Below are 452369 nucleotides of genomic sequence, written 5' to 3'. Positions count from 1 at the left end.
CATCGCATCGGGGCCGAAACCTACCCGTTGCAGCAACAAGGCCTGACGCACTTCACCGATCATGCTGGCGCCGTCGTTGGATGCCGAACCGTCGACACCCAGGCCCACCGGTACACCGTGGTCGCGCATCTTGCGCACCGGGGCGATGCCCGAGGCCAGGCGCATGTTCGAACAAGGGCAATGGGCCACGCCGGTGCCGGTACGGGCGAACAGCTCGATGCCATGCTGGTCGAGCTGCACACAGTGGGCGTGCCACACATCGTGGCCGACCCAGCCGAGGTCTTCGGCGTATTCGGCGGGGGTCATGCCGAACTTTTCGCGGCTGTAGGCGATGTCGTTGACGTTCTCGGCCAGGTGGGTGTGCAATGACACCCCGTACTGACGTGCCAGTACCGCCGCTTCGCGCATCAGGTCACGGCTGACCGAGAACGGTGAGCAGGGCGCCACCACGATGCGGCGCATCGAGCCGTGGCTGGCATCGTGGTAGTCCTCGATCAGGCGCTGGGATTCCTTGAGGATGTCGCTTTCCTTCTCCACCACCGAGTCTGGCGGCAGCCCGCCCTGGCTCTGGCCCACGCTCATGCTGCCGCGCGCGGCGTGGAAGCGCATGCCGATTTCGGCGGCGGCATGGATGCTGTCGTCGAGCTTGCAGCCGTTGGGGTAGATGTACAGGTGGTCGCTGGAGGTGGTGCAACCGGACAGGATCAGTTCGGCCATGGCGGTCTGGGTCGACACCGCGATCATTTCCGGAGTCAGCCGTGCCCAGATCGGGTACAGGTTGGTCAGCCAGTTGAACAGCTCGCCGTCCTGCGCCGCCGGCACCACGCGGGTGAGGCTCTGATACATGTGATGGTGGGTGTTGACCAGGCCGGGGATGACCACCTTGCCGGCCATGTCCAGAATGACATCGGCCTGCTGGGGGAGGGTTTCGCTGGGGCCGACCTGCCTGATCAGGTTGTCTTCGATGTACATACCGCCGTTTTTGATTTCCCGGCGTTCGCCGTCCATGGTCACCAGAAGCTCGGCGTTCTTTACCAATAAAGTCTTGGGCATAACCTGTGCCTGCGCAATACGCAGCGGCGTTTGCCGGAGTCGTAGGCGCAGAGCCATGTAACCAGAGTTGCTTTTGATTGTATACAGGGCCCGGTAATTGGTGAATCCAGGTCGTAAAACAATGGAAAATTGGCCAACAATCGGAATCAGGATAACGAATAGACTGCCGGCATCAGTTTTGGAGTTTGTCTTGATGTCCGTTTATCAACCTACCGCCACGGGGGCCGCGACGGCGCAGAACGCCGGCGTCAGCATTGCCATCCTGGCGTTCTCGGCCTTTCTGATCGTGACCACCGAGTTCCTCATCGTCGGCCTGTTGCCCGCGCTTGGCCGCGACCTTGGCATCTCGATCTCGGCTGCCGGGCAACTGGTCACGCTGTTCGCCTTCACGGTGATGGTTGCCGGCCCGCCCCTGACGGCGGCGCTATCGCACCTGGACCGTAAAAGGCTGTTCATCGCCATACTGCTGCTGTTCGCCGGCGCCAATGCCCTGGCTGCTGCCTCGACCAGCTTCTGGGTGCTGGCCATCGCCCGGGTCATGCCAGCGTTGGCGCTGCCTGTGTTCTGGGGCACGGCCAGTGAAACAGCCGGGCAGCTGGCCGGGCCGCACAAGGCGGGGCAGGCCGTGTCCAAGGTGTACCTGGGGATTTCGGCAGCCATGCTGCTGGGTATCCCCCTGGGTACCGTCGCGGCCAACGCCATCGGCTGGCGCGCGGCATTCTGGGCGTTGGCAGGCTTGTCGCTGATCATGGCCCTGGCCATGCTGGTGTGGATGCCGTCGGTGACCCGCACGGCAAAGGTCGACTTCAAGCAACAGGCGCGTATTTTTCGTGAGCGCAATTTCCTCGCCAACGTGTTGCTGTCGGTGGTGGTATTCACGGCCATGTTCACTGGTTACACCTACCTCGCCGACATGCTGGAACGCGTTGCAGGTGTCGCCCCGGGGCATACCGGCTGGTGGCTGATGGGCTTTGGCGCGGTCGGCCTGGCAGGCAACTGGCTCGGCGGGCGGGCGGTGGACCGTTCGCCGCTCGGGGCAACCGCGCTGTTCCTGGTGCTGCTGGCCATCGGCATGGCGGCGATCGTGCCGCTGGCCCATGCCGGCCTGGTGTTCTGCCTGGCACTGGCGCTGTGGGGCATTGCCAATACCGCGCTGTACCCGATCAGCCAGGTGCGCGTGATGAGTGCGGTGACACATTCCCAGGCATTGGCGGGCAGCACCAATGTTTCGGCGGCCAACGCCGGCATTGGCCTGGGCGCGGTGATCGGTGGCGTGACCATCCCGGGCCTGGGTATCGAGTACCTGGGCTACGTGGCCGCAGGCGTGGCGCTGTCGGGGCTGGGCCTGGTGGCAGTGCTCGGCAAGCTGACCCGTCAGCCGGGTACGCTGGCCCGCGTGCCGTGAGGGGCGAGGCGCGGTAGCAGGTAGTCGAGCAAGGCGCGGACCTTGGGCAGCCCTTCGCGGCTTTTCAGCCACACCAGGTTCATGGGCAGGCCATCGGTCGCCAGCGCTGGCAACACCTCGACCAGGCGCCCCTGATCGAGGTGTTGCTGGGTCAGCCAGGTGGGCAGCTGGCCGATGCCATGGCCGGCCAGCACTGCCGCCACTTCGCCCTCGCCGTCGCCCACCGCGATCCGTGGCTGAACGCTGCGACGCTCCATTTCCCCAGGCTGGCGGCCCTTGAAGAACCACGGGCTGACCCCGCCGTCGGTGTTCCCATAGCCTACACAGTGGTGGTGCTCGAGGTCGCGTTCGGTGCGCGGCACACCCTGCGTTGCCAGGTAGCCAGGTGAGGCGCAGAACACCAGGCGCTGAGCCCCGAAATACTGGTGGCCAAGCGCTGCCGGCCAGGTATCCGGGCCGCCGATGCGCACCACGATGTCGATGCCTTCGTGCACCGGGTCGACGAAACGGTCGGAGAACGACACATGCGGTTGCAGCAGGGGGTGCAGGCGCATGAAATCCAGGATCAGCGGCAGCACATGCAGGCGCCCGTAAGAGGCGGGCAGCTCGATTCGCACCTTGCCGTGGGGTTGGTTGTCGGTGGCGACGATGGCGTGTTCGACCTCTTCCAGGTCAGCCAGCACCGACGTGCAGGTGCGGTAGAAGACGCTGCCGGCTTCGGTGAGTGCCAAGCTGCGGGTGGTGCGGTTGAACAGGCGCGCACCCAGGCGAGCCTCCAGGCGGGCCACGCTCTTGCTGACGGCCGAGCTGGTCAGGTTCAGCCGCTCGGCGGCGGCGGTGAAGCTGCCCAGGTCAGCAACGGCGACGAAGACGTCGATGCCTTTGAGGCGTTCGGAGGAATACATGGCCGGCCTTTTTGATGAACTGGATTCCAGTGTTCGAGCTGTATATTGAATCTCGACCAGGAAAATTCATCAATGGCCTATTCCTGTACCGGTCTCTTCGCGGGTGAACCCGTAAAGAGGTCGGTACAGGTCAGCTCATATCAAACAGTCCCGCGGCTGCTCACTCCATCCAGCAACCGCACGATCCCCAGCGGGTTGTCGTTTTTCAGGGCATCCGGCAGCAGCGCATCCGGGTAGTTCTGGAAGCACACCGGCCGCAGGAAACGGTCGATAGCCAGGGTCCCCACTGAGGTGCCACGTGCGTCGGAGGTGGCCGGGTAAGGCCCGCCATGCACCATCGCGTCAGACACCTCGACACCGGTCGGGTAGCCGTTCAGCAGCAGGCGCCCGGCCTTGCGCTCCAGCAACGGCACCAGCGAGGCGAATGCCTGCAGGTCTTCAGGCTCGGCAATCAGGGTGGCGGTCAGCTGGCCTTGCAGGTGGCGCAGCGCCTCGCCCAATGCCCGTGCATCGGCCACTTCCACCACCACGGTGGTCGGGCCGAACACTTCTTCCTGCAGCAGCGGGTCACCGTTCAGCAGCAGGCTTACATCGGCCTTGAACAACTGCGGCTGGGCCTGCTGGCCGGTTTGCGGTTGCCCGGCCAGGTGCTGGACGCCCGGGTGTGCCAACAAGTGCTGCACGCCGGTCTGATAACTGCGCAGGGTGCCGGCGTTGAGCATGGTCTGTGGACCCTGGTCGGCCATATGGGCTGTCAGCGTTTGCACGAAGTGCTCGAACTGCGGCGACTTGATGCCCACCACCAGGCCCGGGTTGGTGCAGAACTGCCCGCAACCCAGCACCACCGAAGCGGCCAGCTCGCTGGCCACTTGCTCACCACGAACCTGCAGCGCCTGGGGCAGGACGATGACCGGGTTGATGCTGCTCATTTCGGCGAACACCGGGATCGGCTGCGGGCGGGCCGCGGCCATGTCGCACAGGGCACGGCCACCGCGTAACGAACCGGTGAAACCGACCGCCTGGATGGCCGGGTGCTTGACCAGCGCCTCACCGACCCCGGCGCCGTAGATCATGTTGAATACGCCTGCCGGCACGCCGCTGCTGGCGACTGCGCGGTCGATGGCTGCGGCCACATTGGCGGCCGTCAGCATGTGCCCGCTGTGCGCCTTGAATACTACCGGGCAGCCCGCGGCCAGCGCCGAGGCGGTGTCACCGCCTGCAGTGGAGAAGGCCAGCGGGAAGTTGCTGGCACCGAACACCGCCACCGGGCCGACGCCAATGCGGTACTGGCGCAGGTCGGGGCGAGGCAGCGGGGCACGTTGGGGCAGGGCGCGGTCGATGCGCGCAGCGTAGAAGTCGCCACGGCGCACCACTTCGGCAAACAGGCGCAGCTGGTTGCTGGTGCGGGCACGCTCACCGCGGATACGCGCTTGCGGCAGGGCGGTTTCCTGCACCACGTTCTGGATGAAGTCATCGCCCAGCGCATCCAGTTCGTTGGCGATGGCTTCAAGGAAGGCGGCGCGTTGGGCCGGGCCGGTAGCGCGGTAAGCCGGGTAGGCGGCCTCCGCAGCCAACACGGCGGCTTCGACTTCGTCGCCGGTGGCCTGATGGAAAGCGAAGGGCAGCGGTGCGCCCGTGTGGGCGTCGACGCTGTTCAGCAGCACCTCACCGTTGCCGCGGAGTTGGCCGGCGATGTGGTTCAGGCGATGTTCGATGGACATTTCGTCTCCCTTGGGCAGTGACAGTCGTTGGGCTGGGACTGTAGGGCACCCATGGGAGGCTGAATAATGATTAATGCCGATCAGGCGATAACAAATCGTTATCGCCGCACACCCAGGGCCGGATTATTCAGGCGCTAATCGGCCAGCTGCAGCTCCGGCAGCTTCACCCGAAACGCCCGGGTCAGCCCCATCAGCACCACCAGGCCCATGCCCATCCAGCACAAGCCAATGGTGAACGACAGACTGGTCAGGCTGCTCCACAGCCACAGGGTGCTGAGAAAACCCAGGCCCGGAATCGCGCCATACAGCAGCACATTACGGCCCCCACGCAGCTTCTGGTCGACCAGGTAGTGCTTGACCACCGCCAGGTTCACCGCCGAGAAAGCGAACAGCGCGCCAAAGCTGATCATGTTGGCGACGGTGTCCAGGGTAATCACCAACGCGATCAGCGACAGCAGGCTGACCAGCAGGATAGCCGTGGCCGGCACGCGCTTTTTAGTCGCCAGCTGGCCGAACACCCGAGGCAGCGCACCGTCGCGGCCCATGGCGAACAGCACCCGCGACACGCTGGCCTGCGAGACCATGGCCGAGGCAAAGCAACCGGCCACGTAGGTGGCGGTGAAGGCGGTAACCAGCAGTTCGCCACCCACTCGGCGCATCACGTCCACCGAGGCCGAGTCCGGGTCGGCGAAGCTGCCCCAGTCGGGGAACACCATCTGCGCGCAGTACGACACTACCAGGAACAGCAAGCCGCCAATCAGCGACACGGCGAGGATCGCCACGGGAATACGGTAGGTCGGGTTGCTGGTTTCCTCGGCCATGGTCGACACCGCATCGAAGCCCAGGAACGACAGGCACAGCACGGCAGCGCCGGTCATGATCAACGGCACGCTGAAACCGTCGTGATGGAAAGGCGCCAGCAGCGACACCGGCTCCGCCTGTCCGCTGAGGTTGTGGATGGACAAGGCGACGAACACGATGATGAACACCAGTTGCACCACCACCAGGATCCAGTTGACCCGGGTGATCGACTCGATGCCGATCAGGTTCAGCAAGGTGACCAGGGCAATCGAGCCCGCCACCCACACCCACGCGTGGATGGACGGGAAGTACTCCGACATGTAGATGCCGATCAGCAGGTAGCTGAGCAGCGGCAGGAAGATGTAGTCGAGCAGCAGTGTCCAGCCGGCAATAAAGCCGATATGGCTGCCGAAGGCCTTGCGCGTGTAGGTGTAGACCGAGCCGGAGTAGGGGTGGGCCTGGACCATGCGGCCGTAGCTGTAGGCGGTCAGCAGCATGGCGGCGAGGGTCAGCAGGTAGGCGGTGGGCAAGTGCCCTTTGGTCATCTGGGTGACCAGCCCGTAGGTGGTGAACACTGCCAGGGGCACCATGTAGGCGAGGCCGAACAGGACCAGGGCGGTCATGCCCATGGACTTGCGCAAGCGCCCGGTGCTGGCGGCGGGTAGTGACGGGGCATGCGGGGCGGCGGTATGGGCTGTACTTGTTGTTGTATGCATGGCTAGCTCCTGGAAAGGGATGCAGCACACCGCAGTACGCGAGCTGGCTCGCTACCGGTGGGTGTAGTGCAAGGAGGTCGAGCGGGTGGCTCGCAGCGCTGGGGCGGGTTGATGCTCCCACACCCCGCAGGCACCCGGAATCACCCTTTGGGGTGAGCTGTATGAAGCCCCAGGCAGCAGCGCAGCTGCTCACCCCAAAGGGTGATTTCGGTGTTCGCGGCGCCATGGGAGTATCTGGCCAACAACGCACCGCACTGGCGGCGGTGCCTTACTTGATACGGCAGGCCCAAAGTGACTGATCAATTGCTTTCGCAACCGTGGTTCGAGCACCTGGCCAAGGTCACCGAGGCCATCGGCCGGCCGGGCTTTGCCGCCACCCTGTTTGCGGCGCTTGGCGTGATCCGGCCTATCCAGGCCACCACGGTATACCTGTACCCGCAGGCTGGCATGCCCAGCGCGCTGTTCGAGCAGGACGAGAAGGCGCCTTGGCAACCCGAGGGCAATGTCAGCCGCTACCTGTCCGGCTTCTACCTGCTCGACCCGTTCTACGGTGCCTGCGTGGAGCAGGTCGAATCGGGCTGCTACGGCCTGTTCGACATAGCGCCCGACCATTTCGAGGTCAGTGAGTACTACCAGTCGTTCTACCGCCACTCGCACCTGGAGGATGAGCTCAACTACATCCTGCAGGTGGCGCCAGGGCACAGCCTGGCGGTGTCGCTGGCGTTCACCGACAAGCTCGACGGGCACAGCCGCGAATTGTTCGGGCGCATCACGCCCTGGGTGCTGGCGGTGCTCGGCAAGCACTTTGCCGGGCTCGACAGCCGTGCCGGGCGATTCGAGAACATCCTCGAGCAACGCATCCACGCGGCCCTGAACAACTTTGGCAGCTCGCTGCTGACCGAACGTGAATGCCGTATCGCCCAGCTGATCCTGCGTGGCCACTCCACCAGGTCGCTGGCCGAGCGCCTGGGGGTGTCGGAAGACACCATCAAGTCGCACCGCAAGAACGTCTACGCCAAGCTCGACATCGGTACCCAGTCCGAGCTGTTTTCCCTGTTCATCGACGCGCTGGCCAATGCCCAGGGCGTGCTGGGCAGGGACCCGCTGGAAAGCTACATGGGCAAGCTGCGCTGAGCGCCAGCTGCCCTGCAACCCCACCGCAAAGGAAAACCAACAATGAATGCGCCTTTCGCCCCGCAACGCCAGACCCGTGACTACCAGGCAGCCGATGCCGCGCACCACATCCATGCCTTCCTCGACCAGAAGGCGCTGAACGCCGAAGGGCCGCGGGTGATCGTGGGTGGCGAACGCCTGCACCTGTGGGACAGCGAGGGCAAGCGCTACCTGGATGGCATGTCGGGCCTGTGGTGCACCCAGCTCGGCTACGGCCGCCGCGACCTGACCGCCGCCGCTGCCGCGCAGATGGACCAGCTGGCCTACTACAACATGTTCTTCCACACCACTCACCCGGCGGTGATCGAACTGTCCGAACTGCTGTTCAGCTTGCTGCCCGGGCACTATAGCCACGCGATCTACACCAACTCAGGCTCCGAAGCCAACGAGGTGCTGATCCGTACCGTGCGCCGCTACTGGCAAGTCGTCGGCCAGCCGACCAAGAAGATCATGATCGGCCGCTGGAACGGCTACCACGGCTCGACCTTGGCGGCCACGGCGCTGGGCGGCATGAAGTTCATGCACGAAATGGGCGGGCTGATCCCGGATGTGGCGCACATCGACGAGCCGTACTGGTACGCCGAGGGCGGCGAGCTGACCCCGGCCGAGTTCGGCCGCCGCTGCGCGCTGCAGCTGGAAGCAAAGATCCTCGAACTGGGCGCCGAGAACGTAGCAGGCTTTATCGCCGAACCGTTCCAGGGTGCCGGTGGCATGATCTTCCCGCCGGAAAGTTACTGGCCGGAAATCCAGCGCATCTGCCGCCAGTACGACGTGCTGCTGTGTGCCGACGAGGTGATTGGTGGCTTTGGCCGCACCGGTGAATGGTTCGCCCATGAGTACTTCGGCTTCGAGCCCGACACGCTGTCGATCGCCAAGGGCCTGACCAGCGGCTACGTGCCCATGGGTGGGCTGGTGCTGAGCAAGCGCATTGCCGAGGCGCTGGTCGAGCGCGGCGGGGTGTTTGCCCACGGCCTGACCTATTCCGGGCACCCGGTGGCGGCGGCGGTGGCGGTGGCCAACCTGAAGGCACTGCGTGACGAAGGCATCGTGCGCCAGGTGAAGGAAGACACCGGGCCGTACCTGCAGCGCATCTTGCGCGAGGTGTTTTCCGATCACCCGTTGATCGGCCAGGTGCAGGGTGCCGGGCTGGTGGCAGCGCTGCAGTTTGCCGAACACAAGCCGACGCGCAAGCGCTTTGCCAATGAGAACGACCTGGCCTGGCAATGCCGCACCTTCGGCTTCGAGGAAGGGGTGATCATTCGCTCCACCCTCGGCCGGATGATCATGGCCCCGGCGCTGATCGCCAGCCATGGCGAGCTGGACGAGCTGGTCGAAAAGACCCGCATCGCCGTGGACCGTACCGCGCGCCTGGTCGGCAGGCTCTGACCATCCGCAAGCCCACCGCCACCCCTGTGGGAGCGGGTTCACCCGCGAAGAATGCGACGCGGTGTGTGGCACCGGCTTTGCTGGTGCCCGCGGGTGAACCCGCTTCCACAGGGCTGTACGAAAACTGCACCTTATGAGCAACAGAGACCGCGATGGCGGTTACCTGGAGTACAAATGTACACCCTCGAATTCTGGCAACAACGCGCCTCGGACCTGTATCTGCCCGCCTGCGCGCTGATCGACGGCAAAGCCGTCAACGCACAGGGCGGCGCAACGTTCGCCGCCATCAACCCCGCCACAAACCAGGTCCTGGCACAGGTCGCCGCCTGCGGCCAGGCCGAGGTCGACCTGGCCGTCGCCAGCGCCCGTCGGGCCTTCGAGCAAGGCCCCTGGCCGCGCATGGCCCCGACCGAGCGCAAGAAAGTACTGTTGCGCCTGGCCGAGCTGATCATGGCCCACCGTGAAGAGCTGGCCCTGCTGGACTCGCTGAACATGGGCAAGCCGGTCATGGACGCCTACAACATCGACGTACCGGGCTCGGCACATGTGTTCGCCTGGTACGGCGAGGCGCTGGACAAGCTATACGACCAGGTAGCGCCTACCGCAGCCAATGCCCTCGCCACCATCACCCGGGAGGCCTTGGGCGTGGTCGCTGCGGTGGTACCGTGGAACTTCCCGCTCGACATGGCCGCCTGGAAGCTTGCCCCGGCATTGGCCGCCGGCAACAGCGTGGTGCTCAAGCCCGCCGAGCAGTCGCCGTTCTCGGCCCTGCGCCTGGCCCAGCTGGCGCTGCAGGCCGGGTTGCCGGAAGGGGTACTGAACGTGGTGCCGGGCCTGGGCGAGCAGGCCGGGCAGGCGCTGGGGCTACACCCGGATGTGGATTGCCTGGTGTTCACCGGCTCCACCCAGGTGGGCAAGTACTTCATGCAGTACTCGGCCCAGTCCAACCTCAAGCAGGTATGGCTGGAGTGCGGCGGCAAAAGCCCCAACCTGGTGTTCGAGAACTGCCAGGACTTGGACCTGGCGACGGAAAAGGCGGCGTTCGGCATCTTCTTCAACCAGGGTGAGGTGTGTTCGGCCAACTCGCGGCTGTATGTGCAGCGCTCCATCCATGATGAGTTCATCGAGCGCCTGCAGGCCAAGGCCCGCCAGTGGCTGCCGGGTAATCCGCTGGACCCCGCGAGCCGTGCCGGGGCCATCGTCGACGCCGGGCAGACGGGCCGGATCGAAGCGGCCATCGCTCGAGCCGGGCATGAAGGGGCGCGGTTGCTGTGCGGTGGGCGGCGGCTGACCATCGACGGTTCGGACAACTACATCGAGCCGACCATTTTTGCCGGTGTCGAGCGCTGCATGAGCCTGGCGCAAGAGGAGGTCTTCGGGCCGGTACTGGCGGTGAGCGCCTTCGACACCGAGGAGCAGGCGGTGCGCCTGGCCAACGACAGCATCTACGGCCTGGCGGCCTCGGTGTGGAGCGACGACTTCAACCAGGTGCACCGGGTGGCGCGGGCGCTTAAGGCAGGCACCGTGTCGGTGAACACGGTCGATGCGCTGGATGTCACGGTGCCGTTTGGCGGTGGTAAACAGTCCGGGTTCGGCCGCGACCTGTCGCTGCATTCGTTCGACAAGTATTCGCAGCTCAAGACCACCTGGTACCAGTTGCGTGGCTGAGAGCTGGCCTCTACTTCGATCCAGCCAACTGCGAACGGGTCAACAGTGCATCCAGCACCACTTCGCACGCGGCTCCCCAGGTCGCGCTCACCGGCTGATGCATCAGCACCGCCAGTCCATCCGCAGTGAAGGTGCCAGGGGTGGCAATGGCCTGTCCAAGGGCCTTGAGCGTGTACTCCGGCTGCTGCCCCGCGCTGGCCACGCAGTCCTGCAGATTGCCCAGCACCAGCGCCCGTGCCTCGGCCGCTGGCAGGCCTTTGTCCATCAGCCATTGCTGCAGGTCGTGGAGCAGGAAGTAGAACCAGCCATTCATGCACGCCGCCACCGTGGCCAACTCGAACTCGGGCTCGCCGTGCAGCACCACCAGCTTGCCCAAGGGCGCCAGGTATTCGGTGGTGAGTGCGTCGGGCGGGCAGACCACGACGGTGGACTGGTTATATTGCGCTGCGTACGACAGCATCGCACGCACGCAGAGCGCACCGGGAAACGCGCTCGCCAGCTGCGCCAGGCTGATCCCGGCGGCCAGCGACACCAGGCGCTGGCCGGGGCGCAGGCTGATTTCCTCGGCCAGTTCGGCCAACGAATGCGGGCGTACGCCGATCAGCACCAGCTCGGCCTGGTCCACCACGGCCTGGTTGCTCGGCAGCACCTGACAAGCATGTTCACGGGCCAGCATGGCGGCCCGGTCGGCATTGCGCGGAGAAAGCAGAATGGGGCCATCGAAACCGCTGCGGCGCAGGCCGATGACCACTTTTTCGGTGAGCTCGCCCACCCCTAGAATGCCCAGGCTGTGCATGGTGTCTCCTTGTCAGCTTTCCAGGCCGGCGCGGCGCTGGCCCCAGTGCAGGTTGAGGTTCACGCCCACGCTCAGCAGCGGTTCCGGCGGGTTGCGGTTGGGCCCTTTGGAGCCCAGCAGAAAGTCGATCAGCTCATCACGCTCGCCGCACAGCCAGTCGGCCAGCAGGGTGCCGGTGGCGGTGCCACGGGTGATGCCCAGGCCATTGCAGCACAGCGCGGCATGCACGTTGGGGGCGAGGGTGCCGAAGTGCGACAGGTGGTTGCGCGACAGGCACATCGAGCCGCCCCAGGTGTATTCGAATGGCATGCCCGACAGCATCGGGAAGCGCCGCTCGAACGCGTCGCGGTGCTGGCGCCCGGCGCGGGCAATATGGCGCGGGTGGGCGCGCCCATCGGCGTTGAAGCTGAAGCTGTTGCGCACCAGCAGGCGCTGGTCCGGCGTGCGCCGCAGGGTGCTGCCGAACGGGTCGGCGGGGATGATGCCCCAGGTGGCCTTGCCGCCCAGACGGGCCTGTTCTGCTTCGGTCAGCGGGCGGGTCATGCTGGCGTAGGTGAAGATCGGCAGCAGGCGGCCGGGCAGGAAGCCGAAGTGCGAGGCGAAGGCGTTGTTGGTCAGCAGCAACTGGTCGGCGATGATCTCGCCGTTGGCGTGCTTGAGGGTGATGCGGCGGCCCTGCTCGATGTGGGTGATGGTGGTGCGTTCGTGCAGGGTCACGTTGCCTGGCAGGCTTTCGGCCAGGCCCTTGGCCAGGGCGGCAGGTTGCAACAGCTGGGTGCCCGGGGTGTACAGCGCCTTGCGGTAGAACGGGGTGCCGACGTGCCCGGGCAGGTCGCGGGCATCGATCATCTGGTAGGGCTGGCCGAGTTTTTCCAGGCCGCTGCGGTAGGCTTCCAGCACGGCCAGGCCCTTGTCTTCGACGGCGGCCTGGTACTTGCCGTCCGGGCGGATCTGGCAGTCGATGCCGTGCTGGTTGATCAGCCCGCGCAGGATCGACTGGGCGCGCAGGTTGAGCTTGAGGTTCATCCTGGCGGTGGCCAGGTCACCGATGTAGTCGGGGGCACCGATGTCGTGGGGCAGGTCGATGGCGAAGCCCGAGTTGCGTCCCGAGGCGCCGAAGCCGACCTCCTGGGCATCGACCAGGATGATTTCGTCGTCGGGGTGGTGCAGCGCCAGTTGCCGCGCTGCGGCAAGGCCGGTGAAGCCCGCGCCCAGCACCACCCAGCGTGCCTCGCTCCGCCCTCGGTGTGCGGCGCGGGGCTGGCGCTCGGGGCTGAGGTGGAACCAGCCGCAACCGTTGTCGTCCGCGGGGGTAGCGGTGTTTCTGTACATGGGATTTTTATCCGTGTTGTTTTCTCCACTATGGCATTGGGGGGGCGGGGGGACTATGACGGGAGGGACGGGGAATGGGATGTTTTGGCTGGGGGTTGGGTGCAGGGGGGGGCGGCTTGAGGAGCGCCCCTAAGTGTGCGGCACGCCCTTTGCGCTTGCCCCGCCCGCAAACTCCGGCTTCAGATGCCCCTGTTCATCCAGCAGGTAGGCATCCATCACCTCGCGCACCACCGGCCCTGCCACCCGGCCACCGGCTTCGCCGTTCTCGATCATCACCGCCACTACAACGCTGGGGTGGTCGGCCGGCGCAAATCCGACGAACAGGGCGTTGTCGCGGTGCCGTTCGAGGGTCTTGTTGCGGTTGTAGCGCTCGCCCTGCTTGATCGCCACCACCTGTGCGGTGCCGCTCTTGCCGGCAATCCGGTACTGCGCCCCGGCCGCAGCGGCGCGGGCGATGCCGCGCGGGTCGTGCATGACCATCTGCATGCCCTGGCTGACCTGGTCCCAGGCATGCTTGTCATGCAGCACGATATTGGGCATCGGGTTGGGGTCCACCGGCGCATCGCCGCCCACCGTCATGGCCAGGTGCGGGCGGTGCCACACACCCTTGCTCGCCAGCAGGCTGGTGGCCTGGGCCAGCTGCAACGGGGTCACCTGCATATAACCCTGGCCAATACCAAGGATCAGCGTCTCACCCGGGAACCACGCCTGGCGCCGCGTGGCGCGCTTCCACTGGGCCGACGGCATCAGCCCGGAGGCCTCCTCGAACATGTCCAGCGAGACCTTCTGGCCCAGGCCGAACTCGGCCATGTAGTCGTGCAGGCGGTCGATGCCCAGCTTGTGCGCCAGGTCGTAGAAGTAGGTGTCGTTGGACCGCATGATCGCGGTGTACATGTCTACCCAGCCGTCCCCACTACGGTTCCAGTTGCGGTACTTGTGCTCGTAGTTGGGCAGTTCGTAGTAGCCCGGGTCGAACACCCGGCTGCCCGGGGTGATCACGCCGCTGTCGAGGCCAGCGATGGCCACTTCCGGCTTCACTGTCGAGCCGGGCGCATACAGGCCGCGCAGCACGCGGTTGAACAGCGGGCGGTCGATGGAGTCGCGCAAGGCGGCGTACTGCTTGAAGCTGATGCCCTTGACGAACAGGTTGGGGTCGAAGCTGGGGTTGCTGACCATCGCCAGTACATCGCCGTTGGCCGGGTCCAGTACCACCACCGAGCCACGGCGGTCGCCCAGGGCTTTCTCCGCAGCCACCTGCAGGTGCGAGTCCAGGGTCAGGACAATGTCCTGCCCCGGTGTCGGCGCCTTGTGGTTGAGCACGCGCATTACCCGGCCCTGGGCGTTGGTCTCGACTTCCTCGTAGCCCACATGGCCGTGCAACTGGCTTTCGTAGAAGTGCTCGATGCCGGTCTTGCCGATCGACTGGGTACCGCGGTATTCGGTGCTGTCGAGGGTCTTGGTTTCGCGCTCGTTGATGCGCCCCACATACCCCACCGAGTGGGCAAAATGCTCGGCCAACGGGTATTCGCGAATGAACTGCGGCTCGACATCCAGGCCTGGCAGGCGGAACTGGTTGACTGCCACCAGGGCGATCTGCTCTTCGCTCAGCCCGACCATCAAGGTAACCGGCTCGAACGGTTTGCGCCCGCGCCGCAGGTCCTTGTCGAACTGCTTGCGGTCATCTTCGTTCAGGCCCAGCACCTGCGCCAGGGTATCGAGCACCTTGGCCGAGTCGCCGCCGGCCCGCTCGCGGGTCATGGTCAGGTCGAAGCTGGGCTTGTTGTCGGCCAGCACCACGCCGTTGCGGTCGTAGATCAGCCCGCGTTCAGGGGCGATGGGCAGCACGTGCACGCGATTGTTTTCCGACACGGCGGTCTGCTGGTCGTGTTGCAGCACCTGGAGCACGTAGAGCCGGCCCACCAGTACACAGACCAGGCTGAACACCAGGGCGGCGCAGGCGAGAAGCCGGCGGTTGACCAGGTGCTTTTCCTTTTCGTGGTCCTTGAGGGGGATGGGTTGCGGCATCGGTGGCTCGTTTTTGCAAGGTATCGCGCCGTGCGGGCGCGCGATCGGGCCGGGGATGCTACGCAACACCTACTGCACCCTCAAGACGAGTGGCGGGTGGCGTCAGCCTGACATTGGCTGGGTAGCCCGTGATCAGGGCGCTGACGGGCAACATGAAGATTTGTTCATGGCGGGGAGCGAGACCAGATGCAGCAAGCATCGCACCGAGCAGACCAGGTAGGCCGGCTACAGAATCTGGCTATGGGCAGGGAGTAAGCGAGGATACCTGGCAAGGTGTTTGCGCAACACCACACCAGGTACCTCAGCTCGCGACTATTAGCCGCGAAGTGTCAATGCAGGCCGGGGCGGTTGGGCGAGCGTGTTCGCCGATCTGCTCTCTGACACTGGCTTTGCGAAATTACATAAGCTCTACGTTGGTGGCGTAGTGCCTACTGCCTTTTTTTACTACTGTGAACCTCACCATGTCACCATTTTTCAAGTTTAGCGATCCCACTGCCTCCTCAGCCAGGATGACATCTTCATCTTCGATCTCGTAGTCGAGGAAGCCCGCTTTCAGTGAGGCATTGTACATCTTGACTTTTGCCGTTTTTATATCGCTCATGTTTCTCGCTCCTGGTTGGATTGACGCTAAGGTATCAATAAAAAGGCTGACCATTTGAAATGTACTTTATTACTGTCGCTTTTCACGGCTGCCGCATGTTGCATGATCGGTAGCAAGCGATAATCTTCCTGGAATTATTGCAGCAGATGCCCACGACCTGTTTGGCCCCAACTGTACATCTGCTCTACCTTTACGGTGTAACGTCCCCATGGCGTGACGGGGTTTGACACATCATTGCTTGAGAGTGCGATGATGGAGCTGGTTGCAATGTAGGTTTCGATCGCCTTATCTACTACCCAGACGGCTGCTGTTGCGCGACGAGGCAGGATCGCGAAGTTGTTCAGGAGATAAAGCTTGTGCTGGGCTTTCCCCGTTATCCTTAAACTCCAATATTCCACCTCTCGAAGGTCCTTGAAGTTTGCCTCGCCCAGGTAGTCGATCAATTGGCTGGCTTTGGCCTTGAGCGTGTTCCCTATGCCACGGCGGGCAGGTGTCACTGCCTCGGTGGAAGTGCGAGCGCCCTGAAAGTTCTGCATCGCGTACTCGCTGAAGCGCGCGGTGCTGGTCGGAGGCCTGGTAAGATCCTTGGCGTGCAAGACCCTTTTGCCGACCTGGCGCACCGCTCGCATCCCGTTCTTGACCAGGGCCGGTAGCTTCTTGATCAGGCCCACCGCACTTTCAGTAAGCGACGCCAGCGCAAACGCCAGCGACGCATAGCCTAGCTTCCTGGACAGTTCAGGGTGGGACTCCTCCGTCAATACAGAGGCCACCTCGAAGCTGAACGAGAGTACCGAGCAGACCGTCATCGCGGCGAAGAGCACCGAGGCGGCGCCACCGGTCATCACCGAAGCGACGATACCCAATATTGTCAGCGTGGCCGAAAGCGCCAGGCCACGCCAGCGTCCACCGACCTGCATGGGCTTGGTCTCACGCAGGACCTCTTTATAGCTGCGCAAGGTCTGTTTCTGTTCCTCGCGGCTGATCATGATCGCGCCGCTGGGATCATGCAGGTTGACCGGGTCCGGGCAGTGGGCATAGTCGTTGACACCCCCTTCGCCGAATGGGCTAAGCCAGTCAGGTTGGGCATAACGACGCAGGGCCGGGACGTAGCAGCGGTAACCATGGCCTGCATGATACTGGTCCATCACCGGGTCGCGGCGCATGCCGTTGTAGCCGCTGACCACGTCCTCCAGTGCCGCGCCTTCGCCGAAGGGTAGCAGCGGGGCGAGTTGCAGGTTGGCGTCGCAGACCTGGCCGACGATCCCCGATTGGGGGTCGTCGATCAGCCAGCGCACCTGGTTGCCGTCATACTGCGCCAGCCCCGGAGAGATGCTGGTGTGTCGGGTGGGCTTGCCAGCCTGGTCGAAACACACCTGGCCGATCAGTTCATCGCCGTCGTAGCGCAGTTCATGGGTGGTCTGGTGCTGCTGGTCATATTGCGCCCCCAGACGTTGCAGGCCGTCGTATTCATAGCGGGTGAGCAGGGCGCCGGTACTGTCCTTGACACTGTTGAGCTGGCCGGCGGCGTTGTAGTCCAGTGTGCGTTGCTGGCCGACCTTGCGCAGTTGGCCATTGCTGTTCCAGGTCAGGGCCGTTGTCTGCTTGCCGGTTTTCACCGAGGTCAGGCGCGTAGGGTCAGAGGCCATTGCATAGTCGAACGTTTCCGTCACCGCATCGCCTTCGAATGGGGTACTGGTGCAACGGGTCATATTGTCCAGGCTGTCCCAGCTGAACGTCTGGGCCTTGACCGGTGTGCCGTTGGCATCCTGCGGGCAGAGTGCCGCATGCGAGGTGTCACAGGCATAGCTTGCCAGGCGGTCGAGCGGGTCATAGGTGAAGTGTTCAGTGCGCAGCAATTCGCCGTCCTGCCAGCTGGCCTTGCTGGCCAGGCGACCGTCGCCACGCCAGGTCATGTGCTGGCTGAAGCAGGGTGCTCCGTTGCGCAGGAAGGTGCGCGCGGTTTCCCGGTTGAAGCCGTCATGTTCGCTGTGCACCTGCCATTGCCCGGCGCCAGTCAGCGCGTGCACCCGGCGCGCCTGCAGGCGATCAAGCTCGTCGTAGCGGTACAACACGTCCTCGTGCTCCTGGCAGGTGCGCAACAGCCGTCCCTGGCTGTCGAGGAACACCCGCCGCGTGCGGCCATCAGCGCGTCGCGCTGCAAGGTTTTGCCCCCGCAGGCTCTGCCATTCGGCACGCCTGACAGTACCTCGCGGTGTTTTTTCAGTGGTTCGCCGGCACCCGGGCACCTGCGCGCTGGCGATCAGCTGTTGCCAGCCTGAACCGGACAGTGGGCCAGGCGCGCTGCTCAGCACGGTCGATCCGTTATAGCTTGTCTCGCTGTACAGGGCGTTGTCATCTGCCGCAAAGCGCGCGCTGCCGGCAGTCTGAAGCCTCTGCAACCGGGTCTTGTCGGGCAAGGTCACGGTCTGGTCTGCAAACCGGTATTCGCGGCTGCCTACCGTGCGTGTGGTGAGCTTGCCGAGTTCGTTCAGCGCCTGACTCGCGACCACCTTACCGTCCACGGTCAGCGTGCAAACCTGGTTGCTGAAGCCGTGGTAAGTGCGCTCGATGGTTGTGTTATCGGGTTGGGTTACCTTGGTGACCCTACCGAGAACATCGCGTTCGAGCGTGTAATTCAGCGTCTGCTCGCCCAAGGTGCGGGTGTGGCTGATGACATTGCCGGCGGGGTCGTACTGCTGATCGAGGCGCAGGTGCTGCGTGCCGAGGTGGTCCGCCCATTGCACCGAGCGTTGGAAGGTACCGTCGGTTTTTGCAGTGGTGGTGCTGGTACGCCTCGACAGGCACCGGGCGCCCAGGCCTTGCTGTTCGGTTAGTTGTACGGCCGAATCAGCGGTAGCCCAGAAATTGTCGGTTGGTAGGTTATTTTGATAAAAAGATTTCGCATGCGTCTTTAGTTTTTCGTTGTCATCGGTGGTGGCTAAATCGAACAAGTTTAAGATGTCAAAATAATCGCTGGAAACTTCGAAGTTCGACAGGCTGTCTGAGACGTGTTCAGGATCTCTTGAGGTATCAGGATCTCTTGAGGTATCAGGATCTTGAAGCCAGTTGTGTGCATCCTCGATCCCGCTCAGGTCGGTAAGTCCGGCAAGGTGTTGGATGTGTTTGATTAGCTCAAAGTGGTCAACTATCGTTACTTCGTGTTCTTTTGCTATTAAGATAATGTCCTCGTACGTGCCTCGTATGGTATTGGCCGTATAGTTGTACCCGTTGACCGGAAACGTTGGACGGGTATGCAAAAGTGGATTTTCAGTGTCAATGCGTATGAGTTTTTCAACTATACGATGAGCAAATATTTCGACGCCCGTAGAGCTCCCTTTGGCATCGTCGTACGTGGCGATAAGCGTGTCCGCTTCAACAGCAGCCGGCTCATCTGTCACCGCCCGCGTTTCCTGGGCCAGCCAGGGTTGACTACCCAGCGCCCCACGTAAAGGTGTGTCTTTGCGCACAGCCTGGCCACCCGGCAGGTAATCCCACGCCCAACTGCCCAATACCGACGATTCACCCAGGTCTGAGAAGCAGTGTTCCTCCAGGGGTACATAGCTGTCAGTATCTGCTCTGCGCCACGAGGTGCGCCAGGCGCGTTGCAGGCCATCCAGGCACGAGAGGCTCTGGCTGCCATCCTTGAAGGTGCGTTGTACCGTTGTACTGCTGACTTTGCTGTCGGTGTAGACCGATTCGATGCGTTCGTCAGCCGCCTGCCTGGCTGTCTTGCCGGTGCTATCGGGTGCCAGCTTGTAGCGGGTTTCTCTGGTTACCCGGCCCAAGGCATCGCGCTCCTCCCAGTGTGTCTCGACGCCATTCTCGACCCTTTGCAGGGCGCGCCTACTGTAGCGCGAACGGACTTCCTTACTGACCTGGGCACTGCCCGCAGGCGTCGTTGCACTGACGATCACCTGGATACCGGGTTGGGTGGGGTTGTCGATAAATTTCTGCACAGTGGTCAGCGTAATACTCTGGTCGTCACGATGCGTCGTCTGCCGGCTGGTAATCGACCATTCCTGAACCTCGCTTTGCCCGCTGGGGGTTTTCTTGCTGGCGGGAACTGCAGTGCTGGTGCTGATCTGGTGCCACAGCGCTTCCTGGCCGGTCAGCTCCCAGGTGGTGTCCTTGTCGAGGGTGTCATTGGTCAGCGTGCCGCGGATGTTATCCACCATCACCATTTCGGCCAGTTCCAGGTAGTCTCGGTCGGCGCGGGTGACTTTTCGATAGCCGTAGAGCTTCAGGCCCTGAGGGTTGCCATAGTCGTCACACTGGTACTCCGCCATCAGCGGCGCACTGGTGTATGCCGGCACGAAGGGGCACTCCAGCGTCGGTACTGCGCCAAGCGCTTGCACATTGCCAACCGTGATCTGGTTATGCGTCTGATCACCGTGGTAATAGCAGTAATGAATCGAATGCGAACCGTTGGTATACAGGCGCAGGGGGTTGCCTTGGGCGTCAGTCACGATCGTGGTGGCGTCCACTGTCTTGCCCAACTGTTCGCGCTTTGTTTTTGGCGACAGGCTGAGCATGTTCATGATCGCTCGGGACAGCTGCTTCCGCCTCTTGGTATCTTGCCGCCAGAACCTTTGCAATACGGCCAGCCGGCGGTCTGTCGCCGGGGCATTTGCGGTGACTTTTATCGAGGCCCCGTCCTGCTTGACGATTATGCTCCTGGTGATCTCGGCCAGCTCATCCCCCCAGCCTGTATAGCGGAAGGTGGTCGTGGCCTGCCCATGTTCCAGATAGAACTCAAGCCAATGGTCCTCTGAGGAGCCTGAGCCTCGCAGCAGCACTGTGCGCATGCCCTTGTGGTCCAGCCCGAAAGCGTGCAGGTCGTGCGCGATGGCGGCATGAATACCGCTTTCCACGGCTGCGATGAACACCGCGTCTTCGCTGAACTGATAGCTGCCCGTGTAGCTGTAGCGGTCAATATGATTCTGCTGCCCGCATCCTGGCAGCAGTGCGTGCAGCGCCACCCGAGGCAGAGCGTACGGTCGGTTCAACGAGGCACTTTCCTTGACGTACTGGACGCATTCGAGAGAACCGTCCTGCTCCTGCAGGCGGCACAACACCCTGTCCAAGGTCGGATCATCGTCGTAGCCGCAATCCACCTGCTGCACAACGATGCCCTTCCGCATGCGCTTGAGTGTGCTCAGCAAGTACTGCTCAAGGGTAAGTTCGACCTCGAACGCATCGCCGGTGCCATGCCACAGGTGCATGTTTACCCGGCTCTCGGCCTTGAGCTCAGGGTTGACATATTGCGCGCTGAACAGCTCGGCTTCGCCGCTCTTGATGCTCATCAGCAGGAATTGACCGTTCTGGCGCTTCCATTGTAGATCCAGCGCTTCGCCGAACTGCGAGATGATGCGTGACGGCAATAGCTGCACGAACGGCCGCTGAAACAGCGCGATACGCCTGTCCAGTTCCTTGGTGTTGGAATGCTTTCTCCAGGCATTGCGGGCTTCTTTGTAATCGATGATCCCCCCGACAAGATACCCATAGGGGGAAATCACCAGCAGCGCCCACTGCGTCCAGTGTTCAGGAATCAGCAGTGGGTCCGGCGCGCTGCCGGACTTGATCGCCTGCAAGTACTCGAGCACGGCCCGGCGAAACGCGTCGTTCGGTTCAACCGTGTCACTACCGGGCGCAGCCGGTTTACTCAGGATCTCCTGGCGGCCACTGGGAAACTCAAGGGTGAACCGGCTGTAATCCTTGTTGCAGCTCACCCGGCAGGCCTTGGTCTTGATGGATTCGCCTGCGCCCAGCCGGGTCCACTCGTCGTCGCTCAGCATGACCTGGGTGCTATCGGCGAGAGTGAGCCGGCGGTGGTCGTTTTTCTCGATGGCGCTGGTAATAATGCTGGAGAAGCGCCAGGCCCAGCCATCGCCCAGGCCCGCTTCGTTGCCGCGCAGCGCCGAGTAGTGCAAGGTCAGGTCGCACACCGGGCCCAGCCCACGCAGGCCTTGCAGGGTCGCGATCGGGTAATGGGCATGGAACAGGCCGCTGCGCTCATCCACGCCCGTGCGGTCGTGGCCGCTGGTGTCGAACAGTTCGGAGTGACTGGTGTTGCCGAAGTCCTCGCACAGGAAGCTGATCTCGGTATACTTTTTCAGGGGCGCAGGCGGGGTGAATTTGACGGCCTGCACGTCGTGCCAGAAGCGGTTCGAGTTGAAACCGCCTATATGACCCACAGTGAGTTCTTTAGCATCGCGAGCGTCTCCCGGATAGGTGAAGTACAGGTCGTAGACGCCATTATCGATCGGCCCTGCCCAGGTGATGCTGGTGTCGGTCACACTGACCGGCCACTGCCGGTGCTCACCGGCGCGTGGTACGCAGGCGGTGACCCGATAACCGTTTTTGTACGCGACATTGTCCAGGCGGAACTCCAGCTCCCCGTTCAACGACTGCACATCGACCTGAACGCTGGCAGTACCTGCGGTCACTGTAAAACGGGCTTGTTCAGCCGGCCTGCCACTAGGCAAGTCGTCAGTCTCGAGCAAGTACTTGCCGTAGTCGTCATCGCGCCAGGCCTCGCCATCGCCGACGTTTTCCAGCAGCACCTGCAACTCGCTGAAGCGCAGCACGGACAGCGGTTCAGCGCCTGCCCCGACCTGCACTTCCGGCCAGGCCTGTGCCTTGAGGAATTCGGCCAAGGCCTGTAACCAGCTATCCCGGTCACTGACCGTTTCGGCATCCTGAGGTTTGAACAGTGCGCGATGCAGCAACTTTCGGCTGAAAGGGTGCCGCACTGTGGCCAGCACCGCATGCCCGGTGTCGGCTCTCCAGGCCGATTGCAGAGTAGGCCCCGGCAGGTAATTGGCTGCGCCGGGCAGTGTGGTGAAAATACGCAGCGCATCACCGCGTTGCCACAGGTGCAGGTCGTTGCTCGCATCGGCCGGCCCAGCCTGTGGGTTGTGTGTGGCCGCTCGAAGGTAGGGCGATACCGGCGAGGCGTTCAGGGCCGTGGCCCAGGCGCCCAGCCATTTGCCTGCGGCGCGCTGAGCCTTGCCTGGCACCCACTCATGATGTGCGAGCAAACGATGGGAAAACGCATCGTAGACCCACGCCTGCAACGTGTGCCCTGCTTCGAGTGCATGTTCACCCTCTACAGCCTGGCTTTGCCACCAATTCACCTGGGTAAGGGTCACGGACAGTTCGGCGCACTGCGGCACCCAGAAGGCATTGTCTTTGTCGGCGGGGGTGACGGTGCTGCCATCGAGGACGCCTGCACGCAGCACGTGGCTGTCACGGTTGATCTGTTCGCACAGTGCCTTGGCCCACTGCGTCCCGGCTTGCGTCGCCGCGGGGGTGAAGAAATGGTGTTCGTACAGCGCCTGGGAGGTTAGGTCGCGCACTTGCAGGCACAGTGTTTCGTCCGCCACAGGGCTGAAGGATTCGTCACAGGCCAGAGCCTGGACGATGTTGGCGGCAAACGGCGCGTTGCTGAACGTGCGATAGCGGGTGGGGCTCCACAGCCTGAGGGTTTCGGCAGTGGTGGAAAAGGTGTTGTGAGCTTGCCAGGCTCCGGCGCAGATGGGCTCACCCGCAGCCGCCAGATGATCGGCAAAGGCTTTTGGCCATGACGTGGCAGTGAGTTGGCCCTTCTGCGCAGGATAATCGAGCCTGCGGATATCGCCATCCAGTCGATCGATGAGGAAGGCGCTCAATACCTCCCCTTCGGCCAGGGCTCGGCCTGCCTTGATTGTGCTGCTGGTGTTCCAGCCGCCGTCGATGCTGCCCACCCGTTCGAGCGAGAAGTCGGTCATGTCGGGAAGGGCCCCGTCGGGCTGGTTGGAGATCAGGTACGGGGTTGATGGCGATTGCAACTGAAGGGCTACAGGTTGCTCGGCCAGCATCTCGGATGTGGTGTAAATGGCTTTGATAGAGTTGTCGTAAAGACTGAAATGTTCCAGCGGGGGAAGGTCAGCTAAAAAGTCGAACTTTTCTTTCAGCATTTTGAAGTCGTTCTGGACGTGCTCGGGACAAGTAATGTTTAAGCGGCCACCCCCGCGGCCTGAAACCAAGCCGTATCCGAGGGTATTGTTCATCGAGATCGGTTTCTTGAGCTCAATGATTACAAGGTCAGTGGGGATGTCATCTGCATCCTCAATACCTCCAATTTCCATCCTCTGGGCATTGTTGTCGATCAACTTCATCAAGGTCTTTGCTGGCGTGTGCGTGTTCTCTTCTGCGGCTTTTACAATGTCAAGCGCCGAGAGGTCGTAGATCGTACGAATTCTGTTTTTTTGTATATATCTCGCGTCTGCGTGTGGCAGTTGCGCCAGGTGATTTCTTCTGGCGCTGAGGTAGTATTGAAATTCATTGTTCAAGTTTTTTATAACTTTATGTGCTACCGCGCTCCTTGAAACCATCAATTTGTCAGAGTGTTTCAACAGCTCGGAACTTTCTATGGTACATAGGATTCCAAGGAAGTTTTTCGGTCCGTCCCCATGAATCATGGAGTATTCATCGAGGAACGGGTAATTATCCTCAACCTCAATCAGTACAATCGATGGTGCAAGCGGGAACGGGGGGATCTCCTCTACGTCCAGCTCTCGTGCGCCTTGAGATATGAGAGATTCAAATGCATGGTCGAGTGTTTTTTGGATTGTTTTGTAACGAGCCTCGTCTTGGCTGGGTAATTCGATTTTTTCTTTGCTGACGCCCTCAATGGATTCGAGGGAGTCAGCGCCGTAACCGCTTTCGTAGTATCTTCTAACTGACAGCGAACCGTCCGGGAGATTATAGTCAACTTCAATGTGGTTGTCGTGAATGCTTATGAGCCAGGCGCTGTCATTGTTGACCTTGATTTTTTGTCCTGCTTTCAACCCGGCCTTTTCAATAATGCTTCTGTTGTACCCTTCAACTGTTATTCCTGAGAAATGGCTCATTTTGCGCTCCAGAAATTCGCGGCTGACTCAATTGCGTGGCGTGGTTTGATTAGGCTAGTGCCAGTCTCTGGGCAGCTGGAAACTTTGTCACCTGGCAAAAATGCCAGGTCCCCAGGTAGTCCGTATTTCCCCAAACCTGCTATTCCTAAGAGAACACGCACCCCCCCAAGGCCCGCTCCCGGTGCCGAGATGTCCAGGCGCGCATCGGCAACTTCAGCAACGCCGACGAGTGCTCGTGGCAAGTGCGTACCTTCTGTAGGAGCAGCCTTGTGCTGCGAAGAGCCTGCTCCTGCAGGGCCGTCGACTTGACGCTATTTCTGCAAGGCAACCACCCCCCGGCTTGCGCTAAGATGCCCGCTCATGTCTCTGGAAGCTGCCTGGATGAGCAAACCCGGTCAAATGGTGCTGGTGGCACTGCGCAAGATGATCGCCTCGGGCGAGCTGGCGGCTGGCGAGCGCCTGATGGAAGTGCCCACCGCCGAACTGTTTGGCGTCTCGCGCATGCCGGTGCGCATGGCGTTTCGTACCCTCGAGCAGGAAGGCCTGCTGGTGCGCTTTGGCGGCCGGGGCTTTCAGGTGCGTTCGGTCAGCGCCGATGACATCGCCGGTGCGGTGGAGGTGCGTGGCGTACTGGAGGGTCTGGCTGCCCGCCAGGCGGCAGAACGCGGGCTGTCAGTGCAAGCGCGCGCGGCACTGCAACAGTGCCTGGTGGATGGCGACCAGCTGTTCGACAAAGGCTTTGTGACCGAAGAAGACCTGCAGGCCTACCACGACCTCAACATGCGTTTTCACCAAGTGATCGTCGCGGCCAGCCACAACCCGGCCATCGCCGATGCCCTGGCGCGCAACGACCACCTGCCGTTCGCCTCGGTCACCGCGCTGGCCGTGGACCGCCATGACCTGGCCCGTGAATACCGGCGCTTCAATTTTGCCCACATGCAGCACCATGCGGTGTTCGATGCCTTGGCCAACGGCCAGGGTGCCCGCGCCGAAGCGATCATGCGCGAGCACGCCAATGCCACCTTGCGCTATGCCGAAACCTTCGGCGGGGGAGCGGCGGACGCGGGCATGAAAGTGATCCTGCCCTCGTCCTGAGCGGTTCAGATATCCAGCACCAGCAACGGCGTTTTCGAGCGTGAGCAGCAAGGCGTGAACTGATCGTTCAGGGCCTGCTCTTCTTCGGTCAGGAACAGGTCGCGGTGCTCCGGTGTGCCTTGCAGTACCCGGGTCAGGCAAGTGCCGCAGATGCCTTGCTCGCATGACATGGCGATTTCGATGCCGTGCTGTTCCAGCACCTGTACCACCGTGCGGTCTGCCGGCACGTCAAACACCTGCCCGGTGCTGCCGACCTGCACCGAGAAGCTGCCGTCGTTGCTGGCGTCCACCGGTGCCGCGGCAAAGTACTCGCGGTGCAGGCAGGCCTCTTGCCAACCCAGCCCCTTGGCGCTGTCCAGCACATGCTGCATGAAACCGTCCGGTCCGCACACGTACAGGTGCACGTCGTCTTGCGGGTTGGCCAGCACCGTGGCGATGTCCAGGGCAGTTTCCGGTTGTTCGTCAAAATGCACGAACAGGCGCTCGGCGAAAGGCGCATTGCGAATGCGTTCTACAAATGCCGCGCGCTCGCTGGAGCGGGCGCAGTAGTGCAGCTCGAAGTCATGGCCGCGGTGACACAGCTGCTCGGCCATGCACAGGATCGGGGTAATGCCGATGCCGCCGGCAAACAGCACGCTGCGCCGCGCGCCTTCGGCCAGCTGGAACAGGTTGCGCGGCGGACTGATGCGCAGCCGTGCCCCCGCCTGCACCTGCTCGTGCAGGCTGCGTGAACCACCGCGTGACGCCGGGTCGTTGAGCACGCCGATCAGATAACGGTGGCGCTCTTCGGGGTGATTGCACAGGGAGTACTGGCGCACCAGCCCACCAGGCAGGTGCACATCGATATGCGCGCCGGCAGTGAACGCCGGCAGCAGGCTGCCATCTGCCGCCGCCAGTTCGAAGCTGCAAATGCCCAGCGCTTCATCGTTACGGGATACCACTACGGCATCGATCATGTTGGCGAATCCTCAGGCAGGGGTTGCGCTGGTGGCGATCAGTTGTGGTTGTGGCTGTGGCGCACCTTCCTTGGCGATGATCCGCTCCAGCACTTTGCGCGACTGCACGCCGCCGGCATCGATGTTCAGCTTCAGCAGGTTGCGCTGGGGATTGGCCAGCAGGTTCTGTTGCTGGCGCTCGAGCATTTCCAGGTCTTCGCTGAAGATCTTGCCCTGGCCCTCGCGAATGTTGTCGGTCAAAGCCTGGTCATGCGCGGCAAAGTTGCGCGCCATGCCCCAGAAGTACCAGATCGAGGTATCGCTCTCGGGGGTAATGAAGTCGACCACGATGCTCGACGCCTTGTGCTGGGCCTCGGCGTGGTAGCCCCCTTTGCCGGCGTGCGCCACGCCGACTTCGATCAGCACATGGCTGGGCGGGGTGAAGCGGCAGATCTGCCAGCGGTCCACCGGCACATCGTCGGCCAGGCCGTTGCCGCGCAGGGCCATGCGCCAGAAGGGCGGGGCCATGATGTTTTCCATATGCCGAGCAGTGACCACTTCGTCGCCGCTGACGGTGGTTACCGGCGGTGCTTCGTCGATTTCCTTCTGGCCGATGCTGGAGGCGTGCACGTAGGTTTCGTGGGTCAGGTCCATCAGGTTGTCGATCATCAGGCGATAGTCGCAGCCGATGTGGAACAGGCCGCCGCCGTAGGCCCATTCATCATTCACCGCCCATTCAAGGTGCGGAATCAGCGCCGCGTCGGCCTGCGCCTGGTCGCCGGGCCAGACCCAGATGAAGCCATAACGCTCGACTGCAGCGAAGGTCTTGTTGCAAGGGAAGCCCCGGACCCGCTGGCCTGGCATCGACACGGTCTTGCCGTCGCAGCCCATGACCAGGCCGTGGTAGCCACATACCAGGTTGCCGTCCTCCACATAACCGAGCGACAACGGCGCGCCACGGTGCGGGCAGAAGTCCTCCACGGCGGCTACTCGGTTCTCGTGGCTGCGGTAGAACACGATCTTTTCGCCGCAGATCTGCCGGCCCAGCGGCTTGCTGGCGATTTCTTCGGGGGTGCAGGCGACGTACCAGGTGTTTTTGGGGTACATGGGAGGCTCTCCGGGGTTTTGTTTTTATTTAATGGATCCATTAGAGCGGTCCGCTGCACCGATGGTCAACCTATAATTCAGGGATTCAATCGCCTTTTGGGCGATTATCGAATTAGTTGTGGATCCATTATAGGTTGCCTGTATTTCCACCCACGATTGTTCCGCTGCCGCTCTCACAGGGCGCCCGTGTTGCTCCAAACCTGCTATTCCTAACAAGACATGCATTCCACGAAGGCCCATCGATGCTGGTCATCGAAAACCTCCACAAATCCTTCCCCACCCCCCAAGGCCCGCTCCCGGTGCTGCAAGGTGTCGACTTGCGCCTGGCCCGCGGCAGCAGCCTGGCGCTGATGGGCGAGTCTGGCAGTGGCAAGAGCACCTTGTTGCACCTGGTGGCCGGCCTGGACCGTGCCGACAGTGGCCGCATCCTGATCGACGACGTCCCGCTCGACAGCCGTTCCGAGGCCTCGCTCGCGCAGTGGCGACGGGAGGGGATTGGCTTGGTGTTCCAGCAGTACAACCTGATCAGTAGCCTGGATGTGGGCGCCAACCTTGCCTTTCAGGCCAGGCTGGCCGAGCGGCACGACCCCGACTGGGTTGAGTATCTTGCCCAACGCTTGGGCTTGGCGGACCTGCTTTCGCGTTACCCGGAGCAACTCTCCGGCGGCCAGCAGCAACGGGTCGCCATCGGCCGCGCCTTGGCCGGGCGCCCGGCCTGGCTGCTGGCTGACGAACCCACCGGTAGCCTGGATGAAGCCAGCAGCGATGAGGTGCTGAACCTGCTGCTGCAACTGGTCGCGGAAGCCGGCAGCGGTGTGCTGATGGTTACCCATAGCCCGCGGCTGGCGGCGCGGTTGCAGCGGCGTTGTTACCTGCAGGCCGGGCGCGTGCGGGCCGAGCAGCGCTGATGAGGCTTTTGTCGCTGGCATTGTTGGCGTTGCTCAGCCACTGGCGGCGCCATCGGGTGCAGTTTTTCAGCATCTTTACCGGGCTGTGGCTGGCCACGGCGCTGTGGACCGGAGTGCAGGCGCTGAACAGCCAGGCACGCAGCGATTATGCCCGGGCCAGCGCAGTGTTGGCCGGGCCGTTGCAGGCGCAAGTGCTGCCGCGCAATGGCGAGCGCTTCGACCAGGCGCTGTATGTGCAGCTGCGCAGGCTGGGCTGGACGGTGTCGCCGGTGCTGGAAGGGCGCTTGCGCCTGCCGGGCGAACCGACGCGCAACGTGCAACTGATCGGCATCGAACCACTCAGCCTGCCGCCGTCCAGCAGCATCGCTGGGGTGCAGCCGCAGGCATTCGATCTGCAAGCCTTTATCGGCTCGCCCGGGCAAGCCTGGGTCGGGCCGGACACCTTGCGTCAAATGAATGCAAAACCTGGCGATCCGGCAGTCGACAGCGAAGGGCAGCGGCTTCCACCTTTGCGCTTGCAGCCAGCGTTGGCGCCAGGGGTGATCGTGGTCGATATCGGCCACGCCCAGGCACTGCTGCACGCACCTGGGCAATTGTCCCGATTGCTGGTGGCTGATGCACCCGGGGCACTCCCTGCGAATATCGCGCCCTTGCTCGAGCTGCAACCTCGGCAGGACGACGGCGGGTTGCAGCGCCTGACCGACAGTTTTCACCTCAATCTGACCGCACTTGGCTTGCTGGCATTCATCGTCGGTCTGTTCATCACCCATGCCGCGATTGGCTTGGCCCTGGAGCAGCGGCGCGGGCTGATCCGTAACCTGCGCGCCTGTGGCGTCAGCCTGAAGGTGCTGCTGTGTGCCCTGCTGCTGGAGCTGGGCCTGTTCGCGCTGCTGGGTGGATTGGCCGGGGTTGCCAGCGGCTATGGGCTGGCCGCGTGGTTGCTGCCCGATGTGGCCGCCAGCTTGCGCGGCCTTTATGGCGCACAAGTCGCTGGCACGCTGAGCCTGCCCGCAGGCTGGTGGCTGGCCGGTGTGCTGGTGAGTGTGCTGGGCGCGTTGCTGGCGGGACTGGGCAGCGTGTTGCGGGCAGCACGCTTGCCGTTGCTGGCGCTGGCGCAACCCCAGGCGTGGCGATTGGCGCAGGGGCCCTGGTTGCAACGTCAGGCCATGCTGGCGGGCGTGTTGCTGCTGTTGGCCTTGGCTTGCGGCATGCTGGGCGACAGCCTGCCCAGCGCGTTCGGCATGTTGGCAGGTTTGCTGCTGGCGGCGGCGCTGTTGCTGCCGGCCTTGCTCGATCGGCTGCTAGGCGGGTTGTCGCGCTGTTGTCGGCGGCCATTGTCGCAATGGTTCGTCGCCGACAGCCGCCAGCAACTGCCGGCATTGAGCCTGGCACTGATGGCGCTGTTGCTGGCGCTGGCTGCCAGTGTCGGCGTGGGCAGCATGACCGAGGGCTTTCGCAAGACCTTTGTCGGCTGGCTGGACCAGCGATTGTCGGCCGACCTGTATGTGACCCCTCGCGACACTGCCCAGGGTTTGCAGATCATCGAGTGGCTGGGGCAGCAAGCGGCGGTCAGTATGGTACTGCCCGGCTGGCGTGTGGAAACCAGGCTGCAAAGCTGGCCGGTGCAGGTTCAGGGCATTGTCGATCACCCCGTCTATCGCAGCCGCTGGCCATTGCTGGCGCAGCACAAGCAGGCCTGGGAGCAATTGGCCAGCGGGCACGCCGTGATGCTCAGTGAACAGCTGGCCAGGCGGCTTAACGTGCAACTGGGCGATAGCCTGAGGCTGCCTGGCCGCGACTCGCCGGGCCTGGCTGTGGTGGGTATCTACGCGGATTATGGCAACCCCAAAGGCCATGTGCTGGTCAACGAAGGCTGGCTGCGAGCCCATTGGCCAGAGGCAACACTGAGTGGCGTCAGTGTCGACCTGCTTCCCCTGCAGGGTCAGGCCATGAAGGCTGCACTGCAGCAACGCTTTGCCCTGGACGACAACCGAGTGGTGGAGCAAGCGCGCCTGAAACGCTGGTCGACCGAGGTGTTCAACCGCACTTTTGCCGCCACGGCCGCCCTCAACAGCCTCACGCTTGGCGTGGCCGGCGTGGCGCTGTTCATCAACCTGCTGACCCTGGGCCAGTCCCGCCTGGGCCAGCTGGCGCCGTTATGGGCGCTGGGGGTGCGCCGCACCCATCTGGTCTGGTTGAGCCTGGGCCAGTCGCTCATGTTGAGCAGCCTTACCGTGCTGCTGGCGATTCCGCTGGGGTTGTTGCTGGCTTGGTGCCTGGTTGCGGTAGTGAATGTGCAGGCGTTCGGCTGGCGTTTGCCGCTTTACGTGTTCCCCGCGCAACTGTTGCAACTGGCCGTGATGGGTATGCTGACCAGCCTGCTGGCCAGCGCCTGGCCCTTGTGGCAATTGGCGCGGCGCCAGCCCCGTGAACTGTTGAGGCCCTTTGCCGATGAAGCGTAATGCGTGGCTGGTGCTGTGCGGGTTGTTGTGCGGCTGTGATCAGTCCGCACCGCAGAGCTATGCCGGGCTTGGGCAGCAGGCGGGGGCGTTCAGCCAGGTGACGCGCGGCCGTACGCTGCAATTTCCACACGACCATGGCCCCCACGATGGCTATCGCATCGAATGGTGGTATGTCACCAGCAATCTCAAGGACGCTCAAGGGCGTGACTGGGGCGCGCAGTGGACTTTATTCCGTTCGGCCCTGCGGCCTGGCCCGGAGACCAGCGGCTGGGATAGCCCGAACCTGTGGATGGGGCACGCGGCGCTGACCGGCCCGGGTGGTCACCAGTTTGCTGAAACGCTGGCGCGGGGCGGGATTGGCCAGGCCGGCGTGCAGGCGCAACCGGTTCGGGCGTGGATCAACGATTGGTCGCTGCAGGGCACGGGCGGGATCGAGCACCTGCAGATGGTCGCGGGTGGCACCGGTTTTCGCTATCGCTTGCAACTGCACAGCGATCTTGCGCTGGTGTTGCATGGTGACAAGGGCTATAGCGAGAAGTCCGGCAAGGGGCAGGCTTCGTACTATTACAGTCAGCCCTTTTACCGTGTGCACGGGGAGGTGGAGCGTGGTGGTCAGTGCATCGCCGTCACCGGTCAGGCGTGGCTGGACCGGGAATGGAGCAGCCAGCCGCTGGCTGCTGGGCAAACCGGCTGGGACTGGTTTTCGTTGCACCTGGACAGTGGGGCGAAGCTGATGCTGTTTCAGGTACGCGAGGCGCAGGGTGAAGCGTATCGGGCCGGGACCTGGGTTGGCCCGGACGGCGAGGTTGTGTCGCTGCAGGGGGCGCAGATACAGCTGCAGGCACTGGGTTGGGCGCGGCAGAAGAACGGCAAGAAGGTGCCGACGCAATGGCGGGTGCGGGTGCCGGGGCATGGCGTGGATATGAAGGTTGATGCAGTGGAGCCACAGGCCTGGATGGAGACACGGTTTCCGTATTGGGAGGGGCCGGTGCGTTTGAGCGGGAGTGGGGGTGGGCGGGGGTATTTGGAGATGACCGGGTATTAGGGGGCTTGGTGATTCAGCGATTTTTTGGTTCATCATCCGTAAGGCCATAGGGATCGCATCAGGGCTGACAGGTGCACGCCACAACAACCCCATCAAGGCTGACAGGTGCTTGCCGCAAGATATGCAGCGCCCGTGAGATCGAGCGCCGCCCGCGCGGCGCTTCGCGGGTAAACCCGCTCCCACATTTGTTGCAACGTGGCCATGCCTGTGGAAGAGGGGTTGCCTGTCTTGGTGCATGGCTTGAGCCTGGTGAGGCTGCAGTGCGGCCAACCGAGAAATCCAGTCAAGCCGACAAGGCTGGCAACCATGGCCTGACAGGTTTGGTACGTTGCAACAAATGTGGGAGCGGGTTTACCCGCGAAGCGCCGCGCGGGCGGCGCTCGATCTCACGGGCGCTGCATATCTTGCGGCAAGTACCTGTCAGCCTTGATGGGGTTGTGACAAGCACCTATCAGGAGGGTGCATGGCTTGAGCCTGGTGAGGCTGCAGTGCGGCCAACCGAGAAATCCAGTCAAGCCGACAAGGCTGGCAACCATGGCCTGACAGGTTTGGTACGTTGCAACAAATGTGGGAGCGGGTTTACCCGCGAAGCGCCGCGCGGGCGGCGCTCGATCTCACGGGCGCTGCATATCTTGCGGCAAGTACCTGTCAGCCTTGATGGGGTTGTGACAAGCACCTATCAGTCCCTGACGCGCTCCCTGCGGGCTTGCCGGCGACAAACCAAAAATCAGCCCGAGTTTCTTCAATCCTTGATCAACCCCCTCAAAACCGCCCGCGCTTCTTCCGTCCGCAGGCACTCGATAAACAACTGGCTTTCCCGCGCCACCGTCGCCTCCAGCTCGGCCCGCTGGCTGTCCTTCAACAACCGCTTGCTGATCCGCAGCGCAGCTTGCGGGTAACGCTGCAGCTGCCGCGCCAGCTTGCGCGCCGCAGCCAGGCACTGTTCACCGTCCTCGTGCAGTTCATTGGCCAGCCCCCAGGCGACCGCCTGCTCGCCGTCGAGCAACTCGTTAGCCAGCAGCAGCCGCGCCGCGCGGGCCTGGCCGAGCAAGCGCGGCAGCAACAGACTGGAACCAAACTCCGGGCACACACCCAACGGCGCGAACGGCATGCGCACCTTGGCCGACCGGCTCACCAACACCTGGTCGCAATGCAGCAGCAAGGTCGCACCAATGCCGATCGCCGCGCCACTGACCGCGGCGATCAGCGGCTTGTCCACGCCCATGACCACCCGCATCAGGCGGAACACCGGGCTGTCCAGGTCGCTGGGCGGGTTGTCGAGGAAGTCGCGCAGGTCGTTGCCGGCGGTAAAGCACTGCGGGTTGCCGGTAATCAGGATGACCTCCACCTGCGGGTCTTCGCTGGCCGCCAGCAACAGGTCACCCAGTTGCTGGTACATGGTGGTGTTCAAGGCGTTGAGCTTGTCGGGGCGGTTGAAGGCCAGGGTCAGCAGGCCCTGGTCGAGGTCGCGTGTGATCAGGTCGTTCATGGCAGCCGCTTTTGTTGTTGTGGTCGGGCCCATGGGGGCAGGTGACAAGGGTTTATCATGCCGTCCGGCTTGTTGTACAGTCGTTCAGTCCCGCCTTGGGCCCCCCCCCCCGACCAGAGAGCCGCCGATGAACCAGGAAGCCCGCTACCACCGCATGCTGCCGGAATTGCGCAAAGCCAACCTGGTCGAAGCGACCCTGGTGTGCCTCAAGCGCCATGGCTTCCAGGGCGCGTCGATTCGCAAGATCTCCGCCGAAGCCGGGGTATCGGTAGGGCTGATCAGCCATCACTATGCGGGCAAGGACGAGCTGGTAGCCGACGCTTACCTGGCGGTCACCGGCCGGGTGATGGGCCTGCTGCGCGAGGCCATGGCCCAGGCTGCACCCAATGCCCGCGAGCGGCTGTCGGCGTTCTTTCGCGCGTCGTTCTGCGCCGAGCTGCTTGACCCGCAATTGCTCGATGCGTGGCTGGCGTTCTGGGGTGCGGTGAAGACCGCCGATGCGATCAACCAGGTGCACGACCATTCCTACGGCGAGTACCGCAACGAACTCAGCCGGTTGCTGGCCACGCTGGCCGAGGAGGAGGGCTGGCAAGGCTTCGATGCCGACCTTGCGGCCATCAGCCTGAGTGCCTTGCTCGATGGCCTGTGGCTGGAGTCGGGGCTCAACCCCGGCACCTTCACCCCCGATCAGGGCGTGATCATCTGCGAGGCCTGGGTCGATGGCCTGCAGGCCGGTGGCCGGCTGCGCTTCAGCCTGCCCAAGGGCTGTTGATCACCCGTTCAGTAGCGAGTACGCTGCTGTCGCGAGTGTGTAGCACAACACCAATAAAAAAGAGAAACACGCAATGACGCCTCGAGTATTGATCGTCGACGACGATCCGCTTGTTCGTGACTTGCTGCAGGCCTACCTGTCCCAGGAAGGCTATGACGTGCACTGCGCCGACACGGCGGAAAAGGCCGAAGCCCTGCTTGGCAGCCAGGATGTCGACCTGGTGCTGCTGGACATCCGCCTGCCCGGCAAGGACGGCCTGACCCTGACCCGCGAGCTGCGCGTGCGCTCGGAGGTCGGCATCATCCTCATCACCGGGCGCAACGACGACATCGACCGCATCGTCGGTCTGGAATGCGGCGCCGACGACTACGTGATCAAGCCGCTCAACCCGCGTGAGCTGGTGTCGCGGGCGAAAAACCTGATCCGCCGCGTGCGCCATGCCCGCGAAGTGCTGCCGACGCCGGCCTGCGCGCAGTCGCTGAAGCAGTTCGCCGACTGGGCGCTGGACACCGACCGTCGGCGCCTTATCGACGCCCGTGGCAGCCAGACCCTGCTGACCCACGGCGAGTTCCAGTTGCTCAGCGTGTTCCTGCGTAACAGTGGTCACACCCTCAGCCGTGACCAGCTGATGGACCAGATCCGCAACCGCGAATGGGTGCCCAACGACCGCTCCATCGACGTACTGGTCGGCCGCCTGCGGCGCAAGCTGCACGACGACCCGGCCGAGCCGCAGCTGATCATTACCATCCACGGCACCGGCTACCTGTTCACCGCCAGCGTGGCGGCATGAACCATCGTGCCTGGGCCCTGGCCTTGGCCATGGCGCTGCTCGCCGCGCCCGCTGGGGCCGCAGAGCCGGTGCGCTATTGCGACTACCCGGTGTACCCGCCAATTTCCTGGAGCGACGGCCACCAGGTACGTGGCCTGGCGCCGACGGTGGTGCGCGAGCTGTTCGCACGCATGGGCTACCCGGTGCAGACCGTGGTGCTGGGCAACTGGAAGCGCTGCCTGATGGACGCCGCCGCCGGGCGGGTGGACGTGGTGCTGGCCTACAACAGCGACCAGCGTGACCAGCGCATGCGTTTTTCCACAGTGCCGGTGCTGCGCGAGGAAGTGGCCGTGTTCTATAACCGCCTGCGGCCCGTGCAGTTCCGGCAACTGGAAGACCTGGCCGGCTACCGCGGTGGTTTGCTGTACGGCGAGAGCTATGGCGCCGAGTTCGACCGCTTCGTCGCCCGCCACCAGAACATCGAACGGGTGTCGTCCAGCCAGCAGAACTTCGGCAAGCTGATCCGCGGGCGCATCGACTACGTGATCCAGGAGCGGCGCACCGGCCAGCTGTTCATCGAGCACCTGCCCGGCGCGCAGGACATCCGGGTCTTGCCCACGGCCCTGAGCGTGGACTACCTGCGCGTGGCGGTCTCGCGGCAATCACCGTTGAGCCGGCACATGGATGAAATCGACATGCAACTGCGGCGCATGACCCAGGCTGGCGAGATCGAGCGTTGGCTGGAGCAGAGCGAAGTCACCTACCGCGACATGATCAAGCTGCCGGTGGATGCGCGATGATCCGCCTGCGAACCGATGGCCTGCTGCGCCGCCTGCTGCTGTTCATCCTGCTGTTCAGCCTGTGCTTCACCGTGCTGGCCAGCTCGGTGCAGCTGTACTTCGAGTACCGTCGCGAGATGCGCGACATCGAGGCGCGCATGGCGTTGATCCGCGCCGGCTACCTGGCCAGCCTGGAGCGCAGCCTGTGGGACCTGGACGAGGCGCAGCTGGATGTGCAATTGCGCGGCCTGGTGGACTTTTCCGATGTGGCGCGGGTACGCCTGGTCAGTGACGATTTCCAGCTGTTGCGCGGTGAGGCCGAGCCCAAAGGCCCGCTGCGCATCGAACGCTTTCCGCTCGACTACCAGCCGCCTTCCGGGCCGGCCAGGCACCTGGGTGAGCTGGAAGTCAGCATCGACCTCGGTGCAGTGCATCGTCGGCTTTACGCCACCGGCCTGGCCAGCCTGCTATGGATGGGGGTGTTCCTCTGTGGTCTGGCGGTGGCGCTGTCCGGGCTCTTCTACCGCTTGGTCACCCGCCATCTGCAGGTGATGGCCGAGTTCGCCCGGCGTATCGGTGCCGGCCAGTGGCAGGAGCCGCTGCGCCTGGCCCGCAGGCGCTCGGCGCGCGTCGATGAAATCGACACGGTGGCGCACGCCCTGGACGACATGCGCCGCGCTATCCTCAGCGACATCGAACGCCGCGAGCGCGATCGCCTGGTGCTGCAGGACAAACGCGACGAGCTGCAGGCCATGGTCGAACGGCGCACGGCCAGCCTGGCCCGGGCCAAGGATGAGGCCGAGGCTGCCAACCTGGCCAAGTCGCGCTTCCTGGCGACCATGAGCCATGAGTTGCGCACGCCGCTGAACGGCATCCTCGGCATGGCCGAGCTGCTGCGCGGCGGCCGGCTGGAAGCCGCCGACCGCCAGCGCGTCGAGGCCCTGTACAAGGCCGGTGAGGGGCTGTTGGCGATTCTCAACGAAGTGCTGTATTTCGCCCGGCTGGAGGAGGGCGAGAGCCGCGCCGAGCTGGTCGGTTTTTCCTTGCGCCAGCTCTGCCAGGAAGTGCTGGCCCTGCTCGAACCCATGGCCATGGAAAAAGCTGACACGCTGCTATTGGAAATCGATGAGCAACTGGCCGGATACCAGCACGGCGCCGAACAATACCTGCGCCAGGTGCTGAGCAACCTGCTGGCCAATGCCATCAAGTTCACCGAGCGTGGTCAGGTGCGGCTCACGCTGCAGGTGCTCGCCAGCAGCGAAACCTCCCAGCGCTTGCGCATCGCGGTCATCGACGATGGCATCGGCATCGAGCCGGCCGTGCAGGCCAGGATCTTCGACCGCTTCGTCCAGGCCAGCGAGGCGGTGACCCGGCGCTACGGCGGCACCGGCCTGGGCCTGGCAGTGTGCAAGCACCTGGTGGAAAAGCTGGGCGGCAGCATTGGCCTGGACAGCGTGCAAGGGCAGGGCAGCCGCTTCTGGTTCGAGCTCGACATGGCCCGCGGGCAGCACCTGCCGGTCAGTCCAGGCGCACCGTCGCCGCTGGCAAGCCTGGAGATCCTGGTGGTCGAGGACGTGGCGCTGAACCGCGATGTGGCTGGCGGGTTGCTGCAGCGTGACGGCCACCGGGTCAGTTTTGCCGAAGACGCCGCGCAGGCGCTGCAAAGCTGCGCGCAGCGGCGCTTCGACCTGCTCCTGCTGGACGTGCACCTGCCCGGCATGAGCGGCGTGGAGCTGTGCCGGCAGATTCGCGCCAGGCCTGGCCCTAACCGCCACAGTCGCATCCTGGCGCTGACGGCCGGCGTGCAACCAGGGCAAGTGCCGGAGTACCTGGACGCTGGCATGCAGGGGGTGCTGGCGAAACCGCTGCGGCTGGAGAACCTGCGCAAGGCACTGGCCCAAGCGTCGCCTGCTGAAGTGGCCGGCGCTGATGCAAACATGGACTGGGCACTGCTGGGCACCCACCGTTCACTGTTGGGCGAACAGAAGCTGCAAGGCCTGCTGAAAGTGCTGCGCCAGTCGCTGGAGCAGCATGCCGTGGCGCTGGCCGAGGCGCTGCCGGCCCAGGACTTTACCGAAGTGCTGCACCTGGCTCATCGCCTGGCGGGCAGCTGCGATTCGCTGGGCTTTTCCGGGTTGGCGCAATTGCTGCGAGGGCTGGAAGACGCCGCCCGCCAGCATGATGCACAGGCGCTGCAAGCGCTTGGCGAGCCGCTGGCCACCCGGCTTGACCAGGCCCGCATCACCCTGGAACAGTTGATCCAGCGCTGACGTACAAAAAACTTACGACTTTTTACATCTTCGATCCGTTCGTACAACGGCACCTTACATCCGTTTTCAATAATCCATGGCAACCGTGTTGCACGCGGTCCATGAGGCTTATTGGAGACAAGAATAATGACATGCCGTAGCGCTCAGCCCCTCCTCGATACCACCCCACGCGGCACCCCCGCGTGGCGTTGCACCGGCCGCGATGGCGAGGTGCGCCATGACTGACTCCAGCGAAAAGATCCAGCTCACCCGGGCCCTGAAAAGCCGGCATATCTTCATGCTGTCGCTGGGCGGGGTGATCGGCACCGGGCTGTTCATGGGCTCGGGCGTGACCATCAACCAGGGCGGCCCGGTGGGCGCGATCCTGGCCTACCTGGTGGCGGGCCTGCTGATGTACCTGGTGATGGTGTGCCTGGGCGAACTGTCGGTGCAGATGCCGGTGTCCGGCTCGTTCCAGGCCCACGCCACCAAGTTCATCGGCCCGGCCACGGGGTTCATGATCGGCTGGGTGTACTGGATGAGCTGGGCTACCACCGTGGGCCTGGAATTCACCGCCGCCGGCATGCTGATGACGCGCTGGTTTCCGGAGGTGCCGATCTGGTACTGGTCGGCATTGTTCGTGGTCGTGCTGTTTGGCCTCAACGCCCTGGCCACCCGCGCCTTTGGTGAGGCCGAGTACTGGTTCTCGGGCATCAAGGTGGCGACCATTCTCGGTTTCATTGTCATTGGCGTGCTGGTGATCTTCGGCGCCATCCCGCTGAATAGCGGGGCGCCGGCACCGATGCTGAACAACCTGATGGGCGAATCGCTGTTCCCCCACGGCCTGTCCGCGGTGTTCGCGGTGATGATGACCGTGGTGTACGCCTTTCAGGGCTGCGAAATCATGGGTGTGGCTGCGGGTGAGACCGAGCACCCGGAAAAGAGCATCCCGCGTGCGGTGCGCAACGTGGTGTTCCGGGTGCTGATCTTCTATGTGCTGGCGATTGCCGTGCTGTCGGCCATCGTGCCTTACGAGCAGGCCGGGTTGATGGAAAGCCCGTTCGTGCAGGTGTTCGATATGGTCGGCATACCTTACGCCGCCGACCTGATGAACTTCGTCATTCTCACTGCCATCCTTTCGGTGGGTAACTCTGGGCTGTATGCCTCGACCCGCATCCTCTGGGCCATGTCCAAGACCGGCATGGCGCCTAAGAGTCTGGCGCCGCTGAGCAAGCGTGGCGTGCCGCTGCGGGCGTTGAGCATCACCCTGTGCTTCGCATTGATCTCGCTGATGACCAGTTTCGTGGCGGCGGACACGCTGTTCATGGTGCTCATGGCGGTTAGCGGCATGTCCGGTACCGTGACGTGGATCGTTATTGCCCTGGCGCAGTATCGCTTCCGCAAGGCTTATCTGCGTGAGGGTGGGCAATTGCACGACCTGAAATACCGGGCGCCGCTGTATCCACTGGTGCCGCTGTTGTGCATCACCCTGTGCAGCTCGCTGTTCGTGTTCCTGGCGTTGGATGAAACCCAGCGGCCTTCGTTGTATTGGGGCTTCGGATTTATTGCCTTGTGCTATGCGGCGTATTACGTCGTCAACCGGCGTCGGCAGGGGGCTTTTGCACCGAGTGCGCCGGGGGTTTGAGGTTGCGGGGTGTGGGCGGAAGTGTCCGTCGCTGGATATTTATCGCCTCTGAGAGAGGGTGTCAGAAATTTTGTGTTCGGGCATAACATGAGTAAGAGGTGCATGTATGCCAACCAAAAAAAAACCGCTCCGAGAGTTACCAAAGGTTCCGAAAGAGCTGCTGGAACAGTTTTCCGCTGTTCCGCTGATGACCGCAGAAGCCATCGAAGAAGCCTCTGCGGCATTCAAGAAGGCGCTGATAGAGCGAGCCTTGAATGCCGAACTGGGTCATCATCTGGGCTATCCACCGGGCGCGCAGCGCCCGGTGGATGAAACCAACCAGCGAAATGGGAAGAGCGGCAAAACGGTACTCACAGGTGATGGCCCGCTAAGGCTGGATATCCCTCGTGACCGGGATGGCAGCTTTTCGCCCATTTTGATCCCCAAACATGAGCGCCGTTACACCGGTTTTGACGACAAGATCATCGCCATGTATGCCCGCGGTATGACGGTCAGAGAAATCCGTGCCTTTCTCTCCGAGCAGTATGGAACAGAGGTCTCGCCCGACTTCATCAGTTCCGTGACCGACGAGGTCATGGAGGAGATTGGCGCGTGGCAACAGCGGCCTCTGGAGCCGATGTATCCGGTCATTTTCTTTGATGCTCTGCGGGTCAAAATTCGCGAAGAAGGCTTGGTTCGCAATAAAGCGATCTACTTGGCACTGGGCGTTTTGCCAGATGGAACGCGCGATATTCTTGGCATCTGGATTGAGAACACCGAAGGTGCGAAGTTCTGGATGAAGGTATTCAATGACCTCAGGACGCGCGGCGTCGAGGATGTGCTGATTGCCGTAACCGACGGCCTCAAAGGCATGCCGGAAGCGCTCAGTGCAGTATTTCCGGAGACGACACTGCAGACCTGCATCGTCCACCTGATCCGCAACAGCCTCGCTTATGCGGCCTGGGACAAGCGTCGAGCCTTGGCCAAGGCTCTCAAACCGATCTATCAGGCCATCAACGCCCAGGCGGCTGAACAGGCACTGGATGAGTTTGAAAGCGGGCCTTGGGGCACGCAATATCCAACAGTGGTGACTGCCTGGCGACGGGCGTGGGATCGAGTGATTCCGTTCTTTGCTTTCCCACCGGCCATCCGGAAGGTGATCTACACCACCAACGCCATCGAGAGTATCAACGCTCAGCTACGCAAGATCATCAAAACCCGCGGTCACTTCCCGAACGACGACGCGGCGACCAAACTGATCTGGCTGGGGCTGCGCAACATCACAGCGAACTGGGGGGCAGCGGCGCATGACTGGAAAAGTGCGATGAATCAATTTGCGATTCTGTACGGAGATCGGTTCATCAGGCCAACCTGGTGAAATCAAGGCCTGCCGGGCGGCAGGCCGTTACCGGCCCGCACACAAAAAACCTGACACTCCCCTCTGAGATCGAGCGCCGCCCGCGCGGCGCTTGGTCTCTCTCAGGCGCTGCACTGCTGCGGCGAACACCCCCTGAACCCACCTCCCACCCCAACCCTGTAACACCAACCCCCGACTTGTACGAAGTTGTAACACCCCATCCCAGCTTGTTGAACACTCGTTTAGTATCTCCCTTGCCAGCCCTCCCAAAACCATCACAACACCACCGAGGCCCCCATGACCACCCCGTCGCCCTCACTGTTGAGCAAGGTCGAAGCCGGCGTTGCCTGGATCACCCTCAACCGCCCCGAGCAGCGCAATGCGCTGGACATTCCCACCCTCAAGCAACTGCACGCCTTGCTCGACACCTGCAACACCGATCCGGCTGTGCGGGTGGTGGTGCTGACCGGCAGCGGCCGCAGCTTCTGCGCTGGCGCCGACCTCGCCGAATGGGCGGCAGCCGAAGCCCAGGGCACCCTGGAAACCTACGGCTGGACCGAAACCGCGCACGCCGTGATGTTGCGCCTGCACAGCCTCGACAAACCCACCCTCGCCGCCATCAACGGCACCGCCGTGGGCGGGGGCATGGACCTCAGCCTGTGCTGCGACCTGCGCATAGCCGCCGCCTCGGCGCGGTTCAAGGCCGGCTACACCAGCATGGGCTACAGCCCCGACGCCGGGGCCAGCTGGCACCTGCCGCGGCTGATCGGCAGCGAGCAGGCCAAGCGCCTGCTGTTTCTCGATGAACTGTGGGGCGCTGAACGGGCCCTGGCCGCCGGGCTGGTGAGCGAAGTGTGTGCCGATGAGCAACTGCCCGCAGTGGCCGCCGAACTGGCCGGGCGCCTGGCCAACGGCCCGACCTTCGCCTTCGCCCAGACCAAACGGCTGATCCGCGACGGCGCCCGCCGCACCCTGGCCGAACAGCTGGAAGCCGAGCGCCACGCCGGCCTGCTGTGCGGCCGCAGCCAGGACGGCGCCGAGGCGCTGCAGGCTTCGGTGGAACGCCGCGCACCACGTTTCACTGGCCAGTAACCCGATACCCGACCCTACCAGGACCTTCGCAGATGAATTTCCAACTGACCCAAGAACAAGAAATGTTGGTGGAAGCGGTACGCAGTTTTGTTGCCAAAGAGCTGCTGCCCCATGAGGAAGCGGTGGACCGCGCCGATGCCGTGTCGCCCGAGCTTGCCGCGCACATCCGCGGCAAGGCCATCGCCGCCGGGTTCTATGCCTTCAACATGCCCGAGGAAGTCGGCGGTGGCGGCCTGGATTACCTGTCGCAGGCGCTGATCGAGCGCGAGCTGTCCAAGGTGTCCTGGGCTTTGCACGTGTTCGTCGCGCGGCCTTCGAAAATTCTCATGGCCTGCAAGGACGAGCAGATCAACGACTACCTGCTGCCGTGCGTGCAGGGAGAGAAAACCGACTGCTTCGCCCTCACCGAACCGGGTGCCGGCTCCGACGCCAATGCCATCAAGACCCGCGCCGTGCGCCAGGGCGATGATTTTGTCATCAATGGCAGCAAGCACTTCATCAGCCACGCCGGCCACGCCGATTTCGCCATCGTCTTCGCGGTCACCGACACCTACGAGCACAACGGCCGCAAGCGCAATGCCGTGACGGCGTTGCTGGTCGACCGCGGCACCCCGGGCATGACCATCCGCCGCGGGCCCAAGTGCGTAAGCAACCGTGGCTACCACACCTACGAGCTGTTCTTCGACGACTGCCGGGTACCGGCCAGCAAAGTGCTGGGCGAGGTCGGCAAGGGCTGGGAAGTGGCCAATGCCTGGCTCACCGCTGGCCGGGTGATGGTGGCTGCCAACTGCGTAGGCCAGGCGCAGCGTGCCCTGGACCTTTCGCTGCAATGGGCAGCCGACCGCAAGCAGTTTGGCCAACCGATCGGCAGCTACCAGGGCGTATCGTTCAAGCTCGCCGACATGGCCACGCAGATCCGCGCCGCAGAAATGCTTACCCTGCACACTGCCTGGAAGATGGACCAGGGCAGCATGACCGATGGCGAGGCCGGCATGGCCAAGCTGTTTGCCAGTGAGGTGCTGGGCAAGGTGGCCGATGAAGCCGTGCAGATATTCGGCGGCATGGGCCTGATGGATGAAGGGCCCGTGGAGCGCATCTGGCGCAATGCGCGCATCGAGCGGATCTGGGAGGGCACATCGGAAATCCAGCGGCACATCATCGCCCGCGAACTGCTGCGCCCGCTGCTGCGTTGATCGCCCTGGAGAAGCCTTATGTCGCAATCGATTCGTGACAACCTCAAGCGCTTGCTGGCGCCTCGGCACCTGGCGTTCGTTGGCGGGCGCAGCATGGCGCGGGCGCTCAAGCGCTGCGCCGAAGGCGGCTTTGGCGGCGAGCTGTGGCTGGTCAACCCGCAGCATGACAGCCTGGAAGGCATCCCCTGCGTGGCACGGGTGGCCGATTTGCCCTGCGCCCCGGACGCGGTGTTCATCGCCACCAACCGTGAGCTGACCCTGCAGTGCGTTGCCGAGCTGGCCGCACGCGGGGCCGGTGGCGCCATCTGCTATGCCTCGGGCTTTGCCGAAAGCGGTGAAGAAGGCCGCCAGCTGCAGCAGCGCCTGCTCGATGCCGCTGGCAGCATGGCCTTGCTCGGTCCCAACTGCTACGGCCTGCTTGACTACCTGCACGGCGCCGCCCTGTGGCCGGTGGCCCATGGCGGCAAGCAGGTGGAGAAGGGCGTGGCGGTCCTTACCCAGAGCGGCAACTTCGCCTACAACCTGTCCATGAGCGACCGCTCGCTGCCGGTCGCCTACATGGCCTCGGTCGGCAACCAGGCGCAGCTGGGCGTGGCCGAGCTGATGGACGTGCTGCTCGATGACCCCCGTGTGACCGCCATCGGCCTGCACCTGGAAGGCCTGAAGAACGTGCCGGGTTTCGCCCGCGCCGCCCACAAGGCGTTGCTGCAGGGCACGCCGATCATCGCCCTGAAGACCGGGGTGTCGCAGATCGGCGCCGAACTGGCGCTCAGCCATACCAGCTCGCTGTCCGGCTCCGATGCCCTGTACGACAGCCTGTTCCAGCGCCTGGGGGTGATCCGCGTGAGCGGCCCGGTGAGTTTTGTCGAGACCCTCAAGGCTGCCGCCTGCGGGCGTTTGCCTGCCGACGGCGAGCTGATCGCGCTGGCCTGTTCGGGTGGTGATGCCGGCCTGATCGCCGACTATGCCGAGCGCAACCAGCTGAGCCTGCCCAAGCTGGAGCACGCCCAGGTCAGCGCACTGGCCGAGGTGCTGCCGGCCTACGCCAACCTGGTCAACCCGCTGGACTTCACCACTGCCATCTGGGGCGATGCAGCGGCCCTGCAACGCATGCTCGACAGCACCCTCAGCGGGGCGGCCGACGCGGCCATGCTGGTGCTGGACTACCCGGCGGCGTTTACCGGCGAACGCAAGGAATGCGACCTGCTGCTGGCGCTGTACTGCGATGCGCTGGAACGCCACGGCAAGGTCGGTTTCGTCACCTCGGCGTTCCCCGAGCTGTTGCCCGCCTGCGCCCGCCAGCGCCTGCATGCACGGGGTATCGCCGCATTGCAGGGTGTCGAGGATGGCTTGGCGGCCTGGGGCCGCATTGTCGCCTACCAGCGCAATCGCCAGCGCTTGCTGGAGCAGGGCGAGGCCGTACGGCTGCCGCTGTGCCCGCAAGCGCTTGCGGGCGAAAGTCAGCTGCTGGATGAATGGCAATCCAAGCAAGCCTTGCGCGCGTTCGGCCTGCCGGTACCAGCCGGGGTGCTGAGCACCCCCGAGCGCGCTGTGGCAGACGCGGCTCGCGTGGGTTACCCGCTGGTACTGAAGGCAGTCAGCGCCCAGTTGCCGCACAAGACCGAAGCCGGTGCCGTGGCCCTGAACCTGCGCGATGCCGCCGCCCTCGACGCCGCGCTGGTGCAAATGCGCCAGCGTATCGCCGCCTACGCCCCGCAGGTGGCGTTCGACCGGGTATTACTGGAACCCATGGCCGCACCGCCGCTGGCCGAGTTGATCGTCGGCATCAAGCGCGAGCCGGACTTTGCCCTGGCCCTGGTGATCGGTGCCGGCGGCGTGCTGGTGGAACTGCTCAAGGACAGTGTCAACCTGTTGCTGCCCACCACCGACAGCGCCATTCGTGCGGCGCTGCTGAGCCTGCGCAGCGCCAGCCTGCTGCAAGGCTTTCGGGGCCGCCCGGCCGCCGACCTCGATGGGCTGGTGGCGGCCATTCGTGCGGTGGCCGACTACGCCTGCGAAAACGCCGGGCAGCTGCTGGAACTGGATGTGAACCCATTGATGGTGGGTGCCCACGGCACCACCGCGGTCGATGCGCTGATCCGCCTCGGCCAGGCGCAAGGAGAACGACATGAGTGACAACAACCTCACCGCCGGCCAGGCGCTGGTGCGCCTGTTGGCCAACTACGGCGTCGAAACGGTGTTCGGCATCCCCGGGGTGCACACCCTGGAGCTGTACCGCGGCCTGCCCGGCAGTGGCATCCGCCATGTACTGACCCGCCACGAGCAGGGTGCCGGTTTCATGGCCGACGGTTATGCCCGCGTCAGTGGCAAGCCGGGGGTGTGTTTTGTCATCACCGGCCCTGGCGTGACCAACGCCGCCACCGCTATCGGCCAGGCTTATGCCGACTCGATCCCGATGCTGGTGGTTTCCAGCGTCAACCACACCGCCAGCCTGGGCAAGGGCTGGGGCTGCCTGCACGAAACCCAGGACCAGCGCGCCATGACTGCGCCGATCACGGCGTTTTCTGCCGTGGCGCTGCGCGGCGACGACCTGCCCGAGCTGATCGCCCGTGCCTGGGCGGTTTTCGACAGCGAGCGGCCACGCCCGGTGCATATTTCGGTGCCGCTGGACGTGCTGGCGGCGCCGGTCAGCCGCGACTGGAGCGCCGAGGTCGTGCGCCGCCCTGGGCGGGGTCAGCCATGCCGCGAGCTGCTTGACCAGGCCGCGCGCAAGCTGGCAGCCGCCAAGCGGCCGATGATCATCGCCGGCGGTGGTGCATTGCAAGCCGCCGAGCAGTTGCAGCAACTCAGTACCCGGCTGGCGGCGCCGCTGTTCACCAGCGTCGCCGGCAAGGGCCTGCTGCCAGTGGATGCGCCGCTGAATGCCGGGTCGAGCCTGTGCGTGGAGCCCGGTTGGCAGCTGATCAGCCAGGCCGACGTGGTGCTGGCCGTGGGCACCGAAATGGCCGACACCGACTTCTGGCGCGAACGCCTGCCGCTCACTGGCGAACTGCTGCGCGTGGATATCGACCCGCGCAAGTTCAACGACTTCTACCCCTGTGCCATGGCCCTGCACGGCGATGCCCGGCAAACCCTGGCCGGCTTGCTCGAACAGCTGCCAGACCTCGACCGTGACCCGGCCCAGGCCAGCGCAGCAGTGGCCAACTTGCGCCAGGCCATCCGCAATGGGCATGCGCCGTTGCAGGCCACGCACCAGGCGATTCTCGACCGCATTGCTGCCGTGCTACCCGACAACGCGTTCATCAGCAGCGACATGACGCAGCTGGCCTACACCGGCAACTATGCCTTCGCCAGCCGGGCGCCGCGCAGTTGGCTGCACCCCACCGGCTACGGCACCCTCGGCTACGGCTTGCCGGCCGGCATTGGTGGCATGTTCGCCACAGATCACCGCCCAGGCCTGGTGCTGGTGGGCGACGGTGGTTTCCTCTACACCGCTCAGGAACTCGCTACTGCCGTGGAAGAGCTGGATCGCCCGCTGGTCGTGCTGCTGTGGAACAACGACGCCCTCGGCCAGATCCGCGACGACATGCTCGGCCTGGACATCGAGCCGGTCGGCGTGCTGCCGCGCAACCCGGACTTCATCGGCCTGGCCCGCGCCTTCGGCTGTGCGGTGCGCCAGCCACGCGACCTGGATGCCCTGCAGGCTGACCTCGCCAGTGGCTTCGCCACCCCCGGGGTGACCTTTATCGAACTCAAACATACCTGCGTCTGCTAAGCCGCACACAACGACAATAACAAGAGAACACACCATGCCATTTCGCCGTACCCTTCTGGCCGCCTCCCTGGCCCTGCTGATCACTGGTCAGGCGCCGCTGTACGCTGCACCGCCGCTATCAATGGACAATGGCACCAGCGCCATGACCGTGCAGAACAGCAACGCCTGGGTCGAAGTCAGTGCCAGCGCCTTGCAACACAACATCCGCACCCTGCAGGCCGAGCTGGGCGGCAAGTCCAGATTATGTGCCGTGCTCAAGGCCGATGCTTATGGCCACGGTATCGGCCTGGTGATGCCGTCGATCATCGCCCAGGGAGTACCTTGCGTGGCCGTGGCCAGCAACGAGGAGGCCCGCGTGGTCCGCGCCAGCGGCTTCACCGGGCAACTGGTGCGGGTGCGCCTGGCCAGCCTCGGCGAGCTGGAAGAAGCCTTGCAGTACGACATGGAAGAGCTGGTCGGCAGTGCCGAGTTCGCCCGCCAGGCCGATGCGATCGCCGCGCGGCATGGCAAGATCCTGCGTATCCACATGGCGCTCAACTCCAGCGGCATGAGCCGCAACGGGGTAGAGATGGCGACCTGGTCCGGGCGTGGCGAGGCGCTGCAGATCACCGACCAGAAGCACCTCAAACTGGTCGCGCTGATGACCCACTTTGCCGTCGAAGACAAGGAAGATGTGCGCAAGGGCCTGGCGGCGTTCAACCAACAGACCGACTGGCTGATCAAGCATGCCAGGCTCGACCGCAGCCAGCTGACCCTGCACGCGGCCAACTCGTTCGCTACCCTGGAGGTGCCGCAAGCGCGCCTGGACATGGTCCGCACCGGCGGTGCCCTGTTCGGCGATACCGTGCCGGCGCATACCGAGTACAAGCGCGCGATGCAGTTCAAATCGCACGTGGCCGCCGTGCACAGCTATCCGGCCGGCAACACCGTCGGCTACGACCGCACCCTGACCCTGGCGCGCGATTCGCGCCTGGCCAACATTACCGTCGGCTACTCGGATGGCTACCGCCGTTCATTCACCAACAAAGGCCATGTGCTGATCAACGGCCACCGGGTGCCGGTGGTGGGCAAGGTGTCGATGAACACGTTGATGGTCGATGTCACCGACTTCCCCGACGTGAAAGATGGCAACGAAGCCGTGCTGTTCGGCAAGCAGGCCGGGGGTGAAATTACCCAGGCCGAGATGGAAGAAATCAACGGCGCACTGCTGGCCGACCTGTACACCGTATGGGGCAGTTCCAACCCGAAGATCCTCGTCGACTGAAACCGCCATTTAAGGGAGATTGCCATGCGCTACGCCAAGCTTACCCAACGCATTGCCGGCGACGGGGCTGCCGCCTGGGACATCCACTACCGCGCCCTGGCCATGCAGGCCGAGGGCAAGGACATCTTGCTGCTGTCGGTGGGGGACCCGGACTTCGACACCCCGGCGCCGATCGTCGAGGCGGCCGTCGACAGCCTGCGCGCGGGCCATACCCACTACGCCGATGTACGCGGCAAGCTGGCGCTGCGCCATGCCATCGCCAACCGCCACCGGCAGCGCAGCGGCCAGGCCGTCGATGCCGACCAGGTGACGGTGCTGGCGGGGGCGCAGTGCGCGTTGTACTGCGTGGCCCAATGTGTGCTGGAAGCCGGCGACGAAGTGATCGTCGCCGAACCGATGTACGTGACCTACGAGGCGGTGTTCGGCGCTTGCGGCGCCACGGTGGTGCCGGTGCCGGTCAAGCCGGAGAACGGCTTTCGTGTGTGCCCGCGCGATGTGGCCGAGCGCATTACCCCGCGTACCCGCGCCCTGGCCCTGAACAGCCCGCACAACCCCTCAGGCGCGAGCCTGCCCCGGGCGACCTGGGAGGCTTTGGCCGAATTGTGTATTGCCCATGACCTGTGGTTGATTTCCGACGAGGTCTACAGCGAGCTGCTGTATCAAGGCGAGCACATCAGCCCCGGCAGCTTGCCAGGCATGGCCGAGCGTACCGCCACGCTCAACAGCCTGTCGAAGTCGCATGCCATGACCGGCTGGCGGGTGGGCTGGGTGGTGGGTTCTGCCGAACTGGCCACGCACCTGGAAAACCTCGCCCTGTGCATGCTGTACGGCTCGCCGGACTTTATCCAGGACGCCGCCGTGGTGGCGCTGGAACAGCAACTGCCTGAGCTGGACGCCATGCGCGAGGCCTATCGGCAGCGCCGTGATCTGGTCTGCGAGCAGTTGGCTGGCTGCCCGGGAATCAAAGCCCTGAAACCCGATGGCGGCATGTTCGTGATGGTCGATATCCGCGAAACCGGGCTCAGCGCGCAGGCCTTCGCCGACCGCCTGCTGGGCAGCCAGGGAGTGTCGGTACTCGCTGGCGAGGCCTTCGGCCCGAGCGCCGCCGGGCATATACGCCTGGGCCTGGTACTGGGCACCGAGGCCCTGACCGACGCCTGCCAGCGCATCGCCCGCTGTGCCCGCGAACTGATGCAGGAGCAGGCCCATGCGTGACTACGCGCGGCTGTACATCGATGGCGCCTGGCAAATACCGGCCGGGCAGGGCATGGCCGAGGTGATCGACCCGGCCACTGAACAGGCCATCGGCCGGGTACCGTTGGGCACCGAGGCGGATGTCGAGCGGGCAGTGGCGGCAGCGCGGCGGGCTTTTGATGGCTGGTCGCGCACGCCTTCCGGTGTGCGTGCCGGTTACATCCGGGCGCTGGTCGCGCAGCTGAAAAGCCGCGCGGCGGAAATGGCTGCGGTCATCACCGACGAACTGGGCATGCCGGTGCAGTGGTGCCAGGCGGTGCAGGTGGAGGGGCCGATCGCCGGCCTGGAACAATACGCCGAGCTGGCCGGGCTGATGGATGAAGTGCGCGAAGTCGGCAACTCGCTGGTGTACCGCGAGGCGGTTGGCGTGTGCGCGTTCATCAACCCGTGGAACTACCCGCTGCATCAGCTGATCGGCAAGCTGGCGCCGGCCTTGGCTGCCGGTTGCACGGTGGTGGTCAAGCCCAGCCAGGAGACACCGCTGCATGCGTTTGTGCTGGCCGAGATGGTCGAGGCCATCGGCCTGCCGGCCGGGGTGTTCAACCTGGTCAGCGGCCCGGGGGCCAAGGTCGGCGAGGCGCTGGCCCGGCACCCGCAGGTGGACATGGTGTCGTTCACCGGGTCCACCGGCGCCGGGGTGCGGGTGGCCCAGGCGGCCGCGCCGTCGGTTAAACGGGTGTGCCTGGAGCTGGGCGGCAAGTCGCCGTTTCTGATTACCGCCGATGCGGACCTGCACGCTGCGGTGCGCCATGGGGTGCAGGACGTGATGATCAACTCGGGGCAGACCTGCACCGCCCTGACGCGCATGCTGCTGCCGGTCAGCCGCTATGCAGAAGCGCTGGAAATCGCCGAGGCCGAGACTCGCGCGCTGCTGATGGGCGACCCGCGTGACCCGGCCAGCTTCCTCGGGCCGATGTGCTCCGCCGGCCAGCGGCGCACGGTGCTCGACTATATCCGCCTGGGCCAGGAGGAGGGCGCACGCTTGCTGTGCGGTGGTGCCAGCGCCGGGTTCGAGCGCGGGTTCTACGTGGCACCGACGTTGTTCGCCGATGTCGACAACCGTATGCGCATCGCCCAGGAGGAAATCTTCGGCCCGGTGCTGTGCCTCATTCCCTATGCCGACGAGCGCCAGGCGCTGGCCTTGGCCAATGACTCGCCGTTCGGCTTGTCCAGCGCCGTGTGGGCCGGCAGCCGCGAGCACGGCCTGGCTCTGGCCCGGCAGATCCGGGCCGGGCAGTGCTTCATCAACGGTGGCGGGTTCAACTACCAGGCGCCGTTCGGTGGCTACAAGCAATCGGGCAACGGCCGTGAGTGGGGCGAGGAAGGCCTGGCGGAGTTTGTCGAGGTCAAGGCGGTGCAGTGCTGAACCGCAGCTGCAAGACACCCTGTTTCGTGTAAGGAGAATATTTGTGAATGTACTGATCGTCCACGCTCACCCCGAGCCGCAATCGTTCACCGCTGCCCTGCGTGACCAGGCCGTGGATACCTTCCGCGCCCAGGGCCATCAGGTGCAGGTCAGCGACCTGTACGCCATGGGCTGGAACCCGGTGGCCAGCGCTGATGACTTTACCCAGCGCGAGAACCCCGAATACCTGGTGTATGCGCTGGAGCAGCGCCAGGGCGTGAAGCGCGGCGCCATTGCCGCGGATATCCAGCAGGAGCTGGACAAGCTGTTGTGGGCGGATCTGCTGGTGCTGAATTTCCCGATTTTCTGGTTCTCGGCACCGGCCATGCTCAAGGGCTGGATCGACCGGGTGCTGGTGTCGGGGGTGTGTTACGGCGGCAAGCGCTTCTACGACCAGGGCGGCCTGGCGGGCAAGAAGGCGCTGGTGAGCGTGACCCTGGGCGGCCGTGAGCACATGTTTGGCGAAGGGGCGATCCACGGGCCGTTGGAAGACATGCTGCGGCCGATATTGCGCGGCACGCTGGCCTATGTCGGCTTCGATGTACTGCCGCCGTTCGTGGCCTGGCATGTGCCGTACATCAGCGAGCAAGCGCGGCAGGGCTTTTTGCAGCAGTACCGGCAGCGTCTGGAGCAGCTGTCGGACGACCAGCCGCTGGTGTTTCCGCGGCTGGCGCAGTTCGACGAGGCGCTTTACCCACTGGGGTGATTTCCTGCACTGGCCCTATCGCCGGCAAGCCAGCTCCCACAGGGACTGCATAGACCTCAAGCCTCTATGCAGTCCTGTGGGAGCTGGCTTGCCGGCGATAGGGCCAGTGGCCTTGACCCAAAATTCACCTGCCAGAAAACGACCACCCACACATTCGGGGTATGTCCCGCTGGGGCAAATCCCTCGATAGTGCATCCATCGGCTCGATCCGGAGCACTCACACGATGGAGTTGCCATGCGCAAGGTACTGAAGGTGATTGGCGGTCTGCTGCTGGTGTCTGGCGCCAGCCTGGCCCAGGCGGCAGAGGTGGACAACGGTAATACGCTGCGGCTGTACAACTGGACCGACTACATCGGCGAAACCACCCTGGCCGACTTCGAGAAGGCCACCGGCATCAAGGTTATCTACGACACCTTCGACGGCTACGAAACGGTGCAGACCAAACTGCTTACCGGCCGCTCCGGCTATGATCTGGTCATGCTCAACGCCTCGCTGGTGCCACCGCTGATCAGCGCTGGCGTATTCCAGGCACTGGACAAGCAGCAACTGCCCAGCTGGCACAACCTGGATGAGCAGGTGGTAAGCAACCTGCAAGGCTACGACCCTGGCCTGAAATACTCGGCGCCCTACACCTGGGGCAGTTCGGGGGTGACCTACAACGTCGACAAGATCACCGCACGCATGCCCGATGCCCCCATCGGCTCGCTGGCCATGCTGTTCGATCCCAAGATCGTTTCACGCTTTGCCGACTGCGGCGTCACCTTGATGGATGCGCCCACCGAAGTCATCCCGCTGGCCCTGCAATACCTCGGCAAGGATCCGCGCAGCGCCTCGCCGGCAGACCTCAAGGCAGCCGAAAAGCTGCTGCTGGGCATCCGCCCATACATTCGCAAGTTCGACTCGGTCAACTACCTCACCAGCCTGCCCAATGGCGACGTCTGCCTGGCGCTGACCTGGTCCGGCGACTATGCCACCGCCCAGGCCCGCGCCGTGGAAGCGAAGAAGGATATCAAGCTGTCGTTCTTCATCCCCCAGGAAGGCTCGCTGATCTGGTTCGACAACCTGTACATCCCCAAGGATGCACCCCACGCGGCCAACGCCCACCGTTTCATCGAATTCCTGCTGCAACCGCAGACCATGGCCAAGGTCACCGACTACATCCACTACGCCAACAGCAACGCCGCCGCCACCGCGCTGGTGCGTGACGAGATCCGCCAGGACCCGGCCATCTACCCCGACGCACCCACTCGCGAGCGGCTGTTCGCACAGAAAACCCAGAGCCCCAAGGACATGCGTGCCATCACCCGGGTCTGGAGCACGGTCAAGACCGGTTTCTGAACACTGCCCAACGATTCCCGCCAAGGAGCTGCCCATGGCCACCCCAAGCAAAGCATTGAACATTGCCCACGACCCGCTGGTGGAAGCCGACAAGGCCCACTACATGCACGGCTACCACGTGTTCGACGAGCACCGCGAACAAGGCGCGCTGACCATCGTTGCTGGCGAGGGCGCCTACATCCGCGACGCCCACGGCAACCGCTTCCTTGATGCCGTGGGCGGCATGTGGTGCACCAACATCGGCCTGGGTCGCGAGGAAATGGCCCTGGCCATCGCCGACCAGGTGCGTCAGCTGGCCTATGCCAACCCGTTCTCGGACATGGCCAACGACGTCGCCATCGAGCTGTGCCAGAAACTTGCCCAGCTGGCCCCCGGTGACCTTGACCATGTGTTCCTCACCACCGGCGGCTCGACCGCGGTCGACACCGCCTACCGGCTGATCCAGTACTACCAGAACTGCCGCGGCAAACCGCACAAGAAGCACATCATCGCCCGCTACAACGCCTACCACGGCTCCACCACCCTGACCATGTCGATCGGCAACAAGGCCGCCGACCGGGTGGCGGAATTCGACTATCATCACGACCTGATCCACCACGTCTCCAACCCCAACCCGTACCGCGCCCCGCACGACATGGACGAGGCCGAGTTTCTCGACTTTCTGGTGGCCGAGTTCGAGGACAAGATCCTGTCGCTGGGCGCCGATAACGTGGCAGCGTTCTTCGCCGAACCGATCATGGGCTCGGGCGGGGTGATCATTCCGCCCCAGGGCTACTTCCTGCGCATGTGGCAGCTGTGCCAGACCTACGACATCCTGTTTGTCGCCGACGAGGTGGTGACCTCGTTCGGGCGCCTGGGCACGTTTTTCGCCAGCGAGGAACTGTTCGGCGTCACCCCCGACATCATCACCACCGCCAAGGGCCTGACCTCCGCTTACCTGCCGCTGGGCGCGTGCATTTTCTCTGCGCGGATCTGGCAGGTGATCGCCGAACCGGGCAAGGGCCGCTGCTTCACCCATGGTTTCACCTACAGTGGCCACCCGGTGTGCTGCACGGCGGCGCTGAAAAACATCGAGATCATCGAGCGCGAGCAATTGCTCGATCACGTCAAGGATGTTGGCGGATACCTCGAACAACGCCTGCAGAGCCTGCGCGAGCTGCCGCTGGTGGGCGATGTGCGCTGCATGAAGCTGATGGCCTGCGTCGAATTCGTCGCCGACAAGGCCAGCAAGGCGCTGTTCGCCGATGATGTGAACATCGGCGAACGCATTCACAGCAAGGCCCAGGCCAGAGGACTGCTGGTGCGCCCGATCATGCACCTGAACGTGATGTCGCCGCCGTTGATCATCACCCATGCGCAGGTGGACGAGATCGTCGACACCCTGCGCCAGTGCATCATCGAAACCGCGCGCGAACTCACCGCGCTTGGCCTGTACAAGGGCCGATGAACCTGGCGCACAGGGCTGTGCGCGGGCGTGCCTGGCAGGCTAGACTGCCGGGCATGACCCAGGCCACCCCCGACACCCCGCTTACCCTCACCCTGGGCGCGCTGCAGCAATGGCATGCGGCATTGCAGCGCGCGCTGGCACACAGCGAAACGCCCGATGCGCTGGCGCATGTGGCTGCGGCCATCGGCCAGCTGGTGCAGGTCGAGTCGATGATGATCAGCCTGGAATGCCAGGGGCGGGCGCCGCAGTTGCTGTACCAGCAAGGCATCCCCGAACTGCACCGCGCCGCCGTGCTGGAGCGCTACTTCAGCGCCGGTTACCTGCTCGACCCGTTCTGCCTGGCGGTGCAAAGCGGCCTGGCCGAGGGTTTCTACCACCTGCAGGAAATCGCCCCCGACAACTTTTTCGACAGCGACTACTACAAGGCCTATTACCTGGGCACCGGCTGCAGCGAAGACAGTTACTACATTGTCGACGTCAGTGCCGGGCGCAAATTATCGCTGAGCCTGTTCCAGGGGTGCAGCGGCACACCCCTCGGTGCAGCGCAGATCGACCTGCTGCGAGCGGTTGAGCCGATGGTACGCGAGCTGCTGGGGCGCTATGCCCGGCATAACCTGGCAGCCGGCAACCCATCGGTCGAGCGCGGCAGCCTGCAGGCCGCGTTCGACAGCTTCGGCTGCCAGGTGCTGACCGACCGCGAGCGCGAGGTGGCGCACATGATCTTGCGCGGGCACTCGGTGAAGTCCACGGCGCTGCAACTGGGTATCTCGCCGGAGACGGTGCGCATGCACCGCAAGAACCTGTACCTGAAGCTGGAGATCAACTCGCAGTCGGAGTTGTTTGCGCGGTTTATCGACTGGTTGCGCGGCGATCACCTCGCAACCTAGAGGCTGATACGTTCATTTCAGGTACAACTCAGGCCCTGTAGGAGCGCGTTCACCCGTGAGCAGACCGTTACGGGCGGCACAGCATGCGCGGGCAAACCCGCGCCTGCATCGAGTGCGTGGAGCAGACCTCAAGCCACATCCACCAGCACTATCTCGCTATCCTCGATGGCGGTTACCCGCAGTACCTCCTCCTGCTCGATCGCCACACCATCGCGTGCCTTGGCCCGCAGCCCGTTTATTTCCACCAGCCCCTTGGCTGGCACCAGGTAACCCCGGCGTGCAGCATCGAAGCGATACTCGGCGGTTTCACCGGCACGCAAGGTGGCGGCCACCAGGCGCGCATCGGTGCGAATCTGCAGGCTGTCCTCGTCACCGGCACGGCCGCTGGCCAGGGTGACGAAGCCTTCGCCTCGCTCGCCTTTGGGGAACGGCCGGCTACCCCAGATCGGTGCATCACCGGTGCGCTCCGGCACGATCCAGATCTGGAAAATGCGGGTGTCGATGTCTTCCAGGTTGTACTCGCTGTGCACGATGCCGCTACCGGCGCTCATTACCTGCACGTCACCGGCTTCGGTACGGCCTTTGTTGCCCAGGCTGTCCTGGTGAGTGATCGCGCCTTCACGCACATAGGTGATGATTTCCATGTCGCGGTGCGGGTGCGGCGGGAAACCGCTGCCGGCGGCAATCAGGTCGTCGTTCCACACCCGCAGGTTGCCCCAGTGCATGCGCGCCGGGTCGTAGTACTCGGCAAACGAGAAATGGTGGTGGGCATCGAGCCAGCCGTGGTTGGCGTGGCCGAGGCTTTCGAACGGTCGCAGTTGCAGCATGGTCGTGCTCCTTGAATCAGTGGAATGACGCCATGATGCGTGAAATAAACATCGAAAATAAGCGTAAATATCGGCTGAAAATGATCAGATCTATCGATTGTTTTTGCCGCGCGGTTTATCCGCTTCATCGCCTAATCCACTGATCTGCAAGCATTCGCTGGCGATTTTTGACCGATGCGGCGAACATGCCCGCTGATTTTGTTTTTTCAACGGAGTGACCGTGGCCCACGAGCAACCCCTGGCCCCCGCCGACCTTGCCCCACCCGCCCAATTGCCCTGGCTTCGCCGCCTGGCCGCGCGCTTGTTGGGACGTGGACTGACCCGCCTGCAGGCGCAGCACCGCGACTCCTGGTTCCTGGGCCATGCCACCGGTCAGCGCAGTGGCCACGCCGATGGCGTGCACGAAGGCTTCGAGCGCGGGCGCCTGGAGGGTTATGAAGCCGGGCGCCAGGTGCTGGTGATCCGCGATACCCGCCCCGATGTCGCCGCGGTACCCGGCCAGGACGACAACCTCTTCGACGACTGGCGCCTGCCGTTGACTGCCGAACTGAAGAAGCGCTTCAAGGCTGATGTCGCCCAGCGCCTGCCGGCCGAGGTGCAACCCAGTGCGGCGCAATGGAAGCTGATTTTCAGCGACACGCCGTCCACCTGCGTGGTGGCCGGCGCCGGGGCCGGCAAGTCGACTTCGCTGGTATTGCGCATCCTGATGTTACGCCATTACCTGGGCTACGAGCTGGATGCGATGACCGTGGTCACCTTCACCCGCGAGTCGCGCAAGGACTTCATCAAGCGCCTGTTGCAGGTGTTCGCCCTGTGGCAGATCAACGTACAGCCGGTACAGGCCCGCGAGCTGGTGCGCACCTTCCATTCGCGCATCCTGCCGCTGGTGCGCAGCCTGCCTGGCTTTGGCCAGGTGCGGGCGTTCGAGACGCTGGGCAACGAGATGCCTGCCGGGCGCGAAGCCGAGGCCGACAGCAACCCGTTCGACCTGCGCCTGAACGATGCCCAGCGCCAGCAGCTCAACCAGTGCTACAGCAGCCTGCTGGGCGAAAGCCCGCGCTTCGCCGAGCTGGTCGGCCTGTTGCGCGGCGAGGCATTGCAGCTCAAGCCGCTGGACCCCAACAACCCCGACGTGCAGAAGCGCGCGCAGGTGACCCAGTTGGCTGCCCAGCGCGACGAAGAACTGTGCGACGTCATCGAAGACCTGTGGTTTGCCGCTGGCGCCTGGCCGATCAAGGGCATCGAGCCCAGCCGCGAAACGGTCGAGATCCGTGGCAGCCGCTTCCATGTGCATGGCCGGCTGGCCGGGGACGGGCCCCTGGTGGTGCTGGGCTTCGACCCGGCGGAGAGCGCGCAGTACCAGCGCCCTGGCGCCAAGCTTGCGGTGCGCGCCGAATGGGCCGTCAAGCGCACCTTGCTGCAGGCGTTCTGCGATCGGCCGCTGATCTGGCTCGACAACTACGCCATGGCCCGGCGCCTGGCAGCTTCCCTGGCTGGCGATGCCGTGGCAGGCCCTGGCTTCGAGTACAAGGTCAAGGGCGAGCTGGCCCCTGCGCCACTGCTCGATGCATTTGTCGGTGCGGCCAACTTCATCGAAAACCTGGGCCTGGACGTGAACACAGCCGTGGCGGCAATGAGCTTTCCGTCCGGCGACAGCGATGCGCTGTTCTTCGAAGCCCTGGCCTTGTACTGGAAAGCGCTGGAAGGGCACCTGCTGGACCAGTCGCCGCCGGTGATGAGCTACAACCGCATGTTCGCCCTGTTCGGCGAGAACAACCCGGAAAACCTGCACCTGCTTCCCGACCCGTTGCTGCGCCCGCTCGCGCACCTGATGATCGACGAGTTTCAGGACGTCTCGCCGCAGATCGTCAGCTGGCTGCGCGCCAGCCTCGCCGAAATCCGTCGGCGTGGCCCGGCGATGCACACCGGTCGACATGCCCAGCATTCGTCGCTGCTGTGCGTGGGCGACGACTGGCAGTCGATCTATGGCTGGCGCGGCAGTTCGCCCAAGTACTTCATGGAGTTCACCAAGGCGTTCCCGTCACCGGCCAACACGCGGGTGATGATGGTCGAGAACTACCGTTGCCAGCAGCAAGTGATTGATGCGGCCGAGCACCTGGTCAAGGGCACGCCGGCGATCACCGGCAAGAAAGCCCGGGCCAGTGGCCCGGCGGCAGAACTGCCAGGCTCGCCGGTGAAGGTGTTCGACCGTGACGAGGCCGCCCTGGGTGAAACACTGCTGGAGCATTACCAGCGTGGCGAGACAGTGATGATGCTGTACCGCAAGGGCAGCGACAGGGCGCTGATGAACGATCACCTGCAAGAAGTGTTGAATGCCGAGGCGGCATTGCCGGCCGAACAGCGCCGACTGCGTCAACTGACTTACCACAGCGCCAAGGGGTTGCAGGCCGATGCGGTGTTCATGCTGGGCGACTGCCAGTACCTGACCAGCTCGCCCTACAAGAACCAGGTGTACCGCCAGGCCGGGCTGGGCAAGCCTGGAGATGCGCAGCCGTTCGACACGGCGCAGAAGGACGAGGTGCAGCGCCTAGCCTATGTGGCGGTGACGCGGGCGGTCAGGCAGTGCTACTGGCACGTCGAGGCTGGCAACGGCGAGGCGGCCGCCGCACCTCGTGCGTCGAGCCAGGTGGATGGCCGGCAGGCCTTCTTCGAAGACTTGCGCGGCCAGTGAGGCTCAGTCCCGGTCGTTAGGGTCCTGCTGGGCCGTCAGGCGCTGGTACAGAGCGTCTTCCTCCGCCTGGCGGCCGTCGACCAGCTTGTCGAGCGCAGCCTTGTATCGACGGCTGTCAAGGTCCACGCGTGGCAGGCTGCCGGTTTCGTCCGGCATGGCCTCGGGGAGCACGCTGTTGAGCACCGCGAGTACCGGCTCATCCAACGTCGTTACCGCTTCGCTTTCAGGATCGAGGCAGTACTGCAGATAGTCCATGCCCCGGTACCACGGCTCATCCAGCGAGGCGAAGCGTTGGCTGAAGCGCTGCCTGATGAAGCGTCGCCAGCCTGGCTGCGCGCCTATCCAGGTTCGGCGTGCGGCTGCGTCGTCGTCCAGCGCTTCCACTGCCGCTTCGACATTGTCGACTGTGGCGTCGGAGATTTGTGCGTGCGTGAAGTACAGCATGTCCTGGCTGGGCTCTGGAAACTCGAGGCGTTGCGCGAGTGCCTGGCGCAACGCCAGGCGGATCTCGATGTCGTCCAGGCCGCCCTGCTGCAGTTGATCATGAGTGAAGTCGTCCAGCGGGTCCGGAATGAACTCGGGACGAACTGCTGGCCTTGTTGCCACAGGTGCGCTTTCCCACTGGGAAATTGCGTTGGCCTGCTCCAGGCGCGCAAGGTAGATACGTGCTGCCAGGGCATTGACTTGATCGCGACGGAATAGCTGGCGATAGAACTGGAACAGGCGCGGCCCCTGGATCTCTGTTTGCTGAATTTCCTCGTGGACCAGCACCTCGACCTGCAAGGCGCTGAACCCGTCAGCGCCGGCGTCGCCACAGGTGGCAGGAAAGTCCCCGGCACGCTCGTTCAAGCGTTCGAGTAGAGCGTGATCCTCGCCGGCCGCTTGCAGCAGCTGCCATACCTGAGCTGTCAGCACTTGCGGGTTGTGCTGGGCTTGGGCAGAGATCCCGACACGTGCGATCACCTCACGTAGCGACGGGTTGGCACCGTTTTCGAACAGGCCATCCCACAATGCCTGCTGCGCTGCGGATGCACCGGCAAGCCAGTTCACAGCATCGTCGGGCGCAGCGAAAGCACTGTGCTCCAGCACCGCTACACCGCTGGTTTGCAACGGGTGCGCTGTTTCAGGTACCAGGTCGTTGAAGTGGAAACCCCATTCGTGATCCAGGTGGGTCAGCAGGTTTTGGGTGTAGGCGCTGTCGAGGATCTGGGGCAGCTCAGGCAGGTCATGGATATTGTTGTTGCTGAGTTCAAGGGCGCGCAAGGCGTAGTCGTCACGGTTCATGAGTGCAGTGAGGTCAGCGGGCCAGGCACTCAGGTTGCACTCGGTCAGCGTGAGGGTGCGCAGACGATGCAGGTTGCTCAGCCGCGGGGGAATCGTGAGCGGGTTGTAGGAAAGGTCCAGCCCGAGCAGATGCTGCATCTGGTCGAAACGGGCCGACATTGTAGCGTCCAATGTAATGTTGTTGTCGCTGAGGTTCAGTTCTTGAAGGGGCAGGCGCGTCAATACCTGCAAGTCGGCGTCGGTGATCGCCAGTTGGGTGCCCCTGAAGGAAAGTGAGCTCAGCAGCGTCAGCCTGCCCAGTGCCTGATGTGCGGTCGCGCCCAGTTCGCCCAGCGGGCTGCCGGTCACCAGCAGCCGCCGTAACCGTGGCGCGCCCAGCAACGCGGTGAACACTGCATCGCCCGGCAGGTTGGGGTTGCCTGCCACATGCAGGCTTTCCAATCGTGGAAATGCCGCGAAAAAGCCGGAGGGGAGTGAACGTAACCCAAGGTCCTCGATAACCAGGGTGTGGATGTGGTCGAACGTTGCCACCGGCTGGGGCAGGTCTTGCAGTGCAAGGCCGCCCAGTATCAGCATGTTGCCGCCTTCGCGCCGGGATGCATGGCGCATGACCGTGCCGAAGGCTTCGCGGTTCTCACGCTCCACGCCGTGGGCTGCTGCAGCCCACTCCTGAAGGTTCTGCTCCTGGCTTTGCCGTTGGCGTTGCAGCTGGCCAAGTTGTTCGCTGACATTGCCACGCTGGCGTAACTCGCCGAGCAACGCGCGGCGCTGTTCGCCGGTCAGCGCGGGATAGAATTCTTGCAGGCGGCGCTCTTCGCTGCTCCTGCCGCCACGTCTGATCCATTCGCGCCAGTTGCCCCGCCCGCTAAGGGGATACCCCAAGCGGCCATCGGCAAGGCGCAAGGGCGAACGATAGCCCGGGCGTACCGGTTGCTGGCCAATCAGTCGCCCGGCATGGGAACGGTCGGCGAGTGCAGCTTCCAGCAATGACATTGGGCTGGCGCCAGGGTTCTCTGCCTGCAGCGCTGCAGTCAAGCGCTCGCTGTCGGCATTGGCCAGGCCTTCGCGGTACATGCCCAGCATGGCGCGGTCCAGGCGCAGGTGGGCCTGGTGCCTGCGTGCTTCTTCGGCGATACGTAACGGCACGCGGCCACCCAGCATACGCGTCCGTTCTGCTGCGCTTGCCCGGCTGACGATAGCGTTCAACATCTGGTTCGGCAGGCTGGAAAACTGACGGTGCAATGCCTGTGCAGCTTCCTGCAGCGCGGGCTGCCTGCTTTGATACAGTGCCTGGAACAAAGCACCACGCCTTGCCTCGAGGTGTTCGGCGAGTTGCGCATCAAGGGCACCGGCGCGGGAGAATGGCAGATAGTTGCCGCGCAGTAGCGTGCCGGCGGCCTGATCGTCCATCTGTTGCAGCACGGTCTGGCTCAGCCTGCCGAGCTCGAGGTCGCTTCGGGTCACCTCTATCACCACGGTCGAGGCCTGACTGGCTTTGCCGTAGGTTACCGATTTACCCCAGGGTTCCGGCCCATCGAACACTTTCAGCACATGGTCGGCGGGCCATCCCTGGAGTTCGACCAGGCTGTTCAGCGCATACTGTTTGTTTGTTGGTACTGATAATCCGTGGCGTATGCGGGTGATCAGATTACCCGCCTCCTGGTCGATGACTAGCCGCTCGATGGCGTCGACCAACAGCGGTGGCACGCCGTCTTCATTGATATGGGCATGACGCAGCTGCGCTTCATCGAAACCAGTGCAACGTAGCGCCTTATCCAGTTCGAGGTCACTCAGGGCTTCTGCGTTGGGGCCGATACGCCGAAGCAGCTCCGCCCGATCCCAATCCAGAGGGTGCTCACCGATAGTGCGCCAGGCACCCTGAGCCACATGCCGCACGGTTGGGCGATAGGCCTCGAGGTCTGTCGGGTGGCTGATTCGCCATTGCCCTGAAGCGTCCTGTACCTGCTCGAACAATTTGCCATTCAGACGGATGAAGTGACGCTGCTGGTGAACGTACTGGCCCTGCTCATTGGCCTCCAATGTGTCAGGCAGTTGTACGTCGCTGGCATAGGCATCCAGGGCTGGCTGCCACAAGCGTTCACTGCCTTCATGTTCGATGCGCACCAGCGAGTCGACGAAACGGGACTGTGCAAGCAGTCCAGCGCCTGCACCGGTGGCCGCTATGAGTGCGAGGTTCAGCAGCACCGACTCGAGCTGCGCCGCGGCCTGCACCTTGTCATCGGCCTCCCATGCCTCGATACCTGCAAACACGCTGTGCATCAGCTGCGCGGCGCCAACGGCCAGCATCACGGTATTGAGCCCTGGTATGAACAGTGCCGCCACATTGGCCAGATCCAGCCCTGCCGACAGCCAATGCTCGAACTGTTCCAGGCGGGCGTTGGCATCCACCAGGGCAGTGGGTACCACGAGCGTTGCGGCGTCGGCTTTGAGCCTGTTTGCATGAGTGAGGTACAAATAGGCCCAGGGCGCAGGTGGCAGTTCGGTGGCCTTGTACAGCACGCGCGCAGACGGTTTGGGAAGCGTGGCTGGCAGGTTGGGGGGAAGCAGCTCATCGAAAAGGCTTTCGTGCAGGCGCTTGGCCAGTTGCCCTTGCAGCGACTGAGGTGCGAAACGGATGATCGTCTGCAGTAGCCGCCGATCCTGCATTCGCCGTGTCAGCGCCTTGGCGGCCTCGCCGGTGGAAGGGTACTCGGCGACGGGGCTGTCGTGCGCGCCGGGGATGTAGACGATGCGCGAGGACTCGGTGCTGCCGATCACCAGCACCTCGTGCAAAGGCACCTGGAACAGGTCCAGCCGCCAGCATCTCACTGGTACTTGACCCTCGGCAATTATGGTATCGGCCACGCACAGGCGGTTCACTGCCTGCAGACCATCGCTGCTCAGCTTGCCACGCAATACCGCGATTTGTGCCTGAACCATCAGTTCGTCACGGCTTGCCTGAATGTACTGTTGCTCGATTTCGGCCTTCTGGCTGCCGTCATGGATAGAGGCCAGATGGTCCTGGTATCGCTTGCCCAAGTCCAGCTCACGGCATGCTTGAATGAAGGTGGCGGGTGTCCAGCCTGTCAGCGGATTGGTGCTGGTTTTACTGTGAAGGAGCAGGCTGTAGGGGCCCGCTTCATCATCACCGGTGAAGTTGTGCATGGCCGCTTCCAGCAACGACACCTTGCGAGGCTTGCCATCGGGGTCGTACGCGTAGCGTGTCTGCTCGGCTGGTGCGGCAAACCCGGGCTCGCTCTCTGTAGGGAGGAACGGCCTGCGTTTGAACGGCTGGAAGAAATACACGGCCTTATCGACCGGTACTGCGATGCCCAGCCGTTGTTCCAGCAATGGCTTGCAGAAGTCAGGGATGCTTTTCAGCGCCTTGAGCGTCTTGTGCAAGCTTTTGCGGCTGTTGTCACGTTGTGCGATAGCGCTGCGCAGCGCCTGACGTTGGGCTTCTGTTGCGGTCTCATACCAGGGGTAAGGTTCGCCGTTGGCTTGTTGGTAATCCGCGCGAAGGGTGTTCAGCATTGCGCTGACCTGCGGGCTTGGCGTGTGCCGCGACCAGTAAGGCAATGTGCGTTCGATCTGGCGCAGGTGGTAGGGCGTTGCGGCTGTCATGGTGTGGCTCCTGTCAGGGTGAGGGGCCATTGCATGCCAGGCAAGGCGTGAAGCGGCGGTAGTTAGTTAGCCCACGATGTGTCGGTCTCGCTTATGCCAGCGTCGGGCAGGCATCAACGCCGCCGCAGACATCGCGCGAAGGTTGGTTGTCACCGTCTGCCAGGTCTTAGACAGGAAGCCAGCCATGCGCTCATCATCGACACCCAGGGACCACTTGCTGGACAACAACGGCATTGAAATCGCCGTGCGCTGTTGGGGCCCGGAGGACGGCATACCGGTCCTGGCCCTGCATGGCTGGCTGGACAATGCCGCCTCCTTCGACCGGCTGGCACCGCTGCTGGAACACTGTTTCGTGGTCGCCCCGGACCTGGTCGGCCACGGTCGTTCGGACCACCGCCGCCACGACAGTGGCTACTACCTGTGGGAGCATGCCGAAGACATGCTGGCGGTGACCGACAGCCTGGGGCTGAGGCAATTTCATGTGCTGGCCCACGGCATGGGCACCGGGGTGGCGTCGCTGCTGGCGGCGATGACCAGCGGCATCGCCAGCATGACCTTCCTGGATGGCATGGGCGCGCCGTTCACGGTGGCCGAGGATGATCGTGTGCAGCACATTGCCCGCGCCTACCGGCTCAAACGGATGGTGCAGCGCAGCCAGCTGCAGGGCTTTGCCGAGCCGGGCAGCGGCCGCTTCGACGACCTCGACACGGCCCTGGCGCAGCGTCGTGAGCGCCTGGACACCGAGCTGTCGGAAGGCGCCGCGCGCCTGCTGGCCCGGCGCGACCTGCTGCAGCTGGGCGATGGTTATTGCTGGCGGCATGACCCGCGCCTGGTACTGCCCGAGCCCATGCCGCTGACCGAGCGCGAAGCCTGTGACCTGCTTGGCCAGATCAGCTGCCCGCTGTACTTGCTGTTCGGCCGCCAGGGGGCCTTTACCGGCGAGGCCTTTACCCGGCGCCAGGCGGCCTTGCCCGGCCAGGCGAAGATATCCTGGCACCCGGGCGGGCACCACTTTCACCTCGATGCACCGGACCGGGCGCTGGTCGATCAACTGCTGCGTATCCTGACCCGCCACGAAGGGGGAGTGCTGCAACGGTTGGTCAACGAGTAGCTGTTTGTGGTCACGCTGCGTGGACCTGGGCTATGGTGGCGGATGCATGATTACAACCGCCACAAGGAGCCCGGCATGCGACCGTTCGCCGTCAAGCACATCGATCACCTCGTGTTGCGGGTCAGTGACCTGCAACGCAGCGTTGCCTTCTACACCGAGCTGCTCGGCTGCACGGTCAGCCGCGTGCGCGACGACCTGGGCATGGTCCACCTGGCCACGGGCACCGCGATGATCGACCTGGTGACCCTGGACGGCCCGCTGGGCCAGCCTGGCGGTGCGGCACCTGGGGCCGAGGGGCGCAACCTGCATCATTTCTGCCTGCGCATCGAGCCGTTCGATGAGCCGGCGTTGACGGCATACCTGGAGGCAGCGGGGGTGAAGGTGGAGCCTGCCGAGCAGCGCTACGGCGCCGAAGGCGAGGGGTTGTCGCTGTACTGCTACGACCCGGATGGCAATCAGGTCGAGCTGAAGGGGCCCATACCCGCCGCCAAGGCAACATGAGCAACCTGCACCGCGCCGAGCACTGGGTCGATACCGCCGAGGGCAAGCTGTTCGCCCGGGAATGGCTGCCGCCGCAGGCACCGGTGGTGCCCATTGTCCTGTTGCATGACTCGCTCGGTTGCGTGGCGTTGTGGCGCGACTTTCCAGCCCAGCTGGCACATGCCACCGGGCGCCGGGTGATCGCCTACGACCGCCTGGGCTTTGGCCGCTCCGACACTCACCCGGGCAGGCTGCGGCTGGGCTTTGTCGAGGACGAGGCGCAGCTGGGGTTCGCGGCGTTGCGCGAATATTTTGCCATTGGCGACTTCATTGTCTTTGGCCACAGCGTGGGGGGTGGTATGGCCGTTGCCTGCGCGGCGGCGTTTACCGGCCAGTGTGTGGGGCTGATCACCGAGTCGGCGCAGGCTTTTGTCGAAGCACGCACCCTTGCAGGCATACGTGCAGCCGCCTTGCAGTTTGCCCAGCCCGGGCAGATGCAACGGCTTGAGCGCTACCACGGCGGCAAGGCTGAATGGGTGTTGCGCGCCTGGGTGGACAACTGGCTGGGCGAGGATTTTGCCGGGTGGAGCCTGAATGCCGTGTTGCCGCAGGTGCGCTGCCCGTTGTTGAGCCTGCATGGCGATAACGACGAGTTTGGCTCGCAGGCGCATCCCGAGCGCTTGCTGGCATTGACTGGCGGGCCGGGAGTGATGCGGCGGCTGCCCGGGTGCGGGCATGTGCCGCACCGTGAGCAAGCGGAGACGGTGCTTGCACAGGTCGTGCAGTTTTTGCGCTGATTGCGCCTGTACGAGCTGCGGCATGGCTATCGCTCATGGCCAGTGGATATCCCCGTAAAGCCGATTATGCTTCAGTTACCTTGCCGCGATCCGAGGCGGCCCGCCTCGTTGTGCTTCGCGTATCCAAAGCAAGCCCTGGGGCCTGGGTGCGACGGTGAAATGGGTATGAGGTACTCCGGCCTGCATGATGACACGACGGAGGCAACCCATGGCGGTTCTCGACAGCGCATCCACGGGCAGTAGCGCGCCCCAACGCGGTATCACCAAGGAGGAGCGCAAGGTCATCTTCGCCTCGTCCCTGGGCACGGTGTTCGAGTGGTACGACTTCTATCTGTACGGCTCACTGGCCGCCATCATCGCCAAGCACTTCTTCGCCGGCGTCAATGAAACCACCTCGTTCATCTTCGCCTTGCTGGCGTTTGCTGCCGGCTTTGCCGTGCGACCGTTCGGGGCCATCGTGTTCGGGCGCCTGGGCGACATGGTCGGGCGCAAGCACACCTTCCTCATCACCATCATCATCATGGGCTTGTCCACCGCGCTGGTGGGCCTGCTGCCCAGCTACGCCTCGATCGGGGTGGCGGCGCCGATCATCCTGATCAGCCTGCGCCTGCTGCAGGGCCTGGCCCTGGGTGGCGAGTATGGCGGCGCCGCCACCTATGTCGCCGAACACGCGCCCAAGGGCCGGCGCGGCTTTTTCACGGCCTGGATCCAGACCACTGCGACCTTGGGGCTGTTCCTTTCACTGCTGGTGATCATGGCCTGCCGCACGGCCATGGGCACCGAAGTGTTCGAAGACTGGGGCTGGCGGGTGCCGTTCCTGCTGTCGATCCTGCTGCTGGCGATTTCGGTGTATATCCGCATGCAGCTCAACGAGTCGCCGGTGTTCCTGAAGATGAAGGCCGAGGGTAACGCGTGCAAAGCGCCGCTGACGGAGTCGTTCGCCCGCTGGGACAACCTCAAGGTGGTGATCATGTCGCTGCTTGGCGGCACTGCTGGCCAGGCCGTGGTGTGGTACACCGGCCAGTTCTACGCGTTGTTCTTCCTGTTGCAGACGCTCAAGATCGAACCGCAGACGGCCAACCTGCTGATTGCCGGTTCGCTGCTGATCGGCACGCCGTTCTTTATCTTCTTCGGCAGCTTGTCCGACCGCATTGGCCGCAAGAAGATCATCATGGCTGGCTGCATCATCGCCGCGCTGACCTACTTCCCGATCTTCAAGGCGCTGACCGAGTATGGCAACCCGGACGTGTTCGTCGCCCAGGAGCAGAACCCGGTGGTGGTAGTGGCTGATCCGGGCCAGTGCGCGTTCCAGTTCGACCCGGTGGGCAAGGCCAAATTCACCAGCTCGTGCGACATCGCCAAGAGCCTGCTGGCCAAGCGTGCCATTCCCTACACCAACCAGGCAGCCGAGCCGGGCAGTGTGACCCAGATTCGCATTGGCGAGCGGGTACTGCAGAGTTTTGATGGCCGCAGCCTGGCGGCGGCGGACTTCAAGGCGCAGAACGACGCCTTTACCGCGACCCTGGGCGGCGCTTTGAGAGAAGCAGGCTACCCGGAAAAAGCCGACCCGGCGAAGATCCATTACCCGATGGTGCTGTTGCTGCTGACCATCCTGGTGATCTACGTGACCATGGTCTACGGGCCGATAGCCGCGTGGTTGGTGGAGCTGTTCCCGGCGCGCATCCGCTATACCTCGATGTCACTGCCTTATCACATCGGCAACGGCTGGTTCGGCGGCTTCCTGCCGACCGTGGCGTTTGCCATGGTGGCAGCCACCGGGGATATCTATTACGGCTTGTGGTACCCGATCGTGATCGCGGTGATGACGGCGGTGCTGGGCATCTTGTTCCTGCCGGAAACCAAGGACCGGGATATTACTTGAGGTGGATACAGGTGGTATCGGTCGCCTACGCAGGGAACGCATCAGGGCTGAGAGGTGCTTGCCACAAGATATGCAGCGCCTGTGAGATCGAGCGCCGCCCGCGCGGCGCTCGGTCTCCCAGGCGCTGAAAATACCGTGGCAAGCACCTGTTAGCCCTGACGCAGCTAGCCAAAGACCACAGGATCTCCTACCCGATGCAGAAGCGGACTTGCCCGCGAAACGGCCACTACAGGCACCCGTCAATCAAAATACCCACGCAGCCCGAACGCATACCCGGTATCCACCCCCGCAGCTTCACCCCGGTTCCAGCGCTTGTTCAACACGAATTCGAACGCCGGCTCGTACACCCCGTCCCGCACCAGCGCACCGGCCAGCACCTCTACGTCATACCAGCCATTGTCCAGCTCGATCATCGGCCGCCCCGGCACCTGATAGCGCGCCAGCAGGTCACCCAAGGTCTTCGGCGTGAAGTGCTGCAGGATGCGCCAGGTGTACAGCATCAGCGCTCCGTGCTCGACCCGCAGCACATAGCCATTGCGCCGGTGCTTTAGCCGGCTGCCAGCTTCACGCAAGGCCGGCGTATGGCCATCGAGGGTGAACAGGATGCGGTAGGGCAGGTTGTCGACCCCGGCCAGGGGCAGCACCACACCCTCGCGCACCGCCTGGTCGCCGCTGTCGTCATGGGTAAATGCATAGGCCAGGTCGTCGGGCAGTTGCCGGTCGCGCTTGAAACGCTCGAGCAGCTGGATGTCGCCGAGCAGGAAATAGTCGACCAGGTCGTTGAGCACTTCGCTGAATTCGTGGCGCATCTGTTTTCCTTGTTTTTGCGCGTGAGGGGCAAGCCGCTAGTGCTTCTGGGCGATCTGGATCAGGTTGCCACAGGTGTCGTCGAATACCGCGACAGTGACTGGGCCCATGGGGGTGGGGGGCTGGGTGAAGTGCACGCCTGCTGCGCACAGCCGGGTGTGTTCAGCATGGATATCACGCACGCCGAACGAGGTAACGGGGATGCCGTCCTGCTTGAGCGCAGCCTTGTACGCCTTGGCCGCAGGGTGCGCATCGGGCTCCAGCAGCAGCTCGACGCCATTGGGGTCGTTGGGCGAGGTCAGGGTCAGCCAGCGGTGCCGGCCCATGGGGATGTCATGCTTGGGCTCGAAACCCAGTACGTAGTGGTAGAACGCCAGGGCCTTTGCCTGGTCCTCGACAAGAATGCTGGTGACCACGATCTTCATAAGCGCACACCGTATGTCTGGGAGCGATAAGTACCAGTAAAGACGGTCGGGGGCATTTGACCAGTGGCACTGGGCCGCAAACGGTGAAGCCCTGGCTACAAAAATACTGTTCAAGTCCCAGTTAAATCCTTCCTCCGCCGGCACCCACTGGCCAGCTGCCAAGGGGTAAAGTGTCAGGCACGATCCCCGCGCGCCCAGGTCGGCGTCAAAGAGGTACCCGTGGCTGCCTACACCCTGCGACAACTCAAGTATTTCGTCACCACCGTGGAAGCCGGCAGTGTTGCCGAGGCTTCACGCCAGCTGTACATCGCCCAACCGTCGATCTCCACGGCCATCAAGAGCCTGGAAGAAAGCTTCGGCGTGCAGCTGTTCATTCGCCACCACGCCCAGGGCGTGTCGCTGACCCCCAGCGGCAAGCGCTTCTATGCCAAGACCAGGTCGCTGCTGCAGATGGCCCACGAATTCGAGCAGAACGCCCTGGCCGACAACGACACCGTGGCCGGGCACATCGACATCGGCTGTTTCGAAACCGTGGCACCGCTGTACCTGCCGCGCCTGATCGCCGGCTTTCGCCAGCGCTATCCGGGGGTGGATATCCGCCTGCGCGATGGCGAGCAGCAGGAGCTGATCCAGGGCCTGACCGCCGGCACCTTCGACCTGGCGTTTCTCTACGATCATGACCTGGACGGCACCATCGAGGCCGAGCCGTTGATGCCGCCGCAGAAACCCTACGTGCTGCTGCCTGAGCACCACCGTTTTGCCGGCCAGGCCCAGGTATCGTTGCGCGACCTGTGCCCCGAGCCGATGATCCTGCTGGATGTGGCCCCCAGCCGCACCTACTTCGTCAGCCTGTTCAACGAAATGGGGCTGACGCCGAACATTGTCTTCAGTTCGCCGTCCATCGAGATGGTGCGTGGCATGGTCGGGCAGGGCTTTGGTTTTTCGCTGCTGGTGACCCGCCCGCATTCCGAGTACACCTACGATGGCCAGCGCCTGGCGGTGCTCGACATTGCCGAGCCGGTGGCGTTGTCGGGGCTGGCAGCAGCGCGCTTGAAGCGCGTGCAGCTGACCAAGCCGGCCCAGTTGTTCGTCGAGTTCTGCCGGGAAGAACTGGCAAAGTTCTGAAAGCGGCACGCCATGCAGGCTGCGCCATGGCGTGCCGACGGCTCAGGGGTTGACCTGGTAACCGCGTCCTTGCAGGCAGCCACTGTAGGCACTGGCATGGGCCTGGGTCTTCGCTTCGTCCTGGCCGCGACGGTCTTGACGACGCTCCTGGCGCTGGCGCATGCCACCCACTGCGGCGCCGGCGGTGGCCACTTCCCCGGCGCGGTTCTGCCGGTACTGCTGCTTGGCATCATCGCTGGCCCGGTCATACAGTTCTTCATGCTGATTACCGCGCACCTGCGCGCCCGCTGCACCCGCGACCGCACCTGCGGTCGCGCCTCGCACCCGGCCACCGACATGGGCACCGCCAGACGCCGCCGTACTGTTCGCAGCGTTGGTGGCGACGGTATTGCAATCGTTGATATCCAGTTGCGTCTGCTGGCTGCTCTGGCCTTTGAGCGGCACCACCGACTGCGCCTGGGCGACAGATGCCAGGCACGACAGCACCAGCAGGTAACTCCACGTGAACGTGCGCATGGCACACCTCCATTGGGCGGAAAGCCCGTTTAACAGGATAGTCCGGTTGTAGTGGATAGCGGGCCACACAAGCGCAAATAGCGAACCGAGGCCGGTGGCCCTTGGCTGAGCGCCTGGAGCAAGTCAGCCTTGGCTGGCCTTGCGCAGTGGCACTTCGCGCAGGAGCCAGGACAGCACGAAGGCCACGCTGGTGATCATCCCGGCCAACAGGAACACCCCATGCATGGCGCTTGAAAACGCCTGAAGATAAGTGTGTTGCAAAGCTGCAGGCAGGGCATGCACGGCGGCGGGCGAGAGGCTCGCGGCGCCCCCGGCGCTGGCGGCGAACTCACTCCCCAGGCCGCCCAGCAAGGCATGCGAGAACAGCGCGCCGAACACCGAGACACCGATGGCACCGCCAATCGAGCGGAACAACGTGGCCCCAGAGGTGGCAACGCCCATGTGGCGGGGCTCGACGCTGTTCTGCACCGCCAGGATCAGGACCTGCATGACCATGCCCAGGCCGGCGCCCAGCAGGCCCATGTAGAGGTTCATCAGCGCCGTCGGGGTGTCCAGCTGCAGCCGGCTGAGCAGGCCCAGGGCAACCACTTGCAGCAGGGTGCCGAGGATCGGGAACACCCGGTAGCGGCCCCAGCGGCTGATCAGCCGACCGGTAATCGCCGACACCACCAGCAGGCCACCCATCAGCGGCAGCATCTGCAGCCCGGCGCTGGTGGGCGTGGCATTTTTCACCACTTGCATGTACAGCGGCAGGAAGGTGACTGCGCCGAACAGCGATACCCCGACGATAAAGCCGATCAGCCCGGCCAGCACGAAGGTGCGGTGGCGGAACAGGTGCAGCGGCATGATCGGCTCGGCGGCGCGGCGTTGTTCGACCACGAACCCGACCAGGCCGAGCAGCGCGAACAGCGACAGGCACAGCATATCCAGCGATTGCCACGCCAGCAGGCTGCCGCCCAGGCTGGTAATCAGCACCAGGGCTCCCAGCGCCACGGTAAGGAAGAACGCGCCGATGTAGTCCACCGTATGCCGCACCAGGGCCACATGCGGGCGAAATACGCCGCCGATCACCAGCAATGCCAGCAGGCCAAGGGGCAGGTTGATGTAGAAGATCCAGTGCCACGACAGGTGCTCGACCAGAAACCCACCGACCAACGGGCCCACCACAGTGGCCAAACCGAACACACCGCCGAACAGTCCTTGATAGCGACCGCGTTCGGCAGGCGGTATGACATCGCCGATGGCGGCCATCGCCACCACCATCAAGCCACCCCCGCCCAGCCCTTGCAGTGCACGGAAGGTGATCAGCTGGGCCATGTCCTGCGCCAAGCCACACAGTGCCGAGCCCAGCAAGAACAGGATGATGGCAACTTGCAGTACACGCTTGCGACCGAACTGGTCGCCGAACTTGCCATACAGCGGCACCACCACCGTCGAGGCCAGCAGGTAGGCTGTGACCACCCACGACAGCCAGCGCAGCCCGCCCAGGTCGCTGACGATGGTCGGCAGGGCGGTGGAAACAATGGTCTGGTCAAGGGCGGCCAGGAACATCACCAGCATCAGGGCTGCCAGCAGCAGCGGGATGGAGGTTTGCGCATGCGTGGCGGCGGGGGAAGTATCAGTGGATATCGGTTGCACGGGGCGGACCTCAACGGAGCGTGGCATGGGCCTGGGCATGTTGCAGACCGGCGTCCTGCAGGCCTGCCAGGGCAAAGCGGTACAACTGGCTCGCAACGGATGCGCTGGGCATTTGCAGGATTTCGTGCAGCGCCCCGGAGCCGCCTCGCGGGCCGATCAGCAACATTGCCCAGGGTGCCGTGACACAGAGGATGCAGCGGGTCAGGGCGGGGTCGTCGACGGGGATGCCGCTGACCTCGCTGAACAGCCCCTTGAGCAGCGACAGGCGCAGGGGGGCCGCGGCCTGCAGGTGCGCCTGGCCATGAGGGCTGGGGGCCAGGATTTCTGCAGCCAGCACGCGCAGGTGCCAGTTGTCCCGCGCCGAAGTGGCCTTGTGCACCACCAGCTCCACCAGCACCCGCAGTTTTTCCGCAGCCGGCTGCGACCCCTGGATGATGCGCTGCAGGTCGCTGAGGTCGAGGAAGCGCTTTCGGGCCTCGTCGAGCACGGCCAGGTACAGGCCATTGCGGCTGCCGAAGTGGTAGTTGATCGAAGCGAGGTCGACATCGGCCTTGGCCGCGACCGCCTTGTTGCTGGCTTCAGCGTGGCCAAGCGCGGCGAACAATTCGCCGGCAGCTTCAAGGATGCGGGTGCGGGTTGCAGCGCCATCCTTGCGGGGTTCTCGAGGGGCGGTGGACATGGCTTGGGCTCTGCGTCTCAAGGTTTGAGCAGAGCGTGGTGCAGGACAAGTTTAAAATCAATTTAAATTTAATTTATCTGATGGAAATCACCCATCAAATCGCTGCAGGAGCAACTCAAGGCTGCTCCTGCAGGTCGCGGGTCAACGCCCGTTGCTGACGGTCTCCTGCACCCGCTTGGGCTTGTCCAGCGGCAGTTGGTCGAATTCACGCAAGCCGTCCTTGCGGTACGGGTCGCCGATCCAGCGCGGCGCTGCCACGAACTGTGGGCTTACCAGGCTCCTGGCGGGCTGGTATCGGTCGTAGCTCAAGCCAGCCAGGTCGGACAGGGTATGGATCAGGTGCGAGCTGCTGTAGGGGCGGTTGGCCATTGCCTGCAGGTCGCGAGGGTGTGCGGCCTGCCAGCTTGGCGATGTCCACAGCAGGAACGGAATGGTGTACATCGGCCGGGTCGGGGCGCCTTCGTTGCGCCCCAGGCGGTCGTGGTCGCCGGAGCTGTACACGTCTTCACCATGGTCGGACAGGTACATCAGGAAGCCGTTGGGGCTGCCAGCCGAGTAGCGCTTGATCAGGCTCGACACCACGTAGTCGTTGTAGCGCACGGCGTTGTCGTAGAAGTTGTAGGTTTCCACCTGGTCGGCCGTCAGTTTGCCTGGCACGCCCTGGCTGTCGGTGAAGTGCGCGTAGTCCTTGGGGTAGCGGAAGCGGTAGTCCATGTGCGTGCCCAGCAGGTGGACGATGATGAACTTGTTCGGCGCAGGGTCCTGCAGTGCCTTCTCGAACGGCGCCAGCACCACGTCGTCATACTGGCTGGCATTCTGGTTGCGCTGGTTGTTCAGGTACACCGGCACGTCCGTCTGCTGCGAGAAGGTGGTAAGCATGGTATTGCGCTTGGTCATGGTCTGCTGGTTGGTGATCCAGAAGGTCTTGTAGCCTGCCTGTTTCATCAGGTTGATCAGCGACGGGTCGGTGAGGAAGCGGTCCGGGTCCTGCTGGTCACCGAAGGTGAGGATCTGCTGCATCACTTCGATGGTATACGGGCGCGGCGAAACGACATCGCGGAACACCGTCAGGCCCTTGTCGCCGGCGGCCAGTGCGTCGAGGTTGGGCGTGGTGTCGCGGTTGTAGCCGTACAGGTGCATGTGCTCGCGGGTGGTGGACTCGCCCAGCACCAGCACCAGGGTGCGTGGCGCCGTGCCGCTGCTGTCGCGCAGGTTCTGCAGGGGAGGCAGCGCGGCGTTCTGCGCCAGCAGCTCCTGCATGTTGTCCAGTTGCTGGCGGTACTGCCGGTAGCCGACCAGCAGTTGCCAGGGCACGGCAGGTTCCATGCGCTGCTGCACCTTTTCGGCGGCATCGGCGAAGCTGCGTTCCTGGGTGACCATCTGCTTGTAGAACGGGTACACCAGGTTGGCCACCAGCAACAGCAGCACCACCGGCAGGCGGCTGCGCAGCGGCAGGCTGACCGGGCGCACGCGCTTCCACAGCAGCACGGCTACCAGGGTGTACAGCAGCAGCGCCAGGCCCAGGCCGACGCTGAAATACTGGCTGAAGTACTCCCCGGCTTCGGCGGTGTTGGATTCGAACATCACGAAGATGACGCTTTGCGAGAACTCCTGGCGGTAGATGCCGAAGTAGCTCAGGCCCACCAGCGAAGCGGCCCACAGCACCAGGCCGATGACTGCCGCAGTGGCGCGGGTGAAGCGCGGCAGCAACAGTACCGGCGCCAGCCACAGGCTGCTGAGGAAGAACGCATCGCGAAACCCGGCAAACCCGGTGGTACCACTGAACAGCAGCAACGCCTGGGTAACGCCGGAGAAGTACCAGAAGAACAGCAATAGCCAGCCCAGGCCGGCCCAGTCCACGCGCTTGGGCGCGGAGGGGGATGTAGTGTGTGACACGTATGCCTCGTCGTACCTTGGCGGCCAGCGGACATGCCCGCGGCCGGAAAGGGCGTGACGCTAATCTGTCGAGTGTGAAAATAGCGTCAACGAACGTGGGCGGCGCAGGTATGATGGTGTCAGCGAAACCGTACTGACAGGCACCCTGAACCATGAACCGTCGCAAGAAGATCAACCAGCTGTTGAAAGCGCATGCCAAGAAGGCCAGTGCCAAACTGGCGCCGCGCAAGCCCAAGTACATTTGCAAGGCTGACCGTTTGAAGCTGGAGGCTGAGGCGGGGGAGACCGCTGTCGGAGCGAATGGCTGATGGCATCAGGGCTGTCAGCCCTGATGCGATCCCTGTAGGACCCTCACCTGCCAACGAGGCTCCGCAAAACGGCCTCAACCTGCATAAAACACCGGATCAACGGCGATAATACCGGTGCTCGTCATGGTGCCGCTGGTGCAGGGCCCGCTCATGCCGGCGCTCCCAGTCACGGCGCCGTTCCCAGTCGCGCCGGCGCTCCCAATCCCGCCGGGCCTGCTCGCGCCGCCACTGCTCGCGGCGCCAGTCGCCGCGGCGGTCATGCCAGCGGTCGTCATCATGGGCCAGCAGTGTGTCTGGCTGCGCAGCAGCCACACTGGCTACCCGTGACCAGGGGTTGGCAGCAGGCTGCACCGGTGACTGTACGGCCGGGGCCACCGCGACGGGCGCCTTCATTTGTGTTGCCGATGCAGTGCCCATCGCCGCGAACGAGAACAGGCCGAGCAGCATCAACCTAGCGACATGTATTTTCATGAGCGAAGCCCACCTCTGATACCAATTGAGCCATTTGGCCAGCAGGTGCGCAGCGAACCCTGTGTCGCGTTGCGCTACCTTTCTGTGCCTCACAGATAGACCGGCAATCGGGAAAAAGTTCGCTGCAGCAACAACTTGTAGAGAATTGGCGGTTTACACCGCTACGCAAACACCTCACGCAGATGCGCCCTGTAGCTGTCAAACGCGGCGATGGCACCCACCACCACTTCGGCCTCTTCCTGCTCATCCAGCAGCAGCCCATCCAGCCTGGCAACGAACTCGCGCCAGTGCAGCGCCCGGCCATCCGGGTGCGCTGCCAGGTGGCGGGCGCCGTGGTGCTCATCCAGGCCCAAACGCTGGGTATGCCTGAACAGAAACGCCGCGCCCAGGTTCGAGCCCTCGCTGCAATACAACCAACCCAGCGCCTGGGCCGCACTGGCACAAATCGTTGCGGGCGCTGCCGGCAACGGCAGGCCCAGATCGCGCAGGTCATCCACGACGGCACTGAAGCGCGACAGCTGCATCAGCCCCGGCAACTGCTGGTTGAGTTGCTCGTCCTGGTACAACGCCAACAGGCTGCCGTGAAAGCGATGCTGCACCTGCAGGAAGCGGCCGTAGCGCGCGCGGTCTTCGAAAGGCCGTGCCGCCATCACCAGTTGGTCGACGCTGTCATGGTCGCGGCTGCTGGCCGCCTTCAGGCGTTTGCAGCGGCCCGGCTCCGTGAGGGGGGGAGGTACAACAGTCATTGGCGTATCCATGGCAACGGGCAGTACGCATATGATGCTTGTCGTCCCTGGCCAGCAGCAAGCACCACGCTATGGCCCTAACAGAAAACCGTGGGCGGGCGGGTGCCGTTGAAATCGGTGGGTTGAATATGAACGGGCAATGATCGGCTTAGCCCCGAACAACCTTGTGCAAACCGTTTGCCCGTACCGGCCTCTTCGGGGATGAACCCGCGAAGAGGCCGGTACGGGGTTTACAAGGCAGCCGCCCCGGCCTTGGCCACCTGGGCATCTTGCTCGGACTTGACCCCGGACACGCCAATCGCTCCCACCACCTGGCCATCCACCCGCAGCGGCACGCCGCCTTCGAGGCTGGTCAGCAACGGTACAGTGACGAACGCGGTACGCCCGCCATTGACCATTTCCTCGTAATCCCGCGTCTCTTTGCGCCCTAGCGCAGAGGTGCGGGCTTTTTCCACCGCGATGTAGGCGCTGGCCGGCGCGCAGCCGTCCATACGCTCCAGGGCCAGCGGGTGGCCGCCGTCGTCGACCACGGCGATCGTCACGTTCCATTGCCGGGCCCGGGCCTCGGCGCGGGCGGCGGTGAGCACGCGGGCGACTTCGGCCTGGCCGATCACGAACTTGCTATGCATGGGGGTTCTCCGGGTTCAGGGCTGCTTCGACAATTTCGATCCAGTGCCGCACCGGCGTGCGTCCAGCCCCGTCCAGATGGGCCTGGCAGCCAATGTTGGCAGTGGCAATGACATGCGGTTTACCGCTTTCCAGGGCATTCAGGCGGTTGTCGCGCAGCTGCTGTGACAGGTCCGGCTGGGTCAGCGAATAGGTGCCAGCCGAGCCGCAGCACAGGTGCCCGTCCGGCACCTCGGTCAGAGTAAAGCCCAGGCGCGTCAACAGCGCCTCCACTACACCGCCCAGCTTCAGGGCGTGCTGCAGGGTACACGGGCAGTGAAAGGCCAGGCGCTGCTCGGCGCACAGGCTCAATTGCTCGACTGGCTCATCGCGCAATACTTCTACCAGATCGCGTGACAGGGCGCTGACGCGTGCGGCTTTGGCGGCGTAACGCGGGTCCTGCTGCAACAGATGCCCGTAGTCGCGCACGAACGCGCCGCAGCCGCTGGCGGTTTGCACGATAGCCTCGGCACCGGCTTCGATCGCCGGCCACCAGGCGTCGATGTTGCGCCGGGCCCGATGCAGGCCTTGCTCCTGAGCGTTGAGGTGGTAGTCCACGGCGCCGCAGCAGCCGGCCTGTTGGATCGGCACCACGCTGATGCCCAGGCGGTCGAGCAGGCGTGCAGCGGCGGCGTTGGTGTTGGGCGACAGCGCCGGCTGCACGCAGCCTTCCAGCATCACCACCTGCCGCGCATGGCGTGGCGCGGGGCGTATGCCGGGCGCGCTGACTCGGCTCGGCAGCTTGCCCTTGAGCGCCGCCGGCAGCAGTGGACGCAGAACCTGGCCGCTGCGGGTCAGGGCCTTGAACAGCGCCGGGCGCGGCACCACCGCGCGCAGGGCCTCACGCAACAGGCGTTGAGTGAATGGGCGGGGTACCTGTTGCTCGACCACTGCGCGGCCGATGTCCAGCAGGTCGTGGTACTTCACCCCGGAAGGGCAGGTGGTTTCGCAGTTGCGACAGGTCAGGCAGCGGTCCAGGTGCAATTGGGTGCTGGCAGTGACCGGCTCGCCTTCGAGCACCTGCTTGATCAGGTAGATGCGCCCACGCGGGCCGTCCAGTTCATCGCCCAACAACTGGTAGGTAGGGCAGGTGGCGGTGCAGAAGCCACAGTGCACGCAGGCGCGCAGGATGCTCTCGGCTTCGTCGGCGCGGGCCAGGCGTCGGGACGCTTCGCTCAGGTTGGTTTGCATGGTCTGGCCTCACAGGTCCGGGTACAGGCGGCCAGGGTTGAACACCCCCTGGGGGTCGAGCTGCTGCTTGAGGGCGCGGTGGTAGCGCATCAGCGCATCGGGCAGCGGCGGGCTGCTGGCTGGGCCGGGTGTGTAGAGCGTGGCATGGCCGCCCACCTTGTCAATGTCATGGCGGATGTCCCCGGGCGCTGCCGTGGACTTGAGCCAGCGCTGCGCACCCGCCCAGTCGAGCAGTTGCTGGCCCGGCAGGTCCAGATCGCCGGTGGCCACTGGCACCGACAAACGCCAGAGCGGGGCAGGGTCATCGAAAAAGGCCAGGCGCTGTTCGCGCAAGTCACGCCAGAAACCGCCGTCCAGCACCTCGCCGCCCAGGCGCCGCGCTGCCGACTGCACCGAACCTTCGCCGCCTTCCAGGCGCAAGTACAGCGCGTCGCCGTCATGGCAGGCCGCGCTGATCGGCAACGGCTGCTGGCCCCATTCGGCCAGCTCGGCCAGCGCCTGGTGGCGGCCCATGGGCAGGCGCAGGCTCAGGCATTGACGTGGGCGAGGCAGCACCTTCAGCGACACTTCGGTCAGCAGCCCGAGGCAGCCGAAGCTGCCTGCCATCAGCCGCGAAACGTCGTAGCCGGCGACGTTCTTCATCACTTCGCCACCAAAACGCAGCAGCTTGCCGTGGCCGGTGATCACCCGCGTGCCCAGTACATAGTCGCGCACAGACCCCGCCCAGGGCCGACGAGGGCCGGACAACCCGGCCGCGACCATGCCTCCCAGGGTAGCCTCGTGGCCCAGGTGCGGTGGCTCGCACGGCAGCATCTGCCCGGCCTCGTGCAGGGCCGCCTCGATCTCGCGCAGCGGCGTGCCGGCGCGGGCGGTGAGCACCAGCTCTGTCGGGTCGTAGCTGACGATGCCGCGGTGGCTGCGGGTATCGAGCAGTTCGCCGGCCAGCGGGTTGCCGAGCATCGCTTTGCTGTTGCCGCCCTGTATGCGAAGCGGGGTACCCTGGTGCAGTGCCTGATTGACCTGCTCCAGGAGGGCCTGGCTGATGTCGCGGTCCATGCTCATTCAGAAGCGCTCCAGGTCGGGGAAGGGCAGTTGCCCATGGTGGACGTGCATCGCACCGAATTCGGCGCAGCGGTGCAGGGTAGGGATGTTCTTGCCCGGGTTCAGCAGGCCCTGCGGGTCGAAAGCGGCCTTGACTGCGTGGAACAGGGTGATTTCATCGCTGTTGAACTGCGCACACATCTGGTTGATCTTCTCGCGCCCCACGCCGTGCTCGCCGGTGATGCTGCCGCCCACCGCCACGCACAGTTCGAGGATTTTGCCGCCGAGGGCTTCGGCGCGCTCCAGTTCGCCTGGCAGGTTGGCGTCGAACAGGATCAGCGGGTGCATGTTGCCGTCGCCGGCATGGAACACGTTGGCCACGCGCAGGCCGTAATGCGTGGACAGGTCGCTGATGCCCTTGAGCACCCTGGGCAGTTCGCGGCGCGGGATGGTGCCGTCCATGCAGTAGTAGTCCGGGGACATGCGCCCCACCGCCGGGAAGGCGTTCTTGCGCCCGGCCCAGAAGCGCATGCGCTCGGCTTCGTCGCAGGCCAGGCGCACGTCGCTGGCGCCGGCTTGCGCCAGCAACTCGGCGACCCGTGCGCAATCGTCGTGCACATCGGCCTCCACGCCGTCCAGCTCGCACAGCAGGATGGCTGCTGCGTGCACCGGGTAGCCGGCGTGGATGAAGTCTTCGGCGGCGCGGATCGCCAGGTTGTCCATCATCTCCAGGCCGCCAGGGATGATGCCGGCGGCGATGATTTCGGCGACCGCCCGGCCGGCATCCTCGACGCTGTCGAAACTGGCCAGCAGCACCCGTGCCACCTGGGGTTTGGGCAGCAGCCTGACGGTGACTTCGGTAATGATCCCTAGCATGCCTTCGGAACCGGTGAACAGTGCCAGCAGGTCGAAGCCGGGGCTATCCAGGGCATCGCTGCCCAGGGTCAGGCGCTCGCCCTCGATGGTGAGGATGTCGACCTTGAGCAGGTTGTGCACGGTCAGGCCGTACTTCAGGCAGTGCACGCCACCGGCGTTTTCGGCAACGTTGCCGCCGATGGAACAGGCAATTTGCGAGGACGGGTCGGGCGCGTAGTACAGGCCGTGGGGGGCTGCAGCCTGGGAAATCGCCAGGTTGCGCACGCCGGGCTGCACGCGGGCAAAACGGCCCTGCGGGTTGACTTCGAGGATGCGCTTGAAGCGCGCCATCACCAGCAGGATGCCCTTGGCCAGCGGCAGCGCGCCGCCCGACAGGCCAGTGCCGGCACCGCGTGCGACCACCGGCACGCCACGCTGGTGGCAGAGCCTGAGCAAGGCCTGCACCTGTTCCAGGCGCTCGGGCAGCGCCACCAGCAGCGGCACCGTGCGGTACGCTGACAGGCCGTCGCATTCGTAGGGTTTGAGGTCTTCCTGGCGGTACAGGATTTCAAGGTCCGGCAGCGCATCGCGCAACGCGTGCAGCAGCGCCGTCTGGTCCACGGCGGGTAGCGCGCCATCGACACGTTCGTCGTACAGGATATTCATCGGCTCACTCGGCAACGGTTTTTGTTGTTGTTGGCAAAGCGGTCACCCTTGCAGCCTGCGTGCGCCGGCGGTGTTGGTCGAGAGGCAGAACCAGTGGTCCTACCAGTTCTTCGGCATGGTGCTGGTAATTGATGGGTTTACCGGGCTAGATTGGAAACAGCGGTGCGAGTGGTCCTACCAGTGTGAGGGAGTGCAGTGGGTACTGAAGGCAAGACCAAAGTCGCCGATCAAGTCGCCGAACGAGTCGAGCGGCTGGTTGTTGAAGGCGTGCTCAAGGTCGGCCAGGCACTGCCGTCGGAGCGGCGGCTGGTAGAAAAGCTGGGTTGTTCGCGCTCGGCGTTGCGCGAGGGCCTGCGCATCTTGCGAGGGCGCGGCATCATCGATACCGAGCACGGGCGTGGCTCGTTTGTCGCAGACCTGGCCAGCCAGGCGGGCGCGACGCCTTTGATGCACCTGTTCAACTCGCAGCCGCGCACGTTGTTCGACCTGCTGGAAGTGCGCGCGTTGCTGGAGGCCGAATCGGCGCGGCTGGCGGCGCTGCGCGCCACCGAAGTCGACCGTTTGCTGATCCGCAGGCGCTACGAGGAAATGTTGGCGGCGCATGCTTGCGCAGACGCGCTCGATCCCCGCGAGCATGCCCGCCGCGACCATGCGTTCCATCGGGCAATCAGCGAGGCGTCGCACAACCCGGTGCTGGTGCATACCTTGCAATCGCTCAGCGACCTGACCTTGAGCACGGTGTTTGCCTCGGTCAATAACCTGTACTGCCGGCCGGCGCAGAAGCGCCAGATCGACCGGCAGCATGCGCGGCTGTATCACGCGGTGATGGAGCAGTTGCCCGAACAGGCGCAGCGGGCGGCGCGCGAGCATATCAACGGGATCCGCGACAGCTTGCGCGAGATCGAACAGGAAGAGCAGCGCCTGGTGAGGGCTACCATGCGCATGGATGGTTGGGGGTGATGTTTGCCTGGGCCGACCTCTTCGCGGGTAAACCCGCTCCCACAGGGACGGCGTCGGCCTGAGGGCGGCGGGAGCGGGCCAGCCCGCGAAAGGGCCGGTGCAGGTTTACTCAATGGTCGGCTATGCGGTCATCCTGCGAAAGGATTGCGCGGGCCAGCTCTTCATCGTTGGCCTGCAACCCCGGATGATCCTTGCGGGCCTGTTCCAGCGCAGACTCCACATAGGCGCCGCGGATAGCCCCGCCACTGGCAACAAAGGCAGAGAGCTCGTCACGGGCCGGGATGATCCGTTTGTCGTCCTTGAAGGTCGAGTACAACGAGGCGGAAACACCGGCCGAGGTGGCGACGTCGCCCGCATCGACGCGGGCCAGGGCGGCACCGGCAGGCAGCAGGAGCAGCAGCGCAGGGGCGAGGAGTAGGTGGCGCATGTCGTGTTCTCCAGTAGCGTGAAGCCCAAGGAAATAAACCACTCAGTGAATAAGAGGGTGCAGGAGTGCAGGTAGTTCCCTGGGCTGTGCTGGAGATTGCCGATGCTGCTTTGACTGCAACAGCCCTCTGTAGGAGCGGCCTTGCGTCGCGATGGGCCGCCAAGCGCCCCCCGGTCCCGATCAGGCCAACTGATAAGTGGTCTTGACCCGGGTGAAGAACTGCCGCGCATGCGTACCTTGTTCACGTGATCCCAGGCTAGACGCACCATTGCCGCCAAACGGTACGTGATAATCCACCCCGGCCGTAGGCAAGTTCACCATCACCATCCCCGCCGAACTGTTGCGCTTGAAGTGCTCGGCATGGCGCAGCGACGTGGTGACAATACCGGCGGACAAACCAAACGCTGTGTCTTCAGCCGCAGCGAGCGCTGCCTCATAGTCACCCACCTTGAGCACACTCAGCACCGGCCCGAAGATTTCCTCGCGGTAGATGCGCATGTCCGGGGTGACCTCGGTGAACAGTGCCGGGGTAAAGAAATATGCCCCCGCCTGGTTGTCGATACGCTCGCCGCCACACACCCGCTTCGCACCCTGTTCAAGGCCCGCAGCCACATACGACAGGTTTTGCTCCAGCTGCCGGCTGTCGACCACCGGCCCGATATCTGTGCTGGCCTGCAGTGCATCCCCCACCTTCAGCGCCCGGGTACGTTCGGCCAGGCGCGCGACAAAGGCATCGTGAATGCCTTCGGTCACGATCACCCGCGAGCTGGCGGTGCAGCGTTGGCCGGTGCTGTAGAACGAGCCGTTCAGCGCCACGTCCACTGCCTGCTCCAGGTCGGCATCGTCGAGCACCACCAGCGGGTTCTTGCCGCCCATCTCCAGCTGCACCTTTTTCATCCCTTCGGCGGCCAGGCGAGCGATCTGCCGGCCGGTGTGCTCGGAACCGGTAAAGCTGATGCCATCGACCAGTGGTGAACGAATGATCGTGTCACCCACGCTGCGCCCTGGGCCGATCAGCATGTTGAACACACCAGCCGGCAAACCGGCCCGGGCGATGATCTCGGCCAGGGCCCAGGCCGAGGAGGGCACCAGTTCGGCGGGTTTGAACACCACGCAGTTGCCAAAGCACAGGGCCGGGGCGATCTTCCATGCCGGGATGGCAATGGGGAAGTTCCAGGGGGCGATGATTCCGACCACGCCCAGCGGCTGGGTGAACACATCGATGCCGACGTCCTGGCGCACCGACTGGTACTTCTCACCTTCAGCGCGCAAGGCTTCCTGGGCGTAGAACTTGAACGAGCGCCCGGCGCGGTCCACTTCGCCCAGGGCTTCGCGAACGATCTTGCCTTCTTCGCGGGCCAGCAGCACGGCGAGCTCTTCACGGCGGGCAAGAATCTCGGTGCCGATAAAATCCAGCGCATCGGCGCGCTGCTGCGGGTTGCTGTGTGCCCAGGCCGGCTGCGCCCGACGCGCAGCAGCGATGGCCTGTTCGGTCAGCCGCTGGTCGGCGCGCTCGAAGCGTTCGACCACTTCACCCGGGTTGGACGGGTTGCGGTTTTCCAGGATGTCGGCGCTGCTGCCGAGCGCAACGAAAGTGCCGTCGACGTAGCTGCTTTTGGTAACGAGGGTCATGCGCTGCGGATCCTTTTGGCAGAAAGCTGGCGGGCGACGAAGTCGCTGATGTTGTCCACGGCGCTGTCCATCAGCTGCTGCATGGCGTCTTCGCTGCTCCAGGCGATATGCGGGTTGAGCAGGAAGTCGTCGCGCTCGATCAGCTGGAACAGCGGGTTGCTTGGGTGCAGCGGCTCGACTTCGACCACGTCCAGTGCCACGCCACCCAGGCGGTCTTGCTGCAGTGCCTGGATCAGCGCCGCTTCGTTGACCACACCACCACGGCCGGTGTTGATCACGAGGGCGTCGGGTTTCATCAGCGCCAGTTGCGGCGCATCGATCAGGTTGTGGGTTTCTGCTGTCAGCGGGCAGTTGATCGACAGCACATCACAGCTTTTCAGCAGTTCGGCCAAAGGCCGGCAGTCGGGACCCTGGCGCTGGCCGCCGCGGTCTTCGAACAGCACCTGCATGCCAAAGGCCCGCGCCAGGTGCGCCAGGCGCAGGGCAATCGGGCCGCTGCCGATGATTGCCAGCTGCTTGCCTCGCACATCGCGGATTCGGTGGTTGAAATAGATGTTCTGGTACGGTTTTTCACCGTCGTGCACTTGGCGCATCAGGCGGGCGAACGCGGCCGGGCGGCGGAACAGTTCGAGGATCATCGCCAGGCTGTGCTCGGCCACGGTATTGGCCGCATAGCCTGGTACGCTCGACACTTCGATGCCGTGGGCCTCGCAGTAGTCGACATCGACGATGTCGCGGCCGGTCAGGGCCAGCGAGATCATCTTCAGCCTGGGCAGCTGGCGCAGGTGCTCTTCGCGCAGCGGCACGCTGCAGGTCAGCGCCACGCTGGCGTTCTGCAGGTGTTCCAGCACCTGGTCGGGGTGGGTGTAGGCGAACTGCTGCCAGCTGTGCTCGCAGTCAGGGCGCTTCAGGCGGGTGGAAGGCGCCAGGCCTTCGTCGTCGAGGAAGACGATATGTTCGCTCACGGTGGTGTCCTTATTTCTTCTGCGCCGGGACGTAACCGGCCGGGGCCATGCCGACCAGCTGGCGGGTGATGAAACCGGCGTCCTGGTCGTGGTCTTCCAGCGACTCCTTGCGCACCAGGGCATCGCGGACCAGATGCGCGCCAAAGAAGCGGAACGGCTCGGGTGGCAGCAGCTTCATCTTTTGGTCGACCAGGCCGCAGTTGGCCCACTCGTCGTTGGCGTGGGTGGCCAGCGACTTGATGATGCGGCTGGCGAATACCGTGGTGGCCACGCCATTGCCGGAGAAGCCGATGCCATAGCTGACCGTCTGGTGTTGGTCGAGGTAGCCGAAGTTGGGCAGGCCTTTCATGGCGCGGTCGATCGGGCCGGTCCAGCTGCTGACCACTGGCACCTCTGCGAGCTGCGGGTACAAGCGGCGCAGTTCGGCGGCCACCTGGTCGGCAGCGGGTGAGGGTTTTTCATACAGGTTGCCGATGCGCCCGGCATAGGCGAACTGGCCCAGCGGCTTGCCGAATACCACGCGGCCGTCCGGGGTGTTGCGCCAGTAGTTGAGCACAGTGCGCGAGTCGGTCATGCATTCACCGCCGCTGAAGCCGATGGCATCGAGCTTGGCCTTGACCGGTGCGGTGGCGACCATGTCGCTGGACATGATCGCGATCATCCGGCGCAGCTCGGGGAACTGCGCGCCCCAGGCATTCAGCGCCAGCACCACGTGGTTGGCCTTCACCTGGCCTTTGGCGGTGTGCACCACCGGGTTTTTGCCACGCTGCAAGTGGGTAAACGGCGATTTCTCGAAAATCTGCACGCCCAGTTTCAGCGCCACGCGGCGCAGGCCGCGCGCCAGCATGGCTGGCTGCACGGTGGCGGCGTTGCGGTCGAAGATGCCGCCCAGCACCAGCGGCGAGCCTACACGGCCGCGGATGGTCTGGCGGTCCAGCTCCTGAAACGGGTTGACGTCGAGCTTCTGCAGGCCGTCGGTGAGCACCCGCCAGGAGTTCATCTGCCGCTGGTTGGTGGCGGTCCACAGCCAGCCGTCCTTGCGGTACTGGGCGTCGATGCCGTGTTCCTGGCAGAAGCTGCCGATCTCGTCGATGGCCGAGTCGGCGGCCTCGCAGATGCGCCGGGCCTCCACGTCTCCGCAGATGGTGCGTACCGACAGGTACTTGCCCCACCAGTTGGTGGCCACGCCACCGTTACGCCCGCTGGCACCCGAGCCGCAGCGGTCGCGCTCGACGATGACGACGGTTTTTTCCGGGTGAGCCTGTTTCAGGCGGATGGCCGACCACAGGCCAAGGAAACCACCGCCGACAATGCATACGTCGGCTTGAATCGAGTCCTGCAGGGCAGGGGCCAGGTCGTTGTCCAGGTCAAGCGCCTGGGCATACCAGAATCCACGGTACATGAGGGTGCCTCTGAGCATGTTTGTCTTGTGTCTACATGATGCTCAGCGGGCTGGCAGGGCCGATATTACAGTCATGACAATTGATAGAACGACGCCGCCTTTTGTCATGGATTTCCTATTTGTGGGGATGCATATGATATGACGGACGCAGGGCGCGCTTTAGAATGGCGCTATTGCGGATGTCATGAGGCTTACGTCCATGGTTGCTGAACTACAAATGGAACAGCGCACACAACCGGCGCCAGCGGCCGTCATCGCCGCCCAGGTCAAGCCCGAATTGCGCGTGGGCTTCGTGCTGATGAACCACTTCACCCTGGTGCCGGTGGCCGGGCTGGTGGATTCGCTGCGCTTTGCCGCCGACAAGTCGTTCCGCAGCCAGCAGGTGTTCTGCCAGTGGGACTGGATGACCCTTGACGACCAGCCGATCACCGCCAGCTGCGGCATGCCGATTTCACCGACCAAGCCGCTGAACCTGTTCGCCCAGTACGACTACATCGTGCTGGCTGGCGGCCTGCTGGAAGAAACACGTAACCCGCCGGCATGGTTGCTGGATGCGCTGCGCGAGGTGCATGCGGCCAATATCCCGATCATTGCCCTGTGTTCGGGCTCGTTCGTGCTGGGCAAGGCCGGGCTGCTCGATGGCCGCCGCTGCGCGTTGCACTTCACCTTGCGTGACGAGTTCAGGGAGCGCTTCCCGCTGGCCACGGCGGTGATCGACAAGAGCTATGTGGACGACCGCGGCATCATCACCTGCCCGGGCGGCACCGCCATCGACCTGGCGGCCAACCTGATCCGCAGGCATTGCGGCGCGGTGCGGGCGCAGAAGGGCCTTGAGTACCTGCTGGTGGATGAGCGCGCCGACGAGCAGGAGGGCAAGCCGGCCGGTGACAGTGTGTACCAGAACGACCGCGTGCAGCGGGCGATCAGCTTCATGCGCGCCAACCTCGATGCGTCGATGACGCTCAAGGCCGTGGCCGAAGCAGTGGGCACACACCCCCGGCAGTTGCACCGCGAGTTCGTCGCCAACACCCAGGAGCCGCCTGCCAACTACTGGCGCAAGCTGCGCCTGGACCATGCCCGGCGGTTGCTGGTGAATACCAGCCAGAACATCACCACCATTGCCCTGGCGTGCGGGTTTTCCGATGCTTCGCACTTCATCTTGTGGTTCCGCAAGCAGTATGGCGAGACGCCTTACAGCTTCCGCAAGCGGCGCCATGAAGTGGAGCGGTTTGACTGGCATGGCGACAAGGTGGGGCTGGACCCGGAGTTGTAAGCACCTGGATGGCGTCGACTTGAAACCCTGCACGATCTCTGCAGCAGCAGCCTTGTGCTGCGAAGAAGGCGATACTGCCGAAGCAGGTCGGTTGCCGAATGCCCTCTTCGCAGCACAGGCTGCTCCTGCAGGATCCCGCGATAGCTTGATTGCGCAGGGGATTCAGCGCTGGCCGAAGGCCTGGATCTCGATGCGGTACTCCGGCGCCGCCAAGGCGGCGCCGACGCAGGCTCTGACAGGTGGCTGGTCACCGACCCAGGCGTCATACACCGCGTTCATCGCCGCAAACTCGCTCATGTCGGCCAGCCAGATCTGCACCCGGGTCAGGTTGCCCTTGCCCGCGCCGATCTGCGTCAGCCACTGCTCCAGCTGGGCCAGCACGCAGCGGGTCTGCGCGGCGATGTCACCCGGTTGCAGGGCGACGATGCCCGAGGTTTCGATACGGTTGCCCACCAGCACCATCTGGCTGGCGCGCGGGCCGGGGTTGATGCGTTCGATCATTCGACTGCCTCCTCAGAACAGCACGTAGGTCTTGCGCAGGGTTTCGCGAATGTCCCACACACCCTCGCAGTTTTCCGGGAACAGCACGGCGTCCCCGGCGCGCAGTTCCACCGGCTCGCCACCGTCGGGGGTGAAGGTGCAGCAGCCGCTGATGATATGGCTGAACTCACGGTTTTTCAGGTGTCGGCGGAACACTCCCGGGCTGCTTTCCCACACGCCGATGCTGGCGCCGACAGCTTCGTCGGTCTGGTCCTGGGCGGTGGCCGCCTGGGCAACGGGTTCGCCGATGGGCAGGCGGGCAGGGGCCGGTGCACCCAAGGTGGTGGCGGCTGCATTGCGGACCACGGTAAGGACTTGGCTCATGAAATGGCTCCTTCAGGCTTTACGAGCGACGGGGTTGGTGGTGGATGACCGAGTACCGCTGCCAGCACCCAGGGCGGCGGCCTGCTGCAGGTCGAGCTTGCTGGTCTCGGGGGCCAGCCACCATGAGATCAGTGCGCCGAACAGCGAAATCAGCGCGGCGGCGAACATGGTGTTGGCGACCCCATAACTGGCAAGGGAGATCGGCACCAGGTAGGTCCCCACGGCGGCGCCGATGCGCGACAGCGAGGTGGCCAGGCCAACGGCCGAGGCACGGATCTCGGTGGGGAACAGTTCGTTGGGGTATACGTATTCGAGCACCTGGGCACCCCCGATCAGCACCGCATAGGCGCCGAACAGCACCAGCACGGTAGTAGGCGAGGCGTCCGGGAACGCGCCCAGCATCACCAGCGACATGCCCGACCAGAGGAAACTGTGGATCAGCATCTTGCGCCGGCCCAGGCGGTTGATCAGCCGGGTCGCCAGCAAGCAGCCCAGGGTGAACAGCAAAGTGATGACGATCGAGCCGTAGGCCGCCCAGTCCCCGGTCAGTTGCAGCGCCTGCAAGACCTTGGGGGCAAACGAGTAGATCGCGAACAGCGGGACGATGGCGCAGGTCCAGAACAAAGTCACGAACGCCATGCGCTTGCCATAGCCGGAGTGGAACAGCGACCACACCGACACCGGCTTGTCGCTGACCTGCTCCGGCAGGTCGGCCACGCCATAGTCCGGGCCGTAGACTCTCTTGATCACGGCATCGGCCTCGGCAGTGCGGCCTTTGCTCAGCAGCCAGCGGGGCGACTCGGGGGTGCCGCTGCGCGCCACCAGAAACAACGCACCGGGGATCAGGGCACTGGCCAGTACATAGCGCCAGCCGTCCTCGCCACCCACGCGCAGCAGCAGTTCGCCCACCATGTAGGCCACGGCAGCACCCGCGAACCACATCAGCACCATGGCCGCAAGCAACGGCCCGCGCTGCTTGCGTGGCAAAAATTCAGCCAGCAGCGAGGTGGCGATGGGGTAATCGGCACCGACGGCGATACCGATCAGCAGGCGCCAGGCGAACAACGCCCAGGCCGACTCGACCCAGAACTGCGCTACCGAAAAGCCGACAATGGCGATCAGGTCGACCAGGTAGAGCACTTTGCGCCCGTACTTGTCGGTGAACCAGCCACCGAGAAAACCACCCAGGAAAACCCCGATCAGCGCCGAGGCGGCGATCAGGCCCTCCCAGAAGGCCGACAGTTGCAAGGCGTTGGTGATCTGCAGCATGGCCACGCCGATAATGCTCAGCACATAGCCGTCGAGGAACGGGCCGCCGGCGGAGTAGACGGTGAGCTTGCGGTGGAAGGCATTAAGCGGGGCATCTTCTACAGAGCGTTTGGAAGTGGTCATTTGACTTGCCTCTTGTTGTTATTCACGCGTCAGCGCGGCGGCACTATGGCACCGGGGTTGCGGGGCTCCATATAACGGCTGGGACGAGTCATGGGATGCGCTGGCGAGGTGTGCCGAGGGCTTATGCAAGTTGTCCGGGATGTTCTAGAGGGGAGGGCGGTGGCTTTTCTATGGTGGGCTTGCCCGCGAAGCAGGCGCTGAAGATCCCCCAGAACAAACACAAGAACCCGGGATCCGTTCATGACCCGTCTTCCCTTGCAATCCCTCGACGGCGACCACTACGACGTGGTGGTCATCGGCGCTGGCGCAGTCGGTTGCGCCGCTGCCCGGCAACTGGCCGCGCGCTACCCGCTGTGGCAGATCCCGTTTCGCCCGTTCGACATGTGGCAGCGCCTGCGCTACACCCGCCAAGTGATGCGCTGCCGCGCCGAACTGGTCAAGGACATGCCCGACCACCTCACCAGACACCGCTTCCACGGGTGGCTGGAAGGGGCCACTGGCCTACCGGCGCCACAGCGTGCAGCAGGTTGCCAGCGCGGCAGGATGAGCTGAAGCATTTCGAGGACGATACGGCGCGGGTGTACCGCCAGCTGTAAAGCGGCTCAAGGATCAGCCTTGGGGCTGCGCAGCGCCGCGCGGGCGGCGCTGGACCTCACCGGCCCGGCAAACCAGCCTCACTCATGGCCCTGCACCCCGGCAATATGCCGCCCGGCTACATAGCCAAAGGTAAGCGCCGGCCCCAGGTTGATCCCCCCCGACGGATACCACCCGCCAAACACGCTGGCCATGTCGGTACCGGCCGCATACAGGCCCGGAATCGGCTGATCCGCCTGGTCCAGCACCCGGGCACTGCCATCGGTGCGCAGCCCGGCAAAGGTACCAAAGCAGCCAGGCTTCACCTTCACCGCATAGAATGGCCCATGCTCGATGGGCGCAACGCAAGGGTTAGGGCCCTTGTGGCCGGGGTCGCCCTGCTTGCGGTTGAACGGCGTGGAACCACGGCCAAACGCCGGGTCCTGCCCGTTGCGGGCATGGCCGTTGAAGTTGTTGACCGTAACGCGCAACCCGGCAGCATCGATACCACAAGCTTCAGCCAAGGCTTCGAGCGTGGCGCCTTGCTTGAGGTAGCCGCTGCGTACGTGCGGCCACACCGGCAGTGGCGCCGGGCGGGCATGGCCCAGACCGTAGCGGCGCAGAAAGCGGTGGTCGCAGATCAGCCAGGAGCACACTTCCTCCCCCTGCGGCACCGCCGCGACCATCGCCGAGACATAGTCGTAGTAACCATGCGCTTCGTTGACGAAACGCTTGCCGTTGGCCAGCACCCCGATGATGCCTGGTTTGCCGCGTTCGATGATGTGCGGAAAGTGGCCGACGCTGCCATCGCGGTACGGCACCTGCGATACCGGCGCCCAGGCCACCGCCGATTTCAGGTCGGTAGCCACCACGCCACCGGCCGACTCGCCCAGGCGCAAGCCATCGCCTGAGCAGCCCTTGGGCGGCAGGGCCAGGTTGTCATGGCCGCTGGCATCGCGCGGGAACAACTGCTGGCGCCGGGCGTTGTCGTTGGGGAAACCGCCTGCCGCCAGTACCACGGCCTTGGCGCGGATCAGCTGCTCGCCGTGCGCTGTGGTCACCCACGCGCCGCGTACCTGGCCGGCCTCGACCAGCAGGTGTCTGGCCGGCGCCGACTCCCGCAGCTGCACCCCCAGGTCCTGTGCCGACTTGGCCAGGCGCGCCACCAGCGCCACGCCGTTGACCAGGTGCATCGCCCGGCCGTATCGGGCCAGGTGGTAAAGATGGCAAGCGAAGCGTTTGCACACGTGCAGCAGGGCCTTGGGTGAGCGGGTCATGTTGAGGAACGCCGCCAGGTCGGCACCGGCCATGATCGGCATGCCCATGAACGAGGTTTCGCGCATCGTCCTGCGCAGGCGCGGCAGCAACTCACCGACTTCACGGGCGTCATAGGGCGCCGCGATCACCTGGTGCCCGCCCTGGGCCGCGCCAGGCGTGTCGCCATGCATATCCGGGATGCCATTGCCGTCGGCAAACTGCAGCGCCGTGTGCTTTTCGAAAAACGCCACCATGTGCGGGCAGGCTTCAAGGAAGGCATCGACGCGCTCTGCGTTGTAACCGGCGCCCAATTCATTGCGCAGGTAAGTCCGTGGCTGCTCGATGTCTTCCTCGATGCCGGCCCTGCGCGCCAGCGGGTTGCGCGGCACCCAGGCCCAGCCGCCGGACCACGCGGTGGCGCCGCCGAATACCGGCTCCTTCTCCACCACGATCACCTTCTGCCCATGCCAGGCTGCCGTTACGGCCGCTGCCAGCCCGGCGGCACCTGAGCCTATGACCAGTACATCGCATTCGGTTTCGACGGGGGTGGAAGGCATTGCGTAATCCCTCTTTTATTATTGGAACGTGATTCCATATTCTCTGTGCGGGGCCAGCTGACTTTCAAGGTCAGGTTGCTGGAACCGGGTGAGTAATGGGCGATCACCGGACATTTAACGGGGTCTGGGCTGCAGGGCTATCTGTGATGTGGAATCATCTTCTAGAATCCAAAAAAACTTCAGGGACCTGTGTCATGGCTGGCAGTCAGATCGAACGCGCCTTCAGTCTTGTAGAAAGCCTTACCGGCGAACCGCAAGGGTTGCCGCTGCAAACCCTGGCCGAGCGCCTGGATATCCCCAAAAGCGCTGCACACCGCATGCTTGCCGAGCTGATACGGCTGGGTTATGTGCGCCAGAACCGTGACAACAGCCGCTACCAGTTGTCGGCCAAGCTGGTGGCCCAGGGCTTCCGTTACCTGGCCAGCAGTGGTGCCGACATCATCCAGCCAATTCTCGACCGCCTGGCCCAGGACAGCGGCGAACTGGTGCGGCTTGGCGTGATCGATGGCGCTCGCCAGACTTGGATCGCCAAGTCCCAGGGCGCCCGTTCCGGGCTGCGTTACGACCCGGACATGGGCCGCGACGCCCCGCTGTTCTATACCGCTTCGGGGCATGCCTGGCTGGCCAGCCTGGACGATGAACAGGCCGTGCAGATGGTGCTGCGCCAGGGCATTGCCGACCCTGCGCAGTTCGGCCCGAATGCGCCGCGCTCCACCGATGATCTGCTTGCCTACCTGCAGGGCGCCCGCGAACGCGGCTATGCCTGGGTCGAACAGACCTCGGCAATCGGCACCTCGGCCTTGGCCGCCGTGGTACGCCGCCCGCAAAGTGACGAGGTCATCGGCGTGCTGAGCATCGCCGGGCCCAGTGCGCGCCTGGCGCCAAGCCGCCTGGCAGAGCTGGCGCCGCTGTTGCTGGCAGCCGCGCAAGAGCTTTCGGCGGCCAGCCTGGCCAGTGAGCTGTTTGCCTGATAACGCATTTCCGGTCGATTACCGCACAGTCTGCTCTACGGCTTCTTCTGAAAAGCTGAACTTGGTTCTAAATTGTCAAATGTGAATTGTGGAACAGCGTTTCATAAATTTCTCGACAACAAAGACAAGAGGACAGGCTGTTGAACGCACCCCTTCGTATTGCCTTGATCGGCGCCGGCATCATGGGCCGCCAGCATTACCGGCACTTGCTCAATGTGCCGCAGGCCCAGCTCTGTGCGGTGGCCGATCCGGGCCCGCAGGCCGAGGCCTTCGCCGCCGAATGCGGCGTGCCCTGTTTTGCCGACCACCGCCAGATGCTGGAGCGCGTGCGCCCCGAGGCGGTGATCGTCGCCAACCCGAACAACCTGCATGTCGCCACCGCGCTGGATTGCGTCGAAGCCGGCGTACCGGTGCTGGTGGAAAAGCCTGTGGGTGTGCATCTGGATGAAGTCCGAGCCTTGGTAGAGGCGTCGCGTCGCCGGGCTGTGCCGGTGCTGGTGGGCCACCACCGCCGCCATAACCCGCTGATCGCCAAGGCGCACCAGGTGATCACCGACGGCAAACTGGGCCGGCTGATCAACGTCACCGCGCTGTGGCAGCTGCAAAAACCCGACAGCTACTTTGAAACCCCTTGGCGCCGCGAACCGGGGGCGGGTTTTTTGCTGACCAACCTGATCCATGACCTCGACCTGCTGCGCCACCTGTGCGGCGAGGTGGTACAGGTGCAGGCGTTCACCCGCAACGATGTACGCGGTTTTGCCAATGAAGACAGCGCCGCCGTGCTGCTGCAGTTTGCCAATGGTGCGCTGGGCAGCCTGACCGGCTCCGACGCGGTGGCCGCGCCCTGGAGTTGGGAGCTGGATTCGGGGGAGAGCCCGATATACCCACGCCAGGACGGCCAACCATGCTACCTGCTGGCCGGCACCGAGGGTTCTCTGAGCATTCCCCAGCTCAAGCGCTGGCACTACGCCGAAGCTGGCGCGGGTTGGCACACGCCGTTGTTGCAAAGTGAGGAGCGCGTCCCTGCGGGCGAAGCCTTGACCTTGCAGTTGCAACACTTCGTGCGCGTGGCCCGTGGTGAACAGGCACCGCTGATCGATGCCGCCGATGGCGGCCGCACGCTGGCGCTGATCGAAGCAATTCGCCAGGCCGCGCAAAGCGGTCGGGCCTGCGCGCCTGAACACATTGCCTGACCCGACCTCCCTGTTTTCTGGTGACGATAATGACTGATCGAATTTTCTCCCTGGCCGCCTTGACGGTGCTTGAGCTTTCCCCGCCTGACATGATCGAGGCGGCGGCCCGCGCCGGTTACAGCCATGTCGGCCTACGCCTGGTGCCGGCCACCGAACAGGAGCAGCACTTCCCGCTGGTCGCCGATGCCGACCTGCGCCGGAAGACCCAGGCGCGCCTGCGCGACACCGGCATCAAGGTGCTCGACCTGGAGATCCTGCGCCTGAAGCCGGAAACCTGTGTAGCCGATTTCGAGCCGATCCTGGCGGTGGGTGCCGAGCTGGGTGGCAGCGAATTGCTGGTGGCGGGCAACGACCCGGACGAAGCACGTTTGACTGAACGCTTTGCCGTGTTGTGCGACCTGGCGGCGGGTTACGGTATTCATCCGCACCTGGAGTTCATGCCCTGGACCGACGTGCCTGACTTGCGCCAGGCCATGCGGGTAGTGACCAACGCCGACCGAGCCAATGGCTGCGTGCTGGTGGATGCCTTCCACGTCAACCGTTCTCGCTCGTCGCTGGACGACCTGCTGCAGCTGGCGCCGCAGCGCATGCGCTATGCCCAGCTGTGCGACGTCGCCGGTCCGGTACCGGCCGACATGGACGAGATCCTGCGCCAGGCCCGCAACGAGCGGCGCTTCCCGGGCGAGGGCGATGCCGACCTGGTCGGCTTGCTGCGGGCATTGCCGGCCAGCGTGCCGCTGAGCCTGGAAATCCCTACGCGGCAGTTGCTGGAGCAGGGTATCAGCGGTGAGCAGCGTGCGCGCATGGCGCTGGAGAAGGCCATGGCGGTGTTGGCCTTGGTCTGAAAAGGTTGGGGGATGCGTGGGTCCTGGGGGCGCTACGACTTTGGGGAGTGTCAGGTTTTTTGTGTGCGGGCCGGTAACGGCCTGCCGCACGGCAGGCCTTGATTTCACCAGGTTGGCCTGATGAACCGATCTCCGTACAGAATCGCAAATTGATTCATCGCACTTTTCCAGTCATGCGCCGCTGACCCCCAGTTCGCTGTGATGTTGCGCAGCCCCAGCCAGATCAGTTTGGTCGCCGCGTCGTCGTTCGGGAAGTGACCGCGGGTTTTGATGATCTTGCGTAGCTGAGCGTTGATACTCTCGATGGCATTGGTGGTGTAGATCACCTTCCGGATGGCCGGTGGGAAAGCAAAGAACGGAATCACTCGATCCCACGCCCGTCGCCAGGCAGTCACCACTGTTGGATATTGCGTGCCCCAAGGCCCGCTTTCAAACTCATCCAGTGCCTGTTCAGCCGCCTGGGCGTTGATGGCCTGATAGATCGGTTTGAGAGCCTTGGCCAAGGCTCGACGCTTGTCCCAGGCCGCATAAGCGAGGCTGTTGCGGATCAGGTGGACGATGCAGGTCTGCAGTGTCGTCTCCGGAAATACTGCACTGAGCGCTTCCGGCATGCCTTTGAGGCCGTCGGTTACGGCAATCAGCACATCCTCGACGCCGCGCGTCCTGAGGTCATTGAACACCTTCATCCAGAACTTCGCACCTTCGGTGTTCTCAATCCAGATGCCAAGAATATCGCGCGTTCCATCTGGCAAAACGCCCAGTGCCAAGTAGATCGCTTTATTGCGAACCAAGCCTTCTTCGCGAATTTTGACCCGCAGAGCATCAAAGAAAATGACCGGATACATCGGTTCCAGAGGCCGCTGTTGCCACGCGCCAATCTCCTCCATGACCTCGTCGGTCACGGAACTGATGAAGTCGGGCGAGACCTCTGTTCCATACTGCTCGGAGAGAAAGGCACGGATTTCTCTGACCGTCATACCGCGGGCATACATGGCGATGATCTTGTCGTCAAAACCGGTGTAACGGCGCTCATGTTTGGGGATCAAAATGGGCGAAAAGCTGCCATCCCGGTCACGAGGGATATCCAGCCTTAGCGGGCCATCACCAGTGAGTACCGTTTTGCCGCTCTTCCCATTTCGCTGGTTTGTTTCATCCTCCGGGCGCTGCGCGCCCGGTGGATAGCCCAGGTGATGACCCAGTTCGGCATTCAAGGCTCGCTCTATCAGCGCCTTCTTGAATGCCGCAGAGGCCTCTTCGATGGCTTCTGCGGTCATCAGCGGAACAGCGGAAAACTGTTCCAGCAGCTCTTGCGGAACCTTTGGTAACTCTCGGAGCGGTTTTTTTTTGGTTGGCATACATGCACCTCTTACTCATGTTATGCCCGAACACAAAATTTCTGACACCCTCCGACTTTGACAAATTGCATCGGGCTGACAGGCACTGCACCGCTTGCGGCAAGCACCTGTCCGCCCCGAAGCGCTCCCTGTAGGATCCCCGGCGAAGAGGCCAGGCGACAAAGATGCGGGCGCTATCAATTACCAGGCCATCGCCCGGTCCCACCCCTTCCAGAACAACCACCGCCGCACCTCGCCATGCGCCCCGGTGCCGATCTGCCAAGCCGGCCGCCCGCTGTCCAGCGCAATTACCGAAACAATCCCCGCATGGCTCGCCGCCACCAGCGTACGCCCGTCGGCGCTGACATCCATCGCACTGATGGTCGAACCCAGGTAATGCTGCCAATGCTCATTGCCATCTTCGCCAAATGCCCGCAGGTAGCCATAGGCATCGCCGACGATATACTCGCCGTCGCGCGCGACCCCGGCGTACACCCGTGCACCTTCCTGGATCAACGGGGTACGTGGGTCCTGGCTGTAGTAGTCGGTATCCAGCCCCGGCAGATCGGCCACTCTCACCGCCAGCGTGGCGCCGCTGTAGAAGTGGCAGGCATTGAGGATGACCTGGTCGCCCGCACGGTTGAACAGCGCAAAGTGCGGGTACTCGCTGCAAGGGCCGATTGCGGCCAGTGGTTCGAGTCGGTCATTGAACACCAGGTGCCGGCTGCCTTGCTCACCGGTCACGATCAGCCGGCCATCCACCGAGATTGCCGCATGCTCCATGCTCAGCCCCAGGCTGATGTCTTCCGGTTCGGTGCCTTCGGCCAGTTCATCGAGTACCCGCGCCTGGTGTGGCAGCAGGCGGGTCGCACCCTGGCCGGCCAGCACGAAGATACCCTCGGCACTCACCAGCAGCACCCGCTGGCCATCGGGGAAGGGGATCAGCGCTGTTGGCGTGGGGGGCAAATCGAACGGCTCGAACGGGTAACCGGGCGGCAAGCCCTCCAGCCCCGTGGGCCAGGCCAGGCGCTGGACCTGCGGACCGCCCCAGCCATCGGTCACACGCACGCCCTCGGCATTGGCCAAAGCGAAATAGCGCCGAGCGGGGCAACGGCCGAAGTGGTCTGTGCCGATCACCGGGGTCACCCCGTGCTGGTCGATTCGCACCACCTGGCCTTTCTCATGCGGCATGCCGATGCGGGCCAGCAGGCTGCCGTCCTCCAGCAGCAGGACGTTGCCGATGCCTTGGCCGTGTTCATCGAGCAACGGCACCAGGGGGTGGTGCGCAGGGGGCCAGGCCTGGCGGAAGGCCTGGCGCTGTTGCGCGTCGACGCCAGGGCGGTTGGCTGCCTGCAGGGCCGCCTGCCAGGCATCCAGCAGGTGCCCGGTGGCCGGCGGCTGCGGCGCCTCGAGGTTGTCCCAGCCTTGCGCGCGGCCCTGCGCGACGTAGTCGTTGACGGCCTGGGCATAGGCGATGACCGCCTGCTGCCACTGCTGCTGGGGGTGCTGCTTGTCCATGAGTGGATCGGGCTCCTTGTTGCAAACGCGTTTCACACAAAGCGCTCATGGTACTCCTTCTGCCTGCCTTGCGGTTGTGAGCCCCCGGCTTGACGCGTACCATGCCGGCCATTCCTATCCATAACAAAGCGTACGTCGTCACCCCTGCAAGCGGGTGGTCGGCGTGCGACCTGTCGCCTTGTGCGGAGAAGCGGTTTCCACCATGAACGGACCCATACCCACCCACCTGCCGCCGACGGCGGGCAGCGGCAGCTGGCTGAGCGTGATCGCGCTGGCCTTGGCTGCCTTCATCTTCAACACCACCGAATTCGTTCCGGTGGCGTTGCTCAGCGACATCGGCCGTAGCTTCGACATGAGCACCGCCCAGGTGGGCCTGATGCTGACCATCTACGCCTGGGTGGTGGCGCTGGCCTCGCTGCCGATGATGCTGCTGACCCGCAATATCGAACGGCGCCGCCTGCTGCTTTTCGTGTTCCTGGTATTCATTGTCAGCCACCTGCTGTCGTGGCTATCGCAAAGCTTTGCCATGCTGCTGGTCAGCCGTATCGGCATTGCCCTGGCGCACGCGGTGTTCTGGGCCATCACCGCCTCGCTGGCGGTGCGTGTGGCGCCACCGGGCCAGCAGGCCAAGGCGTTGGGCCTGCTGGCCACCGGCACCACACTGGCCATGGTTCTGGGCATTCCGCTGGGCCGTGTGGTGGGCGAGGCCCTGGGCTGGCGCATCACCTTCCTGAGCATTGCCGGGGTGGCGCTGGTCACCATGCTGTGCCTGATGAAATCGCTGCCGCTGTTGCCCAGCCAGAATTCGGGCTCGCTGCGCAGCCTGCCGATCCTGTTCAAGCGCCCGGCGCTGGTCATTACCTATGTGCTGGTAACCCTGGTGATCACCGCGCAGTTCACCGCCTACAGCTATATCGAGCCGTTCGCCCTGCACGTGGCGCAGATCAGTGGCGAGCGCACCACGTTGTTGCTGCTGCTGTTTGGCGGTGCCGGGGTGTTCGGATCGGTGCTGTTCAGCCGCTACAGCGACCGCTTCCCCCAGGGTTTCCTGGTCGGCTCGATCGGCCTGCTCGCCGCGTGCCTGCTGTTGCTGTGGCCAATGTCGGGCAACTTCTATCTGTTCGCTGCGCTGAGCATGTTCTGGGGTGTGGCGATCCTGAGCTTCAGCCTGGCGTTGCAGGCCAAGACCCTGAAGCTGGCGTCCGACGCCACAGACGTGGCCATGGCGCTGTTCTCGGGCATCTACAACATCGGCATCGGCGGTGGAGCGTTGTTGGGCAGTATCGTCAGCAGCCAGACGGGCGTGGCGCATATCGGCCTGGTGGGGGGGAGCGTGGCGGTGGTCGGGTTGCTGCTGGCCGTTGCCAGCATCCGCCGGTTTCGGGAGGCGGTAAGCAGCTGAACACCCCCCTCGCCAATCGATAGCCCTCAGCCCCTGTCAGCGCGGCTTGCGCAGCGCCGCATGCTGGGGGTTGAAGGTAACTACCGCCAGCAAGCTGAACAACACGGTCAACCCCAGGCACACCACCAGCGCCAGCAGGTTCAGCCGCTGATACAGGGCAAAACGCACCAGCTCCACGGCATGGGTAAAGGGGTTGAGCGCACACAGCCAGTACAGCCACTGGCTGGCCTCGCGCATTTTCCACAACGGGTACAACGCCGAAGACAGGAAAAACAGCGGGAAGATCACGAAATTCATCACCCCGGCAAAGTTCTCCAATTGGCGGATCGCGTTCGACAGCAACAACCCCAGGGCGCTGAGCATCAGGGCCACCAGCAACAACGCCGGCAGCGCCAGCAGCAACCCGCCAGCCGGTGGCTGCACGCCGTACAACCAGGCGATGGCGAGAAAGGCATACACCTGCAGCAGCGAAATCAGCGAGGTTGCCAGCAGCTTGCTGGCCAGCAGGAACGGCCGTGGCAGCGGGCTGGTCAGCAGCACCCGCATGCTGCCCATTTCCCGGTCATATACCATCGACAACGAGCCCTGCATGCCGTTGAACAGCAGGATCATGCAGGCCAGCCCGGGGATGATGTACACCTCGTAGGGGATGTAGCTGTCATAGGGCTCGATGATCGCTATGCCCAGCGCCGCGCGAAAGCCGGCGGCGAACACCAGCAGCCACAGCAGCGGGCGCACCAGGGCGCTGAGCAAGCGCGTGCGCTGTAGCACGAACCGCAGGCATTCGCGTTGCAGGATGCCATTGAAACATTGCCAGTAAGCGTTCATCGGGCATGGGCTCCTGAGGGCGTGCTGGTCAAGCAAGCAAAGGCGTCATCGAGGTCGCCACCGTGCGCCAGGCTCAGGCTATCGGCCGTGCCGCTGGCCACCAGGCGCCCCTGATGCAGGATCAGCAAGTCATCGTGCGGTTGTACTTCGTCCAGCAAGTGGGTGGTCCACAACACGCTGAGGTCGTGTTCCCGGCACAGCTGCCGCAGGTGCTGGTTGAGCGCCAGCCGGCTGGCCGGGTCAAGGCCGACGCTGGCTTCGTCCAGCAACAGCAGGCGCGGTTCATGCAGCAGCGCACGGGCGATTTCCACCCGGCGCCGATGGCCGATGTTCAGCTCGCGAACGCGGTCCCGGCGGCGTTCACCCAGGCCCTGGCGGGCCAGTTCGGCGTCCACCCGCAGGCTGCTCTGACGCCGCGACAGGCCGTGCAGCGCCGCGTGGTAGCGCAGGTTCTGCTCGACGCTGAGGTCCAGGTCCAGGGTGCTTTGCTGAAACACCACCCCCAGCTGGCGCAAGGCCGCGCGTGGCTGGTCGCGCAGCGAGCAGCCACCCACGCGGATGTCGCCTTGTTGCAGGTCGTAGAGGCGTGTCAGCAGGGCGATCAAAGTCGACTTGCCCGCGCCGTTCGGGCCCAGCAACGCGGCAAATCGCCCGGGCGCCAGGCTGAACCCGACCTGTTTGAGCGCCTCGCGCGGGCCGTAGGCGAAGCTCACGTCACTGACCTCAAGGGCGTTCATGGCGTGACCACCACGCCCCAGGGGTAGCGCCCGACCTTCACCGACTTGAGCACCTTGAGGCTTTTGGTATCGATTACCGAAACATCGCCGCTGACCCCGTTGGTGGCCAGCAACTGACTTTGGTCGGGGGTAAACGCCAGCTGCCAGACCCGTCGGCCGACCAGCAGGTAGTCCATTACCTCGTAGGTGCTGGCATCGATCACCGCCACATGGTTGGCCGGGCCCAGGGCAACGAAGGCGTACTTGCCATCGCCACTGAGCTTGATGCCCACCGGCTGCACTTTGTCCGGGTGCACACCCTTGATCTGGAAGTTCAGGGTTTTCAGCACCTGGCGCGTGGCCACGTCGAGGATGGTCACCGTGCCGCCGATTTCCGCCGAAGCCCACAGCCGCGACCCGTCCTGGTTGAACTCGACAAAACGCGGCCGCTGATCGACCAGGGTGCTCTCGGCCAGGGCCTGGGTGCTGGTGTCGATCCAGTGCAGCATGTTGGTGGTTTCGCTGGTGTTGACCGCCCACTTGCCATCCGGGCTCACCGCCATGCCTTCGGGTTCGATGCCGACGTCGATCTGCCCCAGCACCTTGTCGGTCACGGTGTCGATCACCGTTACCAGTGCGTCGTCCTCGTTGGACACGTACAGCCACCGGTCGTTGGGGTGCAGGGCGAATTGCTCGGGGTCCTTGCCGGAGGGCAGTTCCTTGATGATCTTGCGGGTGGCCACGTCCATCACCTGCACCCGGTCCGAGTCGCTGGCGCAGATGTACAGCAGCTTGTTGTCGTGGGACAGCAGCAGGCCGCGCGGGCGCTGGCCGACCGGCAGGGTCTCGGTGACCTCCATGGTTTGCAGATCAATCAGGCTGAGGCTGTTGTCCTTCTCGTTGGAGACCCAGGCGGTTGCAGCTATGGCATGTCCGCTGGTCAGTGCCAGGGCGCCCGACAGCAGGCTGGGGTACAGCAGGGCCCGGTGGAAGAGGGAGCGGCGCATGGCGAATTCCTTGTTGTTGTGGTTATCGGGTCAGGGGTAGCTGCAGGTCACTTCGGGTTTGTCGTAGCCCAGGCTGTCCATCTCGTTGAACGGGTGCAGGAAGCCCTCCTGCGGCGAGGTACTGACCAGGGCGCGCGGCTGCACCAGCGGGATCGGTTGGCGCAGCTCGCCGTTCCACGGCCGGTAGCTGAGCTTGCGGCCCTTGAATCCGTCCAGCGGCAACTGTTCGCTGAGCAGCAGTTGCTGCAGTGCGCGTGGCTCGGCCTGGCGCAGTTTGCTGACAGCGCTGGCGATGCTGCGCACGGCCATCCAGGCGGCGAAATCGCGGTCGTTCATCCAGCGCCCGGCCTGGGCTTCGAAACGTTTTTGCAGCTGCGCCGCGCCAAAGGTTTCCACGGTCTTGTGCCAGCCGGTAGGTGTCAGGCCCTGGGTGCCGGCCACGGGGCGTGGGTACCAGGTCTGGTAGGGCAGGTACTCACCGAAGTCGCCGCGCTCGTCGGCCACCAGCACCACGTCGTATTCGGCGGTCTGGGTGAACAGCGGCATGTCGGCCTGGGCGCTGCGGCGCTGGTCGTTGTCGAAGGTCCAGGTTTTTTCCGCCACCAGCTGCACGCCAAAGCGTTTTGCCGCGCGGCGCAGGGCGGCGGCGTAGGCCTGGTCGTCCTCGGTCTGCCCGACCACCAGCAGCGCCCGCTGCCATTTGCGCACTACCAGCAACTGCACCAGCGCATCAGCCAGCATGGCCCGGCCCGGCAAGCTGTGCAGTACATTGCCCAGGCACTGGTTGCTGCGCAGGCTGTCGTCGGGGCTGCCGGCGTTGAACAGCAGGCTGTCGGGCAGGGCCGCAGACAGCGCGCGCAGGCTGGCGGCAGGGGCGTTCACCACGAACAATCGCAGGCCCTGGTCATGCTGGGCCTTGGCGGCCTGCAGCAGCGCGGCGGGGGTGTCGAGATTGGCGCGGGTCAGGTGGAACGCTTGCTGCAGAAAGCGCCCGGTGCTGTTGCTGTCGACGATCGCCAGCTCGGCACCCTGCAGCCCGGCATCGGCGGGCTCGGGGATGATATTGGACAGCAACGGGCCTGGGTCGGGGCGGTAGCCAAGGTAGCCGATGCCAACTTGCAAAGCGGCTGCAGCCTGGCCCGCAACCGCGGGCGCCAGGTCGACAGACAGTGTCGCGACCAAGGTCAGCAGGCAGGTCAGGGCAAGGCGGGCAGGCTGGTGCATGACACACTCCACGGCAGATGGCGCCAGCATAGGAAGCCCGCCGGGAGCGGGAAATATGCAGAAAGTACCGCTCGGCCGGTACCAAGGTAGTAATTCGCCACGCATGCCCCGGTTTTACGATGGTCCCAGCGCCCCTGAGGAGACCCTGCCCATGCGCCTGATCAACCTGACGGCCCTGTGGCGGATCAACCTTTGTGTCACCCTGTGCTTCGCCCTGCTGACGCTGGCCTGTGCCGGGGTGCTGCTGCACCAGGCGGTGGCGGATGTCGAACGTGAGTTACAGTCCGCCGAAGCCGTAGTGGCCTACCTGGGTGACACCGCCGAACGTGACCCGGCAAGCCTGCAGCCACGGTTGACCCAAAGCCTGCGCCATGTGCGGGTGCACTGGCTGGCGGCGAACCAAACGGCGCGGCTGCCGCAGGAGGCGGGGTTGGATGCCTGGCTGGGCCGCCAGCTGATTGGCGAGCGCCACCACAGCACTCGGCTGCTGAACCTGAAGGACGGGCGCCGGGTGTTGATTGCCGTCGACGCGCGGGATGAGATCGACGAGGTCTGGGAAGCCCTGTTGCAACTGCTGGGCCTGTGTGGCGTGGCTTTGTTGTTGAGCCTGGTGAGCATCCGCTGGGCGGTGCGGCGGGGCCTGGGGCTGCTGGATGAGCTGTTGCAGGCCTTGCGCCAGGTGTCGGGTGGGCAATTGACTGCGCGATTACGCGAGGCGGGCCTGCCCGAGGCTCGGCAACTGGCTGAGCACTTCAACCACATGACGGCCTCATTGGCGCAGGCCCGGGCCGACAACACCCAATTGACCCAGGCGTTGCTGGCCGTGCAGGAGCAGGAACGCACCCAGCTGGCGCAGGCCCTGCACGATGACCTGGGGCAATACCTGGCGGGTATTCGCGCCCAGGGCTGCCTGCTGCGCCTGTCGGCCGAACAGCCCACGGTAGTGCAGCAGACCGCGCTGGCCCTGGAACTCAATTGCGAACGCCTGCAACAGGGCTTTCGCGCACTGGTGCACGACCTGTATCCGGTGGCCTTGCAACACCTGCCCCTGGCCGAAGCCTTCAGCTTGCTGGTGAACCGTTGGCGGGCCAGCCAGGGCATCGATTGCCGCTTGCGGATCGGCGAGCAACTGCCGCTGCTGCCCGATTCGAGCAGGACGCATCTGTATCGGCTGCTGCAGGAGGCGTTGACCAACGTTGCCCGGCATGCGGGCGCCAGCCAGGTGCGGATACGCCTGCAACGCTGCGGCAATGGCTTGCGCCTGTTTGTTCGCGACAATGGCCGCGGTGCACGCCAGCCCCAGCGACCTGGGGTAGGCCTGCATTCGATGGCCGAGCGTGCCCGCAGCCTGGGCGGGGAGCTGCGAATCCTCAGCCGCCCCGGTAGCGGCTGGGCGCTGGCCCTGACTATTCCCGAGGAGGTTCGATGAATATTGTCCTGGTCGATGACCATGCCGTGGTTCGCCAGGGTTATGCCAGCCTGCTGCGCGCCGTGTTGCCAGCGATGCAGGTGCGTGAGGCTGCCAGTGGCGAGGAGGCGCTGGCGCGGGTACAGGAGCAGGTGCCCAACCTGGTGATCATGGACTTCGGCCTGCCGGGCATCAGCGGCCTGGAAACTACCCGCCGCCTGCGCCAGCGCCTGCCGCAGCTGCGCGTGCTGTTTTTCAGCATGCATGACGAATTGCCGTTGGTGCGCCAGGCGCTGGAGGCGGGGGCCTCGGGCTACCTGACCAAGAACTCGGCGCCCGAGGTGCTGATCGAGGCGGTGCAGCGGGTGCTGGCGGGGCATGCGTACATTGAGCAGCCGTTGGCTACGCAACTGGCCTGCGCTTCACAGCATGGGGAAAGCGACCCGAGGCTGCAGCGCATGACTCAGCGTGAGCTGGAGATTTTTGTGATGCTGGCCAAGGGGACACCGGTGCGGGTAATCGCCGAGCAGTTGTGTATCAGTGCCAAGACGGTGTCCAATCATCTGACTTTACTCAAAAGCAAGTTGCAGGTCGGGTCGCACGCCGAGCTGGTGCATCTGGGCATTGATCTGGGGGTGGTGAGGGTGGCGGGGTGAATGGAGCCCCGCGCGGCGCTCGATCGTACAGGCGCAGAAAATGCCAGGACGACCACCCGTTCAATCATCCCAACTGTCAGGACACCCCCTGCACCCCTCCATATCGGCCTCCTGAAAATTCCCATAATGCTGCCGCGCCCCACGCAAATCGGCATTCCCCAGGTTGCTCTGGCCAAACTTGGCCTCCTGCAGGTTGGCATCCCCAAGGTTGGCACCTTGCAGGTCAGCCTTGCTCAACCAGGCCATTTCCAGGTCCGCCGCCTGCAGGTTGACCTGCTGCATCTTTGCCCCTGACAGCCTGGCAAACTGCAGATAGGCAGCGCTGAGGTCGGCCTTGGCAAACTGTGCACCCTGGGCGAACAAGCCCCAGCCCTGAATGGCCACCAGCCTGCTATTGCTCAGGTCGGCCAGGCGCAGGTTGCTCTGCTGCAGGCTGGCACGGGTCAGGTTGGCGCCCTGCAAGCGGGCCTTTTCCAGATTGGCCAGGTCCAGCCTGGCGTGGCGCAGGTCGGCATCGCGCAGGTCGGCACCGGCCAGGTTCATCTTGCGCAGGTCCTGGTTGGCCAGGTTGGCGCCGCGCAGGTTGGCGCCCGGGCACTGGCTGGCTTCGGCGATGACGCAGCCATTGATGGTCAGTGGGGTGTCATCGCCGGCGTCGCCACTGGTGACGGCAACGGCAGGGGCGAGTACCAGCAGCAGGGCAAAGGGCAGGTAGTTCATGGCAGAAGGCTCTTGGCGAATGAGGGCAGGTGCGGGGAGCGGCCAGCCACTCCCCGCAGGCGGTCAACGTTGTGCGGTTTTGGTATCCCAGCTCGGGATCTTGAACACCCAGAACGAGCCACCCTGGGCCACCGGTTTGGTCAGTTCGGCCATGTCGCCGCCCCACAACGGCACCGCGCCGCCATAGCCTACGGTGACGCCGATGTACTGCTCGCCATCCTGCTCCCAGGTGATCGGCGGCGAGACGATGCCGCTGCCGGTCTGGAACTTCCACAGCTCCTTGCCCGTCTTGGCATCGAAGGCCTTGAAGAAGCCGTCGCCGGTGCCGGTGAACACCAGGTTGCCCTTGGTCGCCAGCACGCCGGCCCACAGCGGCAGGTGCTCCTTGTGCTCCCATACCAGCTTGCCGGTGCTCGGGTCCATGGCGCGCAGGGTGCCGACGTGGTCGTCGTACATGCGCTTGATGCGAAAGCCCATGCCCAGGTAGGCCGAGCCTTTCTTGTAGTTCACTTCCTCAGTCCAGTATTCCTCTTTCCACTGGTTGCCGGGGATGTAGAACAGGCCGGTGTCCTGGCTGTAGGCCATGGGGTTCCAGTTCTTGCCACCCAGGAACGGTGGCGACACTTCCACCGGCTTGCCCTTGGTTTCACCCGGTAGCGGTTTGGCCGGGCGCTGGCCGGGGTTTTCCACCGGGCGCCCTGTCTTCAGGTCGATATGGCTGGCCCAGGTGATGTTGTCGACGAAGGGGAAGGCGTTCTGCAGTTTGCCGTTGTTGCGGTCCACCACGTAGAAGAACCCGTTACGGTCGGCGTGGCCGGTGGCCTTGACCACCTTGCCGTCCTTGTCCTTGTAGTCGAACAGCACCAGTTCGTTGTTGCCGGAGAAGTCCCAGGCATCGTTGGGCGTGTGCTGGTAGAACCACTTCACTTCACCGGTGCTGGGGTCCACCCCGACCTGGCCGGAGGTGTACAGGCTGTCGAAGTCGTGCGGGTTGCCGTCCTTGGCGGTGCGCGCCCAGGTGTTCCAGGGGCCGGGGTTGCCGGCGCCGACGATGATGGTGTTGCTCTCGGGGTCGAAACTGGCGCTTTGCCAAGGGGCACCGCCGCCGTGGCTCCAGGCTTCGACCTTGCCGGTTTCGGTGGTGGGGTCGTCCGGCCAGGAGGGCGCCTTGATGTCGCCGGTGGGGGTGCTGTCCTTGCCGTTCAAGCGGCCCATGTGGCCCTCGACGAAGGGCCGCATCCACACCTCGTCACCGGTGTCCGGGTCGCGGGCGAACAGCTGGCCGACCACGCCGAATTCATCGCCGGAACTGCCATGAATCAGCAGCACTTTGCCGCTGGTCTTGTCCTTGATCAGCACCGGGGCGCCGGTCATGGTGTAGCCGGCGCTGTGGTCGCCGAACTTCTTGTTCCACACCACCTTGCCGGTACGTTTGTCGAGGGCGATGAGCCGCGCGTCGAGGGTGCCGAAGTAGATCTTGTCGCCGTAGATGGCGGCCCCACGGTTGACCACGTCGCAGCACGGGCGAATGTTGTCGGGCAGGCGGTGATTGTAGGTCCAAAGGCGTTTACCGGTTTTGGCATCGAGGGCGAACACCCGCGAGTACGAGCCGGTGACGTAGACCACGCCGTCGCTGACAATGGCCTGCGATTCCTGGCCGCGCTGCTTTTCGTCGCCGAAGGAATAGGACCAGGCCGGGGTCAGCTTGAATACGTTCCGGTCGTTGACCTGGGCCAGCGGGCTCCAGCGTTGGGCGTTGGTGCCCATGCCGTACTGCAGCACGTCCTGGGTGGTCAGGTGATCATTGGCGATGTCTTCCCAGGTCACGTTCTTGCTGGCAGGTGCGGCAGGTGCAGTGGCGGCCACGGCGAGGTTGCCCAGGGCCAGGCTACCGGCCAGCAGCAGGGCCCGCACGCTCAGGGCCAGAGGGGAAAGGGCGGGTAGCGTTGTTATTGTCATGGTTGCAGTTCCCTGTGGAGTTTTGGCCTGCACAGGGTGCGGCGGGGCGGCCGTGGCCGGATACGGAAAATTTCCCGCGCTTGTCGGGAAGAGTTCCCGAACGCCACCTCAATTGGCCCTTCGCCGCAAGCCCTACTACCAAGGGAGGAAGGCCCGGCCACCAAAGCAGCATTCGGCTGCCTGCGGGCTGTTTCTAAGATGGCGGCACAGCCTCTGTGGTTGAGGCTTTGCGTGCAATGGTGAGGGCATAACAATGACAACAGAACGCAATGTCTTGCTGGCTGCCGGGCTGCTGCTTGGCGCCGTGCTGAGCGGTACCGCGTGGGCCCATGGCAACGTGGTGCCGCAGGCAGTGGAGACCAACGGCCTGACCCCGATCAAGGACGCCGGGGTGAGCCTGGACGGCGACGGCTGGGCGGCGGTCAACCCGTACCGTGCCTCGCCCGAGCACGACAAGGCCGTGGAAATCGGCGCCTCGGCCTACAACCAGAACTGCGCGGCCTGCCATGGCCTGGAAGCCAAGTCTGGCGGCATTGCCCCGGATTTGCGCCTGCTCGATGTGGGCGACGCCGGCGATGAGTGGTTCGTCGAGCGGGTACGCCATGGCGCGGTGCGTGACGGCCGGGTGTACATGCCGAAGATGGCTGACTATCTGAGCCAGGAGGCCCTGTGGGCGGTGCGCACCTACCTGGACAGCGTGCACGTCGAGGAGTGACGGCCATGCGTCTGCTGGCAGTGCTGTTGGGTGGCCTGCTGCTGTGTTGCGCGGCGGCCCAGGCGCAGGTGCGCAACTACGACGCGATCATCGCCGCCGGCGAGCTGAAAGTGGCGGTGTACAAGGATTTCGCCCCCTACAGTTTCGACGACCACGGCCAGCCGCGCGGCGTCGATGTAGAGCTGGCACAGGCCCTGGCCACGGCCCTGGGCGTGCGCCTGCAGTTGATCTGGGCACCGCCCGGAGAAAAGCTCGACGACGATTTGCGCGACTATATCTGGCGCGGCAGCCCGCTGCGCCAGCAGCAGTTGGCCGACCTGATGATGCGGGTGCCCTACGACCATGCCTATGCGCAGAAGCGCAACGAACTGGGCGAACTGGAAAACGCCCAGGTGGTGATGTTCGGCCCCTATCAGGAAGAACGCTGGCAGGTCGCCTACGACCGCCGTCGGCTGGCCTCGGTGGCCAGCGTCGCGGTATTCCAGCAGCACCCCATCGGGGTGGAAGTGGACAGCGTGCCATCGTTTTACCTGACCTCGGTGTTCGACGGCATGCTCAGCGCCAGGACGCATCATTACCCCACTGTGCAGCAGGCGTTTGCCGCGATGCAGGCCGGCCAGGTAGACGCGGTGATGGCGATGCGCGGGGAGGTGGACTGGCAGTTGCACCAGGCGGCCGACCCCCAACTGGTTCTGGCGGAAAACGCCTACCCGAAGCTTGGCAAGCAGGCCTGGGAAATTGGCATGGCGGTGCATGAAAGCAACCGGCAGCTGGCGTATGCCGTGGAGGAGGCGCTAGAGGCGCTGATCCGGGATGGGCGGATGAAAGCCATCTATGCCAACTACGGCCTGCGCTACCAGACTCCGGAAATGTATCAATAGTGCTTGCAGCACCTTTGTGGGAGCGGGCGCGCCCGCGAACACGGGCGCAGCCCGTGCCATCCACCGCGCTGCCTGATTCGCGGGCATGCCCGCTCCCACATTAACCATGCCGGCTCAATGGATAACGGTTTCATCAAGGAGTGGCCGATGAACTGGCGAGTAACGTTACTGCTGGCCTGCTGGATGCCTTGGGCAGTCGTGGCCGGCGAACCGAGTGCCAAGCCGGACCCGGTACCCTCGGTCATGTGGGACTTCTACCACAAGCAGCTGCTCGGCCAGGCGGCATTCGTCTTCGATGACCGGGTCAAGCTGCTGGCGCCGCCCTTTGCCGAGGACGCGCGCCAGGTACCGCTGGAAATCGACGCCCGGGCGTTTACCGGCGAGGTGGTGCGCATCCTCGCCTGGGCCGAGCTCAACCCGCTACCGCGGATTGTCGATTTCCAGCCCGGCGAGCGCGTGCTGCCGTGGTTGTCGATCCGCATCCGCATCGAACAGGCCACGCCGCTGCGCGCTGCGGTGCTGACACGTGACGGCTTGTGGCATGTCGGCTCGACCTTGATCGATGCCGCCGGCGGTGGCTGTACCGCACCCAGCGTGGTCCGCACCCAGCCCGGCTGGGAGGAGCACCTCGGCGAGGTCCTGGGCGGGCGCTACCCGCGTGGCGACAGCAGCCGCCTGCGCCTGCAGGTGGCCCACCCGATGGACAACGGCCTGGTCAGCGGTATTCCCGAATTCTTTCTCAACCATGCCGAGTTGCAAGACGCGGACGGCCAACGCATGGCCAGCTTGGAACTGTACCCGGCAGTCAGCGAAAACCCCAACCTGGGTTTCGATATCCAGGGCACTGGGCCGACCCGCCTGTTATTGCAAGACAACAGCGGCAACCAGTTCGAAGCGGCGGTGCCCTGAGCGCGTTGCCTGAGTTAACCCCCTGCCCGGAGGCGCCGTCATGCGTTGGATCCTGCTGTTGCTGTTGTGCCTGGGGCTGCCGGCCCATGCGGACCTGGATTACCGCCTCATACCCCGGCAGATCGCCCAGGGCACCTGGCTGCTGGAAGGCAGCACCGACAACTTTGCCAAGGCCAATGGCGGCAATATCGTCAACACCGCGTTCATCGTCACCGACAGCGGTGTGGTGGTGATCGACAGCGGGCCGTCGAAGCGCTATGGCGAAGCCTTGCGCCAGGCTATCGCTGCCACCACCGACAAGCCGGTGCTGGAAGTGTTGCTGACCCATCATCACCCCGACCATGTGCTGGGCAACCAGGCCTTCGCCGATGTACCCATTGGCGCCCTGGCCGGCACTGGCGACCTGTTGCGCCAGCAGGGCGAGGTCATGGCCGAAAACATGTACCGCCTGGTGGGCGACTGGATGCGGGGCACCGAGGTGGTGCTGCCGACCCGGGTGCTGGAACCTGGCGTCCATGAAGTGGGCGGGCATCGGCTGCGGTTGCTGGCGCTGGGTGGGCATACCGGTGCCGACCTGGCAATTCTCGATGAGAAGACTGGCGTGCTGTTCGCCGGTGACCTGGTGTTCTATGAACGGGCGCTGACCACCCCTAACAGCCCGGGGCTGGATGTGTGGCTGAAGGACCTGGACACCTTGCAAGCCCTGCCCTGGAAGCAGCTTGTGCCCGGGCACGGTCCGGTGGCCAGCGATGCGCGGCCGTTTGTGCAGATGCGTGATTACCTGGGCTGGCTGGATGGGCTGATGCGCGACGGCGCGGCGCGTGGCGATGACATGGCCGAGGTGATCCGCAGCCCCATCCCCGAGCGCTTTGCCGGCATCAGCCTGACGCGTTATGAGCTGATTCGCAGTGTCAGCCACCTTTATCCCCGCTACGAGCGACAACAACTCCAGCGCGTCGATACCAAACCCTGACGCGGTCCCCTGTAGGAGCGGCCTTGCGTCGCGATGGGCTGCGCAGCAGCCCCAAAATTTGCGCATCATGCAAGATTGCCGGGGCCGCTGCGCGCCCCATCGCGACGCAAGGCCGCTCCTACAGAGGACCGCGCAGGGTAGCTGCTACCAACGAACTAGAAAACTCCGCACTGCGGGCAATTGTCGGTGAGCAGGTCGCAACCAAGAATTCTCGGCACACCGGGAAATTTTCCCGGATACAACAAAAAACCAAAGGTAGCCGTCATGACCCGATCCCCACGCCGTCCTGTTTTCGCCGTGAGCCTGGTGCTCAGCGCCATGCTGCTTGCCGGCGCGGCCCACGCCGCTGTCAGCAACGAAGAGATCCTCCAGGACCCTGAGAACCCGCAGCAGATCGTGACCAACGGCCTGGGCGTGCAGGGCCAGCGCTACAGCCCGCTGGACCTGCTCAACGCCAACAACGTCAAGGAGCTGCGGCCGGTCTGGGCGTTTTCCTTCGGCGGCGAGAAGCAGCGCGGCCAGCAGGCGCAGCCGCTGATCAAGGACGGGGTGATGTACCTGACCGGCTCCTATTCGCGGGTGTTTGCCGTGGACGCCCGTACCGGCAAAAAGCTGTGGCAGTACGATGCGCGCCTGCCCGATGACATCCGCCCGTGCTGCGACGTGATCAACCGCGGCGTGGCACTGTACGGCGACCTGGTGTTCTTCGGCACCCTGGACGCCAAGCTGGTAGCGCTGAACAAGGACACCGGCAAGGTGGTATGGAGCAAGAAAGTCGCCGACCACAAGGAAGGCTATTCCATCAGCGCCGCGCCAATGATCGTCAACGGCAAGCTGATCACCGGCGTCGCTGGCGGCGAGTTTGGCGTGGTGGGCAAGATCCAGGCCTACAACCCGGAAAACGGCGAGCTGCTGTGGATGCGCCCTACGGTCGAAGGGCACATGGGCTACGTGTACAAGGACGGCAAGGCGATCGAGAACGGTATCTCCGGGGGCGAGGCCGGCAAGACCTGGCCCGGCGACCTGTGGAAGACCGGTGGCGCCGCGCCATGGCTGGGCGGCTACTACGACCCGGAAACCAACCTGATCCTGTTCGGCACCGGCAACCCGGCGCCGTGGAATTCGCACCTGCGCCCTGGCGACAACCTGTATTCCTCGTCGCGCCTGGCGCTGAACCCGGACGATGGCACCATCAAGTGGCACTTCCAGAGCACGCCGCATGACGGCTGGGACTTCGATGGCGTCAACGAGCTGATCTCGTTCAATTACAAGGACGCCGGCAAAGAGGTCAAGGCCGCCGCCACGGCCGACCGCAACGGCTTCTTCTACGTGCTGGACCGCACCAACGGCAAATTCATCCGCGGCTTCCCCTTTGTCGACAAGATCACCTGGGCCACCGGCCTGGACAAGGACGGCCGGCCGATCTACAACGACGCCAGCCGCCCTGGCGCCCCCGGCAGCGAGGCCAAGGGCAGCTCGGTGTTCGTCGCCCCGGCGTTCCTCGGCGCCAAGAACTGGATGCCGATGGCCTACAACAAGGACACCGGGCTGTTCTACGTGCCGTCCAACGAGTGGGGCATGGACATCTGGAACGAGGGCATCGCCTACAAGAAGGGTGCGGCGTTCCTCGGCGCCGGCTTCACCATCAAGCCGCTCAACGAAGACTATATCGGCGTGCTGCGCGCCATCGACCCGATCAGCGGCAAGGAAGTGTGGCGCCACAAGAACTACGCGCCGCTGTGGGGCGGGGTGCTGACCACCAAGGGCAACCTGGTGTTCACCGGCACGCCGGAAGGCTTCCTGCAGGCGTTCAACGCCAAAACCGGCGACAAGGTCTGGGAGTTCCAGACCGGCTCCGGCGTGCTCGGCTCGCCGGTGACCTGGGAAATGGACGGCGAGCAGTATGTCTCGGTGGTGTCCGGCTGGGGCGGCGCGGTGCCGCTGTGGGGGGGTGAAGTGGCCAAACGGGTCAAGGACTTCAACCAGGGCGGCATGCTCTGGACCTTCAAGCTGCCCAAGCAACTGCAGCAAACGGCAAGCACCACGCCGTAAAGCCTGAACCCTACTACCAAATGACGAGAGCCCCGCTGCCAACGATGCATTCGTCTGGCAGGCGGGGCTTTCTACTATCGCTGCATCGCCTGTCGCCGGACAGGCATCGACCCGCAGAGGCTCAGCATGATCTACGCACAACCCGGAACCCCAGGCGCCGTCGTGTCCTTCAAGCCACGCTATGGCAATTTCATCAATGGCGAGTTCGTCGCGCCGGTGGCTGGCCAGTACTTCACCAACAGCTCGCCGGTCAATGGCCAGCCGATTGCCGAGTTCCCGCGCTCCACCGCCCAGGACATCGACCGGGCGCTGGACGCCGCGCACGCTGCCGCCGCTGCCTGGGGCAAGACCTCGGTGCAGGACCGTGCCCTGATGCTGCTGAAAATTGCCGACCGGATCGAGCAGAACCTGGAAGTGCTGGCGGTCAGCGAAACCTGGGACAACGGCAAGGCGGTGCGCGAAACCCTGAATGCCGACGTGCCGCTGGCGGCGGACCACTTCCGTTATTTTGCCGGTTGCATTCGTGCCCAGGAGGGCGGCGCCGCCGAGATCAACGAAGGCACCGTGGCCTATCACATCCACGAACCACTGGGCGTGGTCGGGCAGATCATCCCGTGGAACTTCCCGCTGCTGATGGCCGCCTGGAAACTCGCGCCGGCGCTGGCCGCCGGCAACTGCGTGGTGCTCAAGCCGGCGGAACAGACGCCATTGTCGATCACGATCTTTGCCGAACTGATCGCCGACCTGCTGCCGGCGGGCGTATTGAATATTGTCCAGGGCTTTGGCCGTGAAGCCGGCGAGGCCCTGGCCACCAGCAAGCGCATCGCCAAGATCGCCTTCACCGGTTCCACCCCGGTGGGCTCGCACATCATGAAATGCGCGGCGCAAAACATCATCCCGTCTACCGTGGAGCTGGGCGGCAAGTCGCCGAACATCTTTTTCGAAGACATCATGCAGGCCGAACCCGCGTTCATCGAGAAGGCCGCCGAAGGGCTGGTGCTGGCGTTCTTCAACCAGGGCGAGGTATGCACCTGCCCGTCGCGGGCGCTGATCCAGGAGTCGATCTACGAGCCGTTCATGGCCGAGGTGATGAAGAAGATTACCAGGATCACCCGCGGCAACCCGCTGGATACCGAGACCATGGTCGGGGCACAGGCGTCGGAGCAGCAATACGACAAGATTCTTTCGTATCTGGAGATTGCCCGGGAGGAGGGCGCGCAGCTGCTCACCGGTGGCGCCGCCGAACGCCTGCAAGGCGACCTGGCCAGCGGTTACTACATCCAGCCGACCCTGCTCAAGGGCCACAACAAGATGCGGGTGTTCCAGGAAGAGATCTTCGGCCCGGTGGTGGGCGTGACCACTTTCAAGGACGAAGCCGAAGCACTGGCCATCGCCAACGACAGCGAATTCGGCCTGGGCGCCGGCCTGTGGACCCGCGACATCAACCGCGCCTACCGTATGGGCCGGGCGATCCAGGCAGGGCGGGTGTGGACCAACTGTTATCACCTGTACCCGGCACATGCCGCGTTTGGTGGCTACAAGAAGTCCGGCGTGGGGCGTGAGACGCACAAGATGATGCTCGATCACTACCAGCAGACCAAGAACCTGCTGGTGAGCTACGACATCAATCCGTTGGGCTTCTTCTAAACCGCGTCGCCTTCTTCGCGGGTAAGCCCGCTCTTACAGGGAACGGGTATCCCTTGGAGGAGCGGGTTTACCCGCGAAGAGGCCGGACATGTTGATACCAACGCCCCCCGCAAACTCGTTCCAAAGTAGCATTCGCCCCCGCCGCCCTCCATGCATTAATGCCACTACCGGAATCGCCCGGCACAAGAAGAGGACTGCCCCATGTGGACTAAACCCGCCTTTACCGACCTGCGCATTGGCTTCGAAGTTACGATGTATTTCGCCAATCGTTGATGGTCTGTCCGGCCATCACTGCGGTGGCCGGATCTTCAGCGGTCTGGTTGCTTTCGCGGCGGGATGCTTTACGCTGGCGGTTACCTTCCAGAACAATAAAAACAGGCTTTCCGATGAGCCAGAGCTTCAGCCCGCTTCGCAAGTTCGTTTCGCCTGAAATCATCTTTGGTGCCGGCTGCCGGCACAACGTCGCCAATTACGCCAAGACCTTCGGCGCGCGCAAGGTACTGGTGGTCACCGACCCCGGAGTGATCGCCGCCGGCTGGGTAGCCGACGTGGAAGCCAGCCTGCAGGCCCAGGGCATCGACTACTGCCTGTACAGCGCCGTATCGCCCAACCCACGGGTCGAAGAAGTCATGCTCGGCGCCGAAATCTATCGGCAGAACCACTGCGATGTGATCGTTGCCGTGGGCGGCGGCAGCCCGATGGACTGCGGCAAAGCCATTGGAATCGTGGTCGCCCACGGGCGCAGCATCCTCGAATTCGAAGGCGTCGACATGATCCGCGTGCCCAGCCCGCCGCTGATCCTGATCCCGACCACTGCAGGCACCTCGGCGGACGTGTCGCAATTCGTGATCATCTCCAACCAGCAGGAACGCATGAAGTTCTCCATCGTCAGCAAGGCGGTGGTGCCGGATGTGTCGCTGATCGACCCGCAAACCACCCTCAGCATGGACCCGTTCCTGTCGGCCTGCACCGGCATCGATGCGCTGGTGCATGCCATCGAGGCCTTCGTTTCCACCGGCCATGGCCCGCTGACCGACCCCCATGCGCTGGAAGCCATGCGGCTTATCAACGGCAATCTGGTGGAGATGATCGCCAACCCGACTGATATCGGCCTGCGCGAGAAAATCATGCTGGGCAGCATGCAGGCAGGGCTTGCGTTCTCCAACGCGATTCTGGGCGCGGTGCACGCGATGTCGCACAGCCTGGGCGGTTTTCTCGACTTGCCCCATGGCCTGTGCAACGCGGTACTGGTGGAGCACGTGGTGGCGTTCAACTACAGCTCGGCGCCGGAGCGTTTCAAGGTGATTGCCGAAGTGTTCGGCATCGACTGCCGTGGCCTCAACCACCGGCAGATCTGCGGGCGCCTGGTGGAGCACCTGATTGCACTGAAGCACGCCATCGGCTTCCAGGAAACCCTGGGCCTGCACGGGGTACGCACCTGCGATATCCCGTTCCTGTCGCAGCATGCGATGGATGACCCGTGCATTCTCACCAACCCCCGCACGTCGAGCCAGCGAGATGTCGAGGTGGTCTATGGCGAGGCCCTCTGACGACCAGCAACGGGCGCTGGCCGGGCTGCTGGGGCTGGGCGACCACTCGGCGCGCAAAAGCCATTACCCGGAGCTGGCCGCGCGCCTCGACGAGCTGGAGGCCGAGCGCAACCGCTATAAATGGCTGTTCGAAAACGCCGTGCACGGGATTTTCCAGGCCAGCCTGCAAGACGGCATGCGTGCCGCCAACCCCGCGCTGGCGCGCATGCTGGGCTACGACGACCCGCAAGCCGTGCTGTTTTCCCTCACGGACCTGGCCAGCAACCTGTTTGACGGCGGTGCCGAAGAGCTGCAGGCGATCACTGCCATCCTTGCCCGCGACCGCAGCCTGCACGGTTACGAAACCCGCTTGCGGCGCAAAGATGGCAGCCATCTCGATGTGCTGATGAACCTGCTGCTGAAACCTGGCCAGGAAGGGTTGGTGGAGGGGTTTGTCGCCGACATCACCGAGCGCAAGCTGGCCCAGCAGCACCTGCAGCAGCTCAACGACCAACTGGAGCAGCGGGTTGCGGCACGCACCGACGAGCTGCTGGAGGCCAACCGCAACCTGCAGCAGCAGATCGCCGAGCGCAAACAGATCGCCCGCGCCTTGCGCGACGCCCGCGATGCCGCTGAAACCGCCAACCGCAGCAAGGACAAGTACCTGGCAGCTGCCAGCCACGACCTGCTGCAGCCGCTCAATGCCGCCCGCCTGCTGATCTCGACCCTGCGTGAACGGCCATTGCCTGAGGCGGAGCACGTCCTTGTCGAGCGTACCCATCAGGCCCTGGAGGGCGCCGAAGACTTGCTGACCGACTTGCTGGATATCTCCCGGCTGGACCAGGCAGCGGTGAAGCCTGACGTGGCGTTGTACCGCCTCGACGAATTGTTTGCGCCGCTGGTTTCGGAGTTCCGTTCGGTGGCCGATGCTGCAGGGTTGAAACTGCGCGCGCGGGTGGGTGGCTATGCGATCAGCACCGACCTGCGGTTGCTGACCCGTATCCTGCGCAACTTCCTCAGCAACGCCTGCCGTTACACCGACGAGGGCCGTATCCTGCTGGGTGCCCGGCGCCGTGGCGAGCATTTGCGGCTGGAGGTGTGGGACAGCGGCCGGGGCATTGCGCAGGACCGGCTGCAGGCCATTTTCCTCGAGTTCAACCAGCTGGACGTTGGTCGCGCCGCCGATCGCAAAGGCGTGGGCCTGGGGCTGGCCATCGTTGAGCGCATCGCCAGGATTCTCGGCTATCGCATCGAGGTACGCTCGTGGCCGGGGCGGGGTTCGGTGTTCAGCATCGAAGTGCCGCTTGGCGCACACATGCCGCAGGCCGTTCAGCAGGCTGTACCGCAACCCAGCGCTGGCGACCCGCTACCGGGCCGCCGCCTGTTGGTGCTGGACAATGAAGTGAGCATCCTTGAAAGCATGGGCGCGCTGCTGGAGCAGTGGGGCTGCGAGGTGGTCACCGCGACGGACCAGGCAGGCGCGCTGCAGGCCTTGCAGGGGAGGGCACCGGAACTGATCCTGGCGGATTTTCACCTCGATCACGGGGTGGTCGGATGCGCGGTGGTCAGGCATTTACGGCAGCATTTTGCCGCTGCCATTCCTGCCGTGATCATCACTGCCGACCGCAGCGACCAGTGTCGGCGGGCCCTGCAGAAGCTCGGCGCGCCATTGCTGAACAAGCCGGTGAAACCGGGGAAATTGCGTGCGGTGTTGAGCCAGTTGCTGGGCTAGAGCAATTTTTTAAATCCAATATATTGTGGCTTACGTTCGTTTTTACGATTTAAGCCACAATAAGTGAGAATTACATAGTTGGCGGGCTACACGCTGCCATTGCAAGGGCAGCGTTGAATGCCAGTCAGTTAGGAAATTAGGTCCGCTTTGCGGCCCATCGCCGGCAAGCCAGGCTCCCACAAGTACGGCGCATGGCTTGAATTCGATGCGGCTGGGGTGGGAGCTGGCTTGTCGTGGCGACGAACCGCGGCGATGGGCTGCGTTGCAGCCCCATTAGCCTTCATCCGCCGCGCGCGAGAAACTCAGGTGCCGCGCAGCCACCAGAAAAACATGCAGGCTGCCCAGGTGCGAACCATTGAGGTTCATCGCGCCGTTTTTGTACATCGACCCATCCTTGTTCACAGTCCACCGATGGCAGTTATACGTTTGCCAGCAGGCTGCGCCCTTTCGCCAGGTAGGCGTCGAACTCATCCTGCGGGACCATGCTGCCACCCGTGCCCCAGACCAGGTGGGTGGCATGCTGCAGCTGAGCAGGGCTAAAGCCCTGGCGCGCCAGGTACGCCTGAGCTTGCAGCACCCGCGCCATACCGGGTACGCCGGCTAACGCGGAGGGTTCCAGCTTGACCTTGTCCTGCTCGAAGGCAACCACCATCAGGCTGTACAGTGCCTCGTCGGTGACGGTGTAGTAACCATCGATCAGCCGCTGCATGGCTTTGCCGACGAACCCGGACGGGCGCCCGACAGCCAGGCCGTCGGCAGCGGTGATGTTGTCGATGCCGAAGTCCTGCACGCTGGTTTGGTCGTGCAGGCCGGTGTACACACCCAACAGCATGCAAGGGGAGTGCGTGGGCTCGGCAAAGATGCAGTGCACCGCATCACCGAATACCAGCTTCAGGCCGAACGCGACGCCGCCAGGGCCGCCGCCGACACCGCAGGGCAGATAAACGAAAAGGGGATGGTCTGCGTCCACCTTGATGCCAGCTTGCTCGAGCTGGTTGGCCAGCCGTTCAGCCGCAACGGCGTAGCCCAGAAACAGTTGTGGGGAATTTTCGTCGTCAACGAAATAGCAGCTGGGGTCGGCTGCCGCCTGTTCGCGACCCTGCTCGACCGCAACGCTGTAGTCGGAGGCGTGTTCCACCACCGTCACGCCGTTGGCGCGCAGTTTGTCCTTTTTCCATTGCCGGGCGTCGGACGACATGTGCACGCTTACCTGAAAACCCAGTTTCGCGCTCATGATCCCTATCGACAAGCCCAGGTTGCCGGTCGAACCCACGGCAATCTTGTGCTGGCCGAAGAACGCGCGGGCCTGGTCACTGGCCAGTTTGGCGAAGTTGTCCGCCGCTGTGATCAGGCCGGCCGCCAGGGCCAGGTCCTCGGCATGCTTGAGCACCTCATGGATACCGCCCCGGGCCTTGATCGAGCCGGAGACCGGCAAGTCGCTGTCTGCCTTGAGCCATAGGCTGCCAACGTTTTGCAGTGAATGTTGGTCGATGAGTCGTTGACGCAGTTGCGGCAGAGGGGTGATGTGCGACTCGATGATCCCACCGGCAGCCGCAGTTTCGGGGAAAACCGTGGCGAGGTAGGGTGCAAACCGCTGCAACCGCTTGCTGGCCGTTTGCACGTCTGTAGCTGTCAGGCCTACATCGCCCAAGGCTGCTGACGCGCTGGCGATGGCGGGGTTGAACCAGCTGGTCTCTTTCAGGGCGACCAGGTCGGTGATGATCGGGTGGCTGTGTTGCCAGTTTTCGAGGGTTTTACCGTGAATCATGATTTCACCTGTCGCGCGGTAGTTGCACAGTAGAACAGACAATCTTCGACAGGAGGAGGGCAGGATTCAAACGATCGGTCCTCAACCCACAGGTGAACCGAGATCATGCATGGTGCCAGCACGAGCGGCTGTATCGGGCGGTGCTGGCAGTGTAGGAACAACTGTCATGCGCAAAATTCAGAAAGCCTGCAGGGCTCAGCGCGAGCTCAAGAGCTCTTTGCGGACAATTTCCGCGCCTGCACTTAACGCGTGGAGTTTGCCGCGGGCTACCTGGCGAGGTAACGGCGCCATGCCGCAGTTGGTGCAAGGGAAGAGCTTGTCGGCGTCCACGAACTGAAGTGCCTTGCGCAGGGTGTTGGCCACGTCCTCTGGTGTTTCAATGGTATGGGTAGCTACATCGATGGCCCCGACCATGACTTTCTTGCCGCGGATCAGCTCAAGCAGGTCCATTGGGACATGCGAGTTGTGGCACTCCAGAGAAATGATATCGATGCTGGACTGTTGCAGTTTGGGGAAGGCTTCTTCGTATTGTCGCCATTCCGACCCCAGGGTCTTTTTCCAGTCTGTATTGGCTTTGATGCCATAGCCATAGCAGATGTGCACCGCCGTTTCGCATTTCAGGCCTTCAATGGCGCGCTCCAGAGTAGCCACGCCCCAGTCATTCACCTCGTCGAAGAACACATTGAATGCGGGTTCATCGAACTGGATGATATCAACGCCGGCGGCTTCGAGTTCCCTGGCTTCTTGGTTGAGGATCCTGGCAAATTCCCAAGCCAGTTTTTCTCGGCTTTTATAGTGGGCGTCATACAGCGTATCGATCATGGTCATGGGACCTGGCAGCGCCCATTTTATGGGTTGCGAGGTTTGCTGGCGCAGGAACTTGGCATCCTCGACAAACACCGGCTTCTGCCGGGCGACAGCGCCCACGACCGTCGGTACGCTGGCATCATAGCGATCACGAATTCTAACGGTTTCACGTTGCTCGAAATCGACACCGCTGAGATGCTCGATAAACGTGGTTACAAAATGCTGGCGGGTTTGCTCACCGTCACTGACGATATCGATGCCAGCGTGCTGCTGTTCGTGCAATGCCAGGCGCAAGGCATCCTGTTTGCCTTCACGGAGTTGTTGGTCTTGCAATTTCCAGGGTGACCACAGTGTTTCAGGTTGTGCAAGCCAGGACGGTTTCGGCAAGCTGCCGGCAGTGGAGGTGGGAAGCAGTGTGTTCATGACAGATGACCTGATGTTTTAGAGTGTGATCAATGCGCGTGGCGAGCAGACCACTGCTCTAGCGTGGCTTGATAGGGTTTGACAAATTGCTCTTCGGCATATTTGCCCTGCTCGATAGCCAGGCGGCTACGCTCTGCGCGGTCATAGACAATGCGCGTGAGTGAGTAGTCCTGGTGCTGCAGGCTGGGCTGGTAGCACTTTCCGGCTGCCGAATTGGCGTTGTAGATTTCAGGTCGGTAAATTTTCTGGAACGTATCCATGGTGCTGATGGTGCTGATCAGCTCCAGGTTGGTGTAATCAGCCAGCAGGTCGCCGGAGAAATAGAAAGCCAGCGGCGCGGCACTGTTCGGCGGCATGAAATAGCGAACTTTCAAACCCATCTTGTTGAAGTAGTCGTCCGTCAGGGAGTAGGCATCCTGCAGGTATTCAAAGCCGAGCACCGGGTGCTGGTTCTCGGTGCGGTGATAGGTCTTGCTGCTCGATACGCTCAGGCAGATAACGGGTGGCTTGTCGAAGTGCTGCTTGTAGGTGTCGGAATTGACGAAGCACTTGAACAGCTTGCCATGCAAATCGCCAAAATCATCGGGGGTGCTGAAATGTGTGCGGTTTTTATTGTGCTCCAGCAGGCGCACACTGAAGTCGTAATCGCGCACGTAAGAAGAGAAATTGTTCCCGACCATCCCCCCGATACGCGTGTTGGTTGCACGGTCGAAAATGTCGGCTTTCAATATCTCTATCAGGGGCAGAGCAGTGCTGCACTGTTGGGCGGCAAGGTTCATTTCGACCGAGATTATTTCAAGTTCGACAGAGTAGCGATCACCTTCTGGATTATCCCAATGAGCCAGGGTATTGAAACGATTATCGATCATCTTCAGGGTGTTGCGCAGGTTTTCCTGGCGATTGGCGCCCCTGGCCAAGTTGGCAAAATTGGTAGTAATGCGAGTATTTTCGGCGGGGTGATAATGTTCGTCGAAAACAATACGCTTGAGGGTAAACCGAGGTTCGTTATTCATGGTGAACGGGTGTCCTGATGCCTGAGGTGCTGGCGTAATTTGATAGTGTGATCATTCAGCCAGCGCTTCCCAGCTTCCATCCCTGGGACTTTCGCTCAGTAGTCTCTTGAGTGTTTATGATGAGACGTAGTTTAGGCGGGGGTAGTCATTGAAGGGTAATGAATAGATTTCACAGGCTTTTTAGTACTGTTCATGTTGGGTAAGTCAGTTGAAGATGGCCCCGGCTCATCGACCGGGGCCTACAGCACGGCGGCAGCTATTGCCGCCAGGGCATCAGGCACGCTTGATCAACGCTCACCGTCTTTTTTTTGCCCGGCGTCCTGCCCGCGCTGGCCACCCATCCGCCCGGCATCAGATGCCTGGTCCTTGTTGCCGTGGCTTTCGCCCGCTTGCCCACCTTGGCGGCCGGCTTCCTTGGATTTATCCCAGTCCTTGTTCATCTTGTCGTCGGGCATCTGCCCGCCTTGCTGGCCGCCTTTCTGATTTTGAGTCATGTCGCCACCGGCGCCATGGCCGCCTTGCTGGCCTGCCTTGCCGACATCGGTATTGGCGGTGCCGCCTTGATTTGCGCCTTTGTCTTGGTTGTTAGCCATGATCGCTTACCTCAAGTCAACACAGGAAGTTCTGTGTTCAGTTGTGACCTGCGCAAAGCCCGGTGAAGTGCAAAACATTGCGGCTTTTCTGACGAGGCGCTTTAACGACCTTCGGCCCGGTATTTAGCGGCTGAAAACCCAGCGGCCACGCTGCGTTTCAGCGGATACCCAACCAGCGATCGAGTGAGAGGCGGCCGGCGCCCTTGGCCACCAGCAGCAGCAACAGCCCTGCCCAGGTCAGGTGTGTCGGCCAGGCATCCGGGTAGACAAACACCTCGATCACCGTGGTCATGCCCAGCAGCGCCAGAGCCGAGAGGCGGGTGAACAACCCCAGCACCAGCAGCAGCGGGAACAGGTGCTCGGCATAAGTGGCCAGGTGCGCGGCAAGGTGTGAAGGAATCAGCGGCAAGGCGTATTCACTTTGAAACAGCTCATAGGTGCTCGGGGTGATGGTAAGCACGCCCTCGACCTTGGTCCGCCCGGACAGGAAGAACACCGAGGCAATCCCCAGTCGCGCGATCAGGCACAGTACCGAGTCGCCCAACAAGCCTTGCAGCCATTCGGCAAGCCGGTTCCAGTGCTGACGCAGGCCGGGGCTGGCGGTTGTGGTGGGGGAAATGTGCATGGCAGCCTCCTTCAACGGGGCAGGGACAGTGGGGCGAGTGCCTGGGCGCCAAGCAGGCTACCCAGCAACGCATTGAAGTCCAGGCCGGGTTCGGCCTGCAGTGCCAGGGCCGAGGCCCGGTCCAGGTCATGCCCGTTGGCACAGGCATCCAGAAACGCGCAGGCGCCCTCGGTCAACGCCTGCCAGCCAACACCCTCGACGTCGCCCACCAGCAACACGCCTTCGCCATGCCAGGCGATGTGCTCCGGCATCGGCTGCGCCAGCCGGTTATGGTGCCAGAGGGTGTACACCGGATGCTCTGCGAACCACTGCCAGCGTGCGCTGCGCCGCGGCTGCAAGGTACAGCGGGCAAGGTCGCTGGCGGTCATCCCGGCGAGTTCGGCCACGTCCAGGGCGGGTGCCTGCTCGGCGCAGAATGCTTGCAACCACAGCCAGTCCAGCCGGGCGACGTCGGCCAGGTAGGTCAGCCCGTTGGCGCAGGCGAAGGGGGCCAGGTAGTCGGCAAAGGTTTCGCCGTAGGCAATCAGCCGCGCATCAGGCGGCGGGTACTGGCGGGCGTAGCGGCCAGCCACGTCGGCCAGCCAGTCGCGACCGACCAGCCGTTCGACGCTGGGGAAGTTGTCGCAGAGCGCGTCAACACAGCCCTTGAACACGGTGTTGCGGTACACCGCGAAGCCGGGTTGCGCGGCAACGCCGGTTGCGCTGCCGTGGTACAGGGCCTGGATGAAGGTGTCCTGAAAATGCGCCAATGTGCGGTTCATGCCGGCCTCCGTGACAGGCTGAGAATGGCCTGGGCCACATCGCGTTCAGCCAGCAGGCTATCGAACCCGGGTAGGTGGTCGTCACGTTCGATCAGTGTCGGCCGTGGGCCGATGCGCCCGACCAGGCGTTGGAACAGGGCCCAGACCGCTTCGCTGACAGGGGCGTCGTGAGAGTCGATCAGTAATGCCGAGTCGGCGTCGTGGCTGTACCCGGCCAGGTGGATCTCGACAATGGCCTCGGCAGGGAAGCGGTCAAGATAGGCTTCGGCAGAGAAACCCAGGTTGTGCGCGCTGACATGCACGTTGTTGACGTCCAGCAACAAGCCACAGCCGGTGTGCTGCACCAGTTCGGCAAGGAACTCGGCTTCGGCGTAGTCGTGGCCCTCCAGGCTCAGGTAATGGCTGGGGTTCTCGACCGCGATAGGCCGGCCGAGTGCATCCTGGGTACGCTGGATATTGTCGGTGATACGCCGCAGGGCTTCGCTGCTGCGCGGAAACGGCAGCAGGTCGGGGTGATAGTGGCCGCGCCAGGTTGACCAGGCCAGGTGTTCCGACACCAGTGCCGGTTGCAGGCGTTGCACCAGCGCTGCCAGGCGCTGCAGGTGCAGTGGGTCGGGGGGCGCAGCGGCTGCAAGGGACAGCGAGACCCCGTGCAGTGATAGCGGGTGGCCGGCGCCGATACGCTCCAGCCAGGCGAGCCGTGGGCCGCCGACCATGTAGTTTTCCGGGTGCACCTCGAACCACAGGTGTTCGGTGTCACAGCCCAGTGCCTGTGCATAGTGCTCGGCCTTGAGGCTCAGCCCGGCACCCAGCGTGTGCAATGCGTTCATGGTCGGCGGCCTTCGCTCAGGACTTGATCGGGGTCAGCGAGCCCATGCCGTTGGGCGTCTTGATCGAGGTACAGGTACCAGCGGGCACGTTTTTCCAGTGCATGCCGTCATAGTCCTGCTTGGCACTGCCGGCGCAAGAGGTGCCAGCACCCGCCTTGCAGTCGTTTTTCCCGGCCATGGCCACGCCGTAGCATTTTTCCATGGCGGCGCCAGCAGGCGCCTTGGTGTCGGCTGCCACGGCGGTGCCGGCCAGGGTGGCGAGGGCAACGGCAGCAGCGGCAAGGGCGAAGTTGTTCATGGTGGATCTCCAGAAGTGGCAAGGCCGGTGGCGGTTCCCCTCGGCTCATCCATCAGTTCGTCATCCGTGCGGTTCGGGTTACAGCAGGCAAAAAATATTTTTTGAGGTTTGCCAAGGGCTCTCCTAACGTTGTGAAGCACACCACCGGTCGCATTTTTCCTACGGGGTGTAACCAGGACCGCTCATGCCGCGAACTACCCCTCAGGCACACTTGAACGCACGCGAGGCGCAGCTGCAGCAATTGCTGTTGCATGGCATGCAGGGTGACGAGCAGGCGTACCGGGCGTTCCTGAGTGCGCTGGCGGTACATTTGCGGGCCTTTTTACGCCGGCGCCTGGCCGGGCGCCCGCATGAGGTCGAAGACCTGCTGCAAGAGGTATTGCTTGCGGTGCACAATGCCCGCCATACCTACCTGCCCGGGCAGCCGCTGACCGCGTGGGTGCAGGCCATCGCGCGCTACAAGCTGGCCGATCACTGGCGCGCCTTTGCCCGCCACGAAGCACTGCACGAACCGCTGGACGAAGAGCAGGCCCTGTTCGCCAGCGAGGACGACCAGCCACAGGAGGCCAGCCGTGACCTGGGGTTGCTGCTGCGAAGCCTGCCCGACCGCCAGCGGCTGCCGATCCAGCACGTCAAGCTCGAAGGCCTCAGTGTCGAGCAGACGGCCAGGCTGACCGGGTTGTCCAGCTCGGCGGTCAAGGTTGGCATCCACCGTGGGCTCAAGGCGTTGGCGAAAATGATACGAGGCAAACCAGACAATGAAGACCATTGATTTGATCGGCCTGCTGGCCAAGGGCGAGGTGCCTGGACCGCGGCATGCCCTGGCCCGGCGCTTTGCCCTGGCGCTGATTGCCGGCGGCCTGGGCGCGCTGCTGTTGATGATGGCGGTGTACGGCGTGCGCGCGGACCTTGCCGACGTGGCGCGGCTACCGCTGTTCTGGGCCAGGCTGGCGCTGCCGGCAAGCCTGGCGGCGGCGGCATTGTGGCTGTGTAGTCGCCTGGCGCGCCCGGGGGTGAACGGCGGCGCGGCCTGGGTGGTATTGGCCCTGCCCATCGTGCTGGTATGGCTGGGCGGGGCGATGGCGTTGGTCGGTGCGCCGGTCGAATCGCGTGCCGAGTTGATGCTGGGACGTACCTGGCGTACCTGTGCATTGAACATTGGCTTGCTTGGCATTCCGGCGCTGGCGGCGGTGTTCTGGGCCTTGCGCGGCCTGGCGCCGACCCAGTTGCGCCGGGCCGGCGCAGCGGGGGGGCTGTTGGCCGGTGCTGTTGCCACATTGGCGTACTGCCTGCATTGCCCTGAGATGGAGGTACCGTTCTGGGGTATGTGGTACGTGTTGGGCATGGCGCTGCCCACCGTGCTGGGGGCGCTGCTGGGGCCACGCTTGCTGCGTTGGTAGCTGCCAGGTGCGCATGGAGCCCGAAGTTGGCCTGGGCTGCACCGTGCTGATCTACTCCCCAGGTAGGCGGGTAACGCGCCTGGTGGTGAGCTTGACCCGATGACTCTGGCCGGTCCCGTTACCCAGCATGCAGAAACCATCCTGCTGGTGGATGATGAACCGACCGTGCGCATGTTGCTGACCGATGCGCTTTCAGAGTCTGGGTATACGGTCCACTGAACCTGGCTACCGTGAAGCGCAGAGCTAGCCAGGGAGTCACTGGGTCATATCACTTTTACTGCGCGACCAATGAACTTCACCGGGCCGGTAGGCAGGCCTGAAGGCGAGCCGCCAGCCTTCTCCAGGGTCAGCTCGAACAGCTGGTTGGCCTCCAGCGGGGGCAGGCTCTGCAGCGGCACGCGGTAGGGCTCGCCCGGTTTGACCAGGCCCAGAGAAACAGGCGCCTGCCACTGTTCACCCTTGGTCCAGAACTGTAAGGCCATGCCCTCTGGGACCGCATCGCGCCCCAGCGGGATCAACTCGATCACCCGGCTGTCGCTGGCCTGCACGACCCAGCCAGGGGCCTGGCTGCTTGGCGCCACCAGTACCACCAGGTAACGGGTTGTGGGGGCCGGGGTGGTCAGCAAGGTAAACGCCAGTAGCAGGCTTGCAGCCAAGCCGGCGGCGCTTAGGCCTTGCCACAGGCCAAGACGTTGCCACCAGCCGAGCTGCGATGCCCTGGCGGGTGCAGGCAGCTCATCGAGACTGCGCTGGATACGGCCCCACAGGCGCGCACTCGGCGGCTGCGCGGTGGCCAGCTCGGTCAGCGGCAGCAGGCGGGCTTCCCAGGCATCCACGGCGGCGCGCAAGGCGGGGTCTGCGCTCAGGCGCTCGGCTATGGCGGCATGTTGCTCGGGTGGCAAGGTTCCCAGCACATACTCCCCGGCAAGGGCGTGCAGTGCTTCGATAGCATCGGGCTTCATTCCAGGCACTCCCGCAACGCCTTGAGGCTGCGCTTGATCCACGCCTTGACGGTGCCCAGCGGCGCGCCCAGCAGGCTGGCGATCTCGGCGTGGCTGCAGCCATCCACATAGGCATGCAGGATGCAACGCTGCGGCGCGGGCTGTAATTGCTCGAGGCAGCGGTAGATCTTTGCCGAGCCTGACCAGAGGTCCATCCCATCCAGCCCACCGCGCATTGCCAGCGCAGCATCAACCTCGACGTCGTCAAACTCGGTTTCCCTGCGGCTAGCACGGATCGAATTCAGCGCCAGATGGCGGGTGATGCTGTAGATCCAGCCCCGCGCCGAGCCGCGGGCCGGGTCGAAACTGGCGGCGCGGGTCCAGATACGGATGAACGCATCGTGGACGATGTCTTCGGCCGTGGCGTCATCCTGCACGATGCGCCGGGCAACGCCCAGCAGACGTGCGCCTTCGTGATCATAAAGCGCCTGCAAGGCGGGGCGATCGCCCTGCGCACAGGCCTGCAGGCAGCGTTGGAAGTCGAAAGGGACTGCAGGCGAGTTCAACGAGTGCGGCTTCCTTGAGTCATGCCAGGTACCCCGGCCATCCGGCCGGGGGCTTGCCAACGAGCGTAGATGATCGATTGCCAGGTGTCTGCTCAAGCGGCCTTCATTTCGCCGTCCAGAACACATAGTCCGCCTGGTACTTGACTTGTTGCCGTGTGCCCTTGTCCTGCGCGGTGCAACCACTGGCCGGGGCCACGCCACCTTGAGTGGCCAGGCGCTGGATATAGCTGACACCTTGCATGGCACCCTGGCCTTCGGCCGGGTTGGCCTTGACCAGCTGATAGGGCAGGGCACTGGTGCCGGCCGGGGCTACCGCCAACTGGGTGCCGGTGACTTTCGAGCCATCCTTGGCTTGCCAGGTGGCGGGTGGGCCGAAGTATTCGCCCAGCGCTTTGCCAGCCCGGTCGTTCAGCACCGCTTTGGGGCCGACGAATGCCCATTCGGTCTGGCCGGGGGTGCTGGCCTTGTCACGGCACTCATAGGTGATTTCGCCGACGCCGATGGTTTCCAGCATGACGCGATGGCCATCGGGCACCTTGACGGCATCGGGCAACGTGGCTTGGGCGAGGGCGGCTGGCGCTGCCATGGCGAGGCTGCAGGCTAGCAGGCAGGCGCGGGTTCTGGCGTTCATGGGCAATGCTCCTGAAAGGTCATTTGGCTGGGCGAGCACAGGCCGCCCACTACCAATACCCGCCAGCAGGCAAATTGGATGCACTGGTCGCAGATGAATCGCTACCGAGGCGTTGCAGTTGAACGTCAGCCGATGATGGGCCTCTCACATGAAAGGGTACAGTGAGGCCTTGGTCATGAGTATTGAACGCAGCATCCCTGAGCTTGAAGCCTGGTATGCCCAGTACGACGACATCAGCTACCGGCGCGAATCACCGGATGCCTACCACCATGAGCTGCTCCGCACCGCAGAAGCCCTGCGTGACGATGGTGCCATCGAGTGGGACGACTGGCTGGCGCTAAAGGCGCTGGCCGACGAGGCGCATTTGGGCGCAGTCGAAGATGCCGTGCAGGCGCACGTAAGCGACCCGGACGCATGAAAGCGCTGAAGATTGCCACTTTCAACATCAATGGTATCCGCAGCCGGCTGCCTGCCCTGCTGGCCTGGCTGGAGCGGGAGAAGCCTGATATCGCTTGCTTGCAGGAGCTAAAGGCCGCGGACCCGCAGTTTCCGCAGCAGGCACTGGAGGCGGCCGGTTACGGTTGTTTGTATCACGGCCAGCCTTCGTGGAACGGTGTGGCCATCCTGGCGCGTGACAGCGAACCCCTGGAGGTCCGGCGCGGCCTGCCAGGCATGGAAGATGATAGCCAGAGCCGCTACCTGGAGGCCGCGGTTCACGGGGTGCTGGTGGCCTGCCTTTACCTGCCCAACGGCAACCCGCAGCCTGGACCGAAGTTCGATTACAAGCTGCGCTGGTTTCACGCCCTTATCGAGCATGCGCGGGGGTTGTACGGTAACGGTCACCCGACGCTGCTGGCAGGCGATTTCAATGTGGTGCCCACCGACATGGACATCTACAACCCACGTTCCTGGTTGAAGGACGCGCTTTTGCAGCCAGAGTCGCGTGGGTGTTTCGAACAGCTGCTGGAGCAGGGCTGGGTCGATGCCCTTCGGCATCTGCACCCGGACGAGCGTGTTTACACCTTTTGGGATTATTTCCGTAACCACTGGGCGCGCAACGCCGGGTTGCGTATCGATCACCTGCTGCTCAACCCCGACCTTGCACCGTATCTGAAGCGGGCCGGGGTCGATGCTTGGGTGCGCAATGAGGTGAAGGCCAGTGATCATGCGCCGGTGTGGATCGAGCTGGGTGCCCGGCGTCGGTAAGGGAGGTGATCTGGCGAGTTGCATCAGGGGTTATAGGTGCTTGCCGCAAGATATGCAGCGAGCACCTGCCAGCCCCACGCTATTCAAGCCCCCCGCAACCCCAGCCCATCGCGCCCCTGCGCATGCAGCCCGGTGTCCTGCGGCAGGGCGGTAACCTTGATCGCCCGCACCGGTACCGCGAACTTGGCACCGACTTTGCCAAACCGCTCAAGCAGCCGGAAGTTGATGGCCTGCTGGATGTCCATGTACAGGTTGTAGCCAGGGTCCTTGACGATATACACACATTCGAACTCCAGCGCTTCCTTGCCAAAACCGCGCAAATGGGCGCGGTCGAAGCGTACCTGGTCCTGGGCCTTGATCGCCTCCTCGACTATGCCGGGGGCTTTCTTCACCGCTTCGGTGGGGGTGTCGTAGGACAGGCCGAACTCGAACACGATGCGCCGTTCATGCAGGCGTTTGTAGTTCTGGATGGTGCTGCCGATCATGCTGGCGTTGGCCATGACGATCTGCTCGCCGCCCAGGCTGCGGATGCGCGTGGTCTTCAGGCCGACGTGCTCCACGGTGCCGGCCAACGGCCCGATGACGATGAAGTCGCCCACCTCGAACGGTTTGTCGACGGCGATCGACAGCGAAGCGAACAGGTCGCCAAGGATGTTCTGCACCGCCAGCGCAACGGCGATACCACCTACCCCGAGGCTGGCGACGAAGGCGGTGATGTTGACGCCCAGGTTGGACAGCATGGCCAGCACCACCACCGACCACAGCAGCACCCTCGCGCCCCAGGCGGACAGGGTGGCCAGTGCGCTGCCCTGGTTCAGGCCGTCGCCGCCATGGCGCGCAAAATACCGGCTCAGGCCCAGGCCGATGGCGCGGTTGGCCCACAGCCCGATCTGCAGGGCCGCGACCACGAACCACAGGCTACCCACCCGCGTCAGCCAGCGCTCGGGCAGGTCGAGCATGCTCAACCCCACCAATAGCGAGGCCAGAAACAGCAGGAAGTTGCTGGTGCCGGCGAGCACTTTGGCCAACACCTGGCTTAACACACCGTCGTGTTCGGACCAGCGCCTGACCCGCCGCTGCACGAAGCTGATGGCTGCACGGGCCACCAAAAAGGTCACGACGGAAACGGTCAGGGCCAGAAACAGGTTGAGAATGGAGATACCGAACAGGGTGTTGTCGGTGAACATTGCGATGAGACGATCACTCATGAGGGGTTGCCTCCTCCTGCGGGAATTAGCGGTGACGGTAGGGGCGGGCAGGCCGCGACACAGTGACTTGCGGATGGGCCCGGCTTGCCTGTGTCTGCGGCTAAAGCTGCGCCTACACGGGTTGGGCCGGGCCGGGGGGAGGTAGTTCGATCGGATTTCTGCACGCCGGGCATGCTGCAGCGCAACAGGCCCGGGTGAAGGACCGGGCAGGTATCAGGCAGCGCGCTGCTCGCCCTTGAGCAGCTTCTTCTGTGCTTCCATGGCCTGGCCCATGTCTTCGAGTTCCTGCTTGCCCAACAACTTGCGAGCGGTCGGGAACAGCTCGCTTTCTTCTTCCTCGATATGGTGTTCCAGCAGCTCCTTCATCACCTTGACCCGGCCGGCGAACTCCACGGTGCCGGTTTCAGTGCCTTCCAGGTCAGGCAGCACCAGCGAGTCGACGGTACGGTGCTCTTCCTTGGCCTCGTAATACATCTTCGCCTCTTCCTTGCCCCCGGCCTGTTTGATGGCGGGGTAGAGAATGTCCTCTTCAAGCCGGGTATGGATGGAGACTTCCTGCTTGATCCGCTCCAGCAGTTCGGCGCGTTTTTTTACGGCGCGCTCAGTGGTGGAGGACAGTTCCTCCAACAGCTTTTTAACCAGGTGATGGTCCTGAATCAGCAATTCGATAGCGTTCATGGGTAACCTCTCGCGGCTGGGAAAAATCACGGTTGCAAGAGGTTGAGTGGGGGCCTGTCGGCAAGGTTCCGCGCCAGTGATGGCTGGCGCCGGTTCGCTTGCCTGCGCGCGGCGGGTGCAGCAGTGACTGAGGGGTCAAAATAAATGGAATCTTTTCTCGCTCTGCCGGCTCAATTAGCCAGGGTTTGATGGAGGAGAGTCCAATGGCAGGGCAGCAACTGTATGTGATCGAATACGAGCTTCACGGAGAATTCAGGACATTCATCATTCGCATGGAGCGCATGGACAACACCGAGGCATGGCACTGGGCGAGTTGTGACGCCGGGGTGGGGATCATCCCCCGTTTTGGTCAGCACAAGATCAAGAAAGTCAGCCGGCCCATGGCTGAGCGTTATGGCATTTCCAATGTAAGGTGGCGGCCGTCAGGCCAAGGGCCGGAGTTTGTCGCGCCGCCCGTGGACATGAAGAAGTTTGCCGTTGGTAACGGCGACAAGTCCTGAGCGTTGCTGGGTGGACGCAAGCTGATCGACCCCGAAGCGCCGCGCGAGCACCTTTCCCGCCATTTGCCTGCCCTTCATCATGTATCGTGTAGGCCGAGGGTCCGGTTGCGCGGGCCGCGCCTTTTTCCGATGCTCGAGGTCAACCCATGGAACGCGATACCCCTGACGGCACCGCCAGTGGCCAGGCGTGCGCTGCGCAAACAGCAGAGCGGCTGCAGCTGGCGCTGGACGCGGGTGCGATCATTGGCACTTGGGTGTGGGACATCCCCAATGATCGCGTGACAGCCGACGAGCGTTTTTCCCGTTCATTCGGTTTGCCGGTAGAAAGGTGCCTGGCCGGCATGCCGCTGGCAGAAGCATTCGGCTCCATTCATCCGGATGACCGCCAGCAGGTGGCCAGCGCCATCGAGGCCGCCATGGCGCGTGGGGGAGCTTTTCGCTGTGAATACCGGGTGCGCCAGGACGATGGCTGCTACCACTGGGTAGAGGCCAACGGCCGGGCCGAGCTGGATGAGCAGGGCAGGGCCGTGCGCTTCCCTGGTGTGCTGATGGACATCGGCTCGCGCCGGGAGGCTGAGGCCGAGCGTGACCGGGTATCGGCGATGTTGCGTAGCTTCACGGCGGCGGTGCCCGGGGTGGTATACGCCAAGGACCGGCAGGGGCGAATGCTGGTGGCCAACCATGGCGCGACGCAGCTGATCGGCAAGCCACCGGAATACTACCTGGGCAAGACTGACCTGGAGTTCCTGGAGGACAAGCAGCAGGCCCGGCAGGTGATGGCTACCGACCAGCAGGTGATGGCTGGGGGCACGTCGGTGCAGGTCGAGGAGCGGGTAGACATGCCCGATGGCTCGGTGACCCACTGGCTGTCGGTCAAGGCGCCACTGCTCAGCGACGGTGGCGAGGTGATCGGGCTGATCGGCTCGTCCATCGACGTCACCGCCCGCAAGCTGGCAGAAGCCCAGCTACTGGAACTCAACCGCACGCTGGAAGCGCGTATCTGCGAAGCCGTGGCCGAGCGTGAAGAGGCCCAGGCTGCACTGCGCCAAGCGCAGAAAATGGAAGCGGTCGGCCAGCTGACCGGTGGCATCGCACATGATTTCAACAACCTGCTGGCAGGTATCGCCGGCAGCCTCGACCTGATCCGTGCGCGGCTCAGGCAGGGCCGTGCGGAGGACGTCGAGCGTTACCTGACGGTCGCCTACGGCGCCACCCGCAAAGCGGCGGCATTGACCCATCGGCTGCTGGCATTTGCCAGGCGGCAGACGTTGATCCCGGTGCAAACCGATGTGCATGGGTTGATCACCGGCATGGAAGAGCTGATACGGCGTACCGTTGGGCCAGCGGTGGTGCTTGATGTGAACCTGTCAGCCACCCTGAGTACCTGTCTGGTCGACCCGGCACAACTGGAAAACGCCTTGCTCAACCTGTGCATCAATGCGCGTGACGCCGTCGGTGAGGCGGGTCGGATCTGCATACAGACATGCGACCAGCATGTCGAAACCGGCACCGATCCTGATGTCCTCCCAGGTGATTACCTGACCATTTGCGTGGCCGATGAGGGCTCCGGCATGGACCCGGCAACCTTGGCCAAAGCCTTCGAACCGTTCTTCACCACCAAACCGGTGGGGGCTGGCACGGGGCTCGGGTTGTCGATGGTATACGGCTTTGCCAAGCAGTCCGGCGGGCAGGTACGGATCGAGTCTACCCCAGGGCACGGCACGCGCGTGTACCTGCAGCTGCCAGGCCATGGCGGTGCCGCCCAGGCAGTGCCCGAGCCGCAGGCGTCGGCGTGCGCCTACCCAGCCTCGCCGGGTGAAACGGTGCTGGTGGTGGATGACGAGGGCTCGGTACGTATGTATGTCAGCGAAGTCCTCAGTGGCCTTGGGTACGTGGTCATCGAAGCGGCCGACAGCCTCGCCGGCCTGCAACTGCTGCGCTCGGACACCCGAATCGACCTGCTGATAACCGATATCGGCCTGCCCGGCGGCGTTGATGGCCGCAAGATGGCCGAAGCCGGGCGTATTGCCCGGCCAGGGTTGCCGGTGTTGTTCATGACCGGCTATGCACAGCCGCAGCCGGCACATGAGAATTGGCCGGGGCAGGGGGCTGCCGTATTGACCAAGCCGTTCACGCTTGATGCCTTGATCGGCAGCCTCAACAGCTTGCCACGGCACGCCCAATGAGGCCTGGGCGCTTGCGCATGGCCGCGCCCCGGTGCAGGCTCAGCCCGCAAATGTGCCCGCAGTTGCCCCGGGCACCAGGATCACCTTGCGGCAATTATCTTTCTTCTGGTCGAACATCTTGTAGCCCATGGCGGCTTCCTCCAGCGCCAGGCGATGGGTGACGATCAGCTCCGGTTGCAAACGCCCGGCCTCGATATGCTCGAGCAGCTCGGGCAGGTACTTCTGCACGTGTGTCTGGCCCATCTTGAATGTCAGGCCCTTGTCGAACGCGTCGCCAAACATGAAGCCATGAATGTAGCCGGCATACACGCCCGGCACGCTGACCACGCCGCCGCGGCGCACCGCGACCAGGCTCTGGCGCAGGGCCTTGCCGTTGCTGCCCTCGATCTTCAGGCTGGTCAGCACGCTCTCTGCCGTGCTGCCCTTGGCTTCGAAACCTACCGCATCAATCACCGCGTCCACCCCGCGCATCCCGGGGGTGAGGCGGATGATGCTGTCGGCCGGGTCGTCGTCTTCCAGGAAGTTGATGGGGATCACCCCGTAGGCATCCCGGGCGAAGGCCAGCCGGTATTCGTTGTTATCGATCATGAAGATGGTCTGGGCGCCGAGCATACGCGCGCAGGCGGCGCTCAGCAGCCCTACCGGACCGGCGCCATAGATGGCCAGGGTGGAGCCCTTGCCGACCTGGGCGTTGGTTACCGCCTGCCAGGCGGTAGGCAGGATGTCGGAGAGGAACAGCACCTTGTCATCGGGCAGGGCGGTCGGCACCTTGAATGGCCCGAAATTGGCCTTGGGCACCCGCACGTAATCGGCCTGACCGCCCGGTACGCCGCCGTACAAGTGGCTGTAGCCGAACAATGCTGCCCCCGGGGGGACGACCTTCTTGCTGGGGATGGCGCCGCGATCGGTGTTGGTGGTTTCACAAGCGGCAAACAGGTCATGCTGGCAGAAGAAGCAACTGCCGCAGGCGATCACGAACGGGATCACCACGCGGTCCCCGACCTGCAGGTTGGTCACCGCGGGCCCTCTTTCCTCGACGATGCCCATGAACTCGTGGCCAAAAATGTCGCCTGGCTCGGTTTGCGGGATCCTGCCGTGGTACAGGTGCAGGTCCGAGCCGCAGATGGCCGTGGCGGTAACGCGCAGGATGACATCGTCATCGGCCTTGATGCTCGGGTCCGGCACGGTGTCGACCCTGACGTCCTGTGCGCCGTGGTAAGTCAGTGCTCTCATGCGTTCAACTCCTGCTAGGGCGGTTGTTATATGCAGGTTAGCCAACAGGCAGGAAAACGTTGAGGTGAACTGCACCTGAAGCAGGTAACCGGTTGCTGCAGCCAGGTTCGCAGCCTTCAGCTTGCCCGGCCAGCCGGCAGGCGAATGCTGAAGGTGGTCCCGGACACCGTATTCGAGCTGAGGGTGATTTCGCCGCCGTGGGCTTCGGCCAGTTCCCTGACGATGAACAACCCTAGCCCGACCGAGCGCACCGTGGCGTCCTGGTCGGTGGCGCGGGTCATCGGTTCGAACAGGCTCGGGATCAGGGCCTCGGGTATGCATGTGCCGTGGTTGTGCACGGCAATCACTGCCGCGTCACCTGCCAGGTCGGTGGTGATGGTGACCGGGTGAGTCATGTCGCCGTAGGCAACACTGTTTGCCACCAGGTTGCCGATCATCTGCTGCAGCCGGTCCGGGTCGATGTCTATCTGGCCGTACCCGCGGGAAAGGTGACGGATGCGGGCGTGGGCAAAGGCCAAGCGCAATTCGCTGATTGTCTGCTCCACCGTGTTTTTCAGGTCGGCGGGGCGGCTGCGGATGGTGATGCCCTGGCCGAGCCTTACCGAGGCGAAGTCGAGCAAATCGGCGATCATGCCCTCGGCGCGTTCGCAGGAGTGGCCGATGCTGCCAAGCAGGCGCCGCTCCCTGTCCCGCTGTTCGCTCTGTGCAAGCAGCTGCGCGGCCATCTTGATCGCGGTCAGCGGGTTTTTCAGGTCGTGGCTGGCAATTGCTACGGTCTGCTCGGCAAAGGCCGCCCGCCGCTGGGCGCTCTGGTAGGCGTCGGCCAGTTCGGCCTTGGCCTGCTGCAGGGCGACCTCGGCGGCTGTAGCCTGGGCCAGCAACGCCTCGGCGCGGCGCCGCGCGGCAAGCAGCTCACGCTCGTAGCGGTCACGCTCGTGGGTGCCAGACAAGGCCAGTTGGTAGAACACGCCTTCAGGATGTTCGCGCCGCACGCCGTTCAGCAGCATGGTGATGATGCGGCCGTCCTGGTGCAGCAAGTCGAGTTTCACTTCCGCCACTGCACCTTGCATCTTCATCAGCGGCGCCCAGTGGGTCTGGTGGTAGATACGCCCGCCCATGGTCAGCAGGTCCTGGAACCTATGTTGAAGCAAGCTTGCCGGGGCACGGCCCAACGCGTCGCAGAAGGTCTGGTTGGCACGCAGGATGGTGCCCGCTTCGCTGGTGATCACCAAGCCGCATGGCGCACCCTCGTACAGCTCATCGACACCAGGCAAGCCGCCGCCAGCGGTCATTGGCCAGCCGCCCAGGGCTGCAGAAAAGCATCCATCGCTTCCGAGCAGGCGGCAGGGGCACTCATGTGCGGGCAATGGCCGATATTCTCGATCAGGCACAGCCGGCTGTTGGGCAGCACGCCCTGCAGATATTCGCCCACCGCCATCGGCGCGATCAGGTCGTCGGTGGACTGCAGGATCAGCACCGGGGTCGGCAGGCCGTGGATGTCCTGGCGGTTGTCCGACAGGAAGGTGACCCGGGCAAATTGCCTGGCGATATCCGGGTCGGTGCGACAGAAGCTGTTGGTCAGTTCCTCGCTCAGCGCAGGCTGCCCCGGGGCGCCCATGATTACCGGAGCCATGGCGCTCGACCAGCCCAGGTAGTTGCTGTCGAGGGTGTCGAGCAGGGCGTGGATGTCGGCTTCCTTGAACCCGCCGGTGTAGTCGTCCGCGTCGATGTAACAGGGCGACGGGCCGACCATGACATGCGCTGCGATGCGCCCTGGCTGCTGGCGGTCTGCCAAGGCGCCAATCATTGCGCTGACTGAGTGCCCGACCAGTATTACCGGGCCCTCGGCAAATGCCGTGATGATTTCGTTCAGGTCTTCGGCGTAGCGACACAGCGAGTCATATTGCTCGCGGTCATAGGCCGCCAGGTCCGATCGCCCGGCGCCGACCAGGTCATAGGTGACCAGCCGGAACCGGCCCTGGAAGTGAGGCAGCAAAAACTGCCACATGGATTGGTCGCAGCCAAAACCGTGGGAAAACACAAGGGTTGCATTGCCGCTGCCAGCAACATGTACATTGTTACGCGAAGGCAAGTTCATGCGGGTTCCAGAGCTCAGCAGCGTCCATGACAGAATGGGCGATAGTGCCCATGTTCCAGGGCGGCTAGCAAGCTAGTGGGTTGTTACCTGCCAAGGTTTGTGCGGCGTTGCTGGTCAGAATAGGCCAACCATGAACACCTGCCAGGCGCCACGCTGGCTTGCGGGGGAGCACTGCGCCGCTCGGGCGGGCGGAGTGAACCATTCGCCAGGCGTTTCGCTCGATTTGAAAAACGAGCACAGGCAGCCTGGCATGAATGCGTTCACTGAACAGCTCACCCCCGAACAGCTCAGGCTCGAGGCCATCAACCGTTGGTTCTGCACGCTTGATGACCGTGCCCTGCGTTGTGCCTGCCCCAGCACCTACCACGAAGAGCTGTTGCGCCAGGCTGACGAGATGGACCGCCTGGGCCTTGTGGACTGGCGCGAATGGCGTGACCTGCGTCGGCTGGCTGACCGCTGGTACCTCAAGGCCATCGCTGGCGCTGATTACCCTCGCCGCTGAAGGCTGTGCAACAACTGGTTGCGCGAAGGCTATGCGGTTACGGGGTGATTGGCGCGCCGGGCAACTGTCATAGATCCACGGGAGTGAACTACCGTCGACTGGGCCGCGTCCCCCGAATGAATGCCTCTGTAACCAGCATTCGCCCGTCAGCTGCTTTGAGGACGCAACCATGGAAAACACCGATCAAAGCTCTACCTCTCCCCCCGACAGCACTCAGGACCACCTGCACGCCATCACCGATGAAGCCGGCGCACTGCTTGGCGAAGCCCGGCAAAAGGGCAGCGAGCAATACGAGCACTACCGCGACAATGCCGCCGACCAGCTTGATTCGCTGAAGGAAGGCGCCCGCTCGGCCGCCCAAGCGCTGGAAGGCCACGACAGTCTCGGCCTTTCGCAGTACCTGGCCCAGGCGGCAGACTGCATGGGCAGTTTTGCCGAGCAAGTTCGCCATGAGAGCGCCGAAAGCCTGCTGCAGCGTGGGGTCAGGCTGGCGCGGGATAACCCGGCGGTGTTCCTGGCCGCAAGCGTGGCGATCGGCTTTGCCGTCTCGCGCTTCTTGCGCGCCAGTGCCGACCACGCCCAGGGCGCCGGCGTAGCGGCTGCGGGTGCCAGCGAGTCTCGGCATCCTCTGCCACCCACGCCGGATCGGGCGAGCGATGTATCTACTCGCGAGCCCTTTACCCCCGTCGACCCGATAGGGCCGGGTGCCGGCACGCCCGTCAGCGGCAGCCCGTTCGAGCGTGACCCGCTCAAAGGAGGCGAATGATGAACAAAGATCCCTTTCATACCACCCCAGGGCTGCATACACCGGAAGAAGACCCAGTGGGTGTGGGTGGCTTGGTGCGCCAGTTGATGCGTGAGGTGCCCGACCTTTTCACCAAGGAACTGGCCCTGGCCAAGGCCGAACTGCAGCAAAACCTGAACGCGCTGAAAGCCGGTACAGCGGCAGTGGCGGCTGGCGCGATCGTGGTGCTGGCGGGTTTTGTCATCCTGCTGCTGGCCGCCGTGTATGCCCTGGCGCTGGTGTTGCAGCCCTGGCTGGCTGCCCTGATCGTGGGGGCCGTCACGGTGGTGATCGGTTTCATCATGCTGCAGGCGGGCAAGAAACAGTTCCAGCCCACCCACCTTGCTCCTGATCGTGCCTTGCACGCCATGCAACAGGACAAGGAAACGCTGAAGAGGAAACTGCCATGACCACCTCCTTCGAACACGAAGCGCACAAGGACCCTGACCTGCTCGAACAGGAAATCAACGCCAAGCGCGAGCACATCAGTGACCTGGTTGACGCGCTGGAGCAGCGCTTGAGCCCCGGCCAGCTGGTCGACAAGGTGCTGGCCTATGCCAAGGGCAACGGCGGCGAGTTCTGTCACAACCTGGGCCTCACCCTCAAGAACAATCCGGTCCCGGCGACCCTCACGGTGTTGGGTCTGGCTTGGCTGGGGCTCAATCAGAACCGGCCTTTCAACCCAGGGCCGGCCCATCACGGGCCAGGTCTTGGGGAAAAGCTGGGGGAGGCGGTCGACTCGGTCAAAGACGCCTTCGCCCATGCTGGGGAGGCGGTGCACGATGCCGGCCAGAAGGTGCGCATGAAGGCGCATGACGCGCGCGACCGGGCCAGTGAGCTTGGCCATGGCGCCCGTGAGTCGATGGGTGAGTCTGCCGATACACTGCGCAGTTCCGCGCACAAGGTCGGGGACCAGGCGACTGCGCTGAAAGGCCAGTTCGAACACTTGCTTGAAGAGCAGCCGCTGGTGTTGGCGGCGCTGGGCATTGCCCTGGGAGCGGCGCTGGGCGCGGCCCTACCCGGCACCCGAAAGGAAGACCAGCTCATGGGCAGCACCAGTGACCGCTTGACGGACACGCTCAAGGCCAAGGGCGGCGAGGTGAAGGCGTCGGTCGAGCAATCGCTTCATCAGGCCACCGACAAGCCACCGACCCAGGCGGTTGGCGCGGGCGGCGTGCGTGAAGGTAGCGACCTTTCCTCGGGGTTGGGTTTTACCCCGTGACTCGACAGCGACTGAGCTGCCGGCCTCTTCGCATGCGGCGAAGGGGCCGGCCGACATGGCTGTTATCAGCCCATGGGCACGCCGGGCAAATGGGTCAGGCGCCTGTTTCCTGCGACAAGCGCTTCAGCAGCGCCTGAGCTACCGCTTCAGAGGAGGCAGGGTTCTGGCCGGTGATCAGGTGGCCATCCTCGACCACATGACTCGCCCAGTCTGCGGCCTTGGAATATTCACCACCATGGTCCTTGAGCATGTCTTCCACCAGGAAGGGCACCACGTCGGTCAGCCCGACAGCGTCTTCTTCACTGTTGGCAAAGCCGGTTACCCGCTTGCCTTTGACCACCGGGTGGCCGTCCGGCGCCTTGACGTGCTTGAACACGCCCGGCGCGTGGCATACCGCGGCGATCGGCTTGTTGGAGGCATAAAACGCCTCCAGCAAGGCTTTGGAGTCGTTGTCCTCTGCTAGGTCCCACAATGGCCCATGACCTCCTGGATAGAACACGGCATCGAAGTCGTACGGGTCGATTTCCCCCAGTGGTACGGTGTCGGCCAGGGCCATCTGCCCTTCGGTATCGCTGGCGAAGCGCCGGGTAGCATCGGTCTGGGCATCGGCTTCATCGCTTTTAGGGTCCAGTGGCGGCTGGCCGCCTTTGGGGGACGCGAGTGTGACATCGGCGTTGGCGTCGATGAACACGTAATAGGGGGCGGCGAATTCTTCCAGCCAGAAGCCGGTTTTCTTGCCGGTATTACCCAGTTGATCGTGAGACGTGAGCACCATCAGGATCTTTTTCATGCAAGGCTGTCCTCTGGATGTGAATGGGCAGTGCGCGACGCGCCCTGCATTATTGTCGGAGGGCAGCGCGCCGCAACCGTTCCATGCCGATTTCGGCGTGCTCGCGAAAATCAATCAGGAGTTGGCACGGAAATAGCTGTATGTGCTGCGACAGGCATACCCTGCCGGTCACTTCCCACCCACCCTCCACCGAAAAGAATAAAGGGGGCTGCATGAGTTGTCTGATTTGCGCGGGACAGGCTGAAACTGTCGAATGCCCCAGTGGTTGGGAAGAGCGGCGCTGTTCCCGGTGCGGATGTTACCGAATGTCTCAAGCGCTCATCCTGGTGATGATGGAAGAGGGGCAGATTTTCGATACCGAGCGTATGCGCCAGTGGCTGGCAACCCGGTCTGACCAGGGATCGATACCCTCAATTGACCAGTCCCAGGCCATATTGGCGATTTGAGCCGCGGGCGCCAGTCGTCCTCTTCGGCAGCCTGCTTCTTCACACCGGCACGCTGGCCGCCTTGAGCTGGCGCAGGACAAAGCACGATACCGAATGGCGCAAGCCCGGGATCTTGTAGAGCTTCTCTCGCAGCAGGCGCTCGTAGTCACGCGTATCGCGTACTGCCAGGCGCAGGAAGTAATCGTATTCACCCGACACCAGGTACGCCTCGATCACCTCGGGTATTTCCGCTAGCGCCTTCTCGAACTTGTGCAGCACTTCGTCACCGTGCTGGTCCAGGGTCACCATCACGATCAAGCCCTCGCCATAGCCGAGCCCGGCCATGTCGATACGTGCCTGGTAGCCCTGGATGATGCCGGCTTCTTCCATTCGTTTTATGCGTTGCCAGCACGGGCTTGACGACAGGCCGACCTGCTTGCCGATTTCCTGCAGGCTGGCACGGCCATCGCGGCTCAGCACCTGAAGAATCCTGCGGTCCATGTCATCCAGGTTATTTTTTTGCATATTCGGTGTTTCTCGAAAAATATTGCTGAATTCTAGGCGCAATCCCGAACGATTCGAAAGCACTTTTTGCGAGATGGCATAGACAATAAACGTCACTCCCGAAACCACGACAGGTCAGGGCACGGCCAGCTATGCAATGCACGTGGCCGCGTCGACTGGGCTTCAAAAGGAAATGCCATGCAACAGGTCAAGTACGAAATGCCGGAAGCACAAACCAGCCTCGAGTTCATTCTTGAACAGGTTATTTATGGGACCGAGGTGGTGATTGTGCGTCAGGGTGTGGAGATTGCCCGGATTACTGCCATGGAAGGGCTTCGGGAGCGCGGTACTACTTTGATGGGCAGCCCTTATGAATTGAGGTGAGAGGCGGGTGCTGGATGCGTTGGGGGCGCGTCAGGGCTTATAGGGGCTTGCCGCAGCATTTGTCGCGCCTGTCAGCGCTGATGCAATCCTCGTTACCCCCATTCCCGACGGAACGCCACCCCCCAGAGAGCGTCGAACAAACATACAAATACTCCCCCAGGACGGTCGCCCAGATGACGTTCATCGTATGGTTCGCCATGCTCGGTGCGGTACTGCTCCTGCTCGCGCTGTCTTCTTCGTACCTGCGCTGGATACCCGTCACGACGTCTGTCGTCTGTCTGGCCCTGGGCATCGGCCTGGGCCCGTCCGGCGTGAGCCTTCTGCACCTGGACATCGCCCAGGCCAGTGGCTGGATGGAGCACCTGACGGAAGTGGCAGTGTTGTTCTCGCTATTCGTAAGCGGGCTCAAACTGCGCCTGCCATTGCGCAGCCGCAGATGGTGGACAGCGTTTTTCCTGGCTGGCCCGGTCATGGTCATCTGTATCGTCGGGGTCAGCCTGGTCGCCCATTTCGGCCTGCACCTCGGCTGGGGCATGTCGGTGCTGGTCGGCGCCATTCTCGCCCCCACCGATCCGGTACTTGCGACACTTGTGCAAGTCGCTGATGCCCAGGATTACGACCCTGTCCGGTTCAGCCTTTCGGGGGAAGCGGGGCTCAACGATGGGGTGGCATTCCCGTTTGTCATCCTCGGCCTGCTACTGATGCAGGCAACAGACCCTGCGCAATGGCTGGGCGGCTGGCTGATCAAGGATGTCGCCTGGGCTGTCGTGGCTGGCATCGCATGCGGGTACTGGATGGGCCGGGGCTTGGGCAAACTGACCTTGTACCTGCGAATCCAGCATGAAGACAGTACGGTTTCGCCAAACGATTACCTGGCGCTCGCCCTTATTGCCCTGGCCTATGTGGTGTCGGAGATCATCCACGGGTATGGATTCCTGGCGGTTTTTGCAGCGGGCCTGGGGCTACGGCAAGCAGAAGTGCATTCGTCTGCAACGCCAAACGAACCGGCAGAGCATCTGGTTCAGCCCGTGGTTGGCCATCAGCACGTCGCACCCGAGCATGCCGTCAAGGGTGACGTGCAGGCACTGGAAGATTCGCAAATTGCTGCAGGGATCATGCTGGGGGACATGCTTGCCTTCGGCAGCCTGGTCGAGCGGGCGATGGAAGTGTTCCTGGTTACCCTGCTAGGCGTGGTATTGCTGGAGCACTGGGACTGGCGGGCGTTGATCGTCGCCGGGGCGCTGTTTTTGATCATTCGCCCGGCAGCCGTCATGCTGGTGCCATGGCGCACGGGTGCAAGCCTGGCGCAGCGCGGGCTGCTGGGGTGGTTCGGGATTCGCGGAATAGGCAGCTTCTACTACTTGTTCTACGCGATCAACCATGGGCTGCTACCCGCAGCGGCGCCCCAGGTTACCAACCTGGTGTTGTCCGCCGTGGCGCTCAGCATCCTTGTGCATGGGTTGACGGTGCAGCCGATTCTTGCGCGTTACAAGTCGAGCAACCCAAAAGATGAATAGGCCTGGATCAACCCAAGCGGTCTCGATCAGGGAGCAATTTGCTGATCAGCTGTGCAAGGTCTGCAATGGTCCATGGCTTGGGCAGGAACACTGCATTTGCCGGGAGCGCATTCACTGGCACAACGGCGTGGCCCGAGGTCAATATCACGGGCACTTCCGGCCATCTTGTCCAGATCTCCCGTGCCAGATCCAGACCGTCCAGCGCGCCAGGCATGTGGATATCGGTAAAAACCAGTGCGGCATGCAGGCCCTCTGACAACAAACATAACGCCTCGTCTGCATTTGCGCAGACTGTGACCTGCTGGGCGTACAGTGACGTGAGGCTCTCGGCAGTGAGGTCTCTGAGCAGATCGTCGTCTTCTACTATCAGGATGTGGCCGCGCATAGGATTACCCGCTTCTCATAAGCGTTAGGGCACGCGCATATTTCATCGTTGCCCCTGCCCGATGAGTGGCGGTATACGCGTGAGCCTTGAAAACAGCTATCGTTGCTGGGCGAGAAGCGAAGCGCTTTGATTGGCGCGTCAAGGGCACAACGGGTGCCAATGAATATCTGGACGAAAAGACTATGCAGCAGCTTCCACCGGACGAAACGATCCGCGCGGCTTTGAAACGGTCGCATGAGCGGCTCCACCGCCAACATGAACTGGTGGTCGACTTCGCCGTGATGTCCCTCAAGGCTGCGGACCTCGACGCGTTGCTGACCCAAGCGTGCGTGGTGGTGGCCGAAGGCATGAAGACTCGCTTCGCGAAGGTGCTGCAGCCGCTGCCGGACGGCGAAGCATTTGTGTTGTCGCACGGTGTGGGCTGGGACCAATCCGACATAGGGCGTGCCACGGTCGGCTGGGACGTGGCCAGCCCGGCGGGATATGCACTGGCCACTTACCGGCCGGTACTGTCCAACCATCTGGGCACGGAAGACCGCTTTCGCACTCCTGAGCTGTTGAAGAAATACGGGATCGAGCGCGCCATCAACGTTCCGATCCGCGGCGCACTCAGTCCCTTTGGCGTACTTGAGGCGGACAGCAGCAATGGCGACGACTTCGTCGAGAGCGACTTGGTATTCCTGGAAGGCATATCCAACGTCATCTCCATGGCGGTCGAACGCATAACGGCTGGCGTCGAGGCGCCGCGGCCCGACCCCTATTCGGAGACCATACTCAACGCAAGTCCCGACTGCGTGAAGATTCTCTCGGCCAGTGGCGAGATCGAGTTCATGAACGAGGCCGGCCTGACGTTCCTGCACCTGGCCTCAACGGCAGACGTGCAAGGCCAGCGTTGGCCCGATCTCTGGCCTGAGGCGTCAAGGCCGTTGGTGTCGGAAGCCCTGGCCAAAGTGGCAACCGGCGATACCGCACGGTTCGAGGCGTACGGTCCGACTGCACCAGATGAGCCGAAATGGTGGGATGTGACGGTGGCGCCGATTGTGGGCGCGGATGGCGAGATCGAAAAACTCATTGCGGTGTCGCGGGACATCACCGAGCGCCACCGTTACGAGGCTGAACTGCTGTCGTTGATCGAGGTGCAGAACAGCCGGCAAAGCAGAAGCGAGCTTTACCTGGAGGAAATCCACCATCGGGTCAAGAACAGCCTTCACCTGGTGAACACGCTGCTGTTGCTGCAAGCCAACCTGACTACCGATGAAGCGGTGAGGCTGCAACTGGAAACGGCAGCAGGGCGCGTGGTTACCATCGCCAGCGTTCATGAGCGACTGTACCAGAATGCCGAAGAACAGCAGGTGCTGGCCTCGGACTATCTGCATGCCTTGCTGGTTGACCTGGGCAAAGCGCTGGCCGAGCGCAAGATCGTGCTGCAAGCAGACAACTTTATCCTGCCCCCGGAGAGGATCGCTCCGCTGGGCCTGGTGATTTCCGAACTCATCACCAACGCGTTGAAATATGGCAAGGGCACCGTCGAGGTCCTCGTAGAGCACGCGGGCGATCACGCGCTGCTGACCGTCATGGACGAAGGTGAGGGGTTCCCAGCTACCTACCCGAAACCGACAGGCACGGGCCTTGGCATGCGCCTGGTGAAGAGTTATTCGGGGTATGGCAGTGCAGCGGTAACCGTGGACCGGCATGAAGGCAAAAGCTGTATCCACGTGCGTTTCAAGCTTTGAGGTGATACCCGTCGGTTGGCGCTGAAAGCGGCCTGTTTCGATGGTCGATTTGCCATCGGGGGCACCCGAATGCGTGTTATCCAGGCATCTCGGGCACTCAGAGGTTGTCGTCTGTATGGTAGTAGGGTTGCTACAGGCCTTGCCTCCGATGTCAGGATCTCTTATGCGTCCATCAAAAAGCTATCGAACGGTGCCAAGTCGAGCTTGCGACTATTTTCCCCCGCTTGAGCACCATTAGCCGGGCGGGCAGGTCAAGGATGACATCGGCGACCGACCGGGTATCCACGAGTATCAGATCTGCGTCATTGCCCGGTGCCAGCCCATAGTTTTTCAGCCCAAGGGCTCTTGCGGGGTTGGTCGTGAGCATGGGGAGTACCGTGGCCTGGTCATCTGCTCCACCCAAGTGGCAGGCAGGTAGCGCCAATTGGGCAATATTCAGCAAGTCGCCTGTGCCGTACGGGGTGAACGCGTTGCGTATATTGTTCGTGGCCAGGCACACATTCACGCCGCCGTCACGCAACGCACGCACCGGCGCAAGCGAGCGGCGCACGTTATGGCTGTCGCCCCGGGCGCCGAGGTGCAAGTCGGTGGCCGGCAAGCACATCACGCTGATTCCCGCATCGCGGATCAGGCTGATAATGTCGGCCCGCCGTTCCGGTGCCACGGCGCCCAGGCTGGTCAGGTGACCTACACAGACGCGGCCCTGGTAGCCTTCCTTGAGGGTTTTGCGTGCGAGATATTCAATACTCATGTTATCTGCGGAATCGGCAAAATCCTGGTGAAAATCAATATCCTTGCCGAACTGCCTGGCAAGGTTGAACACATGGTCGATGTGCTCGTGCGGCGAACTGTCGTTGTAGGGGATGCCGCCGACGACATCGGCGCCTTTTTCCATGGCCGTGACCATCATCTGCTGCATGCCCGGTAGCTTCAGTATCCCTTCCTGGGGAAAGGCCACGACCTGTATATCAATCACTTCACGAAACTTTTTACGCAGCTCCAGCACAACGTCAAACCCGGTAAAGCCTTGCGTCGGGTCAAATTCGGCGTGCGCGCGTACATGGGTGGTGCCGGCCTGCACGAGTGACCGCAGTACTTGAGTCGAGCGCTCGAAAATATCTTCCTGGGTCAGCGTGGGCTTGAGTTCGGCCGTGACCGCTATCGCTTCCTTCAGGGTGCCGGAGCGATTGGCCTTGCGCTGCATGACATGGGCTTTTTCCAGATGCAGGTGCCCTTCGACGAAGGCCGGCATCAGTACATTTCCGTTACCCTGGACTTCCTGCTTCGCAGGCAGGGTGATGGCTGGGGAAATGCAGGCGATCTTGCCCTTGTCTATGGCGACATCCATGGTTGGCTGTCCGTCGGTGATGCGGACATTGCGAAAGATCAGATCCATTACATGTGCTCCTCAGCTTGAGTCCTGTTGACGATCAACCGTTGGAGCAACCATTGCCCATGGCCCGGTACTCGAGAATATGCCTGCGGCCATTGGAGTCTTCGTAGGTCATGCGTGCGGGCACTACCTCGCAAACCTCGGGCAATTGGCTGATCGATATGACTCTTGCGATATCCAGGGCTTGCGAGTAGCTGTACTGTTCCACCTGCACGTCATCGCTGGGCAGCGGTTCTGCGCCTGATGCCGCAGCGCACAGGCTACTGAGCACTACCAACAACAAAGCTTTCATTTTCAAATTCCTGTTCACGTGTTCGTCCTGCCAGGCACTTTTCGCATCGACAGGGATACAGTGGCGCTTGATGGCCCGGCGCCGTATGCAGACGCCGGGACACTTGAGGCGTTAGAACGGCTTGGTCGGCAGGTACTTGCCATCCAGGGTAATCACCGCGCGAGATCCGCCTTCCGGATCTTCGACTTTCTTGATATCCAGCTTGAAGTTGATGGCACTGATGATGCCGTCACCGAACTTCTCGTGGACCAGCGCCTTCAGCGTGGTGCCGTACACTTGCAGCATCTCGTAGAAACGGTAAACGGTCGGGTCGGTCGGCACGCCGTTCTCGATGCTGCCGCGCATCGGCACGGTCTGCAGCAGTGCCACGGCATCCGCATCCAGGCCGAGTGTTTCGCCCACCACGCTGGCGGCAGGCTTGGGCAGTGGGTGCTGGCCCAGCAGCGCTGCGGTGACGAACGCTTCGGAGAGGCCGGTGCCCTCGGTGATCTGGGCGAACGACAGGTCTTTGCGGGCTTTGGCCAAGAGAATGACTTCGGTCAGGGCAAGGCGCGAATGTTGGCTGGTTTGCGACTGGATCATGGTGTTGTCTCCTAGGGTAAAAAACGGGTTCAGGCAGATTGCTTCAGTTGATAGGGGGCGGCGCGTGCACCGGGGTTATCCACCAGCGGGGCGAACTTGCCGGTGTTGATGTCGAACGCATCCATACGGCCGCTCTCGATGTCATAGACCCAGCCATGCAGGGCGATGCGGCCCTCTTCAAGGGCCAAACGTACCGAGGGGTGGGTGCGCAGGTTGACCAGCTGGGCGATCACGTTCTCGCGGACCATGGCGTCGACACGGCTGTGATGGTCCTTGTGCTCACGTGCTTCATTCACTACCCGAGCCGAGTCGGCGTAGCGCAACCAGCCGGCTACTGCGGGCATGTGATCCAGGCACTTGCAGGTGGCAATGGCGGTCATGGCGCCGCAATCGGAGTGCCCACAGATCACGATGTCGGAGACCTGCAGGGCAGCGACGGCGTACTCGACCGAGGCTGATACGCCCCCTGGCTCAGGGCCGTAGGGCGGCACGATGTTGCCGGCGTTGCGAATGACGAACAGGTCGCCCGGCTCGCGCTGCGTGACCAGTTCCGGCACCAGCCGGCTGTCGGAGCAGGAGATGAACAGCGCCCGTGGGCTTTGCTGGTTGGCCAGGCCCTTGAACAGGTTGGCGCGTTCCGGAAAGGCGTTGCGTTGAAACTTCAGAAAACCGTCGATGATGTCTTTCATGGTGATTCCTCTGGGTCGCGATGCGATGGAGCAGAGGTTACGGCGCTGCTTACATAAGGTAAAAGTCTCAATTATGATGCTGCTCATCGGATAATCTTATGGGTAGTGGCATGCTTGCTCGACACATCAAGTACTTCCTCGCGGTGGCGCAACACCACAGCTTCACCAAGGCGGCTGCAGCGCTGCACGTCTCCCAACCCGCCCTGTCGCAGCAGGTCCGGCAACTGGAGGAAAGCCTCGGGGCGCAGCTATTTGACCGATCGGGGCGTACCACGCGCCTGACGGACGCCGGGGAAGTCTATTTGCGCTATGCGCGCCGGGCCTCGCAGGAGCTGGAAGAAGGCAAGCGGGCGATCCATGACGTGGGCGATCTGAGCCGGGGTTCACTCAGGGTTGCGATAACCCCAACGTTCACCACCTACCTGGTCGGGCCGGTGGTCGAGGCGTTCTACAGCCGATATCCGAATATCACGCTGAACCTGCGGGAAATCGCCCAGGAACAGATGCAGGCGCAGCTGCTGGCCGACGAGCTTGATGTGGGCATCGCGTTCGATGACGGGCACGCGGAGGACATCGACACCCTGCCGCTGCTGGTAGAAGCACTCGCCCTGGTGGTCGGGGGCAACCACCCGCTGGCGGGGCAGCATGCTATCGACCCCGATGCCCTGAGCGGCGAATCGCTGATCCTGCTCAGTGCGGAGTTTGCCACCCGCGAGCAGATCGACCGCTACTGCCGCCAGCACGGCATTACCCCACGTGTGCGCATGGAGGCCAATGTGATTGGTGCTGTCATCGAAGTGGTCCGCAGGACGACGCTCTCGACGTTGTTGCCTGCCACCATCGCACGTGCGCACGAAGGCCTGTTTGCCCTCGAGCTCGGCCCGCAGCGGCTGCAGCGTACTGCGGTGTTGATGCAGCGCAAGGGGGCCTACCAGACATCAGCCGCTCGGGCCTTTATCGAACTGGCGACAGATATCGCCGCCCAGCTGCAAAGCAGATGAAGCACCTGCTACCGGCCGCGCAGCGTTTCCAGCGCCGGAGACCACACGTCATGCCCGCACCGGGTACACGCGACAGAACCCTCTGCATCGAGGTAGACCGGGTAGCCACAGCTTACGCAGCAATACACCCCGGCAGCGGGTAGTTTGACGTATTCGGGCCGATGCTCGGCCGGAAGCACTGACAGCCCCGCTCGGGTGTCCTGGCCATCGTAGAAGTACAGGCTCAGGTCGCCATCTGTTTCCAGCAGGCCAAGGCGAACCTGGCCCAGATGCTCGACGCCTCGCTGGCGTAGCTCCATGAACAACTCGTTCGACGAGATGTTCATGTTGCGCAGGGAATGGATTTCGTACATGCCATCCTTGACCACCGTGATCGGCAAACCGTCGATCCACGCTTCGCACGCCTTGCTGCGTGTCATGAGGTAGACAGTGCCCCGATACAGCAGTAGCAGCGTGAGGAACACCAACGCCACCGGCAACAGCGGCACATCTTCGTAAAAGGTTACATCCCCTGCAGCAGAACCCAGCGTCAGAATGACCACGAGTTCAAAGCGCGACAGTTGTTTGATGCCCCGACGGCCGCTGGATTTCAAAAAGAGAAAAACCGCGAGGAAGGCGGCAAGAACACGACAGGCAACTTCGAGGAGGAAGGTCAGGGGAAGTTCGCCCAACAGCATCCGTTGCAAGTCGAAGGAGACCATGGGTTGTTCCCGTCATTTGCCAGCCTGGATGTACAGGTCGACCCTTTCACCGTTGCGGAGTTCCAGCTGTTCGCCGCTGTTGGATCAGCGACGGCGGGCAGCTTGCGTGCAACCGGGTCTTGGTGGGGCCAGCGGTGGCAGCGTTTCAGAAACGCGTCGCCAGTCGTCCGGCGGTGCACAAGACCCTTGAGGCCGAAGGCTTGATCTGACGGGCGCAGCGCCAAGGTCGCAGGGTCAGATTTGGGCCTGGCCACCATCGACCAACACTTTTCAGACCCTGCCTGGGTTTGAGCGGGCAGGGGATAAACCCGCTTATGCAGTGACCGCAGCAGCCTTGTAGGAGATTGCCGAGCCCATTGGGCTGCGCTGTCGCGCAGAGAACTAATGCTGGGCGCTCCGCGTACCCCTGTGGGAGCGGGCGCGCCCTCGCTGCTTGATAATGTGCAGTTGCCCGAGAATAACTCTACAAACGTCTATTCTTGTACAAGTATTCTCAATGAAGGGTGGATCCCATGCCGCGCATGCTCCGCTGGGCCGGCCTGTTTGCGCTGTTGGCTGCCGCACCGCTGCTCGCAGGCGACTGGCGCGCTGCGCTGCCTTCGGCCCAGGTGCTGGGCCGTGGCGACTTCACCTGGTTCGGCTTTCGGGTTTACACCGCGCGGCTGTGGACTGACGGTCATGGGCAGGACTGGGGGCGGCCATTTGCCCTGGAGTTGCTGTACCACCGCGCATTGTCACGGGACAACCTTGTACAGGCCAGCGTCAAAGAGATGCGCCGCCTGAACGACGGCAGCGTGACGCCAACGCAACTTGCCAACGGGGCCAGGGCACTGGAAGCGGCGTTCCCGGATGTGCACCCCGGCATGCGCATCGTCGGCTTGTACCTGCCCCGTGCAGGTTGCCGTTTCTACGTGGATGGAAAGCTCACGGGGGAGGTGCGCGACCCGGTTTTCTGCAAGGCGTTTTTCGCTATCTGGCTTGACCCGCGCGCCCGCGACCCTCAACTACGCCTGCGCCTGCTCGGCCAGGCCGCAGACCCAGGAGCCTGACTATGAAGAACAAGATGGTGCTGCTGTTGACCTGCCTGCTGCTGGGCAGCTGCGGCAACGTCAGTGTCGAGGACTACGCCAGCCAGCAACCAAAGCTTGATCTGGCGGCCTTTTTCTCGCGGCCGGTGCAGGCCTGGGGCATGTTCCAGAAGCGTTCCGGCGAGGTGGCAAAGCGTTTTCACGTGTGCATTGCCAGCCACCGCGAGGGCGAGCGGCTGATCCTCGACGAGCGCTTCGTCTACAGCGACGGTGAACGCCAGCGCCGGGTCTGGACGTTGACACCGGAGCGGCCCGGGCACTGGCGTGGCACTGCCGGCGACGTGATCGGTGAAGCCCGTGGCGAGATGGCGGGCAATGCGCTGCGCTGGCGCTACCAGCTGGACCTCCCGGTCGACGGGCGGCACTGGCAGGTGGACATGGACGACTGGATGTACCTGATGGATGACGACACCCTGATCAACCGCACCAGCATGCGCAAGCTGGGCGTGGAGGTCGGCCAGATAACGCTGTTCTTCCGCCGCCTGCCAGCGGGTGCAGCATGCGATTGAGCACCCTCGCACCGTGAAAAAACAGCTGTTGCCGAGCAAGTTGTGCGTGGGCTGTGGCCGCCCGTTCACGTGGCGAAAGCGCTGGGCGCGGTGTTGGAAGCAGGTGCGTTACTGCTCCGAACGCTGCCGCCGCTCACGGCCGCGCGGCAAGTCGCAGCAGCAACGGGAAGGCGAGGGCCCAGACCGGGGCCAGTAGCAGGGCGGTGACCAGCGGCCCTAGGGGGAGGGCGACATCGGCCAGCCGCGCGCCGGCCAGGTAGGCCAGTGGGCCGCCAATCCCGCCCAGTAATGCCCCTGACCAGAACCGACGGCCAGCCCAGGCCAGGCTGTGACGCAGGCCGCTGGCCAGCACCAGCCACAGCAGTGCCAGCCACAGCGGCAGTGGCCAGGCTGTGTAGGTGAACACCCCGAACGCACCCAGCAGGCTGTCCAGCATGCAGCCGGCCAGTGTGGCCCGGCACAACGCCTTGGCCTCGGCCCAAGGGGCGGGGCACAGGCGCAGGTGCACGAAGATGCCGAGCGGCACCAGCCACAACAGCAATGGGTGCTGTGCCCCGAGCACGCACAACCACCAGCCGGCCTGCAACCACAAGGCGTTGACCAGCTGCCAGCGGCCCCGGCTGATCACGCTGCCGGCAACGGCGCGCGACGGGCCTGGGGGGCAGCCCACAGCAACTGGGCCACACCAATGGCACGCTCCTCGAAGCCGCCCTGGCAGTAACACAGGTAGAACTCCCATAGCCGCTGGAACGCATCGTCATAACCCAGGTCAGCCAGGGCTGGGCGGGCCTGGCGCAGGTTATCGCGCCAGTGCCCCAGGGTGCGCGCGTAGTCCACGCCGAAGTCCTCGAGGTGCACCAGGTTCAGCGACGTCTGCCGGCTGGCGGTATCGAGCATCACGCTCAGCGAAGGCAGCGCTCCGCCAGGGAAGATATACCGCTGGATGAAGTCCACCGAGCGGCGGGCCTGAGCGTAGCGCTGGTCACGAATGGTGATCGCCTGCAGCAGCATCAGCCCGTCGGGCTTGAGCAAGGCGGCGCATTGGCGGAAGTAGGCGGGCAGGTAGCGGTGGCCCACGGCCTCGATCATCTCGATGGACACCAGCTTGTCGTAGCTGCCGCGCAGGTCGCGATAGTCGTCGCGCAGCACTGTCACGCGCCGTTCCAGCCCCAAGTCCTGCACCCGCCGCCGGGTATAGGTGTATTGCGCCTCGGACAGCGTGGTAGTCGTGACCCGGCAACCGTGCTGGGTGGCTGCGTGGATGGCCAGGCTGCCCCAGCCACAGCCGATTTCCAGCAGGTGGTCGTCGGGACCAAGCTCGAGCTTTTCGCAGACGCGCTGCAGCTTGTTCAGCTGCGCCTGCTCCAGGGATTGTGCAGGGTGCTCGAACTGCGCGGCGGAATACATCATGGTGCGATCGAGCAGCTGCTCGAACAGGGCATTGCCCAGGTCGTAGTGGGCCAGGATATTGCGCCGCGCGCCGCGCCGGCTGTTGCGGTTGAGCCGGTGCAGCAGGCGCAGGGCCGGGCGCCCAAGGCGCGCCAAGCCGCCTTCAAGGGCATCGAGGACCTCCAGGTTGGCGACGAACAGGCGCGTCACCAGCGCCAGGTCCGGGCTGCGCCAGTAACCATGAATGTAGGCCTCGCCAGCGCCGATCGAACCATTGCCGGCAATCAGCCCCCAGGCGGCGTCATCGAGCACCTCCAGCTCGGCCTGCAAGGGGCTGTCGGCATCACCGAAGCTCCATTGCTGGCCGTGGCTGAGCAGGCGCAAGTGGCCATGGCGCAGCTTGCCCAACAGGGCCAGCACGGCGCCGCGCGCGAGCCCGCCGAGCCAGGGCCCCAGGCCTGCGGACTTGCTAACGCTCAGGGTCGGGTCGGACATGGTCAGGTTCCTCGCAGGGTTGGCCAAGCGCCAGGTCGCCCGTGTGCTTGGCATGTTCATGGATGGGGGTACGTTTGAGCAGCAGGCGCAGGGCCTGCCAGTAGATGGCCGAGACCGTGCGCAGGCTCATCCACGGGAAGGCCAGGATGTAACCATGTACGGCGCGCCGATCGAGCGGTGCACGGCGCAGGGCCAGGTCGGCTTCGAAGACCTTGTGGCCGGCCTGCCAGTTCTGCATGTGGATGCGCAGGTGTGCCGGATCGAGGTGGAATCGCAGGCGATAGTCCATCGCCACCGGCATGAACGGCGAGACGTGAAAGGCCTTGGCCATGTGGAACGAACTCGTCAGGTCGCCGTGCACCGGCAGCACATAGTGAAAGCGTTCGCGCCACGGTGTGTTGCGCACCTCCAGCAGGATCGCCGCCAACTGCCCATCGGCGTCATGGCAGAAGTAGAAGCTCACCGGGTTGAACGACAGGCCCCAGCAACGCAGCTGCGACAGCAGGCGCACCGGCCCGCTGGGGATATGGCCAGTGGCCCTGCCGACCAGCACGCGTGCGGCCTGGGCCAGTGGCATGCCTTGGCCGGTCAGGCTCGGCAGGTAGTCGGTCTCGCGCCAGCTCAGCGGCGCCAGGCGCCAGCGCCGCAGCCAGGGTGACAGGCCCAGCCAATGACTTTGCTCGTCCAGGTCCAGCTCGAACATGCCCACCCGGTAGCGAAACGTGTGGGGCCGCGGCGTCAGGCGCCGATGGCTGACCCAGCCCAGGCACAGGGCGCTGTTCACAGCTGCTCCCCGAAGTGGCTGGCCACCTGCAGGGCGCTGACCACGCCGTCTTCGTGAAAGCCGTTGCCCCAGTAGGCGCCACAGAAATAACTGTGCGCCTGCCCCTGCAGGCGGGGCTGCCGCGATTGCGCCTCGGCGGCGGCCACGCTGTACTGCGGGTGGGCGTAGCGAAAACGGGCGAGAATCTGTGCCGGGTCTACCAGCGCGGTCTGGTTCAGGCTGACGCAGAAGGTCGCCGGGGCCTGCAGGCCCTGCAGGATGTTCATGTTGTAGGTGACGGCAGCCGGGGCCTGGGCGTTGCCGCCAAGGCGGTAGTTCCAACTGGCCCAGGCCTGTCGGCGGCGCGGCAGCAGACGCGTGTCTGTATGCAGCACGACGTCGTTCTCGGCATAGCGGATCGCGCCCAGTACTGCTTGCTCCTCGGCGCTGGGGGCCTCGAGCAGGCTCAGGGCCTGGTCGCTGTGGCAGGCGAACACGACCTTGTCGAAACGTTCGCTGCCAGCGGCGCTGAACAGTGCCACCCCCGCTTCGTCGCGGCTAACCCGCTGTACCTTGCAGCCAAGGCGAATGCTGCTGGCGAACGGCTGGCAAAGCGGCCCGACATAACTGCGCGAGCCGCCCTCGATAACCCGCCACTGCGGGCGCTCATCCACCGACAGCAAACCATGGTTGCGGCAGAACGTGACGAAGAAACGCAGCGGGAAGGCGAGCATGTCGGCGCAGGACATCGACCAGATCGCCGAGCCCATCGGCACGATGTAATGTTCGATGAAGCGTTGCCGGTAGCCATGGGTTTCGAGATAGGCGCCGAGCGTGGTGCCAGGGTCGATGCGGCGGGCGTCAAGGTCTGCCGGCGCCTGCCGGTTGAAGCGCAGGATGTCGCGCAGCATGCCCCAGAACCCCGGCGACATCAGGTTGCTGCGTTGGGCGAACAAGGTATTCAGGCTGTGGCCGTTGTATTCCAGGCCGCTGCGCGGCTCATGCACCGAAAAACTCATCTCTGTGGGCCGCGAAGCTACCCCGAGTTGGCCCAGCAGGCGGATGAAGTTGGGGTAGGTCCAGTCGTTGAAAACGATGAAACCGGTGTCGACGGCATACTGCTGCCCACCCCACGACACATCCACCGTGTGGGTGTGGCCGCCAACCCGCTGCTCGGCTTCGAACACCGTCACCGCGTGCTTGCGCGACAGCAGGTAGGCGCAGGTCAGGCCGGCGATGCCGCTGCCGATGATGGCGATACGCATGGTCAGTCAGTCCTGTTCGTGGCGGGCCAGGCGCTGCCCCAGGGCCAGGCGCAGGCGCGCCGGCAAAGCCCCAAGCAGGCGCAAGGCAAAAGTGAAAAGGCCGGGAAAGTTGATTTCCAGGGGGCGCCGGGGCAGGCGCCGTGCGATGTACCTGGCGGCGCGCGGCGCCGTCCACAGTTGCGGCATGGGGAAGTCGTTGCGGCGGGTCAGGGGCGTGTCGACGAAGCCGGGGCTGACCAACGTGGTGGCGATGCCTTCGTGGGCCAGGTCGATCCGCAGGGATTCCACCAGATAGCGCACGGCAGCCTTGGACGCGCCATAAGCGCCGGCGCGAGGCAAGGCCAGCCAGCTGACCGAGCTGCCCATCACCACCAGCTGTGGTTGCCGACCAGCGCGCAGCAAGGGCAAGGCGGCCGCGAGGCAATGGCTGAGGGCGAGGACGTTGGTGCGCATTACCCGTTCGACCAAGGCCGGGTCGAAGTGGCCCGGTTCCAGGTACTCGCACGTGCCAGCGTTGAGCACGACCATATCCAGTGCGCCCCATGCCTGCCCGATGTGCGCCGCGATAGCGGCCACCTGGTCCGGGTCGTCAAGGTCGCCGACAGCCAGCAGCGTCTGCTCGGGGAAGCGCTCGGTCAACGGCGCCAGGCGTTCGGCGTCGCGCCCGCCCAGTGCCAGTTGGTGACCCTGTTCGAGTAGGCATTGCGCCAAAGCAGCGCCGATGCCACTGCTCGCGCCGGTCAGCCAGCAGCGGCTCATGCCAGGCGACCCTTGAGCCAGCGGATGGCGCTGCCCATCACCGGTATGTGCTCGTAGAGCAGGGCGCCGGCGTCGAAATAGTCCTGATGCAGGAATACACGCTCACGCCATTGCAGGTAGCTGCAGCCTTGCAGGCTGACGGTGCGGCCCCCGGCAAGGCGCGGGTGGCGGAACTGCAGGACCCAGCGCAGGTAGCCTCGCCCGGGCGCCACTTCGTCCGCATCGAGGAAGGTGTAGTGGATATCCTGTGCGTTGGCGTAAAGCTGGGCAAAGTATGCCCTTAGCGCCTGGAGCCCTTCGATCTGGTGCAAGGGGTCGCGAAAGCACACATCTTCGCTGTACAGGGCTTGCAAACCATCCAGACTTTTCCCGTCAAGGCGGGCAAAGCGCTCGGCGAACTGCGGCAGAAAGGCTGACATGGGCGGCTCCTGGCACGCCTGTACAGCCTGGAGTGGTTGTACAGGTATACCTGAAGCCTAAGCTGAAACCTGTACAAGTCAAAAATCTTGTACAGTTATTTTGTTTCATAATGACTTCCATACCCTAACCGATCGCCAGCCCCTGCACGTCTGGGCCTTACGCCAGCCAATAAAGTTATGGCCCACATCTGAATCTTGTATTTCATCTGCACGCGCACAGCTGATTAGCATCGTCGATGTCTTCCTGTCGACGAGAACAACAACGTGAACCTTGGAACGATCATTACCCGAAGTGCCCGCTACTGGCCGGACCACATCGCCGTGGCGGACAGCCAGACACGCGTCACATACGCCCAGCTGGAGCGCCGTAGCAACCGCTTGGCCTCAGCGCTGGGTACGCTGGGCGTGGGTGTCGGCGAGCATGTGGCCATTCTCGCCGCCAACCGCGTGGAGCTGGTCGAAGCGGAAGTGGCGCTGTACAAGGCGGCAATGGTCAAGGTGCCGATCAATGCGCGGCTGTCAGTGGATGAAGTGGTGCGGGTGCTGGAAGACTCCTGCAGCGTTGCACTGATCACCGATGCCAGTTTTGCCCAGGCGCTGGCAGCGCGGCGTAGAGAGTTGCCGCTGCTGCGCCAGCTGATCGTGCTGGAAGGCGAGGGGGGTGACCTGGGTTATGCCGCGTTGCTTGAGCGCGGCAGTGAGGCACCGCTGGGCCTGGACCCGGCCGACGATGCGCTGGCCGTGCTGCATTACACCTCCGGCAGCTCTGGGGTGCTCAAGGCTGCGATGCTGTCGTTCGGCAACCGCAAGGCGCTGGTGCGCAAGAGCATTGCCAGCCCTACACGGCGCTCCGGGCCGGGCGACGTCATGGCCCACGTGGGGCCCATCACCCATGCCAGCGGTATGCAGATCATGCCGCTGCTGGCGGTGGGCGCCTGCAACCTGCTGCTCGACCGCTATGACGACCGCCTGTTGCTGGAGACCATTCAGCGCGAACGGGTGACGCGGCTGTTCCTGGTGCCGGCGATGATCAACCGCCTGGTCAATTACCCCGGCGTCGAACGCTTCGACCTGTCGAGCCTGAAGCTGGTCATGTACGGCGCCGCGCCGATGGCACCGGCCCTGGTGAAAAAAGCCATCGAACTGTTCGGGCCGATTCTCGCGCAAGGTTACGGCGCCGGTGAAACCTGTTCGCTGGTCACCGTCCTGACCGAGCAGGACCACTTGGTGGAAGACGGCGATTATCAACGCCTGGCCTCCTGCGGGCGGTGCTACTTCGAGACCGACCTGCGGGTGGTCAACGAGGCGTTCGAGGATGTGGCTCCGGGTGAAGTCGGCGAGATCGTGGTCAAGGGCCCGGACGTGATGCAGGGCTACTGGCGCGCCCCGGCGCTCACCGCCGAAGTGATGCGCGACGGTTATTACCTTACCGGCGACCTGGCGACGGTGGATGCCCAGGGGTATGTGTTCATCGTCGATCGCAAGAAGGAAATGATCATCTCCGGCGGTTTCAACGTGTACCCCAGCGAAGTGGAGCAGGTGATCTACGGCTTCCCCGAAGTGTTCGAGGTGGCGGTGGTCGGCGTGCCCGACGCGCAGTGGGGCGAAGCGGTGCGCGCGGTGGTCGTGCTCAAGCCCGGGGCGCAACTGGAGGCCGCCGAGCTGATCGAGCGCTGCGGCCGTGCGCTGGCCGGTTTCAAGAAGCCGCGCGGCGTCGACTTTGTCAGCGAACTGCCGAAAAACCCCAATGGCAAGGTGGTGCGCCGCCTGGTCCGGGACACCTACTGGCAACACAGCGAACGTCGTATCTGACCAGGGAGCATCACCATGTATCAACCCAGTGCAAAGGCTGCGCAGATCATCGAAGCGATCGAGGGTTTCGTCCGCGATCAGGTACGCCCGCTAGAGCAGCAGGCACAGCTGGACTGGGCGCGCCCGCACCCCCAGCCGGTGCTGCGGCAAGTGTGGAAACTTTCCAGCGAGCAGGGCCTGTACACCATCATGCTGCCCGAAAGCATGGGTGGGGCCGGCCTGAACGTGGCCGACCTGTGCGCGGTCAAGGAGGCCACGGTGCTGACAGGCTCCATGCTCGCCGCACACGTGTTGGGCGAGCTGTCGGGGCCGCCGCGGGTCGGCCACCTGTTCAAGGTGGCCAGCCCCTACCAGGTCGAGACCTTCCTCAAGCCGGTGTGCCGCGCTGAAAAGGCCGTGTGCTTTGCCCTGACCGAAGCCGAGGCCGGCTCCGATGCCACCGCCATTACTACCCAGGCCCGCCGCGACGGCGACCACTATGTGCTCAGCGGCACCAAGCGTTACATCTCTGGTGCCACCTACGCCGACCTGGCAGTGCTGCTGGCGGTGACCGGGCCGGGCAAGGGCGCACAGGGTATTTCGGCCTTCTTCGTCGACCTCAATGCCCTGGGTGTGCGAATTGACAGCGATTACTCGGTGATGTCCGGTGGCGGTGCCCATGGCGACATCGTGCTCGATCAGGTGCGCGTGCCGGCGGCCAACCTGATCGGGGAGGAGGGGCAGGGGTTCAAACTGGCCATGGGACGCATTACCCTCAACCGCTTGCTGCATTGCCCCACCCTGCTAGGGATGGCCGGCCTGGCCCTGGAGCTGTCTATCGAGCATGCACGCAGCCGCAAGCAGTTCGGCCAGCCAATCGCCATGTTCCAGGCGGTCAACCACATGATCGCCGACATGGCCACCGAGCTGCACGCTGCGCGCAGCATGGTCTACGCCACGGCCCAGGTGAACGACGCCGGGGGCGATATCCGCACCCAGGCGCCGATGTGCAAGCTGTTCGTCTCCGAGGCAGCCTTCCGCATCGCCGACAAGGCGGTGCAGGTGCACGGCGGCGCCGGGCTGATGCAGGGCCACCCGGTGGAGTGGATTTTCCGCGCCACGCGGATGATGCGTATCCTGACCGGCACCAGTGAGATTCAGCGCAACACCATCGCCAAAGGCGTGCTGATGCCTGCCTGAACGACGGGCCGCCCTTGCGGCGGCCTTTTTGCAACACCTCACAACAATAACAAGAGTACTCGCCATGACTGCGGATTCTTCCCTGCCCAACCCCCGTACCGCCTGGCTGGTGGCCGCGTTGCTGGCCCTGCTGATGCTGGTCAACTTTCTCGACAAGGTGGTGATCGGCCTGGTGGCGGTGCCGATGAGCGCCGAACTGGGCCTGACGGCCACCGAGTTCGGCTTGATCGGCGGCGCCTTGCATTGGTTTTTCGCGATCTCCGCCGTGGTCGGTGGCTTCATGGCCAACCGGCGCCCCACCCGCACCTTGCTGCTGGGCATGGGCCTGTTCTGGGCGCTGATCCAGCTGCCGATGTTGTTCGCCACCTCACTGTGGGCCATCGTCGCCTGCCGGGTGCTGCTGGGCATCGGGGAGGGGCCGGCATCGCCGGTCGCCACCCATGCACTGTACAAGTGGTTCCCCAACGACCGGCGCAACCTGCCGGTGGCCCTGCTGCATGCCGGCAGTGCCATGGGCCTTCTGGTGGCGGGGGCGATGATCCCCTGGGTCAGCCTGCATTACGGCTGGCGCACCAATTTCATCATCCTTGCGCTGATCGGTCTGGTCTGGTGCCTGCTGTGGTGGCGGCTGGGCCAGGAGGGCACCCTCGAGCGCCTGCGTGCCAGCCAGCTCAAGGCCGACGAACCGGCTATCCCCTATCGCAGGCTGCTGGGTGACCCCAGCGTGATGGGCAACTACCTGTGCCACTTCGCCGCCAACTGGTCGCTGGCCCTCACCCTGACCTGGGTGCCCAGTTACCTGCAGGTGGGCCTGGGTATCGACCCGCTGCAGACCGGGCGCATATTCATCATGTTCGTGGTCGTGACCACGCCGCTGAGCCTGCTGCTGGCCTGGTTCTCCCAGCGCCTGATGCGTCGCGGCGTGCCGTCACGGGTGGCTCGCGGCGTGTTCGTTTCGGTGTGCCTGATACTGGGCGGGCTGTTGTCGGCTTCGCTGATGCTGCCTGGCTTGAGCACGGCCGCAAGGGTCGCCGCGCTGACATTGAGTGGTGGCCTGGCGCTGGTGATGTATTCCGTGGGCCCGGCGATGCTCGCCGAGTTCACACCGGCGGCCCAGCGCGGCGGCATCCTCGCCATGGGCAACGGCATCGCCTCGCTGGCCGGGTTGGCAGCGCCGGTGGTGACCGGTTTGCTGGTACAAGGTGCGGGTAGCGAACACCCGGCGGGGTATGCCCAGGGCTTCCTGGTGTGCGGCGCGGTGCTGGTGGTGGCCGGGCTGGTGGGCCTGGCCACCTTGAACCCGCAGCGTACCCAGCAGCGCCTGCGCCAGTCGGCTGCAACTGGCGGGCAGGCGCGCGCTCAGACCGCCAGCTGAGCGCCGAGCCCCGACTCCAGCGGCTCGGCATCCTTGCCGATCAGTTCGCCCCGCCAGCGGCCGCTGCTGACCAGGTCGATCAGCACGCTGCGCACCAGGTCGCGCAGGCAACCGGCAGCGAACGACAGGGGTTTGTGCTGGGAGTGCGCCAAGGCGATGGTGCGGCTGATGCGCGGTTCGACGATGCGCCGCGCCGCCGTGGGTTCGAGCAGTACGCTCAGCGGCGGCCAGTTGCTGATGGTCGCCGCCAGGCCGGCGCGCACCAGGCTGGCGATGCCGGGCGCCGATTGCTGCTCGTAGGCTGCGGCCAGGGGTACGGCGGCTTCCATGGCGGCTTGCTCGATGCGTCGGCGCAGGTGCAGTGTCCTGGGCGGCAGCACCAGCCGGGTGGCGGCGGCTTCGGCGAGGGTGATGGTGTCGGGGGTGCCAGGGGCTGATGCGCCGACCCAGTACAGCGCTTCGGTGAAGATCGGCTCGGCCTCCACATGGTCGAGTTCCTCGGCATTGGGCACCACACCGAAGTCCACCTTGCCCAGCTCGATGGCCTGGCCGCCTTCACGGCTGAGGCCGTCCCACACGGTCAGCGTCACGCCGGGGAAGCGCTGTTCGGCGCGCATGACGATTTCTGGCAGCAGCAGGTCGGCGGCCGTGGCCGGGATGGAAATGGCCACGTGGCCCTTGGGGTCGCCGCGGCTGGATTTCAGCTCATCTTTCACCGAGTCGAGTTTCTGCACCACCTGCCGGGCCACTTCATAGAGCTGGCGCCCGGCATCGGTCAGGGCAATGCCATCGTGCTGGCGGTCGAGCAGCTGCATCTCCAGCTCACTTTCCAGCAAGCTGATCTGCCGGCTCAACGCCGGCTGGGCAATGTAGGCGCGACGTGAAGCAGAAGAGAAGCTGCCGGCTTCGACGATGGCGATCAGGTAGCGGAGCTGTTTCAGGGTCATCGGAGCGGTTCCAAGGGTATGCCGAACTGATATGGCACGTATCCGAACACGTTATTTGTGGGGTTCGAAGCGCGGCTCCTAGTATCACCCCGAAAGGGCGTGCCAAGGCAAGCCCGGCCCGGACACCACAACAACAAGAGGCCAAGCCCGATGAAACCATTTTCCCTGCTGCGCATCTTCCTGTTTGTCAACGCCAGCCTGCTGAGCCTGTACGCGGAGGCCATGCCACTGTCCGCAGACTTGACGCCGGTGGGGGCCGAACGCGGGCCCGGCAGCGACGGACGCATACCGGCCTGGAACGGCGGCCTGCAGGCGCGGCAAGTGTCGCTGGCGGTCAACGGCACCCCGCTGGACCCGTACGCCGATGAGCAGCCGCTGTATGTGATCACCGCCAACAACTACACCCAGTACCGGGAGCAGCTGACGGCGGGGCAGGTGGCCTTGATGCAGCGTTACCCCCAGTCGTTCCGCCTGCCGGTGTATCCCTCCCATCGCAGTGTCGCGGTGCCGCCACCCGTGGGCGAGTGGGCCCGGCACAATGCGGCCAACGCCCGGCTGGTCAACGACGGCAACGGCGTGGAGGGCTTTGCCGGTGTAGTGGCTTTCCCCAAGCCCGAGAATGGCCTGCAGGTGCTGTGGAACCACCTCACCCGACCGCGCAACGGCAGTTACCGCCTGGCTTCGGACAGCATCACCCCGCGTGGCGATGGCCGCTTCGCGACGATGAGCCTGCAACAGAACTTCGCCCGCCCCGACGTTCTGGAAGGCGGCCAAGCGGGCAACGTGCTGTATTACCTGAGTTACCGCATGACCGCGCCGTCGCGCCTGGCGGGCGATGCTGTGGTGCTGCACGAAACCCTCGATCAGGTGGCCCAGCCGCGTCTCTCGTGGCTGTACAGCAGCAGCCAGCGGCGGGTGCGGCGCGCCCCGGCGCTGGCCTATGACAGCATCACCCCGGGCACGGCCGGCCTGCGCACCGCCGACAGCCGCGACATGTTCAACGGCGCCCCGGACCTCTACCAGTGGACCTTGGTGGGCAAGAAGGCCCTGCATGTGCCGTACAACAGCTATCGCCTGGCTTCGCCCCTGCTCGGTTATGCCGCGCTGATCGGGCCGGGGCACGTCAACCCGCAAACCACCCGCTACGAGCTGCACCGGGTGTGGGAAGTGGTGGGTACCCTCAAGCCTGGGGCGAAGCATCTGTACGCCAGCCGCCGCTATTACCTGGACGAGGACAGCTGGGCCATCCTTGAGGCGGACTTCTTTGACCACAAGGGCCAGGTGTGGCGTACCGCCCAGGCCCACAGCTATTACCACGTGACCGGGCAGGCGCTGGTCAACGCTATGGAGGCGATCTACGACCTGCGCAGTGGCCGCTACCAGCTGTCTGGCCTGACCAACGAGCAGCCAAGGCCGTACGCCTTCGACGTGCGCACCAGTGCTTCCTACTTCTCCCCCGGCGCATTGCGCAGCCAAGGGCTGCGTTGACACAGGGCTCTCATGAATTCCGATCACCGTCATACCCTTTGGGAGCGCTGGTTGCTGGGGCAGGGCAAGGCGCCCGATCCGCGTTTTACCCTGGCCAATGAGCGCACCTTTCTTGCCTGGATCCGCACCGCCCTGGCCTTGCTCGGCGGCGCAATCGCCATCGAAACCTTCGCTGCCCATGCCTGGCCGCCATCTGGGCGCGTGGCGATGGAACTGGCGTTGCTGGCCACCAGTTTGCTGGTGAGCCTGGGCGCCGGCTGGCGCTGGTTGGCGGTGGAGCGCGCATTGCGCCGCGAGGCGCCGCTGCCGCTGCCGCGCCTGGTGCCGCTGCTGAGCGTGGCGTGCGGGCTTGCCTGCGTGGCGCTGGTCGGCGTGCTATGGGCGCGTTGGCATGGCGGATAGCACCAGGGATACTGGGCTGCAGGCCGAACGTACGGTGCTGGCCTGGCGGCGCACGCAGGTGTCGCTGCTGCTGGTAGCGTGCATCGCCTGGCGTGGCGAAATGTGGATGGTGGCCGGTATGGCGGCGCTGCTAGCGCTGCTGGGCCGGGCTCGTGAGCGCGGGGTATACCGCCGAGGGCTGGGCATGTTGCACCGCGAGCAGGGCCACGCGGCCGCCTGGAGCGTGCTGCTTTGTGCCCTGGGAGTGGCGGGCCTGGTGCTCAGCGTGTGGTTGCGCCGCTCGCTTTAGGGCGGCGCTGTGGGTGATTCAGGGGGTGACGATATTGAAGCGCCCGTCCGGCTCGTCCAGCCCTGCCATGAAGCGCATGAATTTCATGCGCTCGCCACTGATGTCGATATCACCCACGGTCGCTTCCTTGAGAAAGCCGGTCTGCTTCAGGGCGATGCGGTCCAGGGTAGCCTTGCTCATTTTCACCTCGACATCCGCCTGCCCGTGGCGGGTGTGGTCGCGGTGGGTGAGCACGCCGTTGCGCAGGGTCAGGGCGTAGTCTTCGTTCAGGTCGGTGAAGTGCCAGTTGATGGTCAGGTCCTGTTCGGCGGCCTTGGCAGCATCCACGCGTACGCCCAGGTAATCGAAGAACAGCGTCGGGGTCAGGGCGCGTACCAGGTCGTCCGCGCTGCCGCCTTTGCTGGCGGCCGGCGCCACACCGTTGCGCAGCTCTTGCGCACCGGTCAGGTAGGCGTTGCGCCAGGTGGCGTTCTCGCTCTGGTAGCCCAGTTGCTCCAGGGCGTCGGCCTGCAGCTCGCGCGCTGCGCTGTTGTCGGGCTGGGCGAACACCAGGTGCCGGGTGAGCTCGGCAACCCAACGGTAATCACCGCTGCCGTAGGCCTCACGGGCCAGGGTCAGCACCCGCTCGGCGCCGCCCAGGGCCTTGACGTAATGCGTGCCGGCCTCGCTCGGCGGCAACGGGTTGAGGGTTGCCGGGTTGCCGTCGTAAAAGCCCATGTAGCGCTGATACACCGCACGCACGTTGTGGCTGAGCGAGCCGTAGTAGTCGCGGCTGTACCATTTGCTTGCCAGCCGTGGCGGCAAGGTGGTCAGCTCGGCGGCGATCTCGGTGGGGCCAAGGCCGCGGTTGATCAGGCGCAGGGTCTGGCTGTCGATGAAGGCGTACATGTCGCGCTGATCAGCCAGGTAGTCGCGGATCGCCGCCCCGCCCCAGGTCGGCCAGTGGTGCTGGGCAAACACCACTTCGGCCTGCTCGCCATAGCGCAACAGCGACTGGTCGAGGTAGTGCGCCCACACCTTGGCATCGCGCACCTGGGCGCCGCGCAGGGTCAGCACGTTGTGCTGCACGTGGGAGGCGTTCTCGGCCATGCACAAGGCCTTGAACTGGGGGAACCACAGGTTCATTTCAGCAGGCGCTTCGGTGCCAGGGGTAAGCTGAAACTCGATGTCGACACCGTCGATGCGCAGGGTCTCGAAGGGCTGTTCGATCAGCCGGGTCGGGGCAATCAGGCTAACCGTGGCATTGGCCGGCACACCCTTGCCCAGGCCGGCATCCACCTGGCCGCGTGGCCCGCGTGGCAGTGGTGCGCCGTACATGTACTGCGCCCGGCGCTTCATTGCCGGCCCGGCCAGCACGTTTTCGCTGACGGCATGTTCGAAGAAGCCCTGCGGGGCGATGACCTGCACCTTGCCGGCCTTGACGTCGGCCTCGTCGATCACCCCACGCACACCCCCGAAATGATCGACGTGCGGGTGGGTATAGATCACCGCCACCACCGGCCGCTGCGGGCGATGGCGAAAGTACATGGCCAACCCGGCCCTGGCGGTTTCCACCGACAGCAGCGGGTCCATCACGATCAGGCCGTGCTCGCCTTCGATCAAGGTCATGTTGGCCAGGTCCAGGCCGCGCACCTGATAGATGCCTTCGCTAACCTTGAACAACCCGGCAAAGGTGTTGAGCTGGGCAATGCGCCACAGGCTCGGGTTGACCGTGGCCGGTGCCTCGCCTTTCAGGAAGGCATAGCGCTGCAGGTCCCAGACGGTTTTGCCGTTGGCATTGACCACGGGCTGCTCGACGGCTTCGAGCAGCCCGCGGCGCGCATTGTCGAAGTCGCTGCGGTCTTCGAAGGGCAGGTGCTGCAACCATTGCTGATTGCTCTGACGGGTGAGGTCGCTGGCGTCCTTGGCCGGCCCGTCGGCCAGCGCCGCGTAGGGCAGGGCGAGGGCCAGCAGGCAGGGCAGTGTGCGTAGGCGCATGGGGTGGTCCTTGTTGTTCTGAGGGCGAACACTCTAAGGACAGAGCTCACTGGCGAACCAATACCACTCTTGCATGGCCACCCATCCACAAATGCGATGGCTCAGCCGGCACCGATGTCCATGATGCGCGCCACCAGCCAGGCCAGTGCCGGGTCGTGCTGGCGATGGGCGAGGTACACCAGCTCCAGCTGGAAGGGCTCCAGGGCGAACGGCAGGTCCAATACCTGCAGCGGCAGCAGCCGGGCGAAATGGCGAGCCAGGGCGGTGGGCAGCACCACGCACAGATCGGAGCTTGCGGCCAGGTGCGCGGCCTGCAGGTAATTGGGCGTGGTGTAGACGATGCGCCGGGCCAGGCCCTGTTCCCCCAGCCACTGGTCGACCATGCCACGGGTCTGGCCGCCGTGCACCCACAGGTGGCGCAGGGCGAGAAACGCCTGAAGGTCGAGGGTGCCATCCACATCGGGGTGGCCCTGGCGCACCGCCACTTGCAGGGTTTCGCTGCGCCAGTGGCGCCGCTCGTAGCGCGCGGGCACCTCATCGAAGCGCCCCAGCACCACGTCGAGTTCGCCGCGATCGAGGGCTTCGGCGGGCAGGTTGGGCGTCAGGTGCAGCACATCCACGCGCAAGTGCGGGGCCTGGGTTTGCAAGGTGGCCAGCAACCTTGGCATGCACAGCTGTTCGGCGAAGTCGGTGAGCGCGATACGCAGCTGGCGGTGGCTGAGCTGCGGGTCGAAGCTGTCGCCGGCGCCAAGGGTCTGTTCGATCTGTAGTAATGCCGCGCGAATCGGGCCTTCCAGGGCCAAGGCGCGTGGGGTGGGGCGCATGCGCCGGCCCACGCGCACCAGCAGCGGGTCGCCCAGCAGGTCGCGCAGGCGCGCCAGCGCATTGCTCACCGTCGGCTGGGTCAGCGCCAGGCGCTCGGCCGCGCGCGACACGTTCTGTTCACGCAGCAGCATGTCCAGGACGCGCAGCAGGTTGAGGTCGAAGTTGGCTATATTCATGCGAAAAATACATGGGATGGAAAATGAGAATTTCAAAAATAGTAGGCGCCTGACTAGGGTGAGGGCAATGCCTTCACACCTCGAATCAGGAGCGTCACCCGTGAGTACTCCCTACAACGTTCAGCAGGCGGCGGTGATCGGCGCCGGGACCATGGGCCGCGGCATCGTCATCAGCCTGGCCCGTGCAGGCCTTGCGGTGCTGTGGCTGGACAACGACCCCCGCGCCACCGAAGCCGGCCTGGCGATGATCGCGCAAACCTGGGCACAGCAGGTGGCCAAGGGTCGTATCGATCAGGCCGAGGCCGACGCTTGCCTGGCGCGGGTGCGCCAGGTAACGGCCTATGACGACCTCGCCGAAGCCGACCTGGTGATCGAAGCGGTGTACGAGAACCTGGCGCTCAAGCAGGCCATCTTCCGTACCCTGGACAGCACACTCAAGGCCGACGCCATCCTGGCCAGCAACACCTCGGCACTGGACATCGACGCGATCGCGGCCGTCACCCGCCGGCCCGAACAGGTGCTCGGGCTGCATTTCTTCAGCCCGGCCCATGTGATGAAGCTGTTGGAAGTGGTGCGCGGGGAGCGCACTTCGCCTGCGGTGCTCGAGGCGGCCCAGGTCCTTGGGCAGCGCATGGGCAAGGAAGTGGTGGTGGCCGGCAACTGCCCGGGCTTCATCGGCAACCGCATGCTCGCCAGCTATGTGGCCGAGGCGCGCAAGCTGCTGCTCGAAGGCGCCACGCCGCGGCAGGTGGATGAGGCGCTGCAGGCGTTCGGCATGGCCATGGGCCCGTTTCGCATGTACGACGTGGTCGGCATCGACCTGGAGTGGCGTGCGCGCCAGCTGGCCGCTAAAGACATGGATGCGCCGTTGATACAAGTCGACAATGCCCTGTGCGCGCTGGGGCGTTTCGGCCAGAAAAGCGGCCAGGGTTACTACCGTTATGCCCCCGGCAGTCGTGAAGCCGTGCACGACCCCCAGGTCGATGCGCTGGTGCTCAAGGTCGCTCAGGACCTTGGGGTGCACCGGCGCGCGGTCGACGACGCGGAAATCCACGAGCGCTGCCTGCTGGCGCTGGTCAACGAGGGCGCGAAAATTCTCGAGGAAACGGTGGCCAGCTGCAGCGCTGACATCGACCGGGTGTACCTGCATGGCTATGGCTTCCCGCACGAGGTCGGCGGGCCGATGCGCTGGGCCGACCAGCAGGGGCTGGGCTTGCTGCTGGCACGCCTGGAACGCTTGCAAGGCCTGTTCGGCGAGCACTGGCGCCCGGCCGGGTTGCTGATGCGCCTGGTGGCAGAGCGCAAACAGCTGGCCGACGTCCACGAGGGCCGCGCATGAACTACCGAGCCCCCCAGCGTGACATGCACTTCGTGCTGCACGAACTGTTCGATGTGACGGCGCACTGTGCCCGGCTGGGCAATGAGCTGGACCGCGAAACCATTGATGGCATTCTTGAGCAGGGTGCACGCTTTGCCAGCGAGGTGGTTGCGCCGCTCAACCGCCAGGGCGATGAACAGGGCTGCCGCCTGGAGCAAGGCAACGTGCGTACACCGGATGGCTTTCGCCAGGCTTACCGGCAGTATGTGGAGCAGGGCTGGGGTGGCATGACCGGCCCGCTGGAACATGACGGCCAGGGCCTGCCGCAAATGGTTTCGGCCTGCTTTCACGAAATGCTGATGGGCGCGTCGCTGTCGTTTCGGATCTATTCCGGCCTGACCGAGGGCGCCGTGCTGGCCTTGCACCGGCATGGCAGCGCAGCGCTCAAGCGCGATTACCTGGGCAAGCTGGTCAGCGGCGAATGGGCCGGCACCATGTGCCTGACCGAGCCGCAGGCCGGTACCGACCTGGCGCTGCTGCGTACCCGTGCCGAGCCGCAGGGCGATGGCAGCTACCGCATCAGCGGCAGCAAGATCTTCATCAGCGGCGGCGACCAGGACCTTACCGACAACATCGTCCACCTGGTGCTGGCGCGCCTGGCGGATGCGCCGGCCGGTGTGCGTGGCATCAGCCTGTTCCTGGTGCCCAAGTTCGAATGCATCGAAGGCGGAGGGCTGGGCCCGCGCAATGCGGTCGAATGCGGCGCGCTCGAGCACAAGATGGGCATCAAGGGCGCGGCGACCTGCGTGATGAATTTCGATGGCGCTCGTGGCTGGCTGGTGGGGGAGGCCAATCAGGGCCTGGCGTGCATGTTCACCATGATGAACGATGCGCGCTTCCAGGTCGGCCTGCAGGGGTTGGGCATCGCCGAGGCGGCCTTCCAGGGTGGCCTGGCCTATGCCCGCGAGCGCTTGCAGTCGCGCAGCCTGGCAGGGCCGGTGGCGCCCGAACGCAGTGCCGACCCGATCATCTGCCACCCTGACGTGCGGCGCATGCTGCTTACCCAGAAAACCCTCAGCGAAGGCTGCCGCATGCTGGCGGCCTTTGTTGCCCAAGCGCTGGACCTGGAGCACGGCGCCTTGCAGCCTGAAGTGCAGGCGGCCGCCGGGCGCCGGGCGGCGTTGCTGATCCCCATCGTCAAGGCCTTCCTCACCGATGTCGGCCAGGAGACTGCCAGCCTGGGCGTGCAGCTGTACGGCGGGCATGGCTACATCCGCGAATGGGGCATGGAGCAACTCATGCGCGACAGCCGCATCACCCAGCTATACGAGGGCACCAACGGCATCCAGGCGTTGGACCTGATTCGCCGCAAGCTGCTTGGCGACGGTGGCGAGCAGCTGCGCCTGCTGATCGATGAGTTGCTTGAAGCGGTACGCAACTGCCGTGCAGACGCGCTGGCCGGGATGGCCCAGGCGGTTGCTCAGCGCCTGCAGGAATGGCGCAACCTGAGCGCCGAGGTGCTCGACGCCTGCCGCTGCGACCCGCAGGAAATCGGCGCGGTATCGGTGGATTTTCTCGCCTATTCGGGCTACGTGCTGCTGGCCGCACTGTGGCTGCGGGCTGCCGAAACCGCCAGCTCGGCCTTGGCCGCAGGCAGCCAGGACAACGCCTTCTACCAGGCCAAGTTGCAGGCTGCAGCTTTTTACTGGCGGCGGGTGTTGCCGCGCGCGAGCGCCCATTGCGAGGCCTTGCGCGGCGGCGCGCAGTGCCTGATGAGCCTGGATGAAGCGCACTTCGCCTTTTGACATGGCCCAGCTGTTCACCCACAAGAACAAGAGGAACATGAGCATGCAGCCTTTCAGTTTTGCCACCACTCCCCATCTGTTGTGCGAACCCGGTGCCGCCGGGCGTCTGGCGCAGTTGTGCCAGCAACGCAGCGTGCGCCGCGTGCTGATCGTGACCGACCCGGGTATCGTCAACCTGGGCATGCTCGATGACTTGCTGCCAGGGTTCACCCAGGCCCGCCTGAGCGTGGCGATCTTCAGCGAGGTCAGCGCCGACCCCAGCCATGCCTGTGTGCTGTCGGCCGTCGCTCGGGCGCGGCATATCGGCGCCGAGCTGATCGTCGGCTTCGGTGGCGGCAGCTCCATGGATGTCGCCAAGCTGGTGGCGCTGCTGGCGCACCCGGCCTGTGATCAGACCCTGGAGGCGGTCTACGGCATCGACCAGGCCAAAGGCCAGCGCCTGCCGCTGATCCAGGTGCCGACCACCGCCGGGACGGGGTCGGAGGTCACACCCGTGGCCGTGGTCACCACCGGCGAGGCGGCCAAGATGGCGGTGATTTCCCCCCTGTTGCTGCCCGACCTGGCGTTGCTCGACGCCGAGCGCACCCTGGGCCTGCCCCCGGCGATCACCGCCGCTACAGGGATCGATGCCATGGTCCATGCCATCGAGGCCACCACCAGCCAGTACAAGCGCAACCCGCTGTCCAGCCTGTTGGCCCGTGAGGCGCTGGCGCTGCTGGCCGGCAACCTCGACCAGGCGGTGCACAACGGTGGCAACCTGGCGGCGCGCCAGGCCATGCTGCTGGGCGCCTGCCTGGCCGGGCAGGCGTTTGCCAACGCGCCAGTGGCGGCGGTGCATGCGCTGGCCTACCCGTTGGGTGCGCGTTACCACGTGCCGCACGGGCTGGCCAATGCGCTGGTGCTGCCCCACGTGATGCGCTTCAACCGTCGCGAAGCGTTCGCCGACTATGCCGCGCTGGCCCCGGCACTGCTGGGCGATCGGCTGGTGCCTGGCGAGCCGGATGATCTGTGTAACCAGTTCATCGATGAGCTGGAGCAGCTGGCGCCACGCTGCGGCCTGCCCAGCCGGCTGCGAGATGTCGGGGTGCCGCGGCACAGCCTGCCATTGCTGGCCGAGGATGCCCTGCAACAGCAACGGTTGCTGGTCAACAACCCGCGCAAGGTCACCCTCGACGACGCATTGGCCCTCTATCAGGCGGCGTTTTGAACATGGCCAGGGAACGCCCGCTGCGCGGCGCCTACCGCTACTTCCAGCCGATCACCACGCGCTGGCACGACAACGACCTGTATGGGCATGTGAACAACGTCGTTTATTACGGGTTTTTCGACAGTGCCGTGAATACCTGGCTGATCGAGCACGCCGGCCTTGATATCCACCACGACCCGGTGGTGGCCTACGTGGCCGGGTCTGCCTGCGACTATTTTGCCGCCGTCGCCTTCCCGCAACGCATCGAGGTGGGCATCGCCGTCGAACGGTTGGGCAACAGTTCGGTGCACTACGCCCTGGCCGTGTTCGTCGAGGGCGAGCCCGAGGCCTGCGCCGCTGGCCGTTTCACTCATGTGTTCGTCGATCGCCTGAACAACCGCCCGGTCACTATTCCCGCCAAATTGCGCAGCGCCTACGAAAGCCTGCTGCCGGTGTAACTGCCCAAGGAGAGCCGTTTCATGCAAGACGCCGTCATCGTATCTACCGCGCGCACGCCCATCGCCAAGGCTTGGCGCGGCGCGTTCAACGACCTCACCACCCCCAGCATGAGCGCCATTGCCATCCGCGCCGCCGTCGAGCGCGCCGGCGTGGAACCGGACGAAGTCGAGGACCTGGTGCTGGGCACCGCCATGCAAAGCGGGACCGCCGCCATCAACCCGGCACGCTTGTCGGCCCTGGCGGCTGGCTTGCCGCAGTCGGTGGCCGGGCAGACCATCGACCGCCAATGCGCTTCAGGGCTGATGGCCATTGCCATCGGCGCTCAGCAGATCCGCGGCGAGGGCATGCAGGTGGTGGTCGGGGCCGGGCAGGAGCAGATCAGCCTGGTGCAGCACGCGCACATGCAGGCTGCCAATGCTGCCCAGGACGCCACGGTGCGGCGCCTGTGCGAGCACGCCTACATGCCCATGCTGCACACGGCCGAGCACGTCGCCAAACGCTATGGTATCGACCGCCACGCCCAGGACCGTTACGCCTTGCTGTCGCAGCAGCGCACAGCGGCAGCGCAGGCGGCCGGGCTGTTCGCTGATGAAATCGTGGCAGTCACGGCGCAGCGCAAGGTCGTCGACAAGGCCACTGGCGTCCAGTCCCATGAGCGCGTGCACCTGAGCCAGGACGAAGGTAACCGCCCGCACACCCGGCTGGCGGACCTTGAGGCACTGCAACCGGTGATCGAGGGCGGCTGCGTGACTGCGGGCAATGCCAGCCAGTTGTCCGATGGTGCCAGCGCCTGTGTGCTGATGAGCGGTGCCCGGGCGGCACGCGCAGGCTGCCAGCCGCTGGGGCTGTACCGGGGCATGGCGGTGGTGGGCCTGGCCCCGGAGGAAATGGGCATCGGCCCGGTGCTGGCGATACCGCGCCTGTTGGCGCGCCACGCGTTGCGGATCGAGGACATCGGCTTGTGGGAGATCAACGAGGCATTCGCCTGCCAGGTGCTCTATTGCGCCGAACACCTGGGCATCGACCCGGCGCGGCTCAATGTCAACGGGGGCGCCATCGCCATCGGCCACCCCTATGGCATGAGCGGTGCGCGCATGGTCGGGCATGCGTTGCTCGAAGGCCGCCGACGCAAGGTTCGCTACGTGGTGGTGAGCATGTGCGTGGGCGGGGGGATGGGCGCGGCAGGCTTGTTCGAAGTGCTCTGAAGCACCGCCTTGGAGCCATAACGAACCGGCATGGCATTGATCCGAAGACGCTATTTGTGAGCGTAATCAAACCTGCCTGATACTGCTCGTCACCGACACCGCCGGCCTGGGCGGCCGGCGCGTCCGCGCTGAACCCATCATTTCCCTCTCTAATAAAACAACAAGAGGTTAAGAGTGAGCGCAACCCTCCTATTCTGCCGGCGCCAGGCGCCGCTGGCGGCCCTGTGCTGCCTGCTCGCCACCCCGGTTGCGGGCGTTCAATTCAACGTTGGCTCGCTGCAAGGGCGTTTCGACTCGGCGCTGTCATTGAGTACCGCCGTCAGCACTGCCAACCCCGACAAACAGCAGTTGCAGGCTGCCAATGGCAACGACGCGCGGCGCAACTACCGCTCGGGCGATGTGTTTTCGGCGATGTTCAAAGGCACCCATGACCTGGAGCTGCACCGCGATAACGTGGGTGTCTTCCTGCGTGGCACCTACTGGTATGACACCGCGCAGCGCGACCACAGCCAGCGGGCCGTCGACATCGACGAGCGCAACCGCCAGGTTTCGGCGAAAACCGCCGGGGCGGAGCTGCTCGATGCGTTCGCCTATGGCCTCTACGACATTGGCGGTGAGCCCGGTTCGCTGCGGGTGGGCAAACAGGTGGTCAACTGGGGGGAAAGCCTGTTCATCCAGGGCGGGCTGAACGTGATCAACCCCTTCAACCAGGCTGCGCTGCGCCGGCCAGGCTCGGAAGTGAAAGACGCCCTGGCGCCGGTCAACCTGCTGTATGTCACGCAGAACCTCAACCAGGCGCTGTCTTTCGATGCCTTCTACCAGCTGGACTGGGAGCAGACCCGACTGGAAAACTGCGCAACGTTCTTTTCCGGCAACGACTTCATGCCCGAAGGCTGCCAGGGGCTGGATGTCGGCGGGCAGATGGTGACCAACCCGGCCGTGTCGCCGGCCCTGGCCCCGTTTGGTGTGACGCTGACGGAGGAGGGCGTGCGCGTGCCTCGGGGCGCCGACCAGGATGCACGCAACGGTGGCCAATGGGGTTTTTCGCTGCACTGGTACGTTGAACCACTGGATACCGAGTTTGGCCTTTTCGCCGCCAATTACCACAGCCGCTCGCCGTACCTGGGTACTGTCAGCAGCCGCTATTACGCCAATTCGGGCTTTGCCCGTGAACTGTGCGGCAACGTCGGTGTGGCGCTGGCCAATTGCGGTGCCTTTCTGGCGTCCAGCAACGGGCAGACCCTGGCCGGCGCGCTGCGCATGGGCACCTCGCAGTACCGGGCGCAATACCCCGAAGACATCCGCCTGTACGGCCTGACCTTCGCCACCACTCTGCGCAACGGTGCCGCCGTGCAGGGCGAACTGAGCTACCGGCCGAACATGCCGGTGCAGCTCAACGGCAACGATCTGCTGCAGTCATTGCTCAATGCCCCTGGCCGCAGCCCGCTCAACGCCGACGGCCTGCGCCCTGCGACAGACAACACACCCTTCGACGGTTACCGGCGCAAGGAGGTGACCCAGGCCCAGATATCGGCCGTGCAGGCGTTCACCCAGGTCATGGGCGCTAACCAGCTTCTGCTGATGGGCGAAGTGGGCGCCACCTATGTCGGCGGGCTGGAGGGGCGTTTCGGGCCGCGGTATGGCCGCTCCGGTGCCTATGGCAACGGCGAGCTGGCCGACAACAGCCTGTGCCTGGCGATCTCGAAAAGCCCGGGCGACTGCAACGACGAGGGCTTTGTCACACCCTTTTCCTGGGGCTACCGCCTGCGCGCGACCTGGAGCTACCCCAACCTGATCCAAGGCCTGGACATTCGCCCAGGCCTGGCCTGGGCCCATGACGTCAAGGGTTACTCACCGGCGGACAGCTCGGGCTTCAACGAAGGCTCGCGCTCGATCAGCGTGGGCGTGGACCTCAGCCTGGCCAGCCAGTACTGGGCCAGCCTGGCCTATACCGATTACCTCGACGGCGATTACGGCACCCGCGGCGACCGCGATTATGTGGCGTTCAGCGTGGGCGCCAACTTCTAGTGCAACCAAGGAGCACGACCATGTCCAAGCGCAGCATGCACCCTTCATCCGCCAACCTGACGGGTATCGCCCTGGTGCTGGCCGGTGCCCTGGCCCCAACCCTGGCGGTCGGTGCACCGACCGGGCAAGGTGTGATGGAGGGGTTCCCTCCGGCGCCGGAGTTGCGGGTCAACCAGGCCAACGCCTTTCAGCCACCGTACTTGCGCTGGTCGATGCGCCACGCCCGCGAGGTGTCACCCACCCGGAGTATCGGCCGCGCAGCCACACCGCTGGCGTTGACCGAAGGCCGCGCGGCGGCGCTTGACCAACTGGCCTTCAGCGCCGGCGACCAGCCGTTGACCTTGGCCGGCTACCTGCAGCAAACCAGCACCGACGGGCTGATCGTGCTCCACCGGGGCAAGGTGGTGTTCGAGCGTTATATGGACGGCTTCCAACCCGGTCAGCCCCACATCTGGGCGTCGATGACCAAGTCGGTCACCGGCCTGATCGCCGCACAGCTGATCGCTGAAGGTGCGCTCGACCCGCAACGTACGCTGGCGCATTACGTGCCGGAACTGCGCGGCACGCCGTTTGGCGAGGCGACGGTGCAGGCCAACCTGGATATGCAGGTGGCGGTGCAGTACCCCGCGCAGATGCCGCCGGACCTCGGCCTGTTTGCCGCCACCGGCCTGATCCCGAGGGGCGAGGGCATGCCAGGGGATATCTACAGCTTCCTGCGGCAGGTACTGCAGGCGCCGAACCCCGCTGGCCAGGCGCCGTTCTTCTACCAGAACGGATCGCCGGAAGCGCTGGCCTGGGCGTTGCGGCGTATCACCGGGCTGAACTGGGCGCAGTTGGTCGAGCAGCGTTTGTGGTCACGCTTCGCCGAGGACGATGCCTATGTGCAAGTCGACCCGCTCGGTACCGAAATGGCCAGCGGCGGCATCAGCTGCAACTTGCGCGACACCGCCCGCTTTGCCGAACTGGTACGCCGCGAACTGGCCCGCGATGCCAAGGGCGACAGTTTCAACCAGGCGGTGCACAGCACTTTCCAGCCTGCGGACCCGGCAGTGTTCGCCCAAGGCAGCCTCGGCCCTGGGCGCCCTGGCTACGGCTACCGCAATTACTGGTACCAAAAAAATGACGGTGAAGGTTCCGTCGAGGCCAGCGGGCGCTTCGGGCAGAAAATCTACATCAACCCCCGTCGCGAACTGGTGATCGTCAAGCTCTCGGCCACCGCCGACCAGGGCCGTCGCGCCACGCGTGCTGACGGCGAGGCAAACGCCCCCGCGCGCATCGTGGACTCGCCGGCTACGTTCAATCGCATGGTGGGTGCGGTGTTGGCGGCACTGCCGGGTTGATTTGCAACAGCTGATCCAAAGCTCTGTAGTCAGTACCGGCCTCATCGCCGGCAAGCCGGCTCCCACAGGAATATCGCCAGCCTTCAGGCATGCGCTGTACCTGTGGGAGCCGCGCTTGCCGGCGATGGGCCGCGACGCGGCCCCGGTTACAGATGTCCGCCAAGGGGCGTGACCGGCAGCTTTCGACCCTTGGCGGACGTTCAGCCAATGCGCAGCCCTTGCAGGGGAATGCGTTCATTCCAAGCGCCGTACCATGGTCACAAATAGCCTGTTCGACTTCAGATTCCATTCAGATTCGACCCCGATAATCCCTCCGTCGAACCCAAACCGGGGGGAGTTTCATGACCCAGCCTCACTGGAGCAATCTGCTCCCGCTACCCATCGGCAGCCATGCCGACCATCACGCTCACCTGACGCTCCACGTGGCAGGTGATCCTGCACGTGAAGACTTGCAGCATTTCATCCACCAGTGCTTTGCCAGCGTGCATCAGGCAGATGTGCAGCATTACTTGCCAGAGCTGCTGGCCTTACATGACAGCCATGGTCGACTGATAGCCGCCGCCGGCATGCGACCGGCGAGCGAAGGTCCGCTGTTCCTTGAGCGATATCTGGATGAGCCAATAGAGGCGGCCATCTCTCGGGTTGCAGGCGTTTCTCGGGACCGAGCATGCATGGTTGAGGTGGGCAACCTGGCGTCACTCAGCGCCGGCAGCGCGCGGATCATGATCATTGCCGTGACGTGGCTGTTAGCTATGCGTGGTCTTGAGTGGGTCACATTCACAGGCGCGGCGACGCTGATCAACAGTTTCCGGCGGCTGGGATTGATGCCCACGGTATTGGCCGCGGCCGACCCAGAACGTCTACAGGGCCAGATGGACCAATGGGGTAGCTACTACGATCAACGTCCTCAGGTATTCGCCGGCAGCATCGGCGTTGGCTTCGATGCCCTGACCCGCGGGGGGGTGTTCCAACGCCTTGGGTTTCCCTGCTTGGCCCCGGAGGCCGGTCATGCCGCATGAACCGAGCGCCTTTCGGGCTTTACTGCTCCAGCATGCCGAGCACAGACCTGATGATGTAGCTGTGCAGGGCCCGGTTCAGCGTTTCACTTACAGGGGGCTTCTCGACGAGGTTGAGTCCCGTATCGCCCGTTTGCAGAGTGAACCACCGGGCGCGTTCGTGGTGGTACTGGATAACGGGCCTGAAGTGCTGTTCTGGGACCTGGCGGCACTGTTCGCCGAGCGCCCTTGTGTGATCGTACCGTCGTTCTTCAGCGCGGCTCAGTTCCGACATTGCCTGAGGCAGAGTGGTGCCACGATTGTTCTGTGCCAACAACCATGGACGGCTCAGCTACTCGAGCAAGGCTTTGCCCAGCATCAGCCAGGGGACTTCTGGAGGCGAGCGCACGGCGCCATTGCGATGCCGGCGGGCACGGCAAAGATCACCTATACCTCTGGCAGCACCGGGGCACCCAAAGGCGTGTGCCTGGGGGCTGAGACCATGCTGCGGGTGGCGCGTGAACTGGAGGCTGCCAGCCGGCCCGCCCAGCCGCAGCATTACCTGGCGGTACTGCCGCTGGGTGTCTTGCTGGAGAACCTGGGCGTTTACGCCGCGCTCATTGCGGGCGCCTGCGTCCAGCTCTACCCGCAGCAACAGCTGGGCATGGGCGGGGCAAGCCAGGTGGATTTCACGCGCTTGCTGGCGGCAATTGCGCTCAGTGGCGCGCACAGCCTGATCCTTGTGCCGCAGTTGCTGATGGGGTTGGTCACTGCCATCGAGCGCGGGCTCATGCGTGTGGGTCCGCTGCGGTTCGTGGCGGTGGGTGGCGCTCGCGTATCCCCCAGCCTGCTGGCCCGGGCCGAGGCGGTGGGCTTGCCGGTGTTCGAGGGTTACGGGCTGTCCGAGTGCGCCTCGGTGGTGGCGCTGAACCGCCCAGGGGCTGTGCGCGCTGGCAGCGTTGGCAAGCCGTTGCCCCATGTGCAGGTGCGCATCTCGGGTGATGGCGAGGTGCTTGTGGCCGGCTCGACCTTGCTGGGCTACCTGGGGGACACACCTGTCAGCGACAAGTGGTGGGCAACGGGTGACCTGGGTCACCTCGACGAAGAGGGTTACCTCTACCTGGACGGACGCAAGAAGCACCAGTTCATCACCAGTTTCGGGCGTAACGTCAATCCGGAATGGGTAGAGTCCGAGCTCACCCAAGGCGGCGTGATTGCCCAGGCGTTCGTGCATGGCGAAGGCCTGCCGCGCAACCTGGCACTGCTCTGGCCACTGGACCCCACGGCCAGCGATGAGGCCATCGAACAGGCCGTACAAAACAGCAACGCGCAATTGCCCGATTACGCCCGGGTGCATACCTGGCGCCGTCTTCCCGCGCCATTGAGCGACCGTGACGAAACCTTGACTGCCAACGGCCGCCCGCGACGCGAGGCGATCCTGCAGCGCTATCACACCCTGTTATCCGACATTTCGCTGTGAGGTTGACCATGTCCTTTTTCGACACTCTGCAAACACAAACTACCCAGGAACGTCACGCGTTGTTCGCCGTGCCGGTCATACGGGACGCGCTGGTCGGCCAGGTCAGCCTGGACAGCTACATCGCCTTCCTCACCCAGGCCTATCACCATGTGCGCCACACCGTCCCGCTGATGATGGCGTGTGGCGCGCGTCTGCCGTCGCGCCTGGAGTGGCTGCGCGGTGCCGTGTGCGAATACATAGAGGAGGAGTACGGCCACGAGCAGTGGATCCTCAACGACATCAAGGCCTGCGGCGGCAACTGGGAGGCCGTACGTGACGGTCGGCCAGCGCAATCGATCGAGCTGATGGTCGCCTACCTTTACGACTTGATCGCCCGTGGCAACCCGGTAGGGCTGTTTGGCATGGTCAATGTGCTCGAAGGCACCAGCATCGCCTTGGCTACCCAGGCTGCGGGCGCTATCCAAAGTACGCTTGCCCTGCCTGAGCAGGCCTTCAGCTACCTCAGCTCCCATGGTGCGCTCGACCAGGACCACATGGTGACCTATAAACAGCTGATGGACCGCCTCGATGATGAGAGTGACCAGCTAGCCGTCATTCACGCTGCCAGGATCGTCTACCGTCTGTACACCGAGATGTTCCAAGGCCTGCCACGCGCCGGGCAGCACGAGGTGCGCCATGCGTTTGCCTGAGTCCGTGGTGATTCTTACCGGTGCCAGTGGTGGCATCGGCCTGGAGCTGGCCGAACAACTGTGCGCAGCCGGTGCCCGGGTGCTGGCGGTCAGCCGGCACATGGGCAAGCTGGCAGGCCTGATGAACCGCTACCCGGACCGGCTGCGTTGGCAGACCGCCGACCTGCGTAACCAGGAGGGGCGCGAGCAGGTGGTCGCTCGGGCCCGCGAAATGGGTGGCGTCAATGTGCTGATCAACGCTGCCGGGGTGAACCGCTTCGCCTTGCTCGACCAACTGGACGAGCACGCGCTCGACGAGTTGCTGGACATCAACCTCAAGGCCCCTCTGCAATTGACCCGTGCCTGCCTTCCGTTGCTGCGCGCCCAGCCCAAGGCGTTGGTGGTCAATGTCGGCTCCACCTATGGCTCGATCGGCTATCCCGGCTATGCCACCTACTGCGCCAGCAAGTTCGCGCTGCGCGGCTTCTCGGAAGCGCTTCGCCGCGAGCTGGCCGATACCGCGGTGAATGTGCTCTATGCAGCGCCCCGGGCGACGCGTACGGCGATGAACAGCAGCGCTGCAACAGCGCTCAATCAGGCGTTGAAGGTCGGCATGGACGACCCGGCGGATGTCGCTCGTGCAGTGCTCGAGGCGGTGCAGTCAGAACGCAGCGAACTGTACCTGGGCTGGCCGGAAAAGCTCTTCGTGCGCATCAACGGCATGTTGCCGGGAGTGGTCGATCGAGCACTGCGCAAACAACTGCCTGTCATCCGCCGCTACATCGGTAGCCACTCCAAGGAATCGATCAAATGAAGCGACTGCTTATTGCCAGCTTGCTGGCCTTCGCCCCCGTTACCTGGGCATTGGACCAGGCAGGTACGCAGCACCTGAGCGAGCTGCAGCAGCGCTGGGCACAGATCCAGTACCAGTTACCCAAGGACAAGCGCGCCGACGCCTTCGAACAACTGGCGGGTGACGCGGCTGCATTCGTGCATCAATACCCCGGCACAGCTGAGCCACTGATCTGGGATGGCATCATCAACAGCAGCTGGGCGGGCGCCACCGGTGGCCTTGGCGCACTGGGCAAGGTCAAGGCGGCGAGGGCAAGCCTGGAGCAGGCCATGAAGCTGGACCCCAACGCCCTGCAGGGCTCCGCCTATACCAGCCTGGGCACGTTGTACGATCAAGTGCCCGGCTGGCCGATTGGTTTCGGTGATACCGAGATGGCCGACAAGATGCTGCGCAAAGCCTTGCAGATCAATCCCAACGGTATCGACAGCAACTATTTCTGGGCTGATCATCTGTATCGGCAGAAGCGCTACCCGGAGGCTACCGCAGCCCTGCAAAAGGCTTTGCAGGCACCGCCCCGGCCGGGGCGCGAGCTGGCTGACCAGGGCCGCCGGGCCGATATCGATGCTTTACTCAAGGCGATCAAGGACAAACAGGACTGAACATGCGGCTATTGCTGGTTGAGGATGACATCGCGCTGGGCGAAGGGATCTGTGACGGCTTGCGCCAGCAGGGCTATACCCTCGACTGGTTGCGGGACGGTGTCAGTGGCTTGCATGCGTTGCAGCACGAGACCTTCGACCTGGTGATCCTGGATCTGGGATTGCCCCGCATGGATGGCATTGAACTGCTGCGGCGGGTACGCGCCGGCGGCGACAGCCTGCCGGTGCTGATCCTCACCGCACGGGATGCCCTCGACGATCGCATCACCGGCCTGGACGCAGGTGCCGACGACTATCTGGTCAAGCCGTTCGACCTCAACGAGTTGAAGGCGCGCCTCAGGGCTTTGCTGCGCCGCAGCGCCGGGCGCGCCAAGGTGTTGATCGAACATGCCGGGGTCAGCCTCGACCCGGCCACCCAGCAGGTTCACTACCACGGCGTTGAAGTGGTACTGACGCCGAAGGAGTACGTGCTGCTGCATGAGTTGCTGGCGCAACCCGGCAAGGTTTTCACCCGTGAACGCCTGACCCAGTTGCTGTATGGCTGGGATGAGGAGCCCGAGAGCAATACGTTGGAGGTGAATATCTACCACCTGCGCAAGAAGCTGTTCAACGGCCTCATTCGCACGGTGCGCGGCATTGGTTACCTGGTCGAGGCCAAGGCATGAGCTCGCTGCGCCAGCGCACCCTGTGGCGGGTGATGCTGTTGCTGCTGCTGGGTTCCGGCCTGCTGGCACTCTATAACTATCACGACAGCCGTCATGAAATTAACGAAGTGTACGACGCGCACCTGGCCCAGAACGCTCGCTTGCTGCAAGGCGTCATGAGCCTGCCGGTGCAAAGTGGCTCGCGTGAAGCGATGTACCAGGCATTCAACGTGGCATTGGCACAGGCGGGTCACCATCGGGTAGGCCACCCCTACGAGAGCAAGTTGGCCTTCCAGGTCTGGCAGGACGGCGCTGGCCTGATAGTGCACACACCCAGTGCGCCGAGCATCGACCCTCCACCGACGGCCCCCGGGTTTTACGATTTATCCAGTGGTGGCAAGCAGTGGCGCGGCTTTGTGCTGCCGGTACCGGAACGGCATTGGGTGATCTGGGTAGGCGAGCGCGACGATGTGCGCTACGACCTTATCGACCGCATCGTTCGGCACACCCTGTTCCCGTTTCTGCTCGGCAGCCTGGCCTTGGCACTGCTGGTTTGGGCCGCTATCGGCTGGGGATTGCGGCCGTTGCAGAACATGGCCAACGTCATCCGTGGGCGTCACGCCGATTCGCTGGAGCCGCTGCAGTTGGTGCCGCTGCCCTCGGAGCTAGAGCCCATGCAGGCCGCCATCAACCGCTTGCTGGCGCAGATCGAGGACTTGTTGCGGCGTGAGCATCGGTTCATTGCCGATGCCGCCCACGAAATGCGTACACCCCTGGCCGTTCTGCGGCTGCATGCGCAAAACGCGCTGGAGGCCGGCAGCGATGCCGAGCGGCAAAAGGCGCTGGGCTTTCTGATGGGTGGGGTCGACCGGCTCACCCGGGTGGTCAACCAGTTACTTACGCTCGCCCGTGTCGAGCCAAGGTTGGGGCAGCGCGCGAGCACACAGGTCGACCTGGCCGCCGTGGTCACCGAGACCTTGGCTGACCTGACCCCGTGGATATTGGACCGCGGGCTTGAGCCCTCGTTGGACATCGGTGAAGGCGACCATCACCTGGCGATCGATGCCGGCGCCCTGGGCATTGCCCTGCAGAACCTGGTGTCCAACGCGGTGGAGCACTCACCGCCCGCTGGCCGCATCACCGTGTCACTCAGGCGCCTGGACAATCACTTCGAACTGGTCGTCGAGGACGAGGGGCCGGGTATCGATGAAGCGAGTCTGTCGCGCGTATTCGAGCGTTTTTACAGCCGTAATAGCCCGAATGGTGCAGGCCTTGGACTGTCCATCGTAGCGACCATCGTCGACCGGCTGGGTGGCCACGTGCGTTTGCACAACCGGGCTGGCGGTGGGCTAGCCGCCACGGTGCTGCTCCCGGTGGACTGAGTCCACCACGCTCTCACGCATCTGGCCCTGTACGGTTTGATGATTGTTCTAGAAATCCTTGCACATGACATATGTAAATCCGTATATTCGGCTATCCATATGTATTGGTGCCGCCATGATTACCCCGCCCGATGTGTTCAAGAGCCTATCCGACGAGACCCGTGCTCGCGCCACCCTGCTGATCGCCAGCCTCGGTGAACTGTGTGTCTGCGAACTGATGTGCGCGCTGAACGACAGCCAACCCAAGATAAGCCGCCACCTCGCGCAGCTGCGCAGCAATGGCATGCTGTTGGATCGTCGCCAGGGGCAGTGGGTGTACTACCGCCTTAACCCGGAGCTTCCCGCCTGGGTGCATGAAATGCTGCAGATGACCTTGCAGGCCAACTCACAGTGGCTGGCAGGCAACTCGCTTCGGTTGCAGAACATGGACGGTCGCCCCGTCCGTGACGCTGCCTGCTGCTGACCCACATCGAGCGAGATCTTCATGCTGGTCGCAATCGCCGTCTTTGTTTTCACCCTCATCCTGGTCATCTGGCAACCGAAGGGGCTTGGCGTTGGCTGGAGTGCCGCGCTCGGTGCCCTCATAGCCCTGGCGGCGGGTGCCGTTTCGCTGCATGACATCCCGACCGTGTGGGCCATTGTCTGGAACGCCACCGCCACCTTCATCGCCGTCATCATCATCAGCCTGCTGCTGGACGAGGCGGGGTTCTTCGAGTGGGCCGCGCTGCACGTGGCACGCTGGGCAAACGGCAGTGGCTATCGATTGTTCGCGTTCTGCGTGCTGCTCGGTGCTGCGGTGTCAGCGCTGTTCGCCAACGATGGTGCGGCGCTGATACTCACGCCCATCGTCATGTCGATGCTGCTTGCGCTACGTTTCTCGCCCGCCGCGACGCTAGCCTTCGTCATGGCCGCCGGCTTCATCGCCGACACGGCGAGCCTGCCGCTGGTAGTCTCCAATCTGGTGAACATCGTCTCGGCCGACTATTTCAGGCTCGGCTTCAGCGAATACGCCTCGGTGATGGTGCCGGTGAATTTCGTCAGCGTGGCCGCAACCCTACTGGTGCTGTTCCTGTTCTTCCGCCGTGATATCCCGAGGCATTACACAGTCGCGGCCCTGAAGCCGCCGAGCGAGGCGATTCATGACCGCGCGACCTTCAACGTCGGTGGCTGGGTACTGGTGGTATTGCTGATCGGCCTGTTCGCCCTGGAACCACTGGGTATTCCGATCAGTGCGGTAGCTGCAACTTGTGCGGCAATCCTCTTTGCCGTCGCCGCTCGCGGGCATCGCATCTCAACCCGTCGTGTACTGCGCGAAGCGCCCTGGCAGGTGGTGGTCTTCTCTCTAGGCATGTACCTGGTGGTGTACGGGCTGAAGAACGCCGGTCTCACCGATATGCTCACGCACCTGCTCGATCGCCTTGCGCAGCAAGGGCTGTGGAGCGCCGCCATCGGCACCGGGTTGATCGCTGCATTGCTGTCTTCGGTCATGAACAACATGCCCAGCGTGCTGCTCGGCGCCTTGTCGATTCAGGCCAGCGAGGCGCAAGGGCTGGTGCGTGAAGCGATGATCTACGCCAACGTCATCGGCTGCGATCTCGGCCCCAAAATCACCCCCATCGGCAGCCTCGCCACGCTGCTCTGGCTGCACGTGCTGGAGCGCAAAGGCATGCGCATCACCTGGGGGTACTACTTCAAGGTCGGCATCCTGCTGACGCTGCCAGTTCTGTTGATCACCCTTTCGGCCCTGGCATTGCGCCTTAGCCTCTGACATCCGCCACGAAGCGGAGGAGCCCCCCATGCGAGTCCTGTTCATGTGCACAGCCAACAGCTGCCGCAGTATCCTTTCCGAGGCCATGTTCAATCACCTGGCGCCTCACGGATTTGAAGCCGTCAGTTCCGGCAGCTTTCCGAAAGGCCAGGTGTTGCCGCGCAGCCTGACCACCTTGCAGAATGCCGGCATCGCGACGGATGGGCTGAGCAGCAAGGGCAATGACGCGTTCGAGGGTTGCCCTCCTGATATCGTCATCACCGTTTGCGACAAGGCTGCCGGTGAAGCTTGCCCGGTATATTTCGGCCCTGCACTGAAATCGCACTGGGGGCTTGAGGATCCGTCCGATGTCGTGGCTGACGAAGCGTCGATCGACGCTGCATTCCACGCCACCCTGGCCCGCATCGAGTTGCGCTGCCGGGCGTTCCTCGCTCTTCCTTTCGACATCCTTGGCCGCGACCAGCTCAAACGCGAGCTGGATCGCATTGGTGCTCTCTGAGCAGGAGGAAACATGTCCGAGCAACTGCCTAATCTCGATCTCTCGCTGTTCGACCTGCCGCCAGCTGAAATCCCTGCCAGCGCGCACAAGCCGCGCATCCTGTTGCTATATGGGTCGACCCGCGAGCGCTCCTTCAGCCGCTTGCTGGTAGAAGAAGCAGCGCGCCTGCTGGAGCACTTCGGCGCCGAGACGCGTCTGTTCAATCCCTCTGGCCTGCCGCTACCTGACGACGTGCCGGTGGAGCATCCCAAGGTGCAGGAGCTGCGTGATCTGGTGCTGTGGTCGGAAGGCCAGGTCTGGTGCTCGCCGGAGCGTCACGGCGCAATATCTGCCGTGTTCAAGGCCCAGATCGACTGGGTTCCCCTGGCGCTTGGCGCCGTGCGCCCCACCCAGGGCAAGACACTGGCGGTGATGCAGGTCTGCGGTGGCTCGCAATCGTTCAACGTAGTCAACCAACTGCGGGTGCTGGGCCGCTGGATGCGCATGTTCACTATCCCCAACCAGTCGTCGGTGCCCAAGGCCTATCTGGAGTTCGACGACGCAGGCCGCATGAAACCGTCGGCGTACTACGATCGCGTGGTGGACGTCATGGAAGAACTGGTGAAATTCACCCTGCTGTTACGTGATCGCCAGCAGTTTCTGGTGGATCGTTATTCGGAACGCAAAGAAAGCGCCGAACAGCTTTCCATGCGCGTAAACCAGCGCTCGATATGAGGCCGCCATGTGCATTGAAGGCAGAAAAGCTGCCCCGAGGACGCTGCAGCGATCCAGACTATCTAACGCTCTGTGCTGAAAATGTCATGCCGAACACCTCCAGGCCCGCACCGAACATAACGCCGTCCGCTTCGGGTGTTGGGTCACCTCTGTACCCCGCAATTGGCACCCCCCATGAAGCATCACATGCTGCTGCCATGGCTAATGACATTCGTGTGAACATGATGCGTCCCCTGATGACCGCTTCCGGCGGGCCATAGGACGTTGCGTGGGTAACTTCTGACGCATCCCCAAGCCCCGCCATCAATGGTCGGGGCTTTTTAATGCTCCGGTCATGATCAACCACGACAAGGAGAGTGAGCATGTTGCAAATCCGTCCAGCCCGGTACAACGACGCCGAGGCCGCGTTCGATATCCGGCTTCAGGCGATACGGCATCAGTGCATCAGCGTGTATACGCCGGAACAGGTGCACGCCTGGACGCAGGTGCCGTTGACCGACAGGTACCGGGCCAGCGTAGAACGGGACTACCACATTGCATGGTGGGACGCGTTGCCGGTTGCCACCGGGCTGATCGATTTCCAGTCCGGGGAGTTGGGGGCGCTGTTTGTGCTGCCTGCATTCATGGGGCAGGGGATTGGCAAGGCCATGGTCCGGCATCTCGAGCGCCTGGCGCTTGAAGCAGGGCTTGCCGAGATCCATCTGGATGCGACCCCGAATGCCACGCCCTTCTACAAACGGTGTGGTTATCACGGGGACGCCGCGGGGATCTATACCTCGCCTTCGGGGCTTGAGCTGGCATGCACGCCCATGCACAAACGCTTGATCGGCTAACACGCATTGGTGTTGTCGAACCGGGCGCGTGCACATGGCGGCATTGCCGCAGGCGCAGTGATCGGCTGCCGCCGTTGCTTGCAGGCTGTCAGTCCGGCCAGTTTTCCAGCACGCGCTTGCGCACTTCTTCCGGGTAACCCTGCGCAAACGAGGCGTGCAGATGGCGCTGGGTATGCAGGGTATCGAAGACTACCTTGGCGCCTTTGCCAGCGACGTATTCCTGCTCCTCGTAACACTGCGGCAGGCGGATCACGCGCTGGTCTTCGAACACCGCGCGGCGGCCTACAGGGTGAACGCGGGTCGACAGCACCCAGGCGACCTCGCGCAGGTTGGTGGGGTCGAAGTCGTCATCCACGACGTAGACTTTAGGGATGAACACCATCGAATCGGTCTTGAACAATACTTCGCCTACCCGTTGCGCCATCGCCGGCAAGCCAGGCTCCCACAGGTACGGCGCATGGCTTGAATTTGATGCGGTCTGGGTTTAAGCAACTGGGGCCGCCTTGCGGCCCATCGCCGGCAAGCCGGGCTCCCACAAATATGGCGCATGGCTTGAATTCGATGTGGTCTGGGTCTAAGCAATTGGGGCCGCTTTGCGGCCCATCGCCGGCAAGCCAGGCTCCCACAAGTACGGCGCATGGCTTGAATTCGATGCGGTCCGGGTGGGAGCTGGCTTGCCGGCGATGGGCTGCGCAGCAGCCCCATTGGCTTTGACTGACTGGCATCAGCGCTCCGGGTGTCTGTGGGTTCGGTTCAAAGCACCTTGAACTGGTGGGTACCATCGCGTTCAAGTTGGGCGATCAGGCCGAACTCCCAGTCGAGGTAACCTTGCATGGCCTCGCGCGGGTTGTCCGTACCCTCGTAGGGACGCTGATAACGGTCGCTGCGGGGGACGGCCAAGTGCGTTTCACCGCTTTGCAGCGGTTGCCCGGCAGCGATCCAGCGGGCGGTACCGCCGTTCAGCAGGTACACCGGGGTAGCCGTCAGCGCCTGCAGGTCGCGGGCGGCAAAGCGGGCCAGCAGGCTGCTGCCGCAGGTCAGCACGTAACGGCTGGCCTCGGGCAGCTGCTCCAGTGCTGCGGCCAGCTGGGCCCGGATTACCCAGTGCGCGCCAGGGATATGGCGCTTGACGTAGTTGGCGCTGGTGGTGAAGTCCAGCAGCACGGTGCCGTCTTCCTGCAGCCAGCTGGCCAGTTGCTCCACTTCGACCTGGTCGACGTCGGGCAAGCCTGGCAGCGGCGGCTGCCATTCGCCGCTGGCGCTGAAGTGCGCCGCTTCAAGCCCGTCGAGCACTGCCACCTGCCAACCCATCTGCGCCAGCCACGAGGCACTCATGTTGGCGCGCACGCCGTCGTCATCTACCAGCACAATGCGCGCGCCGCGCACGCTGGCGACGTGGTCGGTTTCCTGAACCAGCTGCCCGCCCGGTACCGAGCGGCTGCCCGGCAGGTGACCGGCACTGTATTCCTCGGGCGTACGCACGTCGAACAGGTAGGTGGTGCGGTTGGCTTCGGCCTGCCATTGCGCCAGCTCGGAGCGGTCCAGGCGCAAGACCCCGGCCCGGTCGGCTACCGCACGGGCCTGGCGTGCAGCCTTGGCCTGAGTGCCGGCCCCGACCTGGGCAAACCGCCGCGCCTGACCGTGCGCCAGCGGCTGGCCGGCCAGGGTCCAGCCAATGGTGCCGTTGCGCAAGGCCGCCACCGGGTTGGGAATGCCGGCGTTGACCAGCGACTGGGTGCCGATGATGCTGCGGGTGCGCCCTGCGCAGTTGATCACAACCTGGGTGGACGGGTCCGGCGCCAGTTCTGCCACACGCAGCACCAGTTCGGCGCAGGGCACGCTGATGCCCCCGGGGATGCTCATGGTCTGGTATTCGTCGAAGCGGCGGGCATCGAGCACCACCACATCGGCCTTTTCATCCAGCAGCGCTTGTACCTGCTCGGCGGCCAGCGAAGGCGTATGGCGCACGCTTTCTACCAGTTCGCCAAAGGCTTTGCTCGGTACGTTGACGTCGCGGAACAACTCGCCACCGGCGTCGCGCCACCCGGCAAGGCCGCCGTCGAGCACGGCCACGTCGCTGTAGCCCAGCGCCAGCAGGCGTTTCGCGGCCAAGGCGGCGAGGCCTTCGCCATTGTCGTAGACGGTGATTGCAGTGTCCTGGCGTGGCACCCGGGCGAGCACCTCCAGCTCCAGTTTCGACAACGGAATGTTGGCCGCGAACAGTGGGTGGTCCTGGGCGAACGGGGCCTCTTCGCGCACGTCGATCAGGGCCAGTTCCTCCCGGGCCAGAAGGGCGCGGCGGATGTCGTGGTAGTGGCGGGCGGTGGCGGTGCTCATTGGGCGAGGTTCTCTTTGGACAGGTCCCAGATATTGGGTAGGCGGGTGTTGGAGTAGCCGGAAATGAACGGTTTCTCGCTGCCGTCCTCGGTGTACACCGCACGCTTCACCGCGCCGATGTTGCCACCGTAGACGTGGATGCTGATCGACACCTGGTCGGTGAAGGCATTGCTGACCTGGTGAATGTCGCCGACGCGCGGCGACACGGCTTCGACCTGGCCCGGTTCCAAACGTACCGGCGTACCGCTGGGGCGCAGTGAACCGCCAGCGTCACGCACAAAGCCTTGCGCGATTTCAGCACCGCGCAGCATGCCGATAAGGCCCCAGACCCTGTGATCATGCACCGGCGTCTGCTGCCCCGGCCCCCAGACGAAGCTCAGCAGCGAAAAGCGCTGCCGCGAGTCGCAATGCAACAGGTGCTGCTGGTAGCGCTCCGGGGCGGGCTGGGCGTACTCGTCAGGCAGCCAGTCATCATGGGCGATCAGGGCGGCCAGCAGTTTTTCGCCGGCGTCGAGCAGGGTGGCTTCGTCAGGTTGCTGATCAAGCAGGGCGGCGAGGCGATCGATGAAATGGCGCAAGCGCTCCGGGCGCAGGTTATGGGTCATGGTCAGGCTCGGCTTTCGGGTTTCAGTTAACCCTAGCAAACCTCTTTTCTATTCTCAAAATGCAAAATTATCATAAGCTAATATGCAAATAACGCATTTACACCGGCGTTGTTCTGTTTTGAAATGACGGTCAGTCAAAGGCATGAGGTTATGCCTAATGTGCATTTCACAGACTGCTATACAGGCTTTAGATTATTAAAAATAGGACATTAATTCCTTAGGGCTATAAAAAAAACCAGGACGAGACCGCACGCGCGGATCGCCTCACATACCCCAGGCGGGTATTCGGAGACGAACGTGCGCTATATCAAACACCTGGCCGCCACGCTGCTGGCCACCACCTTCAGCATTGCTGCCGCCGCCCAGACACTGGTCGTCGGTGACCAGAGCTACAACGCCCGCGCGGTGATGGAGGCCGCCGGGGTGCTCGACGATTTGCCCTATACCCTGGAATGGAAGCAGTTCACCGCAGGTTCACCGGTGGCCGAGGCACTCAACGTCGGCAGCCTCGATGTCGGCCTGCTGGGCGATGCGCCGCCGTTGTTCCTCGGTGCGCTGAAGGCGCCGATCAAGGTGATTGCGGTCAGCCGGCAGAACCTCGAAGGCGTGGCGATCCTGGCGCGCAAGGATTCACCCATCCACAGCCTGCAGGACTTGCGCGGCAAACGTGCGGCGATCTGGAAAGGTTCGTGGAGCCAGCAACTGCTGTTCAGTGCCCTGGACAAGGCTGGCGTACCCCGCGATGCCCTTGAACTGCGCTACCTCGGTGCCCTGGATGCCTCCCACGCCCTGGAGGGCGGCGCGGTGGACGTGATCGCCACCTGGGAGCCCTACGTCACCCAGCAGGAGCGGCAGGGTGCCCGCGTGCTGGCCACGGCCGAGGGTGTGATCCCGGCGCAGAGCTTCGTGGTGGCCAACAGCAAGGCCGTGGAGGACAAGCGCGCGCAGATTGCCGACTTCCTGCAGCGCCTGAAAACGGCCCGTGACTGGACCCTCGATGCCCCGGCCAACACCGAAGCCTATGCCGATGCCTGGGCCCAACGCACCCGCGCCGACCGCGACATCGCCCGCGCCTGGTTCGCGCGCGCGCGTACCGACCTGGCGCCGCTGAACCCGCAGGTGATCGTCGATGCGCAGAAGACCGTGGACTTCTTCGCCGGGCTTGGCCTGATCAAGGCCTACCCGGCGGCGGACCTGTTCGACACCTCGTTCGGTGCGGCCCTCAACGCCCCCGTGCTCAGCCATCAGTGAAAGGACTTGCAATGAACAAGCGACAGATAAAACTCGGCGCCCTGACCATGGGCTGCGGCGGGCCGGGCCGGCACAACCTGTGGCTCGACCCCCAGCTGCCTGCCGACGCCAGCGTCAACATCGACTGGTACATCGACATCGCCCGCCAGGCCGAGGCGGCGCTGTTCGACCTGATGTTCATCGTCGACAGCCAATTCATCACGCCTGGCTCACCTTCACATTACCTCAACCGCCTGGAGCCGCTCACGCTGCTGTCGGCGCTTGCGGTCAGCACCCGTCATCTCGGCCTGGTCGGCACCCTGACCACTTCCTACAATGCGCCGTTCAACGTCGCCCGCCGGCTTGCCTCACTGGACCTGATCAGCAAGGGCCGCGCGGGCTGGAACGTGGTCACCAGCGGCGATGCCGGCACCGCCGGCAACTACGGGCTGGACGAGCATTATGATTACGACACCCGCTACGCCCGCGCCCAGGAGCATGTGCAGGTGGTGCAGGGGCTATGGAATTCCTACGAGGAGGACGCGTTCCCCCGTGACCGCGCCAGCGGCTGTTTCCTCGACCCGTCGAAGTTGCACGCCCTCGATCACCAGGGTGAGCACTTTTCGGTGGTGGGCCCGCTGAACATCCAGCGCTCGCCCCAGGGCCAGCCGGTGATCTTCCAGGCGGGCGATTCCGAGCAAGGCCGTGACCTTGGCGCCGCTACCGCCGACGTGGTGTTCACCCATGCCGCGACCATCGAGCAGGGCCAAGCCTTCTATCGCGATATCAAGGGCCGTGCCGCGAAGCTGGGGCGTGATCCGGAGCAGTTGCTGGTGCTGCCGGGGGCCGAGATCCATGTGGGCGATACCGACCAGCATGCCCGCGAGATCGAGCGTCACTACCATCACGCCGATCACAGCTTCGACCTGGCGCTAAAGGAATTCGGGCGCAATTTTGGTTGGCATGACTTCAGCCAGTACGACCTGGATGCGCCGTTCCCCCAGCAGAGCCTGGAATTCGCGCGCAGCAGTTTCTTCACCAACGCCAAGCGCATCGCCGACCAAGCCCGGGACAAGGGCTTCAGCCTGCGCCAGGCGGTCGAGTTCGGCCGTCAGTTACGGCCGGGGGCTTTTGTGGGCTCGGCGCACACCGTGGCGGCGAAAATGGCCGAATGGTTCGAGGCGCGGGCACTGGACGGGTTCAACATCTACATTGGTCACCCGGAGCAGTTCCGCCGGTTTACCGAGCAGGTCGTGCCGTTGCTGCAGGAACGTGGGGTTTACCGCACAGCGTATGAGGGCAATACCCTGCGCGAGAGCCTGGGGTTGCCGATTCCGCGCTTCAAGCGCTAGATCGCCGGGGCCGCCTGGCGGCCCCCGGCACTGTCAGAAGGTGTAGGTCAGCCGGCCGAAGTAATAGCCGCCGGTGAAGCCATAGGGCGAGTACACGCCATACCCTTTGGTCATGGTCTTGCTGCTGGGCGCCTGGCGCTCGGGGTATACATCGAACAGGTTGCGCGCACCCACCGCCAGCTCCAGGTCCTTGGTCAGCTGGTAGCCCACGTCCAGGTCGGTGATCCAGCGGGCCTTGTACTCGCGGTCCAGCGAGCGGTCGCTGGGTGCATTCACCTCGCGCCACGAACCGTAGCGGGTCAGCCCCAGATTGACCCGGTAGCGGTCCAGCCGCCAAGTGCCGCCGAGGATCAGCTTGGTGTGCGGCTGCACCTCGGTCAGCAGGTTGCGTGCCTGGCGGTCCATCAGTGGGTAGGCGCTGCCGAGAATATTCACGCTGTCCTTGTAGGCGAGTATCTCGGTGTCGTTCCAGTTGAAGGCTGCCGTCCACCTCACGGTGCCTGCGCTGCTCAGGTCCTGGTCATAGCTGCCTACCAGGTCCAGGCCCTTGGTGCGGGTATTGGCGCCGTTGGTGAAGTACTGGCCACCCGAAGTCGAGTCGATGCCGTTGGCCAGCAGGGCCTGGGTGACCTCAGGGCCCAGCAGGGTGCCGGTAAGGGTGATGCGGTCGCGCACGTTGATCAGGTAGGCGTCGGCGGTAAAGGCCAGGCGCTCGCTGGGCTGCCAGGTCAGGCCCAGGCTGTAGTTGGTGGATTTCTCGGGTTTCAGCGGCTCGGCGCCGAGTGCCTGGGCGGCGGCGGAGTCCACCGGCAGCACGCCGTAGTTGATCGACTGGTACACGCCATCGACCACGCCGTAGGTGGTGGAGCGCGCGCTGAACAGGCTGTTGGCCAGCGACGGGGCGCGGAAGCCGTTGCTGACAGTGGCCCGCACGGCCAGTTCGGGGGTCAACTCGTAGCGGGTGGTCAGCTTGCCGCTACGGGTGGCGCCGATGCCGCGGTCGTAGTGCTCGTAACGCAGGGCCGCGCCCCAGTACCACTCTGGTAGCGGGTTGAAACCCACATCCAGGTAGCCGGCGTAGCTGTTGCGGCTGGCACTGCTGGCTTCGGCAGGGGAGATGCCGTTGGTGACCTGGGCGCCTGAGGCTGCGCAGTTGCCAGGCGCTGCGCAGTAGCCGCCGTCGGCCCAGCTGGCCCAGTCACCGGCCTGTACCTGGTAAGTGTCGCGGCGCTGCTCCAGGCCCCAGGAAAAGTCCAGTGGTTTGCTCAGCCCGACTTCGAAGCTGCGGCGCAGGTCGAGGTTGCTGGTCAGCTGCGAGCTGACCCAGGTGCCGGACTCGAAGTGATCGGGCGTGGCCTCGCCCAGCGACGGGTTCTGGTTGTTCCAGGTGCCCTGTTCGGCCTGGTTGCGCCCATAGGTGCTGGACAGGTCCCAGTCCCACTCGCCGGCCAGGCCCCTGGCCCCGAACGCCGCCTGGTAGTCGTGTTCCTCGATGTACCAGGTGGGCGTATAGCCGGATGGGCGCCCGTTGGGCCCGGTGGTGATGGTGTTGACGATGGTCGGCAGGCGGAAGTTCTGGCCTTGCTCGGCCTTGCGGTAGGACCAGGTGCTGAACGAATACAGGGTAAGGTCGTCCTGCAGCGGCAGTTCGGCGTTGTAGCCCAGGGTCAGCAGGTTGATCTTCGGCGTGCCATAGCCGCCGTAGGTGACCTTGCCGGCGCGGTCCAATGCTTCGGCCTGGCTGTAGCCGTTGGCGCTGGCCTTGTTGTCGTCGTTCTGGATACGGGCGTCGAGGGCCAGCTGGACGATGCCGTCGTGGCCGATTTCGAAGCCTTTGTTCAGGCTTTGCTGCACGGTCTGTTTCTTGCCGTCGTAGCCTTGGCCGACGGTGCTCACGGCGGTGCCACTGGTGTCAGCCTTGAGGATCACGTTGATCACCCCGGCGATGGCGTCGGAGCCGTACTGGGCCGCCGCGCCGTCGCGCAGGACCTCGACATGCTCGATGGCACTGATGGGGATCAGGTCAAGGTCGCTGGGCGCGGCGCCGGCGTTGATGCCGCTGATGTTCAGGGTGGCGCTGGTGTGGCGGCGTTTGCCGTTCACCAGCACCAGCACCTGGGCCGCATTGAGCCCGCGCAGGTTGGGTGCGCGGGCCATGCCGCTGGCGTCCCAGCCGGTCTTTTCCGGCAGGGTCAGCGACGGGATGCTGGCGCTGAGGGCCTCCATCAGGCCGGGTTTGCCGGTTTCCTGCAGTTGCTTGGCAGTGATCACGTCAATCGGCACCGGGCTGCTGGTGACGGTGCGTTTCTCACTGCCACGGTTGCCGGTGACGATCACCGTGCCCAGGGCCTGGGCAGCGGGTACTTCGGCCAGGGTGGGCGCAGTGTGCAACCCGGCGGCCAAAGCCACGCTGAATAAGGGGGCAGTTTTAAAAGCTTGCTTCATGCACGCGGTTCCTTGTCTGGCATCACTGTGCGCGCTCAAGGCGCCTTGGCCGCGATCGCGTCAATTTCCACCAGCGCCCCCGGCAGTGGCAGTGCCACCACCTGGATGGCCGTGCGGGTCGGGGTACGGGGTTGCTCGGCGGTGGCGAAAAACTCGGTGTAGGCCGCTTGCAGCCCGGCAAAGTCGAGGGCACCGCCGTTGGCCGGGTCGCCCACCAGGAACACCCGCAGCTGGACGATATCGCCTAGGTCCAGACCCTGGCTGCGCAGCGCTGTGCGCAGCTTGTTCAGCACCGAACGGGCCTGGGTTTCGGTGTTTCCCAGCGCCGCGATGCTGCCCTTGGTTGCCTTGGGGTCGGCCACGTCCGGCAGGGTGCCGCTGACGAAGGTCAGCTGGCTGCCGGCCGGTACCGTTACCAGCTGCGAGATGGGGAAGTTGCTGCCGGGCGGCGCAACCCGCTTGATCGCGTCGGCGTGAGCGTTGAGGGTGAGCGACATGAGTACTCCGGCAAGCAGAAGAAGACGAGGCATGGCGAGAGTTCCTTGAAGGTCAGGCGGCGACGCCGCGGGTGGTCTGGCCGGCATGGCGGGCGATCAGGCCGACCACCCGGCGGGCGGATTCGGCGGCGCTGTTCTGCCAGATGCCGACGCCGCCATGGGCCAGGGCGTCGCTGGCCAGCCAGGTGCGGCCCTGGGGCTGATTGAGCAGGTTGTAGCCGGGCTGGGCGACTTCGTCGTGGACGATCCACGGTGCTTCGCTGAACGGGATCTTCGACCAGTTCACCACCACCGGCCGGCCCAGTTTGCTGCTGTGGCCGGGGTGCAGCGATTCAACCGCCTGGCGTGAGGAGGCGATCTGCGCCTGCAGCGACTTGCCGGCAAACTGCTGGGCCACCGCGCCCGTGTTGTAGGTGGCGACCAGTACGCCCTGGGCACTGTTGAGGTGATCGCTTGGGTACCACAGGGTGCGTGCTTCATGGTTGATGTAGCTGAGCCCTCCGTAGATCTGGAAGTCGGTTTCCCAGAAACGCGGGGACTGCCAGGCCACTTTGTTGGCCTTGTCGCCTTCGGCGCTGGCGATGGCTTGCTTGAAGGCACTGTCGAAATTGTTCGGCAGCCTGGCCAGCAGCGGCAGGGGCAGGGTGACGATGGCATAGTCGGCGGTTTCGACGTGCTGCTGCCCGGTCTTGCGGTCGCGCCACACCACCTTGGCGCCGGTTTCACCGGTGTCCACGCCCAGCACCTCGGCGCCCAGGCGCACGCTGTCCTTGACCTGGCGGTAGAACGCCTTGGGGATCTGGTCCATGCCGCCCACGGGCTGGAACATGGTCGAGGAGAACTCAGGAATCTCGTCGAACACCAGCGGCAGCAGCAGGTTGCTGTCCAGCAGCTGATCCAGCGGCACTGGCTGGCGCTGCACCGGGGTCTGGTCGCCGGCCCCGGCGAAGCGCGTGTAGCCTGCGCGCACCGAACCGCGGTACTGCTGCTGGCTGTCGAGGTCGCCATAGACTTTGAGGAACTCGAGCAAGGCCTTGCGTTGGCTGCTGTTGAGTTCGGCATCGAGGCTGTTGCGGCTGACGCTGCGCGCCAGCAGTTCGCTGAAGTGCCCGCGGGTGTCGTTGACCGCCTGGCGCAACAGCAGCGGTGGGCGTGCCAGGTCTGGCTGGGCCAGGGCGTTGCGGCTGCTGTTGACCAGCACCTGCAGCTCCACGCCCAGTTCGCGGCAGTAGCCGAGGATGGTCAGGTGATGGCTTGGCAGTCGTGCGGCGCCTGCGTTGAAGAAATGGCCCGAGTCGAACTCGACGGTTTGCGAACTTCCGTCGTTGTGCTCGATACGGTCGCCTTGGCGCAAGGTCCAGACCCGGCCACCGGCGCGATCGCGGGCCTCCAGTACGGTGACCGAAAAGCCGGCCTTGCGCAGTTCGTAAGCGGAGACCAAGCCGGATATGCCGGCACCGACAATTACTACGCGCTTGCCGTTGCCGCCGTTGGCGGCCAGTTGCAGCGGTTGAAAAGTGGCGGCCAGGGCATTCTGCCCCAGCGCGCCGAGGGCCGCCGAATAGCCGCCGATGGCAGCCAGGCGGGTGATCAGGTCTCTACGGGACAATTCCATTTCGCATGCTCCGAAAAGGTTGGGTTCGGATGTGCGCAACGGGCAGGCGGATCAAGGCGGGGACCCGACGGCGGCTGGCACAAATCCATTTGCCTCCGCCATGTCGGGGTCGGTTTACAGAACCTAATGGACTTTCACTCGACTGTGAAAGGCTTTTTGGTTCTATGTTAATTATGCTAATTGTTAATTTTCAATTGATATGGAAATGCGAAGTACTAATTTTAGAAGTCGTATGCGAAAAGCACGCACGTGTACAGGCACCAGGTCCATGGTGGGCTGGTGGTTGGAGTATGAATGGGGGTAGCCTGTGCCGGCCCTTTCGCGGCTAAAGCCGCTCCCACAGTGACCGTGTAGCCCTCGGGCCAGGTGCTCTCTCTGTGGGAGCGGCTTTAGCCGCGAAGGGGCCGGTGCAGGTCAGGCGCTGCGGGTGCTGCGCCCCGTTTCTTGCTGCGCGACCAAAGCACGAATGCGCGGGATCAGCTCCTGGCCGTACTCCACGGCATCGCGCAACTGCTCGAAGCCGCGGAACAGGAAGGTGCTGACACCCAGCTGGTAGTACGCCAGCGCCGCCTCGGCCACCTGCTCGGGTGTGCCCACCAGCGAGGTGGAGTTGCCGGCGCCCCCGCCCAAGGCGGCGATTTCGGTCCACAACCGGGTGTCATGCACCTTGCGCTGGCTGGCCAGCTGCACCAGGCGCTCGGAGCCGGCGTTGCTCTTGCCGAAGTTCTGCTCGCGGCGGTTGCCCTGACGGATGCCGATGCGCTGCCGGGCGTCGGCCAGGATGCGTTCGGCCCGGGCCCAGGCCTCGTCCTCGGTCGCACCCAGGATCGGCCGCAGCGACAGGCTGAAGCGTATGTGCTGTTCCCGCCCATAGCGCGCGGCCGCCTTGCGCACCTGGGCGATGCGCTCGCGTACCTGCTCCAGCGGCTCACCCCACATCATGTAGACATCGGCGTGTTTCGCCGCTACCTCCACCGCCGCGTCCGAAGCGCCGGAGAAGTAAACCGGCAGCTTGCCCACGGGCTTGACCAGGGTCAGGTTGTCCTGCACCTGATAATGTGCGCCGTGATGGTCGAACGGCGTGGTCTGCGTCCAGGTGTTGCGCAGCACCTCCAGGTATTCGTCGGTACGGGCGTAGCGAGCGTCCTTGTCGAGGAAGTCGCCGTCGCGTTGCAGGTCGCCGCTGTCGCCGCCGGTAATCACGTTGATCGAGGCGCGGCCGCGGCTGAGCTGGTCGAGGGTGGCGAACTGGCGGGCGGCGAAGGTTGGCGCCTGGAAGCCGGGGCGGTGCGCCACCAGCAAGCCGATGCGCTCGGTCAGCGCGGCCACGTAGCTGGCCAGAATCATCGAATCCGGCGCGCTGGTGTTGACCGCCAGCAGGGCCTTGTCAAAACCGGCGTATTCCTGTGCCTGGGCGAAGGCCTTGATGAAATCCAGGTCCACCAGCGGGCCGCGTGGGGCCTGGGACTCACTGCTTTCCTGGGGGCCGATGAGGCCGATGAATTCGGGGCTCATGCAATCAAACTCCTTTTAGTCAGGGGCGGGTTCAGGCGACCGCACTCTGCGCGCGGCGCAACGTGTTGCGATTGGTCGGGACGCTCAGGCCAAAGCTGTCGCGCAGGGTGCTGCCGGGGTACTCGCGGCGCACCAGGCCGCGTGCCTGCAGCAGCGGCACCACCAGTTCGGTGAAATACTGCAGGCCGTCGGGCAGCAGCGAGTTGATGATGAATCCGTCGGCAGCGCCGTCTTCGAACCAGTCCTGCAGGGCATTGGCGACCTGCTCCGGGGTGCCGGTGAAGTCCCGTCGGGGCCGTGAGAAACGTAACGCCAGTTGGCGCAGGCTCAGGCCTTCGTCGCGGGCCAGTTGCTTGAGCTGGTCGGCGGTGCCCTTGTGGCTGTTGTCGCCCAGGCTGCCCAGTTCGGGGAAGGGCGCATCGAGGTCGTGCCGGCTGAAGTCGTAGTCGTTGAACGGGCGGCCCAGGGCGACCAGGGCATCTTCTATGCTCACCAGGTCCACGGCCTGCTGATAACGCTGTTCGACCTCCACTGGGTCGCGGCCGACGATGGGGCGGATGCCGGGCAGGATGAACAGCTGGTCCGGGTTGCGGCCATGCTGCACGGCGCGCTGTTTCATGTCCTGGTAATAGCTGCGGGCATCGCTGAACGACTCGGGGTTGACGAAGATGGCGTCGGCGTTCTGCGCGGCGAAGTTGCGCCCGTCCTCCGACACGCCGGCCTGGAAGATCAGCGGCTGGCCTTGGGGCGAGCGCTGGATGTTCAGCGGGCCCTTGACCTTGAAGAACTCGCCCTGGTGGCCGAGGGTGTGCAGTTTGTCCGGGGCGAAGAACTCGCCGGTCTGCTTGTTGCGGGTGAAGGCGTCGTCCTCCCACGAGTCCCACAGCCCCTGCACCACCTCGACATGCTCACGGGCGATGCGGTAACGCACGGCGTGGGGCGGGTGCTCGGCCTTGCCGAAATTGTCGGCGGTGCCCGACAGCCACGAGGTAACCACGTTCCAGCCAGCGCGGCCGCCGCTGATGAGGTCCAGCGAAGCGAACTGGCGGGCGACCTGATAAGGCTCGCTGTAGCTGACCGTGACGGTGGCCACCAGGCCGATGTGGGTGGTGATTGCCGCCAGTGCCGAGAGAATGGTCAGCGGCTCGAAGCGGTTGAGGTAATGCGGGCTGGAGCGGCTGTGGATGTGCAGGCTGTCGGCAATGAAGGCGAAGTCGAACTTTGCCGCTTCGGCCAGTTGCGCCTGCTGCTTGTAGAAACCGAAGTTGACGCTGGCGTCGGCCAGCGCTTCGGGGTGGCGCCATTCGCCCCAGCCGTGGCCGACACCATGGATCATTGCGCCGAGATGGATCTGTCGTTTGCTCATGTTCAATACCCCTTGCCAGATTGGCTCAAATGTCTGAATCGCGGGTCACAACGGCTAAACCGCCACGGGCAGCACGCTGCGCGAATGCCCCGGTATCGCCTCGATCAACGCCTGCGTGTAGGCGCTGGCTGGCTGGCCGAACACCTGCACCGCCGTGCCTTGCTCGACCACCCGCCCGCGCCGCAGTACCAGCACCTGGTCGGCCATGCTCGCCACCACTGCCAGGTCGTGGGAGACCAGCACGTAGGCCATGCCCAGGTCGCGCTGCAGCTCATCGAGCAGGGCGAGGATCTGCGCCTGGACCGACACGTCCAGCGCGCTGACCGGTTCGTCGAGCAGCAACAGCTCGGGTTGCAACGCCAACGCCCGGGCGATGGCCACGCGCTGGCGCTGGCCGCCGGAAAGCTCCCGCGGCAGGCGGTCGAGGAAGTGCACGGGCAACTGCACCCGGCTGATGAGTTCGCGGGCTTTGCGCTCCAGTGCCTGGCCCTTTAGCAGACCGAACGACACCAGCGGCTCGACGATGCTGTCGAACACCGTGAACCGCGGGTCCAGCGCGGCAAACGGGTTCTGCTGCACCAGCTGGATGCGCCGGCGCAGCGGGCGGAACTGGCGCCAGCTATAGGCGCTGACGTCTTCGCCGGCAAACTCGACGCGGCCCTGGCTGGGGGGTTCCAGCCCCAATGCGATGCGCAGTGCGGTACTTTTGCCCGACCCCGACTCGCCGACGATCGCCAGGGTCTGGCCGGCGTGCACTTCGAGGTTCAGGTCATGTAATGCGCTGAACGGGGTGTCCCGCCCTGGCACTGCGAAGCGTTTGCCGACATGGGCCAGGCGCAGCAGCGGCGCCTGGCCCGCTGGCGGCGCTGGCCTGCGGCGCGGCACGAAGGCCGGCGAGGCGTTGAGCAGGTCACGGGTATAGGGCTGCCGGGCGCCCCAGAGGATCTGCCTGGGCGAGGCCTGTTCGATCAGCGCGCCTTGTTTCATGACCAGCAGGCGGTCGGCGCGGTCGCAGGCCATGCCCAGGTCGTGGGTGATGATCAGCAGCGAGATGCCGCGCTCGGCCACCAGCCGTTGCAGGTGGTCGAGAATGCGCCGCTGTACGGTCACGTCCAGTGCGCTGGTGGGTTCGTCGGCGATGATCAGTCGCGGCTCGCCGGCCAGGGCAATGGCAATCAGCACCCGCTGGCGCATGCCGCCGGAGAGTTCGTGGGGGAACTGGCGGGCGCGCAGCGCCGGGTCGTCGAGCCCGACCTGGGTCAGCAGGTCCAGGACATCGGCAGCTACCGTGGGGTAACCCCGGCCGCGGGCCAGCAACAGGGCCTCGGCAATCTGCTTGCCGATACGCAATGTCGGGTTGAGGCTGACCATCGGGTCCTGCGGTACCAGGCCGATGGTGCGCCCGCGTAACTGGCGGCGGGTGCGCCCGCTGGCCTTGGCTACATCGATGCCATCGACCCGCAGCTGGCCCTGCTCGATGCGCGCGTTGCCGGGGAGCAAGCCGAGCAGGGCGTTGCCCAGGGTGGATTTGCCCGAGCCGGATTCACCGACAATGGCCAGGGTCTCACCCTGGGCCAGGTTGAAAGACAACTGGCGCACGGCCTGGGTACGTTGCCCGGCGTGGCTATAGCTGACGGTCAGGTCACGGACTTCGATCAGGGGCGGGCGGCTCATCGGGCATGCTCCTCGGCGCTGCGCGCCAGGTGGTTGAGGCTGAACACCACGGCCACCACGAACAGCCCGGGTAGCAGCGAGACCCAAGGGACGGTGATCAGGAAATGGCGGCCGTTGGCAATCAGCGTGCCCCATTCCGCCGCGGGTGGCGCCGCGCCGAAACCGAGGAAGCTCAGCCCGGCGGTGGCCAGGATGGCGGCGCCGAAGTCGAGGGTGGCGAGCACCGCCACCGGGCCCCAGGCGTTGGGCAGCACATGGCGCAGCAGCGTGCGCAGCCAGCTGGCACCGCCCAGGCGGGCGGCCTCGACATAGGGCAGGGTCTTGATGCGCAGCACTTCGGCACGGGTGGTACGGGCAAAGCCCGGGATGATGCCGATACCCACGGCGACCGCCACCGGCACGGTGCCAAAGCCGATGGCGGTAACGATGGCCAGCGCCAGCAGCAGGCCGGGCAGGGCCAGCAACACATCGACCAGCCTCATCAGCGCCGCATCGACCCGCCCGCCGGCAAAGCCGGCCAGCACGCCCAGGCCGAGGCCGCCGAGCAGGGCGATGGCCACCGCCAGCAATGCCGCCAGCACCGATAGGCGCGCGCCGTAGACCACCCGGGTATACAGGTCGCGGCCTAGCTCATCGGTGCCGAACCAGTGCGTCAGGCTGGGGGCGCCGAGCTTGTCGGCGGGCGAGGTGGCGTAGGGGTCGAAGCTGGTCAGCCAGTGCGGTGCCAGCGCGGCGAGCAGGGCAAACAGCACAATCAGCAGTGCCAGGCTGAAGCCGGGCCGCCGCAGCAGCGGGGTCCAGCCCTGCAGTGCGCGCTGCAGGCGCGTGCGACGTCGCCAGGTGCTGGCCGGACGTGCGCTATCGCTGGCGGCCTGGTTGTCGATCTGCGGCAGGGGGATGTCGATGGTCATCTCAGCTCACCTTGGCCGTGTGGGTGATGCGCGGGTCCAGATACGGGTACAGCAGGTCGACGACCAGGTTCACCACCACGAAGGCGGCGGCCGATACCGCGACAATCGCCAAGACCACCGGAATGTCCTGGCGCAGCACGGCTTCCTGGGCCAGGCGCCCGACGCCGTTGCGCGAGAAGATGGTTTCCACCAGCACCGCACCGGACACCGTGTTGCCCACCTGCAGGCCGACCAGGGTCAGCAGTGGCAGTGCCGCGTTGCGCAAGCCGTGGCGTGCCTGCACCTGGGCGCGGCTCAGGCCTTTGGCGAAGGCGGTGGTGATGTAGGGCTCCTGCCACACACCTTGAAAGCCGCGCTGCAACACCTGGGCGTAGACCGCAGCGCTGGGGACGGTCAGGGTGATTGCCGGCAGCACCAGGCTGGCCGGGCCCTGGCTGCCGGTGGCCGGGAACCAGCCCAGGGCGAAGGCGAACACCTGGATCAGCAGCAGGCCCATCCAGAACACCGGCACTGAAAAGCCCAGTGAAGGCAGGCGTGCCAGCGCGGTTTTCAGCGGCCGCCATTGCAGGTAGGCGGTCAGGTAGGCCAGGCCGACCCCGGCCACCAGCGACAGGGCGATTGCCGTGCCGGCCAGGGCCAGGGTCTGCGGCAGGCGCTCGGCCAGCAGCGCGGTGACCGGCCGGCCCAGCGACAGCGAGCGCCCGAGGTCGCCTTGCAGAGCGTGCCACAGCAGGTCGAAGTACTGCTCGAACAGCCCCTTGTCCAGCCCGTAGTAGGCGCGCGCCTTGGCGAGGTCTGCGGGCGACAGGCCGTCGGCCTCCATGCCAGAGGCACTGAGCATGATCGCCAAGGTGTCACCGGGCAGCAGGTAGAGGATGAAATAGCTGATGGTGTAGGCGCCCCACAGCACCAGCAGGGCCTGGCCGATGCGACCGATCAGGTAGCGTTTCATGGCTGGCCGACCTCGATGTCGCTGAGCAGCGCGAAGCCTTCGGCGGTCCAGCGAAAGCCTTTGACGCGCGGCGCGGTGGCGGCCTGCCAGACGCGTTCGTACAACGGAAACGCTGACGCTTCGTCGACCAGCAGGTCCTGCAACTGGCCGTAGGCCTGGGCCCGCTGTGGGGCGGCTGTGGCGGTGATGCCGCTGTCGAACAGTGCCTGGGCCCTGGCCAGGGTGTGCGGCTCGTAGGTGTTGGTGGCAACCGTGGCGCTGCTGGCCGCACGCGGATCGAGAATGGTCTGCAGGATGATCGGGTCGGCGCGGGTCATGTATGTGGAGGTCAGGTCGTAGTTGCCGGAGGCGTTGCCGGCCACCCATTCGGCGCGGGTCAGTACGTTGAGCCTGAGGTCGATGCCGACCTTGCGCAGCTGGTCCTGGACCAGCACGTCGCCAGCGCTTTCGGCCGGTGTGAGGTTGTACCGCAGCGACAGGCGCTGACCGTTCTTGTGCCGGTAGCCATCCCCGCCCTTGTGCCAGCCGGCAGCGTCGAGCAACTGCTCGGCACCCTGGGGGTCATAGGCAAGCTTGTCGGCCTGGGGCTTGAAATACGGCGTGGTGACGTCGTAAACGCCGCTCACTACCGGGAACGCGGTGTTGTAAACGGTGTGCGCGTAGCTGCTGCGGTCGATGGCCTTCTGCAGCGCCAGGCGCACCTGGCGGTCGGCCAGCAGGCGGTCGTTGCGGGTGTTGGGGTAGAGGTTCAGCGCCGGGCCCGGGAGGGATCGGCTCTGGATCGTCGCGCCCTTTGACTGGAACAGCTTCAGGTCCACTTCAGAGAACGGGTTGCGCGGCCACAGGATGTCGGCCTTGCCTTGCAGGAACAAGCCATTGCGCACGCTTTCCTCGGCAATGTAGCTGATGTCGACGGCATCCAGGTGCGCCGCGCCCTGGTTGTGCATGTTGGCCGACGGCCATGCATAGTCGGCACGCTTGACCAGGCGAGCGCCGACCTCGGGGGTGTAGTGTTCGAGGATGAACGGGCCGCTGCCGATGATCTGGCCCAGCGAGCGTTGCTGCGCGCTCAGCTGGTAGCTGGCGGGGGCGAGGATCGCCAGGTTGGTGGTCGACGTCGCCTGCAGAAAGCCGGCATTGGGTTTTGCCAGCACCAGGCGCACGGTGAAGTCCTCCAGCACCTCGGCATGGTCGTAGCCGGCGAGGTAGGTGGCGCCAAAGGTGGCGGGCAGCTGGGCGGCGAAGGCCTTGTTGTTGTCGAACGCGATTTTCACGGCGTGGGCGTCGAAGCGCTCGCCGTTGCTGAAGGTGACGTCCTGGCGCAGGTGGAAGGTATAGGTCAGGGCATCGGCGCTAACCTCCCAGCTTTGCGCCAGCCACGGGATGATGCGACCAGTGGCCGGATCCTGATCGGTCAGCGACTCGGCGACGTTGCGCAGCAGCACGCGGTGTTCCAGCCAGTAGACCTGGAAGGGGTCGACGCTGACCAGGGTGGTGTTGTCGCCCCAGAAGGCGATGCTCAAGGTGTTGCTCGAGGTGCTACCGTCCGAGGGAGAGCAGCCGGCCAGGCTCAGCGCCAGGGCAGCCGAGGCCAGCAGGTTTCTGGCCAGATGGAATGGGGGCATGGGGCGTTCCTTCAATAAGGGGAGTGTTACCGGTAGAGAGGCCTGTCAGTCCTGGTAATCCAGCCCGTCCCGGTTCAGTTGCCGGATCAACGCGTCCCAATGCCGCTGGATGCCTTCTCCCTTGCCATCGGAAAATCGTTTCGACTGCTCATGCACCTTGGCAATCGCCGCCTGTGGCGCATGCAGCAGTTGGTCGTTGCCCCCGGCCTGGGCCGCCACCTGGATGTTGCAGGCCCGCTCCAGCCCATGCAGCTCACGGAACGCGTGCTCGACGCTGATGCCCCCGGTGAGCAGCCCGTGGTTGCGCAGGATGAGGATGTTGCTCGCGCCCAGGTTCGCCACCAGCCTTTGCTGTTCGTCCAGGTCCAGCGCCACACCTTCGTAGTCGTGGTATGCCACCCGGCTGTAATAGGCCAGGGCGTGCTGGGAAATCGGCAGCAGGCCGTCGCGCTGGGCCGATACCGCAGCACCGTCGCGGGTGTGGGTATGCAGCACGGCCTGGAGGTCCGGCCGGGCACGATGGATGGCGCTGTGGATGACATAGCCGGCCTGGTTGATGCCAAGCCCGAGCGGGTCGTCGATGATTGTGCCGTCGACATCGACCTTGACCAGGTTGGAGGCGGTGATTTCGTCGAACAGCAGGCCGAATGCGTTGATCAGGAAGTGCTCCTGCGGCCCGGGCACGCGGGCCGAGAAGTGCGTGTAGATGTGGTCTGTCCAGCGAAACAGTGAGGCCAGGCGGTAGGCGGCGGCCAGCTTGACCCGCACCTCCCATTCTTCGGCGCTGACCCGTTGGCGCACGCTCAAGGTGCTGGTGGTGACGGCAGACAGTGAACTCATGGGGTGCTCTCCGGTAATCAGTAGCCGCGGGCGGTGTCGACCAGGTTGGCCAAGGGCGCCTGGTCGCGGTAGCGGTGGAAGTTGGCGATGAAGGCTTCGAGAAAGGCGGGGTAGCCGTCTTCGGAAATGGCCGAGGTATGCGGCGACAAGAACACTTGCCGGTGGTGGTACAGCGGGTGGCCTGCCGGCAGCGGCTCGGGCTCGGTGACATCCAGGCTGGCCCGGGCTACCAGGCCGCTGTCCAGGGCTTCGAGCAGCGCCTGCTGGTCAAGCAACCCGCCACGGGCGATGTTGATCAGGTGCAGCCCCCGGCGCGAATGGCTCAGCACTTCGCGGCCGATCAGCCCGCGGGTGGCAGGGGTGAGCGGGGCGGCCAGCACCAGATGGTCGCTGCTGGCGAACAGTTGCCGCAGGTCCTCTGCGCGCTGCACCCCGGGCACCTCGACGATGGGCTGGCCAGGGCGGCTCAAGGCCGTGACTGGCATGCCCAGCGCCACGGCCTTGCGCGCCAGACTCTGGCCAATGCTGCCGAAACCCAGAATGCCCAGGCTGCGACCGCGCACTGGCGCCAGCGCAGTCAGGCGCCAGTCGGCATCCTTGACCCACAGCGCCGGCAGCTGCTTGGCGGCGGCAAACACCAGGGCCAGGGCAAATTCGGCGACCTGCTCGGCATTAGCGCCTTTGCCGCTGGTGACGGGCGGGCCCTGGAATACCCACTGCGGGTAGAAATCGATGCCCGAGGACACCAGCTGCACCCACTTCAGGCCCCACGGCCAGCCGGCTGGCGGGGTGTCGACGCGCTGCCCGCGGATGTTGATCGGGCGCACGATGAACACGTCGGCAGGCACTTGCAGGGCGAGCTGGCCGGGAGCGATGTCGATGACCTCGTGGTCTGCCAGTTGCTCGCGCAAGTACTGGTTGGCCTGGGCGTCCAGCTGGCTGGCGATGATCGAATGGCTCATGCCGGTACCTCCTGCAGGGCCGCGCGGCCAGCTTGGCCGAACACCACGTCGTCCTGCGGGGTATGGATACGGCTGCAGAGTACGTCGCGGTAGTGCCTTTCCAGCGGGTTGCGACGCGACAGGCCGGGGTTGCCAGCGGCCTCGATGGCCAGCTCCAGCACCTGGATGGCATTGGCGCTGACCAGGTGCTTCAGCTGCCCGGCATGTTGGGCGGCGACCTGCCCGCTGGCGGCGTTGTCGAGCAGGCTCTGGTTGGCGAACAGCAGGGTGTCGATGCGCCCCAGTACCTGCTGGAAGCGCGGCAGGCTGGCCAGTGCGGCGCCCAGGTTGGAGGGGGCACGCTGCTGCAGGAAGCCCGCCAGCCAATCACGGGCGGCACGGGCCACACCGTCGTACACCGACGGCAAGAGTACGGCCATCCACAGCAGGCCCTCGCCGTCGAATTCGGCCTTCGGCGCGCTGGCCGGGCTGACACCGACGGCGTGGTCGAGGGGGATCAGTACGTCGTCAAACCGCACCTCATGGCTGCAGGTGGCGCGCATGCCCAAGTGGTCCCAATCGTCGACGATGGTGATGCCGGGTGTGTCCTGGTGCACCAGGAACCCGCCGAGCAACGGGTCGCTGTCGTCGCTGCGGGCCCAGACCAGGTACCAGGTCAGGCCGTGGCTGCCGGTGGAGTAGATCTTGCGCCCGCTCAGGCGCCAGCCTTCGACCGTGCGCCGGGCCACGGTGGCGGGCAAGCCGCCGCGGGCCGGTGTGCCGAGTTCGGGTTCTACGCGCAAGGCGTTGATCAACGCGCCGTGCCGCACGGCATCGTCGGCCACGCGCTGACGCAGGTGTTCGGGCCAGAGGGCTTGGTCCTGCAGGCGAATGTGCTGCAGGTACTGCATCACCAGGATCAGTGCGGTGGCCGGGTCGCCTTTGCCGACCGCGCCGATCACCCGGCGTGCGCTGGCAAGGTCCGCGCCGCCACCACCCAGGGCGCGCGGCACGGTGAAGGCGAGCAGCCCGTGGCGCTGCAGCAGGTCGATGTTGTCGCGGGGGAAGCTGGCGCTGCGGTCATAGCGTTCGGCATTGGCCGCAAGGGCCTGCGTCAACTCGGCGAGGGCGCTGTCGGAGGGGTGACTCATGGGCTTTCATCCCTGAATGACGGTGTGTTGGCTAAGACCGTATTCGTATGAATGAAGGCTGTAAAAGTCTTTTTTGTTCTATGCTAATTATTTGTTTTAAGAATTTAGTCTTTTCATCTTTATGCGGAATTTGCATTTAGCGAATGAGGCTGCAGTGCAGCCCCCGGCAAACTCAGCCCAGCAGCCGATGCCCTGCCACTTCACCAAACAGCTCCACCGGCTCCTGCAGGTTGCCCAGGTATCGCGGGTGGAACAGCCACAGGTCCACCTGCGGCTTGAAATCGCTGACGTTCAGCACATCCAGCGCGTCGCGGTGGCGGCTGGCCTGCAACAGCGGCTCGGGCACCAACCCCAGGCCCTGGCCATTGGCGACCAGCCCCAGTTGCAGCTCGGTGCCGAAGGTTTCCAGGTTGATCGACAGCTTCAGCCCCTGCTCGCTCAGCGCCCGCTGCAAGCCCGCGCGGAACCCGCAGCCATCGGGGTTGAGCACCCAGCCGCGGGTATGGCAGTCCTTGAGCTTGTAACTGCGTTTGGCAGCGCTACCCTTGGCCGCCACCACCTTCAGCGACATGCGCGCGATCGACTGGCTGGCGATGCCTTCAGGGAAGATCTTGCCCGGCGGGAACAGCGCGGCTGCGGCATCCAGTTCGCCGTTTTCCATGCGCGCGATCAGGCTGCTGCCCCAACCGCTGGTGACCTGGGTGCGCAGTTGTGGGTAGGCTTCGCGGATTTGCGCCAAGGCATCCAGCAGCACCACATCACCCAGGGTTTGCGGCACGGCAAGGCGCAGGGTGCCCGACGGGGCGCCATCATTGGCCACCAGTTCGCGCAGCGAGTCGATCTCGCGCAGGATGGCCTTGCACTGTTCATACACCCGCAGGCCCATGGGGGTGGGCTTGAGTGGCTTGGTATTGCGGTCGAGGAGGGTGGCGCCCAGGTCTTCCTCGAAGTTCTGCACCCGGCGGGTAATGGCCGGTTGCGTCAGTTGCAGGGCCTCGGCGGCGAGGTTGGTGGATTGGCAACGAATGACCGCGACGAAGGCGTCCATATCATCAATTTTCATAATCGGCGCTCACTGGCTCGGGCTGAAAAATCAGGCATTAGCATAATCTCAATGGTGCGTAATGCCATTCGCTCGATTGCATTGAATGAAAAAAGCATATTAGCTTATTCCTTAAATCAATTTAATTTATTTAGCGGATGCCGCTACAGTCGCCTTGCACGGGCCGCATGACGCAGCCCGTCAAGACGCCGAGGAACGTCATGCCAATCCGATCAAAGCTGCTGACCCTGGTTGCAGCGCTGCTGCTGGCCGGCCAGGCCGGTGCCGCCGAGCGCCTGACCCTGCGCATCGGTGACCAGAAGGGCAACATGCGTGCCCAGCTGGAAGCCGCCGATGCCTTGCGCGACCTGCCCTACGACATTCGTTGGGCCGAGTTCCCCGCCGCCGCGCCGCTGGCCGAAGCGCTCAATGCCGGGGCGATAGATGCCGGCATCATCGGTGATGCGCCGTTGCTGTTCGTGCTGGCCTCGGGGGCACCGGTCAAGGCCATCGCCGTCGACAAGTCCGACCCCTATGGCACCGCCTTGCTGGTGCGCCCCGATGCGCCGCTGCACAGCGCCGCCGAACTCAAGGGCAAGCGCATTGCCACCGGCCGCGGCTCGATCGGCCATCACCTGGCACTCAAGGCGCTGGACCAGGTCGGGCTCAGTGAAAAGGACGTGGAGTTTCGCTTCCTTGGCCCGGTCGACGCCAAGATCGCCCTGGCCAATGGTTCGGTGGACGCCTGGTCGACCTGGGAACCCTATACCGCGCTGGCTGAACTGAGCGGCCAGGGCAGGGTGCTGGTCAACGGCCGCGGCCTGTCGAGCGGTAACAGTTTTCTTGCCGCGACCGACCAGGCGGTGCAGGACACCGCCCGGCGCGCTGCGCTGCAGGACTACCTGAACCGCCTGGCCGGCGCGCAGGTGTGGGCCAACCAGCACCTGGACAGCTATTCGAAAACCCTGGCGGCGATCATTGGCTTCCCCGAGGACGCTGCCCGCCTGCAGTTCCAGCGCCGCCAGTTGCGCTGGCAGGTGATCGACCCGCAGACCGTGGCCCAGCAGCAGGACACGGCCGACTTCTATCAAGCGCATGGCCTGATGAACAAGCGCCTCGATGTAGCACCCACCTTCGCCACGGGCTTCACCCTGCCGGGCTCCCCCCGCGTTGCCGCGCAACCCTGACCACTGGAGATTCCCATGCTTTTGACCCCCCTACGCAAGCTGGCGCTGGGGCTGCTGGCCAGCGCCTTGCTGCCGAGCCTGGCAAGTGCCGAACAGGCCTTGCGCATCGGCTACCAGAAGTCCTCGACCCTGCTGACCTTGCTCAAGGCCCGCGGCAGCCTCGAACAGCGCCTGCAGGCCGAGGGCATCCGCGTCACCTGGCACGAGTTCCCCAGCGGCCTACCGCTTCTGGAGGCGCTGAACCTGGGCAACGTCGACCTGTCGGCGGACGTCGCCGACACGGTGCCGGTGTTTACCCTGGCGGCAGGTGCCAAGCTGACCTACTTCGCCCGCGAGACCCCATCGCCAACGGCGCAGGCGATCCTGGTGCCAGCGGGCTCGCCGCTGCGCACCCTGGCAGACCTCAAAGGCAAGCGCGTGGCGGTGACGAAGGCTGCCGGTAGCCATTTCCTGCTGATCCAGGCCCTGGCCAAGGCCGGGTTGACTTTCAAGGACATCACCCCTGCCTACCTGATCCCCGCCGATGGCCGCGCTGCCTTCGAGACCCACAAAGTCGATGCCTGGGTGACCTGGGACCCTTACGTGGCCAGCGCCCAGCGCCAGCAGAATGCCCGTATCCTGGCCGATGGCAGCGGGCTGGCCAGCTACCAGCGTTATTACCTGGCCGGCAGCGACTACGCCAAGGCCCACCCAGAGGTGCTGCAACAGGTGTACCTGGCCCTGCGCGAGGTCGGGGTCTGGACAAAGGCCAACCCGGCGGCGGCCGCGGGCATCCTCGGGCCATTGTGGGGTAATCTGGACACCGCCACGGTGCAGCAGGCCAATGCCCGGCGCAGCTACGACGTGCAACCGGTAAAGCCCGAACACCTGGCTGAGCAGCAGCGCATCGCCGATGTGTTCTACCGCGCGGGGCTACTACCGAGCGCAGTGGATGCAAAGGCCGTGAGCCTGTTTGAACCGCTGAAGCAGTGATATCGGATAGTGTCGCTAGGCAACGCAAGAAAGCCAGTCAGTTGCTGCTGAGTGGACCTGCTGGGTGCAAGCGAAGAATCGACGCGGTTTTACCCGCCGCGCCTGAGCCCGTCGCAGGGGCAATTGGGCGGAGAAAGTCTGGCATCGCACGCGCAACTTTTCATCATCTGACTCCCGGAGGCTTGTGCCATGCTCCTCGCGCCCCAGCCATTGAGCAGTGCACACTTCTGCCATTGCGGCGCAGCCTGTCGTTGATTTATTCATGACAGCCTGATGCTCATCGGAGTAAAAGCTGGAGCTTCCAGCTCCGGCTTTTACTCTCGCTTCGTCCCAATGCAATGTCATCAATGTGCTGTGTAGCGAGATTATCGCTGGGTGGCTGAGCCTGCCCTGTTAGCTGACACTGCTGCTCGCCTGCACCACACACCCCAACTCAAGCCGAGCACAGCCGCCACCACCGACGCGGCCAGAACCCCGAGTTTCGCCGCCCCTAGTGAGCCAGGGTCGACGAAGGCAAGGTTGGCGATGAAAATCGACATGGTGAAGCCGATGCCGGCCAGCAGCCCGACCAGGGTAATGCTGCGCCAGTTGACCTCGGCGGGAAGCACGCACCAGCCCAACCGGACCATCAGCCAACTGACGCCGACGATGCCCACGGGTTTGCCAGCGACCAGCGCGGCAACCACGGCGATCATGACCCACTGGGGGCCCTCGGCGGACAGGTCGACACCCGAGAGGCTAACTCCGGCATTGGCCAGGGCAAATACCGGCATGATGCCGAAGGCGACCCAAGGGTGCAGGGTACCTTGCATGCGCACCACCGGCGGTACCAGTTCGCGCTGGGCCAGGCGCAGCCGTTTCAACGGGTCCATAAGGTCGCTGGCGTCCTGCTCAGGCGACTTGGCACGCCCCAGCAGTTCTCCGGTGAAGCGGGTAATGGCATCCAGCGGGCGCTCACGCATCGGCATTGCCTTGACCGGAGTCATCAGGCCCAGCACAACGCCAGCGAGGGTAGGGTGGGCTCCGGTCAGCAAGATGCCCAGCCAGGTGATCACACCAGGAATGAGGTAGGCGTAGGCAGAACCCACACCCATCTTCTGCAGCCCGATCACCATCAACAGACCGATTGCCGCAACGCCGAAACCGCTGTAATCAAGGCCGCCCGAGTAGAAGAAGGCGATGATCAGCACGGCAATGATGTCATCGATGATTGCCAGAGCGAGCAGAAACACCCGCACGTTCGATGGGATCGACTTGCCGAGCAGCGCCAACACACCTACTGCAAAGGCGATATCCGTAGCCGTCGGCACAGCCCAGCCTTGTTGCTCTGCCGGCGCGTGGCCAAAAGCCAGGTAGAGCAGGGCGGGTACCGCTACGCCGCCGAGGGCGGCAGCCATGGGCAGCGTGGCTTGGCGCAAGCTGGACAGTGCGCCCTCGTGGATCTCGCGACGGATCTCCATGCCCACGACCAGGAAGAAGATGGTCATCAAGCCATCATTGATCCAGAAGTGCAGTGACTGCGAATAGACCAGCGAGCCCACGCCGATCGTCAAGGGGGTATGCCAAAGGGCTTCATAGCTGTCTGCGGCCGGAGAGTTCGCCCAGATCAGGGCAGCCACAGCGGCAACCAGCAGGACAATGCCGCTGACCGCTTCGATGTGCAGGAAACGCTCAAGGTTGGCGAAGGCACGCTCGGCCAGTGCCTGGACGCGAGGCAATTCTGTGTTATGCATAGGCGCAAGTACTCCCGCATGGCGGCCCGACCTGCGCTGTTCTTTAACCTGCCCCCCTGCACTATGCAGTTGGCACCCGTCGGCTAGTGTACCGAACAACCGCCTTCAAATGAAAAAAAACTGGGGCTTCCAGTCCCAGGCGGCACGGTGGTGATTTGAGATTTTTTCCTGCGAACGTTAGGGTTTATGTTGGTTTCGAGCCTATGGAGCTAGGCAAGCGGGTAGTTACCGACCTGCTAGCCTTGGGAAATGTCGGCGTATTCAGGCGCGCTGTGCACATCGCCTTACAAGGAGAACTGCCGTAATGACTGCAGCCCCCAAACCGAGGAGCACCCTCAACCCACCCGTCTTCTACAGCAGCGCAATCCTCATCTTTCTTCTGGTCTTGTACGCCACTGCATTTCAGGAGCACGCCCAGACGCTCTTCGAGCAAGTCCAGCAATGGATCATCACCAATGCCAGCTGGTTCTACATTCTCACTGTAGCGCTGGTGTTGATCAGTGTGGTGTTTCTGGCCGTGAGCCGTTACGGCGATATCAAGCTGGGCCCGGACCACAGTGAGCCGGATTACCGCAAGAGCAGTTGGTTTGCCATGCTGTTCTCGGCTGGCATGGGGATCGGCCTCATGTTCTTTGGCGTGGCCGAGCCGGTCATGCACTTCACCACGCCGCCCGTAGGTGATCCCGGCACCGTTGCCGCGGCCCGTGAAGCGATGAAAATCACCTTTTTCCATTGGGGCCTGCATGCCTGGGCAATCTACGCCATCGTCGCGCTCATTCTGGCCTATTTCAGCTTTCGCAACGGCCTGCCCTTGACCTTGCGCTCGGCGCTCTATCCGCTGATCGGCGAGCGGATTTACGGCCCTATCGGGCATGCCGTCGATGTTTTCGCCATTCTCGGCACAGTGTTCGGCGTGGCGACCTCGTTGGGTTATGGGGTATTGCAGATCAACAGTGGTTTCCACTATGTGTTCGGTTTGCCGGTAAACACTACCGTGCAAGTCACCCTCATCGCCGCCACCTGCGCATTGGCGACGCTCTCGGTGGCCAGCGGTCTGGATAAAGGGATTCGCATCCTCTCCGAGCTCAACCTGAGCCTGGCGGTTATCCTGATGCTGTTCGTGCTGCTGCTAGGGCCCACGGTGTTCCTGTTGCAGACCTATGTACAGAATACCGGCGCCTATCTGTCCGACATCGTCAACAAAACCTTCAACCTCTACGCGTATGAGCCTACTGACTGGATCGGTGGCTGGACCTTGTTGTACTGGGGCTGGTGGTTGTCCTGGTCGCCGTTCGTGGGCCTGTTCATCGCACGTATTTCTCGAGGCCGGACCATTCGCGAGTTCGTCTGCGGCGTACTGTTCGTGCCCGCGGGTTTCACCCTGCTGTGGATGACCGTGTTCGGCGACTCGGCAATTCATATGATCCTCAACGATGGCGTCAAGGAGCTGGCAGCGGTGGTCAGTGAAGACAGTTCCCTTGCCCTGTTTGCCTTCCTTGAGCATTTCCCGTTCTCCAGCGTCGTTTCGTTGATCGCGGTGCTGATGGTTGTGGTGTTTTTTGTGACGTCGGCGGACTCCGGTGCGCTGGTAGTGGATATGCTGGCTTCGTCCGGGCAAGGCCATTCACCGCTGTGGCAACGTATCTTCTGGTCAGTCAGCATTGGCGCGGTGGCGATCGCGTTGTTGCTGGCCAACGGGCTCAAGGCGTTGCAGACGGCGACCATCGCGAGTGCTTTGCCGTTCGCTGCCATCTTGCTGATCTCGATCTGGGGCTTGTTCAAGGCGCTCAGTCTGGATGCCACTCGCCGGGGGTTGCGTAATCAGGCCTTGCCTGGCCCCCGGCATGGCCGTGACCCGCACGGAGGCTGGCAGCGTCGACTGCGCAGTATCGCCATGATGCCGCGTCGGGCCCATGTGACCCGCTTCATCGCCGAGGTGGTAAAGCCCGCCTGTGACGAGGTCGCCGTAGAGTTGCGCAAGCAAGGTTACGACGTGAATGTGGGTGAACGCGACGATGGGCGGGTTACGCTCGAACTCTCCCATGCCGGTGAGGGGCGTTTCCTTTACGAAGTTCGGCCACGGGCATTCAATACGCCAAGCTTCGTCATGCGCGATACCGAAGACGGCGGCGATGCCCGCAAGTATTTCCGCGCCGAAGTGCATTTGCGCGAAGGCGGCCAGGACTACGACATCATGGGCTGGAGCCGCGACGACGTGATAGGCGACATCCTGGATCAGTACGAGCGCCACCTGCATTACCTGCACGTGGTGAGCTGACGTTGATTCGCTCCTGCCCTGGCTTCGTCAGGGCAGGGCGGTTGGCCTGCTGTAATCACATCTATCAAAGTCGAAACCACATCACGACTGGCTTGCCGGCTGGAACAGCCCACGAACGACTTCCCGCAACCACCGATTGCCACTGTCCTGATGATATCGGGCATGCCAATGCTGTTTGACTGTGAACCCCTCCACCGCAAACGGGCAGTCATGCACCCGTAGCCCATGCATGTCAGCCAGTGTCTGCCCGATATGCCGCGGCAGGGTGGCCAGTAGATCCGTGGTGCCGATTATCATCCCCAACCCGAGAAACGCCGGCAGCTCCAGCATGATCCGCCGCTCGATCCCGGCCCGCGCCAATCCTGCCTCCAGCAGCTTCTGCCCGGTGCCGAAACTGATCTGGACATGCCCCTCGGCGCGGTAGCGGGTCAAGCTCATGCCCTTGCCCAGGCGGGGATGCAGCGGGTTGCTCAGGCACACCCAGTCCTGCTCGAACAGCACCTGCTGGTACATCCCTCCACCCAGCCAGGGTACGAAGCCGATGGCCAGGTCCGCTTCGCCCGATTCCAGCGCGCTCTCTGTATTGCCATCGATGCGCGCTGCCTCCAGGCGGATGCCGGGGGCATGGTTGCGCAGGTGGTTGAGGATGCTCGGCAGCAAGGTGATATGGCTGGCATCGCTGACGCACAGGCGAAAGCGCCGCTGCGCTGTGCCGGCGATGAACTGCGGTTCCCAGGCGGTCAGCCGCCGCAGCGATTCCAGCACCTCGCGGCACGGCCCGATCAACTGGTCTGCGCGTGGGGTAGGGGCCATGCCGCCAGGCGTGCGCACGAACAGCGGGTCGTTCAACTGTTCACGCAGGCGCGCCAGCCAGATGCTGATGGTCGGCTGGCTCTGCCCCAACTGCTCGGCGGCGCGGGTCACGCTGCGGCACTGGTACAGCACGTCGAACAGCTGCAGCAGCTTGGGTTCGGGCAGGGCCTCCAGCGCTTTCATTATTGCGAATCTCAATGATGGTATTGAAGCCATTGTATAGCGCAAATAACCCTCGCTGCATAAGGTAGTCGCAAACCACAGGAGGTCTGCGACGTGAAAATCTGCATTCTGGGCGCCGGTGCCCTGGGCTGCGCCATTGGTGCGGCCCTGAGCGAGGCGGGGCATGAAACCTGGTTGTTGAACCGCGGCCGGGCGCACGTCGAGGCGATGAACCTGCACGGGCTTCAGGTGCACGACGAACGAGGTGAGCGGCAGGTACCGGTCAACGCTGCTATCGAAGCCGAAGATGTCGGCGTGGCCGACCTGGTGGTGGTGCTGGTGAAGTCGTTCCACACCGCCGAGGCCATCGCCGGTGCTGCCGCGCTGATCGGGCCGCAGACGCTGGTGCTGTCGCTGCAGAATGGCCTCGGTCACGAAGACATCCTGGCCGACGCCGTCGGTCGTGAGCGGGTGCTGGCCGGCAAGACCTATGTCGGTGGCGTGCTGCTGGCGCCCGGTTCGATCCGCGCAGGCGTAGCCGGCAAACAGACCTTTATCGGTGAACTGGATGGCCAGCTGACACCGCGGGTGCAGGCCATCGCCGAAGTCTTCAACGGCGCCGGGTTGGCCACCACGGTCAGCGACAACATTCTTGGCACCATGTGGGACAAACTGCTGGTCAACGTCGCCACCGGCGCATTAAGCGGCATCACCATGCTCAGCTATGGCCAGCTGTACAGCGAGCCGCTGCTGGAAAGTACCGCCAAGGCCGCCGTGGCCGAAGCCATCGCCGTGGCCGAGCGCGCTGGCATCCGACTCAGCCTGAGCAGCCCTGACGCCGCCTGGACCTTGGCCGCTGAGGGCCTGCCGGCGAGCTTTCGCACCTCGATGCTGCAGAGCCTGGAAAAAGGCTCGATCAGCGAAATCGACTTCATCAACGGCTCCGTCGTGCGCTGGGGCCAGCGCCATGGCGTGGCCACGCCGGTCAATGCGACCCTGGTGGCCTGCATCAAGGGCATCGAGCGCGCCATGGCCGATCACCAGAAGAGGGATACCCCATGAGCCAGGCAAAAGCCTACCTCGAACACGTGGCGTTCTGGGTGCAGGACATCCAGTGGCATATCCGCTTTTTCAGCGAGGTATGCGGCATGACCATGCGTGAAGTGCAGGGCGACGTCGAGCAGCCGGCGCAGTACTGGACCCTCGGCGGCCTGCAGTTCATCCATCAGCCGGACTTCACTGGGCCAGAGGGGCGCATGGCGCACCTGGGCATCATGTGCGAGGACCTGGAGGCGGCATTGACCGCCGCCCAGCGCTTTGGCGTGAGCGAAATGCCTCAAGGCCGCAACTGGCTGCGCCTGCCAGACGGCCTGGCAGTGGAATTCATCCAGGCGCGGCCGGCGAAATGCGTGGCCCAGGCACTGGCCATCGACCCGCGTGCGCAGGTGCAGGCATGAGCGTGATTGAAAAGTACTGGGACGATGCCCGCGAAGGCGACGAATGCATCAGCCCGACATACACCGTGACCCGCGAACGCATCCTGGCTTACGCCGATCTCACTGGCGACCACACCCCGGTGCATGTCGACGAGGCCTACGCCAACGCCAGCCACTTTGGCTGCCTGGTGGCCCACGGCCTGTTCGGCTTGTCGATCGCCGATGGCCTGAAAACCCAGTGCGAGTACCGCTTCCTGCCGGGCATGTCGCTGGGCTGGACCTGGGACTTCGTGCTGCCGATCAAGGTCAATGACGTGCTGCATGTGCGCATGCGGGTGGGGGCGATGCGCCCCAGCAATAGCCGCCCAGGCTGGGGCATCGTGGTGCTGCCATCGGAACTGATCAACCAGCACGGCGACGTCGTGCAGCGTGGCGAGCACCGGCTGATGGTGCCGCGGAGGATAGAAGCATGAGTCAGCCATTACCCTTGGCGGGTATCCGCGTCATCGACTACAGCCACTTCCTTGCCGGGCCTTATGTGGGGCGCTGCCTGGCGGCGCTGGGTGCCGAGGTGATCAAGGTCGAACGGCCGGGCAGCGGCGATGCCGGTCGCCAGCATGCATTTACCCTGGACGATCAGCAGAGCGGCTATTTCCTGCAGCTGAACATGGGCAAGCAGGGCGTCAGCGTCAATATGAAGGACCCGCGTGGCAAGGCATTCATGCAGCGCCTGAGCGATTCGGCGGACGTCTTCATCGAGAACTACCGCCCAGGCGCGCTGGACAAGCTGGGCCTGGGCTACGCCGAGCTGTCGGCGCGCAACCCGCGCCTGGTGTACTGCTCGATTTCCGCCTACGGCCACACCGGGCCGGACGCCCACCGCGCCGGCTTCGGGCTGATCGCCGAAGCCAAGAGCGGCATCATGCAGATGGTTGGCGTGCCGGGCGAAGCGCCGCCGCTGCTGCGCATTTCGCTGGGTGACATGTACACCGGCATTCACGCAGTGGCGGCGATCAATGCCGCGCTGCTCGGTCGGGTGAGCAGTGGCCGTGGCCAGCACATCGACATGGCCCTGTATGACACCCTGGTGTCGATGCACGAATACGCGGTGCAGTGCTACACCTTGTCTGGCGGCACCGTGCTGCCCCAACAGACCGGCCACGACATGCCCACCTCGACCCTGTACGGCGTGTTCCGTGCCGCCGACGGTGACCTGGTGATCGCTGCCCAGGTCGACGATGCCTGGCAGCGCTTCGCCGCCATGCTCGAAGCCAACGGCGGCCCGCCCGGGTTCGGCAGCGACCGCCGCTATCACCACCTCAACGGCCGCAACGCTCACCGCGAGACGATCCTGGCGGTGGTCCGTGACTGGGTTGGCGCGCGCCGGGTGGCTGACATCCTCACGCTGCTCGATGGCATCGACATCCCCAGTGCCAAGGTGCAGTGCATTGACGAGGTGCTGGCCGACCCGCAGATCCAGGCCCGCAACATGGTCATCGAACAGCAGCACCCACGCTACGGCACCTTGCGCCTGCCCAACCTGCCGTTCCGATTTTCCGACTGCGACACCACCATCCACCAGGTAGCCCCGGACCTCGGCCAGCACAATGCCGAAGTCGCTGCCGGGCTTGGCTTCAGCCCTGAAGAAATCACGGCCATGCAGGCAGACGGTGTGCTGTTTACTCAAGGAGTTGCGCGATGAGCGACCGCTACGCAGTGATCGGCCGGCCGATCAACCACACCAAGTCCCCTTTGATTCATGGCCTGTTCGCCGAGGCCAGCGGCCAGGCGCTGGAGTACGGCGCCATCGAAGGCGGGCTGGATGATTTCGAAACCCAGGTGCTGCATTTTCGTCGTGACGGCGGGCGGGGCATGAACATCACCGCGCCGTTCAAGTTGCGGGCCTTCGAGCTGGCCGATCGGCGCAGCGAGCGGGCCCAATTGGCACGGGCGGCCAATGCGCTGAAGTTCGAGGATGGTCGTATCCTGGCGGAGAACTTCGACGGTATCGGTTTGTTGCGGGACATCGAAGAAAACCTCGGCGAACCTCTGCGTGATACGCGCGTGCTCATGCTCGGCGCCGGCGGCGCCGTTCGCGGTGCGTTGCTGCCGTTTCTGCAGGCCGGGCCTCGCGAGCTGGTGATTGCCAACCGCGATATGGCCAAGGCACTGACGTTACGCAACGAACTGAATCACCCACGGTTGCGCATCAGTCGCTACGAAGAGCTGGAAGGGCTGGGCTTCGACATCGTTGTCAACGCTACCTCCGCCAGCCTGACGGGTGAGCTGCCGCCGCTACCCAAGGGCGTACTGGCCGAGACGCGCCTGGCGTATGAGCTGGCGTATGGCAAAGGCCTGACGCCGTTTCTGCGTATGGCGAAAGCGCAAGGTGTAGCGCGCATGGCCGACGGCGTCGGCATGCTGGTCGAGCAGGCGGCGGAAGCTTTCGCCTGGTGGCGAGGGGTACGACCTGAAACCCGTGGCGTGATCGATCGACTGACCATTGCGCTGGAGTAAGCCGTGGTCGTCGGCCCAACATTTTCTCGAAACACCGCGTAGGGATCCGAAACCCCCAGTAGGCGGACATCACGGAAGTGATGTTCGCCCAGCCTGTTGTTCATTCAGATGCAAACGATGGTCGCTCGGCGAACCATGCCACCGCCAGCGCCTTGAACGCCTCAGCCGAAGGCGTCAGCGGATAGCGCTGGTCATGCGCCAGTACGATGCTGTGGGTTGGCAGTTTTTCCTCAGTCGGCCGACACACCAGCGCATGACCATCATAACTACGGTCACCAAATGGCCGGGTGTAGATCAGCGCCACGCCAAACCCGTTGGCGACGAGGCTGCGCTGCAACTCGAAGGTGCGTACACGGTGCACAACGGCGGGTGAAAGGTCGTAAAAGCTGAACAGATCCAGCACATGCTGCCAACTGTGGACCTGATCGGTGACTACCAGGGTGTATTCAGCTAGCGCCTTGAGACTGACGCGCGACTGCTTGGCCAGCGGGTGATCGGCCGCCAGCAGTACCTGGGCCGTCAGCTGACACAGCTGGGTGCAATGCGTGTTCGCTGGTAAACCCAGATCGTAGGTGATGGCCAGTTCTATCGCCCCCTCGCTGAGCCGCTTGCCAACATAATCGAAGCTGCCATCGCGCATGTCGACCGTGACCCTTGGGCAGGACTCCTGCATCCGTCGCACAATTTGTGGCAGGCAATACGGCGCCAGGTCTTCAAAACAGCCGACTACCAGTTCACCGACACACTCGCCTGCGTTGGCATTGATCTCGGCAAAGGTCTGGGCCTCTGCCAGCACGCGGCGGGCCTGGACCATGACCGTACGACCGAACGGGGTCAGCGATATCCCCAGGCCACGCTGGCGTATGAAGATCGACTGACCCAGCACCTCCTCCAGTTCGGTGATGGCCGCCGAAATGGAAGGCTGTGAAACATGAAGCTCCATGGCGGCAGTGGTCAGGTTTCCGTGCTTGGCCGCTGCGAGCGCGTAGCGAAGCTGTCGCAGTGTGAACTTCATAGGTTTTTCCGTGGTGATGCATCAGGACTTATTATTTTATCCTTTTTTGAGGTTGTGAAATATTTCTCCTGCGCAGTGATCATCTTGTTTGGGAGCGTCACAATGACAATTACAAAAGCTCTGCTGACCACGACACTTTCTTTAGGGCTGCTGGCGTCCGCCGGCGTCAGCCAGGCGGCCGGTTGGTGCGAGTCGGGCAAGCCGGTGAAGTTCGCCGGTTTGAACTGGGAAAGCGGGATGCTGCTCACCGAGGTGATGCAGTTCGTGCTGAAAAATGGCTACGGCTGTGACACCGACAGCCTGCCGGGTAACTCCATCTCCATGGAAAACGCCCTGAGCAGCAACGATATCCAGGTGTTCGCCGAGGAGTGGGTAGGGCGCAGCGAGGTCTGGAACAAGGCGGCGGCCGCCGGCAAGGTCGTCGGCGTCGGCTCGCCGGTGGCTGGCGCGGTCGAAGGCTGGTATGTGCCGCGCTATGTGATCGAAGGCGATGCCAGGCGCAAACTCGAAGCCAAAGCACCGAACCTCAAGAGCATTGCCGACCTGGGGCAATACGCCCAGGTATTCAAGGACCCCGAAGAACCGGACAAGGGGCGCTTCTACAACTGCCCGGCCGGCTGGACCTGCGAGCTGGACAACAGCGAAATGCTCAAGCGCTATGGCCTGGAGAACACCTACACCAACTTCCGCCCGGGCACCGGCCCGGCACTGGATGCCGCCGTGCTGTCGAGCTACAAGCGTGGCGAGCCGATCCTCTTCTACTACTGGTCGCCAACCCCGCTGATGGGCCAGGCCGACCTGGTCAAGCTGGACGAGCACCCAGGCGTGGATAAATCCGTGACCATCAAGGTGGGTGTGTCGAAGGCCTTCCACGAGCAGGCACCAGAACTGGTGGCTGTGCTGGAAAAGGTCAATCTGCCGGTCGATCTGCTGAATCAGAACCTGGGACGCATGAGCAAGGAGCGTATCGAGGCGGCGGAACTGGCCAGGTTGTTCCTCAAGGAGCACCCCGAAGTCTGGCACAGCTGGGTCAGCGAAGACGCAGCCAAAAAGGTCGACGCGGCACTCTGAGGGCGTGGACGGGTCCGGCGCCTGCCGGGCGTGCCACCTAGCAGTCCGCTTCATGCACTTGCTCGAGAGAAATCCATGTTCCCGAAAAACTTCACGTTTTCCATTGCCGACTGGGTCAATGGCTGGGTTGATGCGCTGGTCACTCACTACGGTGACGTGTTCCGGCACATTTCCGAGACCCTGCTGTGGGCCATCGTCAACCTCGAAGGTTTGCTGCGCGCAACACCCTGGTGGCTGATGCTGGCCATCGTCGGCGGTATTGCCTGGCACGCCACCCGTCGAGTCGTACCCACCGCGGTGATCGTAGGTTTGCTGTTCCTGGTCGGTGCGGTCGGGCTCTGGGACAAGCTGATGCAGACCCTGGCGCTGATGCTGGTAGCAACGCTGATCTCGGTTCTGGTCGGCATTCCGCTGGGTATTCTGTCAGCGCGCAACGATCGCCTGCGGGCGGTGTTGATGCCGCTGCTGGACATCATGCAGACAATGCCCAGCTTCGTGTACCTGATCCCGGTATTGATGCTGTTCGGCCTGGGCAAGGTGCCGGCGATCTTCGCCACTGTCATCTATGCCGCCCCGCCACTGATTCGCCTGACCGACCTGGGCATTCGCCAGGTGGATGGCGAGGTCATGGAAGCGATCAATGCGTTCGGTGCCAACCGGCTGCAACAACTGTTTGGCGTGCAGTTGCCGCTGGCGTTGCCGAGCATCATGGCCGGTATCAACCAGACCACCATGATGGCCCTGTCGATGGTCGTCATCGCGTCGATGATCGGTGCCCGTGGCTTGGGCGAAGACGTCCTTGTCGGCATCCAGACCCTGAATGTCGGCCGCGGCCTCGAAGCGGGGCTGGCCATTGTGATTCTGGCGGTTGTGATCGACCGCATTACCCAGGCCTATGGCCGGCCACGGCATGGGGTGGGCAAATGAGCGCCAAGCAGACGATGAACAAGATCGAAGTCAACCATGTCTTCAAGATATTCGGTGCGCGTGCCGAAGATGCCCTGAAACTGATCCGCCAGAACAAGACCAAGGAGCAGGTGCTGGCCGAAACCGGCTGCGTGGTCGGGGTCAACGATCTCTCGTTGTCCATCGGCAGCGGCGAGATCTTCGTGATCATGGGCCTGTCAGGTTCGGGCAAGTCGACCCTGGTGCGGCACTTCAACCGCCTGATCGACCCGACCAGCGGCGAGATCCTGGTCGATGGCGAGGACATCCTGCAATACGACAGGCAAGCCCTGCGCGAATTCCGCCGGCGCAAGATCAGCATGGTGTTCCAGAGCTTCGGCCTGTTGCCGCACCGCAGCGTGCTGGACAACGTCGCTTACGGGTTGAAAGTCCGTGGCGAGGGCAAAGCGCTGTGCACAGAGCGTGCCCTGCACTGGATCCACACCGTGGGCCTCAAGGGTTACGAAAAATCGTACCCGCACCAGCTGTCGGGCGGCATGCGCCAGCGCGTCGGCCTGGCGCGAGCGTTGGCTGCCGACACCGATATCATCCTGATGGACGAAGCCTTCAGTGCGCTCGACCCACTGATTCGCGCCGAAATGCAGGACCAGTTGCTGGAACTGCAAAAGACCCTGCACAAGACCATCGTCTTCATCACTCACGACCTGGACGAAGCGGTGCGTATCGGCAACCGAATTGCCATTCTCAAGGACGGGCGCCTGATCCAGGTCGGCACGCCCAAAGAAATCCTCTACCAGCCTGCGGACGAATACGTCGATCGTTTCGTGCAGCGTCGCGTAGCTTCGCTTTAAGGACCCGCGAGTATGTCGTTTGCCGAAAAAATCATCATCGCCGAGGCGCCCGTTCGCTGGCAGGACGTGGTGGCTGTGGCCCGGCATGGAGCGAAGCTTGAGCTGGCCCCATCGGCCTGGGCGCGGATCGAGAACGCCCAGGCGATTGTCCAGCGCATCGTATCCAGCGGTGACCGCGCCTATGGCGTCAACACCGGGCTTGGCGCCTTGTGCAATGTTTCGTTACAGGACGAACAACTCAGCCAGCTGTCGCACAACACCTTGCTCAGCCATGCCTGTGGCGTGGGTGCCGCGCTGTCGGACGAACAGACCCGGGCGATCATGTGCGCGGCGATCATCAACTTCTGCCAGGGCCGTTCCGGCCTTCAGCGCAAGGTGGTCGAGGCGCTGCTGACGTTGCTCAACCAGCACATCACCCCGCAGGTGCCGAAACAGGGGTCGGTGGGGTATCTGACCCATATGGCCCATATCAGCATCAGCTTGCTGGGCGTCGGCCAGGTCAGTTATCGCGGCCAGATCGTGCCAGCGCAGCAAGCCTTGGCCGAGGTCGGACTGGCACCGGTCAAACTGGGTGCCAAGGATGGTCTGTGCCTGGTCAACGGTACGCCCTGCATGACCGGTCTGAGCTGCCTGTCCCTGGACGATGCCACCCGGCTGAGCCAATGGGCGGACGTTATCAGCGCCATGAGCTTCGAGGCCCTGCGCGGCCAACTCGATGCCTTCGACCCAGAAATCATCGCGCTGAAACCCCACCCTGGCATGCAGCGGGTGGGCAGCAACTTGCGTCGCCTGCTGGACGGTAGCGAAATCATTGCCGGCAGCCATGGCATTCGCACCCAGGACGCTTTGAGCATTCGCTCGATCCCGCAGGTTCATGGTGCCGCGCGCGACCAGTTGGACCACGCCGCGCGGCAGATCGAAACCGAACTCAACTCCACCACCGACAATCCGATATTGCTGGGTACACCCGAGTCGTATCGGGTGGTTTCGCAGGCGAATCCGCATGGCCAGTCGGTGGCCATGGCGGCCGACTTGCTGGCCATCGCTGTGGCCGAGATCGGGGCGATTGCCGAGCGTCGTCTCGATCGCCTGATCAACCCGCTGGTCAGCGGTTTGCCGGCCTTTCTGGTCAGCCAGCCGGGTGTGAACTCGGGCATGATGATTGTCCAGTACGTCGCCGCTTCTCTCTGTGCAGAAAACCGTCAGCTGGCGCAACCGGCGGTCATCGACAACTACGTCACCTCCGGTCTGCAGGAGGATCATCTGAGCATGGGCACCAATGCCGGTTTGAAGCTGCACCGCGCCCTGCAGAACTGCACGCAGATCCTTGCCATCGAATACCTGTTGGCGGCCCAGGCTTTCGAGTTCTTCAAAGAGCAGCGCTTTGGCGCAGGTACCCACATTGCCTGGCGGTTGTTGCGCGAACGGGTCCCGGCCTACACCCAGGACCGTTGGCTGGCCCCGGATATCGCCAGCAGTGCATCGATCCTGAAGGACCCCAGCCTGCTTGGCGCTGCTTTCCCCGGGCTGCTGTGACAGATGCAGGCAGCTGGCGAACTTCCTGGCCTGTTGCAGTTTGATGAGCGACGGCAGGGGCAGCACGGGCTGTACGTGGTCACCCCACAGGAACCTCGGGGTAGGCATGGCTTCTCAAGGATATCGTCAGCCTGATCAGGATGCCCTCATGTTCGCCATCGACAGCAGCACCCAGCCCATGCAAGCCTTGCGGTTCGAGGACGACGGCGCAACGCCCAACAGCCGTTTTCCCGTATTGCTTTACCGGCTGCAACGGGTGGAGCCTGCCCATGACAATGCCGGCGCTTTCGAGTCCTTGTTCGCCGCGCACCAGTGGACGCCGCTCTGGCGTGCCGGCATTTTCGATTACCACCATTTCCACTCCAACGCGCACGAAGTGCTGGGCGTTGCCCGCGGCCGTGCCCGGATAATGCTCGGTGGTGCAGCAGGTCAGGCGCTGACGGTAAAGGCGGGTGATGTGCTGGTGCTACCCGCCGGAACCGGGCATCGTTGCCTGGCGTCCAGCGACGACTTTCTGGTCGTGGGCGGATATCCGCAAGGGCAGGAACACTACGACATCCAGCGCCCCGAGATCGGTGCTCACCCGCAGGCGCTGGCGAGGATCGCCAGAGTCCCAATACCTCAGCAGGACCCGGTTACCGGGGCTGACGGCGCCCTGACAAGACACTGGCGGTGATCAGATGCCAGCGCGTGAGCACGCTTCAGGATCAACGCAGTGCCTCATCTGTCGTTAGAAATTCCCGAGGCTGGATCCTGCCCATGAATGAACGCCATCACCTCATCCAGGACCGGCGCCAGCCCTCGCATAGGGCGGGAGAATGCTGCGATCAATGTCCCGTGGCCCGGCCTGGAGAAATAGAGCTCGCGCACGGGCACACCTTGTTCGCGCAAACGTCGGGCCATGCCCCCCGTGTTACGCTCGGGGTTGACCAGCTTATCGTCCTTTGCCGCTATCAAAAGCGCCGGGGGCGATGCGGCGCTGATGTGGTTGATCGGTTGGGAGTCGGGTGGCGAATTCGGAAAGAAGAAAATCGGTTTAACCTCCGGGTTTTCGATGGGCAGAAAGTCGTAAGGCCCGGCCAGGCCGATCCAGCCGCTAAGCACCGAAGGCTGCATATCCACGGCTGCCAGCCATTTGGGGTCTAGCGCAATCATCGCTGCGTTGTAGCCGCCTGCGCTATGGCCCATCACATAGAGTCGCGCTGGATCGCCGCCGTACTGGCGGATGTGTTCGCGCGTCCAGCCAACCACTCGCGCACTGTCGTCGAGAAAGCCCTGATAGTGCACCTGGGGATAAAGCCGGTAATCAGCGAGCACCGCTACGATACCGCGTGCTGCCAGCGCCTCGCCGACAAAGCGGTAGTCACTGCGTGAACCGCTGTTCCAGCTGCCTCCATAAAAGAACACCACCACCGGCACATCGGCTGCGCGGTTGACCGGCGTGTAAACATCCAGCCGGTTGCGCGGATCCTTGCCGTACTTCAGGTCAGATGCCTTGTTGTAAGTGCCTGCGGGGGTGAGCAGGTTTAACACTTTCAGTGGTGAACAACCCAGCAAAAGCCCCAGCAGCCCGCCGACAACCCACACGCGTAGAGCTATCTTGATCATGGCTCGCTCTCTGAGACGGTATGCATTCAGGACTGCGAGCTTGAGTAACAATTCAGGACGCTTTGCCGCGTTTCCATGCGTTCAATCATGTGATCAGCTCGCTTTCCTGGATGTTTGCAATAGGGCCTGGAATCGAGGCGTCGAATTGTGCCTCAGACGTGCTCGCCGCGCAGCCAGCGCTGGTGATAGTGGGACAAGCGAGTCAGTCCGAACAGTGCACCCTCACGCATGACATCTGCCCGTTCGCCAAAAAAGCGTTGAGTGCGCGTAAAGACGGCAACGGGCTCGCCGGCAAACGCCCAGGCAAAGCACATGGTGCCTGGAGGTATGCCGGATTCAGGCGCGGGCCCGGCGATTCCAGTGGTGGCAATCACCACATTGGCATCGCTGTTTCTCAAGGCACCCAAGGCCATTTCCCATGCGACTGCCTCGCTGGTAAGGCCATATCGCTCGATGGTCTCGGGGCTGACGCCCAGCAGGCGCTTCTTGGCACTGGGCGAATACACCACATAACCACTTTCCAATACTTCCCCAGTACCGGGCACGGCTGCCAGCAGCGCCACCATGCAGCCCGCAGTGCATGACTCTGCTGTGGTCAGGATCAAGTGGTTGTCTTTGAGGTAGCCGAGCGCGGCCAACACAGGTTCGGTTGCCATGGGGGAATCTACTCGCTAGTTGTTTCCGGTGGACGCAATCCAGCGGTAATTGGTTCATCACACCTTGCGCCCGACCATCTCCCATTGGCATCTCGCCTGAACTTCGCGCTGCGCGCTGGCTTCCTATGCCTATAAGGGGCAAGCCAGGCATCACCCGACCACAGTAAGGGGCAGGAGATCAGCATGAACAGAGAAGACCAGGCCAATTCGCGCAAGCCGCAAGCGCCGACCAGATCCAAAGGGGAGGAGGAGCGCGACAATGATGCCCATCGTCCTGATGGTTCTACCGGTACTTCCCATGACTCCACTGCGCAGAAAACGGCACGTGACAAAGGGCATGAATGAACTGGAAAAAAACCGATAACGCAGGGGTCAGGCCCGCCGATTGGCGAGCCTGTCTTTATCAGAAAATCGGCTTGCCGCGCGTGGCACTGATATAGCTGGCTTTCATCGCGCTAAAGCCTTGATCAGCTGCTCATTGAATGCCGGAATGTCATCCGGTTGGCGGCTGGTGATCAGGTTGCCATCCACCACCACCTCTTCGTCGACCCATGTCCCGCCGGCATTGCGAATATCGTCCTGCAGTGTCTTGTAGCTGGTCATGCGTTTGCCGCTTACCAGGCCGCTCGATACCAGCAGCCAGGCACCATGGCAGATTACTGCCAGCGGCTTGCCTGCCACGTCATGGCTCTTCACCAGTTTCTGCGCGGCGGGGATGATACGAATAGTGTCGGAATTCTGCACGCCGCCCGGCAGTACCAAGGCATCGTAGAGATCGAGTCCGGCACCTTCGAAGGTTGCATCTACAGGGAATTCGTCTGCCGGCTTGTCGTGGTTCCAGCCGCGCACAGTACCCTCTTTCTCGCTGAGGACATCGACCACGGCGCCGCTACTTTCCAATGCCTCCAGCGGCCCAGTCAGTTCCACCTGTTCAAACCCATCCGTGACCAGGAAGGCCACGCGCTTGCCATTCAGTTGAGCACTCATCGTCTGATCTCCGTTAACGTCAAACCTCCAATTGGGGCTGTTGCCTGGCCTGGAAAGTTCCTCAGTAATGCCGGACCGCCAAGCGTTCGCCAGGCTTCATACATAATCAGCCGCCATAATCCGCCCGCCGGTGATTGCGTTGCCGCTTCGCTGCGCTATGGTGAGAGCACCCCACAAATAAGACTAAAGTCGTAGGAGGTCGGCATGCGGATACGCGGTGATGTGTTTTGGAAATGGGCAGATCCAACGCTCCACCACAGGTCTCACGACGAAACATTGGATGATGGCACCACCATGGATATCCAGGTGCGACTGTCGCGCACCGGCAATACCCAGTTGTTCATCGGGGTGTATGCCGGGGCGGGGATGGCGCTCCATGAAGAAGCGTTCGACTCCCGGCCTGGCGAGTCGATGACCAGGGCATTGGCATGGGGGGTAGGGCGCGCCAGGTGTCTGGCCACCCATCAAATGCCTTTCGAGCGGCAAGTAGCGTAATCGCTCTGCGCTCTCAGTGATGGCGGCGGCAACCTGGCCGCCACTGATATTGGCCAGCGCCGTCTCGCTGTAGCCCGAGCGGCCGCTGGGCCAACGTCTTGATGAAGAGGTTCCAGCTGGAGTCCTGCAACCGCGCATCGACAAATCTGTCCTTGCGCAATGGCCGGGTGAAGGCAAGTTTCCGATCACTACGGCATCATGCAAACCGTCATCGCCTTGTGCTCCATGAAACGAACCCCGTACCTAGTTCGCGGGCAACAAGATCACGAAGTTCTTTTTCATGTCTTCCAGCACGGTCCATTTGCCCTTGGCGCCCGGTTCGATAATGAACGTGTCGCCAGCGGCCAGTGTGACGGGGGCGCAACCCTCCAGCTCGATGACGCAGCATCCACTCAGGACGTGGCAGAACTCCCAAACTTTATAATCGATGCGCCACGCTCCAGTGCTGGCTTCCCATTCTCCGGAAATGCGACCTTGCTGTTCATCGTGATAATACTTGGACGTCAGCGTGTGAGGGGTGCCCTCCACCACTTCTTCAAAAAAGGGCAGGTCGCGCACCGGTTGAATATCCAGTTCGCGGAACACGGTCAGTTTCTTGATCATGGTTTTTTCTCGAGCAGGTTGTGGGTAGGGCGGTACATCAAATAAGCCTCACCGGTTACGCCCAGCATCGGGTGCGGAACGATCTGGCAGGTTTTAACAATCTCAAAACCGTGCCGTTCGTAGAAGCGGCGCGCACCGTGGTTTTCTGCATAATCGATCAGGCACAGCCCATGCAGTCCACTGTCCTCAGCGCGCTGCTGGGCGTGGCGAAGAAACTGGACGCCCAGCCCCTGGCTGCGCCAGTCCTCATCCAGGGCCAGGCTGGATATGTACAACGTATCGGGTATTTCCATGTCGGAATAGGGCGCGAGGACCGGGTCGGTCTCGACAGGCCTGTCAGGAATCGCGCGCAAGGCGTAGCTATGCATCATGCCGATGACGCGCCCTTCAAAAGTGGCCATCAGGCAGTTCTTGTAGGAAAAGTCGCCCTGCTCCCTGGCGTAGCGAGACGTACCGATACTCAGCGATGCTTCTCCAGGTGCGGCGAGCTTGCTCCATATGTAATCGGCCATGCCCTCCGAAGTCAGTTGAAAGAAGCGCGCGATATCATGCGCGTCCGAGGCTTGAGCGGGCCTGAAGTCGATAGGCATGTGTAGTGTTCCCAGGGGGATAGGGTGGTTAGTCTTGAAGGGCTACGCCTTTGACAGGGCGGTAGGTTAGGCGGTTTGCACGGTTCCCATCATGCTCTGGGCGAACACCGTCGGCACGGCGTGCGACATGCGTGAAGTGGCTCGGTGCAGTAACGCCACGAACTTCTCCGTAGTACCCTCGGGATCCATCACGGCATCTGGGCCCGACAGATTGATTGCAGCCGTTACTTTTCCCCTGTGATCTCTGATAGCCATGGCAATCGCGGTCTGGCTATCTCATCGCAGACGCCATCGTCGATCACCTCCTCATGTAGGGCTCGCGCGGCGGCCAGGAATCCACCCAGGGTGATAGGCTGCCTGCCGGTTCTGGTCGACCGTCATCAACTGGTCGAGCATGGCTTCATCGGGCTCCTTCTTCATTTGGTTTTCCAGTACTTCTGCATTTCCAGAAAAAGGAACGAGGCGGTCCAGGTGATCAGCACCAGGCCCGTCAGCGCCTGCAGGCCGGTGAGGTATTTGAGGTGGCCGGTGGGGACGATGTCGCCGAAGCCTATGGTGGTGTAGGTGGTGAAGGAAAAATACACGCAGTCCAGAAAGCTCCCGTCGAAATTTCCGCTGAGCGTCCCCCAGCCCTCGGCATGGGCCATCAGGTAATAAGCCAGGGCGAAGCACCAGACTTCCACGGCATGGGCCAGCAACGCGCCCAACACCCCCGCGACGATACGGAACCGGTTCCACAGCCTCAGGCGTGGTAGCCAGTCGTTCAAGCGCAGCAGGCATTCGTAGTGGATGACCACCACCAGGATAACGATCAACATATTGATCAGTGTGACAGTGAGCATCATCGTTACTCGGGACGGGGTCGCAGGGTCAATGCTAGCTCACGCCTGGCACCGACCAGGCTGCACGCTCGACGACATCGCGCTCGCGCGGCAAGTGGCTGGGAATCGTGTCATCCGCTCCGATTGGCTCGGTGATTGGCGAACAAATAAGCGCAGTGCGGTTTCGCAGCGCCGAACACCGCGAGCACATGGGTTAACGTACCTAACGGGTCAACCAGTCATTCGGCTAAGTCGCCCATTTCGGTACGGGTCGCCGCCTACCAGCATTATCGCTGTGATCTTTGGTGAGATTCGACGACTCAGAGAATTGGGTTTACCCTGACTCAGTGCACCCCTATTAGTTCGACAGCAAGAGCGCGGAGAGCGTCCTTGTCCTGTTGAATCAAAAGTCCACTGTCCGCGTGTTCAAGCAATCGCTTGGCATGCCGGCTGCTTGAGGATTGAAAAACACGGGGGTTAATCTGCGCCAAGCAGGTAAGCGCTTTGATCAAGCGCACGTTCACTTCTTGCAGCGCGGCGCCGTCCCTGCTGATCGGTGCAAAGAAATCATCGAACAAATCATCTACCCTCAGGGTGCGAACATGTACCTGCGCGCATTCGCTAGCCTGGCTCTGTGTGACAGCCTGCAGTCTGCCCCAACACGTGAGGGATCGAATGCCACGGCCAATGATGTCGATCGCCGTACCTGGATCGTTCACTGCCGGAGACAGCGCCCGCGAGGCGATCTCCGACAGCACTGAAAGCCCGAAACGCGGGTCGTGTTCGAAGGTTCTTCTGAGCCCGATGGTCAAGGCTGCGATAATCTCGAGGTCCAGTGCATCATCGACATCGGCCGGCTCACCGTTCAAAGCCAGGACTCTTGCCAACACCATTCCCTCATGAACGAAGGCCCCTGGCAGGACTTCAACATAAATACGGACCTTGGCGTCGGTTGCAATCTTGCCCAGAGAGAGAACATCGATGTGCTGTACATACCCCGTTTCACTGCTTCTCAAGGCATGTGTAGATTCAGGTAGTACGAAGCTGTCAGGGTAGGCCGCGCCGCCCAGGTGGGGATGCTCGACACGCTGCTGGATGGCTTTGATTACTGCCCTTTCGACACGATCGATCGTTTCGCCCACGCGCCCTAGTTTGGAAAGATGATCAATCCAGCGCAGCAACGTGTAAATGATCAGGATCACGACTGCAATCGTAACGGTGAAAAGCAGCACGCGACCTTGGGTACCGTAGGCGCCAGTGCTCAGTGCAATGATACCGACGAGACTGAACAGAAACGACCCGATAAAAGTGGCCAGCGCGTTCTGGGTCGTCGCGTCCTCCATGACCAGCGAAGTGGCACGTGGGGTTACCCCACTGCTGGCGGCACTATAGGCCGACACCATGGTGCTCAGCGAGAACGTTGTCACAGCAAGCATGCTTGACGCGATGATGCCCAGTATCTTGTCAACTGCGTCCGCGCCGATGCGCGCAGGCAAAGTGGCCGGCACCGCATCCTTGAATACCACGGCCAGAAGCGCTGTCACCACCCCCAGTAGCGAGAAGAGTGTCGCTCTGAACCAGAGGCGTTTGGCAATCCTCGTAGCCAACCAATGCCACCGAGCTATCATTAAGGTCTCCTTCGCCGAGGGAACAGTCCGACGCTTTGGCGTACTGCCAGAGTAGCCTTTTTCACGTGCAGGCTGCTTGAGCTTCAGCTTGCTCCACACACCCCAGGCCAAGCCAAGCGCGGCCGCGATCACCGAAGCCGATAGCACTTCCCGTTCTCCAGCGTCGTTTCGTTGATCGCGATGCTGATGGTTGTGGTGTTTTTTGTGACGTCGGCGGACTCCGGTGCGCTGGTAGTGGATAACATCCTGGATCAGTACGAGCGCCACCTGCATTACTTGCACGTGGTGTGCTGAAATGGATTCGGTCCTGGTCTGGCGCAGTCAGGGCAGGGCGGTTCGCCTGCTGTCCAAGGGCGGACTTTCACAGGACCAGAAGTCTACGGCAGCAATGCGTTCGCTCGGCGGTCCTAACCAATAGGACAGCGGCTGGCACCAATCTGTCGTGCAGACTTGGTAGTCGCCAGCCTCGGGCGTCCGCCCAGCGTGCAAAGGCTGCAGCGGTGGTAAGTCGCGATGATAATGCCAAGTTCCGTCGCGCAGTTGAGCGTCGTCCGGAATTTCCATGCCGGCTCCGCTGCCTTTGACGCGGGCCTCTACCAGCAACAGGCCAGCCTGGGTCACGTGGTAATCCTCTTCCCAGCGGACCTTTTCGATACTGTGCTGCCAGGCCAGAGTAAAATCCTGTAGTGGCAGGCTGGCCCAGACCACGCCGGCCAGCCCAAGACAAAGGCTGGTCATGCGGGCTGCCCAGAGGCTGGCCGACTTCGCCAGTAGTGCCAACCCAGCACTGCCGTACCCAACGCAAAACCGGCCTCATCACTGATGGGCGCGGCGAGTATCAACGACACACCAGCAGCGAACGCCAATAGACGCTCCCACCCGGGCATGGGTGCCCGCAAATGCCCAATCGACGCACATCCCCAAAGGACTATCGCGAACACGGCTTTGATCACCATGTACAGCGTGGCGCCCAGGCTTTCGCCTTGCATCATCAACGCCGGGTCATACACCGCCATGAAGGGCACCACGAAGCCGGCCAAGGCAATGCGCACTGCCCAGAAGCTGATCAACAGCCCCTTTTCCTTGGCAATCGGGGCGGCGGCAAAGCACGCCAAAGCCACTGGCGGTGTCAGGTCGGCCAGGATGCCGAAATAGAACACGAACATGTGCGAGACGATCAGCGGTACCCCAAGTTCCAACAGTGCGGGGGCGGCAATGGAACTGGTGATGATGTAGTTGGGGATGGTCGGGATACCCATACCCAGCACCAGGCAGGTGAGCATGGTCAATACCAGCGAGAGGAACAGGTTGTCTCGCCCCAGGTCAAGAATGTATCCGGCAAACGTGGTGGCCAGGCCGGTCAGCGAAATGATGCCGATAATGACGCCGACCAGCGCACAGGCAATACCCACCGGCACCGCATGACGGGCGCCTTCCGCAAGGGCCATGACGCATGCGCGCAGGGTGGCGCGACCGCCTTGGACGAAGCAGCACGCAATGGCCAAACAGGCAATGACCAGTAGGATCACGCCGATCCCCATGCGGAAAAAACCAGAGCACAGTATCCCCAGCGCAACCCAGAAGGCCGCTCGCAACCATGTCTGGTGGGCGCGCAGGATGATGGCCGAGCCAAGGATGACGATCGCGGTCAGGGCCAGGCCGACCATTCCTGAAAACAAAGGCGTTCGTCCGGAAAACAACAGCGCGACCAGGACCATCAGCGGTACCAGCAGAAACCAACGTTGTCGCAACGCGTCCCAGGCACTCGGGCATTGCTCACGAGGCAAACCATGCAGGTGGCTGCGCCGAGCCTCCAGGTGAACCATCCAGTAGACCGAGCCAAAGTACAGCAATGCCGGGATGAGTGCGGCTTTCGCTACCTCGGCATAAGGCACGTTGATCGTCTCGGCCATGATGAACGCTACCGCGCCCATCACCGGTGGCATCAGCTGGCTGCCCATGCTTGAGGTCGCCTCGACGCCACCGGCGAATGCAGCTTTGTAGCCGAAGCGCTTCATCAGCGGAATGGTGAATTGCCCGGTGGTGACGACGTTGGCCACGCCTGAGCCGGTAATGGTCCCCATCAGTGCTGAGGAAAACACCGATACCTTGGCCGGCCCCCCGCTTCTATGGCCGAACAGCCCCATGGCGAAATCGGTAAACAGACGAATCATGCCCGCTTGTTCAAGGAAGGCACCGAACAAAATGAACAGGTAAATGTAAGTGGCTGAGACGTAGGTGGGTGTGCCATACAGCCCCTCGGTGCCAAAGGCCAACTGATTGACGATCTGATCGAGGCCGTAGCCTCGATGCGCAAGTTCTCCTGGCAAGTATTGACCGAGCAACCCGTAGGCCAGAAACAGGGCGCAAATGATGGGCAACGCTATGCCCATGACTCGCCGCGCTGCCTCAAAGACCAAACCAGTCAGCAACAGGCCCGCGGCCAGGTCACTGCTCGTCAGCTCACCGGAGCGTTGAATCAGGTCGCCTTCGAAGTGCCACTGGTAGGCGGCAGTCGCCATTCCCGCAAGCCCCAGCAGCCAACCGAGAGGTTGCCACGGCCGACGGTGACCCACGAACGAATAGCTCAGGTACACCACCAGCAACAGGAACCCCAGGTGTACTGCACGCAGTACTTGGGTGGAAATCAGGGGGAAGGCCGCTGTGGCGATCTGGAACACCGAAAAGGCCAGCGCCACGGCAAAAAGCGTGGCAGGCCAACGATCGGTGCTGGCGTGAAGACCTTGTTGGGTATCACTCATGCGCTGCTCCATGGCTTGAGGATGTCATCAGGGGAGCAGGTTTTTCTCCTTGAAGTACCTTTCTGCTCCAGGATGTAACGGAATGGGCAGGTTCTTGGCCGCATTCTCGGTCTGGATATCTTTCGCTGCAGCGTGGGCTGTGACCAGGCGTGGAAGATTCTCGAAGATCAGCTTGGTCATCTGATAGGCCAGGTCATCGCTGATATCGGCGCGGGTCACGAGGATGTTGGTGATCGCGGCAGTCGATACGTCTGCACTCTGGCCATCATAGGTGTTGGCAGGAATGGTGGCGGGCTGGTAGGCGTTGTTGCCGATCTTGGTCACGACGTCAGCCGGGACAGGCACGAACACGACTGGCAAGGTAGCGGCCAAATCACGGATAGCCGCTTGACCGAGCCCTGAGGACTGGAGCGTGGCGTCAAGTTGACGGTTTTTGATCAGTTCGACGGACTCCGCATAGGGCAGGTACTCGACTTTCCCCATGTCTTGGTAGGTAAGCCCTGCGGCTTTGAAGATGGCGCGTGCATTCAGCTCTGTGCCGGACTTGGGCGCTCCAACCGAGACGCGCTTGCCCTTGAGGTCCGCCAGGGATGTGATCCCCGACTCCTTGCTGGCGACGATCTGGATGTAGTTGGGGTAGGTGCCGGCGATGGCCCGGAGTTTCTTCAAGGGCGTTTTGAATCCAGCCTCTGCGTCGCCCTTCCAGGCATCCGCCACCGAGTCCCCAAGCGCGAATGCCAACTCCCCTCGACCGGCTTGTAGCAGGTTGAGGTTCTCGACCGACGCCTTGGTGGCTTGCACGGAGGTCTTGCTGCCCTCGATGCCATGGCTGTAGAGCTGTGAGATGCCTACACCTATCGGGTAATAGACACCGCTGGTGCCGCCTGTGAGGATGTTGATGAAAGTCGGTGCGGCCTGGGCAGCAGCACAGACAGCAAACAAGGTGCTGGCCAAAGCCAGGCGAAGGGCTCGGTTCATGGCGTCGTTCTCCGCTTGTTGTTGTTCTTCCTGCGCCAGTAAACCTAGAACGAATATGCAGCCTCTGCCCAATTTTATGGCTGATTGTTTGTATGACGTCTGCTCTAGAATCGCCAGAAAGCTGGCGAGACGAGTACCAGCACGGTGAGGATTTCGAGCCGTCCAAGCAGCATGCCGACCGTCAGCAACCATTTCGCAGCGTCCGGCAACGAGGCGAAATTACCTGCTGGACCGATAAGTGTACCCAGACCTGGTCCAACGTTGCACACGGCGGTAGCGGCTCCGCTCAACGCCGTCGTCCAGTCGAGCCCTAGCAGAGAGAGGCCAAGGGCAATGACCGCGATGGTGACTGAGAAGAAGAACGAGAACGTCAACAGTGAGCGCACGATCTCTTCATCGATGGGGTGCCCATTGTATTTCTTCGAGATCATTGCCCGTGGATGGATCAACTGTTTCAGGCTGCTGACTAGCAAGGCCGCGGCCACCTGGAAACGGAATATTTTCAAACCGCCGGCAGTAGAGCCCGAGCAGCCACCGACGAACGTCAGGTAAAAGAACAGCATGATGGCGAAGCTGCCCCAGAGCGTGTAATCACCCACGGCGACGCCCGTGGTGGTCACCACCGAGGTCACATTGACCGCAGTGATACGAAACGCATCCCACCAGGGCAGGTCGCTGTGCCAGCAGAGCCAGGTTCCGACCGTGAGCCAAACGAAGACTAGAAAACCCAGGAAACCACGAACTTGATGGTCCTTGAGCAGGATGCGTCGATGGCCACGCAGCGTGGCGACATACAGGGTGAAGGGCAGGCTGCCGAGAATCATGATGACCACGGCCACCCAATGCACCGCAGGCTGCACCCAATGACCTAGCGAGGCATCCGAGGTAGAGAAGCCGCCGGTTGAAATCAGCGACATCGAATGATTGATGGCTTCGAACGGGGTCATACCGGCAGCCCACAACGCCCCTGTCCCCAGTGCTGTCAGGGCCAGGTAGACCAGCAGGATCATCTTGGCTGCCACATGTGAACGCGGCGTCACTTTGTCGGACCAGTCCGAAGACTCGGTCTGGAACAGGCGCATGCCGCCCACGCGCAGCAGTGGCAGGATCGCCACGGCCATGCCGATAAAGCCGATGCCCCCCAGCCAGTGCAGCAAAGAACGCCAGATCAGCAGCCCCGGCGATGCACTGTCCAGGCCGGTCAGCACCGTCGAGCCGGTGGTGGTGATTCCCGACATGGTTTCGAAGAACGCATCCGTGTAACTGATGTGCCGAATGAACACCATCGGTAGGGCCGCACATGCGCACACGATGACCCAGCTTGCCGTCGTGAGGAAATACATGTCCCTGGCCCGCAACTGCGGTGTGTCCGGGATGCCGCGAGCTACCATGACCAGGCCGGCGCACAGAATGATGAGGCTCGACCAGGCGAAAGCGCCGAGGTCGTCGCTGCGGTCATACAACAGCAGCGTCAGCATCGGGATCACCATGCTGACGGCCAGAGTAATCAGGAATACACCAATGATGAAGGCGATGAAACGCAATGCTGGAAGCGGCATTGAGTAAGCTCGTTAGGACAGTGCCGGCAGTATTGCCTGCTGTCCGGAAATGTCGAGTAAAAATGGCGTAAAGTCGTGGGATGGAATTGGCTGTCTGGTGCGTGCTGCCTATGACACAGGGTTTCCACGGTCCTGCCACACGATCCAGTCATCAGTCTTTGACATATTCCAGTTCGGCGCTGATCTTTCCGCTGCATTCCCGCTGTAACGCCACGAACTTCTCCGTAGTACCCTCGGGACCCATCACGGCATCTGGGCCCGACAGATTGATTGCAGCCGTTACTTTTCCCTGTGATCTTTGATAGCCATGGCAATCGTGGTCGAGTAATCCGGACGATGCAGCACCCATCCCCGCGCTCTATCACCCTCAGAGGCAGCGAATCTCTTTAGCTTCCTGACAAGTCTGGAATAAGCAGTGACCGTGGCGGTCAGACGGTCCGCCACGGGAGGGCTGATCGATAGCGGGTTTCAATCCGCCAACCCGGCCTTTTCCAGCACCTTGTCCAGCCAGGATTGATCCACAGCTCCAGTGGCGATTTCAGCCTTTACCCGCTCTTCATGGGCTTGATGAGCATGGGCCTGAGCCAGCACCTGCTCGGCTGCCGCGAGGGGGAACGCCACGACGCCATCCTCGTCACCGACGATGATGTCACCCGGGTTCACCAGCATGCCGCCAACCGACACCGGTACGTTGATTTCGCCTGGGCCAGTCTTGTAAGGGCCGCAATGCACGACACCCCGTGCGTAACAGGGGCTCGAACGGAATGAATCCACATCACGAATCGCGCCGTCGACGATGAACCCCACACAGCCGCGTTGTTCGGCGTAGAGCTTGATGAGCTCGCCGATCACCGCATTGTTGGTGTCACCCTGGGCGTCGATCACCAATACGTGACCCGGCTCGAGCAAGGTCAGGGCCTTGTAGATATAGAGATTGTCACCGGGCCGGGTCTTGATGGTCAGTGCGGTACCCACCAGTTTGCCCGTTGTGTTGTAGCGGGTCAGGCCTCGGGCACCAATGTGGCGGCCGAGGTTGTCGCTGATGTGCGGGGTGACCACCGAAGCGAAAGCTTCGATGACTGACGCGGGGGCCAGAGCAGGTGAAGCGAGGATGCGGGACCCGGGTAATAACATGTTCAATCTCCTGATCAAGGGGTATGCGCCGATGTTAGGAGAGAACAGGCTTTGCTTTTAGCGATATTTTTTTATCAGAAATCATCGCCTCAAGTGATGATTAGCTGGTCGAAATTACAGGTTTGCTGGGCGAGACGGGCCACTTCGACCGTCAGCCCCTGGTAGCGGTCGGCCCTGTGAACGCAGACGTAGTTGATGGCTGGCAATGGCTGCTGCGTGTGGATCACCTTCAAGCGCTCCTGGGTGATAAGCGTGCCCATGCAGGCGAGCGGCAGGTAGCTGATGCCCACACCTGAGATGGTCAGGCCGACCTGCGCCACGAGGTAGTTGCTGGTCAGGGTCTTGCCAAGGCGAATGTCGTGTTCTGCCAGCCAGCGCTCGTAGGTCAGGCCGGTCCCTGAGCTGCCGCCCTGCGTCAATACGGTGAAGTTCGCCAGCGCATTCAGGCTGATGGCGCCGTCGCCTGGATACAAGGCGGGTGCACACATCCAGGCGTTCTCTACGGCCTTCAAGGGCGTGCTGATGAAGCGCGGATCGTGAAAGATGTCGGGCACGACGATGAGGTCCATCTCATCGTTTTCCAGCCGCCGCAACAGGTCGGTGCTGAGTTCGATGGAAGGCTCGAGGTCGACCCGTGGGTAGGTCTGATGTATGCGCTCGACCAGCGAGGGTAGCCAGGTGAGCGCGGTGAGTTCCGTCACCCCAAGGCGAAACCGCCTGATCAGGGTTTCCTTCGAGCTGATGCGTTCGAGCAAGTCGTCACGCTGGCGCAGCATGTCCACCGCGCAGCCATGCAGTTCGATACCCTTTTGCGTAAGCCGGGCAGTGCGCTTGGAGCGATCGAAGATCGATACGCCGAAGGCATCCTCCAACTCCTGGACTCGTTTGGAAATCGCCGACTGCGACATGTTCAGTTTGGTGGCGGCGGCCTCGAAACTGCCCAGCTCGACAATCCAGTAAATGGCTTCGATCTGCTTCAGGGTGATCACGTTTATTACCTCCGCAGGGCTGCTGTCTAGGGCGAGTGGGATTCAGACTGTCCACCAAAAGCGATGATTTGAGTTGAGTTTTTGTCGCTTTTTTTCTTGTATCACCGTGCCTAGATTACCCGCGAATTACAACAACAAGGGTGTGCACATTATGTTGACCGCTGAAATAGTCCATGCCAAAGGGCGCAGCAGTTACCGCTGGATCGTTGCCGGGATGATTTTTTCCATCTACACCATCGCAGCGGCGGACAGGGCCAATCTCGGTGTCGCGCTGCCGTTCATCCGGCAGGAATTCGAGATGAGCAACGCCCAGGCCGGCGGCCTCATGAGCCTATTCCTGCTGGCCTACGCACTGGCCCAGATCCCGGCCGGTTTGGCGTTCAGCAAATACGGCGTAAGCCGAATCCTGCCCGGCGCAATGATCATGACCTCGGCGCTGACCGGCCTGGTCGGCACGGCAGGCTCGCTGTTGGCATTGAAACTCTATCGCCTGGGCCTGGGGGTGGCGGAGGGCCCGTTACCGATCAGCATGACGACCACCATCAACAACTGGTTCCCGCCCCGGGAAAAAGGCATCGCCTCGGGCATCTTTCTGTCTGCCGTGAAGTTCGGCCCAGTCATCGTCCCGCCCCTGTGCGCCGTGATCATTTCGGTGTGGGGGGGGGGTGTTCTACTTCTTTGCCGTACCCGGGATCCTGCTGTCAATCGCCTGGTACTTCATGGTTGCCGATCACCCCTCCAGGAGCCGCTTCGTTAACCAGGCCGAGTTGGACTACATCAGCGAGCCGGCAGGGACCGGCGGCACCGGAACCGCGGCAAGCAATACCGGGCGACCTGAAGTACGCAGCTTTGCTCGGCTGGATGCCTTCATTCGTCGACGCGAAATACCGCAGCTTGAAACCCGTCGCCAGGTGTTCGGCTCCTGGCAGATATGGGGCAGCGCGCTGAGCTACTGCTTCCAGCTGGGCGTGTCCAGCGTGCTGCTGGCCTGGATCCCGACTTATCTGATGACCGTCAAGGGCTTCTCGGTAATGAACATGGGCCTGGTCTCGGCAGCGCCTTGGGTCGGCGCCGTGTTGGGCAACCTGCTGGGTGGCTACTGCTCGGACCGCTTGCTGGCCGGACGGCGCAAGCCCGGGATGCTGCTGTCGGCCCTGGGTACCTCGGTGATGATGTACCTGTTGATCAACTCGCCTGCCGACCCATTGGCCTATGGGCTGCTGCTGATGGCCACGGGTGTGGTGCTGAGCCTGGGCTTTTCGTCCTATATGGTTTACCCAATGGCGCTGGCCAGCAAGCAGACCTTCCCGATTGCCAATGCCATCGTCAACATGGTTGGCCAGTTGGGCGCCGCAGCCACGCCATTCCTGACCGGTCTATTGCTCGACAGCTACGGCTGGAGCTACGTCTTCTCCTACCTGGCGATCGGTTCGTTCGTCAGTTTCGTGTTGCTGCTGACCATTATCGAGCCGGTCCCCAGAACGGCTGAGTCCTGAGGTCTTGCGCTGCACAATCTTTTATTTGATCACCGTACCAAGGAGCTGCTGATGAATACCGAAGACAAAGAACTGGTTGCGCTGTTCGAGGGCCTCGATACCCCCGGCGTATCGGATGCCATGGACAAGCTGGGCCTGCCAGGGCACTGTTTTGGCGTGATGCCGCTGGCCGATTACAAGCAAGTCGTGGTCGGCCCTGCATTCACCGTCCGCTATGTGTCCGCTAGCGTACCTCCCGGTACCGTGGGTGACTTCATCGAAGAGGTGAGCGAAGGCGATGTGGTGGTGATCGACAATGACGGCCGCACCGATTGCACCGTCTGGGGCGACATCATGACCCAGTACGCCGGCTCGCGAAAGATCGCCGCGACAGTGATCGATGGCGTCTGCCGCGATGTCAGCAAGGCTCTGGGTGACGGCTACCCGCTGTTCACCAAGGGCCGTTTCATGCGTACCGGCAAGGACCGGGTCGAGGTTGGCGCGGTCAACGAGCCGGTGTCCATCGGTCAGGCGCGGGTCTGCGCTCGGGATATCATCGTGGCCGACGCCAATGGCGTAGTGGTGGTGCCACGCGGGCGTGCCGGTGATGTCGCCCAGCTTGCCCGCCAGATCGAAGCCGTGGAGGCCGATATCCGCGCCGCCATCAGCCAGGGCAAGACCTTGAAGCAGGCCCGCGAGGACCTCGGTTACCACACCCTGCAGCGCAAAGGTTAAGCGCCTTTGGCAGGCCCGCTTCGCGCGAAGCGGGCCTGCTGGATTGGCCGCTATTGAACGCCGCATCACCGCTCTTTCCGGCATGGCTGAAATGCCCGGATTCAATAGCAGCCGTTTGCCCATACCATTAGACTTGCGCAGCCGCACTATGCGTTTTGCGCGCATCAGTGCCCCTCTACACGTTGGCGACGGTAAGCACCGACGTCGATCTCCTGCGCACATGAAGGCCGTTTGTGAACGCTGCTCTATGTCTCCCCGGACCCATCGGCATCCTTTGCCTGGGGGTACTCCAGATCATGGTCTGGGGTGGGTCTTTCTTTCTTCTGGCAGTCATGGGCGAGCCGATCCTGCGCGAGACCGGGTGGGATGGCCATTGGGTCTACGGCGCGCTGTCGCTGGGCTTGATGGTGTCTGCACTGCTGGCGCCACTGTCGAGCCGCTTGGTCGCGCGCTACGGTGGGCGCCGGCAGTTGGCCGCGAGTGGAGTCGTGGTGGGGGCGGGGCTGTTGCTCGTCGCCAACGCACACAGCCTGCAAGTGTTCCTGCTGGCCTGGGTGGTGATTGGCGTCGGCATGGCCATTGGTCTTTACGAAGCCCTGTTTGCCACCCTCGGCGCCTTGTATGCCGAGCGGGCGGGCAGGGCGATCACTGGCATCACCTTGATTTCCGGTTTTGCCACCACGATCACTTGGCCGCTGGTGGCGTACGCCATCGACCAGTTCGGCTGGCGGGTCACCTGTACCGCCTATGCACTTATGCTGATTGTCGCGGTCGCGCCGCTTTACCTCTGGGTACTGCCTGCGGGCCCGCACGGGGCCACAAGCAAGCCTGTGGCGGCGGCGACCGACGTCAGCGTCGACCGGCGTTTGTACCTGTTGCTCATGTGGATCTTCGCGTTCGGTGCGATCATCATGACCGCTGTTTCGGTGCAACTGGTGGCAGTGCTGCAGGGGTTGGGCCATAGCCTGGCCACGGCAATCGCGCTGAGTGCGCTATTAGGGCCCAGCCAAGTGGCTTCGCGCGTGCTGCAGATCGTCGCCCGCAAACGACACCCGATCTGGACCGCCCTGGTGTCTTCAGTATTAGTGGCGGTGGGCGTGGCACTGGTTGCCCTGGCGCCTGGCGCAACGGCACTGGGGTTGTTGCTCTACGGCTGCGGCAACGGCCTGCGGGCCATCGTCCGGGGTTTGCTGCCTCTGGCGCTGCTGCCGCCGGCGCAGTACGTGGCGCTGATGGGCAAGATGTCGCGGCCTTCGCTGATCGGTCAGGCGCTGACGCCGCTGGTCGGTGGCTACCTGCTTCAGCAGTTTGGCGCCATGGCTGTGCTGGCAACACTCGCTGCCTTGGCCGTCGTCAATGTCGTGCTGGTGCTGCTGGTCATGCGCTCACTGCCGGGCCGGCCCGTGTGAACGCCAACCATCGAGGAGACAATTGCAATGTCACAATTGGACCGTGAAGAGCTGCTGATCGATGGCCCAGTGGGCAAGCTCCACCTGCTGCTCGATCATCCATCAACCTCAGCGAAGGGGGTGGCTATTGTTAGCCATCCGCAACCACTGTTGGGCGGCAGCCCCCGGCACATCGTGCCAGTGACCCTTGCCCGGCAGTTGTGTGCCAGCGGCTGGCTGGTGGTGCGGCCGAGTTTTCGTGGGGTGGGGTCAAGCGAGGGCAGTCATGATGGCGGCATCGGCGAGACTGCGGACAGCCAGTCGGTGCTCAAGCACATGGCTGGAATCATGCCAGGGCGGCCCATCGCCTTGATCGGTTTCTCTTTCGGCGCCCATGTGTTCGCAAGGCTGGCCTGCGCATCGGTCGGAGAGTTCGACGCCTTGGCCCTGCTGGGGCTGCCGGTCGGCGATGTACCGGGGGGCCGCCATTACCCGGCGCCGGACCTGCCCGACGATTGCCTGCTGGTGCACGGCGAGTGTGACCAGATGGCGCCCCTGGTCAGCCTGATGGACTGGGCCGCTGGCGAGCACCGCCGCGTATCGGTGTACGCCGGCGCCGACCACTTCTTCAAAGGCTGCCTGAGCCGGGTCGCAGAAGAAGTCTGCCGCTATCTGCAGGACAAACTGCCCGAAAGCCCGGTGTAGATGGCCATGCCTGCCAGGCATAGCTGTTAGACCCGAGGCGCCTCTTCCCCCAAAACGAAGCTATGCAAAGCTGTACCCGAGTTGGCACAAAAATAACAACAAGGGTAAGCGATCATGAATGCAGACATGAGCACGGCACGTCCGTTGACGCGCAAAGAGCGTACAACCGCAATTGTGGGCGTGTGTTCCGGCAACCTGGTGGAGTGGTACGACTTCTTCATCTATGCCTACACCTCCATCTACTTCGCATCACTGTTCTTCCCCGCTGGCGACCAGACCAGCCAGCTGCTGGCGACGGCCGGCATCTTTGCCGTCGGCTTTTTCATGCGCCCGCTGGGCGGCTGGATCTTCGGCTATATCGCCGATACCCGGGGGCGCAAGATCTCGATGATCATCTCGGTGTTCATGATGTGCGGCGGCTCGTTGATGATCGCGGTGATGCCCACGTATGCCACGGTGGGTGTCGCCGCGCCGGTGCTGCTGGTGATCGCGCGGCTGATGCAAGGGTTGTCGGTGGGCGCCGAGTACGGCACTGGCGCCACCTACATCAGCGAGGTATCCCGCGCCGGGAAGCGCTCGTTCTACGGCTCGTTCCAGTACATGACGATCATTGCCGGGCAACTGCTGGCGCTGCTGACGGTAGCGGTACTTCAACTGGTGCTGTCGGAACAGGACCTGAAGGCCTGGGGCTGGCGGGTGCCGTTCCTGATCGGCGCGCTGGCTTCGATCGTGGTGGTCATCCTGCGCCGCACCATGCGCGAGACAGCCACTGAAGCAGGGATGAAGAGCAAGGAATCCGGCTCGCTCCGGGGCCTGATGCAACACCGGCGCGCGGTGCTGCTCACCTTCACCATCACCATCGGCTGCTCGCTGTACTTCTATACCTTTACCGCGTACATGCAGAAGTTCCTGGTAGTGAGTGTCGGCATTCCGGCCCCCACGGTCAGCATCATCATGGCTTGCGCATTGGTGATCTTCATGCTGGCGCAGCCGGTGTTCGGCATGCTCGCAGACAAAATCGGCGTGCGCCGCAACATGATCTTGTTCGGCCTGCTGTCCACTTTCCTGGTTATCCCGTTGCTGTCCGCGATCAAGACAGTGCAGGACCCGCTCGCAGCGTTTGGGCTGGTGCTCGCCGGTTTGCTGATTGCAGCTTTCTATACACCGGTCACCGGGGTGCTCAAGGCCGACTTCTATCCACCGACTGTGCGCGCACTGGGTGTGGGCCTGCCTTACGCCGTAGGGGCCGCGATGTTCGGCGGTTCGGCCGAGTATGTGGCGCTGTCCTTCCGCTCTGTGGGAATGGAGCAGTACTTCTACCTGTACGTGGCGGCCATCGGCGCCATCACCCTGGTGTCGGCCTTGTTGATGCCAGACCTGGGCAAGCATGGTTATCTCGATGGCGACGGCAAGGTTGAGGAGAACATCGGCGTACGCAAGTTCATGGGGCGTAAATCCCTCCCTACCCACCCCAGCCATTGAGGCGAGGCGAGCATGACTGCTGAAAGGAAAAAGATCGTGCGCTTCGACGTCTGGTATCACCCGGTGATGGCCCAGACGTTCGAGGCTTCGCCAGGTGTCGTGCTGCAAACCGTTGCCCGTGACCAGTCGCCTGGCGTCATCCTGCAGGCGCTGCGCAGTTGCCAGGTGTTTCAGATACCCTCGGCGCGGGACGAGCTCCCACCGCAGTGGCGTATTACCGAGGCGCTGCTCGGGCAGTTGCCTGACCTGCTTTGTGTCTCTACCAATGGTGCAGGCTTTGACACGGTGGATGTCGAAGCCTGCACTCGCGCGGGTGTCCTGGTCGTCAACCAATCGGGCGCCAACGCCCAATCGGTGGCCGAAGCCACGGTGGGGTTGATGATCGATTGCGCGCGGCGGATCAGCGAATCGGACCGGCGCTTGCGCCGGGATCGCGGCTTTTCTCGCGAAGACCTGATGGGTAGCGAGTTGTGCGGCAAAAGCTTGGGTCTCATCGGTATCGGTGAGATTGGTACACGTGTCGCGCGCATAGCCCAGGCCCTGGGCATGCAGGTCCTGGCCCATGATCCCCTGCTGAGCGCGGAACAGATCGGCCAACGGGGCGCTACCAGTTGCACGTTGCAGAGCCTGTTGCAGCACAGTGATGTAGTCTCGCTGCATTGCCCACGTCTGGCCTCGACCTTGAACCTCATGAACGCGTCGGCTTTCGCAGCGATGCGCAAAGGGGCTGTATTCATCAACACTGCACGTGGCGGCTTGCATGACGAGGTCGCCCTTTATGACGCGTTGGCCTGCGGCCATCTTGGCGCTGCGGGAATCGACGTTTGGGACCAAGAGCCGCCTGCGCTGGATCATCCTTTGCTTGGCCTTGAAAACGTGGTCGGCCTGTATCACACCGCAGGCGTCACGCGCGAGGCGCGCAAGCGCATGGGCGCGTGGGCGGCAGAGCAGATTCTGCAGTTGCTGCGCGGGGAGCCGGGGCCACGCATGGTCAATCCGCAGGCGTTTGAAGCGTTCCGGCAACGGCTAAGGGGCAAGGATCATCGCGATACCTAGTACCGCTTGCAGCGTGCTCTGGCGGGCGCTGTTCCGCCAGAGACGGCTTAGGTCAGTGATCGGGCTGTAGCAAGGCATTGCACATCCGCAAGATGTGCTGCTCGATCCAATTTTCATCGAAGACCGTATTGCCAACCCGCAGACTGTTGCCGCTCTCGATGATCGCCAAGATGGCAACGACAGTTCGGGCAGGGTCGCTCACGCGGTACAGGCCTAGAGCGCACCCCCCCTCGATAATCTGGCGGAGTGGCTCGGCCAGTTGCCCCATTGCCCGCTCCAGCCAGAGCCGGTGGCGGTCGTCCAGGTGCCTGACTTCGTGACGAAGGACCATCTCCTCCTGGGGAAGGGCCACTTGCCGTGCCAGCGCAAAACGCACATAAGCATGCAGAGATTGAGGTTGGGCGCCGTTTTCCCAGGCCTGCTTGCGGCGTTCGATGATCTCCAGCACCACATTGAGCAGCAGATCCTGTTTGCAATCGACGTGATGGTAAAGGCTGCCGGGAAGAATGCCGACGCGCAGGGCCAGCTTTCTCATGGTCATGGCGGTATAGCCAATCTCGACCATCAGTTCGGTTGCAGCCTGGGTCAGGGAGGAGGGACAGGCACGGGCGGCTTCAAGCATAGGCCGGCAACCTCGAAAGTGCTCGCAGCACCTGGCAGAGCAGGCGTTTGCAGTGGCGCCGGGGCCGGGGTGTACCAGTGAGCAGACACATGTGGCACCTCTCTGGATAGGTGCCCCCGGTACCGCTCACCGCTGCGCGTCAGAACAGAGGTGGTGTGCGGTGCCGGGAGCGATAACGGAGGCTTCAGCCGGCTTGGAGCAGCATGGCCCGGGCGCGAAGGATCACGGGGGCGTCGACCATCTGGCCATCGAGGGTGAATACGCCGGCGCCAGTTTCAGCGTGTTCAACCACCCGCTGCGCCCAGTCCAGCTCGGCTGCCGAGGGCTTGAGCGCGGCGTGAATCACGTTGACCTGGCCAGGATGGATGCACAGAGCGCCGGCAAAGCCCATGTCCCGGGCGAAACGCACCTGGCGCTGCAGCCCGTCGGTGTCCTGAATGGCCGGGAACACGCCGTCCAGCGGCGCGGCCAGCCCGGCGACCCGGCTGTGCAGCAGCACCGCGTAGCGGGCATGGCCCAGCACCTGTTCGGCAGCGGCGCTGCCGGTGTTCAGCCCGAGGTCCAAGCCCAGGTCCAGGCTGCCGAACGACAGCCGATCGACGCCTGCTGCAGCCGCCAGGACGGGCAGGGCAGCCAGGCCCTTGGCACTTTCGATAATCGGCCACACCGCTTTGCCGGTGGCATGCACGCGCTCGATCTGGCCGACGGTTTCGGCCTTTGGCAGCAAGATGCCGACGACCCCGGCGTGGCGCTGGCACAGCGCCAGGTCGGCCTCATGGGCCCAGTGGCCTGGCGCGTTGACGCGCACCAGCACCTGGGCTTGGGATTGGTCGCGGAGAAACAGCTCAAGGTTGTCGCGCGCTTGTTCCTTGAGCGCTTCTTCAACGGCATCCTCGAGATCGACGATGACGCGGTCGGCGCCGCTGGCCAGGGCCTTGGGAATGCGCTCTGGGCGGGTGGCCGGTACAAACAGCGCGCTGCGTACGATTTCAGTATTCATGAGCGTGCCCTCTGGACGAATTCAATTTCGCCTACCTGCGCCTGGCCTGCCGGATTGCCCGCCCAGAGCTGCGCTTTGCCGTCGCCGGTCAGCCGTCCGCCGACCTCGAACGCATCCGGGCAGATCAGCGGGCGCACACCCCGATAGCTGAAACGGCGTACGCTCAACTGCGGATTGGCCCGCACGAAGGCGCGAAGGTTCAGCGTGGCGATCAGCGGACCGTGAACCACCAGCCCCGGGTAACCTTCGGTTTCGGTGACATATGGCCAGTCGTAATGGATGCGATGACCGTTGAAGGTCACCGCCGAATAGCGGAACAGCAGGGTAGGATCTGGTTGAACGTTTTCACTCCAATCGCCGTGGGGCATCGGCTCGGTGCCGCCAAGCTTGGGTGGCGAGGGCTCGCGGTAGACGATGTCCTGTTCTTCGACCAGGGCCCGCTGCCCATCCTGCACGTACTCATGCTGCACGGTGACGAACAGCAGGGAGCCGGTGCGCCCGTGCTTTTCCTCGACATTGAGGATGGTCGAGCGGCGGGATACCTGGGCATCGACCCGCAGCGGGCGCATGAACTCCATGCGCCCCCCGGCCCACATGCGGTTGCGGTTGTCCGCCGGCGGCAGAAAACCGCCCCGGGCTGGGTGGCCGTCGCCACCCAGCCCGGCCGCTTCGACCGGCTCCTGGAAAAACGCCCAGTGCCAGAGCGCGGGCAAGGCGTCGCCAGGGGCGGGAGCCGGCTCGCTCAAGGTAGCGGCAATACGCTTGACGAGGTTATGGCTGATGCGGTCATGGACGGTCTCGCTGCGGCCGATCCATGTTTGGAGTGCGGGTGAGCTCATTTTCTTATTGTCCTTTACAGCGTCGAAGTCAGTGCCGGGACGATCTCGAACAGATCGCCGACCAGGCCGTAATCAGCTATCTGGAAGATAGGTGCCTCTTCGTCCTTGTTGATAGCGACAATGACCTTGGAGTCCTTCATGCCGGCCAGGTGCTGGATAGCGCCGGAGATACCCACGGCGATGTACAGCTGCGGCGCCACGATCTTGCCGGTTTGCCCGACCTGCATGTCGTTAGGCACGAAGCCTGCGTCCACCGCGGCGCGCGAAGCACCGACCGCAGCGCCGAGCTTGTCGGCCAGGCTGTACAGGTGCTTGAAGTTGTCACCGTTGCCCAGGCCCCGGCCGCCGGACACCACGATCTTGGCGGCGGTCAGTTCGGGGCGCTCGGACTTGGCCAGCTCTTCGCCGACAAATGCCGACAGACCTGCATCTGCAGCCCCCGCCAGCGCCTCGATTGGCGCGCTGCCGCCTTCTGCCGGCGCGGCTTCAAACCCGGTGGAACGTACGGTGATGACCTTGACCGGAGCACTGGATTGCACCGTGGCAATGGCATTGCCGGCGTAGATCGGACGCTTGAAGGTGTCTGCGGACTCGACCGAAATGATCTCTGAGATCTGGTCGACATCCAGCAGCGCGGCCACCCGCGGCAAGAGGTTCTTGCCGTTGCTGGTGGCCGGGGCCAGCACATGGCTGAAGTCGCGACCCAGGTTGGCCACCAACGGCGCCACGTTTTCCGGGAGCTGATGGGCGTAGGCAGCATCGTCTGCGAGCAGCACTTTGGTCACCCCAGCGCACTGCGCGGCGGCGAACCCCACACCGGCCACGTCCTGGCCGGCTACCAGCAGCGCGATGTCGGCGCCGATCTGGCGGGCGGCGGCCAGGGTGTGCAGCGTAGGGGCGGCGAGGGTGTGATTGTCGTGTTCAGCAACTACCAGAATGCTCATCAAATCACCTTCGCTTCGTTTTTCAGCTTCTCGATCAGTTCGGCCACCGATTTGACCTTGATGCCCGCGCTGCGGGCAGCCGGGGCTTCAACCTTGAGGGTCTTGTTGGTGGAGGCCAGTGATACGCCCAGCGCGTCGGGAGTGACCATTTCCAGCGGCTTCTTCTTGGCCTTCATGATGTTCGGCAGTGACGCATAGCGCGGCTCGTTCAGGCGCAGGTCGGTGGTGACGATGGCTGGCATGTTCAGGGCCACCGTCTGCAGGCCGCCGTCGATCTCACGGGTAACCTCGAGCTTGTCAGCCGCCACGGCGACCTTGGAGGCAAAGGTGCCCTGGGCGTAGCCGGTCAGCGCGGCAAGCATCTGGCCGGTCTGGTTGTTGTCACTGTCGATGGCCTGTTTGCCGAGGATCACCAACTGCGGCTGCTCCTTGTCGACAACGGCTTTCAGCGCCTTGGCCACGGCCAGGGAATTCAACTCGTCAGCGGCTTCGACCAGGATGGCCCGGTCGGCACCCAGGGCCAGGGCAGTACGCAGTTGCTCTTGGGCAGTGGTCGGGCCGACGGAAACCACGACGATCTCGGTCGCAACGCCTTTTTCCTTCAGGCGTACGGCCTCTTCCACGGCGATTTCGCAGAAGGGGTTCATGGACATCTTGACGTTAGCAAGGTCGACGCCGGAGTTGTCCGCTTTGACGCGAACCTTGACGTTGTAGTCGACCACTCGTTTGATTGCGACGAGCACTTTCATAGGCAGGGATACTCTGTTTAAGCGTTGGCAACGGCGTGAAAAAAGAGGGGTCAGATGACCCCTGCAGTGCGCAGTTGCTGAATACGTTCATGGGGCAGGCCGAGCTCGGCAAGGATGCTTTCGTTGTGCTGGCCCAAGGCGGGGACAGGGTCCATGCGCGGCGCATAGGCGTTGCTGGTGGCCGGCGGCAACAGGCTGGGCACCGGGCCGGCGGCAGTGTCGATGCGCCGCCAGCGGTCGCGGGCCTGCAGTTGCGGGTGGGCCCAGACGCCCTGCATGTCATTGACCTTGGCATTGGCGATGCTGGCCCCATCGAGGCGCCCTATCACAGTGTCGAAGTCCAGTGCAGCAAATGCCTCGACGATCAGTCCGCGCAGCGCATCGCGATTGGTCACGCGCGTGAAATTGGCGCTGAAGCGCTCATCACTGGCCAGTTCCGGTTGCTGCAGCACCTGTTCGCAGAAGAGCTGCCACTCGCGCTCGTTCTGCAGCCCCAGCATGACGGTGCTGCCGTCGCCCACCGGGAAGGGGCCATACGGATAGATGGTGGCGTGCGCCGCGCCAGCACGTGGCGGTGGTGCGGCGCCCTCGTAGGCGTAGTAGAGCGGGTAGTTCATCCACTCTACCAAGGCCTCGAGCATGGACACTTCCACCTGGCTGCCGATGCCGGTCTTTTCCCGCAACAGGACCGCCGAAAGGATACCGGTATAGGCATACATGCCAGCGGCGATATCAGCGATCGAGTTGCCGGCCTTGGCCATCCCTTCTTCGCCAGGCCCGCCGGTGACCGACAGGAAACCGCCTTCGCTCTGGATCAGCAGGTCATAGGCCTTTTTCTGTTCGTAGGGGCCGCCCGCGCCGTAGCCCGAGATATCGCAGACGATCAGCCGCGGGAATCGCGCGTGCAGCGCCTCGAAGTTCAACCCCAGGCGCGCGGCCGCACCCGGTGCCAGGTTTTGCACCAGCACATCGGCCTGCTCCAGCAACTGATCAAGGATGTCGCTGGCGACTTCCTGCTTGAGGTCCAGGGCCAGGCTTTCTTTCGAGCGGTTGGTCCACACGAAATGCGAGGCCAGGCCGTTGACCCGCTGGTCGTAGCCCCGGGCGAAATCGCCACTGCCGGGGCGCTCCACCTTTATGACGCGGGCGCCGAGATCGGCCAGCTGGCGGGTGCAGAAGGGCGCCGCGATCGCGTGTTCAAGGCTGATGACGGTAATGCCGTCAAGGGGGCGGATGGGCTGGCTCATGGTGTTGTCTCTCTTGTTATGACAGGCCCCCGTGCGGCACAGGGGGGTAGTACGGATCAGAACGAGCGCGGCAGCTCCAGCAGGTGTTCGGCCACGTAGGACAGGATCAGGTTGGTCGAGATCGGCGCCACCTGGTACAGGCGGGTTTCACGGAATTTACGCTCTACGTCGTATTCATTGGCAAAGCCGAAGCCGCCGTGGGTCTGCAGGCAGGCGTTGGCCGCTTCCCAGCTGGCCTTGGCCGCCAGGTACTTGGCCATGTTGGCGGCCGCCCCGGCGTTGCGCCCGCTGTCGTATTCGGCGCAAGCGCGCCAGCGCATCAGGTCGGCGGCTTCGATCTCGATGTGGGCCTCGGCGATGGGGAACTGCACACCCTGGTTCTTGCCGATCGGCCGGCCGAACACCTCGCGGTCACGGGCATACTGGCTGGCTTTCTCGACGAACCAGCGGCCATCGCCGATGCATTCGGCGGCAATCAGGGTGCGCTCTGCATTGAGACCGTCGAGGATGTAGCGGAAGCCTTTGCCTTCTTCACCAATCAAGCTGCTGGCGGGAATTTCCAGGTTGTCGAAGAACAGCTCGTTGGTTTCGTGGTTCACCAGGTTGGCGATCGGCTGCACGGTCAGGCCGTTGCCGATGGCCTCGCGCAGGTCGACCAGGAAGATCGACATGCCATCGACCTTTTTTGTCACCTCGGCGAGCGGGGTGGTGCGGGCCAGCAGGATCATCAGGTCGGAGTGCTGCACACGCGAGATCCACACCTTCTGGCCATTGATTACATACTTGTCACCTTGGCGAACCGCGGTGGTCTTGATTTTGGTGGTGTCGGTGCCGGTGGACGGCTCGGTCACGGCCATCGACTGCAGGCGTAGCTCGCCGCTGGCCAGTTTGGGCAGGTAGTAGCGCTTCTGCTCTTCGCTGCCGTTACGCAGCAAGGTGAACATGTTGTACATCTGGCCATGGATGGTGCCGGAGTTGCCGCCGCATGCATTGACCTCCTCGAGAATCACCGACGCCTCGGCCAGGCCCAGGCCGGAGCCGCCGAACTCTTCCGGAATCATCGCCGACAGCCAACCCTCGTCGGTCATGGCCTTGACGAAGGCTTCAGGGAAGCCCTTTTCCTCGTCGATCTTGCGCCAGTATTCGGCGGGGAAGTCGCCACACAGGGCGCGGACACCCTCACGAATGGCCTTGAGTTCTTCGTTATTGTGGTCGTGCATCATCATTCTCCAAGGTGGGCCGGGCCGGCAGCGTCATCGTGGTTCGGCCGCCGGCCGACCCTGTAACACGGTCAGATTGGCTGGAAGCCCAGGGCAGCGCGGAAGCGGTTCTTGACGTAATGGCCATCGCGCGGCGGCAATACGCGCGGAGGGTTCTCGGCCTTGATTTTCACCGTAGCCAGCTTGACGCCATCGCGGTTGGCGAAACGCTCGCGCAAAGCATGCACGCCGTCCATCTCACGGATTTCCTGGGTCCAGGCAAAACCGCAGGTATCGGCGACCCGCTCGAGCTGGATGCCGAACCCGGCGTGGCTGACCTGCATGCCTGTCTCGCCGAAGTGGCCGTTATCCAGCACCACGATGGTCAGGTTCTTCGGCTGCTGCAGGGCAACGGTGGCCAGGGCGCCAAAGCCCATCAGCAGTTCGCCGTCGCCGGTGATCACCACCACGCTCTTGTCCGGTTGCGCATTGGCCAGGCCCAAACCGACAGTGATGGCGCTGCCCATGGCGGCCCAAAGGTAATAGTTGTTGGCATGATCGCCAGCGGCCATTACATCGTACGAGGCCGAGCCCAGGCCGGTGACCACCAGCACATCGTTGCGATCGGCGAGCAGGGAACGGACGACTTCACGGCGGCACAGCACGTGGTTGGCACTCACTTGACCCATTTCTTTTCTCCGATCAGACGCTGGCCGAGCAGCAGGGCAGTGGCGGCATCACCGTTGAAGGCCATGGTGGCGGCGCCATGCAGCAGGGGCGCGACGTCCTCTGGCTGGTCGGCGCGCCAGGTCATCACCTTCATCAGGTTCAGGGACGCTTCAGTGGCCTGGCCCATTGGGTTCTGCCAGGCGTTGAACTCGGCCCAGTCACCACGCATGGTCACCACCATCAACAGCGGGAAGCCGGCGCAGTTCTGCAGGGCGAGGGTGTTGATGCAGTTGCCGACACCGCTCGACTGCATCAGCAGGGCGCCGCGTTCGCCGCCCAGCCAGGCGCCGGCCAGGTAGCCGATGCCTTCTTCTTCGGTGGTAAGCACAACGGCCTTGATATCGGGGTCGGCGTAGGACATGCGGATGGCTGCCGAGTGGCCGGCATCCGGGACGAACACGACGTGCTTGACGTCGTGGGCCTTGAGGACACGGAACACGTCCTCTTGCCAGTTCTGTTCAGCTTCTTGCGATGACATGCGTATCTCCCGGCAGTGCTGCTTTTGTTTTTCCACATGATGGGGGGAGTTGAGGTGCACGACGACTACCGTTTTTTTCTTTGAGATATGCCGGGCCGGCATAGGTTGGCCCATGGAATGGCGGGTCGGCGTTTGGTGTGGCCAGGTGCCGGATGGGGGCAGGCATGGCTCGCGCAGGAGCGGCTGCCTCTATAGAAAGCGGGCATAGCTGATAGACACATGCAGCGCTTATGGGCCGCAGGCAAAGACGTTAGGTTGTCCACTCGGTTGCGGCCGCGCCGCTGTCGAATCAAAACAACAATAAGATCGAGGGTTGTCCATGATGCTTCGTTACCTGCGCACACTCGCCGGGTGGTTCATTGCCGAGCCGCCATTGGCCGATACGCCAACCTCGCCCTGCCGGTTCCGGCACCTTGCACTGTCCTACTTCGTTCCGTAATGCACTGCTCAGGCGGTGACGGATCCTATTGCTTGAATACAGGTGCTCAATGAGACTCAAACTACCGTTGGCGGGCTGGATACTGCTGGCCATGTTTCTCGGCGTGATGATCGGCTACGTCATTTTTCTTACCAGCCCGGACAAAGCCGCTGCCGCCCATACCGCCGGGTACATCTCGGTGATCTCGGACGTGTTCCTGAGGCTGATCAAGATGCTGATCGGGCCGCTTGTGTTTTCCACCCTGGTGGTAGGCATCGCCCACATGGGCGATGCCGGTGCAGTGGGGCGGGTATTCGGCAAGGCCATGATGTGGTTCTTGACGGCCTCGCTGCTGTCGCTGGCGGTAGGCTTGATGATGGCCAACATCCTGCAACCAGGGCTGCACCTGGCACTGCCACTGCCGGACGTGAGTGAAACCACTTCGCTGCAGACCTCAGCCTTTACCCTCAAGGCCTTTGTCACCCACCTGGTACCCAGGTCATTCGCCGAGGCACTGGCCAACAACGAGATCCTGCAGATCGTGGTGTTCTCGCTGTTCTTCGGAGTCGCCCTGGCGGCGCTGGGGGAAAAAGCCAAGGGCCTGGTACGCCTGGCCGATGAGCTGGCGCAGGCCATGCTGCTCATCACCGGCTACGTCATGAAGCTGGCGCCCTTGGCTGTCATGGCGGCGATGGCTGCCACGGTGGCAGTCAATGGCTTGTCGATCCTCGCCACGTTCGCCGTGTTCATGCGCGACTTCTATCTGGGCTTGGTCTTGCTGTGGATGTTGCTGGTGCTGGCCGGTGCGATGTTCCTGGGCCGGCGGGTGTTCGCCTTGCTGGCACTCATCAAGGAGGCGTTTCTGCTGGCGTTCGCCACTGCCAGCTCGGAATCAGCCTACCCGAAACTCCTCGCGGCGCTGGACCGCTTTGGGGTCAGCCGCAAGATTTCCAGTTTCGTGATGCCAATGGGCTACTCGTTCAACCTCGACGGCTCGATGATGTACTGCACCTTTGCCGTGCTGTTCATCGCACAGGCCTACGGTGTAGAGATGACCCTCGGCACACAGATCCTCATGCTGCTGACCTTGATGCTGACCTCCAAAGGGCTGGCAGGGGTGCCTCGGGCATCGTTGGTGGTGATTGCCGCAACACTGGTTCAGTTCGATATTCCCGAAGCGGGGCTGCTGCTGATTTTGGGCATAGACACCTTCCTCGACATGGGGCGTTCGGCCACCAATGCCGTGGGTAACTCGATCGCCACTGCGGTGGTGGCCAAATGGGAAGGGGAGTTGCAGGAACCGGAGGTGGAGCAGGCAACCCCACGCGCTACTCTCCCGCAAGCAGATAAGCCAATAGGTTGAGCCAGGCGCTCGGCTTCTAACTGCTATGCTCAAATTCTATAGCTGGTGCCCCGGGCTGTCTTTAGACTGTCAAACACGCCGCTCCAATGGCGCCCCTCTCCCTGCTAGTGGCTTAACGATGGACGTAACGCAACTTAAAACCCTGATCCACGTGGCAGAACTTGGCAGCTTGAGCAAGGCGTCTGACCGGCTGCACGTGGCGCAACCGGCATTGAGCCGGCAGATCCGGCAGTTGGAAAAGGAGCTGGGCGTCTATCTGTTCGAGCGCCATGGCCGTGGGATGGAAATCACCGCAGCGGGGCTCGAGGTGCTGGAGCGGGCCACCCGCATCATGAACGAGCTGGAATCCATTCGTACCTCGGTGGCCGGCGGCCGCGCGGCGTTTCGCGGCATGGTCGCCATCGGCACCACGCCGACCATCGCCGAGATCGTCACGGTTCCGCTGGTCAAGCGCATCAGCGACACCCACCCGGACCTGTCCATCCGCTTTTCATCGGCCTTCAGCGGCTACCTGCTGGACTGGTTGCAGCGCGGCGAACTGGAACTCGCGATCTCCTACGATCCGCAGCCCCTGCATACACTGCGCATCGAACCGGTGATGATGGAAAACCTGGTGCTTGTCGGCCCTCCCGATTCTGGGCTGGGTCTCGATACGGCGGTACCATTCGCACAGTTGGCCAGTGAACCGATGGTCTTGCCCAGCCCCCGTCATGGGCTGCGCAAGATCATGGACCAATGTGCCCTGGAGCGCGGCTTCAAGATCACCACCAGCGTCGAGGCGGATTCATTCGGCGCAATGATCGACCTGGTGCGCAATGGCTTCGGCTACACCGCATTGCCCTTGGCGTCGATCTACTCGCGCTTGAACGACGGCACTCTGTGCGCCGCACCGCTGGTCGACCCCACGCCCATGCGCAAACTGGTGCTGGTGCTGCCGGCCGATCGCCAGGTGAGCCCGGCAACCCGCTATGTCGGCCAGACCTTCGTCGATATTGCCTCGGAGCTTGTGGCCGAAGGCATCTGGGCTGGGCATATGCTGTGACGCAGCCACAGCCAGCTATTCAATTGAGGCATAACTGCTAGAGGGTAGCGGGTCTGGCCGCTATTCAGGCGAGGGCGTAGCTTTGCTCGGGAATAAAAGTCAGTGCGCTTTCGCTGACTTGTAAAATAATAGATCCCAAAAGGTACCCCCATGATGCGCGTTTTATCGCCATGCGTTTTGCCGCCTGCTTTTTCCCGCCACGACTCCAGCTCGATCGATCGAACGTAAACCGACGCTGTCGTTCCTGCCTTGCGTTTGCCTAAGATCTGGAGTTACCTCATGCACGCCGACAATAACAATCCCGCTGCGCCTGATATCCACAACCTGACCAACCGCCAACGAATCCGCGCCATTCTCGGTGCCTGCTCCGGTAACCTGGTGGAGTGGTACGACTTCTTCATCTACGCCTACACCTCGATCTACTTCGCAGCCCTGTTCTTCCCCCAAGGCGACCAGACCACGCAGTTGCTGGCGACCGCCGGGATCTTCGCCGTGGGCTTTTTCATGCGCCCCTTGGGCGGGTGGATCTTCGGTTACCTGGCCGATACCCGGGGCCGCAAGTTTTCCATGATCATCTCTGTGTTCCTGATGTGTGGCGGCTCGCTGATGATTGCCGTGCTGCCCACTTATGAGTCCGTAGGCATGGCAGCTCCGGTGCTGCTGCTGATAGCCCGCCTGATGCAGGGGCTCTCGGTCGGTGCTGAATATGGCACCGGAGCCACCTACATCAGCGAGATTTCCCGCAAGGGCAAGCGCTGCTTCTTTGGCTCGTTCCAGTATTTCACCATCATCGCCGGCCAGCTGCTCGCGCTGCTCACGGTGGTGGTGCTGCAGAACGTGCTGCCGATCGAGGAGCTCAAGGCCTGGGGCTGGCGTATTCCGTTCTTCATCGGTGCGGTGAGCGCACTGGTGGTGGTATATCTGCGCCGTTCAATGCTTGAGACCGCCCATGCTCAGGGCGCGAAACACAAGGAAGCCGGCTCGATCAAAGCGCTGATGAAGCACAAGAAGGCTCTGTTGCTGACCATCGCCATTACGGCCGGTTGCTCGCTCCATTTCTACACCTTCTCCACCTATATGCAGAAATACCTGGTGGTGTCGGCCGGCTTCGATCCCTCGACGGTCAGCTTCATCATGACCGCCGCACTGGTGGTGTTCATGTGTCTGCAGCCGGTGTTCGGGATGATGGCCGATCGTATCGGCTCGCGTAACAGCATGATTGCCTTCGGCCTGCTGTCGAGCGTGTTGATCGTGCCATTGCTCACGGGCCTGAAGAGCGTCAGCAACCCGTACGAGGCCTTTGCGCTGGTGATGCTAGGGCTGCTGATTGCAGCGTTCTACACGCCAGTGACCGGCGTGCTCAAGGCTGACCTGTACCCGGCCACCGTTCGTGCGCTGGGAGTAGGCTTACCTTACGCACTGGGCAATGCGTTGTGTGGCGGTACGGCCGAGTACGTGGCACTGTCATTGCGCGGCGCGGGGGTGGAGTCGTACTTCTACTATTACGTGGCGGCCATGAGCGCCATTACGCTGCTGGCTGCCGTACTCATGCCCGACCTGCGCAAACATGGTTACCTCGACGGCACCGGGGCGGTGGAGGAGAACACCGGCTTGCGCGGCGGCGCTGCGTACTCCAACGCCAGGGGCTGAATCCTGGCCCGGGCAGCCGCCGGGTATCTTTACCACTATGCTGCCCGGTCCTGTAGTGTCTCGATGCAGTGCCTGGAGACAGTACGGGCCCGTACTGGAGCGCTCGTGACGAACGTCTTCCATCGACCCGGAGCAGATACTGAGTCGGTAATCGGCCGTCAGGTGGCTAACTACCAGATTCACCCCACTGCCCTGAGCCTTCGCCATAACGTGGTCCGGCTGATGCCCAGCTGCCGCGCCGCTTCGTCGAGATTGCCCTGGCAGTTGTCCAGGGTTTCCTGCACATGGCGCAACTGAGCGGCCTTGCCGATGCTGTGCAGGTCCGACTCCCGGGAGGGCCTGGCACGGCTGGTTGGCGTAACCCCTTCGCACAGCTCGGGCAGCACCCGCGCCAAGTACTGTTCGTCTACGCCATGCTCCCCCAGCAGCTCGCGGGCCGAGAGCATCGCCCGCTCGATTACGTTCTCCAGCTCACGCACATTGCCCGGCCACCCGTGGCGTGTCAGGTAAGGCAACAGGGCGCCTGGCACGTCCGCCGCGCCCGGTGGCTGGCCTTGGACCAGCAGGCGCTGGCTGATGCCCCGGCAGATCAGGGCAATATCCTCGGGGCGCTCGCGCAAAGGGGTGGTCTGCAGGCGCAGGATATTGAGTCGGTAATACAGGTCGGTACGGAAGTCGCCATCGACTATCGCGCTTCGCAGGTCTTGATGGGTAGCGGCGATGATGCGCACATCGATCGCGATCGGCTCGGTGCCGCCCAGGCGCAGTACTTCGCGCTCCTGCAGCACACGCAGCAGGCGCGTTTGCAGCGGCACGGGCATGTCGCCGATCTCGTCGAGAAACAGTGTGCCCCGGTGCGCCACTTCGAACAGGCCAGGCTTGCCGCCCTTGCGTGAGCCGCTGAAGGCGCCTTCCTCGTAGCCGAACAGTTCGCTTTCCAGCAGCGTCTCCGGGAACGCCGCGCAGTTGATGGCGACGAAGGGGCCTTGTCGGCGCGGGCTCTCGTTGTGGATGCCCTGGGCCAGCAACTCTTTGCCGGTGCCGCTTTCACCGGTGATCAGGATGGTTGACTGGCTGGCGGCAAAACGCCTGGCCAGCTGCAGCATTTCGCGGTTGGCCCGGCTGTTGCCGTCGAGCTGCTCAAGGCGGTACCGGGCGGTAAAGGCGCCGGGCCGGCGGGTGGAACGGATGCGCTGGTCCGCCCGCTGCACGGCGGTGGTGTCCTGGCAGGTCAGGACCAGGCCGGTGCGCTGGCCGTTCTCGAGGATCGGCAGCAGGTTGCTGACCACTGCATGTGAGCCGAGCCGGATCACCCGGTTTTCTTCGCCGCCCTCTGCAAACGCCTGCTGCAGGTCCAGTTCCGGGCACAGCTGCTGCAGCGGACGGCCCAGCGCCGCGCTGAGCGGCAAATCCAGCAGCTGAGCCAGGGCCGGATTGAGCGACTGCACCACGCCCTGGTTGTCGACCGCCGCCACGCCGGTGGGGATGTGTTGCAGCACGGCGTTCAAGTGCCGGCGCTTGGCGATCTCGATCCGTTGGCTATCAAGGATGCCCACGGCCTCCTCGAGCGCCTTGCGCACAGTGTCCTCGCTCAGTGACAGCACGCCGTGCAGGCCGGCCTGTTCCGCCAGCTCCACCACCGTCGATGAGCCGATGATGCTGCGACACCCCATCCGTGCGGCCTGTTCGACTTCCTGGCGCGCTTCTTCCAGGGAGGTGTAGGCAGCCTGGTGAACCTGCACGGTGAACAGCCCGGCCATGGCCTGAAGGCCCTGGTCGATGCGGTTGTAGCTGAGCAAGGCCACTTGCGAGGCATGCTCGCGCGCTTGCCCCAGTGCCCGCAGCAGGTCACCGCCGCCCACACGCATCGTCAGTACCGGGCGCGCCAGGTGCTTACGCAGGTAGGCAGCAGTGGCCCCGGCGCAGATGAACACGTCGGCTTCTCCGCGCAATTCCAGTTCGCGGGCGGCTTGCAGTACCTCGGTCACCGAGGTGTCGAGCACTTCGATGTGGGTGTCGGGGTAGTCCGCGGCGAGCGCGGCCACCATTTGCGCGAGGCGGCTGCGTTGCAGGGGGCGCTGCAGGTGACTGATCAGCACGACGACCTGGGAGGTGGGGGAATGCATGGCGGCGCCTGTTCAGAAATGAATTGTTTCCATCCTGAACCAATTTGTTTCATCTATGCAATTCCGCGCTTCGCCAGCCTTTCCCATGAGCCGCTGCAGGCCAGGCATGACGGGGCTTGCAGATGATCCTGAGAAAGTTGGCCCGGGTGTTGCTCCAGTTGACCTGCCCACTTCAAACCGAAGGCAGGACCATTGATTCATGATCAGTTCCTCTACGACTTGTCCGGCAGGCGACATGCTCGCGGTCGCGACCGATGAGCAGCGCCTTGTCGACTTCATCCGTGAGCAGGCAACGGCAACGCGTGTTGAGATTCAAGCCCGCAAGCGTCTGAGCGGCGGTGCCATCCAGGAAAACTGGCTGCTCGAACTGCTGATCGAGGGCGGTCCCTGGGCCGGTACCCGGCGCTGGGTGTTGCGCAGCGACGCGCTGTCCGCGCTGCCGGCCAGCCTCGACCGCGCCCAGGAGTTCGCCGTGTTGCAGGTGGCCCACCAGGCCGGGGTAAAAGTTCCGCGGCCACTCTGGCTGTGCCGCGATACGCAGGTCCACGGGCGGGTGTTCTTCCTGATGGAGTATGTGCCGGGTGTCGCTGCCGGGCGGGTGCTCAGCGCAGGAGCGGGCGCCCAGGGCCGGGCCCGGCTGGCGGAGCAGCTCGGCGCTAACCTGGCGCGCCTGCATCAGATCCGCCCGCCGAGTGCGGCATTGGACTTCTTGCCCGTGCCGCAGCGTTCGCCTGCACTGGCCACCGTCGATGCCTATCGGCGCTACCTCGACACCCTCGACGATGCCTACCCGGCACTGGAGTGGGGCCTGCGCTGGTGCGAACTGCATGCACCGCGAGACAGCCGTCTGTGTCTGCTGCACCGCGACTACCGCACGGGCAACTACCTGGCCAGCGAGCAGGGGCTGGAAGCGGTGCTGGACTGGGAATTCACCGGCTGGGGCGACCCTTGCGAGGACCTCGGCTGGTTTACCGCCCCGTGCTGGCGGTTCACGCGCCCTGACCTGGAAGCTGGCGGCGTTGGCCAGCTGGCGGACTTCCTGCGTGGCTACCACCAGGTATCGCCACTGTGGGTTGAGCCCCACCAACTGCACTACTGGCAGGTCATGGCGACCCTGCGCTGGGCGGTAATCGCGCTGCAGCAGGGGCAGCGCCATCTGTCCGGCGAAGAGCCTTCCCTGGAGCTGGCACTGACCGCGCGCCTGCTGCCGGAGCTTGAACTCGACATCCTGAACATGACCGGAGCCGATGCGCCATGACCCAGCCGCACGCCCATCAATTACTTGAAATCGCCCGCCAGACCTTGCTGGAGCAGGTATTGCCGGCTCTGCCCGGCGAGCTGCGCTACCCGACGCTGATGATCGCCAACGCCATGGCCATCGCCGCCCGCGAAAACCGCCTGGGCGCCGTCCTCGGCCTTCAGGAGCAGGCGCACCTGGCCGCGCTGATCGATGCACCGGCCCCTTCATTGCAGGAAGCCCGACGCCAGCTGGCACGGGCGATTCGCCAAGGTCACCACGATACCCCGCACAGCGCTCGCACTCTGGTCGAGACGCTGCGCCAGGTGTCGCTCGACCGGCTGACGATCAGTAACCCCAAGGCCGTGCGCTGAGCGAGGCGCACCCCTGTTTCAAGACCGACAAGCACCAACAAGGACCCTCATGAACTTCACCCTCCCAGACGAACTGCTCGAACTGCAGGCCAGAACCCGCACTTTCATTGCCGAACAGGTCATCCCGTTCGAGAACGACCCACGCCAGGATGGCCACGGCCCCAGCGACGCCCTGCGTCGGGACCTGCAGGCCCGCGCCCAGGCAGCGGGCCTGCTGACGCCCCACGCCAGCCGCGAAATGGGCGGGTTGGGCCTGAGCCATGCAGCCAAGGCCATCGTCTTCGAAGAGGCCGGCTACTCGCCCCTGGGCCCGGTGGCGCTGAACATCCATGCCCCGGACGAAGGCAACATCCACCTGATGGACGTGGTGGCCACCGAAGCGCAAAAGGACCGCTGGCTGCGGCCCTTGGTCCAGGGGCACATGCGCTCGTGCTTCGCCATGACCGAACCGGCGCCGGGCTCGGGGTCAGATCCGTCGATGCTGCGCACCACCGCCACCCGCGATGGCGACGATTACCTTATCAACGGCCGCAAGTGGTTGATCACCGGGGCCGACGGCGCCGGGTTCGCGATCATCATGGCGCGCATGGAGGATGGCTCGGCGACCATGTTCCTGTCCGACATGCAGCGCGAAGGGATCATCCACGAGCGCCAGCTGGATACCCTGGACAGCTGCTTCACCGGCGGCCACGGGCAACTGCGTTTCGACAACCTGCGGGTACCGGCCAGCGATGTGCTGGGCGAGATCGGCAAGGGCTTCCGCTATGCCCAGGTACGCCTGGCCCCGGCGCGCCTGACCCACTGCATGCGCTGGCTCGGTGCCGCGCGACGGGCCCATGACATCGCCTGTGACTACGCACGCACCCGCGATGCGTTCGGCAAGCCGCTGGGTGAGCATCAGGGCGTAGGCTTCATGCTGGCCGACAACATGATGGACCTGCATGTGGTGCGCCTGGCGGTCTGGCACTGCGCCTGGGTGCTCGACCAAGGCCAGCGCGCCAATGTCGATTCGAGCATGGCCAAGGTGATCAGCGCCGAGGCGCTGTGGCGGGTGGTCGATCGCTGCGTGCAGGTGCTGGGCGGGCGTGGCGTGACCGGGGAGACCGTGGTGGAGCGGATCTTCCGCGACATTCGCCCGTTCCGCATCTACGACGGCCCAAGCGAAGTGCACCGCATGAGCCTGGCGAAGAAACTCCTCGACCAGCGCCCGGGAGCCCACTGATGCAGCCGACTGTTGCCCGACTGTTCGCCCTTGATGGGCGGCGCGCCCTGGTGACCGGCGCCTCCAGCGGCCTTGGCCGACATTTCGCCACTACCCTGGCGGCGGCCGGTGCCGAGGTGGTGGTGACGGCCAGGCGCCTGGGGCCGCTGCAGAGCCTGGTCGAGTCTATCGAGCTGGCCGGTGGTCGCGCGCGGGCCCTGGCCCTGGATGTGACCTGCCGCGACGATGTATGCCGGGTGCTCGATGCCGCCGGCCCGCTGGATGTGCTGGTCAACAACGCCGGGGTGAGCGACAGCCAGCCGCTGCTGGCCTGTGACGACCAGAGCTGGGACCGGGTGCTCGACACCAACCTGAAGGGGGCCTGGACCGTGGCCCAGGAGTGCGCCCGGCGGATGGTCGCTGCGGGGCAGGGCGGCAGCCTGATCAATGTGACCTCGATCCTCGCCAGCCGTGTGGCAGGTGCCGTCGGCCCTTATCTCGCGGCCAAGGCCGGGCTTGCCCACCTGACTCGCGCCATGGCCCTGGAACTGGCGCGCCATGGCATCCGGGTGAACGCCTTGGCGCCGGGCTACGTGATGACCGAGCTCAATGATGCCTTCCTGGCCGGCGAGGCCGGAGAGAAGCTGCGCTCGCGTATCCCCAGTCGGCGCTTCAGCCAGCCACAGGACCTGGACGGCGCCTTGCTGTTGCTGGCCAGCGACGCCGGGCGGGCCATGAGCGGCACCGAAATCGTGGTCGATGGCGGGCACCTGTGCAGCAGCCTGTGATCTGACCCGGCCACAACCCTGATGCGAGAACAACAATAAGCAGGAGATGTGTATGTACCTTCAATGCCTGGATAACCTGTCGATGGGGTGTCAGTGATGATTCACCCAACCTTCGAGCATGAGCTTGCCCCCAACGAAGCCAACCATGTGCCCCTTTCACCGTTGTCGTTCCTCAAACGCGCCGCCCAGGTGTACCCGCAGCGTGATGCCGTGGTGTACGGCGAGCGGCGCTACAGCTACCAGCAGCTGCATAAGCGCAGCCGTGCCCTGGCCAGTGCGCTGGAGCGGGTCGGCGTGCAGCCGGGCGAGCGGGTGGCGATACTCGCGCCGAACATCCCTGAAATGCTCGAGGCGCACTATGGCGTGCCCGGTGCGGGCGCCGTGCTGGTGTGCATCAATATCCGCCTGGAGGCGCGCAGCATCGCTTTCATCCTGCGTCATTGCGCGGCCAAGGTGCTGATCTGCGATCGTGAGTTTGGCGCGGTGGTGCAACAGGCACTGGCCATGCTCGACACGCCTCCATTGCTGGTAGCCATCGACGATGACGCGTCCGAGCCGGGCGAGCTGGCCGATGACCTGGAGTACGAGGCATTCCTGGCCCAGGGCGATCCGGCCAGGCCGCTGAGCGCGCCTCAGAATGAATGGCAATCGATCGCCATCAACTATACCTCTGGCACCACCGGCGACCCCAAGGGCGTGGTGCTGCATCACCGTGGCGCCTACCTCAATGCCTGCGCCGGGGCGCTGATCTTCCAGCTGGGGCCGCGCAGCGTCTACCTGTGGACCTTGCCGATGTTCCACTGCAACGGTTGGAGCCACACCTGGGCGGTGACCTTGTCCGGGGGCACCCATGTGTGCCTGCGCAAGGTCCAGCCCGAAGCGATCCACACCGCGATCGCCGTGCATGGTGTGACCCATTTGAGCGCCGCGCCGGTGGTGATGTCGATGCTGATCCACGCCGAGCACGCCGGCGCGCCGGGCGGGCCGGTATCGGTGATCACCGGCGGCGCCGCGCCGCCCAGCGCGGTGATCGCGGCGATGGAAGCACGCGGCTTCAGCATCACCCATGCCTATGGCATGACCGAAAGCTACGGCCCCAGCACACTGTGCCTGTGGCAGCCGGGCGTCGACGAATTGCCTCTGAAGGCTCGCGCCCGGTTCATGAGCCGCCAGGGCGTCGCCCACCCGATGCTTGAAGAGGCTACGGTGCTGGATACCGACACCGGCCGTCCGGTCCCGGCCGACGGCCTTACCCTTGGCGAGCTGGTGGTGCGCGGCAACACCGTGATGAAAGGTTACCTGCACAATCCAGAGGCCACCCGGGCCGCATTGGCCAATGGCTGGCTGCACACGGGCGACCTGGCCGTGCTGCACCCGGACGGCTATGTGGAAATCAAGGACCGGGCCAAGGACATCATCATTTCCGGCGGCGAGAACATCAGCTCGCTGGAGATCGAAGAAGTGCTGTACCAGCACCCTGAGGTGGTCGAGGCCGCAGTGGTGGCGCGCCCGGATTCGCGCTGGGGCGAGACACCCCATGCGTTTGTCACCCTGCGCTCGAATGGGCTCGCCACGGTCACGGAAGGCGACCTGATCCGCTGGTGCCGTGAACGTCTGGCGCATTTCAAGGCTCCGCGACATGTGTCGCTCACGGAACTGCCCAAGACCGCCACCGGCAAGATCCAGAAGTTCGTCCTGCGTGAGTGGGCCCGGCAACAGGAGGCGCCGACCGCCGACGCCGAGCACTGATCGAGCTGTAACACCTGCACATCCCATAACAACAAGTACATTGACCGAGGTGTCTCATGTCCAGCCTGTTATATGCGCGTGTTCGCGCCAGTGCCCAGTTCCAGCAACTGGTGGCGCGCAGAAACCGCTTCACCCTGAGCCTGTTCCTGCTGATCCTGACCACGTTCTATGGCTACATCGCGTTGGTGTCGCTCTGGCCCGAGCTGATCGCCAGGCGGCTGACCGAGGGGTCGAACATGACTTTCGGCGTCGCGGCCGGCGCCTTCCTGTTCGTGTTCTTCTGCGCGTTGTCGGCGTTCTATGTGTACCGGGCCAATGGCGAGTTCGATCGCCTGACGCAGGCGCTGGTCGCCGGACTGGAAGGGGAGCAGGGCGCATGAAGAAACTACTGCCTCTGGCTTTGTTGCTGCACTCGGGCCTGTCGCTGGCTTCACCTGCGCTCGACGCGGGCCAGCGTCAGCCGCTCAATCTGCATGCCATAGGCATGTTCATGGTGTTCGTGTTGTTCACGCTGTGCATCACCTGGTGGGCAGCGCGGCGCACCCGCTCGACGGCGGACTTCTACAGCGCCGGTGGCGGCATACTGGGCTGGCAGAATGGCCTGGCGCTGGCCGGTGACTATATGTCCGCCTCGACGCTGCTGGGGATCACCGCGCTCATCTACACCTCCGGCATGGATGGTTACATTTACCTCATCGCCTTCTTCGCAGGCTGGCCGGTGTTGCTGCTGTTGATGACCGAGCGACTGCGCAACCTGGGCCGCTTCACCTTCGCCGACATCACCTCGTACCGCCTCGACCAAGGCAAGGTGCGCACCATGGCCGCTATCGGCTCGCTGACCGTGGTGTGTTTCTATCTGGTGGCGCAGATGGTCGGGGCTGGGCAGTTGATCAGGCTGCTGTTCGGCCTGGACTACCACATCGCCTTGGTGATCGTCGGTGCGCTGATGATGCTGTATGTGACCTTCGGCGGCATGGTGGCCACCACCTGGGTGCAGATCATCAAGGCGTTCCTGCTGTTGGTCGGCGGGTCGCTGGTGCTGTTCCTGGCGATGCGCGAGTTCGACTTCAGCTATGACACACTGGTCAGCAAGGCCATGGACACCCATGCCCTGGGCGAACGCCTGCTGGCGCCCGGCAGCCTGTTGGCCGACCCATTGACCGCGCTGTCGCTGAGCCTGGGGCTGGTGTTCGGCACCGCCGGGCTACCGCATATCCTGATGCGCTTCTTCACTGTCAGCGATGCCCGGGAGGCGCGCAAGTCGGTGCTCTATGCCACCGGGTTCATCGGCTACTTCTTCAACGTCATTTTCCTGCTGGGCCTGGCGTCGATCGTGATCGTCAGTCAGCAGCCGCAATTCTTCGAGGGCGGGGAGGTGGGTGGCAAGTTGCTGGGCGGGGGCAACATGGTGGTCATGCACCTGGCCCAGGCCGTTGGCGGCAACCTGCTGCTGGGTTTCTTGTCTGCAGTGACCTTCGCCACCATCCTGGCTGTGGTTTCAGGCCTGGCTCTGGCCGGGGCGTCCGCCATCGCCCATGACCTGTATGCGCGGGTGATCATGAAAGGCGCGGCCAGCGAGCGGCAGGAACTGCGGGTGACCAAGCTGGCTACCCTGGGCCTTGGGTTGGTGGCGGTAGCCTTGGGTATGGTATTCGAAAACATCAACGTGGCGTTCATGGTTGCGCTGGCCTTTGGTATTGCCGCTTCGGCCAACTTCCCGGTGCTGTTCCTGTCGATGTTCTGGTCGGGGCTGACTACCCGTGGTGCGTTGGCCGGTGGCTACGTCGGGTTGCTCAGTGCCATGGGCTTCGTGGTGTTTTCCAAGCTGGTGTGGGTGGATGTGTTGAACTTCGCCGAGCCGCTGTTCCCCTATACACAGCCTGCGCTGTTCTCCATGCCGCTGGCGTTTTTGCTGGCTTACGCGGTTTCCCGGCTGGACCGGACGGCACGGGCCAAGGCGGAAAGGGCGGCTTTCGCCGACCAGTTCGTACGGGGCCAGACCGGCCTCGGTGCCAGCGGTGCAGTCGATCATTGACCTAAAACGGCCGCTGGCGGATGAGTGCCTGCGGCCGCGTTCCCTGCTTGGTACCCCCTTGCCCTGGCTCCTGTTCACGGGCGCATGACTTGGTAGTGGCCACGATGTCCTGGTCGCCGTAGCCCATCGCGGCCGCGCGCTGCACAACCTTGCACACCGGGTCGAAGACCCGCACGCCGTTGCATACGATGGGCCTGCGTGCGGCACCTGCATCGATACAGGCCGCACAGCAGGCCCCTGCATTTACTGGCGCAGCGCTGCCGCGACCGATTCACCAAAGGCTTTCAGGCCTTCCTCCAGTTGGTCGGTCGGGGTATTCACCGGTGGCATCAGCTTGATGATTTCGCCGTTCGGTCCGCAGCGGTCGACCAGTACGCCCGCTTGCAGTACGCGCTGCTGGGCATCTTTGGCCAAGGCCACGTTGCCGCGGCCGAAATCGATGCCGGCGATCATGCCGCGCGAGCGTGCGGACGCCACGCCCGGGATCTCTGCGAAACCGGCAACCGCACGGGTCATGGCCGCGCTGTTGTCGGCCAGCAGCTTCAAGAACTGCTCGTCGCGCCAATAGCCGAGCGCGATCTGCGCGGTCAGGAAGGCCAGCTGGTTGCCGCGGAAGGTGCCGATGTGATCGCCTGGTTCCCAGGCATCCAGCCCGGCGCGGATCAACACGATCGCCATCGGCAGGCCAAAGCCGCCGATGGATTTCGCGCAGGTGATCAGGTCCGGCACGATCCCGGAGCGCTCGAAACCGAAGAAATCGCCCGTGCGGCCACAGCCGGCCTGGATCTCGTCGCAGATGAGCACGACGCCGTGATCGCGGGTCCATTGGCGCAAGCGCTGCAACCACAGGTTGGAAGCCGGGTAGACACCGGCCTGGATCTGCACCGACTCGACGATCACGGCGGCCGGCAGTTCCGATCCGCTGCCCTGGTCGTTGGCCAGGCGCTCAAGGAAACCAATGCTGTCGAACTCACCGTAAGGGCTGTCTTCGTACGGTACGAACACCACGTCGTTGGACAGCCCGGGGCCTCGGCGGGTCCGGTTGCCGGTGACCGCCAGGGCGCCGGCCGTCATGCCGTGGTAGGCCCCGTAGAAGGAGACGACCTTGGTGCGCCCCGTCACCTTGCGCGCCAGCTTCAATGCCGCCTCGACAGCGTCGGCGCCGGTCGGGCCGCTGAACTGCACTTTGTAGTCCCAGCCGCGTGGCTGGAACAGGTCACGTTCGATCGACTCCAGGAACTGGCGCTTGGTGGTGGTGTGCAGATCGAGGGCGTGGGTCACGCCGTTGGCCGACAGGTAGGCGATCAAGGCATCGCGCATGCGCGGGTCGTTGTGGCCATAGTTCAGGGCGCCTGCGCCGGCGAAGAAGTCCAGGTACTCGCGGCCATCTTCGCCGCGGATCTTGCTGCCCTGGGCGGTATCGAACACCAGCGGCAAGTCGCGGCAGTACATCCGCACATTGGACTCGAGCCTTTCGAACGTTTCGATGTTGTTCATGCATAACCTCTGGCAATGATGGGGTGTCGTGGGGCGTCAGTGCTTGAACATCACGTGGCGGACCACGGTGTAGTCTTCCAGGCCGTACATGGACAGGTCCTTGCCGTACCCCGACAGCTTCACGCCGCCATGGGGCATTTCGCTCACCAGCATGAAGTGGGTGTTGACCCAGGTGCAGCCGTATTGCAGGCGGGCGGCCAGGCGATGTGCCCGCCCCACGTCGGCGGTCCACACCGAAGAGGCCAGGCCGTAGTCCGACTCATTGGCCCACGCCAGTACCTGGGCCTCGTCCTCGAAGGAAGAGACCGTAACCACCGGCCCGAAGATTTCACGGCACACCACCTCGTCTTCCTGGCGGGTGCCGGCCAGGACCGTGGGCTCGAAGAAGAACCCGCCCCCTGAGGCGCGCTTGCCGCCGGTGACGACCTCGATATGGGGCAGCTCCCGGGCACGGTTGACGAAGCCCTCGACACGCTGCAGATGCTCTTGGGTGATCAGCGGGCCCATTTCGGTTGCCGGGTCATCCTGCAACCCGCATTTGATGCTGGACACGGCTTGGCCAAGCTTGCGAACGAATTCCGGGTAGACCTCCTTCTGCACATAGAGGCGACACGCGGCGGTACAGTCCTGGCCGGCGTTGTAGAAGCCGAAGGCGCGGATGCCCTCGACGGCGGCATCGATGTCGGCATCGTCGAAGATAATCACCGGTGCCTTGCCACCGAGCTCCATGTGCATCCGTTTCACGCTGTCGGCCGTGCCTTCGATGATGCGGCTGCCGGTACGCACGGAGCCGGTCAGCGACACCATGCGCACCTGGGCGTGGCTGGTCAGCGGTTCACCTACCGTGGCGCCGCGGCCATGGACGATGTTGACCACACCGGCGGGGAAGATGTCGGCGAGCAGCTCCCCCAGTTTCAAAGTGCTCATCGGGGTGTGCTCGGAGGGTTTCAGGACCACGGTGTTGCCGCCGGCCAAGGCCGGGCCGAGCTTCCATGCCGCCATCAGCAACGGATAGTTCCACGGCGCGATGGAAGCGACGACACCGATCGCGTCGCGGCGGATCATCGAGGTGTGCCCCGGGATGTACTCGCCCGCCGCCGAGCCTTGCAGGCAGCGAACGGCGCCGGCAAAAAAGCGGAACACGTCCGAGACGGCGGGCAGTTCGTCCTGTAGCACGGCTGTGAAGGGTTTGCCGCAGTTATCTGCTTCCAGGCGGGCGAACACCGGTGCCTGGGCGTCGATGCTATCAGCAAGTTTGAGCAGCAGTGCCGCACGGTCCTTGGGTGGCGTTTGCGACCAGGCTTCGAAGGCCGCATCCGCGCACTGCACCGCGGCATTCACCTGGGCACGGCTGGCCTCGTGGGTCTGTACCAGGACGCTGCCCAGGGACGGGTTGTATACCGCCAGCTCGTCGCCTTCGCCGGCCACCAGGGCGCCATTGATCAGGAGCTTTGTTTGCATGTCGATTCTCGTGTTTGAACGGCAAGGCCTGTGGCCTGCCTTGGGATTGTCGTCAGAGGGTTCGATGGAAAGGAGGGGCGCTACGCCAGGGCGTCGGGGACCGGGTTACGGAACAGGCTGGTGCGGCAGGCGAGGTAGACCAGCCCGAGGCCGAGCCAGCAACTGCCCATGATCAGCGCGTCTTTGTCCAGGCTGGCCAGCATCCACCCGGCCGTGACCAGGCCGATGAGCGGGAACGCCACGCCGCGCAGCAACCCGGCCCCGTCCTTGACGCGCGCATCGAAGGTGAGCCGCAAGGCGCACAGGTTGACGGCAGTGAAGGCGAGAAACGCGCCGAAGTTGACCAGGGAGGTCGCGGTGGCGATCGTCAGGCCAAAACCGGCGGTGCCGAACACACCGCACAGCAGGATGTTGAATGCCGGGGTCTTGTAGCGAGGGTGCAGCGCGCCGAACAACCGGCGGGGCAGTTGGTTGTCCCGGCCAAGGGCGTAGAGCAGCCGGCCCACGCTGGCCTGGAACGACATTCCCGCCGCGAAGTGGGCGACGATGATCCCGGCCAGGACCACGGCGAAGAACAGGTCGCCGCCGATCATCCGGGCAATCTCGAAGGCGGCCCCGTCCACCCGTTCGAAGGTGGGGGAGGGGTGCGCCAGGTACATGAAGTACGAGGAACCGACGTAGACCGAGCCGCCGATCAAGGCAACCAGCAGGATGGCGCGCGGTAGCGTGCGGCCAGGGTCGCGGGTTTCCTCGCTCAGGGTGGACAGCGCGTCAAAGCCCAGGAACGAGTACGCGGCAATGGCGGCGCCGGCCATGCTGGTGGCGAAGGGCACGTCCTGGTTGAAGAACGGCTTGGCCGACAGCAACCCGCCAGGGCCGTTGGCAGCTACGATGTAGTGCGCGCACAGGCCGATGAACACGACGATGATGACCAGTTGCACCACCATCAACAGCACGTTGAAGCGGTTGGCCACCTGGATGCCGAGCACATTGAGCAGCGAGGTGGAGACGATGAAGCCGGTGATCCACACCCACTGGGGCACCTCAGGGAACGCCATGTTGAGGTAGCTGGCGCCGAGCAGCCAGATCAGCATCGGGATGAAGAAGTAGTCGAGCAGGGCGGCCCAGCCCACCATGAAACCGAGGTTGGCATTGAGCATCTTGCGGGTGTAGGTGTAGGCCGAACCTGCCACCGGGAACACCCTGACCAGTCGGCCATAGCTCAAGGCCGTGAACACCACGCCGGTGGCTGCAATCAGGTAGGCCATTGCCGTGGTGTTGCCGCTGGCCTGCGTGATCACGCCGTAGGTGCCGAAGACAATCAGCGGGGCCAGGAATGCCAGGCCGAACAGCAGCACGGAAAACGGCCCCAGGGTGCGCCTCAACGAGGCGCCGGAGGTTGACTGACTCATGACGGTGCCCCCTTACGCGACGAAGTGGTAAGCGGTGGTGATGATGTCGTGGTAGGCCGCTACGGACATCGCCTTGGCATTGCTGGCATCCGAGAAGTTTTGCTTGGACTTTTCGGCGATGGTCAGGAAGTCGTCCTCGCGCACGCCCTTGACCTCGGCGAATCGGGGGATGCCCAGCTCCTTGCTCATCTTGAACAGATGGGCCACAGCGGCCTCGGCAGCGTCGACCGGCGACAGCCTGGGGTCGATCCCCAATGCGTAGGCGACCTGGGCATGGCGGACGATATCGGCATCACGGTTGTGGCCGAACACGAAGGGCAGGAAGATCGCGTTGCCCACACCGTGGGGCGTGTCGTACATGCCGCCGATGGCTTCGGAAATGCAGTGCACGCTGCCGACGTCGGCGTTGCCGAAGGCCATGCCGGCGATCAGGCTGGCCACCAGCATCTGCTCCCGGGCCGCCTGGTTGTCGGGCTCCTGCACGGCCGCCTTGAGGTGCTGGCTGATCAGGCGGATGGCATGCAGCGCCAAGCCGTCGCTGATCGGGTTGGCCACGCGGCAGGTGTAGGCTTCGATGGCATGGGTCAGGGCATCCATGCCGGTCGCGGCGGCAATCGACGATGGCAGCGTGTCGGTGATGTGGGAATCGAGCAGGGCCAGTACCGGGCCGATGCGGTAATCCAGCACGTTCATCTTGAAGTGGCGGGCGGTGTCGGTAATCACCGAGAAGCAGGTCACCTCGCTACCGGTGCCGGCCGTGGTGGGAATGGCGACGATAGGCGCAATGGCATGGGTGAGGGTGAACGACCCTTCGTAGTCTTCGATACGGCCGTCGTGGGTGAGCAGCAGGCTGATGGCCTTGGCCGCATCCATCGCGCTGCCGCCTCCCACGGCCAGCAGGCCGTCGATACCCGTGCCCCGATAGCGCTGGGCGGTGTGGTTGATGTCTTCGCTGCGCGGGTTGGCCTGAATGTCCGCCACTTCCTCGTAGGCGATGCCGGCCCTGTCGAGGCTGGCGTAGACGCTGTCCAGCAGGCCTGCGGCCTTGACCCCGGCATCGGTCACGATCAACACGCGGGCCAGGCCGAGTTGCCGCAGGTGTTCACCGGTGCGCTCGCGCAGGCCCGGTTCCATCACGATTTTGCTGGGGAGTAAAAACTTGAATTCCATACGTACCTCTTGCTCAAATTGTTGTCATTGTCGAAAGGGCAGTGGAGGAGCATCCGCGCCTGGCCGTGTTTAACGGCTCGGGCGTGTAATGTGGGCCTGGCGGTTAGGCACGGGCCGGAATGTTGTTGTTTTGGGTCTTGCGTAAACCAGTTGCGAAAAGGGTCCAGCGGAATAAAAAGAGGGGCGACCAAGCGACGGGCCCCTAAAAGAAAATCTGTGCTATCGCATGTGTCCCGTCAGCAGGGACAGCAGCGTGCCCGACAGGCACGTCGGCAAGTCGTGCCCCATCCCGGGCAGCAGCACCAGGTTGGCGCCGCGGATCGCTGACGCCGTGGCAAACCCGCCGTTGGTGGCGACCATGAGGTCTTTGTCGCCATGAATGACCAGCGTGGGGCAGCGAATCCGCTGCAACTCCTGGGTACGGTCACCGGAGTTGATGATCGCGCCGATCTGCCTGGCGGTGCCGAGGTTGCTGGCCTCACCGCCACCGCGCGGCCAGGCCTGCGTGGCATAGTCACGCAAGGACGGCTCGTTCCACTCCAGCCGCGAACCGATCAGCCCCATGATGTCCAGGTAGTCGCGAACGCTTTCGTGCTGGTTGCGCGGTGGGCGGCGCAGTAGCTGGAACAGGGCTTTGAGCGCCGGCTGGCCGACACGCAGCGAACCCGTGGTAGAGAAGATCGAGGTCAGGGTGCGGACGCGTTCGGGGTAACGTGCAGCGAGGGTCTGGGCGATCATGCCGCCCATCGACATCCCCACCACATGTGCCGTTTCCAGCTTCAAGCTGTCCATAAGCCCGATCACGTCGTTGGCCATATCACCCAGGTCATAGCCGGGTGTGCGCTTGCGCAGGAACTGCTGCAGGCTCGTGGGGGGCACCACATCCGTGAAGAACGAGCGGCCCGCGTCACGGTTGTCCAGCGTGATGACCCGCAAGCCTTGCGCGACCAGCCCGTCGATAAGCGGTTGTGGCCAGTAGGTCAGCTGCAGCCCGAGGCCGACGATGAGCACGACTGCCGGGGCGGTTTCGTCGCCATGGCTGCGATAGCAGAGCTTGCGCGTGCCCGCCAGCTCGCAGAAGCGGTCGGTGCTCATCGGCGGCTACCTTGCTGCTGCAATTGAACATCGGCGTGCGAGTGCGCATTGGGTACTGCAGTGAACTTCAGGCACTTGTCGGCCACTGTGCCGCGGCGCAGCAGTTTGACGTCCCGGAAGTAATCCATCGACATCACCCAGGGTTCGCACGGGCCCTGGCGCGGCATGCTGTCCAACGCGCGCTGCACGTACCCGGCACCAAAGTCGAGCAAGGGGCGGGTTTCGATGCCATCCGGCGCCCGGGGTTCGCAGACGTTGTAGCCTTCGCGCTCCATCAAACCCAGCAAGCGGCAGAAGTGGTCGCACAGCAGGCAGACTTTCAGGGTCCAGGACGAGTTGGTGTAGCCCACTGCGAACGCGAAATTGGGTACGCCGGAAAGCATCATGCCTTTGTAGGCCAGGGTCTCGCTCAACACCACCGGCTTGCCGTCCTTGTGCAGGCTGATGCCACCGAAAAGTTGCACGTTCAGCCCCGTGGCGGTGACGATGATGTCGGCCTTGAGCATCTTGCCTGACTTGAGCAATACACCGAACTCGGTGAACCGCTCAATATGATCGGTGACGATATCGGCTTTGCCCGCGCTGATGGCTTTGAACAGATCGCCTTCGGGCACCGAGCACAGGCGCTGGTCCCAAGGGTTGTAGGGCGGGTTGAAATGCTCGTCGACCGGGTAGTCTTTTGGCAGCTCCTTGCGGGTCAGCCACAGCAGCAGTTTTTTTGAAAGCTTGGGGAAGCGCTGGCAGAAGCCCCAGAAAGCCAGGGTGATCTTGGCGTTCTTGTAGCGCGTCAGGGAATAGGCGGTTTGCGCGGGCAGGATCTTGCGCAGGAACGCTGCCACCCCATCATTGGCCGGCTGGTTGATGATGTATGAGGGCGTGCGCTGCAGCATGGTGATGCTGGCGACCTTGTCGGCCATGGCCGGAATCAGGGTTACCGCAGTTGCGCCACTGCCGATGACCACGACGCGCTTGCCGCTGTAGTCGAGGTTTTCCGGCCAGTGTTGCGGATGGATGATCTGGCCTTTGAACTGTTCCGAGCCCTCGAAGCGAGGGGTGAAACCTTGGTCGTAGCGGTAGTAGCCACCTGCGCTGAACAGCCAGCGGCACTCGAGGGTGCGCACCTGCGCCGTTTGACCCTCTTCGATGCGCACCGCCCACAGGCCCTTTTCACTTTGCCAGTTGGCCGAGACGACTTTCTGCTGGTACTGGATGAAGGGGGCCAACTGGTGCTCGTCGATGGCTTCGCCCAGGTACTCGAGAATATCCGCGGCGTCCGCCAGCGACTTGGCCTTGGTCCAAGGCTTGAAGTCGAAGCCGAAGGTGTACAGGTCCGAGTCGGAGCGGATGCCGGGGTAACGGAACAGGTCCCAGGTACCCCCCATGCGCTCGCGGGACTCGAGAATGGCAAAGGTCTTGTTCGGTTGATTGCGTCGCAGGTAGGCCGCCGCGCCAATGCCAGACACACCGGCCCCAATGATCAAAATATCGAGCGGCTCAACCGGAAGAGCAGTGTGAGAGGACATCTCGCCTCCTGATTATTGTGTTATAGAGACTGATCTTATGACTTGATCAAGTGACCAGAATAGGGCGGCCAACAATGCGCGACAAGGTGCAAAATGCACCAGGGCGCCATCGTTTTAGGATGATTTGCACATTCGTGGGCGGCGGAGCGCTGACTTTCGGGATGTCCCGGGACCCCGTTGAATCAGAGATTTACGATTTGTTCCATGAGGGGTGGATGTAGTCGCGGGCAGGGCGGTGAGCGGCATGCTCGCTGGTGAATTGTCACAAACCTCTCGGATGCGCCGCGCCTGGTTGCAGCACAGCGCATCCGCAAGGTGCCTCAGTAACTGGCCACCAGCAGCTTGACCGCCTGGCAGGCCGTGTCGGTTTCGGCCTCCAGGCGCGCGCGGTCGCCGTGGGCGGACCAGGCGAGCATCAAGCCGTCGAACAGGTTGATCAGTAAGCGGCTGATGGTGGTCAGTGCGGTTTGATCCAGCGCGCCGTCGGTGACTTTCACGATGGCCTGCTGGGCCGCGTCGAGGGAAACGGCATAGATCTTGGTCGCCATCTGCGGGTTGTTGCGCAGGTTCCAGCAAAACAGTTCGAACTGGGTGGTGGCCATTTCCGGGTGAGCCGTGAACCAGTTGACCAACTGGCGCAACATCTCGCCCACCGATTCCGCTGCCGTGGCGCCTGTGGGCACGTGTTGCAACGATTGTTGCGGCATGTTGATCAAGGACTCGTAGACCGCATAAAACAACTCGTCCTTGGTGTGGAAGACATAGTGCAACGACGCCAGAGGCGAGTCTGCCGCCGCTGCGATACGCCGGGTGGTGGCGTTGGCCACGCCATGTTCCGCGATCACCTTGACGGTGGCCTCGATGAAGTCCTGCCTGCGCTCTTCAGCGCCAATCCGAGCCATTGAGTTCTCCCTATTCGGTAGTGCCGCCAGCCCTTGGTCGGGTGTCGGCGGTGACGAATGCTATCGCAAGGTCATGTCTGGATCCATGCGTCGATGCAATCCCATGCCCTAGGGATAGCACAGCACGAAAATTAGTTTAATCAAACGACTTGATCAGCTGACCATGTTCGGTAATGATGAGTTCTCCACCGTGGCATCGCTGGACGAAGGTCGCGAACACTGTGGTTGGCACCGGTGGGCTAAGCCGGGTGGCCGAGGCTCACTGGACAGAACAACGACAAAACCAGACAGGTAGAACGCAGATGGATACACGAAAACTCTCGACGGTCGGCAGCGATGCCTCGGTCGAGCAAGTGGTGGAGATCATCCGGCGTGACGGTGGGGTCATCATTTCCGACTTCGTCTCGCCCGCCACACTGAAGTCCCTCACCGAAGAGCTGGACACCTACTTGAAGGCCACGCCTTGCGGTGTCGACCCCTACTTCGCAGGCACGCAGACCCGGCGTGTCGCCCGTATCATCGGGCGCAGCGACACGGCGGTGGATGTGGCGCTGAACCCGCTGTTCATCGGCGCGGCCCGGCAGATCCTGCAGACACCTACTCACGTCTGGGTAGGGAGCGACCGCATGGAGATCGCGCCTGATATTCAACTCAGCATTACCCAGGCCATCCAGATCGGGCCGGGCCAAGGCCTCCAGCCCCTGCACCGTGACGATGCGACTTCGCTGTGGCGCCACCCCCAGTACGGGCGTGAGGCGCGGCTGCAGATGATGCTGGCCATCTCGGATTTCACCGAAGAGAACGGTGCGACCCGGGTCATCCCCGGTAGTCATCTGTGGGATGACGAGCGTATGCCGACTCAGGAAGAGACTGTTGCCGCGCAAATGAAGGCCGGCTCGGTGTTGCTCTGGATGGGGTCGCTGTATCACGGCGGCGGTGCCAACACGTCCGACGCTCCACGCACCGGCCTGACGATGGCCTACGACCTGGCCTTCCTGCGCCTTGAAGAGAATCACTTCCTGTCCATTCCCATTGAGCGCGTGCGCCAGTTGCCTGCAGAAATGCAACGCCTGCTGGGCTGGAGTGCGAGCTCCACATTGCTGGGGTGGGTGGAAATCGATGGCCAGATGCGCGACCCGCAAGAGTTGCTGGGCATGGCGGACTTCACCGAACCGGGCAAAGGGTTCTGACGCTTCTGGGCCGCCATGTGGCGGCTCAGGGGGCAAGCCACAGTCGATTTTCCGGGAGCCATGTAGATGAATGCGTTGAACAAAGCAGCCCAGGGCAATGCAGCACCGTTGACGTTTCGTAGCCTGGGTGGATGGGTGGAGCGGCCAGGCGATTTGCAGCCGACGCTCCAAGGGCAGGCGCAGGCCGATGTCATCGTGGTCGGCGCCGGCTTTGCCGGCCTGTCGACCGCGTTGGAGCTGAGGGCGCTCGGCGCGGATGTCATCGTGCTGGAACAGGAGTTCGCCGGCTTCGGGGCCAGTGGCCGCAATGCGGGCTACCTGCTGGGCAGCATGGGGATTGAGTACGATATGTTCGTCAAGCGCGTGGGCATGGAGCAGGCAACGCAATTCGTCAGGTTCTATGACGAGGCTGTGCCCTACGTGGAAGGCCGATTCAAGACGCTGGGTATCGACTGCGACTACAACCCTTCGGGCGTGCTCCGGGCATGTGTTCATCCCAGCCAGGAGAAGCGCTTGCTGCAAAGCATGGCGCTGGGTCGCAAGCTGGGGGCGGTGAGCCGCTTTGTGGACGGTGTCGAGATGCGCGCGCGGGGTATCCCCCCCGCCTTTCTATTTGCCGCCGAGCAGTGTGGCGGCACCTTGAACCCAGGTAAGTACGTCGCCGGCCTGAGGCGTGCGGCCATCGAGGCAGGGGTGAAGCTTTACGAGCGCACACCGCTGCAGTCCTTCAGCGAAGGGCCGGTCATTACCTGCAAAACCGCGCAGGGCAGTGCAAGCGCCCCGGTGATGGTGCTGGCAACCAACGCCTATACGCCGCAGTTGGGGGTGTTGCGCAACAAGGTCGCGGCGATTCGGGTGTCGGCAATCGAAACTCAACCGTTGTCGACGCAGCAGTTGGCTGATCTGGGCTGGCAAGGACGGGAAGGGATCATCACCCCGCATTACACCATGGAGAGCCACCGCCTGACGGCGCACGGCACGATGGTACTGACCGTCAAGAAACTCGGTTATGCCTACGGTTCGAACACGCCCAATATCCCTGACCATACCGCCTACGCGGCATTGGCCCAGGTGCTGCGCGAGCGCTATCCGGCACTGCAAGGCCTTGGTGTGAAGCACTGTTGGAGTGGTTATGTCAGTGGCGCCTACGACTTCCTGCCGGTGATCGGCACCATGGGCGCGACACAGAATATTTACTACGCCACTGGCTGCTCGGGCCACGGACTGGGCACTCAATCCTTGATCGGGAAGCTCTTTGCCGAGCAAATCAACGGCAAGGCGCCTGAACTGCTGGCGGCATTGCAACACAAAACGCCCTCCATGTTGCCTGAACCCTTGCAATGGTGCGTCATCCACTCTGGCTTTGCGGCAGCCAAGTTGCTGGATGACTGGACCGATAGAAAAGTGCGTAAAAGCAACGCCAATAAGGGCTGATTGCATTTGCTGTGCTTGTTCTATGCCCGGCATTTTAAAACTACGGCGCGCCCCTTTTGACAGAGGCTGTTATTGTGGAACTCATAGACGTATTCGCGTTGATCTCATGCGTGTTGCTGGTGGTGTGTGGCTTGGGTTATGGCACAGCATTTATCAGGCGCAAAAATTATCTGCTGGGTGTGGAGTTCTTGATTGTGGGTATTTCTGCAACGAACTTTACGGCGTTTATCGCGACGGGGTGGCAGGCTAATTATAATATTGCCATTTTTCTCGATGCGTTTTCCCGCGGGGTCGGCGTGCCGATTATTGTCACACTCGGTTTGATGGCCGTGACGCATAATTACAAACCGTCGCCGACGAAGGATGTCCTATTGTTTTTGGCGGCTTTTATTTCTACGGCTATCTATTTCATGTCGTCGGTATTCAAAGCCTGGCTTCCCTATTTCTATGTACTGATGTGGTTGCTCGCCACGCTGTACCTGCTCTACTTCATGTGGCGGCTGGCGCGGGCGGGCGAGTTTCGGCACGCGCTGGCCACGCTCCTGGGCGCGGTCGCGGGGCTGACCATAGCGCTACGGTACGATTTCTTCCCGATTCCGGGGGATGAGACGAAGATGATATTCATGACCAGCGCGTTTCTGGTCTGGTCTTATTCCATGGCCCAGTTGTTCTATGCCTACCGTGCACTTCAGCGTTCCACTAAAGCTTCCGCCCAGGCCATGTCTCACTCCAATTGATATCAGCAGCAGCACCCTATCTTTTTGAAGATGGTTTCCGTGTGTGCAGGGTATGTTTTTCGGGACTCGCGGTTACTCCATGGCGGGCCGTAGGCCTGCTTTTTTGCCGCCCCTCGGGGCGGTTTTTTTATGGGTGATCCATTCGTATTGATAATGAGCCTGGATAAGCGGCGTGCCTAGGGTGTGCGGGCGCGCTAGTTGGCGAAGTGTTCAGGCGGTGCATTATAAACGAGCATCTTTCGGTAACACATGTTTCCTTAATTCCCAGTAAAGGGCAGGCGCCTGGCACGTAATAAACGACAACCAATGTTAACTAGCTGATTTACCTGATGTAATCCACCTGTCAAGCATTATGGCATGTGGTTTGCGTGTTGATCATCCGACATGGTCAGATGACCATGTCGGATGATCAAGATGTGCCAGGCACCGATTTTTCCGCCCGGAAAGATCGAGCAGCCGGCCCAAGCCCTATGTTCGAGGAACCCCTTATGAAAGAAGTCACTGCACGGCCGGAAGGTGAAGTTTCCGCCCGCCGTATTTTCAGGCAGCTGCTGGTTACCCTGGCGGCATCGGCCGCCATCTGTTCGGTGCAGGCCGCGCCCCAGGGGGCCGAGGCGCTGGGTTCGAAGCTGACGCCACTGGGCGGGGAGGTCGCCGCCAGCCCAAGCGGCGATATTCCAGCTTGGACAGCGCCGGGGCCGCAAGGGGCGGGCTGGAGCTATGGCCAGGTACGAGGGGAGCATTGGAAATTCAAGGGCGACAAACCTCTGTACAGCATCGACTCGAGCAATGTGGCGCAGCACGCGAGCAAGCTTGCTCCCGCCCAGCTGGAACTGTTCAAGAAGATTCCGGGCTACCGGATGGACGTCTACCCGACCCGCCGCACCTGCGACGCGCCGAATTTCGTGGCGCAGAACACTCGGCAGAACGTGGGTTTCGCCAAACTCGATGGCACAGGACTGGCGCTGGAGGAAGCCCATTTGCCGGGTGCGCCGTTCCCTTTGCCGAGCAGCGGCGCCGAGGTGATGTGGAACATGAAGATGCGCTACCGCGGCGTTGGCGTTGAACTGCCAAAAAGCATCTCGGGCATTTCCCCGCGCAAAGGCGGGGAGTGGCTGCGCCAGTCCACCGACCTCATCTTCTATACGCCCTGGGGCAAAAAGGGCAGCACGCTGTTCTCATCCGTTGGCCGTCTGGAGAACGCCGGTTTCTTCAGTTACCTGGAGCCCGCCGCACTGGCCGGCCAGGCTGCAGTGCAGACGGCCGTGGCCGGCGAGCAGGCGACGACTTTCTACTACTTCCCCGGCCAGCGGCGCGTGCGGCGCATGCCGTCGTATTCCTACGACGCGCCGCAGATCGGGCTGGATAACCAGTACAACGTCGACGAGGCGAATGTGTTCTTCGGCACCATGGACCGCTTCGACTGGAAACTGGTCGGCAAGCAGGAGCTGCTGGTGCCGTACAACGCCTTCGGCGCCTATGACACCAGCGCCAAGGCAGAGACCTTCGCGGGCAACGATTCGCTTGCGCCGCAGTCGCGCCGCTACGAGCTGCACCGCGTCTGGGTGGTCGAGGCCAAGGTCCGCGAGGGCATGCGCCACCAAGCGCCCAAGCGCATGTTCTACATCGATGAGGACAGCTGGAACCCCCTGCTGGCTGTCGACTACGACAAGCAAGGGCAGATCTGGAAGGTGCGTGAAGGCTTCTCTATCCCCGTGTACGAGACAGGTGCTTGCGATGTGCAGGCCCAGGTCCAGTACAACCTGGTCGATGGCCGTTATCTGTTCGACATGAGCTCGATCGGCGCGGGCAAGCACGATATCCGCTGGCTCACCGAGGACGGTAGCAGCCCCCGCCTCAAACGCGATTTCTTCACCTCCGACAACCTGCGAGCCATCAGCGAACGCTAAAACGACGTCAGATCGAGAGCCAGCATGAAAAAAATAATTAGCAAAGCATCAGGCCTTGTCATCGTGTGCGCGACCCCATTGGCAATGGGGTTCACCTTCGAAACCGAAACCCTTCATGGCTCGTTCGACTCCACCATCACCGCAGGCATGGGCCTGCGTACCGAGTCGCGCGGCTGCAACCTGATCAACCAGGGACCGACCGGGCACAATGTGCCCTCCGGCTGCCTGGCGCAGAGCTCGGGCGTGGCGGATCAGGGCGACCTGAACTACGACCGCGGCGATATGTTCACCAACTACCTCAAGGGCACCCACGAGCTGTTGCTGAAGATGCCCGAGGACGTCACCTTCATGGCGCGTGGCACCTGGATCCGCGACTTCGCCGCCACCGATACCACCGGCACGCTGTCGTTCAACACCCCTGAGAGTGTCGGCAGCAACGGGCTCAGCGACAATGCCCGTGACGACCTCGCTTTCAAGGCACGTCTGCTGGACCTCTGGGTGAGCAAAAGCTTCGACGTGGACGGGCAGCGGGTACGGGCGCGCTTGGGCAATCAGGTGATCAACTGGGGCGAGAGCCTGTTCGTGGCGGGCGGTATCAACAACACCAATGCCTACGACTATCAGGCCTTGGCGCGCCCCGGCGTGCAGCTCAAGGAGGCCGTGTTGCCGGCACCGATGCTCAGTGTTGCCTCGGGCCTGGGTGCTGGGGTCAATGTCGAGGCCTACTACCAGTTCCGCTGGAACAAGAGCGAGCTGCCGCCAGTGGGCAGCTACTGGTCCACCACCAACGCCCTCGGCGAGGGCAGGGGAGACTACGGGTACTCTGAGAAAAAGGCCAAGGACAGCGGCCAGTGGGGGCTTTCGCTGCGTTGGCAACCCGAGGACAGCGACGTTAACTATGGCTTCTATGTGATGCGCTATCACGACAAGTTGCCGTCTTTGCGCGTGGATATTCTTGACCCGGACACCTTCGCGGCGGCACCGACTTGGCGCTACCAGGAAGACCGGATGATGTACGGCATCAGCGCCAACATGCCGATCGGCGACTGGGCGGTGGGGACGGAGCTTTCGTACCGGCCGAAGGATTCGGTCATGCTCAACCCGGTCGTCGACCTGTGTGCGAGCAATGACGGCAAGTGCTGGAAGGACGAAAAGAAATTCCAGTGGCACCTGACCGGCCTGTACAGCTTCACACCGTCCAACTCCCCCACGCTGCTCGATTTCAGCGGGGCCAGCTCGGGCACCTTGGTGACCGAGCTGGTGGTCATCAGGTACCCGGGGCTGCATGACGAAGTGAATGGCGAGCCATTGGCTGCGGGGCTCAATACCTGGCAGCTGGACCCTGCAACCGCGCCGAAGCCGCGAGGCGACAAGACCTCATCGGGTATCAACCTGGATTTCAGCATGACCTACGACGGCACATTGTTGCCGGGCTGGCAGGTCACCCCGGGCATCTTCTACGCGCGGTCGCTAGGCGGGCGCACGCCGAACCTCACTGCCACCTTCACCGAAGATGCGAGCAGCATGAACCTGTACCTGAACTTCGTGCGCAACCCGGCCAGTTGGCAGATTTCCCTCAACTACGCCAAGTTCATGGGCGGCGATACCCCTTACGACCAGCTGTACCGTGACCGCGATTATGTCGGCGTCGCGATCTCCCGCACCTTGTGAGGCCTGCCGTGAACGGTTCCGTGAAACTCACTGAAATCCAGGCGCGAGGCGTGCTGCCGCGCGTCGAGCGTGTCCTGTTCGGGCATCGTCGGCTGGTGCTGGCGAGCCTGGCCGTGTTCACCCTGGTCATGGCGTGGTTCGCTGTGCAGCTGCGCATGGATGCCGGCTTCGAAAAGCAGCTGCCGGTCGGCCATGAATACATCGACACATTCCAGATGTACCGCAATGACCTGATGGGCGCCAACCGGCTGACCCTCGTGGTGAGGTCGCGCACAGGTGATATCTGGAGCGCCCCAGGCCTGAAGCGGCTGTATGACGTGACCCAGGCGGTGAGCTTCCTGCCAGGGGTTTCCCGCAGCAGTGTGCGTTCGTTGTGGACGCCCAATGCCTTCGTCAACGAGATCACCGAAGAAGGTTTTCGCGCCGATCCGTTGGTGCCGGGAACGGTTTCTCCCGAGCACTTGAACGACCAGGTCATCGCGGCGATCGCCAGCTCCACCTCGCAAGGGGGCTTTATTGGCACGCTGGTGTCCCGTGACCAGCGCAGTGCGATGATCACGGCGGAGCTCAATGAGTATGAGGCCGATGGCACCCACCTTGATTATGTCGCGTTCAATCATCGGCTGGAGCAAGCGATTCGTCAGCAGTTCGAGGACGGCGACTTCGAAATCCAGATCATCGGCTTCGCCAAGCAGATCGGCGACATTGCCGATGGCGCTTCAGCCGTGCTGGAGTTCTGCTTGCTGGCACTGTTGCTGACCGCCGCTGCGGTTTATTGGTATTGCCACTCGCTGCGCTTCACGCTGCTGGCGCTGGTGTGTTCACTGGCCTCGCTGGTCTGGCAGTTCGGCAGCCTGCGCTTGCTGGGCTTCGGCCTTGATCCGCTGGCGGTGCTGGTACCTTTTCTGGTGTTCGCCATCGGGGTGTCCCATGGGGTGCAGCAGATCAACTTCATCGTACGCGAGATAGCGGTTGGCAAGAGCGCAGAAGCGGCGGCGCGTTCGAGCTTCACCGGTTTGCTGATCCCGGGAACTCTGGCCCTGGTGACTGCACTGGTGTCGTTCGTGACGCTGCTGCTGATTCCTATCCCGATGGTGCGGGAGCTGGCCATCACGGCCTCGCTGGGCGTGGCGTACAAAATCATCACCAACCTGCTGATGCTGCCTTTGCTGGCTTCCATGCTGCGGGTCGATGACCGCTATGCGGCTACCCAGGAAGTTTCCCGGCAGCGCCGTACCCGCTGGCTGCGAGGCCTGTCCCGGCTCGCCGAGTGGCGTAACGCACAGTGGGTGCTTGGCGTGGCCCTGGTGATCTTTCTGGTGGCGATCTGGCAAAGCCACGACCGGGTCGTCGGCTCGTTGCAGGCGGGGGCCCCGGAGTTGCGTGAGGACTCGCGCTTCAATCGCGATGCCGTCTCCATCGCCACTAGCTACGACATTGGCCTGGACTGGCTCAGCGTGGTTTTCGAAGCCGGCCAGGGGGCCTCTGGTGAAGGCGGGGCGGCGGCCTGCGAGGATGTCGCGGCGGGTCAATACCAGGATCGTTTCGTCTGGGCCATGCAGGGTGTGCCCGGAGTGCTGTCGGTGGCTTCGTTCTCCAGCAACATGCGTCAGTTCAACGAAGGGTACAACGAGGGTAATCCCAAGATGGCCGCGGTGCCCATCGACCCTATGAACTACGCCGCGCTGGCCACCGAGGTGGCGCGTACGCCCGGGCTGGTGCGCACCGACTGCAGCATGTCCGCCGTGCACCTGTATCTGGCCGACCACAAGGCCACGACCATCAACCGGGTGGTGGAGGCCGCCAAGGCGTTCCGCAGCGAGTATCCGCAGCCCGGCCTGTCGATCCGCCTCGCCTCGGGCAACGCCGGTGTCCTGGCCGCCATCAACGAGGAAGTGGAGAAGAGCGAAACCCCCATGCTGCTCTACGTCTATGCCGCGATCGCGCTGCTGGTGTTCGCCGTCTACCGCGACCTGCGGGCGGTGCTGGTGTGCTGCCTGCCGCTGACCATCGGCACCTTCATTGGCTATTGGTTCATGAAAGAGCTGCAGATCGGCCTGACCATTGCCACCTTACCGGTGATGGTGTTGGCCGTGGGCATTGGTGTCGACTACGCCTTCTACATCTACAACCGCCTGCAATTGCACCTGGCCCACGGCCAGCCGATTACCAAGGCGGTCGAGCACGCCTTGCTCGAGGTGGGCGTCGCCACGATCTTCACCGCCATCACCCTGGCCGTGGGCGTGGCCACCTGGGCGTTCTCGGACCTCAAGTTTCAGGCCGACATGGGCAAGCTGCTGGCCTTCATGTTCATCGTCAACATGGTCATGGCCATGACCGTGCTGCCGGCCTTCGCCGTCTGGCTGGAACGGGTATTCCCACGTAAGCGCCCTGTGCGCATGATCGGTGCGCTGGTGCACTGAGGAGAGAAGCATGAAGTTCAGGGTTTCATTAACCGCGGCCTTGCTCGCAGCCGCATTGCCGCTGATGTCGCTTCAGGCCGCGCCGTTGCAGGCCGTGCCGGCCATACAGGTGAGCAATGCCACGCAGGCCACCATGCTGGCCGCCGGCTTGGCGGGAGGGCGCATGGTGGCCGTTGGCGACCACGGTGTCGTGCTGTTGTCCGACGATCACGGCATGCAGTGGCGCCAGGCAAGGTCGGTACCGCTGTCCACACCGTTGACGGGCGTGTCTTTCGTGGATGCCAAACGTGGTTGGGCGGTTGGCCACTGGGGCGCGATCCTGGCCACCACCGATGGTGGGGAGTCCTGGCAGGTCCAGCGCCTGGCCACCGAAGAAGACCGGCCACTGTTCGCGGTGCACTTCTTCAATGCCCGGCAGGGTGTGGCGGTAGGCCTCTGGTCGTTGGTGCTGACCACCGTGGATGGAGGCCAGACGTGGGCCGAGCAGCCGGTGCAGGCCCCCCCTGGGGCCAAGCGGGCCGACCTCAACCTGATGGGGCTTTTTGCCGACAGTCGCGGCACGCTGTACGCCCCGGCCGAGCATGGGCAGGTACTGTACTCCGAGGACGAGGGGACAAACTGGCGTTACCTGGATACTGGCTACGAAGGCACACTGTGGTCAGGCGCGGTAATGGCCGATGGACGTCTGCTGCTGGGTGGCCAGCGCGGTACCCTGTTGCTGGGTTCAGCGGACGGCAAGGGCTTTCGCCGAGTGCCAACGCAAAGCAAGGGCTCTGTCACTTGCGTCGCGGTAGCCGGCTCTGGTGTGCTGGCGGTCGGGCTGGATGGGCTGAGCGTCAAGAGCAACGATGGCGGGCACAGTTTCCAGGAAACGCAGAGCGCTGATGGCCTCTCACTGACGGCGGCGTTGTTCAACGCCGAAGGCGTGCCTGTATTGTTTTCACGCCGAGGGGTAATGCCTGAACAGCACCATTTACCAGACGATTTTGAGTGATTTGCCCTGCCCATGACCAGCACACCATCGCCCTGGCCACGCCCCTCGGAAGCCGTTCGCGCGCTCATGCGCAAAGGCGCCGAACTCGCTCAGGCGCTGCCCTCGGAGTGGGTCGAGCGCCTCAATCAGGCGCTTTTCTCTTCAGCGGAAGATGCCAAACTGCTGGAGGACCCGGTCATCCTCGCGGCATGCCGGCGCGCCAACCGGGCAGAGTTGCTGCATTGGGCAAACGCCAATCTGCAGCGCCCTGGAGAGCCGGTGGAGCCCTACGTGTCTGCTGATATGGTGGACACGGCCAGGGAGCTTGCCCGCAGGGGGGGGGCCGAACTGCTGATGAATGTGGCAAGGTCGACACAAAACGCAGCCTGGGAGCTGTGGATGAAGATGGCGTTCAGCCTGACACAGGATCCACTGGAGCTCGAGGAGTTCCTGGAGGTTTCGTCGCGGTCGATCTCGGAATTCATCGACAGCAACATGCGTGTGGTGACCCAGATTGTCCTGGAAGTAAAGAGCGCCCAGGCGCATGACGATCCGATCGACAAACGCAGCCTGGTCACTCGGCTGCTCGATGGCAGGGATGTGGACGCGGAGCAGTTAGGCAGGCGACTGGGCTACAGCCTGGCTCAGAGGCACCATGCCTGCCTCGTCTGGAGCGAAATCCCGGACGCCGAGATTCGTCCTCTGGAGGATATGGCGCGCGCCCTGGCGCAGCTCACGGGTACGCTAGCGCCTCTGATCGTGTTCGCGGGCCCAGCGACCCTGTGGGCCTGGAGCAATGCGTCAAAGCCGCTGGATCTGCACCTGCTGCAAGGCGTCGCCCGGCAATTTCCGAAGATTCGCGCGGCGATCGGTTCGGCGGGCGCGGGGGTGAATGGCTTCCGGCGCTCGCACCTGGAAGCCTTGACCACCCAGCGGTTGATGGGGCGTTTGGCGGGTTCACCCGCAGTCGCCACGATCGATCAGGTGAGGATGGTGTCGTTGATGACACAGGATGCCCGCGCAGCCAGGCAGTTCGTCTTGAGCACGTTGGGGCGCCTGGCGACCGAGCCCTCGGTGCTTCAGCATTCGTTGCACGTCTTTCTGGCCAATGGCTGCAACGTCACCCAGACCGCGGAGGTGCTGGGTACCCATCGCAATACCTTGCTGCGCCGGCTCGAGCGCGCACAGGACCTGCTGCCTATCCCGTTTGCCGACCATCGCATCCAGATCGCTGCCGCACTCGAACTGGTGATCTGGAATACCCCATTAGCAAACGACGAGAAATAGAGGTGAAGGCAGACTTGGCTTCTGGCTGCGCACCGATGCCCAGGGACGTTTCGACAGCTTGTCGACTCCTCTAGTGGTAGCCAGCCACGTCAAAGGATCGGTTTACCGCCGGTGACAGCGTACCGGGAACCACTGATGTAGCTGGCCTCATCGGTGCCCAGCAATACATAAACTGGTGTGCTGCGAACGCTGCGTTCGCTGCGTTCGCTGCGGCGCGCGGCGGTGCCGCCACTGCGAACAACATTGAAGCACGCCGCGTAAAGCTTAACCCGCGCCTGCGCGCGGGCTGCTGCTATCACTATTTTTTGCCGGGCAGTACTGAGCTCAGGACCTGCTTGGCGGTCTGCACGATGACACCTGCCTGATCGGGGTCTCCCTTGAGCAAGGTGCTGGCAAATTTCTTTGCCTGTTCCAGCTTGATGTGCGGGGGAAGGGGAGGCACGTTCGGGTCGGTCTTGAATTCGATCAACACCGGCCGGTCAGCCGCCAGCGCGCGTTCCCAAGCGCCGGCAATGTCTTCCTCCCGCTCCACATAGATGCCCTGCAAACCGATGGAAATGGCGAACAAGTGGTAGGGCACGTCGGGGATCGACTGTGACGCCTCGAACTTGGGGTCGCCTTCCATCACGCGTTGTTCCCAGGTGACCTGGTTGAGGTCTTCATTGTTGAACACCGCGCAGATCCACTTCGGGTTATCCCACTGGCGCCAGTACTTGGCCACGGTGATCAGTTCGGCCAGGTTGTTCATCTGCATCGCACCGTCACCTACCAACGCCACCACGCTTCGCTGCGGGTGGGCGAATTTGGCGGCGATGGCATAGGGCACCGCCGCGCCCATGCTCGCCAGTCCGCCGGACAGCGAGCACTGCATGCCCTGGCGGATCTGCAGATCGCGGGCAAACCAGTTGGCGCATGACCCCGAGTCGCTGGTGACGATGGCCTGGTCAGGCAGGCGAGGGGAGAGTTCATGCACCACGCGTTGCGGGTTGATCGGGTCGGCTTTGACCAGCGCGCGTTTCTCCAGGGTCTTGTCCCAGTGCGCGCGCCAGCTTACGACCTTGTCGCGCCAGCGTCGCTCGCTTTTGCGCTCGAGCAGCGGCAGCAGGGCGCGCAGGGTTTCGGCGGCATCGCCCACCAGGTTGACTTCCATTGGATAGCGCAGGCTGAGCATGTCTGGTTGCAGGTCGATCTGCACCCCACGGGCCTGGCCTTCCTTGGGCAGGAACTCGGCATAGGGGAAGCCGGAGCCGATCATCAGCAAGGTGTCGCACTCGTTCATCAACTGGTAGCTCGGTTCAGTACCGAGCAGGCCGATGGCGCCGGTGACCCAGGGCAAATCGTCAGGCAGCACGGCCTTGCCGAGCAGCGCCTTGGCCACGCCGGCACCGAGCTTTTCGGCCACGGCTACGACCTGCTCGGTCGCTTGCAAGGCGCCGGCACCGACCAGGATTGCCACCTTTCGCCCGGCATTGAGCACTTCGGCCGCCCGTTGCAGGTCAGCGTCGAACGGCACGACCTTGGGCTTGCTGTAGCCAACGCCCGAATGCAGCGTGCCGTGTGCTCTTGCCGGCTCCTGATAGGGCAGGTCCTGTACGTCATTGGGCAGGATGATGGCGGTGACCCGGCGTTCGCCGACGGCCGTCCGCACTGCGCGGTCGAGCAGGTGCCGCACCTGCTCCGGGGTCGATGCCTGCTGCACGAAGGCGCCGGCCACATCCTTGAACATCGACAACAGGTCGAGTTCTTGCTGGTAATGCCCGCCAAGCGCCGCACGCGCTTGCTGCCCGACGATGGCCAGTACCGGTTGGTGATCCATGCGAGCATCGTAGAGGCCGGTCAGCAGGTGTGAGGCGCCGGGGCCGGAAGTGGCGATGCACACGCCGAGCTCGCCGGTGAACTTGGCGTGAGCGCTGGCCATGAACGCGGCCATCTCTTCATGGCGGGCCTGAATGAATTCAATCTTGCCGTTGGCGCGGCTCAATGCACCAAATACGCCATTGATGCCATCCCCGGGATAGCCGAAGATTCGTCGAACGCCCCACTGGTACAAACGCTCGACCAGAAAGTCGCCTACTGTCGTTGTCATCGTCTTTTCCCTATCTGTGATCGATAGGGTCTGGACTGGGCCGCAAAGTGGAAAGTTTCAACAGGTTGTACGTGGTCAGCCTGCAGGAACCTCTGATAGGTATGGCTTCTCAAGGCCTTCATCGCGCAAGAGCATGCGCAAGGTGTCGACTGGGATGCTTTGCCCCGCTGTGGGCGCGGGATTGCCGCCCCACAGGCATCGCGTCAGTTTCGCGCGGGTCAGCCGACATCATCCCCCTGCACCGCCACCTCCCGTGCCACCACCGCCCGAACCTCCACTTCCGCTACCTGAACCGGTGCCCGTGCCGGTCCCTGTGCCGCTGCTATCCGAACCGCCCATCCCGCTGCCACTGCCCGAACCATCGGTAGTGCCATCTCCGCCGGTATTGTCAGTGCCGTTGCTACCGGTACCGCCTGACCCGGTGCCCATGCCATCACCCGGTGTACCAGACCCGCTGGCGCCGCCGTTCATCTGGCCATCGTCTTGTGTCTGTGTGCCAGGGGCGCGCTGATCGTTCATGTTGGTAGCCGCCAGCACAATGGGGGCGCTCGCACCCAGGCACAGCGCCAATAGCCATGTATGAGGCTTCATTATCTTCATGATGAATCTCCTGTTTGCGGTAATTGCCTAGCGTTCGGCCAGGGGGAGGAGTGGGTCGTGCGATGCGGTCGACGGACGGGCCGACTCGTCAGGTCATCGAGGGGATCAACCGTCGGACTGCTCCTCAGGTGGAACCTGGCCGTCGGGCCAGTCTGGTGCCTCTTGCTCCGGTTCAGGCCTGGGGGCCGGCTCGCCGGGGTTATGTAGTACCTCGTCGATGTAAGGGTCGGGGCGGTCGGGGTCAATCATGGCGGGATCCTCTACGGTGGTTACCCCGCTTAGGTCGCCCTGATGAAGTGGCTGTTCCATCCGATTGCGTGAACGGAACGACAACCGGCCGTGGCGACTCCATTGCAGCAACAGCGTGCCAAGGAGTGCCATGATGATCCACGTGGGATGCGCGGGCTGGAGCTTGTCCCGTCAGTACGCCGATGAGTTCCAGCAGTCGGGTAGCCACTTGCAGCGCTATGCTGCGCGGTTTGGTGCCGTGGAGATCAACACCTCGTTCTATCGGCCGCACCTGCCTACCACTTACGCCCGCTGGGCTCACTCGGTACCGGAGTATTTCCGCTTCGCCGTCAAGCTGCCCAGAATCATCACCCACGAACTGCGTCTGGAAGGCTGTGAGGTTGCGCTAGATGTGTTTCTTGGCCAATGCCAGCAATTGGGTGACCGCCTGGGCTGCCTGCTCGTACAGCTGCCGCCATCGCTGGCCCATGATGCCAGCCGAGACCGGCGTTTCTTTGAACGCCTGCGCCAACGCCATGCCGGGCCGGTGGCGGTAGAGCCAAGGCACGCCAGTTGGCAAGCGGCGCAGCCGATGCTGATCGACTTGCGTATTGCCCAGGTGGCGGCGAGCCCTTCACGCTTCGCTGCCGATGCGCAACCTGCTGGATGGCCTGGGTTGGTTTACTGGCGACTGCACGGCGAACCGAGGATCTACCACAGCGAGTATTCGCAGCACTACCTGCAACAGCTGGCTGAGCGGCTGCAGCACAGCCACGCTGCAGGCGCAGCTACCTGGTGCGTGTTCGACAATACGGCCTCCGGGGCGGCACTGGGTAACGCGCTGAGGCTCGAGCGGTACCTGCGCTGACGCGATCGGATCAAACTTTTTGCTGCCGTCGGGCTCTTCTGAGAACACTTTGCAATGTGAGGAGCAGCCCATGAAACATGACGATGGCAAGACTGGCGATGGTGATAAAGTCCCGCGGGTGCTTTCTTCTGAAGAGGCGCAGCAAGGCGAGCGAACCCCAAATCCGGTGCTCGAGCGCCCGGACCGGAATACCGAGGCAGTGGACAAGGTGATTACGCCTACCTCCATCAAGAAACAGGAAGAACAGACGCACCAGATTAATCAGCATCTTGCCGAGGCCGAAAAGAAGACCCGCCGCTGAAGACCTGATCAGGTGGCCGGGCGCTCGGCCCGGTTTGCCTGCCTGTGGTCTTATCTAAACAGTCTTTGCAACGCAGGCGAAGTCGAGCGGTAACATCAGATCGATGTGATGCCATGGCATTGAATTCAATTCGTTGCCTGAAAGAAATTTCACCTCAACTATTGGCGTCTTCGCTCGTGGTTTGAGCAGGCTCGGCGTCGGCATTAGCGCTGCCTGGTGGTGCTTCCTGATCACAGTTTTCGCCCATCCCGATATTCCTTGCGCAACGCATGCAACTGCCGGTTGTCCAGCCCTTCGAGGGCAAGGACGGAGCGCTCGGCGGACTTCGTCGCCCGGATCAGCTGGTTCAGCTTGAGGTGGATGAAACCCATCAGGTTGACCGTTGTGGTCTGGTCATGACTGCACCTGCGCCGCTGTGTTCTTTTTCCATCCCCTGAGGTTCATGAGACACAGCACTACCTGGAGCACAATCAACGCCCACGCTTGGGCATGCCATCCCCACACGGCCCACAGAACGTTACTTGCGATGAAGCAACAGAAGCCGACTTTTCGCCGCCCAGGGCGCCGCGATCCTATCCACCAAGCTGCCAATACGGTCACTGCCATCGCAGGCCATTCCAGCATTCCGATCCAGCTTCCCATCACGTCATTCCAATCGTTTTCATTGAGTCCGATACGGGGGTGTTGCGGTCAATTCGCTTGCCCGATAACCAGGTGTCCCTGAGGGTTTCGAGTACAGTATGAAGGGCTGGGTTCCACATCCAAGGCTGCTGAACGCTCTGCCGGTTCAACTACTCGGCGCGCTCGCTCGGCTGTTCGCCTCGTCAGCTGTCGATGTGGCGGGGCGGTGCAGATGGGCTCCGGTTGGATCGGTGATCTGAATGACGGTACCGTGCTGCCAGCCATTCGCCAGAGGATCAGCCGCAGGTACTTGAATATCAGCTCGCTGAGCCTTTGTTTTTGCCGCATCCACTCGCAGGCGCCGATTGCGTTGTTCGACCATCGTTGGGTCAGCCTGGCCCTCGGCAGTGAAGCCCATCATCAACTGCGGCACGCCCACAGGGAGCGCTTTGTCCTGGTCGGTATGCCACGTGTGCCAGGTCTTCCCGTAGGTACGGGCAAGCCGTTTCATCAGCAGATGTTCAGCAGGCGCAGGGATGCCGGGAGCGACCAGCTGCCCAGAGGAAACCTCAAAGCCATGACTATGCCACATAGCCTTCTCCTGGGCCGCAAGCCCAGCAAAGAGCTTTTCGTCGATGATGTACTCGACGCCCATGATCTTCGCATCTTTCGCATTGCCATCGAATATCACGCACTGAATGACATCCTCGTTGAGGATGGAGCAGTAGTGATGCGCTTCCATCTGTACACCGGGGTGGCCGTTGTAGAAGTGGAATCCATCCAGATAGGCGTTGATGGCGTCGATGGGGGGCTTGGACTGCAACGTCGCCGCTCCGGCTTCAAGCATCTGGGTTTGAACTGACGCGGGCCTGCCTGGTGGCTCTACAGGTGACTTGGTCTCGGGCGTAGAGCAGGCCCACAGTAGGCAGCAGGTAAGGGGCAGGGCTACGGCTGGCAGGAACTGTCGCATGAGAAATGCTCTGGCTAATGTCAATAGACGACAGCACCAACCTGTAAAGGAGGCAGTTCGACCGACAAACGGCACCCTTCGACATCAAGGTTTGCGCGCGGGCCAGGCGAGGTCCTATCACCCTGCGACCACACCTGCGCCAGCGCGCACGTATGGTTCGAAGACGAGATGCTCAACCCATTCATCGGTGCCCGCCTGGGTATTCCGTTGGACGACTACAACGGTGAAAACTTCGACCACAGCGGGCTGGACTTCATCGGTGACGCCAGTTTGCTCACCGTATCCCGCAAGGGGATGCCGACCGGTCGCGCAGCCCTGCTGCGGCCGGGCAGCTTATGCTTTGTGCGCGTGGCGATTTCATGGATGGCAGGCATGAGCGTTCTCCCGGATCTATTGAGGGGATGGCAAGGAATAATCCTTACGTGGTCAATCTTGGTTTTGCTGATCGGGCGCTAGGCACTGTAAGAAATCCCGAGAAAACCAATCGCCGCGCCTCCGGCGCTGAGATTTTGTAGGGTCCCCGCCATCTGCGGAAAGGAATCCTGTGATGGCAAAGCGTATGAACTCTCGGACGAGGCCTGGGATGTGGTCTCCAATCTTTTCATCGAAAACCATGGCCGGGGCCGGCCGCGCCTGAGCGACCGCCTGATGCTCGATGGCGTGCTCTGGGTGCTCTGCTCGGGTGCTGCATGGCGAGATATGCCAGAGCGATTTGGCCCGTGGTCAACGGTGTATCAACAGTTCCGAGGTTGGCGAAACCAGGGGACATTCGATCAGATGCTCAAACGCTTGCAGCTCAGGCTGAATGAAAAGGGCATGATTGAACCGGCCCGACCACCCTCTGTTAGGTATGCTTCCACCATTCCCTTCCGTAATTTTTTATTGACACCCCAAAAGCCTCTCAGTACCGTCCTTCCTCCCTCCTTTCCGGCTACTTCTGCCGTGAACCGCCCAGGCGTTAACTCGCGAAGCGGTCATACAAGTTGCCGACACTTATACGGTCGCTATCTACTAGCGCGCCTCATTTCCGATATCAAGTGTTAAGGATGATTCTATGATCATTCGTCAGGCTACTAACGCCGACCATCCGCAACTGCTCAACATTTGGCTGCGCTCCGTTCGCGCCACACATCACTTCCTGCAAGAATCCGATATTGAGGCATTGCTCCCTCAGCTCCGCGATATTTACCTGCCCGCTGTTGAATTATGGGTTGCGGTAGATGCCGAGGACTGCCCGCTAGGGTTCATCGGTCTTGATGAAAACCACGTAGAGATGCTCTTCATCGAACCAGATCTGCGAGGGAAAGGGATTGGCCGCGCACTGCTGGATCATGCCCGCAGTTCGCGCAGTCAGATGAGTGTTGATGTGAATGAACAGAACCCGGAAGCGGTAGGGTTCTATTTACATTACGGATTTGTTCAAACAGGTCGTTCTCCGCTGGATGGCGAGGGCCGCCCCTTCCCCTTGCTGCACCTGAGCCTGCCCGCCTAGAGCTGTAGTAGTGAATCGCTCCTAAGCTTCTGCTTCGGGGCGATTCATTATTCAGCAGGCCGGCATCCATTGATTTCATCGCTCATGCCCCGCGCTTGGCGTTCGATCTCGTATAAGCCGCTGATTGAGTGCAGGGCCTGTTCGGCCAGCTGACTTTTGTTCGCCATGTGCAGATCAAAGAACTTGCGACGGGCGTGGGCCATGCAGCCGATTTCAGTGATGCCTTGTTCGAAACCGGCTTTGTAGCCAGCGAAGTCGTCGCAGACCAGCTTGCTGTTCCAGTCGCCCAGGAAGTTGCGCGCATGTTCGCCAGCACGGCTTGGGCTGAAGTCGTAAACCACCGCTTTGAGCACCGAAAACGGCGTCGTGCTGTAGGCCCAGACATAGGCCCGATCGGCAAACTTGGCCACCATCACGTGGGCCAACAGGCCTGCGGTTTCTTCAGTCCTCTTCCCTATTTGCCAAGCTTTCCCTGCAAGCCAAATGCTTAGGAGTTTTTTTGTGTCGGGGGCGCTGAGCGTCTTCGGTTGGTGGCATCATTTTCAAATCAGCCACCGCATCCCCTCAAATATACCCAAAATGTCGCAATTAGCAGGAAGTAGACGGCCATTCGAGGCATGAAAAAGGCAGAGATGATCAGCTAACAAGCAGGCGCGAAGCCCCTAAAGACTATCAGGGTCGCCAAAAAACATCTGTATCCGCGACCGCAACCACCGCTCCGCCGGGTCATTGTCCTGCGCCCCGCGCCAGGCCATGTGCAGCTCGAAACTGCGCACCGGCAGCGGAAGATCCTCGGCCCGCAAGCCACCGGCCGCGGTCAGCACCTGCGCCGTATAGTCCGGCACCGTGGCGACTATATCGGTCCCGGCGAGCAAACTCCCCAGCCCATTGAACTGCGGCACCGCCAGCACCACATGACGCTTGCGGCCAATCTCGTCCAGGGCTTCGTCGATAAAGCCGGACAAATCGCCGGCAAACGACACCAGCGCATGCGGCCGGGCACAGAAGTCGTCCAGGGTGATGCTGCCGGGCACGCTGTCGGCCCGCAGCAGTTTCGGCATGCTGCGGCGCAATATCTTGCGTTTGGCGTTGGCCGGCAGGTCACTGGTGTAGCTGACCCCCACCGAAATCTCACCCGAGGCCAGCAGGGTCGGCATCAGCAGGTAGTTGACCCGCCGCACCACCAGCACGATACCCGGCGCTTCGGCACGGATGCGCTTGAGCAGCTGAGGCAACAGGGCGAATTCGGCATCGTCCGAGAGGCCGACGCGGAACACGGCGTTGCTGGTGGCGGGGTCGAACTCGGCGGCGCGGCTGACGGCGGTGGAAATGGAGTCCAGCGCTGGCGACAGCAGGGCGAAGATCTCGTTGGCCCGCGCCGAGGGCTCCATGCTGCGGCCGGTGCGCACGAACAACGGGTCGTCGAACAGGTTGCGCAGGCGCGACAGGGCCGCGCTGATGGCCGGCTGGCCGAGGAACAGTTTTTCCGCAGCGCGGGTCACGCTGCGCTCATGCATCAGCGTTTCGAACACGATCAGCAGGTTGAGGTCTACGCGACGCAGGTCGTTTCGATTCATCGGTGCGCTTCGCCTAAAGTGGGGCAGGGGTGAATCTTAAGGCCAAAGGCTGTTACCCTGCACGGGTTTAGGGGTACCAATCGCAGGGAAAGTCGGGTGCCCAATCGATGACAAGCATGTCGACTATTAATGACCACTGATGGTCTAACTGGAAAAGCCCGGATAAAGTCAGTGGTAATTAGAGGTTCACAAAGGCGAGGTATGCGATGTCCCGCATGATCCGTTTCCACAAGTTCGGCGCTGCCGATGTGCTCCGTTGCGAGGAGCAGGCCGAACCGTCACCGGCAAACGACGAGGTGCAGATCCGCGTCGAAGCGGTGGGCGTCAGCTGGTATGACGTGCTCTGGCGCCAGAACCTGGCGCCGTCCCAGGCGCGCCTGCCAGCGGGCATCGGCCACGAAATGGCCGGGGTGGTGACTGCGGTCGGTGAAGGGGTCGAGGACATTGCGGTGGGCGATCGGGTTGCCAGCTTCCCGGCCACCAGCGCCAACGACCACCCGGTGTATGGCGATGTCATCGTGCTGCCGCGCACGGCCATTACCCGCTACCCGGATGTGCTCACGCCGATTGAGGCCAGCGTGCACTACACGCCCCTGCTGATTGCCTATTTTGCCTACGTCGACCTGGCCCGGGCCAAGGCCGGGCAGACCGCGCTGGTCACCGATGCCAGCCATTGTGCAGGCCCTGCCTTCGTGCAGTTGGGCAAAGCCCTGGGGTTGAAGGTGTTCGCCGCTACCAAAGAGCCCGAGCAGCGTGAATACCTGCTGGGCCTGGGCGCCGACAAGGTGATCGTCACCGAAGAACAGGACCTGTTGTTGCAGGTGGGCAAGTACACCGATGGCCGTGGTGTGGACATGGTCCTTGACGGTATGGGCGGGCCGCAGATGTCGCTGTTGGGCGATGTGCTGGCGCCGCGTGGCAGCCTGGTCCTGTATGGCCTGCAAGGCGGCAACCAGACGCCGTTCCCGGCCTGTGCGGCGTTCCAGAAGAACATCCAGTTCTACGTGCACTGCATCGGCAACTTCACCGGCAAGCCGGAGCTGGGCATTAGTCAGGACCAGGTCGCCCTGCAGCGCGCCTTGCGCGATATCAACCAGTTCACTGCCGACCAGTTGCTGACACCCCAGATCATAAAGGTGTACCCGTTCGAGCAGGTCGTGGAGGCGCATCGCTACATGGACCAATGCCCCTGCGGTGGGCGGGTGGTGCTGGACATGGCGCAACACGCATAGCGGCTTGCCGTATGTGGAAACCCGGGCGAAGTCCCGGGTTTTTTGTGGCCGGCACAAAATTATTTACGCGCTGAAAATAGGAAGATTCCTACAATAAAAAGCGGAGTGCCTTACATATAATTCGATAGCTTCTGCGTTCTCGGAAATATCCCGCCAATTATTCATCCTTGAACTATTCATGCTTGCCCTTCAATCTGGTCGCGCTCCTTGGCTGAATGGTTTTTTTACCCGGATCTGTATCTTTCATTCGCACTGCATCCCTCGATAATGGCCCAATGATAGTTTGCGCAAGGAGCGTGATATGAGCATGGCTATGCCTGGGTCAATGGGGTGTGTGGCGGCTGAGGCCTGGTATGTCGGTGCGTTTTTCTCGATGGCCTGGCGACAGTGATTGATTGCGTCATTACTTCTTTACGTGTGTAGCAAATTTCTGCTGGGTAAGCGCAATACATGTTGAGTCCGAAGTGCTCGATTCTTCATGTATTGACTGCCTGAAGTTGATGAGGTGATTTCGTGACTGCTATTCACGACCAGGCAATGCAGTATATCTACCAGCAAGTACTCGAACGCTTGCTGAGTCATATGTCCCAGGCTCAGCGCGCGTCCGTGCAGTTGCTGATACAGCGGCTGCTGGTTGCCGCCGGTGGCCCTGAGTACATCGGTACCTTCCGTTTGCTGGTGCTGCAAGGCAGCGATCGGCGCAGTGTCCGGTTACTGGCCATGTTGCGCGCCGCGCAACTGAGTATCGCCCTGCGTTCTCCGGTAACCTTTCAGTTGCGGGTACTGGTGGCCAGCCTGCCAACAGCCGACAGCACCACGCTGGAGGACCATGAACGCAGTTTCAATGCCCTGTTCATGCAGGACGACTCGCGGGTGCAGTTGCAGATGATAGAGGGGCGCGAAGCGGTGGCATTCGGCAGCCGCCCCTCGGCAGACACTGAACCCTGGCTACTGGCGAGGGATGCCATGCTGATGTTCGGCCACCTGGTCGATGCCCGGCCCGAAGCCCTGCTGGGTAGCCGCCTGCACCTGGAGCTGGCGGACGCCGTGGGCTTTGCGCTGCAGGCACCTGCACCTGCCGACGCGCTGGTTACGGCCATTCCGGCGCTGCAGCGGCGCCGTTACCTCGCCTGGGCACGGCGTAACCTGCGCCTGGCAGGCGCGCGCGGCCCACATGGGCTGCAGTGCCTGGCGGCGCTGGCGCGCGGGCTGAGCCGGTTGCACGGCGCCGCCAGAATACCGCCGGCCAGTTTCGCCGAGCCGTCGGCGGGCGCGGCAGTGGATGATGCGCCGGTGCGGGTGATCGCCGTTGATGACCTGCTGCCACATTTGCTTGAGGAGCAGCCGCTGGATGCCATGCTGGGTTTTACCTTCGAGGCTGGCGCGGATGCCTGGCCGTTGGCGGCGTTCGCTGACCCGCTGGCACTGGCCCGACTGCACGAGCTGCGTGCCCGCAGTATCGAGCCCCAGGCCGGTCGCCCGGCGTTGCGGTTGGCGGGGCAGGCGGGCGATGAGCAGCGGCGCGACATGCATCAACTGCAACTCGGCAAAGCCTACGGCATCAACCAGACCCAACTGGTATGCCTGCTGTTCAGCCCCTTTGCCAGGCAGGGGAAAAATCTCGAGCGTTTTCTGTTGTGCAGGCACGCTGACATGCTGGTGGCGTTGCCGTATCTGCACAGGGCCTTGCAAGGCAAAGCCTGCCCTGATGCGGTGAAAGACTGGCTGGTGAACACCAGTGGCTTGTCGCTGCGCCAGCTACGGGTGATCTATGCAGGGCACTTGCCGCTGACCGCCTGGCGCCTGCTGAGCAACCTGGCGCGCCGCGATGCCCGCCTGCGCTTGCTGCCGCGGCCGCTGTTGGCGCGGCGGCGCGGTTTTGCGGGGCAGTATTGATGGGGCGAGCGGCCCCCGGGGAGTTCGCCTACCGCAAGGTTTATCGCTACCTGGAGGCGTTGATCGACCAGGCAGCGGGTGCCTCCCCTTGCCGGTTACCGTCGTTGCGTGCGCTGTCCCGGCGGCTGCGGGTATCGTTGGTCACGGTGCAGAGTGCCTACAACCTGCTGGAGGAGGAGGGCCGCGTGCAGTGCCTGCCACGGTCGGGGTACTACGTGCTGGGCGCAGGCAAACAGGAGGCTGTGGCCATGCCCCGACAGCCGCCCTTGCCCGTTCAGCCAGTGCTGGAGCGGGCCTTGCTCGCCCACGAACGGCGCATGGCCCGCCAGCGTGCCGCCAGCGCTGCGCCGTGGGAGGCGCTTGGCAGTGCGCGGCTGCGCAATGCGGTTGCAGAACGTTATACCCGCTCTTCCAACCAGTACTGGCGTGCTGATGACGTGCAACTGGCCCCGGATGTACTGGCGCTGCTGGAGACGCTGCTGGCAGCGCTGGCCCTGCACGGCACCACCGTGCTGGTACATTCGCCCTGTTGCTGGCAGGTGTTGGGCGCCTTGGCGCGCGCGGGCATGCGCGTGCTGGAGGTGCCACTGGACAGCCGTGGCAACCCGGACTTGCGTGCCCTGGCCAGTTTGCTGAGGAGCGAACCTGTGCGCATGCTGGTAATGCCGTCGTGTCTGGGCACGCCACAGGGCCGGCTGTTTTCCTCGTACCACCTGCAGCAGCTTGGCCAGTTGCTTGGCCAACACCCGGTATGGCTGTTGGAAAACGACCTGGACAGTGAACTGTGTTTCAGCGGGCCGCCGCACGCACGCCTGCGCGACTGGATCGACCCGCGTTGGCTGTTGGTAGTTGGGGCGTTCGAGGCTGCAGTGGGGGCCGAGGCGCCGTATGCCTATGTACTGGGCCATGACGGCGCGCTGGCCAAGGCGTTCGGCGAACGTGCGTTCCGGCTGGCGCCGCTGCGCCTGCAAGCGCTTGCGCACATGCTGGGCAAAGGTGAAATCGAGACGCAGCTGGCACAGCTGCGCACCCAGTTGCAAAGGCGTACGCAAAGCCTGGCGCGTGCGCTGGAGCTGCAGTTTGGCCCGCGGGTGGCGTTGGAAATACCTCAGGGCGGGCGAACGCTGTGGGTTCGCTTTCACCAACCGCTGCCGTGGGCTGAGGTAGTTGTTGCGCTGGCAGGTTCGGCCTTGCATGCCCTACCGGGTACGCAGTTCAGCCTGCAGGGGCGTTACCAGCAGTACCTGGCGCTGGTGTGGCTGGGGGATGACCCAGACGATCTGCAGCAGGCGGTGGAGCGCTTGGCGCAGGTGCTGGAGCTGCGTTGCGGGCGGCCTGCGAAAGGTGCTTGCCGCTAGATATGCAGCGCCTGTGAGCTCGAGCGCTGCATACCTTACGGCAAACACTTCTCAGCCCTTATGCAATCTCCAGACAGGCCGACCCGCTCAGCTACGCAGTCACTCCTGCCCCTGGCGCAAGCGCGTACTGACCAGCGCTGCAAACAGCAGCAACGCCGCAATGATCCACAACCCGTTGCGAGTACTGCCAGTGGTCTGCTCAATCACCCCCATCACTGACGGCCCGACAAACCCGCCCAGCAGGCCGCAGGTGGTGACGAACGCCAGGCCAGCCGCCAGTGCGTTACCGCTCAGGCGGCTGGAAGGGAAGACGAAGATGATCGACTGCACCACGAACAGCATCAGGGCGGTCAGTGAAAAACCGATCAGCCCGATGAACGAATTGCTCAGCGACGCCAGCAGCAACCCCGCCGCCATGGTCAGCAGGCCGAAGAACAAAAGCGTGCGGCAGCGCCGGGGGGAGGTGGCCAGCCGTGGCAAGGTGGCGGCGCCGATGGCGGCAGCAATCCACGGCACCGCAGTCAGCAAGCCGACCTGGAAAGGCGATAGCGCTGCGTAGGTACCGATGATGCCCGGCAGAAAGAAAATCACCGTGTAGATGGTGATCTGGTGCACGAAGTACACCACGATCGCCAGCCAGGTCTGCCGGTCGCGGAACATCTGCCCCAGTTTGCTCTGCTGCGGTGCGTCCGCCCGCTCGGCGGCCAGGCGCCGTTCGATGTGCTGGGCGTCGGAGGCCGACAGCCAGGGCGCTGCGGCGGGCCCGTCAGGTAGCTTCTTCCAGACCACGTAGGCCAGGGCCACGGCGGGTAGCCCTTCGAGCACGAACAACCACTGCCAGCCATGCCAGCCCATAACCCCGTCCATTTCCAGCAGGGCACCCCCCAGCGGCCCGCTGAGGATATTGGCCAGGCACACGCCCAGCAGGAAGTAACCGGTGGCGCGGGCGCGCTGTTCGCGGTCGAACCAGTAGGTGAGGTACAGCATTACACCGGGGAACAGGCCTGCTTCGGCAACCCCCAGCAACAAGCGCATGATGTAGAACGAGGTTTCGCCCTGGACGAAGGCCATGCCCGCCGACAGCACGCCCCAGGTGATCATGATGCGGGTGATCCAGAAGCGCGCGCCCACTCGGTGCATTATCAGGTTGCTGGGCACTTCGGCCAAGGCATAAGTCAGGAAGAACAGGCCGGCGCCCAGGCCATAGGCTGCTGCCGACAGGCCCAGGTCCACACCCATGCTGGCCTTGGCCAGGGCGATGTTGGTGCGGTCAAGAAAGCTCATCACGTAGACCACGATGAGCAGTGGCATCAATTTGCGCAGCAGCAAGCCGTTCAGGCGCTGCTCGGTGGAGGCGGCAGGGGCCGAGGCCGCTGCGCTGCCGGTGAGGGTTGTCATTGTTTTTTTCCCCGATGAAAGTGCTGGTGGTGTGCCGCACACGGTCGGCACATCCAGGTCTGAGGGTCAGGAACGGTTGATGTCGAGCCACACCGCGCCATTGGGGTACTGATAGCGCTCCAGGGTTTCGGCATGCATTTCGATGCTGTAGCCGGGGCGTTGCGGGGGCATGTAGCGCCCGCGGCGGATCACCACCGGGTCGATGAAGTGCTCGTGCAAGTGGTCGACGTACTCCAGTACCCGGTTGTGCAGCGAGGCAGACACTGCGATGAAATCGAACAGTGCGATGTTCTGCACATATTCGCACAGCCCGACACCACCGCCATGCGGGCACACCGGCACGTCGTACTTGGCAGCCATCAGCAGCACGATCAGCACCTCATTCAGCCCACCGAGACGGGCGGCGTCCAGCTGGCAGAAGTCCAGCGCACCGGCCTGGAACATCTGCTTGAACATCACCCGGTTGTGGCAATGCTCGCCCGTGGCGACGCCGATCGGGGCAATGCGTTGGCGGATGGTGGCATGGCCGAGAATGTCGTCCGGGCTGGTCGGCTCTTCGATCCACAACGGCTCGAAGGCCGCCAGGCGGCGCATGTTGGCGACTGATTCGTCTACTCCCCAGACCTGGTTGGCATCCATCATCAGGGTCCGCTCCCAGCCGATTTCATCGCGCAGGATGCTGGCGCGGCGAATGTCCTCTTCCAGGTCTGCGCCGATCTTCTGCTTGATATGCGTCCAGCCGTCCTCCACAGCTTCGCGGGCCAGCGTGCGCATTTTTTCTTCGCTGTAGCCCAGCCAGCCCGGGGCGGTGGTGTAGCCGGGGTAGCCTTCGCGCAGCATCTGCGCCTCGCGCTGGGGTTTGCCGGGAGCCTGGCGGCGCAGCAGGGCGATGGCTTCTTCGGGGGTGAGCACGTCGGTGACGTAGCTGAAGTCCAGGCAGCGCACCAGCTGCTCGGGCGTCATGTCGGCCAGCAGTTTCCACACCGGCTTGCCTTCGTGCTTGGCCCACAGATCCCACACGGCATTGACGATGGCCGCGGTGGCCAGGTGGATCACGCCCTTTTCCGGGCCCAGCCAGCGTAACTGGCTGTCGCTGACCGTGAAGCGGTGCCAGAAGCCGCCCATGTCGGCGGTGATTTCTTCGAGGGTGAGGCCGACGATCAACGGCGCCAGCGACTGCACCGCCGCCGCGCAAATCTCGTTGCCACGGCCGATGGTGAAGGTCAGGCCATGGCCTTCAAGGGCTTCGGCGTCGGTGTGCAGTACTACGTAGGCGGCCGAATAGTCGGGGGCGCTGTTCATGGCATCGGAGCCATCCAGCGACAGCGAAGTGGGGAAACGGATGTCGCGAACGCTGAGGTGGGTAATGCGTATGCTCATGGTCGGCTCTTGTTCTGCTCAGGCACTGGGAGCACTGACTGTAGGTTGTGCATTGATACAGGCATAATCGCCAATTCTTAATCAGCGATACCGGATTCGATATGCCTCGCTTGCCACCCGACAGCGCCCAGGCGCCTGCCAGCCTCGGCGCGTTGAAGATTTCCAGCCGCCAGATAACGCTGCTCAATGCCCTGGGCGAATTTGCCAACCTGCGCCGTGCTGCGGCCGCGATGCACACCACGCAACCGGCGGCCAGCCTGCTGCTGCAGCAACTTGAGGAGCGCCTGGGCGTGCGCTTGTTCGAACGCTTGCCGCGCGGGATGCAGGCCACGCTGTATGGCGAGGTGATGATCCGCTATGCGCAAAACGCGCTGCATGAGTTTGAGCATGCCCAGGCGCAAATCGCCGAGCTGACGCGCGGGGCACTGGGCCTGGTGCGGGTGGGCAGTGTCATGGGCCCGGTGCCGGGTGTGCTGACCAGGGCGGTGCTGGCCTACAAACGCGACCACCCCAAGGTGCGCATCTCTCTGGAAGTCGGCACCAGCGATACCTTGCTGCCGGCCTTGCTGCGCGGCGATTTCGACATGGTGGTCGGGCGCCTGCCAGACCAGAGCGACAGCCAGGACCTGAACATCGAGTTGTTCGATGGCGGTGAGCAGATGCGCGTGATTGCCCGCGCCGGCCACCCGTTGGCAGCGGTCACCGAGTTGCAACTGGCCGACCTGGTCGCCCAGACGTGGATCCTGCACCCCATTGGCAGCCCGATGCGCCGCCGCGTCGAAAGTGCCTTGCAGGCCGGCGGCATGGTGCAGTCGCTGGATATCGTCGAGACTGCCTCGATCCTGGCCACCACGGCCATGCTTGAAGCGTCCGAGATGATCGCGGTGGTGCCCAATGACGTGGCCGAGCATTATGCCCGCTACGGCATGGTTGCCATCCTGCCGGTGGAGTTGCCTTTGGCCATGGCCAACCTGGGCGTGCTGACCCTGCGCTCGCGGCCCGACTCGGTTGCCCTGGCCACCTTGCTGCGCTACTTGCGGGCGCAATAACCCTGCCTTTTCACTTGCCTGAGGCCCTGCGTCGATGCCGCCGGACATGACCCATTCCAGCTTTTGCAACTGGATCCGCTACAAGCACCTGGTGCTGATCGACACCTTGGCGCGCACCCGCAACATGCACGCCACCGCCACCCGCATGAACCTCAGTCAGCCGGCACTGAGCAAGATGCTGCGGGACCTGGAGGAGCAGTTCGGCTTCGCCTTGTTCGAGCGCCTGCCGCGCAGCATGCCGCCCACCGAGCTGGGCGAATATGTGGTGCGTTACGCCCAGGGCGCACTGGCCGAGTCGCAGCAGTTCGTCGACCAGGTCAACCGCCTGCGCAACGGCGGGCACGGCTTTATCCGTGTCGGCGGGATTTTTGCCGCTACCGCGCAGGTACTGCCGCAGGCCATTGCCGCCATCAAGGCCCGCAGCCCGTTGCTGTCGATCGAGGTGGTGGAGCATTCCAGCGACCACCTGCTGACCATGCTCGAACAGAACAAGCTCGACATCATGATCGGCCGGTTCACCGAAGAGCGTTTCAGCCAGCTGTTCGACTTCCAGCCCCTGGAGCCCGAGCCTTTCAGCCTGGTGGTCAACAGCGAACACCCGCTCAACCAGCTGCACAGCACGCCTCTGGCGGCGCTGGGTGACTGGCCATGGGTGTTGTACCCGGTCGGCACGCCGATCCGCAATCGCCTGGAGCAGGCATTCCGGGTGGCCGGTCTGGCCACGCCCGCCGACAGCGTGGAAACCATCAGCATGCCGATGTTCCTGCAACTGCTGCAATCGGCGCCGATGATCGCCATGCTGCCGCGCTCGATGGTTGCCGCGCAGTTGGCCAGCGGCCAGCTCAAGGAACTGCGCAGCCCATTGCACCTGGCGGCCCTGGAGTATGGCGTGGTCACCCGCAAGGATGAGCCACTGAGCGCTTCGGCCCGAGCCTTTGTCGAGATTCTGCTGGAGGGGGCGCGGCGGCGTCGGGAGGGCCAGTGCTGAACAGCCATGAGCGCTGAGACATTGAGGTGGAGATTCTAGGGTCTTTGGGAGGTTGCGTCAGGGCTGACAGGTGCTTGCCACAGCATTTGTCAGCCCTCATGCGATCACTGCAGGAGCTGGCCTGCCTGCGAAGCAGCCCTGAAGGCCCTACCGGCGATCGCCAATCTCATCTCTCCACTGCCTCCCGATAACCCCAGGTTATCGTTCGATCGGATCATCTCATTGGGAATGTCGCACAAGGCTTCTTACAGTAGGTGGCAGCCATAAAAAGAAGCCAGCCGCGCCGTCCTGAGAGGTCCCATGCAACTGATTGCCAAAACAGGTGACCTTGCCGTCATCCGCCTCAACCCGCTGGACAACGTGCTCATCGCCCGCCAGGCCCTGGCGCAAGGCCTGCGCCTGGACACCGAGGCCATTACCGTGCGCCAGCCGATTCCCTCCGGCCACAAAGTGGCCACCGAGCGCGTTGAGCAGGGCCAACCGCTACGCCGCTACGGTCAGATCATCGGTTTTGCTTCACAGCCGATCGACGCCGGCGACCATGTGCATGTGCACAACGTGCAGATGGGCGACTTTGCCCGTGACTATGCCTTTGGCGTCGATACCCGCACCCAGCCGAGCAGTCAGGCGCAGTTCCAGGGCATCGTGCGCGCCGATGGCCGGGTCGCGACGCGCAACTACATCGGCATCCTTACCTCGGTGAACTGCTCGGCAACTGTCGCCCGCGCCGTAGCCGACCATTTCCGTCGGGACATCCACCCCGAGGCGCTGGCCGCTTACCCGAACATCGACGGCGTGGTGGCCCTGACCCACGGTGCCGGCTGCGCAGTAGACCCAAGCGGTGAGGCACTTGGCCTGTTGCGCCGCACCTTGGCCGGGTACGCCGTGCATGCCAATTTCGCCGCCGTGCTGATCATTGGCCTGGGTTGCGAAACCAATCAGATCGACAGCCTGCTGGAAACCCAAGGCCTGCAGGCCAGTGCGCAGCTGCGCACCTTCACCATCCAAGGTATCGGCGGCACCTCGAAAACCATCGCGGCCGGTATCGAGCAGGTCTGCGGGCTACTGGCCCAGGCCAATCAGGTCCGACGCCAGCCGGTCAGCGCACGGCACCTGGTGGTCGGCCTGCAATGTGGCGGCTCCGACGGTTACTCGGGGATCACTGCCAACCCGGCACTGGGTAATGCCGTCGACCGCCTGGTGGCGGCAGGGGGTACCGCGATCCTGTCCGAGACCCCGGAAATCTACGGCGCCGAGCACTTGCTGACCCGCCGTGCAGTCAGCCGAGAGGTGGGCGAGAAGCTGCTAGCGCGCATTCGCTGGTGGGAGGACTACTGCAGGCGCATGAACGCCGAACTGAACAACAACCCTTCGGCCGGCAACAAGGCCGGGGGCCTGACCACCATCCTCGAGAAATCGCTGGGCGCGGTGGCCAAGGCCGGCTCCAGCAATCTGGTCGATGTGTACCAATACGCGCAACCCGTGCGTGCCCACGGCCTGGTGTTCATGGATACCCCCGGGTACGACCCGGTTTCGGCCACCGGCCAGGTGGCGGGTGGGGCCAACCTGATCGCTTTCACCACCGGGCGTGGCTCGGCCTACGGCTGCGCCCCGGCGCCGTCGATCAAGCTGGCCACCAACAACCGCGTGTTCGAACACCAGGAGGAGGACATGGACGTCAACTGCGGCGGCATCGCCGACGGCTCCACCAGCATCGAGGAGCGCGGCGCTTACATCTTCGAGCAAATGCTGCGCATTGCTTCCGGGGCACGCAGCAAAAGCGAACAGCACGGCTATGGGCAAAACGAATTCGTGCCCTGGCAGATCGGCGCCGTGACCTGATCGAGCGCACTCGTCCCGTTTAAAAGGCAACCACAATGACTCAAACCACAGATTACAACGTGCAAGCGCTCACCATCTTTGTCGAGCAGCTGTTCGTGAAAGCCGGTGCCGATGCCGAAGTCGCCCAGGTGGTGACCCGGGTGCTGCTCGAAGGCGAACTGCTGGGGCACCGTACCCATGGCCTGAACCTGGTCAGCCGTTACATCGGCGGTATGCTCGACGGGCAGGTCAAGGCTCGCGCCCAGGCGCTCGAACAAGTCTCGGACGGTGGTGTCTCCAGCCTGTTCGATGGCCATTATGTGTTGGGGCCGTATTGCGTCAGCCGCGCCCTGGACTGCGCGGCAAAGGGCGCGACCGAGCAGGGCATCGGAATCGCCGTGGTACGCCGCGCCGCGCATATCGGCTGCCTGGCGGCCTACCTGAAGCCCTACACAGACCAGGGCCTGGTGGCGATGGTGTATTCCTCGGACCCGTCGGTGGGCCTGGTCTGTGCTCACGGCGGCGTCGACCCGGTCTACACCCCGAATCCGATTGCTGCCGGTATCCCGACCCGGGGTGACCCGATTTTGCTGGATGTGAGCATGTCCACCGTCACCCTCGGCCTGGTCGGCCAGTGCCGCGATGCCGGTAGCCGCCTGCCGCACCCGGTGCTGGTGAGCAACGACGGCCAGCTGAGTGACGACCCGCACGACTTCTACACCAGCCCGCAAGGCAGCATCCTGCCCCTGGGCGGCCAGGCCTTTGGCCACAAGGGTTTCGCCCTGGCGCTTCTGGTGGAAGCCCTGACCTCGGGGCTGGCCGGCCACGGACGCAAGGATGCCCCGGACCAGTGGGGGGCGTCGGCCACTGCGGTGGTCATCGACCCGCGGTTCTTCGGCGGGCTGGACGCGTTCACCGACGAAGCCAGCTTCCTCGGTCGACTGGTTCTCGCCAGCCGCCCGCTCGACCCTGAGCGCCCGGTGCGACTGCCTGGGCAGGCCGGGCTCGCGCTGCGCCGGCAGGCCCTGGAGCACGGCCTGAAGCTTGCGCCGCAGCTGGTGGCCGACCTTGACCGCCTGGCCGCGCAGCTGCAACTGCCAGCACTTTCCCAATAAATCACAACAAGGGTACATCGATGACTGATCGATCAGACGCCAAGCAACTGTTGCTCCTGAGTCACGATACCAGCGCGTTTGAATGCGGCAGCTGGGTAGGGCGGGTCTGGCTGCCGGACCAGGGCCCCGCGGTGGTGCTGGTAAAAGCAGGTGCCGTGTACGACATCAGCGGCCACGTGGCGACCGTTTCGGCCCTGCTGGAAGTGGCCGACCCGGTGGCCTACCTGCGTGCCTTGCCGCTGGCCAGGCCGTTGGCCGGGCTGCAGGCGCTGCTGGACAACAGCGACCCGGCCCGGCGCGACCTGCGCCAGCCATGGTTGCTGGCGCCCATCGACCTGCAGGCGGTCAAGGCCGCTGGCGTGACCTTCGCCGCCAGCCTGCTGGAGCGTGTAGTGGAAGAGCAGGCCAAGGGCGACCCGGCCAAGGCCGACGCCATCCGTGACACCCTGGCCAGCCGCATCGGCGCCGACCTGTCGCAGATCGTCCCGGGCTCGGCCCAGGCCGAAGCGCTGCGCAAGGTGCTGGTGGAGCAGGGCTTGTGGTCGCAATACCTGGAAGTGGGCATTGGCCCGGATGCCGAGGTGTTCACCAAGGCCCAGCCGCTGTCGGCGGTCGGCCACGGCGCCAACATCGGCATTCACCCCAAGTCCAGCTGGAACAACCCGGAACCCGAAGTGGTGCTTGCGGTTTCCAGCGATGGCAGCATCAAGGGCGCGATGCTGGGCAATGACGTCAACCTGCGCGATTTCGAAGGGCGCAGTGCCTTGCTGCTGTCCAAGGCCAAGGACAACAATGCATCAACCGCCCTGGGCCCGCTGCTGCGGCTGTTCGACGAAAGCTTTGGCCTGGATGATGTGCGCAATGCCGAAGTCGACTTGCGGGTCGAAGGCGAAGACGGTTTCGTCCTGTCCGGGCGCAGTTCCATGCGCCAGATCAGCCGCGACCCGCAGGATCTGGTGCAGCAGACCCTCAACGAAAACCATCAATATCCCGACGGCCTGGTGCTGTTCCTCGGTACCCTGTTCGCGCCCAAGCAGGACCGCGACCAGCCGGGCAACGGTTTCACCCACAAGGCGGGCGACGTTGTGAGCATCAGCAACCCGCAACTGGGTACCCTGTGCAACCGCGTGACCACCAGCGACGTGGCACCGCGATGGGAGTTCGGCCTGCGCGCGCTGATCGACAGCCTTGGCCGACGCGGCCTGCTGCAAGTGGCTACAACCGCGCGCCAGCCCTGAGCGGCGCGTTTCTCCAGGGAGGGGCGGCATGCACGACGGATCGCCGAGGCGCTGATAGCGCGGCAACAATAATAATAAAGGTCATCACATGAACCCTATGAAGAAGTACCAACGCATCACCGTTGTGTTCCTGCTGCTGATCGGCATCGTCAATTACCTGGACCGTAGTGCGCTGTCGATCGCCAACACCTCGATCCAGAAAGACATGATGATCAGCCCTTCGCAGATGGGCATCCTGTTGTCGGCGTTCTCCATTGCCTATGCCTTTGCCCAGCTGCCCATGGGCATGATCATCGACCGCCTGGGCAGCAAGGTCGCCCTCGGCGCCTCGCTGCTGGGCTGGTCGGTGGCCCAGGCGGCGTTCGGCATGGTCAACAGCTTTGCCGGCTTCATGGGCCTGCGTGTGTTGCTGGGGATTGGCGAGGCGCCGATGTTCCCGTCGGCGGCCAAGGCCCTGTCGGAGTGGTTCGACGCCAACGAGCGCGGTACCCCGACCGGTCTGGTCTGGTCCTCGACCTGCCTTGGCCCGTGCCTGGCACCGCCCTTGCTGACGCTGTTCATGGTCAACTTCGGCTGGCGCGGCATGTTCATCATCACCGGCGTGATTGGTATGGTGCTGGCGGTGTGCTGGCTGAGTTTCTACAAGAGCAAGGCGCGCTACCTGGCAGACCTGGCAGCTGCAGGCGAGCCGCTGCCGCGTGAGCAGCAGACGCCGGCAGCTGCCGAGCAGGCACCGAAGGCCTCTTACTTCGCTGGCTGGCTCGATTTGTTCAAGCACCGCAGCACCTGGGGCGCGGTACTGGGCTTCATGGGCGTGATCTACATGCTCTGGCTGCACCTGACCTGGCTGCCCGGCTACTTCGAGCGCGAGCACGGCCTGGACCTGTACAAGACTGCCTGGGTGGTATCGCTGGCCTATGGCTTCGGCGCGGCGGGCACCATCGTTGCCGGGCGCTTCTGCGACAGGCTGGTGAAGCGCGGCATGAGCGTGCTGGGCAGCCGCAAGTTCAGTGTCATCACCGGCCTGGTACTGGCGGCGCTGTTCACCTTGCCGCTGTCGTTCGTCAGCGGCCTGACCGGCTGCATCATCCTGCTGTGCCTGGCGCTGTTCAGCATCAACATGGCCAGCGCCACCGCCTGGATGATCGTCAACACCATCGTCGACAGCCAGCGCGTCGCCTCGTTTGGCTCGATCCAGAACTTCGGCGGCTACATTGCCGGCTCGGTGGCGCCGATCGTCACCGGTTTCAGCATCCAGTACTCGGGTTCGTTCAACACCGCGTTCATGATCAGCGCGGTGGTGGCGCTGTGCTCGGCGGTGGCGTACTTCCTGCTGTTGCAGGCACCGATTGGCAGTGCCAAGCCCCAGGCTGCCGGCCTGGCCGTAGTGTAGGAGCGGCCTGACGTCGCGATGGGCTGCGCAGCAGCCCCAACATCCCGAACCCGCCACATGAATCCGAGGGGCTGCTGCGCGGCCCTTCCGGCACACCGACCTGACCCACGGCACTTGCCAGTCAGGCAGGTCTGTATGTATAACCAGTGCCTGTCCCCGTTACCCGATCTCGCCCCGTGATTGCCCACTCTGTCGACGACCCGTTCTACTACCTGCACAATTTCCGCCAGGTGCTGCTGTGGGTCGAGCAGCGTTACGAAGACCTGCTCGACGATCAGGAACTGTACTTCATCCGTACATTCAGCCAACTGGACGCGCCTGCCCAGGCCTTGATGGTGCGCATGGTCATGCGCAAAGGAGAGCTGTTTCGCAGCGATCGCCTGGACTATGCCGAAATCGGCGATACCTGGCAGGCGCTGCAGCCTTTGCAGGCCTTGGGTTGGGTGCGTGAACCCGAACAACTGGCGCTGGAGCAGCTGTTCGTCTTGCTGCGCAAGGACGAACTGGCGCGCTGTTTTGCCCGGCAACTAAGCCGCCCCCGTGCCACCAAGCATGAACTGCTGGCACAACTGCAAGCCCTGGAGCTGGCAGCCCGGCCGCTGGCCGAGTGGTTCCCGGACAGCGAGGTGCGCATCCTGCACTGGTGCCTGCAACCGCTGTGCGACCGCATGCGCCTGCTGTTTTTCGGCAACCTGTACCAGGACTGGTCAGACTTCGTGCTCGCTGATCTCGGCCTGCTGCGCTACGAGCAGGTGCCGTTCAGCACCGATTCACGCGCCTTGCAGCAACGTGCCGAAGTCGATCTGGCGATGGCCTTGCACCAGTGCGCCGAGCGCCTGGAGCAGGGCGACGACCCGGTCGCGATCCTGGCGGCGATGCAGGGCCTGCACAGCGACAATCCATGGCTGAGCAGGCGCCATGCGCGTTTGCAGTTCGCCCTGGGCCAGCAATGCGAGCGCCTGGGCGACTGGGCCCAGGCCCTGGCCGTGTACGCGCAGTGCAGCCATGCCCAGGCGCGCATTCGTCAGGTGCGGGTGCTGGAGCGTAGCGAGCAATGGCCGCAGGCCCATGCGCTGGCGTTGCAACTGGCGGCGGCGCCGGCCAACGCACTCGAGGTGCAGGCGCTTGAGCGCATGCTGCCGCGCCTGGCGCGCAAGCTTGGCGGTCCGCCACAGCGGCGCCAGCGGGTCGCGCCACTTGAGCTGATCGAGCTGGAGCTGCCCCGCGAGCACGCCGCGCTGGGCGTGGAAGAAGCCGTGCGTCAGCACCTCGCCGAAGCGGGTGGGCATGTGCATTACGTGGAGAACACGCTGCTCAACAGCCTGTTCGGCCTGCTGTGCTGGGAGGCGATCTTCGCCCCGGTAGCTGGCGCGTTCTTCAACCCGTTCCAGTCTGCACCCCAGGACCTGCACGACAGCGACTTCCAGCAGCGGCGAAGCGCCGTGTTCGAACGCTGCCTGGGGCGCCTTGACGATGGCAGCCATCGCCAGGCGATTCTCGATTGCTACGCGGCCAAACAAGGCTTGCAGTCACCGTTCGTGTTCTGGTCCATGCTCAGCGAGGCGCTGCTGCAGCAGGCGCTGGCGTGCCTGCCGGCCGCTCAGCTGAAACACTGCTTCGTGCGCCTGCTGCAGGACATTCGCAACAACCGCGCCGGTATGCCCGACCTGATCCAGTTCTGGCCCGAGCAGGGTCGCTATCGCATGGTCGAGGTCAAGGGCCCCGGCGACCGCCTGCAGGACAATCAGCTACGCTGGCTGGAGTTCTGCAGGGCCAACGGGCTGGCGGTCGCGGTGTGCCATGTGCGTTGGAGCGAGGCGTCTTGAGCTACAGCGTGGCAGTGCGCGCCCTCTGCGAGTTCAGCGCCAAGGTCGGCGACCTGGACCTGCGCTTCACGCCATCGCCGTCCGCCCAGGAAGGCATCGAAGGGCACCGGCGGGTAGTGGCGCGGCGCGCTGCTGGTTACCAGTCGGAAATCGCCCTCGAAGGCCAGTTCGACACCCTGCGGGTGCGCGGCCGCGCCGACGGCTACGACCCGGCCCACAACCGCCTGGAAGAGATCAAGACCTACCGCGGTGACCTGACGCGCCAGCCCGCCAATCACCGCCAGTTGCACTGGGCGCAAGCCAAGGTCTACGGCTGGTTGATGTGTCAGGCACGGCAACTGCCCGCCATCGAGGTGGCGCTGGTTTACCTGGATGTCGACAGCGACGGCCAGACGCTGATCAGCCAGCACTGCACGGCTGACGAGCTGCAGGCCTTTTTTGAAACCCAGTGCCAGCGTTTTCTGGCCTGGGCCCAGTATCAGCAGCGGCGCATGGCCGAACGTAACGATGGGCTACAGGCATTGGGCTTTCCCTATGCCCAGTTCCGCCAGGGCCAGCGGCAACTGGCCGAAACACTGTACAAGGCGGTGAGCACCGGCCGCTGCCTGATGGCCCAGGCCAGCACCGGCATCGGCAAGACGCTCGGTACCTTGTTCCCGCTGCTCAAGGCCATGGCGCCGCAGCAACTGGACAAGCTGTTCTTCCTCACCGCCAAGACGCCGGGCAGGGCACTGGCCCTCGATGCCATGCACCAGATTACCGCTGCCACGCCGCAGCCGGCCTTGCGCACACTGGAGCTGATTGCTCGCGACAAGGCCTGCGAATACCCCGACAAAGCCTGCCATGGCGAGTCCTGCCCATTGGCCGCAGGCTTCTACGACCGCCTGCCTGCAGCGCGCGAGGCCGCGGCGGCCGTGCCCTTGCTGGACCGTGCCAAGCTGCGCGAAGTGGCGTTGGCGCACCAGGTGTGCCCCTATTACCTGGGCCAGGAGATGGCGCGCTGGGTGGATGTGCTGGTCGCCGACTACAACTACTACTTTGATGCGCATGCGTTGCTGTTCGGCCTGACTCAGCTGAACCAGTGGCGCGTCGCGGTGCTGGTGGACGAGGCGCACAACCTGGTCGAGCGCGGGCGCAACATGTACAGCGCCAGCCTTGACCAGGGCCAGCTGCTGGCCTTGCGCCAAAGCAAGCCACACGGGCTGGTCAGCGCGCTGGACCGGTTGAACCGTCAGTGGAACGCGCTGTACAAAGAGCAGCGTGCGCCCTACAAGGCCAGCGAGTCGCTGCCTGAATCCTTGTTGCGTGCCCTGCAGCAGTGCATCGGGCTGATCCAGGAGCAGATGAACCAGTCGCCCGCGCACATGGACCCGCAGGTTTTGCAGTTCTTCTATCAGGCGTTGCAGTTCAGCCGGGTTGCTGAACTGTTTGACGAGCATTTTCTGTTCGACATCAGCCAGCGCCAAGGCCCGCGCAAGCGCCGACTGGCGACCCTGTGCCTGCGCAACGTCACCCCGGCACGCCTGCTGGCCCCGCGCATGCAAGCGGCACGAAGTGTGACGCTGTTTTCTGCCACGCTGAGTCCGCGGCACTTCTACAGCGACCTGCTGGGCATGCCGGCCGACACCGCGTGGCTGGAGGTGGCGGCGCCATTTCGACCCGAGCAGCTGGAAGTACGCATTGCCAGCCAGGTCTCCACCCGCTACCAGCAGCGCCAGGCCTCACTGGCACCCATTGTCGAGCTGATTGCCCGCCAGTATGAACAGATGCCGGGCAACTATCTGGCATTCTTCAGCAGCTTTGAATACCTGCAGCAGGTAGCCGGGTTGCTGGCCGAGCAGCATGTGCAGATTCCCATATGGGCGCAGCAACCGGGCATGGATGAAGCGGCGCGCCAGACGTTTCTGGATCGGTTCGTCACCGATGGCCAGGGCATCGGCTTCGCCGTATTGGGCGGTGCTTTTGGCGAAGGCGTGGATTTGCCGGGGACGCGGCTGATCGGTGCATTCGTTGCCACGCTCGGGCTGCCCCAGGTCAACCCGGTCAATGAGCAGTTCAAGCAGCGGCTGGGGCGCCAGTTTGGTGCGGGCTTCGATTACGCCTATCTGTACCCCGGCGTGCGCAAGGTGATCCAGGCGGCCGGTCGGGTCATTCGGGGCGATCAGGATCGTGGTGTGCTGGTGCTGATCGATGAGCGCTTTGCCGAACCGAGGGTACAGCAGATGTTCCCGGGCTGGTGGCCGGCAGCGATAGGCTGATCCGGTGGGCGGGCCTTGGTTCGTTCAGGGCTGCAATTGGGGTAAGATCACGACCCGTGCCAGTTTCAAACGCCTTGCATATCAAGGTGATGGCACTTCTTTGAGTCCGCATGACGTGCAGTACGGTCATCGAGACTCGCTCGTCTGTCGTTATGACTTGCTTCAGAGTTTGGCCGTTGCGCTGGCGGCCCGACGCACCGCTACAGGATTCACGTTTTGTCCGACCTCTCGAAAAACCCGCTGCTGCAGTACATGGCCCGTCTGGCCCCATCCAGCCAGCAAACCATGCGCTACATTCTTCAGGACGCCGCCGACCGGCTGGGCTTTGTCGACTGCAACCTCGTCGAGGTGCCCTGGCATCGGCTGGAGCCCGGCCATGTGATCGCCCTGGTGGCGGCCCTGCGCACCGACGGCTATGCGCCCAACAGTTCGTCGCTATACGTCAACGCCATTCGCGGGGTGATGAACGAAGCCTGGCGCCAGGGCCTGATCGACCATGAGCAGTTGTTGCGCATTCGCGAGGTCAAGCCGGCCACCGGCAGCCGCCTGCCGCCAGGGCGCAACCTGCGCCGCAGCCTGATCCGCGAACTGATGGACGTGTGTGCGGCGGACCCGCGGCCGCAGGGGGTGCGCGACGCAGCGATCATTGCCTTGTTGTACGGCACTGGCATGCGCAAGTCGGAATCGGTGGACATCGACCTGGATCAGGTTGATTTCGAGGCGCGTAGCCTCCAGGTGCTGGGCAAGGGCAACCGCCAGCTGATCAAGTATGCGCCGCCCTGGGCGTTTGAAAAGCTGCAGGCGTGGCTGGACCTGCGCCGCGAAGACCTGCCGGCAGGGGCCGAAGACGACGCGTTCCTGTTCAACCGCATCCGTCGTGGCAGCCACATCACCCGCGCGCGGATCACCAAGCATGCGATCTACTACATCGCCCGCCAGCGCGGTGCGCAGGTGGGGGTGAAGATCATGCCGCATGACTTTCGCCGCGCGTTTATTACCCGGGTGATCGAAGAGCATGACCTGTCGATTGCGCAGAAGCTGGCGCACCATGCCAATATCCAGACCACGGCCAGTTATGACCGGCGTGATGACAACGAACGCCGGCGTGCGGTGGACCGGTTCGACTACTGACTTTCAGTGTTTTTTTGGGGGGGGTGCAGTAGGATTGCATCAGGGCTGACAGGTGCCTGCCACAACATGTGCAGCGCCTGTGAGATCGAGCGCCGCCCGCGCGGCGCTCGGTCTCACAGGCGCTGCAGATGCTGTGGCGACCACCTGGCACCCCAAACACAATATCCCCCGTACGCCCCATTCCAGAGCGCCCGCAAAAAATAGTTTCATCTTCATTCACCTGCGGAGTTGGCCCGCAACCTGCTATATCCAGCCTGCGAATTTGATCGAGTGGTCAGGCCGCAGGCGCTGCCAAGCGCCCACGGCGGACCCTCTAAACGGCCAGCAGGCCACGGATTTCAGGGGCCGCAGGATGTCGCTCGCGGAGCAGATCGAACAACAACAGGATGCCGCAGGCTGGAGCGCCCATCTGCAGCTGCGCTTCGTCAAGCGCGACGGTGTGACCCGCCTTGGTGCGCGGCGGCATTTCGGTCCTCTTTTGGTGCAGCGGCCTTTCTATCCTGAAGGTCCGCCATGCCACGTCTATGTGCTGCACCCACCTGGCGGCATCGTCGCTGGCGATCGCCTGGAACTGGAGATTCATCTGGAGCCTGGCAGCCACGCACTGCTGACCATGCCCGGCGCCAGCAAGTTCTACCGCAGCATCGGCCCCACCGCGCGCCTTGCGCAGCGCTTCCACCTGGCCAGCGGTAGCACGCTGGAATGGCTGCCACAGGACAGCATCTTTTTTTCTGGCGCTCGCGCCAGCCTCGACAGCCGTTTCACCCTTGAGCCCGGGGCCCGCCTGCTGGCGTGGGAAACCCTGTGCCTGGGTCGCCCGGTGATGAACGAGCGTTTCGAGCAGGGCGCCCTGGACAGCCGGCTGCACATCGAGCTGGCCGATGAAATCGGCCTGCATGAGCGGCTGCGTATCGAAGGCGGGCAGTTGGACAAGCTTGGCGGGCACCCGCTGCTCGCCACCTTCTGTGCCGCACCTGCCGACCAGGCGCTACTGGAACAGGTGCGCCCGCTGCTCGAAGCACTGGGCAACCCGGCCGGTGCGACCCTGCTCGGCTCTTTGCTGGTGATCCGCCTGCTCGACCATGACAACCAACACCTGCAACACACCCTGCAACGCCTGTGGCATGTACTGCGCCCGGCCGTCCTCGGCCTGCCCGCCTGCCCGCCGCGTATCTGGGCCACCTGAGAGAGCGCCATGGAGCTGACCCCAAGAGAGAAAGACAAACTGCTGCTGTTCACCGCCGCGTTGCTGGCTGAACGGCGCCTGGCCCGTGGTCTGAAGCTCAACTACCCGGAGGCCGTAGCGTTGATCAGTGCCGCAGTGCTGGAGGGCGCCCGCGATGGCCGCACCGTCGCTGAACTGATGAGCCTGGGGCGCGAAGTGCTGAGCCGCGACCAGGTAATGCCCGGTATAGCTGAAATGCTCCCCGATGTGCAGGTCGAAGCGACGTTCCCGGATGGCACCAAGCTGGTGACCGTGCATGACCCCATTGTCTGAAACTGCCCCGGAGCCTTGCATGATCCCAGGTGAAATACAGGTCGCCAGCGGCGACATCGAACTGAATTGCGGCCGTGAAACGGTCAGCGTTTGCGTGGCCAACCATGGCGACCGCCCGGTACAGGTCGGCTCGCATTACCACTTTCATGAAGTCAACCAGGCGCTGGTGTTCGACCGCGCGCCGACCCTGGGCTTTCGCCTGGACATTCCTGCCGGCACCGCCGTGCGCTTCGAGCCCGGTCAGGCGCGGACCGTGCAGTTGGTGGCGTACGCCGGCAAGCGCGTGGTCTACGGCTTTCAGGGCAAGGTGATGGGCCCGCTGGAGGGCAGGGCATGAGCCGTATTTCCCGTCAGGCCTATGCCGACATGTTCGGCCCGACCGTGGGTGACCGTGTGCGCCTGGCCGACACCGCGCTGTGGGTCGAGGTCGAAAAGGACTTCACGGTGTATGGCGAAGAGGTGAAGTTCGGCGGCGGCAAGGTTATCCGTGATGGCATGGGGCAAGGCCAGATGCTGGCCGCCGAGGCCATGGACCTGGTGCTGACCAACGCCTTGATCATCGACCACTGGGGCATCGTCAAAGCGGATATCGGCATCAAGCACGGGCGCATCGCAGTGATCGGCAAGGCCGGCAACCCGGACGTGCAGCCGGGCGTCAACGTGCCGGTCGGCCCGGGTACCGAAGTGATTGCGGCCGAGGGCAAGATCGTCACCGCCGGCGGCGTCGACTCGCATATCCATTTCATCTGCCCGCAGCAAGTTGACGAGGCACTGAACAGCGGCGTCACCACCTTTATTGGTGGCGGCACCGGGCCGGCCACTGGCACCAACGCCACCACCTGCACCCCCGGCCCCTGGTACCTGGCGCGCATGCTCCAGGCCGCCGACAGCCTGCCGATCAACATCGGCCTGCTGGGCAAGGGCAATGCCTCGCGACCTGAAGCGCTGCGCGAGCAGATCGCCGCCGGTGCGGTGGGCCTGAAGCTGCATGAAGACTGGGGTTCGACGCCGGCCGCCATCGACTGCTGCCTGGGCGTGGCCGAGGAAATGGACATTCAGGTGGCGATCCACACCGACACCCTCAACGAGTCCGGCTGTATCGAGGACACCCTGGCCGCCATCGGCGACCGCACCATTCACACCTTTCACACCGAAGGTGCTGGGGGTGGCCATGCACCGGACATCATCCGCGCGGCGGGACAGGCCAACGTGCTGCCGTCCTCGACCAATCCGACTTTGCCGTACACGGTCAATACCGTGGACGAGCATCTGGACATGCTGATGGTGTGCCATCACCTTGACCCGAGCATTGCCGAGGACGTGGCCTTCGCCGAGTCGCGCATTCGCCGTGAAACCATCGCTGCCGAGGACATCCTGCACGACATGGGCGCCTTTGCCATGACGTCGTCCGACTCCCAGGCCATGGGCCGGGTCGGCGAGGTGGTGCTGCGTACCTGGCAGGTCGCTCACCAGATGAAGCTGCGCCGCGGGCCGCTGGCACCGGATACCGACTACAGCGACAACTTCCGGGTCAAACGCTACATCGCCAAGTACACCATCAACCCGGCGCTGACCCATGGCATCGCGCACGAGGTAGGGTCGCTGGAGGCTGGCAAGCTGGCCGACCTGGTGCTGTGGTCGCCGGCGTTCTTTGCGGTCAAGCCGGCCCTGGTGATCAAGGGCGGCATGATCGTCACCGCGCCCATGGGCGACATCAATGGCTCTATCCCGACGCCGCAACCGGTGCACTACCGGCCGATGTTCGGCGCCCTTGGCGCAGCGCGGCATGCCACCCGCATGACGTTCCTGCCGCAGGCAGCGATGGACCGCGGCCTGGCCGAGGAACTGAACCTGCGCAGTCTGATCGGCGTGGTCAACGGCTGCCGTCGGGTGCGCAAGCCGGACATGCTCCACAACACCTTGCAGCCGCTGATCGAGGTCGATGCGCAGACCTACCAGGTGCGTGCCGATGGCCAACTGCTGGTCTGCGAGCCTGCCACGGAACTGCCGCTGGCGCAGCGCTACTTCTTGTTCTGAAACCTGTTCTGAAGCCCGTTTTGAAGGAGCACCGATGATTGTCCTGACCCGCCGTATTACCGAGCCCGGACAGCTAAACGAGACCGGCACCGTTACCCTCGATGTCGACAGCCGCATCAAGAGCCGCCTGCGGGTAACCCTTGATGATGGCCGCGAAGCCGGGCTGATGCTGGAGCGCGGCCACCTGCTGCGCGGCGGTGAGCTGTTGGCGGATGCTGATGGCACCCAGCTGATCCGCGTGCTGGCCGCGCCCGAGGCGGTGTCCACCGTGCGCTGCGCCGACCCGCATCTGCTGGCCCGTGCGGCCTACCACCTGGGCAACCGCCATGTCCCGCTGCAGATCGAGCCTGGCCTGCTGCGCTTCCAGCACGATCATGTACTGGACGACATGCTGCGCGGGCTTGGTCTGACGGTGCAAGCCGAACAGGCCCCGTTCGAGCCTGAAGCCGGCGCCTACCAGAGTGCGCCACATGGCCACAGCCATGGCCACGGCCACGATCACCCGTTCGTGCGCCTGCCTGCCCATTCCTGATCTGCCCTGGAGCAACCGATGAAAAAGACTTTCGCCCTGTTTCTGCTGATGTTGGCACTGCCAGCCTTTGCCCACCCCGGGCACGATGGCAACCCCCTGCAAGACGGCCTGCTGCACCCCTTGACCGGCCTTGACCACCTGTTGATGTTGCTGGGCACCGGCGTGCTCGCCGCGCTGACCCGGCGCAGCCTGACGCTGCCGCTGGCCACCCTGGCGGCGATGTTCGGGGGCGCGGTGTGTGGCCACCTGTTCGGCGACGTGCTGGGCATGGAGAGCATGATCGCCGTGTCGCTGCTGGTGGCTGCCGGGGCTGTACTGCTACCAAGCCGTCAAGTACTGATGGCCATGGCCATGCCGGTATTCGCCCTGTTCCATGGCTGGGCTCATGGCGTGGAGGCAACACCGAGCGCGTTCTGGCAGTTCAGCGCCGGTTTCGTGATGGTCAGTGGCCTGTTGCTTGCGGCTGGCTTCGCTGTCGGTTGCCTGCTGCGCCGGCACAGCGGCCTGCAGAAAGCGTTCGGCGGTGGCCTGCTGGCCGGCGCGGCACTGGTGCTGGCCGGTTGATGAGCAGCGACCTGGCGTTACTGCGCCTGCTGCAGCTGGCCAGCCCCGGTTTGCCGGTGGGTGGCTTCACCTACTCGCAAGGCCTGGAATGGGCGGTAGAGGCGGGCTGGGTGCGGGACGTAAGCGGTTTCGCTGCCTGGCAGCGCGAGCAGCTCCACGACACCCTGGCCCACCTTGACTGGCCGGTGATGGCGCGCCTGTACCACGCCTGCCAGGCCGCGGACCCCGAGGCCTTCGGCCATTGGAGCCGCTTTCTGCTGGCCAACCGCGAAACCGCCGAGCTGCGCCTGGAAGAACAACAGCGTGGCGCGGCGCTGGCGCGGTTGCTTGACGGTTGGCAACTCGGCCAAGTGCCGGCCTGGCGCGCGAGCCTGGAGCTGACCCAATTGGGCGGCATGGCCTGGCTGGCGGCGCACTGGGCCATCCCGCTGCGCCAGCTGGCCTTGGGCCACGGCTTTGCCTGGCTGGAGGGCGCGGTCATGGCCGGGGTCAAGCTGGTGCCGTTCGGCCAGCAGGCGGCGCAGACACTGCTGCACGACCTGGGCGCAGATTTGCCCGCCGCGCTCGACCAGGCACTGACCCTGGGCGACGACCAACTCGGTGGCGGCCTGCCATTGCTGGCCATTGCTTCATCGCGTCATGAAACCCAATACACCCGTTTGTTCCGTTCTTGAGGACTGCCTGCATGCAAAGCTATCAACAACCCCTGCGCGTCGGTGTCGGCGGCCCGGTCGGCTCTGGCAAGACCGCATTGCTGGAAGCGCTGTGCAAAGCCATGCGCGACCGTTACCAGATCGCTGTGGTGACCAACGATATCTACACCAAGGAAGATCAGCGCATTCTCACCGAAGCCGGTGCCCTGGAGCCGGAGCGCATCGTCGGCGTAGAAACCGGCGGCTGCCCGCACACGGCCATCCGTGAAGACGCTTCGATGAACCTGGCGGCGGTCGAAGCGCTGGCGCGCAAGTTTGGCAACCTGGAGGTGATTTTCGTTGAAAGCGGCGGTGACAACCTCAGCGCCACATTCAGCCCGGAGCTGGCCGACCTGACCATCTACGTGATCGACGTGGCCGAGGGCGAGAAGATCCCGCGCAAGGGCGGCCCGGGCATCACCAAGTCGGATTTCCTGGTGATCAACAAGACCGACCTGGCGCCTTATGTCGGCGCTTCGCTTGAGGTAATGGCGAGCGATACCCGGCGCATGCGCCCGCAGCGGCCGTGGACCTTCAGCAACCTGAAGAAGGGCGAGGGGTTGCAGGCGGTGATCGATTTCATCGTCGAGCGCGGGATGCTGGGTGTGCGCGCATAATGGCATACCGGGCCTGCACATGACTTACTGATTTGGCAGGGACCCTGTGGGAGCGGGCGTGCCCGCGAACACCGGCGCAGCCGGTGCCATGCACCGCGTGGGATTCTTCGCGGGCGCGCCCGCTCCCACAGGGTACGCGGAGTGCCCAGCATCAGTTCCCTGTACGACAGCGCAGCCCAATGGGCCGGGAACCCTCCTGCAGCCGCTCCGCGTATGGGTTTGATATCAGTTGTGGCAGCAGTGGGGCTTGTCGGGCTGCCCTTCGTAGCGGTCATGATGGCGAACCCAATCCATGGTCCCGGCTTCGTTGCGACCCAGCGGCGCGATGTCGAGGAAGTTGTAGGTATTGACCAGGATATCCAGCCCCCGGGCGTAGGTTGAATAGGTGTGGTACACGCTACCGTCCGCCTCGCGGTAGAAGGCACTCAAGCCGGGCAACTCGCTTTCGTTGCCGTCATACGCTTCATAGTTGTACTGCCTTTCACCTTCGCTGCCGACACTGACACCAAAGTCCTCGTTGAAGCCGCTGCCATTCGACGAATACCAGGGGAATCGCCAGCCCATTCGCTGGCGGAATGCCTGGAACTCGTGATACGGCGCCCGCGACACGGCCACCAGCGACACGTCGTGGTGGGCCAGGTGCAGGTTGGCACCGTCGAAGTGGTCGGCCAGGAACGAGCAACCGGGGCAGCCCTCGCTCCAGCCTTCCACGAACATGAAATGGTACAGCAGCAACTGGCTGCGGCCTGCAAACAGGTCCGCCAGGCCAAGTTCGCCGTCTGGCCCGTGGAAGCGATAGTCGTGTGCGACCTTGACCCAAGGCAGGGCGCGACGGGCGGCGGCCAGTGCGTCGCGGTGGTGGGTGAAGGCTTTTTCGTGCAGCCACAGCTGCCGGCGGGCCGCCAGCCATTGGCTGCGGTCAACCACCGGGTGCCTGTTTTCGCTTGTGCTCATGGTGCTGTCTCCACGCTTGGGGGATTCACACACTAGTCGAGCATGACCAAGCCGAATCGACGGGCACCGGTGGCCGGGCGATGGGCGGTAACGATCAGCCCGAGTGAGCGATCTGATCCTCGGTCAGTTCATCTGCCGCTTCATCCTCGCCCGGCAGTGCGGTGATCACGCTGAAGTCACTGACTTCCACCTTGCCGCCGCCATAACCCAGCAAATGGAAGGAAAACGCCTTGCGCCCTGTCGGGTTGTCGAAACCGAACTCCATTTCCAGCGGCTGTTCGGCGGTGACCCTCACCTCGGCAGGCAAGCCCAGTGGCACATCCTGCTCCAGCTGCTTGGCCTTGAGTTGTATGTAGGCGGTGCGCGTAGGGTCCAGCGAGCGCACCTTGACCCGCACGCGGGTATGCGAGCCGCCGGGCATCTCCAGGTACTGGGCGCCAATCAGGTTGTCGGCCCAGTCATCGTGAATGCGCTTGCGCAACTTGATCGGCGAAGGGCCGCCGAACTGGTAGCGCAAGTTGAGCGGGGTTTGCAGCAGGGACTGGTCGAGCACCCCGGCCAGGGCGCCGATCTGCTGGCCGAGCAGGCTGTCGCCAGGGCCGAGGTAGCGTGCCTGATCGGCGATGAAACCTTTGCTGGCGTAACGCCGGCAGCGCTGCTGGAAGTCGCATTCGGTGAACACGCCCTGGCCGTTGTGGTAACGCAGCATGCCGTTGGTGTAGGAGATCATCTCGCGACCGGTATCGTAGTCGCGGTACAACGAGCGCCCACCCAGCGCTATTGGAATCGGCAGGGCGAAGTAGTCCAGCAGCGAGGTGGCCAGGTCGACATGGCCGTAGGTGCCGCGCTTGATAGGCGGCAACCGGGCCTGTTCCGGCGCCAGGGTGAGGTTGAAGCCCCAGGCCGAAGCCAGGCGCACGCCGTCGATGCCGTGGGATTCGTCGGAGGTCACCACTACCAGCGTGTCCTTGAGCACGCCCTTGCGTTCGAGGTTGTCGAGAAATGCGCCGATCGCGTCGTCCAGGTAAGCCACCGCTGCCTGTTTCGGCGTGTCGTAGCGCTGCAGGTATTCGGCCGGTGCCGAGTAAGGCTGGTGGGTACCCACGGTGAGCAGGGTCAGCATCCACGGCTTGTCCTGCTTTTGCAGTTTGTCGACATAACCCAGGGCCCCTTCGAAGAAGGACCGGTCATCCTTGCCCCACGGGAAGTCCAGGTAGTTCTTGTTGCGGAACCATTCCAGGCCATGCACCGAGTCGAAGCCGATGTGCGGCATGATGCGGTCCTTGGCCATGAAGCGCAGGCCGGCGCCCTGCAGGTAGTGGGTGGTAAAGCCGGCCTGGCGCAATTGCGTCGGCAGGCAGGCCTGGTTGCGCTGGTGCTGGGTCAGCAGCTCGACGCCCTTGGGGGTGCCGTTGGCCAGCTTGTCGTAGTCCCCACATAGCATCGCGTACAGGCCGCGAATGGTCTGGTGCGTGTGCAGCACGTAGTCCGGGGTGCTCATGCCGCGCTCAGCCCATTGGCTGAGCCTGGGCATCAGGTTTTCATCGAAGCGACTGTGCAGGGCCTGGCGGTTGGGCCGTACGTAGGCCCCGGGGATGCCTTCGACGGTGATCAACAGCAGGTTGCGGGCGCTGCCAGGCCCGGCCAGCAGCCGTTGGCCATGCAGGTCGGACTGGGTCAGGCCGCTGCTGGCCAGCGGCGTGAAGGTTTGCGTATGGCCCATCCAGCCTTCGACCTGTCGCTGCAGGTTGCCGACCCCGGCCGACATCAGCTGGTGGCTGAGGTTGTACTGGCGCCACTGGTCAGCATCGGAAGGTTGCAGCTGCTGGCTGCCCCAATGGGCGCCGAACAGCACCAGCGGGATGGCCCAGGCCCTGCGCGGCAAGGCGCGGCCGCGGTGTGCGCGGCTGCGCCAGGCAGTGGCAAGCCAGGCCAGCAAGCCGCCACCCAGCACCCAGGGCAGCCAGGCATGCGCCAGGCCGCCACCGGTCGAGTTCTCCATGAACTGCGGGTCGACCAGGTAGGCCAGGTCGGCGCTGGTGGGCAACCGGCCCACGGCACTGACGAGTTCGGCCGAAGCCACCCACAGGGCTGCCCAGGCCAGCAGTACGGGCAGGGCCAGCCACCACGGCCGGCGGTGCAGCAGCAAGAGCAGCAGGCTGCCCAGGGCAAGGTCGGACAGGTAGCCGAGCGGGCTGGACCAGCCCAGGATGGCGCGCATACCCAGTGGGATCACCAGTACCAGCACCGCCAAGGCAGTAAACCGGGTACGTGGGTGGTCTGACAGGCTTTTCACAAAAACTTCCCTTTTGCCATTAAATCGTCATGCGGATGTGCTTGATGATAACAGGCCGGGGGAGGGAAAGCGGGCGGCTACAAGCCCTGTAAACAAAGCCGGGCCCGCTCGCGCAGGCCCGGCTGGGGGCAACTGTCAGAAGTAGTAGGGGAATTTCAGGCTGAAGGAAAAGTCTGGCGCGTCGTCGGTCAGACCAATGGACAAGTTGGGCACGATGGTCAGGTTATCGGTGGCGGCGAAGGTCAGGCCGATGTTGAAGTTGGCTGCGTTGTAGTCGCTGTTGGAGATCGACTGCCAGTCGCCCCCATCGGGCTTGATCTTGCTTTTGCGGGCAAACTGGTCGGACACCGAGAACGACATGCTCATCTTCTCGTTCAAGGCAAAGGCGATGCCACCACCAATCTGCCAGGAATCCCCAAGCTTGACGTCGCCCGGCACCTTGCTGTTGACCTGCGGGCTGATGTCGCTGAACGAATCTTCCATGTTATAGGTGTAGGACAGGCTGCCGAACAGCACGGCCGGGTCGAAGGTCTTGACCAGCGAGATGCCTGGCGTGATCGACCATACGCCGTTGCCCGTCGGCAGGCTTTCCGGTACCGACAGGTTGTCGTTGCCGGCAACCTCGCGCAGCTTGATGCCATACGGGTCCTTGCCGGTCGGGGCCTTGACTCGCAACGTCGCTACGGCGTCAGGCCAAGTCTCGTTTTCGTCGAAGAACTTGTAAGCCACACCCACGTTGATGTCGCCGATTTCCGGGTCGCGAGTCACGGTCGCATCGGAGGTGGTCGGCCCGGCACCCCCTGCGCCGCCCGAGGAGTAGGTCGACTCGCGATAGACCACGGGTACGTTGATGTCGAATTGCCACCGCTGCGCGAGGTTGTAACGAGCAGTCAGATCCAGGGTCCAGTTGTCGGCCTTGATCCTGTCCAGGTTGATGTTGCCCAGGAAAATGGAATCCAGAGCGAGGAAGCCGTTAAGCGTCAGTGCGCGGGTATCGTAGTGGGTATAGGTAACGCCGGTCTCGACGCTGAACTTGCCGCCACCAAAGAAGCCGCTGGCTTCGTCATACAGGTTGGACACGCTTGGCGCGGGCTCGGAGTCCGCAGTGAGTGCCTGGCCATAGGAACTGCCGGTCGTGCCGGGTGCGCCAGAGGCGACGGTCTGTGCGCCTTTGACGCCTTCGGCAGGGGATTTGACCAGGCGTTTGGGTTGGGGGGTGGCCGGCGTCTCTTCCACTTGCCGGACACGTTGCTCAAGCACCATCAAGGCTTGCTGCTGCGCCGCATACTGGCGCTTGAGTTCGCTCAGTTCCTGTTTCAGGGCCTCGACTTGAGGGTCTGCTGCTGCGTAGAGCGAAGTGGGTGCCAGGGTAGTCAAACACACAAGAACTCTGAACGATAAAGATCGGTGCATGGAGTTGCCGTCCCTTCCGACTACTTTTTGTTGAGACTGAGCGTAGATCAGTATCCGAGTGTGCGAAGGCCTTTAAGCTGGTCAAGGCTGCCATTCAGCGAAGCAGCCGTCGGTACGTTCTCGCGCATCACGACATTCAGCGAGGTGACGTTGTTGATGTGGTTGCCGTTGCCGAGCAGCGTGGCGTTCTGCATCAGGCCACCTTGCGCCAGGCGCTGCACGCTGCTGCCCTGGTTGTTGCTGGCGTTGATGTTCATCTGTACACCCACCCCGGTGGAGGACACACTGAGCGCCCCGGCGCCGTTTTCGCCGGTCAGCGTCTGGCCGGCTGCCAGTGCCTGGCCCTGTGGTTGGACGACAGGTGCCTCGTTGGCCTTGGTGACGTTGATATCAACGTTGTTGTAGGCACTGTTGTTGTCGCCCGCGGCCCGCACGACCTGGGTTACGCCTTCGGTGGTGCCGAGCCCGGCACCGCCAGTAACGATGCCTGTTCCAGCGGTTGTTGCAGCGCCGCCCGATCGCGCCGAGCCGCTCCCCTTTTCATCGATCATCGACACGTAGAATTGCGGTTTGATAGTCGATTGCTGCACCTGCAGGGCGCTTGTGGCACCGATGACGTCGCCTTTGGCGTTCTGCCAGGTACTGCTCATGACGATACCGAAACTCACGATCCGCCCCGGCATGACGTAGCGGCCGCGCAGATTTGCCAGCTCGTGGTCCTTCAGTTCGATGGGTTTGAACGTCTCTGCGTGGGTCGGAAGGCTGGCTGCCACGCAAGCGATGACCAGCCAGAGTCGGGTCTTCATGGAATGCTCCCCGGCGCCTCATGCGCCTTGTCATTAGAAGAGTCGTTAGAAGAAGTCGCTTTTGATGAAACCGAAATCCAGCAGGTCCGCGTCTTTCACCGGGGTGAAGCCGTTTACACGGCCTTTGGCGGTCAGTGGCAACGGCGGGTCGAGCAACACGTTACCCTTGTCGTAACCTTGGCCGATGACGGCGAAGATGATGCCGTTCCAGCCTTTGAGGAAGTCTTCGACCTTGTAGCGTTTGTGGCCCAATACCGGGTCACCGATGTACACCCAGCCGTTGTCGACTTTCTGCATCACCACGAAGTGCTTGTAGCCACGAATATCCATCAGCACCACGACCGGGATACGTACGCTGTGCAGTGTGTCAGCTGCTACCCGATAGCCGCGGGCGCGCATCCCCAGGCTTTCCACATAACGTTTCATGTCGAGCATCGAGAAGCCCTGGGTACGCACCAGGTCCTGGTCGGCGTGGGCCAGCATGCCCTCGATGATGTGTTGTTCGTCCACGTCCAGCCAGTAGGCCTGGCGCAGGATGGTTGCCAGCGCGGCGGCGCCGCAGCTGAAGTCGGTCTTCTGTTGCACCAGGTCGGCGAACTTGCGCTCGCGCACGCTTTGCAGGGGTTTGAACACTACGGCGCCGCCCGGTAATACGGACAGCGGCATTTGTGCAGCTTCGCTCACGCTGGCCAGGCACAGCAAAAACGCCAAGGCGATAATGCGCATGATCGGATGCCTTTCGGTTCAGTTGAAGAAAGGCCCCCCGAAGGGGGCCTCGAGCGCAGCGTTTAGAACGAGGTGTTGGAGATGGCCAGCGAGTTGCTTTGCTGGTTGCCCACACCGGCTGCCACGTTCACGCCCAGGTTGCCGCTGCCGCCATTCACCGAACCGCTAAGGGTTGCAGTGTTGGTAACAGGGTTGGCCCAGCCGGTCGGGGTCAGCACTTGGAAGGACACGGTATTGCTCAAGTCGTAAGCGCTGCTTTCGCTGTAGCTCTTGGCAACGTCGTTCGAGGATTGCGAGGATTTCTCGCCAGACTTTTCATACGCCGATTCCGAAGCATTGGCATAGGAAGAGTCATGCGCCTTCTCGTAGGAAGAGTCACGAGACTTCTCGTAGGCAGAGTCGCGAGTCTTGTCGTAGGACGAATCGCGAGTCTTGTCGTACGACGAGTCACGCGACCTGTCGAACGACGAGTCAAACGCTTTCTCGAACGAGGCGTCGTACGAACTGTCACGCGAGCGATCCACATCCACGTTCAGCGATGCGTTCAGCGAGCCATCGAAGCTATCGGTGCGGGTGCGTTCGCGACGGCCATCATCGGTGCTGATGGTACGGGTTGCATCGGCTGCCGCGGCCAGGGTGGCATTCAGGCTGGAGCTGCTGGAGGAGCTGGCGGTGCCACCGACAGAGCCACTGGCATTCCAGCTATTGGAACCGCTGGCGTTGGAGCTGTTGCTGCCACTGGCACTGGAGCTGTTCGAGCCGCTGGCGCTGGAGCTGTTGGAGCCGCTGGCGTTCGAGCTGCTGGAGCCACTGGAAGTCCAGCCGTTGGAGCCGCTGGAGCTGGCGCTTTGTGCGCCGGCTACGCTGAAGCTCGAGGACGCGCTACGATCGTCGCTCGAGTTGAAAGTACCTTCACGCGAGCTGGACCCGGTTTTGGTAGTGGTGAAAGTCAGCGTGTCCACACGGTAGGTGCGGTCGGCGGCGTTGTTGACCTCCAGGCCTGGGCCGTTCTGATCGGCTGTGGCGGAGGCAGTGGCGTTACCCAGGCCAGCATTGGTGTTGGCAATTGCCATGCTGTTTTTCTGCTGGTTCAGGTCGCCGCCGGCGATGTTGATGCCCACGTTACCCGAGCTGCCTTCGCCAGACCCGCTCATGATGGCCGAAGACTGGGTGGACCAGTTGTCGACACGGTTGCGGTTGCTGACCTGGCTTACTTCGGCATTGGCTTCGGCTTCGCCGAACACGAAGCTGTTGTCCAGCGTGGAGTCTGCTGCAGCGTTGGCGATTGCCGAGGCGTTACCCTGCTGGTTGCCGTTACCGGCCGCCACGTTGACACCCACGTTGCCGCTGGCGCCGGTCGCCGAGCTGCTCATCTCGGCTTCGTTGACAGTGCCCTGGTTGGTGATGGTGTTGCCAACGCTGCGCTGGGTGTCCAGTGCGTTGGCGGTGGCCGAGATCGGGATCCGGGTCGGGTTGTTGTTGCCATTGTGGTGGCCGCCGCGGCGGTCGTTCTGATCAGCTTGTACAGCAACAGCCATGACCGCAGCAATTGCGAACACCAGAGGCTTGATTGCCATCGAGGGTTTCATGGTGATTCTCCGTACTCTAGTTGGGTTAAGTGTCTTTCTTGACTGAAAGGGTCAATCCGCGACCCGGATGCTCAAGGTGTTGGCCATGCGGTTTCCCACCCCGGCACTCTGATTCAGCTGGACCACCCCGCGGCCACCGGTGAACGCCTGGTCACTGGTAGTGACTTGGCGATGGCCGATTGCGGTGTCAGCTGGATCGGAGTTGTTGAGCAGCGCCACGTTCTGTTGCATGAGGACGCTGTCGTCGATGCTTTGCGGTTGAGCGCTGATGCTTATGCGCAGGGCATTGGCCTGCTGGGTCCCGGCGCCAGCGCTCTGGTTGACGCCGAGTGCGCCGCTACCATTGCTGAAGGCGTTGCCCTGGATGGTGGCCCGGGCATCCATGGCCGGGTCTGCCGGCGCATTGAGGCGCTGGCGAATCTGGGTGGTGGCGCTGGCTTCGTGGCCCAGGGCGAAGGCCCGGGCATTGGCTTGCTGCTGCATGTCGCCCGCAGCCTGATTGACAGTCATGTTGCCTTGGTAATGGCTGCCGGAACTGTCGATGTCGGCGTTGTTAATGACTGGAACCTGTGACTCGGCGAAGGCCGATACGCTGCAAAACGCAGCCAGTAACCAAAGCGTGCGCGTCATCTCACTTGCCCCCGGTCAGGATCTGCAGCGGTGCGAGGCCTTTCTGGACATTCGCATTGACCATGTTGGAAATGCCGTTGCCCGACCCCGAGCCGCGGCCGGCGGCCAGATTGGGCAGTTGGGTCTGGTGGGTGAGGTTGGCGCCGAGGCTGTCGGTCTGCTGAGTGATCAGGGAATTGATGCCTGCACCACTGCTGATGTTGGCGAAGTCGCCGTCGCTCAGCTCATTGGTCTGCCGTAGCACATGCGGGGCGGGGTTGGCGTTGACTGTGGTCGGACTCGGATCAGGTCGTAGCGGCGGCGTCACCGCATTGCGGGTCTGCACGTCGCGGGTGATCACGATGATGCCGTTGTCGGCCTGGGTCGTGAGGCTTAGTGAGCTGAGCACGCAGGCCACTAGCAACAGATGATTACGGCGTTTGTCAGTTTTCCTCACGACGGCAATTCCTTCTCTGAGCGCTGTCCCTGTTCAGCGGTGCGGGGAACAGAGCAGAAGGTGTGCCGCTTTTGAGAATGGTTTTCAGATCAACAGGTTAAGGCGAGAGGCTGACAAATTGCGGCGCATTGTGTCTCAGCGCTGAAACAGATGTCCGCGCAGGTTGCTGGCTGAGGCAGCCGTGGCCTCGATTGGAAGGGATTTTGCAGGGGTGTTTCATTGGCTTGACACTGTCCCCGAAGCGGGGGCAGGGCCCGCGTTTTCGGGGGGTTTACCCCACAACGGTGTGTCAGTGGCTTAACACTCGGTTGGGCACGCTGGCGTATCGCTATCAATGAGCGTAGCAACCGTTTGTAGCGCCAGCAACTGGCGCTGTGGCCAATTGCCTTCGATTATCTGGTGCACTTGGTTGTGCCGTTGCAGCCACGCGAGACTGTCGTCAAAGAAGCGCTGGCGGTCGCTAAGTTCGGGCTGACTGCGCTGGCCGTCGCCCACCCAGTCGACGCCCTGGGGGCTCAGCAACAGGTGCAGGTCGTAGCGCCGTGCCAGCAGGGCCTGTTCCAGCCACGCCGGGCAGTCACCGAACAGTGCCTGGCTCCAGAGCATGTTGCTGAGTAGGTGGGTGTCCAGAATCAGCAACGGTGGCGCCTGCTCACGGGCGTGGTCCTCCCAGGCCAGTTGGCCGCGGGCGATGGTGGGGATATCGGCGTAGCAGGTGTCGCGGCATTCCTGGTCGATGAAGTGGCGCACGTACTCGGCTACCACCACGCCGCCAAAATGCGCCTGGATCACCCCGCTGAGCCAGCTTTTGCCGCTGGATTCTGGGCCGCACAGCACCAGTACTTTCATGGCCTGCCGAGTGTTCATGGCTGCACCAACGCCGGGTCACGGCGCCATTCGTGCCAGCCGCGTACGGCGATCAGGGTCAGTACTGCGAAGAAACCCGCGGTGAAATACAGCTGTTGGTGCACGTACTGGCCCACATAGACGATGTCCACCACCACCCACAACGGCCAGCACTGCAGGCGCTTTTGCGCCATCCACAGTTGCGCGACCAGGCTGAAGCCGGTGAGAGTGGCGTCGAGCCAGGGCAGGGCGGCATCGGTCCAGCTGGCCATGGCGGCGCCCAGCGCGGCGCTTAGCGCGACCCCGGCGGCCAGCCCGGTGAGCAGTGCTGGACGTGGCAGGCGCGAGACCTGGCGGGCGTCGTGCGCGCGGCCGGGGCGCTTCCATTGCCACCACCCATACACCTGCAGAACGGCATAGGCCACTTGCAGCAGCATGCCTGAATACAGCTTGACCTCGTAGAACAGCCAGCCGTAGATCAGCACCATGACCAGGCCGATCGGCCAGCACCAGGCGTTCTGCTTGACCGTGAGCCAGACAGCGGTGACGCCGAGGACGGCGGCGATGAGTTCAAGGCCGGACATCGGCGATCCTTGGGGGCGGGGAGGGGCGCGATTGTAGCTTGTCGGCAGAGGAAGGTGTAGGCACTTGTAGGAGCAGCACAAGGCTGCTCCTGCAAGAGTCGAGCTATGATCGCCGGCTAGACACGGAATTGGCGCAACAACTGTTCCAGCGCTTCGCTCAATTGCCCCAAAGCCAGCCCGGCATCGCTCGACTGACGCGCCGCATCGGCGGTCTGCTGCGACAACCCTGCGGTATCCAGCACATTGCGGTTGATTTCCTCGACCACATGCGACTGCTGCAAGGTGGCGCTGGCGATGGAGGCATTCAGGGCGGTGAGGTTGTTCAGCACCTGGTTGATGGCATCCAGGCTGGCACCGGCCGCGCGCGCCTGCCCAACCGTCTGGCGCGAAGCCTCGCTGCTGGCATCGATAGCCCGCACGGCAGCATCCGACTGGCTCTGCAGGTGCTCGATCATGGTGTGGATCTCGGCCGTCGACTGCGCCGTGCGCTGGGCCAGCAGGCGCACCTCGTCGGCCACCACGGCAAAACCGCGGCCTTGCTCCCCGGCCCGCGCCGCCTCGATGGCCGCGTTCAGCGCCAGCAGGTTGGTCTGTTCGGCGATGGAGCGGATGACATCGAGCACGCCGCCGATGCGCGTGCTGTGCCCGGCCAGGTCGCGGATCACCTGCACCGCCTGGTCGATGGTCAGCGACAGCCGGTCGATCTGCGCCAGGCTGCCGTGGATGGCCTGCTGGCCATGCGTAACCTGCTGCTGCGCGATGCGCATTTCCCCGGCGGCCTGCTCGGCGGTCTTGGCCACGTCCTGCACGGCATAGGTCACTTCATTCACCGCCGTGGCAACCTGGTCCATCTGCAGCGATTGCTGGGCACTGTGCTGTTGCGCGGCACTGGCGTTGTCGCCGACATGCCCGGCAGACTGCGCCAGCGCATGAGCCGCGCCCTGCAGCTGGCCGACCACGCCTTGCAGCTTGCCGTTGAAACGGTTGAAGTGCTCGCCCAGGTGGGTGATTTCGTCGCGGCCGTGGGTGTCCAGGCGCCGGGTCAGGTCGCTTTCACCGCTGGCGATGTTGCCCATGGCCTGCACGGCTTCCTGCAGGGGGCGTGCAATGCTGCGGGCAATCACCATGACCAGTAGCGCCATCAGCAGCGCGATGCCGAGCCCTGCCAGCGACGCATCGCGCAGCTGGCGGGCGAATTCGGCCTGCACGTCATCGATGTACACGCCCGAGCCGATAATCCAGCCCCACGGTTTGAACAGCTGTATATAAGAGGTCTTGGCCACCGGCTCGCTGGCGCCAGGCTTGGGCCAGCGATAGTTGACCGGGCCGGCGTCCTGCTGGCGGGCCAGAGCGACCATTTCATTGAATACGGCGAAGCCGTCCGGGTCGCGGATGGCCGACAGGTCCTGGCCGTCGAGCTTGGGGTTGGCCGGATGCATGATCATCTTTGGCCCCAGGTCATTGATCCAGAAGTAGTCGTCGTGGTCGTAGCGCAGCGCGCGCACCACCTGCAATGCCTGTTGCTGGGCTGCGTCGCGGCTGAGTGTGCCGGCGGCCTCCAGGCCTTGGTAATAGGCCAGTACACCGGCTGCGGTCTGCACCACATGGCGGGTCTTTTCGGCCTTGGCCTGGTACAGGTCACCGTGGATCTGGCGCAGCATCAGCAGGCCCAGCAGCACCAGCATGGCCACCGCCAACAAAAGGATCAGCCACAAGCGGCGGCTGATCGACATCGACCTCAGAGTGTTCATTCGGGCGCTCCTGCGTTGTTCTTTTTATTCAGACGCATCCAAGCATGCTTTGCTGGCGAACCACACCCGACTAATGGCTAAGTGCTATCTTTGTAGCCATCTGCGGCGGGCCGGGTAAAGCCATTGCAAAGGTGCTCTGCTAGCATTTCGGCCGGGCTAGATGAAACCTTTAACAGGCGTGAACTTTTCCACTGGCGTTGCGCCCAACAGTCGCTGTAAAACAGCCAGGCCGCGTGCGGCAATCACAAGTAAATCAAGAACAAGGGGCCTGCAGCGAGCAGCGCTCCATCGGGGGAATGATGGATTTTTGGACTGCCTTCCAGGCAATCATCTTGGGCGTGGTGGAGGGGCTGACGGAGTTTCTGCCCATTTCCAGTACCGGTCACCAGATCATCGTCGCCGACCTGATCGGTTTTGGCGGCGAACGGGCCATGGCTTTCAACATCATCATTCAGCTGGCGGCAATCCTGGCGGTGGTGTGGGAGTTTCGCGGCAAGATTCTCGATGTGGTCTTCGGCCTGACCAGCCAGCCCACGGCGCGTCGGTTTACCGGTAACCTGTTGCTGGCATTCATGCCGGCAGTGGTACTGGGTGTGTTGTTCGCCGACCTGATTCACGAATACCTGTTCAACCCGATTACCGTGGCGGCAGCGCTGGTGGTGGGCGGGGTGATCATGCTCTGGGCCGAGCGCCGTCAACACCGCGTGGAGGTCGATCACGTGGACGACATGAACTGGAGCCATGCGCTGAAGATCGGCTTCGTTCAGTGCCTGGCGATGATCCCGGGCACTTCGCGCTCCGGCTCGACCATTATCGGCGGCCTGCTGTTCGGCCTGTCGCGCAAGGCGGCAACAGAGTTTTCGTTTTTCCTGGCGATGCCGACCATGGTGGGTGCCGCAGTGTACTCGGGGTACAAGTACCGTGATCTGTTCCAGCCTGCCGATTTGCCGGTGTTTGCTATCGGCTTCGTGACCTCGTTCATCTTTGCCATGATCGCGGTGCGTGCGTTGCTCAAGTTCATCGCCAACCACAGCTATGCGGCGTTTGCCTGGTATCGCATCTTGTTTGGCCTGCTGATTCTGGCCACCTGGCAGTTTGGCTGGGTTGACTGGGCCACGGCACATGGCTGAGGCGCTGCGCGGGGAACGGCTGGATGGCGTGCGCAATGTGCGCCTGAAACTGCTGCTGTTTGGCGTGCTGTGCCTGTTGCCGGGCCTGGGGGCGGCGCAAATGGCCTGGAGCGACCAGGCCTGGTGGCCGTTGGCGCTGTACCCGGCAATGAGCCTGATCAGCCTGTTGCTGTATTGGCAGGACAAGCAACAGGCGCGTTCGCAGGCTTGGCGCACCCCCGAGAAGGTGCTGCATGCCAGTGAGCTGTTGGGCGGCTGGCCGGGGGCGCTGTTGGCGCAGCAGCTGTTCAGGCACAAGACACGCAAGGTGTCGTACCAGCTGGTGTTCTGGGGAATCGTGGGGCTGCACCAGGTGATCTGGGCAGACTGGCTGTTTCTCGGCGGGCGGTATCTGCCTTTTGGTTGATGTGGGCTGTGCCGGCGCTTTCGCGGGTAAACCCGCTCCAAGGGATCACCGCAGTTTGCAGGAGGGGATTTACCCGCGAATAGGCCGGCATAGGCCCTCTACATCAACAACCCCACCTGCAACTGCTTGGGCAGTCGCCGCACTACCAGCTGGTGCGAGCGCTGCAAAAGATCACACAATTCCTCGCGGCCCATGGGGTAGGGCGGGGCCATGCTGATCCACCGCGCCCGCGCCAGATAGGGCGCAGGCCGCAATCCCGGGCGGTCGCAGTAGCCAAGAAACAGCTCGTCCGCCACCTTGAACGACAACCCGGCACCCGCCAGGTCGAGCACCGCAAACATCTTGTTGCCCGCCACCGAGAACACCCGCATGCCACCCCATTTGTAGTCTTCCCGCGCCCCCGGCAGCCCCAGGCAAAACGCCGCCACGTCGGCTTCGCTGATCTTCTGTTCAGACATAGCGCTCTCCACAGGCCTCGAATGACGCCGCCAGGTGATCGATCCACACGCGTACCGCCGGCAATAACCCGCGCCGGTGCGGGTACACCGCCTGCAGGTAGCCACCGGGCAGTGACCAGTCTGGCAGCAGGCGCACCAGCTCGCCGCGTTTCAGTTCTTCTTCGCAAAACATGCTGGGCAGTGCGGTGAACCCCAGACCAGCCCGTACAGCAGCATTACGTACTACGAAATCATCAATGGCCAGCCTTGGTTCCAAGGCAATTTCCTGCTGTTTGCCATGGGGCCCGAACAGGCGAAAGTGTACCAGTCGGTCTGCTTCGGCGGCCCCCAGCACCGGCATCGACGCCAACTGATCCGGTATACGGATATGGTCGGCAAACCCGGGCGCGGCCACTAGCTGCATCTGCGCCTGGCACAGCCGGCGGGTGACCAGGGCCGGGTCTTCATCGCCCAGGTCGCGCACCCGCAGGGCCACGTCGATGCCTTCGGAAATCAGATCGACCCGGCGGTTGAGCAGCACCATGTCCAGCTGCACCAGCGGGTACTGTTCGAGAAAGCGGCTGATGACATCCGGCAGAAAGGCGTGGGCCAGGGCCACCGGGCAGGATACCCGCAGCCGCCCGCGCGGTTCGCTGCTCATGCTGGCCACGGCTTCATCGGCGGCTTCGGCCTCCAGCAGCATGGCCTGGCAATGATGCAGGTAACGCTCACCCACCGCGGTAAGCTTCAACTGACGCGTAGTGCGTTGCAGCAGGCGGGTGCCGAGGCGCTCCTCAAGCTCGGCGATACGCCGCGACAGGCGCGACTTGGGGATGCCCAGCTGGCGACCGGCAGCAGCGAAACCGCCGGCTTCGACCACGCGGGCGAAATAGAAAAGGTCGTTGAGGTCTTGCATGGGCATGTCTCACTGTTCTACCTGTGGGACAAACTAACGCATTTTTAGTGACTTATCAGCTATTGGGCACCCAGGTAGGATTCTCCCCATCGTGATCGCCCAGCACTGCGGTCTTCATATACAGGAGAGTCCCATGAAACTGTTGCACATCGATTCGAGCATCCTGGGCGACAATTCCGCCTCCCGCCAGCTGAGCCGCGAAGTGGTCGAAGCCTGGCAAGCCGCTGACCCCAGCGTTGAAGTGGTGTATCGCGACCTGGCCGCAGATGCCATCGCCCATTTTTCCGCTGCTACGCTGGTTGCTGCTGGTACGCCAGAAGATATGCGTGATGCAGCGCAGGCTTTCGAAGCCAGGCTGAGCGCGGAAACCCTGGAAGAGTTCCTGGCTGCCGACGCCGTGGTGATTGGTGCGCCGATGTACAACTTCACCGTGCCGACCCAGCTCAAGGCCTGGATCGACCGCGTGGCCGTCGCCGGCAAGACTTTCCGCTACACCGAAAGCGGCCCGGAAGGGCTGTGCGGCAACAAGAAAGTGGTGCTGGTATCGACCGCTGGCGGCCTGCACGCTGGCCAGCCGACGGGCGCCGGGCATGAGGACTTCCTCAAGGTGTTCCTGGGCTTTATCGGTGTGACCGACCTGGAAATCGTCCGTGCCCATGGCCTGGCCTATGGCCCGGAGCAGCGCAGCCAGGCGATCGATGCCGCCCAGGCGCAAATTGCCAATGAGCTGTTTGTTGCGGCCTGAGCCTTCTCGACAGGCCGCCCCCGCGCGGGCTTGGCGGCGAGCTTCAGAAGGTTGGCGGTGTGATCACCCAGATCACCACCGCATCCTTCTCACCGGGGTTGCCGTAGCGATGCGGTTCCTGGCTCGAGAAGCTGAAACTGTCACCTTCGGCTAGCTGGAAATGCCGCTCGCCCACCCACAGCTCGAAGCACCCACTGAGCACATAGCCGGCCTCTTCGCCGTCGTGGCTGTAGCTCTGCTGGCTATAGGTGCCCGGGGGGAAGCGTGAGTGCAGGATTTCCAGCTGGCGGTTGGGCTGGGGCGTGAGCAACTGGTCGACGATGCCATCTTCGTAATGCACGCTGAGGCGGCTGTTGCGACGCACCACGTAGCCTTGATCCTCAGGGGCTGTGGTGGCTTCGCTGGCGAAGAACCACTGGATGGTCACGCCCAGGCTGCGGGCGATGTTGAACAGTGCCGGGATCGACGGGTACGAGAGGTTGCGCTCCAGCTGGCTGATGTAGCCTGCGGTCAGTTCACTTTGCGTGGCCAACTCCTGCAGTGTCATGCCGCGGCGCTTGCGCAGGCCGCGGATGCGGGTGCCCAGGAATTGTGGGGCGACGGCCCCGGCTTCGCTGGCGGGGGGCTGGGGGAGTTGGCTCATGCACGTCGGTCCATCGTAAAAGCCCCAGTATGTACAGCCTCAGAGCGCCCAGGCAACCGTCAGGCCATCGTGAATCGCTTCCTCGGCGGTGCGCGGCGCCAGGCAGTCGCCAATGCGCCGCACCTCCACCAGGCCGGCCAGTTCCGTGGCCAGGCGGTCCTCCGGCTGATGGCCCATGCATAGCACCAGGGTATCGATGCCTTCGAAGATCATCGGTTCGCCGCTGGCGGTGTGTTGCAGGTACACCGTGCTGTCGTCGCTACCATACAGCCGGGCATAAGGCGTGATGGAGATCCCCAGGCGGTGCAGTTCGCCGGCGAGCTGGTCACGTACGTACAGCGGCAGGTTCTCGCCGCAATGCGTACCGTTGACGGCCAGTTGCACCTGATGCCCATCGCGCACCAGGCGCTCGGCGATGCCGGGGCCTATCCAGTCGCAGCGCCAATCGATCACCAGCACCGAGCGCCCCAGCGTCACTTCGTTGCGCAGCACTTGCCAGGCGTCTACCACCTGCAACTCGCCGGTGCGTTCGAACGCCGGCCAATAAGGGATGGCGCCGGTCGCGGCGATCACCAGGTCAGGGCGCTCACGCTCGACCAGGGCGCGATCGACCCGGGTGTTGCGCACCACCTCCACCCCCGCCAACGCCATTTCCCGCTGCAGGTTGGTGCTGGCGCCGCCAAACTCGCTACGCCGCGGTAGCAACTGGGCCAGCAGCACCTGGCCGCCCAGTTGCGGGCCGGCCTCGTACAGGGTCACCTGATGCCCGCGCGCGGCGGCCACGGCTGCGGCCTTCATGCCGGCGGGCCCGCCGCCGGCGACCATGATGCGCCTGGGCGAGGGGGTGATGGTCATTTGGCCGTACTGCAGCTCTCGGCCGGTTTCGGGGCGTTGGATGCAGGAAATCGCCAGGCCGCGGTGGAAGTGGCCGATGCACGCCTGGTTGCAGGCGATGCAGGCGCGCACGTTTTCAACGTTACCGTGCTCGGTTTTGCTCGGCATCAGCGGGTCGCAGATCAGCGCCCGGGTCATGCCGCACACATCTGCCTGGCCGCGGGCGAGAATCTGTTCGGCCTCCTGGGGCTGATTGATGCGTCCGGTAACGAACAGTGGCACGTCCAGCTGCTGCTTGAAGGTGCCCGCCTCGCGAGCCAGGTACGCCGCCTCGATGGCCATGGGTGGAACGATATGCACCGCACCGCCCAAGGACGCCGAGGTACCGGCGACGATGTGCAGGTAGTCGAGCTGGCCCTGCAAGGCAACGGCGGCGGCCAGTGATTCATCTTCGCTCAGGCCTTGGCTGTCGCGCTCATCGGCACTGATGCGCAGGCCGATGATGAACTGCTCGTCGGTGGCGGCGCGCACTGCGGCCAGCACTTCGCGCAGAAACCTCAGGCGTTTTTCCAGTTCGCCGTTGTAGCCGTCGCTGCGCAGGTTCACCCGTGGGTTGAGGAACTGGGCGGGCAGGTAGCCATGGCTGGCCACCACCTCGACGCCGTCCAGCCCGGCCTGGTGCAGGCGGCGGGCAGCGCTGGCGTAGCCCTGGACGATTTCGTCGATCATCGCCTGGTCCAGTGCACGCGGCATCACCCGGAAGCGTTCATTGGGCACGGCCGATGCGGAGTAGGCGATTGCCAGCAGGCCATCCGCCGACTCCATGATTTCCCGCCCCGGGTGGAACAGCTGCGACAGCACCAGCGTGCCATGCGCATGGCACGCCTGGGCAAGCTGGCGGTAGCCATCGATGCAGGCATCGTCGGTAGCCATCAGCACATGCGAGGTGTAGCGGGCACTCTCGTGCACCCCGGCGACCTGCAGCACGATCAGGCCCACGCCGCCGGCGGCGCGGTCCCGCTGGTAGGCGATCAGCTTGTCGTTGACCAGGTTGTCGGTGGGAAGGCAGGTGTCGTGGCCGGTTGACATGATCCGGTTCTTCAAGCGTTTGCCGCGGATCTGCAGCGGCTCGAACAGGTGCGGGAAGGCGGTTTGCATGCAGGCGGCTCCGGTGATCTGTTGTTGTTTTTCTGTTATGAAAGTGTAGCTGCAGTAAAAAATCAACTCATTTCTTTACTTGAATGCGGCTGGCTTTTTCTCAGTCTCAGAGCGAGGGTGTGAGCTCACAGCAACAGGAAAACGGGCCTTTGGGGGAACCGGCAGGAGAACGCTACGATGCAGAGCGAAGGCGGCGGCGAAATGGCGCGGAGTCAGGTGATGGCCGTAGGGTCAGTGGTCGCTGTGGGGGATGCTAGGGTCTGGCAGGTTGCATCAGGGCTTACAGGTGCTTGCCTTAAGACATGCAGCGCCTATGAGATCGAGCGCCGCCAGCGCGGCGCTCGATCTCATAGGCGCTGCAAATGCTGTGACAAGCCCCTGTCAGCCTGATGCATTCCTTGCGAGGAAGGCTTGCCGGCAGGCAATGTGCAGTGCAGTCTGGCCACTCACCGCCCAGCCCTCCACACCCCGATCAATTCACCCCAGGTACAATCATCGCCGCAGGTGCTAGCTCAGCACGACGCCGCGCGACCAGGTAGTACAGCACGCTAGGCACCACCAGTCCGATCAGCCAGGACACATCCACCCCACCCAGGTGCGCGACCATCGGCCCGGTGTACAGCTTGGTGTCGATGAACGGCATCTGGATCAGCACGCCGACGGTGTACACGATGATGCCTGGCCAGTTCCAGCGACCGTAGCGACCCTGTGGGTCGGCGAGGGCAGGGATGTCGTAGCGCTCCTTGGTGATGAAGTAGTAGTCCACCAGGTTGACGGCGCTCCAGGGCACGAAGAAAGTCAGCAGGAACAGGATGAACGACTTGAACGCGGTCAGAAACGAATGCTGGCCAAGCAGCGCGACCAGGGTTGCCGCTCCGACGATGGCCAGTACGAACACCAGGCGTTGGCTGCGGGTGATCGTCAGGTGGCCGCGCAAGCCGCTGATGATGGTTGCGATGCACATGAAGCTGCCGTAGGAGTTCAGGGTCGAGATGGTCACCTTGCCGAACGCTATGCAGAAATACAGCAGCGCGGCAGTGGTGCCGACACCTCCCAGGCCGACAATGTAGGCCACTTCGCGCCCGGAAAATTCGCCGCCGGCAATGGCCGCCGCGAACACACCGAGGATCATCGATGCCTGGGCCCCGATCACCGAGCCCAGGCCTGCGGCGAAGAAGGTCTTGACCGGTGAAGTGCTGCTGGGCAGGTAGCGCGAGTAGTCCGCTACATAGGGGCCGAAGGCTATCTGCCAGGATGCCGCCAGCGAAACCGCCAGCAGGAACGATGCCCAGGTGAAATGGCGGTTGTCCAGCAACTGCCCGATATCGGCCAGCATGAGGATGCGACTGAACAGGTAGACGAACGCGATGATGCCCAGCACGCTGGCGATCCGGCCGATCCAGTGGATGACCCGGTACCCGGCCAGGGTGGCGAGCACGATCACTGCCGCGAAGATAAGGATGCCGGTGCTATCGCTGACACTTAACAGCTGGCCGATCGCCTGCCCGGAAAGCACCGTGCCAGTAGCGGTGAAGCCCATGTACATCAGGCACACCAGCACCATCGGGATGGCGGCGCCATAAACCCCGAACTGCACTCGGCTGGAGATCATCTGCGGCAGCCCAAGGCGTGGGCCTTGCGCCGCGTGCAGCGCCATGACTGCACCACCGATCAGTTGGCCGATCAGCAGGCCGATCAGCGACCAGAACACGTCGCCACCCAGCACCACGGCCAGGGCACCGGTCACGATAGCGGTAATTTGCAGGTTGGCTCCGAGCCAGAGGGTGAACTGACTGTACACGCGTCCATGGCGTTCAGTTTCCGGGATGTAGTCGATCGAGCGCCGTTCGAGCACGGGTTTGCTGGACATGGTGTGGCTCCGCTTGATTGTTTTTGTATAAGCGAGGAGGTCATCGGCTGGACGCAAGGCGAATGACCTTGGCTTGATCTGAGCATGTCTATACAAGTCCGGTCAAGTGAAGTTTACCGAGGATTACAGTGGTACTGTTGCGCAACCCTTGGGCGTAACTGTGCTGGTCGGACGCGATGGAATAGCCTTATGCTGTTACGAAATATGTCTAAGAAATCTGCTGAGGAACGCTGCAATGCCGCTGAAGGACCTGCTCATCGCCCTGGTGGTGATTGTCGCTTGGGGCGTCAACTTCGTGGTCATCAAGGTGGGCCTCGATGGCTTGCCGCCGATGTTGCTGGGCGCGCTGCGGTTCTTGCTGGTGGCATTCCCGGCTATCTTGCTGGTCAAGCGCCCCAAACTGCCTTGGCGCTGGCTGATCGCCTATGGGGCGACCATTTCATTGGGCCAGTTCGCCTTTCTGTTCCAGGCGATGTACAGCGGCATGCCCCCGGGGCTGGCGTCGCTGATTTTGCAGTCGCAGGCGTTCTTCACCCTTGGCTTCGCTGCCCTGTTTCTTGGCGAGCGTTTGCGCGTGGCCAGCGTGCTGGGGCTGCTGGTGGCGGCTGGTGGCCTGGCACTGATCGGCAGTGAAGATGGCGGCCATGTGCCAATGCTGGCGCTGGTGCTGACCCTGTGTGGCGGTGCCATGTGGGGGTTGGGCAATATCATTACCCGGCGTTTTGGCTCGGTCGACCTGGTGGCGCTGGTGATCTGGGGCGGGCTGATTCCGCCGCTGCCGTTCCTGGCACTGTCCTGGTGGCTGGAAGGGCCAGAGCGCATCGGCCACGCCCTGGCCAATATCAGCTTGAGTTCGCTGCTGGCCCTGGCGTACCTGGCCTTTGTCGCAACCATGCTCGGCTACAGCCTGTGGAGCACGCTGCTCTCGCGCCACCCGGCAGGCAAGGTGGCCCCGTTCTCGCTGTTGGTGCCGGTGATTGGCTTGAGCTCGTCGGCGTTGCTGCTGGGCGAACGCCTGACCGCAACCCAGGGCTGGGGCGCGCTGCTGGTGATGGCGGGTTTACTGGTCAACGTCTTCGGCGCCCGGATCGGGCAGCGCTTGCGGGCCGCTAGCGCGTAAGGCAAATCTGCAGGACTGCGCTCTGTTAGAATCGGCTCCTTTTGCCAGGCTTGCGGAGCGCACTCATGATCATTTCCACCACCAGTCAGCTCGAAGGCCGCCCGATTGCCGAATACCTGGGTGTAGTCAGCTCCGAGTCGGTGCAGGGCATCAACTTCGTGCGCGATTTCTTTGCACGCTTTCGCGACTTTTTCGGCGGCCGCTCGCAAACCCTGGAAAGCGCGCTGCGCGAGGCCCGCGAGCAGGCTACCGAAGAGTTGAAAGCGCGGGCACGGCAGTTGCACGCCGACGCGATAGTGGGTGTGGATTTCGAGATCAGCATGCCGTCGGTACAAGGCGGCATGGTGGTGGTTTTTGCCACGGGTACAGCGGTGCGCCTGAAATAGAACGTTTATGCCACTGGTCGGGTCCAAGGCGTTCTGCCCGGGTGGTCTGCAAATGACCAGCTAGTCTCACTTTCACAGGCCGCGTCTACCTGGGCAACTTTTCTGGTTGCCGGCGCGACCGCCACTGGAGGGACACAGGGCATGAGCGAATCCTTTTTCGAAGACCTGAACGACGCGTTCCCGATCAACAGCCAAGTGCGTTGCGGCCAGGCGGCATTTCGCCTGGGGTTCGCCCACATGACGCTGGATGATTCCGAACAGCTCCAGCCTGCACACCTGCAGCGGAGCAAAAAAGGCCGCTTCATGCCGCGGGTGCCGTTGAAGAAGTGACCCCGCCCCAGCCCAACCCCGCCCGATGGCGGGGTTTTTGTTGCGGTTCGTTGATCCGCCTCATGGTATTGCCGGGTAGCGCTCGCCGAACGGCCAAGGCTGTGGTTTGCTGGCGTGGCATTGCAGCGACGGAGGATTGAATGCTCATGCGAGTCAGGGAAGATACCTATTGGCAGTGGGCCGACGCCCAGCTGCATAGCCGCAGCCACGACGAAGTACTCAGCGACGGCACCACGCTGGACGTGCAGGTACGGCTTTCGCGCCTGGGGGCCACCCAGTTGTTCCTCGGGTTGTATGGCGGGGATGGGCGAGCGTTGCTGGAAGAGTACTACCCTGCACGGCCAGGCGAGACGATGACCCGCGCCATGGTATGGGGCGTCGATCGCGCCCGGGCGATGGCAACGGGCGCCTTGCCCTTGCCAGAGCCGCGCCGCCACCGGCGCCGGGCATGAAAAAGCCCGGCCTGTGCGGCCGGGCTTCGATAAAGGTGAGAGCCCTCAGTTGAGCGGTTCGATCACCTTGACTGCCTGCTGCTCACGGGCGGCGGGCCATTCCTGTTGCAGGGTCTGCAGCACGCGGCCAACGAACTCGGTGTCGGCGGCTGCCTTCTTGCCGACGTAGCCCATCCCACGGCGGTAGACCTTGAAGCGTGCACGCATGCTGGGCAGGTGCTCTTCGAATTCAGCTTCGACGGTGTTCGGTGGCAGGCGGTCGAGGCGCACTTCACCGGTTTGGCTGACCCACAGCAGGTGGTCGTCAAGGCTGTCCTTGCGTCCAGCGAACAGTTGGGCCAATTGGTCGATTGTCGGTTTGTCGTTCAAGTTCATCATAAAGCCCCCATTACCCATTCTTAGGTGATTTTCACAGTTGGCGCCAACACGATGTAGCGCACTACCAAGGCTGCTACAGCAGCATCGCAACAGGGGCTTTCTCACGCTGCCTTTTGGACAGATTCCCTCTCCACGGACGGCCTGCGTTACCGCGCAAGCCGTCTGGAACACCCTTGCCATCGCTCCCGATCAGGGAGACGGCTTCATCATGCCCAAGCGCGATGAACGGCGTCAACCATTTTGTAGTGAATATTTTCTGGCACTACATTTCTGTCGATTTGTCTGACAATCGCCCCCCGCACTACAGCCCTGAGAGTATTTCGAACGCTGCGCGTATCCGGGCTTCGTTGGGGTAATTTCGATTGGCCAGCAATACGATTGCCAACTGCTCGGATGGCACAAACGCGGCATAGGCACCGAAACCGTTAGTGGCGCCAGTCTTGTTGTACCAGGCGGCAGGCAGCACGGGCAGGGCTGGTTGCAGCCGCGTGGTGGCCTGCGGTTCGCGAATCATCTGGGCGCTGTTGCCCGCTTCGAGGGTGGACAGGGTGACGGGGTAGGGGTAGCGCTCCCAGCCCAGGCCTTGAGTCATCGGCCCCACCTGGAAGTAGCCTTGCTGGGTGATGGCGGTGGCTTTTGCCAGCGCTGGGGGCAGGCCCTCAGGCTGCATGTGCAGGCGCACATAGCGCAGCAGGTCGCTGGCGCTGGTCTTGATCCCGTAAGCCTCATCGGCGTAGGGGCCGGGGCCCACGCGTACGGGTTTGTCGGCGGCGTCATAGCCTTGGGCATACAGCCCCTCGGCGCTGGCCGGGACATCCAGGTAGGTGTTTTCCAGGCCCATTTTCGCCAGCAGGCCTTCGCTCATCAGGGTGGAAAACCCCTGGTGCTGCGCGCGGGCAGCAAGGTCGCCAAACAAACCCAGGCTGGGGTTGGAATAGCAGCGCCGGGTGCCGGGCTGGGCACGGGGCTGCCAGTGACGGAAGAAGCCGACCACCTGCTGTTGCGTCTGCACGGCATCCGGGAATTGCAGGGGCAGGCAGTCGGCACTGTAGGCGCCCAGGTCCAGCACGCTGGCATCACCGATGGGCGCCCCGGCCAGTGCCGGGTGATAACGCTTGGCCGGGGCAGCGAGGTCCAGCTTGCCCTCGGCACTGGCCAGCGCGGCAAGGGTGGCGGTGTAGGTCTTGCTCAGCGAGCCGATCTCGAACAGCGTGTCCCGGCTGACTGGCACGTTGTCGGCCTTGCTGGCCACGCCATAGCTGAAGTAATGCGCATGGTCGCGGGCGTAGATAGCCACGGCCATGCCGGTGATGCCCTGCGCTTGCATCAGCGGGCGGATGACCTGGTCGACCTTGGCCTGCAACTGGTCGTCGGCCCGGGCAGTGGCTTGGCCGAGGGTGAGGGTGATGGCAGCGGCAAGTGCGGCCAGGCGAGGAGGGGGCATGGGCGGGTCCTTTACGGGAACGTGTCCGTTGAGCGATACCGGTGGGGGTTCCGGCGTTAGCGGCGCAAAGCCGAAAACCTTATCGTCTGCCCTTGCACAATGACAAGACGGAAGCAGTGATGAAGTATTTGCGCATGTTATTCGACAATTTCACCCTGGCCTTGCTCGGGGTGGTGCTGATTGCCACGGTGCTGCCGTGCTCGGGCGACGGCGCGGTGTACTTTGGCTGGCTGACCAACCTGGCCATCGGCCTGCTGTTCTTCCTGCATGGCGCCAAGCTGTCGCGCGAGGCGATCATTGCCGGTGCCGGGCACTGGCGCCTGCACCTGCTGGTGTTCTCCTGCACCTTCGTCATGTTCCCGCTGCTGGGCCTGGCTTTCAAGCCGCTATTCGTGCCGCTGGTGGGCAACGAGCTTTACCTGGGCGTGCTCTACCTGTGTGCCTTGCCGGCCACCGTGCAGTCAGCCATCGCTTTCACCTCGCTGGCCCGCGGTAACGTGCCGGCGGCCATCTGCAGTGCTGCGGCGTCCAGTTTGCTGGGCATTTTCCTGACGCCGTTGCTGGTGGTGATGCTGCTGGGCGCCAGCGGTGATACCGGCTCCGGTCTGGATGCGGTGCTGAAGATCACCTTGCAGCTGCTGGTGCCATTCGTGGCCGGGCAGATTGCGCGGCGCTGGATTGGCGCCTGGGTCAAGCGCAATGCCCGCTGGCTCAAGGTGGTCGACCAAGGGTCGATCCTGCTGGTGGTTTACACCGCGTTCAGCGAGGCGGTGGTCACCGGGCTGTGGCACACCGTATCGCCACAGCACCTCGCCGGGTTGTTTGCCGTGTGCGGGATCCTGCTGGCGGTGGTGTTGTTCGGCACCCGCCTGCTGGGCAAGGCGCTGGGCTTTGATCTGGAGGACCGCATTACCATCCTGTTTGCCGGCTCGAAGAAAAGCCTGGCGACTGGTGTGCCGATGGCCCAGGTGCTGTTCGTGGGCAGTAGCATTGGTGCCATGATCCTGCCGTTGATGCTGTTCCACCAGATTCAGCTGATGGTTTGTGCAGTACTGGCGCAGCGGTATGCCAGCCGGGAGGAGGGGGCGGAACAGATGTCGGCGCGGTCCTGACGGGGGAGGGCTGCCGCAGCAGCCCATTCTTATCTGGCCTGCCCTGAGCCGCGCTCGCGCAGCGCCTTCGCCACCTCGGCCTCGACTTTGTAGGCCGGCGCTTCAAGCTCGTCGTAGTTGCGCGTGTAGCGCCGGGCGAACTCGTCCACGCCCAGCGCCTGATACTGCTGCACATGCTTGAGCTCGTGCGCCCATAAGGCCACATTGTCCTCGGCATCGCTGCCGCGGCGGAAGATGATCGTGTCGATCAACGTCACGGCATTCACGTCGGGGTTTTGCAACATCACATTGGCTGCACTCATCTGCTGTTCGTCACCGACCCGATAACGCACCGCGTCGAGCACCGCAAAGTCATACCAGGGTTCGAGCTGTGCCCGTATATGCAACGGGATCGGCTGCACGCCGCTGGCCGTCGCTTCATCGCGGGCCTGGCGCAAGGCAAAGGTGAGGCTGGACGAGGCCATGGCTTCGACATCCTTGAGCACCTGCCCGGCCTGCCCAGGATCGATCGGGGCACAAAAACAGCCCATCAGGCACACCTGGTACTGCCCTGGCGGACAGGTTTGTTCGGCCAGTGCGGGTAACGCCATCAGCGCGCCAAGCACGACACTAATCCACTTCATGCAGGGCCTTTTCGACATATGCGCGGCTGGCGTCCAGTACCTGCGATTGCACGTTTTCGCTCGCCAGCATGCGCCCGATCAGCAAGGCGCCGACGCACTGGCTGATCAACACCCAGGCCAGTTGTTCATCCTCCAGCGTTGCGCTCCAGGCCTGGTGCAGCTGCACCAACCAGTGCTCGGCCACTTCGCGCACGGGTACTTCGGCCCGCGCGATCTCCACCCCCAGCGGCGGCAGTGGGCAGCCACCTTCGGCGTTGTGCAGGTGGGCCAGGCTCAGGTACTGCTGCAGGCAACGGCCCAGACGTTCACGGCTGGCGCCCTGGGTGGCCAGGCGTGCCAGCGGGCTGTTGCACAGCTCCTGCCTGACCACCTCGGTGAACAGGTCGTCCTTGGAGGGGAAGTGGTTGTAAAAGGCGCCGCCGGTCAGGCCAATGGCCTTCATCAACCCGGCTACGCCGGTGCTGGAAAAACCCCCGCTTTTGGCCAGCGCGCCGCTGCTGGCCAGCAGGCGTTCGCGGGTCTGCTGCTTGTGTTGGTTGGAGTAGCGCATTCATATGCCTCGGCAGGCAGGCTTGACGATGAAGGCAATCTTAACATAGCGTTCGTTTACTAAACGATCATTCACCAATGGGGGTGAGCATGGCAGAACAACAAAAAGTAGTGCTGGTGATCGGTGCGGGTGATGCTACCGGGGGCGAGATCGCCAAGCGCTTTGCCCGTGAGGGCTACATCGCCTGCGTGACACGGCGCCAGGCGGACAAGCTGCAGCCGCTGGTGGAGGAAATTCGCGCCGCTGGCGGCCAGGCCCACGCCTTTGGCTCTGATGCGCGCAACGAAGAAGATGTGGCGAGCCTGGTCGAAACCATCGAGCGTGACATCGGCCCGATCGAGGCGTTTGTATTCAATATCGGCGCCAATGTGCCTTGCAGCATTCTCGACGAAACCCCGCGTAAATATTTCAAGATCTGGGAAATGGCCTGCTTTGCCGGCTTCCTCACCGCTCAGGCCGTTGCCCGGCGCATGGTCCAGCGCGAGCGCGGGACGCTTCTGTTCACGGGTGCCACCGCAGGCACCCGTGGTGCAGCAGGGTTTGCCGCGTTCGCCGGTGCCAAGCACGCCTTGCGCGCTCTGGCGCAGAGCATGGCGCGCGAACTGGGGCCGCGGAACATTCATGTTGCGCACGTGGTCGTGGACGGGGCCATCGACACTGCTTTCATCCGTGACAGTTTCCCTGAGCGCTACGCCCTCAAGGACCAGGATGGCATCCTCGACCCGGCGCACATCGCCGACAGCTACTGGTTCCTGCATGCCCAGCCGCGCGACGCCTGGACCTTCGAGCTGGACCTGCGCCCCTGGATCGAGCGCTGGTAAGCCCCTTTTCACCCAGCAAGGACCGTAACCATGCACAAGACTGTCGATTTCCATTTTGACCTGGGCAGCCCGGCCAGTTACCTGGCCTGGACCCAGCTGCCCGGCCTGTGTGCCCGCCAAGGTGCCACGTTGCACTACCGGCCGATGCTGTTGGGCGGCGTGTTCCAGGCCACCGGCAATGCCTCTCCGGCTCTGATACCGGCCAAGGGGCGCTACATGTTCATCGACCTGTCGCGCTTTGCTGCGCGTTATGGGGTGGCTTACGGATTGCCGCCAGGATTCCCGGTCAACACCTTGACCCTGATGCGCGGGGTGATGGGCACCCAGATGCGTTCCCCGGAGCGCCTCGAGGCGCTGCTCGCCGTGCTGTTCAATGGGCTGTTTGCGCAGTGCCGCAATGTGAGCGACATCGGCGTGCTGGACGAAACGCTTGTTCAGGGCGGCTTCGACCCGCAGGTATTTCATGCGCTGGCTGCGGATGATGAAGTGAAGGTTGCACTCAGGCAGGCCACCGAGGCAGCAGTGGCACGCGGGGTGTTCGGCGCGCCAACCTGCTTTGTTGGCGACGAGATGTTCTTCGGGCAGGACCGTCTGGACTTTGTCGAGCAAGCGTTGGCTCAGGGCGCCAGCAGCCTCTCCAGCTGAGTGCGCTCCCACAGGCTTAGCAGGTCGACCGGGTTGCTGCCATAGCGGTGCCAGTCGCCGAGGTCGGCCTGCTCGCCGTCGGCGGCCAGGCAGTGAACGCACTGCGCCAGGCCCTCTGCATCCAGGGCCAGGGTGAGTTGCCAAGCGTGGATGACGACATCGACCAGGCCGCCCTCGCGGCGAGCACCAACCTCAAGGTGATGCACGCCCAGGGCGGCATCGCGCAGGCACTGGTACACAGCCCGGGTGTTCAACGAGCCCGTGCGGATCAAGGTCAGAAGTTCGCCGGGGTGTTGGCGCTGATGATTTCGGCCTCGTCCGGGCCAATGTTCTTGAAGCTGTGCGGCAGGGTAGTGGGGATGTAGTAGCCATCGCCCGAGCTGAGCACGCTGACCTGGCCATCGACCCACAGCTCGACAGTACCCCGGGTCACCAGGCCGCATTCCTCGCCCTCGGCATGCACGATCGGCTCGCCCGAGTCGGCACCGGGTGCATACAGTTCGCGCAGCATGCGCATCTGCCGGCCTTCGACACTGGCGCCAACCAGCAACATGCGCAGGCCGTTGCGGCCCAGGTCTGGCTGTTCGCCACCGCGGAACACGAAACGCTCTTCACGCACGGGCTCATCGAAGCTGAAGAACTCCGCCAGGCTCATGGGAATGCCTTCGAGCAGCTTTTTCAGGGAGCTGACCGAAGGGCTGACGCGATTCTGCTCGATCTGCGAGATCGTCGAATTGGTCAGCCCGCTGCGGCGGGCCAGTTCCCGTTGGGAGAGGTTGTTGCGTTCACGCACCAGTTTGAGTCGCGTCCCCGTGTCCATAGCCGCCTTGTAATCAGAGGTGTAAAGAATAATGAGCGAGGCGCATTAAAACACACTCTGCACGCTTGCGCGCTGCGCTTGTCAGGCAGCCTGGTTGCGCGGCATCGGCCACAGCCCGACCAGCAGCAACAGCGCGGCCACGGCCAGGAATGGCAAGCGCGGATCGAGGGCATACACCAGGGTGCCGGCCAGTGGCCCGATCACCGCGCCCATGCCCTGGGCAGCGCCTATGGAGCCGGCGGTGGCGCCTTGTTCGGAAGCCTGCATGGCATTGGCCGCCAGTGCCGAAAACGCCGGGAACACAAAGCCCATGCCGGTTGCGGCGACGAAGTAGCATGCCCACAGCCACCCTGCCGTGGTCGCCAGCGCGCCGCAGGCAAAGCCCAAGGCTGAAACGGTGGCACCTACCCGGATCATCTTCAGCGGCGGCCATTCCAGCTGGCGCAGCAGCACCTGCGCCAGGATCAGCGCAACCCCCACCGTGGTCAAGGCGATGCCGGCGGTCTGAGCGGCTTCGGCTGGGCCCAGCTTGAGGCGGTCGAGGGCGAAGAAACCGACAATGATCTGCGACACCGTCACGCTGAGCATGGCGCTGAACGCGACCAGCAATGGCCGGCGCAGGCGCGGGTCGCTCAACCGCACCGGGCTGGGCGCGTAGCTGTGCGGCAGGGCCTGCGGCTTGAGGGCGAACAGCAGCACCAGAAAGGCAGCGGCAGGCAACAACGACATGATGTGGAAGGGCAGGCTCAGGCTATGGCGTGCCAGCAATGCCGCCAATGCGGGGCCTACCACCAGGCCGACAGCGTTGGCCGCGCCCAGTGAGGCCATGGCCCGGGCCCGGCGCTGCGGTTCGACATGGTCGGCGATCAAAGCATTGCAACCCACCGGGATGGCGGCATAGAAGGCGCCGATGCAGCCGCGGGCCACCATCAGCCCGACAAATGCCAGGGTTGCCCCCGGCATCCAGCGCAGTGCGCCTTCGACGAACAGGCACAGCAGCCAGTACGCCAGGGTAAAGCCGGCGCTGCCCAGCAGCAGGATGCGCCGACGGCCCAGGCGGTCTGCGGCGCGCCCCCAGGGCCGGGCCAACAGTACCCAGACCACCCCCGCCACGGTGACGGCGGCGCCGGCTTGCCAGGTGGCCATGCCGAGCTGGCGGGCGATCGGGCCGATCAGGGCGACAAAGGCCATCATCGACATGGTACAGGCCATGTTGGCCAGCAGCAGGGGGCGCAGGTCCAGTGTGCTGGCAGGTAGCAGAGTGGCAGAATCCTTTGCAGCGTTCATTGGGCAGTCCAGGGCAGTTTGGCAGTGAAGGGTCGATACTAATAAGAACAATTATCGACTGTCGAACCCTCTGCACCCTTTCAGGTCATTCATGACGGCGCAGCGGGCCGGGCCACATGCTACGCAACACACCGTCGCGGCGCACCCAGGCGTGCATCAGTGCCGCGCCCAGATGCACCAGCACGGTGGCAAACAGCAGGTAGCCGGCCCATCCATGCGCCTGTCGCAGCACGGCATACAGTTGCAGGTCATGCGGGGCGATGGCAGGCAAGCCAAGCGGGCGAGGGTAGTTGCCGGCCGAAAGCATGGCCCAGCCCAGCAGCGGCATGGCCAGCATCAGGCCATATAGCAACAGGTGCGAGGCCCCGGCAGCCCAGCGTTGCAGGGGCGGCAGGTCGCGGGGCAGGGGTGGGTGCGGCACCAACAGGCGCACGCCGATGCGCAGTACCACCAGCACCAGCAGGGCCAGGCCGGTGGCCTTGTGCAGCCCGATCAGCACAGGGTGGCGTGGCGACAGGTCACCGACCATGCTCACGCCGATGAACAACATGGCCAGGATCAACACGGCCATCAGCCAGTGCAGCAGGCGAGCGATGGGGTGGAAGGCTTCGGGTTTCATGGGTGGGCTCCGGTGCCGAGCGATTCGCGGCTGCGGCGGTTGAAGGATTCCGAGTAGGCAGCCGAGCGGGCGGCCAGGATCGGGTCGGCGGATGCTTCGATGCCCCGCGGCAGGATCAGCGGGTCGAAATTGAGGTCGCGGCAAGCGCCCTGCTCAGGGGCGTCGACCTGTTCCAGCACCAAGGTGCCGGCGTCCACGCTGCGCCGCTCGGCAGGCCAGGGGCGGGCAGGGTTGTCCACGGCATCGCCGGGTTCGGCCAGCACCAGCCGCAGCGTCCAGCGCAGCGGGCCCTGGGCCAGGCGCTGCTGCAGGTCATGCTGCAGGAACTGTTTGTCGTCGACCTGGGCGGGCAACGCGGCAAACGCGGTTTGCGGCTCAAGCTGCCAGCGCACCGGGTGGGCGGCGCCGCTGGCGTCGATCAGGCGGAAGGCGTTGATGCTGTGGTACTGGGTGCTGGCGAAGCTGTCGCTGGGCTTGTAGCCCGCCGCCCATTGGCGAAACGCCGCGCTTTCCGGGTGGGCGGCGAAGAACGCCTGCAGTTTTGCCGGGTCCGGTTTGCCGGTGGCAGGTACAGGTGCCCCCGCCAGCACTTGCTCATAGAATGCTTGCGGCGTGCCTACCGCCAATACGGGTGGATTGTTCATGCCGGTACGCCAGACCTGACCATCGTCGGTGCTCAGTTGAATCGCCAGGCTGCGCACCGGTATGCCGGTATCCGGGGCGAACGGGTTGGCACCACCGATGGCGAAGCGGCCGATCACCGGCACCCGTTGCTGGCTGAACGCCCGCGCCGTGGACAAGCTGGCGGCCTGGCCGCTGGCCTGAAAGTAGCCACTGACGCACAGGCCCTTGGCGTGGTTCTTGCGATAGCCCGGGTAGTGCCCGGCCTGGGCTTCGAAGGTGTCGATGATGCGCTGTGGGGTCAGGCGGGTTTCCCCGAGCCAGCCGGCAGCATAGGCAAAGCCGGCGCCTGCGGCCAGCATCACGGCGCCGATGGCGGCCAGGCGCAGGGCCTTGGCCGGGCCGTGCAAAGGTGAGTTCATGATCATCGTCCGGTTCAGTGAAGATGCCAGTACGACGCGGGAGGTAAAAACTTATTCCCTCGCCGGGAATAGAATTTCTTCACAGGCGTCTGCCCTTTACACTGACTACCCCTGAGGCTGGGACCTGGCCATGCACGACCTGGACGACCACCAGTGGCGCGAACTGCTCGCCCGTCTGCGCCGCTTTGCGGTGTGGCTGACCCGTGAGCCCGGCAGCGCCGACGACCTGGTGCAGGCCACGGTCGAGCGCGCCCTGAGCCGACGCGACCAACAACGTGACGCCGATGCCCTGCGCGCCTGGCTGTTCACCATCCTTTACCGGTTGTTCCTCGACGGTAAACGCCGCGACCGCCTGCACGCCCGCTGGCTGTCCTGGTTCGGCCGTGCCGAGCGCGAGGATGAGCCGCTCGGCGACAACCTCGAAGCCATCGTCCTGGCCCAGGCCGACCTTCAGGCGTTCGCCCGGCTGACGCCCGAGCAGCGCGCCTTGCTGCTGCTGGTCAGCATCGAGGGTTTGAGCTACAAGGAGGCCGCCCAGGCCTTGGGCATCCCCATCGGCACTGTGATGTCGCGCCTGTCGCGCGCGCGCAATGCCTTGCGCGAATTGACCGAGGGCAACCCCCAGCCACCGGCCTTGCGGAGACTGAAATGACGCGCCTGATTCCCAGTGAAGACGAACTGCATGCTTACGTCGATGAGCGCCTGGCGCCGGGCCGCCGGGCCGAGGTGCAGGCCTGGCTGGCGACCAACCCGCAGGCGGCGGCACGGGTCGAGGGCTGGCGTGCCGATGCCCGCCGGTTGCGTACCGCGTTGGCCGGGTTTGGCGAATCAACCGGGGCGGCCCAGCTGGATCTGCGGCAGCTGCGCGGGCGATTGCGCGAGCGTCGGCAACGCCGCTGGGCTGTAGCGGCGGCAATGGTGCTGGCGTTGGGCGTGGGTGGCCTGGGCGGTTGGCAAGTACGCGATGCAAGCCTGGCGCGTGCCGACCTGCCCATGGCCGATGCGGTCCAGGCGCACCGCTTGTTTGTCGGCAGCCAGACGCTGGATATCCAGGCCAGCGACCCGGGGCAGTTGCGTGACTGGCTGGGGCGGCACTTCAGCCGCGTGGGTCGGTTGCCGGACCTGGCGGGGTATGGGTTCAAGCCGGTGGGTGCGCGTTTGCTAAGCAACGAGCAGGGGCCGGCGGCGTTGTTGGTGTTCGAAGATGGCGCTGGCCAGCGCATCAGCCTGTTCCTGCGCTCGCCGGGTGAGCAGTACCGCCGCATGCCGGAGGGGCAGCGGATTGATGGGCAGCTGGAGGCGCGGTATTGGTCGCATGGGGCTTACAACTTTGCGCTGGTCAGTGCGGCGGATGATGTGCGTGGGGCGGGGGTGGGGGAGGTGTTGCGGTTGGGGTTGTGAGGGGGCGCTGTGCATGCCTTGGGTGTTGTGTTGCGTGGGATATCGAGCGCCGCCCGCGCGGCGCATCGCGGATAAATCCGCTCCTTGTATGTTGTGTCTGACCCTGACGAGAGAGGTTATTCTGGTCAGGTTCGAGAAGCACTTCCGGGGAGACCGATCGCTCCTGAAGGCAGGCTTGCCCTGACCTTGTATGTAGAGAGGTCCCCCGCCTCATTGCCCACTACGAAGAGTATCGAGAAGCCGACTAGTCGGACTTCGCATTACAAGGTTGCAGCGGCATGAATTTCGAGGTCGGGGAACCGGAGGCCATTGTTACCTAACTCACATGCGGTGGGAAGAATGAGTGTCTGTGTTGGCGTGGATATCGGTTCGCGTACTTCGATTGCTGGGGTGCGTAAAGATGGGCGCCCGGGAGTGTCAGGTTTTTTGTGTGCGGGCCGGTAACGGCCTGCCGCACGGCAGGCCTTGATTTCACCAGGTTGGCCTGATGAACCGATCTCCGTACAGAATCGCAAATTGATTCATCGCACTTTTCCAGTCATGCGCCGCTGACCCCCAGTTCGCTGTGATGTTGCGCAGCCCCAGCCAGATCAGTTTGGTCGCCGCGTCGTCGTTCGGGAAGTGACCGCGGGTTTTGATGATCTTGCGTAGCTGAGCGTTGATACTCTCGATGGCATTGGTGGTGTAGATCACCTTCCGGATGGCCGGTGGGAAAGCAAAGAACGGAATCACTCGATCCCACGCCCGTCGCCAGGCAGTCACCACTGTTGGATATTGCGTGCCCCAAGGCCCGCTTTCAAACTCATCCAGTGCCTGTTCAGCCGCCTGGGCGTTGATGGCCTGATAGATCGGTTTGAGAGCCTTGGCCAAGGCTCGACGCTTGTCCCAGGCCGCATAAGCGAGGCTGTTGCGGATCAGGTGGACGATGCAGGTCTGCAGTGTCGTCTCCGGAAATACTGCACTGAGCGCTTCCGGCATGCCTTTGAGGCCGTCGGTTACGGCAATCAGCACATCCTCGACGCCGCGCGTCCTGAGGTCATTGAACACCTTCATCCAGAACTTCGCACCTTCGGTGTTCTCAATCCAGATGCCAAGAATATCGCGCGTTCCATCTGGCAAAACGCCCAGTGCCAAGTAGATCGCTTTATTGCGAACCAAGCCTTCTTCGCGAATTTTGACCCGCAGAGCATCAAAGAAAATGACCGGATACATCGGTTCCAGAGGCCGCTGTTGCCACGCGCCAATCTCCTCCATGACCTCGTCGGTCACGGAACTGATGAAGTCGGGCGAGACCTCTGTTCCATACTGCTCGGAGAGAAAGGCACGGATTTCTCTGACCGTCATACCGCGGGCATACATGGCGATGATCTTGTCGTCAAAACCGGTGTAACGGCGCTCATGTTTGGGGATCAAAATGGGCGAAAAGCTGCCATCCCGGTCACGAGGGATATCCAGCCTTAGCGGGCCATCACCAGTGAGTACCGTTTTGCCGCTCTTCCCATTTCGCTGGTTTGTTTCATCCTCCGGGCGCTGCGCGCCCGGTGGATAGCCCAGGTGATGACCCAGTTCGGCATTCAAGGCTCGCTCTATCAGCGCCTTCTTGAATGCCGCAGAGGCCTCTTCGATGGCTTCTGCGGTCATCAGCGGAACAGCGGAAAACTGTTCCAGCAGCTCTTGCGGAACCTTTGGTAACTCTCGGAGCGGTTTTTTTTTGGTTGGCATACATGCACCTCTTACTCATGTTATGCCCGAACACAAAATTTCTGACACCCTCGGGCGCCCTGTCGGGCAATGGGACATCGCCCAGACACCCGCTGGCCGCAAGGCAGCGGTGAAAAAACTGCAGGCCCTCAAACCCAAGACGATCGTGATGGAGGCCACGGGGATCTATTATTTGGACCTCGCGCTTGAGCTGCATGCGGCCGACCTTCCTGTTTCAGTCATCAACCCCAAAAGTTTCCATAACTTCGCCAAGCTCATGCTGGTCAACAGCAAGACTGATGCAATAGATGCTCAGTTGCTAGCCGAGTACGGCGAGCGTATGACGCCGCGCTTGTGGACACCGCCAAGCCCTGTACAGCTTGAGCTCAGGGCCCTCGGTCGGCACATCAATCGGCTGGTAGGACACCGCACCAGGGCGAAAAATGAGCTGCATGCACTGCAGGCGACCGCTACGACCATTTCTATTTTGATCGAGGATCAGGAGGAGGCGATTGCCACCCTGGACACTCGCATTGAGCGCTTTCGTAAAGCAGGACGCGAACTGATCGCCCAATGTCCAACCCTCACCCAGCAATACAAGCAACTACTCGCAGGCCCCGGAATAGGAGAAGTTACGGCACTTGCAGCTTTGGCTGAATTGACCACACTGCCTGAACTGCTCAAGTCCTCTCAGGTAGCACGCCATGCGGGGCTGGATGTTCGACAGACACAATCTGGAACAAGCATCGACAAGCCAGGCCGGCTCGGTAAGAGTGGGAATGCGTATCTACGCGCAGCCATGTATATGCCAGCGTTGACTGCGGTGCGCTGTGACCCTTATGCAAAGGCCTTTTACGAGTCGCTGATCGGTAGAGGCAAGAAAAAAATGCAAGCTATCGCCGCTGTCATGCGCAAATACCTGACAGGTATCTGGGCATGCATGCGCGGGGATGTGCCATTTGATACGGCCAAGCTTTTCAGCTCTGAACACCTCAGAAAAGCTTGACCGCCAACAGAGTATCTACATTTGTTGCAACGTGGCCATGCCTGTGAGGCCATGGTTGTCAGCCGGTTTGCCCGGCTCAAGTCATGCGCCAGGGCTGGCAGCCATGGCGTTACAGGTTCGGCACGTTGCAACAAATGTAGGAGCGGATTTATCCGCGATGCGCCGCGCGGGCGGCGCTCGATCTCACTGGCAGCCCATACCTCAAGGCATGCACTTTATCAACCCAGCTCCAACCAGATCGGCGCATGGTCCGAAGGTTTCTCCATCCCCCGCAACTCATAATCCACACCCGCCGCCTTGATCCGCGGCACCAGATGCTGCGAGGCCATGATCAGGTCGATACGCAGCCCCCGCTTGGGATCGTCTTCGAACCCACGGCTGCGGTAGTCGAACCAGCTGAAGCGGTCGGCTACATCCGGATACAGGTGCCGGAAGCTGTCCACCAGCCCCCAGCCTTTCAAGCGCTCCATCCACTCACGCTCTTCCGGCAGGAAGCTGCACTTGCCGGTCTTCAGCCAGCGTTTGGCGTTGTCCGGGCCGATGCCGATGTCGCAGTCCTGCGGCGAGATGTTCATGTCGCCCATCACCAGCAATGGCTGGTCGTTGCGGAACTGGCCTTCCAGCAGCGCCTGCAGGTCGCTGTAGAAGCGCTGCTTGGCCGGGAACTTGGTGGGGTGGTCGCGGCTTTCTCCCTGAGGAAAATAGCCGTTCATGATGGTGATCGGGGTTCCATCGGCATCGGCAAAAGTGCCCCAGATGAAACGCCGCTGGGCGTCCTCATCATCGGTGGCAAAACCTTTGTGCAGGCTCAGCGGCGCCTGGCGCGACAGCAGGGCCACGCCGTAATGGCCTTTCTGGCCGTGATAGTGCACGTGGTATCCCAGCGCCTGCACGTCGGCCAGCGGGAACTGTTCGTCGCTGACCTTGGTTTCCTGCAGGCCGATCACGTCCGGCTGGTGCTTTTCGATCAGCGCCGCCAGCTGGTGCGGACGGGCCCGCAGACCGTTGATGTTGAAACAGACGATCTTCATGGAAAGACGATCCCGGTAAAAGGCGCGATGCTAGCCGACATCGCCCATCATCACCAGCGTGGCGCCTTGGCAAGGCTGCTGCTAACGTGCTGTAGGGGCTGAACGAAGCGCGCTGGAGCCCCTCCAAGGCACTGTATGCCCATTCCAGGAGGTCTGCCCGCAATGCCCGAAACCACTGCCGCTCCGGCTCGTGTCTGCCTGCTCGATGACGGTTACAGCCGCGAGGTGCGTTCGCTGCTGTACAACGCGTACCGCCACGAACCTACCTTCGCCTATATCTTCGAGGCCCAGCGCCCGGGATACGAGCAGCGTTTGCGGGCAATGGTGCGTGAATGGGTGCGCCAGCACTTCTACTTGCAACTGCCTGCCATCGGCTTGCTGGTGGAAGACCGCCTGATCGCCGTGGCGCTGATCGTGCCGCCGTTGCGCCGGTTGGGGGTGGCCGACAGTTGGGCGTGGCGCCTGCGCATGATGCTGGGCACCGGCCTGCGCTGCACACGCCGCTACATGGACTACCAGGCCGCCCTGGCCACCTGCCTGCCCACCGATCAGGTGCATGTGCTGCCGTTGCTGGGGGTGCACCCGCAGTTCCAGGGCAGGCACTACGGCGAGCAATTGTTACAAGCTGTGCACGACTGGTGCGCGGACGACCCGGGGACCCAGGGTGTGGTACTGGACACCGGCAACGAGCACTACCTGGCTTTCTACCAGCGCCAGGGCTATGAGGAAATCGGCGAGGTTGCGGTTGGACCCGTCCGGGAGAGGGTGTTCTTCCATCCCAACCCGACGTCTTCACGTTCCGTTTTCGCCTGAACAGGCCTCCAGGCGGCTCCCTTGAGCGCCTGGGTCTGGTAGCATGCGCCGCATGACGTATTCAGGAAGATTGACCTGGGGCCTGGTTTTCTGGGCCGCCAGTGTCGCAGCATGGGGCCAGAGTGAGTTGCTGGTGAAGGTCAAACCGGCCAACAAGGCGCTCAAGGCCAATGTCGAAGGCTATATCGGTACCCTTGGCGACCGCGATGAAGAAGCACTTTTACGCTTCAGTCGTGGGGCACAGGAGCAGGCGCGCAAAGCCTCGCAGGCACTTGGCTACTACCAGGCGCAGATCGATACCGAGGTCAAGCCCGGCAAACAGGCTGACCACTCCCCGCAACTGATCATCACCATCAACCCCGGCGAGCCCATCCGCCTGCGCACCGTGACCGTGCGCATCGAAGGCCCGGCCAGCGAGATGAAGGCGTTCCGCGTACCGGACAGCAAGGCGCTGCGCTCGGGCGAACAACTCAACCACGGCCTGTACGAGGACGCCAAGCGGCTGATCCTCAACCAGGCGTCGCGCTACGGCTTCTTCAGCGGGCACTTCAGCCGCCAGCGCCTGGCGGTCGACCCCCAGGCCGGGGTGGCCGACATCGAACTGGTCTACCAGAGCGGCCCGCGCTACCACCTGGGCGCCGTGACCTTCGGTGGCGACACGCCGCTGGACGACGACCTGCTGCAGCGCATGGTCTCGTTCAAACCGGGTACGCCCTACGACTCGGAACTGATTGCCGAACTGAACAATGACCTGCAATCAAGCGGCTATTTCGAAGGCGTGCGCGTGGATGCGGCGCCCACCGCCGCTGTAGCTGAAGAAATCCCGGTAGATGTCCGCCTCGAAACCCGCAAACCACGCACCATGGGCCTGGGCCTGGGCTACTCGACCGACGTCGGGCCGCGCGGCAAGGCCAACTGGACCCGCCACTGGGTAAACCCGCAGGGCCACAGCTACGGCTGGGAAACCGAGCTGTCGGCGCCCCGGCAGAACGTCGGGCTGTGGTACGACATACCCCTCGACCCACCGCTGACCGACAAATTGCGCTTTGCCGGCGGCTACCAGAACGAGGAGCTCGCCGGTACCGACACCCTTAGCAAGCTGCTGACCGTCGGGCCCGAATGGCACAGCAAGCTGCCCAGCGGCTGGCAGCGGGTGATTTCGCTCAAGTACCAGCGTGAGGAATATCGCCTGGGCGACGATTCCGGGCTGAGCAACCTGTTGATGCCTGGGGTGAGCTATTCCTTCCTGCGCAGTGACAACCGCATCGACCCGCACAACGGCTACCGCCTGCAGTTCGACGCCCAGGTGGCCAAGGAGGGGCTGGTTTCCGATACCAACCTGCTGCATGGCAACGTATTGCTCAAGGGGCTGACCACGCTCGGCCACAACCACCGCTTCCTCGGCCGCGTGCAGTTCGGGGGCAGCGCGACCAATGGTTTCAAGAACAACATTCCGCCATCGCTGCGTTTCTTCGCCGGTGGCGACCAGAGCGTGCGCGGCTACGACTACCAGACCCTGTCGCCGAAGAACAGCGACGGCGACCGCATCGGCGGCCGTTATCTGGTTGCCGGCAGCGTCGAGTACCAGTACTCGCTGACCGAAAAATGGCGGATCGCAACTTTTGTCGACCAGGGCAATTCGTTCAACGACCTGGAGCTGCCCAGCCTCAAGACCGGTGTCGGTTTTGGTGTGCGCTGGGTGTCGCCGGTGGGGCCGCTGCGCCTGGACCTGGCCAAGGCACTGGATGACGACGGGGGAATTCGTCTGCACTTTTCCATGGGGCCTGAGCTGTGAAGCGCGTGATCAAATACACTTTGCTGGGCCTGCTGGGAGTAGCCGCAAGCCTGGGCATGGCGCTGGGGCTTTTGCTGGGGACCGAGGCGGGCAGCCGCTGGGCGCTGGGCCAGGTGCCCGGGCTTGAAGTCAGCGACTTCCAGGGGCGTCTGGCGGGCAGCTGGCAGGCCAGCCAGCTGCGCTGGGCCGATAGCGGCAGCACGGTAGAGGTGCAAGCCCCGGTGCTCGCCTGGTCGCCCACCTGCCTGCTGCGCGCCACCCTGTGCATCGACCGCTTGCAGGCACAGCGCATCGACATGGCGTTTGCGCCCAGTGACCAGGCGGCGGACAGTGGTCCGCTGCAGTTGCCGGCACTGCGCCTGCCGTTGGCCATCGAGCTGGGGGAGGTCAAAGTTGGCCAGCTGCGCCTGGATGGCAGCGACCTGCTGGGCGATTTGCAACTGGCAGCGCACTGGACCACTAGCGGGATGCGCATCGACAGCCTGCACCTGCAGCGCGATGACCTGCAATTGAACCTGCAGGGCGATCTGCAGCCCGAAGGTGACTGGCCGGTGCAACTGCAGGCGCAGCTGCAGCTGCCTGCGGTAGAGGACAAGCCCTGGCAGCTGGCGTTGACTGCAACGGGGGACTTGCAAAAGACCCTGAAGCTGGCCGGTACCAGCAGTGGCTACCTCGATGCGACGCTGACCGGCCAGTTGCAGGCGTTGGCCGAGCACCTGCCGGCTACCTTGCAGATCCGCTCGGAGGCCTTCAAACCGGCCGGGTCATTGCCTGACACCCTTCAGCTGAACCAGCTCACGCTGGATGCCAAGGGCGATCTGCTCAAGGGCTATAAGCTGGCGGGGTCGGCCAGCCTGCCGGCGGAACAATCACCGATCGCCCTGGCATTGTCCGGGCGGGTCGACAGCAAAGGCGCCAGGCTCGATGCGCTGGACCTGAACGCCAGCGACACCCAACGGGTCAAGCTGCAAGCCACCGCCGACTGGCAACAGGCCTTGACTGCCGACGCGCAGCTGGACTGGCAGGACTTCCCGTGGTTGCGCCTGTACCCACTGGAAACACCGCCCGAAGTCACCCTCAAGCGTTTCAATGCCCAGGTGCATTATCGCGACGGCAACTACCAGGGCAGCTTCAACGGTGACCTGGACGGCCCGGCGGGGGCGTTCAGCCTGGCGAGCCCGTTCGAGGGTGACCTGGCGCAGGTGAAGCTGCCGCAGCTGACGCTCACCGCGGGGCAAGGCAAGGCCGCCGGCAGCGTCGCCATAGGCTTTGCCGACACCGTGGCCTGGGATGTCGACCTGCAGCTTTCGGCGCTCGACCCGGCCTATTGGCTGGCCGAGCTGCCGGGCACCCTGGCCGGCCCGCTGCGCAGCAAGGGCGAGCTGAAGGGCGAGGTGCTCAGCCTGGATGCCCAGCTTGACCTCAAAGGCCGCCTGCGCGGCCAGCCGGCGGTGTTCAAGGCCCAGGCCCAGGGCGCAGGGCAGAGCTGGACCCTCGGTGCGCTGGCAATCCAGCTGGGTGACAACCGCATCAACGGCAGTGGCAGCCTGCAGCAGCGTCTGGCCGGGCGGATCGACCTTGACCTGCCGCGCCTCGGCCAGCTGTGGCCAAGGCTGCAAGGCCAGGTGAAGGGCCGGCTGGATGTTGCCGGCACCTTGCAAGCGCCGCAGGGTACCCTGACCCTGCAGGGCCAGCGACTGGCCCAGGCCGAAAACCGCTTGCAACAGCTTGATCTGGATGCGCGTCTGGACAACGCCCAGCGCGGGGTAATCGCGCTCAAGGCGAGCGGTATCCAACTGGGTGATACGGCACTGGGTACGCTGCAGGCCAACGGCAAAGGCGACATTCGCCAGCAGGCGCTGACCCTGGCACTGGACGGGCCGCAGCTCAAACTCGATCTGGGCCTGGATGGCCAGCTGAACAAAGGTGACTGGCGCGGGCGCCTGGCCAGTGGACGCATCCAGGCCGGCGGGCAGGATTGGCAGTTGCAGGCCCCCGCGCGGCTGCAGCGGCTGGCCAGCGGTCAGCTGGACTTCGGTGCCCATTGTTGGCGCTCCGGCCAGGCCAGCTTGTGCGGTGACGACCAGCGGCTGGCCCCCGAACCGCGCTTGCGCTACCACCTCAAGCAGTTCCCGCTGGGCAGCCTGGCCCAGTGGCTGCCCAAGGACTTTGCCTGGCAGGGCCTGCTCAACGCCGATATCAACCTGGATATTCCGGCCAGCGGCCCCAAGGGCAACATCGTCATCGACGCCAGCGGCGGCACCTTGCGGGTGCGCGACAAGGACCGTTGGGTCGACTTCCCGTACCAGGCCCTGCGTGTGGACAGCACGCTGGGACCGCGGCGCATCGATACGCGCCTGGCGTTTCGCGGCGAGCGCCTGGGTGAGCTGAATATCAATGCCCGGCTCGATCCGCTGGGCAAGGACAAACCCTTGTCGGGGGACTTTCGTCTGGCCGGGCTGGACCTGTCGGTAGCCCGGCCGTTCGTGCCGATGGTCGAGCGCCTGGCAGGCCAGCTCAATGGCAGTGGCCGGCTTTCAGGCAGCTTGCTGGCACCGCAGGTCAACGGCAACCTGGCGCTCAGTGGTGGCGAAATCAGTGGTGCGGAACTCCCCGCCAGCCTGGAGGACTTGTCGCTGCAGGCGCTGATCGCCGGCGAGCAGGTCCAGCTCAATGGCAGCTGGCGCAGTGGTGAGGCCGGGCGTGGCCAGCTGACCGGCAACGTCCACTGGGGGCAGGCACTGGGCATGGAGGTGCGCTTGCAGGGCCAGCAGCTGCCGATCACGGTCGAGCCTTATGCGACGCTTGAGGTTGCTCCGGACCTGACGTTGCGCCTGATCGACGACAAGCTGGCCGTGACCGGCAAGGTGCAGGTACCCAAGGGCAAGATCACTGTGCGCGAGCTGCCACCGTCCACCGTCAAGGTGTCGGATGACACGGTCATCGTCGGGCATCAGACCGAGGAGGGCAAAGCGCCCATGGCGATGGCCATGGACATCGATGTCGAAGTGGGCCGCGAAAAGCTGTCGTTCAGCGGCTTTGGCCTCACCGCCAACCTGCTTGGCCATGTGCACATCGGCGACAACCTTGATACCCGCGGCGAGCTCAGCCTGGCCGACGGCCGTTACCGTGCCTACGGCCAGCGCCTGACCATCCGCCGGGCGCGGCTGCTGTTCGCCGGCCCCATCGACCAGCCTTACCTGGACATCGAAGCCATCCGCCAGGTTGACGACGTGATTGCCGGGATCCGCCTGAGTGGCAGCGCCGAGCAGCCCACTACCAAAGTGTTCTCCGAGCCCGCCATGAGCCAGGAGCAGGCGCTGTCGTACCTGGTATTGGGGCGGCCTCTGGGGACCTCTGGCGAGGACAACAACATGCTCGCCGAGGCCGCCTTGGGCCTGGGCCTGGCCGGTAGCGCCGGCATCACCGGCAGCCTGGCGTCCAGCCTGGGCATCGACGACTTCCAGCTGGATACCGAAGGTTCGGGCAACACCACCAGCGTGGTCGCCAGCGGTAACCTTACCGAGAAGCTGAGCCTGCGTTACGGGGTAGGGGTGTTCGAACCCGCCAACACCATCGCGTTGCGCTACAAGCTGAGCAAGAAGGTCTACCTGGAAGCCGCCAGCGGGCTTGCCAGCTCACTGGACATCTTCTACAAGCGCGACTTCTAAGCGGCGTCGGGGCGGCTGTCAACGGATGGTCGCCGCCTCGATGAATTCATTGGTCCCGGTATCGGGACCGGGCGGGTGCGGCGGGCTGGGGGCGCGTATCGGAGTGATCAGGCTGGTGTATTCCTCGATCAGCCGGTTCAGTGCTTCTGGTGGTTCACTGGCCTGGAACTGCATGCGGATCTGCACTTCGTCCGGGTCACGGTTTTCGCCCTGGCGACCCTGGCCGCCGATGGTGACTTTAAAGCTGGCGGTCTTGTTCTCCCCAGCGTGCACCAGAGCCTGTTTGGCTTCGGTACCTTTGACGCGCACCGACAGATCGACCTGCATACGCTCCAGCGCCAGGCCTTTGGGCGAGACCAGGGCGAACAAGGGCACGCGCATGATGTGCTGGCTGTCCATGGCCACTTCGACCATCTTGGCTTTCATGGGGGCGCCCAGCGCCTCGGCGTCGCATTCGAAGAACTGGTCGAACAGGTTGATGTACTGCTGTGCGATCAGGCTGTTGGTGGCGCTTGCGGCTTCTTGCAGGCCACGAGTGATTTCGCGCAGGTCGATGGAAGTCATCGGCGCGGGGGATTTATCCATCTGATTGGCTCCTGAGGCCAGGTGACACCCCCCTGGCGTCGCGCAGAGGGGCAGTTTCGGGGTAGGAGATGGCGGTCAAGGTAAAGACGGGGGCGGAGGGGTCTTTGCGCCAGCAGACGGGGTGATGCCATTCGTGGGCTCTTTCAAAGTGTCTTTCTGCGAAACCGTATCGGTGCTTTCCAGGGCCGCGGTCTTTACAACGGTTGGCTTGGTTGCCGCGTCCGTGAGGAAGTCGATCACCCTCATCACCGCTTCAGGCGGCTCCTGGCGCTTCAATGTAGTGTTGAATGCGTAGCGGGCACGGGTGTCTGTCTTGCGCGTTTGCGTGGACTTGTGGCTGACGCTGCCCTTCACATTCAGCTTGAATGGCCCCCAGCCCAGGGAGCCGCTCGCTTGTGCGCTCATGTCCTTGCCGGAGACGTCTTCCGACATCTGGTTGATGATCAGTTCGAAATCGACCGTGCCTTGTTCGATGGCGATGTTCGGGTGGGTGATGGCCGCCAGCAACGGCACTTTCATGGTCTTGCTGACCACGCCCTGGTATGCGCCCTGTTCGTCGACAATGGTTTCGTCGTAGTCAAACTGGATAGCTACCGCCTTGCCGTCCTGGACGCACACCTGCATCAGGAAATCGGCATACGATTTACTCGCAGTTATCTGCGCCTGGACCATTGCCTGAAGGGGGCCGGCAATCATGCGGTCCATCGGCAGGGCATTGATGACGGAGCCGATGAGGCTGTTATCTATCGACATTTCGAGGTGCTCTCTCTAGCGGGGGATCAAGGTGGCCGCCGATCGCAGCCACGGGGGCTCAGCGGACGCAAGGGTCCTGGCGCCGGATGTTGCCGATCTGACGCAGGCTCAGGCCGTACTTGTTGGCGAGCAGGCTGCGGGACAGGCCGTCGGCGCTTTCTTTCTGGATCTGCAGGTTGCGTAGCTGGCGCAGGAAATGGTCGACCTTGGGGATCTCCAGGGCGACCCCGGCAAAGCGCTTGATCAGCGCGTCGAGTGCTTCGGCTGGCAGTACGTCGGCGAGCTTGGTGCGCTCGCGGTGCTTGGGGATGTACTTGGGCCTGCCGCCGTAGGCGCAGGTCAGCTGGTAGGCGTTGTCGATGCCGATGCAGTCGATCAGGGCCTGCAGCGAGTGGGGCAGTTGGCTGATATCGATCTGGCTCAAATCTGGCAGTTGCATATGACGCTCCTTCGGGATGGGTGGAATGGGCTACCCGATCACCCGCGGCGTTATGTCGAAGGTGTGCCTGAATTTTCTGCGACAGACAGGCGCCTCGCTAGGCGGCATAAAGGTTGAGGGTTGTAGCTTCGGAGAACAGGTTTTGCGGGCATCGATGTCAGCCGTTGTAGGAAACGGCCTCAGCCATGGTATGTGGTTGCTGATTTCCCATGCGCTCGATCCCGCCTTTGCCAGTTGGTTGTAGAACCCTCAGTCGCAGGGATAGCTGCTCAGCAGGCTGGCGCTGTTCAGGTAGGCCCGAGGGCTGTCGGCCATGCCTTGTGGCAAGGTGCGCCAGTCAACCAGCAGGCACAGCGCATGCAACGGCGCCCCCTGCCGCTGGCCGATAACCCGGTCGGCAAAACTGCGGCGATAGAGCGCCTGGGTCTGCTGTACCGCCTGCACCTGGTCGGCCTGGGCCAGGGTCTGACGGGCCAGGTCGGGCAGCAAGGCTAAGGGCACGCTGAAGTGAGCGGGTGATCCATCGGCCTGCAAGTAGCCGGCCTGGCGTACGCGCTGCCACATTTGCTGCCATTGGCTGGCCCCTGCATGGGCAGCCAGCTCGCGGCCTAGCTGAAACAGCTGCTCGGAAGGTATCTGGCGGGTATCGAGGGCATGAAGGGAGAGGGGGGTCAGAAACAGTGACGCCAACAGCAGCGGTTTGAACATGGTGCCTCCGGCATGGGTGCTTGGGAGGCCCATGCTTTCAGGCTACCGTTACCCCACCCAGCAGGAAATGCAGCGCCGGGGCGGGTGGGCGTTGTATCATTGCCGCCGCTCGTTGCGAGCCATTTGCCCCTGATGTTGCAAGGAACCTTCGATGACACATGTGCAGCGCCTGAAATATTCCGTTCTGATCATCCTGGTGGTATTGGGCCTGATGCTGGGCCTTTCCCACCTGCAGAAGCAGGGCACGATCAGTGAGCAGACCTTCCAGATGCTGGCCATCGCCATCGCCGTGGTGGTCGTGGTGATCAACGGCATCCTTCGGCGCAAGGTCAAGCCCTGAGCCAAGCCCTGGGCTGTGCGGGCCGGCCAGCCATGGCCGGCCATGCGCTCAGCGCGGGAGAGCCTGCTCCAGTACGGCGCGTGCCTGGGGATTGAGGCTGTAGCACTTGTCGCTGCCCAGCTGGATGACGCCTTCGGCGCACAGCCGCTTCAGCACTTCGCGCACACTCAGGAACGACAGCGGAATGTCCAGCTGTTCCAGTTGTGCGTGCACGCCACGCACGCCGATGCTACGGCCGTGGCGGTCGGCGGCATGCAGGGCATCGATCACCTTGAGGCGGATCAGGCTGGTGCGCAGGCCAAAGGTGCGCAGCAGCTCGCGGATCTGCTCGTTGCCAATTCGCTCGTCGGCAAAAACGTCCTGTTCCCTGGGCGCTTTGCCTGGGACGCGCCCGGCCTGGATCGAGGTTTGCGGGTTGTACATGTGAATGCTCCTTTTCGTGGACGAACCCGAAATATGGGTGCCTCACTTACTAGGACGAATGAGAACGAAAAAACTGCAACCCACTCGCGAAAAAAATGCCTGTTCCTTTTCAAGACGTCCTATCGCCTTGTAATACGTAAAATTTTCATGTGGCCATTCGTCTGATCGGGATACCCCCCGAATCCGAGGAGCGCCTGTGTTTCCACTTTCCCGTCCCATGACCTGCGCTGGCCTGGCTGCCGCCCTTGTGGCCTTCAGCGGCGGCGTAGCAGCGCAGCCCGCCGCTGCCGATGCCAGTGCGCAGATCCGCCGTACCAGTTACGGGGTGCCGCACATCGTCGCCAAGGACGAGCGGGGCCTGGGCTATGGCATCGGCTATGCGTACGCCCAGGACAATCTGTGCCTGCTGGCCAACGAAGTGCTGACCGTCAGCGGCGAGCGCTCACGCTTTTTCGGTGCCAAGGGCAAGACCCTGGAGCAGCGTGACAACCTGGCCAGCGACCTGTTCTTCACCTGGCTGAACAGCCCCGCAGCGGTCAATGCCTTCTTGCAGGCGCAGCCGGCACCGGTGCAGGCACTGCTGGCGGGCTATGCGAGCGGCTACAACCGGGCGTTGGCCGAGCGCCGCCGCCAGGGTTTGCCCGCCGAATGCGGCCAGGGCGAGTGGGTGCGGCCGATCAGCAGCGAGGATCTGGTCAAGCTCACCCGCCGGCTGCTGGCCGAAGGCGGTGCAGGGCAGTTCGTCGAGGCACTGGCAGGGGCGCAACCACCTGCGTTGGCCAGCCAGCAGGCCCCGGCCGGCTTTGCCGCTGCGCTGGCGCGGCAAGAACGCTTTGCCACGGAGCGTGGCAGCAATGCGGTGGCCGTGGGCGCGCAGCGTTCGGCCAATGGCCGCGGCCTGTTGCTGGCCAACCCGCACTTTCCGTGGATGGGCGGCATGCGCTTCTACCAGATGCAGTTGACCATCCCCGGCCAGCTGGATGTGATGGGCGCGGCATTGCCGGGCTTGCCGGTGGTCAATATCGGTTTCAACCGGCACCTGGCATGGACGCATACCGTCGACACCTCGAACCACTTTACCCTTTACCGTCTGCAACTCGACCCCAAGGACCCGACCCGCTACCTGCTCGACGGCAAGTCGCTGCCGCTGGCCCGGCAAACCATCAGTGTGGCGGTCAAGGCCGAGGATGGCAGCCTGAGCCAGGTGCAGCGGCAGGTCTACAGTTCGCAGTTCGGCCCGGTGGTGCAATGGCCGGGGCGCCTGGACTGGGATACGCACACGGCCTACAGCTTGCGTGACGCCAACCTGGAAAATACCCGTGTATTGCAGCAGTGGTACCAGATCAACCGTGCCGACAGCCTGGCAGCCTTGAAGGGCTCGGTGGCGCAACTGCAGGGTATTCCGTGGGTCAACACGCTGGCCGTGGACGAAGGCGGCCGGGCCTTGTACCTGAACCAGTCGGTGGTGCCTTACGTCGACCAGCAGTTGCTCGATACCTGTAGCAACCCCAAGGCACAAGGGCGCATGGTCGTGATGGACGGCTCCCGTAGCGCGTGCCACTGGAAGGTCGATGCGCAGGCGGCGCAGCCGGGCATATTCCCGGCACGGCTGCTGCCGAGCCTTGAGCGCGAAGACTTTGTGCAGAATTCCAACGACCCTGCCTGGATGGCCAACCCGGCGCAGCCGCTGACCGGTTACTCACCTTTGGTCAGCCGCGACGACCAGCCGCTGGGCATGCGCGGCCGCTTTGCCCTGCAGCGCTTGCAGGGCACGGCGCTGTTGGGGGTGGACGACTTGCAACGCATGGTGACCGATGACGAGGTGTACCTGGCCAGCCTGGTGCTGCCAGACCTGTTGCAATGGTGCAAGGGTGCCGGTGTCGACGTACAGCCGGTTTGCAGCAGCCTGGCAGCCTGGAATGGCAAGGCCGACCTCGACAGTGGCATTGGCCTGGTGCATTTCCAGAACCTGTTCAATGCCCTGGCCGAGCATCCGGAAAGCTGGCGGGTGGCCTTCAACCCGGCTGACCCGCAGCACACGCCACGCGGCCTGGCAATCGAGCAGGCAGCTGTGGGCAAGCTGGTGCATGCTGCGGCGCTGGCTTCACTGAAACAGGTAAGGGAGAGCGGCATGGCGGGGGATGCGCGCTGGGGGCAGGTGCAACAGGCCATCAATGGCACGCCGGTAGCGGGAGGCCCGCAGGCACTGGGCGTGTACAACGCGATCTACAGCGTGCCGCATGGGCAGGGCAAGCGTCTGGTGGTCAGTGGTACCAGTTACTTGCAATTGGTCAGTTTTACCGACAAGGGGCCAGAAGCCCGTGGGCTGCTGGCGTTCTCGCAGTCGAGCGAAGCGGCTTCGGCGCATGCCAGTGATCAGACCAGGGCGTTTGCGGCCAAACAATTGGCGGTGATCCCGTTTACCGAGGCGCAGATCAAGGCGGATCCGCAGTATCGGGAAGTGCTGATCAGTGAGCGGGACAAGGGGGCGGTGGCCAACAGGCCCTGAGGCATTAGCCTGTGCTGGCCCCTTCGCGGGTTTACCCGCGAAGGGGTCGGTAGTACCAACGCTGCAATGTCAGGAAAACTCGAACGGCGCCAGCTGGAAGCCTTGCTCGTCAACCTGCAAGGCCCAGCCGCGGCGATCCCAGTCGCCCAGCACGATGCGCCGAGCCGGCTGCCCATCCACCACCAGCTTGTGGATCGCCGGCCGATGGGTATGGCCATGCACCAGCGTGCGCACGCCATGCGCCGCCATCACCTTCGGTACTTCGTCTGGCGTGACGTCGACAATCTCGGTGGATTTCATCCGCGTTTGCGTGCGGCTTTCGCTACGCAGCTTGCGCGCCAGCTTGTAGCGGGCCGAAAGCGGCAGGTGCCGCAGTATCCACAAGCTCAGCGGGTTGCGCAGCAAACGGCGCATCTTCATGTAGCCCAGGTCGCGGGTACACAGGGTGTCGCCATGCATCAGCAGCACCTGTTCACCGCCCAGCTCGATCACGCTAGGGTCGCGCAGCAATGTGCAGCCCGCGGCGTCGCAGAAGGCCTGGCCAATCAGGAAATCACGGTTGCCGTGCATCAGGTAGATGGCCGTGCCGCTGTCGCTCAGTTGGCGCATGGCCTTGCAGATCGACTGCTGGAACGGCGTCATGGCATCGTCACCGATCCACGCTTCGAAGAAATCGCCAAGGATGTACAGCGCCCTGGCATGGCGCGCGCGGCCGTCGAGCAGATCAAGAAACGCCCGGGAAATGTCCGGGCGTTCTTCTTGCAAGTGCAGATCGGAGATCAGCAGTATCACTCAATGATCTCGGCTTTCTCGATGATCACGTCGTCTTTCGGCACGTCCTGGTGGCCGGCCTTGGAACCGGTGGCGACTTTTTCGATGGCGTCGACCACTTCACGGCCTTCGGTCACTTCACCGAACACGGCGTAGCCCCAGCCCTGAACGTTCTTGCCGCTGTGGTTGAGGAAGTCGTTGTCGGAGGCGTTGATGAAGAACTGTGCCGAGGCAGAGTGCGGCTCCATGGTACGGGCCATGGCGATGCTGTACTTGGTGTTCTTCAGGCCGTTGTCGGCTTCGTTCTGGATGCTGGCACGCTTGTCGCGCTTCTCGTTCATGCCAGGCTCGAAACCGCCGCCCTGGATCATGAAGCCTTTGATCACACGGTGGAACACGGTGTTGCTGTAGTGGCCGGCGTTGACGTATTCGATGAAGTTGGCCACGGTGATCGGGGCTTTTTCAGCGTTCAGTGCAATGACGATGTCGCCGTGGTTGGTGGTCAGTTTGACTTTGGACATGCTGAAACTCGCTTTTTCAAGGCAATCGGGAATTAGGGTGCGCAGGGCGCCGGTTATCACCTGACGCAGGTTCAGGCGATCGCGACACATGGCGCGCACAGGCCATTTTGCCAGGCTGCGGCAAAAAGCCGTGATAAATCACGCCAGTTTGTCTGGCCGCGACTGTCAGCAGCTTGACTGCTTCGGCTATGATAGGCCCTTTGATTCAATCGGCCTACCCAGGCCAGACACATGCATTCAAGGATCCTATGAGCAAGCCCACTGCCGACAACGCGCCCAACGCCGCTGCCAAAGGTGCCCCCGCTGTCCCTGCGAACTTCCTGCGGCCGATCATCCAGGCCGACCTGGACTCGGGCAAGCACAGCAGCATCGTCACCCGTTTTCCGCCGGAGCCCAATGGTTACCTGCATATCGGCCATGCCAAGTCGATCTGCGTCAACTTCGGCCTGGCCAAGGAATTCGGCGGCGTCTGCCACCTGCGCTTCGACGATACCAACCCGGCCAAGGAAGACCAGGAGTACATCGACGCCATCCAGAGCGATGTCAAGTGGCTGGGCTTCGACTGGGCCGGTGATGTGCGCTACGCCTCCAGCTACTTCGACCAGCTGCACGACTGGGCGGTCGAGCTGATCAAGGCTGGCAAGGCCTATGTCTGCGACCTTACCCCCGAGCAGGCCAAGGAATACCGCGGCAACCTCAAGGAGCCGGGCAAGAACAGCCCGTTCCGCGAGCGCAGCGTGGAGGAAAACCTCGACCTGTTCGCCCGCATGAAGGCCGGCGAGTTCAAGGACGGCGAGCGCGTGCTGCGGGCCATGATCGACATGGCATCGCCGAACATGAACCTGCGCGACCCGATCCTGTACCGCATCCGCCATGCCCACCACCACCAGACCGGTGACAAGTGGTGCATCTACCCCAACTACGACTTCACCCATGGCCAGTCGGACGCCATCGAGGGCATTACCCACTCGATCTGCACCCTGGAGTTCGAAGGGCATCGTCCGCTGTACGAATGGTTCCTCGACAACCTGCCGGTACCGGCGCACCCGCGCCAGTACGAGTTCAGCCGCCTGAACCTGAACTACACCATCACCTCCAAGCGCAAGCTCAAGCAACTGGTCGATGAAAAGCACGTCGACGCCTGGGACGACCCGCGCATGTCGACCTTGTCCGGCTTCCGTCGCCGTGGCTACACCCCGGCCTCGATCCGCAATTTCTGCGAAATGATCGGCACCAACCGTTCCGACGGCGTGGTCGACATGTCGATGCTCGAATTCAGCATCCGTGACGACCTGGACCGCACCGCACCACGCGCCATGTGCGTGCTGCGCCCGCTGAAAGTGGTCATCACCAACTACCCGGAAGGGCAGGTCGAGCAGCTTGAACTGCCGCGCCACCCCAAGGAAGACATGGGCGTGCGCGTGCTGCCGTTTGCCCGTGAACTGTACATCGACCGCGACGATTTCATGGAAGAGCCGCCCAAGGGCTACAAGCGCCTGGAGCCTGCCGGTGAAGTGCGCCTGCGTGGCAGCTATGTGATCCGCGCCGACGAGGCCATCAAGGACGCCGACGGCAACATCGTCGAACTGCGCTGCTCGTACGACCCGCAAACCCTGGGCAAGAACCCCGAAGGCCGCAAGGTCAAGGGCGTGATCCACTGGGTGCCGGCCGCAGGCAGCGTCGAATGCGAAGTGCGCCTGTACGACCGCCTGTTCCGCTCGCCGAACCCGGAAAAGACCGAAGACGGCGGCAGCTTCCTCGACAATATCAACCCGGATTCGCTGCAAGTGCTCAGCGGTTGCCGTGCCGAGCCGTCGCTGGCCCAGGCGCAACCCGAGGACCGCTTCCAGTTCGAGCGCGAAGGCTACTTCTGCGCCGACCTGAAAGACAGCCAGCCGGGCCGCCCGGTGTTCAACCGCACCGTCACCCTGCGTGACTCCTGGGGCAGCTGAGGAACCGCCGTGCTTACCATCTACAACACCCTGAGCAAAGCCAAGGAAACCTTCAAGCCGCTGGATGGCAACAAGGTGCGCATGTACGTGTGCGGCATGACCGTGTACGACTACTGCCACCTGGGCCATGGCCGCAGCATGGTGGCCTTCGACCTGGTCACCCGCTGGCTGCGCAAGAGCGGCTACGACCTGACCTACGTACGCAATATCACCGACATCGATGACAAGATCATCAATCGGGCCAACCAGAACGGCGAAACGTTCGATGCGCTGACTGCCCGCATGATCGATGCGATGCACGAAGACGAGCGTCGCCTGAACATTCTGCCGCCGGACCAGGAGCCGCGTGCCACCGACCATATCGCCGGCATGCACGCAATGATCCAGACCCTGATCGACAAGGGCTATGCCTACGCCCCGGGCAATGGTGACGTGTATTACCGCGTCGGCAAGTTCGTCGGCTACGGCAAGCTGTCGCGCAAGAAAATCGAAGACCTGCGCATCGGTGCGCGTATCGAGGTCGACGAAGCCAAGCAGGACCCGCTGGACTTCGTGCTGTGGAAAGGCGTCAAGCCAGGTGAGCCGAGCTGGGAATCGCCATGGGGGCCGGGCCGTCCGGGCTGGCATATCGAGTGTTCGGTGATGTCGACCTGCTGCCTGGGCGAGAGCTTCGACATCCACGGCGGTGGCAGCGACCTGGAGTTCCCGCACCACGAGAACGAGATTGCCCAGAGTGAGGCGGCCACCGGCAAGCAGTACGCCAACGCCTGGATGCACTGCGGCATGATCCGCATCAATGGCGAGAAGATGTCCAAGTCGTTGAACAACTTCTTCACCATCCGCGACGTGCTTGAAAAGTATCACCCGGAAGTGGTGCGCTACCTGCTGGTGGCCAGCCACTACCGCAGTGCGATCAACTATTCCGAAGACAGCCTGCGTGACGCCAAGGGTGCGCTGGAGCGCTTCTACCACGCCTTGCGCGGCTTGCCACGGGTGGCGGCCAAGGGCGGCGAAGCGTTTGTCGAGCGTTTCAGCGTGGCGATGAACGACGACTTCGGTACCCCCGAAGCCTGCGCCGTGCTGTTCGACCTGGTGCGCGAGATCAACCGCCTGCGTGACAGCGATGCGGTAGCTGCCGCCGGCCTGGCCGGTCGCCTGCGCGAGTTGGGCGATGTGCTGGGTGTGCTGCAGCTGGATGCCGATGACTTCCTGCGGGCCGGTGCCGAGGGCAAGGTGGATGCGGCCGAGGTCGAGGGTTTGATCCAGGCGCGCCTGCAGGCGCGTACGGACAAGAACTGGGCCGAGTCGGACCGCATTCGCGACCAGCTGACCGCCATGGGTGTTGTGCTGGAAGACAGCAAGGGCGCTACTACCTGGCGTCTGGCTGACTGATCCAGCAAGTGGGGCCGCGTTGCGGCCCAATCGCCGGCAAGCCAGCTCCCACAGGTACACCATCGCCTTTGAGGCCTGCGCTGTACCTGTGGGAGCTGGCTTGCCGGCGATTGGGCTGCAAAGCAGCCCCAATGGTTATTTGGCTAGCCCGGCCAGTGGACAATGTAATACCAGCTTCGCTCCACCCAACGGGCTATCGCCAATCTCCAACCCGAACCCATGCAAGTCGACGATCGCCGCAACGATCGATAACCCCAGCCCGAACCCGGCATGGCGGTGGCCTTCATCGCTGCGATAGAAGCGCTTTAACACCGCGGTTCGTTCTTCTTCCGGGATACCCGGCCCACTGTCCTCGATCGCTACATGCACGCCGTTCTCGTCATGCGTGGCGGTTACCTGCACCTGCCCGCCTTCGGGCGTGAACTTGATGGCGTTGCCCACCAGGTTGGCAAGTGCTTCAAACAGCAGTTCACGGTCACCGTGCAGTGCCGGTAGCTGAGCAGGTTGGTGCAATACCAGATGGATGCCGCCATCTTCGGCCAACGGCAGGTAAAAATCGTGCAGTTCTACCAGTAGCTCATGCGGATCGAGCTGGACAAAACCGGCCCGTCGTTGACGGTCTTCCAGCTCGCTGATGCGCAACAGCCCACGAAAACGTGCCATCAGGGTGTCGGTCTCACCGATAGCCTGGTCCAGCGCCTCGGCCTGCATGGAATCAGCGTCACTCTGCTGGCGAATGCGGTACAGCTGGGCGCGCAGGCGGGTCAGCGGGGTGCGCAGGTCGTGGGCAATGTTGTCACACACGCCCTTCACCTCGTGCATCAGCCGTTCGATACGGTCGAGCATGGCGTTGACGATGGCAGCAAGCATGTCCAGCTCGTCGCGCCGGGCCGACAGCGGCAGGCGGTGGGTGAGGTCGCCGGCGACGATCAGCTCGGCCTGGGCCTGAATGGCGCGTATGCGCTTGAGCGGCCGGCGGCGCAACAGGTACCAGCCGGCGAAGCCCGGGATGAGCGTCAGGGAAATGCCCCACAGCAGAGCATCGAGAATGATCCGGGTGACCACGAACAATGAGCCGTTATCACGGAACAGTACCAGCCAGCGGCCATCCTGGACCCTGATTGCCACTGCATCGCAGCTGTCGCGAGGCATGCGCGGGTCATCGGCATCCAGGCAGCGCTTGAGTTCATGGATCTTGCCGTCCAGCCGCAGCTCCGGGGGCACGGCGCGCACGCTGCCGCCAAGCGGGTTGAGCTGGGCGTCAAACAGGCCGTAGGCGTCGAAGCTGCGTTCTTCGAAGGCCTGGCTGGCGATAAGCGCGTCGTCCAGCTGTTTGCCGCTCATGTGCGCGAACAGGTGCTGGCGCTGCAGCATCGAATGACGGGTGAGCTTGTTCAGATAGCTGGACACCTCGAAGTACAGCACCCCCATGAGGATGCTGCTCCAGGCCACGAACAGAAAGCTGTACAACGCCAGCAGGCGGCTGGTCGAGGAGCTCCAGCCTTTAGACGGGTTCAGCAATGGCATAGCCCGAGCCCCGTACCGTACGGATCAGCGGCGACTGGCCGGGCGAGTCGATTTTCTTGCGCAGGCGGCCGATATGCACATCGATCAGATTGGTGCCCGGGTCGAAGTGATAGCCCCACACCTCTTCGAAAATCATCATCCGCGTGATGACCTGACCGCTGTGACGCATCAGGTATTCCAGCAGCTTGTACTCGGTGGGCAGCAGGTTCAGGGCTTGCTCGCCGCGCCTTGCTTCGTGGCTGATCAGGTCCAGTTGCAGGTCGGCGACCTGCAGGCGGGTCTGGGTCATGGGCACGCTGTTGCGGCGCAGCAAGACCTCCACCCGCGCCGCCATCTCGTCGGAGGCAAACGGCTTGGTCAGGTAGTCGTCACCGCCGGCACGCAGGCCACGCACCCGCTCGTCGACATCCGAGAGGGCGCTGATCATCAGGATCGGCGTGGTGATCTTGAGGCTGCGCAGGGTGGTGACGATGGTCAGCCCATCGACCTCGGGCAGCATGCGGTCCAGGGTGATCAGGTCGTAGCCGCCGGCAATGGCCTTGGCCAGGCCTTCACGGCCATTGTCGGCCCAATCCACCTCAAGGCCGTGGCTGGAGAGTTCGGCGACGATTTCCTGGCCGGTGACGGCGTCGTCTTCGATGGTCAGTACGCGAGGCATGCTGGTTCCCGGGCATCTAATAGAGACTGGATTGTGCCAAAGAATAGACAACCGCCGATTTAAGAAAAATTCATCTGGCACATTTGCCTGCACCGCCCTGTCGCCGGCCAGGCATGAGCAAGCAGTTCAGCGTGCGCCAATCCCTTCTGCATGCATGATCTGCGCAATGATCGGCACCGGGGTCATCAGGTGCGAGCGCATCATCGCGCTGGCGCGCTTGGCATCGCGGGCCAGGAGCACCTCCACCAGCGCGGCATGCTCCTGGCGCTTGAGCTCCAGCGCCTGTTCGGAGAACACCGTCTGCGTCAGCCACAGATGGCGATAGCGCTCCGCCTGGTCAAACAGGTAAGTACGTGCCTGCAGCAGGTGCTTGGAGCCGCAACCCGAGGCAATGGCAGTGTGAAACGCCTTGTGCCGTTCGTCCCACACATCCAGGCGCTGTTCGCGGGTTTTCACTTCCACCACCTTGGCCAAGGTATGCGAGTGGGCCAGCACCGACGCCTCCCAGGCATCGTCACCGCGTTCGATGGCCAGGGCGATGATCATGGCCTCCAGATTGGCGCGGGCATCGTAGATGTCGTTCATCTCGTCCAGCGACATGGGCGCCACGCGGTAGCCTTTCTGGCTGATCGCGTTGACCAGGTGTTCGGCCACCAGTTGCGACAGCGCCTCGCGCAGGGGGCCCACGCCGAGGTCGTAGCGGTCCTTTAGGGCGCTCATCAACAGCTTTTCGCCTGGCTTGAACACGCCACGGATGATGTCCTTCTTGAGCCTCTCATACCCGCTGAATGCTGAGTTTTGTCGTGGGGCGAGCGCTTCCAAGATCCTGTTCCTCAAAACGTTTTGCCGATCATACCGAAACCGATGGCTGGCGAAAAACAATGGACAATCTCAAATAACGTAGTCGAATTATAAAAATGTAGACATTTTCAGTGAGTGGCGATATTTTTGCTTTGCCCGCACTGATCCAGGTCACCACCGGACGGCGCCTTCCACCTTTTTGCCAGGACCCTGCCATGAACGCTTTTACGCAAATCGAAGAACTTGTCATGCCGCTCCCGCTCGAACCGCGTGGTTACACTCTGGCGCCTTCGAAACAGTCGCCGCGCCTGCTTGAACTGACCTTTGCCAGGGAAACCGTGGAAGCGTTCGTGCAGGCAGCCGCGCAATGGCCGGTCCAGGCGCTGGAGTACAAGTCGTTTCTGCGTTTTCGGCTGGGCGAAATCCTCGACGAGCTGTGCCACGGCACTTTGCGCCCGGTATTGCTGAACACCATCCTCGACCGCGGCACTGGCGGCATGCTGATTACCCCACTGGGCCTGGATGACGTAAGCCAGGCCGAGGACATGGTCAAGTTCACCACTGCGTGTGCACACCTGATCGGCCGCTCCAACTACGACGCCATGAGCGGCCAGTTCTACGCGCGCTTCGTGGTGGTCAACAGCGACGATTCCGACAGCTACCTGCGCCAGCCACACCGGGTCATGGAGCTGCACAACGACGGCACCTTCGTGAACCAGATCACCGACTATGTGTTGATGCTGAAGATCGACGAAAGAAACATGGAAGGCGGCAACTCGCTGCTGCTGCACCTGGACGACTGGGAGCAGTGCGAGGAATTCTTCCGCCACCCGATGGCCCGCCGTGAAATGCGCTGGACCGCGCCACCGAGCAAGAAAGTGGCTGAGGATGTGTTCCATTCGGTATTCGACACCGATGGCGAAGGCCGCCCGACCATGCGCTACATTGACCAGTTCGTGCAGCCGGAAAACTACGAGGAAGGGATCTGGCTGAACGCCTTGTCCGAATCGCTGGAAGGCAGCGACAAGAAGGTGTCGGTACCGGTGGGGGTGGGCAGCTTCCTGCTGATCAACAACCTGTTCTGGCTGCATGGGCGCGACCGCTTCACCCCGCACGATGGCCTGCGCCGCGAACTGATGCGCCAGCGTGGATACGTCGCCTTCCCCAAACCGCTGTACCAGCGCGGGCAATGATGACAGGGCGCGGGGCGGGCGCCTGCCTGCGCGTCTTTGCACAACAATGATGCAGCCAGGGCCCGCGCGGGCCCTGGCCGGCAACCAGGCAATGCCTGCGTGTGAGGTAAGGCTGTGTACGACTTCATTATTATCGGTGGCGGCATCGTGGGCATGTCCACGGCCATGCACTTGATCAGGCTCTACCCGGACGCGAAGATCGTGCTGCTGGAGAAAGAGAGCGGCCCGGCCCGTCACCAGACCGGGCACAACAGCGGCGTGATCCACGCCGGCGTGTATTACACCCCCGGTAGCCTCAAGGCGCGCTTCTGCCTTGAAGGCAACAAGGCCACCAAGGCCTTCTGCACCCAGCACGGTATTCGCTTCGATGAGTGCGGCAAGCTGCTGGTGGCCACCAACGACCTGGAAATGCAGCGCATGAAGGCGCTGTGGGAGCGTACCGAGGCCAATGGCCTGGAGCGCTACTGGTTGTCGTCGGCCGAGTTGCGCGAGCGCGAGCCCAATATCGTGGGCATGGGCGGCATCTTCGTGCCCTCCAGCGGCATCGTCAATTACGCCGAAGTGACCGCTGCCATGGGCGTTGAATTCCAGCGTGCAGGCGGCGAAATTCGCTATGGCGCGGAAGTGGTGGGGCTGAAGGAGCTGGCCAGCGAAGTGATCGTGCACACTCAGGGCGCCAAGCCCGGCGATGAACTGCGTAGCCGCTTCCTGGTGACCTGCTCGGGCCTGATGGCCGACCGCGTGGTGAGCATGCTGGGCCTGCGCACCGAGTTCGTGATCTGCCCGTTCCGCGGCGAGTACTACCTGCTGCCCAAGCAGCACAACCAGATCGTCAACCACCTGATCTACCCGATTCCCGACCCGTCGATGCCGTTTCTGGGCGTGCACCTGACGCGCATGATCGACGGCACCGTCACCGTTGGCCCCAACGCCGTGCTGGCGATGAAACGTGAGGGCTATCGCAAGACCGACGTCAGCCCCGGCGACCTGTTCCAGACCCTGACTACCCCCGGCATCCTCAAGGTCCTGGCGAAAAACTTCCGCCCGGGGATGATCGAGATGAAGAACTCGCTGTTCAAGGGCGGGTACCTCAAGCAGGTGCAGAAGTACTGCCCTGGCATCACCAAGGCCGACCTCACGCCATATCCTGCCGGGGTGCGTGCCCAGGCGGTGTCGCGTGACGGCAAGCTGATCGATGACTTCCTGTTCGTCAACACTGCGCGCAGCGTCAACGTGTGCAACGCACCGTCGCCGGCTGCCACTTCGGCCATTCCGATTGGCGCCTACATCGTCGACAAGGTGCGCGAGCAAGTCAGCCTGCAAGGCGGCAACACACCCAAGGCAGACCTGGCCGCCAGCCAGCGGGCTGCCAGCTGATACACCGTTCTGCGGTTTCGTTTTACTCAACCCGAACTGCCCTACTCACCATTTAGGGCAGGGCGGGCTTTTTCGCGCCTGCGTCGGTCCCGTGCAGCCGGCGGCCCCTTCGCGGGCATGACAAAAATAACAAGGTAGCGCCATGCAAACCCACAAGAACAACTTGAGTCATGGATTGAAATCACGGCATGTCACCATGCTGTCCATCGCTGGCGTGATCGGTGCCGGCCTGTTTGTCGGCTCCGGCCGCGCGATTGCCGAAGCTGGGCCGGCAACCATTCTGGCCTATATCCTGGCCGGGGGCCTGGTGGTCCTGGTGATGCGCATGCTCGCGGAAATGGCGGTTGCGTCGCCGGACACCGGTTCGTTCTCCACCTATGCCGACCTCGCCATCGGCAAATGGGCCGGCTACACCATCGGTTGGCTGTACTGGTGGTTCTGGGTGCTGATCATCCCCATCGAAGCCAGTATCGCGGCCACCATCATCAACTCCTGGGTGCCGCAGTTCGAGATCTGGGTGTTGTCGCTGGTGATCACCTTGCTGCTGACTGCCACCAACCTGTTCAGCGTGAAGAACTACGGCGAGTTCGAGTTCTGGCTGGCGCTGGTGAAAGTGGTGGCCATCGTCGCCTTCATCGCGCTTGGCGTGTGCGCCATTTTCGGCCTGCTGCCAGGTTCCGGCGTCAGTGGTGTTTCGCGCCTGTGGGAACATGGTGGCTTCATGCCCAACGGCTTCGGTGCTGTGCTCAGCGCCATGCTGATTACCATGTTCTCGTTCCTCGGCGCCGAGGTGGTGACCATTGCTGCGGCCGAGTCCAACGAAGCAGGCAAGCATATTTCCAAGGCCACCAACTCGGTGATCTGGCGGATCACCCTGTTCTATGTCCTGTCGATCTTCATCGTCATTGCCCTGGTCCCCTGGACCGACCCGCGCCTGGCAGGTGAGGGCTCCTACTTCGCGGTGCTGGACACCCTCGGCGTGCCAAATGCCAAGGCCATCATCGACTTCGTGGTGCTGACCTCGGTCACCAGCTGCCTCAACTCGTCGTTGTACACCGCCTCGCGCATGGTCTACTCATTGAGCCGCCGCGGTGACGCCCCGGCCTGTGCCCAGGTCACCAGCCGCAGCGGCACGCCAGTGGTTGCGGTGCTGCTGTCCACGGGCGCCGCGTTCCTGGCGGTGATCGCCAATTACCTGGTCCCGGCCAAGGTGTTCGGCTTCCTGATGGCCAGCTCCGGCGCCATTGCCCTGCTGGTCTATCTGGTCATTGCCATTTCCCAGCTGCGCCTGCGCAAGCGCCTGACCGCCCAGGGCAAGACGCTGAGCTATCGCATGTGGCTGTTCCCGTGGCTGACCTGGGCGGTAATCCTGTTCATCAGTGGCGTGCTGGTGCTGATGCTGCTGCGCCCCGACCATCGTCTGGAAGTGGTGTCGACCATGGTACTGGCGGTGTTGGTGGTGTGTTCGGGGCTGCTGGTCACCCGCCGTCGGGCGCGTGCGCTGGCTGTTGGCGGCGTGGGGCAGGGCGCGTGATGCGCCTTGGTTGAAGACAGACGAGCAAGTCGCATCCGGCTGTGAGAGGATGTCCGCCATTACAGCCAGGACCCCGAACCCAGCCTGATGAAGACACCCAAAAGAATAGAGCCCCTGATCGAGGACGGCCTGGTCGACGAAGTACTGCGACCGTTGATGAGTGGCAAGGAAGCCGCTGTGTATGTGGTGCGTTGCGGCACCCAGGTGCGCTGCGCCAAGGTTTACAAAGAAGCCAACAAGCGCAGTTTCCGCCAGGCCGCCGAATACCAGGAAGGCCGCAAGGTGCGCAACAGCCGTCAGGCCCGGGCCATGGCCAAAAGCACCAAGTATGGTCGTAAAGAGGCCGAAGATGCCTGGCAGAACGCCGAAGTGGCGGCGCTGTTCCGTCTGGCCGGCGCCGGTGTGAGGGTGCCCAAGCCCTACGATTTCCAGGACGGCGTGTTGTTGATGGAGCTGGTAACCGATGCCGATGGCGATGCGGCCCCACGCCTGAACGATGTGCACCTGGAGGCCGAAGAGGCGCGTGAGTTCCATGCTTTCGTCATTCGCCAGATCGTGCTGATGCTGTGCGCCGGGCTGGTGCATGGCGACCTGTCCGAGTTCAACGTGTTGCTGGGCCCCGACGGGCCGGTGATCATCGACCTGCCGCAGGCGGTGGATGCAGCGGCCAACAACCATGCCTTCAGCATGCTGCAGCGCGATGTGGACAATATGGCCCACTATTTCGGGCGCTTTGCCCCGGAATTGAAAACCACCCGCTATGCGCAGGAAATGTGGGCGCTGTTCGAGGCCGGCAAGCTGCTGCCGGACAGCCTGCTGACAGGCGAGTTTGCAGACGATGAGCATGATGCCGACGTGGACGGGGTCATGCGCGAGATCGACGCGGCCCGGCTGGATGACGCCCGCCGCCGTGCGGCGCGGGCCGAAGCCGAGCATGGGCCGGCCAAGGCAGAAGAGCCGACGCCGCCCTGGTTGCAGTGATGTGTCACCTGGGCTGGCCTCTTCGCGGGTAAACCCGCTCCCACAGGGACTGCACATCCCCTCGAGACATGTGCAGCACCTGTGGGAGCGGGTTTACCCGCGAAGAGGCCATCGCAGGCAATCACCCACCCACGACACTCATGCTTTTGACGCAAGACAATATCTCGTCATTTAGCCTTTTCACGGGCTCAAGACAGGCATAAGGTATACGCCGTTCAAATTCCCTGGAGCTGTCATGTCCAACCAATTCCCGTCCGTTCGTCCGCGCCGCCTTCGCCAGAACGAGTCCCTGCGCACGATCTTCCAGGAAACCGAGTTTCGCCTTGAAGACCTGATCCTGCCGATCTTCGTCGAAGAAGGCATCGATGACTTCGTGCCGATCACCAGCATGCCGGGGGTCAACCGTATCCCGGAAAAACTGCTGGCCCAGGAAATCGAGCGCTACGCCCGTGCCGGCATCAAGTCGGTGATGACCTTTGGCGTGTCGCACAACCTGGACGCCACTGGCAGCGACACCTGGAACGAAAACGGCCTGGTGGCGCGCATGGCGCGCACCATCAAGGACACCGTGCCGGAAATGCTGGTGATGTCCGACACCTGCTTCTGCGAATACACCAGCCACGGCCACTGCGGCGTGCTGCACGACCACGGTGTGGACAACGACGCCACCTTGGCCAACCTGGGCAAGCAGGCGGTCATCGCCGCTGCGGCCGGTGCCGACTTCATCGCCCCCTCGGCCGCGATGGACGGGCAGGTGCAGGCTATCCGCAGCGCGCTGGACGGCGCAGGCTTCCACGACACGGCGATCATGGCGTACTCCACCAAGTTTGCCTCCTCGCTGTATGGCCCGTTCCGTGAAGCAGGTGGCACCGCGTTGAAGGGCGACCGCAAGAGCTACCAGATGAACCCGATGAACCGCCGCGAAGCGGTGCGTGAATCGCTGCTCGACGAGCAGGAAGGGGCGGACGTGCTGATGGTCAAGCCGGCCGGTGCCTATCTGGACGTGATCGCCGACATCCGCGCCGCTTCGCGCCTGCCGCTGGCGGCTTACCAGGTCAGTGGCGAGTACGCGATGATCAAGTTCGGCGGCCTGGCCGGCGCCATCGATGAAGGCCGGGTGGTGCGGGAAAGCATTGGTGCGATCAAGCGTGCCGGTGCCGACCTGATCCTGACCTACTTCGCCATGGACCTGGCCCGCGAAGGCATCTGAAGCCAGGACACCGGCAATACAAAGGCCGCTGCAATTGCAGCGGCTTTTTTTATGGCGGTGTCGATGTGCCGCCAGGTCCCCGCACAAAAAATCAGTAAGCGCTGAATTATTTAGTGTCCCGTTGTATCTGATCCCATAGAGCATTCATCGACAGGGATACAGGCATGAAATCTCGCAAGAAAAGCGTCCAGCCAATCAGGCTGAAGGACATCACCATCGTCGACGACGCCAAGATGCGTAAGGCGATCACCGCAGCTGCACTGGGCAATGCGATGGAGTGGTTCGACTTCGGCGTCTACGGCTTCGTCGCCTATGCGTTGGGCAAGGTGTTCTTCCCCAACGCCGACCCCAGCGTGCAAATGATCGCGGCGCTGGCCACGTTCTCGGTGCCGTTCCTGATCCGGCCGCTGGGCGGGCTGTTCTTCGGCGCCTTGGGTGACCGCTTCGGGCGGCAGAAAATCCTCGCTGCCACCATCGTCATCATGTCGCTCAGCACGTTCGCGATCGGCCTGATACCGTCTTACGCCAGCATTGGCATCTGGGCGCCGATCCTGCTGCTGCTGGCCAAGATGGCCCAGGGCTTTTCAGTGGGGGGCGAGTACACCGGCGCGTCGATCTTCGTCGCCGAGTACGCCCCGGACCGCAAGCGCGGGTTTCTCGGCAGTTGGCTGGACTTCGGCTCGATCGCCGGCTTTGTGCTGGGCGCCGGGGTAGTCGTGATGATCTCCACCATCCTTGGCGAAGAAAAGTTCCTTGAATGGGGCTGGCGCCTGCCGTTCTTTCTGGCCTTGCCGCTGGGCCTGATCGGCCTCTACCTGCGCCATGCGCTGGAAGAAACGCCAGCGTTCCAGCAGCACGTGGAAAAACTCGAGCAAGGCGACCGCGAAGGCCTGGCTTCAGGCCCCAAGGTATCGTTCAAGGAGGTGGCCACCCAGCACTGGCGCAGCCTGGTGACCTGCATCGGCGTGGTGATCGCCACCAACGTCACCTACTACATGCTGCTCACCTACATGCCCAGCTACCTGTCGCACAACCTGCATTACAGCGAAGACCATGGCGTACTGATCATCATCGCGATCATGGTCGGCATGCTGTTCGTACAGCCCATCATCGGACTGATGAGCGACAAGTTTGGCCGTCGCCCGTTCATCGTGGTGGGCAGCGTGGGGCTGTTTGCTTTGGCCATTCCGGCCTTCATGCTGATCAACAGCGGCGCGCTTGGACTGATCTTCTCGGGCTTGCTGATCATCGCGGTGCTGCTGAACTTCTTCATTGGCGTGATGGCGTCGACCTTGCCGGCGATGTTCCCTACGCACATCCGCTACAGCGCCCTGGCCAGCGCCTTCAACATTTCGGTACTGATCGCCGGCCTTACCCCGACCCTGGCGGCCTGGCTGGTGGAGAGCAGCGGCGACCTGTACATGCCGGCGTACTACCTGATGGTGATCGCCGTGATTGGCCTGGTCACCGGCCTGACCATGAAGGAAACCGCCAACAAGCCGCTGCGCGGCGCGGCGCCGGCGGCATCGGACATCGAGGAAGCGCGCGAGCTGCTGCAGGAGCACCACGACAACATCGAGCAGAAGATCGAAGACATCGACGAGCAGATTGCCGAGCTGGAGGCCAAGCGCAAGCTGCTGGTGCAGCAGCACCCGCGCATTGACTGATCAGCGCGGCATGCAGCCCCGCGTGCAAGTGCGCGGGGCATGGCCCGTGGGGACTCAGGGCTGGAGTTTTTCGCGGGCCAAGGTGCCCTTGATGGTGCGTTCCACCACGTCGACCAGCACCATGGTCTGGTGATCGACCTCGATATTCAGCAGCTCGCCGGCCTTGTAGCTGGCGAACGTGGTCTGGCGCAGGGTTTCCGGGATCAGGTTGATGGTGACCACATTGTCGTCGACATCGGCGACGGTCAGGCTGCAACCGTTGACCCCGATGAAGCCGCGCGGGAACACATATTTTCCCCATTCCGGTGGCATGCGAAACGTGATGAAAGCGCCGGTTTCCTTGATCGACAGTTCGACGATTTCGGCGGTGGTAGCGATGTGGCCTGCCATCAGGTGGCCGCCGACTTCGGCGTTCATCTTCGCCGAACGTTCAATGTTGACGCCCTGGCCGGCCTTCAAACAGCGCAGGTTGGTGCGCTCGAGGGTGGCGTTCATGGCGTCGAACCTGACCTGCGTGCCATCGATTTGAGTAACCGACAGGCAGGTACCTTCGACACTGACGCTGGCGCCGATCTTCAGCTCGTCGAGCAGTTCGGGTGTGAGGTCGATGGTGAACTGGTTGTGGCCCGGGTAGCGGGTCACATCAAGCAGCGGGCGGACGGCCTGGACGATGCCGGTGTACATGGAGTTGCTCCTGGGCACGGATATGGAAAACATCAGGAAGCTATGCCCGTGGAGCTGTAAATGCAAGTTGCCTGTACGGGCATCTTCGCGGGTAAATCCGCTCCCACAGGTATTTCTCACAGGACTTGAAACCTGTGCAGTCCGTTTTAGGAGCGGCTTTAGCCGCGAAGAGGCCAGCCCAGGCAGCGAGTACTAGAACTTCACCTGCCACTGCCCGACCACCGCATGGTTGCGGCTGTTGCTGCCCAGTTCACCGCTGTACCCCAGGCCAATGCTCTGCCGCGCACTCAGCCCCAGGTCCAGCCCTGCCTCGACCAGCAAGCTGTCCCGATCAATGGCGCTGCCTTCGACACTGAACGCATCGCCCCCGGCGATGAACGCCTGCCGCGTACGGGTATTGATGCTGCCGTAGGTGTGACGCCAGCCCAGGGTCGCCCGGGGCGTCACGCTCATGCCGTTGTCCAGCTGCGCCAGGTGAGCCAGGCGCACGCCGAAGGTGCTGCTGAGGTTGTCCTGGGCATCGGCGTCCACCGCCAGCGCCGCGTCACCGCCTTGCTCGCGATAGCTGTCGCGATGGTAGCGCTGGTAGCCAAGGTTGGCGAACGGCTCGGCACCCAGGCGGCCGCTGCCCATGGCATAGCCCAGTTCGACGAAGGCTTGCTGGCTGTCGGCATCGTAGTCACCCTTGAGGCGCTCGTTGAAGCCGACGAACGCCACGTCGCGCTTGCTGTCACCGTCGTGGCTGCTGTACGCGGCGCCCAGGCGCAGCGCCAGCGGGCCGCTTTGGCGCTGGGCGTAGACGCCGGCGTGCCAGCTACGCACGGTGCCATCCAGGCCGGTGCTGTCCAGGCGGGTACGCGAATAACCACCTAGCAGGCCCAGGCGCCAGTCGCCAGCCAGCGCCCAGTCGATCCCCAGCACAGCGCCGCCGGTGCGTTGTTCCAGCGCACTGGCACCATGGCTGCCATCGACCTTGCCGTAGCTGCCCAGTGCCTGCCCCCACACCCGCCCCTGGGCGGTCGGATCGTTCAGATTACGTGCCTCGCGCGGCACGCCGGTGGCAGCCAGGGCAGGGCGGTCGCCGTCGCTCAGGCCCACCAGCAGGCTGCTACTGCTGCCCATCGCGCGCACGGCCCCCAACATGCTGCTGCCGACCTGCGCCGTGCTGGCCAGGGTGGCTGCCGCCAGGTTGGCGGTGTTGCTGGCCGAAAGCTGCTCGATGGCATTGCCAGCCCCGGCCGTGGTGGTGCCGAGCACGGCGTTGTACAGGTTGCTGTTCTGTCCGAGGCTGGCCAGGCTGCGCGCGGCGCCAGCAGCGTTGCCAGACTGTGCGTAGTGCTCGAAAGCCACGTCGTTGCGGCTGTAGTCCAGGCCCACTGCAGTGCTGCTGTAGCTCAGGGTCGGGGTGAGGAAGGCATAGTCGCTGCTGACCTGGGCAAAGGTGCCGTTCACCGCACCGGCAGTCAGTACGGTGTAGTGGCTGTGCCACGGGTATTCACCGGCGCTTGGCTGCACGCGCAGGGTCGCCCCATCGAGGTTGGCCGTGCCACTGACGCTGATTGGCGCGCTGCTGCCATCGGCGTTGACGCCGTACACCAGGCTCGACCCCTGGCCGAAGCTCAGGTCACCCGCGACCGCGGCGACACCCATGCCGGTGTTGGTCAACAGGGTGCCGTCCACTTGCAGCCCACCGACCGAGCCACCACCGGCATAGGTGGCGCCTTGCTCGATCAGCAACTCGCCGAGGATGCTGCCCTGGTTGACCAAGGTGGCGCCGGAGGTCACCACGCCGCCCTGGCTGAAGTCGTCGACGCTGCTCAGGGTCCAGCTGCCACCGCTGACCCTGAGGGTCTCGAAGTTGGCGCTGTTGCCGAAGCTGCCAGTGCCGTTCAGGGTCAGCTCATCGATACCCTCGCCGCCATCGACCAGGCCGTGGAATACGCCGCCGGTCAGCACCGTCAGGCTGTCGTTGCCGGCACCCAGGCTCAACGCCAGGCCGTTGCCGCCGCTAATGGTGCCGCTGTTGGTCACGCTGTCGTCGTACTCGCCGATCAGCTTGATGCCAAAACCGCTTTCGCCTTCGATGCGCCCGGCGTTAGCGAGGGTGGTGGCGGCCACCCCGGCACCCTCGGCGCCGTCATCGACGAGGATGCCGTTGTCGACACTGCGAATCACCCCGGTCGCCGTGTTGACGATGCTGCCTCCACCCATGGCAATGCCTTCGCTGCCGTTCGGCCGGCCACCACTGTCGACGCCCTTCGCCCCCAGACCCTGAATGGTGCCGGCGTTGTACACATGGCCGATGTTGTCGATATCGACGCCGTCACCGTCACCATTGATCTTGCCATCGGCGATGGCGCCGGTGATGGTGCCCCAGTTGTACACCGTGCCGCTGCCGTCCGAACCGAAGCCCGAGCCGTTGCGCCCGGTAACGCTGGCGCCTTCGTAGTTGTAGAGGGTGGCATCGGTCTTCAGGTCGACGCCATGGCGGTCGGCGCTGATGGTGCCGTGGTTGTAGACAGTCACACCGGTGGAGTTGCCGATCTTGATGCCGTCCCATTTCTGGTCCTGGCCGTTCTTGTCCTGCGGCGCGGTGTCGGTGTAGATCAGCCCATAGTTGGTCACTGTGGCATTGGAGCCGGTCTTGATCGCATCGTTGCCCACGGCATGAATCATCCCCGTGGTTTCATTCACCAGGGTGGTCGTGAAGGCCGGGTTGTTCAAGGTTTCCAGGTCGATGGCCTGGCCCTCGACGGTGGACGCGATAGTGCCGGCGTTGATAACGCTCAGGCTGCCACCGGCGGTGGGGTTGGTCTGGAAGCGCAGGCCATCGTTGGTGCCCTGGATCAGCGCCCCGGTCCGGTTGGTGATCTGGTAATGGCTGAGATCTTCGCCGTGGTCCTTGGTGTCGATACCGCGGCCATCGGTAGAGCGGATGATGCCGGCGTTGTCGAGGGTCAGCGTGGCACCGCTGGTGTGCTTGGGCAGGACCACGCCGTCGTCATTGCCGGCAACGATGCTGCCGTTGGCGGTTACCTGCAAGGTGTCGGCCTTCTTCAGCTCCAGCGTATCGGTGGTGGCGCTGTCGATCTGGTAGGCCTTGGCCAAGGCAACAGGGGCGAAGGCGGCGCAGGCCAGGGCGACGCACAGGGCCAGGCGGTTGGGCGTGAAATGCATTGGGCGACCATGGGTTGTCGTTCAGGGGCGCCCAATATGGCTTTGCGATATTACGATTTGATTGACAGGAAAGGCGTTTTCATTTCGATCAGACATGACCGCTGCTGTTGACGATGCGCAAGCATAGCGCCTCATACGGGTCCAGGTTGACCATCAATCGCCCGTCCTCGGTCAAGTCTCCCTCGACTGTTTCATTGATCATGTCAACCACCGTCCCCGGCGTGAAACCGGTCAACAGAAGCTCCTCGGCAATCACGTCCTGGCTAAAGTTCAGCGCACTGATCTGGATCCCGCGTCCGGCCGGCAGCTCGTGCACCATCACCAGTAACCCCGGGCTGCTGACCTCGGGTACCAGCACCTGGCGGCTGGTGGCAATGCCATAGGCCTGGCGCACGGCCAGCAGCTTCTTCACCTTGCAGGCAAACGAGTCGCCCTGTTCCAGCTGGCTGTCGAGGCTGCCGTACAGCGCCCGTGCGCGAGGCATGCCGCGCACCGACATTTGCGCCTGCGGGTCAAGCCCGGCCAGGTCATAGGCGCCGCGGTGAATCCAGCGGGTATCGCCATCGGTCATACGCTCGGCAACCGCTTCGGCAGGCAAGGGCAGGGCACCGACCAGGTCCCAGCCGGACAGCGCCACCACGCCTGGCTGCATGGCGTTGTACATGACCAGCAGCAGGTGCACTTTCTGGATCAGCTCGATGTCGGCCGCATCTATCTGTGCCAGGTCGCGGATACCCAGCGCTGCGGCAATCAGGCTGGCGGTGGTGCAGGCAATGCCATTGGTGACGAAGCGCAGGTTGTACGGGGCATGCTCGCCCGACAGCCGCTCGTAGATCTCTTCGCGAATGTGTTCGCGCAGAATGGCGCCGGGCAAGGTCTGGCCTTTGTACAGGTACATGTCGTGGGCATGCAGGGTCCAGAAATGCACCAGTTCCACGGTCAGTTCGTCGTGGTTCTGCAGGGCATGGATCAGCGAGGCCGGGTCGATGCCGAACGCGTGCATTTCCTTCAGCATCAGGCGCAGGAACTCGGTGTCACCGGTCAACAGCGCATGCTGGTAGGCCGGGCGGGTGATGAAGTCGTAGGACAGGTCAGCACCGCCCTTGGACATCTGCGCGATGTCGTCCAGGGTCAGGTTCAGTTCCTGGAAGCTGAAGCCGCCGGCCTTGCGGATCATGCCGCCGATCAGCTGGTTGCCGACGATCGACAGCGGGTGGCTTTCCGACCAGGCAGTGCCGCTGGCACGTGTTTCCACGCCGAGAAAACCGTTGGCATCCAGGCGCAGGCCGCGGGCGCCCAGGCAGTCCAGGGCGTGCAGGGCGTCGCCGATGATCATCTGCTGAGCGGCGAAGGTCGGGTCCAGCCAGTTCAGCGACGGCTGGCCGTCCTTGAAGTAATGCAGGTACACCCAGCGCCGGGTCTTGCCATCGACGCCCACGATTGGCGGTGTGGCGCTCCAGTCGGTTTCCTTGACGCCAGGCTCGAAGAAGATCACCCGTTGCAACTGGCCGACGATGTAATGGCGAGCTTTAAGCTCGTCGCACTGCGCCGGAAGCAGGTTGACCGAGTCGCGGCCGGTAGGCACCTCGGGCAGCAGTGGCCAGTCTTCCTCGCGGATCTCGACCATGTGATACAACCCTGGATAAGGCCCGTAGGCCATTTCGGCCAGGCGGAAGTCGGCGCCCTTGCCGGTGTGCGAGGGGATCAGGTCGTCGATGGTCACGGCATTGTGCGCGGCGGCCATGCGGCTCATCTGCACCAGCTCCTGCTCGCTGCCATACAGTGGGTCGATGTCGAAGCTGATGCGGTCGAAGTTGCCGTCGATGCTGGGGGTGAGCTCGCGGCCACGGATGCCGCCGGAGCGCTTGATCGGCCCGGTGTGCAGGCCCTGGATGCCAATCTCCGACAGGCGCTTCCACAATGCTTCGTGAGCCAGGGCGCCGAGCACCGAACCGCCCTCGGGCGCGATGATGGCGTCGGGGTAAACCGTCAGCCACACCGAGGCGATCTCGGTCGCACGGCGCGGCTGGGCTTCGGCGTAGGGCTGCTGCCACAGGCGCGACTGGCCCGAATACAGGCTGGCGCGCTCCTGGGAAGCCTTGAGCATGGCGCGGTCTTCGAGCCATTTGACGTATGACGGGTCGGGCTGGGTCATTTCGCGTCCTCTTTGCGTGTCGGCACCGGCTCAGGTTATGACGGCGTGGCGGGCGGATCGTTCTGCGTACTTAACAACTGGTCAATCCGCCCGGCAAACCGCTGCAAGGCCGGCAGGTATTTCGCAGCCGCCTGCTCGATACTCATCGCCTTGGCCACATACACCAGGTTCAAGCACCCCAGCAGTCGATCGCCCGTGTGTAATGGCACGGCAATCGAAGCAATCTTCTCTTCCTGGTTCCAGGCCATGAAGTTCTCCGCATAGCCGCGGTGTCGCACCTTGCGCAGCAGGTTGTCGAGCGCTACCGGGTCACGCGCCAGCCGGTACTCAGGCCCTTCGCGACTGGCCAGCAGGGCAATGATCTGCTCACGCTCGGCGTCTGCGCAAAAGGCCAGGTAGGCCAGCCCGGTGGCTGTCTCCAGCAATGGCAGGCGGCGCCCGACCATCGACCGGTGAAAGGACAGTCGACTGAAGCGGTGCGTGGTTTCGCGCACGACCATGGCATCGACGTCCAGGGTGCTGATGTCGGTCGGCCACACCACCTCTTGCAACAACTCGGCAAGCAGCGGCGCCGCCTTGGCGCTGATCCACTGTTCATCGCGAAAGCCTTCGCTCAACTCGCGCACTTTCAGGGCCAGGCGAAAGCTGTCGTCCGACTCGCTGCGCCGCACGTAACCTTCATCCTGCAGGGTTTCCAGCAAACGTCGCACGGTGGTGCGGTGCAGGCCGGTGAGCTCGGCCAGGCGGGTGGGGCTAGCGCCGCCGTCCAGGCGATTGAGCGCGTTGAGCAAGGCCAGGCCGCGGCTCAACCCGCGCACTGTCTTGTAATCGGAATCGCGGTCTTTATTCATAAAAGCCTTTAAAAACAATGATGTGCACCAGGTGCACGAGCAGGCGGTTTTTCATTGTAGGGCAAACGGCGCCGTTCCTATACTCGCCACCAACAACTACAAATGCCCTGACAGGGGAAAACACCATGTGCCACGCCTGCCTGCCGTCCTTATCCATTGCCCGCGCTTCATTCACACCAAGCGTAGCGACGCTGCCTTAAGCCCGAACCAGCCAAAACGCCCATTCACTGCCTTGCGCCTGCCTGCGCGAGAACGGTAGCGGCTTGCCTGGGATTTCCGGGGACGCCGTCGGGCCGTGTCGAGGATTACAACAATGAACACGCTACAAGCAGATCATATTCAGGCCGATTACACCGCTGACGTGGTAGTCATCGGCGCAGGCCCGGTCGGGCTGGCGATTGCCAATTACCTGGGCCAGGCCGGCGTGCAAGTGCTGCAGATCGAGAAGCTCGACCAGTTGATCGATTACCCGCGGGCCATCGGCATCGACGACGAGTCGCTGCGTACCGTGCAGGCCATCGGCCTGGTCGAGCAAGTGCTGCCGCACACCACCCCGTGGCACGCGATGCGCTTCCTGACGCCCAAGGGCCGCTGCTTTGCCGACATCCAGCCGATGACCGACGAGTTCGGCTGGTCGAGGCGCAATGCGTTCATCCAGCCGCAGGTCGATGCAGTGCTGTACCAGGGCCTGGCGCGCTTTGCCAATGTGCACACGCTGTTCTCGCGGGATGTGGTCGAGTTCCAGCAGGACGAGCACGGCGTGAGCCTGCGCATGAATGGCCCCGGAGGCCGCCAGGAAAGCGTGCGTGCCCGTTACCTGGTGGCCTGTGATGGCGGCAACAGCCTGATCCGCCGCACGCTGGACATTTCCTTCGAGGGCAAGACCGCCCCTAACCAATGGATCGTTATCGACATCGCCAACGACCCCCTGGGCACACCAAATGTGTACCTGTGCTGCGATCCGGTGCGCCCATATGTATCGGCGGCGCTGCCCCACGGTGTACGGCGTTTCGAGTTCATGGTGATGCCCGGCGAGACGGAAGCCGAGCTGGGCAAGCCGGAAAACCTGCGCAAGCTGCTGGCCAAGGTGCTGCCTGACCCGGACCGCGTCGAGCTGATCCGCAAGCGCGTATACACCCACAACGCCCGTCTGGCTGGCCAGTTTCGCGCCAGGCGGGTGCTGCTGGCCGGTGATGCGGCGCACATCATGCCGGTGTGGCAGGGCCAGGGTTACAACAGCGGCATGCGCGACGCGAGCAACCTGGGCTGGAAGCTCGCCCTGGTCGCCAATGGCCTGGCGGGCGAAGCGCTGCTCGACACCTACGAGCAGGAGCGCCGCGACCATGTCAAGGCGATGATCGACCTGTCGGTGCTGGCCGGCCACGTGCTGGCGCCACCGAAGCGCTGGCAGGGCACGCTGCGCGATGGGGTGTCGTGGGCGCTGAACTACCTGCCCGCGGTCAAGCGCTACTTCCTCGAAATGCGCTTCAAGCCCATGCCGCAGTATGCCAAAGGTGCGCTGGTGGCAGAGCAGGGCAGCAAGGCATCGCCGGTCGGGCGCATGTTCATCCAGCCCAAGGTGCTGACCGAGGCGGGCGAGACCTGCCTGCTGGACGATGTGATCGGCAGCAACTTTGCCTTTATCGCCTGGGGCAACGACCCGCAATGGGGCCTGAGCGCCGAGCAGGTGGCCGCCTGGCGTGCACTGGGCACGTGCTTCATACAGGTTCTGCCGCCGGTGCAGCTCAAGGCTGGCCGTGAAGTGCCGGACGGGGTGGTCCGCGTGGGTGACTGCAGTGGTCGGCTCAAGGACTGGTTCGGTCGCCACCCGGTGTCCATCGCCTTGCTGCGCCCGGACCGTTTCGTCGCTGGCGTGGCCATCCCGCAGACCATTGGCGACGTTAGCGACGCCCTGTTGCGGGCGCTCGACGCCCAGCCCCAGGCCACCGTGCAGGCACCGTTTGCAAGCAAGGTGGCATGAGATGAGCGCGTATCTGCATTGCCTGTCGCATACCCCGCTGGTGGGCTACGTGGACCCGGCACAAGCGGTGCTGGACGAGGTGGACGGGGTGATTGCCGCTGCCCGTGCACGGATCGAAGCATTCGACCCGGAGCTGGTGTTCCTGTTTGCGCCAGACCACTACAACGGTTTTTTCTATGACGTGATGCCGGCGTTCTGCATCGGCATGGCCGCCACTGCCATCGGCGACTTCAACAGTGCCGCCGGCCCGCTGGATGTGCCCCGCGAGGTTGCCGAGGCCTGCGCCAACGCCGTCCTCGAAGCCGGGGTGGACGCTGCGGTGTCGTACCGCATGCAAGTCGATCATGGCTTCGCCCAGCCGCTGGAACTGCTGCTCGGCAGCCTCGCCGCGAGGCCGGTCATTCCGGTGTTCATCAATGGTGTGGCGGTGCCGCTGCCAGGCTTCGCCCGTGCCCGCGCGCTCGGTGAAGCCATCGGTCATTTTGCCCGCAGTACCGGCAAGCGCGTGCTGTTTCTCGGTTCGGGCGGGTTGTCTCACCAGCCACCGGTACCGGAGCTGGCGCGGGTCGATGCACGCATGGCCGAGCGCCTGCTGGGCAGTGGCCGCGAGCTGCCGGCCAGCGAACGCCAGGCCCGCCAGCAGCGGGTAATCAGCGCCGCCGAAGGCTTCGTGCTGGACCAGCACAGCCTGCACCCGCTGAACCCGGGTTGGGACAACCACTTCCTTGACCTGCTGCAACAGCGCCGTTACGCCGAGCTTGACGGCATGGCCAACGCCGAACTGTCGGCACTGGCCGGCAAATCGACCCACGAGGTGAAAACCTGGGTGGCCGCGTTTGCCGCACTCGGTGCCTACGGCACCTACCAGGCCAGCGACCGCTACTACCGGCCGATCCCGGAGTGGATCGCCGGTTTCGCTTCGCTCAGCGCCCATTTCCTGACCTGATCAACAGAGGTACCACCATGACCGGCATTCCCCTCAGCGAAGCCAGCAGCAGCCGCTTCGCCCGTGTCCGCGAAGGCGAGCTCGACCTGCAACTGCACTACAACGACCTGGGCCAAGGCGCCGAAACCGTGGTCATGCTGCACGGCTCTGGCCCAGGTGCCAGCGGCTGGGCCAACTTCAACCGCAACCTCGAACCGCTGCTGGCCGCCGGTTACCGTGTGCTGCTGGTGGACTGCCCGGGCTGGAGCAAGAGCGACCCGATCGTCTGCAGCGGTTCGCGCTCCAACCTCAACGCCAACGCGCTCAAGGGCCTGCTGGATGTGCTGGGCCTGGAGCGCGTGCACATCATTGGTAACTCGATGGGTGGCCACAGCGCCGTGGCCTTTGCCCTCGACCACCCCGAGCGGGTCGGCAAACTCGTGTTGATGGGCGGCGGTACTGGCGGCGCCAGCCCGTTCGTGCCGATGCCCACCGAGGGTATCAAGCTGCTCAACGGCCTGTACCGCGAACCGACCATCGAAAACCTGAAGAAGATGATGAATGTCTTCGTCTACGACCCCAGCGACCTTACCGAAGAGCTGTTCCAGACCCGCCTGGACAACATGCTCAGCCGCCGCGACCACCTGGACAATTTCGTCGCCAGCCTGGCCGCCAACCCGCGCCAGTTCCCCGACTTCGGCCCGCGCCTGCATGAGATCCGCGCCCGCAGCCTGATCGTCTGGGGCCGCAACGACCGTTTCGTGCCGATGGACGCCGGCCTGCGCCTGCTGGCCGGCATTCCCGACTCGGCCCTGCACGTGTTCAACAACTGTGGCCATTGGGCCCAGTGGGAGCACGCCGACACCTTCAACCGCCTGGTACTGGACTTCCTCCAGCATTGATTTGAGGTACACCCATGACCATCGACACGCCAACCCTCGAACGCCTGGCCGCCGACCTGCGCCTCGCACAGCAGCAGGGTGAAGCCATCGCGCCGCTGCGTGATGCCATCGGCCCGGAGAACGCCGAAGCCGCCTACCGTATCCAGCGCCTGAATGTGGCCCATGCCTTGGCCGAAGGCCGGCGGCTGGTTGGCCGCAAGATCGGCCTGACCAACCCCAAGGTGCAAGCCCAGCTGGGTGTCGACCAGCCCGACTTCGGCAGCCTGTTCGCCGACATGTGCTACGGCGACAACGAATGCGTGCCTTATGCCAGCGTGATGCAGCCAAAGATCGAGGCCGAGATTGCCTTGGTACTGGCGCATGACCTGCCCAGTGCCGAAACCACCTTCGCCGATGTGATCGCCGCTACCGGCTACGTGCTGCCAGCGTTGGAAATCGTCGGCAGCCGCATCCAGGGATGGAACATCCGCTTCGCCGACACCGTCGCCGACAACGCTTCCAGCGGCTGCTTCGTGCTTGGCGGCCCGGCGCGTCAACTGCTGGACCTTGACCTGCGCACTGCGGCCATGCGTATGACGCGCAATGGCGAGCTGGCCTCCAGTGGCAGCGGCGCAGAATGCCTTGGCCACCCGCTCAACGCCGCCGTGTGGCTGGCACGCACCATGGCCCGCCTGGGCGAGCCGCTGCGCGCTGGCGACATTGTCCTTACCGGCGCCCTGGGGCCAATGGTGACGGTGGCCCCAGGCGACCATTTCGAAGCCGAAATCGACGGCCTTGGCCGTGTCGGCGTGACCTTCAGCGGCGAATGACGGAGTACCCCATGAGCCACAAACGCAAAGCCGCCATCATTGGTTCCGGCAATATCGGTACCGACCTGATGATCAAGATCCTGCGCAACGCCCAACATATCGAGATCGCCGCGATGGTCGGCATCGACCCCGCCTCCGACGGCCTGGCGCGGGCTGCCCGGATGGGCGTGGCGACGACCCATGAAGGCGTCGAGGGCCTGACCCGGTTGCCGCTGTTTGGCGAGATCGACTTCGTCTTCGACGCCACCAGTGCGGGTGCCCACGTCAACAACGACGCCTTCCTGCGCCAGCACAAGGCGGACCTGCGGGTCATCGACCTGACCCCGGCGGCTATCGGCCCGTACTGCGTGCCGGTGGTCAACCTGGAGCAGCACCTGCAGGCGCGCAACGTCAACATGGTCACCTGCGGTGGCCAGGCCACCATCCCGATGGTTGCGGCGGTGTCGCGTGTGGCCAAGGTGCACTACGCCGAAATCGTCGCCTCGATCGCGTCGAAGTCCGCCGGGCCTGGCACCCGCGCCAACATTGACGAGTTCACCGAAACCACCAGCAAGGCCATCGAGGTGATCGGCGGCGCGGCCAAGGGCAAGGCGATCATCATCATGAACCCTGCAGAGCCGCCGCTGATGATGCGTGACACCGTATACGTGCTCAGTGAAGCCGCCGACCCGCAACAGGTGGCGGCAAGCATCGAGGAAATGGCCGCCGCCGTGCAGGCCTACGTGCCGGGTTACCGGCTCAAGCAGCAGGTGCAGTTCGAGCAGGTGGAAAACCTGAATATTCCAGGCCATGGCCAATTCAGCGGCTTGAAGACATCGGTGTTCCTCGAAGTCGAAGGCGCTGCCCATTACCTGCCGGCCTATGCCGGCAACCTCGACATCATGACCTCCGCCGCGCTGGCCACTGCCGAGCGCATGGCCCTGGCAATGGGAGCCCTGGCATGAACGGCAAGCAACTCTATATCAGTGACGTGACCCTGCGCGATGGCATGCATGCCATTCGCCACCAGTATTCGCTGGACGACGTGCGCGCCATTGCCCGCGCGCTGGACCTGGCCAAGGTCGACTCGATCGAAGTGGCCCATGGCGATGGCCTGCAGGGTTCCAGCTTCAACTACGGTTTCGGTGCCCACACCGACCTTGAATGGATCGAAGCAGCAGCCGACGCGGTCAACCACGCCAAGATCGCCACGCTGTTGCTGCCAGGGATTGGCACCTTGCATGACTTGAAAAACGCCTACGACGCCGGTGCGCGCATCGTGCGCGTGGCCACCCACTGCACCGAGGCGGATGTTTCGCGCCAGCACATCGAGTATGCCCGTGAACTGGGCATGGACACGGTGGGTTTCCTGATGATGAGCCACATGCAGACGCCTGAAGGCCTGGCCCGGCAGGCCCGTCTGATGGAGAGCTACGGCGCCACCTGCATCTACGTGGTGGACTCGGGCGGGGCGATGAACATGGACGACATCCGCGCGCGATTCCGCGCGGTCAAGGCTGTGCTCGACCCTGCGACCCACACCGGTATCCATGCCCACCACAACCTCAGCCTCGGCGTGGCCAACTCCATCGCCGCGGTGGAAGAGGGCTGCGACCGCATCGACGCCAGCCTGGCCGGCATGGGGGCCGGTGCCGGCAATGCACCGCTGGAGGTGTTCATCGCCGCCGCCGACAAGCTCGGCTGGAATCACGGTACCGACCTGTACGCGCTGATGGATGCCGCCGATGACCTGGTGCGCCCATTGCAGGACCGGCCGGTGCGGGTGGACCGGGAAACCCTGGCCCTGGGCTATGCCGGGGTCTACTCGAGCTTCTTGCGCCACGCCGAAGTGGCCGCTGCCAGGTACGGCATCAAGGCGGTGGATATCCTGGTCGAGCTGGGCAAGCGGCGGATGGTAGGCGGTCAGGAAGACATGATCGTCGATGTAGCGCTGGACCTGCTCAAACGCTGATGCACCAGGCGGGGGCGCGGTGCCCCCGCCAGGCAACAACCCACTACAAGAACAACAGGGTGGCTTCATGACTTCTCTTGCAAACAACCCGCCGCGTGCGGCCATCACCATTGGCCTGTGTTTTCTCGTTGCCCTGCTCGAAGGCCTCGACCTGCAAGCCGCCGGCATCGCCGCCCCTGGCATGGCCAGCGCCTTCAACTTGGGCAAGCTGCAAATGGGCTGGGTGTTCAGTGCCGGTATCCTCGGCCTGCTGCCCGGCGCCCTGGTCGGCGGCTGGCTGGCGGACCGCGTGGGGCGCAAACGCGTGCTGATCGCGTCGGTGGCACTGTTCGGCCTGTTTTCCCTGGCCACGGCCCACGCCTGGAGCCTGCCCAGCCTGTTGCTGGCGCGGCTGCTCACCGGGGTAGGGTTGGGCGCCGCATTGCCCAACCTGATCGCCCTGTGCAGCGAGGCCGCCGGCGAGCGCCTGCGCGGCAGCGCCGTCAGCCTGATGTACTGCGGCGTACCGTTGGGAGCAGCACTGGCGGCCGGTATCGGCATTGCCGGTTACAGCGGCGAGTGGCAGCGGGTGTTCCATGTCGGTGGCGCCGGGCCGCTGCTGATCCTGCCGTTGCTGGCGTTCTACCTGCCGGAGTCGCGCCAGTTTCGCGCCACACAGCCGGCCGGTGATACACCCGGCCTGTGCCGCGAGCTGTTCGGCCAGGGCGCCACATGGCTGTTGTGGCTGAGCTATTTCTTCACCCTGATGGTGGTGTACATCCTGATCAACTGGCTACCGAGCCTGTTGGTCGGCCAGGGCTTCAGCAGCCATGACGCCAGCTGGGTGATGTTTGCCCTGCAGATCGGCGCCGCCATCGGCACCCTGGCCCTGGGCCAGCTGCTTGAACGCTTGCCGGCCTGGGCGACGGCGACGCTGGTGTACCTGGGCATCCTGGCTGCCCTCGGTGGCCTGGGCCTGGCCAGTGACCTGCGCGGCATGCTCGCGGCCGGTTTTTTTGCCGGCTTCTTCGCCACTGGCGGGCAAGGGGTGCTGTATGCCTTGGCGCCGCACTTCTACCCCGCACGCGTGCGCGCCACCGGCGTGGGTGCGGCGGTTGCGGTTGGCCGCCTGGGCGCCATGAGCGGGCCACTGGTAGCTGGCCAGATGCTCGCCCTCGGTGCCGGCTCTGCCGGCGTGCTGCTGGCCTCGGCACCGGGCGTGGTGATTGCTGCCCTGGCACTGTTCCGCCTGATCGGCCGTCGCCCGGTATAACGCCACTCGCTGTTCACCCTGGCGTGCTCCCTGCTGCTTCTGCGGCAGGGCTTCCTACAACTACAAGAAAGTGAAGTCACCATGCACAAGGCCCGAAAAACCTGCCTGGCGCTGAGCGCCTGCCTGTTTTGCGCCAATCCGCCCCACGCCGCTGGCTTTGTCGAAGACAGCCATGCCGAGCTGGTGCTGCGCAACTATTATTTCGACCGCAACTACCTGGGCCCGTCCCCGCAGGCCGCCGCCCGTGAATGGGCCCAGGGCTTCATCCTGAATCTCAGTTCAGGCTTCAGCCAAGGGCCTGTAGGTTTCGGCCTCGACGCCAAGGGCATGCTCGGGGTAAAGCTGGACTCTTCACCCGACCGTGCCGGCACCGGGCTGCTGCCGTTCGACCGCAGTACGCGCGAGCCGGCGGACAACTATTCCGAGCTGGGCCTGACCGGCAAGCTGCGCATTTCACGCACCGAGCTGCAGGGCGGCAGCATCAGTACTTTTCTGCCGATTGCCTTCGCCAGCCCCACGCGCCTGCTGCCACAGACGTTTCGCGGCGCTTACCTGCGTTCATCCGACATCGACCGCCTGAGCCTGCATGCCGGCTGGCTCGACCGCATCAACCTGCGCGACTCGACCGACTACCAGAAGATGAGCATCGGTTCGCCCAACGGGCGCTTCAACGGCGCTGCCACATCTGACCGCTTCACCTTTCTGGGCGGTGACTACGCCTGGTCCGAGGCCTTGACCCTGCGGTATTACCACGCCGAACTGGACCAGCTGTACCGCAAGGACTACTTCGGCCTGGTCGACGAGCGCCAGCTTGGCACTGGGCGCCTGAAAAGCGATGTGCGCCTGTTCGTCACGGGTGAGGACGGTGCAGCCAAGGCCGGCAAGGTCGACAACCGCAACACGGCCTTGATGCTGAGCTATGCCTGGGCCAGCCATAGCGTTGGCGTGGGTTACATGCGCCTGGATGGCGATACCGCCATGCCTTACCTGTACGGTACCGAGCCGCTGGTGATCACCGAAGGCACGCTGAGTTCGGAGTTTCTCAACCCGAGGGAGCGCAGCTGGCAGGTCAGGTTCGACCAGGATTTTGCCCCGTTCGGGTTGCCGGGGCTCAAGGGCATGCTGCGCTACGTACGGGGTGACAACATCGAACTGCCGGGCTTCGGCGGGGCCGGGCTGAGTGAAAGCGAGAAGGATGTGGAGCTGTCGTACACCGTGCAGCAGGGCACGTTCAAAGGTGTGGCGTTGCGCGTGCGGCATGCCTGGTATCGCAATGATTTTGCAGCGGGTGCGACGCACCGGGACGACAACGAGCTGCGGGTCAACCTGGACTACACCGTGAGGCTCTGGTGACTGGGGCATACGCATGCTCCATCAGCGCCGGGCAGACAACTGCTGCGGTGCCAGAAACGCATCATGGAAATAGTTGCGCACAGCCTGCATCGCCGGGCTTAACGCCCGCTCCCGGTGCCAGGCCAGCCCCACGCTCATCGGCGTCACCGGGTCGCTGATGGTCACTGTCTCGATGCGCTTGCCCTCCAGCGACCAGGGCCGGTGCACCAGGTCGGACAGGATCGCCACGCCGCTGCCATTGGCGACCATGCTGCGCACGGCCTCCACCGAACTGGTCCTGACCCGCACGCGCGGCTGCTGCCCGGCCTGCTGCCAATAGCGCATGGCGCTTTGCTCGGCCTCATCGACTGTGAGCAGAATGAAAGGCTCCTTGGCGACATCGGCCAGGCTCACCGCCGAGCGCTCGCACAGCGGATGATGCCCGGGCAACCACAACCGCCGCTCGGAGTTGAACAACGTCTCCGAAACGATGGCAGGGTGGGTGAGGTTGGCGGTGAGCACCACCGCCATGTCGAAACGCCCCTCCAGCAGGCCTTGTTCGATGGCGCTGCGCTCCTGCTCGTACAGCTCCAGGGTTACGCCTGGATGCCAGTGCTCCAGGCGCTGCAGGTGGTGGGGCAGGAAGTAGCCGATCACCGTGTAGCTTGCGGCCAGGCGCAGCAGGCCACTGGCGCGCATGTCCGGTAGCGGGCTGTTCAACGCATCGTCGACGCTGCGCATTATCACGTAGGCGCGGTTCAGGAAGTGCCGGCCAGCTTCAGTCAGGCTCATGCCTTGGGCGGAGCGCTGGAACAACAGCATGCCGAGCATCGCCTCGAGCTCCTTGATCGCCGTGGTCACCGCTGACTGGGAGATGTTCAGGTGGATCGCCGCCTGGGATATCTGGCCGATCTCGGCAGTGGCGATAAAATAACGGACCTGGCGCAGGGTCAGTGACACGGTAGGCTCCTGTGGCGGCTGCAGGTATCTGATTTTCCGAAGACACCCTATCTGTTTATAGATCTTCCCAAGGGGGCGACGAGAATCTAACGTGGCCTGCATGCAGTCACAAGTGCCAGGAGAGACAGTCATGCAAGTGGTGGATTTCAACTCGGACATGGGTGAGGGCTTTGGCCCGTGGACCATTGGCGATGGCGTAGACAACGAGTTGATGGGCTACATCAGCACGGCCAACATCGCCACCGGCTTTCATGCCGGCGACCCCGGCACCATGCGCCGCACTGTCGAGCGGGCCAAGGCCCTGGGCGTTGCAGTAGGGGCGCACCCGGGTTTCCGCGACCTGGTCGGCTTCGGCCGCCGGCACATCAATGCGCCGGCCCAGGAGCTGGTCGACGACATGCTCTACCAACTCGGCGCGCTGCGTGAAATTGCCCGCGCCCAGGGCGTGTCCCTGCAGCACATCAAGCCGCACGGGGCGCTGTACATGCACTTGGCGCGTGACGAAGAAGCCGCGCGGCTGCTGGTGGAAAACCTGCGGGTAATCGAGCCCGAACTGCTGCTGTATTGCATGCCGGGTTCGGTGATCTGCCGGATCGCCCGGCAACTCGGCCAGCCGGTGGTTCGCGAGTTCTACGCCGACCGCGAATACGACCTGAGTGGTTCGATCGTGTTCACCCGCAATGTCCGTGGTCATGAACCCAGAGCAGTGGCTGAGCGGGTGCTGCGGGCCTGCCAGCAGGGCGTGGTGCGCACGGTCGAGGGCCAGGACCTGGCCATCGAGTTCGACTCCATCTGCCTGCACAGTGATACCCCGGGTGCGCTGGACCTGGTCGAGGCCACGCGCAAGGCGCTGGACACAGCGGGCATCGAGGTGCGAGCCCCGCGCTGAGCCCATGTGGCATGCGGCATGTACCCGCCGCAGCCCGCGCATTTTGTTTTTGCCTGCCTTTCTATAAAGATTCCAAGAAAAGGAACAGTCATGGCCGAACCGCTTGCTACAACCCCGATCCGTTACAGCTTCGGCGCCGACGAGCATCTGTTTGCCGAAGTCAGTGACAGCATGTCGCTGGAGGCTTTTTTCAAGGGCATGGCCATCACCCGTGCGGTGGAGCGGCTGGCGCTGGATGGCGTGCTGGATGTGTGCCTGGCCAACGCGTCGTTCCAGATCCGCTTCGACCCGGACCGCATCGCCCCCGAAACGCTGCTCGACGCCGTGCGCGGTGCAGAAGCCCAGGCGGTGGCCGAGCGCAGCTTGCACACGCGAATCATCGAGATACCGGTGCTGTACAACGACCCGTGGACGCACGAAACCCTGATGCGCTTTCGTGACCGCCACCAGGACCCGACCAGCACCGACCTGGAGTACGCGGCGCGCATCAACGGCCTGGCCGATGTCGAGGCGTTCATCGCTGCGCACAGCGGCGCGCCCTGGTTCGTGTCGATGGTCGGCTTCGTCGCCGGCTTGCCGTTCATGTTCCAGATGGTCGAGCGCGAGCGGCAGTTACAGGTGCCCAAATACCTGCGGCCACGCACCGACACCCCCAAGCTCACCTTGGGCCATGGCGGCTGCTTTGGTTGCATCTACTCGGTGCGCGGGGCAGGGGGCTACCAGATGTTCGGCGTTACTCCGGCGCCGATCTACGACCCGCAGCAGACATTGAATTACCTGAAGGCGCACATGGTGTTCTTCCGACCAGGAGACATCGTGCAGTTCAAGCCCATCGACCGCCGCACCTACGACCAGGCAGTGGCGGATGTGGAGGAGGGTCGCTTCGACCTGCGCATTCGCCCGGTGGAGTTTTCCCTGGACGCGTTCCTCGCCGACCCGGTCGGCTACCCCAAATCGCTGCAGGAGGTGCTGGCATGATCAAGGTACTCAAACCGGGCCTGGCCACCTCCGTGCAGGACCTGGGCCGCGAAGGCTACTACCACCTGGGCATCCCGCCGTCTGGTGCACTTGACCAGTATGCCCTGAGCGCCGCCAACCACCTGGTGGGCAACCCGGCCGGTGCGGCAGGCCTTGAATGCGCGCTGGTGGGGCCGGAGCTGGAGTTCCAGCACGATGCACTGGTGGCGGTATGCGGGGCACAGATGCCGGTGTTGCTCGATGGCCGTGAGCAGCGCCCGGACACGGCGTTTGCCGTGCGCGCGGGGCAGGTGTTGCGGTTCGGCTTCCCTACCGCTGGCGCCCGTGCCTACCTGGCGGTGGCCGGAGGCATCGATGTACCCGAGGTGCTCGGTAGCCGCTCCACCTATGCCCTGGGAGCGCTGGGCGGGTTCCATGGGCGCAAGCTGATGGCGGGCGATGTGCTGCCGGTCGGCCTGCCGAGCGGCAAGACCCACGCCGGTGCCAGCCTGCCCATGGCCCTGCGCCAGGCCCTGGGCGGCGAAGTGGTACTGCGGGTGGTGCCGGGCCTGTACTTCCACCGCCTGACCGACGCGGCGGCGCAAAGCTTCTTCACCCAGGCCTGGACGGTCGGCTCCGAGGCGGACCGTATCGGCTATCGCTACAAGGGCGGCAGTGCCTTGAGCTTCCAACCGCGGGAACAGCCGTTCGGTGCCGGGTCGGACCCCTCCAATATCGTCGACAGCTGCTACCCGATCGGTTCGATTCAGGTGCCGGCGGGGCTGGAGCCGATCATCCTGCACCGGGATGCAGTGTCGGGCGGTGGCTATGCCATGATCGGCACGGTGATCAGCGCCGACCTCGATCTGATCGGGCAGATGCAGCCGAACCAGCAGGCACGGTTTCTGGCGGTCAGCCTGGAGCAGGCGCTGGAGGCGCGGCGGTCGTACAAGAAGAAGCTCGGTTGCCTGGCCAGGCTGTTCTCCTGAGCGCAATGCGTTTTTCTCATTGAAGCAGGAGCAACTGTCTTGCACAAAATTTAATCGGCGTGCGCGATCCCTGTGGGAGCGGGCTTGCCCGCGAACACCGGCGAAGCCGGTGCCATCCACCCTCATGGTTCTTCGCGGGTAAATCCGTTCCTACAATCACGGTCGAATATTCCTACAGCGACTTGGGAAACGCCAGGCTCCTCCCAGAACGGCAGTGCGCGACATGGTCGCGGTCGCTGCCAGGGAGCAGTGGCTGCTTTGCCATTGCCGCCGCTGAAGGCGGGCTGCCGCACGACCAGTGCATGTTATGCGTGCGCCAGGGTCTGCTGATCCTCCTGCCGCTGCGCCGCGCGCTGCGGTGGCCGACAGCCTGCATATTTCGGCCAAGCTGGGCCTGCGCATCTTGCGCATGGGTTACCTGTACGTGCTGCTCGACCGGCAGGTCTGGCATGGCTACGAGGTCAGTGCGCAGGGTCATTTACGCTATTTCAACCCGTACGAGCCACAGGACGGTCCGCCGTCGCCGCTGCCGGCAGCCGACGTGTGCCTGCGGTTGCTGCAAACATGTGATCGGTGAAGAAACCAGCGAGCAGCTGGATATCGTGCCCATGCAGATCCGCGTGATCAAACACATCCGTAAAGTTTACGGTTGCCGCGGCTGTGAAATCGCTCCGGGCACCGCTGACCAACCCGCTCAGTTGATCGAAAAGAGCATGGCCAGTCCGAGCGTCTTGGCGATGCTGCTGACGACCAAGTATGTCGATGGCTTACCGCTGCACCGTTTCGAAACGGTGCTGAGCAGACACGTTATCGAAATTCCGCGTCAGACCTTGGCACGCTGGGTGATTCAGTGCGGCGAGCACCTGCAACCACTGCTGAATCTGATGCGCGACCGGTTGCTGGAAAGCCCGGTCATCCATTGCGACGAAGCGCGCGTCCAAGTGCTTAAAGAAGCGGATCGAGACCCGACCAGCGAATCCTGGATGTGGGTGCAAGCCAGTGGGCCACCGGATCAGAAAGTCGTGCTGTTCGACTACACATCCAGCCGTGCGCAGGATGTGCCGCTGCGCTTGCTGGAACGTTATCGCGGCTATGTCTTGACGGACGATTACGCCGGCTATAACGCCTTGGCGTTGCAGCGGGATATTGAGCGATTGGCGTGCATGGCGCATGCCCGTCGCAAGTTTGTTGAAGCTCAGAAGGTGCAGCCCAAGGGCAAAGCCGGGCGCGCGGATATGGCGCGGGCATTGATCAACAAGCTGTAAGGCATCGAACGTGAACTGAAGGATGCCAGTGATGAGCAGCGATTGACTGGCCGGCAGGAAAAGAGCCTGCCGATCCTGACGCAGTTGAAAAGTTGGCTGGACAAGACGCAGCCGCATGTGAGGCCGCAAAGTGTGCTCGGCAAGGCTGTGAATTACCTGGCTAGCAATTGGAGTCGGCTGGAGCGTTATGTAGAGGCTGGGTATTTGCCAGATCGATAACAACCCGGCAGAGCACGCCATAAAGCCATTTGTGAACGGCGTAAGCTTGGCTATTCAGCGACACGCCCCAAGGGGGCGCCGGCAGTGCTCAGCTTGACAGTCTGGTCGAGACTGCCAAGATCAACGGCCAAAGCCCTATACCTGGCTGCGCTATGTACTGGAGCGGCTGCTACATGCGCAGACGGCGGCAGACTATGACGCACTGTTGCCGTGGAACGGCTCACCGGAAATGCCACGGTAAACAGCGTCCCCAGTATTTTAAGGGCTGGTGCGTCAAGTAATCACGCTGATGTTCTGCGACGCAATTTTAATTAATTGCCAGAAAACGGCACGATGACTCTCTGGGGACTGACCTACCTAGCGTTGTCGAGTGAAGACGCAGAAAAGCTGTCTGCAATGAAAAAATGGGATATGATTCTTGCAGCTTGTGCTGCGTGACGCATGATTAGGAACTCGGGGTTGAGTTTGAGGGTGCGGATGCAATTTTATTTATTACACCCGCCCAGAGGTTTGTCTAAAGTTCTAAAAATGTTATTGCCATAACCCTACAAATTGTCTGGATGATCTATTAATTGCCATTCGTCTTGATTGAATCGGAGGACGAATCGGTTTGTAACTACCCATAGTGTATCTTCAGTTGAGCTTAAGCTTTCTATGCTGTAGTCCTTAGGTAGGGGAAGGTCGGGGGGGAGAGGGTGAACGAAAACTCCATTTTTCAACACTAATAAACCATTAGTGGTTCCGATATAGATGGAGTCATTGAAGTAGCGAATGCACCAAAAATTCTTACTGATTTTTTCTGAAGCTAGCCGTTTAAAGCCTTCTCTGGAGTTTCCGCGAACAATTGTCCCGTTGTGGCCACATACCATGATGTCGTCTTGTGTAATGCAGTGAATGCTGTGAAGATGTTGTCTGGTGCCGCTCCTGCATTTGCTCCACTCTTTCCCATTCCAGTGGTAAATCACTCCATTGGTCCCGCATGTATAAATATCCTCCTTAGAAAGGCCGTCAATGGACTGTAGAGTTGTGATTGAGCGCGAGGCGCTTGTTAGTCTTTGAATTTTCTCTGGGTCTTCAGTTTTTTTTATATCAAATATTTTATCTAAAGCCACTTTCACATTGGTCGCTATTCCTTGGCCAATTTCTTCGGTGCGGTTTGATTCGATTTTATATATTTGCCCCTCGGTTCCGCAGCAGAAAAAAATCCCATCGATTACAGCTAGCGATGTAAGTGGGGCGTATGTATTTCTACTAATTTTTGTGGTTGAAGTTTCTTTGGTGTTGAATATCTCTATGTATCCGTCTGTTGTAAGCGCGCAGCCTGCTCTTGCGAGTTCATTCTGCTGTGGTCGAAATGCTGTAGAGATCACTGTTTTGCTGTTCAGGTCGTGATAATGCCAGATGACAGGAAGGTCTAAATTTAGGACAAACATCCTGGTGTGGTTGATGTCCTCTAGAGAGTCAATAAATGAGGCGACATACAGCATGTTGTCGTTTATTGCGCATCCGCTTCCAAATGATATTTTTTTGGTTTTGCTCTTCATTGATGCCTCTGTGTCTGTTTTATAGTCCACCAGCACCCTTTTGGGTGTTAGATCCTATCTTGGTGAGATCAGTAGTTTTCAATAGGTTCGTTTTGTTGTAGGCTCGATATAGGTCGTTGGATTTCAATCCCATGCTGATATGGTAAGCATGCAGTTCTGCAAGCATTATAGTCGGGTTACATCCAGTAATGGCAGCTGCGGCCATAACTCCAATTAGCTCTAGCTCACCTAATGTTGCTGTTCCAGGGGGAGCACCTTCGCTACCAAGCTTTTTCTCGGCCGGGTCATAAATAGCGTGAATTAAACCGTGCTCATTTGCTTTTCGGCCTCTAGCTCTGGGGGTTCCACCATCAACACAGATAGTGTAGCCGTGAGCATGTGAAAGCCCCCCCGGAATCCGGGGGCCAGGGACTCTATGTCTATCAGGTAATCTGAAAGCTCTGTCTGCAACAATATGGTGTCCAGTTTTTCCTGGCGGGCAATTTTTTCCTTTCCCATATTTACGTAGGCGGCAGTCTCTCTTCTCACCTTTGGATTTCCCACCGTCGTTGCTTGATTTCTTAGGTTTTTTGGGGGGCTTGGAGGGGGGGGGATTTCTGACAGCTCTGCTTGCTTTTCCTGCCGCTTTCCCTACAAGTACTCCGCCCTTGGCTGCGTCTCCAATTATCGGAATGGCGGAAAATGCAGCTAGCCCCGCATTTGCTATATCTCCCTCTGCCACGTAGATTACGGCATTAATTCCGTCTGGGATTGCACCAAGACCTGGTACAAATCCCAACATATCAAGAGTTCCGTGTACCCAAGGGCTTGTCTTGTTCCACCATCCTTCTTCGGTTGTCTCCTTTACGGGAGGGTTCGCTGTGGAGGCTGGTAACTTCGTCTTCGACGTGTCGCCGATTACCCTTCCAATGGTGTTACCATTAGCATCTGTGCCTTGCGTGTTTAGTTCTTTTTGAGCTTTGGGTTGGGCGTAGTTTGGTAGCTCGTATTCTGGAGTTTCTGCCCGGAATTTGAAATACGCTTCATAAGTAAGGTGTTCGCGAGTTACTAAATTTTTACCTTTCCATAACTGAACTACTACGCCGTTGCCTTGTTGGTAAGTGGCGATGCTGTGCGTATCACCTATGGGTCGTTGGAACTTGCCGATCTCAATTTCTAATGGCTCATCCATGGCTACGACCCATTCATCCAGAACAGATCATTGTGGCGGACGACTAATTTTCCCTCGGCGCGCACTGTGCTGCTTTTTTCTTGCGGGTAACATTTACCGCCAACGGTATTGCTGATGATCCCTTTCGCCGCACCTGCCTGATCCCCATCGGTTTTAGGTACGAGGCTCATGTCATATACGACGATTGGTTTGCCGTTGACACGCACGGATTTCGCTACGCCAGTTGCTATTTTTAGCTCCACAGTGACGGGGTAGGGAACGGGCGGGGTTGCGCCACCCATTGGAGTTTTACAAACATCAGGGGCGATGCTGACGACTCTCCAATTTTGTTGTTTACGAGCAAGTATGTTCTCTGCCATCAGCCTCTCTCCCCACCCGTTAGGTTTGTTGGCCGGGCGCGTTTTATGAGCGGGGCTGTGGGGTCGACTTCGAATCGGGCTTCGAGTGTACGGATAGGTTCGGTAGAGGGAAGACTGATTCGATGAGTCAACGACAAACGCATTGCATCTGCGTCGATAATTAGGGTGTCAGTGAGTAAAGGGAGGGGGATCAGCGCACCGTTATGAAGCCGAGCCAGCAGAAATGGACGATGACCTGGTAATTCAACGGTCAGTTGGCCGTTGTGGCCGTTTTCATGCGAGGTCAGGTTGAACAATTCGATCTGTACATCAGGCCTCAAGAAAGCTGCCTGCTGATCTGCAGGAGCACAGTTCCAATAGCCAAACTCGAAGTCGGCAGGGAGGCCAGGCCAGCGAGTGTCCCGCCATTCATCGTCATAGGTGCCCGCGAGGGCAAGGCGTGGCGCCCAAGCGCGCCCGACTGCTCCGAAGCCTGCAGGTTGGTGAGCGAGGGATCTGGATACCTCGGCCATCTCTTTGGCTGTGATGTCACCGTCAGGCTGCAGACTATCTGTCAGTTTGCTGATGGGGTCATTGATCTGCTCGATTTGAGGCGCCAGTAATTCCTCTATTGACTGCTTTATTGATTTTGCAAGCTTAAAGTAACGAGCCTCGACCCAGCCACGACCTAGTGGGTTGCTATAGCAAACCTGATTAATAATGTAAGGCTCAGAGGCGTGATCAGGAAATTGCGGATTGCACAAAGCGCTAGCCCCCCCAAAAGCGTATTCCCACCGCAGCGGTACGCGCTCGACGGGTTCAGCTTCAGTCACATGCCAGCCGGCCAGCAGGCCTGGCTTGAACATTCGAGGCCCGGTGAAACGTAGTCGCTTGTTCAATAAGATGTTGCGAGTGGGGGCATTGGCGCGGCGCAGCATTGCCTCCGCCTGTGCATCTCGCCATGCATACAGTTGTTGCTCCGTCGGTGGTCCGTCGGTACCAGGCGACTTCGGTGATGCGACGTCAATCTCCAATGGCGCCGCAGGTTCGCTCAAGCGAATTCCAGCAGTCCACGACCGCACAGCTTCCATGCCTGGTGCATAGGCATGTCCATTGACAATCACATCACAGCGAGGTTTGAAAGGTGCTAAATCGCTTTCTTCCTTAACGCTACTGCTCCCTTCCTCACCATAGTATTTATCGGCTAGGCAAAGCGGAACAGGGTCATCATCGATTACTTCAGCGGAAAAGTACCCGGGCTTATTGGCGATGGGCTGCAGTCGATAACCGACTTTCATTACAATTACTGGGTGCTCTATATCCTGTTTGCTGAGCGCACTGAAGCACATGACGTCAAAAGGCGTCAGGTTGCGAAATTCCATCGTGGGTTACCCCTTCAGTTGAGGTCGACATCCTTGCCGTTGATTTGCACAGGCCCTGTGGCACTGAAGTCAAAGTTGCTGCCGTTGATCAGCACGGTCCCGTCGGACTTCATGACCAGCGAGGCCTTGCCTACCGTGATGCTGAGTTCGTCGCCTGCTGTGATGTTGAAGCGGTTGCCGACGATCACGGACTTGTGTACGCCTACCTGCTCGCTTTGGCTCAGGCCAACTGTCGTATTCATCGCCGCACCGACACTGACTTGATAGCCCGCACCAATGGTCAGCGCCTTGGCTAGGCCGATGGTTTCCGCCTTCGCCAACTTGATGGTTTCGGTCTTGTTGGCACCGATGCTGACGTGGCGATTGAGCCCGATGCTGATGGTTTCGTTTTTGCCGACGTCTTCGGTGCGATGGTCGCCGATGGAGATGGTTTCGTTGTGGTCCACCCGCTCGCTGCGGTCGTTGCCGACGAAGGTAGTTTCGTTGTGCTTGACGACGTTGTTCTGATCCTTCTCCGCATGGATAAACACCTCCTGCCGACCCAGCTCATCCTCGAAACGCAGCTCGTTGAAGCCATCGCCCTTGTGGGTCTGGCTCTTGATGGTCATGCGGGTCTTGTGGTCGGGCAGGTCGTAGGGCGGCAGCTGGTTACCGCAATAGGTGCGCCCAGTGATCATCGGCTGGTCGGGGTCACCGTTGACGTACTGGATGATCACGTCCTGGCCGATACGCGGGATGGCCATCGCCCCCCAGCTGCCACCGGCCCAGCCTTGCGATACCCGCACCCAGCAAGAGCTGAACTCGTTGTTGTTGCTCTCCCGGTCCCAGGGGAAGCTGACCTTGACCCGGCCCCACTCGTCGCAGTAGATCTCCTCGCCGGGCGGGCCGACCACGGTAGCCATGTGCGGGCCGTCCACGCGAGGTTTCTGCAAAGGGGCAGGGCGCCATTCGGTGCGACCTGGCACCAGCACTGCGGTTTGCTCATAGCGTGTGCTTTGGTCGACGCAGGCAGCCTCTTCCTGCAGGCTGGTGAACTGGCGACCCTTGTGAACGACACTGTTCACTCGCCAGTGGGCATTGAGGTCATCGCGAGGGTGACCGGTCAGCGTGAAGCTCAGCCCGGGCTGTAGCCGTGCGTCATCCCCTTGAACTTCGGCAATGCGCACATCGTGGCGCAGGGCGGTGATGCGGTTCTCGGTGAACGGTTTGCCCACGGCATCGCGCTTGTAGCGACCGGGATAGTCGAAGCGTTCGTAGTCGGTGGATTGGTGTTCCAGGAAAGGGCCGGCAGCACGGTGTTCCTGACGATACGCCGGATGGGTGAAGGTGTAGTCGCGCTGGACCTGCCGCGAGGTTCGGACCTGTTCGCTGTAGCGCAGTCGCCGCAGGCAGGGTCTAGCCTGATCACCACCACTGCTGGATTGATACAGCACAGTGTTGGGATCGATAACGTCTTCGCCCTCAAAGAAGCCTTCGTCATCGTTGCCAGTCTTGAGCGCGCCATGGCTGATCAACCCAAGGGACAGCAGCTGATCTGTGATGATCAACTTATGCAGTTTTTCACTGTGCTCGAAGCGATAGACGAAGCCCTCTTCCGCCGCCAGACGGGCGATAAAGTCAAGGTCGGTCTCGCCCGCTTGCACGCAGAACTCGCGCACCTGGTGGTCCATGCTCACGCGAAGCTCGTATTGATCGATACCCTGGCGCTTGAGCATCAACTCAAGAATCTGCGGCACGGTTTTTTGCTGGAAGATGCGCCAGTTCGAACGCAGGCCGGCGCGGGCCAGAATGGGTTCGACCAGCGCGTGATAGTAGGTGCGGTAAAAGCCGCTTTCGCCCTGGCTGAAGCTGCTCACCAGGCCGTTCACGTAACGCACCGGCCCTTCTTCATCCAGGATGGTGAGTACTACTGGTTTGTCCAGCACTTGGCCGAAGTCGATATCGGGCTCGAAGCTGACCAGCTCCAACTCCAGGGTGAAGGGTGCGCTGATCGCTTCCCTGAGTTCAAACGACACCACTTCGAACTCAACGTCGCCCACCAGTGGCTCGAATCTGTAGCGCAAATCAGATTGGCTAGGCATAAAAGATCCTTGTCCGCCGTCTGAAGAGTCGAAAAGCCCAGACAGCGCGAAGCTGCCTGGGGCATTTCAGTGGGGTCAGGCGATCGGTTTGCGCCAGTCGTCCGAGCCTTCGGTACCAGCCACCACATGGGCCCAGGAGATCTTGCGGTAGGACATGGACACTTCGATCAATTGGGTGAAGCCAGCGTTCTCCTTGTCCTGCGCATGCGGCAGGGTGGTGTGGATATCGACGATGGTGGCGTCCTCCAGCTTGGTGGTGAAGAAGTGTTCCTGCTTGCCCTCCACTGAGGTGCGATACCAGCTCACCTCAACCGTCGGCAACATTTCGCCGCTGGCCAGGGCCTGGTACATCAGCGGTGTGGCTTTGTTCAGGGCGCTAGTGAAAATGAACGGTTTGTGCACCCGCTGGCCTGCGGGTTGGCCACTCTGCGGGTCGGTTGGGGTGGTCACCTGGTGCTTGATTTCCTGCACCAGAATCTCGTCTTCATGGCCCTCGACGAACACGTTGCCGACCGAGTCAGAGGTGAAGGCGCCTGCGGTGATGTTGCCTTGGGTCTGGCCTTCGATCTTGATGTAAGCGGGTGTTGGCATGGCAGTTTCTCCTGCGTCCATGTGGATACAACACGCCACCACGGGCGGCGTGGCCATCGGAAACGATGGGCTTGTCAACGAGGCAGGTACCTCGTCAATTCGTTGAATTCGGTTGCGTCGCTGTTCGACGCGCTATTGCTGCAAGATGCCGTTGAGCGACTCCAGCACCTCGGTTGTTATCAGGTGCAGGCGGTAGCTGTAGATGCTGTAGGCCACGGCCATGGCGACTGCAGAAATCACCAACGGGCTCCACCAGGGCCATTGCCGGTTCATGCGAAAATTGCGCGGGGCCACGTTGGTGTAGGGATCGCCGAACGATTCCGGCACGGGGCCGCGCAGTTCGCGGATGATCCCGTGAAGCTGGTGAATGAGGCCGTTCAGCGACTCTTCGCCTTTCGGCGCGATGGCGTACTTGCCCTTCAAGCCCAGGCACAGCGCGAAATACATGAACTCCAGCACGTCCTGGTAGCGCTCGGGTTCCTGCATCAGGCGCGAGAGCACGGTGAAGATCTTTTCGCCACCCCAGGTTTCGTCGTGGAAGATGCTCAGCAGTGGCTCCTGGCTCCAGCAGCTGGTCTGGCCCCAGGGTGTTTCCATGACCGCTTCATCGATGTAAAGGCACAGACCGTAGGAGTAGGCCAGCAGCTGAGTGTGCTCGTAGCCGTGCTGGCGCATTTCTTCCCTGATGTTGTCGATCTGGTTGCGTACCTGCCGGTGCACGTCCTTGATGTTGGGTAATTCATCCAGGGTGCGCAGGCGTATGACCAAGCCGAACAAGGGTGCGGCGGCATCCAGCATCAGGTTTGCGAAGCCGCCTCGTAGCTGGAAGTTCTGGGTCGGCTGGGTAGCCTTGGTGTTCAGCGTGTTTTTCTTCAACATCTAGGTCAGGAAGGGCGTCACTTGCCTGTGATTTGGCTTCCTCAGCCTCTTTCTTCACGCGTCGCATCGAAGCCACGATCGTCTCAGCGATATCTTCGTCATTGCGGTGATCGTTCGTCATGTCATTCACTCCTGACTGCCCAGAACTGCAGCTCAAGCCCCGGGAACTCGCCCGCGACATGAATACCGAAGCCATTTGAGCCTTTCATGCCCGCCCAGCTCGGGTCGCGGCGGTCCAGTTCGAAGTAGGTGAAGCCTGCATGGAAAGGCAGGTCCCGTGGCGCCACGGGTAGCGGCACCAGTGGAATACCCGGCAGTTGCAGCGGCACGACCTCGTTCAACGCTTCCAGCGAAACGACTTTGGCCTTCTGCACAAACATCTGGCGCAGCGTTTGCGGGGGCAGATTGGCGCGCACTGCCAGGATGAAGTCGGCTTGATCGATCAGGCGACGGTCGTCCAGCGTGGTCTGCATCAATCCGTACTTCAAAGTTTCCAATGGCAGCGACACGGCGCGCGGCTGAAGTACCGTGCTCAGCGCGCGGCGCAGCGTGTCTTCCAAAGGTTTGAACGAAGTGCGCAACGCTGTGTGGCGATAGGCAGGGTATTCCTGCGGCAGACGGGCCTCGTCGGTGAACGTGACGAACTCACCACAGGCTTGACTCATGTACAGATAAAGCTGCTCGGGGTGCGTCTGGCCTTGCCTGGCCAGATGCTGGAAGCACGGCCACCAGCGGTTCATGGCCTGGAGCAAGTTGAAGTCGCGGATGTCGGCGATACCCGACTGACCTGAAGCACCGATGCGGGCGGCAAGGTTGCGCGCACGTTCGCGCAGGGTGTTTGTGATCTCCTCCAGAAAGCGTTGCAGTGCCGGTATGGCGCGTACCGAGACACTGGTGGGATAGAACCCTTCGTCCAGTTGCAGGCTGCCATCGGGGCGGCGTTCCAATATGCGTGCCAGGGCCAGCCTTGTGTAAGCGCTGCTATCGTCAGCTTTGCGTTTGAGTTGCAGGTTTGGCACTGCCAGGTCAACCTGCACCAGGTCGCCGTCGACGCTGTGCGTGTCCTTGATTTCCTCTGCCTGCGCGCTGTAACGGAAGTTGGCGGTATTGTCAGGCCAGCTCACCTCGCGGCCACCTTCGGTACGCAGCGGCAGGCACAGGAAAATCTCGCTGTCTTTGGCGCCGTCGTCCTCGATTTCCAGCGGTGGGGGTGGCGGCAGGTCAGCAGGGATATCGAACACCGTGCCGTCCGGCATGATGCCCCGCGCGCGGGTGATGGCGATCTTGCCAAGGCTCAGGTACTCATCATTCACCTGCAGTTCGCTGAAGCCATAGAAGGCTGCGTTCAGGCTGCCAAGGCGCTGATGCAGGGCCGCTTCAGCGGCCCGGGCCGCCTGTTGGAAATGCTGCGGTTTGACGAACAGGCCTTCAGGCCACAGGACGGGGTTTCGTGAACTCATGAGCGCTCCGTGTCAGCGTGAGTAAATGAGAGGGACTGGGCTGCCATCAGTCTTCTTCCTTGAGCAGGACCTGCGTGTCGTTGAGCAACACCGACAGGATGATCTGCTGGCCGCGCGGCGGAATACGCAGCACCTGGCTCCATGTGGCGTTCTCCTGGTTGCGGTAGTCGGCGATAACTGCGACGAAACGGGTTTCGGGCTCGATGGCCGCAAAGGGGATGAACTTGAACTGGCCAGGTCGTAGCAGGTAGTCGTCATCGCGAATGTAGGTGCTGCGCAGCGCCTTGGCCGGATCCTTGTCCAGCAGTTCGTAGACGCTGTTGCGCAGCAGCGAGTCGTCGCGCAGCTGAAGGATCTTGATGGCCATGGGCGTGGCGATTGACTCGCCAGCCAGGGTGGCGGTGTGGGGTAAGGTCAGCACCACGGTCGGGTCTTCGTAGCGGCCGGGCGTGCTTTCCTCAAAGGGGGAGCGATTTGGCTGATCGTCCTCGTCCACTGGCACCGCGACGGGTGACATTCCCGGGAACTGTTCCTGGAGGTATTCGAGCAGCGTCCCGACTTTTTCGGTCAAGGCGTAAGGGTCGCCAGCGCTTAAGCTGACGGCATAGGGACTGGGTTCCAGAACGCCAGGCTGTTCAACTGACACATCGACGCTGTGCGCGTTACCGTTGAGCGTCGGGCTGGCATTGATGCTGAACGCGACTTGGGTGGGATGCTCTCTGGTCGCCCCGACGGGCACCGATGGATCCTTGATCACTTGGCCGATTTTACTCAGAGCCGTGCAGCCCGAGAGTCCGATCAGCGCCGTCAGTAGAACGACCACGAATGAATGACGCGTCATGGGCGTTCTCCTGCAATCAGGTGTTCCAGCGGGCTCGATTGCGTTGGCCCCGTTGCAGCGTCCAGTGCCGCCAAAGGATCGTTACCGATACTTGGCGCGAAGACCGAGCAGATGTCTGCGACAACCTGCGTGGCGCCTGAAATGGGTTGCCGGGCGTTGGCTGGAGCCTCCACTAGCCAGTGATCAAGGGTTCGCTGTTCAGGACTGAACATGTCCTCCAGAGAGCGTGCATCGGCCTGCGAAAGTTGAACCTGTAGTCGATAGGTGCCAACGCGCAGTCGGTCACCCTCCAGCAGTCGCCTGGGGGCGAGCGAACCCAAGCTGTCGTGGCTGTCGTTGAGGTAGGTACGCTGACAGCGGTCAATGACGCAGAAGCTGCCCTCTATCCAGCGAATTTCGCAGTGAATCGGCGCAACGGTCTGCTCCCGATCGTTGATCCGCCACGTGGCTTCGGCGCTGCCGATGGTGCCGCCTGTGCAATCGAATTGATGCCGGATAGTGACGTTGTGCTGCAATTGATCAAGGTTCGTAATGCTCAAGGTCAATGTGCTCATGAGCGCCCCCGGAATCGCACGACGGGGCTGATCTGGCCGTGGTGATCATCGACAAAGCTGGTCCAGCCCAGGTAGGCGCCCTTGGCAGGATGCAGGCAGAAGGGCGACAATGCGTTCTGCTTCAGGCGCAGCTCCAGGTCGTAGGCCAGACCATCACGCAACAGGAAATCAATCAGAGCACGCAAGCGATTGAAGTTGATGCCGCTGGGCAACAGGTCACGCAACTGTTCCTGATCAAGCTCGCTGATCACGATGGTGAACTTGCTGCTGCGGGTTCGCGTGCGGCTGCCGACCATGAAGGAGCTACCCAGTGCACCGTTGCTGCAGCCAAGGCTCACCTGTTGCGTGGCAGTGGTGGGAACCGAGCGGCTTTCGAACTCTCGGATGTGCACCTGCTTCAAGTCAAAACAGTGGGCGATGATGCCGGCGACCGTGCCTGGTGCACGGCTGCGGCTGGCGATCACACCGGCGAAACTGAGCAGCCGGCTCCAGGGTAGTGCCGTATCACCGCGCAGCTGTTTGTCATTCAACCCGAGCAGGGCGAAGATGTACTGGGAAAACCCATCGCTGGCACCCGGCTGGAAACGAATGTAGTAGCGGTACTTGCGCCAGATGCGGTGCAGCAGGCTCAGCACGTAGTGATTGAAGAAGTCGAAGAACGCCGGCCGTACACCAATCCCGTGGGCATGCTCGTATGACACTTCTTCCAGGTAATAGGTTGGCAAGGGCGAGTCTGTGCCGTGCAGGCCCATGAAGGTGGTGCACACGCGATAGCGGTCTTCGGCTTCGGGCATGCGCTCGGCTTTGTACACGTCGGAAACCGGAAAGGTCAGTCGCGGGTCGCTGCCCAGCCGCACGCGCAGGCGAGTGGCCCGGTCCGGCCAACGCGGTTCCAGGTCATCCCCGTGCAGGCCGTGCAGGCGCTCCAGCAACTGGTAGAAGTTGTACTGGTGTGCGTCGGCGAGCAGCTTGTCGGCTAGATCAGCGGTTGTTTGCCGGTCTGGATGGGCCATGTGTAGTGCTCGTTGTTGGTAGTGTTGATCACTTCCAGTTGATGGAAGGAGTTGATGCTGGCGTACAGGGCGAAGAAGTGCGCGAGCACGCAGCCGAACAGGTACAGGTCGCCCTCGCAGAGGAAGGCGGCCTGATCCAGCTTCAGCCGTGTGCGTAGCCCGCGAATGGGCTGGCCTTTGATTAGCCAATCCAGAGGTTCTGTTTGAACATCGCGGATGCCTTCGAGGCGCTTATGGGTGGTGCGTGTCTGTTGCAGGTCGTGCAATGCCACGAAGTCATAGGCACGAATCACCGCTTTCAGCGGCTCGGCCGAAAGCAGCGACAGGTAGTTGAGCGACATGTTGGAAATGAGCGCCCACTGCAACTGGCCATCCAGCACCGGCCGATAGGGGCGTGTCGGTTTACAGATGTTGGTATAGGTGGTCAGCGGCGGCGTGACTTCGGAAAACACATTGATGTCGTCGACGCCCAATGCCAGGGGTAGATCGCGATTGGTGCAGGTCAGGTCGATAGACGCCGTTTCCAGTTCACCGGTGTAGGCGTTGGCATCGGCGCGCACGAAAGCGATACGGTGCGTGACGCCATCGCCGCGCAAGGACTCTTCGAGGGTGTAGCGGTAGTACAGCGCCGTGCGTCCTTGAGCGTGCTCGATCTCATGGGCGAACGATTCGAAGGGGCGGAAGGTACGTAGGTGTTCGCCGGTACTGCCGTCTGTTGTCGTACGGGTGCTGATCACTCGATCAACACTGAAAATTTCATACGCATGCCGCTCTTTACCTCTGGGCGTAAGGTCAGAAGGGGCGTGCCGGTTGGAGAGGTCGATAGGCTCGGCGGTGTAGCTGAACAGGTTTACCGCCGGCGCGCAGAACAGGCTGAAGTCCGCCGTACCGATACGCAACGAATCCGGTAGCTGGCGGGTGAAGTGAAGTTCAATGCCCACCTGCTGAGTTGCTTGATCGGGCCAGATCTTCTGCAGTCCGGTGATGCTGAAGAAGTGAAAGCGCTTTGGAAATACAAAGTATTCCTGCAAGATCCGATAGCCGTCGAAGACGTTCTGCGGGTAAGGCAGCAGCCCTTCGTTTGAGCTGAAGCCTGGGAAGACGATGCTGCTGGCTGGCAGCCTGCGGACCTCGCCATTGATCGTCACAGCGACATGCTTGAGGTATTGAGCGATCCAGAGGTACAGCGTGCGGGCAGTCTCGGTATCACCGCTCAGGTGGAAATCCAGACTGTTGCAGCCGAGGGTGTTCAAGGGTCGCTCGACCAAGGTGCGCAGCTCGATGCTTGCCACCGAACTGTCAAGCGTCTGGGTAGCGCTTACCGATTCGATCTCGAACGGATGGATATCCACTGCCGTGCAGGTGCGAAACTCACAAGGCACACCGTCCACAGGTTTAGAGAACAGCTGTGAACCTTTGGGAATGCGTTGCGATTGGCTGAGCGCTTGCTTGAGTGGTGTGAACTGGATAATGGTGGCGCTCGGCAGTGGCCGCAGGTAATTGGGCCACAGCAGTTGCAGCATGGGGTGCGTCAGCTCTGGCAAGTCATCCTCCAGCTTGAGGCGCAGCTTGGCCGTGAGGAAGGCAAAGGCTTCCATCAGGCGTTCGACATCCGGGTCGCTGCCACCCTTGCCCAGCAGCCGGGCAAGTTGTGGGTTGTCTTTGGCGAAGTCGTTTCCCAGCTCATGCAGGTAACGCAACTCTTCGCTGAATCGATCCTTGAGTGACATCGGTCACCTCACTCGGGTGTGGCGGCTATGGCCGTTGACCAGCAGCTCCAGTTGCAGCTGCTCCTTGTGGTTGTTGACCTGCACCTGGCAGTCCAGCCTGAAATGCAGCTCCAGCGGGGCGAGACAATCGGGCATGGCTTTGAGCGATCGCACGTGCACACGAGGCTCGAAACGCCGAATTGTGCGGCGTATGTCGGCGCTCACTTGCTTGAGCAGGTCGCCACTGCTTGCGTCGTGCCCGTTGAAGTCATGCAGGCCAAGCTCAGGGCTGCTCTGGGAGCAGCCCTGACGCGCATTGAGTAGCGTTTCCAGGTGGCGCTTGATGCCGGCAAACTTCTCGGCAGCGGTTTCTTGCCGAGAGGGCGTGCGGCTTACAGTCTGATCCGCCAGCAAACGGTCGAAAAATCCACTCATTGGGTATCAAGCCGGCCGACCAGTGAGATCTCGAAGTTCGCGCCCATGTATTTGAAGTGGGGGCGCACGGCGAGTGAAACCTGGTACCAGCCCGGGTCGCCGGCCACATCGGAAACCTCGACCTTTGCAGCGCGCAACGGGCGACGGCTGCGTACGTCGGCTGACGGATTTTCCTGGTCGGCGACGTATTGCCTGATCCATTTGTTGAGTTCGGACTCAAGATCCTTGCGCTCCTTCCAGCTACCAATCTGCTCGCGCTGCAGTACCTTGATGTAGTGGGCCAGCCGGTTGACGATGAACAGGTAAGGCAGCTGGGTGCCGAGCTTGTAGTTGGTCTGAGCCTGCAGCCCTTCCGCGGTCTTGGGAAAGTTCTTCGGTTTCTGCACCGAGTTGGCCGAGAAAAATGCGGCGTTGTCGCTGTCTTTGCGCATGGTCAAGGCGATGAAACCTTCTTCGGCCAGCTCAAATTCCTTGCGATCGGAAATCAGCACCTCGGTTGGGATCTTCGCTTGTAACTGCCCCAGCGCCTCGTAGAGGTGTACTGGCAGATCTTCGACGGCGCCACCGGACTGCGGGCCGATGATGTTAGGGCACCAGCGGTAGCGGGCGAAGCTGTCGTTAATGCAGCTGGCCAGCAAAAAGGCGGAGTTGCCCCACAGGTAGTTTTCGTGTCGTCCGGCAATGTCCTCGACGTAGTGATAGCTCTGCACGGGATTTTCTTGCGGATGATAGGCCGGGCGAAGCATGAAACGGGGGCCGGTCAGTGCAGTGTGGCGAGCGTCTTCACTTTCACGGAACGCACGCCATTTGGCATGCCGTGGCCCGGCGAAAATGTCTTTGATTTCCTTCAGATTGGGCAGCTCTTCAAAGCTGCTCAAATTGAAGAAATCGGGGGATGGGGCGGCAAGGAAAGGTGCGTGGGACATGGCACCGACGGAGGCCATGTAGCTCAAAAGCTTGATGTCTGGAGATGAGGGGCCGAAGTCATAGTTCCCCACCATGGCCGCCACGGGCTCACCACCGAATTGACCGTAACCCGCGGTGTAAACGTGTTTGTACATACCGCTGCACGTGATGTCGGCCGCGTTCTCGAAATCATCTAGCAAGTCTTCCTTGTTGGCATGCAGAACTTCAAGCTTGATGTTCTCGCGGAAGTCCGTACGGTCGACCAGAAGTTTGAGGCTGCGCCACGCCGATTCAAGCTGTTGAAACTCGGGCTGATGCAGGATGGCATCCATCTGTCGGCTGAGCACTCGGTCCAGCTCTGCAATCATTTGATCGACGCGATGCTTGTTGATTAGTTGATCTGGATCATTGCTCTTGAGTATTTCTGCAATGAAGGCCGATACGCCTTGGCGAGCGACTTGATAACCCTCCTGCGCGGGCACCAATTTGGTTTCGGCCATAATCTGGTCGAGCAAAGTGGCTTTGCTCAATGTCTCGCCGGACAGTTCAACGGCGAGGGTGGTGCTGGTTGACTTTGGCATGGGACGCTCCGTTGTCTCAGTCTTCTTGTGGCGCCTCAAGCACCAGGTCCAGTTCTTGGGCGAGTTGTTTGCGGGCCTGCTCGTCGTTCAGCAAATGCTGCAACTGCTTGCGAAAGGTGGGCACGTTACCCAGCGGGCCCTTGAGGGCGACCAGGGCTTCGCGTAGCTCCAGCAGCTTGTTCAGCTCAGGCACCTGGCTGGCGATGCGGTCGGGTCCGAAGTCGTTTATCGATCTGAACCGCAGGTTGACCGCCAGCTCCGCATCCGGTGCCGCGCTGAGTGTGGAGGGCACGGACATGGCCAAGCTGACGTCGGCGTCATTCAACACATTGTTGAAGGTGTGTTTATCGATGCGCATGACCGATCGGTCTTCCAGCGCACGGGTGTCATCCAGACCGAAATCGCCCAGCACCAACATCTTGTGCGGCAGCTCTACTTCGGCCTGTTTATCACCGGTGGCGGGTACGTACTTGATGTTGATGCGCTCTTTGGGCGCAACGGAGCCCGAGGCTTTAGTCATGTAGATATCGCCTTTGTTGTTTGGGTATATATGTAGGAAACATCCTACAAAGTGCTGTTAAATAATAAACAAGCTGCAGGTTAGGTTGCGGCGCTTGCTTGCGAAAAGACCTTGCGCCTATGGCGAGATATATGTCGAGTCGGGAGGTGTTACTAAATATTTGTTTGTATCTTCCTTTCTGTTTGTACTAGCCTAAAAGTTCGTTTCTGACCTCCTGATTGCCTGGGTTCAAATTTTTCGCTGCATGGGTTTAATGGGTGGTGACGACTGCTGGTTGGCGGTGAGTTGGTCACTAGTGCATCTGTACTATCGAATAAGAGAATGTGATTGTGATAATGCGCCGCTCTGCCTGTAGTGCTGGATTTACATTGCTGTTTTGTCTGGCACCCTCTCAGGCACATCCCTCAAGAGACTGCCCCCGGATAGTGTCCAATCTTGAGCGTTTGGCTTGTTTTGACGAAGCCGCAGCAACTCCCGCGCGAGTGATAGCCATCACTCGGTGGTCTGCTCCCGAGCAAGAGGCGCCCAGTGTCATGCGTGTCATGACCAATGAGGTTGGCAGGGTGCCGGAAGACCTGACCTTTCGCCTGGGAAACCTGGGAGGCGTGGCGGACGCTGAGGATGAACTGGTCATTTCAGCCCCTGCCATAGCTTCAGTTGGGGAGCGGTCTTATTTGGCTATCAGCTGCATACAGAACATCTCCAGGCTGCAACTGATTACCAACCGGCCAGTCGAAGCGAGCCGTGTCAATGTGCGGATAAAGGGGCAGGGCTGGTCTACCAGCGAAACCGCGTGGCAGGTAAGGGAAAATGGTCAGGTACTGGATGCTGGCAGGGGTATACCAGCCATCGAGCAGATCAAACAAATGATCGGTGCTCAGCGCATTGAAGTGGTGAGCGGTCACAGGGCCGTCGACGGGCTGGCGTTTGATGCCGAAGGCCTGGACGCGCTAATCAGCCAGGTGCGACGTTCATGTCGGTGGTAGCGCTGGGGCAGGCCGAGGTCATCGTCCGGCTGCTTGCACCGATTGATACCGCAGCCCCGGCGGGTTTGTTCGATGTCGAGGACGAAACCTACCAGGCTATCGACCAAGAGATGGTCAAACTCGGAGGTCTGCAGGAACCCACGATCGACTGGGCGTACATCGAAGAAGCGTCCTGCCAATACTTGGCGCGGCAATGCAAGCACTTGCGAATCGTCGCGCACCTTGGTGCGGCCTGGCTGCGTAGTGGTTGTTGGCAACGCTGGAGTTTCACGCTGGAGTTGCTGGCCGGTATGGTCGAAGGCTATTGGGAGCCTGCTTACCCCAAACCGGGCCCAACAGGCTTCATCGGCAAGCGCAAATTGGTGAGCCTGGCTCTGAAACGCTTGATCGACGCGTTGCCGAGGCTCGACCGCTTCACCTTCAACCCAGGGTATGCAACTGCTGCGCGAGGTGCGCTTGAGCGCCTGCTACAGCAGCAGGGACCGGTACAATTGGATGTAGCTGCGCTTGTCGAGCTTGAGCGCTCGCTGAGCAAATACGCCGACCTTGCCAATGGCGTTGGCGAGGTTGCAGCACCCAAGGCGCCAGAGTCAAACATAAAGCCAGTGCCGCTGGCTGATGTCATCGCAACGCCGATGCCACGTGTGTCGATTGGCAACGAGCGCGAAACCCGCAGGGCTGTGTTGAACATGGCCGAGCTTATCAACCAGCAGGACCCGTACGACCCGGTCGGCTATCAACTGCGCCGTTTTGGTCTGTGGGGGCACATTCAGGCTGCGCCTCCAGCCAACCAAGGTAACCGCACTGAATTGATGGCGGTTCCGCAGGACATTGCCGGTGATTATGAGGATGCGGTCGCCGGGACGGCGATCGATGCTGCATTGCTCCAGCGCATCGAAAAAAGCGTGACGGCTTGTCCCTACTGGGTTCGCGGCAGCTTTCTCGCTGCAACCGCCGCTTCACGCCTGGCGATGGGCGAAGTGGCTGAGGCTATCCGTGCGGCGACCGCTCGGTTCGTTCAGCGGTTACCCGCACTGCAGCCGCTGTGCTTTAGCGATGGTCGAGCGTTTATCGATGACCAAAGCCTGGCCTGGCTCAAAGGGGCGCAAGGTCCGTCCGAGCAGGGGGCCTGCTCCCAGGAGTTCGCCACCCTGCGCGAGGAATTATCCAGCCAGTTGGAAGCCGGTGGCGTGGAGCCCGTTCTGCTCAGGTTGCAGGGAATGCAGGCTGATCTTCGAGGTCCTCGGGAGCGTTGCCATACCACAGTGATCGCCGCTGACCTGCTGGCTGCACGCGGTGTGTCCTGGTTGGCCCAGGACTTGTGCGCCAGTGTCGCCCGGACCATGCAGCAAACCACGGCCAGTGCCTGGGAGCCGGATGTGTTTCAACGACTGCAACAGCATGCCTCCCCCCAAGCATTGGCCGATCAAAACAAGGACTGGAACTCTCCATGAATCAACTATGGAAGCTATTGAAACGTCGGGGCTTACCCCTGGTGACTCGGATCGGCTTGGCCATGCCATTAATGGTTGTGCTGGGTACCGTGCTGATGCTGGTTGCCATCTGGTGGCTCGGGCCTCAGTGGGAGTGGCGTGAACAGCGCCCCTTGGTCAGCACGGCGCATCGTAGTCTGGTCAGCCTGGTGCTCGTGTTGGTGCCGCTGCTGTACTGGATTGTTGTGCTGCGTTGGCGCTACCTCCGCCTGCAGGCAGAACGCAAGCAGGCGGTGGCCGCTGAACTGGACAGCGTATTGCCGTTGGTCCGTGCACAAGAGAAGGCCTTGGACCAAGGGCTGTCGCGATTTCTTGATAGCGCAGGAGGGCGACGTGCCTTGTATCGGTTGCCCTGGTACTTGGTCATAGGCGACCAGCATGCCGGCAAGTCCAGCTTAATCGACCGCACGGAACAGAGCTTTTCGCTGACCCGAATCGATAAGGCGCAGGCCCGGGGCAGGCAGGCACAACCGCTGGCTTTCCCGATAGGCTGGTGGGTCAGCAATGATGCGGCGATCATTGATCCGCCAGGGGCTTTCATCAGGCAGGAGTCGCTCGCAGGCTCGCCCACTGACGACTCAGGCGCACCACAACTACCACCTGAAACCCCGGCCAGGCTGTGGCAGCACCTGTTGGACTGGCTATTGCGCAACCGCAGCCAGAGAGCCCTCAATGGCGTGTTGCTGGTTGTTGACTTGCCTGCGTTGCTGCATGGCACGCCTGGGGAGCGTGTTGCGTTGGCGCATGTGCTACGCACTCGTCTGTACGAGGTAAGCAGTCAGTTGGGCTCCCGCCTGCCGCTGTACGTGGTGCTGACCAAGTTCGATTTATTGGATGGTTTCGACCAGCTCTATGCCGGCCTTTCCGTTTCCATGCGCGAAAAAATGTTCGGCTTTACGTTCAGGCTGGATGCGATCGGCACGTTCGACGCTTGGCTGAAGGAGTATGGCAATCACTACGAGCAGTTGATCAACCAGATATTTGAGCAGGTGGTACACCGACTCGATGCGTTGGACAGTGCTCCACAGCGAGCGCGCCTGTTCTCATTGCATACCCAGTTGATCGGCTTGCGTCCAATACTGCTGGGCTTCTTGAAAGAAACCCTGGCAAGTGATCGCTACACCACGCCGGCATTGGTACGGGGTGTGTATTGGTCCTCGGTCATCCAGCAAGGTGACATGCTCAATGCGTTCGTGCGCGAGGCAGCGCAACCCTACAAAACGAAGCTCCCTCTCCTTGAGGGTAAGGTGCAAGGCAAGGCGCTGGCGTACTTCATCCAGCATGCGTTCGGGCGCATCATCTATAAGGAAGCTGGACTTGCCGGGGACAACATCAAGGTGGCGCGCAACAAGCGTCAGTTGCTGTGGGTCGGGTCCGGGGTAGGCATTCTGGCTTTCTGTGTCGCCATCGCCAGCTGGCAACGCTACTCCGATATCAATGCCGCCAAGGCAGCCAGCGTGCTCGCTAAAAGCAGGGAGTACAGCCATCATGAAGTGGATCAGCGCCTGGATCCAAGCGGCCGCAATCTGCTGGAGCCGCTGGACCAGATCCGCGATGCGGTATCGGTGTTTGGCGACTATCGCGCCGCATGGCCGGGTGTTTCCGATTTTGGCGTGTATCAGGGCCGGGTCATCGGCCCGCGTGTCGATGAGGCCTACCTCAGCTTGCTCTCCAAGCGATTCTTGCCGGCCTTGGCCAGTGGCGTGATCGACGCCATGGAGGCGGCGCCGCCAGGCAGTGAACAGCAAATGGCCGCCCTGAGGGTTTACCGCATGCTGGAAGACCGCCAGAACCGGCGGCCTGGATGGGTGGAAGAGTGGATGGCTCGCCAGTGGCAGCAGAAATTTCCCGGCCAAGGCCAACTGCAACGCGACCTCATGCGGCATCTGAAGTACGCTCTGGTCTATGCCGATGCTGACCTACCGCAGTACACCCAGCGTATCGCCGTGGTCCAGGAGGCCTTGCGCAAGGTGCCGTTAGCCGAGCGGGTTTATGCTGGCCTCAAGCAGCAGGCTGGTGAGCAATTGCACACCGGGTTGGACCTTCGTCATCAGGTCGGGCCGGCCTTCGATGTGGTGTATCAGCCGACCATCGGCGCCGGAAAGGGCGGTGCTATCCTGCTGCCGCCGATGCTCACTGCCAAGGGCTTCAAGGAGTACTTCGAGCCACGCAGCCAGAGCTTCGCCGATATGGCAATGATCGACCAATGGGCGCTGGGTGAGCGTGGTCAACTCGATTACTCGGATGCGGACCGGGAGGCGCTGAGCGAACGGCTGCGCAACTTGTATAGCGCCGATTTCATCGACAGTTGGCGCCGTGCCCTGAACGCCTTCTCGGTAGCTGACTTCCTCGACCTGGACCATGGCGTCACGATCCTGCAGCAGTTGACCGGCCCTGCGGCGCCGCTGCATCGGCTGCTGGATACGGTGAAGGACAATACCTCGCTTTCATCGACTAGAGTTGTCGACGCCGGGGACGAAGCCAAAGCGGTATTGCCCAAAGGCAGTAAGCCAGAGCAACAACAGGCCTGGGCTATCCAGCGTGCCTTTGCAGGGCTGAGCGCCATGTTGCAGGCAACGGGTGAGAAACCGAGCTATTACGATGAAACCCTTGGCGCCATTACCGCTGTGCATGACTACGCCAAGGCGGTGCAGGGCAGCCCCGACAGAGGAAAAGCTGCACTCCAGGCTGTGCATCAACGTTTCTCGATGACGGGGCAGGATCCAATTGGCACCTTGCAGCGAGTCTCTACTGGCTTGCCAGAGCCGGTCAACCACCAAGTCAGGAAACTGGCCGATCAAACGGCACAAGTGCTCAACATCGAAGCCCTGCGCGAGCTGGAGCGGCGCTGGGATGCCGAGGTGTACAGCTTCTTCCAGCAGCGACTGGCTGGGCGCTATCCCTTCGTAGCCAGGGCGCCCGACGCGTCCCTGGATGACTTCGAGGCGTTCTTCGGGCCGAAGGGGCGGCTGCAGCAGTTCAATGATCAGTACCTGAAGGTCTTCCTGAAGGACAACCTTGAAGCCCTGCAGGCCGGCCAGAAAGGGCGCTCGTTGATTCGCAGCGACGTGATCGAACAGCTGGAGCGGGCAGACCGCATCCGCGAAACGTTCTTCGATCAGCGCGGCAACCTGAGCGTGCAGTTCAGCATCGAACCGCTGGGGCTGAGTGCCAACCAACGCACAAGCTTGTTGGACCTGGACGGCCAGTTGATTTCCTACACCCATGGCCCGCGCCAGATCACTGGCATCGTCTGGCCCAATACCTTGGGGCCGCAGGTGCGTAGCAACCTGACTTTGCTCAGGCAGAACGGCAATAGCAGCAGCCTGGAGTACAGAGGGCCGTGGTCGATGTTCCGCTTGCTCAGCCGTGGCTCGCTCAATGGGCGCACGGCTACCAGCGTGGACCTGAGCTTCCGCACCGGCGATGGTGTGATGCGCTATCGACTGAACGCCGCGAAGGCCTTTAACCCCATCACGCAAGAACCTTTCAAAGACTTCAAGCTACCGCGTGGGTTGTTGCAGCAGTCGCACAAGCTGACGCCAACCCCGCAGGCCAGTCTATAAGCGATTCAAGGAGTAGCTCAAGCAAACGGAAGAGCGAGTGAAACCGCTGAACTACTGTACGCAAGCCATCGAGCAATTGGAGTCGCGAATGCGAACTGTTCGTAAGGATATGCCCGGCATCTTGCATGCCCATCATGTCTTGGTGAAGCGCAGTGCAGGCTTGTTGATCTGTTTACCGGCCTGGGACGCCACTTCCAGGGCTTGCCCATCCCGTTGCTTGCCCTGGCGCGCCAGGCCTTCGAGCTGGGGTATCAGCATGCCTTCCGGCAAATGCCGCCAGAAACGGCCGGGCATGTGCAGGCGCAGGGCATCGGGGTTGAGGCGGGCGGGGTTGAAGGTATGACGGTAATAAGTGCGCCATAGCTCGGCGCCCGGGTCTTCGGCGTTGCGTGCCCACTGGCGCCAGGCCTCGGGGCACTGGCGCTGGTAATCGAAGGCCTGGCCGTCGAAACGGATACCGTCCTGCGGGGTTGCGATCAACCAGCGCAACCGCCCCAGGCGATCGGCGAAGTGTGGGCTGGCGCTTTGCAGAATATCGTGCGCCGGCTCGTGATAGGCCACCAGATCCAGCTGCAAGTGCTCGACCAGCTCCTCAGGCAGCGGTACGAAGCGCACAAAGGCATGCAGGTGATGCGCCTCACGGCTGACCTGCTTGATCCGCCGCTGCAGTTCGCTGCCCAGGCGGTCACCGGCCAGCATCGCGGTGCGGTCGCCATGGGCCACGCGCCACAGTACCTCGTACAAAAGGTTCCAGCGTTGTTCGCCCCGGTAGCGCGAAGCCTGCTCCAGCTGGCCCAGCAGTGCCGCCGGGACCTTGGCCCGGAACGGACCGGGGCCTGGCGGGAGCGCAGCCGGTACCGCCAGCAAGTCCGCCATCGGCCCTTGCGACCAGGTCACTTGCGAGGGGTCAATGCCGTGCCCCAACAATGACCGCGCCTGCTCGCGCCAGGTGGCGAACAGGTCTGCGCAGTCGAGCGCAATCACCCCCACAACCCCATCTGCACCGGCGCTTGCGGTTCACGCAACCGCGCCCGCAGCAGCCCGCTGCGCAGCTCGGCCTGCTGCGGGCGGTAGTCGCTGGTGACGATGAAAGGCCGGGCCTTTTCCAGCACGCAGCGCAGCTGGATCAGGTCGTCGTAGCGAATGCGCCGTTCCCGCCGCAGCGCAACCAGGCGCTGCACGCTGCGCAGGCCGATACCCGGAATGCGCGCCAGCAGGGCGGGTTCAGCGCGGTTTACGTCCAGCGGGAAGACATCGCGGTTGGCCAGTGCCCATGCCAGCTTGGGATCGATGTCCAGAGCCAGGTTGCCAACCTGGCCGAGCAATTCGCCCGCCTTGTAGCCGTAGCCACGCAGCAGGAAGTCAGCCTGGTACAGGCGGTGCTCGCGCAGCAGTGGCGGCGCGGCCAGGGGCACACTGCCGGGGCTGTCGGGGATCGGACTGAACGCTGAGTAGTACACACGCTTCAGGCCATAACCCTGATACAGCGATTCGGAATTGCGCAGCAAGGTGCTGTCGTCAGTGCTGTCGGCGCCAACGATGACCTGGGTGCTCTGCCCGGCGGGAGTGAAGCGTGGCGCCTTGGGCTCGTTGGCGACCGCCTGCTGGCCCTGATGGATCACGCCCATGGCCTGGCGAATGGTATGTGCGTGCTTTTCCGGCGCCAAGCGCTTGAGGCTGGCATCGGTGGGCAGTTCGATGTTGACGCTGAGGCGGTCGGCCAGGCGACCGGCCTCCTCGATCAGCAGCGGGTCGGCATCGGGGATGGTCTTCAGGTGAATGTAGCCGCGGAAGTTGTGCTCTTCGCGCAACAGCCGAGCCACGCGGATCAGCTGCTCCATGGTGTAGTCCGCCGAGCGTATGATGCCGGAGCTGAGAAACAGCCCGCTGATGCAATTGCGGCGGTAGAAGTCCAGGGTCAGGCGCACTACCTCTTCAGGGCTGAAGCGGGCGCGCGGCACGTTGCTGGAGCGGCGGTTCACGCAGTACTGGCAGTCGTACAGGCAAAAGTTGGTCAGCAGTATCTTCAGCAGGGATACGCAGCGGCCATCGGGTGTGTAGCTGTGACAGATGCCCATGCCGTTGGTCGCCCCCAGCCCGTCGCCACCACGTGAATTGCGCTTGGGCGCGCCACTGCTGGCGCAGGAGGCGTCGTACTTGGCGGCGTCGGCGAGGATGCCGAGTTTGGCGATGAGTTGCATGGCACTGGCTCGCGATACTGAATATTCATACAGTATTTTGAGAAGCGCCCGATTGCAAGCTCAGAGTAGGCAGCCCGTCGTAATTATCGCCGCGCAAACCCGACTAAATCCGTCAGCTAAGCTTGTGGCTGGACATTTACGGATAGCAACAAGGTACGGGAGAGGTTATGAAGATCACCATCAAGCCGGAACTGGCGCTGGCCGGCCTGGCGCTGGCGCTGGGCATGTTCAATGCCCAGGCAGCGGAAACCAGAAAGGTCGATGTGATGCTGGTGGGTGGCGGCATCATGAGTTCAACCCTGGCCGTCTGGCTAAACGAGCTGGAGCCGGGCTGGTCGATGGAAATGGTCGAGCGCCTGGACAAGGTGGCCGAAGAAAGCTCCAACGGCTGGAACAACGCCGGTACCGGGCACTCGGCACTGGCGGAACTCAACTACACCCCGGAAAAAGACGGCAAGGTCGATATCAGCAAGGCGGTGGAGATCAACGAGTCGTTCCAGGTCACGCGTCAGTTTCTCGCCTGGCAGGTGAAGCAGGGCGTATTGAAGAACCCGCACTCGTTTATCAATACCACCCCGCACATGAGCTTTGTGTGGGGCGATGACAATATCCGCTTCCTGAAAAAGCGCTACGAGGCGCTGCAGGCCAGCCCGCTGTTCAAGCCCATGCAGTATTCCGAAGACCACGAGCAGATCCGCAAGTGGGTACCGTTGATGATGGAAGGCCGCGACCCCAACCAGAAGCTGGCGGTAACCTGGACGCCGATCGGTACCGACGTCAACTTTGGCGAAATCACCCGGCAATACGTGGGCTACCTGCAGACACGGCCGAACTTCGACCTGAAGCTGTCCAGCGAAGTACAAGACATCACCCGCAACGATGACGGGTCGTGGCATGTGGAATACAAGAACCTCAAGGATGGCAGCAAGGCGGCCACCGACGCCAAGTTCCTGTTCATTGGCGCAGGCGGCGCGGCGTTGCCACTGCTGCAGAAGTCGGGCATCGACGAAGCCAAGGACTATGCCGGCTTTCCGGTCGGGGGTTCGTTTCTGGTCACTGACAATCCGGCCATCGCCCAGCGCCACATGGCCAAGGCCTACGGCATTGCCGCCACCGGCGCACCACCGATGTCGGTGCCTCACCTGGACACGCGGGTGCTCGATGGCAAGCGCATGATCCTGTTCGGGCCGTTCGCCACCTTCTCGACCAAGTTCCTCAAGCAAGGCTCGTTGCTCGACCTGCTGGCCAGCACCAGCGTGCACAACGCCTGGCCGATGGTGCGGGTAGGGGTACGCGAGTTCGACCTGGTGCAGTACCTGATCGGCCAAGTACTTCAATCCGACGATGACCGCTTCGAGGCGCTGCGCACCTACTTCCCCGAGGCCAAGCAGGGCGACTGGCGGCTGTGGCAGGCGGGCCAGCGGGTGCAGATCATCAAGAAAGACCAGGCGTTGGGGGGCGTTCTCAAGCTGGGTACGGAAGTGGTGGTGTCCAGGGACGGCAGCATCGCCGGCTTGCTCGGCGCGTCACCGGGCGCCTCGACTGCACCACCGATCATGCTCGATGTACTGAACAAAGTGTTCAAGGACAAGCTGGCATCGCCTGAGTGGCAGGCGAAGATCAAGCAGATCATTCCGTCGTACGGCATGCGCCTGAACGACCACCCCGACCTGGTACAGAAGGAGTGGGCGTACACCAACGAGGTGTTGCAGCTTGATCCACCTGTGACCGCCGCCACACCCTGAGTTCAGCTTATTGCCCGGAGACCTGTGCTGCTGCGTGCAGGCCCTCGGGCATTGTGGCCCAGGCAAAGCGATACACGTTGTGAGGGGCAGCGGCCTGGCACTGGCCATTGTCGGCATCGGCGCCGACCACATACCACTCGGCCCGCGAGGTTTCGCCCAGCTTGCGCGCCTTGTCGGCGCTGAAGCAGCGGCCCAGTTCCGTGGCCGGGATCAGGGCAAAGGCCGCCGGATTCTGACGCAGCCAGTAAGCGGCAGAATCGGCCCTGGACTGGCCGGTAAAACCGAAGTGCACGATGGGTTGCCGGGCAAACAGCCAGTGCCCTTCGCGCCAGTTCACCAGTACCAGTTCGGCGCCGCCAGTGGCGCGTGCGGCTTCGCTCATCAGCGTGTCGTGCGGGTTACGGCCTTCCTTGACGGGCTCGATGAAACCGCGGGCAAACCACAGCGCAAACCATACCAGAGCCACGGTGGTAAACGCCTTGCGCCAGCCTGGCCGCTGCTGCAACCAGCGCTTGAGCAACCACGGCACCAGCGGCGCCATGGCCAGCACCAGGCCTGGCAGCGCCGGGAAGATGTACAGCTTGCGCTTGCCACTGCTGAGGCTGAAAAACAGCAGCACCAGTGCCACCCAACCCAGCAGCAGCAGGTAGCGGCCGTCGTGTTTTTGCAATTGCCGGCGCCACGCCGGTACCAGCCAGGGCAGGGCCAGGATCAGCGGCAGCCAGTACTTGGGAATGACCTTGACGAAGAAGTACCAGAAGGGTTCGCGATGGTCCCAGGCGTTGGCATAGCGGCTGGCGGTTTGACGCAACAGGATTTCCTTCAGGTAGGCCACCTCTGCCGCTCCACCACCCTGGGCAATCGACACCAGCAGCGGCAGCAACCAGACTGCGCAACCGGCCAGCAGGCACAGCAGCCCCAGGCTCCAGCGCCAACCCTGGCCCCGCATGGCGACCACGCCGCCCCAACGCTGACGCACCGCCCAGGCGTAGGGCAGCAGCATCAGTGCCGGAACAAAGCCCACCCCTTTGCTGATGATGCCCAGGCCCATGGCTGCGCAAGCCAGGTAGAACCAGCCCCAGGCCGGCCCTAGCAGCAGGTGGCGGACCATACCGTAAAAGCCCAGCGCCACCCACAGGCACAGAAAACTGTCGATCTGTCCGGTGCGCAGGATGCTGTAGCTCTGGTACGTGGCCAGGAACAGCAACGCGGCAATCACGCCGATGCGCCGGTTCCACAGGCGTCGCCCGAGGTCGTGCAACACCCAGGTGATGGTCGCTGCCGACAGCAGCCCAGGCAGGTACAGCGCGACCTTGGGCGAGCCGCTCAGGTAGCTGAACAAGGCCACGGTCCACATGAACAGCGGCGGCTTGTCGCCATAGATTTCCGCTGCCCGGTGGGGGATGAACCAGTTGCCGCTTTGCAGCATTTCCAGGGCCACGCCGAGAAAGCGTTCTTCATCGACATTCATCGGCTGGCGCCAGCCGATACCTGCGCCCACCAGCAGCACCGCGAGGGCGATCAGGGCCCAGCGTTCGGCCCTGAGCGTCTTGAAGTTTGCCAAGGTCTATTCCTTCTGTGCCTGCTGGCGGGCGATCAATTGCAGGTTGCGCAGGTAGACCAGAAAGCCGAAGCTCTGGCCGATGATGAATACCGGGTCTTGCCGGTAGATGGCGTAGGTCAGCAGCAACGCGCTGCCGAGCATGCTCAGGTACCAGAAACCTACGGGTATCACGCTGCGGCGCTTGAATTCGCTGTACAGCCACTGCAACACGAAGCGCCCGGTGAACACCGTCTGGCCGGCGAAGCCGATGATCAGCCACAGGGTCTCGCGGGTCATCCTTCAAGCTCCTGCGGGCGCGTGTCCAGGCGCGTGCGGCGGATCAGCCACCACACCCCGAACAGGTCGAGGATGCCAACCAGGGCGCGGTCGAGGTTGCCATACTTGGAAACGCCGGCATGACGTGGCCGGTGGTTGACCGGGTGCACCAGCATGCGGCCGTTGTGGCGCAGAATCAGCGCCGGGATGAAACGGTGCATGTGGTCGAAGTAGGGCAGACGCAGGAACGCAGCGCGCTCGATCAGTTTCAGCCCGCAGCCGGTATCGGGCGTGGCGTCCTTGAGCAGGCGGCTGCGCAGGCCATTGGCAAACCGCGAGGCCCAGCGCTTGCTGGCGCTGTCGCGGCGGTTCACCCGGTGCCCGGCCACCAGCTTGACGCCGCCGGCCAAGTCCTGGTTCGCGCGCACCAGGGCGAGCATGCCGGGGATGTCGGCCGGGTCGTTCTGGCCGTCGCCGTCCAGGGTCGCCAACCAATGCCCGCGGGCCGCCTGTGCGGCATGCCACAGCGAAGTGCTCTGGCCCAGCGAACGGTCGTGACGGAGGATGCGCAGTTGCCTGTAGCCCTGGCTTTTCAGTTGCTGCAGTACGCTTACGGTGCGGTCGCTGCTGCCGTCATCGACTACCAGTACTTCATAGTTTTCGGCCGCCAGTGCACTGCGAATTTCCATCAGCAGTGACGGCAGGTTGTCGACCTCGTTCCTGGCGGGGATGAGTACCGAGAGGTCCAGTGGGTCTGTCATGGGGTTTCCTGTGATCTTGTCGGGATTGCTCGGCTCAGACCCGGTAGAAGTCCCGGTACCAGCCGACAAAGGCATTCACGCCGTATTCCAGGGACGTGGCTGGGGTAAAGTCGATCCAGCGCGCCAGCGAACCCACATCCGCCCAGGTTTCCAGCACGTCACCCGGTTGCAGGGGCAGGTAGTCGCGCCGCGCCTTGATCCCCAATGCGTCTTCGAGGCATTCGACAAAGTGCAACAGCCGCACGGGCTGGCCGCGGCCGATGTTGAACAGCTGGCAGGGCGGTTGGCCGGCGGCAGGTTGTGGCGGTTTCAGGCGCAAGCGAACGACGCTCTCGACGATGTCGTCGATATAGGTGAAGTCGCGCCCCATCAGGCCGTTGTTGTAAACCTCGATCGGCCGGCCTTCGAGCATGGCGCGGGTGAACTTGAACAACGCCATGTCGGGGCGCCCCCACGGCCCATACACGGTAAAAAACCGCAGGCCGGTGGTTGGCAGCTGGTAGAGGTGCGCATAGCTGTGCGCCATCAGCTCATTGGCGCGTTTGCTGGCGGCGTACAGCGACACCGGCTGTTCGGCCGGGTCGTCGACGCTGAAGGGCAGTTTGGCGTTGGCGCCGTACACCGAGCTGCTGGAGGCATAGATCAGGTGGCGCGGCGGATACTGGCGGCAGGTTTCGAGCACGTTGAGGAAACCCACCAGGTTGGCCTGGCCATAGGCACCGGGATTGTCCAGCGAATAGCGCACCCCGGCCTGGGCCGCCAGGTGGATGACTTCACTGAACGGCTGGCCGGCAAACAGCTGCTGCAGCTCGGCCGGGTTGGCGATGTCGAGGGGCTGGAAGCGGAAATTGGCGAAACCATGCAGCTGCTGCAGGCGTGCCCGTTTCAGTTCGACGCTGTAGTAGGCATTGAGGTCGTCGATGCCCACCACCTCGATGCCTGCCTCGCACAAGCGTCGCGCGAGGTGGAAGCCGATGAAGCCGGCGACGCCGGTAATCAGTACCGGCATGCTGGCTGCACCTGGCCACGGCCGATGCCGTAGTACGTCAGGCCGGCGGCGGCCATGTGTTCGGGTTCGAACAGGTTGCGCCCGTCGAACACCACGCGGTCGGTCAGCTGTTGCGGCACCTTGTCCAGGTTGAGCACGCGGTAGTCCTGCCATTCGGTGACGATCACCAGGGCATCTGCGCCCTTCAGCGCATCGTCCTTGCACGGCACCAGCTGCAGGTCGGCACGCGGGCCGTAATGGCGCTGGATTTCCTCCATGGCTTGCGGGTCATGGGCCTGCACCCGCGCACCTGCTGCCCACAACGCTTCGAGCAGGACCCGGCTGGAGGCTTCGCGGATGTCATTGGTGTTGGGCTTGAACGACAGCCCCCACAGGGCAAAGACCTTGCCCCGCAGGCCGCCTGGGTAATGGCGCTGGATCTTGCTGAACAGTCGGCCCTTTTGCTGTTGGTTGACCGACTCGACCGCGCGCAGCAGTTGCGGCTCGAAGCCTTCGGCCTCGGCGCTGCGGCGCAGGGCTTGCAGGTCCTTGGGGAAGCACGAGCCGCCGAAGCCGCAGCCGGCGTAGATGAAATCATAGCCGATGCGCGGGTCCGAGCCGATGCCCCGGCGTACCATTTCGATGTCGGCGCCCAGGTGCTCGGCCAGGTTGGCGATTTCATTGATGAAGGAGATCTTGGTCGCCAACATGCAGTTGGCCGCGTACTTGGTCAGTTCGGCACTGCGCGCATCCATGATCATGAGTTTTTCGCGGTTGCGGCTGAAGGGCAGGTACAACTCACGCAGCAACTCCACCTCGGCCGCCTCGGCGCCGCCGATGATGATGCGCTCCGGGCGCATGCAGTCGTCCACCGCAGAGCCTTCCTTGAGGAACTCGGGGTTGCTGATGACCTGAAAGCGGCTGGTGTCGGCCACGGCCTGGGCAATGCGCGCCTTGATGCGGTGCACCGTGCCGACCGGTGCGGTGGACTTGTTGACGATGACCTTGGGGCCGGTGGCATGTTCGAGGATGCAGTCGACCACGGCAAACACGTGCTTCAGGTCGGCGCTGCCATCGGCGTGGGGCGGGGTGCCCACCGCGATGAACTGCAGCCTGGCGTAGTTGGCTGCCTGTGCGGCGTCGGTGGTGAAGCGCAAGCGACCGCAGGCCAGGCTGTTCTCCAGCATCGGCGCCAGGCCGGGCTCGAAGATCGGGCACTGGCCTTCATTGAGTGCAGCGACCCGCTCGGCGTCGACATCCATGCACAACACCGAGTGCCCCACCTGCGCCAGGCACACTGCCTGGGTCAGGCCAACATAGCCGGTACCGAAAACCGTGACTTTCATCTGACAGCTCCTTGATAGGAAAGCTGAAAAAAAATGTCACAGTCTTGTTTAGATATTGTTACCTGCGCAGGTCATCGCCCTGTGCCGAATCAGTTTGCGCATGTAGATCGAGGATTGTGCGTGTGTAGTCCAAATCGCGGATGTGCGCCCTGGAGACATCTAAACTTACGAATGGCTCGCTACCTTGCTGAAGCAGCGCGCCATTCCATCCAATCGACCACCGTCACCCCGGAGCGGATGTCCCTCGCTGGCGATGGCTTTCTTGCAGAGGAGGGCAGGTCATGGACGAGGCACGGCTTCACGACTTCATGGGCAAGCTGGTGGGCGACATGGGCGCGGCGGCGACCCTGGCCAATGTCATTCTGGGCGACGAACTGGGGCTTTATCGGGCCATGGCCGACAGCCAGCCGACCAGCCCCGAGGCGCTGGCGGCAAAGACCGGCTGCCACCCGCGGCTGGTGCGCGAATGGCTGAACGCCCAAGCGGCGGCCGGCTACATGGTGCATGACAAGGGCCGGTTCGTGCTGCCCGAAGAACAGGCCATGGCGCTGGCGCTGGAGGATTCCCCGGCTTACATGGCCGGCGGCGCAGCGGTGGTGGCGGCATTGTTCCACGACAAGGACAAGCTGGTGGCGGCCATGCGCGGCGATGGCGGGTTGGCCTGGGGCGACCATCACCCCTGCATGTTCAGCGGTACCGAACGGTTCTTCCGGCCGGGCTACCGCACGTTCCTGGTCAGCGAATGGCTGCCCGCGCTGGAGGGCGTAGTGGCCAGGCTGCAGGCCGGCGCCAAGGTGGCAGATGTGGGGTGCGGGCACGGTGCCTCGACCCTGGTGATGGCCCAGGCGTTTCCGGCTTCGACCTTTGTCGGTTATGACTACCATGGGCCTTCGATCACCACTGCCAACCAGCGGGCGCGAGAGGCGGGATTGACGGGCCGGGTCAGCTTCCAGCAAGCCAGCGCAAAGGACTACCCGGGGCATGATCACGACCTGGTGTGTTTCTTCGATTGCCTGCACGACATGGGCGACCCGGTGGGGGCGGCCAGGCATGCTTACCGGGCGCTCAAGGCGGACGGCACGGTGATGCTGGTGGAACCTTATGCCGAGGATTCACTGGACGGCAACCTGACGCCGGTCGGGCGGTTGTTCTATGCGGCGTCAACGTTTATCTGCACGCCGAACTCGCTGTCGCAGGAGGTGGGGCTTGGGCTGGGTGCGCAGGCCGGGGAGGCAAGATTGCGGGCAGTGTTCGAGGAGGCGGGCTTCAGGCGGTTTCGGCGGGCGACGCAGACGCCCTTCAACCTCATCCTGGAAGCGCGAAAGTAGCGGTCAGGCCGGCAACAACAGAAAGGGCGCCGCGATGGCGCCCTGTCTGTCTTGTTACTTAGGCTTCAGCGTCCCAGGGACGATCACCTTTTTCATCTTTGACGCGGGTCGGCAAGCCCATCACGTCCAGCGCCTTGAGGAACGGCTCGGCTGGCAGCTCCTCGACGTTGACCATGCGCTTGGCATCCCACTCACCACGCGCGACCAGCAGGGCTGCAGCCACTGGCGGTACGCCTGCGGTGTAGGAAATGCCCTGGCTGTCGGTCTCGGCGTAGGCTTCTTCGTGGTCGGCCACGTTGTAGATGAACACTTCGCGCGGCTGGCCATCCTTGGTGCCCTTGACCAGGTCACCGATGCAGGTCTTGCCGGTGTAGCCAGGGGCCAGGGAGGCCGGGTCTGGCAGCACGGCCTTGACCACTTTCAGCGGTACCACTTCCAGGCCTTCGGCGGTTTTCACCGGTTGCTCGCTGAGCAGGCCCAGGTTTTTCAGCACGGTGAACACATTGATGTAGTGCTCGCCGAAGCTCATCCAGAAACGCACGTTCGGCACGTTGAGGTTCTTCGAAATCGAGTGAACTTCATCGTGCCCGGTCAGGTACAGGTTCTGCGACCCTACCACGGGCAGGTCGTCGGTACGCTTGACCTCGAACATGCTGTTGCTGGTCCACTGGCTGTTCTGCCAGCTGTACACTTGCCCGGTGAACTCGCGGAAGTTGATTTCCGGGTCGAAGTTGGTAGCAAAGTACTTGCCATGCGAACCGGCATTGACGTCGAGAATGTCGATCGAATCAATGCTGTCGAAATACTGCTGCTGCGCCAGTTTGGCGTAGCTGTTCACCACACCCGGGTCGAATCCGACGCCGAGAATGGCGGTAATGTTCTTGGCCTCGCACTCTTCGAGGTGTTTCCACTCGTAGTTGCCGTACCACGGCGGGGTTTCGCAGATCTTGCCCGGCTCTTCGTGGATGGCGGTGTCCAGGTAGGCGACACCGGTATCGATGCAGGCACGCAGCACCGACATGTTGAGGAACGCGGAACCCACGTTGATCACGATCTGCGATTCGGTCTCGCGGATCAGTGCCTTGGTGGCCTCGACATCGAGGGCGTTGAGCGAGAAGGCCTGGATGTCGGCGGGTACCTTGAGGCTACCCTTGGCCTTGACGCTGTCGATGATGGCCTGGCATTTGGAGATGTTCCGTGACGCAATAGCGATACGACCCAGTTCGTCGTTATGCTGCGCGCACTTGTGGGCCACCACCTTGGCGACACCTCCTGCACCAATGATAAGAACGTTCTTCTTCAATTTATCCCTTGCTCCTTACTGAAAGCCGGTCTTACGACAGGCTGGAAACGTAGTCTTCAAAACCGAACTCGCGGACCACTTCGACGCTGCCGTCGAGTTGCTTGACCACAATGGAAGGCATCTTCAGACCGTTGAACCAGTTTTTCTTGACCATGGTGTAACCCGCGGTGTCGATGAACGACAGGCGGTCGCCGATGGCCAGCGGACGATCGAATTTGTACTCGCCGAAGATGTCACCGGCCAGGCACGACTTGCCGCAGACCATGTAGGTGTGCTCGCCGTCATTGGGGGCCATCTTGGCGTTGAGGCGGTAGATCAGCAGGTCGAGCAGGTGCGCTTCGATCGAGCTGTCGACCACGGCCAGGTGCTTGCCGTTGTACAGGGTGTCGAGCACGGTCACTTCCAGCGAGGCGCTGTTGGTGATGGCGGCTTCGCCGGGCTCCAGGTACACCTGCACGCCGTAGGTTTGCGAGAAAGCCTTGAGGCGCGCGCAGAACGCGTCGACCGCATAGTCTTCACCGGTGAAGTGGATGCCACCACCCAGGCTGACCCACTCGACCTTGTGCAGCAGGTGGCCGAAGCGCTCTTCGATGTGCGTGAGCATTTTGTCGAACAGGCTGAAGTCACCGTTCTCGCAGTTGTTGTGGAACATGAAGCCGGAGATCTGTTCGATCACCTGTTCGATCTTCTCCGGGTCCCACTCACCGAGGCGGCTGAACGGGCGGGCCGGGTCGGCCAGCAGGTAGTCGGAGCTGCTCACCTGCGGGTTGACACGCAAGCCACGGACCTTGCCTTCGGACTGTTCGGCAAAGCGTTGCAGCTGGCCGATCGAGTTGAAGATGATCTTGTCGCAGTTCTCGAGCATTTCCTCGACCTCGTCGTCAGCCCACGCCACGCTGTAGGCGTGGGTTTCACCGGCGAACTTCTGGCGGCCGAGCTTGAGCTCGAAGAGGGAGGACGAGGTGGTGCCGTCCATGTACTGCTGCATCAGGTCGAATACCGACCAGGTCGCGAAGCACTTGAGTGCCAGCAGCGCCTTGGCGCCGGAGTGTTCACGCACGTAGGCGATCTTCTCCATGTTGCTGAGAAGCTTGGTTTTATCGATGAGGTAATACGGCGTCTTGATCATTTAAAGGCCCCCGGCCAGGCCGGCCAAAAAAAGGACACGCATTGTGCCTTCACTTGCCGCAGACCGAAAGGGTGCGATACGCATTTCGTCAGGGTTGACGACATTGCGAAGGGATTTTTCGGTTGCGGCGGGCTCAGTAGATCAGTGGCATGTGACTATCGTAATCACCGGAGAAGGACTGAATTGATGTGACGGATGGCACCGGCGCAGGCAACCTCAATCCGCCTGCTGCAACCACGCCTGAATCTGTTCCAGAGTCGCCGTAGCCCCGCCGCAGACCACCACCAGTACATTCTGGAAACTCCCCAGCCTGCTCGGGTCATAGGCCAAGGCCAACGCTGCCCCACAGGCCGGCTCGACCAGTACGCGGTGGTCCAGCAGGAACCGCTCGCAGGCCTCCAGCGCGGCGCGGTCGTTGACCAGGAGGCTGCGCACCGGATGCTGCTGCGTGCATGCCAGCGCCTGGTCAGCAACACGTTTGGCGCCCAACGACGTTGCCACCGAGGCGAGGCGCTCCAGCTCCACGGAATGCCCTGCCTGCATGGCCGCATGCAGCGACGCCGCCCCCGTGGTTTCGACCGCCAGTACCGGAACATCGTCCCAGCCATTGCGCCGCAGCCCTTCGACCACGCCGCTGAGCAAGCCGCCGCCGCCTACTGACAGCACCACGGCGTCCGGCTTCAGGCCGGCCTGGGCCACTTCATCCACCAGGCTGGCATGCCCGGCCCACAGCAGCGGGTCGTCGAACGGGTGGATGAAGGCGTCATTCGGGCCGACCAGGGTCTGGGCCAATGTGTTGGCCTCCTGCCAGGAGCTGCCATGTACCACCACCTTGGCGTCCTCCAGGCACAACAGCTGCCGTGCCCGCTCGGTAGTGGTCTCTGGCACCACCACGGTCACCGGCACGCCCAGCTTGCGCCCGGCATAGGCTACCGCCAGGCCGGCATTGCCCCCGGAAGATGACACGAAATGCTGTGCGCCACGCGCCTTGTGCACCTCGCAGGCGTGGCCCACGCCGCGCAGCTTGAACGAGCCGCAGGGCTGCAGGGCATCGAGCTTGAGCCAGATGTTGCGACCAGCGGCCAGCGACAGCGGTCGGGATTCGATCAGGGGTGTGTGGATATGCAAGGTCATTGGCTGGCTCCGCGCAGTTGCTCTAGGTAGTTGTAAATGGTGTATCGGGTCACGCCGAGGGCGCTGGCGGCTTTTTCCACGCCGCCCTTGACGATGAACAGGCCACGCTCTTGCATCACCCGTACGGCCTCGACCTTGGCCTGCTTGTTCATGCGCCCCTGGCCACTTTGCAGGGAGGCCTGGATGATCTCGCTCATCAGCAGTTCCATGTCGGCGGGTTCGCTGGCAGCGGGCTCGGCGCCCAGTGGCTGGAACTGTTGTAGAAAATTCATGGCGGCGGCCAGGTCGGTGACGTCGGTGTTGACGCACAGGCTGGCGAAGGGGTGGCCGGTGCTGTCGCGGAATATCGCCGTGGCACTGCGCAGGGTGCGGCCTTTGAGGGTGGTGGGGTAATCTGGCAGTACCACGGGCTCGCAGCCGCGCTGGTCCGCCGAGGCCTGCATCAGCGCCTTGAAGCCCTGGTCCTGCTCCGGGGCGGCAAGGATCGGGCTGCCGACGCTGCGGCCGGAAAGCTGGCCATTGACGATCGCCACCACGGAATGCTCCGGGTGGTCCAGGTCATGCAGGAGGATTTCCATGTTGCGTGCGGCAACGCTGCCCAAGGCCTGGATGGCGGCCTTGAGCACGGTGAGGGTGAGCTGGCGTTCTTCGTTGGGGGAAATGGGCATGACAAATCACAAAGTCAACGTTTTGTGTATTTTTACACATTAAGTTGAATTTTGCGATCTGTGTTGTTTTTGCCGACCTCATCGCCGGCAAGCCAGCTCCCACAGGGACCGCATGGCCTTAGGGCAATGCGATCGGTGTGGGAGCTGGCTTGCCGGCGATGGGCTGCGCAGCAGCCCCGATACTCAGCCCAGTGCCGGCGTGCGCGGCGGGACCATGCGGCGCGAGCCGGTCGCCTCAAAGGCGGCACCGAAGGTCAGTAGCGCATTGTCACTGTAGGCCCGCCCGGCAAAGGTCAGCCCGACCGGCATGCCGATATCGGCCATCACACCCATCGGTACCGTAACCGTCGGTACGCCCAGGTGGCGGATCGCCAGGTTGCCGTTGGCCACCCAGATACCGTTGCTCCAGGCGATATCCGCCGATGCCGGGTTGACGTCGGCATCCGCCGGGCCCACGTCGGCCACGGTGGGGAACAGCACCGCGTCCAGGCCAAGCCTGTCCATCCAGTCTTCCAGGTCCAGTTTGCGGGTGCGCTCCAGGCCGCGCAGGCCATCGGGCAGAGTCTCGATCTGGTCCCAGGTCTTCAGGCCGCGCTTGGCCATGTTGACGTATTCGTCCATGCCGGCGGCCAGGTCGTCTTCACGGTTAGGCAAGGTGCCGGGGTCGTGGGGGAAGATCAGCAGCCCGTCGACATCGGCCAGGCGGTTGAGCTTGGGGTCGTCGTTGGCACGAAGGAAATCGTCAAAGCCCCAGCCCGACAGCTCCCACAATTCGTCATGCAGGAATGCCTTGCTGACGATGCCGCGGTTGTACACGGTTGGCGCGCCCGGGCGGTCGCCTTCGCAGTTGGATACCAGCGGGAAGTCCACTTCCAGTACTTCGGCGCCGGCCGCTTCCAGGGCCTTGCGGGCCTGCTGCCACAGGTCGATCACCGTGGCACGGGTATGGATGCGCTGGCCGGTCGGGCCGCCGATGCCTGGTTTTTCCGAGGTGCCGGCTTCGGCATCGGCATTGATGTACATGCGCGGTACGCCAAAGCGCTTGCCCTTGAGCGCGCTGGCATCCACTGCCAGTTCAAGATACGAAGCCGGGCGCACGGTGGAGGCCGCCGGAATCGGCACCCAAGGTTGCAGGCGCCACAGGTCGCCGCGCTTGTCGGCGTCATCGGCGACCACCACGTCGAGAATTTCCAGCAGATCGGCCATGGTGCGGGCATAAGGCACCACCACGTCCATGGTCGGGGTCAGCGGCCAGTTGCCACGTACCGAAATCACCCCGCGTGACGGTGTGTAGGCACACAGGCCGTTGTTGGACGCCGGGCCGCGGCCGCTGGACCAGGTTTCTTCGGCCAGGCCGAACGCACTGAAGCTGGCGGCGGTGGCGGTGCCGGCCCCGTTGGACGAGCCCGAGGCGAATGGCGCGGTCAGGTAGTTGGCGTTGTACGGGCTTTCGGCACGGCCATAAACACCGCGCTGCATGCCACCGTTGGCCATGGGCGGCATGTTGGTCTTGCCGAGGCACACAGCGCCGGCGGCGCGCAGGCGCTCGATGGTGAAGGCGTCGCGCTGGGCGACCAGGTCCTTGAAGGCCGGGCTGCCGGATGCAGCGGTCAGGCCCTTGACCAGGTAGCTGTCCTTGGCGGTGTAGGGGATGCCGTCCAGCGGGCTCAGCACCTGGCCGCTGGCACGGCGAGCGTCGGATGCCTCGGCTTCTTTCAGCGCCTCCGGGTTGCGCACCACTACGGCGTTCAGGGCGGTGGCGGTATCGGCGCCGTTGTAGGCATCGATACGTGCCAGGTAGGCCTTGACCAGCTCGACCGCTGTCGTGCGGCCCGACTCGAGCGCGTCGCGCAGCTCGGCAATGGAAACCTCGGTTACCTCGATCATGCGTTCACCAAAAAATGTGCAGGTGGGGGCTAATGCGAGGAGTGTACAAGAAGGGCTTGGCGGAAGCAGGTTTGCGCAGGGGCAAATGGTTTTGTGCAGGCAGGCATTGTCCAGCGTTGCGTGGGCCTTTTGCAGGAGCGCCTCGGCAAGGTCGCTCCTCCACGGGGCGGGCGTCAGCGTGCCAGGTCAGCAGCCGCATGCCGCTCCGGCACCTGCGTGTCTTCATCGCCCCAGGTCCGATTCACCCGGGTGCCTCGCTGCACCGCCGGGCGCTGGGCGATTTCCTCGGCCCAGCGCAGCACATGCGGATACTCCTGCACCGCCAGGAATTCGGCCGCGTCATACACGGTGCCGCGCACCAGCTGGCCGTACCAGGACCACACGGCGATATCGGCAATGCTGTATTCCTCGCCACCCAGGTAGCGGCTTTCCGCCAGGCGGCGGTCGAGCACATCCAGCTGGCGCTTGGCTTCCATGGTGAAGCGGTTGATCGCGTACTCGATTTTTTCCGGCGCGTACACATAGAAGTGGCCAAAACCACCGCCCAGGTAAGGCGCCGCGCCCATTTGCCAGAACAGCCAGTTCAGCGTTTCAGTGCGCGCGGCGGGAGTCTTTGGCAGCAATTCGCCGAACTTTTCCGCCAGGTACAGCAGAATCGAGCCCGACTCGAACACCCGTACCGGCGGCTCGACGCTGCGGTCGAGCAGGGCGGGTATCTTCGAGTTGGGGTTGACCTGCACAAAGCCGCTGGAAAACTGGTCGCCCTCGCCGATGCGGATCAGCCAGGCATCGTATTCGGCTCCGGCATGGCCCAATGCAAGCAGCTCTTCCAGGGCAATGGTGACCTTTACGCCATTGGGCGTGGCCAGGGAATAGAGCTGCAGCGGGTGTTCACCCTGCGGCAGGTCCTTGTCATGGGTCGGGCCGGCAACCGGGCGGTTGATGCTGGCGAACTGGCCGCCGGACGCTGCACTGTTGCGCCAGACCTTGGGCGGCACGTAAGGGGGCTTGCTCATGCATGAATCTCCTTCAATGGCGCGAAACGGTCACGTAAGTACGTGGACCTGTATCTATGCCACGGGTTCGGCGAAATGCGCAAATGCACAGGGCGCAAGCGCGCGATGCATGGCGATGGTTTCATCCAGTTTTCATCTGCTGCAGCGCCACCCGGCTCTATGCTGGGGTATCGCTGAGCCCAGCGAGGAGCCCCCTGCCGATGAGTATCCGACGTTGCCTGTTGACGCTGGCCCTGCTCGGCGGCCTGCTGGCACAAGCTGAGGCCGCGCCCTGGGTTGCCGGATTGCACCACATGATCCTCGCCGACCCGGTCGATGCCCGGCCCATGCAAGCGCTGGCGTTCTACCCAGCCGTTGGCACTATCCGCAGCACCCGTGTCGACGGTTACCCGGTCGAGGTGGCCGAAGAGGCGCCCGTAGCCATGGGGCGCTTTTCGCTGCTGGTACTGTCCCACGGCAACACCGGCAGCCCGTTGGCCCTGCATTACCTGGCCACCTCGCTGGCGCGCCAGGGGTTTGTCGTGGTGGCGGTGGTTCACCCCGGTGACAACGCCCGGGATCACAGCCGCCTGGGCACTCTGAGCAACCTCTATGGCCGACCGCTGCAGGTCAGTGCCGCAATCACGGCGGCCCGCAACGATGAATTGGTCGGGCCTTTCCTGAACGAGGGCAAGGTCGGTGTGATTGGCTACTCGGCCGGCGGTGAAACCGCATTGATCCTGTCTGGAGCACGCCCCGACCTGGACCGTCTGCGCCAGTACTGCCTGGAGCGCCCGAACGATGCCGATGCCTGCAAGACCCACGGTGTGCTGATTGCCGACCGCAGCGAGCTGGCGCCCCAGGCAGACCCGCGCGTGGGGGCGGTGGTGTTGATGGCGCCGCTGAGCCTGCTGTTCGGCCGCCATGCCCTGGCCGGGGTGCAGGTGCCGGCGCTGATCTACAGCGGCGACAGCGATCAGCTGGTGGCCGTGGACCGCAACGCCGAGGCTTTGGTCCGCAAGCTCCCGGTCACGCCAGACTACCGCCTGTTGGCCGGCGCCGGGCATTTCGTGTTCATGGCCCGTTGCGATGCCGAGCAGCATGCGCGGATGCCGGCGCTGTGCAAGGATGCCGAAGGCGTGGACCGCCGGCATATTCATCACTCATTGCAGCAGGAAACGGCAGCGTTCTTCAGCCAGGTGCTAGGTGCGCCACAAGCCGACGAGCGCTCAGCTGCGTCCAGCGCGCCGCGCCAGTAACAACGTCAGGCCCACCCCCGCCAGGGCGAGCAGGGCCGCCACGCAGAAAATCGAGGCATAGCCAAGGTGCACGGCGACAGCGCCCATCAGCGGGCCAGCAATTGCCAGCGCCATGTCGAAGAACACCGCATACGCCCCCAGCCCTGCGCCACGGCTGCTGCTGGGCACCTGCCTGATCGCTTCGACGCCCAG

General features: G+C 63.3%; 401 protein-coding genes and 11 pseudogenes (2 of these 412 cut by a window edge). 204 read left to right on the top strand and 208 right to left on the bottom strand.

The genetic code is table 11. The annotated features are described in order from the left end of the window. A protein-coding gene (locus tag AC5O5I_RS17185) for an 8-oxoguanine deaminase (RefSeq protein ID WP_172286758.1) crosses the window boundary here: on the bottom strand, window positions 1-1053 show its 5' portion. It extends 306 nt beyond the left edge of the window; 1053 of the gene's 1359 nt are visible here — the first part of the coding sequence; its start codon is at window positions 1051-1053; its stop codon lies beyond the left edge, outside the window. Window positions 1054-1246: 193 nt separating this feature from the next. On the opposite strand from AC5O5I_RS17185, the gene AC5O5I_RS17180 reads away from it, so the two are divergent. Next, a complete protein-coding gene (locus AC5O5I_RS17180) occupies window positions 1247-2458 on the top strand; it encodes an MFS transporter (protein ID WP_494511223.1) in 1212 nt (403 codons plus the stop codon). Here the strand turns inward: AC5O5I_RS17180 and AC5O5I_RS17175 are convergent. From AC5O5I_RS17175 to AC5O5I_RS17165, 3 genes are all read right to left on the bottom strand, one after another. Further along, entirely contained in the window at window positions 2428-3363 is a 936-nt protein-coding gene (locus AC5O5I_RS17175; protein WP_172286760.1) for a LysR family transcriptional regulator, read from the bottom strand. The genes AC5O5I_RS17180 and AC5O5I_RS17175 overlap by 31 nt on opposite strands. 140 nt (window positions 3364-3503) lie before the next feature. After that, the gene (locus tag AC5O5I_RS17170; protein WP_494511222.1) at window positions 3504-5084 is read right to left on the bottom strand and encodes an aldehyde dehydrogenase (NADP(+)); all 1581 of its coding nucleotides are present in this window, start codon (window positions 5082-5084) and stop codon (window positions 3504-3506) included. Between the two features lie 134 nt (window positions 5085-5218). Further along, window positions 5219-6601, bottom strand: coding sequence for an APC family permease (locus tag AC5O5I_RS17165; protein ID WP_172286762.1), 1383 nt, complete (start codon window positions 6599-6601; stop codon window positions 5219-5221). A 291-nt stretch (window positions 6602-6892) separates the two neighbouring features. Here AC5O5I_RS17165 and AC5O5I_RS17160 point away from each other — a divergent pair, with 291 nt between their 5' ends. The 3 genes from AC5O5I_RS17160 to AC5O5I_RS17150 all read left to right on the top strand — a co-directional run bounded on the left by AC5O5I_RS17160 (window position 6893) and on the right by AC5O5I_RS17150 (window position 10828). Further along, window positions 6893-7735 carry a helix-turn-helix transcriptional regulator gene (locus AC5O5I_RS17160; protein WP_494511221.1) on the top strand — a complete coding sequence of 281 codons (843 nt, stop codon included), beginning with the start codon at window positions 6893-6895 and terminating at the stop codon, window positions 7733-7735. 42 nt (window positions 7736-7777) lie between these two features. Beyond that, a complete protein-coding gene (locus AC5O5I_RS17155) occupies window positions 7778-9160 on the top strand; it encodes an aspartate aminotransferase family protein (protein WP_172233082.1) in 1383 nt (460 codons plus the stop codon). A 174-nt stretch (window positions 9161-9334) separates the two neighbouring features. Further along, a complete protein-coding gene (locus AC5O5I_RS17150; protein ID WP_494511220.1) occupies window positions 9335-10828 on the top strand; it encodes an aldehyde dehydrogenase in 1494 nt (497 codons plus the stop codon). 10 nt (window positions 10829-10838) lie between these two features. Here the strand turns inward: AC5O5I_RS17150 and AC5O5I_RS17145 are convergent, their stop codons facing one another. The 5 genes from AC5O5I_RS17145 to AC5O5I_RS17125 form a co-directional block, all read right to left on the bottom strand. Next, window positions 10839-11624, bottom strand: a complete 786-nt coding sequence (locus tag AC5O5I_RS17145) for an NAD(P)-binding domain-containing protein (protein WP_172286764.1) — start codon at window positions 11622-11624, stop codon at window positions 10839-10841. A 12-nt stretch (window positions 11625-11636) separates the two neighbouring features. After that, a complete protein-coding gene (locus AC5O5I_RS17140; protein WP_172286765.1) occupies window positions 11637-12956 on the bottom strand; it encodes an NAD(P)/FAD-dependent oxidoreductase in 1320 nt (439 codons plus the stop codon). Window positions 12957-13085: 129 nt separating this feature from the next. Further along, window positions 13086-14981, bottom strand: coding sequence for a penicillin-binding protein 2 (gene mrdA / locus AC5O5I_RS17135; protein ID WP_494511219.1), 1896 nt, complete (start codon window positions 14979-14981; stop codon window positions 13086-13088). Window positions 14982-15378: 397 nt separating this feature from the next. After that, window positions 15379-15582 carry a S1 domain-containing protein gene (locus AC5O5I_RS17130; protein ID WP_494511218.1) on the bottom strand — a complete coding sequence of 68 codons (204 nt, stop codon included), beginning with the start codon at window positions 15580-15582 and terminating at the stop codon, window positions 15379-15381. Window positions 15583-15716: 134 nt separating this feature from the next. Then, a complete protein-coding gene (locus AC5O5I_RS17125) occupies window positions 15717-24476 on the bottom strand; it encodes an RHS repeat-associated core domain-containing protein (RefSeq protein ID WP_494511217.1) in 8760 nt (2919 codons plus the stop codon). 381 nt (window positions 24477-24857) lie between these two features. Between AC5O5I_RS17125 and AC5O5I_RS17120 the strand changes: the two genes are divergently transcribed. Further along, on the top strand, window positions 24858-25571 hold the full coding sequence (locus tag AC5O5I_RS17120) for a GntR family transcriptional regulator (protein ID WP_172285414.1): 714 nt from the start codon (window positions 24858-24860) through the stop codon (window positions 25569-25571). Window positions 25572-25576: 5 nt separating this feature from the next. On the opposite strand, the gene AC5O5I_RS17115 is transcribed toward AC5O5I_RS17120, so the two are convergent. Continuing rightward, window positions 25577-26527: a PDR/VanB family oxidoreductase gene (locus tag AC5O5I_RS17115; RefSeq protein ID WP_494511216.1), complete on the bottom strand. Its 951-nt coding sequence runs from the start codon at window positions 26525-26527 to the stop codon at window positions 25577-25579. Window positions 26528-26539: 12 nt separating this feature from the next. After that, window positions 26540-27613, bottom strand: coding sequence for an aromatic ring-hydroxylating dioxygenase subunit alpha (locus tag AC5O5I_RS17110; RefSeq protein WP_494511215.1), 1074 nt, complete (start codon window positions 27611-27613; stop codon window positions 26540-26542). Window positions 27614-27855: 242 nt separating this feature from the next. On the opposite strand from AC5O5I_RS17110, the gene AC5O5I_RS17105 reads away from it, so the two are divergent. The 3 genes from AC5O5I_RS17105 to AC5O5I_RS17095 are packed head-to-tail and all read left to right on the top strand — an operon-like array spanning window position 27856 to window position 32028. After that, the gene (locus AC5O5I_RS17105; RefSeq protein ID WP_172285396.1) at window positions 27856-28521 is read left to right on the top strand and encodes an ABC transporter ATP-binding protein; all 666 of its coding nucleotides are present in this window, start codon (window positions 27856-27858) and stop codon (window positions 28519-28521) included. Continuing rightward, window positions 28521-30983, top strand: a complete 2463-nt coding sequence (locus tag AC5O5I_RS17100; protein WP_494511214.1) for an ABC transporter permease — start codon at window positions 28521-28523, stop codon at window positions 30981-30983. The genes AC5O5I_RS17105 and AC5O5I_RS17100 overlap by 1 nt, the downstream gene beginning before the upstream one ends. Next, on the top strand, window positions 30973-32028 hold the full coding sequence (locus AC5O5I_RS17095) for a lipocalin-like domain-containing protein (protein WP_494511213.1): 1056 nt from the start codon (window positions 30973-30975) through the stop codon (window positions 32026-32028). The genes AC5O5I_RS17100 and AC5O5I_RS17095 overlap by 11 nt, the downstream gene beginning before the upstream one ends. Window positions 32029-32770: 742 nt before the next feature. Here the strand turns inward: AC5O5I_RS17095 and AC5O5I_RS17090 are convergent. Beyond that, window positions 32771-33517, bottom strand: a complete 747-nt coding sequence (locus AC5O5I_RS17090; RefSeq protein ID WP_172285399.1) for an enoyl-CoA hydratase — start codon at window positions 33515-33517, stop codon at window positions 32771-32773. Between the two features lie 127 nt (window positions 33518-33644). Here AC5O5I_RS17090 and AC5O5I_RS17085 point away from each other — a divergent pair, with 127 nt between their 5' ends. The 17 genes from AC5O5I_RS17085 to AC5O5I_RS17005 all read left to right on the top strand — a co-directional run bounded on the left by AC5O5I_RS17085 (window position 33645) and on the right by AC5O5I_RS17005 (window position 55390). Continuing rightward, on the top strand, window positions 33645-34289 hold the full coding sequence (locus AC5O5I_RS17085; RefSeq protein ID WP_172218856.1) for a TetR family transcriptional regulator C-terminal domain-containing protein: 645 nt from the start codon (window positions 33645-33647) through the stop codon (window positions 34287-34289). Between the two features lie 73 nt (window positions 34290-34362). After that, the gene (locus AC5O5I_RS17080) at window positions 34363-35079 is read left to right on the top strand and encodes a response regulator (RefSeq protein WP_172218854.1); all 717 of its coding nucleotides are present in this window, start codon (window positions 34363-34365) and stop codon (window positions 35077-35079) included. Beyond that, window positions 35076-35858 carry a substrate-binding periplasmic protein gene (locus AC5O5I_RS17075; RefSeq protein WP_172218852.1) on the top strand — a complete coding sequence of 261 codons (783 nt, stop codon included), beginning with the start codon at window positions 35076-35078 and terminating at the stop codon, window positions 35856-35858. Before AC5O5I_RS17080 ends, AC5O5I_RS17075 begins: the two co-directional genes overlap by 4 nt. After that, window positions 35855-38107 (top strand): ATP-binding protein, encoded by a 2253-nt coding sequence (locus tag AC5O5I_RS17070; protein ID WP_494511212.1) that lies wholly within the window; start codon window positions 35855-35857, stop codon window positions 38105-38107. The genes AC5O5I_RS17075 and AC5O5I_RS17070 overlap by 4 nt, the downstream gene beginning before the upstream one ends. A gap of 217 nt (window positions 38108-38324) precedes the next feature. After that, on the top strand, window positions 38325-39731 hold the full coding sequence (locus AC5O5I_RS17065) for an amino acid permease (RefSeq protein WP_172285402.1): 1407 nt from the start codon (window positions 38325-38327) through the stop codon (window positions 39729-39731). Between the two features lie 106 nt (window positions 39732-39837). Beyond that, window positions 39838-41088, top strand: a complete 1251-nt coding sequence (locus AC5O5I_RS17060; protein ID WP_494511211.1) for an IS256 family transposase — start codon at window positions 39838-39840, stop codon at window positions 41086-41088. 276 nt (window positions 41089-41364) lie between these two features. Further along, window positions 41365-42159, top strand: a complete 795-nt coding sequence (locus AC5O5I_RS17055) for an enoyl-CoA hydratase/isomerase family protein (RefSeq protein WP_172218838.1) — start codon at window positions 41365-41367, stop codon at window positions 42157-42159. Window positions 42160-42191: 32 nt separating this feature from the next. Continuing rightward, entirely contained in the window at window positions 42192-43352 is a 1161-nt protein-coding gene (locus tag AC5O5I_RS17050) for an acyl-CoA dehydrogenase family protein (RefSeq protein ID WP_172218836.1), read from the top strand. Window positions 43353-43370: 18 nt separating this feature from the next. Beyond that, window positions 43371-45488, top strand: coding sequence for an acetate--CoA ligase family protein (locus tag AC5O5I_RS17045; RefSeq protein WP_494511210.1), 2118 nt, complete (start codon window positions 43371-43373; stop codon window positions 45486-45488). Next, window positions 45481-47088, top strand: coding sequence for a 5-guanidino-2-oxopentanoate decarboxylase (locus tag AC5O5I_RS17040; protein WP_172218832.1), 1608 nt, complete (start codon window positions 45481-45483; stop codon window positions 47086-47088). The genes AC5O5I_RS17045 and AC5O5I_RS17040 overlap by 8 nt, the downstream gene beginning before the upstream one ends. A gap of 34 nt (window positions 47089-47122) precedes the next feature. Continuing rightward, the gene (gene alr, locus AC5O5I_RS17035; RefSeq protein WP_172218830.1) at window positions 47123-48352 is read left to right on the top strand and encodes an alanine racemase; all 1230 of its coding nucleotides are present in this window, start codon (window positions 47123-47125) and stop codon (window positions 48350-48352) included. Window positions 48353-48376: 24 nt separating this feature from the next. Continuing rightward, window positions 48377-49567 (top strand): pyridoxal phosphate-dependent aminotransferase, encoded by a 1191-nt coding sequence (locus AC5O5I_RS17030; RefSeq protein ID WP_494511209.1) that lies wholly within the window; start codon window positions 48377-48379, stop codon window positions 49565-49567. Further along, entirely contained in the window at window positions 49560-50972 is a 1413-nt protein-coding gene (locus AC5O5I_RS17025) for an aldehyde dehydrogenase family protein (protein ID WP_172218826.1), read from the top strand. The genes AC5O5I_RS17030 and AC5O5I_RS17025 overlap by 8 nt, the downstream gene beginning before the upstream one ends. A gap of 43 nt (window positions 50973-51015) precedes the next feature. After that, window positions 51016-51717, top strand: a complete 702-nt coding sequence (locus AC5O5I_RS17020) for an NAD(P)H-dependent oxidoreductase (RefSeq protein WP_172218824.1) — start codon at window positions 51016-51018, stop codon at window positions 51715-51717. A gap of 235 nt (window positions 51718-51952) precedes the next feature. Next, window positions 51953-53056 carry a polyamine ABC transporter substrate-binding protein gene (locus tag AC5O5I_RS17015; protein WP_172285410.1) on the top strand — a complete coding sequence of 368 codons (1104 nt, stop codon included), beginning with the start codon at window positions 51953-51955 and terminating at the stop codon, window positions 53054-53056. Between the two features lie 34 nt (window positions 53057-53090). Continuing rightward, on the top strand, window positions 53091-54503 hold the full coding sequence (locus AC5O5I_RS17010; RefSeq protein WP_494511208.1) for an aminotransferase: 1413 nt from the start codon (window positions 53091-53093) through the stop codon (window positions 54501-54503). 53 nt (window positions 54504-54556) lie between these two features. Beyond that, window positions 54557-55390, top strand: a complete 834-nt coding sequence (locus tag AC5O5I_RS17005) for a helix-turn-helix domain-containing protein (protein ID WP_256676238.1) — start codon at window positions 54557-54559, stop codon at window positions 55388-55390. Window positions 55391-55518: 128 nt separating this feature from the next. Here AC5O5I_RS17005 and AC5O5I_RS17000 read toward each other — a convergent pair whose 3' ends face one another. Then, complete coding sequence (locus AC5O5I_RS17000) at window positions 55519-56217, bottom strand: pirin family protein (protein ID WP_172285412.1); 699 nt, start codon at window positions 56215-56217, stop codon at window positions 55519-55521. 220 nt (window positions 56218-56437) lie between these two features. On the opposite strand from AC5O5I_RS17000, the gene AC5O5I_RS16995 reads away from it, so the two are divergent. Beyond that, window positions 56438-58909, top strand: coding sequence for a UvrD-helicase domain-containing protein (locus AC5O5I_RS16995; RefSeq protein WP_494511207.1), 2472 nt, complete (start codon window positions 56438-56440; stop codon window positions 58907-58909). A 3-nt stretch (window positions 58910-58912) separates the two neighbouring features. Here AC5O5I_RS16995 and AC5O5I_RS16990 read toward each other — a convergent pair whose 3' ends face one another. Further along, the gene (locus AC5O5I_RS16990) at window positions 58913-63817 is read right to left on the bottom strand and encodes an NEL-type E3 ubiquitin ligase domain-containing protein (protein WP_494511206.1); all 4905 of its coding nucleotides are present in this window, start codon (window positions 63815-63817) and stop codon (window positions 58913-58915) included. Window positions 63818-64001: 184 nt separating this feature from the next. Between AC5O5I_RS16990 and AC5O5I_RS16985 the strand changes: the two genes are divergently transcribed. The 4 genes from AC5O5I_RS16985 to AC5O5I_RS16970 all read left to right on the top strand — a co-directional run bounded on the left by AC5O5I_RS16985 (window position 64002) and on the right by AC5O5I_RS16970 (window position 68087). Beyond that, the gene (locus AC5O5I_RS16985) at window positions 64002-64928 is read left to right on the top strand and encodes an alpha/beta fold hydrolase (RefSeq protein ID WP_494511205.1); all 927 of its coding nucleotides are present in this window, start codon (window positions 64002-64004) and stop codon (window positions 64926-64928) included. A gap of 75 nt (window positions 64929-65003) precedes the next feature. Then, window positions 65004-65429 (top strand): VOC family protein, encoded by a 426-nt coding sequence (locus AC5O5I_RS16980; RefSeq protein ID WP_172218809.1) that lies wholly within the window; start codon window positions 65004-65006, stop codon window positions 65427-65429. After that, complete coding sequence (locus tag AC5O5I_RS16975) at window positions 65426-66205, top strand: alpha/beta fold hydrolase (RefSeq protein WP_172287427.1); 780 nt, start codon at window positions 65426-65428, stop codon at window positions 66203-66205. The genes AC5O5I_RS16980 and AC5O5I_RS16975 overlap by 4 nt, the downstream gene beginning before the upstream one ends. 208 nt (window positions 66206-66413) lie before the next feature. After that, window positions 66414-68087, top strand: coding sequence for an MFS transporter (locus AC5O5I_RS16970; protein WP_172218807.1), 1674 nt, complete (start codon window positions 66414-66416; stop codon window positions 68085-68087). 239 nt (window positions 68088-68326) lie between these two features. Here AC5O5I_RS16970 and AC5O5I_RS16965 read toward each other — a convergent pair whose 3' ends face one another. Further along, a complete protein-coding gene (locus tag AC5O5I_RS16965; RefSeq protein ID WP_172287428.1) occupies window positions 68327-68896 on the bottom strand; it encodes a hypothetical protein in 570 nt (189 codons plus the stop codon). A 36-nt stretch (window positions 68897-68932) separates the two neighbouring features. After that, the gene (locus AC5O5I_RS16960; RefSeq protein WP_494511204.1) at window positions 68933-69319 is read right to left on the bottom strand and encodes a VOC family protein; all 387 of its coding nucleotides are present in this window, start codon (window positions 69317-69319) and stop codon (window positions 68933-68935) included. A 219-nt stretch (window positions 69320-69538) separates the two neighbouring features. On the opposite strand from AC5O5I_RS16960, the gene AC5O5I_RS16955 reads away from it, so the two are divergent. After that, window positions 69539-70444, top strand: a complete 906-nt coding sequence (locus tag AC5O5I_RS16955; RefSeq protein WP_172287429.1) for a LysR family transcriptional regulator — start codon at window positions 69539-69541, stop codon at window positions 70442-70444. Between the two features lie 42 nt (window positions 70445-70486). On the opposite strand, the gene AC5O5I_RS16950 is transcribed toward AC5O5I_RS16955, so the two are convergent. The 4 genes from AC5O5I_RS16950 to AC5O5I_RS16935 form a co-directional block, all read right to left on the bottom strand. Beyond that, the gene (locus AC5O5I_RS16950; protein WP_172287430.1) at window positions 70487-70960 is read right to left on the bottom strand and encodes a YMGG-like glycine zipper-containing protein; all 474 of its coding nucleotides are present in this window, start codon (window positions 70958-70960) and stop codon (window positions 70487-70489) included. A gap of 123 nt (window positions 70961-71083) precedes the next feature. Next, window positions 71084-72598: an MDR family MFS transporter gene (locus AC5O5I_RS16945; RefSeq protein WP_494511203.1), complete on the bottom strand. Its 1515-nt coding sequence runs from the start codon at window positions 72596-72598 to the stop codon at window positions 71084-71086. A gap of 10 nt (window positions 72599-72608) precedes the next feature. Further along, window positions 72609-73277 carry a TetR/AcrR family transcriptional regulator gene (locus AC5O5I_RS16940; RefSeq protein ID WP_172231766.1) on the bottom strand — a complete coding sequence of 223 codons (669 nt, stop codon included), beginning with the start codon at window positions 73275-73277 and terminating at the stop codon, window positions 72609-72611. A gap of 141 nt (window positions 73278-73418) precedes the next feature. Then, window positions 73419-75173, bottom strand: coding sequence for a phosphoethanolamine transferase CptA (locus tag AC5O5I_RS16935; RefSeq protein WP_172231763.1), 1755 nt, complete (start codon window positions 75171-75173; stop codon window positions 73419-73421). 152 nt (window positions 75174-75325) lie between these two features. On the opposite strand from AC5O5I_RS16935, the gene AC5O5I_RS16930 reads away from it, so the two are divergent. Continuing rightward, window positions 75326-75481: a DUF2986 domain-containing protein gene (locus AC5O5I_RS16930; RefSeq protein WP_172231760.1), complete on the top strand. Its 156-nt coding sequence runs from the start codon at window positions 75326-75328 to the stop codon at window positions 75479-75481. 96 nt (window positions 75482-75577) lie between these two features. On the opposite strand, the gene AC5O5I_RS16925 is transcribed toward AC5O5I_RS16930, so the two are convergent. The 6 genes from AC5O5I_RS16925 to glcD all read right to left on the bottom strand — a co-directional run bounded on the left by AC5O5I_RS16925 (window position 75578) and on the right by glcD (window position 81117). Then, window positions 75578-75928 carry a hypothetical protein gene (locus AC5O5I_RS16925; RefSeq protein WP_172230174.1) on the bottom strand — a complete coding sequence of 117 codons (351 nt, stop codon included), beginning with the start codon at window positions 75926-75928 and terminating at the stop codon, window positions 75578-75580. A 185-nt stretch (window positions 75929-76113) separates the two neighbouring features. Then, window positions 76114-76698, bottom strand: a complete 585-nt coding sequence (locus tag AC5O5I_RS16920) for a biliverdin-producing heme oxygenase (protein ID WP_494511202.1) — start codon at window positions 76696-76698, stop codon at window positions 76114-76116. Window positions 76699-76928: 230 nt separating this feature from the next. After that, window positions 76929-77327, bottom strand: a complete 399-nt coding sequence (locus AC5O5I_RS16915) for a heme-binding protein (protein WP_494511201.1) — start codon at window positions 77325-77327, stop codon at window positions 76929-76931. Beyond that, window positions 77320-78555 (bottom strand): glycolate oxidase subunit GlcF, encoded by a 1236-nt coding sequence (gene glcF / locus AC5O5I_RS16910; protein ID WP_494511200.1) that lies wholly within the window; start codon window positions 78553-78555, stop codon window positions 77320-77322. The genes AC5O5I_RS16915 and glcF overlap by 8 nt, the downstream gene beginning before the upstream one ends. A gap of 9 nt (window positions 78556-78564) precedes the next feature. Next, on the bottom strand, window positions 78565-79617 hold the full coding sequence (gene glcE, locus AC5O5I_RS16905; RefSeq protein WP_172286531.1) for a glycolate oxidase subunit GlcE: 1053 nt from the start codon (window positions 79615-79617) through the stop codon (window positions 78565-78567). Beyond that, complete coding sequence (gene glcD / locus AC5O5I_RS16900; RefSeq protein ID WP_172286532.1) at window positions 79618-81117, bottom strand: glycolate oxidase subunit GlcD; 1500 nt, start codon at window positions 81115-81117, stop codon at window positions 79618-79620. A 195-nt stretch (window positions 81118-81312) separates the two neighbouring features. Here glcD and glcC point away from each other — a divergent pair, with 195 nt between their 5' ends. Then, window positions 81313-82077 (top strand): transcriptional regulator GlcC, encoded by a 765-nt coding sequence (gene glcC, locus AC5O5I_RS16895; RefSeq protein ID WP_172286533.1) that lies wholly within the window; start codon window positions 81313-81315, stop codon window positions 82075-82077. A 109-nt stretch (window positions 82078-82186) separates the two neighbouring features. Here glcC and AC5O5I_RS16890 read toward each other — a convergent pair whose 3' ends face one another. The 4 genes from AC5O5I_RS16890 to AC5O5I_RS16875 form a co-directional block, all read right to left on the bottom strand. Continuing rightward, complete coding sequence (locus tag AC5O5I_RS16890) at window positions 82187-82504, bottom strand: DUF2388 domain-containing protein (RefSeq protein ID WP_016487609.1); 318 nt, start codon at window positions 82502-82504, stop codon at window positions 82187-82189. A 180-nt stretch (window positions 82505-82684) separates the two neighbouring features. Next, entirely contained in the window at window positions 82685-84136 is a 1452-nt protein-coding gene (locus tag AC5O5I_RS16885; protein WP_172233049.1) for an aldehyde dehydrogenase family protein, read from the bottom strand. Beyond that, window positions 84133-85101, bottom strand: a complete 969-nt coding sequence (locus AC5O5I_RS16880; protein ID WP_494511199.1) for an NAD(P)-dependent oxidoreductase — start codon at window positions 85099-85101, stop codon at window positions 84133-84135. The genes AC5O5I_RS16885 and AC5O5I_RS16880 overlap by 4 nt, the downstream gene beginning before the upstream one ends. Before the next feature lie 10 nt (window positions 85102-85111). Beyond that, window positions 85112-86503, bottom strand: coding sequence for an NAD(P)/FAD-dependent oxidoreductase (locus tag AC5O5I_RS16875; protein ID WP_494511198.1), 1392 nt, complete (start codon window positions 86501-86503; stop codon window positions 85112-85114). 199 nt (window positions 86504-86702) lie between these two features. Between AC5O5I_RS16875 and AC5O5I_RS16870 the strand changes: the two genes are divergently transcribed. Next, the gene (locus tag AC5O5I_RS16870) at window positions 86703-87776 is read left to right on the top strand and encodes a GlxA family transcriptional regulator (protein ID WP_172228438.1); all 1074 of its coding nucleotides are present in this window, start codon (window positions 86703-86705) and stop codon (window positions 87774-87776) included. A 162-nt stretch (window positions 87777-87938) separates the two neighbouring features. Here AC5O5I_RS16870 and AC5O5I_RS16865 read toward each other — a convergent pair whose 3' ends face one another. Genes AC5O5I_RS16865 through AC5O5I_RS16855 form a run of 3 tightly spaced genes read right to left on the bottom strand, consistent with a single transcriptional unit; the run spans window position 87939 to window position 90032 of the window. Beyond that, a complete protein-coding gene (locus AC5O5I_RS16865; RefSeq protein WP_172228436.1) occupies window positions 87939-88277 on the bottom strand; it encodes a RidA family protein in 339 nt (112 codons plus the stop codon). A 12-nt stretch (window positions 88278-88289) separates the two neighbouring features. Then, a complete protein-coding gene (locus AC5O5I_RS16860) occupies window positions 88290-88640 on the bottom strand; it encodes a cupin domain-containing protein (RefSeq protein WP_172228434.1) in 351 nt (116 codons plus the stop codon). Window positions 88641-88652: 12 nt separating this feature from the next. Then, window positions 88653-90032 (bottom strand): MFS transporter, encoded by a 1380-nt coding sequence (locus AC5O5I_RS16855; RefSeq protein ID WP_172228432.1) that lies wholly within the window; start codon window positions 90030-90032, stop codon window positions 88653-88655. 240 nt (window positions 90033-90272) lie between these two features. On the opposite strand from AC5O5I_RS16855, the gene AC5O5I_RS16850 reads away from it, so the two are divergent. Beyond that, window positions 90273-90584 carry a hypothetical protein gene (locus AC5O5I_RS16850; RefSeq protein WP_172286528.1) on the top strand — a complete coding sequence of 104 codons (312 nt, stop codon included), beginning with the start codon at window positions 90273-90275 and terminating at the stop codon, window positions 90582-90584. A 122-nt stretch (window positions 90585-90706) separates the two neighbouring features. On the opposite strand, the gene AC5O5I_RS16845 is transcribed toward AC5O5I_RS16850, so the two are convergent. After that, window positions 90707-92419, bottom strand: coding sequence for an FAD-dependent oxidoreductase (locus tag AC5O5I_RS16845; RefSeq protein WP_494511197.1), 1713 nt, complete (start codon window positions 92417-92419; stop codon window positions 90707-90709). Between the two features lie 194 nt (window positions 92420-92613). On the opposite strand from AC5O5I_RS16845, the gene AC5O5I_RS16840 reads away from it, so the two are divergent. From AC5O5I_RS16840 to AC5O5I_RS16830, 3 genes are all read left to right on the top strand, one after another. Further along, on the top strand, window positions 92614-93390 hold the full coding sequence (locus AC5O5I_RS16840) for an IclR family transcriptional regulator (protein WP_494511196.1): 777 nt from the start codon (window positions 92614-92616) through the stop codon (window positions 93388-93390). A 140-nt stretch (window positions 93391-93530) separates the two neighbouring features. Continuing rightward, window positions 93531-94583, top strand: coding sequence for a Gfo/Idh/MocA family protein (locus AC5O5I_RS16835; protein WP_172286149.1), 1053 nt, complete (start codon window positions 93531-93533; stop codon window positions 94581-94583). A gap of 29 nt (window positions 94584-94612) precedes the next feature. Then, window positions 94613-95428 carry a sugar phosphate isomerase/epimerase family protein gene (locus AC5O5I_RS16830; RefSeq protein WP_494511195.1) on the top strand — a complete coding sequence of 272 codons (816 nt, stop codon included), beginning with the start codon at window positions 94613-94615 and terminating at the stop codon, window positions 95426-95428. 104 nt (window positions 95429-95532) lie between these two features. Here AC5O5I_RS16830 and AC5O5I_RS16825 read toward each other — a convergent pair whose 3' ends face one another. Further along, on the bottom strand, window positions 95533-96783 hold the full coding sequence (locus tag AC5O5I_RS16825) for an IS256 family transposase (protein ID WP_494510981.1): 1251 nt from the start codon (window positions 96781-96783) through the stop codon (window positions 95533-95535). A 180-nt stretch (window positions 96784-96963) separates the two neighbouring features. Next, the gene (locus AC5O5I_RS16820) at window positions 96964-98280 is read right to left on the bottom strand and encodes a WD40 repeat domain-containing protein (protein WP_172228701.1); all 1317 of its coding nucleotides are present in this window, start codon (window positions 98278-98280) and stop codon (window positions 96964-96966) included. Window positions 98281-98482: 202 nt separating this feature from the next. On the opposite strand from AC5O5I_RS16820, the gene AC5O5I_RS16815 reads away from it, so the two are divergent. Then, entirely contained in the window at window positions 98483-99682 is a 1200-nt protein-coding gene (locus tag AC5O5I_RS16815; protein ID WP_494511194.1) for a sugar transporter, read from the top strand. 36 nt (window positions 99683-99718) lie between these two features. Here the strand turns inward: AC5O5I_RS16815 and AC5O5I_RS16810 are convergent, their stop codons facing one another. From AC5O5I_RS16810 to AC5O5I_RS16795, 4 genes are read right to left on the bottom strand one after another with little or no spacing between them, the layout of a single operon-like run. Further along, entirely contained in the window at window positions 99719-100510 is a 792-nt protein-coding gene (locus AC5O5I_RS16810) for an ABC transporter permease (protein ID WP_172228697.1), read from the bottom strand. Continuing rightward, the gene (locus AC5O5I_RS16805) at window positions 100507-101247 is read right to left on the bottom strand and encodes an ABC transporter ATP-binding protein (RefSeq protein ID WP_494511193.1); all 741 of its coding nucleotides are present in this window, start codon (window positions 101245-101247) and stop codon (window positions 100507-100509) included. The genes AC5O5I_RS16810 and AC5O5I_RS16805 overlap by 4 nt, the downstream gene beginning before the upstream one ends. After that, complete coding sequence (locus AC5O5I_RS16800; RefSeq protein ID WP_494511192.1) at window positions 101244-102233, bottom strand: YVTN family beta-propeller repeat protein; 990 nt, start codon at window positions 102231-102233, stop codon at window positions 101244-101246. Before AC5O5I_RS16800 ends, AC5O5I_RS16805 begins: the two co-directional genes overlap by 4 nt. Before the next feature lie 30 nt (window positions 102234-102263). After that, window positions 102264-103457, bottom strand: a complete 1194-nt coding sequence (locus AC5O5I_RS16795; protein WP_494511191.1) for an ABC transporter substrate-binding protein — start codon at window positions 103455-103457, stop codon at window positions 102264-102266. Between the two features lie 151 nt (window positions 103458-103608). On the opposite strand from AC5O5I_RS16795, the gene AC5O5I_RS16790 reads away from it, so the two are divergent. Further along, entirely contained in the window at window positions 103609-104886 is a 1278-nt protein-coding gene (locus AC5O5I_RS16790; protein ID WP_172286154.1) for a sensor histidine kinase, read from the top strand. Then, window positions 104883-105521, top strand: coding sequence for a response regulator (locus AC5O5I_RS16785; RefSeq protein ID WP_494511190.1), 639 nt, complete (start codon window positions 104883-104885; stop codon window positions 105519-105521). The genes AC5O5I_RS16790 and AC5O5I_RS16785 overlap by 4 nt, the downstream gene beginning before the upstream one ends. A 60-nt stretch (window positions 105522-105581) precedes the next feature. Here AC5O5I_RS16785 and AC5O5I_RS16780 read toward each other — a convergent pair whose 3' ends face one another. Then, window positions 105582-106241, bottom strand: a complete 660-nt coding sequence (locus tag AC5O5I_RS16780; protein WP_494511189.1) for a pentapeptide repeat-containing protein — start codon at window positions 106239-106241, stop codon at window positions 105582-105584. Between the two features lie 63 nt (window positions 106242-106304). Next, window positions 106305-108200, bottom strand: coding sequence for a quinoprotein ethanol dehydrogenase (gene exaA / locus AC5O5I_RS16775; protein ID WP_172228150.1), 1896 nt, complete (start codon window positions 108198-108200; stop codon window positions 106305-106307). A 253-nt stretch (window positions 108201-108453) separates the two neighbouring features. Between exaA and pedF the strand changes: the two genes are divergently transcribed. The 9 genes from pedF (at window position 108454) to AC5O5I_RS16730 (ending at window position 118638) form a co-directional block, all read left to right on the top strand. Next, on the top strand, window positions 108454-108915 hold the full coding sequence (gene pedF, locus AC5O5I_RS16770; RefSeq protein ID WP_172228148.1) for a cytochrome c-550 PedF: 462 nt from the start codon (window positions 108454-108456) through the stop codon (window positions 108913-108915). Window positions 108916-108920: 5 nt separating this feature from the next. After that, a complete protein-coding gene (locus AC5O5I_RS16765; RefSeq protein WP_172228146.1) occupies window positions 108921-109796 on the top strand; it encodes a substrate-binding periplasmic protein in 876 nt (291 codons plus the stop codon). 147 nt (window positions 109797-109943) lie between these two features. Further along, window positions 109944-110705, top strand: a complete 762-nt coding sequence (locus AC5O5I_RS16760) for a quinoprotein dehydrogenase-associated SoxYZ-like carrier (protein ID WP_494511188.1) — start codon at window positions 109944-109946, stop codon at window positions 110703-110705. Window positions 110706-110745: 40 nt separating this feature from the next. After that, entirely contained in the window at window positions 110746-111678 is a 933-nt protein-coding gene (locus AC5O5I_RS16755) for a quinoprotein relay system zinc metallohydrolase 1 (RefSeq protein ID WP_494511187.1), read from the top strand. Between the two features lie 264 nt (window positions 111679-111942). Next, window positions 111943-113730, top strand: a complete 1788-nt coding sequence (pedH, locus tag AC5O5I_RS16750; RefSeq protein ID WP_172286162.1) for a PQQ-dependent alcohol dehydrogenase PedH — start codon at window positions 111943-111945, stop codon at window positions 113728-113730. Between the two features lie 126 nt (window positions 113731-113856). Then, window positions 113857-115377: an acetaldehyde dehydrogenase ExaC gene (gene exaC / locus AC5O5I_RS16745; protein WP_172228138.1), complete on the top strand. Its 1521-nt coding sequence runs from the start codon at window positions 113857-113859 to the stop codon at window positions 115375-115377. 201 nt (window positions 115378-115578) lie between these two features. After that, the gene (gene pqqA / locus AC5O5I_RS16740; RefSeq protein WP_003253598.1) at window positions 115579-115650 is read left to right on the top strand and encodes a pyrroloquinoline quinone precursor peptide PqqA; all 72 of its coding nucleotides are present in this window, start codon (window positions 115579-115581) and stop codon (window positions 115648-115650) included. A 113-nt stretch (window positions 115651-115763) separates the two neighbouring features. Then, window positions 115764-116927 carry an alcohol dehydrogenase-like regulatory protein ErcA gene (ercA, locus tag AC5O5I_RS16735; RefSeq protein WP_172286163.1) on the top strand — a complete coding sequence of 388 codons (1164 nt, stop codon included), beginning with the start codon at window positions 115764-115766 and terminating at the stop codon, window positions 116925-116927. Continuing rightward, window positions 116911-118638 carry a PAS domain-containing hybrid sensor histidine kinase/response regulator gene (locus tag AC5O5I_RS16730; RefSeq protein ID WP_494511186.1) on the top strand — a complete coding sequence of 576 codons (1728 nt, stop codon included), beginning with the start codon at window positions 116911-116913 and terminating at the stop codon, window positions 118636-118638. The genes ercA and AC5O5I_RS16730 overlap by 17 nt, the downstream gene beginning before the upstream one ends. Before the next feature lie 418 nt (window positions 118639-119056). On the opposite strand, the gene dsdA is transcribed toward AC5O5I_RS16730, so the two are convergent. From dsdA to AC5O5I_RS16690, 8 genes are all read right to left on the bottom strand, one after another. After that, window positions 119057-120406 carry a D-serine ammonia-lyase gene (gene dsdA, locus AC5O5I_RS16725; RefSeq protein ID WP_494511185.1) on the bottom strand — a complete coding sequence of 450 codons (1350 nt, stop codon included), beginning with the start codon at window positions 120404-120406 and terminating at the stop codon, window positions 119057-119059. 195 nt (window positions 120407-120601) lie between these two features. Beyond that, window positions 120602-121636, bottom strand: a complete 1035-nt coding sequence (locus tag AC5O5I_RS16720; RefSeq protein ID WP_494511184.1) for a methionine synthase — start codon at window positions 121634-121636, stop codon at window positions 120602-120604. A gap of 29 nt (window positions 121637-121665) precedes the next feature. After that, complete coding sequence (locus AC5O5I_RS16715; protein ID WP_494511183.1) at window positions 121666-122649, bottom strand: DUF1852 domain-containing protein; 984 nt, start codon at window positions 122647-122649, stop codon at window positions 121666-121668. A gap of 287 nt (window positions 122650-122936) precedes the next feature. Continuing rightward, entirely contained in the window at window positions 122937-123242 is a 306-nt protein-coding gene (locus AC5O5I_RS16710) for a hypothetical protein (protein WP_172221943.1), read from the bottom strand. A gap of 157 nt (window positions 123243-123399) precedes the next feature. Continuing rightward, on the bottom strand, window positions 123400-123867 hold the full coding sequence (locus AC5O5I_RS16705; protein ID WP_172221946.1) for a DoxX family protein: 468 nt from the start codon (window positions 123865-123867) through the stop codon (window positions 123400-123402). 11 nt (window positions 123868-123878) lie between these two features. Continuing rightward, the gene (locus tag AC5O5I_RS16700; protein WP_494511182.1) at window positions 123879-124628 is read right to left on the bottom strand and encodes an HvfC/BufC family peptide modification chaperone; all 750 of its coding nucleotides are present in this window, start codon (window positions 124626-124628) and stop codon (window positions 123879-123881) included. Then, the gene (bufB, locus tag AC5O5I_RS16695; RefSeq protein WP_172285653.1) at window positions 124625-125458 is read right to left on the bottom strand and encodes an MNIO family bufferin maturase; all 834 of its coding nucleotides are present in this window, start codon (window positions 125456-125458) and stop codon (window positions 124625-124627) included. Before bufB ends, AC5O5I_RS16700 begins: the two co-directional genes overlap by 4 nt. 16 nt (window positions 125459-125474) lie before the next feature. After that, complete coding sequence (locus tag AC5O5I_RS16690) at window positions 125475-125756, bottom strand: BufA1 family periplasmic bufferin-type metallophore (protein ID WP_172221955.1); 282 nt, start codon at window positions 125754-125756, stop codon at window positions 125475-125477. Between the two features lie 184 nt (window positions 125757-125940). On the opposite strand from AC5O5I_RS16690, the gene AC5O5I_RS16685 reads away from it, so the two are divergent. Next, the gene (locus AC5O5I_RS16685) at window positions 125941-126528 is read left to right on the top strand and encodes a sigma-70 family RNA polymerase sigma factor (RefSeq protein ID WP_172221958.1); all 588 of its coding nucleotides are present in this window, start codon (window positions 125941-125943) and stop codon (window positions 126526-126528) included. Beyond that, the gene (locus AC5O5I_RS16680; RefSeq protein WP_494511181.1) at window positions 126515-127156 is read left to right on the top strand and encodes a DUF1109 domain-containing protein; all 642 of its coding nucleotides are present in this window, start codon (window positions 126515-126517) and stop codon (window positions 127154-127156) included. The genes AC5O5I_RS16685 and AC5O5I_RS16680 overlap by 14 nt, the downstream gene beginning before the upstream one ends. Before the next feature lie 263 nt (window positions 127157-127419). Here the strand turns inward: AC5O5I_RS16680 and AC5O5I_RS16675 are convergent, their stop codons facing one another. From AC5O5I_RS16675 to AC5O5I_RS16665, 3 genes are all read right to left on the bottom strand, one after another. After that, entirely contained in the window at window positions 127420-128118 is a 699-nt protein-coding gene (locus AC5O5I_RS16675) for an anti-sigma factor (protein ID WP_172285652.1), read from the bottom strand. Further along, the gene (locus tag AC5O5I_RS16670; protein WP_172221967.1) at window positions 128115-128663 is read right to left on the bottom strand and encodes a sigma-70 family RNA polymerase sigma factor; all 549 of its coding nucleotides are present in this window, start codon (window positions 128661-128663) and stop codon (window positions 128115-128117) included. The genes AC5O5I_RS16675 and AC5O5I_RS16670 overlap by 4 nt, the downstream gene beginning before the upstream one ends. Window positions 128664-128766: 103 nt before the next feature. Further along, on the bottom strand, window positions 128767-129294 hold the full coding sequence (locus tag AC5O5I_RS16665; protein WP_494511180.1) for a DUF3455 domain-containing protein: 528 nt from the start codon (window positions 129292-129294) through the stop codon (window positions 128767-128769). A gap of 175 nt (window positions 129295-129469) precedes the next feature. Here AC5O5I_RS16665 and AC5O5I_RS16660 point away from each other — a divergent pair, with 175 nt between their 5' ends. Together AC5O5I_RS16660 and xth are read left to right on the top strand one after the other, a co-directional pair. After that, a complete protein-coding gene (locus AC5O5I_RS16660) occupies window positions 129470-129712 on the top strand; it encodes a hypothetical protein (RefSeq protein WP_172221973.1) in 243 nt (80 codons plus the stop codon). Beyond that, on the top strand, window positions 129709-130500 hold the full coding sequence (gene xth / locus AC5O5I_RS16655; RefSeq protein ID WP_172221976.1) for an exodeoxyribonuclease III: 792 nt from the start codon (window positions 129709-129711) through the stop codon (window positions 130498-130500). Before AC5O5I_RS16660 ends, xth begins: the two co-directional genes overlap by 4 nt. Before the next feature lie 83 nt (window positions 130501-130583). Here xth and AC5O5I_RS16650 read toward each other — a convergent pair whose 3' ends face one another. Continuing rightward, window positions 130584-131708 (bottom strand): mechanosensitive ion channel family protein, encoded by a 1125-nt coding sequence (locus tag AC5O5I_RS16650; RefSeq protein WP_172285649.1) that lies wholly within the window; start codon window positions 131706-131708, stop codon window positions 130584-130586. A 213-nt stretch (window positions 131709-131921) separates the two neighbouring features. Next, window positions 131922-132386, bottom strand: a complete 465-nt coding sequence (locus AC5O5I_RS16645) for a PA2171 family ribosome-binding persister protein (protein ID WP_172221982.1) — start codon at window positions 132384-132386, stop codon at window positions 131922-131924. A gap of 203 nt (window positions 132387-132589) precedes the next feature. Here AC5O5I_RS16645 and AC5O5I_RS16640 point away from each other — a divergent pair, with 203 nt between their 5' ends. Both AC5O5I_RS16640 and AC5O5I_RS16635 read left to right on the top strand, forming a co-directional pair. After that, complete coding sequence (locus AC5O5I_RS16640; RefSeq protein ID WP_172221985.1) at window positions 132590-132886, top strand: DUF6555 family protein; 297 nt, start codon at window positions 132590-132592, stop codon at window positions 132884-132886. Between the two features lie 146 nt (window positions 132887-133032). After that, a complete protein-coding gene (locus AC5O5I_RS16635; RefSeq protein ID WP_172221988.1) occupies window positions 133033-135072 on the top strand; it encodes a hybrid sensor histidine kinase/response regulator in 2040 nt (679 codons plus the stop codon). 39 nt (window positions 135073-135111) lie between these two features. Here AC5O5I_RS16635 and AC5O5I_RS16630 read toward each other — a convergent pair whose 3' ends face one another. The 3 genes from AC5O5I_RS16630 to AC5O5I_RS16620 form a co-directional block, all read right to left on the bottom strand. Continuing rightward, window positions 135112-136305: a zinc-dependent alcohol dehydrogenase gene (locus AC5O5I_RS16630; RefSeq protein ID WP_172221991.1), complete on the bottom strand. Its 1194-nt coding sequence runs from the start codon at window positions 136303-136305 to the stop codon at window positions 135112-135114. Window positions 136306-136421: 116 nt separating this feature from the next. Beyond that, complete coding sequence (locus AC5O5I_RS16625; protein ID WP_172285648.1) at window positions 136422-137597, bottom strand: PAS domain-containing sensor histidine kinase; 1176 nt, start codon at window positions 137595-137597, stop codon at window positions 136422-136424. Next, entirely contained in the window at window positions 137594-138403 is an 810-nt protein-coding gene (locus AC5O5I_RS16620; RefSeq protein WP_172285647.1) for an alpha/beta fold hydrolase, read from the bottom strand. The genes AC5O5I_RS16625 and AC5O5I_RS16620 overlap by 4 nt, the downstream gene beginning before the upstream one ends. 250 nt (window positions 138404-138653) lie before the next feature. Between AC5O5I_RS16620 and AC5O5I_RS16615 the strand changes: the two genes are divergently transcribed. The 4 genes from AC5O5I_RS16615 to AC5O5I_RS16600 all read left to right on the top strand — a co-directional run bounded on the left by AC5O5I_RS16615 (window position 138654) and on the right by AC5O5I_RS16600 (window position 140911). Beyond that, window positions 138654-138905, top strand: coding sequence for a hypothetical protein (locus AC5O5I_RS16615; RefSeq protein ID WP_494511179.1), 252 nt, complete (start codon window positions 138654-138656; stop codon window positions 138903-138905). 169 nt (window positions 138906-139074) lie between these two features. Further along, window positions 139075-139671 carry a hypothetical protein gene (locus AC5O5I_RS16610; protein ID WP_494511178.1) on the top strand — a complete coding sequence of 199 codons (597 nt, stop codon included), beginning with the start codon at window positions 139075-139077 and terminating at the stop codon, window positions 139669-139671. Continuing rightward, window positions 139671-140099, top strand: a complete 429-nt coding sequence (locus AC5O5I_RS16605) for a phage holin family protein (RefSeq protein ID WP_172222003.1) — start codon at window positions 139671-139673, stop codon at window positions 140097-140099. The genes AC5O5I_RS16610 and AC5O5I_RS16605 overlap by 1 nt, the downstream gene beginning before the upstream one ends. Then, window positions 140096-140911 carry a DUF3618 domain-containing protein gene (locus tag AC5O5I_RS16600; RefSeq protein ID WP_494511177.1) on the top strand — a complete coding sequence of 272 codons (816 nt, stop codon included), beginning with the start codon at window positions 140096-140098 and terminating at the stop codon, window positions 140909-140911. Before AC5O5I_RS16605 ends, AC5O5I_RS16600 begins: the two co-directional genes overlap by 4 nt. A 94-nt stretch (window positions 140912-141005) precedes the next feature. Here AC5O5I_RS16600 and AC5O5I_RS16595 read toward each other — a convergent pair whose 3' ends face one another. Next, window positions 141006-141701, bottom strand: a complete 696-nt coding sequence (locus AC5O5I_RS16595; protein ID WP_172222009.1) for a type 1 glutamine amidotransferase domain-containing protein — start codon at window positions 141699-141701, stop codon at window positions 141006-141008. Between the two features lie 485 nt (window positions 141702-142186). Beyond that, window positions 142187-142651: an Lrp/AsnC family transcriptional regulator gene (locus AC5O5I_RS16590; protein WP_172222012.1), complete on the bottom strand. Its 465-nt coding sequence runs from the start codon at window positions 142649-142651 to the stop codon at window positions 142187-142189. 177 nt (window positions 142652-142828) lie between these two features. Between AC5O5I_RS16590 and AC5O5I_RS16585 the strand changes: the two genes are divergently transcribed. Both AC5O5I_RS16585 and AC5O5I_RS16580 read left to right on the top strand, forming a co-directional pair. After that, entirely contained in the window at window positions 142829-143014 is a 186-nt protein-coding gene (locus AC5O5I_RS16585) for a hypothetical protein (protein WP_172222015.1), read from the top strand. A gap of 173 nt (window positions 143015-143187) precedes the next feature. Then, entirely contained in the window at window positions 143188-144531 is a 1344-nt protein-coding gene (locus AC5O5I_RS16580; RefSeq protein ID WP_172285645.1) for a cation:proton antiporter, read from the top strand. Window positions 144532-144538: 7 nt separating this feature from the next. Here AC5O5I_RS16580 and AC5O5I_RS16575 read toward each other — a convergent pair whose 3' ends face one another. Next, on the bottom strand, window positions 144539-144916 hold the full coding sequence (locus AC5O5I_RS16575) for a response regulator (RefSeq protein WP_494511176.1): 378 nt from the start codon (window positions 144914-144916) through the stop codon (window positions 144539-144541). A 182-nt stretch (window positions 144917-145098) separates the two neighbouring features. Here AC5O5I_RS16575 and AC5O5I_RS16570 point away from each other — a divergent pair, with 182 nt between their 5' ends. Beyond that, complete coding sequence (locus AC5O5I_RS16570; protein WP_494512769.1) at window positions 145099-146649, top strand: sensor histidine kinase; 1551 nt, start codon at window positions 145099-145101, stop codon at window positions 146647-146649. Between the two features lie 172 nt (window positions 146650-146821). On the opposite strand, the gene AC5O5I_RS16565 is transcribed toward AC5O5I_RS16570, so the two are convergent. From AC5O5I_RS16565 to AC5O5I_RS16550, 4 genes are all read right to left on the bottom strand, one after another. Then, window positions 146822-148045 (bottom strand): amidohydrolase family protein, encoded by a 1224-nt coding sequence (locus tag AC5O5I_RS16565; protein WP_494511175.1) that lies wholly within the window; start codon window positions 148043-148045, stop codon window positions 146822-146824. Window positions 148046-148079: 34 nt separating this feature from the next. After that, the gene (locus AC5O5I_RS16560) at window positions 148080-148334 is read right to left on the bottom strand and encodes a DUF2790 domain-containing protein (RefSeq protein WP_172231383.1); all 255 of its coding nucleotides are present in this window, start codon (window positions 148332-148334) and stop codon (window positions 148080-148082) included. A 111-nt stretch (window positions 148335-148445) separates the two neighbouring features. Next, entirely contained in the window at window positions 148446-148916 is a 471-nt protein-coding gene (gene cynS / locus AC5O5I_RS16555; RefSeq protein ID WP_172285642.1) for a cyanase, read from the bottom strand. A 29-nt stretch (window positions 148917-148945) separates the two neighbouring features. Beyond that, window positions 148946-149605 carry a carbonic anhydrase gene (locus tag AC5O5I_RS16550; RefSeq protein ID WP_172232904.1) on the bottom strand — a complete coding sequence of 220 codons (660 nt, stop codon included), beginning with the start codon at window positions 149603-149605 and terminating at the stop codon, window positions 148946-148948. Window positions 149606-149715: 110 nt separating this feature from the next. Between AC5O5I_RS16550 and cynR the strand changes: the two genes are divergently transcribed. Further along, window positions 149716-150606 carry a transcriptional regulator CynR gene (cynR, locus tag AC5O5I_RS16545; protein ID WP_172232901.1) on the top strand — a complete coding sequence of 297 codons (891 nt, stop codon included), beginning with the start codon at window positions 149716-149718 and terminating at the stop codon, window positions 150604-150606. Between the two features lie 8 nt (window positions 150607-150614). Here the strand turns inward: cynR and AC5O5I_RS16540 are convergent, their stop codons facing one another. Continuing rightward, a complete protein-coding gene (locus tag AC5O5I_RS16540; protein WP_494511174.1) occupies window positions 150615-151307 on the bottom strand; it encodes a DUF421 domain-containing protein in 693 nt (230 codons plus the stop codon). 512 nt (window positions 151308-151819) lie between these two features. On the opposite strand from AC5O5I_RS16540, the gene AC5O5I_RS16535 reads away from it, so the two are divergent. Genes AC5O5I_RS16535 through AC5O5I_RS16525 form a run of 3 tightly spaced genes read left to right on the top strand, consistent with a single transcriptional unit; the run spans window position 151820 to window position 153100 of the window. After that, window positions 151820-152356 carry a chalcone isomerase family protein gene (locus AC5O5I_RS16535; protein WP_372242858.1) on the top strand — a complete coding sequence of 179 codons (537 nt, stop codon included), beginning with the start codon at window positions 151820-151822 and terminating at the stop codon, window positions 152354-152356. 2 nt (window positions 152357-152358) lie between these two features. Beyond that, a complete protein-coding gene (locus tag AC5O5I_RS16530) occupies window positions 152359-152904 on the top strand; it encodes a DUF3833 domain-containing protein (RefSeq protein ID WP_494511173.1) in 546 nt (181 codons plus the stop codon). Window positions 152905-152917: 13 nt separating this feature from the next. Further along, entirely contained in the window at window positions 152918-153100 is a 183-nt protein-coding gene (locus tag AC5O5I_RS16525) for a DUF2256 domain-containing protein (RefSeq protein WP_494511172.1), read from the top strand. On the opposite strand, the gene AC5O5I_RS16520 is transcribed toward AC5O5I_RS16525, so the two are convergent. From AC5O5I_RS16520 to AC5O5I_RS16495, 6 genes are read right to left on the bottom strand one after another with little or no spacing between them, the layout of a single operon-like run. Next, the gene (locus tag AC5O5I_RS16520) at window positions 153038-153529 is read right to left on the bottom strand and encodes a DUF2878 domain-containing protein (RefSeq protein ID WP_372242418.1); all 492 of its coding nucleotides are present in this window, start codon (window positions 153527-153529) and stop codon (window positions 153038-153040) included. The two genes, AC5O5I_RS16525 and AC5O5I_RS16520, sit on opposite strands and share 63 nt — an antisense overlap. Further along, window positions 153529-154788: an SAM-dependent methyltransferase gene (locus AC5O5I_RS16515; protein WP_172221434.1), complete on the bottom strand. Its 1260-nt coding sequence runs from the start codon at window positions 154786-154788 to the stop codon at window positions 153529-153531. The genes AC5O5I_RS16520 and AC5O5I_RS16515 overlap by 1 nt, the downstream gene beginning before the upstream one ends. Beyond that, on the bottom strand, window positions 154763-155572 hold the full coding sequence (locus AC5O5I_RS16510; RefSeq protein WP_172286780.1) for a DUF1365 domain-containing protein: 810 nt from the start codon (window positions 155570-155572) through the stop codon (window positions 154763-154765). The genes AC5O5I_RS16515 and AC5O5I_RS16510 overlap by 26 nt, the downstream gene beginning before the upstream one ends. Beyond that, the gene (locus AC5O5I_RS16505; RefSeq protein ID WP_172221428.1) at window positions 155569-156816 is read right to left on the bottom strand and encodes an NAD(P)/FAD-dependent oxidoreductase; all 1248 of its coding nucleotides are present in this window, start codon (window positions 156814-156816) and stop codon (window positions 155569-155571) included. The genes AC5O5I_RS16510 and AC5O5I_RS16505 overlap by 4 nt, the downstream gene beginning before the upstream one ends. A gap of 6 nt (window positions 156817-156822) precedes the next feature. Further along, window positions 156823-157575, bottom strand: a complete 753-nt coding sequence (locus AC5O5I_RS16500) for an SDR family NAD(P)-dependent oxidoreductase (protein ID WP_172221425.1) — start codon at window positions 157573-157575, stop codon at window positions 156823-156825. Next, a complete protein-coding gene (locus AC5O5I_RS16495; RefSeq protein ID WP_172221422.1) occupies window positions 157572-157994 on the bottom strand; it encodes a nuclear transport factor 2 family protein in 423 nt (140 codons plus the stop codon). The genes AC5O5I_RS16500 and AC5O5I_RS16495 overlap by 4 nt, the downstream gene beginning before the upstream one ends. Before the next feature lie 264 nt (window positions 157995-158258). Here AC5O5I_RS16495 and AC5O5I_RS16490 point away from each other — a divergent pair, with 264 nt between their 5' ends. The 3 genes from AC5O5I_RS16490 (at window position 158259) to AC5O5I_RS16480 (ending at window position 162360) form a co-directional block, all read left to right on the top strand. Continuing rightward, window positions 158259-159806: an AMP-binding protein gene (locus tag AC5O5I_RS16490; RefSeq protein ID WP_172286782.1), complete on the top strand. Its 1548-nt coding sequence runs from the start codon at window positions 158259-158261 to the stop codon at window positions 159804-159806. Between the two features lie 15 nt (window positions 159807-159821). Next, window positions 159822-160985, top strand: a complete 1164-nt coding sequence (locus AC5O5I_RS16485; protein ID WP_172221417.1) for an acyl-CoA dehydrogenase family protein — start codon at window positions 159822-159824, stop codon at window positions 160983-160985. A gap of 64 nt (window positions 160986-161049) precedes the next feature. Next, entirely contained in the window at window positions 161050-162360 is a 1311-nt protein-coding gene (locus tag AC5O5I_RS16480; protein WP_172286783.1) for an MFS transporter, read from the top strand. Here the strand turns inward: AC5O5I_RS16480 and AC5O5I_RS16475 are convergent. After that, the gene (locus tag AC5O5I_RS16475; RefSeq protein ID WP_172221411.1) at window positions 162345-163307 is read right to left on the bottom strand and encodes a LysR family transcriptional regulator; all 963 of its coding nucleotides are present in this window, start codon (window positions 163305-163307) and stop codon (window positions 162345-162347) included. The genes AC5O5I_RS16480 and AC5O5I_RS16475 overlap by 16 nt on opposite strands. A 150-nt stretch (window positions 163308-163457) precedes the next feature. Between AC5O5I_RS16475 and AC5O5I_RS16470 the strand changes: the two genes are divergently transcribed. The 3 genes from AC5O5I_RS16470 to AC5O5I_RS16460 are packed head-to-tail and all read left to right on the top strand — an operon-like array spanning window position 163458 to window position 165486. Next, the gene (locus tag AC5O5I_RS16470; protein WP_494511171.1) at window positions 163458-164795 is read left to right on the top strand and encodes a DUF1329 domain-containing protein; all 1338 of its coding nucleotides are present in this window, start codon (window positions 163458-163460) and stop codon (window positions 164793-164795) included. Between the two features lie 12 nt (window positions 164796-164807). Continuing rightward, the gene (locus tag AC5O5I_RS16465; protein WP_172221405.1) at window positions 164808-165197 is read left to right on the top strand and encodes a YidH family protein; all 390 of its coding nucleotides are present in this window, start codon (window positions 164808-164810) and stop codon (window positions 165195-165197) included. Beyond that, window positions 165187-165486: a DUF202 domain-containing protein gene (locus AC5O5I_RS16460; RefSeq protein WP_172221402.1), complete on the top strand. Its 300-nt coding sequence runs from the start codon at window positions 165187-165189 to the stop codon at window positions 165484-165486. Before AC5O5I_RS16465 ends, AC5O5I_RS16460 begins: the two co-directional genes overlap by 11 nt. A gap of 18 nt (window positions 165487-165504) precedes the next feature. On the opposite strand, the gene AC5O5I_RS16455 is transcribed toward AC5O5I_RS16460, so the two are convergent. After that, a complete protein-coding gene (locus AC5O5I_RS16455; RefSeq protein WP_494511170.1) occupies window positions 165505-167463 on the bottom strand; it encodes an alkyl/aryl-sulfatase in 1959 nt (652 codons plus the stop codon). Between the two features lie 101 nt (window positions 167464-167564). After that, the gene (locus AC5O5I_RS16450; RefSeq protein ID WP_172221396.1) at window positions 167565-168464 is read right to left on the bottom strand and encodes a LysR family transcriptional regulator; all 900 of its coding nucleotides are present in this window, start codon (window positions 168462-168464) and stop codon (window positions 167565-167567) included. A 100-nt stretch (window positions 168465-168564) separates the two neighbouring features. Between AC5O5I_RS16450 and AC5O5I_RS16445 the strand changes: the two genes are divergently transcribed. The 19 genes from AC5O5I_RS16445 to AC5O5I_RS16355 all read left to right on the top strand — a co-directional run bounded on the left by AC5O5I_RS16445 (window position 168565) and on the right by AC5O5I_RS16355 (window position 188240). Continuing rightward, window positions 168565-169803, top strand: a complete 1239-nt coding sequence (locus AC5O5I_RS16445; RefSeq protein ID WP_494511169.1) for a 3-hydroxyacyl-CoA dehydrogenase — start codon at window positions 168565-168567, stop codon at window positions 169801-169803. After that, a complete protein-coding gene (locus AC5O5I_RS16440) occupies window positions 169800-171587 on the top strand; it encodes an acyl-CoA dehydrogenase C-terminal domain-containing protein (RefSeq protein ID WP_494511168.1) in 1788 nt (595 codons plus the stop codon). Before AC5O5I_RS16445 ends, AC5O5I_RS16440 begins: the two co-directional genes overlap by 4 nt. Window positions 171588-171630: 43 nt before the next feature. Further along, window positions 171631-172794 (top strand): iron-containing alcohol dehydrogenase, encoded by a 1164-nt coding sequence (locus AC5O5I_RS16435; protein WP_494511167.1) that lies wholly within the window; start codon window positions 171631-171633, stop codon window positions 172792-172794. 2 nt (window positions 172795-172796) lie between these two features. Continuing rightward, window positions 172797-173231 (top strand): acyl-CoA thioesterase, encoded by a 435-nt coding sequence (locus tag AC5O5I_RS16430; RefSeq protein WP_172221384.1) that lies wholly within the window; start codon window positions 172797-172799, stop codon window positions 173229-173231. Between the two features lie 21 nt (window positions 173232-173252). Further along, the gene (locus tag AC5O5I_RS16425; RefSeq protein ID WP_172221381.1) at window positions 173253-174437 is read left to right on the top strand and encodes an acetyl-CoA C-acyltransferase; all 1185 of its coding nucleotides are present in this window, start codon (window positions 173253-173255) and stop codon (window positions 174435-174437) included. Window positions 174438-174611: 174 nt separating this feature from the next. Then, window positions 174612-176465, top strand: coding sequence for a DUF1302 domain-containing protein (locus AC5O5I_RS16420; protein WP_494511166.1), 1854 nt, complete (start codon window positions 174612-174614; stop codon window positions 176463-176465). 20 nt (window positions 176466-176485) lie between these two features. Then, on the top strand, window positions 176486-177805 hold the full coding sequence (locus AC5O5I_RS16415; RefSeq protein ID WP_172221375.1) for a serine hydrolase domain-containing protein: 1320 nt from the start codon (window positions 176486-176488) through the stop codon (window positions 177803-177805). A gap of 341 nt (window positions 177806-178146) precedes the next feature. Then, a complete protein-coding gene (locus AC5O5I_RS16410; RefSeq protein WP_494511165.1) occupies window positions 178147-178824 on the top strand; it encodes a thermostable hemolysin in 678 nt (225 codons plus the stop codon). Next, a complete protein-coding gene (locus tag AC5O5I_RS16405) occupies window positions 178814-180280 on the top strand; it encodes an AMP-binding protein (RefSeq protein ID WP_494511164.1) in 1467 nt (488 codons plus the stop codon). Before AC5O5I_RS16410 ends, AC5O5I_RS16405 begins: the two co-directional genes overlap by 11 nt. An 8-nt stretch (window positions 180281-180288) precedes the next feature. Further along, window positions 180289-180969: an iron-containing redox enzyme family protein gene (locus AC5O5I_RS16400; RefSeq protein ID WP_172223144.1), complete on the top strand. Its 681-nt coding sequence runs from the start codon at window positions 180289-180291 to the stop codon at window positions 180967-180969. Beyond that, window positions 180956-181762 (top strand): SDR family oxidoreductase, encoded by an 807-nt coding sequence (locus AC5O5I_RS16395; RefSeq protein WP_494511163.1) that lies wholly within the window; start codon window positions 180956-180958, stop codon window positions 181760-181762. Before AC5O5I_RS16400 ends, AC5O5I_RS16395 begins: the two co-directional genes overlap by 14 nt. Next, entirely contained in the window at window positions 181759-182400 is a 642-nt protein-coding gene (locus tag AC5O5I_RS16390; protein WP_172223151.1) for a tetratricopeptide repeat protein, read from the top strand. Before AC5O5I_RS16395 ends, AC5O5I_RS16390 begins: the two co-directional genes overlap by 4 nt. Window positions 182401-182402: 2 nt before the next feature. Beyond that, window positions 182403-183065 (top strand): response regulator, encoded by a 663-nt coding sequence (locus tag AC5O5I_RS16385; protein ID WP_172223155.1) that lies wholly within the window; start codon window positions 182403-182405, stop codon window positions 183063-183065. Further along, a complete protein-coding gene (locus AC5O5I_RS16380; protein ID WP_494511162.1) occupies window positions 183062-184426 on the top strand; it encodes a sensor histidine kinase in 1365 nt (454 codons plus the stop codon). Before AC5O5I_RS16385 ends, AC5O5I_RS16380 begins: the two co-directional genes overlap by 4 nt. Before the next feature lie 115 nt (window positions 184427-184541). Further along, window positions 184542-184889: a metalloregulator ArsR/SmtB family transcription factor gene (locus tag AC5O5I_RS16375; protein WP_172223164.1), complete on the top strand. Its 348-nt coding sequence runs from the start codon at window positions 184542-184544 to the stop codon at window positions 184887-184889. 21 nt (window positions 184890-184910) lie between these two features. Continuing rightward, complete coding sequence (locus AC5O5I_RS16370) at window positions 184911-186194, top strand: arsenic transporter (RefSeq protein WP_494511161.1); 1284 nt, start codon at window positions 184911-184913, stop codon at window positions 186192-186194. Window positions 186195-186222: 28 nt separating this feature from the next. Continuing rightward, complete coding sequence (locus AC5O5I_RS16365; protein ID WP_172223172.1) at window positions 186223-186693, top strand: arsenate reductase ArsC; 471 nt, start codon at window positions 186223-186225, stop codon at window positions 186691-186693. A 12-nt stretch (window positions 186694-186705) separates the two neighbouring features. Beyond that, window positions 186706-187407, top strand: a complete 702-nt coding sequence (gene arsH, locus AC5O5I_RS16360) for an arsenical resistance protein ArsH (RefSeq protein WP_494511160.1) — start codon at window positions 186706-186708, stop codon at window positions 187405-187407. A 362-nt stretch (window positions 187408-187769) separates the two neighbouring features. Further along, window positions 187770-188240: a GNAT family N-acetyltransferase gene (locus tag AC5O5I_RS16355; protein ID WP_494511159.1), complete on the top strand. Its 471-nt coding sequence runs from the start codon at window positions 187770-187772 to the stop codon at window positions 188238-188240. Between the two features lie 88 nt (window positions 188241-188328). Here the strand turns inward: AC5O5I_RS16355 and AC5O5I_RS16350 are convergent, their stop codons facing one another. The 3 genes from AC5O5I_RS16350 to AC5O5I_RS16340 all read right to left on the bottom strand — a co-directional run bounded on the left by AC5O5I_RS16350 (window position 188329) and on the right by AC5O5I_RS16340 (window position 191182). Further along, complete coding sequence (locus AC5O5I_RS16350; RefSeq protein WP_494511158.1) at window positions 188329-188664, bottom strand: hypothetical protein; 336 nt, start codon at window positions 188662-188664, stop codon at window positions 188329-188331. A 329-nt stretch (window positions 188665-188993) separates the two neighbouring features. Beyond that, on the bottom strand, window positions 188994-190577 hold the full coding sequence (locus tag AC5O5I_RS16345; RefSeq protein ID WP_494511157.1) for a rhodanese-related sulfurtransferase: 1584 nt from the start codon (window positions 190575-190577) through the stop codon (window positions 188994-188996). Beyond that, window positions 190574-191182, bottom strand: a complete 609-nt coding sequence (locus AC5O5I_RS16340) for a cysteine dioxygenase family protein (protein ID WP_494511156.1) — start codon at window positions 191180-191182, stop codon at window positions 190574-190576. The genes AC5O5I_RS16345 and AC5O5I_RS16340 overlap by 4 nt, the downstream gene beginning before the upstream one ends. A 297-nt stretch (window positions 191183-191479) precedes the next feature. On the opposite strand from AC5O5I_RS16340, the gene AC5O5I_RS16335 reads away from it, so the two are divergent. Together AC5O5I_RS16335 and AC5O5I_RS16330 are read left to right on the top strand one after the other, a co-directional pair. Next, window positions 191480-192433: an ABC transporter substrate-binding protein gene (locus AC5O5I_RS16335; RefSeq protein ID WP_494511155.1), complete on the top strand. Its 954-nt coding sequence runs from the start codon at window positions 191480-191482 to the stop codon at window positions 192431-192433. Between the two features lie 11 nt (window positions 192434-192444). After that, window positions 192445-193764: an LLM class flavin-dependent oxidoreductase gene (locus AC5O5I_RS16330; protein WP_494511154.1), complete on the top strand. Its 1320-nt coding sequence runs from the start codon at window positions 192445-192447 to the stop codon at window positions 193762-193764. A 33-nt stretch (window positions 193765-193797) separates the two neighbouring features. On the opposite strand, the gene AC5O5I_RS16325 is transcribed toward AC5O5I_RS16330, so the two are convergent. From AC5O5I_RS16325 to AC5O5I_RS16265, 13 genes are all read right to left on the bottom strand, one after another. Then, complete coding sequence (locus AC5O5I_RS16325) at window positions 193798-196209, bottom strand: TonB-dependent receptor plug domain-containing protein (protein ID WP_494511153.1); 2412 nt, start codon at window positions 196207-196209, stop codon at window positions 193798-193800. A 35-nt stretch (window positions 196210-196244) separates the two neighbouring features. Then, window positions 196245-196739 carry a RidA family protein gene (locus AC5O5I_RS16320; protein ID WP_494511152.1) on the bottom strand — a complete coding sequence of 165 codons (495 nt, stop codon included), beginning with the start codon at window positions 196737-196739 and terminating at the stop codon, window positions 196245-196247. 19 nt (window positions 196740-196758) lie between these two features. Further along, window positions 196759-198321 carry a flavin monoamine oxidase family protein gene (locus AC5O5I_RS16315; protein WP_494511151.1) on the bottom strand — a complete coding sequence of 521 codons (1563 nt, stop codon included), beginning with the start codon at window positions 198319-198321 and terminating at the stop codon, window positions 196759-196761. A 414-nt stretch (window positions 198322-198735) separates the two neighbouring features. Beyond that, complete coding sequence (locus AC5O5I_RS16310) at window positions 198736-199836, bottom strand: LLM class flavin-dependent oxidoreductase (protein WP_494511150.1); 1101 nt, start codon at window positions 199834-199836, stop codon at window positions 198736-198738. A gap of 31 nt (window positions 199837-199867) precedes the next feature. Then, complete coding sequence (locus AC5O5I_RS16305) at window positions 199868-201202, bottom strand: LLM class flavin-dependent oxidoreductase (protein ID WP_494511149.1); 1335 nt, start codon at window positions 201200-201202, stop codon at window positions 199868-199870. Window positions 201203-201256: 54 nt separating this feature from the next. Continuing rightward, on the bottom strand, window positions 201257-202876 hold the full coding sequence (locus AC5O5I_RS16300; protein ID WP_494511148.1) for a dipeptide ABC transporter ATP-binding protein: 1620 nt from the start codon (window positions 202874-202876) through the stop codon (window positions 201257-201259). Further along, window positions 202873-203787: an ABC transporter permease gene (locus AC5O5I_RS16295; protein WP_494511147.1), complete on the bottom strand. Its 915-nt coding sequence runs from the start codon at window positions 203785-203787 to the stop codon at window positions 202873-202875. The genes AC5O5I_RS16300 and AC5O5I_RS16295 overlap by 4 nt, the downstream gene beginning before the upstream one ends. Window position 203788: 1 nt before the next feature. Continuing rightward, entirely contained in the window at window positions 203789-204739 is a 951-nt protein-coding gene (locus AC5O5I_RS16290) for an ABC transporter permease (RefSeq protein ID WP_494511146.1), read from the bottom strand. Further along, window positions 204736-206364, bottom strand: a complete 1629-nt coding sequence (locus tag AC5O5I_RS16285; RefSeq protein ID WP_494511145.1) for an ABC transporter substrate-binding protein — start codon at window positions 206362-206364, stop codon at window positions 204736-204738. The genes AC5O5I_RS16290 and AC5O5I_RS16285 overlap by 4 nt, the downstream gene beginning before the upstream one ends. Window positions 206365-206409: 45 nt before the next feature. Further along, window positions 206410-207204 carry a class II aldolase/adducin family protein gene (locus tag AC5O5I_RS16280; RefSeq protein WP_494511144.1) on the bottom strand — a complete coding sequence of 265 codons (795 nt, stop codon included), beginning with the start codon at window positions 207202-207204 and terminating at the stop codon, window positions 206410-206412. A 17-nt stretch (window positions 207205-207221) separates the two neighbouring features. Further along, window positions 207222-208166, bottom strand: coding sequence for a D-isomer specific 2-hydroxyacid dehydrogenase family protein (locus AC5O5I_RS16275; RefSeq protein WP_494511143.1), 945 nt, complete (start codon window positions 208164-208166; stop codon window positions 207222-207224). Next, a complete protein-coding gene (locus AC5O5I_RS16270) occupies window positions 208163-209296 on the bottom strand; it encodes an acyl-CoA dehydrogenase family protein (protein WP_494511142.1) in 1134 nt (377 codons plus the stop codon). Before AC5O5I_RS16270 ends, AC5O5I_RS16275 begins: the two co-directional genes overlap by 4 nt. A gap of 172 nt (window positions 209297-209468) precedes the next feature. Continuing rightward, a complete protein-coding gene (locus tag AC5O5I_RS16265) occupies window positions 209469-210359 on the bottom strand; it encodes a LysR family transcriptional regulator (RefSeq protein ID WP_494511141.1) in 891 nt (296 codons plus the stop codon). Between the two features lie 200 nt (window positions 210360-210559). Between AC5O5I_RS16265 and AC5O5I_RS16260 the strand changes: the two genes are divergently transcribed. Both AC5O5I_RS16260 and AC5O5I_RS16255 read left to right on the top strand, forming a co-directional pair. Continuing rightward, complete coding sequence (locus AC5O5I_RS16260) at window positions 210560-211525, top strand: ABC transporter substrate-binding protein (protein ID WP_494511140.1); 966 nt, start codon at window positions 210560-210562, stop codon at window positions 211523-211525. Window positions 211526-211540: 15 nt separating this feature from the next. Further along, entirely contained in the window at window positions 211541-212497 is a 957-nt protein-coding gene (locus AC5O5I_RS16255; protein WP_494511139.1) for an aliphatic sulfonate ABC transporter substrate-binding protein, read from the top strand. A 365-nt stretch (window positions 212498-212862) separates the two neighbouring features. On the opposite strand, the gene nhaA is transcribed toward AC5O5I_RS16255, so the two are convergent. Next, window positions 212863-214230: a Na+/H+ antiporter NhaA gene (nhaA, locus tag AC5O5I_RS16250; RefSeq protein ID WP_494511138.1), complete on the bottom strand. Its 1368-nt coding sequence runs from the start codon at window positions 214228-214230 to the stop codon at window positions 212863-212865. 304 nt (window positions 214231-214534) lie between these two features. Between nhaA and AC5O5I_RS16245 the strand changes: the two genes are divergently transcribed. Beyond that, window positions 214535-216508 (top strand): BCCT family transporter, encoded by a 1974-nt coding sequence (locus tag AC5O5I_RS16245; protein ID WP_172223196.1) that lies wholly within the window; start codon window positions 214535-214537, stop codon window positions 216506-216508. 81 nt (window positions 216509-216589) lie between these two features. Here the strand turns inward: AC5O5I_RS16245 and AC5O5I_RS16240 are convergent, their stop codons facing one another. Beyond that, window positions 216590-217504: a LysR family transcriptional regulator gene (locus AC5O5I_RS16240; protein WP_494511137.1), complete on the bottom strand. Its 915-nt coding sequence runs from the start codon at window positions 217502-217504 to the stop codon at window positions 216590-216592. 93 nt (window positions 217505-217597) lie between these two features. Between AC5O5I_RS16240 and AC5O5I_RS16235 the strand changes: the two genes are divergently transcribed. The 5 genes from AC5O5I_RS16235 to aroE are packed head-to-tail and all read left to right on the top strand — an operon-like array spanning window position 217598 to window position 221436. Continuing rightward, window positions 217598-218545, top strand: coding sequence for a ketopantoate reductase family protein (locus AC5O5I_RS16235; RefSeq protein ID WP_172286196.1), 948 nt, complete (start codon window positions 217598-217600; stop codon window positions 218543-218545). Next, window positions 218542-218940 (top strand): VOC family protein, encoded by a 399-nt coding sequence (locus AC5O5I_RS16230; RefSeq protein WP_172223206.1) that lies wholly within the window; start codon window positions 218542-218544, stop codon window positions 218938-218940. The genes AC5O5I_RS16235 and AC5O5I_RS16230 overlap by 4 nt, the downstream gene beginning before the upstream one ends. Beyond that, the gene (locus AC5O5I_RS16225; protein ID WP_172223209.1) at window positions 218937-219392 is read left to right on the top strand and encodes a MaoC family dehydratase; all 456 of its coding nucleotides are present in this window, start codon (window positions 218937-218939) and stop codon (window positions 219390-219392) included. Before AC5O5I_RS16230 ends, AC5O5I_RS16225 begins: the two co-directional genes overlap by 4 nt. After that, window positions 219389-220621 (top strand): CaiB/BaiF CoA transferase family protein, encoded by a 1233-nt coding sequence (locus tag AC5O5I_RS16220; RefSeq protein WP_172286197.1) that lies wholly within the window; start codon window positions 219389-219391, stop codon window positions 220619-220621. Before AC5O5I_RS16225 ends, AC5O5I_RS16220 begins: the two co-directional genes overlap by 4 nt. Next, on the top strand, window positions 220618-221436 hold the full coding sequence (aroE, locus tag AC5O5I_RS16215; RefSeq protein WP_172223216.1) for a shikimate dehydrogenase: 819 nt from the start codon (window positions 220618-220620) through the stop codon (window positions 221434-221436). The genes AC5O5I_RS16220 and aroE overlap by 4 nt, the downstream gene beginning before the upstream one ends. A gap of 100 nt (window positions 221437-221536) precedes the next feature. Here the strand turns inward: aroE and AC5O5I_RS16210 are convergent, their stop codons facing one another. Next, window positions 221537-222451 carry a LysR family transcriptional regulator gene (locus AC5O5I_RS16210; RefSeq protein ID WP_172223219.1) on the bottom strand — a complete coding sequence of 305 codons (915 nt, stop codon included), beginning with the start codon at window positions 222449-222451 and terminating at the stop codon, window positions 221537-221539. Window positions 222452-222553: 102 nt separating this feature from the next. On the opposite strand from AC5O5I_RS16210, the gene AC5O5I_RS16205 reads away from it, so the two are divergent. From AC5O5I_RS16205 to AC5O5I_RS16185, 5 genes are all read left to right on the top strand, one after another. After that, window positions 222554-223522 carry an ABC transporter substrate-binding protein gene (locus tag AC5O5I_RS16205; protein ID WP_172286198.1) on the top strand — a complete coding sequence of 323 codons (969 nt, stop codon included), beginning with the start codon at window positions 222554-222556 and terminating at the stop codon, window positions 223520-223522. 75 nt (window positions 223523-223597) lie between these two features. Beyond that, window positions 223598-224449: an ABC transporter permease gene (locus tag AC5O5I_RS16200; protein ID WP_172223226.1), complete on the top strand. Its 852-nt coding sequence runs from the start codon at window positions 223598-223600 to the stop codon at window positions 224447-224449. Further along, window positions 224446-225279, top strand: coding sequence for a quaternary amine ABC transporter ATP-binding protein (locus AC5O5I_RS16195; RefSeq protein WP_494511136.1), 834 nt, complete (start codon window positions 224446-224448; stop codon window positions 225277-225279). Before AC5O5I_RS16200 ends, AC5O5I_RS16195 begins: the two co-directional genes overlap by 4 nt. Before the next feature lie 12 nt (window positions 225280-225291). Then, on the top strand, window positions 225292-226815 hold the full coding sequence (locus AC5O5I_RS16190; protein WP_494511135.1) for an HAL/PAL/TAL family ammonia-lyase: 1524 nt from the start codon (window positions 225292-225294) through the stop codon (window positions 226813-226815). Window positions 226816-226963: 148 nt separating this feature from the next. Next, a complete protein-coding gene (locus AC5O5I_RS16185; protein ID WP_494511134.1) occupies window positions 226964-227491 on the top strand; it encodes a cupin domain-containing protein in 528 nt (175 codons plus the stop codon). A 44-nt stretch (window positions 227492-227535) separates the two neighbouring features. Here AC5O5I_RS16185 and AC5O5I_RS16180 read toward each other — a convergent pair whose 3' ends face one another. Then, on the bottom strand, window positions 227536-228423 hold the full coding sequence (locus AC5O5I_RS16180; protein WP_494511133.1) for an alpha/beta hydrolase: 888 nt from the start codon (window positions 228421-228423) through the stop codon (window positions 227536-227538). Window positions 228424-228575: 152 nt separating this feature from the next. Further along, on the bottom strand, window positions 228576-229079 hold the full coding sequence (locus AC5O5I_RS16175; protein WP_494511132.1) for a CinA family protein: 504 nt from the start codon (window positions 229077-229079) through the stop codon (window positions 228576-228578). Between the two features lie 183 nt (window positions 229080-229262). Between AC5O5I_RS16175 and AC5O5I_RS16170 the strand changes: the two genes are divergently transcribed. Next, window positions 229263-229424: a hypothetical protein gene (locus AC5O5I_RS16170; RefSeq protein WP_172224637.1), complete on the top strand. Its 162-nt coding sequence runs from the start codon at window positions 229263-229265 to the stop codon at window positions 229422-229424. Between the two features lie 102 nt (window positions 229425-229526). Here AC5O5I_RS16170 and AC5O5I_RS16165 read toward each other — a convergent pair whose 3' ends face one another. Beyond that, entirely contained in the window at window positions 229527-230066 is a 540-nt protein-coding gene (locus AC5O5I_RS16165) for a type 1 glutamine amidotransferase domain-containing protein (protein ID WP_494511131.1), read from the bottom strand. A 204-nt stretch (window positions 230067-230270) separates the two neighbouring features. Here AC5O5I_RS16165 and AC5O5I_RS16160 point away from each other — a divergent pair, with 204 nt between their 5' ends. Next, the gene (locus AC5O5I_RS16160) at window positions 230271-230561 is read left to right on the top strand and encodes a hypothetical protein (protein WP_256676303.1); all 291 of its coding nucleotides are present in this window, start codon (window positions 230271-230273) and stop codon (window positions 230559-230561) included. A gap of 243 nt (window positions 230562-230804) precedes the next feature. Here the strand turns inward: AC5O5I_RS16160 and AC5O5I_RS16155 are convergent, their stop codons facing one another. The 5 genes from AC5O5I_RS16155 to AC5O5I_RS16135 all read right to left on the bottom strand — a co-directional run bounded on the left by AC5O5I_RS16155 (window position 230805) and on the right by AC5O5I_RS16135 (window position 234203). After that, the gene (locus AC5O5I_RS16155) at window positions 230805-231164 is read right to left on the bottom strand and encodes a cupin domain-containing protein (protein WP_172224646.1); all 360 of its coding nucleotides are present in this window, start codon (window positions 231162-231164) and stop codon (window positions 230805-230807) included. Beyond that, the gene (locus tag AC5O5I_RS16150) at window positions 231161-231754 is read right to left on the bottom strand and encodes a GNAT family N-acetyltransferase (RefSeq protein ID WP_494511130.1); all 594 of its coding nucleotides are present in this window, start codon (window positions 231752-231754) and stop codon (window positions 231161-231163) included. Before AC5O5I_RS16150 ends, AC5O5I_RS16155 begins: the two co-directional genes overlap by 4 nt. A gap of 66 nt (window positions 231755-231820) precedes the next feature. Continuing rightward, the gene (locus AC5O5I_RS16145; RefSeq protein WP_218584495.1) at window positions 231821-232009 is read right to left on the bottom strand and encodes an IclR family transcriptional regulator C-terminal domain-containing protein; all 189 of its coding nucleotides are present in this window, start codon (window positions 232007-232009) and stop codon (window positions 231821-231823) included. A 161-nt stretch (window positions 232010-232170) separates the two neighbouring features. Beyond that, a complete protein-coding gene (locus AC5O5I_RS16140; RefSeq protein ID WP_172224652.1) occupies window positions 232171-232596 on the bottom strand; it encodes a potassium channel family protein in 426 nt (141 codons plus the stop codon). A gap of 323 nt (window positions 232597-232919) precedes the next feature. Then, window positions 232920-234203 (bottom strand): DUF2254 domain-containing protein, encoded by a 1284-nt coding sequence (locus AC5O5I_RS16135; RefSeq protein ID WP_172224685.1) that lies wholly within the window; start codon window positions 234201-234203, stop codon window positions 232920-232922. Window positions 234204-234347: 144 nt separating this feature from the next. Here AC5O5I_RS16135 and AC5O5I_RS16130 point away from each other — a divergent pair. Further along, window positions 234348-234443, top strand: a pseudogene (locus tag AC5O5I_RS16130) (BCCT family transporter); the annotation flags it as partial. Window positions 234444-234524: 81 nt separating this feature from the next. On the opposite strand, the gene AC5O5I_RS16125 reads toward AC5O5I_RS16130, so the two are convergent. From AC5O5I_RS16125 to AC5O5I_RS16095, 7 genes and pseudogenes are all read right to left on the bottom strand, one after another. Next, on the bottom strand, window positions 234525-234941 hold the full coding sequence (locus AC5O5I_RS16125; RefSeq protein WP_172286205.1) for a DUF1850 domain-containing protein: 417 nt from the start codon (window positions 234939-234941) through the stop codon (window positions 234525-234527). After that, entirely contained in the window at window positions 234938-236965 is a 2028-nt protein-coding gene (locus AC5O5I_RS16120) for a TRAP transporter permease (protein WP_172224658.1), read from the bottom strand. The genes AC5O5I_RS16125 and AC5O5I_RS16120 overlap by 4 nt, the downstream gene beginning before the upstream one ends. A gap of 27 nt (window positions 236966-236992) precedes the next feature. Then, window positions 236993-237943, bottom strand: a complete 951-nt coding sequence (locus tag AC5O5I_RS16115) for a TAXI family TRAP transporter solute-binding subunit (protein ID WP_172224661.1) — start codon at window positions 237941-237943, stop codon at window positions 236993-236995. A gap of 104 nt (window positions 237944-238047) precedes the next feature. Next, a complete protein-coding gene (locus AC5O5I_RS16110; RefSeq protein WP_172224664.1) occupies window positions 238048-239502 on the bottom strand; it encodes a TrkH family potassium uptake protein in 1455 nt (484 codons plus the stop codon). A 151-nt stretch (window positions 239503-239653) separates the two neighbouring features. Then, window positions 239654-239871: pseudogene (locus AC5O5I_RS16105) on the bottom strand (IclR family transcriptional regulator domain-containing protein); the annotation flags it as partial. A gap of 99 nt (window positions 239872-239970) precedes the next feature. Beyond that, window positions 239971-240636 (bottom strand): RraA family protein, encoded by a 666-nt coding sequence (locus AC5O5I_RS16100; RefSeq protein ID WP_172224667.1) that lies wholly within the window; start codon window positions 240634-240636, stop codon window positions 239971-239973. Window positions 240637-240725: 89 nt separating this feature from the next. Beyond that, window positions 240726-241625 carry a LysR family transcriptional regulator gene (locus AC5O5I_RS16095; RefSeq protein ID WP_172286207.1) on the bottom strand — a complete coding sequence of 300 codons (900 nt, stop codon included), beginning with the start codon at window positions 241623-241625 and terminating at the stop codon, window positions 240726-240728. Window positions 241626-241776: 151 nt separating this feature from the next. Between AC5O5I_RS16095 and AC5O5I_RS16090 the strand changes: the two are divergent. The 6 genes and pseudogenes from AC5O5I_RS16090 to AC5O5I_RS16065 all read left to right on the top strand — a co-directional run bounded on the left by AC5O5I_RS16090 (window position 241777) and on the right by AC5O5I_RS16065 (window position 248466). Continuing rightward, a pseudogene (locus AC5O5I_RS16090) lies at window positions 241777-243121 on the top strand (MFS transporter). Between the two features lie 51 nt (window positions 243122-243172). Further along, the gene (locus tag AC5O5I_RS16085) at window positions 243173-243835 is read left to right on the top strand and encodes an RraA family protein (protein WP_172224676.1); all 663 of its coding nucleotides are present in this window, start codon (window positions 243173-243175) and stop codon (window positions 243833-243835) included. Between the two features lie 296 nt (window positions 243836-244131). After that, window positions 244132-245244: an MFS transporter gene (locus tag AC5O5I_RS16080; RefSeq protein WP_172224679.1), complete on the top strand. Its 1113-nt coding sequence runs from the start codon at window positions 244132-244134 to the stop codon at window positions 245242-245244. 27 nt (window positions 245245-245271) lie between these two features. Further along, a complete protein-coding gene (locus tag AC5O5I_RS16075; RefSeq protein WP_172224682.1) occupies window positions 245272-245928 on the top strand; it encodes an alpha/beta hydrolase in 657 nt (218 codons plus the stop codon). A 126-nt stretch (window positions 245929-246054) separates the two neighbouring features. Next, window positions 246055-247410: an MFS family transporter gene (locus AC5O5I_RS16070; protein WP_172287565.1), complete on the top strand. Its 1356-nt coding sequence runs from the start codon at window positions 246055-246057 to the stop codon at window positions 247408-247410. 12 nt (window positions 247411-247422) lie between these two features. Further along, window positions 247423-248466 carry a hydroxyacid dehydrogenase gene (locus AC5O5I_RS16065; protein ID WP_172287563.1) on the top strand — a complete coding sequence of 348 codons (1044 nt, stop codon included), beginning with the start codon at window positions 247423-247425 and terminating at the stop codon, window positions 248464-248466. A 52-nt stretch (window positions 248467-248518) separates the two neighbouring features. Here AC5O5I_RS16065 and AC5O5I_RS16060 read toward each other — a convergent pair whose 3' ends face one another. From AC5O5I_RS16060 to AC5O5I_RS16020, 9 genes are all read right to left on the bottom strand, one after another. After that, window positions 248519-249088 carry a TetR/AcrR family transcriptional regulator gene (locus AC5O5I_RS16060; RefSeq protein WP_172232676.1) on the bottom strand — a complete coding sequence of 190 codons (570 nt, stop codon included), beginning with the start codon at window positions 249086-249088 and terminating at the stop codon, window positions 248519-248521. Window positions 249089-249272: 184 nt separating this feature from the next. Then, window positions 249273-250088 carry an HpcH/HpaI aldolase/citrate lyase family protein gene (locus AC5O5I_RS16055; protein ID WP_172227345.1) on the bottom strand — a complete coding sequence of 272 codons (816 nt, stop codon included), beginning with the start codon at window positions 250086-250088 and terminating at the stop codon, window positions 249273-249275. After that, window positions 250085-250927, bottom strand: a complete 843-nt coding sequence (locus AC5O5I_RS16050) for an HTD2 family dehydratase (protein WP_172227346.1) — start codon at window positions 250925-250927, stop codon at window positions 250085-250087. The genes AC5O5I_RS16055 and AC5O5I_RS16050 overlap by 4 nt, the downstream gene beginning before the upstream one ends. 14 nt (window positions 250928-250941) lie before the next feature. Further along, complete coding sequence (locus AC5O5I_RS16045; protein WP_172227348.1) at window positions 250942-251871, bottom strand: electron transfer flavoprotein subunit alpha/FixB family protein; 930 nt, start codon at window positions 251869-251871, stop codon at window positions 250942-250944. Further along, window positions 251871-252620 (bottom strand): electron transfer flavoprotein subunit beta/FixA family protein, encoded by a 750-nt coding sequence (locus AC5O5I_RS16040; RefSeq protein ID WP_494511129.1) that lies wholly within the window; start codon window positions 252618-252620, stop codon window positions 251871-251873. The genes AC5O5I_RS16045 and AC5O5I_RS16040 overlap by 1 nt, the downstream gene beginning before the upstream one ends. Window positions 252621-252670: 50 nt before the next feature. Next, window positions 252671-253867, bottom strand: coding sequence for a CaiB/BaiF CoA transferase family protein (locus AC5O5I_RS16035; protein WP_172288412.1), 1197 nt, complete (start codon window positions 253865-253867; stop codon window positions 252671-252673). Between the two features lie 56 nt (window positions 253868-253923). Further along, window positions 253924-255087 carry an acyl-CoA dehydrogenase family protein gene (locus AC5O5I_RS16030; RefSeq protein WP_494511128.1) on the bottom strand — a complete coding sequence of 388 codons (1164 nt, stop codon included), beginning with the start codon at window positions 255085-255087 and terminating at the stop codon, window positions 253924-253926. A 71-nt stretch (window positions 255088-255158) separates the two neighbouring features. Beyond that, window positions 255159-255755 carry a thiamine pyrophosphate-dependent enzyme gene (locus tag AC5O5I_RS16025; RefSeq protein WP_172227356.1) on the bottom strand — a complete coding sequence of 199 codons (597 nt, stop codon included), beginning with the start codon at window positions 255753-255755 and terminating at the stop codon, window positions 255159-255161. After that, entirely contained in the window at window positions 255743-256273 is a 531-nt protein-coding gene (locus AC5O5I_RS16020; RefSeq protein WP_110744360.1) for a thiamine pyrophosphate-binding protein, read from the bottom strand. Before AC5O5I_RS16020 ends, AC5O5I_RS16025 begins: the two co-directional genes overlap by 13 nt. Before the next feature lie 488 nt (window positions 256274-256761). Here AC5O5I_RS16020 and AC5O5I_RS16015 point away from each other — a divergent pair, with 488 nt between their 5' ends. The 3 genes from AC5O5I_RS16015 to AC5O5I_RS16005 all read left to right on the top strand — a co-directional run bounded on the left by AC5O5I_RS16015 (window position 256762) and on the right by AC5O5I_RS16005 (window position 260746). Continuing rightward, a complete protein-coding gene (locus tag AC5O5I_RS16015) occupies window positions 256762-258054 on the top strand; it encodes a dicarboxylate/amino acid:cation symporter (protein WP_172288416.1) in 1293 nt (430 codons plus the stop codon). 118 nt (window positions 258055-258172) lie between these two features. Next, window positions 258173-259096, top strand: a complete 924-nt coding sequence (locus AC5O5I_RS16010) for a LysR family transcriptional regulator (protein WP_172227360.1) — start codon at window positions 258173-258175, stop codon at window positions 259094-259096. Window positions 259097-259375: 279 nt separating this feature from the next. Further along, a complete protein-coding gene (locus tag AC5O5I_RS16005; RefSeq protein WP_172288462.1) occupies window positions 259376-260746 on the top strand; it encodes an MFS family transporter in 1371 nt (456 codons plus the stop codon). Between the two features lie 179 nt (window positions 260747-260925). Here the strand turns inward: AC5O5I_RS16005 and prpR are convergent, their stop codons facing one another. Further along, complete coding sequence (gene prpR, locus AC5O5I_RS16000) at window positions 260926-262872, bottom strand: propionate catabolism operon regulatory protein PrpR (protein WP_494511127.1); 1947 nt, start codon at window positions 262870-262872, stop codon at window positions 260926-260928. A 199-nt stretch (window positions 262873-263071) separates the two neighbouring features. Between prpR and AC5O5I_RS15995 the strand changes: the two genes are divergently transcribed. The 7 genes from AC5O5I_RS15995 (at window position 263072) to AC5O5I_RS15965 (ending at window position 270256) form a co-directional block, all read left to right on the top strand. Continuing rightward, window positions 263072-264130 (top strand): phosphotransferase family protein, encoded by a 1059-nt coding sequence (locus tag AC5O5I_RS15995; protein WP_494511126.1) that lies wholly within the window; start codon window positions 263072-263074, stop codon window positions 264128-264130. Next, the gene (locus AC5O5I_RS15990) at window positions 264127-264483 is read left to right on the top strand and encodes a DUF6285 domain-containing protein (RefSeq protein WP_494511125.1); all 357 of its coding nucleotides are present in this window, start codon (window positions 264127-264129) and stop codon (window positions 264481-264483) included. Before AC5O5I_RS15995 ends, AC5O5I_RS15990 begins: the two co-directional genes overlap by 4 nt. A 49-nt stretch (window positions 264484-264532) precedes the next feature. Beyond that, entirely contained in the window at window positions 264533-265705 is a 1173-nt protein-coding gene (locus AC5O5I_RS15985; RefSeq protein WP_494511124.1) for an acyl-CoA dehydrogenase family protein, read from the top strand. Next, the gene (locus tag AC5O5I_RS15980; RefSeq protein ID WP_172285517.1) at window positions 265705-266472 is read left to right on the top strand and encodes an SDR family NAD(P)-dependent oxidoreductase; all 768 of its coding nucleotides are present in this window, start codon (window positions 265705-265707) and stop codon (window positions 266470-266472) included. Before AC5O5I_RS15985 ends, AC5O5I_RS15980 begins: the two co-directional genes overlap by 1 nt. Before the next feature lie 96 nt (window positions 266473-266568). Next, window positions 266569-268221: an acyl-CoA synthetase gene (locus tag AC5O5I_RS15975; protein ID WP_494511123.1), complete on the top strand. Its 1653-nt coding sequence runs from the start codon at window positions 266569-266571 to the stop codon at window positions 268219-268221. Between the two features lie 56 nt (window positions 268222-268277). Further along, entirely contained in the window at window positions 268278-268601 is a 324-nt protein-coding gene (locus AC5O5I_RS15970; RefSeq protein ID WP_172227107.1) for a DUF485 domain-containing protein, read from the top strand. Continuing rightward, entirely contained in the window at window positions 268598-270256 is a 1659-nt protein-coding gene (locus AC5O5I_RS15965) for a cation acetate symporter (RefSeq protein WP_172285519.1), read from the top strand. Before AC5O5I_RS15970 ends, AC5O5I_RS15965 begins: the two co-directional genes overlap by 4 nt. 243 nt (window positions 270257-270499) lie before the next feature. Here the strand turns inward: AC5O5I_RS15965 and AC5O5I_RS15960 are convergent, their stop codons facing one another. From AC5O5I_RS15960 to AC5O5I_RS15930, 7 genes are all read right to left on the bottom strand, one after another. After that, window positions 270500-271753, bottom strand: a complete 1254-nt coding sequence (locus AC5O5I_RS15960; protein WP_494511122.1) for a diaminobutyrate--2-oxoglutarate transaminase — start codon at window positions 271751-271753, stop codon at window positions 270500-270502. Window positions 271754-271789: 36 nt separating this feature from the next. Continuing rightward, entirely contained in the window at window positions 271790-273214 is a 1425-nt protein-coding gene (locus AC5O5I_RS15955) for a gamma-aminobutyraldehyde dehydrogenase (RefSeq protein ID WP_494511121.1), read from the bottom strand. An 80-nt stretch (window positions 273215-273294) separates the two neighbouring features. Next, entirely contained in the window at window positions 273295-274626 is a 1332-nt protein-coding gene (locus AC5O5I_RS15950) for an APC family permease (protein WP_172227099.1), read from the bottom strand. Between the two features lie 12 nt (window positions 274627-274638). Further along, a complete protein-coding gene (locus AC5O5I_RS15945) occupies window positions 274639-275796 on the bottom strand; it encodes an iron-containing alcohol dehydrogenase (RefSeq protein WP_494511120.1) in 1158 nt (385 codons plus the stop codon). Between the two features lie 219 nt (window positions 275797-276015). Further along, window positions 276016-276891, bottom strand: a complete 876-nt coding sequence (locus AC5O5I_RS15940) for an alpha/beta fold hydrolase (RefSeq protein WP_494511119.1) — start codon at window positions 276889-276891, stop codon at window positions 276016-276018. Next, window positions 276888-278414 carry a flavin-containing monooxygenase gene (locus AC5O5I_RS15935; RefSeq protein ID WP_172227090.1) on the bottom strand — a complete coding sequence of 509 codons (1527 nt, stop codon included), beginning with the start codon at window positions 278412-278414 and terminating at the stop codon, window positions 276888-276890. Before AC5O5I_RS15935 ends, AC5O5I_RS15940 begins: the two co-directional genes overlap by 4 nt. 320 nt (window positions 278415-278734) lie before the next feature. Further along, on the bottom strand, window positions 278735-279316 hold the full coding sequence (locus tag AC5O5I_RS15930) for a TetR/AcrR family transcriptional regulator (protein WP_172230353.1): 582 nt from the start codon (window positions 279314-279316) through the stop codon (window positions 278735-278737). 302 nt (window positions 279317-279618) lie between these two features. On the opposite strand from AC5O5I_RS15930, the gene AC5O5I_RS15925 reads away from it, so the two are divergent. The 8 genes from AC5O5I_RS15925 (at window position 279619) to AC5O5I_RS15890 (ending at window position 290941) form a co-directional block, all read left to right on the top strand. Continuing rightward, window positions 279619-280506 carry a phytanoyl-CoA dioxygenase family protein gene (locus tag AC5O5I_RS15925; RefSeq protein ID WP_494511118.1) on the top strand — a complete coding sequence of 296 codons (888 nt, stop codon included), beginning with the start codon at window positions 279619-279621 and terminating at the stop codon, window positions 280504-280506. A gap of 66 nt (window positions 280507-280572) precedes the next feature. Further along, a complete protein-coding gene (locus AC5O5I_RS15920; RefSeq protein WP_494511117.1) occupies window positions 280573-281940 on the top strand; it encodes an NAD(P)/FAD-dependent oxidoreductase in 1368 nt (455 codons plus the stop codon). Between the two features lie 74 nt (window positions 281941-282014). Continuing rightward, window positions 282015-282677: a hypothetical protein gene (locus AC5O5I_RS15915; RefSeq protein WP_494511116.1), complete on the top strand. Its 663-nt coding sequence runs from the start codon at window positions 282015-282017 to the stop codon at window positions 282675-282677. A gap of 488 nt (window positions 282678-283165) precedes the next feature. Then, window positions 283166-284587, top strand: coding sequence for a DUF1329 domain-containing protein (locus AC5O5I_RS15910; protein WP_494511115.1), 1422 nt, complete (start codon window positions 283166-283168; stop codon window positions 284585-284587). A gap of 24 nt (window positions 284588-284611) precedes the next feature. Further along, window positions 284612-286258 (top strand): DUF1302 domain-containing protein, encoded by a 1647-nt coding sequence (locus AC5O5I_RS15905; RefSeq protein WP_372242851.1) that lies wholly within the window; start codon window positions 284612-284614, stop codon window positions 286256-286258. 8 nt (window positions 286259-286266) lie between these two features. Beyond that, window positions 286267-288681 (top strand): efflux RND transporter permease subunit, encoded by a 2415-nt coding sequence (locus AC5O5I_RS15900; protein WP_494511114.1) that lies wholly within the window; start codon window positions 286267-286269, stop codon window positions 288679-288681. Window positions 288682-288691: 10 nt separating this feature from the next. Then, the gene (locus AC5O5I_RS15895; RefSeq protein WP_172285527.1) at window positions 288692-289675 is read left to right on the top strand and encodes a WD40/YVTN/BNR-like repeat-containing protein; all 984 of its coding nucleotides are present in this window, start codon (window positions 288692-288694) and stop codon (window positions 289673-289675) included. 12 nt (window positions 289676-289687) lie between these two features. Next, window positions 289688-290941, top strand: a complete 1254-nt coding sequence (locus tag AC5O5I_RS15890; RefSeq protein ID WP_494511113.1) for a PucR family transcriptional regulator — start codon at window positions 289688-289690, stop codon at window positions 290939-290941. A gap of 89 nt (window positions 290942-291030) precedes the next feature. Here AC5O5I_RS15890 and AC5O5I_RS15885 read toward each other — a convergent pair. From AC5O5I_RS15885 to AC5O5I_RS15875, 3 genes and pseudogenes are all read right to left on the bottom strand, one after another. Further along, window positions 291031-291120, bottom strand: a pseudogene (locus AC5O5I_RS15885) (NAD(P)-dependent oxidoreductase); the annotation flags it as partial. A gap of 119 nt (window positions 291121-291239) precedes the next feature. Next, window positions 291240-293027 carry a thiamine pyrophosphate-requiring protein gene (locus AC5O5I_RS15880; RefSeq protein ID WP_494511112.1) on the bottom strand — a complete coding sequence of 596 codons (1788 nt, stop codon included), beginning with the start codon at window positions 293025-293027 and terminating at the stop codon, window positions 291240-291242. A 705-nt stretch (window positions 293028-293732) separates the two neighbouring features. Then, window positions 293733-293876: a hypothetical protein gene (locus AC5O5I_RS15875; protein ID WP_172227192.1), complete on the bottom strand. Its 144-nt coding sequence runs from the start codon at window positions 293874-293876 to the stop codon at window positions 293733-293735. A gap of 133 nt (window positions 293877-294009) precedes the next feature. On the opposite strand from AC5O5I_RS15875, the gene AC5O5I_RS15870 reads away from it, so the two are divergent. Both AC5O5I_RS15870 and AC5O5I_RS15865 read left to right on the top strand, forming a co-directional pair. Further along, entirely contained in the window at window positions 294010-294723 is a 714-nt protein-coding gene (locus tag AC5O5I_RS15870; protein WP_172227194.1) for a DUF72 domain-containing protein, read from the top strand. 70 nt (window positions 294724-294793) lie between these two features. Then, complete coding sequence (locus tag AC5O5I_RS15865) at window positions 294794-295024, top strand: hypothetical protein (protein WP_172285530.1); 231 nt, start codon at window positions 294794-294796, stop codon at window positions 295022-295024. Window positions 295025-295178: 154 nt separating this feature from the next. Here AC5O5I_RS15865 and AC5O5I_RS15860 read toward each other — a convergent pair. From AC5O5I_RS15860 to AC5O5I_RS15850, 3 genes and pseudogenes are all read right to left on the bottom strand, one after another. Then, a pseudogene (locus AC5O5I_RS15860) lies at window positions 295179-295386 on the bottom strand (low affinity iron permease family protein); the annotation flags it as partial. 31 nt (window positions 295387-295417) lie between these two features. After that, window positions 295418-295666, bottom strand: coding sequence for a hypothetical protein (locus tag AC5O5I_RS15855; RefSeq protein ID WP_256676245.1), 249 nt, complete (start codon window positions 295664-295666; stop codon window positions 295418-295420). Between the two features lie 145 nt (window positions 295667-295811). Beyond that, window positions 295812-296615, bottom strand: a complete 804-nt coding sequence (locus AC5O5I_RS15850; protein WP_494511111.1) for an OBAP family protein — start codon at window positions 296613-296615, stop codon at window positions 295812-295814. A 168-nt stretch (window positions 296616-296783) separates the two neighbouring features. Between AC5O5I_RS15850 and AC5O5I_RS15845 the strand changes: the two genes are divergently transcribed. The 3 genes and pseudogenes from AC5O5I_RS15845 to AC5O5I_RS15835 all read left to right on the top strand — a co-directional run bounded on the left by AC5O5I_RS15845 (window position 296784) and on the right by AC5O5I_RS15835 (window position 298107). Further along, complete coding sequence (locus tag AC5O5I_RS15845; protein WP_494511110.1) at window positions 296784-297071, top strand: hypothetical protein; 288 nt, start codon at window positions 296784-296786, stop codon at window positions 297069-297071. A gap of 147 nt (window positions 297072-297218) precedes the next feature. Next, window positions 297219-297440 (top strand): annotated as a pseudogene (locus AC5O5I_RS15840) (transposase); the annotation flags it as partial. Window positions 297441-297669: 229 nt separating this feature from the next. Next, window positions 297670-298107: an acetyltransferase gene (locus AC5O5I_RS15835; RefSeq protein WP_494511109.1), complete on the top strand. Its 438-nt coding sequence runs from the start codon at window positions 297670-297672 to the stop codon at window positions 298105-298107. A gap of 74 nt (window positions 298108-298181) precedes the next feature. Here the strand turns inward: AC5O5I_RS15835 and AC5O5I_RS15830 are convergent. Together AC5O5I_RS15830 and AC5O5I_RS15825 are read right to left on the bottom strand one after the other, a co-directional pair. Beyond that, a pseudogene (locus AC5O5I_RS15830) lies at window positions 298182-298511 on the bottom strand (IS66 family transposase); the annotation flags it as partial. 258 nt (window positions 298512-298769) lie between these two features. Beyond that, window positions 298770-299684, bottom strand: coding sequence for a LysR family transcriptional regulator (locus tag AC5O5I_RS15825; RefSeq protein WP_256676246.1), 915 nt, complete (start codon window positions 299682-299684; stop codon window positions 298770-298772). A gap of 206 nt (window positions 299685-299890) precedes the next feature. On the opposite strand from AC5O5I_RS15825, the gene AC5O5I_RS15820 reads away from it, so the two are divergent. From AC5O5I_RS15820 to AC5O5I_RS15810, 3 genes are all read left to right on the top strand, one after another. After that, window positions 299891-300916, top strand: a complete 1026-nt coding sequence (locus AC5O5I_RS15820; protein ID WP_172224216.1) for a zinc-dependent alcohol dehydrogenase family protein — start codon at window positions 299891-299893, stop codon at window positions 300914-300916. A gap of 513 nt (window positions 300917-301429) precedes the next feature. Next, a complete protein-coding gene (locus tag AC5O5I_RS15815) occupies window positions 301430-302812 on the top strand; it encodes a hypothetical protein (protein WP_172224220.1) in 1383 nt (460 codons plus the stop codon). Beyond that, a complete protein-coding gene (locus AC5O5I_RS15810; protein WP_172224223.1) occupies window positions 302812-304170 on the top strand; it encodes an aminotransferase class I/II-fold pyridoxal phosphate-dependent enzyme in 1359 nt (452 codons plus the stop codon). Before AC5O5I_RS15815 ends, AC5O5I_RS15810 begins: the two co-directional genes overlap by 1 nt. A 99-nt stretch (window positions 304171-304269) precedes the next feature. On the opposite strand, the gene AC5O5I_RS15805 is transcribed toward AC5O5I_RS15810, so the two are convergent. Next, on the bottom strand, window positions 304270-305568 hold the full coding sequence (locus AC5O5I_RS15805) for an MFS transporter (protein WP_172224226.1): 1299 nt from the start codon (window positions 305566-305568) through the stop codon (window positions 304270-304272). A 66-nt stretch (window positions 305569-305634) separates the two neighbouring features. Continuing rightward, a complete protein-coding gene (locus AC5O5I_RS15800; RefSeq protein ID WP_172224228.1) occupies window positions 305635-306948 on the bottom strand; it encodes an L-fuconate dehydratase in 1314 nt (437 codons plus the stop codon). Between the two features lie 101 nt (window positions 306949-307049). Between AC5O5I_RS15800 and AC5O5I_RS15795 the strand changes: the two genes are divergently transcribed. From AC5O5I_RS15795 to ureG, 17 genes are all read left to right on the top strand, one after another. Next, window positions 307050-307997: a LysR family transcriptional regulator gene (locus tag AC5O5I_RS15795; RefSeq protein ID WP_172287094.1), complete on the top strand. Its 948-nt coding sequence runs from the start codon at window positions 307050-307052 to the stop codon at window positions 307995-307997. A 34-nt stretch (window positions 307998-308031) separates the two neighbouring features. Continuing rightward, window positions 308032-308985 carry a LysR family transcriptional regulator gene (locus AC5O5I_RS15790; RefSeq protein ID WP_172224234.1) on the top strand — a complete coding sequence of 318 codons (954 nt, stop codon included), beginning with the start codon at window positions 308032-308034 and terminating at the stop codon, window positions 308983-308985. A gap of 300 nt (window positions 308986-309285) precedes the next feature. Beyond that, window positions 309286-310827 carry a UxaA family hydrolase gene (locus tag AC5O5I_RS15785; RefSeq protein WP_172224242.1) on the top strand — a complete coding sequence of 514 codons (1542 nt, stop codon included), beginning with the start codon at window positions 309286-309288 and terminating at the stop codon, window positions 310825-310827. A gap of 35 nt (window positions 310828-310862) precedes the next feature. After that, window positions 310863-311921, top strand: coding sequence for an Ldh family oxidoreductase (locus AC5O5I_RS15780; protein ID WP_494511108.1), 1059 nt, complete (start codon window positions 310863-310865; stop codon window positions 311919-311921). 20 nt (window positions 311922-311941) lie between these two features. Further along, complete coding sequence (locus AC5O5I_RS15775) at window positions 311942-313159, top strand: fumarylacetoacetate hydrolase family protein (RefSeq protein ID WP_172287097.1); 1218 nt, start codon at window positions 311942-311944, stop codon at window positions 313157-313159. Window positions 313160-313256: 97 nt separating this feature from the next. Beyond that, on the top strand, window positions 313257-314552 hold the full coding sequence (locus AC5O5I_RS15770) for an MFS transporter (protein ID WP_172231168.1): 1296 nt from the start codon (window positions 313257-313259) through the stop codon (window positions 314550-314552). A 176-nt stretch (window positions 314553-314728) separates the two neighbouring features. After that, window positions 314729-316378 carry a VRR-NUC domain-containing protein gene (locus AC5O5I_RS15765; protein WP_494511107.1) on the top strand — a complete coding sequence of 550 codons (1650 nt, stop codon included), beginning with the start codon at window positions 314729-314731 and terminating at the stop codon, window positions 316376-316378. Continuing rightward, complete coding sequence (locus AC5O5I_RS15760; RefSeq protein ID WP_494511106.1) at window positions 316375-318636, top strand: ATP-dependent DNA helicase; 2262 nt, start codon at window positions 316375-316377, stop codon at window positions 318634-318636. The genes AC5O5I_RS15765 and AC5O5I_RS15760 overlap by 4 nt, the downstream gene beginning before the upstream one ends. Before the next feature lie 216 nt (window positions 318637-318852). Next, window positions 318853-319767, top strand: coding sequence for a site-specific integrase (locus AC5O5I_RS15755; RefSeq protein ID WP_172288076.1), 915 nt, complete (start codon window positions 318853-318855; stop codon window positions 319765-319767). Between the two features lie 352 nt (window positions 319768-320119). Beyond that, the gene (locus tag AC5O5I_RS15750; RefSeq protein WP_494511105.1) at window positions 320120-320953 is read left to right on the top strand and encodes an urease accessory protein UreD; all 834 of its coding nucleotides are present in this window, start codon (window positions 320120-320122) and stop codon (window positions 320951-320953) included. 9 nt (window positions 320954-320962) lie between these two features. Next, window positions 320963-321265, top strand: coding sequence for an urease subunit gamma (locus AC5O5I_RS15745; RefSeq protein ID WP_172232227.1), 303 nt, complete (start codon window positions 320963-320965; stop codon window positions 321263-321265). A gap of 19 nt (window positions 321266-321284) precedes the next feature. Next, complete coding sequence (locus AC5O5I_RS15740; protein WP_172232224.1) at window positions 321285-321602, top strand: urease subunit beta; 318 nt, start codon at window positions 321285-321287, stop codon at window positions 321600-321602. Continuing rightward, window positions 321599-323302, top strand: a complete 1704-nt coding sequence (ureC, locus tag AC5O5I_RS15735) for an urease subunit alpha (RefSeq protein ID WP_172288079.1) — start codon at window positions 321599-321601, stop codon at window positions 323300-323302. Before AC5O5I_RS15740 ends, ureC begins: the two co-directional genes overlap by 4 nt. Window positions 323303-323336: 34 nt before the next feature. Beyond that, on the top strand, window positions 323337-323834 hold the full coding sequence (gene ureE / locus AC5O5I_RS15730) for an urease accessory protein UreE (RefSeq protein WP_172222858.1): 498 nt from the start codon (window positions 323337-323339) through the stop codon (window positions 323832-323834). Window positions 323835-323852: 18 nt separating this feature from the next. After that, complete coding sequence (locus AC5O5I_RS15725) at window positions 323853-324398, top strand: HupE/UreJ family protein (protein ID WP_172222855.1); 546 nt, start codon at window positions 323853-323855, stop codon at window positions 324396-324398. After that, entirely contained in the window at window positions 324398-325072 is a 675-nt protein-coding gene (locus AC5O5I_RS15720; RefSeq protein WP_172288526.1) for an urease accessory protein UreF, read from the top strand. Before AC5O5I_RS15725 ends, AC5O5I_RS15720 begins: the two co-directional genes overlap by 1 nt. An 11-nt stretch (window positions 325073-325083) precedes the next feature. Then, window positions 325084-325707, top strand: a complete 624-nt coding sequence (gene ureG / locus AC5O5I_RS15715) for an urease accessory protein UreG (RefSeq protein ID WP_172222848.1) — start codon at window positions 325084-325086, stop codon at window positions 325705-325707. A 225-nt stretch (window positions 325708-325932) separates the two neighbouring features. On the opposite strand, the gene AC5O5I_RS15710 is transcribed toward ureG, so the two are convergent. The 12 genes and pseudogenes from AC5O5I_RS15710 to mcpP form a co-directional block, all read right to left on the bottom strand. Continuing rightward, window positions 325933-326661 carry a DUF899 domain-containing protein gene (locus tag AC5O5I_RS15710; protein ID WP_172288524.1) on the bottom strand — a complete coding sequence of 243 codons (729 nt, stop codon included), beginning with the start codon at window positions 326659-326661 and terminating at the stop codon, window positions 325933-325935. A 94-nt stretch (window positions 326662-326755) separates the two neighbouring features. Beyond that, complete coding sequence (locus AC5O5I_RS15705) at window positions 326756-328957, bottom strand: LTA synthase family protein (protein ID WP_494511104.1); 2202 nt, start codon at window positions 328955-328957, stop codon at window positions 326756-326758. A gap of 135 nt (window positions 328958-329092) precedes the next feature. Next, window positions 329093-330370, bottom strand: coding sequence for a fibril amyloid transporter FapF (fapF, locus tag AC5O5I_RS15700; protein ID WP_172222838.1), 1278 nt, complete (start codon window positions 330368-330370; stop codon window positions 329093-329095). 47 nt (window positions 330371-330417) lie between these two features. Then, the gene (gene fapE / locus AC5O5I_RS15695) at window positions 330418-331176 is read right to left on the bottom strand and encodes a fibril amyloid subunit FapE (protein ID WP_172222834.1); all 759 of its coding nucleotides are present in this window, start codon (window positions 331174-331176) and stop codon (window positions 330418-330420) included. A gap of 45 nt (window positions 331177-331221) precedes the next feature. Continuing rightward, window positions 331222-331902, bottom strand: coding sequence for a fibril amyloid maturation endopeptidase FapD (gene fapD, locus AC5O5I_RS15690; protein WP_172222830.1), 681 nt, complete (start codon window positions 331900-331902; stop codon window positions 331222-331224). Window positions 331903-331964: 62 nt separating this feature from the next. Then, window positions 331965-333491 (bottom strand): amyloid-like fimbrin subunit FapC, encoded by a 1527-nt coding sequence (fapC, locus tag AC5O5I_RS15685; RefSeq protein WP_172222825.1) that lies wholly within the window; start codon window positions 333489-333491, stop codon window positions 331965-331967. Window positions 333492-333542: 51 nt separating this feature from the next. Beyond that, on the bottom strand, window positions 333543-334121 hold the full coding sequence (gene fapB / locus AC5O5I_RS15680; protein ID WP_172222821.1) for a fibril amyloid subunit FapB: 579 nt from the start codon (window positions 334119-334121) through the stop codon (window positions 333543-333545). A gap of 1 nt (window position 334122) precedes the next feature. After that, a complete protein-coding gene (gene fapA / locus AC5O5I_RS15675) occupies window positions 334123-334557 on the bottom strand; it encodes a functional amyloid chaperone FapA (RefSeq protein ID WP_172222817.1) in 435 nt (144 codons plus the stop codon). A 297-nt stretch (window positions 334558-334854) separates the two neighbouring features. Continuing rightward, the gene (locus AC5O5I_RS15670; protein WP_494511103.1) at window positions 334855-335424 is read right to left on the bottom strand and encodes an AAA family ATPase; all 570 of its coding nucleotides are present in this window, start codon (window positions 335422-335424) and stop codon (window positions 334855-334857) included. Then, window positions 335421-335987 carry a nicotinamide riboside transporter PnuC gene (pnuC, locus tag AC5O5I_RS15665; protein ID WP_172222809.1) on the bottom strand — a complete coding sequence of 189 codons (567 nt, stop codon included), beginning with the start codon at window positions 335985-335987 and terminating at the stop codon, window positions 335421-335423. The genes AC5O5I_RS15670 and pnuC overlap by 4 nt, the downstream gene beginning before the upstream one ends. Window positions 335988-336103: 116 nt before the next feature. After that, window positions 336104-336838 (bottom strand): methyl-accepting chemotaxis protein, encoded by a 735-nt coding sequence (locus tag AC5O5I_RS15660; protein WP_494512768.1) that lies wholly within the window; start codon window positions 336836-336838, stop codon window positions 336104-336106. A gap of 138 nt (window positions 336839-336976) precedes the next feature. After that, window positions 336977-337648: pseudogene (gene mcpP / locus AC5O5I_RS15655) on the bottom strand (methyl-accepting chemotaxis protein McpP); the annotation flags it as partial. 389 nt (window positions 337649-338037) lie between these two features. Here mcpP and AC5O5I_RS15650 point away from each other — a divergent pair. Together AC5O5I_RS15650 and AC5O5I_RS15645 are read left to right on the top strand one after the other, a co-directional pair. Next, on the top strand, window positions 338038-338868 hold the full coding sequence (locus tag AC5O5I_RS15650; RefSeq protein WP_172222801.1) for an undecaprenyl-diphosphate phosphatase: 831 nt from the start codon (window positions 338038-338040) through the stop codon (window positions 338866-338868). Further along, window positions 338861-339274, top strand: a complete 414-nt coding sequence (locus tag AC5O5I_RS15645) for a DUF1294 domain-containing protein (RefSeq protein ID WP_172287587.1) — start codon at window positions 338861-338863, stop codon at window positions 339272-339274. The genes AC5O5I_RS15650 and AC5O5I_RS15645 overlap by 8 nt, the downstream gene beginning before the upstream one ends. Before the next feature lie 98 nt (window positions 339275-339372). Here AC5O5I_RS15645 and AC5O5I_RS15640 read toward each other — a convergent pair whose 3' ends face one another. Next, window positions 339373-339732: an MmcQ/YjbR family DNA-binding protein gene (locus AC5O5I_RS15640; RefSeq protein ID WP_494511102.1), complete on the bottom strand. Its 360-nt coding sequence runs from the start codon at window positions 339730-339732 to the stop codon at window positions 339373-339375. Beyond that, complete coding sequence (locus AC5O5I_RS15635) at window positions 339725-340627, bottom strand: LysR substrate-binding domain-containing protein (RefSeq protein WP_172222883.1); 903 nt, start codon at window positions 340625-340627, stop codon at window positions 339725-339727. Before AC5O5I_RS15635 ends, AC5O5I_RS15640 begins: the two co-directional genes overlap by 8 nt. A gap of 133 nt (window positions 340628-340760) precedes the next feature. Here AC5O5I_RS15635 and AC5O5I_RS15630 point away from each other — a divergent pair, with 133 nt between their 5' ends. Further along, complete coding sequence (locus tag AC5O5I_RS15630; RefSeq protein WP_172222788.1) at window positions 340761-341372, top strand: FMN-dependent NADH-azoreductase; 612 nt, start codon at window positions 340761-340763, stop codon at window positions 341370-341372. 43 nt (window positions 341373-341415) lie between these two features. Here the strand turns inward: AC5O5I_RS15630 and AC5O5I_RS15625 are convergent, their stop codons facing one another. From AC5O5I_RS15625 to AC5O5I_RS15615, 3 genes are all read right to left on the bottom strand, one after another. Further along, window positions 341416-342015, bottom strand: coding sequence for a helix-turn-helix domain-containing protein (locus AC5O5I_RS15625; RefSeq protein WP_172222783.1), 600 nt, complete (start codon window positions 342013-342015; stop codon window positions 341416-341418). Between the two features lie 39 nt (window positions 342016-342054). Then, window positions 342055-344007 (bottom strand): oxidoreductase, encoded by a 1953-nt coding sequence (locus AC5O5I_RS15620; protein WP_494511101.1) that lies wholly within the window; start codon window positions 344005-344007, stop codon window positions 342055-342057. Window positions 344008-344479: 472 nt separating this feature from the next. Further along, window positions 344480-345877: a purine-cytosine permease family protein gene (locus tag AC5O5I_RS15615; RefSeq protein ID WP_172222775.1), complete on the bottom strand. Its 1398-nt coding sequence runs from the start codon at window positions 345875-345877 to the stop codon at window positions 344480-344482. A 235-nt stretch (window positions 345878-346112) separates the two neighbouring features. Between AC5O5I_RS15615 and AC5O5I_RS15610 the strand changes: the two genes are divergently transcribed. The 4 genes from AC5O5I_RS15610 (at window position 346113) to AC5O5I_RS15595 (ending at window position 348165) form a co-directional block, all read left to right on the top strand. After that, entirely contained in the window at window positions 346113-346997 is an 885-nt protein-coding gene (locus AC5O5I_RS15610) for an EamA family transporter (protein WP_172233430.1), read from the top strand. A gap of 65 nt (window positions 346998-347062) precedes the next feature. Further along, entirely contained in the window at window positions 347063-347383 is a 321-nt protein-coding gene (locus AC5O5I_RS15605) for a YbjQ family protein (protein WP_172233427.1), read from the top strand. A gap of 141 nt (window positions 347384-347524) precedes the next feature. Then, a complete protein-coding gene (locus AC5O5I_RS15600; protein ID WP_003253897.1) occupies window positions 347525-347713 on the top strand; it encodes a hypothetical protein in 189 nt (62 codons plus the stop codon). 140 nt (window positions 347714-347853) lie between these two features. After that, window positions 347854-348165 carry a hypothetical protein gene (locus tag AC5O5I_RS15595; RefSeq protein WP_172229870.1) on the top strand — a complete coding sequence of 104 codons (312 nt, stop codon included), beginning with the start codon at window positions 347854-347856 and terminating at the stop codon, window positions 348163-348165. Between the two features lie 45 nt (window positions 348166-348210). Here the strand turns inward: AC5O5I_RS15595 and AC5O5I_RS15590 are convergent, their stop codons facing one another. Both AC5O5I_RS15590 and ampC read right to left on the bottom strand, forming a co-directional pair. After that, window positions 348211-348543 (bottom strand): hypothetical protein, encoded by a 333-nt coding sequence (locus AC5O5I_RS15590; protein WP_172229867.1) that lies wholly within the window; start codon window positions 348541-348543, stop codon window positions 348211-348213. Between the two features lie 301 nt (window positions 348544-348844). Continuing rightward, window positions 348845-349987, bottom strand: a complete 1143-nt coding sequence (gene ampC / locus AC5O5I_RS15585; RefSeq protein ID WP_494511100.1) for a class C beta-lactamase — start codon at window positions 349985-349987, stop codon at window positions 348845-348847. Between the two features lie 119 nt (window positions 349988-350106). Between ampC and AC5O5I_RS15580 the strand changes: the two genes are divergently transcribed. After that, entirely contained in the window at window positions 350107-351099 is a 993-nt protein-coding gene (locus AC5O5I_RS15580) for a bile acid:sodium symporter family protein (RefSeq protein ID WP_494511099.1), read from the top strand. A gap of 29 nt (window positions 351100-351128) precedes the next feature. Here AC5O5I_RS15580 and AC5O5I_RS15575 read toward each other — a convergent pair whose 3' ends face one another. Together AC5O5I_RS15575 and AC5O5I_RS15570 are read right to left on the bottom strand one after the other, a co-directional pair. Continuing rightward, window positions 351129-351722, bottom strand: coding sequence for an eCIS core domain-containing protein (locus AC5O5I_RS15575; protein WP_172229859.1), 594 nt, complete (start codon window positions 351720-351722; stop codon window positions 351129-351131). Next, the gene (locus tag AC5O5I_RS15570; RefSeq protein ID WP_172286424.1) at window positions 351709-352272 is read right to left on the bottom strand and encodes a TetR/AcrR family transcriptional regulator; all 564 of its coding nucleotides are present in this window, start codon (window positions 352270-352272) and stop codon (window positions 351709-351711) included. The genes AC5O5I_RS15575 and AC5O5I_RS15570 overlap by 14 nt, the downstream gene beginning before the upstream one ends. 89 nt (window positions 352273-352361) lie before the next feature. On the opposite strand from AC5O5I_RS15570, the gene AC5O5I_RS15565 reads away from it, so the two are divergent. Beyond that, window positions 352362-353093: an SDR family oxidoreductase gene (locus AC5O5I_RS15565; protein ID WP_172229853.1), complete on the top strand. Its 732-nt coding sequence runs from the start codon at window positions 352362-352364 to the stop codon at window positions 353091-353093. Between the two features lie 30 nt (window positions 353094-353123). After that, window positions 353124-353738: a 2-hydroxychromene-2-carboxylate isomerase gene (locus AC5O5I_RS15560; RefSeq protein ID WP_494511098.1), complete on the top strand. Its 615-nt coding sequence runs from the start codon at window positions 353124-353126 to the stop codon at window positions 353736-353738. Here AC5O5I_RS15560 and AC5O5I_RS15555 read toward each other — a convergent pair. The 5 genes from AC5O5I_RS15555 to AC5O5I_RS15535 form a co-directional block, all read right to left on the bottom strand. Continuing rightward, window positions 353711-354010, bottom strand: coding sequence for a DUF7693 family protein (locus tag AC5O5I_RS15555; protein WP_494511097.1), 300 nt, complete (start codon window positions 354008-354010; stop codon window positions 353711-353713). The two genes, AC5O5I_RS15560 and AC5O5I_RS15555, sit on opposite strands and share 28 nt — an antisense overlap. Before the next feature lie 2 nt (window positions 354011-354012). Beyond that, window positions 354013-354558 (bottom strand): cupin domain-containing protein, encoded by a 546-nt coding sequence (locus tag AC5O5I_RS15550; RefSeq protein ID WP_016500000.1) that lies wholly within the window; start codon window positions 354556-354558, stop codon window positions 354013-354015. Between the two features lie 81 nt (window positions 354559-354639). Next, a complete protein-coding gene (locus tag AC5O5I_RS15545; RefSeq protein ID WP_494511096.1) occupies window positions 354640-355845 on the bottom strand; it encodes an MFS transporter in 1206 nt (401 codons plus the stop codon). Window positions 355846-355930: 85 nt separating this feature from the next. Continuing rightward, a complete protein-coding gene (locus tag AC5O5I_RS15540) occupies window positions 355931-356464 on the bottom strand; it encodes a cytochrome b (RefSeq protein ID WP_172286420.1) in 534 nt (177 codons plus the stop codon). Beyond that, on the bottom strand, window positions 356461-357513 hold the full coding sequence (locus AC5O5I_RS15535; RefSeq protein WP_172229957.1) for a catalase family peroxidase: 1053 nt from the start codon (window positions 357511-357513) through the stop codon (window positions 356461-356463). The genes AC5O5I_RS15540 and AC5O5I_RS15535 overlap by 4 nt, the downstream gene beginning before the upstream one ends. A 124-nt stretch (window positions 357514-357637) precedes the next feature. Here AC5O5I_RS15535 and AC5O5I_RS15530 point away from each other — a divergent pair, with 124 nt between their 5' ends. After that, a complete protein-coding gene (locus AC5O5I_RS15530) occupies window positions 357638-358159 on the top strand; it encodes a sigma-70 family RNA polymerase sigma factor (protein ID WP_172229960.1) in 522 nt (173 codons plus the stop codon). Next, window positions 358156-358908, top strand: coding sequence for an anti-sigma factor family protein (locus tag AC5O5I_RS15525; RefSeq protein ID WP_172229963.1), 753 nt, complete (start codon window positions 358156-358158; stop codon window positions 358906-358908). The genes AC5O5I_RS15530 and AC5O5I_RS15525 overlap by 4 nt, the downstream gene beginning before the upstream one ends. 471 nt (window positions 358909-359379) lie before the next feature. Here AC5O5I_RS15525 and AC5O5I_RS15520 read toward each other — a convergent pair whose 3' ends face one another. After that, entirely contained in the window at window positions 359380-360630 is a 1251-nt protein-coding gene (locus AC5O5I_RS15520) for an IS256 family transposase (RefSeq protein ID WP_494510981.1), read from the bottom strand. Between the two features lie 22 nt (window positions 360631-360652). Here AC5O5I_RS15520 and AC5O5I_RS15515 point away from each other — a divergent pair, with 22 nt between their 5' ends. Further along, window positions 360653-361615 (top strand): IS110 family RNA-guided transposase, encoded by a 963-nt coding sequence (locus tag AC5O5I_RS15515; RefSeq protein WP_494511095.1) that lies wholly within the window; start codon window positions 360653-360655, stop codon window positions 361613-361615. A 218-nt stretch (window positions 361616-361833) separates the two neighbouring features. Here AC5O5I_RS15515 and xthA read toward each other — a convergent pair whose 3' ends face one another. Further along, window positions 361834-362646 carry an exodeoxyribonuclease III gene (gene xthA, locus AC5O5I_RS15510; protein ID WP_494511094.1) on the bottom strand — a complete coding sequence of 271 codons (813 nt, stop codon included), beginning with the start codon at window positions 362644-362646 and terminating at the stop codon, window positions 361834-361836. Between the two features lie 162 nt (window positions 362647-362808). On the opposite strand from xthA, the gene AC5O5I_RS15505 reads away from it, so the two are divergent. The 3 genes from AC5O5I_RS15505 to AC5O5I_RS15495 are packed head-to-tail and all read left to right on the top strand — an operon-like array spanning window position 362809 to window position 368925. Beyond that, on the top strand, window positions 362809-363459 hold the full coding sequence (locus AC5O5I_RS15505; RefSeq protein WP_494511093.1) for a GNAT family N-acetyltransferase: 651 nt from the start codon (window positions 362809-362811) through the stop codon (window positions 363457-363459). A gap of 52 nt (window positions 363460-363511) precedes the next feature. Further along, window positions 363512-365254: an autotransporter assembly complex protein TamA gene (locus tag AC5O5I_RS15500; protein ID WP_494512767.1), complete on the top strand. Its 1743-nt coding sequence runs from the start codon at window positions 363512-363514 to the stop codon at window positions 365252-365254. Further along, on the top strand, window positions 365251-368925 hold the full coding sequence (locus tag AC5O5I_RS15495; RefSeq protein ID WP_494511092.1) for a translocation/assembly module TamB domain-containing protein: 3675 nt from the start codon (window positions 365251-365253) through the stop codon (window positions 368923-368925). Before AC5O5I_RS15500 ends, AC5O5I_RS15495 begins: the two co-directional genes overlap by 4 nt. An 18-nt stretch (window positions 368926-368943) precedes the next feature. On the opposite strand, the gene AC5O5I_RS15490 is transcribed toward AC5O5I_RS15495, so the two are convergent. The 4 genes from AC5O5I_RS15490 to AC5O5I_RS15475 form a co-directional block, all read right to left on the bottom strand. Beyond that, window positions 368944-369510, bottom strand: a complete 567-nt coding sequence (locus AC5O5I_RS15490; RefSeq protein ID WP_172229101.1) for a DUF2589 domain-containing protein — start codon at window positions 369508-369510, stop codon at window positions 368944-368946. Window positions 369511-369585: 75 nt separating this feature from the next. After that, a complete protein-coding gene (locus AC5O5I_RS15485; protein WP_172286418.1) occupies window positions 369586-370263 on the bottom strand; it encodes a DUF2589 domain-containing protein in 678 nt (225 codons plus the stop codon). A 58-nt stretch (window positions 370264-370321) separates the two neighbouring features. Continuing rightward, complete coding sequence (locus AC5O5I_RS15480) at window positions 370322-370702, bottom strand: Mor transcription activator family protein (protein ID WP_172229105.1); 381 nt, start codon at window positions 370700-370702, stop codon at window positions 370322-370324. Window positions 370703-370951: 249 nt separating this feature from the next. Continuing rightward, the gene (locus tag AC5O5I_RS15475) at window positions 370952-371410 is read right to left on the bottom strand and encodes a hypothetical protein (RefSeq protein WP_172229107.1); all 459 of its coding nucleotides are present in this window, start codon (window positions 371408-371410) and stop codon (window positions 370952-370954) included. Window positions 371411-371561: 151 nt separating this feature from the next. Between AC5O5I_RS15475 and AC5O5I_RS15470 the strand changes: the two genes are divergently transcribed. Continuing rightward, window positions 371562-371750: a hypothetical protein gene (locus AC5O5I_RS15470; RefSeq protein WP_172229109.1), complete on the top strand. Its 189-nt coding sequence runs from the start codon at window positions 371562-371564 to the stop codon at window positions 371748-371750. A gap of 48 nt (window positions 371751-371798) precedes the next feature. Here the strand turns inward: AC5O5I_RS15470 and AC5O5I_RS15465 are convergent, their stop codons facing one another. Beyond that, complete coding sequence (locus AC5O5I_RS15465; protein ID WP_172229111.1) at window positions 371799-372173, bottom strand: fe2+ zn2+ uptake regulation protein; 375 nt, start codon at window positions 372171-372173, stop codon at window positions 371799-371801. Between the two features lie 196 nt (window positions 372174-372369). On the opposite strand from AC5O5I_RS15465, the gene pvdQ reads away from it, so the two are divergent. Beyond that, entirely contained in the window at window positions 372370-374682 is a 2313-nt protein-coding gene (pvdQ, locus tag AC5O5I_RS15460) for a bifunctional acylase PvdQ (protein ID WP_494511091.1), read from the top strand. A 69-nt stretch (window positions 374683-374751) separates the two neighbouring features. On the opposite strand, the gene AC5O5I_RS15455 is transcribed toward pvdQ, so the two are convergent. Together AC5O5I_RS15455 and AC5O5I_RS15450 are read right to left on the bottom strand one after the other, a co-directional pair. Continuing rightward, window positions 374752-375474: a UDP-2,3-diacylglucosamine diphosphatase gene (locus AC5O5I_RS15455; protein WP_172227573.1), complete on the bottom strand. Its 723-nt coding sequence runs from the start codon at window positions 375472-375474 to the stop codon at window positions 374752-374754. Continuing rightward, window positions 375471-375974, bottom strand: coding sequence for a peptidylprolyl isomerase (locus tag AC5O5I_RS15450; RefSeq protein ID WP_494511090.1), 504 nt, complete (start codon window positions 375972-375974; stop codon window positions 375471-375473). Before AC5O5I_RS15450 ends, AC5O5I_RS15455 begins: the two co-directional genes overlap by 4 nt. A gap of 248 nt (window positions 375975-376222) precedes the next feature. Here AC5O5I_RS15450 and AC5O5I_RS15445 point away from each other — a divergent pair, with 248 nt between their 5' ends. Further along, a complete protein-coding gene (locus AC5O5I_RS15445) occupies window positions 376223-377926 on the top strand; it encodes a glutamine--tRNA ligase/YqeY domain fusion protein (RefSeq protein WP_172227577.1) in 1704 nt (567 codons plus the stop codon). 9 nt (window positions 377927-377935) lie between these two features. Continuing rightward, window positions 377936-379318 carry a cysteine--tRNA ligase gene (gene cysS, locus AC5O5I_RS15440; protein WP_172227579.1) on the top strand — a complete coding sequence of 461 codons (1383 nt, stop codon included), beginning with the start codon at window positions 377936-377938 and terminating at the stop codon, window positions 379316-379318. 135 nt (window positions 379319-379453) lie between these two features. Here cysS and AC5O5I_RS15435 read toward each other — a convergent pair whose 3' ends face one another. The 3 genes from AC5O5I_RS15435 to csiR form a co-directional block, all read right to left on the bottom strand. Beyond that, window positions 379454-380845 carry a sensor histidine kinase gene (locus AC5O5I_RS15435; RefSeq protein ID WP_494511089.1) on the bottom strand — a complete coding sequence of 464 codons (1392 nt, stop codon included), beginning with the start codon at window positions 380843-380845 and terminating at the stop codon, window positions 379454-379456. Further along, window positions 380823-381503: a response regulator transcription factor gene (locus AC5O5I_RS15430; RefSeq protein WP_172227583.1), complete on the bottom strand. Its 681-nt coding sequence runs from the start codon at window positions 381501-381503 to the stop codon at window positions 380823-380825. The genes AC5O5I_RS15435 and AC5O5I_RS15430 overlap by 23 nt, the downstream gene beginning before the upstream one ends. Before the next feature lie 126 nt (window positions 381504-381629). Further along, window positions 381630-382325, bottom strand: coding sequence for a DNA-binding transcriptional regulator CsiR (csiR, locus tag AC5O5I_RS15425; RefSeq protein ID WP_172227585.1), 696 nt, complete (start codon window positions 382323-382325; stop codon window positions 381630-381632). A gap of 194 nt (window positions 382326-382519) precedes the next feature. Here csiR and glaH point away from each other — a divergent pair, with 194 nt between their 5' ends. The 6 genes from glaH to proP all read left to right on the top strand — a co-directional run bounded on the left by glaH (window position 382520) and on the right by proP (window position 390266). Then, a complete protein-coding gene (gene glaH, locus AC5O5I_RS15420; protein ID WP_494511088.1) occupies window positions 382520-383497 on the top strand; it encodes a glutarate dioxygenase GlaH in 978 nt (325 codons plus the stop codon). Window positions 383498-383611: 114 nt separating this feature from the next. Next, a complete protein-coding gene (gene lhgO, locus AC5O5I_RS15415; protein ID WP_172288340.1) occupies window positions 383612-384874 on the top strand; it encodes an L-2-hydroxyglutarate oxidase in 1263 nt (420 codons plus the stop codon). A 142-nt stretch (window positions 384875-385016) separates the two neighbouring features. Beyond that, entirely contained in the window at window positions 385017-386408 is a 1392-nt protein-coding gene (gabP, locus tag AC5O5I_RS15410) for a GABA permease (RefSeq protein WP_172288342.1), read from the top strand. Between the two features lie 87 nt (window positions 386409-386495). Continuing rightward, window positions 386496-387389 (top strand): PA4780 family RIO1-like protein kinase, encoded by an 894-nt coding sequence (locus AC5O5I_RS15405; protein ID WP_172288344.1) that lies wholly within the window; start codon window positions 386496-386498, stop codon window positions 387387-387389. A gap of 235 nt (window positions 387390-387624) precedes the next feature. After that, window positions 387625-388599, top strand: a complete 975-nt coding sequence (gene hemB / locus AC5O5I_RS15400) for a porphobilinogen synthase (RefSeq protein ID WP_172288346.1) — start codon at window positions 387625-387627, stop codon at window positions 388597-388599. Window positions 388600-388763: 164 nt separating this feature from the next. Further along, window positions 388764-390266, top strand: a complete 1503-nt coding sequence (gene proP, locus AC5O5I_RS15395; protein WP_172232188.1) for a glycine betaine/L-proline transporter ProP — start codon at window positions 388764-388766, stop codon at window positions 390264-390266. Between the two features lie 54 nt (window positions 390267-390320). Here proP and AC5O5I_RS15390 read toward each other — a convergent pair whose 3' ends face one another. The 4 genes from AC5O5I_RS15390 to AC5O5I_RS15375 form a co-directional block, all read right to left on the bottom strand. Next, on the bottom strand, window positions 390321-390950 hold the full coding sequence (locus tag AC5O5I_RS15390; RefSeq protein ID WP_494511087.1) for a riboflavin synthase subunit alpha: 630 nt from the start codon (window positions 390948-390950) through the stop codon (window positions 390321-390323). Between the two features lie 192 nt (window positions 390951-391142). After that, a complete protein-coding gene (locus AC5O5I_RS15385; RefSeq protein ID WP_494511086.1) occupies window positions 391143-394127 on the bottom strand; it encodes an autotransporter outer membrane beta-barrel domain-containing protein in 2985 nt (994 codons plus the stop codon). A gap of 88 nt (window positions 394128-394215) precedes the next feature. After that, window positions 394216-396282: a maltose alpha-D-glucosyltransferase gene (gene treS / locus AC5O5I_RS15380; protein ID WP_494511085.1), complete on the bottom strand. Its 2067-nt coding sequence runs from the start codon at window positions 396280-396282 to the stop codon at window positions 394216-394218. Window positions 396283-396317: 35 nt separating this feature from the next. After that, entirely contained in the window at window positions 396318-397133 is an 816-nt protein-coding gene (locus AC5O5I_RS15375; protein ID WP_172219661.1) for a DNA-binding transcriptional regulator, read from the bottom strand. Window positions 397134-397446: 313 nt separating this feature from the next. On the opposite strand from AC5O5I_RS15375, the gene AC5O5I_RS15370 reads away from it, so the two are divergent. The 8 genes from AC5O5I_RS15370 (at window position 397447) to AC5O5I_RS15335 (ending at window position 406306) form a co-directional block, all read left to right on the top strand. After that, a complete protein-coding gene (locus AC5O5I_RS15370; protein ID WP_494511084.1) occupies window positions 397447-399114 on the top strand; it encodes a bifunctional 3-(3-hydroxy-phenyl)propionate/3-hydroxycinnamic acid hydroxylase in 1668 nt (555 codons plus the stop codon). A gap of 1 nt (window position 399115) precedes the next feature. Next, window positions 399116-400060 carry a 3-carboxyethylcatechol 2,3-dioxygenase gene (gene mhpB, locus AC5O5I_RS15365; RefSeq protein ID WP_172219657.1) on the top strand — a complete coding sequence of 315 codons (945 nt, stop codon included), beginning with the start codon at window positions 399116-399118 and terminating at the stop codon, window positions 400058-400060. A gap of 17 nt (window positions 400061-400077) precedes the next feature. Beyond that, a complete protein-coding gene (locus AC5O5I_RS15360; protein ID WP_494511083.1) occupies window positions 400078-400941 on the top strand; it encodes an alpha/beta fold hydrolase in 864 nt (287 codons plus the stop codon). Between the two features lie 14 nt (window positions 400942-400955). Next, on the top strand, window positions 400956-401750 hold the full coding sequence (gene mhpD, locus AC5O5I_RS15355; protein WP_494511082.1) for a 2-keto-4-pentenoate hydratase: 795 nt from the start codon (window positions 400956-400958) through the stop codon (window positions 401748-401750). Between the two features lie 11 nt (window positions 401751-401761). After that, the gene (locus AC5O5I_RS15350) at window positions 401762-402694 is read left to right on the top strand and encodes an acetaldehyde dehydrogenase (acetylating) (RefSeq protein ID WP_172219651.1); all 933 of its coding nucleotides are present in this window, start codon (window positions 401762-401764) and stop codon (window positions 402692-402694) included. Then, complete coding sequence (mhpE, locus tag AC5O5I_RS15345) at window positions 402691-403701, top strand: 4-hydroxy-2-oxovalerate aldolase (RefSeq protein WP_172219649.1); 1011 nt, start codon at window positions 402691-402693, stop codon at window positions 403699-403701. Before AC5O5I_RS15350 ends, mhpE begins: the two co-directional genes overlap by 4 nt. 67 nt (window positions 403702-403768) lie before the next feature. After that, the gene (gene mhpT / locus AC5O5I_RS15340; protein WP_172219647.1) at window positions 403769-404953 is read left to right on the top strand and encodes a 3-(3-hydroxy-phenyl)propionate transporter MhpT; all 1185 of its coding nucleotides are present in this window, start codon (window positions 403769-403771) and stop codon (window positions 404951-404953) included. 81 nt (window positions 404954-405034) lie between these two features. Continuing rightward, the gene (locus tag AC5O5I_RS15335) at window positions 405035-406306 is read left to right on the top strand and encodes an OprD family porin (protein WP_172285746.1); all 1272 of its coding nucleotides are present in this window, start codon (window positions 405035-405037) and stop codon (window positions 406304-406306) included. A gap of 21 nt (window positions 406307-406327) precedes the next feature. Here the strand turns inward: AC5O5I_RS15335 and AC5O5I_RS15330 are convergent, their stop codons facing one another. Next, complete coding sequence (locus tag AC5O5I_RS15330; RefSeq protein ID WP_494511081.1) at window positions 406328-407245, bottom strand: LysR family transcriptional regulator; 918 nt, start codon at window positions 407243-407245, stop codon at window positions 406328-406330. Between the two features lie 130 nt (window positions 407246-407375). Between AC5O5I_RS15330 and AC5O5I_RS15325 the strand changes: the two genes are divergently transcribed. The 5 genes and pseudogenes from AC5O5I_RS15325 to tnpC form a co-directional block, all read left to right on the top strand. Next, on the top strand, window positions 407376-408134 hold the full coding sequence (locus AC5O5I_RS15325; protein ID WP_172219641.1) for a 5-oxoprolinase subunit PxpA: 759 nt from the start codon (window positions 407376-407378) through the stop codon (window positions 408132-408134). Window positions 408135-408224: 90 nt separating this feature from the next. Next, on the top strand, window positions 408225-409112 hold the full coding sequence (locus AC5O5I_RS15320; protein ID WP_172219639.1) for a 5-oxoprolinase subunit B family protein: 888 nt from the start codon (window positions 408225-408227) through the stop codon (window positions 409110-409112). Then, window positions 409109-410080 (top strand): 5-oxoprolinase subunit C family protein, encoded by a 972-nt coding sequence (locus AC5O5I_RS15315; protein ID WP_172219637.1) that lies wholly within the window; start codon window positions 409109-409111, stop codon window positions 410078-410080. The genes AC5O5I_RS15320 and AC5O5I_RS15315 overlap by 4 nt, the downstream gene beginning before the upstream one ends. Window positions 410081-410316: 236 nt before the next feature. Then, window positions 410317-410612, top strand: a pseudogene (locus tag AC5O5I_RS15310) (toxin VasX); the annotation flags it as partial. Window positions 410613-410619: 7 nt separating this feature from the next. Beyond that, window positions 410620-411805: pseudogene (gene tnpC / locus AC5O5I_RS15305) on the top strand (IS66 family transposase); the annotation flags it as partial. Window positions 411806-412109: 304 nt separating this feature from the next. Here the strand turns inward: tnpC and AC5O5I_RS15300 are convergent. The 15 genes and pseudogenes from AC5O5I_RS15300 to tssB form a co-directional block, all read right to left on the bottom strand. Then, window positions 412110-413108 carry a beta propeller repeat protein gene (locus tag AC5O5I_RS15300; protein WP_494511080.1) on the bottom strand — a complete coding sequence of 333 codons (999 nt, stop codon included), beginning with the start codon at window positions 413106-413108 and terminating at the stop codon, window positions 412110-412112. Between the two features lie 19 nt (window positions 413109-413127). Further along, the gene (locus AC5O5I_RS15295) at window positions 413128-414279 is read right to left on the bottom strand and encodes a hypothetical protein (protein ID WP_494511079.1); all 1152 of its coding nucleotides are present in this window, start codon (window positions 414277-414279) and stop codon (window positions 413128-413130) included. Between the two features lie 2 nt (window positions 414280-414281). Continuing rightward, complete coding sequence (locus AC5O5I_RS15290; protein WP_494511078.1) at window positions 414282-414638, bottom strand: DUF4150 domain-containing protein; 357 nt, start codon at window positions 414636-414638, stop codon at window positions 414282-414284. Next, window positions 414638-415999, bottom strand: a complete 1362-nt coding sequence (locus AC5O5I_RS15285) for a DUF2169 family type VI secretion system accessory protein (RefSeq protein WP_494511077.1) — start codon at window positions 415997-415999, stop codon at window positions 414638-414640. The genes AC5O5I_RS15290 and AC5O5I_RS15285 overlap by 1 nt, the downstream gene beginning before the upstream one ends. Before the next feature lie 14 nt (window positions 416000-416013). Continuing rightward, on the bottom strand, window positions 416014-418080 hold the full coding sequence (locus AC5O5I_RS15280; protein ID WP_494511076.1) for a type VI secretion system Vgr family protein: 2067 nt from the start codon (window positions 418078-418080) through the stop codon (window positions 416014-416016). A 75-nt stretch (window positions 418081-418155) separates the two neighbouring features. Next, a complete protein-coding gene (locus AC5O5I_RS15275) occupies window positions 418156-418671 on the bottom strand; it encodes an Hcp family type VI secretion system effector (RefSeq protein WP_172219617.1) in 516 nt (171 codons plus the stop codon). A gap of 132 nt (window positions 418672-418803) precedes the next feature. Beyond that, window positions 418804-419617 (bottom strand): annotated as a pseudogene (icmH, locus tag AC5O5I_RS15270) (type IVB secretion system protein IcmH/DotU). 55 nt (window positions 419618-419672) lie between these two features. Next, window positions 419673-421010 carry a type VI secretion system baseplate subunit TssK gene (gene tssK, locus AC5O5I_RS15265; protein WP_494511075.1) on the bottom strand — a complete coding sequence of 446 codons (1338 nt, stop codon included), beginning with the start codon at window positions 421008-421010 and terminating at the stop codon, window positions 419673-419675. A 46-nt stretch (window positions 421011-421056) separates the two neighbouring features. Next, a complete protein-coding gene (gene tssJ, locus AC5O5I_RS15260; RefSeq protein ID WP_494511074.1) occupies window positions 421057-421851 on the bottom strand; it encodes a type VI secretion system lipoprotein TssJ in 795 nt (264 codons plus the stop codon). Further along, window positions 421848-422405, bottom strand: coding sequence for an FHA domain-containing protein (locus AC5O5I_RS15255; protein WP_494511073.1), 558 nt, complete (start codon window positions 422403-422405; stop codon window positions 421848-421850). The genes tssJ and AC5O5I_RS15255 overlap by 4 nt, the downstream gene beginning before the upstream one ends. After that, complete coding sequence (tssG, locus tag AC5O5I_RS15250) at window positions 422402-423418, bottom strand: type VI secretion system baseplate subunit TssG (RefSeq protein ID WP_172219601.1); 1017 nt, start codon at window positions 423416-423418, stop codon at window positions 422402-422404. The genes AC5O5I_RS15255 and tssG overlap by 4 nt, the downstream gene beginning before the upstream one ends. Then, window positions 423382-425148: a type VI secretion system baseplate subunit TssF gene (tssF, locus tag AC5O5I_RS15245; protein ID WP_494511072.1), complete on the bottom strand. Its 1767-nt coding sequence runs from the start codon at window positions 425146-425148 to the stop codon at window positions 423382-423384. The genes tssG and tssF overlap by 37 nt, the downstream gene beginning before the upstream one ends. Before the next feature lie 3 nt (window positions 425149-425151). Then, window positions 425152-425562, bottom strand: a complete 411-nt coding sequence (gene tssE / locus AC5O5I_RS15240) for a type VI secretion system baseplate subunit TssE (RefSeq protein ID WP_494511071.1) — start codon at window positions 425560-425562, stop codon at window positions 425152-425154. After that, the gene (gene tssC / locus AC5O5I_RS15235) at window positions 425559-427049 is read right to left on the bottom strand and encodes a type VI secretion system contractile sheath large subunit (protein ID WP_494511070.1); all 1491 of its coding nucleotides are present in this window, start codon (window positions 427047-427049) and stop codon (window positions 425559-425561) included. Before tssC ends, tssE begins: the two co-directional genes overlap by 4 nt. Window positions 427050-427065: 16 nt before the next feature. Continuing rightward, entirely contained in the window at window positions 427066-427569 is a 504-nt protein-coding gene (gene tssB, locus AC5O5I_RS15230) for a type VI secretion system contractile sheath small subunit (protein ID WP_172288165.1), read from the bottom strand. A gap of 335 nt (window positions 427570-427904) precedes the next feature. On the opposite strand from tssB, the gene vasI reads away from it, so the two are divergent. Genes vasI through tssM form a run of 3 tightly spaced genes read left to right on the top strand, consistent with a single transcriptional unit; the run spans window position 427905 to window position 433614 of the window. Further along, window positions 427905-428555, top strand: a complete 651-nt coding sequence (gene vasI, locus AC5O5I_RS15225; RefSeq protein WP_494511069.1) for a type VI secretion system-associated protein VasI — start codon at window positions 427905-427907, stop codon at window positions 428553-428555. Continuing rightward, complete coding sequence (tssA, locus tag AC5O5I_RS15220) at window positions 428543-430009, top strand: type VI secretion system protein TssA (protein ID WP_494511068.1); 1467 nt, start codon at window positions 428543-428545, stop codon at window positions 430007-430009. Before vasI ends, tssA begins: the two co-directional genes overlap by 13 nt. Further along, window positions 430006-433614 (top strand): type VI secretion system membrane subunit TssM, encoded by a 3609-nt coding sequence (tssM, locus tag AC5O5I_RS15215; RefSeq protein ID WP_494512766.1) that lies wholly within the window; start codon window positions 430006-430008, stop codon window positions 433612-433614. Before tssA ends, tssM begins: the two co-directional genes overlap by 4 nt. Window positions 433615-433746: 132 nt before the next feature. On the opposite strand, the gene AC5O5I_RS15210 is transcribed toward tssM, so the two are convergent. After that, window positions 433747-434604 carry a TIGR03915 family putative DNA repair protein gene (locus tag AC5O5I_RS15210; protein ID WP_494511067.1) on the bottom strand — a complete coding sequence of 286 codons (858 nt, stop codon included), beginning with the start codon at window positions 434602-434604 and terminating at the stop codon, window positions 433747-433749. Beyond that, window positions 434595-435815 carry a putative DNA modification/repair radical SAM protein gene (locus AC5O5I_RS15205; protein ID WP_172288022.1) on the bottom strand — a complete coding sequence of 407 codons (1221 nt, stop codon included), beginning with the start codon at window positions 435813-435815 and terminating at the stop codon, window positions 434595-434597. Before AC5O5I_RS15205 ends, AC5O5I_RS15210 begins: the two co-directional genes overlap by 10 nt. A gap of 167 nt (window positions 435816-435982) precedes the next feature. Between AC5O5I_RS15205 and mqo the strand changes: the two genes are divergently transcribed. Beyond that, window positions 435983-437560, top strand: coding sequence for a malate dehydrogenase (quinone) (gene mqo / locus AC5O5I_RS15200; protein ID WP_172230586.1), 1578 nt, complete (start codon window positions 435983-435985; stop codon window positions 437558-437560). Between the two features lie 7 nt (window positions 437561-437567). Here the strand turns inward: mqo and AC5O5I_RS15195 are convergent, their stop codons facing one another. From AC5O5I_RS15195 to AC5O5I_RS15175, 5 genes are read right to left on the bottom strand one after another with little or no spacing between them, the layout of a single operon-like run. After that, window positions 437568-439124, bottom strand: a complete 1557-nt coding sequence (locus tag AC5O5I_RS15195; protein ID WP_494511066.1) for an ArnT family glycosyltransferase — start codon at window positions 439122-439124, stop codon at window positions 437568-437570. Window positions 439125-439127: 3 nt separating this feature from the next. Next, entirely contained in the window at window positions 439128-439400 is a 273-nt protein-coding gene (locus AC5O5I_RS15190; protein ID WP_494511065.1) for a lipid-A-disaccharide synthase N-terminal domain-containing protein, read from the bottom strand. Then, window positions 439397-440140 carry a glycosyltransferase family 2 protein gene (locus tag AC5O5I_RS15185; RefSeq protein ID WP_172287039.1) on the bottom strand — a complete coding sequence of 248 codons (744 nt, stop codon included), beginning with the start codon at window positions 440138-440140 and terminating at the stop codon, window positions 439397-439399. Before AC5O5I_RS15185 ends, AC5O5I_RS15190 begins: the two co-directional genes overlap by 4 nt. A gap of 34 nt (window positions 440141-440174) precedes the next feature. Further along, the gene (locus AC5O5I_RS15180) at window positions 440175-441149 is read right to left on the bottom strand and encodes an NAD-dependent epimerase/dehydratase family protein (protein WP_494511064.1); all 975 of its coding nucleotides are present in this window, start codon (window positions 441147-441149) and stop codon (window positions 440175-440177) included. Beyond that, window positions 441137-442474, bottom strand: coding sequence for a UDP-glucose dehydrogenase family protein (locus AC5O5I_RS15175; RefSeq protein WP_172287041.1), 1338 nt, complete (start codon window positions 442472-442474; stop codon window positions 441137-441139). Before AC5O5I_RS15175 ends, AC5O5I_RS15180 begins: the two co-directional genes overlap by 13 nt. A gap of 281 nt (window positions 442475-442755) precedes the next feature. Between AC5O5I_RS15175 and AC5O5I_RS15170 the strand changes: the two genes are divergently transcribed. Further along, window positions 442756-443802: a class I SAM-dependent methyltransferase gene (locus AC5O5I_RS15170; protein WP_172229879.1), complete on the top strand. Its 1047-nt coding sequence runs from the start codon at window positions 442756-442758 to the stop codon at window positions 443800-443802. Between the two features lie 58 nt (window positions 443803-443860). Here AC5O5I_RS15170 and AC5O5I_RS15165 read toward each other — a convergent pair whose 3' ends face one another. The 6 genes from AC5O5I_RS15165 to yghU all read right to left on the bottom strand — a co-directional run bounded on the left by AC5O5I_RS15165 (window position 443861) and on the right by yghU (window position 450939). Then, on the bottom strand, window positions 443861-445105 hold the full coding sequence (locus tag AC5O5I_RS15165) for a saccharopine dehydrogenase family protein (protein WP_494511063.1): 1245 nt from the start codon (window positions 445103-445105) through the stop codon (window positions 443861-443863). Window positions 445106-445136: 31 nt separating this feature from the next. Next, a complete protein-coding gene (locus AC5O5I_RS15160) occupies window positions 445137-446234 on the bottom strand; it encodes a carboxynorspermidine decarboxylase (RefSeq protein WP_494511062.1) in 1098 nt (365 codons plus the stop codon). Between the two features lie 216 nt (window positions 446235-446450). Continuing rightward, window positions 446451-447368 (bottom strand): pyridoxal-phosphate dependent enzyme, encoded by a 918-nt coding sequence (locus tag AC5O5I_RS15155; protein ID WP_494511061.1) that lies wholly within the window; start codon window positions 447366-447368, stop codon window positions 446451-446453. Continuing rightward, window positions 447365-448036, bottom strand: coding sequence for a helix-turn-helix transcriptional regulator (locus tag AC5O5I_RS15150; RefSeq protein ID WP_172229891.1), 672 nt, complete (start codon window positions 448034-448036; stop codon window positions 447365-447367). Before AC5O5I_RS15150 ends, AC5O5I_RS15155 begins: the two co-directional genes overlap by 4 nt. Window positions 448037-448219: 183 nt before the next feature. Beyond that, window positions 448220-449923, bottom strand: a complete 1704-nt coding sequence (locus tag AC5O5I_RS15145; protein ID WP_494511060.1) for an amidase — start codon at window positions 449921-449923, stop codon at window positions 448220-448222. A gap of 173 nt (window positions 449924-450096) precedes the next feature. Continuing rightward, the gene (gene yghU, locus AC5O5I_RS15140) at window positions 450097-450939 is read right to left on the bottom strand and encodes a glutathione-dependent disulfide-bond oxidoreductase (protein WP_172233130.1); all 843 of its coding nucleotides are present in this window, start codon (window positions 450937-450939) and stop codon (window positions 450097-450099) included. 200 nt (window positions 450940-451139) lie between these two features. Between yghU and AC5O5I_RS15135 the strand changes: the two genes are divergently transcribed. Then, window positions 451140-452177: an alpha/beta hydrolase family protein gene (locus AC5O5I_RS15135; RefSeq protein WP_494511059.1), complete on the top strand. Its 1038-nt coding sequence runs from the start codon at window positions 451140-451142 to the stop codon at window positions 452175-452177. On the opposite strand, the gene AC5O5I_RS15130 is transcribed toward AC5O5I_RS15135, so the two are convergent. Beyond that, on the bottom strand, window positions 452148-452369 hold the 3' end of the coding sequence (locus tag AC5O5I_RS15130) for an MFS transporter (protein WP_372242432.1). 1077 nt of this gene lie beyond the right edge of the window; only the last 222 of its 1299 coding nucleotides appear in the window; its start codon lies off the right edge, out of view; it ends in the stop codon at window positions 452148-452150. The genes AC5O5I_RS15135 and AC5O5I_RS15130 overlap by 30 nt on opposite strands.

The organism is Pseudomonas sp. 9_2_1 (assembly GCF_059295275.1).
Note: the sequence above shows the minus strand (reverse complement) of the source record. Positions and strands in the feature narration are given on the sequence as shown.

What these genes read in the sequence shown, in the direction of transcription:
- AC5O5I_RS15750 (WP_494511105.1), top strand. Translation starts at nt 320,120, where the DNA reads ATGTCGCTCGCGGAGCAGATCGAACAACAACAGGATGCCGCAGGCTGG.
- AC5O5I_RS17120 (WP_172285414.1), top strand. Translation starts at nt 24,858, where the DNA reads ATGAGCAAACCCGGTCAAATGGTGCTGGTGGCACTGCGCAAGATGATC.
- AC5O5I_RS16340 (WP_494511156.1), bottom strand. Translation starts at nt 191,182, where the DNA reads ATGACCCATAACCTGCGCCCGGAGCGCTTGCGCCATTTCATCGATCGC.
- AC5O5I_RS15385 (WP_494511086.1), bottom strand. Translation starts at nt 394,127, where the DNA reads ATGCATTTCACGCCCAACCGCCTGGCCCTGTGCGTCGCCCTGGCCTGC.
- AC5O5I_RS16135 (WP_172224685.1), bottom strand. Translation starts at nt 234,203, where the DNA reads ATGATAGCTCGGTGGCATTGGTTGGCTACGAGGATTGCCAAACGCCTC.
- AC5O5I_RS16715 (WP_494511183.1), bottom strand. Translation starts at nt 122,649, where the DNA reads ATGAATAACGAACCTCGGTTTACCCTCAAGCGTATTGTTTTCGACGAA.
- AC5O5I_RS16365 (WP_172223172.1), top strand. Translation starts at nt 186,223, where the DNA reads ATGCGAGTCCTGTTCATGTGCACAGCCAACAGCTGCCGCAGTATCCTT.
- AC5O5I_RS16785 (WP_494511190.1), top strand. Translation starts at nt 104,883, where the DNA reads ATGAATATTGTCCTGGTCGATGACCATGCCGTGGTTCGCCAGGGTTAT.
- AC5O5I_RS17125 (WP_494511217.1), bottom strand. Translation starts at nt 24,476, where the DNA reads ATGAGCCATTTCTCAGGAATAACAGTTGAAGGGTACAACAGAAGCATT.
- pedF (WP_172228148.1), top strand. Translation starts at nt 108,454, where the DNA reads ATGACAACAGAACGCAATGTCTTGCTGGCTGCCGGGCTGCTGCTTGGC.
- AC5O5I_RS16755 (WP_494511187.1), top strand. Translation starts at nt 110,746, where the DNA reads ATGCGTTGGATCCTGCTGTTGCTGTTGTGCCTGGGGCTGCCGGCCCAT.
- AC5O5I_RS16055 (WP_172227345.1), bottom strand. Translation starts at nt 250,088, where the DNA reads ATGAATACTGAAATCGTACGCAGCGCGCTGTTTGTACCGGCCACCCGC.
- AC5O5I_RS15845 (WP_494511110.1), top strand. Translation starts at nt 296,784, where the DNA reads ATGCTCAACCCATTCATCGGTGCCCGCCTGGGTATTCCGTTGGACGAC.
- AC5O5I_RS16205 (WP_172286198.1), top strand. Translation starts at nt 222,554, where the DNA reads ATGACAATTACAAAAGCTCTGCTGACCACGACACTTTCTTTAGGGCTG.
- AC5O5I_RS16140 (WP_172224652.1), bottom strand. Translation starts at nt 232,596, where the DNA reads ATGCTCACTGTCACACTGATCAATATGTTGATCGTTATCCTGGTGGTG.
- AC5O5I_RS16185 (WP_494511134.1), top strand. Translation starts at nt 226,964, where the DNA reads ATGTTCGCCATCGACAGCAGCACCCAGCCCATGCAAGCCTTGCGGTTC.
- AC5O5I_RS15945 (WP_494511120.1), bottom strand. Translation starts at nt 275,796, where the DNA reads ATGGAATTCAAGTTTTTACTCCCCAGCAAAATCGTGATGGAACCGGGC.
- AC5O5I_RS16350 (WP_494511158.1), bottom strand. Translation starts at nt 188,664, where the DNA reads ATGGCGCAACGGGTAGGCGAAGTATTGTTCAAGACCGATTCGATGGTG.
- AC5O5I_RS16990 (WP_494511206.1), bottom strand. Translation starts at nt 63,817, where the DNA reads ATGACAGCCGCAACGCCCTACCACCTGCGCCAGATCGAACGCACATTG.
- AC5O5I_RS16595 (WP_172222009.1), bottom strand. Translation starts at nt 141,701, where the DNA reads ATGAAAAAGATCCTGATGGTGCTCACGTCTCACGATCAACTGGGTAAT.
- AC5O5I_RS16175 (WP_494511132.1), bottom strand. Translation starts at nt 229,079, where the DNA reads ATGGCAACCGAACCTGTGTTGGCCGCGCTCGGCTACCTCAAAGACAAC.
- AC5O5I_RS16180 (WP_494511133.1), bottom strand. Translation starts at nt 228,423, where the DNA reads ATGATCAAGATAGCTCTACGCGTGTGGGTTGTCGGCGGGCTGCTGGGG.
- AC5O5I_RS15590 (WP_172229867.1), bottom strand. Translation starts at nt 348,543, where the DNA reads ATGATGAACTTGAACGACAAACCGACAATCGACCAATTGGCCCAACTG.
- dsdA (WP_494511185.1), bottom strand. Translation starts at nt 120,406, where the DNA reads ATGATTCACGGTAAAACCCTCGAAAACTGGCAACACAGCCACCCGATC.
- AC5O5I_RS15720 (WP_172288526.1), top strand. Translation starts at nt 324,398, where the DNA reads ATGAGCAGCGACCTGGCGTTACTGCGCCTGCTGCAGCTGGCCAGCCCC.
- AC5O5I_RS15175 (WP_172287041.1), bottom strand. Translation starts at nt 442,474, where the DNA reads ATGAAAGTCACGGTTTTCGGTACCGGCTATGTTGGCCTGACCCAGGCA.
- AC5O5I_RS15820 (WP_172224216.1), top strand. Translation starts at nt 299,891, where the DNA reads ATGTCCCGCATGATCCGTTTCCACAAGTTCGGCGCTGCCGATGTGCTC.
- AC5O5I_RS15905 (WP_372242851.1), top strand. Translation starts at nt 284,612, where the DNA reads ATGAAAAAAATAATTAGCAAAGCATCAGGCCTTGTCATCGTGTGCGCG.
- AC5O5I_RS15895 (WP_172285527.1), top strand. Translation starts at nt 288,692, where the DNA reads ATGAAGTTCAGGGTTTCATTAACCGCGGCCTTGCTCGCAGCCGCATTG.
- AC5O5I_RS17145 (WP_172286764.1), bottom strand. Translation starts at nt 11,624, where the DNA reads ATGCACAGCCTGGGCATTCTAGGGGTGGGCGAGCTCACCGAAAAAGTG.
- AC5O5I_RS15450 (WP_494511090.1), bottom strand. Translation starts at nt 375,974, where the DNA reads ATGTCCAAAGTCAAACTGACCACCAACCACGGCGACATCGTCATTGCA.
- AC5O5I_RS15430 (WP_172227583.1), bottom strand. Translation starts at nt 381,503, where the DNA reads ATGCCTCGCGTACTGACCATCGAAGACGACGCCGTCACCGGCCAGGAA.
- AC5O5I_RS16200 (WP_172223226.1), top strand. Translation starts at nt 223,598, where the DNA reads ATGTTCCCGAAAAACTTCACGTTTTCCATTGCCGACTGGGTCAATGGC.
- AC5O5I_RS15360 (WP_494511083.1), top strand. Translation starts at nt 400,078, where the DNA reads ATGACCGGCATTCCCCTCAGCGAAGCCAGCAGCAGCCGCTTCGCCCGT.
- AC5O5I_RS15600 (WP_003253897.1), top strand. Translation starts at nt 347,525, where the DNA reads ATGAGCGAATCCTTTTTCGAAGACCTGAACGACGCGTTCCCGATCAAC.
- AC5O5I_RS15520 (WP_494510981.1), bottom strand. Translation starts at nt 360,630, where the DNA reads ATGCCAACCAAAAAAAAACCGCTCCGAGAGTTACCAAAGGTTCCGCAA.
- AC5O5I_RS16930 (WP_172231760.1), top strand. Translation starts at nt 75,326, where the DNA reads ATGAACCGTCGCAAGAAGATCAACCAGCTGTTGAAAGCGCATGCCAAG.
- AC5O5I_RS16210 (WP_172223219.1), bottom strand. Translation starts at nt 222,451, where the DNA reads ATGAAGTTCACACTGCGACAGCTTCGCTACGCGCTCGCAGCGGCCAAG.
- AC5O5I_RS16585 (WP_172222015.1), top strand. Translation starts at nt 142,829, where the DNA reads ATGCAACAGGTCAAGTACGAAATGCCGGAAGCACAAACCAGCCTCGAG.
- AC5O5I_RS15935 (WP_172227090.1), bottom strand. Translation starts at nt 278,414, where the DNA reads ATGTCCTCTCACACTGCTCTTCCGGTTGAGCCGCTCGATATTTTGATC.
- AC5O5I_RS16705 (WP_172221946.1), bottom strand. Translation starts at nt 123,867, where the DNA reads ATGCACATTTCCCCCACCACAACCGCCAGCCCCGGCCTGCGTCAGCAC.
- AC5O5I_RS15280 (WP_494511076.1), bottom strand. Translation starts at nt 418,080, where the DNA reads ATGCCTAGCCAATCTGATTTGCGCTACAGATTCGAGCCACTGGTGGGC.
- AC5O5I_RS16855 (WP_172228432.1), bottom strand. Translation starts at nt 90,032, where the DNA reads ATGACCACTTCCAAACGCTCTGTAGAAGATGCCCCGCTTAATGCCTTC.
- AC5O5I_RS16840 (WP_494511196.1), top strand. Translation starts at nt 92,614, where the DNA reads ATGGCTGGCAGTCAGATCGAACGCGCCTTCAGTCTTGTAGAAAGCCTT.
- AC5O5I_RS15880 (WP_494511112.1), bottom strand. Translation starts at nt 293,027, where the DNA reads ATGACAACGACAGTAGGCGACTTTCTGGTCGAGCGTTTGTACCAGTGG.
- AC5O5I_RS16430 (WP_172221384.1), top strand. Translation starts at nt 172,797, where the DNA reads ATGGCCAGGGAACGCCCGCTGCGCGGCGCCTACCGCTACTTCCAGCCG.
- AC5O5I_RS15610 (WP_172233430.1), top strand. Translation starts at nt 346,113, where the DNA reads ATGCCGCTGAAGGACCTGCTCATCGCCCTGGTGGTGATTGTCGCTTGG.
- AC5O5I_RS15335 (WP_172285746.1), top strand. Translation starts at nt 405,035, where the DNA reads ATGCACAAGGCCCGAAAAACCTGCCTGGCGCTGAGCGCCTGCCTGTTT.
- AC5O5I_RS15650 (WP_172222801.1), top strand. Translation starts at nt 338,038, where the DNA reads ATGGATTTTTGGACTGCCTTCCAGGCAATCATCTTGGGCGTGGTGGAG.
- AC5O5I_RS16590 (WP_172222012.1), bottom strand. Translation starts at nt 142,651, where the DNA reads ATGCAAAAAAATAACCTGGATGACATGGACCGCAGGATTCTTCAGGTG.
- AC5O5I_RS16390 (WP_172223151.1), top strand. Translation starts at nt 181,759, where the DNA reads ATGAAGCGACTGCTTATTGCCAGCTTGCTGGCCTTCGCCCCCGTTACC.
- AC5O5I_RS16305 (WP_494511149.1), bottom strand. Translation starts at nt 201,202, where the DNA reads ATGAGCAAACGACAGATCCATCTCGGCGCAATGATCCATGGTGTCGGC.
- AC5O5I_RS15835 (WP_494511109.1), top strand. Translation starts at nt 297,670, where the DNA reads ATGATCATTCGTCAGGCTACTAACGCCGACCATCCGCAACTGCTCAAC.
- pnuC (WP_172222809.1), bottom strand. Translation starts at nt 335,987, where the DNA reads ATGTCCGGCCTTGAACTCATCGCCGCCGTCCTCGGCGTCACCGCTGTC.
- AC5O5I_RS16650 (WP_172285649.1), bottom strand. Translation starts at nt 131,708, where the DNA reads ATGAGTGATCGTCTCATCGCAATGTTCACCGACAACACCCTGTTCGGT.
- AC5O5I_RS16975 (WP_172287427.1), top strand. Translation starts at nt 65,426, where the DNA reads ATGAGCAACCTGCACCGCGCCGAGCACTGGGTCGATACCGCCGAGGGC.
- AC5O5I_RS16405 (WP_494511164.1), top strand. Translation starts at nt 178,814, where the DNA reads ATGCCGCATGAACCGAGCGCCTTTCGGGCTTTACTGCTCCAGCATGCC.
- tssG (WP_172219601.1), bottom strand. Translation starts at nt 423,418, where the DNA reads ATGGCCCATCCAGACCGGCAAACAACCGCTGATCTAGCCGACAAGCTG.
- AC5O5I_RS15925 (WP_494511118.1), top strand. Translation starts at nt 279,619, where the DNA reads ATGGATACACGAAAACTCTCGACGGTCGGCAGCGATGCCTCGGTCGAG.
- glcF (WP_494511200.1), bottom strand. Translation starts at nt 78,555, where the DNA reads ATGCAAACCAACCTGAGCGAAGCGTCCCGACGCCTGGCCCGCGCCGAC.
- AC5O5I_RS16810 (WP_172228697.1), bottom strand. Translation starts at nt 100,510, where the DNA reads ATGAACGCTTACTGGCAATGTTTCAATGGCATCCTGCAACGCGAATGC.
- AC5O5I_RS15645 (WP_172287587.1), top strand. Translation starts at nt 338,861, where the DNA reads ATGGCTGAGGCGCTGCGCGGGGAACGGCTGGATGGCGTGCGCAATGTG.
- AC5O5I_RS15955 (WP_494511121.1), bottom strand. Translation starts at nt 273,214, where the DNA reads ATGCAAACAAAGCTCCTGATCAATGGCGCCCTGGTGGCCGGCGAAGGC.
- AC5O5I_RS16700 (WP_494511182.1), bottom strand. Translation starts at nt 124,628, where the DNA reads ATGAACCGCACATTGGCGCATTTTCAGGACACCTTCATCCAGGCCCTG.
- AC5O5I_RS16815 (WP_494511194.1), top strand. Translation starts at nt 98,483, where the DNA reads ATGAACGGACCCATACCCACCCACCTGCCGCCGACGGCGGGCAGCGGC.
- AC5O5I_RS16860 (WP_172228434.1), bottom strand. Translation starts at nt 88,640, where the DNA reads ATGAGCCAAGTCCTTACCGTGGTCCGCAATGCAGCCGCCACCACCTTG.
- AC5O5I_RS15745 (WP_172232227.1), top strand. Translation starts at nt 320,963, where the DNA reads ATGGAGCTGACCCCAAGAGAGAAAGACAAACTGCTGCTGTTCACCGCC.
- AC5O5I_RS15965 (WP_172285519.1), top strand. Translation starts at nt 268,598, where the DNA reads ATGAAGAAACTACTGCCTCTGGCTTTGTTGCTGCACTCGGGCCTGTCG.
- AC5O5I_RS15795 (WP_172287094.1), top strand. Translation starts at nt 307,050, where the DNA reads ATGCCTCGCTTGCCACCCGACAGCGCCCAGGCGCCTGCCAGCCTCGGC.
- tssM (WP_494512766.1), top strand. Translation starts at nt 430,006, where the DNA reads ATGAATCAACTATGGAAGCTATTGAAACGTCGGGGCTTACCCCTGGTG.
- AC5O5I_RS16225 (WP_172223209.1), top strand. Translation starts at nt 218,937, where the DNA reads ATGAGCGTGATTGAAAAGTACTGGGACGATGCCCGCGAAGGCGACGAA.
- exaA (WP_172228150.1), bottom strand. Translation starts at nt 108,200, where the DNA reads ATGACAATAACAACGCTACCCGCCCTTTCCCCTCTGGCCCTGAGCGTG.
- AC5O5I_RS16160 (WP_256676303.1), top strand. Translation starts at nt 230,271, where the DNA reads ATGCGGATACGCGGTGATGTGTTTTGGAAATGGGCAGATCCAACGCTC.
- treS (WP_494511085.1), bottom strand. Translation starts at nt 396,282, where the DNA reads ATGACCCAGCCCGACCCGTCATACGTCAAATGGCTCGAAGACCGCGCC.
- AC5O5I_RS16025 (WP_172227356.1), bottom strand. Translation starts at nt 255,755, where the DNA reads ATGGGTCAAGTGAGTGCCAACCACGTGCTGTGCCGCCGTGAAGTCGTC.
- AC5O5I_RS16800 (WP_494511192.1), bottom strand. Translation starts at nt 102,233, where the DNA reads ATGCGCCGCTCCCTCTTCCACCGGGCCCTGCTGTACCCCAGCCTGCTG.
- AC5O5I_RS16345 (WP_494511157.1), bottom strand. Translation starts at nt 190,577, where the DNA reads ATGAGCACCGCCACCGCCCGCCACTACCACGACATCCGCCGCGCCCTT.
- AC5O5I_RS15805 (WP_172224226.1), bottom strand. Translation starts at nt 305,568, where the DNA reads ATGACAACCCTCACCGGCAGCGCAGCGGCCTCGGCCCCTGCCGCCTCC.
- AC5O5I_RS15390 (WP_494511087.1), bottom strand. Translation starts at nt 390,950, where the DNA reads ATGTACACCGGCATCGTCCAGGCCGTCCGCCCGCTGCTTGATGTGACC.
- AC5O5I_RS16575 (WP_494511176.1), bottom strand. Translation starts at nt 144,916, where the DNA reads ATGCGCGGCCACATCCTGATAGTAGAAGACGACGATCTGCTCAGAGAC.
- aroE (WP_172223216.1), top strand. Translation starts at nt 220,618, where the DNA reads ATGAGCGACCGCTACGCAGTGATCGGCCGGCCGATCAACCACACCAAG.
- AC5O5I_RS16125 (WP_172286205.1), bottom strand. Translation starts at nt 234,941, where the DNA reads ATGACCAGCCTTTGTCTTGGGCTGGCCGGCGTGGTCTGGGCCAGCCTG.
- AC5O5I_RS15375 (WP_172219661.1), bottom strand. Translation starts at nt 397,133, where the DNA reads ATGAATAAAGACCGCGATTCCGATTACAAGACAGTGCGCGGGTTGAGC.
- AC5O5I_RS16150 (WP_494511130.1), bottom strand. Translation starts at nt 231,754, where the DNA reads ATGCCTATCGACTTCAGGCCCGCTCAAGCCTCGGACGCGCATGATATC.
- mrdA (WP_494511219.1), bottom strand. Translation starts at nt 14,981, where the DNA reads ATGCCGCAACCCATCCCCCTCAAGGACCACGAAAAGGAAAAGCACCTG.
- AC5O5I_RS16960 (WP_494511204.1), bottom strand. Translation starts at nt 69,319, where the DNA reads ATGAAGATCGTGGTCACCAGCATTCTTGTCGAGGACCAGGCAAAGGCC.
- AC5O5I_RS16080 (WP_172224679.1), top strand. Translation starts at nt 244,132, where the DNA reads ATGGTCTGGGGTGGGTCTTTCTTTCTTCTGGCAGTCATGGGCGAGCCG.
- AC5O5I_RS16845 (WP_494511197.1), bottom strand. Translation starts at nt 92,419, where the DNA reads ATGCCTTCCACCCCCGTCGAAACCGAATGCGATGTACTGGTCATAGGC.
- AC5O5I_RS16030 (WP_494511128.1), bottom strand. Translation starts at nt 255,087, where the DNA reads ATGCACGACCACAATAACGAAGAACTCAAGGCCATTCGTGAGGGTGTC.
- AC5O5I_RS17015 (WP_172285410.1), top strand. Translation starts at nt 51,953, where the DNA reads ATGCGCAAGGTACTGAAGGTGATTGGCGGTCTGCTGCTGGTGTCTGGC.
- AC5O5I_RS16685 (WP_172221958.1), top strand. Translation starts at nt 125,941, where the DNA reads ATGCCGCGAACTACCCCTCAGGCACACTTGAACGCACGCGAGGCGCAG.
- AC5O5I_RS16890 (WP_016487609.1), bottom strand. Translation starts at nt 82,504, where the DNA reads ATGCGCCACCTACTCCTCGCCCCTGCGCTGCTGCTCCTGCTGCCTGCC.
- ureG (WP_172222848.1), top strand. Translation starts at nt 325,084, where the DNA reads ATGCAAAGCTATCAACAACCCCTGCGCGTCGGTGTCGGCGGCCCGGTC.
- AC5O5I_RS15480 (WP_172229105.1), bottom strand. Translation starts at nt 370,702, where the DNA reads ATGCAACTGCCAGATTTGAGCCAGATCGATATCAGCCAACTGCCCCAC.
- AC5O5I_RS15435 (WP_494511089.1), bottom strand. Translation starts at nt 380,845, where the DNA reads ATGCCATTGCTGAACCCGTCTAAAGGCTGGAGCTCCTCGACCAGCCGC.
- fapD (WP_172222830.1), bottom strand. Translation starts at nt 331,902, where the DNA reads ATGCGCATTATCGCCTTGGCGTTTTTGCTGTGCCTGGCCAGCGTGAGC.
- AC5O5I_RS16790 (WP_172286154.1), top strand. Translation starts at nt 103,609, where the DNA reads ATGCGCCTGATCAACCTGACGGCCCTGTGGCGGATCAACCTTTGTGTC.
- AC5O5I_RS15930 (WP_172230353.1), bottom strand. Translation starts at nt 279,316, where the DNA reads ATGGCTCGGATTGGCGCTGAAGAGCGCAGGCAGGACTTCATCGAGGCC.
- AC5O5I_RS16560 (WP_172231383.1), bottom strand. Translation starts at nt 148,334, where the DNA reads ATGAAAGCTTTGTTGTTGGTAGTGCTCAGTAGCCTGTGCGCTGCGGCA.
- ureE (WP_172222858.1), top strand. Translation starts at nt 323,337, where the DNA reads ATGATTGTCCTGACCCGCCGTATTACCGAGCCCGGACAGCTAAACGAG.
- AC5O5I_RS15975 (WP_494511123.1), top strand. Translation starts at nt 266,569, where the DNA reads ATGATTCACCCAACCTTCGAGCATGAGCTTGCCCCCAACGAAGCCAAC.
- AC5O5I_RS15670 (WP_494511103.1), bottom strand. Translation starts at nt 335,424, where the DNA reads ATGAACACTCGGCAGGCCATGAAAGTACTGGTGCTGTGCGGCCCAGAA.
- AC5O5I_RS15940 (WP_494511119.1), bottom strand. Translation starts at nt 276,891, where the DNA reads ATGAGCACCGACCGCTTCTGCGAGCTGGCGGGCACGCGCAAGCTCTGC.
- AC5O5I_RS15785 (WP_172224242.1), top strand. Translation starts at nt 309,286, where the DNA reads ATGCAACTGATTGCCAAAACAGGTGACCTTGCCGTCATCCGCCTCAAC.
- AC5O5I_RS16295 (WP_494511147.1), bottom strand. Translation starts at nt 203,787, where the DNA reads ATGACCATCGACATCCCCCTGCCGCAGATCGACAACCAGGCCGCCAGC.
- AC5O5I_RS16255 (WP_494511139.1), top strand. Translation starts at nt 211,541, where the DNA reads ATGCTTTTGACCCCCCTACGCAAGCTGGCGCTGGGGCTGCTGGCCAGC.
- AC5O5I_RS16245 (WP_172223196.1), top strand. Translation starts at nt 214,535, where the DNA reads ATGACTGCAGCCCCCAAACCGAGGAGCACCCTCAACCCACCCGTCTTC.
- AC5O5I_RS15570 (WP_172286424.1), bottom strand. Translation starts at nt 352,272, where the DNA reads ATGCGCTACTCCAACCAACACAAGCAGCAGACCCGCGAACGCCTGCTG.
- AC5O5I_RS15850 (WP_494511111.1), bottom strand. Translation starts at nt 296,615, where the DNA reads ATGCGACAGTTCCTGCCAGCCGTAGCCCTGCCCCTTACCTGCTGCCTA.
- AC5O5I_RS16505 (WP_172221428.1), bottom strand. Translation starts at nt 156,816, where the DNA reads ATGCGTATCGCCATCATCGGCAGCGGCATCGCCGGCCTGACCTGCGCC.
- AC5O5I_RS17080 (WP_172218854.1), top strand. Translation starts at nt 34,363, where the DNA reads ATGACGCCTCGAGTATTGATCGTCGACGACGATCCGCTTGTTCGTGAC.
- AC5O5I_RS15475 (WP_172229107.1), bottom strand. Translation starts at nt 371,410, where the DNA reads ATGTTCAAACCGCTGCTGTTGGCGTCACTGTTTCTGACCCCCCTCTCC.
- AC5O5I_RS16450 (WP_172221396.1), bottom strand. Translation starts at nt 168,464, where the DNA reads ATGAATATAGCCAACTTCGACCTCAACCTGCTGCGCGTCCTGGACATG.
- AC5O5I_RS16610 (WP_494511178.1), top strand. Translation starts at nt 139,075, where the DNA reads ATGGAAAACACCGATCAAAGCTCTACCTCTCCCCCCGACAGCACTCAG.
- AC5O5I_RS16310 (WP_494511150.1), bottom strand. Translation starts at nt 199,836, where the DNA reads ATGAGCCCCGAATTCATCGGCCTCATCGGCCCCCAGGAAAGCAGTGAG.
- AC5O5I_RS16425 (WP_172221381.1), top strand. Translation starts at nt 173,253, where the DNA reads ATGCAAGACGCCGTCATCGTATCTACCGCGCGCACGCCCATCGCCAAG.
- AC5O5I_RS16375 (WP_172223164.1), top strand. Translation starts at nt 184,542, where the DNA reads ATGATTACCCCGCCCGATGTGTTCAAGAGCCTATCCGACGAGACCCGT.
- AC5O5I_RS16820 (WP_172228701.1), bottom strand. Translation starts at nt 98,280, where the DNA reads ATGGACAAGCAGCACCCCCAGCAGCAGTGGCAGCAGGCGGTCATCGCC.
- AC5O5I_RS17040 (WP_172218832.1), top strand. Translation starts at nt 45,481, where the DNA reads ATGAGTGACAACAACCTCACCGCCGGCCAGGCGCTGGTGCGCCTGTTG.
- glaH (WP_494511088.1), top strand. Translation starts at nt 382,520, where the DNA reads ATGAACGCTTTTACGCAAATCGAAGAACTTGTCATGCCGCTCCCGCTC.
- AC5O5I_RS16920 (WP_494511202.1), bottom strand. Translation starts at nt 76,698, where the DNA reads ATGACTGTTGTACCTCCCCCCCTCACGGAGCCGGGCCGCTGCAAACGC.
- AC5O5I_RS17060 (WP_494511211.1), top strand. Translation starts at nt 39,838, where the DNA reads ATGCCAACCAAAAAAAAACCGCTCCGAGAGTTACCAAAGGTTCCGAAA.
- AC5O5I_RS16535 (WP_372242858.1), top strand. Translation starts at nt 151,820, where the DNA reads ATGCCGCGCATGCTCCGCTGGGCCGGCCTGTTTGCGCTGTTGGCTGCC.
- AC5O5I_RS16040 (WP_494511129.1), bottom strand. Translation starts at nt 252,620, where the DNA reads ATGAAAGTGCTCGTCGCAATCAAACGAGTGGTCGACTACAACGTCAAG.
- AC5O5I_RS15710 (WP_172288524.1), bottom strand. Translation starts at nt 326,661, where the DNA reads ATGAGCACAAGCGAAAACAGGCACCCGGTGGTTGACCGCAGCCAATGG.
- AC5O5I_RS15505 (WP_494511093.1), top strand. Translation starts at nt 362,809, where the DNA reads ATGCCCGAAACCACTGCCGCTCCGGCTCGTGTCTGCCTGCTCGATGAC.
- AC5O5I_RS16285 (WP_494511145.1), bottom strand. Translation starts at nt 206,364, where the DNA reads ATGCCCCCATTCCATCTGGCCAGAAACCTGCTGGCCTCGGCTGCCCTG.
- AC5O5I_RS16565 (WP_494511175.1), bottom strand. Translation starts at nt 148,045, where the DNA reads ATGGATCTGATCTTTCGCAATGTCCGCATCACCGACGGACAGCCAACC.
- AC5O5I_RS16600 (WP_494511177.1), top strand. Translation starts at nt 140,096, where the DNA reads ATGACCACCTCCTTCGAACACGAAGCGCACAAGGACCCTGACCTGCTC.
- AC5O5I_RS16550 (WP_172232904.1), bottom strand. Translation starts at nt 149,605, where the DNA reads ATGAAAGACATCATCGACGGTTTTCTGAAGTTTCAACGCAACGCCTTT.
- AC5O5I_RS16275 (WP_494511143.1), bottom strand. Translation starts at nt 208,166, where the DNA reads ATGAGCCATTCGATCATCGCCAGCCAGCTGGACGCCCAGGCCAACCAG.
- AC5O5I_RS15580 (WP_494511099.1), top strand. Translation starts at nt 350,107, where the DNA reads ATGAAGTATTTGCGCATGTTATTCGACAATTTCACCCTGGCCTTGCTC.
- AC5O5I_RS16440 (WP_494511168.1), top strand. Translation starts at nt 169,800, where the DNA reads ATGAACTACCGAGCCCCCCAGCGTGACATGCACTTCGTGCTGCACGAA.
- AC5O5I_RS16485 (WP_172221417.1), top strand. Translation starts at nt 159,822, where the DNA reads ATGTATCAACCCAGTGCAAAGGCTGCGCAGATCATCGAAGCGATCGAG.
- AC5O5I_RS15920 (WP_494511117.1), top strand. Translation starts at nt 280,573, where the DNA reads ATGAATGCGTTGAACAAAGCAGCCCAGGGCAATGCAGCACCGTTGACG.
- AC5O5I_RS17045 (WP_494511210.1), top strand. Translation starts at nt 43,371, where the DNA reads ATGTCGCAATCGATTCGTGACAACCTCAAGCGCTTGCTGGCGCCTCGG.
- AC5O5I_RS15190 (WP_494511065.1), bottom strand. Translation starts at nt 439,400, where the DNA reads ATGACCCGCGAGACCCTGTGGCTGATCATCGGCTTCGCCGGCCAGACG.
- AC5O5I_RS16005 (WP_172288462.1), top strand. Translation starts at nt 259,376, where the DNA reads ATGCACGCCGACAATAACAATCCCGCTGCGCCTGATATCCACAACCTG.
- AC5O5I_RS17130 (WP_494511218.1), bottom strand. Translation starts at nt 15,582, where the DNA reads ATGAGCGATATAAAAACGGCAAAAGTCAAGATGTACAATGCCTCACTG.
- AC5O5I_RS15490 (WP_172229101.1), bottom strand. Translation starts at nt 369,510, where the DNA reads ATGGATAAATCCCCCGCGCCGATGACTTCCATCGACCTGCGCGAAATC.
- AC5O5I_RS16060 (WP_172232676.1), bottom strand. Translation starts at nt 249,088, where the DNA reads ATGCTTGAAGCCGCCCGTGCCTGTCCCTCCTCCCTGACCCAGGCTGCA.
- AC5O5I_RS17065 (WP_172285402.1), top strand. Translation starts at nt 38,325, where the DNA reads ATGACTGACTCCAGCGAAAAGATCCAGCTCACCCGGGCCCTGAAAAGC.
- AC5O5I_RS15500 (WP_494512767.1), top strand. Translation starts at nt 363,512, where the DNA reads ATGACGTATTCAGGAAGATTGACCTGGGGCCTGGTTTTCTGGGCCGCC.
- AC5O5I_RS17105 (WP_172285396.1), top strand. Translation starts at nt 27,856, where the DNA reads ATGCTGGTCATCGAAAACCTCCACAAATCCTTCCCCACCCCCCAAGGC.
- AC5O5I_RS16070 (WP_172287565.1), top strand. Translation starts at nt 246,055, where the DNA reads ATGAGCACGGCACGTCCGTTGACGCGCAAAGAGCGTACAACCGCAATT.
- AC5O5I_RS15170 (WP_172229879.1), top strand. Translation starts at nt 442,756, where the DNA reads ATGGACGAGGCACGGCTTCACGACTTCATGGGCAAGCTGGTGGGCGAC.
- ampC (WP_494511100.1), bottom strand. Translation starts at nt 349,987, where the DNA reads ATGCCCCCTCCTCGCCTGGCCGCACTTGCCGCTGCCATCACCCTCACC.
- AC5O5I_RS16730 (WP_494511186.1), top strand. Translation starts at nt 116,911, where the DNA reads ATGGCGAGGCCCTCTGACGACCAGCAACGGGCGCTGGCCGGGCTGCTG.
- AC5O5I_RS15275 (WP_172219617.1), bottom strand. Translation starts at nt 418,671, where the DNA reads ATGCCAACACCCGCTTACATCAAGATCGAAGGCCAGACCCAAGGCAAC.
- AC5O5I_RS17095 (WP_494511213.1), top strand. Translation starts at nt 30,973, where the DNA reads ATGAAGCGTAATGCGTGGCTGGTGCTGTGCGGGTTGTTGTGCGGCTGT.
- AC5O5I_RS16045 (WP_172227348.1), bottom strand. Translation starts at nt 251,871, where the DNA reads ATGAGCATTCTGGTAGTTGCTGAACACGACAATCACACCCTCGCCGCC.
- AC5O5I_RS15890 (WP_494511113.1), top strand. Translation starts at nt 289,688, where the DNA reads ATGACCAGCACACCATCGCCCTGGCCACGCCCCTCGGAAGCCGTTCGC.
- AC5O5I_RS16675 (WP_172285652.1), bottom strand. Translation starts at nt 128,118, where the DNA reads ATGAAGCCCGATGCTATCGAAGCACTGCACGCCCTTGCCGGGGAGTAT.
- AC5O5I_RS17175 (WP_172286760.1), bottom strand. Translation starts at nt 3,363, where the DNA reads ATGTATTCCTCCGAACGCCTCAAAGGCATCGACGTCTTCGTCGCCGTT.
- AC5O5I_RS16325 (WP_494511153.1), bottom strand. Translation starts at nt 196,209, where the DNA reads ATGAAGCAAGCTTTTAAAACTGCCCCCTTATTCAGCGTGGCTTTGGCC.
- AC5O5I_RS15290 (WP_494511078.1), bottom strand. Translation starts at nt 414,638, where the DNA reads ATGGCAGAGAACATACTTGCTCGTAAACAACAAAATTGGAGAGTCGTC.
- AC5O5I_RS16500 (WP_172221425.1), bottom strand. Translation starts at nt 157,575, where the DNA reads ATGAGCCGCTGCTGGCTGACCGGCGCGAGCAGTGGCATCGGCGCTGCT.
- AC5O5I_RS16965 (WP_172287428.1), bottom strand. Translation starts at nt 68,896, where the DNA reads ATGCGCCACGAATTCAGCGAAGTGCTCAACGACCTGGTCGACTATTTC.
- cynR (WP_172232901.1), top strand. Translation starts at nt 149,716, where the DNA reads ATGCTTGCTCGACACATCAAGTACTTCCTCGCGGTGGCGCAACACCAC.
- glcD (WP_172286532.1), bottom strand. Translation starts at nt 81,117, where the DNA reads ATGAATATCCTGTACGACGAACGTGTCGATGGCGCGCTACCCGCCGTG.
- AC5O5I_RS15135 (WP_494511059.1), top strand. Translation starts at nt 451,140, where the DNA reads ATGAGTATCCGACGTTGCCTGTTGACGCTGGCCCTGCTCGGCGGCCTG.
- AC5O5I_RS16465 (WP_172221405.1), top strand. Translation starts at nt 164,808, where the DNA reads ATGAATTCCGATCACCGTCATACCCTTTGGGAGCGCTGGTTGCTGGGG.
- AC5O5I_RS17140 (WP_172286765.1), bottom strand. Translation starts at nt 12,956, where the DNA reads ATGTACAGAAACACCGCTACCCCCGCGGACGACAACGGTTGCGGCTGG.
- AC5O5I_RS16850 (WP_172286528.1), top strand. Translation starts at nt 90,273, where the DNA reads ATGACCCGTCTTCCCTTGCAATCCCTCGACGGCGACCACTACGACGTG.
- AC5O5I_RS15205 (WP_172288022.1), bottom strand. Translation starts at nt 435,815, where the DNA reads ATGCAACTCATCGCCAAACTCGGCATCCTCGCCGACGCCGCCAAGTAC.
- bufB (WP_172285653.1), bottom strand. Translation starts at nt 125,458, where the DNA reads ATGAACGCATTGCACACGCTGGGTGCCGGGCTGAGCCTCAAGGCCGAG.
- AC5O5I_RS17075 (WP_172218852.1), top strand. Translation starts at nt 35,076, where the DNA reads ATGAACCATCGTGCCTGGGCCCTGGCCTTGGCCATGGCGCTGCTCGCC.
- AC5O5I_RS17005 (WP_256676238.1), top strand. Translation starts at nt 54,557, where the DNA reads ATGACCCAGGCCACCCCCGACACCCCGCTTACCCTCACCCTGGGCGCG.
- AC5O5I_RS15180 (WP_494511064.1), bottom strand. Translation starts at nt 441,149, where the DNA reads ATGCCGGTACTGATTACCGGCGTCGCCGGCTTCATCGGCTTCCACCTC.
- AC5O5I_RS17090 (WP_172285399.1), bottom strand. Translation starts at nt 33,517, where the DNA reads ATGAACGACCTGATCACACGCGACCTCGACCAGGGCCTGCTGACCCTG.
- AC5O5I_RS15790 (WP_172224234.1), top strand. Translation starts at nt 308,032, where the DNA reads ATGCCGCCGGACATGACCCATTCCAGCTTTTGCAACTGGATCCGCTAC.
- AC5O5I_RS17170 (WP_494511222.1), bottom strand. Translation starts at nt 5,084, where the DNA reads ATGTCCATCGAACATCGCCTGAACCACATCGCCGGCCAACTCCGCGGC.
- fapE (WP_172222834.1), bottom strand. Translation starts at nt 331,176, where the DNA reads ATGAAGACCCGACTCTGGCTGGTCATCGCTTGCGTGGCAGCCAGCCTT.
- AC5O5I_RS15740 (WP_172232224.1), top strand. Translation starts at nt 321,285, where the DNA reads ATGATCCCAGGTGAAATACAGGTCGCCAGCGGCGACATCGAACTGAAT.
- AC5O5I_RS16380 (WP_494511162.1), top strand. Translation starts at nt 183,062, where the DNA reads ATGAGCTCGCTGCGCCAGCGCACCCTGTGGCGGGTGATGCTGTTGCTG.
- xth (WP_172221976.1), top strand. Translation starts at nt 129,709, where the DNA reads ATGAAAGCGCTGAAGATTGCCACTTTCAACATCAATGGTATCCGCAGC.
- AC5O5I_RS15445 (WP_172227577.1), top strand. Translation starts at nt 376,223, where the DNA reads ATGAGCAAGCCCACTGCCGACAACGCGCCCAACGCCGCTGCCAAAGGT.
- AC5O5I_RS15575 (WP_172229859.1), bottom strand. Translation starts at nt 351,722, where the DNA reads ATGAAGTGGATTAGTGTCGTGCTTGGCGCGCTGATGGCGTTACCCGCA.
- AC5O5I_RS16515 (WP_172221434.1), bottom strand. Translation starts at nt 154,788, where the DNA reads ATGTCCGACCCGACCCTGAGCGTTAGCAAGTCCGCAGGCCTGGGGCCC.
- AC5O5I_RS16300 (WP_494511148.1), bottom strand. Translation starts at nt 202,876, where the DNA reads ATGAGCCGCCCGCCCCTGATCGAAGTCCGTGACCTGACCGTCAGCTAT.
- AC5O5I_RS16460 (WP_172221402.1), top strand. Translation starts at nt 165,187, where the DNA reads ATGGCGGATAGCACCAGGGATACTGGGCTGCAGGCCGAACGTACGGTG.
- AC5O5I_RS16320 (WP_494511152.1), bottom strand. Translation starts at nt 196,739, where the DNA reads ATGCCTCGTCTTCTTCTGCTTGCCGGAGTACTCATGTCGCTCACCCTC.
- AC5O5I_RS16435 (WP_494511167.1), top strand. Translation starts at nt 171,631, where the DNA reads ATGCAGCCTTTCAGTTTTGCCACCACTCCCCATCTGTTGTGCGAACCC.
- AC5O5I_RS15160 (WP_494511062.1), bottom strand. Translation starts at nt 446,234, where the DNA reads ATGATCAAGACGCCGTATTACCTCATCGATAAAACCAAGCTTCTCAGC.
- AC5O5I_RS16050 (WP_172227346.1), bottom strand. Translation starts at nt 250,927, where the DNA reads ATGAGCTCACCCGCACTCCAAACATGGATCGGCCGCAGCGAGACCGTC.
- AC5O5I_RS17055 (WP_172218838.1), top strand. Translation starts at nt 41,365, where the DNA reads ATGACCACCCCGTCGCCCTCACTGTTGAGCAAGGTCGAAGCCGGCGTT.
- AC5O5I_RS16355 (WP_494511159.1), top strand. Translation starts at nt 187,770, where the DNA reads ATGTTGCAAATCCGTCCAGCCCGGTACAACGACGCCGAGGCCGCGTTC.
- AC5O5I_RS17165 (WP_172286762.1), bottom strand. Translation starts at nt 6,601, where the DNA reads ATGCATACAACAACAAGTACAGCCCATACCGCCGCCCCGCATGCCCCG.
- AC5O5I_RS16410 (WP_494511165.1), top strand. Translation starts at nt 178,147, where the DNA reads ATGACCCAGCCTCACTGGAGCAATCTGCTCCCGCTACCCATCGGCAGC.
- AC5O5I_RS15620 (WP_494511101.1), bottom strand. Translation starts at nt 344,007, where the DNA reads ATGCAAACCGCCTTCCCGCACCTGTTCGAGCCGCTGCAGATCCGCGGC.
- AC5O5I_RS15870 (WP_172227194.1), top strand. Translation starts at nt 294,010, where the DNA reads ATGATCCACGTGGGATGCGCGGGCTGGAGCTTGTCCCGTCAGTACGCC.
- mhpD (WP_494511082.1), top strand. Translation starts at nt 400,956, where the DNA reads ATGACCATCGACACGCCAACCCTCGAACGCCTGGCCGCCGACCTGCGC.
- AC5O5I_RS15825 (WP_256676246.1), bottom strand. Translation starts at nt 299,684, where the DNA reads ATGAATCGAAACGACCTGCGTCGCGTAGACCTCAACCTGCTGATCGTG.
- AC5O5I_RS15150 (WP_172229891.1), bottom strand. Translation starts at nt 448,036, where the DNA reads ATGCCCATTTCCCCCAACGAAGAACGCCAGCTCACCCTCACCGTGCTC.
- AC5O5I_RS16470 (WP_494511171.1), top strand. Translation starts at nt 163,458, where the DNA reads ATGAAACCATTTTCCCTGCTGCGCATCTTCCTGTTTGTCAACGCCAGC.
- AC5O5I_RS16240 (WP_494511137.1), bottom strand. Translation starts at nt 217,504, where the DNA reads ATGAAAGCGCTGGAGGCCCTGCCCGAACCCAAGCTGCTGCAGCTGTTC.
- vasI (WP_494511069.1), top strand. Translation starts at nt 427,905, where the DNA reads ATGCGCCGCTCTGCCTGTAGTGCTGGATTTACATTGCTGTTTTGTCTG.
- AC5O5I_RS17030 (WP_494511209.1), top strand. Translation starts at nt 48,377, where the DNA reads ATGCGCTACGCCAAGCTTACCCAACGCATTGCCGGCGACGGGGCTGCC.
- AC5O5I_RS16620 (WP_172285647.1), bottom strand. Translation starts at nt 138,403, where the DNA reads ATGAACTTGCCTTCGCGTAACAATGTACATGTTGCTGGCAGCGGCAAT.
- AC5O5I_RS16290 (WP_494511146.1), bottom strand. Translation starts at nt 204,739, where the DNA reads ATGAAACGCTACCTGATCGGTCGCATCGGCCAGGCCCTGCTGGTGCTG.
- exaC (WP_172228138.1), top strand. Translation starts at nt 113,857, where the DNA reads ATGATCTACGCACAACCCGGAACCCCAGGCGCCGTCGTGTCCTTCAAG.
- AC5O5I_RS17010 (WP_494511208.1), top strand. Translation starts at nt 53,091, where the DNA reads ATGGCCACCCCAAGCAAAGCATTGAACATTGCCCACGACCCGCTGGTG.
- AC5O5I_RS16540 (WP_494511174.1), bottom strand. Translation starts at nt 151,307, where the DNA reads ATGGTCTCCTTCGACTTGCAACGGATGCTGTTGGGCGAACTTCCCCTG.
- AC5O5I_RS15855 (WP_256676245.1), bottom strand. Translation starts at nt 295,666, where the DNA reads ATGGGAAGCTGGATCGGAATGCTGGAATGGCCTGCGATGGCAGTGACC.
- AC5O5I_RS16925 (WP_172230174.1), bottom strand. Translation starts at nt 75,928, where the DNA reads ATGCTGCTCGGCCTGTTCTCGTTCGCGGCGATGGGCACTGCATCGGCA.
- AC5O5I_RS16605 (WP_172222003.1), top strand. Translation starts at nt 139,671, where the DNA reads ATGAACAAAGATCCCTTTCATACCACCCCAGGGCTGCATACACCGGAA.
- AC5O5I_RS16870 (WP_172228438.1), top strand. Translation starts at nt 86,703, where the DNA reads ATGGTTGCTGAACTACAAATGGAACAGCGCACACAACCGGCGCCAGCG.
- AC5O5I_RS15635 (WP_172222883.1), bottom strand. Translation starts at nt 340,627, where the DNA reads ATGCAAGACCTCAACGACCTTTTCTATTTCGCCCGCGTGGTCGAAGCC.
- fapF (WP_172222838.1), bottom strand. Translation starts at nt 330,370, where the DNA reads ATGCACCGATCTTTATCGTTCAGAGTTCTTGTGTGTTTGACTACCCTG.
- pedH (WP_172286162.1), top strand. Translation starts at nt 111,943, where the DNA reads ATGACCCGATCCCCACGCCGTCCTGTTTTCGCCGTGAGCCTGGTGCTC.
- AC5O5I_RS16760 (WP_494511188.1), top strand. Translation starts at nt 109,944, where the DNA reads ATGAACTGGCGAGTAACGTTACTGCTGGCCTGCTGGATGCCTTGGGCA.
- AC5O5I_RS15630 (WP_172222788.1), top strand. Translation starts at nt 340,761, where the DNA reads ATGAAACTGTTGCACATCGATTCGAGCATCCTGGGCGACAATTCCGCC.
- AC5O5I_RS16950 (WP_172287430.1), bottom strand. Translation starts at nt 70,960, where the DNA reads ATGCGCACGTTCACGTGGAGTTACCTGCTGGTGCTGTCGTGCCTGGCA.
- AC5O5I_RS15625 (WP_172222783.1), bottom strand. Translation starts at nt 342,015, where the DNA reads ATGAGCCAACTCCCCCAGCCCCCCGCCAGCGAAGCCGGGGCCGTCGCC.
- AC5O5I_RS16455 (WP_494511170.1), bottom strand. Translation starts at nt 167,463, where the DNA reads ATGCGCCTACGCACACTGCCCTGCCTGCTGGCCCTCGCCCTGCCCTAC.
- AC5O5I_RS17100 (WP_494511214.1), top strand. Translation starts at nt 28,521, where the DNA reads ATGAGGCTTTTGTCGCTGGCATTGTTGGCGTTGCTCAGCCACTGGCGG.
- AC5O5I_RS16580 (WP_172285645.1), top strand. Translation starts at nt 143,188, where the DNA reads ATGACGTTCATCGTATGGTTCGCCATGCTCGGTGCGGTACTGCTCCTG.
- AC5O5I_RS16635 (WP_172221988.1), top strand. Translation starts at nt 133,033, where the DNA reads ATGGAACGCGATACCCCTGACGGCACCGCCAGTGGCCAGGCGTGCGCT.
- AC5O5I_RS15550 (WP_016500000.1), bottom strand. Translation starts at nt 354,558, where the DNA reads ATGGACACGGGGACGCGACTCAAACTGGTGCGTGAACGCAACAACCTC.
- tssB (WP_172288165.1), bottom strand. Translation starts at nt 427,569, where the DNA reads ATGACTAAAGCCTCGGGCTCCGTTGCGCCCAAAGAGCGCATCAACATC.
- AC5O5I_RS16780 (WP_494511189.1), bottom strand. Translation starts at nt 106,241, where the DNA reads ATGAACTACCTGCCCTTTGCCCTGCTGCTGGTACTCGCCCCTGCCGTT.
- AC5O5I_RS17050 (WP_172218836.1), top strand. Translation starts at nt 42,192, where the DNA reads ATGAATTTCCAACTGACCCAAGAACAAGAAATGTTGGTGGAAGCGGTA.
- AC5O5I_RS15465 (WP_172229111.1), bottom strand. Translation starts at nt 372,173, where the DNA reads ATGTACAACCCGCAAACCTCGATCCAGGCCGGGCGCGTCCCAGGCAAA.
- AC5O5I_RS15285 (WP_494511077.1), bottom strand. Translation starts at nt 415,999, where the DNA reads ATGGAATTTCGCAACCTGACGCCTTTTGACGTCATGTGCTTCAGTGCG.
- AC5O5I_RS15145 (WP_494511060.1), bottom strand. Translation starts at nt 449,923, where the DNA reads ATGATCGAGGTAACCGAGGTTTCCATTGCCGAGCTGCGCGACGCGCTC.
- AC5O5I_RS17025 (WP_172218826.1), top strand. Translation starts at nt 49,560, where the DNA reads ATGCGTGACTACGCGCGGCTGTACATCGATGGCGCCTGGCAAATACCG.
- AC5O5I_RS15800 (WP_172224228.1), bottom strand. Translation starts at nt 306,948, where the DNA reads ATGAGCATACGCATTACCCACCTCAGCGTTCGCGACATCCGTTTCCCC.
- AC5O5I_RS16615 (WP_494511179.1), top strand. Translation starts at nt 138,654, where the DNA reads ATGAATGCGTTCACTGAACAGCTCACCCCCGAACAGCTCAGGCTCGAG.
- AC5O5I_RS16985 (WP_494511205.1), top strand. Translation starts at nt 64,002, where the DNA reads ATGCGCTCATCATCGACACCCAGGGACCACTTGCTGGACAACAACGGC.
- AC5O5I_RS15990 (WP_494511125.1), top strand. Translation starts at nt 264,127, where the DNA reads ATGACCCAGCCGCACGCCCATCAATTACTTGAAATCGCCCGCCAGACC.
- AC5O5I_RS16115 (WP_172224661.1), bottom strand. Translation starts at nt 237,943, where the DNA reads ATGAACCGAGCCCTTCGCCTGGCTTTGGCCAGCACCTTGTTTGCTGTC.
- AC5O5I_RS16415 (WP_172221375.1), top strand. Translation starts at nt 176,486, where the DNA reads ATGTCCAAGCGCAGCATGCACCCTTCATCCGCCAACCTGACGGGTATC.
- mhpT (WP_172219647.1), top strand. Translation starts at nt 403,769, where the DNA reads ATGACTTCTCTTGCAAACAACCCGCCGCGTGCGGCCATCACCATTGGC.
- AC5O5I_RS15485 (WP_172286418.1), bottom strand. Translation starts at nt 370,263, where the DNA reads ATGTCGATAGATAACAGCCTCATCGGCTCCGTCATCAATGCCCTGCCG.
- cynS (WP_172285642.1), bottom strand. Translation starts at nt 148,916, where the DNA reads ATGATCCAGTCGCAAACCAGCCAACATTCGCGCCTTGCCCTGACCGAA.
- AC5O5I_RS17155 (WP_172233082.1), top strand. Translation starts at nt 7,778, where the DNA reads ATGAATGCGCCTTTCGCCCCGCAACGCCAGACCCGTGACTACCAGGCA.
- AC5O5I_RS16165 (WP_494511131.1), bottom strand. Translation starts at nt 230,066, where the DNA reads ATGAGTGCTCAACTGAATGGCAAGCGCGTGGCCTTCCTGGTCACGGAT.
- AC5O5I_RS16885 (WP_172233049.1), bottom strand. Translation starts at nt 84,136, where the DNA reads ATGACCCTCGTTACCAAAAGCAGCTACGTCGACGGCACTTTCGTTGCG.
- AC5O5I_RS16010 (WP_172227360.1), top strand. Translation starts at nt 258,173, where the DNA reads ATGGACGTAACGCAACTTAAAACCCTGATCCACGTGGCAGAACTTGGC.
- AC5O5I_RS16400 (WP_172223144.1), top strand. Translation starts at nt 180,289, where the DNA reads ATGTCCTTTTTCGACACTCTGCAAACACAAACTACCCAGGAACGTCAC.
- AC5O5I_RS16330 (WP_494511154.1), top strand. Translation starts at nt 192,445, where the DNA reads ATGAACAAGCGACAGATAAAACTCGGCGCCCTGACCATGGGCTGCGGC.
- AC5O5I_RS15960 (WP_494511122.1), bottom strand. Translation starts at nt 271,753, where the DNA reads ATGAACAACATCGAAACGTTCGAAAGGCTCGAGTCCAATGTGCGGATG.
- AC5O5I_RS16940 (WP_172231766.1), bottom strand. Translation starts at nt 73,277, where the DNA reads ATGTCCACCGCCCCTCGAGAACCCCGCAAGGATGGCGCTGCAACCCGC.
- AC5O5I_RS15255 (WP_494511073.1), bottom strand. Translation starts at nt 422,405, where the DNA reads ATGAGCACATTGACCTTGAGCATTACGAACCTTGATCAATTGCAGCAC.
- AC5O5I_RS16765 (WP_172228146.1), top strand. Translation starts at nt 108,921, where the DNA reads ATGCGTCTGCTGGCAGTGCTGTTGGGTGGCCTGCTGCTGTGTTGCGCG.
- tssF (WP_494511072.1), bottom strand. Translation starts at nt 425,148, where the DNA reads ATGTCACTCAAGGATCGATTCAGCGAAGAGTTGCGTTACCTGCATGAG.
- AC5O5I_RS16720 (WP_494511184.1), bottom strand. Translation starts at nt 121,636, where the DNA reads ATGAACACACTGCTTCCCACCTCCACTGCCGGCAGCTTGCCGAAACCG.
- AC5O5I_RS15640 (WP_494511102.1), bottom strand. Translation starts at nt 339,732, where the DNA reads ATGTCTGAACAGAAGATCAGCGAAGCCGACGTGGCGGCGTTTTGCCTG.
- AC5O5I_RS17150 (WP_494511220.1), top strand. Translation starts at nt 9,335, where the DNA reads ATGTACACCCTCGAATTCTGGCAACAACGCGCCTCGGACCTGTATCTG.
- tssA (WP_494511068.1), top strand. Translation starts at nt 428,543, where the DNA reads ATGTCGGTGGTAGCGCTGGGGCAGGCCGAGGTCATCGTCCGGCTGCTT.
- AC5O5I_RS15565 (WP_172229853.1), top strand. Translation starts at nt 352,362, where the DNA reads ATGGCAGAACAACAAAAAGTAGTGCTGGTGATCGGTGCGGGTGATGCT.
- tssC (WP_494511070.1), bottom strand. Translation starts at nt 427,049, where the DNA reads ATGCCAAAGTCAACCAGCACCACCCTCGCCGTTGAACTGTCCGGCGAG.
- AC5O5I_RS15325 (WP_172219641.1), top strand. Translation starts at nt 407,376, where the DNA reads ATGCAAGTGGTGGATTTCAACTCGGACATGGGTGAGGGCTTTGGCCCG.
- AC5O5I_RS16570 (WP_494512769.1), top strand. Translation starts at nt 145,099, where the DNA reads ATGCAGCAGCTTCCACCGGACGAAACGATCCGCGCGGCTTTGAAACGG.
- AC5O5I_RS16145 (WP_218584495.1), bottom strand. Translation starts at nt 232,009, where the DNA reads ATGGCTATCAGAGATCACAGGGGAAAAGTAACGGCTGCAATCAATCTG.
- AC5O5I_RS15985 (WP_494511124.1), top strand. Translation starts at nt 264,533, where the DNA reads ATGAACTTCACCCTCCCAGACGAACTGCTCGAACTGCAGGCCAGAACC.
- mhpB (WP_172219657.1), top strand. Translation starts at nt 399,116, where the DNA reads ATGAGCGCGTATCTGCATTGCCTGTCGCATACCCCGCTGGTGGGCTAC.
- AC5O5I_RS15595 (WP_172229870.1), top strand. Translation starts at nt 347,854, where the DNA reads ATGCTCATGCGAGTCAGGGAAGATACCTATTGGCAGTGGGCCGACGCC.
- AC5O5I_RS16120 (WP_172224658.1), bottom strand. Translation starts at nt 236,965, where the DNA reads ATGAGTGATACCCAACAAGGTCTTCACGCCAGCACCGATCGTTGGCCT.
- AC5O5I_RS16680 (WP_494511181.1), top strand. Translation starts at nt 126,515, where the DNA reads ATGAAGACCATTGATTTGATCGGCCTGCTGGCCAAGGGCGAGGTGCCT.
- mhpE (WP_172219649.1), top strand. Translation starts at nt 402,691, where the DNA reads ATGAACGGCAAGCAACTCTATATCAGTGACGTGACCCTGCGCGATGGC.
- AC5O5I_RS16980 (WP_172218809.1), top strand. Translation starts at nt 65,004, where the DNA reads ATGCGACCGTTCGCCGTCAAGCACATCGATCACCTCGTGTTGCGGGTC.
- AC5O5I_RS15370 (WP_494511084.1), top strand. Translation starts at nt 397,447, where the DNA reads ATGAACACGCTACAAGCAGATCATATTCAGGCCGATTACACCGCTGAC.
- AC5O5I_RS15515 (WP_494511095.1), top strand. Translation starts at nt 360,653, where the DNA reads ATGCCCGAACACAAAATTTCTGACACCCTCGGGCGCCCTGTCGGGCAA.
- AC5O5I_RS15910 (WP_494511115.1), top strand. Translation starts at nt 283,166, where the DNA reads ATGAAAGAAGTCACTGCACGGCCGGAAGGTGAAGTTTCCGCCCGCCGT.
- AC5O5I_RS15725 (WP_172222855.1), top strand. Translation starts at nt 323,853, where the DNA reads ATGAAAAAGACTTTCGCCCTGTTTCTGCTGATGTTGGCACTGCCAGCC.
- proP (WP_172232188.1), top strand. Translation starts at nt 388,764, where the DNA reads ATGAAATCTCGCAAGAAAAGCGTCCAGCCAATCAGGCTGAAGGACATC.
- xthA (WP_494511094.1), bottom strand. Translation starts at nt 362,646, where the DNA reads ATGAAGATCGTCTGTTTCAACATCAACGGTCTGCGGGCCCGTCCGCAC.
- AC5O5I_RS17070 (WP_494511212.1), top strand. Translation starts at nt 35,855, where the DNA reads ATGATCCGCCTGCGAACCGATGGCCTGCTGCGCCGCCTGCTGCTGTTC.
- AC5O5I_RS16630 (WP_172221991.1), bottom strand. Translation starts at nt 136,305, where the DNA reads ATGAGAGCACTGACTTACCACGGCGCACAGGACGTCAGGGTCGACACC.
- AC5O5I_RS15540 (WP_172286420.1), bottom strand. Translation starts at nt 356,464, where the DNA reads ATGAAACCCGAAGCCTTCCACCCCATCGCTCGCCTGCTGCACTGGCTG.
- AC5O5I_RS16020 (WP_110744360.1), bottom strand. Translation starts at nt 256,273, where the DNA reads ATGTCATCGCAAGAAGCTGAACAGAACTGGCAAGAGGACGTGTTCCGT.
- ercA (WP_172286163.1), top strand. Translation starts at nt 115,764, where the DNA reads ATGAGCCAGAGCTTCAGCCCGCTTCGCAAGTTCGTTTCGCCTGAAATC.
- hemB (WP_172288346.1), top strand. Translation starts at nt 387,625, where the DNA reads ATGTCCAACCAATTCCCGTCCGTTCGTCCGCGCCGCCTTCGCCAGAAC.
- AC5O5I_RS17115 (WP_494511216.1), bottom strand. Translation starts at nt 26,527, where the DNA reads ATGATCGATGCCGTAGTGGTATCCCGTAACGATGAAGCGCTGGGCATT.
- AC5O5I_RS16110 (WP_172224664.1), bottom strand. Translation starts at nt 239,502, where the DNA reads ATGCCGCTTCCAGCATTGCGTTTCATCGCCTTCATCATTGGTGTATTC.
- AC5O5I_RS16475 (WP_172221411.1), bottom strand. Translation starts at nt 163,307, where the DNA reads ATGACCCTGAAACAGCTCCGCTACCTGATCGCCATCGTCGAAGCCGGC.
- AC5O5I_RS15155 (WP_494511061.1), bottom strand. Translation starts at nt 447,368, where the DNA reads ATGACCTTGCATATCCACACACCCCTGATCGAATCCCGACCGCTGTCG.
- AC5O5I_RS16260 (WP_494511140.1), top strand. Translation starts at nt 210,560, where the DNA reads ATGCCAATCCGATCAAAGCTGCTGACCCTGGTTGCAGCGCTGCTGCTG.
- AC5O5I_RS15810 (WP_172224223.1), top strand. Translation starts at nt 302,812, where the DNA reads ATGGGGCGAGCGGCCCCCGGGGAGTTCGCCTACCGCAAGGTTTATCGC.
- AC5O5I_RS16530 (WP_494511173.1), top strand. Translation starts at nt 152,359, where the DNA reads ATGAAGAACAAGATGGTGCTGCTGTTGACCTGCCTGCTGCTGGGCAGC.
- AC5O5I_RS15350 (WP_172219651.1), top strand. Translation starts at nt 401,762, where the DNA reads ATGAGCCACAAACGCAAAGCCGCCATCATTGGTTCCGGCAATATCGGT.
- AC5O5I_RS15995 (WP_494511126.1), top strand. Translation starts at nt 263,072, where the DNA reads ATGATCAGTTCCTCTACGACTTGTCCGGCAGGCGACATGCTCGCGGTC.
- AC5O5I_RS16805 (WP_494511193.1), bottom strand. Translation starts at nt 101,247, where the DNA reads ATGAACGCCCTTGAGGTCAGTGACGTGAGCTTCGCCTACGGCCCGCGC.
- AC5O5I_RS16385 (WP_172223155.1), top strand. Translation starts at nt 182,403, where the DNA reads ATGCGGCTATTGCTGGTTGAGGATGACATCGCGCTGGGCGAAGGGATC.
- AC5O5I_RS16085 (WP_172224676.1), top strand. Translation starts at nt 243,173, where the DNA reads ATGAATACCGAAGACAAAGAACTGGTTGCGCTGTTCGAGGGCCTCGAT.
- AC5O5I_RS16830 (WP_494511195.1), top strand. Translation starts at nt 94,613, where the DNA reads ATGACTGATCGAATTTTCTCCCTGGCCGCCTTGACGGTGCTTGAGCTT.
- alr (WP_172218830.1), top strand. Translation starts at nt 47,123, where the DNA reads ATGCCATTTCGCCGTACCCTTCTGGCCGCCTCCCTGGCCCTGCTGATC.
- AC5O5I_RS16195 (WP_494511136.1), top strand. Translation starts at nt 224,446, where the DNA reads ATGAGCGCCAAGCAGACGATGAACAAGATCGAAGTCAACCATGTCTTC.
- mqo (WP_172230586.1), top strand. Translation starts at nt 435,983, where the DNA reads ATGAAGATCACCATCAAGCCGGAACTGGCGCTGGCCGGCCTGGCGCTG.
- prpR (WP_494511127.1), bottom strand. Translation starts at nt 262,872, where the DNA reads ATGCATTCCCCCACCTCCCAGGTCGTCGTGCTGATCAGTCACCTGCAG.
- AC5O5I_RS15660 (WP_494512768.1), bottom strand. Translation starts at nt 336,838, where the DNA reads ATGGACCAGGTTGCCACGGCGGTGAATGAAGTGACCTATGCCGTGCAG.
- AC5O5I_RS15525 (WP_172229963.1), top strand. Translation starts at nt 358,156, where the DNA reads ATGACGCGCCTGATTCCCAGTGAAGACGAACTGCATGCTTACGTCGAT.
- AC5O5I_RS16035 (WP_172288412.1), bottom strand. Translation starts at nt 253,867, where the DNA reads ATGAGCCAGCCCATCCGCCCCCTTGACGGCATTACCGTCATCAGCCTT.
- AC5O5I_RS16170 (WP_172224637.1), top strand. Translation starts at nt 229,263, where the DNA reads ATGAACAGAGAAGACCAGGCCAATTCGCGCAAGCCGCAAGCGCCGACC.
- AC5O5I_RS16075 (WP_172224682.1), top strand. Translation starts at nt 245,272, where the DNA reads ATGTCACAATTGGACCGTGAAGAGCTGCTGATCGATGGCCCAGTGGGC.
- AC5O5I_RS15530 (WP_172229960.1), top strand. Translation starts at nt 357,638, where the DNA reads ATGCACGACCTGGACGACCACCAGTGGCGCGAACTGCTCGCCCGTCTG.
- AC5O5I_RS16795 (WP_494511191.1), bottom strand. Translation starts at nt 103,457, where the DNA reads ATGCACCAGCCTGCCCGCCTTGCCCTGACCTGCCTGCTGACCTTGGTC.
- yghU (WP_172233130.1), bottom strand. Translation starts at nt 450,939, where the DNA reads ATGAGCAAGCCCCCTTACGTGCCGCCCAAGGTCTGGCGCAACAGTGCA.
- AC5O5I_RS15560 (WP_494511098.1), top strand. Translation starts at nt 353,124, where the DNA reads ATGCACAAGACTGTCGATTTCCATTTTGACCTGGGCAGCCCGGCCAGT.
- ureC (WP_172288079.1), top strand. Translation starts at nt 321,599, where the DNA reads ATGAGCCGTATTTCCCGTCAGGCCTATGCCGACATGTTCGGCCCGACC.
- AC5O5I_RS15980 (WP_172285517.1), top strand. Translation starts at nt 265,705, where the DNA reads ATGCAGCCGACTGTTGCCCGACTGTTCGCCCTTGATGGGCGGCGCGCC.
- AC5O5I_RS15605 (WP_172233427.1), top strand. Translation starts at nt 347,063, where the DNA reads ATGATCATTTCCACCACCAGTCAGCTCGAAGGCCGCCCGATTGCCGAA.
- AC5O5I_RS16270 (WP_494511142.1), bottom strand. Translation starts at nt 209,296, where the DNA reads ATGAGTCACCCCTCCGACAGCGCCCTCGCCGAGTTGACGCAGGCCCTT.
- AC5O5I_RS16875 (WP_494511198.1), bottom strand. Translation starts at nt 86,503, where the DNA reads ATGTACCGTGGATTCTGGTATGCCCAGGCGCTTGACCTGGACAACGAC.
- AC5O5I_RS15185 (WP_172287039.1), bottom strand. Translation starts at nt 440,140, where the DNA reads ATGACAGACCCACTGGACCTCTCGGTACTCATCCCCGCCAGGAACGAG.
- AC5O5I_RS15535 (WP_172229957.1), bottom strand. Translation starts at nt 357,513, where the DNA reads ATGATCATGAACTCACCTTTGCACGGCCCGGCCAAGGCCCTGCGCCTG.
- AC5O5I_RS16480 (WP_172286783.1), top strand. Translation starts at nt 161,050, where the DNA reads ATGACTGCGGATTCTTCCCTGCCCAACCCCCGTACCGCCTGGCTGGTG.
- AC5O5I_RS17085 (WP_172218856.1), top strand. Translation starts at nt 33,645, where the DNA reads ATGAACCAGGAAGCCCGCTACCACCGCATGCTGCCGGAATTGCGCAAA.
- AC5O5I_RS15470 (WP_172229109.1), top strand. Translation starts at nt 371,562, where the DNA reads ATGACACATGTGCAGCGCCTGAAATATTCCGTTCTGATCATCCTGGTG.
- arsH (WP_494511160.1), top strand. Translation starts at nt 186,706, where the DNA reads ATGTCCGAGCAACTGCCTAATCTCGATCTCTCGCTGTTCGACCTGCCG.
- AC5O5I_RS16660 (WP_172221973.1), top strand. Translation starts at nt 129,470, where the DNA reads ATGAGTATTGAACGCAGCATCCCTGAGCTTGAAGCCTGGTATGCCCAG.
- AC5O5I_RS15770 (WP_172231168.1), top strand. Translation starts at nt 313,257, where the DNA reads ATGAAGAAGTACCAACGCATCACCGTTGTGTTCCTGCTGCTGATCGGC.
- AC5O5I_RS16220 (WP_172286197.1), top strand. Translation starts at nt 219,389, where the DNA reads ATGAGTCAGCCATTACCCTTGGCGGGTATCCGCGTCATCGACTACAGC.
- AC5O5I_RS16315 (WP_494511151.1), bottom strand. Translation starts at nt 198,321, where the DNA reads ATGGAATTGTCCCGTAGAGACCTGATCACCCGCCTGGCTGCCATCGGC.
- AC5O5I_RS15865 (WP_172285530.1), top strand. Translation starts at nt 294,794, where the DNA reads ATGAAACATGACGATGGCAAGACTGGCGATGGTGATAAAGTCCCGCGG.
- AC5O5I_RS17000 (WP_172285412.1), bottom strand. Translation starts at nt 56,217, where the DNA reads ATGCTGCAACTGCGACCGTTCGAAAGCCTCGGCCACGCCAACCACGGC.
- AC5O5I_RS15780 (WP_494511108.1), top strand. Translation starts at nt 310,863, where the DNA reads ATGACTCAAACCACAGATTACAACGTGCAAGCGCTCACCATCTTTGTC.
- AC5O5I_RS15315 (WP_172219637.1), top strand. Translation starts at nt 409,109, where the DNA reads ATGATCAAGGTACTCAAACCGGGCCTGGCCACCTCCGTGCAGGACCTG.
- tssJ (WP_494511074.1), bottom strand. Translation starts at nt 421,851, where the DNA reads ATGACGCGTCATTCATTCGTGGTCGTTCTACTGACGGCGCTGATCGGA.
- AC5O5I_RS16280 (WP_494511144.1), bottom strand. Translation starts at nt 207,204, where the DNA reads ATGAGTTCACTGTCTGCCGTCACCACCAGCACCTTGAGCGTGCGCCAA.
- AC5O5I_RS16395 (WP_494511163.1), top strand. Translation starts at nt 180,956, where the DNA reads ATGCGTTTGCCTGAGTCCGTGGTGATTCTTACCGGTGCCAGTGGTGGC.
- AC5O5I_RS15970 (WP_172227107.1), top strand. Translation starts at nt 268,278, where the DNA reads ATGTCCAGCCTGTTATATGCGCGTGTTCGCGCCAGTGCCCAGTTCCAG.
- AC5O5I_RS16625 (WP_172285648.1), bottom strand. Translation starts at nt 137,597, where the DNA reads ATGACCGCTGGCGGCGGCTTGCCTGGTGTCGATGAGCTGTACGAGGGT.
- AC5O5I_RS16710 (WP_172221943.1), bottom strand. Translation starts at nt 123,242, where the DNA reads ATGGCTAACAACCAAGACAAAGGCGCAAATCAAGGCGGCACCGCCAAT.
- AC5O5I_RS16970 (WP_172218807.1), top strand. Translation starts at nt 66,414, where the DNA reads ATGGCGGTTCTCGACAGCGCATCCACGGGCAGTAGCGCGCCCCAACGC.
- AC5O5I_RS16690 (WP_172221955.1), bottom strand. Translation starts at nt 125,756, where the DNA reads ATGAACAACTTCGCCCTTGCCGCTGCTGCCGTTGCCCTCGCCACCCTG.
- nhaA (WP_494511138.1), bottom strand. Translation starts at nt 214,230, where the DNA reads ATGCATAACACAGAATTGCCTCGCGTCCAGGCACTGGCCGAGCGTGCC.
- AC5O5I_RS15545 (WP_494511096.1), bottom strand. Translation starts at nt 355,845, where the DNA reads ATGAACGCTGCAAAGGATTCTGCCACTCTGCTACCTGCCAGCACACTG.
- AC5O5I_RS16665 (WP_494511180.1), bottom strand. Translation starts at nt 129,294, where the DNA reads ATGAACGCCAGAACCCGCGCCTGCCTGCTAGCCTGCAGCCTCGCCATG.
- fapC (WP_172222825.1), bottom strand. Translation starts at nt 333,491, where the DNA reads ATGAAACCCTCGATGGCAATCAAGCCTCTGGTGTTCGCAATTGCTGCG.
- AC5O5I_RS16495 (WP_172221422.1), bottom strand. Translation starts at nt 157,994, where the DNA reads ATGTCAGCCTTTCTGCCGCAGTTCGCCGAGCGCTTTGCCCGCCTTGAC.
- fapB (WP_172222821.1), bottom strand. Translation starts at nt 334,121, where the DNA reads ATGACGCGCACGCTTTGGTTACTGGCTGCGTTTTGCAGCGTATCGGCC.
- AC5O5I_RS16065 (WP_172287563.1), top strand. Translation starts at nt 247,423, where the DNA reads ATGACTGCTGAAAGGAAAAAGATCGTGCGCTTCGACGTCTGGTATCAC.
- AC5O5I_RS16865 (WP_172228436.1), bottom strand. Translation starts at nt 88,277, where the DNA reads ATGATCGAACGCATCAACCCCGGCCCGCGCGCCAGCCAGATGGTGCTG.
- AC5O5I_RS15300 (WP_494511080.1), bottom strand. Translation starts at nt 413,108, where the DNA reads ATGAAGAGCAAAACCAAAAAAATATCATTTGGAAGCGGATGCGCAATA.
- glcE (WP_172286531.1), bottom strand. Translation starts at nt 79,617, where the DNA reads ATGAGCATGGACCGCGACATCAGCCAGGCCCTCCTGGAGCAGGTCAAT.
- AC5O5I_RS16370 (WP_494511161.1), top strand. Translation starts at nt 184,911, where the DNA reads ATGCTGGTCGCAATCGCCGTCTTTGTTTTCACCCTCATCCTGGTCATC.
- AC5O5I_RS16915 (WP_494511201.1), bottom strand. Translation starts at nt 77,327, where the DNA reads ATGCATAGCAAGTTCGTGATCGGCCAGGCCGAAGTCGCCCGCGTGCTC.
- AC5O5I_RS16230 (WP_172223206.1), top strand. Translation starts at nt 218,542, where the DNA reads ATGAGCCAGGCAAAAGCCTACCTCGAACACGTGGCGTTCTGGGTGCAG.
- AC5O5I_RS16015 (WP_172288416.1), top strand. Translation starts at nt 256,762, where the DNA reads ATGAGACTCAAACTACCGTTGGCGGGCTGGATACTGCTGGCCATGTTT.
- AC5O5I_RS15950 (WP_172227099.1), bottom strand. Translation starts at nt 274,626, where the DNA reads ATGAGTCAGTCAACCTCCGGCGCCTCGTTGAGGCGCACCCTGGGGCCG.
- gabP (WP_172288342.1), top strand. Translation starts at nt 385,017, where the DNA reads ATGCAAACCCACAAGAACAACTTGAGTCATGGATTGAAATCACGGCAT.
- AC5O5I_RS16155 (WP_172224646.1), bottom strand. Translation starts at nt 231,164, where the DNA reads ATGATCAAGAAACTGACCGTGTTCCGCGAACTGGATATTCAACCGGTG.
- AC5O5I_RS15320 (WP_172219639.1), top strand. Translation starts at nt 408,225, where the DNA reads ATGGCCGAACCGCTTGCTACAACCCCGATCCGTTACAGCTTCGGCGCC.
- AC5O5I_RS16190 (WP_494511135.1), top strand. Translation starts at nt 225,292, where the DNA reads ATGTCGTTTGCCGAAAAAATCATCATCGCCGAGGCGCCCGTTCGCTGG.
- AC5O5I_RS15405 (WP_172288344.1), top strand. Translation starts at nt 386,496, where the DNA reads ATGAAGACACCCAAAAGAATAGAGCCCCTGATCGAGGACGGCCTGGTC.
- AC5O5I_RS16640 (WP_172221985.1), top strand. Translation starts at nt 132,590, where the DNA reads ATGGCAGGGCAGCAACTGTATGTGATCGAATACGAGCTTCACGGAGAA.
- AC5O5I_RS15295 (WP_494511079.1), bottom strand. Translation starts at nt 414,279, where the DNA reads ATGGATGAGCCATTAGAAATTGAGATCGGCAAGTTCCAACGACCCATA.
- AC5O5I_RS16825 (WP_494510981.1), bottom strand. Translation starts at nt 96,783, where the DNA reads ATGCCAACCAAAAAAAAACCGCTCCGAGAGTTACCAAAGGTTCCGCAA.
- AC5O5I_RS15875 (WP_172227192.1), bottom strand. Translation starts at nt 293,876, where the DNA reads ATGATTGACCCCGACCGCCCCGACCCTTACATCGACGAGGTACTACAT.
- AC5O5I_RS17110 (WP_494511215.1), bottom strand. Translation starts at nt 27,613, where the DNA reads ATGTACCCCAAAAACACCTGGTACGTCGCCTGCACCCCCGAAGAAATC.
- tssE (WP_494511071.1), bottom strand. Translation starts at nt 425,562, where the DNA reads ATGAGTGGATTTTTCGACCGTTTGCTGGCGGATCAGACTGTAAGCCGC.
- AC5O5I_RS16100 (WP_172224667.1), bottom strand. Translation starts at nt 240,636, where the DNA reads ATGTTATTACCCGGGTCCCGCATCCTCGCTTCACCTGCTCTGGCCCCC.
- AC5O5I_RS15615 (WP_172222775.1), bottom strand. Translation starts at nt 345,877, where the DNA reads ATGTCCAGCAAACCCGTGCTCGAACGGCGCTCGATCGACTACATCCCG.
- AC5O5I_RS16645 (WP_172221982.1), bottom strand. Translation starts at nt 132,386, where the DNA reads ATGAACGCTATCGAATTGCTGATTCAGGACCATCACCTGGTTAAAAAG.
- AC5O5I_RS17180 (WP_494511223.1), top strand. Translation starts at nt 1,247, where the DNA reads ATGTCCGTTTATCAACCTACCGCCACGGGGGCCGCGACGGCGCAGAAC.
- AC5O5I_RS15775 (WP_172287097.1), top strand. Translation starts at nt 311,942, where the DNA reads ATGACTGATCGATCAGACGCCAAGCAACTGTTGCTCCTGAGTCACGAT.
- tssK (WP_494511075.1), bottom strand. Translation starts at nt 421,010, where the DNA reads ATGAGTTCACGAAACCCCGTCCTGTGGCCTGAAGGCCTGTTCGTCAAA.
- AC5O5I_RS16265 (WP_494511141.1), bottom strand. Translation starts at nt 210,359, where the DNA reads ATGAAAATTGATGATATGGACGCCTTCGTCGCGGTCATTCGTTGCCAA.